Consider the following 455,626-nt stretch of genomic DNA (forward strand, 5'->3'; position numbering starts at 1 on the left):
GACTATGGGCTTTGCGCCTCGATCTTCACGGCCAATGCGAAACGCGCCATTCGCGGCGCGCGGATGCTGCGGGCGGGCACCGTCACGGTCAACAGCTTTGGCGAGGGGGACATCTCGACCCCCTTCGGCGGCTACAAGCAATCGGGCTTTGGCGGGCGCGACAACAGCCTGCACGCCCATGACCAGTACACCCAGCTCAAGACCATATGGCTTGATCTGGCCGACGACGAAGACGAGGCGGTAAGCTGATGAATATCGGGTTTCTGGGAACCGGCGGAATCGCCGCACCGATGGTCGAGGCGCTTGCAGGCAAGGGGCATGACATCCTTGTCTCCGAGCGCAGCGCCGAGGTGTCGGCGCGCCTTGCGGCCCAGTTTGCCGAGGTTGAGATCGCCCCGAATGATCGCGTCGTTGCCGACAGCGAGGTGATCATCGCCTGCCTCATGGCCGATGTGGCGCCAAAGGTGCTTCCCGATCTGCCGTTTCGCGAGGGGCAAAAACTCATCTCGGTCATGGTCGATGTCTCGGTGGAGGCCCTGCACGATCTGGCGGCCCCCGTCACTGACATCTCCGTGACGATCCCGATGCCCTTCATCGGCAAGGGGGGCTGCCCCCTGCCCGTCTATCCCGACACGGGCAGTGTTCAGGCCCTCTTTGGGGCCGAGAACATCGTGCTGCCCGTTACCAGCGAAGCCGCCCTCAACGCGCATTTCGCGGCCTCGGCGCTGTCCTCGGTCGTTCTGGCCGAGATGGTGACAACCGCAGACTGGCTTGCGGGTGTCACCGGCGGTGCGGCCAAGGCCGAAGCCTATGTCGCGGCCCTGATCGCGGGATACTTCAAGGGCATGGCCCTTGATGGCTCGGGGGAAGTCAAAGGCTTGCTGGACGCACTTTCGACCGAAGGCGGGCTGAATGCCACGCTGCGCGACCGTATGGCCGGGGCACGCAACGAATTAACCGAAGGGCTGGATGCCTTTCGCCCAAGACTTGGATTGCCCGACGCATGACACAAGGCTTCATCGCCCAGCACCTTCCGCTACACCGTGGCCCTGCCGGGTGGTCTTCGATCTTGCCGGGCCAAGAGCCTGCACAGGTCCTGGAGACGGATACCACCGCCGACGTCGTGGTGATTGGTGCGGGTTTTGCAGGGATGGCCGCGGCGCGGCGTCTGACACAGCTTGATCCGCAAGCCAAGGTCGTGGTGCTTGAGGCAAGCCGCCTGGCCGAAGGCGCCTCGGGGCGCAACACCGGCTTCATGATCGACCTGCCGCATGAACTGACCTCGGAAGATTACGCTGGGGCTGGCGATGACCGGGCGATTATCACCCTCAACCGCCAAGCCCAGGCCTTTGCCCGCGCAGCGGTAGAGGACTACAGGATTTCGCCGGACTATTTCGATCAGGCGGGCAAGGTGAACGGCGCGGTCAGCGATGCGGCCCATGCCCATAACGAAAGCTATGCCAGACACCTGGCCGAACTGGGTGAGCAAAGCGAGGCCCTGGATACACAGGCCATGCGCGAGCTGACCGGCAGTGGATACTATCAATCCGGCCTTTATACCCCCGGAACGGTGATGTTGCAGCCTGCCGGTTACATTCGCGGCATGGCGCAGGGCCTGCGCCGCGATGGGGTGAAGATCTACGAACAAAGCCCGGTTCAAAGCATCACGCCCAAGACTGGCGATTGGCAGCTTGCGACGCCCAAGGGCAAGGTCACGGCGCATCGCGTGATCCTGACGGTGAACGGCCATCTGGAAAGCTTCGGGGTGGACCGCGGGCGGCTGATGCAGCTTTTCCTGTTCGCCACCATGACACCCGAGCTTGCGCCCGATGAGGTCAAGGCTCTGGGTGGGGCCGCGCGCTGGGGTGTCACGCCGTCCGACCCCATGGGCACCACGATGCGCCGTATCGACACCGGACAGGGCGGCAACCGGATCGTCACCCGCACCTGCGCGGTGCTGCGCCCCGGAATGGCGGCGCGCAAGGCCGATGTGGCCCGCGCGGCCCGCGTCATGCAGGGCAAGTTCGAGGCCCGGTTCCCGCAGTTCAAAGGCATGCGGATGGAACACACCTGGGCCGGGCACCTCTGCCTGAGCCTCAACGGTGTGTCCGTGATGCGAAAAATCGAGGATGGGCTGTTCTCGGGCTGTGTGCAAAACGGCCTCGGCACCGCGCGCGGCACGCTCACCGGCATGGGTGCGGCGGAACTGGCCTGTGGGCAAACCTCTGAAATCACGTCACATTTCGGAGATGAAGACGGCCCCAAACGTCTTCCGCCACAGCCCTTTCGCGAATGGGGTGCCAATGCTGTCCTGCGCTGGAAAGAGCATAAAGCGCGCCAGGAATAGCCCGCCAAACAATCGCCTTGCCGCCACGTCATAGGGTGAGCTTGAACAGAAGTGTGCGCACCAGCTTGCCTGTTAGCGCAAAACATTTAAGCTGCTTGTCAGAGTCACGTTCAAAGTGACCACCGAACAATTGGATCACTGGGAGATATGATCATGAAAGTAGTTGGCGCACTGACCGCCTTGCTCTTGGCGAGCACGACGCTCTCGGCCTCGGCCGAAACGCTGCGTTGGGCGCGCGCGGGCGATTCACTCACCCTCGACCCCCACGCACAAAACGAGGGGCCGACCCATACGCTGGCCCACCAGATGTATGAGCCGCTGATCATCCGCGACCATTCCGGCGCGATGCAGGGCGCATTGGCCACCGAATGGGCCCCCAAGGCGGATGACCCCACGGTTTGGGTCTTTACCCTGCGGGAAGGGGTGAAATACCATGACGGTGCCGATTTCACCGCCGAGGACGTGGTGTTCTCGATCAACCGCGCGAAATCCGAAGATTCGGACATGAAGGAACTGCTCACTTCGATTTCCGAAGTGCGTGCTGTCGATGACTATACCGTGGAATTCGTCACCGACGGACCCAACCCCATTCTGCCCTCGAACCTCACGAACCTGTTCATGATGGACAAAGGCTGGGCCGAGGCGAATGACGTGGTGAAGGTGCAGGACATCGAAGGCGGCGAGAAAACCTTTGCCTCGACCAACACCAACGGCACCGGGCCCTTCAAGCTGATCAGCCGCGAACCGGACGTGAAAACCGTTCTGACCGCCAATGAAAACTACTGGGGCAAGGACGAGTTTCCGCTGGATGTGACCGAGATCGTCTATACGCCCATCCAGAACGCCGCAACGCGGGTTGCCGCGCTGTTGTCGGGCGAGGTGGACTTTATTCAGGACGTTCCGGTGCAAGACCTTGGCCGCGTGGCCGAAACCGAAGGTCTGGTCGTCAAGACCGCCCCGCAGAACCGGGTGATTTTCTTCGGTCTCAATCAAGGTGCGGATGACATTGCCAATGACGACGTAGACGGCGCCAACCCGCTGGCCGATGTCCGCGTCCGGCAGGCCATGTCGATGGCCATCAACCGCGATGCCATCAAGCAGGTGGTCATGCGCGGCCAAAGCCAACCGGCGGGCATGATCGCGCCGCCCTTCGTCAACGGCTGGACCGCCGAGATGGATGGTGCCTCGAAAACCGATGTGGACGCCGCCAAGGCGCTGATGGCAGAAGCCGGGTACGAAGATGGCTTCTCGATCCAGCTGGATTGCCCGAACGACCGCTACGTCAACGACGAGGCGATCTGTCAGGCCGCCGTGGGGATGCTGGCGCAGATCGGCGTCAAGGTGAACCTCGATGCCAAGCCCAAGGCGCAGCACTTCCCGCTGATCACCAACAATCAGACGGATTTCTACATGCTGGGCTGGGGCGTTCCGACCTACGATTCGGAATATATCTTCAACTTCCTCGTTCACAGCCGCACCGACGAGCGCGGAAGCTGGAACGGAACCGGTTTCTCGAACGCCGATGTGGACGACATGATCGCCAGCCTCGCGTCCGAAACCGATCTGGACAAGCGCAACGCGACGATCCAATCGATCTGGAACGTGGTGCAGGAAGAACAGCTTTACATCCCGATCCACCACCAGGTTCTGAACTGGGGCATGTCCAACAAGGTCGGCACCGAGGTCAGCCCCGAGGACGACCCGAAAATCAAGTTCTTCACCATGAACTGATGCACGTGGGGCCGCCCGACACGGCGGCCCTGCCCCACCGCGCCCTTTTACGAGGGCGCGGTTTCCTGACGTGACCGGGGGATCGTCATGCTTGCCTATATCATACGCCGCGTCTTCCAATCGGCCCTCGTGCTGCTGGTCGTCGGACTGGTGGCCTTTTCCATGTTCAGCTTCGTGGGCGACCCCGTCGACAACATGCTGGGACAGGAACGCACGCAGGCCGATATCGAACGCCTGCGCTCGGATCTGGGCCTCGATCAACCCTTCCCGGTGCAATACTGGCGGTTTCTCGAACAGGCCGTACAGGGCAATTTCGGCCTGAGCTATCGCCAGGGCCGCCCGGTTTCGGAAATCCTGATGGAGCGTCTGCCCGCCACGCTGGAACTGGCCTTTGTCTCGGGCGTTCTGGCCCTTCTGGGCGGCATCGGGTTTGGCATTTTCACCGCCATCCGAAAACGCGGGGTCGCGGCCAATACCATCATGACGCTCTCCCTCATCGGGGTCTCTTTGCCGACCTTCCTGATCGGCGTCCTGCTGATTTACCTGTTTTCCGTCGAACTGGGCTGGCTGCCCAGCTTCGGGCGCGGCGATGTCACCCGCATCGGCGATTGGTGGACCACCGGGTTCCTGACGGAAAGCGGCCTCAAGGCCCTGATCCTGCCCGCCATCACGCTGGGTCTCTACCAGATGACCCTGATCATGCGTCTGGTGCGAACCGAGATGCTCGAAGTCCTGCGCAGCGATTACATCCGCTTCGCCCGCGCACGCGGCCTGCGCGACCGCTCGGTCCACTTCCGGCACGCCCTGAAAAACACCCTCGTTCCGGTGATCACCATCACGGGCCTTCAACTGGGCTCGATCATCGCCTTCGCCATCATCACCGAAACCGTGTTCCAATGGCCCGGTGTGGGGCTGCTTTTCATCAACGCGATCCAGTTCGTCGATATTCCGGTCATGGCCGCCTACCTGATGATGATCTCGGTCATGTTCGTGGGCATCAACCTGATCGTCGACCTGCTCTATTTCGCCATTGATCCACGCCTGCGCGTGGATCGCAGCGCGGGGAAAACCGCATGACCGATACCGCCCCCCCCATCCCGCCAACGCCCGAACGCGCACCCAGCCGCCTGTCCCGCGCATGGCAAAGCGATTTTCTTTATTCCTTCCGCCGCGCGCCGGTGGCCGTGGTGTCATTCTGCGTGGTGCTGACGCTTGTGCTTTGCGCGGTCTTCGCGCCGCTTGTCGCTCCGCATGATCCTTTTGATCCCGCCACCCTCAACCTGATGAACGGGTTTACCCCCCCGGGCGAGGCGAACGCCTTTACCGGCGATACATTCCTTCTTGGCACCGATGACCAAGGCCGCGACGTGTTTTCCACCATCCTTTACGGGATGCGGATTTCGCTGTTCGTGGGCTTCTCGGCTGTTCTGCTGGCCATGGTGCTTGGCGTGGTTCTCGGGCTTTTGGCGGGCTACTCCGGCGGCTGGACCGAAACCATCATCATGCGGGTGGCGGATGTGCAACTGACCTTCCCCGCCATCCTCGTGGCGATGCTGATCTTCGGGATCGCCAAGGGCATCACCCCGCCCGAATACCGCGACCAGATGGCAATCTGGGTGCTGATCCTTGCCATCGGCCTCAGCGACTGGGTGCAATTCGCCCGCGTGGTGCGCGGGGCCACCCTGGTTGAGAAGAACAAGGAATACGTGCAGGCCGCGCGCCTTGTGGGGCGCAAGCCGCTGTCGATCATGCTGCGCCATATCCTGCCCAATGTCCTCAACCCGGTGCTGGTCATCGCCACGATTTCGCTGGCCCTTGCGATCATCGCCGAGGCGACGCTCTCGTTTCTTGGCGTCGGCGCACCGCCAACCAAGCCTTCGCTCGGGACTCTGATCCGCATCGGGCAGGAGTTCATGTTCTCCGGCGAATGGTGGATTTTGGTCTTCCCCGCCGCGACCCTTCTGGCGCTGGCGCTGTCGATCAACCTCCTGGGCGACTGGCTGCGCGATGCGCTGAACCCGAGGCTGCGGTAATGAAAGGCCCCGAGATGGACAAAGCCCCCGTACTCTCCGTCCGCGATCTGGTGGTGGAAATCCCCACCCGGCACGGTGTCCTGCGCCCGGTGGACCGGGTGAGCTATGACATCCACGCCGGGGAAATCCTTGGCGTGGTGGGCGAATCCGGCGCCGGCAAGTCGATGACCGGCAACGCGGTGATCGGCCTTCTGGACCCGCCCGCACATATCACCCATGGCGAAATCCTGCTGTCGGGCCAGCCGATTCACAACATCAAGCGCGAGGCCCTGCGCAAACTGCGCGGCAAGAAAATGGGGATGATCTTTCAGGACCCGCTAACCTCGCTCAACCCGCTTCTGACCATCGGCGACCAACTGACCGAAACGATCCTCGAACATCTGGGCGTCACGCAATCCGAAGCCCGCGAACGCGCCATCGCCGCACTGGAAGAGGTGGGCATCCCCGCCGCCCGCGACCGCATCGGCAGCTACCCGCACGAGTTTTCCGGCGGTATGCGGCAACGCGTGGTGATCGCGTTGGCGCTTTGCGCCGAACCCGACCTGATCATCGCAGACGAACCGACCACGGCCCTCGACGTCAGCGTTCAGGCGCAGATCGTGGCGCTTCTCAAGCGGCTCTGCCGCGAACGCGGCGTGGCGGTGATGCTGGTCACCCACGACATGGGCGTGATTGCCGAGGCCGCCGACCGCGTGGCGGTGATGTATGCCGGGCGGCTGGCCGAACTCGGCCCGGTGCGCGAGGTCATCACCCAGGCCCGTCACCCCTATACCGCCGGTCTCATGGCCTCCACCCCCATGGCGAGCCAAGGGGCAAAACGCCTGCGGCAAATCCCCGGCGCCATGCCACGCCTTGGCGCGCTGCCGCATGGCTGCGCCTTCCACCCACGGTGTGACCGCGCCACCGCCGAATGCCGCGCCGACCCGCCACCACGGATCGACTATTGCGATGGGCGCGCGGCCTGTTGGCACCCCCTGTCCCACGAAAAGACCACCAAGGGAGAGCCCGCATGAGCGCGCTGATTTCCATCAAGGCCCTGACCCGGGTGTTCGATGTCTCGAAACCATGGCTCAACCGGGTGCTGGAACGCCGCGACAAGGCCTATCTCACCGCCGTCTCCGAGGTCAGCTTCGATGTCGAGGACAAGACCGTTTATGCGCTGGTCGGCGAAAGCGGCTCGGGCAAATCCACCATCGGCAAGATCGTGGTGGGCCTGCTTCCGGCCAGCGATGGCAACGTCGAGATCGACGGCGTCGATCTGGCCACCGAGACCGACCCGGCCAAGGTATCCGAGGTGCGCGCCGAAGTGCAGATGATCTTCCAGGATCCCTACGCCTCGCTCAACCCGCGCTGGCGGGTGCGCGAGATCATCAACGAACCCGTGGCGGCACGCGGCGGCAAAACCGAAGGCTTGGCCGAACGCCTGCTGGAACAGGTTGGCCTGTCGGCCAAGGACGCGGGCAAATTCCCGCACGAGTTTTCCGGCGGGCAACGCCAACGCATCTGCATCGCCCGCGCGCTGGCATCCAACCCGCGGATCATCGTCTGCGACGAACCCACCTCGGCACTGGATGTCTCAGTGCAAAGCCAAGTCCTCAACCTGATGTCGGATTTGCAGGAGGAGATGGGCCTGACCTATCTCTTCATCAGTCACGACCTGACCGTGGTGCACCACATGGCCGATGTCATCGGGGTGCTTTACCTTGGCCGCCTTGTCGAAGAAGCGCCGCGGGACGGGCTCTTTGCCGACCCCAAACACCCTTACACCCAGATGCTCTTCGATGCCGCCCCGCGTATGGATGGCTTCGGTCGTGAAGTGGACCCGCCCAAGGGCGAAATCCCCGATCCGATCAACCCACCACCGGGCTGTGCTTTCCACCCCAGGTGCCCACTGGCCGTGGACCGCTGCAAGAAAGAGCGCCCCGAGATGCGCCAAATTGGCGAGACCCGCGTCGCCTGCCACCTGGCCGAATGATCCCAACCGTCAGCACCCGGCCTTGCTGTCGGATGCCTCCGGCGGGGGTATTTTCGCCAAGAAAAAACCCATAGCACGCCGCCGGTTTTTTCTTGGTCCAAATACCCCGGGGAGTTTGAGGGGCAGCGCCCCTCATTCCAAATCATGAGGCGTGGCGCAGCCACTCCGCTTAGTAATTCTGGTTCAACTCGTCCGCTGCCGGAATGTCCCGCTCGCGCCGCGCGATGTAATCCAGAAGGGCCTCGTCCTTGGCTTCGTCCAGTTTCGGCTCCTGGTACTCCGACAAGAGCTTGCGGGCGTAGTTGAGCGCGCGCTCGGTGATCTCGACGCTGCCTTCAGCCACCCATTGCTCGATCGAGTTGTTATCGAAAAGCTCCGGCATGAAGAACGCCGTCTGGAAGTTCTCCTGCGTGTGCGGGTGACCAAGGTAATGCCCCCCGGGTCCCACGTCCGGCACTGCCGCCACGGCCTGATCGAAGTCACCCCAATCGACACCGCGCGCCATCTTGTGGGCCATGGCGCATTGTTCGGCGTCCACCACGAATTTCGCGGTCGAACAATGCATTCCCGCCTCGTTCCACCCGGCCGAATGCCAGATATAGTTGGCCCCGGCATGGATGACCGATTGCAGGTTGGTGCCACTTTCATACCCCGCCTGCGCATCGAAAGTCTTGGCCCCGCCAAGCGTGTTCGAGGTACGCCACGGAATGCCATAGAACCGTGCCATCTGGCCGATCATGAAGTTCATCAGGCTGATCTCGGGCGTGCCCGCCATGGGCGCACCGGATTTCATGCTGACGGTCGACAGGTAATGCCCATAGATCGCCGGGGCCCCTTTGCGGATCACTTGGCTGTAGGCCAGCGCCGACAGCGCCTCGGCGTTCAATTGCGCCACGGTGGCCGGAACCGACGCGGGCGTATTCGCCCCGCCCAGCACGAAGGGCGAGCACAGCACAGGCTGCTTGCGCTTGCAAAAGGCGCGCATCGCGCCCAGCATGGTTTCGTCCCAGACCAGCGGCGAGTTGCCGTTGCAGTTGCCGGTGGTCACCGGGTGATCTTCAAGGAAATCCTCGCCGAACAGAATGGCGCACATCTCCATGACATCCTCGGCGTTCTTCGGGCTGGTGGTCATGCCCATGAAGGTCTTGTCCGAGTGTTTCATCGACGAATAGGTAATCCGCAGGTGCCTCTGGCTGATCGGGTGATCATAGGGTTCCACGATATGGTGGGCCGAGCTGTGCAGACCGGGCAGCATATGGCTCAGCTTGTGGAACATCGCCAGATCGTCCAGCGTGGGATTGCGGCGCACATCGTCCAGATCGCGCAGGAAGGGCGCGCCGGTCATCGGCACGAAGATCGAATGCGGCCCGCCAAGCGCCACGTTCTTCATGGGATCGCGCGCATGGTAGGTGAAGGTTTCGGGAATGGTCGAGATCAACTCGCGCACAAGGCCACGGTCGAGGTACACCAATTCCCCCACGACCTTGGCGCCGATACGCGTCCAGTCTTCCAGGGCGATGGGATCGCGGAACTGCACGCCCACGTTTTCAAGAATGTCCATCGAGGCCGCGTCGATGCGCTCCACCTGCGCACCATCCATCACCTCGCAGACCGGGATACCGCGCGTCAGGCCCGGCAGCATATCGTGCTTGGGGGCGGTACGCAGGGCCCGGCGGGCGGAACGGCCACCGGAACGACTGCGGGTTTTGCGCTCTTCAACGATCATGTCGCGTCTCCTTCTGGTTTGAGACAGTCTCTCCAGAAGGGTCTGCAACCACGTGCAGGATTCCGATATATCCCTGTAAAAAAACGACCAGCGCGATTTTCAGGTCTTCAGGGTGTTATGCCTGAACCTTTACGCCGTGACGCCCCGCCAGATCGGTGAAGAACTGCCAGGCCACCCGGCCCGAGCGCCCGCCGCGCGTGGCCTGCCATTCGATGGCCTCGGCGCGCAGAGTATCGGGCGCAATGTCCACACCATAGGCCGCGCAATAGCCTTCGATCATCGACAGGTATTCATCCTGATCGCAGGGGTGGAAGCCCAGCCACAGGCCGAAACGATCCGACAGCGAGACCTTTTCCTCGACCGCCTCGGACGGGTTGATCGCGCTGGAGCGTTCGTTTTCGATCATGTCGCGCGGCATAAGGTGGCGCCGGTTCGAAGTGGCATAGAACACCACGTTCTCGGGCCGTCCTTCGATGCCACCATCCAGCACCGCCTTGAGGCTCTTGTAATGCTGGTCGTCATGGGAAAACGACAGGTCGTCGCAAAACAGGATGAACCGGGTTCCGGGCGCGCTGCGCAGAAGGTCAAGCAACCGCCCCACGCTCACCAGGTCCTCGCGCTGCAACTCCACGATCTTGAGCGGCAGCCCCTCGTCCAGTATGGCGGCATGTACCGCCTTGACGAGGCTGGATTTGCCCATCCCGCGCGACCCCCAGAGCAGCGCGTTATTGGCCGGCAGCCCGCGCGCGAACTGGCGGGTGTTTTCAAGCAGCGTATCGCGAGAGCGGTCGATGCCCACCAGAAGGGACATCTCGACCCGGTTGACTTGTTCCACCGGCTGCAAGCGGTCCGGGTCCACATGCCAGACAAAGGCCTCGGCGGCGTTGAAATCCGGCGCCGCAAGGGGCGCCGGGTTCATCCGCTCAAGCGCGGCGGCGATCCGGTCCATCGCGTCGGCGCTCATTTGTCCTCATCCTCGCCGCGATTGACCATGCCGGGATCTTCATCGTCGTCGTCCTCGTCGAACTCGGCCATCAGGGGATCGTCTTCAAGAAGCGGGTCTTCGGCGGGTTCAGAGGCGGCGTCGGCCTCATCCATGTCGGCCTCGTCTTCATCCTCTTCGTCGTCGAACCAAAGGCCCTCTTCGCGCAGCCGCTCTTCGCGTTGTTTCTCGACCCGGCGCACGAGGAAAATGGAAATCTCGTAAAGCCCGTATACCACGACGAACAGGATCACCTGTGTAATGACATCGGGCGGTGTCACAAGCGCGGCCAGCACAAGGATACCGACCACGGCATACTTGCGGACATTCCCCAGGCCCTCGGCGCTCACCAACCCCGCCTTGCCCATCAGGGTCAAAAGCACCGGCAACTGGAAGCACAGGCCAAACGCCACGATGAACTTGATCGTCAGGTTCAGGTATTCCTGCGCCGAGCCCTGGAAAACCACGCTCAGGGGTGCGGCATTCTGTGGGTCGCCGCCGGGAAGGGCTTCGCCGCCGGCGCCGAATTGCTGGAATCCAAGGAAGAAATCATAGGCCAGCGGCGTGACCACGTAGAAGGCAAAAGCCGCCCCGAGGAAGAACATGAAGGGCGAAGCCACGAGGAAGGGCAGGAACGCCCCCTTCTCGGATTTATACAGCCCCGGCGCCACGAATCGCCACATCTGGTTGGCGATATAGGGAAAGGCCAGGATAAAGCCCCCCAATAGCGATACCTTGATCGCCACGAAGAAGCCCTCTTGCGGGCTGATGAAGATCAGGTCGCAATCCTGCCCCCGGCTGGCCAGAACCTGGCACAACGGCGCGGTCAGGAAGTTGAAAATCGGCGTGGCAATCGTGAAGCAGATGATCATGCCGACCAGGAAGGCGACAACCGATTTGATCAACCGCGAGCGCAGTTCGGTCAGATGCTCGATCAGGGGGGCCGAACTGTCTTCGATCTCGTTCGTGGGGCTCATGTAGTCTTGTCCTCGGCAGGGGCCGCGGCCCCATTGTCGCCGGGATCAGCCGCCTCTGACGCCTCGGCGGCCTCCTTGGCGGCGCGCTCCTCGGCCTCGCGGGCCAGGCGCGCCTCGGCCACTTCGGCCGATTTCTTGCGGATTTTCTCGGCGCTTTCGGCGCGCTCTTCGCTCAGGTCGGTTTTCTTGGGGCCGGCCATGGTGTCCTGCGTAAAGGTCGAGGTGGCCTTCTTGGCCTCTTCCATGGCGCTGCCGACCGGGTTGGTCGCCTTGCGCAAACTGTCCGAGACATCGCGCACACCGGCATCATCGGCGGCATCGTTCATCGCCTGGCTGAAATCGCGGGCCATACGCTTGGCCTTGCCCACGAAATTACCCACTGTCCGGAACATGCCCGGCAGGTCCTTCGGCCCCACGACGATCAACGCCACGATGCCGATTACCAGCAGCTCGGTCCAGCCAAGGTCGAACATCTAGCGCTCAGGCCTTGTCTTTGTCGGCGTCAGGCGTGACGTCTTTCGCGGTATCCATCGCCTCTTCGGCGTCGTCGCCCGCGTCTTCGATTTCCTTGTTGCCTTCGGCGACGCCCTTCTTGAACGAGGTGATCCCCTTGCCCACTTCGCCCATCAGCGAAGAAATCTTGCCGCGGCCGAATAGCACCAGCACCACGACGGCGATCAGAAGAAGGCCCGGAAGGCCGATATTGTTAAGCATGCTCTCTCTCCCAGTGTCGGGGGCCGTTTGTGCGCGTCCCCGGGAATTTCGTCAACCGTATCTAAGCCCTCTGCGCGCCGGTTGGAAGGCGCAATGCGCCCTGATCCGCCGGATTCGGGCAAAAAATTCCCTTTGACCCGGATGAGCACGGCCAAGCCCGCGCACAGGTCGACGCGCCCTGCCCCCTATGCTTGGCGGAGGGGCCGACCTTTCGGCGTCGCACGACTTGGCCAATCGGGGCCTCCGGCGGGGATATTTGGAAAAAGAAGAAAATGCCGCCTATTGTTCTTCTTTTCACAAATATCCCGGGGGAGTCGCCCACAGGGCGACGGGGGCAGCGCCCCCACCCGGCATCGGGTCAGTCCTTGACCGGGAAGGTAAAACAGCGGTCGCGCCGGATCATCAGCCACAAAGGCGTGCCGAGTTTCGGCAAGAAGACATTGGGCACCGTCGCCTTGAGTCGCGAGCCATCGTGATCCATCCGAAACTCCACAAGGCTTTCCGAGCCCATGAAGCGCGCCCGCTCCACCACGCCCCGCGCGGGCGTGCCGTATTCGATCGTCGGATCAGGGCCCCGGCCCAGCCGGTCGAAGTCGATCTTCATGTGCTGCGGGCGGATGACGATATCCACCTCGTTACCCTCATGCACCCCCGGCGCAAGGAACTGCCCAAAGGCGGTTTGCACGAGGCTCCCTTCGACCCGGCCCCGGATCACGTTGATATCGCTGAAAAAAGCCACCGCATCGCGATCGACCGGCGCATTGTAGATATTATAGGGCGCCCCCTGTTGCACGATCCGCCCATCGCGCATCAAGGCGATCTGGTCGGCCATGCGCATCGCCTCTTCCGGTTCATGCGTCACCAGAAGCACCGCGGTATCCTGTTCGCGCAGGATATCGAGGGTCTCGTCCCGGATGCCGTCGCGCAGGCGGTTGTCGAGGCCCGAGAACGGCTCGTCCATCAGCATGATCCGCGGGCGCGGCGCCAGCGCCCGGGCCAGTGCCACGCGCTGCTGTTCGCCGCCCGAAAGTTCATGCGGAAATTTATCCGTGTAATTTCCCAGCCCCACGCGCTTGAGCAGCTCCTCGACACGGCGGCCGATCTCTCCCTTGTCGCCCGACAGGCCAAAGGCCACGTTGGCCCCCACGCTGAGGTGCGGAAACAGGGCGAAGTCCTGAAACATCAGCCCGATGTGGCGGCGCTCAGGCGGTACGCGAAAGACCGTATCGCAGATCAGCTTGCCATCGACCCAGATCTCGCCCTCGTCCTGCATCTCGACGCCTGCGATCATCCGCAGGGTTGTCGATTTGCCGCAGCCCGAAGGCCCCAGCAGGCAGGTCACCTGGCCCGGCATCACCTGAAGCGAGACGTCGTTCACCACCAGACGACCGTCATAACGGCGCATCAGGTGTTTGGTTTCCAGTCTGGCGGCGGATTCGGGCTGCACGTGGGTTGCCTCTTGGTCTTTCCGATTGATTTAATCGGGTTTGCTCAAGGGCAGATAGCAACCCCACAGGCCCCGCGCAAGGTGGCGCGATCAGGCACGTTGACGCGCACCGGTAAGGACCGCCGCAAAGCCGGTGACAAGAACCGCGATACAAATCAGCAGAAGCTGTTCGTATTTATGCGCCTCGGGCAGGATCGCGGCAAACAGCCCGTCACGCGCGAAATAGGCCACCGCGCCCAGCATCGCGACCCCAAAGGCCACGAGATACGCCCAAAGTGCCACCTCGCGGCCCATGATCAGCCCCACGACCAAAACGGGCGCAAGGAACATGGAGGCCGTGCCACTGACCGCAACGGCATCGAACAGGCTCTGGTTTCCCCAAAGCGTCAGCGCCGCCCCCAGCCCCATGAAGGCCAGCATGGCAACCCGCCCGGCCCCAAGGCTGCGCGGTGCGAGGCGCAACTCCTCCACCACCAGCCGGGCGGCGCTGGCCAGCGCCGAATCCAGCGTGCTGAGCGCGCTGACCAGCAGCGACAACATCAGGGCCGCAAAAACCCACGCGGGAAACATCGCAGCCCACGTGCCCAAAAGCTGCCCCTCGTACTCCGCTCCCGCCAAACCGGCCTGAATGCCAAAGAAACCGAAACCGATAATGCAAAGCGTCGAGATCCAGAAGGCATGCAGGAAGGCCGCCCGCGTTGTGGCCCGGTCCGCGATAAACCCCCGGTCCATCATCACCGGGTCATGCACCGGGTAGGAAAAGACCTGCAAAAACGCCACCAGCAGCAGAACCTGCCCGTTCCACGCCCCGCTTGTCCCCTCCGCCGTCAGCACCGCGCCGATCTCGAACCCCGGCGCCGTGACCAGCGCCAGAAGAGCCGCCAGGAACACCACGAGAAAGATGACCATCTGCACGACATCCGTCCGAAGCGAGGCGCTCAGCCCGCCCCATGCACTATAGGCCAGCCCCAGAACTGCCACGGTGACAATGGCGGCGGGGTGGGCCAGCCCGGTATCGGGCAACACTGCGCCAAAGATCAGCCCCACCACAAGAAGGTTGGCAAAGACCTCAGACAGAAGCCGCAGCGCGATGACCACGTTATAGGCCGTGACCCCCACCGCGCCGAAGCGCGCCTGCAACCAGTCCTGCACCGAACCCGCGCCGCCTTCGCGCAAGCGGTCCACGATCAGACCGCCGGTCAGGAAACTGCCGTAATAGGCCGCATAGGCCAGAACGCCCCAGATGCCGTAGAAGTACCCGAGGATCGCGACATTCATCAGGGATCGCGCGAAAATCCACGTGGTGACCTGGCTCAGCACCAGCACCCAAAGCCCCGGCGCACGGCCTGTCTCCTGCATACCGCCAAAGAATCCCTCGACACTGGCGCGACGCGGCGCCACCAGGACAGAGGCCAGAACGACAAGGCCGAAACCGGCCATCAGGAGGATTGGATGCATGGGATGGGACCTTCGATAAAAACCTTTGGTCCCGCCGGGGTAGCAAGCGCGCCGGGGCCTGCCTAGCGCGCTTGTCTCAATTGACGCGAACGTGACGCGCCGTGAGCTTAGAGTGTCGCGTTCACCGCGCCGCCATCCAGCAGGATGTTCTGGCCGACGATAAAGCCCGCGTGCTGCGAACACAGGAAGGCACAGGCCGCGCCGAACTCTTCCTTGGTGCCATAGCGCCCCGCCGGGATGGTGGCGCAGCGTTGCGCCTTGGCCTCGTCCACTGAAATCCCCTCGCGGTCGGCCACGCCCTTGTCCAGCGAATCGGCCCGGTCCGTGGCATGGATGCCCGGCAGCAGGTTGTTGATGGTCACGCCCTTGCCCGCCACCTGCCGCGAGGTGCCCGCGACATAGCCGGTCAGACCGGCGCGCGCCGAATTCGACAGGCCCAGCACCGGGATCGGCGATTTCACACTCTGCGAGGTGATATTGACGACCCGGCCCCAGCCCCGGTCCATCATCCCCGGCACCAGCGCCTTGATCAGCGCAATGGGCGTCAGCATGTTGGCATCCAGCGCCGCGATGAAATCGTCCCGCTCCCAATCGGGCCACATGCCCGGCGGCGGGCCGCCCGCGTTGTTGACCAGGATATCCACCGCGCCCGCAGCCTCCAGAACCTTGGCCTGCCCCTCTTCGGTGGTCACGTCACAGGCCACGGTGACGACCTCGACGCCGAAATCACCGCGAATGGCCTCCGCCACCGCCTCCAGCGCCTCGGCCCCGCGGGCGTTCATCACCAGATCCACGCCCGCCTCGGCCAGGGCCCGCGCACATCCAAGGCCCAATCCCTTGCTCGATGCACAAACCAGCGCGCGTTTTCCTGTCAGTCCCAAATCCATGGTCGTCCTCCCGTTCCTGTTTCCCCACGGCTTATCAGGGTTTCCAACGCGAATGCCAGCGAAACACCGCCACGTTGACCCGATCTTGCCATAATCCTAAGCTAGGTGACTTTGTACAGGTTCAACAGCACTGCCAGATTATCCGCCCATGGCCAAGACCACCCACAGACCCGCCCAATCCATCCCCGTTTACGCGGCGGTGGAATTTTCCGTGGTCAATGGCGCGAACCTTGGCGATCCGATCTCTTTCGCTGCGGAACTGGATCAGGGTGACACCTACGAACTCCACAAACACGCCCGGCAGGAACGCCTCGCCATACTCATGGACGAAAGCGGGCAGTTCACCATCGCCGCGGACAGCGAACTGGGCCGCCCCGGCGCGGCATTGCACCTCGATTGCTGCCTGACCATGATGGCGGGCACCGGCCAGACCACCGAGATCCTGGTGCTGGTCGAGGTGGACGATGCGGGCTGCGTCGCCGATGTCTACATCCTGCCGCTGGCTGACCTGATCCCGCGCATGGGCTATGCCCTCGTCGGCATCGACCGCGAAAACGCGCGGCGCAAGTTTGCCGAGGTGGGCTGCGTCTCGTTCTCGCGCGGCACCCATATCACCATGGCCTCGGGCGAACAGCGCGCGATCGAGGATTTGCGCGTGGGGGACATGGTTCTGACCCGTGACGACGGCGCGCAGCAGGTCCACTGGATCGGCGCCTCCACCGTGCGCGCCGTTGGCGAATTCGCCCCGATCCGCATCAAGGCGGGCACCCTGCACAACGAAAACGACCTGCGGGTCAGCCCCGATCACCGGCTTTTCATCTACCAGCGCTCCGACGCCCTGGGCGCGGGCCGGAACGAGGTGCTGGTCCGCGCGCGGCATCTGGTGAACGGCGATACCGTGGTGCAGGAAGACGGCGGTTTCGTGGATTATTTCCAACTGCTGTTCGATACCCACCAGATCATCTATGCCGAGGGCATCGCCGCCGAAACCCTGCTGGTCGATCCCCGCACACGGCCCGCCCTGCCCGAGGAGCTATCGGAAAAACTCGCCAAGGCCTTGCCGGGACACGACCCCGCCGCGCGGCTGGACTATGAAGTCACCGAGTCATTGCTCGACCACCCCAACGCCGCCGACCTGCTCAAACGCGCCTCGACGCGGTAGAGTCCCGGACCTCATCACACGGCGCTGGCGATCCAACCCAGCTTGCACCGCCCTGCCCGCCCCTCTATATGCGCATCCATGTTGGATACCGCCCATAACCGCCCCGATCTGCCGCCCGAAATCGCGCGGCGGCGTACCTTTGCCATCATCAGTCACCCTGATGCGGGCAAAACCACCCTGACGGAAAAATTCCTGCTCTACGGCGGCGCCATCCAGATGGCGGGCCAAGTGCGCGCCAAGGGCGAGGCGCGGCGCACCCGCTCGGACTACATGCAGATGGAGAAGGACCGCGGCATTTCTGTTTCGGCCTCGGCCATGTCCTTTGATTTCAACGACTTCCGCTTCAATCTGGTCGATACGCCCGGCCACTCGGATTTCTCGGAAGACACCTATCGCACGCTGACTGCCGTCGATGCCGCCGTCATGGTGATCGACGGCGCCAAGGGCGTCGAATCCCAGACTCGCAAACTCTTCGAGGTCTGCCGGTTGCGCGATCTGCCGATCCTGACCTTCTGTAACAAGATGGACCGCGAAAGCCGCGACACCTTCGAGATCATCGACGAGATTCAGGAAAATCTCGCGATCGACGTCACCCCCGCCAGTTGGCCCATCGGCGTGGGTCGTGACTTCCTCGGATGCTACGACATGCTCAACGACCGGCTGGAACTGATGGACCGCGCCGACCGCAACAAGGTGGCCGAATCCATCAAGATCGAAGGTCTGGACGACCCAAAGCTGGCCGAAAACATCCCCGCCCATCTATTGGAGCAGCTGCGCGAAGAGGTCGAAATGGCCCGCGAACTGCTGCCCACGCTTGACCCTCAATCGGTCCTCGAAGGGCATATGACACCCATCTGGTTCGGCTCGGCCATCAACTCTTTCGGCGTGAAGGAACTGATGGATGGCATCGGCAACTACGGGCCAGAGCCGCAACCGCAAAGCGCCTCGCCCCGGCAAATCTCGCCCGAGGAAAAGAAGGTCTCGGGCTTTGTCTTCAAGGTGCAGGCCAACATGGACCCCAAGCACCGCGACAGGGTGGCCTTTGTCCGCATGGCCTCGGGCCATTTCAAACGCGGCATGAAACTCACCCATGTGCGCACCAAGAAACCCATGGCGGTCTCGAACCCCGTTCTGTTCCTCGCCTCCGACCGGGAACTGGCCGAGGAGGCCTGGGCCGGCGACATCATCGGCATCCCGAACCACGGGCAATTGCGCATCGGCGATACCCTGACCGAGGGCGAGGCCCTGCGCGTCTCGGGCATCCCCTCCTTCGCGCCGGAGCTGCTGCAAACCTGCCGCGCGGGCGATCCGATGAAGGCCAAGCACCTTGAAAAGGCCCTCATGCAATTCGCCGAGGAAGGCGCCGCCAAGGTTTTCAAACCCGCTTTCGGTTCGGGCTTTATCGTCGGCGTTGTCGGCGCGTTGCAATTCGAGGTTCTGGCCAGCCGGATCGAGATGGAATACGGCCTGCCCGTGCGGTTCGAACCCTCGCAATTCACCTCGGCCCGCTGGGTCAATGGTGACAAGCTCGCCGTCGACAAGTTCATCGAAGCCAACAAGCAACACATCAGTCACGACCATGATGGCGATGTCGTTTACCTTACCCGCCTGCAATGGGATATTGACCGGGTCGAGCGGGATTACCCGGACATCACCCTGACGGCGACCAAGGAAATGATGGTGTAACGCTTCCTTCCGTGTTTCGATTCGGGATGCCTCATCCTGATCCGGAACGGGTTAAAATATCGTTATGCAGCGCAAAGATGGACGCAGGCGCGAAACCCGGTTATAGGGCGGAAACCATCAGGAAAGGCCCCGGACATGGCACAGGATGAGCAGCCGCAAATCTATCTGATCACACCGCCGGAGATCGAATTATCGCGCTTCCCCAATGTCTTGGCGAGCGTTCTTGACGCGCATGAGGTGGCCTGCGTGCGTCTTGCCCTCTCGACTCATGACGAAGACGCGATTTGTCGTGCCGCCGACGCCTGCCGCGAGGTGACCCATGCCCGCGACATCGCCTTGGTGATCGAAAGCCACATTCTGCTGGTGGATCGTCTGGGCCTTGATGGCGTGCATCTTGGGGATGCCGCGCGGTCCGTCCGCAAGGCGCGCAAGGAACTGGGCAACGACGCCATCGTCGGCGCCTTCTGCGGTGCATCGCAGCACGACGGCATGAGTGCCGGTGAGGCCGGTGCCGATTACATCAGCTTCGGCCCCGTGGGCGCCACGGCCCTTGGCGACGGCGAACAGGCCCCGGCGGATCTGTTCGAATGGTGGAGCCAGATGATCGAACTCCCCGTCGTCGCCGAAGGCGCTTTGGACGAGGGCCTCATCCGCCGCCTCGCCCCGGTCACGGATTTCTTCGGGGTGGGCGATGAAATCTGGCAGGCAAAGGACCCCGCCGCCCGCTTGGGAGAGCTACGCGCAGCCATGGAAAGCTAAGGGTATTTTCGTACGACTCGTACGCTTGTTTCTGACAGGCGGTCGATTTTCGTACGAAATATCCCGGTTGGGCGTACGACTCGTACGAAATTACTTCGTGACTTGCCGTTCGGGCGGCATTCCCCGCCGTACCACCTCTTCCACATGCGCGGAAAGCGCCTTGCGGTTCGTGAAGCTATCCACCCTAACCGGTTGATGGTAAACAACTTTCACCATCCCATGTTGACGGGCTGCCAGCATCTTAACCAAGTGACCGCCGAAATTCATATCGCCCCACCAGCCATAAAACCGCGCATCCTCGCCCTCGGGGGCAGTATAGATCACGGTGACGGGTTGGACATGCATTTCATGACGCAAATCCGGCGTGAAGAATGCCTGAAAAAGCGTTGATTTAAATGGCAAAACCCGAAATCCATCCGTTGATGTTCCTTCTGGAAAGAACAGCAATTTATGCCCTGCCAGCAAACGTTCCTCAAAGATCATCTGCTGAACTTTCGCATGTTTCGGGTCCCGCGTAATGAATACCGTCCCGGTAATTTTCGCCAGAAGCCCGATCCCCGGCCAACCGGCCACTTCGGATTTGGACACGAAATAAATTCTTTTCCGGGCGTTCAATGCAAAAATATCCAACCATGACGCATGGTTAGCAACCACGGCACCGGGCCGGGCCATGCGTTCACCTTCCACCTCATGACGCATCCCAAGGATCGCGAAAGCACTTCGACAGACCGTTTGGGTGATCCAGGGCGACCATGGACGATGCAAGCCGTACAATGGTTTTTCTATTATTCTTATCAATGCCATAGAGATCACACCTAAAGTGATTGCCATGACAAGGACGCCCCCGCGCCCCACCAGACGCCCCCAACCCGCTACCGATATTGGCCGCTCCGGCGGTTCCTGATCGGGTGCCCATGTAAAGCTCATGCTGTAACGCCCTTGGAATAAATGACTTTTTGCTTTTCATTCATACGCTGCGTATCCATGACAAGGCAGACATCGGTGGTGTTGAAGGCATGATCCACAAAGGCGCCTTCGCCCACATAGCCCCCAAGCCGAAGGTAGGCTTTGATCAAGGCGGGAACCTGCCTCATTGCGGCGGGACGTTTTAATTTATCTTTTGGAATCAAGTTCATATCTTGAAACGATGCTGCTTGTGCCGTCACCCTCAATCCCTCGGGGGCGAGGTGATTGTGATGCAGCATCGAGAGCGGCTGCGCGAGGTCGCGCGGGTTCGTACCATGAAAGCTGGCCACTCCGAACAGGATTTCTATATCATGATCAGAGACATAGCGCGCCAGCCCTTGCCACAAATGGAACATGGCCGCCCCCCCGCGATACTCCGCATCAAGACAGGACCGCCCAAGCTCCATCAACCGACGCCCCGATGATTTGAGCACCGTCAGATCATATTCATCCTCGGAGTAGAATTGCCCGGTACGGGCCGCCTGATCATCTCGCAACAGACGGTAAACCCCGACAACGGAACCATTTTTCGCGTCGTCCAGCAAAAGCAAATGGTCAAAGAATGGATCGAAGGCATCTCGCTCCAATCCCCTGTCGTGATCCACCAAGGGACCATCCCCGCCGAGCTCCTCGACAAAGACTCGATACCGCAAGGCCTGCGCTGCACGCAGCTCTTCATCGGAGTTCGCCAGTTTTACCCGGAACCTCGGCTCAGATGTCATGATGCCCCTCAACCCCTTGTCTGGAAAGAGTTTTATGAAGTCTTGGAAGAGTTGGCAACGCTTCCGAATACAGTCATTTTGACAACCGCATAAGTTGTGTTAACCATCTGGTAACACTCATGAGTCACTAAAGACCGGAACAAGCTCAACTCGGGCTCCGTCAAACACCACCTTTCCATGATCGGGAAAGTTCACGGTGATTTTGCCCGCAATGTTGGATTGTACCTGGCCCGTGCCCCAGTCGGGTTGTGTCGGGTGTCGCACCAGCATTCCGGGCTCGAGTATCGAGTTCATATTTGTCACGTTGCTTGTGCCTTTCGGGAAGGATGATCATGGGTCAGCATATCGATAATCTCGCCGCTCTGATAGGGTCTCGCATCTGCCATGACCTGATCAGCCCGATAGGTGCGGTGACCAATGGGCTTGAGTTGATGTCCATGTCCGGCGGCACGGGGCCCGAGTTGGAGCTGGTCAATGAAAGCGCGGTAAATGCCAATGCCCGCGTTCGCCTGTTCCGCTTGGCGTTCGGACAGGCAGCGCCCGATCAACACTGCCGTGGCGAGGAAATCGCCGGTATTCTCGGGGATGTCTATGGCAATAGCCGCCTGACCGTGGACTGGGCCCCGCCAACAACGCTTTCACGCCCTGACGCACAGGCGCTTATTCTGGCGCTTTTGTGTTGCGAGCAAGCCGTCCCGCATGGCGGAACGGTTTCTCTGTCGGGGCTGCCGAACGGTTGGCGCGTTATGGCGACCGGCCCACGGCTTGCCCCGGACGCGGCGTTATGGGCGAATCTTAGTCGCCCCTTTCATGACAGCGATCTGACCCCGGCCCATGTTCAATTCGCCCTGTTGCCCCGGCTTTTGGCCGAGCGTGGCAAGGCTTGTACCTATCAAATCACGACCACCGCTGTCAGCCTGACGTTTTAACCCCGAACCGCCCCGTCACCTTCGACCAGATATTTGAAACTGGTCAATTGCGCAGCCCCCACCGGGCCGCGGGCATGCATCTTGCCGGTGGCGATGCCGATCTCGGCCCCCATGCCGAATTCGCCGCCATCGGCAAACTGGGTCGAGGCATTGCGCATCAGGATCGCACTGTCGAGCCGGGTAAAGAACTGATCGGCGGCGGCGTCATCCTCGGTGATGATGCAATCGGTGTGCTGGGAATGATGGGTGCGGATATGATCGATGGCCGCGCCGATATCATCGACCATACGTGCTGCGATGATCTTATCTAGGTATTCACAGCCCCAATCGCTTTCGCTTGCGGCTTGGGTGCCCTGGATCGCTTGCAAAGTGGCATCGGCGCGCACTTCTACGCCCGCATCAATCAGCGCCCGGATAATCCCCTGCCCGATGGTGTCCACGACATCCTTGTGGATCAAAAGGCATTCCGCCGCGCCGCAAATCCCGGTGCGCCGTGTCTTGGCATTCATCACCACGCGCAGCGCCTTTTCAGGGTCCGCCGCTTTGTCGATATAGATATGCACGATGCCTTCGAGATGGGCAAAGACCGGCACCCGCGCCTCGCGCTGCACCAGTCCCACGAGGCCCTTGCCGCCACGGGGGACGATCACGTCGATATAATCGATCATGCGCAGCATCTCACTTACCGCCGCGCGGTCGCGGGTGGGCACCAGTTGCACCGCATCCGCGGGCAGGCCCACCGATGTCAGCCCCTCGACCAGGCAGGCGTGGATCGCGCCTGAGGAATGGAAGCTTTCCGACCCGCCGCGCAGGATCACCGCGTTGCCCGACTTGAGGCACAGCGCCCCGGCGTCGGCGGTCACATTCGGGCGACTCTCGTAAATCACGCCGATGACGCCAAGCGGCGTGCGTACACGACGGATATGCAACCCGCTGTCCATGTCCCACTCGGCCAGAACCTCGCCGACGGGGTCATCCTGTGCTGCCACGGCCCGCAGGCCATCACAAATGCCCTGAATACGCTCCTCGTTAAGCAGAAGGCGATCCATCATCGCATCCGAGAGGCCCTTGTCACGGCCAAACTCCAGATCCTTGGCGTTGGCCTCGATGATCTCGGCCCGGCGCGCCCAGACGGCATCCGCCGCAGCCTCAAGCGCGGATCGCTTTACCTCTGCCGTGGCCACGGCAAGCTCCGCCGAGGCCGCGCGCGCCCGTTTGCCGATCTCGGCCATCAGGGCGGGAATGTTTTCAAGGTCTTTCATAGCACTCAGTCCTGTTCCTCATGCCCCAGCCTAGCAGCAAGGGCGCCTACATCGCCATATCATCCCGGTGGATCAGCGGCCCACGCCCCGGATACCCCAGAACATCCTCGATTGCGGCACTCCGAAGCCCACGGATTTTTCCGGCATCCGAGGCATCATAGCGCGTCAGGCCCTGCCCGAGAACGCGGCCCGTGTCATCGGCGATTTCCAGCGGATCACCACGTTCGAACCGGCCTTCGACAGTGGTCACCCCGGCAGGCAGAAGGCTACTGCCACGCAGAAGGGCCTTGGCCGCCCCGGCATCCACCACGACCCGGCCCCGTGGTTTCATCGCCGCGATCCAGGCCTTGCGCTTTTGTTGCGGGTCGCCCTGCGCACGGAACCACGTGGCAGGCGCACCATCGTCAAGTGCGCGCACCGGATGCAGGACCGACCCTTCGGTGATTGCCATGTCACAGCCCGCCGCCGTGGCGGTTTTCGCCGCCATGACCTTGGTTTTCATGCCCCCTTTGGACAGGCCCGACCCGGCGTCCCCGGCCATGGCCTCGATCTCGGGTGTGATCTCCTCGATCTCGTCAAACCGGCGGGCGGTTGGGTCATGCACAGGATTGGCAGAATAGAGCCCATCCACATCCGACAGAAGGATCAGTTGATCGGCCCCCGCCGTCACCGCCACCTGCGCCGCCATCCTGTCGTTGTCGCCGTAACGGATTTCATCGGTGGCAACAGTATCGTTCTCGTTCACGATGGGCACTGCACCCAATCGCAAAAGCTGCTCCAGCGTAGCGCGTGAGTTAAGGTAGCGGCGCCTGTCGGCGCTGTCTTCCAGCGTCACCAGAACCTGCGCCGCCCGCAACCCGTGCCCGGCCAAAGCCTCGGCATAGGCGCGGGCCAATTCGATCTGTCCCACGGCCGCTGCCGCCTGCGATTGCTCCAGCGTGAGTTCGGTCATGGGCAGGCCAAGCGCCCCGCGCCCAAGCGCGATGGAGCCCGAGGAGACAAGGATCACGTCAACCCCCTGCCCGCGCAGCCACGCGACATCATCGGCCAGGGCCCGCAACCATTTGGCCCGCAAATCGCCACTGTCCCGGTCGACCAGAAGGGCCGATCCGATCTTGATGACAACGCGGCTGGCTTCGCTCAGGGCTGCCACGGCTCGGGCTCGTCGTCTTGGGCCTTGAGACGCAGGCGGTTGTCGTCAATCTCGGCGCGCAGGGCGCGCAGCACATCGATCACGCCCAGTTTCGCGGCACCCGACATCTCATACACCGCACAGCCACAGGCCGATTCAAGCTCGGCCTTGGCCTCGTTGCGCCTTTCATCGTCGAGGGCATCCACCTTGTTGAGGACGGTCACCCGCGGCTTATCGGCCAGTTCGCCGCCATAGGCTTCGAGTTCGTGAACAATGGTCCGATAATCCTCGGCCACGGTCTCGGAGGTGCCGTCGACCAGATGCAGCAGAACCGCGCAGCGTTCGACATGACCAAGGAAAAGGTCGCCAAGGCCCCTGCCCTCGCTGGCGCCGTCAATCAGGCCGGGAATGTCGGCCACGACGAATTCCACCTCATCGACACCGACAACCCCAAGGTTGGGATGCAGCGTGGTAAAGGGATAATCGGCGATCTTGGGCCGCGCGTTCGAGGTGGCGGCAAGGAAGGTCGATTTGCCCGCATTGGGCAGGCCCAGAAGACCCACGTCGGCAATCAGCTTGAGCCGTAGCCAGAGCGTGCGTTCCACCCCCGGTTGGCCGGGGTTGGCTCGGCGCGGGGCCTGGTTGGTGGACGACTTGAAATGCAGGTTGCCCCAGCCGCCATTGCCGCCGCGGGCCAGTTCCACACGCTGGCCCACCTCGGTCATGTCGGCGATCACGGTTTCCTGATCTTCATCGAGGATCTCGGTCCCGACCGGCACGCGCAGCACGATGTCGTCGCCATCCTTGCCGGTGCGCTGTTTGCCCATGCCGGGTTGGCCGTTCTTGGCGAAAAAGTGCTGCTGATAGCGGAAGTCGATCAGCGTGTTCAGCCCCTCGACCGCCTCGGCATAGACCGAGCCGCCGCCACCGCCGTCTCCGCCGTCGGGGCCACCGAATTCGATGTATTTCTCACGCCGGAAGCTGACGCAACCGCCGCCACCTGCCCCTGAGCGAATATAGACCTTTGCAAGATCGAGAAATTTCATGTCGTCTCCTTACGCAAAGGCCGGTGCGGCCTCAATTCACTTTGCGGCTATAGGTCCAGGTGGGCACTTTCGCCCCCCGCGCGACCGAGAATGTTTCGGCATCGCCAAGATAGGCGAATCCGCTGTTGGTCAAAACCCGCGCCGAGGCCGGATTATCCTGAAACACGCTGGCGAAAAAGGTGCGGCAGGCATGAGGATTGGCCTGAAGCAAGGCCTCGGCCGCCGCAGAGGCCAGCCCGGTGTTCCAAAACGCCGGCGCCACCCAGTAGCCAACCTCGGATTGGCCTTGCTCAACCCGTTTCAGGCTGATCACGCCCATTACTTCGGGACCGCCCGATTTCGTGCCGTCCATGGCCCAGACATCCTCAACCCTATCTGGCGCTAGCGCACGGGTAATGAAGGCCTCGATCGTCCCGGGCGGCAAGGGGTGCGGGATCGACGAGGTCATCGTCGCCACGCGTTCATCCCCCGCGTAAAGCTCTACCAGCCCTTCGTCCGAGGGGCGCAAAGGCCGCAGGTCAAAACGCTCTGCCTCGATCACGGGCTGCGTGATGGGTGATTCAATGGTCATGCCTGTCCTCCTCCAAACAGCACGAACAGAACCGAGGCGACGGTCAGGCCCGCCAAGGTCCACATCAGGTATTTCTCGGCAGGCGTTCCTGCAACCGTCTTGGCGATCCGGTCGCCGGCAAAGGTCCAGACCGGATGCAACAACAATTGCAGCCCCAGAAGCCCCGCCGCGATCACCATCGTCGCCTGAAGCGCGGGCGTGCCCGGCCCCACGAAATTGGTGAACCCTGCCACGATCATCGCCCAGGCCTTGGGATTGAGCGGATGCACGATCAACCCCGCGGCAAACCCCGGAACGCGTTCCACTTCTTGCCCGTGGTCCATCCGCAGGTTGGCCACTTTCCACGCCAGCCAAAAGATATAGGCCGCCGAAGCATATTTCAGGCCCGCAAACAGCCAGGGCACCTGCGCCGCCAGTTCCATAAGGCCAAAGCCCACGGGCCAGATGATCAACTGCTTGCCAAGCGCCACCCCGCCCACAAAGGGCAAGGCCGCGCGAAAGCCAAAGCGCGCGCCAGTGGCCAGAAGCGCCATGTTCGCGGGCCCCGGTGTGCCCACCTGACTGGCAGCGAAGGCCAGAAAACTGATCACGGCAACGCCCATGCGGTTGCCTCCTGCAAAGAAAAAGGGGACCGGCTGTGCCGATCCCCTTTTGATTCAAATATCTTAAGGTCGGCTTACTCGGCGGCCTCCGCCACTGGCAGAACCGATACAAAGGTGCGGCCTTTGATGCCCTTGTGGAACTTCACGTTCCCTTCGACAACGGCAAAAAGCGTGTGGTCTTTGCCTTGACCAACACCTTCGCCCGGCCAGAACTTGTTGCCACGTTGACGTGCGATGATGTTGCCGGGAATGACCGACTGACCACCGTATTTCTTGACGCCAAGGCGACGACCGGCAGAGTCGCGACCGTTACGGGATGAACCGCCTGCTTTCTTGTGTGCCATTGGGTCTCTCCTTAACCTTTAGTCAGCTCTTTGGCCTGATCGATCCAGCCTTCGCGCTCGATCCGGCCTTTGAACGACAGCTTCTCGTCCATATCAGCAACATCGGCGTCCGTCCATGCCGCGATCTGGGCAAAGCTGGTGACGCCTGCTTCGTTCAGTTTCTTCTCAAGCGCCGGGCCAACGCCGCTCAGTTTCTTGAGGTCGTCGCCCTTGTCGGCCTTGGCGGCTTTCTTCGGCGCGGCCTTCTTGGGTTCTGCCTTTTTCTCGGCTTTCTTGGGCTCGGCTTTCTTTTCGGCCTTCTTGGCCGGTTTCGCAGTAGCAGCAGCACCAGCCGCCACAGCCGCGATCGAGCCTGCACCAACAGCGGCTTTCACGCCGGACTTGTCGGCACCTTTTTCAAGGATCTCGGTCACGCGCAGAAGCGTCAGTTGCTGGCGGTGGCCAACGGTACGCTTCGAGCTGTGCTTCCGGCGGCGCTTGACGAAGTTGATGACCTTGTCACCCTTCACCTGATCGACCACCTCGGCCTGAACGGCTGCGCCGTCAACCAGAGGCGCGCCCACGACCGGCTTGTCGCCGCCCAGCATCAGAATTTCGTTGAATTGGACTTTCTCACCGGCGTCCGCTGCAAGTTTCTCAACACGAAGCATGTCACCCGACTGCACCGTATATTGCTTGCCACCGGTCTTGATGACCGCAAACATCTGCGTCTTCCTTTTCCGTTGCCGCGTTCTGTGGTCCCCGCCTTTGCGGAAGTTGCTGACCTTAGCCACCGTCGAACAGCGCGCCCTGTCATGGGCGTAATTCATACACCCCCGCACAGCCGATGCTGCCGGGATGCGCGCTTATTCAAGAGATCGGGTTCAAAGTCAAGGGGCTGCGGCGTTGATTATCAGAGTTTCTCGCTCTGCATATGCTGCGCCACGGCCTGCCCCATGAGATAGGACAATTCTTCATACATGCGGTCGAACGCCATGAACAGCCCGGAATTAAGCGCCCGCCCCGCATCGCTTTGCCAAAAGGAAAGATAACGGTCCAAGTCTTCTTCGGGCAGCGGATCATAGGCCATCAACAAAAAACCGCCAAGCCAGCTTTCCGAGTCGGCGCGGAACGCCTCCTCCTGCGACCACAGGTCGGCCAGCATGTCGTCTTGCGTCATGTCCAACTCGCCGCCATCCATCATCCCGCGATAGAACATCATCGTGGAGTTCATCGCCCCTGCGACGTTCCGTTCGATCAGGTCGCTGTCGGCGATCATCCGGTCTACCTGTTCGCGCAAGCGGGAATCTTCGGGGTCTTCTGCCGCATGACGCGCACGAGCTTGTTCCTCGATGCCCGGATCGAGGAAGGCCCGGCGCGCGGCAACCTCAAGCGCGACGATTTCGGCGCCCGGATCCCCGTTATAGAAGGCCACCACCTCCAGCATTTCGGCCTTTGTCAGGGCCGTTTCAAAGCCCTGCCGGATCAAACGCCGCATGCGCTCGGGATCGTGGATTCGCATGACGGTCTTCTGCCAGCTATCGGTATCGGCACCGGGCAACATCTCGTTGGCCACGTCCTCGCCATAGCGACGGCCCTCCTCGCGCATCACCTCGATGGTGTCGGCAATACGCATGGCCTCCATCATGCGATCGACCGGCGCGGCCTCTTGCGCAAGGCTCGCCACGGGCCACAGGACCATGGCACAGGTCATGACGATCCGGCTCAGAATGCCCCCCATTCCTACAGCTCCTGTCCCGGGTGCAGGTCGGCCATACGCGCGGCCAGACGTTCATACCGGCCCGCCATGATCTCGAATTGCACGGCGTTCATCAGCTCGTAAACCCGCTGCATCCGGGGATGTTCAAGCGCCTCACGGTAGGCGTCCAGATCCTCGGTTGAAATATCGGCATAGGTATAGGCGGCATTGGCAAGTGCCCCGGCCTTGAGTTGTATCCGCAGCTCGTTTTCCCCCTGTTTCAACAAGGCACGCAGCGACTCTTCGTCAATCGCCCGCTCCAGCACGCCCGCATGCGAGGCGGCCATGAGGAACCGCACCTGTACCTCCTGCACGGCACGCACCGCGTTTCCCGACTGATCAATCGCGGCATTCAACCCCTTGATGACCTGCAAGCGGGTATCGCCCGCACGCATCATCGCGGTCACTCGCTCCTCGCCATCCTCACGCTTGCCGCTGTCATCCTCGACCATATGCGAGGCATTCTCGACCTCGACCAACCTCTGCCCCAGGTCCGAGGCATAAAATCCCGCCGCATGGGCCAGATCCTCTTCAGACAGGGTTTGCGAAAGAATGTCCAAAGCCGTCTTGCGCATCTCGCCGGTGTCGAACACCTCGTTCGCCACGCGCTCCCAGTCACTGCCGAAATCACTGGCCTCCATGCCCAGCATCCGGGGCGCGTCGGCCGCGCTCAGGGCGAGACTATCGAGGGCAACGCCAAACCCCGTCACCTCGAGGAAGGCTTCAAGCCGGTCCCGATCCGCAGCCCGCAGCGGCCCCGCCTGCATCACGACAAGCAACACAGGCAACAAGAGCATCATCAACCGTGGCATTGGTATCACTCGGGGCATGGTCCCTCCTTTTAAGTCGTGAAAATGGGGCATATCTCCAACCTAGGCAAAAACTCTGCACAAACAATGCAAAACCCCCTTGTCTCACCCCGCAAAGCCGATTAAACGCACCCCCCAGACCCCCGCGGAGAGGTGCCGGAGTGGTCGAACGGGGCGGTCTCGAAAACCGTTGATCCTTCACGGGATCCCAGGGTTCGAATCCCTGTCTCTCCGCCATTCATTCCATGAATCCCACGTATCAAAACAACCGTGTCAGCCATTGGCACGGTTTGAGCAGTCATGCGTTCTGCCCTGTGGTGCGCCTATATGTCATGCATAATTGGTAATAATACCTTACCAATCATGTTGCCGATAGGAAACTTTAGCGCTAAGTTCGCGCCAATCGCATGCAATTGCATGCCCGGAAATCCAAAAACGGAGGAGCGCGACATGGTGCAACGTATCGACAAGCAAGGCTTACAAGTGGCAGAGGAACTGGCCCATTTTGTAGATGAACAAGCCCTGCCGGGCACCGATGTCTCGCCCGAAAGCTTCTGGTCGGGCCTGTCCCGGTTGGTCAAAGAGATGGCCCCGAGAAACAAGGCCTTCCTCGAACGCCGGGAGGAACTGCAAAGCCAGATCGACGATTGGCACATTCGCCACCGCAACCAGCCGCATGATCACGAGGCTTACAAGGCGTTTCTCAAGGACATCGGCTATCTTGTCGAGGAAGGCCCCGATTTCGAAATCGAGACCGCCAACGTCGACCCCGAGATCGCCCTTGTGCCGGGTCCGCAACTCGTGGTGCCGATCACCAATGCCCGCTATGCGCTGAATGCCGCCAATGCCCGCTGGGGAAGCCTCTATGACTGCCTTTACGGCACCGACGCCATGGGGAGCCTGCCCCCCAAGGGCGGCTATGATCGCGGCCATGGGGCCCGCGTCGTGGCCCGCGCCCGGGTATTCCTGGACGAGGCGTTTCCGATTACCGGCACCAGCCACGCGGATGTGCGCCGTTATTACGTGCAGGACGGAGCATTGTTGGTCGACGACTGCCCACTTGCCCAGCCCGAGAAATTCGTGGGCTACCGCGGCAACCCCAAGGCCCCCGATGCCATCCTGCTGCGCAACAACGGTCTACATGTCGAGCTGATCTTCGACCGCGCTCATTTCATCGGCTGCCGCGATCAGGCGCTTCTGGCCGATGTCCAGATCGAAAGCGCCGTGTCGGCCATCATGGATTGCGAAGATTCGGTCGCCTGCGTCGATGCCGAGGACAAGGTTCAGGCTTATTCCAACTGGCTGGGCCTGATGCAGGGTAACCTTGAGGCCAGTCTGGACAAAGGCGGCAAAACCATTACCCGCCGCTTGGCCGAAGACCGCCACTATACCGCGCCCGATGGCAGTGACCTCACGCTCAAGGGCCGCGCCCTGATGTGGGTGCGCAATGTGGGCCACCTGATGACCAACCCCGCCATTTTGGACGCCGACGGCAATGAAATCCCCGAAGGCCTGATGGATGCCGCCATCACCACGCTGATCGGGATGCACGACCTCAAACGCGACAGCGGCAACTCGGTGCATGGCTCGATCTATATCGTGAAGCCCAAGATGCACGGCCCCGAAGAAGTGGCCTTTACCGACGAGATATTCACGCAGGTGGAAGACTTCCTCGGCCTGCCGCAATACACCGTCAAGGTGGGCGTCATGGACGAAGAACGCCGCACCTCGGTCAATCTCAAGGAATGCATCCGCGCCGCCAAGCATCGCGTGGCCTTCATCAACACCGGCTTCCTTGACCGGACAGGCGACGAAATCCACACCAGCATGGAGGCCGGCCCCTTCAGCCGCAAAGACTTCATCAAGCGCAAGGCATGGATCGCGGGGTACGAGAACCAGAACGTGGATATCGGGCTGGAATGCGGATTGTCCGGCAAGGCACAGATCGGCAAGGGCATGTGGGCCATGCCCGACATGATGGCCGCTATGCTGGAGCAGAAGATCGAGCACCCGAAATCCGGGGCCAATTGCGCATGGGTCCCCTCGCCCACGGCGGCCACGCTGCACGCGCTGCATTATCACAAGGTCGATGTTTTCGCGGTACAGGACAAGCTCAAAGCCGGGGGGCGGCGCGCCTTTGTCGATACGCTTCTGGATATTCCGATGGCCAGTTATCAGAAGTGGTCGAAGGACCAGATCCTAAAGGAAGTGGAAAACAACGCCCAAGGCATCCTTGGCTATGTTGTCCGTTGGATTGATCAGGGGGTGGGCTGTTCCAAGGTGCCCGACATCAACGATGTCGGCCTGATGGAAGATCGCGCGACTTGCCGGATCAGCTCTCAACATATCGCCAACTGGCTGCACCACGGCGTGGTCAGCGAGGTCGAGGCGATGGAGGCGATGCAGAAGATGGCACAAGTTGTGGACCGTCAGAACGCCGACGACCCCAGCTATCACCCGATGGCCCCCGGTTTCGACGGCATCGCTTTCCAAGCCGCCTGCGATCTGGTCTTCAAGGGGCGCGTGCAACCCTCGGGCTATACCGAACCCGTGCTGCATCGCCGCCGGTTGGAACTCAAAGCCGCGCAATCGGCATAAACAGATAGTCAGGAGGCCAAAATGGCAGAACTCTCGCTCAACCGCGCCCGCTCGATCATCCGCAAGGCCCTTGCCAAGGGCCGTGAGGAAGGTTTCAAACCGCTGTCTGTCGTGGTGCTGGATACCGGCGGTCACGTCAAAGCCTTTGAACGTGAAGACGGCGCAGCCCCCGGGCGTTTCAACATCGCCCACGGCAAGGCCTATGGCGCAATCATGCTTGGTATGGCAGGCCGGGCGCAAATGGCCCGCGCCGAACAACAGGCCTATTTCATGGCCGCCGTGAATGGCGTCTATGGCGGGCAGGTCGTGCCGGTACCGGGTGGCGTTCTGGTGCGTGACAAGCGCGGCAAGATCGTGGGCGCTGTTGGGGTCACGGGCGATACCTCCGACAATGACGTCATCGCCGCCGTGGCCGGGATCGAGGCCGTGGGCCTGACCCCCGAGGACTAATCCTTGAGGCGCACGCCAGTCACTGGCGTGCCCTCAACCGCCCTTGAGCGGCATCAAATCCGCGTGGCGGTTCACATCCTTGTAGAGAAGATAGCGAAACGGCTCGGACCCGGCCGCGTAACAGGCTTGCGGGCAAAAGGCGCGCAGCCACAGGAAATCGCCAGCTTCCACCTCGACCCAATCTTGATTGAGAAGATAGACCGCCCGGCCCTGCAAAATGTAAATTCCATGCTCCATCACATGGGTTTCGGCAAAGGGAATGGTGCCGCCGGGCCGGAAGGTCACGATATTGACGTGCATATCATGGCGAAGATCAGTGTTATCGACAAATCTGGTCGTGGCCCAAATACCATCGGTATCGGGCATCGGATCGGGCTCGTGTTCCGTATCTGATGTGACGAAACTCTCCGGCGCGTCCAATCCCGGCGCGGGTTGATACCGTTTGCGGACCCAAACCACCTTGGCGGTCGACTGGCCGGTATTTTCGACCGACCAATTCGCACCGGGGGCAATATAGGCATATCCCCCCGGCCCCAGATCATGGCCCACGCCGTCAATCGACAGGCGCAATACACCCTCCAGACCGAAAAGAACACCCTGCCCCATCGGGTCAGGCTCGGGGTGGTTTGAGCCACCGCCGGGGGCAACATCCAGGATCAGCTGTGCAAATGTTTCGGCGAAACCCGACATGGGGCGCGCCAGCACCCATGCGCGCGTATTCTGCCATCCCGGCAGGCGCGACATGGTAATATCCGACAAAACGCGCCGTGGCATGACCGCATAGCAGGATGTGAACCGCGCTCGATCCTGCGTAAGGGTTGTTTGATCGGGCAAGCCGCCTTTGGGCGCGTAATATGTGAAGTTACCGGACATGCATGACCCTTCCTGCTATTCGCGCTTGCCGTCTTGTTTCAGGCGCTTCCAAAACTGCGTATATTCACTATAGACCTTCCGGTATTTGGCGAAGAACCGGATTTTCAATCCATAATACAGGATCACGAAGCCGACGATCGTCACCCCCACCAACACATGCGCCGGATGCACGATCAGGTCGCTCTGGATCGAGTTGTCGAATGCCATGAAGATCAGCGAGGCCAAACCAATCGTCGTATTCAGGAAAAACAATAGCTGAAGGTTCCGCTCGAAATCGGTAGACCGCATTTCATAGAAATTCGTGCTGAATTCGGACACGGCGCTCATGAAGTAGTCCAGCCGCTCCGAGATATGATCCAACGCCTTGAATTGCGGCGCAAATTCATAGGCCTCATAGAACCGATCCGCAAAGGCCTGTTCCTCGGCATGCTTCAGGAACAAATTGGGGTTCGACGCAAGGAATGTGCGCCGGAAGATCCGCGAACGCCTATCGTGCAGGTATCGTTGAAACTGGAAGTATTCGCTGATCTCTATGGTGCTTTTCTGACTGAAGAAACAGCTTGCGGTTTCGTGCAACTCCCACAACTCGTGAATCGAGGTCTGATGCGAAAACCACTGCGCATGGATCAGTCGCAAAAGTGAAAATTGCGTTTCCGTCCAAATCGCCGCCGGGACCGTCGAATGGAACGACCCCGGCTCAAGTGCAACCTCGCTGCTGCTCCCGCCCGGGTCTTCCACGAAAACCGCGCGCATGTTCTGAAACCGATAGAGCCAACGTTCCGGCAGGCCCGCCTCTTCGGCCAGTTCCCGTACTTCCCAAACCGGACAATAGCGGTTGCTTTTCAGGACCGCCCCACCGTTGAAGAACGTGTCATAATCGAAATCGCTACTCAGGAAATGATCGATCAGATCCCGTGCCATACCGCGCGCCACACCCGCCGAGGCATGCTCGACGTCCCTTGCCTCGAAGACAAGGTGAATGACCCCGGTTTCATGCAGGTAGACACTCCGGCTCCATGCCGCGCCGTCGATCTCTACATCCTGTCGATCCAGAAAGAACTCCTGGCCCAACATGTGCAGGGAACTGATATTGTATTTCAGCCTGTCACGTTCCAACACCTCGAAATCCCGAAAGCGTTTGCGAAGCTTGGCAATCAAGGTGTCCTGTTCGGGTTCTCCAGCGCAAGACCGCCCCAAATCAAAGGCGATCATCAAAAGCGGCTTTATCTTGGGCATGGCCTGTCCACTGTCCGATTGGTTGCGCCCGATTACAGGCCGATTTGCCAGCAACGATAGACGGGCGGCCCATCACGTTCAAGCGAAGGCGATTCTGGTTTTATTCCCGCGTCGAAGCGTTCACGCTGGACAACTGAACTGTCCCGTTTACATTGCGTCCAAATACCTACAAGGACACAGGCCATGCAACTTACCATAGACGGAACCACGCACGACCTTGAGGTCGAACCGGAAATGCCGCTGCTTTGGGTGTTGCGCGACGAGTTGGGCTTCAAAGGTGTGAAATATGGCTGTGGCATTGCGCAATGCGGGGCCTGCACCGTGCAAATCGACGGTCAGGCCGTGCGCTCATGCCAAGTGCGGGCCGGCGATGTCTGGGGCCCGGTGACCACCGTTCATGGTCTTGGTACACCAAAGGCCCTGCACGCGGTACAGGCTGCTTGGGTCGAGCATCAGGTGGCGCAATGCGGCTATTGCCAATCCGGGCAGATCACCGCTGCGGCGGCGCTTCTGAGCGAAGTTTCCCAGCCCAGCGATGAAGATATCGACAACGCGATGAGTGGCAACCTGTGCCGCTGTGGCACCTACCCGCGCATTCGCGCCGCCGTCAAAACCGCCGCGCAAAAAATGCAGGAGGGCTAAGCCATGGGTCGTGCCGGAAAGATCGCCCGCCGTACATTCCTTATCGGGTCAGCCGCCATTGCCGGGGGCGTGGCCTTTGGCGTGGTGGCTTACAAGCGCCCGCATCCCAACCCGCTGCTGGATGACCTGAAGGCGGACGAAGCGGCGATTACGCCATATGTCCTGATCCGCCCCGACGGGATCACCCTGATCACCCCGCGCGCAGATCTGGGTCAGGGGGCCTACCACGTACAGGCCGCCCTTTTGGCCGAGGAACTGGATGTCGATCTGGCGTCGGTTACCGTCGATCCCGGCCCGCCAAGCCCGGCCTATTACAACACCGCACTTTCCGCCGATGCCGCGCCTTTCCCGGCGACCGACAAAGGCACGATGGCCGAAGCCACCCGTGCCGTGCTGGATGCGCCCATGAAGTTCCTCGGCGTCCAGATCACCGGTGGCTCCACGACCGTGCCGGACTCCTACGAAAAACTTCGCCATGCCGGGGCCATGGCCCGCGAAACCCTGAAAGAGACCGCGGCACAGCAAACCGGCACGGCCCGCGCCGACCTGCGCACCGAGAACGGGGCCGTAATTCTGCCCGATGGCACCCGCCTGCCCTATACCGATCTGGCCAGGAACGCCGTTCAGGTTGACCCCATCAAGGGGACGCCACTTCGTGATCCTTCCGACTGGCAGCTTTTGGGCCAACCCATGCAGCGGCTCGACATCCTCGCCAAATCCACCGGCACGCAAACCTATGGCATCGACATGGAGATGGAGGGCCTGATCCACGCCGCGGTGCGCACGAACCCCGCCATGGGCGGAGACATGCAGGGTTTTGACGCCACCGAGGCCGAAACCATGCGCGGCGTGGAAAAGGTGGTGCCCATCACCGGCGGCGTCGGCGTTCTGGCCGATAACACATGGCGCGCCTTTCAGGCCGTGCAGGCAATTGAGGTCGATTGGGGCCCTGCGCCCTATCCGGCCGAACAGGCCGACCATTGGCAAATTCTGTCAGACAGCTTCACAGCGGACGCTCAGGACAGCCAATACAAGGACGAAGGCGATCTGGACGCCGCTCTGGCCACGGCCAACGTGATCGAGGCCGAGTACCGCGCGCCCTACCTTGCCCATGCGCCGCTTGAACCCGTCAACGCCACAGTCCGCGTGACGGACACCCGCGCCGATGTCTGGACCGGCACGCAAATCCCCCGCTTCGTGCAGGATAACGTCGCCGCGATTACCGGCCTCGACGCCGATCAGGTTCATGTTCATGTGCTGATGATGGGCGGCAGCTTCGGTCACAGGCTCGAAGACATGGTCGTGCGCCAGGCGACCGAACTGGCCATGGCCGCCAAGGGACGCCCCGTCAAGCTCACCTACAGCCGCGAGGAAGACATATCGCACGACTTCCCCCGGCAAATCGCCATGGCGCGTGGGCGCGGCGCGGTCGAAAACGGTCAGGTGACGGCCTGCGACCTCGGCATCGCCATGCCCTCGGTCATCGGGTCACAAATGGGGCGCCAAGGCTTTCCCGCCGCCGGTCCCGACCTGCAAATCATCGCTGGCGCATGGGATCAACCCTTCGCCATCCCGAACTACCGCGTGACCGGCTACCGGGCCGAAGGGTTGGCCCCGGTCAGTTCATGGCGATCGGTTGGAGCCTCCTCCAACGGCTTCTTCCACGACAGCTTTCTTGATGAGTTGATCCACGCCGCAGGCGCCGACCCGTTGGAAGAACGGTTGCGGCTGTGTTCCCACGCCCCCTCCCGCAAGGTGCTTGAGGCCGTGGGGGAGATGTCGAACTGGGGCACGCCCTTGGGCGAAAACCAAGGCCGGGGCGTGGCCTATTGCCTGTCCTTCGGCGTCCCCTGCGCCGAGGTGATCGAAGTAACCGAGACCGAGAGTGGCATTCGCCTTGATCGCGCCTTTGTCGCTGCCGAAGTGGGCCGCGTGCTCGATCCGGTAAACTTCGAAAATCAGGTTCAAGGCGGCCTGATCTGGGGCATTGGCCACGCCATGATGGGTGAAATAACCTTCGCCGAAGGCCGCACCGAGCAGCAAAACTTCGATACCTACCCCTTCCTGCGCCACGACCAATGCCCAGAAGTCATAGTGCGCGGTCTGGAAAACAGCGACGGCATACGCGGCGTGGGCGAACCCCCGGTTCCCCCCGCCGCCCCGGCCCTTGCCAACGCGATCTTCGCGGTCACCGGCAAGCGCCTGCGCGAGATGCCCTTCAACAAGCACGTCGATTTCGTCTGAGCCCACCTTGCCAAGCCCCGCGCGGGATGCTTGATGGGGTCATGCCACATCTCCTGACGACCCTCGCGCTGCTTGGCCTCGGCACGCTTGCGGCTTTCGCCGTGCGGGCCTTGGGCCTGCCGTTGCCCTTCCTCATGGGGCCGCTCCTGCTCAGCGGCACGGTGGCCATGGCGTTGCCCGCCCACCTGCCCGATGGCTACCGATTTCCCCAATGGCTCAGGCTGGCTTTCATCGCGGTGATCGGCCTGATGATCGGGGCGCAGGTCACGCCGGAACTGTTCCGGCAAATTCCACGCCTGATCCTCAGCCTCGCGGCGCTTACCCTCTTTGTCGGTGTGGCACATGCCTTCAACTACGCCGTTTTCCGTCGCCTCGGGGCTTACGACCGCGCCACGGCCTTCTATGCCGCCACCCCCGGCGGGTTGTTCGAATCCATCGCCATGGGCGAAGAGGCCGGGGCCGACCTTGCCCGCCTGACCCTGCAACAATTCCTGCGGGTGATCGTGGTCGTCACCACCCTGCCTCTTGGCCTGTCGCTCTGGCTGGGCGAACCTGTCGGCAGCGCGGGCGGCATGACATTGGCGCGCGATGCCGTGCCCTGGCAGGCCATCCCGGGCATCGCCCTTGCCGGTCTTCTGGGGCTTGGGCTTGGCCGGGTCCTGCACCTGCCGGCCAAACAACTGACCGGCCCAATGGCCGTTGCCGCCTTGCTGTCGCTCACCGGGGCTTACCCGCTCGACATTCCCCAATGGCTGGTCAACGTCGCGCAGGTGGTGGTGGGCACCGCCCTAGGGATGCGTTTCACGGGCCTGAGCCGTGCACTGATCCTGCGTGGCGCGGGCCTGTCGCTTGTTTCGGTCGCGGGGATGCTGATCCTCGCCGCCATCTGCGCCGAGGCGCTCCATCTCATACTTGGCGAACCCTTCGACGTGTTGTTCATTTCCTTTGCCCCCGGCGGCGTCACCGAGATGGCCCTCGTAGCGCTCAGCCTTCAGGCCAACCCGGCCCTCGTGACCCTGCACCATATCTGGCGCATCCTTGTTACCGTGTTGGGCCTCACGCTCACCCGCCGCTGGTTGCGCCGTTTCCTTTGACAGCGTCCGTTCCCTGCGTTATCTGAACAATTGTTCATTTACACTCAGGGAGGTCCTCCATGCGCATCACCGATACCGCCGCGATCATCACCGGGGGCGCCTCGGGTCTGGGCGAGGCCACCGCCCGCCACTTCCGTGACCAAGGCGCAGACGTGACCATTCTCGACCGCGACACCGCCCGGGGCGAAGCAACCGCAAAGGAGATCGGCGCGACCTTCGTGGAAACCGATGTGACCGACGAGGATTCTGTGAAACACGCCATGGCCACCGCCAAATCACGTATGGGCAAGATCACCACCGCCGTGAACTGCGCCGGGATCGCCACCGGCGAAAAGACCCTTGGCAAGAACGGCCCGCATGACCTTGCGGCCTTCCAACGCACGATCGACATCAACCTGATCGGCTCTTTCAACGTCGCCCGCCTTGCCGCTGCCGAGATTGCCCAGAACGACCCGGATAAAAACGGCCAGCGTGGCGTGATCATCAACACCGCCTCCATCGCCGCCTTCGACGGGCAAAAGGGGCAAGCGGCCTATGCCGCCTCCAAAGGAGGCATCGTCGGCCTCTCGCTGCCCATGGCACGCGACCTGTCGCGCGAAGGCATCCGGGTGATGGCCATCGCGCCCGGCATTTTCCTGACCCCGATGATGCAGGGCCTGCCGCAAGAGGTTCAAGACAGCCTTGCGCAGGACGTGACCTTCCCCAAGCGCCTTGGCGACCCGGCGGAATATGCCTCGCTGGCGCGGTTTATCGTGGAATGCGACTACCTGAACGGCGAGGTCATCCGCCTCGACGGCGCCCTGCGCATGCAGTGACGGTTCAGGTCGCGCCTTCGGTCTCGATCTTAAGATCGTGACCGCAGTGCTTGCAGTAAATGGCATCCACGTCATGTTTGGTCAGCCCGCATTCCGGGCATTTGTGCTTGACCTTCGCGGGCGAAAATATCGCCCGCACCAATTGCAGGAACAGGCCAACCCCCACCACCATGATTCCCACTGACAACAACCGTCCCGTGGGCGTTGTCATGGTGATATCGCCAAACCCCGTGGTCGTCAGCGTGGCCACCGTGAAGTAAAGCGCATCCACGTAATTGGTGATCCCCGGCTCTTCCTGCCCGCGCAGGACAAAGACAATCGCCGTCATCGCGAAGATAAAGACCAGCAGGTTCACCGCCGCGATGATCGCGTCCTCGTGCCGACGGAACATCAGCGAATCCCGCCGCAGGTCGCGCATCAGGTGATAGGAATGGATCAGCCGCAAAGACCGCAGCACCCGAAGCACCGCCAACCCCTGCCCCAGAAATGGCGTCGCCAGAAGCGAGGCGAGAACGGCAATGTCGACGATCACGTAAAACCGCCGCAAGAAGCGTATCTTGTTTTCGGCGATCCAAAGCCGCAGGACCAGATCAAGCGCGATCAACCCGCCGATCACGGCATCGGCCACCAGAAGTTCAGGGGTGATCTCCATGGCCGCGGTCGCGAGGAAGAAGAGGATCGTCACCGCATCGAACAAAAGCAACGCATAGCGAAAGCGCGAGGCGCGTTTGCTGCGGCCTTCGTAAAGCAGCCTCACCTTGTCTTTGAAGGGTCTGTCTTCAGCCATTCTTGCACCGACGTTTTACCGACATGATACCGACGTTATACAGACAAGCGGATTCAGCCAGCATTTTCCGCCTTTTCCTCTAGGGTAAGCCACTCTTCCTCGGCTTGCCCCAATGCCTCCTGCCGGGCACTCAGGGCCTCGGTCGCCTTCTTGAACTTGACCGGCTCGCGGGTGAAAAGCTCGGGATCGGCCAGCAACTCTTCCAGCTTGGCGATCTCGGCTTCCAAGCGCTCCAATTCCTTCGGGAGTTCTTCAAGCCGATGTTTTTCGGTGAAACTCAGTTTTGGTTTCGCCTGTGACTTCGGCTTCAACTCTGCCTTCTTACCCTTTGGTTTTACATCTTTTTTTGGCGCATCATCCAATGCAGAATCGCCCTTTTGCGCCTGATAATCCGTCCAGCCGCCAGCATAAACCGTGGCACGGCCGTTGCCTTCCATGGCGATGGTCGTGGTGGCGACACGGTCCAGAAAATCCCGGTCGTGACTAACCAACAGGACCGTTCCGTCGTAGTCGTCCAGAAGTTCCTGCAACAGGTCCAGCGTTTCGATATCCAGATCGTTGGTGGGTTCGTCCAGCACAAGGACGTTACTTTCCCGCGCCATCAACTTGGCCAGCAGCAACCGCGCTTTTTCCCCACCTGACAAGGACTTAACAGGCGCTCTTGCCTGCCGCTCATCGAACAGAAAATCCTTGAGGTAGCCCACGACATGGCGCGGCTGCCCCCGCACCATGACCTGATCGGCCTGCCCCGAAACGCGCATATCCTTGTCGCCTGTCAGGCTGTCCCAAAGGCTCATCTCGGGGTCAAGCTGCGCGCGGGCCTGATCGAAGACCACAGGCAACAGGTTGGTGCCATGGGTGACGCTGCCGTCATCCGGCTCCACCTCTTTCAACAGCGTCTTGAGCAGCGTGGTTTTGCCCACCCCATTCGGCCCGACAAAGGCCACCCGATCCCCACGCTGAATGCGGATCGAGAAATCTCGCAGGATGAGCTTATCTTCGTAAGCCTTTGATATATCCTTGGCTTCTATGACCTTCTTGCCGGACTTGGGGCCTGACTCCAGCGCCATGGCCGCCGTACCTTGCCGCTTGATCTGCGCGGCGCGTTCGGCGCGCAGGTCTTGCAGGGCGCGCACACGGCCCTGGTTGCGCTTGCGCCGCGCGCTGATGCCCTCCACGGCCCATCGGGCCTCGGACTTGATCTTGCGATCCAGCTTGTGGCGGGCTTCGTCTTCCTCTTGCCAGATCTTGTCGCGCCACGCCTCGAACCCTTCGAAGCCACGCTCCTGGCGTCGCACATTTCCCCTGTCGATCCAAAGGGTTGCGCGGGTAAGTTCACGCAAAAACGCGCGGTCGTGGCTGATCAGGACAAAGGCGGCGCGGGTCTGTTTCAACTCGGCCTCAAGCCATGCGATCGCTTCGATATCCAGATGGTTCGTCGGCTCGTCCAGCAGCATCAGGTCCGGCGCTTCTGCCATGAGCTTGGCCAAGGCCGCGCGCCGCCGCTCCCCGCCCGAGGCGGTTTCGACCGGGCGCTCGGGGTCGAATTTCAAGCCCTCTGCCGCCATCTCGACACGGTACATCTCACCGGCCTCAAGCGCGCTTGAGGCAAACTCGCCAAGCGTGGAAAACCCTGACATATCAGGCTCTTGCTCCATGTATCCAACGCTGGTGCCCGGCGGCACGACGCGATCCCCGGCATCGGCTTCGACCAATCCCGCCATGACTTTCATGAGGGTGGATTTCCCCGATCCATTGCGCCCGACAAGCGCCACCCGGTCCCCCGGCTGGATCACCAGAGAAAGGTCATGAAACACGGGATCGCCCCCGAAGGTCAGCGATATGTCGGAGAGTTGCATAAGCGGAGCACGAGCCATGCAAGCGGGCTATCCCGGGGCCGCGCAGGCGTCAAGATGGGCTGAAAGCCCGCGTCGGTATCATGTCGGTATTTTGTCGGTATCGCGGCGGTTCCACGCGCCTATTGCGCCACGGCCCGCAACAGGCGTTTTCGCGACGGGGGAATCGCCGCGATTTCCAGCCCGGTGAAAACATGCAGAGTGTTCATCTGCCGATCCACGACCGCATGGTCACTGACCCACCCCCCCATCAGCAGATAGGTCCTGAGCAACGGCGGCATACGCAACATGGCCTGCTTCGCATCCGGCTTGCGACGGCGCAGCTTCTTGGCGAACTCGACAACCGACGGCGCCTTGACCCGCGGCCACCACCGGCGCGGCGCCAGATGCCGTGCCGCCAGCATGGCGAAAGCATCGTGATAGGTCTCGGCATCGGTCCCCTTGAACGAGGAACAGCCAAACAGCATCTCGACCCCGTTGTCGTCCACGTAGCGCGTCATCGCCGCCCATGCGACACGGACGATGTCGGGGTCGCGCGCCTCGGGGTCCACGCAGAAGCGGCCCATTTCCACCATGGGCCCCTCGAAGGACGCAAGCGCCGACAACTCGTAGAACTGCGCCGAATAGCTGCGCCCGATCTCATCCCCGCCAGCGAGTGGCAAAATGCGGAAACAACAGACAAGCCGCCCGCTTTCCGCCTCTTCCACTAGGATATGGGTGCAAATGTCATCGAAAGGATCTTGGTCAAGCCCCGGGCCGGATGGGCCATGGAACGCCAGATACCGCAATCTCTGGGCAGCCCGGATATCCTCGGGGCCATCGGCATGGCGCGCCAAATACCGCCCCTTTGCAAAACCTGTCATCAGCGTACTCCCGCTGTGGGCCAGCGTATGTGCGCCCCCCGTATCACGCAAGCCGTGACAGGTCTGTGACGTTATCCGCCGAAGGCGTCGGCCGGGTTAATGTTGCCGATATTGCTCAGCAATTGCCGCAGGAAGCCATTATCGACCACCGACGAATCGGTCACCCGACGTGACAGTGGCACGACGTTCCCATCCTCAAGACCGAAGCGTTCGATATTGGCAATCGCGTCGGTGTCATCGAAGCTGATCGCCAGAACCTGCCGTTCGACAACCTCGGGGCGGAACATGCCGTATTCGCGCACCTTCTTGCGGACATAGTAATAATTGCCGTCCCCCAGAACGCCGCCAACCGAAGGCGGCCCGACGACATCATCCACCGTGGACCGGGTATCGACGCCCACGACAAGCTGTTGCAGGTCTTCCTCGGGCGGGACATACCCATGGTTTCGGTACGTGGCGCTACAAGCGGTGAGCGCCGAAAGGCCCAATGCGGCAACCATCTTTATGATACGGTTTCTACACGCAGACATCCCTGCCCCCTTGATCTTGACCGCACGCGGCTTTTATCCCGCTTACAACAAGGTGAGTGCAAGGTTCAAGAAAGGAAGATCGCAGCCCATGCCCGAAAACACCTCCGAGACCACCGTTTTGCGGGTTTCCGACCTTTCTCAAAGCAAGCCTCATCGCTTTTCCCTGCGTCCGGACAGGCCCGCCATGGAGGCGATTGCCAGCCAGCTTTCCCTGACCGGTTTGCGCAAATTGTCCTTTTCCGGCGAATTGCGGCCCGACCGCGGGCGTGACTGGCGGCTGGAGGGCACCCTGGGCGCCACGGTCACCCAGCCCTGTGTCGTGTCGCTTGAGCCCGTGACAACCCGGCTTGACGTTCAGGTGACGCGGCGGTTTCTGGACGAGATGCCGCACGAAACGGCCAGCGCCGAAGAAATCGAGATGGCAGAGGATGAAACCATCGACCCGCTGGGCAGCCGCATTGACCTTGAGGCCGTGATGATCGAGGCACTTGCCCTGGCGCTTCCCGACTACCCCCGCAAGGAGGACAACGCCCCCGTCGAGGCCGAGTTTACGCCCCCCGGTGCGCGCCCCATCGAAGAAGAGCGGCAAAAGCCCTTTGCCGGTCTGGCGGATTTGAAAAAGAAGCTGGAAAGCGACGATTAAGACACTGCACGTGGGCTTGTAAAAAATCGCTTGCCCTGAAGGGGATTCGCTGTATTTTCGCGCTCTCACCGGAATTTGGGGTTGAACCGGCGGCTCATGACAGATTAAGAGCCGCCTAAACCCGTGAAACCCGGGCCACCGAGGCCCACAGGAAATTGAGGTTGTGACATGGCTGTCCAACAGAACAAAGTATCGAAATCGCGCCGCAACAACCGTCGTGCGCATGACGCCCTGACGGCGGCCAACCCGAACGAGTGCCCCAACTGCGGTGAGCTCAAGCGCCCGCACCACGTGTGCTCGGCCTGCGGCCATTATGCCGACCGCGAAGTCGTGGCCCTGGCCGACGAAGTCGATCTGGACGACGACGCAGCCTGAGCACACTAGAAGGCGGGCGTCCGCATGACCGAAAACTCGGATCACACGACGGCCACGCCCGTGCCTATTGTTATCTCGGTTGACGCCATGGGCGGCGATCAGGGGCCGGCAGCTGTTGTTGCCGGCATTTCCCTGTCTGCCCACAAGAATCCCGACATCGGTTTTATCCTGCACGGCCAGAAAGAGGTTCTGGAGCCGTTGGTGGCCAAACGTCGCGACCTGAAAGGCCGGTGCGAGATACGCCATGCCCCCGACGTCGTCTCGATGGAGGACAAGCCGGCCAACGTGCTGCGCAACGGTCGCGAGACCTCGATGTGGTCTGCGCTGGAATCGGTGCGCAATGGCGAGGCGACGGTATGCGTATCCTGTGGCAACACCGGCGCCTTGATGCTGCTTTCGGTCATGCGCCTGCGCAAACTGCCCGGGATTTACCGCCCCGCCATCGGCGTCCTTTGGCCGTCCCAGAATCCGCAAGGCTTCAACATCATGCTCGATGGCGGCGCCGACATCCGCGCCGATGCCAAGGACCTGATGCAATACGCGTTGATGGGTGTCTCCTATGCGCGCAACGGGTTCGACCTTGCCCATCCACGCGTGGGCCTTCTCAATGTCGGCACGGAAGAGCACAAGGGCCGTGCCGAGTTGAAGGAAGCCTATGACCTGATTTCGGCCAATGCCCGCCTCGCGGATTTTGAATTCGTAGGCTTTGTCGAGGGCCGCGACCTGCCCGGCACCACCTGCGACGTGATTGTCACCGATGGCTTTACCGGCAACGTGGCGCTGAAGACCGGCGAAGGCACCGCGGGCCTCATCTCGGACCTGTTGAAAGAGGCCTTCCGCTATTCGCCCTTGTCGCGCCTGGCCTCGCTTCTGGCGCTCACCTCTCTGCGACGCCTGAAGAAACGGATCGACCCGCGCCGCGCCAATGGCGGTGTTTTCCTTGGCCTCAATGGCACGGTCGTCAAATCGCACGGATCGGCAGATGCAATGGGGGTTTCCTCGGCGGTGAAACTGGCCTTCCAACTGGCGCAAACCGGTTTCAACGAAAAACTGGCAGCGCGGGTTGCATCCGCCTCGATGCTCGAACAAGATGCAGCGACCGAAGACTCAAGCGACGGTGAAAAAGAATGACATTGCGCGCCGTTGTCGAGGGCGTTGGACACTACCTGCCTGACCGTGTGGTCCCCAACTCGGAATTCGAAAAATCCCTCGATACATCGGATGAATGGATTCGCACACGTTCAGGAATCGAACGCCGCCATTTCGCCGCCGAGGATGAGACAACCTCGGATCTGGCGGTCCATGCGGCGCGTGCCGCCTTGGAAAACGCCGGGCTGGCCATCGATGACATTGATGGCGTGATCGTCGCCACCTCGACCCCGGATCTCACCTTTCCGTCGGTGGCCACCATGGTGCAGCGCGATCTTGGCATGACGCGCGGTTTCGGTTTTGACGTACAGGCGGTTTGCGCCGGCTTCATCTATGCACTGACCAATGCCAATGCCCTGATCCTCGCGGGACAGGCCAAGCGCCTATTGGTGATCGGGGCCGAGACCTTCAGCCGAATCATGGATTGGACCGACCGGTCGACCTGTGTCCTGTTCGGCGATGGCGCGGGGGCTGTGATCCTGTCCGCGCAGGAGGGGGAAGGCACCAACACGGATCGCGGCATCCTTTCGGCAGACCTCAATTCCGACGGGCGCTATCGCGATATGCTTTACGTCGATGGCGGGGTTTCGACCACCGGATCGGCAGGCAAGCTGCGGATGCAGGGCAATCCCCTGTTTCGGCAGGCGGTCGAAAAGCTGACCACCACCGCCGACACCGCGCTCGACAAGATCGGCCTTGAGGGATCGGACGTGGATTGGATCGTCCCGCATCAGGCCAATATCCGCATCATACAGGGCACCGCCAAGAAAATGGGCGTGCCGATGGACCGGGTGATCGTCACCGTTCAGGACCACGGGAACACCTCGGCGGCCTCGATTCCGCTGGCCCTTTCGGTGGGCGTTTCCGAAGGGCGCATCAAACCCGGCGACCTTGTCCTTTCCGAAGCAATCGGCGGCGGTTTGGCATGGGGCGCGGTGGTTATACGCTGGTAATTCGCAAAAAATCGCTCTTTTCCGGGGGTTATGGCCCGGCTTGCAAGTCGTTGACGTTGACTCGGAAATTCCTTCGGTCCTAAAGTCCCATCAAAGACAGAGGGGTCGTGATGGATAACAAGACATTAACAAGACTGGACTTGAGCGAAGCGGTGTTTCGTGAGGTCGGTCTGTCGCGCAATGACTCGGCACAATTGGTTGAAAGTATTCTTGGACATATGTCCGATGCCTTGGCCCGTGGCGAGCAGGTCAAGATTTCGTCTTTCGGCACCTTTTCGGTGCGCGAGAAATCGGCCCGCGTCGGACGCAACCCCAAAACCGGCGAAGAAGTACCGATCAAACCGCGCCGCGTTCTGACCTTCCGCCCCTCGCACCTGATGAAGGAACGCGTGGCCGCGGGCAACAAAGGTTAAGCAAACGACAAGATGCCCAAATCCGCAGACGCCTTTCGCACCATAAGCGAAGTCGCCGACTGGCTTGAGACCCCGGCGCATGTGCTGCGGTTCTGGGAAAGCAAGTTCAGTCAGGTCAAACCCGTCAAGCGCGCCGGTGGGCGTCGGTATTACCGCCCTGCCGACATGTTGCTTCTCGGGGGTATCAAAAAGCTGCTGCATGATGACGGTATGACCATCAAGGGCGTGCAGAAAGTCCTTCGCGAACATGGCGTCAAGCACGTTGCGGCGATGTCTCAACCACTTGATGAAGATACCGAACCCGAAGACAGCGGTATCACGTTGGACGCCCAGCCAGCCGAACCCAGCAGCGCCACAATCGTGGACTTCAAATCTTCGTCTGGGGGCAAACCCGCACCCGACACCAATGATGAGCCAACCGAAAGCGCGCCTGTCGAGGCAGAGGATGTTCTCGTGAACGCCACGAGTGACACCCCACCAGACGAAGCGCCCGATACCCTTGCCGCAGAAACCGAAGACAGCCTTCTCGACGACGATGGCGCCGATAGTGCGCCCCTCGCTCCGTCGCAGGCCCCCGATACCCTGGCTGGGGGCGCGCCGGATGGGGTTGAGGATACAGTGCGCGATGCCCTGTCCGGTACAGGGGCCCATGACACCGACGCACCGGAGGGCGAGGAACCGGCACCGCAAGACGACGACACGTCGCCTGTCCCCGCCATGCCCAGTTTCCAGCATCAGCGCGCCGACGTGGACGAGAGCACGTCACATGCGGACGACACTGCCGATACGCAGACTACTGAAACCTCCCCGCCACCCCCTGCCCCGGCGCAGATCAAGGTGCCCGAGGACCCCGAGGATGGCCTGAGTGCCGCCCCCGGCCTTCTCTCGCGGCTTCTTGACCACCATGGCCCGCTCGATCCGGCCACGGCCAAGAAACTGGCGCCGTTGGTGGATCGTCTGCGTGCCTTGCAAAGCGGCACATCGGCCCAAGGCTGAGTTTCGAAGAAAATTCCGAAAATCCCCCTTGTTCCCGGTGCGAAAACAGGTATGTAACGCCTCAGTCGGGCTATAGCGCAGTCTGGTAGCGCGTCCGTCTGGGGGACGGGAGGTCGCAGGTTCGAATCCTGCTAGCCCGACCATTTCACACCGCCCCCGACATCACAGGCCCCGGCCCCGGCATTACCCGGCGCAGGGCGCCCGCGCAGGGAGGGCGACAATGACCGGTGTTTTGGCAAGCCAACAGATTTCGGCCCTGATCGCCGATGGGCGTTTGTCGGCCCAACCCGCGATCCTGCCCGAACAGGTCCAACCCGCCAGCCTTGATTTGCGCCTTGGCACCGTGGCCTACCGCGTGCGCGCCTCTTTTCTGGCCGGGCATGGCCGGACAGTGGCCGAACGTCTGGACGAATTCGAAATGCATCGAATCGACCTCAGCCAGGGCGCGGTTCTTGAAAAGGGCTGTGTCTATGTGGTGCCCCTGATGGAGCACCTGGACCTGCCCGCCGATATGCAGGCGGTGGCCAATGCCAAATCCTCGACCGGGCGGCTTGATCTGTTAACCCGCGCCATTACCGATGGCGGAACGGAATTCGACCGCATCGCGCCGGGCTATTCCGGCCCGCTTTATGCCGAGATTTGCCCGCGCTCTTTCTCGGTTCTGGTGCGTCCCGGTATGCGCCTGAACCAAATCCGGTTCCGCGCCGGACAAGCACAGCTTACCGACGACGCGCTTCGCGCCCTCCACGCCGAAACCCCGCTGGTGGATGGCGAGGCGGTGATCAGCGACGGCTTGGGCTTTTCCGTCGATTTGAAGCCCGAAAGCGGGACGCTGGTGGGTTACCGCGCCAAACCCCATACCGGGGTGATTGATCTGGACAATATCGCGGGCTACGACGCGGCAGAGTATTGGGAAGAGGTGCATTCCGACACGGGCCGCATCATCCTTGACCCCGGCGCGTTCTATATACTTGTCAGTCGCGAAGCGGTGCATATCCCGCCTCAATATGCCGCCGAAATGGCCCCCTATCTGGCCATGGTGGGCGAATTCCGGGTGCATTATGCAGGATTCTTCGACCCCGGTTTCGGCCATGATGCAGCGGGCGGCGAAGGCTCACGCGGTGTTCTTGAGGTACGCTGTCACGAGGCACCTTTCGTGCTGGAACACGGACAGGTCGTGGGCCGTCTGGTTTATGAACACATGGATCAGGCCCCGCAGCAGCTTTATGGCGCGGGGATCAAATCGAATTATCAGGGCCAAGGCCTGAAACTGTCCAAGCATTTCCGCGCCTGAACGCGGCGCGAACGGATTTACCGTTGCCCGGGGTCGCGGCGCTGCCGGGCTTTGTCGACGCCTTTGCCGACAGCCCCCATGCCCTTGTTGACACCGGCGCCGATCACTTTGCGCATGACGATCCGGACCACCATGTTGATAATCTGATTGGCGTTCATTGCGCCCCTCCATCTCTGCCTCTGAAGGGTATGTAACATGGAATCATGTAATTTTCAGGGCAAGTTCGAAAATTTCGGTTACTCTTCAAACATCTCGCTCTGATCTTCATCGTCCTCATCCCCGGCGTCCTCGTCAGTTTCACCCGCTTGCGGCATGGCACTGGGCGGTGGACGGTTTTCCAACAACCCGGCCGAGCGCAACTCCTTGAGTCCCGGCAGGTCGCGCGCCGATTCCAGCCCGAAGTGATCCAGAAACTCCTGCGTGACCACGAAGGTCACGGGCCGTCCCGGCGTCATCCGGCGGCGGCCAAAGCGAATCCACTCCATCTCGAGCAATTGATCCACTGTGCCCCGACTGACCGAGACGCCGCGAATTTCCTCGATCTCGGCGCGTGTCACCGGCTGATGATAGGCGATGATCGCCAATGTCTCGATTGCTGCCCGCGATAGCTTGCGGGTCTCGATCGTTTCCTTTTGCATCAGGAACCCAAGGTCGGGCGCGGTCCGCATGGCCCATGCATCACCCACCTTGACCACGCGCACCCCGCGCCCCTCGTAGCGCTTGCGCAGGTGCACCATGGCTTCGGCGGCGTCACAGCCATGCGGCATCCGCGCCTCCATCTCCTTGATGCTGACAGGCTCGGCCGAGGCGAACAGGATCGCCTCGCACATGCGTTCCTGTTCGCCTATCGGCGGGGCCTCGAACAGGCTTTCGGCCTGATCGGTCGCCGTGGGCTCCTCCGTCACGCTGTCTTGCTGGTTTTCAATCTCGTCCGACATGCTTTCAATCCTTACGGCGCAACTGGATGGGCGCGAATGTCTCGGTCTGCCTGATCTCGGCGCGGCCCTCTTTCACCAGTTCCAAAGAAGCGGCAAAGGTCGAGGCGGTGGCCGAGCGGATACGCACCGGATCACCGGCAAATTCCTCGGGCAGATAGGTTGAAATATCCGTCCATGTGCCCGCGAACCCGATCAAGGGCCGCATCCGTTCAAGCGCCTGTTCCAACGTGAACACCGCGTCGCGATCCATGACATAGGGGCGGAATTCGTCCTTGGTGCGGATGCGCGCATAGCCCTGCATCAGGTCCAGCAGGGTCGCGGTGTAGGTCACTTTCTTGACCCGCTGCACATCCTCGGGAATGCCGCGGGCAAAGAAATCGCGCCCCATCTGGTCGCGCGCCATGAGCTTGGCGGCATGTTCGCGCATGGCCTGAAGCCGCTCAAGCTGAAACGCCAGGTGCGCGGCCAGTTCCTCGCCCGATGGGCCTTCTTCCTCGGGGTCGGGCGGCAATAACAGCCGTGATTTCAAAAAAGCCAGCCACGCCGCCATCACCAGGTAATCGGCGGCCAGTTCAATGCGCAACTGCTTGGCCCGTTCGACAAAGGCCAGATATTGCTGCGCCAGTTGCAGAACCGAGACCTTGCGCAAATCCACCTTCTGGGTCCGGCTCAGCGTCAGCAGAACGTCCAACGGCCCCTCGAACCCGTCCACGTCTACGATCAGCGCCTCTGCAGCCATGCGGTCGGAGACACTGGTCACCGTGGTCTCTGCCTCTTCGAAATCGTCCTCAGCCATCACCGCGCCCTGATATCAGCGCGTCAAGCTTTGCCTCAAGGGCCGGAATGTCAACCTCGGTGGGCGTCTGGCGCGCGGCAATGGCCCGCGCCGCGCGGGCCTCGGCGGCGCCCTGCAACCGCCCCGAGGCGGCGGCCACGGCGCGGCGCTCGTCCAGCGAGGCATTGCACAGCAAGACCACGTCACAGCCCGCGGCGATAGAGCCTGCGGCGATCTCTTCCAACGACCCCGAAAGCGCCTTCATCGAGATGTCATCGGTCATGATCAGCCCGTCAAAGCCGATCTCGTCGCGGATCATCTGCATCATCACCGGCGAGAGCGTCGCAGGGCGGCCATCAACGTCCGAGTAGACCAAATGCGCCGTCATCCCCATGGGCAGGCCATTGAGGGCACGGAACGGCAGGAAATCGACCGCTGCCAATTCATCCCGAGGCACACTGACCATAGGCAATTCCAGATGGCTATCGGCCTGCGCCCGGCCATGACCAGGGATATGCTTGAGCACCGGCAGAACCCCGCCTTCCAGCATCGCATCGGCCACGGCGCGCCCAATCCGCGCCACCTGCGCCGGATCGCTGCCATAACAACGGTTTTTCAGAAAGGGATGCGTAGCCTCACTGGCGACATCCACCAAGGGGGCGCAATTGCTGTCGATCCCCAAATCCCGCAACTCATCAGCAATGATGCGATAGCGCAGGTACATGGCCTCTTCGGCGCGATCACCCGCCGCGGCCACATGTTCCAAGGGCGGCAACCAATCGCGCCATTGCGGCGCGCGCAGGCGTTGAACCCGCCCGCCTTCCTGATCGATGGTAATCGGGGCCTCGCGCCCCACGGCCTCGCGCATCTCGTCACAGAGCGCACGGACCTGATCGGGCGTATCGATATTGCGAGCAAAAAGGATAAAGCCAAAGGGATTGGCCTCGGCAAAGAAGCGTTTTTCCTCTGCCGTCAGGCGCAGCCCTTCGGCATCAAGGATACAGGCGCCAATGCCGCTCACCGGGTCACCACCGGGATACACTCGGCGTTTTCCGCCACCAGCGCGGAACAGAACCGGCGCGCATCGCTCAGATCGTCAAAGCCCATGGCGCGCAACCGGTAAAAGGTCCGCCCGCCGCTTTGTGCCTTCTGGATCACGCGATCCTTGTCTTGCAGGTAATCCTCGAACCGGCCCGACAGGCGCGTCCATTCCTTGCGGGCCACCTCGGCAGAGGCATAGGCCCCCAATTGGGCCAGACGGGTGCCGGCAGGGATACTATCGGGGTCCACATCGCGCGGGCCATCAGACGTGGCCACGGCGGCCACCTGCCGCACGTTGGACAGGCCCGCCGGGCGCAACTTGGGCCGCAGCGAAACCCCCAATCCCTCGGCCACCGCTGGCTCGGCTGTGGCTTCGGGCGTGTCGTCCTCTGCCGGGGCCAGCTCTTCCAGCGGGGCAACCCCATCCGTCAGTTCATTCGCCAAGGCTTCGACCGCAGCCAGTTGCACGGCCTCATCCTCGGCGCTCAATGGTTCCGCCGCCTCGGCTGTTGGGGTGATTTCGTCCTCGGGTGCGGCGGCCACCTCGGTCGGCGGGGTATCTTCCAGGGTCAGGTCCAGCGGCTCGGGCGCAAGGATCAATTGCTCCACCGGGCCAGCGGCGGTGCCCTCGGCCGCCACCTCATTCACGGCCAGCCCTTGGTTGAGCGCCTGACGCCCACCGGGATCGTCGGGCTGAATGCGCATCGGCCCTTCGGCGGCACGGACAACCGGCACACCGCTGACATCGCGCACCAATATCTTGTAGCCCCAAACACCAATCCCGACGATCAGCGCCAGCGACACTGCCGCGCCCGCCAGATTGGCCATTCGTGCAAATCCGTTGTTCTGCTCCGGCACAGCGCCATGCTGCGCCCCGTGCATATCTGCCATCTCTCGCCTCACTGCCACGGCGGAACATGGCCGCCGGGGTTTGTTTCTCTGCCTCACCCCGGCTCATGCGTGCGGTTTCGTTACCGCATCTCCTCGGCCGGAGTGACACCAAGAATACCAAGACCTGCGGAAATAACAACGGTCGTGGCCCGCGCCAGCGCGATTTTCGCCTGTGACGTGGCCGCGTCGCCCTCTTGCAGGAAACGCAGCGACGGATCGTCGTTGCCCCGGTTCCACAGCGCGTGCAACTCGCTGGCCAGATCGTACAGGTAAAAGGCCACGCGATGCGGCTCGTTCGTGCGGCCCGCAATTTCCACCAAGCGCGGCCATTCCGCCAGCTTCTTGGCCACGGCCAGTTCGGCCTCGTGGCTTAGGCTTGCCAGATCGGCCTTGGCCAGCGTGGCGTCGTCCACGTCGATCCCGGCCTCGCGCGCCTTGCGCAGCACGCTGTTCACCCGCGCATTGGCATATTGCACGTAGAACACCGGGTTGTCCTTGGATTGCTCCAACACCTTGTCGAAATCGAAATCCAAGGGCGCATCATTCTTGCGGGTCAGCATGTGAAAGCGCGTCACGTCCTTGCCCACGGCATCCACGACATCGCGCAGGGTCACGAAGGTGCCAGCCCGCTTGGACATCTTGAAGGGCTCACCGTTCTTGAAAAGCTTCACAAGCTGGGTCAGCTTGATGTCCAGCGGCACCTTACCATCGGTCAGGGCCGAAACAGCCGCCTTCATCCGCTTGACGTACCCGCCATGATCGGCGCCAAAGACGTCGATCAGCATCTCGAAACCGCGCTCCACCTTGTCATAGTGATAGGCGATATCGGGGGCGAAATAGGTCCAGCTTCCGTCGGATTTCTTCACCGGGCGGTCCACGTCATCGCCATGTTCGGTGGATTTGAACAGCGTCTGTTCACGCGGCTCCCAATCCTCGGGCTTCTTGCCCTTGGGCGGCTCAAGCACGCCTTCATAGATCAGGCCCTTGCGCTCCAGCGCCTCCAACGCCTCTTCGATCCGGCCCGTGCCATAGAGCGATTTTTCCGAGAAGAAGACGTCCATCTCGACGCCCAAAGCCTTCAAATCGTCGCGGATCAAATCCATCATCGCGTCGGTGGCAAAGGCCCGCACCTCGGCCAGCCAGACGGCCTCGGGCTGATCGACATAGGCCTCGCCCACCTCTTCCATCAGGGCCTCGCCCACCGCAATCAGGTAATCGCCCGGATAGGTGCCATCCTCGAAGGCCACGTCGCGGCCATGCGCCTCCAAGTAGCGAAGGTAGACCGAGCGCGCCAGGACATCGACCTGCGCGCCGCCATCGTTGATGTAATACTCGCGGGTCACGTGATAACCCACGAAATCCAGAAGACTGGCCAGCGCATCGCCAAAGACCGCGCCACGGGTATGGCCCACATGCAAGGGGCCGGTCGGGTTGGCGCTGACGTATTCGACGTTGACGCGCGTACCCTGCCCCATGTCCGAGCGGCCGAAATCATCGCCGGTTTCAAGGGCGGCGCGCATCACCGCTTGCCACATCGACGGCGCCAGCCGCAGGTTGAGGAACCCCGGTCCGGCCACTTCGGCCTCCGTGATCCGGTCATCGCCGCGCAGGCGGGCGGCCAGATCGTCGGCAATATCGCGCGGTTTGGCCTTGGCGGGTTTGGCCAGCACCATCGCGGCGTTTGTGGCCATGTCGCCATGCGCGGGGTCGCGCGGCGGCTCGACCGTCACATTGCCAAGGTCCAGCCCCTCGGGCAGCGCGCCCTCGGCCTGCATGGCGGCCAAGGCATCCAGAACCAGCGTATGGATTTCGGTGAAAAGGTTCATCGTGTCATCCTTCATTCGTCGCGCGCCGGTTTAACACCGCTACGGCCCGCGTCAATCGCATCGGGGGACAGCGGCAGGACCACCCCCGGCGCAAAGGGCGTATCCCGGGCCATCATCCCTCGCACCGCCATGCGCAACCCGTGGTGTGCGCGGCCCTCCGGCAGACGCAGGGCCGTCACCCGCAGGCCCTTGGCCCAAGGCGTGGCCTGCATCAGCCACGGCAAGGCCTCAAGGGCATGGGTCATGGCCCTTTGCCCCACGTTTTCCACCACCTCGGCAGAGCGATGGAGCGTCACAACACGCCCCCTGCCCCGTGCCAAGCCTTTGGCCAGTCCCTCGGTCATGGCCGGGATGGACTGTGCCGCGGCCCCAAGGCGATGCGGCGCGCGAAGGGCCTGACACTGGATCAGAAGGTCAAGCGGCTCGTCCCCCCAAGCCTCGCAAAACACCCGGCAATGTGCAGGGTTCAGGACATCAAGGTGCAAGGCTTCGATCCGGTCGGGCGCGAGGCGGGCAATGGCGTTGACCTCGGCTGCGTCGTTGTCGACCACCACGACACGCGCCCCGGCCCGGGCCGACATCGACGCCAGGTCGCGCCCCTCGGCACAGCCGGCGGCAAGGATCACCACCACGCATTCCCTGAAATCTATCGCATCCATCACAACTCACATCCGATGGCCGGACGGCCCCTGCTATGCCTTGGCCTCACCCGCCGCCTCGCGCGGCCTCATCAAGGCCAGAACCCGCGTGCCCGCCGCCGCTTTCGGCGTGGCCTCCTCGGCCAACAGGCGCAGCGCCCCGCCCTCGGGCACTTCGGCCAGAAGGATAGCCTCCGGGTTGGCCTCCTGCCATTGATCAAGCGTATAGTCCTCGCTCAACTTGGTGCTGCGCACACTCCAGCCCGTGTTCATCTTCGAGGCGATCTCGTAATAGGTCAGCCCCCCGGCAATCGCCCGTCCCCCCAGCGTGGAGGGCAGCGCATGACGCCGGCTGTCCTGTTTTGCGCGTTTGAGCTGAAAGACATTGTCGCGGCCGAATTCCGGTGCAAGGTCAGTGGCGACAAGCGTGTTGTAAGCATCATTGTCCGAGGCGGCGATCACCTTGTCGTAACTCATGATCTCGACGCCATGTTCGGCGGCCTCCGACAGGATGTCGCCAAAGAACACCGGCAGCCCCTCCTCGCGCGCCGCCCGCAGGCGGGTGCGGTTGGCATCGGCCACCAGAACCGGCACCTCTATCTCACGCAAGGCACTGGCCAGCGAGGCGGCGAATTGCGACCCGCCCGCAATGATCACCCCCGGCGTGGCCGCCCCCGCCAAACCCAGGGCGCGGGCCATGGGGCGCAGGGAAAAGCCATGCAAGACCACCGTCGCAGCCACCAGCGCAAAGGCCAGCGGCGTCAAAAGTGCTGCCTTTTCAACGCCCTCGGCCACCAACCGTTCCCCGAACAGCCCGGCCACGGCCACCAGAACCACACCGCGCGGTCCGGTCAGTCCGACCAGGAACCGCTCTTTCATCGGCAGGCGCGTCCCCACCAGCGATAAAAGCACAGTCAGGGGCCGCACCAGAAGAATGACCGCCAGTACGAAAACCCCGGCACGCCAATCCAGCAGCGCCAGCGTTTCGAAATCCATATTCGCCGCCAGAAGGATGAAGACGCCCGAGACCAGAAGGATCGTCGCGTGCTCCTTGAACCGGCGCAACTCGGTGTAGCTGGGCAAATCGGCATTGGCGATCCAGATCCCCATGACCGTCACCGCCAGAAGCCCGCTTTCATGCAGGACATAATCCGACAGGGCAAACACCCCCAGAAGAACGGCAAAAAGGACCGGCACCTTCATGTATTCGGGCACATAGGCCCGCCGGAAGCCCTCGGATACCGCCCACCCGGCGGCGGCCCCCATAACGCTGGCCACCAATACGCCGCGCGCCATGTCCCAAACGGCATCGCCCATGGTTTCCGCCGCTTGCAGCACCAGGACCACCTCGAAGGCCAGAACGGCGGCCAGCGCGCCGATCGGATCGTTGACGATGGCCTCCCATTGCAACAATTGCGCCGGGCGCCGATTGAGCCGTGCCTGCCGCAACAGCGGCGCGATCACCGTCGGGCCGGTGACGATCATGATCCCCCCGAACACCGCCGATGAGGCCCAATCCAGCCCCGCCACGTAGCGCAGCGCAAGCGCCGAGAACAGCCAGCCCAGGGGCGCCCCGACAAAGACAAGCCGCTTCACTCCTTCCGCCGCCCCGCGCAGCGAATGCAGGCTGAGTGTCATGCCGCCCTCGAACAGGATGATCGCCACGGCGACCGAAATCATCGGCCCCATGAGCGGGCCGATATCGCGTTCAGGGTCGAAAACCCCGAATACCGGCCCCACGGCCAGCCCCGCCAGAAGCATCAGGACGATGGCGGGCATCCGAAGCCGCCACGCGGCCCATTGCGCCCCGACGCCAAGCGCGCCCACCAGCGCGAAGGCCATCACCGGGGCCAGCGCCCCATCGGCAGCAGTCTCAACAGCCATCGTTACACACCCCTACGATCAAGATTCACAGCGCCACCGCCCAAAAGCCGCGCGTGACTTTCCAAGGCATAGCGGTCGGTCATCCCCGCGATGTAATCGCTGACCAGCCGCGCAAGGCCAGTTTCATCGCTGACCCGCGCCACATCCCCCTGCCAGCGGCCCGGAAGATGCGCGGGATTCGCCATGTAAAACGGGAACAACTCCTCCACCACATGGGTCACACGCTTGCGCATCTCTATCACGCTCGGCGCGCGATACATGCGTTCGAACAGGAATTCATGAATGGCGCGAATGTCCCGCCCGCCCTGATCGGAAAAGCGGATCACCGGGCGGCCCAGGTCACGTACGGCCTGCGCCGTGCCGGGCGCGGTCTGTTCCAACACCGCGCGCGAGGCGTCGATCACATCGCCCACCATGACACCGAAAACCCGGCGCAGGGCCTCGTGCCGCCGCCGGTAATCTTCAATGTCGGGATATTTCGCATCAACCTCGGCATAACAGGCCCCGACGATGGGCAGGGCGCGAATATCGGCCTCGGTAAACAGCCCCGCGCGCAACCCGTCGTGCAGGTCGTGGTTGTTATAGGCGATGTCATCGGCCAATGCCGCCACCTGCGCCTCGGCGCTGGCATGGCTGTGCAATTCCAGATCATGCCGCGCGTTGTACTCGTCCAAGGCCCATGGCAACGCCCCCATGACCGGCCCGTTATGCTTGGCGATCCCTTCCAGCGTGTCCCACGTCAGGTTCAACCCGTCGAATTCCGCGTAGTGCCGCTCAAGACTGGTGACGATGCGCACCGCCTGTGCGTTATGATCGAACCCGCCATAGGGCTGCATCAGGGCATCAAGGGCATCCTCGCCGGTATGCCCGAAGGGTGTATGCCCAAGGTCATGCGCCAGCGCCACCGCCTCGGTCAGTTCCTGGTTCAGGCCAAGCGCCCCGGCAATCGTGCGCGCCACCTGCGCCACCTCGATGGAATGGGTCAGCCGCGTGCGGAAATAATCGCCTTCGTGTTCCACGAACACCTGCGTCTTGTGCTTGAGGCGGCGAAAGGCGCTGGAGTGGATGATCCTGTCACGATCCCGTTGATAACAAGAGCGGAACGCGCTTTCTTCCTCGTCTACCAACCGTCCCCGGCTGGTGCCCGGGTCCGCGGCATAGGGCATTTGCATGACAGCCATCCTTGTCGCCTGTTAACGCGCCCCATATATTGCAAAGTGATGCATTAAGAAACCGTCAGGAGAGCACCATGCAATTACCCCCGAAAGTGACCGACCGCGCCTTCGCCCGGCTGGCCGAAATCGGTGCCGGTGATCAGGGTCAGGCCCTGCGTGTCGCCGTCGAGGGGGGCGGCTGTTCGGGCTTTCAATACGACATCAAGCTCGATACCCCCGCCAAGGATGATGTCATTCTCGAAGGGCAAGGCCAGAAGGTCGTCGTCGATAGCATCTCCCTGCCCTTCCTGACCGGCGCGACGATTGACTTCACCGAAGAACTGATCGGCGCGCGCTTCACCATCGACAACCCCAACGCCAGCAGTTCCTGCGGCTGCGGGACCTCTTTTTCGATGTAGGCTCAGGCTCAGACCGCCTTGGCCTCCTCTTTCTCGGTGTCCTCGGCGTTATCCGATTCAGGCTCGGATTCCGTTGCATCGGGTTTGGGCAGGGCCAGCGCCTCATCGGGAAACTGCTCGGGCATCTCGAAAGACAGCGCGCCGGTCTCTGGCGTGATCGTGACGGCGGGTTTCTCGGGCAACTCGGCAATCGCGGCGTTCAATTCCTCCACCAGACGCTCGAACTTCGCGCGCTGCCCCTCCTCGGCCTCGCCCGGCCCTCCGCGCAGACGTTTCAGAAAATCGAACATGACATCCCCCTTGGTTGTTGGTCCGGTCCAAGGCTAACGCGGTCCGGGCCGCAATTTCGCGGGGAAATCACGAATTCTCAACGCACAGGCCTTCGATCGCCTATTCCGCGGGCAGTGCCGGGGTGGGTTTGATCACTGGCCGCGCCTGTTCACGCAGCACCCAAAGGCCGGCGGCAATCACGATCAAGGCCCCGAGATAGACACCCGGCCCCGGCGCCTCGCCAAAGACAAGCGCGCCGATCATCACCATCCAGACGAATTGCATGTTCATCAGGGGCGTGACCACGTAGGCCGGCAACACCTGCAAGGCCGCAACCAGAACCCAACGCGCCGTGAAAAGCAGCACGGCATAACCCACGGCCCATGCCACGTCTTGCGCCGTCATGGGCACATAGACAAAGGGCAACGCGGCGCACATCACCAGCCCGAGCGCAAGGTTGGGATAAAACACCTGCGCCAGCAGGTTGTTATCCCGCCGCCCGATATAGCGCGCCGTCACCAGTGACACGGTGCCAAGCAGCACCGCCATCAGCGCAATCAGATGGCCCGCCCCAATCATGGTAAACCCGCCGGGAAACAGGCACATAACCCCGAGCGCACCAAGCCCGAGCGCCCCCCAGGCCGGGCCGCGCACTGCCTCGCCCAAGACCGGCCCCGATAAAAGCGCCGAGAGGATCGGGATGAGGGCAACGAAAATAAAGACCTCGGCAAAGGGCAGCAGGGTAAAGGCATGGTAAAAGGCAAGCGACCCGAAAACCGTTGCCCCGGATCGCAAGGCCATGGCCCTTGGACAATGCGTTCTAAGCCCCTGCGTGCCGCCTGCACCGATCCGCCCCATCACAAGGCTGAACCCCGCCACCAAAAGCCCCGAAAGGGCAAACAACTGGGGCGCGGCATAGGCTTGCCCAAACGCCTTCGTGATCGCATCCGCCCCTGTGATCAAAACCGTGTAAAACAGGCAAAGCACGAGGCCCGGAATGACGGGTGGATTGCTCATAACGCCACCTGCTGCTGGCCGGTCCGCGCAAAGCCCGCGAAAAAGGCCTCGAAGCGGTCGGTCGCGGCCTCGGCGGCCTCCAGCACCCGGCGCGCCTCGTCTGACAGGGCCTCCTGCACCCTGTCGCGCATTTGGTGCCAATCGCCGCTCCGCGCCTCGTCCATCCGGTAGATGCACTCCGACAGTTCCCGCAGCGGCCCCACCGCCGCGGCGGGTTGCCGGAACATCACGCGCCCTTCGGGGATCTGCTGGGCAAAACCGCCTTGCCCGGCCACCACCATGGCCCAGTTGACCACCAGCCAAGGGTGATAATCATCCTGTGGCGCGCCACCCCCGTGTACGGTTTCCAACCGAAACAGCCCGGCCTGTTCACGCATCCAAGTTTCCCAGACCTCCGGCGGCACGGCCCCGGCAAAGCGCAGCGCGATACAGATCTCGGCCAGCAGATCAAGATTCAGCTCCAGAAAGGCCAGCGTTCCGGCGAAATGCAGGCTGTCGATGAAGGCCTGCCCCACCTCGGGGTCTCGCCGCCCGTATTCCGACAGGTAAAACACGATATGGGTCAGTTCATAGGCCGCCTTCTTGTTGGGAAGTGCAAAGGTCTCGGAGCGCCGCACGAACCCACGAAGCCGATCATTCAATCCCCCGTCCTCCGCTACCGGGTCCACACCACGGCGCAGGCACAGCCGCCGCGCCTCGGCGCGTTGCAAATCCGAAAGCTCGGCCCGGGCCAGCCCCTGCCGGGCCACCCAGCGGGTCAATCCCTCGCCCTTGGTCCCGCCAATCCCCAGATCCTCAAGATCAAGGCAAAGCCCCAGAAAGAAACGATAATACTGTGGGAAAAACCCCATGCGCCGCTCGATCTCATCATAAAAGGCGCGATGCACCCGCAACGCGCCCTCCGGCAATACCGCAGCGGTGCTTTCCAGCACGTTAAGCGCCTCGGCATTTTCCTTCAGCCAGAAGACATCGCCGTCAAGGCGGCGGTGTCGTGCGAACCGGTCCAGCATGGCCGCCTGACGTGCGGCCATGCTGTTCTGGCGAAACGGGACATCCAGTTGAACGACATTACTCATCATTCAGGCTCCTTGGAACTGGGGAACAAGGGGCAAGACGCCCCGTTTCGCGACAGGGTCAAAGGCTCGTGGTGAACGCTTCGACCGCATCACCGCTCTGGGCGTCGACCGCCCCCACAGGAGCCAGCGAGGTGGTCATCATCTCAACACCTTCGCCAAGACCCATCTCCGTGCCCGCCAGCAAAGAGGTGGTAAAGGCCTCTACGGCTTGACCATCGTGCAAGCTGGCCACGGCTTGAGGGGTGGAAATCTCTTCGGTTTTCAGTTGTGCAAGCATGTTTTTCTCCAAATTTGCTTGGGTTGCAGCACAAGAACGCTTGCACGTCATGATTGTAATCCAAAGTGTTTTTTCGCCCTGTTATGTTTGTCCACAAGTCATCCACACGCACGGATCATGACCAAAAGCGCGACTTTCCGATGGGAAATCGTGATTGTTTCCCCTACCGATATTTTTTATCCACAACATTGGAATGTGGATATATTCAACCCAAGCAGGTTAATAATTTCACCGAATCAACCTATGCGAATGTTGCTTGGCATCATCACAACGCACCCTTGCCCCGGCGGCGCCGCTGCGCGATAGAAAGGACAACGCCAAACCGGGGGTCGCCATGAAAATCGCCAGCTTCAATATCAACGGTATCAAGGCGCGCATCGCCGCGCTCTCCGATTGGCTGCAAGAGGCACAGCCCGATGTCGCCCTGCTACAGGAAATCAAATCGGTCGATGAAAATTTCCCGCGCGAGCATTTCGAGGACATGGGATATACCGTCGAAACCCATGGCCAGAAAAGCTTCAACGGCGTCGCCATCCTGTCGAAACTGCCGCTGGAGGATGTCACCCGCGGGTTGCCCGGCGACGACTCCGATGAACAGGCCCGCTGGATCGAGGCCACGGTGATCGGCGACACCCGGCCGGTCCATGTCTGCGGCCTCTACCTGCCCAACGGCAACCCCGCACCGGGGCCGAAATACGACTACAAACTCAAGTGGATGGAGCGCCTCAAGGCCCGCGCCGAAACCCTGCTCGACACCGAGGAACCCTTCCTCATGGCAGGCGATTACAACATCATCCCGCAGGATGAAGACGCCAAGCGCCCCGAGGCCTGGGCCAAGGATGCCCTCGCCCTCCCCGACAGCCGCGCCGCCTTTCGCCGGATCGTGAACCTCGGCCTGACCGAAGCCTTCCGCAGCCGCCACCACGGCCCCGGGCATTATACCTTCTGGGATTACCAGGCGGGCGCATGGAACCGCGACGACGGCATCCGCATCGACCATTTCCTGCTCAGCCCGCAATGCGCCGACCTGCTGCTCGATTGCCAGATCGACAAAGAGATCCGGGGGCGCGAAAAACCCTCCGATCACGTGCCGATCTGGGTGGAGCTTGACGCCTGACCTCTTAGGCCTCCGCCGTCACGTCATACCCGTAAATCCAGTCGAACTGCCGCATCATCCGCTCCGGCGCCAGACGCCCGCCCGCGCGGATCACGCCATGCGCCGCCCAACGAAGCGGCGGGAAGGACAGGTGGTATTTCCATGCATTGCCGCTGGCCGCATCCACCACGCGCTTGGCCCGCTCCGCGCGCCGTGCCTGATATCGGGCCAGCCGCGCCTCCATGGGGCCCTCGCCCGCCATGCAATCGGCCAGCGCCCAAGCATCCTCAAGCGCCATGCAGGCCCCCTGCGCCATGAACGGCAGCGTCGGGTGCGCCGCATCACCAAGAATCGCCATCCCCTGACCGTGCCAGTTGGATGCGACCGGATGGCGAAACAGCCCCCAAAGATAGACCTCGTCGATCCGCGCCAGAATATCCTGCACCTCGGGCCCGAAATCCTCGAAGGCCGCCCGCAGGACCATCGGGTCGTCCTTCTGGCTCCAGCTTTCCGCGGTCCATGCGGCGCGTTCCTGTACCGCCACGACGTTCAACAGCCGCCGATCGCGCAACGGATAACTCACCACATGGCGCATCGGCCCCATATGAACCCGCGCCTCCGGGCCCCGCCCTTCGTCGTTGGGCACCACGGCCCGCCAAGCCACTTGCCGGGTGAAAAAGGGCGCCACCGTGCCGTTCAACGCCTGCCGCGCCTTTGAATGCAACCCGTCAGCCCCAACTACAAGGTCGGCCTCCAGAACCGCCCCGTTGCTCAGGTGCACCGCCGGGCGCGGGCCCGGCTCCACCCGCTCCACCCGTTGCAACAGGCGGATACGGACACCGGCGGTCCGCGCCCCCTCGGCCAGAACTTCGATCAAATCGGCACGATGCAGGAAATAATAATCCCGGCTGTCCAAACGCCCCAGGTCCAGCCGCGCCACCTCGCCCTTGCGGTAATCGCGCAGGCTGACGGCCTCGCCCTGAACGCCCGCCGCGCGCAACGCATCGGCCAGCCCGAGCGCGCGCAAGACGGCAAAACCATTCGGGCTGATCTGCAACCCCGCGCCCACCTCGCGAATCGCATCGGCCTGTTCCAGCACGGTGACCTCGGCCCCACGCAGCGCCAGCGCACGGGCCACGGCGAGGCCGCCGATGCCGGCGCCGACCACAAGGCATTTCTTTCCATCAAGGCTCATGGCTCATCCCGCCTAAGACGAAAAACGCCGAGGTCAGTGCCCCGGCGTCGTTCAAGTTCCCTGAGTGCGACGCTCAATCGTCGCGGTGAACTTTCTCGCGCCGCTCGTGGCGTTCCTGCGCTTCCAGACTCATGGTCGCGATCGGGCGCGCATCAAGCCGCTTGAGGCTGATCGGCTCTCCGGTCACTTCACAATATCCGTATTCCCCCTCTTCGATCCGGCGCAATGCGCTGTCGATCTTGGCCACCAGCTTGCGCTGACGGTCCCGGGTGCGCAATTCGATGGCGCGGTCGGTTTCCTCGCTGGCCCGGTCGGCCACATCCGGGATCGCGCGGGTGCTGTCCTGCAACCCCTCGATGGTGTCCCGGCTGCCTTCCAGCAACTCGTTCTTCCAATTGGTCAGCTTACGGCGGAAATACTCAAGCTGACGTTCGTTCATGAACGGCTCGTCTTCGGCCGGGCGATAGTCTTCAGGTAGAAAGACTTCGGCTTTCATGGTGCTCCCCTCATCAAGGCCAATGTCTGGCATGGCTTGCGTCTCCTCAGACCGTTGGCGCTTCCATGCGCTCGCTCTACACCCCATCCAAGGCAATGTCACTAGGCAATCACGGTGCATTGATGTGTTTCCCGCATGGCCTTACTGTCCGCGCTGAAACCTTATGCACCGCAGGAACAAGGGCAGGAAAACACATGAAATTTCAAGGCACCGAGGCCTATGTCACCACCGATGACCTTACCGTCGCCGTCAACGCCGCCGTTACGCTGGAACGTCCGCTTCTGGTCAAGGGCGAGCCCGGCACCGGCAAGACCGAACTCGCCCGCCAGGTGGCCGAAGGACTCGGACTTGAGATGATCGAATGGAACATCAAGTCCACAACCAAGGCGCAACAAGGGCTTTACGAATACGATGCGGTCTCGCGCCTGCGCGACAGCCAACTGGGCGATGAACGCGTCCATGATGTGGGCAACTACATCCGCAAGGGCAAGCTCTGGCAGGCTTTCGAGGCGGGCAAGAAGGTGGTGTTGCTGATCGACGAGATCGACAAGGCCGACATCGAGTTCCCCAACGACCTGTTGCAAGAGCTCGACCGGATGGAATTCCACGTCTACGAAACCGGCGAAACCGTGCGCGCCCAGAACCGCCCCATCGTCATCATCACCTCCAACAACGAAAAGGAACTGCCCGACGCCTTCCTGCGCCGCTGTTTCTTCCACTACATCCGCTTCCCCGACATGGAGACGATGAAAAAAATCGTCGAGGTGCATCACCCCGGCATCAAGGATCAGCTCCTGACCACCGCGCTGACGCAGTTCTACGAGATTCGCGACCAGTCCGGCCTCAAGAAGAAACCCTCCACCTCCGAGGTGCTCGATTGGCTGAAACTGCTGCTGGCCGAAGACCTTGACCCGGCCGATCTCAAGCGGGATGGCGCCGATGCATTGCCCAAACTGCACGGTGCCCTTCTCAAGAACGAGGCGGACGTGCATCTTTTCGAACGCCTCGCCTTCATGGCCCGGCGCCAACGCTAACCCTGAAAGCCGCCAGATCATTGATAAAAGGCTGGAAAATTCCAAATATGGCAGCCGGTTCGAGCCCCCGTCGAATCGGTCACATTTTTGCCTTTTTTGCTCCATACGCTGGTCAGGATGAGGGGCATAACTACCTCCGATCCTGCCAAGGCTTCGAGCAGAGCGATCATCAGGCGCAAAGCGACAATGCGCAGCTGACCGCACCCCGCCGACGCAGGACAGACGGGCCTTACCATTCCGGTTGGGCCCGTGTGTTTGGAAATACAGGCTTCGGGGGGCACATGCGCCGTGTTATTCTACCTATCTGTTTGATGCTCGGGGCATGTATGCCCGGCACCTCGGCTGACATGCCCTCGCGCGCGGCCACACACGACCAAAGCACCATGCCCGCGATGAAGCGGTTCTCCGCCCCGCGCCCGGTGCCGCCAAGGCGCTCGAACCGCGACATACAGCGCGATTTTCTCGAACTCAGCTTCCAGCTGGAATCCGGTCGCCCCCTGCAACATTTCTCGCGTTTCGAGCAACCGATCTCGATCCGCGTCACCGGCAGCCCGCCGCCCACCCTGATCCCCGATCTCAACCGCCTCGTGCACCGTTTGCGCACCGAAGCCGGAATCGACGTGGCCCGCGTCCGTTCGGATACCGCCAACATCACGGTCGAGGCCGTCCCGCGCAGCGAAATTCGCCGCCACCTGCCGCAAGCGGCCTGTTTCGTCGTGCCCAATATCTCGCGCCTGTCGCAATACCGCAAAGCGCGCCACAGCCGGATCACCAACTGGTCGCTGCTGAAGAAACGCGAAAAACTGGCGGTGTTCATTCCCAACGACAGCTCCCCGCAAGAGGTGCGCGACTGCCTGCACGAGGAACTGGCACAGGCCATCGGCCCGCTGAACGATCTCTACCGCCTGCCAGATTCCGTCTTCAACGACGACAACGTGCATACCGTTCTCACCGGCTTCGACATGCTGATCCTGCGGGCTTATTACTCGCCCGAATTGCACTCGGGCATGACCCGCGCACAGGTGGCCCGCCGCCTGCCCGCGATCCTCAGCCGCCTGAACCCCGCAGGCGACAAGATCGCCCCGCGCTATGCCTCCAGCACCCCGCGCGCCTGGATTCGCAATATCCAGACCGCACTGGGGCCGGGCGCGCGCTCCGCACAGCGCCGCACCACCGCGCGCGAAGCCCTGCGCATCGCCGAGGCCGTGGGCTGGACGGATCACCGACGCGCCTTTTCGCATTTCGCGCTTGGCCGCCTGACCCAATCCACCGACCCCGATTTCGCACAGGATCAATTCGTCATTGCCGAGCAGTTCTACAAACGCACGCCCGGCACTACCCTGCACCGCGCCTATACCGCCTCGCAACTGGCCGCCTATGCCATTGCCCAAGGCCGCGGGGAAGACGCCCTGATGTTGCTTACACCCTATCTGTCCACCGCCGAACGCCACGAGAACGCGGCGCTTCTGGCAACCCTCATGATGCTCCGTGCCGAAGCGCTGGAATTGACCGGCCGCGTTGCCGAGGCCCGCTCCGTCCGACTGGACAGTCTGGGCTGGGCGCGGTACGGGTTCGGCGCGGACTGGGCGGTGCGCGCCAAGCTGCGCGACATCTCGGCGCTCAGCCCGCTCAAAGGACCGAACGGCTAACAGGGCTGGCAACGCATGATCATCATTATTGGCGCCATCCTCGGCGCTGTCACCGGCGCATTGATCGCCAAACGCCGCAAGGGCAATACCGCCGACATCCTGCAATACGCGGCGGTCTATTGCCTCATGTTCACGCTGGCGTCACTGTTCCTGACGATTTTCCTGTATCGCGGGATCGCTTGACCCGCGATGTTCCTGCCCTTCTTCGATACCCTGCGCAAAACCGGTGTCCCGGTCAGCCTGCGGGAATACCTGACATTCCTCGAGGCCCTGACCACCGATCTTGTCACCTATGACGTCGAAGGGTTCTACTACCTCGCCCGGTCGGCCATGGTGAAGGACGAGCGCATGATCGACCGCTTCGACCGCGCCTTTTCGCACTGTTTCCAAGGGCTGGAGGAAATCACGGCAAGCGACGTCCTCAACGCCGTGGACATCCCCGAAGACTGGCTGCGCAAGATGGCCGAAAAGCACCTCACGCCCGAGGAACAGGCCGAGATCGAGGCGCTTGGCGGCTTCGACAAGCTCATGGAAACCCTCAAGAAACGTCTGGAAGAACAGGAAGGCCGCCATCAGGGGGGCAACAAATGGATCGGCACCGCCGGCACCTCGCCCTTCGGCGCCTATGGCTACAACCCCGAAGGCGTGCGCATCGGGCAGGACAAATCCCGCCACCGCCGCGCCGTGAAGGTCTGGGACAAACGCGAATTCCGCAACCTCGACGACAGCGTCGAGATCGGCACCCGCAACATCAAGGTGGCGCTGAAACGCCTGCGCCAATGGGTGCGCGACGGCGCCGAGGAGGAGTTGGACCTCGACGGCACCATCCGTGCCACGGCCGAACACGGCTACCTTGACGTGCAGACCCGCCCGGAGCGGCGTAACGCGGTCAAGGTACTGCTGTTTCTGGATGTCGGCGGCTCCATGGACGACCACATCAAGGTGGTCGAGGAACTGTTTTCGGCCGCCCGCGCCGAATTCAAACACCTCGAATACTACTACTTCCACAACTGCCTTTACGAAGGCGTCTGGCGCGACAACGCGCGCCGCTGGAACGAGGTGACACCGACATGGGACGTGCTGCATACCTATGGACCGGATTATAAATGCATCTTCGTGGGCGATGCCTCCATGTCGCCCTACGAGATCGCCTACCCCGGCGGCGCCAACGAGCACTGGAACGCCGAAGCCGGCCAGACATGGCTGGACCGCGCGCGACAGCAATGGCCCGATCACCTCTGGATCAACCCGGTCCCGCAGGGGCGCTGGCCCTATACCCAGTCGATCAAGATGATCCACGAGATTTTCGAGGGCCGCATGGTGCCCATGACCCTCGAAGGGCTGGACACGGGCATGCGCGAATTGGTGCGGTGATCCGTCGCCCCGGTTGAAACCGCCGGAAGACCTGTTAAGTCTCTGACCATCGCGGGCGGCCAAGGGCCTGCCCCGTTCAAGGGAAAGCGGCGCCCTGCGCGCCCGGACCACGAGCGACACCGCCGGTCCGCCCCTCATCACGCGTAGCCCACCCACCCCCGGCGCCTCCGCGCCGCGCGTGGGTTTTGGCCGTCGCGCAACAAGAAGAAGGAGTATTTGACCATGACCATCGAAGAACTCGAAACCCGTATCGACTCCCTGCGCGCCGCCGGTATGCATATCGCCGCCAAGGCGATGATCCGCGAACGTGACAAGCTCAAGCGTCAGGCTTGACCAAAAGGCGCGGCTGCGCCGCACAGGTTGTGTTGGAATGAGGGGCGCTGCCCCTCAAACTCCCCGGGATATTTTTGAAAAGAAGAAGGGTTAACGGAGCGCCTGTTCGATATCCGCGATCAGGTCGCCCGCATCTTCGATGCCCACCGATAGCCGCAGCAGGTTTTCCGGTATGCCGGTATGCGGCTCAATGACATGGCGGTGTTCCACAAGGCTTTCGACCCCGCCAAGCGAGGTGGCCCGATGGAAAACCTGCAAGCGTGACACCACACGCGCCGCCGCCTCGAACCCACCTTTGACGAGGATCGACACAAGGCAGCCATAGCCACCCTGCATCTGGCGTTGTGCAAGGGCGTGTTGCGGATGCGTGGCAAGTCCGGGATACCAGACCGCTTCGAGTGCATCGTGATTTTCAAGCGCCTGTGCAAGGCGCAGGGCGTTTTCACTGCTGCGCTCCACCCGCAACGGCAGGGTCCGCATCCCCCGCATCAAGAGCCAGGCCTCGAACGGCCCGAGAATCGCGCCCGCATCGTGCCGGTCAGAGCAGATCGCCTGCCACGCGGGAAGGCCTTCGTCCTTGACCGAAAGCCCCCCGGCGACCACGTCGGAGTGGCCGTTGAGCCCCTTGGTGGCGGAGTGCATCACCAGGTCGGCGCCCATCTCCAGCGGGCGCATCAAGACCGGCGTGGCCGCCGTGGCATCCACCGCCAGCACGGCCCCCGCCGCATGGGCAATCGTGACAGCCTCCTCGATATTCACCAGCTTCAGCCAGGGGTTCGAGGGCACTTCGATCCAGACCAGGTCGGCCTTTTGCGACAAGGCCCCGGAAAGCAAGGACAGGTCCGACGCCTCGACCTCGTCAAGGGTAATCCCCCGCCGCGCGCAGAACTCCCGCGCCCATTTCACCGTGCCCCAGTAAATCCCCGATTGCATGACGACCCGACCGCCACCGGGCACCGTGCGGAACGCCGCCGCGATTGCCGCCATTCCCGAGGGGAAAAGCCGCGTCGCCGCCGCCCCTTCAAGCGCGCGGATCACCGCCTCGGCCTGCCGGACGGTCTCGTTCTCGTCCCGGCCATAGATATTACCGGGCCGCAACAGCGCGTAATCCGGCCCCCGTCCATAGGTCGAGGTGACGGAAATCCCCGGCACGATGCCGCCTGTCTCGCGCTCCTGCGCGCCCGCGGCCTGCGCCGCCAGAGTGGCCGGTTTCCAATCTTTCATGCCAATGCCCCCGCAGTTTGCCCGGCAAACAGCCGCCCCGGCCCCCAGCCACGGGCATCGACATCCCCCAGCGACAGAAGATGCCACAGGAGCGCCTGATTGGACGTGACCACCGGCAGGCCCAATTCCGCCTCCACCGCGCCGATCACCCCGAAGGTGCGCAGGTTGGTGCAACTGGCGAAAACCGCCTCCACACCCTCGGCCCGCCCGGCCTCCAGCATCGCCGCCCGGGTCGAGGCTTCGGATATCCGGGCCACCGTCCAATCGTCGCTTTGCCCGAAGCTGACTTCGCTGACCACCTCGATGCCCCGCTCGGCCAGATAGGCGCGCATCGGGGCCGTCACGTCGGGCACATAGGGCGTCACCAAGGCGATGCGCCGCGCCCCGAGGGCCTCCAGCCCCGCGATCACCGAGGACATCGGGTTGGTCACCGGCACATCGGGCTGTACCTTTTGTACAAGGGCCTGTACCCGCTCCGGCCCGATCACCGTCGCCCCCGAGGTACAGCCATAGGCCACCGCCCGCAGGCCCGCAGGCAGCCGCGCCGCCGTGCCGGTCATTTCACCGGCCATGGTCGCCAGATCCTCGGGCGTGACATCCGCCTGCGCGGGGATACGCGCGTGCAGAAGGTTCACAGGCCGCGTGCCCAGAACCTGCCGCGCCTCGTATTCCAAGGTCTCGTCGGTGCTCAGAACGATCAGCCCAAGACGGCAGCCGCCGCCCGCACCTGCATCTGTTTCATACTCCATGGTACTCCTCCCCGTCATGCGGCGCGCTCAGGGCGGCTCAGGGTGCCACCGGCCACGGCCCCCGCCACGCCGGTCGTCCCGGGGCAGGAGGTGGGCAGGCCCCGCGCCACGCGCACCGCCAGAAACCCGAAGGCCTGCGCCTCCAGCATATCACCGTTCAGCCCGGCCTCCTCCACGGGGGCGACATCACAGGGCAAAAGGGCGGCAAGCCGGGTCATGATCGCCGGGTTCTTGCGCCCGCCCCCGGTGACCAGCAGCCGCGCGGGCGGTTCGGGGCAATGCTCCATCCCGCGCGCCACGCTGGCCGCGCAAATCTCGACCAATGTGGCCACGGCATCGGCATCGTCGAGGCCCACCACCATACCCGGCAGCCCCTTGAAATCATCCCGGTCCAGCGACTTCGGCGGCATCCGGTGGAAATAGCCATGCGTCAGGAAAGCCTCGACACTTCCCGTATCCGCCCGGCCCTCAAGCCCCAGAACGCCCCCCTCGTCAAAATCGCGCCCCAACCGCGCCTGCACAAGGTCGTCGATCGGCGCATTGGCCGGGCCGGTATCGAAGGCCAGAAGCGCGCCCGCCTCTTCGGGCGCGGATTTGCGCGGGTCCACCCATGTCAGGTTGCCCACGCCCCCGAGGTTGAGAAACCCCAGCGGCGCCTCGGCCCCCATCCACTGCGCACAGGCAAAGTGGTAAAACGGCGCCAGCGGCGCGCCCTCGCCCCCCAAATTCACATCGGCACTACGAAAATCCCAGACCACCGGCAGGCCAAGCGCTTGGGCCAGGGCCTCGCCATCGCCCAATTGATGCGTGCCGCGCCCGCGCGGCTCATGCGCAAGGGTCTGGCCATGAAACCCCACAAGGTCCACCCCCTCGAAACCGCCAAGGGCCTCAAGATGCGCCCGCTGCACAACCTCAAGCGCCGCGTCACAACCCTCCCCGGGCCATTTGCCCAAGGCCGCGCGCAACACCGCGCGTTCCTCATCGGAATAGGGCCTGTAACGACTTTCACCAAATCCGAAAATCCGCGCACCATCCGTCTCGACCACCGCCGCATCCACCCCGTCCAGAGAGGTGCCCGACATCGCGCCAAGCGCCCGAATGCATTCGCCTGTCAACATGGTCTTTTCCTTCGCACGATCCCTCCCTATACATGCCGCGCAATCAACAGCGGGACAAGCGATATGACCTACCACCCCAAGTCCGAATTCCTGCGCGTGATGATCGAACGGGGCTTTCTGGCCGACTGCACCGATCTTCAAGCGCTCGACGACAGCCTGATGGCGGGCACGGTGACGGCCTATATCGGCTATGATGCCACGGCGAAATCGCTGCACGTGGGGCACCTGCTGAATATCATGATGCTGCGCTGGCTGCAAAAGACCGGCCACCGGCCGATCACCCTGATGGGCGGCGGTACCACCAAGGTCGGCGACCCCTCGTTCCGCTCGGATGAACGCCCCCTGCTGGACGAGGCGCAGATCGGCGAAAATATCGACGGCATGCAGCAGGTTTTCGCGCGTTACCTGTCATACGAGACCGACAGCGGCGCGATGATGCTCAATAACGCCGAATGGCTGGACGAGTTGAAATACATCGAGTTCCTGCGCGACATCGGGCGCTATTTCTCGGTCAACCGGATGCTCAGCTTCGAGTCGGTGAAATCGCGGCTGGACCGGGAACAATCCCTGTCCTTCCTCGAATTCAACTACATGATCCTTCAGGCCTATGACTTCCTTGAACTGAACCGCCGCTATGGTTGCACCCTGCAAATGGGTGGCTCGGACCAATGGGGCAATATCGTCAACGGTATCGACCTGACCCGCCGTGTCGTGGGCACCGAGGTCTTCGGCCTCACCTCGCCGCTGCTGACCACCTCGGACGGGCGCAAGATGGGCAAATCGGCGGGCGGCGCGATCTGGCTCAACGGCGAGATGCTCAGCCCCTATGAATTCTGGCAGTTCTGGCGCAACACCACCGATGCCGACGTGGGCCGTTTCCTGAAATACTACACCGAACTGCCGGTCGAGGAATGCGACCGGCTTGGCGCGCTGGCGGGCTCCGAGATCAACGAGGCCAAGATCATTCTGGCCAACGAGGTCACCACCCTTCTGCACGGGGCCGAGGCCGCGCAGGCCGCCGAGGCGACGGCACGCGAGGTCTTCGAAAAGGGCGGCGCGGGCGACGACCTGCCGACGCTGGAGCTTGCAACCGATGAATTGGGCGACGGCATCTCGATCGTGCAATTGATCGTCAAATCGGGGCTGGCCAAGTCGGGCAAGGAGGCCAAGCGCCTGATCGCCGAGAACGGCGCGCGGATCGACGATGCCCCGCTCACCGACGCCGGCCTGATGCTGGACGCGGGCGCGCTGGCCTCTCCAATCAAGCTTTCGGCGGGCAAGAAACGCCATGCACTGGTGAAATTGGCGGAATAACCCCTGTAGGGTGCGCAGTCACTGCGCACCCGAACCCGATATCTTCAAAAGAAATCGGACCGAAGTCTTTTAAAGACTTCGGCACCGCCCGTTACAAAACTGTCACTTGCGACTCGCAAAATATATCCATATTCCATGATATATGGATAAGACAAACGCCCTCGCCGCCTTCGCCGCCCTCTCGCAGCCCGCGCGCCTCGATGCCTTCCGCCTGCTGATTAAGGCCGGTCCCGAAGGCCTGCCCGCCGGTCAGATCGCCACCACGCTGGACCAACGGCAAAACACCATGTCCGCGAACCTGTCGATCCTGACCAATGCGGGCCTCGTCACCACCACCCGCCAAGGCCGCTCGATCATCTACAGCGCCCATATGCCCGCCCTGCGCGGCCTCTTGTCCTTCCTGATGGAGGATTGCTGCGGCGGCGCCCCCGAGGCCTGCGAGCCGCTTCTCGATACTCTCACCTGCTCCTGCTGAAAGGCTCCCCAGATGAAAAACGTTCTCTTCCTCTGCACCGGCAATTCCGCCCGTTCCATCCTTGCCGAGGCGATCATGTCGGCGCAACCCGGTTTCAAAGGCTACTCCGCCGGGTCACAGCCGCAAGGCGAACCCAACCCCCACGCCCTCAGCCTTCTGAAACACCTCGGCCACGACACCTCGGAAATGCGCTCCAAAAGCTGGGATGAATTCGCCGCACCCGACGCCCCCAAGATGGATTTCATCTTCACCGTCTGCGACAACGCCGCCGGCGAGGTCTGCCCCGTCTGGCCCGGCCAGCCCATGACCGCCCACTGGGGCCTGCCCGACCCGGCAGCCGTCAAAGGCACCGAGGCCGAAATCGCCGCCGCCTTCGCGGAAACCTACCGCGCCCTCCTGCGCCGCATTCAGGTTTTCGCGGCCCTGCCGCTCGAAACCCTCGACAGCCTCGCGCTGAAATCCCGGCTCGACGATATCGGCCAGGATACCGAGGCCCCGGCCTGAGCCCACCCACGGCAGCCTTTCCAACGCCCCGTTACCGAAAGACCCGACCATGACCGACACCCCCGACACCGCCAAGGACAGCGGCCTTGGCATCTTTGAACGCTACCTGACCGTCTGGATCGCCCTTGCCATCGTCTTTGGCATCGCCATCGGCGTCACCGTCCCCGGCCTTGTCCAAACCATCGCCGCCGCCGAGGTCGCCTCGATCAATCTTGTCGTGGCGGTGCTGATCTGGGCCATGATCTACCCGATGATGATCGGCGTGGACCTCACCACCATCCCCGGCGTCGCCCGCCAACCCCGGGGCCTGATCATCACCCTGATCGTCAACTGGCTGATCAAACCCTTCACCATGGCGCTGCTGGCCGTGCTGTTCTTCGACTATGTCTTCGCGCCATGGATCGCCCCCGCCGATGCCGCGCAATATACCGCCGGGCTGATCCTGCTGGGCGCGGCGCCGTGCACCGCCATGGTCTTCGTCTGGTCGCAACTGACCAGGGGCGACGCCACCTATACGCTGGTGCAGGTCTCGGTGAACGATCTGATCATGGTCTTCGCCTTCGCCCCCATCGTGGCCTTCCTGCTGGGCGTCACCGACATCACCGTACCGTGGCAAACACTGGTCACCGCCACCGTGCTCTACGTTGTCCTGCCGCTGGTCGCCGGCCTGCTGACCCGCCGCCTGCTCGGCTCCGCTCAGGCGATCGAGGCCTTCACCGCCAAGGTCAAGCCTTGGTCGGTCATCGGCCTCATTGCCACCGTGGTCATCCTCTTCGGCCTGCAGGGCGAACTGATCCTCGCCAATCCCTTCGTGATCGTCCTCATCGCCGTGCCGATCCTGCTCCAAAGCTACGGGATTTTCGCCGTGGCCTACGGCGCGGCCTATGCCTTCAGGGTGCCGCACCGCATCGCCGCGCCCTGCGCCATGATCGGCACCTCGAATTTCTTCGAACTCGCCGTCGCCGTCGCCATCAGCCTCTTCGGCCTCAATTCCGGCGCGGCGCTGGCCACCGTGGTCGGCGTGCTGGTCGAGGTGCCTGTGATGCTCTCCCTCGTGGCCTTCGCCAACCGCACCCGTGCCAAGTTCGCAGGATAAACACCCCATGCCCGACACGCCCAATATCGACGACGGCCAGTTCCACCAGATCGACGAGGCCCGGCTCTTTCCAACAGACCGCCCCACACACCCGCCACGTATCCTGCTGCTCTACGGCAGCCTGCGGGACCGTTCCTTTTCCCGCCTGCTCAGCGAGGAGGCCGCGCGCATCCTGCACCGCCTCGGCGCCGAAACCCGCACTTTCAACCCCTCGGGCCTGCCCCTGCCCGATGACGCCAGTGCCGACCACCCCAAGGTGGCCGAACTGCGCGAGGCGGTGATGTGGTCCGAGGGCATGGTCTGGGTCAGCCCCGAACGCCACGGCGCCATGACCGGCATCATGAAAACGCAGATCGACTGGATACCACTGGCGCCCATCGGCGGCATCCGCCCCACGCAGGGCAAGACACTGGCCATTGCCCAAGTCAGCGGCGGGTCACAAAGCTTCAACGCCGTGAACCAAATGCGCATCCTCGGGCGCTGGATGCGGATGCTCACCATTCCCAACCAATCCTCTGTGCCCAAGGCGTGGGACGAGTTCGACGAGGCAGGCCGCATGAAACCCGGCCCGCTCTATAACCGCGTGGTCGACGTGATGGAGGAAATGATGAAATTCACCCTCCTGACGCGCGGGCAATCCGCCTACCTCACCGACCGCTATTCGGAACGTGTCGAAAGCGTCGAAGAGCTTTCAAAACGCGTAAACCTGCCCAAGGCGACCTGACCCCTAACGCCCCTCCGATAGGGTCCGGGCCTTGCCGGGTCCGCGATGCGGCAGGCGCACCAAACCTTGTGGCCCGCTTGCCAGAAACGGCGTTATATTGTATCCTGCCACTATAAAAACAAAACGCTAGGCAGGCTATGCAGTACATATATCATCTGGGCGTCCACAAGACGGCGTCGTCGCTTCTTCAGCGAAACCTTGTCGAGAACCTCGACGAGCTTCGGGCGCAGGGGGTCTATTACGTCAACGCGGAGTTCCCCTGGGCGATCAAACGACAGCGCAACATCATTCGGCAGCTACACGCGCCCGATGGCACCTCGCCCGGCCTGCCCCGGCGCCTCAACCGCCGGATCGCCAATGCCGCCGAACAGGCGGGGGCGCGGATCGTGTTGCAATCCGACAGCGCCAGCATCGGCCCCGCCATGCACGAGGCCCTCGCAAACGGCGTGGCCCATCCCGGGTTCTACCCGCAGGCCGAACAATGCCTGCACACGCTCACCGTGGATCGCCCGCCCGAGGATGTCCGCGTGCTGCTCTATTCCCGCACCCCCGAAACTTACCTCACCAGCCTTTACAGCGAGATGATCCGCGAGGGCTGGAGCAATGTCGATATCGACACATTCTGCCAAACGCTTGATCTGGCCTCGCTGGATTTCGACACCCTCAAGACGCGAATCGAGGGGATGCGCCCCGAGTTTCACGTCGTGATGCGCCAGTACGAGCGGATCAAGCTCGGCGCAGATACCTTCATCAGCACCTTCATGCGCGACATCGGGCTTGATGCGAAATACATTCAGCCCGTGCTGCCGCCGCATCAGCCAGACCTCGATGCGGCACAGGCCGAAGCCTTGCGGCACGTCTCCTTTGGCGACACCTCCCGCAATCCCAGACACGTGAAGCGCCTTCGCAACAGGATACTCAAACAGGCCCCGAACCCCGCGGACCCGCTCGCTCTCCCCGACTGGGTGCATGAGGCCCTCCACGCCCCCGCGGCACCGGGGTATAGGGCCCACGCGGCGTCCTGAGCCCGCAGGCCGTCGTCCTGTCATGTGACGGCCCGCGCCACCTGCTGAATGCCCGATCACATGGGCCGGATACAGCGTAGCGTGCGCATTCACTGCGCACCACATCACCGGCCAAGCTCGCGATTTTTCCCTGACCGCTGCAAGCGGTCCGTATGCCTCCCATGTGGTTCACATGTCAGGGGCGACCCTCGCAGGAAAATCTTAACATCTCCTTGCGCAAGTGCCCGTTGGACCGTCGAACGACCCCACCCTGTACATCTCGCCTCGGCAAAGGCCCGAATTCTGCACAAAACGACCGTGCAAAACGTACAAGCTGTACAGAATGCCGTGAATTTTCGTACGACTCGTACGATCCCGGACGGCAACACGCCGATTTTCGTACGAAACGCCGCGGGTAAGCGTACGACTCGTACGAAACGCCTCAGCCGCGCGCGGCCAAGGCCTCTCGCAGAAGGTCCCGCACCATCACGGGGTCCACATCCGAGGTGACAAAAGCTTCGCCAATCCCGCGTGCAAGGATGAAGCGCAACTTGCCATCGACCACTTTCTTGTCCTGCCCCATCAGGTCAAGAAGTGTATCGGCATCCGGCAATTCCCCTTCAATATCAGATAGATCAACTTTCATCTTCATGTCGCGCAAATGGGCCCGAACGCGGCTTGGATCCTCTTGCGAACACAGCCCCATGCGGGATGACAGCTCGAACGCCAAGGCGCATCCGATGGCAACCCCCTCACCATGCAGCAAGCGATCCGAATAGCCCGTCGCGGCCTCCAATGCATGGCAGAAGGTATGACCCAAATTCAAAAGCGCCCTGTCCCCTTGCTCGGTTTCATCGCGCACCACGATCTCGGCCTTCATCTCGACCGAGCGTTTGACCGCGGCGATCCGGGCCTGCATATCTCCCTTGGCAGCACGTGAAGCATTGCCTTCAAGCCATTGAAAGAATTCACTATCTCCCAACAACCCATACTTCACGACCTCACCGTATCCGGCCAGGTAATCCCGCTCTGTCAGGGTCCCCAAAACCTCGGTATCCGCCAGAACCAAGCTCGGCTGATGAAAAGCCCCGATCAGGTTTTTCCCCTGCGGCGCGTTGATCCCGGTCTTGCCCCCGACCGAGCTATCCACTTGCGCCAAAAGGCTCGTGGGCACCTGAACGAACCGCACCCCCCGCCGAAGGACAGCAGCGGCAAAACCGACAAGGTCACCAATGACCCCACCACCGAAGGCCACGACCACGTCATTGCGCTCCACCTTTTGCTCCAAAAGCCATTCGACAACCCGCTCGAAATGCGGCCAGCTCTTGGTGCCTTCGCCCTGTGGAAGGGTCATATGCACAGCGGAAATACCCTGTGTTTCCAATCCCTTGAGGAGCGTTGCTAAATGCAGGTCGGCAACATGCTCATCGGCCACGATGGCGACCCGTGGGCGCGGCAGCAAGGGGGCGATCAACCTGCCCGACTGCGCCAGAAGGCCCGGCCCGATGTGAATGTCATACGCCCGCCCCTCCAGCGGGACATGCACGGTTTCCATCATGTCACTGTCTCCAAAACATCCGGCCGCCCCTTGAGCGCCTCCAGCACCTTCTGCGCCATATCGTCAATCGAATACGCGGGCCGTGCCTCGACCGCCAGGTCGGCCTGCTCATAGATCGGCACCCGCGCTTCATAGATCTCGCGCAATGTCTCATAAGGATTAGCCGTGCGTAGTAACGGCCTGGTATCCTTATGTTTTACCCGGTTCCACAAAAGCCCCAAATCGGCCTTGAGCCAGACCGAAACGCCTTTTTCCGACACCAGTTTGCGGTTCCGCTCGGTCAAGAACGCCCCGCCCCCGGTGGACAGGATGCCGCGTTCTTTCTCTAGCAGCCGGTCGATCACCTGCGTTTCACGGTCCCGGAAAAACGGCTCGCCATCACGTTCGAAAATTTCGGCAATGCTCATCGCCGCCGCGGATTCGATCTCGGCATCCGAATCAAGAAACGGCACATGCAGCTTCGCGGCCAAAGCCCGCCCCACGGCAGTCTTTCCGGCGCCCATCATACCCACCAACACAACGGTTTTCTTCAGTTTCAAAGGCCCGGTGTCCGACACCTTCGGCGCTCCCCTGCCAATTTTACAATCTATACGCCTGAATGACGTGATCTTGCATCAAAGGCCAGCTATAACCACAATCAGGCAAAATAAAAACGGGCAGGCAAAGAATGTTACGACTGATCAAATGGCTGATATACCTAGCAATCCTCGGGTTCGTCGGCTTGGTCGGCTTTGCCTATCTGGGTCCGTTTTTCGGCGTGGATTTCGCCCCGCCCACCGAGGAGATTCGCCAGGACATCATTCTTGAGACCGATTAACCCCGTCCTTTTCTCAATGATCATGGCCCTGCCCGCCACGGCGCAGGAGGGGCCACTATCCGCCATCGACTGGCTCGGGGCGCATACGCCCGTCACCGTGGCCCAGCCTCGTGTCGTTCCCCCGGGTGAACCCCCGGTCAGTGATGGGGTCACCGTGCCCGACGTTGCGGTCATGCCACTGGAGGACGCGGTGCCGGATGCGGTGGGCCTGTTGCCCCAATCCACCACGGGCCTGCCGCCAACCCTGTGGGAAAACAGCCGTGCCAGCCGCATCATCACGCGGCTCAACCGCTTGCCCGATCACCCGCTGCCCGCCACGCAGGCGCTCTACAACACGCTTTTACTGGCCGAGGCCGAGCCGCCAAATGACATCACCAGCGGTGCGCCGCTTCTGAAAGCACGGGTTGAGGCGCTGCGCCGCTTTGGTGCCGTGGCCCCGGCGCGCGCCCTGTTGGAGCGCGCAGGCCCACAGCGAAAAGAAGTGTTCGATCAATGGCTTGACCTTGCCCTGCTTGACGGGGCCGAGGATGCGCCCTGCCGGGCGCTCGCTGAAAACCCGGCGCTTAGTCCCGATTACGCCGCGCGTATCTTCTGCACCGCGCGCGCGGGCGACTGGACCACCGCTGCGCTTACTTTCGACACGGCGCAGGCCCTTGGTGTCTTGCCCACGACACAAGCCGCCCTTCTGGCGCAATTCCTTGATCCCGAGGCCATCGAAGGCACGCTCGACCTTGCCCCGCCCAGCGATATGTCGCCCCTGACCTTCCGCCTTTACGAGGCCGTGGGCCGCCCCATGCCCACCCGCAACCTGCCGCGCGCCTTCGCCATGGCCGACCTGCGCGGCACCTCCGGCTGGAAGGCCGAGCTTGAGGCAGCCGAACGTCTGGCCAGCACCGGCGCCCTGCCCGCGAACCGCCTTTTAGGGCTTTATACCGATCGCAAGCCCGCCGCCTCGGGTGGCATCTGGGACCGGGTCGAGGCCGTGCAGGCCTTCGACCGCGCGCTCACCCGCGAAGACCCGGACAAGATCGCGCAAACCCTGCCCCCGGTCTGGTCCGCCATGCAAGATCAAGGATTGGCGGTGGTCTTTGCCGAGATGTTCGGAGAGGCCCTTTCCGAAGCTGAACTTTCCGGCGAGGTCCAGACGCTCGCCTTGCGCGTGGCGCTTCTCTCCCCGGCTTATGAGGCCGCCGCGCAACGTATCGACACGAACAGCCCGCTGGCCTTTCATGCGGGCCTTGCCCAAGGGGCCCCGAAGGCCGATTTGGCCCGTTCACCCGAGCAAAGGGCCATCGTTCGAGCGTTCAACGCCACGGCCTCTTCGGAGCGTGACAAGACCCTACTTGAGGCGAACAAACTGGGCGAGGCCATATTGGCCGCCGCAACCCGGTTTGATCGCGCGGGGCCCGCGGCCTCCGATGATCTGACCGCTGCGCTTTCCACGCTGCGCGCCGTGGGTCTGGAAGACACCGCCCGCCGTGCCGCCCTGCAACGCCTGCTGCTAGACACATGGCCATGAGCAGCGCCAATCACTGGCTTTCCGCCTTTCTCGATGCCCATGCCGCCGAACTGGGCGCGGCGCAAAACACGCTTGCGGCCTATGCCCGTGACCTGGGCGATTTCACCGAGTGGCTTGGGGGCAAGGGCCTCACCCTCGGCACCGCCACACAACAGGATGTCGAGGCGTACCTCGTGCATTGCGATGCCCAGGGATTGGCCAAATCCACCCGCGCCCGGCGCCTTTCGGCCATCAAGCAGCTGTACCGCTTCACTTTCGACGAAGGCCTGCGGGAGGATAACCCCGCCATCCGCATCAAGGGGCCGGGCCGCGACAAGAGCCTGCCCAAGACCCTGAGCGAAGAAGAGGTCGACCGCCTGCTGTCAGCGGCCCGCACCCATGGGCGCGAGGGCGACAGGCTGCGCAACACCTGCCTGATGGAACTGCTCTATGCCACGGGTATGCGCGTGTCGGAACTGGTGGGCCTGCCGGTCTCGGCGGCGCGCGGCGACCCGAACCTGCTTCTGATCAAGGGCAAGGGCAGCAAGGAACGCATGGTGCCCCTCTCGCCGCCCGCCCGCGCGGCCTTGTCCGCATGGCTCAAAACCCGCGATGCAGCAGAGGATCAGAAGCGGCAAAAGGGAAAGCCCGCCTCCGCCTTCTTGTTTCCCTCGCACGGCAAGGCCGGGCACCTTACCCGGCATCGCTTTTACGCGCTGATCAAGGATCTCGCCGTGGCGGGCGGTGTTTCTCCGGCCAAGGTCACGCCGCATACCCTGCGCCATGCCTTCGCTACGCATCTACTCGCCAATGGCGCCGACCTGCGCGCCATCCAGACGCTTCTGGGCCATGCCGATGTCGGCACGACCGAGATTTATACCCATGTGCTCGAAGACCGCCTGCGCGAGCTGGTGCAGGATCATCACCCCTTGGCGAAATCCGCGCGCCGCAATTCGGGCGGCAAAACCTCTTCCGACGGCCAGTAACCGCTCAATATCCCGGTATCATACCCCTGCGTCAGCCCCGCCGCCCGCATCGCGGCATAGGCGGCCTCGTGATCATAAGACAACGCATGGATCACCGGCACACCGCCCTCCAGAGTGGCAAACCGTATCTTGGGCCGCCCGTCGTTCGGCGGCATCCCAACGACCCCGGCATTCAGCCATGTCACCCCGTCGATCTCACGCAAGAACGCAAGGCCGCAATGCCCGGCCACGACGAAGTCGATCTCGCCCACAAGATCACGCAGCGCCGCGATCTCTTCGGCGAATTCGCCCTCGGGCGAGGTCGGCCACAAGAATCGGCTCACATCCGTCGCGCCACCATGGACCACCGCCACGCGCCTGCCAGCCTGTTCAAACGCCACAACGTCCGGCAAACCGCCCATCCATGCCCGCGCCGTCGCGCCGATCTGCGCATCCGCATGGGCATACCATCCCGCCGACAACAGGTCACAGGTGCTGCCTTCTTCGAATCCACAACCACAATCCATGGCCCCCGCCGCAAGTTGTTTCTCACAATTGCCCGCCACCACGGCACAGCCTGCTTTCCGTATCTCATCCACACAGGCGGCAGCTTCGGCACAATAGGCCACCACGTCCCCGGTACAGATGACATGATCCGGCGCAATGCCCCGCCGCGCGGCCTCCGTCAGAACCGCGCGGGTTGCCGGAAGGTTGGAATATGGGCCACCGAACAGCAGAACCGCATCCTCAAGCTGTCCCAAATCCATCACATGCATCGCAACCTATCCCTTGAACCTGCGCAACGCGCACCCCATAACACCCCTGCATAAAAGGACGCCTGACCGCATGGTAGCCGCATCACCAACACTTGACCTCGCCTTCTGGATCACCGCCGGGGCCATCCTGATGCTTCTGGTGCTCTCGGGTTTTTTCTCGGGCAGTGAAACCGCGCTCACCGCCGCCTCGCGTGGCAAGCTGCGGGCACGGGCCGACAAGGGCGATACCGGCGCCGACCGCGCGCTTGAGATCACCGAGGATAACGAACGGCTTATCGGTTCGGTCCTTCTGGGGAACAACCTTGTCAACATCCTTGCCACATCGCTGGCCACGGCGCTTTTCACCCGGCTTTTCGGCGAATCCGGTGTGGCACTCGCGACCCTTGTCATGACCCTACTGGTGCTGATCTTCGCCGAGGTGCTGCCGAAAACCTATGCCATCACCAATGCCGAACCCGCCGCCTCGCGCGTGGCCCCGGCCATCGGTCTGGTGGTGCGTGTCTTCTCGCCCATGGTCAGCGCCGTGCGCTGGCTGGTGCGCGGTGTGCTGCGCGTCTTCGGCGTGCAGACCGATCCCGATAGCCACATCCTCGCCGTGCGCGAGGAAATCGCCGGTGCGCTTTATCTCGGCCACTCCGAAGGCGTGGTCGAAAAAGAGGACCGCGACCGTATCCTTGGCGCGCTCGACCTCGGCGAACGCGCGGTCGAAGAGATCATGCTTCACCGCTCCCAGATCGAGATGATCAATGCCGAGGACGAGCCCCGCGCCATCCTCGATCAATGCCTGCACTCCAACCACACCCGCCTGCCCGTCTATCGTGACGATCCCGATAACATCATCGGCGTGGTCCACGCCAAGGACCTGCTGCGCGCCATGCATAAACTTGTCATGGGCGGCGAGCAGGTCAGCGCCGAGGCGCTCGACAGTTTCGATATCTGCGACGTGGCGATGAAACCCTATTTCGTGCCCGAAACCACCACGCTTGATGACCAGATGCGCCAGTTCCTGCGGATGCGCAGCCACTTCGCGCTGGTGGTCGATGAATACGGCACCCTGCAAGGGCTGATCACGCTCGAAGACATCCTCGAAGAGATCGTCGGCGAAATCACCGATGAATTCGACGCCGAGGCCGATCACCCCATCCGCCGCAGCGAGGATAACCAGTTCCTCGTCGATGGCGCCATGACCATCCGGGATTTGAACCGCGCCACCGACTGGACCCTGCCGGATGAGGAGGCCAACACCATCGCCGGCCTCGTCATCCACGAGGCCCAGATGATCCCCGACACAAGTCAGGTCTTCAACTTCCACGGCTTCCGCTTCGAGGTGGTCGAGAAAACCGACAACCGGATCACCAAGCTCAAGATCCGCAAACTGTGATGCCATGACCGACCGTTTCGCGAAAACACCCGAACCGCCCTACTATGCCGTCATCTTCACCAACCAACTTTCCGAGGATGACGCAGGCTATGCCGAGATGGGCGAGGCGATGTATACCCTCGCCCTCGCCCAACCCGGCTGCCTCGGGGCCGAAAGCACCCGTGACACCACAGGCCTTGGCATCACGGTGTCCTACTGGGACAACGAAGACAGCATCGCCAAATGGAAAGCCGAGGCCAAACACCTTGTGGCCCAGAAACAAGGCATCGAGCGTTGGTACAGCCACTACGAATTGCGCGTGGCCCGCGTCGAACGTGCCTACTCCGGCCCCGAGGGCCGCAGCCTGCGCTAAGGTTTGCCGCCTGACAATTTTCCCCTTGGGACGCCGGGTGACAGACCATCATCTGGTGTCTTGTTTTACAATGGTCCGATGACGGCTATGCGGACATAGCGGACATTGAAATAGCCGCGCATCGGCGGGCCGCGGTGCGGCGATCCAACGATTGGTTTATGGCACTTTATCTCAGCCAAGTCCGAAAAACTTATGAGCGGAGTGTTTAGCTTTGCCAAATCGCCGTGCCGGGGGGCGGCGTCATGCCGGAGGCATGCTTTCAGCATGACGATGCGCGGCGGCCTGCGGCCTTGATTCCGCGCTGGACCTTCGCAATCGAATGTCCAACAAGGGCTCGAACCCGTCATTCACCACAATTACGAAGACAGCCCGCCATTGGATACGCGCCCAAGGGTTTTGCACAACCTTTCCCCACGCCACACCTGCCGACAAATCCACGCCTCCCACCTTGGCATTTCGTGCCAGTGCCGCTAGAGGGGCCGCAACCACGCCATCATCCGGGTAACACCATGGGCAGGCCGCAACGGCCCGCCCCGTCAAAACCCCGCCAGACGATACATCCGACATGACCCGCCCGCCTCGCGGCGCGGCCCAGACAACCGGACCTTTGCATGATCTCTCTTTCGCAATACCAACGCCAATGGACGCACAACATTCGCGGCGACCTTCTGTCGGGCCTCGTCGTGGCCCTCGCCCTGATCCCCGAGGCCATCGCCTTTTCCATCATCGCGGGCGTCGATCCCAAGGTCGGCCTTTACGCCAGCTTCTCGATTGCCGTGATCACCGCCATCACCGGCGGGCGGCCGGGGATGATCTCGGCCGCCACGGCGGCCACCGCTGTTCTGATGGTCACGCTGGTCAAGGATCACGGGCTGCAATACCTGCTGGCCGCGACCGTCCTGGCCGGACTGCTGCAAATCGGGGCCGGGTTCCTGAAACTGGGCTATGTCATGCGCTTCGTGTCGAAATCGGTGATGACCGGCTTTGTCAACGCGCTTGCCATCCTGATCTTCATGGCCCAACTGCCCGAGCTTGACCCTTCCAAGGTGCCGCCACTGACCTATGCGCTGGTGGCAGGTGGCCTTGCGATCATCTATCTCTTTCCCCGCATCACCACGGCCGTACCGTCGCCGCTGGTCACCATCATCGTGCTGACCGCGCTCACCGTGCTGATGGGCTGGGACGTGCGCACCGTGGGTGACATGGGTCAACTGCCCGACACCCTGCCGGTCTTCCTGATCCCCGACATCCCGCTGACCTTTGAAACGCTGCAAATCATCCTGCCCTATTCCATCGCCGTGGCCGTCGTGGGCCTGCTGGAAAGCCTGATGACCCAGCAGATCGTCGATGACCTCACCGACACCGGCAGCGACCGCAATCAGGAGTGCATCGGGCAGGGCCTTGCCAACACCGCCACCGGCTTCATCGGTGGCATGGCCGGGTGTGCCATGATCGGCCAGTCGATCATCAACGTGAAATCAGGCGGCCGCGGGCGGCTTTCCACCTTCGTGGCGGGCATTTTCCTTCTGATCCTCTGCGTCGGTCTGGGCGACATCGTCGGCATCATTCCCATGGCCGCCCTCGTGGCCATCATGATCATGGTCTCGATCGGCACCTTCTCGTGGTCTTCCATCAAGAACCTGCGCGACCATCCCCGCTCGTCGTCCATCGTCATGCTGGCGACCGTGTTTTTCGTGATCTACACCCATAACCTCGCCATCGGCGTTCTGGTCGGCGTGCTGCTGTCGGGCCTCTTCTTTGCGTGGAAAATCGCACAGCTGTTCCGCGTCCGCTCCGAAATCACCGAGGACGGCACCCACCGCACCTACCACGTCGAAGGGCAGCTGTTCTTCGCCTCCTCCGAGGACTTCATGAAAGCCTTCGACTTCAAGGAAGCGCCCGACAAGGTCACCCTCGACCTCAGCCGCGCGCATATCTGGGACATTTCCTCGGTTGCGGCGGTGGACATGGCCGTGCTCAAGTTCCGCCGCGAAGGCGCCGAGGTCGAGTTGATCGGCATGAACGAAGCCTCGGAAACCATCGTCGATCAGCTTGCCATCCATGACAAGCCGGGCGCGATGGATCAACTGCTGGGCCATTAAGGGAGAGCCGGACAATGACAACCAACACACTGATCGCCCTCGTCGATGGCTCCGCCTATTCGGAAAGCGTCTGCCACCACGCCGCGTGGATCGCGGGCAGAAACGACTGGAAGGTCAAGCTTTACCACGTCATGGGCCGCCGCGACGCCGTCGAGAAACAGGACCTCTCGGGCGCCATCCGCCTCGGCGCACGCACGCGCCTTCTGGAACAACTCTCCGATCTGGATGCCGAACGCGCCAAGCTGGCGCATGAACACGGTCGCGCCATCCTCGAAGACGCCAAGGCGCTGATCACCGCGGATGCCGACCTCACCGTCGAAACCCGCCTGCGCCAGGGCGATTTGATCGAGACCATCACCGCCAAGGAAGACACCGGCGAAATGATCGTCATCGGCAAACGCGGCGAGGCGGCGGGCCTGGCCTCCGAGCACCTCGGCTCCAACCTCGAACGCATCGTACGGGCCAGCCATCACCCCGTCTTCATCGCCAACCGCGCCTTCAAACCCGCCGAACGGGTGCTGGTGGCCTTCGATGGCGGCCCCTCGTCCCTCAAGGCCGTCGATTATATCTCGCGCAGCCCCCTGTTTTCAGGTCTGCACGTCTCACTGGTCTTCGCAGGCAAGGACAGCCCCGAGATCCGCAAATCCCTCGATACCGCCGCCGCCACCCTGCGCGCGGGCGGCTTCGAGGCCGATACGATCCTTGAAACCGGCGAGCCTGAAAAGGTCTTGGCCAATATTACCCAACGTGACGAACACGACCTTCTGGTCATGGGGGCCTATGGCCACAGCCGCGTGCGTTCGCTCATTATCGGCTCCACAACGACCGAAATGATCCGCTCCTGCCGGGTGCCCGTGCTGATCATGCGCTGATCCGGCACTCCGCAAAGCAAAAGCCCCGGCCAATCTGGCCGGGGCTTTTTCGATCACGCCCGCAGTTTCTCGCCCTTGGGGTCGAACGGCGGCTCATGCAGGATGCGGCCCTTGTGCGGCTGGCCCAGAACCATGACCTGCACCGCATCCCCCGCCTGTACGGTGCCCGCCTTCACATAGCCAAGCGCAAGGCTCATCCCCACGGTATAGCCATAGGTGCCCGAGGTGACGCGGCCAACAGGGGTGCCTTCCGCATCGCGAATGGGCTCCCCTCCCGTCGCATCGGCGTTCGAGGCCGTCACATCCGCCTCATCCAGATGGATCAAAACCAGTTCTTCCCGCGTCGGTTCGGCCATGACCTTCTCCACCGCCGCCTTGTTCAGGAACTCTTTGTCCATCTTGCACAGCGGCGCAAAGCCCACTTCATGCGGGTAATACTCAGGGCTGTATTCCCGGCTCCACGAGCCATAGCCCTTCTCGACCCGCATCGACATCAACGCCCGCGCGCCCACAGGCCCGGCGCCAAAATCCTTCCCGGCCTCCAGAAGCGCCGTATAAAGCCGTTCCTGATCTTCCGTGGCGCAATGCAACTCCCACCCCAGATCGCCGGTGAAACTCACCCGCAGGGCAAGGCACTTCACGCCCGCCAACTCGATCTGCTGCGACCGCATGAAGGGGAAATCCTCGGTTGCCAGCGAGGTATTGGTCAATCTCTGCAACATCTCGCGGCTCTTGGGGCCTGCCACGTTGAAGCCGCACATCGCCTCGGTGTGGCTCTCGAATGTCGTCCCCTCGGGCAAGGGCACCATGTCGAAGAACCGCTTGTGATAACGTTCCGCCATCCCCGAACTGACGATCCAGAATTCATCCTCGGCCACCCGCGTCACCGTGGCATCGCCCGCGATCCCCCCGCGCACCGAAATCAACGGCGTCAGGCACGACCGCCCCACGCTTTTCGGCATCCGGTTGGCGAAAACCGAGTTCAGCCAGTCTTCGGCCCCCGGCCCCTTCACGCGGTACTTGGCAAAGTTTGAAATATCGATGATGCCCGCCCGCTCGCGCAGAATCTTGCATTCCTCGCCCACAGGGCCCCACCAGTTCTGGCGCGTGAACCCGTTGGTATCCTTGGTGCCGGGCGTGTCGGCAAACCACTGCGTATGCTCCCAGCCATAGTTCAGGCCAAAGACCGCGCCCATATCTTTTTGCATCTCGTACACCGGACGGGTGCGCAGCGGACGGCCCGCCTCGCGCTCCTCGTTGGGGTAATGGATGGCAAAGCGGTGGGCATAAACATCCTCCACCTTGGCCTTCACGAAGTCCCGGTCGTTGGCCCACAGGCCAAAGCGCGCAATATCCCACGGGAACATGTCATATTGCATTTCCCCCTCGATGATCCATTGCGCCACCATAAGGCCCATACCCGCGGATTGGCTGAACCCCGGAATGATCCCGCCGCACATGAAATAGTTTTTCAGCTCCGGCACCGGGCCAAGGATCACGTTGCTGTCCGGGCTCCAGATCATCGGCCCGTTGATCACCCGCTTGATTCCCGCCTCGGCGGCCAGCGGCACCCGGTCCATGGCGCGCATCACGTTCTCCATGATCCGTTCCAGATCGTCGGGGAAGAGGTCATGCGCGAAATCCAAGGGCGTGCCCTCCTCGGCCCAGAACCGCATGTCACGCTCATAGGCCCCGATGAGCAGCCCCTTGCCCTCCTGCCGCAGGTAATATTCGCCGTCCCGGTCCGCGACCGAGGGCAACCGCCGGTCCATGCCGTCGATCTCGGCAATGGTCTCGGTCACGAAATACTGGTGCTCGGTGGGCTGAAGCGGCACCTCGATGCCCGCCAGTTTGGCCACCTCACGGCCCCACAAACCGGCGGCGTTGATCACCCACTGGGTCTGGATATTGCCCTTGGGCGTTTCCACGATCCAAGACCCATCAGGCTGCTGCGCGGTGGCGGTGACGGGGGTAAAGCGGTAAATCTCCGCCCCCTTCTGTCGCGCGCCCACGGCATAGGCATTGGTCACGCCCGAAGGGTCCACATTGCCGCCATCGGGCTCCCACATGATGCAGCGCACCCCGTCGAAATTGACCAGCGGGTGCTTCTCCTCGGCTTCCTCGCGGCTGATCTCGGCAAAGTTCATGCCGTACAACTCCGCCTTGGCGGCCTGTAGGCGCAATTGGTGCTCACGCGCCTCGGTCTGGGCAAGGTAAAGCGAACCGGGCTGGAACACGCCACAGCTTTGGCCGGTTTCGGCCTCCAGCTCCTTATAGAGGTTCATGGTGTAGTGCTGCAGGCGGCTGATATTGGCGCTGTCATGCAGCCCGTGAATATTGGCCGCCGCGTGCCATGTGCTGCCACTGGTCAGCTCATCGCGCTCCAGCAGGACCACGTCCTTCCAGCCCAGCTTGGTCAGGTGGTAAAGAATCGAGCATCCGATAACGCCCCCGCCGATCACGACAGCCTGTGCATGGGTTTTCATAACTGATCCCTTGGTTGTTGCTAAAGGGCACACTTACGCCGCTTGCGAGGCATGTATTGCCGGTTCCCGACATCATTGGTCGCGGTGATACAAATCAGGGGATTTGTTTGCGACAGATTTTTTCGGTTTGCGTCCAAAGGGCGCCACCCCGCCAAACCGCTTATCGCGACATAGCCCACCCTGCATGACAATCCCTCGACGCCAAAAACGACATCCCATTCACGACACACCCTGTCGCGAACAGACATGCGTCATTCCCCCAGACAAACAGTCTACCGATAACAAGCCAAAGGAGGTCTCCCATGAAAACCACCACTCGTGTGGCCGTCATCGGCGGCGGTGTCGTCGGATGCAGCGTGCTCTATCACCTGACGAAACTCGGCTGGTCCGACGTCATGCTGATCGAACGCTCCGAACTCACCTCCGGCTCCACATGGCACGCGGCGGGCGGCTTTCATACGCTGAACGGCGATACCAACATGGCCGCGCTTCAGGGCTATACTATCAAGCTCTACAAGGAGTTGGAGGAGATCACCGGCCTCTCCTGCGGCCTTCACCACGTCGGCGGCGTGACGCTGGCCGACAACCGCGACCGCTTCGACATGCTGCTCGCCGAACGCGCCAAGCACCGCTACATGGGGCTGGAAACCGAGATCGTCGGGCCGGAAGAGATCGCCAAGATCGCGCCGGTGACCAACACCGACGGCATCCTCGGCGCGCTTTATGATCCCCTCGATGGCCACCTCGACCCCTCCGGCACCACCCACGCCTACGCCAAGGCGGCCCGCATGGGCGGCGCCACGATCGAGACCCACTGCCACGTGCAGGAAACCAACCAACGCCCCGACGGCACATGGGACGTGGTCACCGACAAGGGCACCATCCACGCCGAACACCTCGTCAACGCCGCAGGCCTCTGGGCGCGCGAGGTCGGGGCCATGGCGGGGGTCTACGTCCCCCTCCACCCGATGGAACACCAATATATCGTCACCGAAGAAGTCCCTGAAATCGCCGAAATAATCGACGCAGGCGGCGAACACCCCCACGTCATGGACCCCGCCGGCGAATCCTACCTCCGGCAAGAGGGCCGCGGCCTCTGCATCGGGTTTTACGAACAACCCTGCCGCCCATGGGCGGTGGACGGCACACCGTGGAATTTCGGCCACGAACTCCTGCCCGACGATTTCGACAAGATCGAAGACAGCATCACCTTCGCCTACCAACGCTTCCCGGCCCTCGAACGCGCGGGCGTGAAATCGGTGATCCACGGCCCCTTCACCTTCGCCTCCGACGGCAACCCGCTGGTCGGCCCGGTACCGGGCCTGCGCAACTACTGGTCCGCCTGCGGTGTGATGGCAGGCTTCTCCCAAGGCGGCGGCGTCGGCCTGATGCTGGCACAATGGATGACCGAGGGAGAATGCGAACGCGATGTCTCGGCCATGGACGTGGCCCGCTACGGCGATTGGATCACACCGGGCTACACCCGCCCCAAGGTGATCGAAAACTACCAAAAACGCTTCTCGGTTTCCTACCCCAACGAAGAACTTCCCGCCGCGCGCCCCTTCCGGCAAACGCCCATGTATGACGTGTTCGATCAAATGGGCGCCGTCTGGGGCCACCAATACGGGCTGGAAGTGCCCAATTACTTTGCTCAGGGCGACGAACCCCGATACGAGACCCCCTCCTTCCGCCGCTCCAACGCATGGGAGGCCACCGCGCGCGAGGTCAAGGCCGTGCGCGAATCCGTGGGCATCAACGAGGTCCACAACTTCGGCAAATACCGCGTCACCGGCCCCAACGCCCGTGCATGGCTCGATCGCATCATGGCCGGGCGCATCCCCAAACCGGGCCGGATTTCGCTCACCCCGATGCTCAGCCCCCAAGGCCGGATCATCGGCGATTTCACCGTCTCCTGCCTTGATGAGCAGACTTTTCAGCTTACCGCCTCCTACGGCGCACAGGCCTATCACATGCGCTGGTTTGGGCAGAACGCCACGGAGGGCGCGCAGGTCGAAAACATCTCCGACCGCCTCAACGGCTTCCAGATCGCCGGCCCCAAGGCGCGCGAGGTACTGATGGCCTGTACCCGCGATGACATCGGCGACATGCGACTCATGGATGTGCGCCCCGCCTGCGTCGGCATGGTCGATTGCCTGATCCAACGGGTCAGCTTCACCGGCGATCTGGGATACGAAATTTACTGCGACCCCATGGCCCAACGCGCCCTGTGGGATGTGCTCTGGGCCGAAGGGCAAAACCACGGCATGAAACCCTTCGGCATGCGCGCGATGATGTCGCTGCGGCTGGATAAATTCTTCGGGGCATGGCTGCACGAGTTCGGGCCGGACTATACCCCGGCGGAAACCGGCCTCGACCGCTTCATTTCCTTCAAGAAAGAGGCCGATTTCATCGGGCGCGCGGCGGCCGAAGCAGAGCGCGAGACACCCCCCGCCCGTACCCTCGCGGTCTTCGAGGTGGACGCGCTCGACACCGACGTCAACGCCTACGAACCCGTCTGGATCGACGGCACAGTGCAAGGCTTCTGCACCTCGGGCGGCTATTCTCACCACGCGGGAAAATCCATCGCCCTCGCCCTCATCCCCCGTGACAAAGCCACCGAAGGGCTGGAGGCACAGATCGAAATCCTCGGCGAGATGCGCCCCGCCCGCCTGATCACCGAACCGCTCTTCGACGCCGACGGCGCGCGCATGCGGGGCTGACCCCACGGCCATCGGTGCGCTGCCACTTGAAGGGCGGCACCTTTGGCCACTGGCGGACCGCCTCCGGCGGGAGTATTTTGGGAAAGATGAAGGCCCTTGCCCTTTTCTTCTTTTCGAAAATATCCCGGGGTGAATTGGCCGCAGGCCAAGAGGGGCAGCGCCCCTTGATGCAAACGGAGGCCCCATGCGCGGGATCGGTATTGTCATTCCAGCGGCTGGCACGTCCTCTCGCATGCGAGGGCGCGATAAGTTGCTGGAAAAGGCCGAAGGCCAACCCCTGCTGGCCCGCCAAACACGGCGCGCCCTTGCGACCGGGTGGCCTGTCCTTGTGACCCTGCGACCGGGCAGCGCGCGTGCTGAGGTTTTACCAGGTGGTATCGCATGCCGTGAAGTGCCCGAGGCCGCCGAAGGGCTTGCAGCCTCCCTCAGATCTGGCGCGGCTTGGGCCCAAAGCCTTGATTTGAAGGCCCTTATGGTCCTTCTCGCGGATTTGCCCGACCTCACCTCCGAGGATCTTGAGACCATCGCCGCGGCTTTCACAGAAGACCCAAGCCGGATCATCCGCGCAACAGACGATAGCGGCAAACCCGGCCACCCGGTGATCTTCCCGGCCAAGTATTTCGAGGCCATGCAAGCGCTTCACGGCGACGACGGGGCAAAACCCCTTCTGAGGCAGCATCCGCCGCGCCTCTGCCCCCTGCCCGGCCTGCGCGCCACCACCGATCTGGATACCCCCGAAGCCTGGGCCGCGTGGCGCGCCAGACAGGCACAGGAATAGGCAACCCCGGCACCTGCCGGGGCTGCCCTACTCGAAACCGGAACAGCCCCCTAACCCGATTTCTGGTGACCGGCACACAGGCTGTGCGCCGGCCCGCTGCAACCTATCGGATCAGGACATCAGAAGCTTCGCTTCGTGTTTCTTGAGAGACCGGCGCGCCGCCTGGTAATCCTTCAGGCCCTCGGCCTCGCGCAGTTCGGGGAAGAGATCGTAAATCTCGTTCCGCTGCGCCGCGCCCATACCATCCATCACCTGCTCACCGGGCTGGAAGCTTTCGGTCCAGGCCCCGTTCGACAGGACAACCTCGTGCTGGTCGAACATGAAGTGGATGTAGCTCACGCCGCTGGCTTCGACCGTATCGACGCCCTTCATGCCCGTCAGGTGCTTGGCCGCGGCCAGAACCTCGCGTTCATCGAAGTAAAGCGCGCTGCGATCATTGTTGATCAACAGGCGGTGCTGCGGGCTGACCATCATGTCATGCTCCGGCAGACCCCGGCCCAGGGATCCGGCGCGGATCAGCACCGGCTTGAGGTTCGGCGCCTGGCAGAGCTCCTGGCCCGTAAGGTCCCGGCGCCCGATCCAGCGGATTTCCTGTAGGCCGTTGTCACGGGTGATCACCCGGTCGCCAACCTCAAGGTCTTCCACCCGGCGCTCCCCCTTGGGCGTGGCAATCACCGTGCCCGGCGTGAAGCAGGGGATGATATCTTCGATCTCGGTGAACCCGAGGGACCCCGAGACCGTCCCGTCAGGGTCGAGAAACTCGACCGTGCCCGAGGTGGAATCACCGTCGGCATCGAGGGTTTCGCCGACGATGCGGAAATCGCCCTGCCCCGCCAGGTTCAGCACATCGTAGTCATCACCGCCGGTGCCGCCATCGACCACATCACCAGCGCCCGCATCGGTGAAGAGATCGCGATCATCGCCGCCCAGCAGGATGTCATTGCCGGTGCCACCAAGAACGGTATCGTTCCCCGCGCCGCCATCGACCATGTCGTTATCGGCCCCGCCGAGCAGCAGGTCGTCGTCGACACCGCCGTCGATCGTGTCGTCACCGGCGCCACCCTCGATGGTGTCGTCATCGTCTTCGCCATAGATGACGTCATTGCCATCCCCGCCAAGCAGCAGGTCCTGGCCGTTTTCCGGCACCGGATCGGTCGCGTCGGGAATTTCGCCGGGGATACCGGCGATCGGGTCGTTGCCGAAGCCGCCCCAGATGGTGTCATCCCCTGCACCGCCCTCGATGGTGTCCGATCCATGGCTGCCGGTCAGGCTGTCGGCGCCCTCGTTCCCAAAGACGATATCGTCGTCAATGCCCGCGTTCACCGTGTCGTCGCCCAGGCCGCCGATGATCGTGTCATCGTCGTCGCCCGTCATGATCAGGTCATTGCCCTCACCGCCATCGACATAGTCACGCCCGTCATCGGGGTTGGGATCGCTCAGGGCCGGCATGCCGGTGGCCGGGTCTATCAGGGCCGCATTCGGCAGGTTCGGATCATCGCCTTCGTAATCCGAAAACCCATCGATCCCGGCGTCGATGGTGTCATGACCATCGCCCCCTTCGATCGAATCGTTCCCGAGGCCGCCATCGATGTAATCGTCGCCGGTGCCGCCAAAGATGGTGTCATCGTCGATGCCGCCATTGATGCTGTCGTTCCCGCCATCACCCGAGATCAGGTCGGCGTCATCGCCGGTGGTGATGGTGTCATTCCCGGCGCCCCCCACGACCGTGTCCAGATCGTTCAACTGGTCGGCACCGGTTTCGAAAGGCACCCCGACAAAGGTTTCATGGTCGTTGACCGGCGCGCCATTGCCGGTATCGATCACGTCGTCTCCCGCGCCCCCGACGGCGCTGTCGCTGCCTTCGCCACCCGTCAGGGTGTCGTTGTCAGCACCACCGTCGATGGTGTCATCCCCCGCGCCACCATCAATCTCGTCATTGCCCTCTTCCCCGAAAGCCAGATCATCGCCGGTGCCCGCATCGACCTCGTCGTCGCCCAAACCGGCCTCGATGGTGTCATTGCCACCCCCGGCCTGAATGATGTCGTCATCCGGCGCTTCCCCGGCCAGAATGGCATCTCCCGAATCCACCAGGTCCCCCTCGGGATCGCCGGTATAGACGTAGTCGGGGTCGCTGTCCGGGTTGGTCGCGATATAGGCATCGTCGTCCCCGTTCGATACGATCCCATCCAGTTCACCACCCGCGTCGATGGTGCTGAAATGCACATCGGTCACCCAGATCGCCTGTGTATCGGTGCCGCCATTGTCATAATCGATCTCGATCCGCGACACCGGCCCGGCAATATCCACCAAAAGCGAGGTATCCGGATCGGTCGGCGGGGTCACCGCGTTACTGTCCACGTCGTTGCCGGTGGCCGTATCTCCACTGGTCAGGATGTCCGCCCCCGGCGTCAGCATCACGTCAACCGGGTTGCCCGCCGCGTCATAGGCCCGGACGGTCACGATATCGGTATAATCCGTGCCGCCTTGCCCCAGGTCCAAGTCATTGATCCGGAACGAAACGTTTTGCACGTTGTCGCTATAGGCCGCGTCACTCGCGCTGAAATCGATCGCCGTGGTCGAGGTATCGTCGACCCCGCCTTCTCCGCCATTCCCCCACAGCTTGAGCGCCGACATCGGGTCGAAACTCTCGCCGCTGGCGGTATCTACGTATTGACCGTATTCAAGGTAGCGCGCGAAGGCGCCGCCGTCCTGTGCGGTAAACCCTAGCGAAACATCGATACCGCCGGTATCAACCGTTCCCCCATCGCTCAGGTCCGATCCATTGGAGCCGAACAGCCCCCAGTCCAGAATAAGATCAGCCATAAAGACACCCCCTTCGACCTATTCATCGCCGATCAAGGACCGGCTGCGTGATGCGCCACTGCACAAGCAGCGGCTAAAAAGCTTCAAAACTTTCTGCCTGAACCGGAAGTCTGCGAAGTTCGGTGGATGCCCGGGAAGGCCCGTGATTTTCCCACACGTAGCCACGCCTTTTGAAAGGCTATACGACCCGATCCACGACTCTTCGCACTATCCCCCGATAGGCAAAAACGTCCTGACGGTCGCCCCCGTGACCAATTCGATACCCCCCAGTTGGGCAATCTCGTTGTAACCGCCAGATTGGGAAACACGAAGGGGAAAAATGACGGAAATGCGCTCAAAACCGGGCGCAAACAAAGCCGCTTGCCGCGTTCACACCCGATTTACGCCCCAGATTTCGGCCCATTGTTTCGGTTTTTGGAACCAGTAAAAAACCTCGAATTCCACAGGTTTTCTTAGGTTTTCCTCGCGGCTCTACAAAAGTTCATGCAACCGACCACTCGAAATACGCCTTTCGTCTATATCCAATTGGGCAACAATCAAAAGAGGCGAAATTGTGACCGCCACGCCCGATTTACGGTTAATCTGAAGCGCATAATTTGTGATCAATTTTCCGCGTTTTGGATGAAAAGCGCCGAACGCGAAACAAAACGCCCCGCTCTGGCACCCGCTCCGTACGAATCGCAGGCGGGCCGGGCCGGTAGAAGCAAACGATTCGCCTCAAGCCTCCGACCCCGGCGCGCGTCCCATCGAAACAGGCCACCAGAACATCAATAAAATCGGAATTGGTGCCCAAGGTGAGATTCGAACTCACACGATGTTGCCATCGGGGGATTTTGAATCCCCTGCGTCTACCATTCCGCCACTTGGGCACGGGCAACACCTCTAGCGAAGCCGCGCGCCCGCGTCCAGAGGGGAAGCGCGCAAATACGCGGCAAAATACTTGACCCGCCTTGCGCCGCGTGGTCAGAGACCACGACTTCTTTTCCAGGACACCTTCCATGCTCCGACGCCTTTACGACTGGACGATCACCATGTCCGACCACCCGCGCGCGCTCTGGGTGCTGGCGGCCGTTTCATTCATCGAAAGTTCGGTCTTTCCGATCCCGCCCGATGTCCTGATGATCCCGATGATCCTCGCGCGCCCCTCACGGGCCTGGCTGATCGCCTTGGTGGCGCTGGTGTCCTCTGTCATCGGCGGGCTTCTGGGCTATGCCATCGGTGCGCTGGCCTACGAACAGATCGGCCAGCCGATCCTCGAATCCCTCGGCAAGGGCGATGCCATGGCCGAGTTCTCGGCCCGGTTCAACGATTTCGGCTTCTGGGCCGTGCTGACCGCTGGCATCACCCCCTTCCCCTACAAGGTGATCACCATCATGTCGGGCTGGACGGCCATGCCGCTTGGCACCTTCATTGCCACTTCCATTCTGGCGCGGGGCCTGCGCTTTTTCATCGTCGCGGCGCTCTTGTGGAAATTCGGCGCGCCGATCCGCGATTTCATCGAACGCCGCCTCGGGCTGGTCACGATCCTGTTTGTTGTGCTGCTCTTCGGTGGCTTCTACCTTGTCAGGCATCTATGACCATGACCTTAACCTACCGAACGCTGATCCTGCTGGCCGCTGGCGGCTCCCTCGCCCTGATGCTGGGCGCCTGGGGCTTCCAGTACATTGGCGAGATGCCACCCTGCAAACTCTGCTATTGGCAACGCTACCCGCATTACGCCGCCATGGGCCTCGGTGTGCTGGCCTTGCTCCTCGGCGGTGCGTTGGTGGCCCTGCTTGGCGCGCTGGCCGCTCTCACCACCGCAGGCATCGCCGCCTATCACACCGGGGTCGAGCGCGGCTGGTGGGAAGGTCCCTCTTCCTGCACCTCCTCCGGCACATCCGGTCTCAGCACCGATGACCTCTTCGATCAGATCATGGCCGCCCCCCTCATTCGCTGCGATGAGGTGCCATGGGAAATGTTCGGCCTCTCGATGGCCAGCTGGAACATGCTCGCCTCGCTGGCCCTCGTGGTGATCTGGATCATGGCCGCCCGTCGCGCCTGACCCTCCCCGTCCCGGACGCGATCCGGAACCTCGACATGCCTCTCATCACGCCGATTTTCGTACGACTCGTACGATTTCCAAATGCAGCTCCCGGATTTTCGTACGAAACTCACGTACAAAACGTACGAGTCGTACGAAATTACCCGTTCGCCGCCTTGCGCGTGCTCAAAAGCAGGTTGGTTTCGCTGGTCGCTACCCCGTCGAACCGCCGGATACGCGCCAGCACATCGTCGAAATCCTCCAGCGATTCCGCCCCGATTTCCACGATCACGTCCCACCGGCCATTCGTGGTGTGCACTGCTCGAACGGCGCTTAACCCATTGAGTTGACGAATAATTCTATCCGTCCCGCGCCCTTCGATCCCGATCAGCATCAGCCCCCTGACCGGGTCCCGCACCGCATCGCCCTTCAGCACAACGCTGAACCCCACGATCTCGCCGGATTGCCGCAATCGCTCGATCCGCCCCCGGACCGTGGTACGTGACACGCCAAGCGTGATCGCCAAATCCGAAAGCGAGGCCCGCGCGTCATGCCGCAGCGCCGAAATTAACTGTCTGTCAACATCATCCATTTCGAACGATTAGCACGCCGTTTTGAACAACGCTATCCCGTTTCGTGCAATATGTCGGGTTCAGTACGCCTCACTTCGGAATATTCTTGAGGAAATCCTTTCTAAGCGAGCGTTCCATGACCCCACAAACCTGCCTTCTCATCGGCGCCCCCGTGGACAGCGGCAAAGCCCGCCAAGGCTGCCTAATGGGCCCCGACGCCTACCGCGTCGCCGGCCTTGACGATGCCTTAACCTCTCTCGGCCACACGGTCAAAGACCTCGGAAACCTGGCCCCGGCACAGGTTGCTCCGCTCAAGGGGCTGCCACCCCATCTACACGCGCCCGAAGTCACCATCGGCTGGACACAAGCCCTTGTAAATGCGGCAGAAAATGCCATGGCGCGCGGCCTGCCAATCTTCTTGGGCGGCGATCACAGCCTCTCTCTGGGCTCCGTCGCAGGCGTCGCCAACCATGCCGCCGCGCACTCCCGCCCGCAATTCGTTCTTTGGCTCGACGCCCATAGCGACTTCCACACGCCGCAAAGCACGACCTCGGGCAACCTGCATGGCACCCCCTTGGCCTATGTCACTGGACAAAAAGGGTTTTCCGACTTTCCCGAGATGCAGAACCCAATCCCCGAGGATCACATCTGCATTCTCGGCCTGCGCTCCGTAGACCCCGCCGAACGCGAAATCCTGCAAAATTCCCGAATCCGCAGCCACGACATGCGCCAGATAGACGAATCCGGCATCGCCAAACCGCTGTCCGCCTTCCTAGACCGCGTCGCCGACGCGGGTGGCATGCTGCATGTCTCACTCGACGTGGATTTCCTCGACCCTTCCTTCGCCCCCGCAGTCGGCACCACCGTTCCTGGCGGTGCCACCATGCGCGAGGCGCATCTGGTGATGGAGATGATCTGCGACAGCGGCTTGATGACGTCTCTCGACCTCGTGGAGCTCAATCCCTTCCTCGATGAACGCGGCCGCACCGCGCAGGTCATGGTCGATCTGGCCGCCTCCGCCCTTGGCCGCCGTGTCTTTGACCGTCCCACACAAGCCTTTGGATAAAAAGGATAAAACCGATGACCGCAACACCCCCCTCCGATAAGGCCCTCGTGCCCTTCGTCTCGGTCGAGAACATGATGAACCTCGTGCACCACATCGGGATCGAGCCGATGCTGCGCGGCCTGTCCGATTATATCGAAGAGGATTTCCGCCGCTGGGAACTTTTCGATAAAACCCCGCGCATCGCCTCGCACTCCGCCGAGGGCGTGATCGAACTGATGCCCACCTCGGACGGGGAGGTTTACGGCTTCAAGTACGTCAATGGCCACCCCAAGAACACCAAGGAGGGCCTTCAAACCGTTACCGCCTTCGGCCTGCTGGCCAATGTCGGCAATGGCTATCCGGTGTTGCTGTCGGAAATGACCGTCCTCACCGCCCTGCGCACCGCCGCCACCTCGGCCATGGTCGCCAAGCACCTCGCCCCCAAGGGGGCCGACACCATGGCGATGATCGGCAATGGCGCACAATCGGAATTTCAAAGCCTTGCGATGAAAGCGATCTGCGGCCTCAAATCCGTGCGCCTGTGGGATATCGACCCTGCGGCCACCCGCAAGGCGGCCAGCAATCTCAAGGGCTTGGGGCTGGATGTTCATGTATGCAGCAGCGCCGAGGAGAGCATGGAAGGCGCACAGATCATCACCACTTGCACCGCCGACAAGCAATACGCCACGATCCTCTCCGACAACATGGTCGGCTCCGGTGTGCACATCAACGCCATCGGCGGTGACTGCCCCGGCAAGACCGAACTTGCCCCCGGCGTGCTGCATCGGTCCGAGATTTTCGTGGAATACCCCGAACAAACCCGCATCGAGGGCGAGATCCAACAACTGAGCGAAGATCACCCCGTGACGCAAATGTGGGAAGTGATTAACGGCACCAAACCCGGCCGCACAAGCGCCGGGCAGATCACCCTGTTCGATTCCGTAGGCTTCGCGATCGAGGATTTCAGCGCCCTGCGCTACATCCGCGACCATATCGGCGGCACCGATCTGTATATGGACCTCGACCTTCTGGCCGATCCCGACGACCCGCGCGATCTGTTTGGGATGCTGCAACGCGCGGGCCGCACATAACCCCGGGCCGGGGCGATCCGGGGAAGAGTATCCCGGCCCGGGGGTGTCAACCGGTGCTTAGCCGCCGGTCGACGCAGGGATAAGCCCCTGTTCCTGCCCGCTGACCATTTCCTCGTCGGTCAGGGCCCCGTCGTCATCGGCATCCGCCTCGGCAAAGGCTTCGGCGGTGACATCCGGGAAAACGGCCTGCACCTCGTCGATGGTCATGACACCGTCGCCATTGGCGTCGATCTGTGCGGTTTCCTCGCTCATGGCGATGGCGGAATTGGCCACCACGCCCATTCCCAGAAGGATAGCTACGAATTTAAACATGGTCAGTCTCCTTGGACATTACGTTCAAGGCCGGGACATCCCCGCGCCTCACTGACCAAGACGGGGATCGGGCGCTTTGCGTCCCGGCCCCCAACCCCACGGGCGGCGCCTTGCCGAGGCGGTCCCGTGCAACCGGCGAGCGGCTGCCGAAAAAGCCCCGCTCAGGCCTATCGGCGGAATCTGCCCATTTGAAATGGCTCCCCTGTCGGCCCTTTATCAGGGCATAGGAGGTGCCCCATGCAACAGCCTGCCCCCACAGAGCTAACCGCGCTGATGCCCGTGCTGACACGGGCAGCGCTCCGCATTGCCGATACCCCCGACGAGGCACAGGACCTCACCCAGGAGGTGCTGCTCAAGCTCTGGCTGCGCATCAATCGTGGCGAGGAGATCACCAACCTGCGCGGCTATGCCTTGGCCGCCCTGCGCAACCAGATGCGGCAAGGCCTGCGCGACAGGAAGGACACCGACGAATTGGACGAGGACAATACCGGCACCGCGCCCGATGTCTTCGCCTGCCTCGCCCTGTCCGAAACACGGGCGATGATCGACAAGCTTCCACCGGATCAGGCCCAACTGATGAAGTTCGTACTGGCCGGAGAATCCAGCCCCGCCGCCCTTGCCCGGCAAACCGGCTGGCCGCTTGGCACGGTGATGTCCCGCCTGTCCCGCGCCCGCGCCCAACTCCGCCGTGACATGGGGCTTTCCCCCGACGCCCCGGTGAAGGCGCTTTTATGAGGGGGCTAGGTGACTTTACCGCAGCCCAAAATACGCCCTCTTCCAAAACAGAAACGATCACTTCTGCATCGTCTGTTATCCAAGGGCTAACCCAATGCCTTGAGATACTGGTAGGCAAATGTTCGTACGTCCGCCAAACCATTGGGCATACCATATTTTCCCATCACTCTGCGCAGTTCACGCCGCCGCAGACTCCGCCCGACCCGTTGACTCACTTGACCGGGGTGCAGACGGTTGGCGACCAATGTGCCCGGCAAGATCACAGGGTCACCAAGAGTTTTGAAACAACCGTGGTACAAGTCCACATCCATCAACCAGATCAGATTTTCATCGAAGAACAAGTCGTGACCTGCTTCAAACGCCAGAACCGAAGGACTTGAGACGGTATTGCGCCCAAATCGGATTTGATCGTGCCACCGGGGCACCATAGGCTCCTTGACCGTGACACCATCATACGTCACGCCCGACCCCATCAATGCCCATTTGCATGTTGGCGCCTCGAATGCCTTTGCCAACTCCTGCAAGGCATCGGCATGGCACAGAAAATCATCTTGAAAGAGGATTTTCACCACCCGGCCACGCGCCTGCCGGATCGCATTGTTCGCATTGGCAGACGCTTGACGACGTCCCGAACGGTTGTCCACCCAACGGATATCCATATCATCGTCAAACTGACGACATGCGTCTCGCACTGCGGGGGTCTCGGATTGATCCGAGACAACCACTTCGAAATCCTCGAAACTTTGCGCTGTGAGGTGCTGGAAGCTTTCGGACAAGAACCGCGCGCCATCACCGCCCATGTCATAGGCGGGAATGCAAATGCTGATGGCTGGTTTTCGGGTCATGGCGATCTGTGTGGCAATAACCACCTCCATCCGCAACAGAAAAACGGGGGGCACGAAGCCCCCCGGTCAAGTTTCGCCACTCAGGCTCACTTAATTTATACCGCCCGGTTTCTGCCTGCGGCCTGAGTGTCGTCAGGGGCGAGCGCACCCGCCCCGTGTGAGGATGGGAAGGACTGATATTCCGCCCCACCCTGTCTCGTCGGGGCCGGGCCAAATGGCCCTGTGCCCCTAAGCCCCCCCTAGTGGGCTGTTTCTCAGCTACACCCGCTGGTCGCGCCGCAGGTGTTGCATTTCATGCAGGTGCCGTTGCGCACCAGCGTATAGTTGCCGCAGTCGCTACAGGCTTCGCCTTCATAGCCCTGCATCTTGGCCTTGGTCCGCGCGTCCATCGACATGGACCCGCTTGCCGTCGTCGTGGTGGTTGTCGAGGTCGCCACGGTCGCGCTTACGCTTTCCGAGGTCTCGGGCACCAGCGTTTGCAGCGCGCCCACCGGATCGGCGGTGCCGGTCAGGGCCACTTCGGACTGACCGCCTTGCAAAACCACCAGTTCCTGGGGCAGGCGCTTGCGCAGGTAGCCTGTCGAACTGATCTGCTTGAGCACTTCGAGGGATTTCGAGGCCGCCTCGCCCGACATCTCCTTGATGTTGCTCACGCCTTCTTCCTCGCCGCGGCCCAGATCGTCAAACGATGCGCCCTCGGGCTTCACATGCGCCAGATCGGTCCGATCCAGATAGCTGACGGCGAGTTCGCGGAAGATGTAATCGAGGATCGACGTGGCATTCTTGATGCTGTCGTTGCCCTGCACCATGCCTGCAGGCTCGAACTTGGTGAAAGTGAAGGCGTCGACGAATTCCTCAAGCGGCACACCATATTGCAGGCCGACCGAAACCGCGATGGCGAAGTTGTTCATCATCGCCCGGAACCCGGCACCTTCCTTGTGCATGTCGATGAAGATCTCGCCAAGATTGCCGTCCTCGTACTCACCTGTGCGCAGGTAGACCTTGTGCCCACCCACGGTGGCTTTCTGGGTATAGCCTTTGCGGCGTTCCGGCATCTTCTCGCGGTGCGATTTGACCACTTCCTTGACGACAACCTTCTCGACGATCTTCTCGGCCAGAACAGCGGCTTTTTCCTGCATGCTGCCGGTTTCCAGAACCTCTTGGGCCTCCTCGTCGTCCTCGACGAGGCTTGCCGCCAAGGGCTGGCTGAGCTTGGAGCCGTCACGATACAGCGCATTCGCCTTCACGCCCAAGGACCACGACAGCTCATAAGCTTTCTGGCAATCCTCGATGGTGGCGTCATTGGGCATGTTGATCGTTTTCGAGATCGCCCCCGAGATGAAGCTTTGCGCCGCCGCCATCATGGTGATGTGGCTGTTCACATCCAGATACCGCTTGCCCTTCTTACCGCAGGGGTTGGCGCAGTCGAAGACGTGATAATGCTCTTCCTTCAGGTGCGGCGCCCCTTCCAGGGTCATCGTCCCGCAGACGTGGTCGTTCGCCGCTTCGATATCGGCCTTGGAGTAACCAAGCGAGGCCAGCATGTCGAAGGTCGGATCGCAGAGTTTCTCGGCGGGAATGCCAAGGACATTGGTGCAGAATTCTTCGCCAAGCGTCCACTGATTGAAGACAAAGCGAATATCGAAGGCCGAACCAAGGGCGTTGTCGATCTTTTCCAACTCGTTGGGGCCAAAACCATGACCGATCAACGAGGTGTGGTTGACACCCGGTGCATTCCCGATGGTGCCATGACCGACCGCGTAAGACACGATCTCCTCGATCTGCGCGCTGCCATAGCCCAGCTTTTCAAGGGCGGCGGGCACCGATTGGTTGATGATCTTGAAGTAGCCACCACCGGCCAGCTTCTTGAATTTCACAAGGGCGAAATCCGGCTCGATCCCCGTGGTGTCGCAGTCCATGACAAGGCCAATGGTGCCCGTCGGCGCGATGACCGAGACCTGCGCATTGCGATAGCCGTGCTTTTCGCCCAGCTTCAGCGCCTCGTCCCAGCTCGACATCGCCAGTTCGACCAGTTTCGAGTCGGGGCAGTTGGTCAGGTCCAGTGCGACGGGCTTCACGTCCAGCCCTTCATAACCTTCGGTAGCGCCATAGGCGGCATTGCGGTGGTTGCGAATGACGCGCAGCATGTGCTGTTGGTTGCGCTTGTAGCCATCAAAGGCGCCAAGTTCCCCGGCCATTTCGGCGGAGGTGGCATAGGACACGCCGGTCATGATCGCGGTCAATGCCCCGCACAGGGCCCGGCCCTCGTCACTGTCGTACCCAAGCCCCATGTTCATCAGCAGGCCGCCGATATTGGCATAGCCAAGGCCAAGCGTGCGGAAGTCATAGGACAGCTGCGCGATTTCCTTCGAGGGGAACTGCGCCATCATCACCGAGATTTCCAGTGTCACGGTCCACAGGCGTGTGGCGTGCATATAGGCATCCGCATCGAACTTACCGTCTTTGTAGAAAGTCAGCAGGTTCATCGACGCAAGGTTACAGGCCGTGTCGTCCAGGAACATGTACTCCGAGCACGGGTTCGAGCCGCGAATCTCGCCATCTTCCGGGCATGTGTGCCACTGGTTGACGGTGTCGTGGTACTGGATGCCCGGATCGGCACAGGCCCAAGCGGCATGGCCCACGTCCTCCCACAGGTCACGCGCCTTGATGGTTTTCGACACGCTGCCGTCGGTCCGGTTGAGCAACGCCCAATCGTCATCGGCCTTGACCGCCTCAAGGAAGGCATTGGTCACGCGGATCGAATTGTTGGAGTTCTGGCCCGACACGCTGGCATAGGCTTCACTGTCCCAATCGGTGTCATAGGTCGGGAATTCGATGCTGTCATAGCCCTGCTTGGCATAGTCCAGCACCCGCTTGACGTAGGTCTCGGGGATCTGAACCTGCTTGGCCCCGCGAATGGCGCCTTTCAGCTGCTCGTTTTTCTTGGGGTCGACAGCATCTTCATTGCTGCCATCCCAAGCCCGGATCGCCGCGAAGATATCGTTGAGCTTCTGCTCGTGCATCTTCGAGCCGGCGACGATGCTGGCAACCTTCTGTTCTTCGCGAACCTTCCAGTTGATGAATTCCTCGATATCGGGGTGATCGGCATCACAGATCACCATCTTGGCCGCACGGCGCGTGGTGCCGCCCGACTTGATCGCACCCGCCGCACGGTCCCCGATCTTGAGGAAGCCCATCAGGCCCGACGACTTGCCGCCGCCCGAAAGAGCTTCCCCTTCTGCTCGAAGGGACGAGAAATTCGTACCCGTCCCGCTGCCATATTTGAAAAGCCGCGCTTCACGCACCCACAGGTCCATGATGCCGCCATCGCCAACCAGATCGTCACCGACCGATTGGATAAAGCAGGCGTGGGGCTGCGGATGTTCATAGGCACTGGCCGATTTGGTCAGCTCCTTGGTCTGGTAATCCACGTAGTAGTGGCCCTGGCTGGGCCCATCGATTCCATAGGCCCAGTGAAGGCCGGTATTGAACCACTGCGGGCTGTTCGGCGCGGCCATCTGCTTGGCCAGCATCACGCGCATCTCGTCGAAATAGGCCTGCGCGTCGTCCTCGGTGGTGAAATATCCACCTTTCCACCCCCAATAGGCCCATGCACCCGCCAGTCGGTCGAAAACCTGCTTGGCCGAGGTTTCACCGCCAAAGCCGGTGTTGTCCTTCGCCGGGGCCGAGCGCCACAGGAATTCCGGCACGCCGTCCTCGGCCACCTTTTCCAGCTTTTCAGGAACACCAGCCTTGCGGAAATACTTCTGCGCGATCACGTCCGAGGCCACCTGGCTCCAGCCTGCGGGCACTTCGACCGCATCGAGTTTGAACACGGTCGTCCCATCCGGGTTCCGAATCTCGGAACTCGTCGTGACAAATTCCAAAGCTGCGTAGGCATCCTGCCCTGCCGTCGTGAATCTACGTTCGATTTTCATCTATCCGCTGCCCCATATTTCAGCATTTAACCAAGTCGGCCCAGAACCAAGGCCCGCGGTACCAAATCCCGGCAACAACGCTCCCTCGCCCGGCATTTCCACGCCGCGCAAAATCCGTTCCCCGAATACCCTTCGGTTTTAGGTTGGGTGCTGTCCCGCCAAGGGCGCCGCCACTATATGTTGTGGCTTGTCGGCCCGCCCATACAAAGTGGCGTATTCACCCATAGAGGGTCAACGCTTTTTTTAGAGATTTTGTGACAAAAAGAAGTTGACGCAAATGCTTCGCGTGCCCCGCCAGGTACCCCGGTGATTCATCCCCAGATTTATACCCAGCCGGGCTTACACACGCGCAACCGGAAAAGACCTTTTTCCAAGGCAGTTTAGGCCGAAATCCTAGAGTATTCCCTGAAGGCTTTTCCATAGAATCGCCGTTGTCAAACCGGCAGACCAACAGCGGTGACCAAGAGAGCCATCCGACACGCCCAAATTATGGGCGGCCTAGCGCGCCACCCATGAATTGCGCCCAGAACGCCATATGAGCCACTAGATATAGTGCTTTAAAGGAAGTGGTCGGGACGGCAAGATTCGAACTTGCGACCCCCTGTACCCAAAACAGGTGCGCTACCAGACTGCGCTACGCCCCGGACCGTGCGGTGTGTCTAATGCGGTTTATTCGGCTTGAAAAGCCCTAACAGGGCCAAGCGGCACGATCTTCTGGAATCGTCGGGTGTCGCAACTGTGTGCCGGGGGCGATCCCCATCTGTTCGGCCAGTCCACCGTTGATTTCCAGCACGTACTGAATGTTGTCCCCACCGAACTTGGGGCGAAGGTCCCCCGGCTGTGCCTGATGATGAATATGCTGCACGGTTCCGGTACGATCCATGAAAATCATGTCGAGTGGGATCAAGGTATTCTTCATCCAGAAGCCAACTGTCTTCGGGCGCGGATAGACAAACAGCATTCCCGCGCTTTTCGGCATGCTCTCGCGATTCATCAGGCCCTTGGACCGTTCGGCGTTATCATCGGCCACCTCGATCGTGAACTGCGCCTGCCCCCAGTCCCCCCGTAGAATCGCGCGGTCTTCGCGGCATTCACCGGCGAAGACCTGCACAGAACTCAGTAGCAGAACGATACCTGCCGTCAGTCCGATCTTTGTTTTACGGCTGTTTCCCATCCACACACCTCCGTGGCCATACGACCACGCTTACCTTCTATAACCCGGATCGCCAAGGCCTCGCCCGGTTGCAAATCCGCCAAGCCGGACCGACGCAGGATCTCGATATGCACGAAGACGTCCTCGTCCCGACCAAAGGTATTGGCAAAGCCAAATCCCTTGCCCTTGTCGAACCACTTGACCCTCGCAGGCTCCAATGGTGCATCGCGAATCTCGTCAGTGTCCAGTTCGTCCAGATCGGCCAAGCCACTACTGTCCAGATCATCGGGCGGCTCGATCAGATGTACCTCGACGGCCTGACGGCCGCGATCAGTATCTTGTACGTCGATTTCCACGCCCGCACGATCCGCGACCGAGCTTTGCCCGAAATTCCGCAGAACGTTCGCATGAAGTAAGATGTCAGGACCGCCCTCATCGGCAATCACAAAACCAAATCCCTTAACGGGATCAAACCACTTAACCCGGCCCTTTATCCTTCTTGTGTTGTCATTTTCTATTGTCACGTTTTCCTACCCAGAAGTCTCATCCCCAAGACTCACTTTATGTTCTTCTGACACACCGTTCAATTGATGCAACCAGAAAACTTATTGCGTTTCAAACTCTTGCATTTGGCGTCACGTCAAATTCATGGGCTTAAACGCTGTACCTGCCATGATTTTTCTACGCTTTCACGCCGCCAAACAAAGCGATCGTGCAATCGAAACGCACCGTCTGCCCAAAATTCCATCTCCAATGGACAAAGACGATAGCCGCCCCAAAAAGGTGGTCGCGGCGGATTTGCCCCCTTGGCGGCGGTCACTTTGGCAACCTCAGCCATCAAAGCCGCACGCGAAGACAGCGGCTGAGACTGCTTGGAGGCCCATGCACCCAAGCGGCTTTTCAATGATCTGGACTCAAAATACGCATCCGCTTCCGACCCATCCTCCTTGATCACGTTGCCTCGTATACGTAGCTGCCTGCGCAATGATTTCCAATGAAGCACCATGGCGGCCTTTCCGGACCCGTCAATTTCCCGTGCCTTGGCTGAGCCGTAGTTGGTGTAAAACCAAAATGCATCATCGGTAATCTCTTTGAGCAAAACCATGCGCACATTGGGCATGCCATCGGTATCGACAGTAGACAGCGCGACTGCGTTCGGATCGTTGATCTCGCTCTTTTCAGCCTCGGTAAGCCACTCTCGCGCAATGGCGAACGGATCGTCTCCGGCGAATATTCCGTTTCGTTCAGTCATTCTTCTTTACTCGGTACGCACCATTACAAACCGGCGCGTTTGATATCCAGTCACGACAATCGCGCCATCCGGTATGACCTCCACCTATACTTATGCGTCGTACTTGATGCAGGCACGGCGATCGCCTAAAGACAGCTTTAAACATATTGGGCCGAGGGCAAGAAATGTCAAACGAACTGATGGCGGGTAAACGCGGGCTGATCATGGGCCTCGCCAACGACAAATCCATTGCATGGGGGATTGCCAAGGCGCTCGCCGATGCCGGGGCCGAACTGGCCTTCTCCTATCAGGGTGAGGCCCTGAAGAAACGCGTCGGGCCGCTAGCCGCACAACTGGGCTCGGACATTGTTCTGCCCTGCGACGTGAGCGACACCGCCTCGATCGACACGCTGTTTTCCGATCTCGAAACCCGCTGGGGCAAGATGGATTTCATCGTCCATGCCATCGGTTTCTCGGATAAGTCCGAACTGCGCGGGCGGTACGTGGACACCAGCCGCGACAATTTCATGATGACCATGGATATCTCGGTCTATTCTTTCACCGCCGTCGCGCAGCGCGCCGAAAAGATGATGACTGAAGGCGGCTCGATGCTCACCCTCACCTATTACGGGGCCGAGCAGGTCATGCCGCACTATAATGTCATGGGCGTCGCCAAGGCCGCGCTTGAGGCCTCTGTCAAATACCTCGCCGAGGATCTGGGCAAGGACGGTATCCGCGTCAATGCCATCTCCGCCGGCCCCATCAAGACCCTCGCGGCCTCGGGGATCGGCGACTTCCGCTATATCCTGAAATGGAACGAGCTCAACTCGCCCCTGCGCCGCAACGTGACCATCGACGACGTTGGCAAATCGGCGCTCTACCTGCTGTCCGATCTGGGCAGCGGCGTGACCGGCGAAAACCTCCACGTCGACGCGGGCTATCACGTGGTCGGCATGAAAGCTGTCGACGCGCCGGACATCGACGCCACCGGCGGGCATTGATCGAGTATCATTGTCGGTCACAACACGCCCGCGCCACGTGCGCAGGCCTTGAAGGAGACCGACAATGGAACTCACACACCTCATCGCCTTCAACCTCACCCTGCTGGCCGCCTTGGCCAGCCCGGGCCCGGCCATGCTCTTGTCGATCCGCGCCACGCTCAGCGGCGGGCGCGCGCATGGCGTGGCCACGGGCCTCGGCCTTGGCAGCATGGCCGCGATCTGGACCCTGACGGCGCTTTTGGGCCTCGACGTGATCTTCAAGCTGTTTCCATGGGCCTATCTGGCCATGAAAATCACCGGTGCAGCCTATCTGCTTTGGGTCGCCTATGGCATGTGGCACAGCGCAGCCTCCCCCATTGACACACAAAGCTCCCCGGCGCCTCGGCGCCGCGCCTTTCGCACCGGCCTTATGGTCAATCTCGCCAATCCCAAATCGGTTCTATTTGCCGCGTCCGTCCTCGTGGTGATCTTCCCACCCGACATGACACTGACGAACAAAGCCCTGATCATCGCAAACCACCTTGCAGTGGAATGGATCGCCTACAGCCTCTTTGCCCTTGCCCTCTCGACAAAACCCGCGCGGGACGGCTATCTGCGCCTCAAACCGATACTCGACCGCACGGCCGCTGCCATTCTCGGCATGCTTGGCCTGCGGCTTCTGACCGACCGATAAGGAAACACGCCATGACCGATCGCTTGCCCCACGAAAAAGGCTTCCACGTCAGCTGGGACCAATTGCACCGCGACGCCCGGGCCCTTGCGTGGCGCCTACAAGGTGTAGCCCCCGAAGACGGCTGGCGCGCCGTCGTGGCGATCACCCGTGGCGGCATGGCCCCGGCAATGATCGTGGCGCGCGAGCTCGATATCCGCGTGGTGGATACCATCAGCGTGAAGTCCTACAACCACCAGACACAAAGCGCCCCACGCGTCATCAAATCCCCGGACATGGAGATTGTAGGCGACGGCGAGGGCGTCTTGATCGTCGATGATCTTGTCGATACCGGGAAAACCCTCGAAGTGGTCCGCGAACATATGCCCAAGGCGCATGTGGCCACGGTTTACGGCAAGCCGATGGGCCGCAACATGGTTGATACCTATGTCACCGAAGTCAGCCAGGACACCTGGATTTTCTTCCCCTGGGACATGGCCCTGCAATACGTCGAACCCTATCGCGGAGCCTGATCACGATGTCACAGCCACCGCGCACCGCCAAAACCTTCCCGCCCCCCGTGATGGAAGCGCGCCGCTGGCTTGACGGCGTGACCTTCCCGAAGGATCGTCCGCTTATCAACGTCAGTCAGGCCGCCCCGGTCGATCCGCCGCCCGAGCAGTTGCGACAGGTCATCGCCGACGCGGCACTACATACCCCAAGCGCCCATCTCTATGGTCCCGTTCTTGGCAACCCCGACCTGCGCGAAGAGGTGGCCGCGCAATGGTCCGCCTCTTACGGCGGCGACATCGTGGCAGGCAATGTCGCCATCACCTCGGGCTGCAATCAGGCGTTCTGCGCCGCCATTACCACACTCTGTGGCGAGGGCGACGAGGTGATCCTGCCTACCCCATGGTATTTCAACCATAAAATGTGGCTCGACATGATGGGCACCACCGCGGTCCCCCTGCCCTGCGGCGCCGAGCTTCTGCCCGCGCCCGATGCGGCGGCTCAACGCATCAATGAACGCACCCGTGCCATAGTACTGGTCACGCCTAATAATCCCGGTGGCGTGGAATACCCCGCCGATCTGGTCCGTGCCTTCTATGAACTGGCCAAGGAACACGGAATCACCCTCATCATCGATGAAACCTACCGCGATTTCGATGCCCGCCCCGCGCCGCCGCACGACCTATTCACCGATCCCGATTGGGGCGACACCCTGATCCAGCTCTATTCCTTCTCCAAGGCCTACCGCCTGACCGGGCATCGCGTTGGCGCCATGGTGGCCAGTCCCGCGCGCTTGGCCGAGGCCGAGAAGTTCCTCGATACCGTCACCATCTGCCCCAACCAACTGGGCCAGATCGCAGCGCTTTGGGGGATGCAGAACCTCTCGCAATGGCTGGCAGGGGAACGCGCCGAAATCCTCGACCGCCGCGCCGCCATCCATGACCACATGCCGAAACTCGCCGCGCAAGGCTGGCGCCTTCTGGGCTGCGGCGCCTATTTCGCCTACCTGCAGCATCCCTTTGCCGAATCCTCCGACAAACTGGCACCGAAACTTGTCCGCGAGGCTGGCATCCTGCTGCTGCCCGGCACCATGTTCCGCCCCGCGGATGATGCCGCTGGCGGGCAGGAAGTGCGGGTCGCCTTCGCCAATGTCGACCGCGACGGCATCGCCACGCTCTTTGACAGGCTGGCAAGCCTCCGCTGGCCCCTTGCTCCTGCGCCGGACAGGGCGTAGACAACCGCGAACGATAAACCGCAACGCCGTCTGACGGGGGCCGCATGTCCGCAAGCAAAAGCATCTCGAAAACACTGGTCTGGGTCCTCATGGGCCTGCTGATCCTTGGCCTTGGCGGCTTTGGCATCACCAACCTCTCGGGCACTGTGCGCAGCGTCGGCTCGGTGGGTGACGCCGAGATCGACATCAACGACTACGCCCGCGCCCTGCAAAACGAGATCCGCGCGTTGGAATCCGAACGCGGCGAACCAATAAGCTTCGCTCAGGCCGAGGCACAAGGCATCCCCGATGCCGTGCTTACCCGCCTTGTCGCCCAAGCCGCGCTCACCCATGAAACCGGCCGGGTGCAACTGTCCGTGGGCGATGAAAACCTGCGTGAACAGATCGTCGCGATCCCCGGCTTTCAAGGCGTCGATGGGACTTTCGATCGCGAGGCCTATGCCTTTGCCCTCGAACAGGCGGGCCTTAGCGAAGCGCAATTCGAGCAAGACCTGCGCAACGAGACCGCAAGCGCCTTCCTGCAAGGCGCGGTCATGGCCGGCGTCACGATGCCCGAAGCCTATACCGACACGCTCCTGACATATGTCGGAGAAGAACGTGATGTGACATGGGCCGCGCTGGACCGCAATGACCTCACCACGGGCCTGCCCGAACCGACCGAGGAGGAATTGCAGGCCTTTCACGACGCCAACGTGGCCCAGTTTACCACGCCGGAAACGCGCGAGATCACCTACGCATGGCTCACGCCCGAGATGATCATCGACACCGTCGAGGTCGACGAAGAAGCCCTCCGCGATGCCTATGACGCCCGCGCAGATGAGTTCATTCAGCCCGAACGTCGCCTTGTCGAACGCCTCGTGTTTCCTGACGAGGCCGCCGCCCAAGCCGCAGCTGACCGCATCGAAACCGGCGCGTCCAGTTTCGAAGACGAGGTCACAGCCCGTGATCTTGACCTTTCGGACGTGGACATGGGCGATGTCACCCGCAACGATCTTGATGACGCCGCCGAGGATGTCTTCTCCGCTGACACGGGCGATGTCGTCGGCCCGGCAGACAGCCCCGTCGGCCCCGCCCTCTACCGCGTGAACGCCATTCTGGCCGCACAGGAAACAACTTTCGAAGAGGCCGAACCGCAATTGCGCGACGCATTGGCCGGTGACCGTGCCCGCCGCGTGATCGAGGCGCAGATCGACTCCATCGACGACCTGCTCGCTGGGGGGGCCACGATCGAAGACTTGGCCCGCGAAACCGACCTCGAACTTGGCACCATTGCATGGAACCCCCGCGTGACCGACGGCATCGGTGCCTACGCGGGCTTCCGTCAGGCGGCACAAACCCTCACCACGGCGGATTATCCCGAGGTGCAGGAACTCGAAGATGGCGGCATCTATGCCATGCGCCTCGACAAGGTTGTCGCCCCCGAAGTGCAGCCACTGGATGAGGTCCGCAACGCCGCGACCCGGGGCTGGCGCCAAGAGGCCGTGACAAAGGCCCTTGAGGCTGAGTACGAGGAGGCCCGCAAAGCCCTTGCCGATGGCACCTCCTTTGACGATCTCGACCTTTCCACCCAATCCGCCGAAGGGGTCACCCGCCGTGGCTTCCAGCCCGACACCCCGGCCAACTTCATCGAAACCGTTTTCGAGATGGACAAGGGCGAGGTCCGCTTCCTTCCCGGCACCGGCAGGCTATTCCTCCTGCGAGTCGACGCGATCCGCGCCCCTGACCCCGAGGATGAAGACCTCGCACAGCTCACCACCCTGCTGCGCGATCAGGCCGCTTCGGGCATGGGTCAGGACCTGTTCCAGCTTCTGGCAAACGACATCCGTAGTCGCGCGGGGATCGAACTGAACCAAGGCGCGCTCAACGCCGTGCATTCCAATTTCCAGTAAAGGTGCCCTGACGTGGAGCTGACACCGACATTCGCGGATTTCGCCAAGGGCTATGAGGCAGGCCAAAACCAAGTGGTCTATGCCCGCCTTGCCGCCGACCTCGACACCCCCGTGTCCCTGATGCTCAAGCTCACCGGGGCGGCGCGTGACGCCTTCGTGCTTGAATCCGTGACTGGCGGCGAGGTGCGCGGGCGCTACTCCATTGTCGGCATGAAGCCCGATCTCATCTGGCAATGCCACGGCAAGACAAGCCGCCTCAACCGCGATGCCCGCTTCGATGGTGACGCCTTCGAGGACCAAGAGGGGCATCCCCTCGACACCCTCCGTGCCCTCATCGCGGAAAGCCGCATCGACCTGCCCGAAGACCTGCCCGCCTCAAGTGCCGGGCTGTTTGGCTACCTGGGCTACGATATGATCCGGCTGGTCGAACACCTGCCCGATGTGAACCCCGATCCACTGGGCCTGCCCGACGCGGTGATGATGCGCCCCTCGGTGGTGGCGGTTCTCGATGGCGTCAAGGGCGAGGTCACCGTCGTCGCCCCCGCTTGGGTCGCCTCCGGCCAATCGGCCAAGGCCGCTTACGCCCAAGCCGCCGAACGGGTGATGGACGCCATGCGCGACCTCGAACGCGCCCTGCCGCAAGCCTCCCGCGGATTGGGCGAAGCGCACGAACCCGGCCCGCCCTCCTCGAATTTCACGCGCGAGGGCTATCACCAGGCTGTCGAGACGGCCAAGGAATACATCCGCGCGGGTGACATCTTCCAAGTCGTACCCTCTCAACGCTGGACGCAAGACTTCCCGCTGCCGCCCTTCGCGCTCTACCGCTCCCTGCGGCGCACCAATCCCTCGCCCTTCATGTTCTATTTCAACTTCGGCGGCTTTCAGGTGGTGGGCGCCAGCCCCGAAATCCTCGTCCGTGTCATGGACGGCGAAGTCACCGTGCGCCCGATCGCGGGCACCCGTCCGCGCGGCGCCACACCCGAAGAGGATCGCGCCAACGAGGCCGACCTGATGGCTGACCAAAAGGAACTCGCCGAGCACCTCATGTTGCTGGATCTGGGCCGCAACGATGTGGGCCGCGTGGCGAAAATCGGTTCGGTCCACCCGACCGAGGAATTTATCATCGAACGCTACTCCCACGTCATGCACATCGTCTCGAACGTGGTGGGCGAACTGGCCGAGGATCAGGATGCCCTTTCCGCCCTGCTCGCGGGCCTGCCCGCCGGCACGGTTTCCGGCGCACCCAAGGTCCGCGCCATGGAAATCATTGATGAGCTTGAACCGGAAAAACGCGGTGTCTATGGCGGCGGCGTCGGCTACTTCTCGGCGCGCGGCGATATGGATGTCTGTATCGCCCTGCGTACGGCGGTGGTGAAAGACGAGAAACTTTATATTCAGGCCGGTGGCGGCGTCGTCTACGACAGCGACCCCGAGGCGGAATACATGGAAACCGTCCATAAATCCAACGCCATCCGCCGCGCCGCCGCCGATGCGGCCCGCTTTACCGGTGACGGCAACGGTTGATCCACATCAAAGATAGGGGCGTCTTTCACCTTTAATCAGATCACATGCCAAATACGTAATGTGTTTTGACAAGGAGACGCTGAATGACCTTCCCCCGAATTCTGACCGCCTCGGCCCTTGCCCTGGCCCTCGTCCTGCCCCTCGGCACTGCCGGTTTCGCAGACAATCACGGCGCGATGATCGAAACCTCGGTCAACGAGGCCGATCTGCCCAAGAAGAAAACCAACGAACCCGGCAACTACATCACCGCCGCCGAATCCATCGCCCTCCTGAAGGAACGTGATGACGTGGCCCTGATCGACATCCGCAGCCCCGAGGAAACCATGTTCGTGGGCTACGCGACCGAAACTGATGCCAATATCCCGTTCATGAACGTCGATCCCGCCCATATCTACAATCCCAAGAAAAGCTCTTACAAGATGATGCCGAATGACGGCTTTGTTGATCAGATCAAGGGCTACGTGGCGGCCAATAACCCCTCTGCCCTGCTCATCATCTGCCGCTCCGGCGGGCGCAGTGCCAAGGCCGTGGACATGCTGGCCAAGGCAGGCGTCGAAACCCCGGGCTATACGGTCGTCGACGGCTTCGAAGGCGACAAGTCCGATGCCGGCACGCGCGCCGTCAACGGCTGGAAAAACGCGGGCGGAGAGTGGACCTACAAGGTGACCGAAGACCTGCTCGCCAAGTGAGCCTTGCGCGCGGGGGTTCTCTGGGGCATTGCTGCGCTCATGACCCGGCTCATCTTGTTCAACAAACCCCACGGGGTGCTGTCGCAGTTCACCGACAAGGGCAATGCCGACAGCCCCCGGGCCACGCTCTCCGATTACATCGATCTGCCCGGTGTCTACCCTGCCGGGCGGCTGGATCGCGATAGCGAAGGGCTCTTGCTGCTGACCGACAACGGAAAGCTACAGGCGCGGCTCTCCAACCCGCGCTTCAAGACGGAAAAAACCTATCTCGTGCAGGTCGAAGGCGCGCCAGATGAGGTCGCCCATGCCGGCCTGCGCAAGGGCATCACCCTGAAAGACGGCCCCACACGCCCCGCCCAAGTCCGCCATATCAACCCGCCGAAGGTGTGGGAGCGCGACCCGCCGGTTCGCTTTCGTAAATCCGTCCCCGATCACTGGCTTGAGATCACCATCACAGAAGGCCGCAACCGTCAGGTTCGGCGCATGACCGCCCATGTGGGCCTGCCGACCCTACGCCTCATCCGCTGGCGCGTCGGCGACCACAGCCTTGATGGTATCGCGCCGGGAACCTGGTGCGAGGCATGAAAACGGGACGCAAGCGCCCCCATGCTTCTTTGTCAAAATGATCGCCGACTCCTCCGGGCCATCAAAAAGCGCACAGTATCAGAACCGACAAATTACCGACGTTTTACCGACGCGACACAGACAGCGGTTTTAGCGGTCCTTATCGGAGTCCTCCGGCACCGGATCATAGCCGCACTGCCCCCATGGGTTGCACCTCAGGATGCGCTTGAAGGCCAACCACCCGCCCTTGATCCCACCATGCTTTTGCAAGGCCTCCAAGGCATATTGGCTACACGTCGGTTGATAGCGACAGTTGAACCCAACCCAAGGCGAGAAAATCAGCCGATAAGCCTTCACCGGCCATGACAGGATATGTGCCAAAGGTGTCATTTCTTGTTTGAATGCAGTCGCTTAAGCGCGAAACTCAAGTCATCTTTCAAGGCATCAAAGGGACGCGCCGCCGTGGCTTCCTTGCGCCCGATCAGGACGTAATCCCAGCCCGGTTTACCCTGTGTCGGCAAGATCAAACGCGCCACCTCGCGCATCCGCCGCTTGGCCCTGTTGCGCGCCACCGCATTGCCTACCTTCTTGGAACAGGTAAAGCCAACACGGATGCAAGGATCGCCATCTTGCCTCTCACGGCCCTGTACCATCATCGCCTTGGTCCCCTGTTTCCGCGCACGAGCGGCTAACAGGAAATCACTCCGGTTTTTCATGACCTTAAGACAAACGGAAACCGCCGGGGGCGTGTTCCCCGCGTCTCTGTCGGGGGCCTCCGGCGGTGTCATGATCCGTAAATCCTGTGGCTGAGGAGTTATGCGCTCAGCGACTTGCGGCCACGCGCACGGCGCGCGTTCAGGATCTTGCGGCCTGCCTTGGTGGCCATGCGCGCACGGAAACCATGGCGGCGCTTGCGAACCAGGTTCGAGGGTTGGTAGGTGCGTTTCATCGCTCCGTCTCCGGTCTTTGGGCGGGCAAACGCCGAGGATTCGCGGCTAGCCCGAATTCATTTCGAAGCCGGTCTATAGAGGCCCTAAAGCCTCAAGTCAAACCCAGCACGAGGCATTTGCAACAAAAACCCCACCATTCTGCGGTATTCCTGTTACAAACCTGCAAAACAGGCTCTTTTTAGCGGTAAATCCATCACCACCCATCACCCCCGCGTGAAGCCTATGGCCACCATCGGCCAACATGGTCATCTTGGTTGCAATTGAAGGCAATGGATCGAAGCCATGAATGACATGACCCAAACCGATAAAGACAGCCCATGGCGACACGCCCCATTGATCCTGATCCTTCTCGGGGCGGTGATCGGTTTCTTTACTCTGCGCGATTATCTATCATTCGAAACGTTACGCGAAAACCGCGAAGCACTTATGGCTTTCAGGGACGCACATTACCTTCTGATGGTGGCGGGTTTCATCGCCATCTATTTCGTGATCGTCGCATTCTCCCTGCCCGGAGCGGCCGTCGCATCGGTGAGCGGAGGCTTTCTATTCGGTCTCGGCCTTGGCACCACCTACAACGTCATCGCCGCTTCACTTGGAGCATTCGCGATCTTTTTGGCCGCGCGCTGGGGGTTGGGCCGAACGCTCGCGGCACGCATGGAAACCTCGGAAGGCACCTTGAAACGCGTCAAGAGTGGCCTTCAAGAGCATGAAATAAGTGTACTTTTTCTAATTCGACTTGTCCCTGCTGTTCCCTTCTTCGTGGCCAATCTCTTACCCGCCCTAGTGGGGGTGAAATTCTTCAACTTCGCCTTCACAACCGTTCTTGGTATCATCCCCGGTGCCATTGTCTTTACCTGGATTGGCGTCGGGCTGGGCGAGGTGTTCGACCGTGGCGAAACGCCTGACCTGTCACTTTTGTGGGAGCCGCAGGTCATCGGCCCGATCCTTGGCCTCTGCGTTCTCGCCGCTCTGCCCATCCTCATTAAAGCACTGCGCGGCAAAAAGGATATTTGACACATGCAAAAGATCGACACTGACCTGCTGATCATCGGGGCGGGCTCTGGCGGTTTGTCCGTCGCCGCAGGGGCCGCGCAAATGGGCGCCGATGTGACCCTTCTGGAAGGCCATAAAATGGGTGGGGATTGCCTGAACTATGGCTGTGTGCCCTCCAAGGCCCTGCTGGCAAGTGGTAAAGTCGCCCACAAGGCTGGTCACGCGCGCCCTTTCGGCGTGGCCGATAGCGCGCCAAAGGTCGACTATGCCGCCGCCAAGGATCATGTCCATGACGTCATCGGCACAATCGCCCCCCACGACAGTGTTGAGCGGTTCGAACGCCTTGGCGTGCGGGTGATCCAGGAGTACGGGGAATTCATCGACGCCAAGACGGTCAAGGCAGGCACGTATGAGATCACCGCCCGCCGGATCGTCATCGCCACAGGCTCGTCGCCCTTGGTGCCGCCGATTCCCGGCCTCGACAGCGTCCCCTATGAAACCAATGAAACCCTGTTTGAGTTGCGCGAAAAACCCGATCACTTGCTGATCGTCGGCGGCGGTCCCATCGGCATGGAGATGGCGCAAGCCCACCTGCGCCTTGGCTGCAAGGTCACGGTAATCGAAGGCGCCAAGGCCTTTGGCCGCGACGATCCGGAGTGTGCCAAGGTGGTGCTTGATGTACTCAAGGCCGAAGGACTGGAATTGGCCGAAGAGGCCATGGCCGAAAGCATTTCGGGTGAAGCTGGCAATATCACCGTCACCTGCAAGGATGGCCGCAGCTTCACCGGCTCGCATCTTCTCATGGCAGTGGGCCGCAAACCCAATATCGACAAGCTGAACCTCAAGGCCGCGGGCATCCAGACGACCAAGGCGGGCATCAAGGTGGATGACGGCTTGCGCACCACAAACCGCCGCGCTTATGCCATCGGCGATGTGGCGGGCGGCCTGCAATTCACCCATGTCGCGGGCTATCACGCGGGGCTTGTCATCCGCTCGGCCCTTCTTTCCCTGCCCGTAACAACGAAAACCGACCATATCCCATGGGCCACCTATACCGCCCCCGAACTGGCCCAAGTCGGCCTGACCGAGGCACGAGCCCGCGAGATTCATGGCGACACACTTGAAGTTGCCCGTTTCACTTATGCAGAAAACGATCGTGCCATTGCCGACCGGCAAACCGATGGCCTGATCAAGGTCATGGTGGTCAAGGGCCGCCCCGTGGGTGTATCGATCGCGGGCCATCAGGCCGGTGAAGTGATCGGCCTATGGTCCATGGTCATCGCCAATGGCCTCAAGATGAAACACGTTGCTGCCATGGTCGCCCCCTACCCGACAATCGCCGAAATCAACAAGCGCGTCGCAGGGGCCTATTTCTCGCCAAAGCTGTTTGATAATCCTATGCTCAAACATGTGGTGAGGCTGGTACAGCGCTGGCTTCCCTGATTGGGGCGTGACATGCGGTTTCTGAATACTCTCTCCGGGCGTTTCCTGCTTCTCACGGCCATCTTCGTGATGCTCGCCGAGGTGCTGATTTTCGTCCCCTCGGTTGCCCGCTACCGCGAGGATTTCCTGATCTCACGACTGGAACGCGCGCAGATTGCGTCGCTGGCTCTGCTCGCCAGCGAAGAGATCGGCCCCGACCTTGAACAGGAACTCTTGCAAAACGCGGGGGTCTTCAACGTCGTTCTTCGACGTGACGAAGCCCGCCAACTGGTGCTGTCCTCGGACATGCCCAAACCGATATCGGGCACATATGACCTGCGCAGCTCGACACCGACCACCCTGATCTCGGATGCCATCGCCCGCTTGTGGGAGACCGAAACACAAGTCATCCGCGTGATTGGCGACCCGGTGAAAATGGCGGGCCTGCTGATCGAAGTGACCCTTGATACGAAAGAACTACGCGATGCCATGATTGATTACGGCTTGCGCATCCTCTGGCTGTCGCTTGTGATCTCCGTGGTCACGGCGGGTCTTTTGTTTCTCGCCGTGCAAAGCATTCTGGTCAAACCGATCAAGCGGGTTGTCGGCCATATGCAATCCTATGCCGCCGCGCCCGAGGATGCCAACCGCGTGATTGAACCCTCCTCCAGCATCCTTGAACTGCGCGAGGCCGAAGAGACCCTCAAACTCATGCAAACCCAGCTCACCGGGTCGCTCAAACAAAAGGAACGACTGGCCCAACTGGGCGGCGCCGTGGCGAAGGTGAGCCACGACTTGCGCAATATCCTGACCTCGGCACAGCTTTTCATCGACCGCTTGGAAATGAGCGAGGACCCAGCCGTCAAACGCATGGCCCCCAAGCTGGTCAATTCCATCACCCGTGCCGTCCACCTGTGCGAAACCACCCTTGCCTATGGCAAGGCCGAGGAACCGGGCCCGACCCTGTCGCGCTTTCGTCTGGCCGAAGTCGTGGGGGACGTGATCGAAAGTGAAAGGCTCTCGGTGGGCGATTCGCAAATTAGCTTTGCCGAGGACATCCCCGATCAACTGATGCTTCGTGCCGACTCGGAACAAATGTACCGGGTGCTATCCAACCTCGTGCGGAACGCCAGGCAAGCCATAATCAATTCCGGACATCCCGGTGAAATCGCCGTATCTGCACATGAAACCGATGACACCTGGATTCTCCGCGTCAGCGACACAGGCCCCGGCCTGCCCGCCAAGGCCCGTGAACACCTGTTTCAGCCCTTTCAGGGCGGTGCGACCAAGGGAGGCACCGGCCTTGGCCTGACAATCGCAGCAGAGTTGATCCGCGGCCACGGCGGGACCCTGACATTGGAAGCAAGTGATGAGGCCGGAACAACCTTCCGGATCGACCTTCCGCGTGGCGGTGTTGAAAAAGCCTGATTTTTTGCAAAGCCCCCCTTGCGCTACCCGCCCGCAAGGTCTAAATCCCGCCCTCACGGACCGATAGCTCAGCTGGATAGAGTACCTGACTACGAATCAGGGGGTCGGGGGTTCGAATCCTCCTCGGTCCGCCACTTCCCCCCAAGATGCCTGATACAAAGGCTGCCCGGATCGCGCCGGTTACCTTTGCTATCGAACTCATGCCAGATTACGGCAAATCCCCCATTCAGAGGTAACGGCGTGGTTGGATTATGCCTTGGGAATCAGCTTTTTCTGCTGTGACGGGTTTCGACGATTAATCCTCGTCCAGAACCTTGCGAGCGCTCCGAAAACATTCCAAAGCCTGCGGGACACCGCAATAGATTCCAATAACATGAATGATGGCGCGAATTTCCTCGCGGCTCACGCCGTTATTGACCGCACCGCGGCAATGAATCTCCCATTCGTGCATCTTGCCAAGCGCACCAATCATCGCGAGGTTCATCATTGATCGCGTCTTGGCGTCGATCACATCGTCCCCCCAGCCAAAGCCCCAGCACCAGGCTGTCATCGCCTCCTGAAAGGGGCGTGTGAAATCATCCGCCGCTGCGAGGTTTGTTTCCACGTATTCTGCGCCCAATGTCGCCTTGCGCTGCTCCATACCCTTGAGAAACAAGTCTTCGTCAAATGCCGTCATATCTCACCCCATGAATTACAGTTATATGTCCTAGGCCTCTATGCCTTCGCGCATCCATTTCTGAAGTGCCATAACCGAATGTTCGGAATTCACGCCACATGCAGGATCGACAACCAGCGGACCGGGCACGTACCCACGCGAGTGCAGGCCCCGCTGAACGGATTCGACAAGATGGATATCCTCTTCCACGGTGGTGGCGCGATCCTGAACCGCCAACCGTCGGACAACCTCGCTGTCCCATCCACCTTCGGTGTACCATCCGCGCCAGACGACAACATGGTCTGCGTCGATCGCGCGCCAGTGATAGGTGTTCAGGACATTCCCGGGATACACCTGAAAGCTGAACATCGGCCAGAGGAACCAGCTTGAATAATCCTCGGCATGGGGCTTCGACCTGTCTATTTCGTAACTCATGTTCTCAAGGCTTTGGCACTCCGTCGTGTGACGCAGGCAATACCCTTGGGGCTGAATGTCATAGGTTTCCGGTTTGATGACACCGGTCGCAAAGGTGGGATGGTTGAGACTGCAATGGTAACATTCGGAATAATTCTCGACCGAGACCTTCCAGTTGCAATTCTCAGGTATCTCCACCCACTCAAGCGGCTTGAGGGCCTCCCAATGCGGCAGCCATTCCATGAGCTCATCGCGGACACCGGGAAACCAATCGTCCATTGGTGCGGCTTCAGGATCCAGGTTCACAAAGATGAATCCCAAGAATATCTCGGTTCGCACCTCGGTCAGGCAGACGCTGGATTTGTCGAACCCGGGAACGGATTTGGTATTCGGGGCCGCACGCAATTCACCCGTCAATTCATAAGTCCAAGCGTGGTATGGGCAGACGACGACACGCGTTGACCCTTCACCACTGACCAGTTGATGCGCACGATGTTGGCAGACGTTGTAGAACGTACGGATTACTCCATCGCGTCCCTTTATGGAGAACAGGCTTTCCCCTGCCATATCGAAAGCAAAGTAATCGCCCGGATGTTCAAGCTGACTGCGATGACCCGCAAACTGCCAAGTCCGCGCCAAAAGGCCCTTTCGTTCCACCTCGAAAACAGATGGATCAATGTAATAACGCGCGTCAAGGGAATGGGTGAGAGGTGCGTTCATTCAGGGTCCTCCTGATAAATGCCAAGCTGATGCCGGCGACGGTGGAATGTTTCGACCCGTTCGACGATCTCATCGCTGGCCACGGAAATGACAAAGCTGAGCAGAGTCTCCAGCAGCGCAATGCTCGATACCGATGATGGAAAGAACTGCGGCGTATCCACGGCCACAACAAAGCTGTGTTGCGCGGCCAGACTGATCGGGCTGGCCGGGCTGTCTGATATGGCAATGACTGTCACCCCCTGATCTCGGGCAATCCGAACGGCTTCGACCACTTCGGACCGATACGGTTTCATCGTCATTGCGATCAGCACATCCTGACCATCAGCCCATGCAAGATCATCAACCGGCGTCGAACCGGGGCGTGGAATGGCGTGAAACTGTGTCATGCCGGTCGACGCGAGATAGGTAAAGTTTCGCGCATTCGCATTGTTCACGCCAACACCAAGCGTGAACACTTGACGCGAAGACCAGATCGCTTCGGCGGCAGCCTTGAGCGCCTCTTCGGAAATCGCCGCGAAAGTCTCTTCGATATTGCGGGCTGCGGCACCGATCATGTCGGCATAAAGCCCCCCGATCTCACCAGATTTGCGAATATCCTGAAGCCATCGCGCCCGATCCGGGAAACTGACGCCGCCTTTTCGAATTGCCTCTCGGAACGGTGCGCGGAAATCTTCATACCCTTCAAAGCCCACCTGACGTGCCATGCGCACGAAGGTATTCGGCTTAACATTCGCGGCTTCTGCGATCTCGCGTACAGTCGACACCCCCACATCCGCAGGATTTTCCAACACATAACGCGCCGCCTTCTGCGCCTCGGGGGTCAGACTGCCCCACTCGTCGGTAAGGCGCTCTAGGATCGATTTTGATACGTTTGTTTGATTCATGATTGACGATGGTACATTTGTGCCCTTAGCCTGTCCATAGAAAATGCGACTCTGCGAACAGGAAAAATGTCATGTCCAATTCCACCTTTCCCACCCACGCCCGCGTGGTCGTCATCGGCGGCGGCGTCATGGGGGTCGGGCTGGCCTATCACTTGGGGCACGAAGGTTGGGGGCCGGAAACGGTCTTGCTCGAAAAGGCCGAACTGACCAGTGGCAGCACATGGCACGCGGCAGGGCAAATCACCCATTCCACCAGCAGCTTTGGCCTCGGGAAATGCGTTGATTACAACATCGGCCTTTATTCCGGTGAACTGGAATCCGAGACCGGCCAACCCGTAACATGGCATGGCTGCGGCTCGTTCCGCCTCGCCTACACAGAGGACGAGATGGACTGGCTGCGTCATACGCTGTCCGTGGGGCGTTCACTGGGTTTCAACATCGAACTGGTCGGCGCAGAGCGGGTCGCAGAACAGCATCCGTTCTACAATCTCCAAGGTGTTCTGGGGGCCTTGCACACCCCCGATGACGGCCACGTTGACCCCACCAATGTCACCATGGCCATGGCCAGCGGAGCACGCCAAAAGGGCGTCCGCATCATCCGCCGCTGTCGCGCAACGAATATTACCCAAGCCGATACCGGCGAATGGGTGGTCGAAACGGAACAGGGCACCATCACCTGTGAGCATGTGGTCAATGCCGGCGGCACCTATGCCCGGCAGATGGGCGAATGGTCAGGCCTGCAACTGCCGATGACATCCATGACCCATCACTATTTCGTCACCGAGGACGTGCCGGAGTTCCGCGATCTTGAGCATGAATTACCGGTCATCCGGGATGACAGGAAGGTTTCCGGCTATATTCGGATGGAACAGAAAAAAGGCCTCATCGGCATCTACGAAAAGGCCAACCCCAATACCGTTTGGGAAGATCACTGCCCTTGGGATGCGGAAAACGAATTGTTCGACGCCGACTATGACCGCGTCATGCCTTGGCTTGAGGAATCGCTCCGCCGAATGCCCATCTTTGCAGACTTGGGTATCACCCGTGATGTGCATGGCGCCATCAGCCATCCGCCCGACGGCAATCCGCTGATCGGACCCGCGCCCGGCGTACGCAACTACTGGTGCTGCTGCGGTACACAAATCGGTATCGGCTGGGGCCCTGGCCTGACCCGCGAATTGGCCCGCTGGATGGTGCATGGCTCCTCCGACATTTCGATGCGCGACTACGACCCGCGCCGCTTCGGCAACTACGCCACGAAGGAATGGCAAGTGATCAAGGCCAAGGAAGATTACTGCCTGCGGCACGAAATCCCCTTCCCGCATTTCAACCGCTTGGCCGGTCGGCCCGTCAAACCCTCACCGCTCTATGATCGTCTCAAGGAAAAGGGCGCAGTCTACGAGGAGGTCTATGGCCATGAACGCCCCCGCTGGTTCGCGCGTGAGGACGTGGCGCAGGAAGATCACTATTCCTTCCGTCGCAACGTGGTGCACGATGTCGTCGGGACCGAGTGTAAAGCGGTGCGTGAGGCCGTGGGGGTCATGGACATCTCCGCCTTCACCAAGGTCGAAGTCTCCGGGCCGGGGGCCGCGGCCCTGCTGGACCGTCTCGTTGCCAATCGCCTGCCGCAAAAAGTCGGGGGCATTACGCTCACCCATATGCTGAACCATCGGGGCCGGATCGAACTGGAAACCACGGTGGTGAAGCTGGCCCCTGACCGCTTTTATCTGGTTTGTGCTGCGTTCTTTGAGCAACGCCTTCTGGACCATCTGAACCAAAACCGCGCGGGCGAGGAGGCGCAGATCACCCTGCGCTCCAACGATTGGGCCGCTCTTGCTCTCAACGGCCCGGCCTCCCGCGCGGTTCTGGCCCAATGTAGCGACGCAGACGTGTCGAACGCCGGGTTCCCTTGGCTGACGGCACGGCAAATCACCATGGCGAATGCACCCGTTTGGGCCTTCCGCATGTCCTATGCCGGAGAACTTGGGTGGGAGTTCCACATCCCGCGTGAACATACCCTGGCAGTCTACGATGCGCTATGGGCGGCGGGCCAAGCCCACGGAATCACCGATTACGGAAGCTTTGCAATGAATGCCCTCCGGATGGAAAAGGCGTTCAAGGGCGCAAGCGAACTGACAAACGAAGTCACATTGCCCGAGGCCGATGTCATGCGCTTCGTCAAACTCGACAAAGACTATCTTGGGGCCGAGGCCACCCGCCAAAGCGCCGCTCTGGTCGAAGCAGGCAACCAGCCCTGGACCTGCGCCTACCTTGAGATCGAACCGGATGGCGAAATCGACGGCCACGGCGGCGAAGCGGTCATCCGGGAGGGTGAGGTCGTCGGCTCCACCGCTTCGGTGGCCTATGGCCATTGCGTCGGCAAAATCCTCGCCTTTGCCTATATCAAACCGCAGGCCGCGCCCCCCGGCACGAAATTGCAAGTGGTTATCCACGGAAAACCACGCGCCGCCCGTGTGCTGGGCGAACCGGCCTATGATCCGCACAGCCTCCTGCCCCGCACCGATACCATGCACGAAGCCGCCCAATGATCCGCCCCAAAGCCATGCACCGGCACCCAATTCTTCTTTTTAAAAATATCCTGGGGGGAGCTTTGGGCACCCGCAGGGGGTCCAAAGCGGGGGGCAAAGCCCCCGCCCCGGCGACGCCGAAGGCGGCGCAATCCCTTTCTAGGCCTCAGTCATGAAACTCACAAAACTCCGCCTCTGGCATGTGCCGCTCACCAGTCACGAAGCCTATTACATGGCCGATGGGAAAACCTGCGACACGGTGGAAACCGTGGTCATCGCATTGGAGACCGACAGCGGCCTCACCGGCTGGGGCGAGGTTTGCCCGATCCCCCATTACCTGCCCGCCTATGCGCGCGGCGTGGGGACTGCATTGCAAGAACTGGCCCCGGTTCTCATCGGCGCCGATCCGCTTGGCCCCGAGGCATTGATCGCGCGCTGCGATGCCTATCTGCCCGATCACCGCTATGCCAAATCGGCACTCGACATCGCGCTTTGGGACATCACCGCCCAAGCCGCAGGCCTGCCTCTCCATCGGTTGCTCGGCGGGCGCGCCGCGCCCGATATGCCGCTTTATCATTCCATTACCTGCATTGCCCCCGATGACATGGCCCGCATTGCCCGCGACGCACAGGCCCGGGGCATCACTCAGTTTCAGGCCAAGTTGGGCGCCGACGGTGATTGGCAGGCTGATGTCGAACGCCTCACCAAGGTGCGCGAGGCCGTAGGCCCCGGTCCGGTGGTCTATGGCGACTGGAATTGTGGCACGACGTCGCTCATGGCCACCCGCGTGGGCCGGGCCGTGGCGCATCTCGACATCATGCTGGAACAGCCCTGCACCACGCTGGAGGATTGCGCCCGGGTCCGTGCGGCAACCGGCTTGCCCATGAAACTCGATGAACTGGCCCATGACACGCACAGCCTGCTGCACGCCCACGATCTGGGCTGCATGGATGCCGTCGCGCTCAAACTGTCGAAATTCGGGGGAATCTCGGCCACCCGGCGGGCACGCGACCTGTGCCTGCACCTTGGGGCCATGATGTGCATCGAGGACACCTGGGGCAGCGATATCACCACCGCCGCCGTCCTTCATCTCGCCGCCAGCACAGCGCCTACGCGCCTACTCAACACCTGCGACCTGTCTGGCTATGTCGCCCCGCGCCTGGCCCCCGATTGCCCCTTCCGCCACGACGGGCGCATCGCCCCGCCCGAAGGCCCCGGCCTTGGCATCACCCCCGACCAAAGCCTGCTTGGATCCCCTGACCTGATACTGGATTGACCCGATGACCAAACTGCACACCCAATCCGAATGGATCGCCCGCGCCCGAGATATCCTGCCCGCCGGCGGCTTTGGCAATTTCGACCCCGGCATCGTCATCTCACGCGGCGCAGGCTCCCGCGTCTGGGATGAGGACGGCACCGAGTATATCGACTATCTCATCGGCTCCGGCCCCATGCTTCTGGGCCACTCCCACCCCGAGGTTCTTGAGGCCGTCTTTGAACAACTTCCCAAGGGCCAGACTTTCTTTGCCAACAACGCCGCGGGTATCGAACTGGCCGAGGAAATCTGCCGCGCCGTCCCCTGCGCCGAACAGCTGCGCTATGTCTCCTCGGGCGGTGAGGCGGACATGTACGCCATGCGCGCCGCCCGCGCCTTCACCGGGCGCGACAAGATCGTGAAATTCGAAGGCGGCTACCACGGCATGTCCGCCGAAGCACAAATGAGCCTCGCCCCCGCCGCCCGGGTGAATTTTCCGCAGGCCGTGCCCGATAGCGCCGGCATCCCGCAAAGCGTGGCCGATGAAATGCTCATCGCGCCGTACAACGACGTCGCCTATATCCGCTCGCTTCTGGCCGAATATGGGGGTCAGGTTGCGGGGCTGATCGTCGAACCCCTGCAACGCATCATCCCGCCCGCGCCGGGCTTCCTGCAAGTCCTGCGCGACGAATGCGACCGCTACGGCATCGTGTTGATCTTTGACGAGGTCGTCACCGGCTTCCGCTTCGCCTATGGCGGCGCGCAAGAACTTTATGGCGTCACGCCCGACCTTTGTACGCTGGGCAAGGTGATCGGCGGCGGCTTTCCCTTGGCCGCCACCGTGGGCCGGGCCGACATCATGGCGCATTTCGATAAATCCGTCGTCGGGCCTGAAGGCTGGTTGATGCAGCTTGGCACGCTGTCGGGAAATCCTGTGGCGTCGGTCGCCGGACTCAAAAGCCTCGAAATTCTGCGGCGTGAGGGGCAGTACCCCCGCCTGCGCGGCTTGGGTGAGCAGATCATGAATATGATCCACGATGCACTCGGCCCCACGGGACTCCCCTATCACATCGTCGGCGATGCGACACTCTTCGAGGTCGTCTTCACCTCTCAGACGCCGCAGGATTACAGGGCTGTACAAGCCGGGAATGCAAGCCGGTCGAAGCTCTGGAATGAAACTTTGCGACACCACCATATTTTCAAATCTCCGGGCAAAACATATCCAAGCCTCGCCTTGACCCAAGACGACCTGTCCATGACAGAGGCCGCCATCACTGCCGCCGCAGAGGCCCTGGTTGTCGCAAGCTGAGGACCGCGTCCTTCATGAAACAACAGCGAAATGATCATAGGGGCGCCAGGCGCCCCTTAATGAGACGTTCGTTTCGATGAGATCATGTCAAGATGAGAACCTTCACCTCTCCTGACCCTGTTCAACTACCGGGATATTAGGTAATCTCTTGTACCAAGGAGATCACAATGAGTTGGAATCCCGCTCTTGAACCGGGCTGCCCTGATGAGATCGGGGCGGATGCCATAGAAACCCTGATCATCCCGCGCGCCCGCGACATCGGTGGCTTCGAAGTGCGCCGCGCCCTGCCAGCACCGCGCCGACAAATGGTTGGCCCCTTCATCTTCTTTGATCAAATGGGCCCGGCGGACCTTCTGACCAATCAGGGCATCGACATCCGCCCTCATCCACATATCGGCCTTGGCACAGTGACATACCTTTATCAGGGGCATTTTCAGCACCGCGACAGCCTCGGGACAAATCAGGTGATCCACCCGGGGGCGGTCAACTGGATGGTGGCTGGCCGCGGGGTCACCCATTCGGAACGCAGCACAAATGAATCGCGCAAAGTTCCAGAGGAGTTATTCGGCATCCAGACATGGATGGCCCTGCCCGAAGAGGACGAAGACCGCCTGCCGATGTTCGAACATCACGGCCAAGCTGCCCTGCCCGTCATCGAAGCCGACGGGGTCGAGGCGCGGCTGATCCTCGGAACGGCCTATGGCGAAACGGCCCCGGCGACGATGTTTTCCGAAACCTTCTATTTGGACGTGACGCTTAAGCCGAATGCTCGCTTCCCGCTGCCCGACGATCACGAAGATCGCGGCCTCTACATCACACAGGGAAAGGTCAGTATCGCGGGCGAAACCTTTGAAGCGGGCCGCATGATGGTATTTCGGCCCGGCGACAGAATGACCGTGCAGGCCGGACCACAGGGCGCACGGCTTCTGGCGCTTGGCGGGGCCACGCTGAACGGGCCGCGTCATGTGTGGTGGAACTTCGTATCCTCCAGCAAGGACAAGATCGAGGCCGCAAAGGAAGACTGGCGCGCCGCGAACTGGGGTATGGGGGCCTTCGATCTGCCACCCGATGACAGGGGCGACTATATCCCATTACCCGAAAGATAAGGCGCCCCATGAAATGTGGCTTTCGTCCGCAGGCCCGCCGAAAATCATCACAATTTCGCACGTCCCGCGCACCAAAAGGGCCTTAATGATTTGGCAATCACTCTGTCTCAGTCTTTGTGAGGAAAAGAGAGTGCCATGTCACGAATCATACACCCCCTGAAGGCCGCACGGCACGCCCGGTTGTTCGAACTCATCCGGCAACGCAATCTTGCAAGCGCGGTCGATATGCCGGTCAGCACGATTTCCCCGGCCGAGGCGCAGTTGTTCCGCCTTCAGGCCGAACGCTCCATCCGTGCCGGACAAATTGACAAGCTTGCAGGATAACCGACAGTCAGCCGCGAAATCCCGTGGCAACCACGAATTTTTCCGAACTGTCCGCCCGTGACGCGGGCGGCTTCACATTGGCCACCTTGGCAAAGCGCTGCTTGAGCAGCTTTTGCAATTCCCCTTCCGCGCCCCCCGCTAGAACCTTGGACACGAAGGTGCCGCCCTCTTCCAACACATCAAATGCCAGGTAGGCCGCCGCCTCGCATAGCGCGATGATCCGCAGGTGGTCGGTCTGCTTGTGGCCGGAACTGGCCGCGGCCATGTCGCTCATGACAACGTCGGCCTTACCGCCCAGCCAGTCCTTGACCTTGTCGTCGGCGCCGTCTTCCATGAAATCCAACTGGTGCAACTCGCACCCCGCGATTGGTTCTACCTCTTGCAGGTCGACCCCAAGGATCGAGCCCTGCGCCTTGCCCTGCTTTTCGCCCAAGGCATTCACCCGCGGCACCGCCACCTGGCACCAGCCCCCGGGCGCACAGCCCAGATCGACCACCCGCGCGCCGGGCACCAGAAAGCGGAACTTGTCGTCCAATTCCATGATCTTGTAGGCCGCGCGCCCCCGGTATCCATCGGCCTGCGCGCGCTTTACGTAAGGATCGTTCAACTGCCGTTGCAGCCACCGCGTTGACGACGGCTTGCGCCCACGCGCCGTTTTCACCTTCACCTTCAGGTCCCGCTGTCCGCGCCCCGAGGTGTTCTTGCCATCCGGTCGTTTTGCCATCAGTCCCGCTCGTCCTTCAATACGCCGTCCTTCGCCATCTGCGCATACAGCATCCCTTCACGCAGGCCCCGATCCGCCACCGACAGGCGGTCGGTAGGCCAACAGCGCAAGAGCGCCTGCAGGATCGCCGCCCCCGACATGATCAACGCCTGCCGATCCAAGCCGATCCGTGGGTCACGCCGCCGCCCCTCGGGGCCAAGCGTCAGATATCCGCGGATCACCTTGTCGATCTCGTCGCTGGTCATCCGCAAGCCATCCACCTTGTTCCGGTCATAACGCTTCAATCCCAGATGGCTGGCCGCCACGGTCGTCACCGTGCCACTGGTGCCGACGATCTGAAACCCCTCGCGCACCTGCTCATCCTTGTAGGGCGCAAATTCGGCAAGGTTTTCCTCGAAATACCAGCTCATCAGGGCAAATCGCGCACTGTCGTCCTCGACATCCCGGAACTGATCGCGCAGCGTGGCCACTCCAAGCGGCACACTGATCCAATCCACCACCTTCGCCGCCGGAACGCCCGTTTCGACACAATGAAAGCCCGAATGCATCCGCATGATAGCCCGCCGCCGATGGGCATGGGGCACATCGCGCAGATCGATCCAGACCAGCTCGGTCGACCCGCCGCCGATATCCACCACCAGCAATTGGTCGGTGCTCCGGCTGACCAGCGGCGCACAGGAGACCACGGCCAATTGCGCCTCCTCCTGCGGCTCGATGATATCCAGGTGCAGTCCGGTCTCGCGCTTGACCCGCGCCATGAAATCACGGCCGTTGCGGGCCCGCCGGCACGCCTCCGTCGCGACAAGCCGCATGCGCTTGACCTTGTGCCGCTTCAATTTCTGCTGACACACGCGAAGCGCCTGAATTGTCCGGTAAATGGATGACCGTGACAAACGGCCAGACTTCTCCAACCCCGCGCCAAGCTGCACGGATTTGGAAAAGCTGTCGACAACCTTGAACTGACCACCCTCGGGACGGGCAATCAGCATACGGCAACTGTTTGTTCCCAGATCCAGCGCCGCATACAACGGCACCGTGGACCCGGGGGGTTTGAGTGCGGGGCTTTCGACCGCTTTGGGGACCGCGCCCGCACTTCCGGGACGCTTGGGCGCCATAACTACACGCCCTCCATTTCGAGTTACCTCAAAGGTAGTGCGTCAAAGCCCCCCGCGCAAGCTGTTGTAAAACTCTACATGACGATCATGAGAGGTTTTCCGAAATGCCCCCATGGTGCCACCATGTCGCCCGCGTTAGTCTCTGCACGTCGCATGATGTCCGCGTTCTGTCGAAAATCGACCCCGCCCAAGGGCTCGCCTGCTTTAGACACGAGCCACGAAGATAGAGGAATCAGCCATGGTTGACGTCACAATCGTATACTGGCGGGACATTCCCGCGCAGGTGATCGTGGGCAAGGGCCGTCGGGGCGCGAAAAAACCGCTTCCCGAACGGTTCGAACAGGCCATCGATCGCGCCGCCATGAAAATCGGCGCCTCCGATACCGATGCCTACCTCGCCGAATGGCGCAAGGCGGCTCCCTATCAAGTGGAAGGTGATCCAGCAGAGGTGGCCGAATCCGAAGCCTCCCGCCTGGATTCCGAATACGATCAGGACCGTATAAAACAACTGATCGCAAACGAAGGTTGGGCATGAGCCCGAGATCGCTATGGGAGGCCGCAATGGCTCTGTTGAACTTCAAGAAGCGTGACGCAGGCGCCACTGCCCCTGCCCCCGTCAACCCGCAGGTCGAAGCCTTCCTCAAAGGCTATTCGATCGAGGTCATGCCGCGCACCGCGGAAAAGGTCGAAAACTTCCGCGACCTGCTGCCCGAAGGCACCCGCGTCTACATCGCCCACATCGAAGGCACGCCCATCGACGACATGGTGAAAACCGCCGCACGTCTGGCGGCCGACGGATACCCGGTGATGCCGCACTTCCCCGCACGCATCATCAAGGATCAGGCCACCTTGGCCGACTGGATCGCCCGCTACCAAGGCGAGGCCGGTGTCGATCAGGCGCTCTTGCTGGCCGGTGGCGTCGACAAGCCGCATGGCGATTTCCACTGCTCCATGCAGCTGATGGAAACCGGTGAATTCGACAAGGCGGGCTTCAAGCGCCTGCACGTCGCCGGGCACCCCGAAGGCAACAAGGACATCGACCCCGACGGCTCGCGCAAGAATGTCGACGAGGCGTTGCAATGGAAACAGAAGTTCTCCGAACGCACCGATGCCGAAATGGCCCTCGCCACCCAGTTCGCCTTTGACGCCAAACCCATCATCGCATGGGCTGACGCCCTGCGCGAGGCGGGCATCACCCTGCCCGTTCACATCGGCATCGCCGGTCCCGCGAAACTGCAAACCCTGATCAAGTTCGCCATCGCCTGCGGCGTCGGCCCCTCGCTCAAGGTCCTGCAAAAGCGCGCCATGGATGTCTCCAAGCTCTTGCTGCCGTACGAGCCGACCGACGTTCTGGCGGAACTGGCCGCGCACAAGGCCGCGAACCCCGATTTCAACATCGAACAGGTTCACTTCTTCCCGCTTGGCGGCATCAAGACAAATGCCAACTGGGCCATCGACCACGGCGGCGCCTCGGGCGTCCCAGCAAACCAACAAGGATAAACCATGACCCGTACCATCATCGAAAGCAAAACCAAGACCGCCGTGATGGGCTTCGATGAGCCGTTCTGCGTCATTGGCGAACGGATCAACCCCACCGGCCGCAAAAAACTGGCCGCCGAACTGGAAGCGGGCGATTTCTCGACCGTCGAAAAAGACGCCATCGCACAGGTCGCCGCCGGCGCCACCGTGCTCGATATCAACGCGGGTGTTGTTTACAACTCCAACCCCAACCCGAACGAGACCGAACCGCCCCTGATGCGCAAGGTCGTCGAACTGGTACAGGGTCTGGTCGACGTGCCGCTCTGCATCGACAGTTCCGTGCCCGGCGCGCTGGAAGCGGGCCTTGACGCTGCCGAAGGTCGCCCGCTTTTGAACTCGGTCACGGGCGAGGAAGAGCGCCTTGAACTGGTTCTGCCGTTGGTCAAGAAATACAACGTGCCGGTTGTGGCCATCTCCAACGATGACACCGGCATTTCCGAAGACCCCGAAGTGCGTTTCGAAGTCGCCAAGAAGATCGTCGAACGCGCCGCCGATTTCGGCATTCCCGCGCATGACATCGTGGTTGACCCGCTGGTTATGCCGATCGGCGCCATGGGCACCGCCGGTCAGCAGGTCTTTACCCTTGTCCGTCGCCTGCGTGAGGAACTGGGCGTGAACACCACTTGCGGCGCATCGAACATCTCGTTCGGCCTGCCCAACCGCCACGGCATCAACAATGCCTTCCTGCCCATGGCCATGGGCGCTGGCATGACCTCGGCGATCATGAACCCGGTGGCCCTGCCGGTGAAACAGTCCGAGATCGAGGCCAAGAAGGCCGAAGTCGCCGCTGCGGGCCTCGTCCTGCCCGAGGACATGGATGACGAAACCTTCTGCCAACTCTTCGGCCTCGGCTCCACCCTGCCGCGCCCGGGCAAGGAAATGGAGGCTATCCGCGCCGCCAACTTCCTGACCAACAACGACCCGCACGGCGGCGAATGGATCAAGTTCAACAAGGCCCCGCCGAAACCCGGTGAAGAAGCCGCCGGTGGCCGGGGTGGCCGCTCCGGAGGCCGCCGCCGCCGCCGCGCCTGATCCTAAGGTTTACAGAGAGTCCAAAGGCCCCGCTCAACAGCCGGGCCTTTTTTGTGGGGAAACCACCAAACGGTCATGGGCAATATCGATCCTGAAAATGGGGGCTATGCGCAGGGAGGGGGTTTCCAAAGTCGGGAGCCTTCGTCGCCCTTCGGAACGTGATCGGCCCAAAGCCGCCGCTGGTCGACCCAACCCAATGCTTTGGTGCGGCCCGTAGAAGCGGCCATTCAAGCCCGGCACAGCATTTTAACTCGGCGAATGATGGCAGAGCGGGACGGAGTTGCCTCTCGAGATTGCTTTCAATGTCCGAATGTCTGAAATCTGCGTGCTGGCATATTCTGAGCGTCAAAGACGCGCTTCCGGAAAAAGCCTTATGATCCAAGGAGCCGCGCTTCGCCCAGCAGTCCAGCGCAACTAAGAGCGCCCGCGAGTGGCATGATCGTCGGCACACTGAAGCTGTCCGCAGGGCGCGATTCGCCACCAGCCTTGAGCCGCACAAGAGCCAGATTGACCATGAAGAAAACGAAAAGCATCACCGCCGAGGTGGTTTCGACCAGACCTATGCCGGGACGGCCCTGATCGCGACCAAGGAAATCAGGACATAGATAAGCGTCACCAGATAGAGGGTGATGGCGATGGCACAGGGCAAATCACGGCGCGGACTGCGGGCCTCTACGACGAGATTTACAATATCGCCGAACCTGTTGAAGGTAAAGAAGGTGATCAGGTTGGCCGCGAGCACGCCCTCCAAGGCGCCTGTATCCGACAAAGGCGGCAGGACCGTGGCTGAAAGGTTGACGAGTGCGGAAGGGTCGACAGCGATGCCGCCGAGGATGATGACCAAAAACCCGATGACCTCGATCAGGGTTTCGCTCCAGCAATCGCGACGCTTTTCTGTATATCCCAGGCCGCGATCGCGGCCATGTGGAGCACGATTGCCGCGGTAGAGGCCATGACGATGGCTGAAAACGGAAAGTCTGCTGGTGCATACATACCCGCCCGCATGACCATTTCGTCGACGAGAATTTAGATCACTGCCCCGATCGTCACCCCGAGACCGTAGCGCACGAGGCCAGTCAGGCCAAACGACCGCATCAGACGAATCTCGCGGTCCGAGGATTGATTTAGGTTGGTGATGGCCCCGTCCCGACTTCGCTTGCTTGAAGCCGAAGATCACACAGGGACCGGCGTTCGAACCTTGACGTACGTCAAGGTTCGGGATGGACCGCTGTTGATAGAGATCAGCCCAAGGGAACGCGGGATGCTATAGCGTTGCCAGACAGGATATGGACGGAAGAGGAAAGATGGTGACTGAAACGCCCCGTGCGCTGCCTCTGGAGCAACTTAGGCAACGATGCGATCCCGAAACGCTATCCCCGGCAGCGCTCGGGCGCCATTCCGGAAGCGGTTTGATCGGTCAGAACCGCGGCCTTGAAGCCCTGCGGCTAGGCGTCGACATCAGGCACCCCGACTTCAATCTCTTCGTGGTGGGGCCGCAGGGAACAGGTCGCCACACTGCAGTCGAGGAGATTCTCAAGGAGCGGGCCCTGCGCCGGAAAACTCCCGAGGACCTCGCATACGTCAACAATTTTGACGACCCTCGAAAACCGGTGGCCCTCGGGCTTCCCGCCGGGGTTGCAGAGCGGCTCAAGGACGAGATGGTGCGAGTCGTCAACGACCTCGCCAACGACATCCCTGCGTTGTTCGAATCCGACGAATACAGGACGCAGAGACGCATCATTGATGAGGAGTTTGGCACGCAGCAGGAAGAAGCGATGGCCGATTTCACGAGCCGTGCCCGGTCGGAGGACATCGCGCTGCTGCGGACACCCATGGGTTTCATGGTGGCGGCGATGCGCGATGATCACGTCGTCAAGACGGAGGAGTTCAACAAGCTTCCGGAAAAGGAACAGTCGGTCATCGAGGAAAAGATCGCGCGCTTCCAGAGCGAATTGCAGGAGGTGCTTGCCAAGACGCCGAAACTGGAGCGGGAACACCGAAGCCGCATCGAGGCGCTCAATGCCGAAATGGCGAAGCGCGCCGTCTCGGGTCGGATCGGCGAGGCCCAGGAGGCTCTTGGCGACGCGGGAGCAGCCGTCGATTTCCTGTCCAGGGTCCACGACGACATGGTCGAGAACCCCGAACTTTTCCTGCAAGCCGCGTCGGAACGGCCGGACGGCCCGTTTCCGGAGGTTTCGGGCAAGGCACATCTCGAGCCGCTCTTTCGGCGATACATGGTCAATGTCATGGTCGCCTATGGGCCGACGGCCCCCGAAAGCGCACCCGTAGTTGTCGAGGATCTGCCGACCTTCGACAGGCTGATCGGACGGATAGAACATGTCTCGCAGATGGGCTCGCTTGTCACGGACTTCACGCTGATCCGCCCCGGCGCACTGCACCGCGCAAACGGCGGCTATCTTGTCCTCAATGCACGCCAGGTGTTGAGCGAGCCCTATGCATGGGATGCGCTCAAGCGGAGTATCAAGGACCGGTCGATCGCAACCACCTCTCTTGCCGAGCGGGTCAGCCTGTTCTCGACCACTTCGCTCGAACCGGATTCGATACCCCTCGACGTCAGGGTGGTCCTCGTCGGAGACCGGTCTCTCTACGCGCTTCTCGTCATGCGCGATCCCGATTTCCAGGAGCTTTTCAAGGTGCAGGCGGATTTCGAGGAAACCCTCGAGCGCAACGACGAATCACTTGGCGATATGGCGCTTCTGTTGCGCCATTATGCCGAGAAGAACGATTTGCTGCCCGTAGCCGACGATGCGCTCGCCTGTCTGCTCGATGAGTCGAGCCGGCTTGCCCAGGACGGGAAGAAGATCTCGCTCCGGGTTGGCCCTGTCACCGACATACTGCGCGAGGCCGAGCACTACGCGCGTGCCAATGAGCGAAAAGAGGTCCTGAGAGAGAATATCGAGCGGGCCGTGGTCGAGCGCGACAGGCGGGCCTCCCGGGTCCGCGACAGTGTACAGGAAGCGATCGCGCGTCGGACCTTGATGATCGACACGGACGGAAAGACCGTCGGACAGGTCAATGGCCTCTCGGTGCACGAATTTGGCGGCTTCCGGTTCGGACGGCCCTCCCGCATCACGGCGCGTGTCCGGACGGGAAGTGGCAAGCTCATCGACATAGAGCGCGAGGTCGAACTCGGCGGCCCGCTTCACTCCAAGGGCGTCATGATCCTGTCGGGCTATCTGACGACGACCTACGCCCTCGACATGCCGTTCTCGCTTCACGCGAGTCTCGTCTTCGAACAGAGCTATGGCGGCATCGAAGGCGACAGCGCATCCTGCGCCGAACTGGTCGCGCTGCTGTCCGCATTGTCCAATCTGGAGATCCGTCAGGACATAGCAATCACCGGTTCGGTCAACCAGATGGGTCAGGTTCAGGCCATTGGCGGCGTGAACGAGAAGATCGAGGGGTTCTTCGACATCTGCACCGAACGGGGGCTGAGCGGCAATCAGGCGGTTCTCATTCCGGCCGCCAATATCGACCACCTGATGCTTCGGGACCGCGTGACGGATGCGGTCGAGGCTGGGAGGTTCAGCGTTATCCCGATCACAAGCGTCGATGAGGCGGTTGCGCTGATGACAGGCGTTCCGGCAGGCGCGCGGGGGGGTGATGACGGGACATTTCCCGAGAACTGCGTCAACGCTCTGGTCGAGGCGCGGCTGCGCGAATTCGCCATGACGCGCAAATCCTTCTCAGACCGCGCCGCGGCGGCGGATGGAGGAGAGCCGCGATGAGCGCGGTGAGCCGCAAGCTGATCATCGCGGCCGAGAGCCTCGAGGGTGCGGACGCGGCCCTGTCCCTGTGCCGTGCGATCCTTGGATTGGCGCCCGCCATGCCGTCGGGCCTGATCATCGAGCCGGTCGGCAACGACTACTGGAGCGGCCGCGATCCGAAGATCATCTCGACACGCGGCATCTTAATGATGGCGCCTCCAAGGGTCGACCGGTTGCGGCGGATGGCGAGGCGGGATGCGGCAGAGCTTGGCGCGCGCCTTTCAGACCTCGCGAAAGACCTGGACACCGAATGGGACTGCACGGTGGCCGCCGGAGATCTCGTGGGCGCGGCCTGCGCCGAACTGAGAGACGCGGATATCCTGCTGCTGGGGCAGCGTCCCCTGTTCCGTGGATTGAGCCGCGTCGTTCTGCTCGGAGGCGAAAAGGGCCCATCGGAGGCAGCCCGCATCCTGGCCGGCGCGCTGGCGCAGGAATCGCGAACCTCGGTTGCGGTGTTGTCTGCCGAAACCTGCGCGGACGACCAGATCACCGCCCTTGTCGAGCGGACACACGCAGTGGCACTGGTTCTCGATTTGCAAGCCGGCCCCGTAATGAGCGAGGAAAGCCTCAAGCGGGTTTACATGGCCGCACGATGCCCCATCGTGGCCTTGGGGGGCGCACGCTTTGGGCGGATCACTTCTAAGGCAGGCGCGTCTCGCGTCGACAGGAGAGACTGATGCAGGACGGCATGATTCACGAGGGAGCACCGGGCTTCGAGGACTTTATCGAAGAGGAAATGGCCGGTCTCGGCCATCGCGCGCAGCAAAGAGGCCTCTGCGTCGACTGCCTGACAGACCGGTTCATTGTCGAAATGGTCGCCAACCTGGCGCGATCCGGCGTGTCCTCATCGGATATTCTCAGCATGGTCGTGGATGGGTTGGTCCTCGCTGAAGAGGAAGAGCCGCAAGAGCGTGTTGGTCGGGTGCATCGGATGCATTGAACTTGGCCCTGGTTCAGACGAGGCGCGCCTCGCTGCACGCGCAAACACGTCCTGGCACCTCGCGGTCATTTTGGGCTCACTGCCGACCTCGGATGCATCGCAGCATCATGTGATATGATGTCTTGTCATCGTCGGGTTGTCGATGTGGGAGGGCGTGGTCGATCGGAGGATCCATCATGGAAACACCAAACTTACCCGCTATCCGCGTACTGCGCCCAGTCTGGAACAAAGGCCGGATCGTTGGCCAGAAAAGGCCGCTCAAGCCCAAACATGTCTGGGCGATCAGGGTGCGGCTGGAGCAGGATGAAAACCATCGTGATCTGGCCCTCTTCAATCTTGCCATCGACAGCAAGCTGCGCAGCTGCGACTTGGTGAAGATGAAGGTGATCGATGTCATGGCGTCAGGCCAAATCAAGGAGCGGGCGTCAGTGCTACAGAGCAAAACCCAGAAACCTGTGCGTTTCGAAATTTCTGACGGTACCCGTGCATCGCTGGCAAGGTGGATGCGGGAGCCGCTCATGAATGGATCAGAGTACCTCTGGCCTGGGCGTTTTCACGAACGGCTTCACATCTCGACCCGCCAGTACGCGCGTATTGTCCGTGAGTGGGTGACGTCCATCGGTCTGGAGGCCAGCGCCTATGGCACGCACTCGATGCGGCGCACGAAGGTGACGCAGATTTACAAGAAGACTGGCAATTTGCGGGCGGTCCAGTTGCTGTTGGGGCATACCAAGATGGAGAGCACTGTCAGATACCTTGGCGTTGAGCTTGAAGATGCGCTGGCGATCGCTGAAGCAATCGAAATCTAAAGGCGTGAGCCGTCTGCGCGGACGACCCAAAGCGGACATTGGAATATGGAACAATCATTATGGTAGCCCGTATGCGACGACACGCCTCGCTCAACCGGGGTTCTGCTGGCAGCACCGAACATTCAGGCAGTAGCCGCCGCGAAGTGACATAGGTAGGTGCAGTTCCAATCCATCCCTCAGCGCAGACACTGGACTTGACCTGTATTATCACGCTGTTCATGCTCAGTATCGGGGCCTACTGTATGAAGCTTTCCCAGTTCGAGGCAAGGCTCCGCCTTGATGATAAGACTCGACATAAAAAGTTGAAATGTTACGAATTAGTCATTTGGAGGCTAATATGAAAATAATACGGCTATTCACTTCGGTCCTTAGTATTATGTTTCTCGCCACCCATGGTTTCGCTGGAACTGCTGGCCCGCCGCCCGTGACGCCACCGGCGGTCAACACTCCCGGCAGCAATGACGATACATCACTCTTTGTTGGTTTGAACTGGGGTATCGGCTCCCGTGGCACACTCGAAGGCGTTGTTGGTGTGATTCACAGCAATGTTGATGCGGGCGGTGATGTGGAAGGCGGTCGTCTGTCGATGCATTTTGATCTGCTCGGTCGTGATATTGCCCCGAATGTACGCCTTACTGGCATTCTTGGTGACGAGGACATTGCCGGAGAGGCTGGACTCGGTCTGGGCTTCGATGGCACCCCCTTCGGGATTCTGGGCGGCATTGGGAACCATTACAATTTTGGCGGGACGTTAGGCTTCGATGGAAGTGCTGGCGGCTACATTGGGACCCATTCCTATGGCGAGTTTAACGACAAACCCACGGCTCCGGCTCCAGCGGCACCACCTAATCCTCAGCCATCCGCCTTACCAATTCAGGAATGAGCTGACTCGGCAAGTGAGCCGGTCCAGGCATCGATGCCCACTGCATCAAAATCTCGTCTGCTACTGCACAAGGCGGCTTTGACGAACCATGAACAGCAATCGCGCGCCTGACAATCAATCTGCGCAAAGTTCAACAAGCGCATTGGCCGTAAACCGTAGAGACGCGATTTTGCAGCTGGCTTCTGGCTGCATGGTGGCGCTGGTGTCTTCGCCGGTGTTCGGACAAACTGCAACAATCGAACGCGAGACTCTGGATGTCGTGATCGACACTCTCTTGCCAGCGGATGACGTCACGCCGTCGGCCACAGCGCTTGGCGTAAGCGACGAGCTTATGTTGTTTGCACCAAAGGGAAGCTCTCTGCACCGTCTTTTCGCGCTTGGGACGGCTTGGCTCAACACATTGGATGAACGTAGCTTTGCAGAGTTGCCATCCGAAACTCGTCAAGATGTGCTCAGATATATGGAACAGGCAGATTACAACGAGGTGCCGGGGCGGTTCTTTCAATTGCTGCGCCAGATGACTGTAGAAATATACTACGCGCAACCGCAGACTTATGTCGGGCTTTCACTCAAGCCAGCCCCACAGCCGGAGGGGTATCCTCCTCCGTGGAAATGAGTGATGAGGCATATGATGTCGTGATTGTCGGCTCGGGAGCCGGTGGAGCCGCATCTGCATGGGCCCATACGGTAGCCGGGCTGAAGGTCCTTCTGCTCGAGGCAGGGCCGCGTTTCAACCCGTCGCAAGACTATCCTTTGACAGAGCCGGGATGGGAGCGCCGAACTTTTCCGGTCAAGTCTGGCAGTCGCGCGCAAATACTCTATGGCGATCTCGGGCGACTCGATCCTGCAAAAGCGGACTTACAGAGCTGGAACGCGGCTCAGGGCCGGCGCCCCTTGAATAACCGCCGCCAGCCCAGTCGCTCAGGCTATGCGCATGTTCTGGGCGTGGGGGGCTCCACTCTGCACTATGTCGGGGAGGCGCACAGGCTCCACCCTGAAAGTTTCACGCTCGCGCGCGACCATGGCATCGGGGCAGACTGGCCACTGGCGTATCAAGAGCTGGAGTCCTACTACACCAAAGCCGAATACCTGATCGGTGTTGCCGGACCAGAGACCGGCGGTGCGCGATGGCGTTCTGCCCCTTATCCGCAATCGGCGCATCCGCTTAGTCCAGCGGCCCAACGTCTGGCAGAGGCTGGTCTGCGCGTTGGTCTGCCATTCGAGCCGAATGCCCGTGCCGTGCTGTCACAGCCATTTGATGGTCGCCCCGGCTGCAATTATTGCGGGCAATGTAGTCGCGGTTGCCCTTTGGGAGACAAGGGTTCAGTCGATGTCACGTTTCTAAGGCATGCAGAAATGACTGGACGCCTCAAGCTTATACCGGAGGCACGGGTCATACACATTGAGGCCGCACGCAGCGGTCGGATTGCCGCAGTTCACTATGTCCACGAGAAGCGTCACATACGACAGGAAACCCCACAGTTGATCCTCGCATGCGGAGCGGTGCAGACACCTCGGCTCCTGCTTGCCGCAAAAAGCACGCAAACGCCTGATGGTCTTGCTAACGGGTCGGGCCAGGTCGGCCGTAATTTCATGGAAACCCTGTCATGGCATAGCACTGCGCTGCTGCCTGGACTGCGCAACAGTCATATGGGTCTTCCCGCAGATGCGGTCGCATGGTCCCAAAGTGCTCCAAACGGCGTACCTGAAGCCGTGGGCGGCTGTCGCTATACCTCAGCCGTTCAAGAAATCGGACTGACCGGTCCGGTCGCCTATGCATCGCGACTTCTCTCTGGCTTTGGAGCGGCGTTGAAAACGAGACTGCGCTCCAGTTTTGGATCCGCCATTACCGTCGGCGCAACAGGCGCAGTCATCCCTGATGAGCGCAGTTACATTGCCTTATCCGACACTGAGAACGATAGCGATGGCTTAGCTCTTCCCGTAATCAATTCGGTATTGAGTTCAAACAGCCTGAAGTTATTACAAATCATGGCGAGCAATACGCGGGAGCTGTTGCGCCAGACCGGGACGGAAATTCTTGTAGAAGAGTTTGGGTCTTGGGATAAGTTTACAGCAACACATGCTTTGGGGACTGCACGCATGGGCGCCGACAGTGCCACCTCTGTGACGGATCGATTTGGTCGCAGCCACGATCATCCGAACCTCTGGATAGCCGATGCAAGTCTATTTCCCACTTCTGGTGGAGGCGAAGGTCCATCTCTTACGATCCAAGCCCTTGCCTTGCGCCAAGCCGAGCGCATCAACGGGTGACGGAAGCTCCAGAAAGCCGACAAAATTACTCAATACTGCGATAGCTTATTCCGCCTTCTTGGGACGCTTCCCGGGCGGCTGCTTCACTATGCTCGAAGTTCCGCTGTCGGGAAATAGGGCAGGCTTTACAAACTGCACCAAGCTGTCGTTCGTCAACTGCACAGCGAATGACATGTGTGGATGGCTCCTGCATAGCAAGACATTTTTGATTTGATTTGTGCATTTGTCAGAAGCAGTCATGTGTCCGGCCTGTTTGCGCGGTTTTGACCGCTGGCCCTGATGGGTTCCGCAAACCAAGTTCCTTACAGCTTAGCGGGCTATGACGCCCGGGACATTCGGCGGAGTGTCTTGGTTTTGGCGGCAGACTTATGCACCATCATCTCGCAGGTCTTGCTAACTCGTTGTTCCTTTCTTCTCAGACTGCCGCACGGGGGCTGTAGGGTTCGTCGCGGGTTAGGACAGCCCAGACTATCCGGGCGGTCTTATTGGCCATGGCGACAGTTGCGACACGGGCGGGTTTGCGTTCGAGCAGTGACGTCAGCCACTTGCTGGCACGTTCGGGGTGGGACCGTGTTTGTCGGACCAGGGATGTCATGCCGACGACAAGCAAAGAGCGTAAATACTGGTCGCCCATCTTGGTGATCCGCCCCAGCTTTTCCTTGCCTCCGCTGGATTTATTTGCAGGCGTCAAGCCCAGCCAGGCGGCGAACTCCCGGCCATTGCGGAACTGGTGCCCGTCGCCGATGCTGGCGATGATCGCAGAAGCCGTCACCGCGCCGACGCCGGGTATCGTGCGCAACAAACGGACACGCGCATCTTCTTTGGCCACTTGCTTGAGGCGCTCTTCATACCATCGGATCCGTTTATGCAATGCCATCAACTGTTCTGACAGGTTGCGGATCACCTCATTGGCGATGTCTGGCAAATCGAGCACTTCACCCAGTGTGATATCCTCAGCAAACCCAATCACGCGGGCCAGTCCTCTGGGGATGTAGATGCCGAACTCGGCAACCAGTCCTCGCAAGCCGTTGATCAACTGCGTTCTTTGACGAACCAAAAGGTCGCGCGCCCGATGCAGCGACAGCAGGGCTTGTTGCTCAACCGTTTTAATCGCCACAAAGCGCATGGTTGGGCGTGTCACCGCTTCGCAGATTGCCTCCGCATCAATGGCATCAGATTTCCCACGTTTGACATAGGGCTTCACATACATCGGTGGGATCAAACGCACCTCGTGGCCTAAGGCCGTCAATTCGCGGGCCCAATGATGGGCGCTGCTGCAAGACACCATGCCGATCAGGCAGGGGTCCAACTTAGCAAAGAACGGCAGAAACTGTGCCCGTCTCAGGGGCTTGTTGAACAACACAACGTCGTTCTCTGCGATACCATGGACTTGGAAAACGTTCTTGGCCAGGTCAACGCCGATTGTGGTAACTTGCATGGGGTGGCTCCTCTCAAAGCAGATTTAGACACCTGCATTATGGCGCATTGCGACGCCGGTTGAAGCAGGAGCCATCCACCCCATCAGCTCTCCGCCCACTCCGCAGGTGCGCCGCGAACGGCCCGAAGCTGTCACTCACCTTGCCATCAAGTGTCTCCGATGTTGGCCGCCGAACCAGCCAATCGCTGCATATGTGAAAAGTGCCCCATTAACACATCAAGCCGCATGTCTGACATTCTGACCGTACGCGTCGCGGGGTCACAGCTCATCAATACTGTTGGATTTCCCTCGCAGAGACCTGCGAAGGAAATGCTGTCATACGATGGTCACCGGCTCTGGATCGTCTCGTTTCACGGCGGTGCCGCTGACCAGCCGGATATCCTCGCTCGGGGCATCGATGCGACGCCCGTGTTCTCGGATGGCGTCCCGGTCGCGGGCTTCGTAGATGCAGACCGATCCGATGCGGCCATCTTCCTCGGTCACCGCGTAACTGCGGATCCAACGGAGCCGGTCCTTCATTTCCTCGCCGACCTGAAGTGATTTATCGTTGGTCGTCGCAAGTTCGTCTTCGTTCGACCAGATGCCGTGGCGGCGGATGATGTAGAGATCCATCTTTGCCTCCTCTCGTTTTCGTTTGTGGTCAAAGAATGAACCCTGAGCGAGCGAAATGGCACCGGGTGATACGGACGGATTGCAGGGGGGATCGTGCAAAAGAGCGTAGAGCGGATGAAATTCCCGCGCCGAAATGGCAGTATGCCATGAATGACGGAGTTCAACGACAAGCTGGACGTCGCGGTCGTTCTCGTCAACGACGGCTACGCGTCGACGGCCGTCGGGCCGATCGAGGTCTTCTCGGCCGCGGGAACGATGTGGCGCGAGATGTGCGGCGATGATCCCGAACCGCGGTTCCGGGTCACGACGGCATCAATCGACGGCGCGCCGGTGCGAAGCGCCTATGGGCTGAACATAGCCCCAGACAGGGCCATTGCGGATCTGGGAACGGCCGACCTGATCATGGTTTCCGCCTCCGGCCCTGTCCCGAACGACTGGATGGCGCGCCACGCCGCGATCCCACCCTGGCTGGCAGAGCGGTATCAGAACGGCACCCGGGTCGCCGGGGTCTGTTCAGGGGTCGCCTTCCTGGCCGAGGCTGGCCTGCTCGATGGCCGCAGGGCCACGACGCATTGGGGCGTCGCCGACGGGTTCCGGCAAAGATACCCTGATGTCGACTGGCAGACCGACCTGCTCGTGACCGAGGATGCCGGCCTCTATTGCAGTGGCGGCGTCAATGCCGCGAGCGACCTGAGCCTGCACCTCGTCGAGCGCCTCTGCGGTCGCACCGTCGCGATCGAGTGCTCGAAGGCGCTGCTCCTCGACATGCCACGACCCGGCCAGTCCGGCTATGCCATGCTGCCGCTGGCGCGACCGCACGATGACGAAAAGGTCCGGGATGCCGAGCATCACCTCTCCGAACATTTCGCCCGCGACGTTCCTGTCGAGGAACTCGCGGAACGCGCAGGCATGAGCCGCCGCAACCTCGTACGCCGGTTCAAGGAGGCCACCGGCCACATGCCGGGTGTCTACCAGCAGATGCTGCGCGTCGCCGCCGCGCGAAAAATGCTCGAGGACGGCGCGCCATCCATTCAGCAGGTCGGGCTCTCCGTGGGTTACGAGGATGTTGCCTTCTTCCGCCGCATCTTCAAGCGCCATTGTGGCATCACGCCATCGGCTTATCGCGACCGTTTCAGTCCGAACCGCGCATAGGCCCGTGACTTGGAAGGGCAGCACGGGCTCCTCCCGGGGAAGAGCCTGCGGTTTATCTTGTCCTGCGGCCGGGCCTCTGGAATACGTTACGAATGCGGGTCTGGGGCTTCAAAGAGGAACATCTCGACGCGCTCGTCGCCCTCGACATAGGCGTCGTGACCCGGCGGGATCTCGAAGAAGTCGCCTTTCGTGATTGGCATTTCCTCTCCGCTCTCGACCATGCGAACCACAAGCCGACCGGACATGCAGTAGCCCGTGTGGTGCATCGGGCATGTGTCCGGATGACCGAGGAGCGATTCCTCGTCCGCCTCCCATGTCCAGCCAGGTTCGAACACGGCGTGCATGCCGGTCGACCCCTGTGCTGTCTTCATGATGTCGATACCCCCGCGGTCCTTCATATCAAGCCGGTCATCGGGGCGCTCGAAGCGGTGGGTTTCGGTGGTGTTCGTCATGTTTGTCCTGCCTTTCAGCGCCCCGGCTCCCAAGAACCTGGGCCTTTATGCGTGAGTCATTTCGAGCTTCTGGGACAAGAGGATCCCCTTGACCTCGCCGCAGCGAAGAGATCGCACATGTGCTGCTCGATCACCTCGGCCATATTCGTCGACGATCCGGCGGTTGCCGGCGGCGCTTCAAAGGCGCAGGTAAAGCGTCGCGATCTTTAAGTTTTCGGCGACGTCGCTTTTCATGGGTCCTCCTCTCCCGTCCGTCGGGGGAACCGCTCAGGCGGGTTCAGACTGCTTCGCCCTGACGTCCTTGGCGGTCATCGGTTTGCCGCCGATAGCCCACTCGCCGCTGGCGATTTCCTGTACCCTGACCCATGTGACGCCACGCATGGCCTCGCCTTCGACGCCGACCATCGCTTCAGTCACGTCGCGGATCATCCGCTGTTTCTGGTCTTCATCGAAGACGCCTTCGATCAGTTCGATATCGACAAGGGGCATGGTTCCACTCCTTCCGTTGCAGTTTCGATGATACGACACTCTCACGGACGGATCGGACTGGCCAAGTTCAGCAAATGGAGCAAACCCACTACACTATGTGAAGTGGACGCACGTGCGGGAGGCATGTTTGAATTGCGATGGAGGATCCGAGATGCCAGATTCGAATTATCCGAAATTTTGCCCCGTCGCTATGGCCGCAAGCCTGCTCGAGCCGCGCTGGACGATGCTGCTTCTCGCGGAAATGTGGTCCGGCTCTACCCGTTTCAACGAGATCCAGAGAGGGGTTCCCGGTATGTCGCCGGGGCTTTTGTCGAAACGCCTTAAAGAGCTCGAGGCCAACGGGCTTATTCGGAAGAAGACAGAAGGACCGGGCGACCACGCGGAGTACGTCACGACGGCCATGGCCGACGAGGCCGGGCCACTGATCCGTGGGCTCGGCGAGTGGGCGCACCGAAACATTGACAGTGAGGTCTCGCTCCAGGACCTCGATGCGCAATTGCTGATGTGGAACATCCGGCGAAAGATCGACCAGCTTGAACTCCCTCGGCGGAAATGCGTCATCCAGTTCATCCTCGAACAACCACCCGAAGAGAAGGTCAATTACTGGCTGCTGTCCAAGCCCGGCGAGGAAACCGACCTCTGCTTCACCGATCCGAAGCATGAGGTCGATCTGTTCGTCGCCTGCGACCTCCGGGCGCTCACCGCGGCATGGATGGGGCATTCGACCTTCGATGCCGAGATTGCGGCCGACAGGATCTGCCTGACTGGCGACGAGCTGATGGCCCGGACACTGACCAGGTGGCTGGTGCGGAGCAGCTACGCCGATGTTACGGATTACGGGCCCTCTGAAAGCCGATGGAATGTCGTGTAAAACCAAATTGACCATCGTCTCCGGCTCGGACAAGGGGACACCCGGCTATGACAGCGGGGCTTGAAAGAGGCCCAGCCGTATCAACAGCCACAAGTCAGGCACGCCGTGCGATTGCCGTCACAAAAGGGTTGAAACCATACAGCGTACCGGCGTCGATACGACGCTTGCATTCGGCGATGAGCGCGTCCGCGAGCGGCTGTCCGATGATCCCGTCCGCGACGAGGTGACCGGTTGCGAACCGCGTCCACACCGGGCCGCCGTGGCCCTCCAGGTCCAGCCTGGTTTCGGTCCGGAAAACTTCGGTCTCGAAGCCGGTCTCGACGAGGAGCGGCCGAAGACGCGTTACAAGCCACGGATCAGTCACGAAGTTCCGTGTAAACCCGATGGCACAGGCTTCGAGCGGATCGTCCGGGCTGAGTGCCAGCGAAAGCCGTGAGAAATCGGCGTCGCACACGACGAGTTGGCCGTCGCGGCGCAAAGCGCGGAATGCCTCGGCAAGCAGGTTCTCGGGCGCCGCGACATGACTCAATACCGTGTGCAGGATCACAGTATCCACCGATTCCGCATCCACCGGCTGCTGGGTGCCGTCACAGGTCTCGAAACGCAGATTCGGTAGCTCCTTCGCGCGGGTGCGCGCGTCCGCAACAAGTTCCGCGGCCGGATCGGTCCCGATTACCTTTGTACCAGGACTGTGGCGCGCGGCGGCCCGTGCCACAGGACCGGTGCCGCAGCCGATCTCCAGCAGCGTGCCCTCCTCGGGCCAGTCGAGTTCGGCGAAATAGCGCGCGATGATCTCGTTCATCGCGGGATCTTCGGCTCTGTCTTCCAGCGCGTCGATGATCTGGCCGATCATCTCGTCGCCCGCGGCGGATACATTCTGAAACGGGTCGGGCATCACAAATCTCCTTTCTTCGCAGAATTTGGTTTCGTGGGTTGAAGTTGAGGATGTAGGACAGAGGTTAGCCGATCGTAGCCCAGGACTTGCAGGTGATCCGCCAGCCGTCGGGAGACCGCACGAGCGTGAAAAATTCGCGCGCATCGCCGCCGAAAAAGTCTCGCTCATACACACGCGCCAAGGCGACATCGCCGGCAATTTCCACGTCCTCAATCTCGACGCGGTGGTCTGCACCCGTCGCGCCTGGCTCCAATTCTGCGGCGGCCCAGTCGAACAGCGACTCGATCGGGGCGGCCATCAGGTCATCGCCAAAGTCACCGAACATGTTGGCGTGATCATGGAAGGCGGATCTGAGCAGTGCGATATCGGCGGTGCGCAGGCCCTCCACGTAGCGGTCGATGGTATCGCGGATCGGGGTCTCGTCGTTTGTCTGCATCGTGTTGTCCTCCTGTTCTCGATCTTTCGACACCCTGGAGGGAAACCGATTCGCGTCGGAAAATCGTTGGTCAGCCTGCGAGCCCGGCTGCGCGCAGGGTGTCGGCAAGCGCCCCAGATATGTGCTGATCGCGGAACCCGAGCGGCGTCACAAGATCGCCTACCCGTGCATCGGGTGCCAGGTCGTAGAGTGCGCGAATCTCCGCACCCACCCGGTCCGTTTCGCCCAATCGCATGAGCGCGGCAATTTCGAAAGCCTTGCTTTGCTCATTGGGCTGTGACATCCGGCTGAACACCACGCATGCGGCACGGAAGCTCCCTTGAAGATATCGCGCCATACCGAGGCCCCAGAAGTACCAGTCGGGGTAAAACGGGTTCAGCCGCATGGCACGCTCCAGTCGCGCGACCGCTTCTTCCGTCCGGCCCTCGAACATTAACGGCCATGCGCTGTTGGCCAAGGCATCGGAGTTGTTGGGATTGAGCTCGAGCGCCCGGTCGAAACAGTCGAGCGCCGCGCCGTTGTCTCCGGCGACAAGAAAGGCGGCCCCGCGTGCCCAGTGCGCGAAGTCGAGATCTGGATCGAGTTGCACTGACCTCCGGGCACTCTGCTCGGTCCGTGCCAAGGCCTCCGCGGGATCGTCCGCCCACCCCAGATACACCTCGAAGAACCACGTCCAGGCGAGCCAGCCATGCGCCGGCGCTGAATTCGGGGAGAGCTCCAATGCCTTCTCAAAATGACCGCGTGCGGCGCGCATTTCGTCCTTCAGAAACTTCTCCTTCAGCATCATCCCGCGCATGAGGTGGTCATGGGCATCGAGGTCGGTTTCGGACTTCGCCTTGGCGATCCGTGCCTCGTTGCGCTGTACGATTCCCTTGTAGCCGCGCAATGCGGCCACGATTTGTGATACCGCCTCGTCCTGGACGCTCAGCATCGATCCGCGAGCCCGATCGTACCGCTCGCTCCAAACCACGGTGTTGCGCGGTCCATCGACAAGTTCGACATCGAGCCGCAGCCTTTCTTCATCCAGCCGGACCCGGCCCTGCAGCAGGTAGCGCACCCCCAGTTCCCCCGCGATCTCGGCCGCACCAAGCATCGAGTCCCGATAGGTGTCGGCCGAGTCGCCAGCCACGACGAACAAGGTCCGATCCCGGGCCAAAGCGGTGCGCACATCCGCGGCCAGCCCGTCGACCAGGTGCGCCTTGTCCCCGCCGGTCAGGTCCGAAAACGGCATGACGACGATAGAGGGTTTATCCGGCCGGATGAGCGTCGCCGGCGGCAAGCGCTCGTCGGCCCGACGGATATGATCTGCCAGTCTTTCCGTCGCGGCTTCCGGCTTGGCCCCCAGGTCTTCCGACAGCGCGTTGCAAAAAGACGCGTAGTGCCGCAGCGCATCCGCTCTTCGGCCGAGCCCGCTCAATGCGCGCATCGCGCCTCGGCAGCCCAGTTCGCTCAGGGGATCGAGGACCATGATCTGTTCGGCCGCGCCGAGCGCCGCCGCGAAACGACCCTCCCTGAGGACTGCCTCCATAGACGCAACTGCTCTGGCCACCGCTGCCTCGCGCAACCACGCCCGCTCTTGTGCGCACCACTGGTCGAAATTAGGTGTGTCAATCTCCAGCCCGACAAGGAAATCACCGCCTGTTTGAGCAGCTCGACCGTCACCGCATTTGAACTCGGTAGTGATCGCTTCAGGATTCAACGAAATCCGATCGCGCGACTGCCGGACGATCTCGTTGGTACTCGACCGAATTGCGCTGCGCATCTCGTGCAGCGTTCCTCTTAAAGCCTGGCGCGCATCCCGGTCCGGTTTGCCTGGCCAGAACAGCTCCGACAAATGTCCGCGAGCTGCGCCATTTTCTCCCGCACGGGCAAGATAGACAAACAGCGCAAGTGCCTTCCGCGTCGGGAACCGGACCGTCGCTCCTTCAGCATCGAAAACCTGTGGTCGATCCCACAAGCGAAGCAAAAGTGAAGTATGGTCATCGGAAGTGCGACCCAACATGACTCAAAACTCTAACAAATCCAGCGGCTGCAGGCCAAGTACGGTTCGGTTTGGCCGAGAGTTTGTGCGGCAAGGCCTGTACCGTCGGCGGATATGATCCCTGTTGCAGTTTGCAATGTCTTGTGTGGATAGCTCCTGCATAGCAAGACATTTTTGAACCTAATTTAGCACTGGTCAGAAGCAGACGTGTGTCCGGCCTGTTTGCGCGGCGCACACGGCCGCTGGCCCTGATGGTTTCCGCAAACCAAGTCCCAAACCGGTTCTCGGACTATTGGTTGCCCCTGAAATTCGACGGGGTGTCTCGGCTGACGGGCTGACTGTACTCCATCATTTAAATGGTCTTGCTGTCTCGTGTGTTCTGTTCTCCCTTAGTTATGCAGTGCGCGGTCTGTAATATTCATTCTTGGTCAAGACTGCCCAAATGATCCGCGCTGTCTTGTTCGCCATTGCTACAGTGGCAAGACGAACGGGCTTTCTATCAATCAGGGCTTGCGCCCACGGGTCAGCACGTTCCGGATGTGTCTTCATCTGCCTCAATCGCGAGGTCATTCCCGTGACCAGCAGCCGTCTGATGTATCGGTCCCCCATCTTTGAGATACGGCCCAGCCTTTCCTTGCCACCGCTTGAGCGGTTGAGTGGGGTCAGACCCAGCCAGGCTGCAAATTCGCGACCGTTCCTGAACTGGCTGGCATCACCTGCTGTTGCAACGATTGCTGACGCAGTCACTGGACCAACGCCCGGGATCGTGCGCAGCAACATCACGCGCGGGTCTTGCTTGGCCTGAAGCCGCATGTGCATCTCGTACCAACGGACGCGAAGGTGCAAAGCGACAAGTTGGTTGCTCAGATTGGCAAGCACATCAATTGCAACATCGGGAATGCCTGGCTTGTCGCCATCCAGAACGCCCTTCGCGAACTTGATCGCGCTGCCAACCCCTTGTGCAATCACTATGCCAAACTCGGACAGCAAACCTCGCAGCATATTGCTGAGCTGCGTTCTATGCTTGACGATCAGATCACGGGCGCGGTGGAGAAACAAGACGCCTTGCTGCTCTTCAGATTTTATTGCGACAAAACGTATTGTCGGACGCGTCACCGCTTCGCAGATGGCTGCAGCATCAACCGCATCGGATTTACCCCACTTCACATACATCGCTGGTATCAGACGCACATCATGGCCCAGCTTGCTCAGTTGCCGTGCCCAGTGGTGGCTGGAACCGCAAGCTTCCATTCCGACCAGGCAGGGTGGAAGTTTCTCAAAGAATGCGATCAATTGCGCTCGTCGCAGAGCTTGGTTGAAAACAACATCGCCATTCTCGCTGATGCCGTGGACCTGAAAGATGTTTTTGGCCAAATCGAGGCCGACTGTTGTAACCTGCATTGGGTAGCTCCTCTCATAAGCAGTCTATAACAACTGCAGTATGGCGCATTGCGACGCCGGGTGGAGCAGGAGCTATCCACCCCATCCGGTTCAGAGACCTCTGCGAAACGGGGGTTATTTGGAGAGGATGCGTCGTCGCATCGGCTCGGTTTTGGTATGGGTGGCAGGGATCGGTGCGGTTTTGATCTGCGGGGTGGTGCGGTGCCTTGAGGTTTATCCGTAGCGTTTGCGAAACCCGCTGCCCTTCCAGAGGTTCCATCCGATGGCGGCAAGAAGGAATTGGGTCCGGGTCCGCCACAGCCCCATGAACCGGGATCGGGCCATGCCCCAGTGTCGCTTCATGTGCCCGAAGATCGCCTCGACCCGGCCGCGCGTCACGCCGATCTCGACATTGCGCGCCCTGTCCTGCGCCGACAGCGGATGGCCCCGCGCACCGCGCCGCTGCACCTGGTCGCGCATCCCGTGACGCCCCAGAAGCGCCCGGGTGCGCGGCCCGATATAGGCGCTGTCGGCATAGAGCGCGGCCTCATCGCCCACCACCACATCCTCCAGACTGTCCACCTCCGCGCGGTTTCCGGCGCTGACCGCCGCCCGCCGGATGAACCCGTCCTCGTCGGCATTGACAAAGCCCTGCCAGCCCCAGACCGCCTGCATCTTGCCTTTCACGTTGAGTTTCACCCGGCTGCCGGCCTCGGGATCGGCATGGCGCAGCCCGCTCCGGGCGGCCTCGACCACGTTCAGGTGTTCACTCGGACCAATGGCGTTCACACCTTCACCGTCAACGATGGCCACCCGCCCCTCCGCGAGCACCACCCGGGCCTCCTCCAGCATCGTGACCACCTCGGCCAGCACCGCATCCAGCCGGTCCCCCAGCCGCGCCCGGAACCGCCCCAGCGTGGTGTCATCGGGCACGCCCTGATCCAGTTCCAGCCGACAGAACTTGCGAAACAGCAGATCGCGGGCCAGCTGCGCCGAGAGCTTCACATCGCTGAGGTCATACCAAAGGCCAAGAAGCAGCGCCCGAAACAGGGTCTGCGCCGGATAGCCGGGCCGCCCCGTGGCCTTGCGATCCTCGCCGGCAGGCAGCAGCGCCTCCACGCGCAACCAGTCAATCAGCTCTTCTACATCATCAAGCGCCGACAGTGCGGGATGGTCAAACACCTCATGCGGCGCGAATAGGGCGGGTTGGGTCGCAAAGCTCTGTCTCATACCAAAGCTTACCAAACCAAATCAAACCTGAGAATCCCAAACGACTTTCGCAGAGGTCTCTTTAACGGATTCTTGGCCATTCCTTCAGTGCAAGGTATCCTTCGTGCGCCTGGTCGAAAGCACTTAATCGATTTGCTAAACTACTTAGGTGCTCTTGTACTGCTTCTTGCAAATCTGGACCCCCAACAAACCCGAAATAGTCATCTATCGCGAACAGACTCAGTTTTGCTGAAGCAGTGATCAATTGTGGCCGTGGGTAACCCCATTCAGTGTTCGGTGATATCAACTCATCGCCATCGGTCTGAAGGCAGTGTGAGTAGATGTCTCCCCAAGCGCCATGCACGGCTTGGGACGGCCCGGAAAACGCGCCAAGGTAAGCATCGCCCATCCCTAGGTCATCCGCTTTTCGTAAAGGTTTCTCCCGCCCCAGTTTCTTTCCCTGTACCCGTTCAGGTCGCTTGGATCGAGACCAGCACTCGCAAACTCACGATCAATCGACTTCATCATGCGATCTTCAATTGGCAAAATCACTCCACCACGTGCCGCGATGTTCTGCTCCATCTTCTTTCGCAGTTTGGCCTCATGTTTGAATGAGCTCTTTACATAAGACGCAACCAGATCAGGACTGAAGTGTTTAATGAGGTAACGTATTGTCACGACCGTTTCGAAGACCAATCGGGCGAAAATAAAGCTCGTATCGCGCCGTCGCTGGGTTGTTTGATCCAGAAAGCCCGAAATCATCTTGTAGAGTCGAACCATGTTTCCGCCTATTGCGGCCGTGTCTCGATCCACTTTTCGTGCACACCAAGTGTGTTTGCGGCGATGCAAACATAGCAACCCGCCTCAATAAGTAGCGACACTCCCAGTCTGTTGAAGTCATCCTCATCGGTAAACTCTGCGATGTCTTCTTCGTTAACCAGGGGCTTTTCGATCTCTTTGAAGGCTTTGAGAACAGGATGATCCTTATCGTCTGAGGCATTGCTCATTGTTATTCCTAGTTATTGTGTTTCTGGACGCCGTGGATCAAAACAGGCACATGTGATTTCCACATCGTAGCCGGTCCGCAACTATAGGTCTGCTTTTCAATTTTTTCCGTTCGCGGTGCCGACGCAGTGAACGCCGCTTTCCGCCCAGACCCGCAGGCGGTGCCATCCAATGCAGGCGCAGAACGAATGTCTTGATTGGGCTGACTCCTGCCATTCCCCCAAAAAATTAAACCGTACGAAACTCCCGTACGTTTCGTACGAAACTCACCGCACGCCCTGTTAATTCCCACTCTCACAGACAGAAATACCGACGCGATACCGACGTCATACCGACGCGATACAGCACGGCATTTTTTCCGTTAATCAGTGGCTTGGCCCGATTCGCTCCGAACCATTAACGACAGCTCCGTCGAAAACCCCTCCGGCAAATACGACAACCGCCGCTCGATGGTCTTTTGCTGTGGCGCATCGGTGACCAAACCCGACAACCGGATCACATCCGTATCCACCTGCAAACTTCCGCGTTCCAACATGGATAGCCCCACGATCCCTGCCCGCGCCGCACCCCACCATTCGGGGCTGGCCAGAACCTCGGCAAAAGTCAGGTCTCCGGCCCGCACGTCACCCCCGAAAATCGCGGTCTGCGATGCAACACCAAGATCACGTGGCACTTTGCCGCCGCTTACCGCCACGGTACCATCGAATTCCATGGTCAAGTAAAATGGCCGCCCATCGTCCAGATAAGACAAATCCACGTCAAGCTCATAGCCTAGCGGCATCTTGGACAGTGCTTCTTGAACGCGTTCCCCTGTCTTTGGGTCACGCACTGTCGCACGTATGACGGCCTTGTTGTTCGCAACATGCAGATTGCCGTTCTCCGCTTTGGAAAGTGCCGTAACACCCACCTTCACCGCCGCAGAAAACCCTTTCTCGACAGGTAGATAAGCGATGGCTACCCCGTCATCGACAATCTCGGTTCCAAAGTTCCGGGCCAGTTCCGGCAACAGCAGGCTTTTCGGCATCTTCCCTTCGGCAAGTACCGTCTGTCCATCGAAATGCAGGGCCAATGACGCCGGGCTGCCATCATCCCTCAGCTGTACATTCTGCACCAAGTCAACGCCCTCGGGCAGCGCCGACAAGGCTGCATCTATCTTTGCCATTTCCTCTGGGCCAAAGGCCTGCCCGGTCAAAGACAACCGCCCCTCCGTGACCCGCAACTCCCCATGCTCGAAATGCGCCAACGCCTCCAAACCGGTGACTGCTGCCGCCCACCACGCCGAACTCGCCGCCACCTGCGCAAGCTCAAGCCCCGCATCTTCAACCGGATGATCCAGGAAAGCCGCCTGCACCCGCAACGGCAGGTCGCGGGGGATCTTGCCCTCTGCCTTTGCCCGTTCACCATCAAACTGTACAGTCAAATCAAAGGGTTGCCCGTCATCCATCTGGGTAACACCGAGGTTCAGAATCATCTTCTCGGACACCTCCGACAGCAGCTCATGGACCTCCGAGATGGCCGTATCCGACCAGGCCTCCCCGGTCAGGGTCAGGCTCCTGCCCGTGATGCTCAGTTGCCCCACCTGCAAGGCCTCCAATGCCTCCAACCCTGTAGCAGCGGCCTCTTCCCACCCTACCACCGGCGGGGCCACCGGCGTGCGGACAACCTGCGAGACATCAAACCCCTCAAGTTCCATCCCCTCGGGGAGTTTACCTGCAAGACTTATATCGCCATCCACCGACCGCCGGGCAGACAGGCGAAGAGGGCTGCCATCGTCCAGTAAATCCATGCTTAACGTTATTTCATACGCCTCTGGGGCCGCCCCCAAAAGGCGCTCTGCCCGGCCCGCTTCCAGCGGTGTCAAAGCCGTCGCCGCAACATCGACACGGCGATCCTCGATCACCACATGCGCTTCCTCCAGATGCTGCATGGCTCGGGCCAAAAGATCCGCCATTTCGGCCCAACCGTCCGGTGCGCCCGAGGCAAGACGAAGCGCCGACAGATCATGGCCAAGGATCTTTTCAAGCCGGTCCCGTAATGCTTCGGAGGGGATATTGCCCGACATGACAATCGCCCCATCCACCGGATGGTCCAGCCTCGTCCGGTATGGGCTTGCGGCCTCAAGGACCTCCACTTCGGCCTTGATGCGTCCACGCCCGTCAATCCCGCGCAACCCGTTCAAAAGGCGCGCTTTTTCCTCATCGCTATCAACCAGTCCCGTCAGTGTCAGATCACGGCCATCCACTTCGACGGCAACAGCATGCCTTGCCTCCCGAACAACCTCCTTTGCCGAAGCTTGCAGCCCGGCTTCGACCAGCGGATCCTCCTTTTTGAAATCAAAAACGCCAAGCGCAAAGAACGCCACGATCAAGGCGATCGCACCAAGGAAATCTTCCAGTTTGGCAAAGGGTTTTCTGGTCATAATGCCGCAGGTTATCCCCGTGCCGGCAAGGCGATGTCAAACCCAAAAGCAGCAACAGGCGTTACGTCAGCCCCATATCCCGGCCCAGCATGGCCGCATGCGTCCGGTTTCGCGCGCCGAGTTTGCGCGACAACGTTTTGACATGCAGTTTAACCGTAACTTCCTGTATGTTCAGGTCGCGGGCGATTTCCTTGTTCGACTTGCCCTCGGCCACACCTCGCAAAACGTCATGCTCTCGTGGGGTCAGAACGACACGCTCGTCTACCTGCCCGGTCTCTGACAGGAACTCCAAGGGCATGTATGTTTCGCCCAGCAACATATGCCGCACCGCCGTAACCAGCGACATGGGGTCAAGTGTCTTAGGCAAAAAGCCCGCCGCCCCTGAACGCAAGGCGCGGCGCGCGACATCCGGTGGTGCTGTTCCCGATATAATCGCCACGGGACAGTGCACCGCCTCTTTCATACGGGCAAGCCCCCCGAGGGCATCCATCCCCGGCATGGAGTAATCCAGCAAAACAAGGTCAAACGAGACATTTCCGCGTGCAGCATCAAGCGCACCTTCCAAAGAGGCCGCAACAGAAACGCTGCACCCCCCTTCCCGGCGCAGATACTCTGCAATTGTGTCACGAACGAGATCGTGATCATCGGCCAGAAGCAATTCTTTGTTCAACATCTTACAGCACTCGACGCTCCGTTACCCGCAGATCAAAAGCAATACGGGACCCCAAGATATGGTGTTTATCGATCCCCGATAGTACCTTTGTACCTATGCCATTGAATAGGGGGATAGCCGAGAAGGATAAAGAAACCATAGAATTGAACGATATGTCGCATTTTTCGAGTGAGTACAAAGCTGTGATGAACCGTCGCGAATTAATCATCTCTCTTCAATCCGGTTTTATAGGATTGTGTCTCACGGGGCAGGCTGTGCAGGCTGATCCGGAAGATGTGGTATTGACCCTGACCCGCCCCAAGAACGAGGGAAACGGGACGCTTCAGATCAACATCACGCGCCAATTATTGATGTCGCTGCCTCGTTCAGGCTTTGTGACCACGACGATCTGGACCAACGGGCCACAACGCTTTGACGGTGTCTGGCTGTCGGATTTTTTGGAACATTTCGATGTGACGGCGGGTACACTCTCTCTTCAGGCGATCAATGATTACCTGGTTGAAATGCCAGTCAGCGAAATCGTTTCAGGCGAGGCTTTGCTGGCCTACGAAAGGAACGGCAAGCCAATGACTCAACGCTCCAAAGGACCGGTCTGGCTTGTCTACAACTATGACGCAGACCCGGCCTTTCGCACCGAAACGATCTATACACGAAGCGTCTGGCAACTGGACCGGATCACCGTTTCGCGCTAGCAAAGCGCATCGTCCGCTTATGAGGCCCAACAAAGATGGCCATCCGCAAATTCATTCGCACTCTGCTCAGGCGTAAAATCCAACTGGCCCTCTTCAGTGGATTGGCCGGAGTTTGCCTTTTGGCCGCAATTTACATGACAGCGCAGGTTTTCCTCAAGCTGGACGAATTCGGCTCGGCCGCATCGGATAACATACAGTGGACGGTCACCCAACTCGAAGTCGAACAGCTCAAGGCAATCAACGCATTCGAACGATTGGACCCTTCGGATTCCGAAACGATCAAGGAAGCGATCCGCTGGTTCAACGCACTCTACAGCCGTTCAATCACACTGGAAAACAGCAGTAGCTACGCGGCGGCCATGGCGAATACGGATGCCGAATCCCATCTCGGCGAAATTCATTCAACCCTCAACACGATGCTGCCCACCATCGACGGGCCCAAGGCCGAGCTGATCACGGCCCGCCCCGATTTGATTGCAGCTCTAGAGGGCCTGACCGAGCAGATCCGGCGCCTGTCAAGCGCCAGTCTGGCGATTGATGCACGTCAATCCGAGCTCGAACGCAACGACCTGTACAGTCAGTTGATCCGATTGACTGCTCTGGTGGTTCTCATGGTGGTGGGGATGCTATCGCTGATGATCCTGCTGTGGCGTCTCTTTCGGGTGTATCGGCGGCGTGCACTTGAGAACCGGGCCACGCTCAATCGCCTGTCCACGATCCTCAACACATCACAGGATGCTGTTCTAGTCGTGCGTCCCGATGGCGGGATCATGGATATGAACACGGCCGCTGAACGTATGTTCGGCCTTGATGATTCACAGGACGATCAGCCGGCCAAGGTCGAGAATATCCTGTTGCGCAGGGACGATAACACCGGAGAGCTTGCCCCTCTCCCCGGTAGGTGCCTGGTTCAATCCTGTTCGGATGGCCCCAACCGGTGTGCGAACCTCACGGCCTGTGGGCCGGAGGGACAGCTTTTCCCGGTTGAGCTATCAGCCGACATGGCCAACCGCGCGAGCAACGAAGTCTGCGTGTGTTTCATTCGTGACATCTCGCGCCGTGTCGCAGCCGAAGCGGAAATGCAGATCGCCCGAGACAACGCCCTTGCCGGAGAAAGGGCAAAGGCACGGTTTCTTGCCATGATCAGCCATGAAATGCGCACGCCCCTGCACGGAATTCTTGGTACGCTTGATCTGCTCGTCGAAACCCGCTTGACCAAGGAACAGAAGCGTTATGCCCAGATCATGCACGGCTCGGGGCAGCAATTGCTGAGCCAGATCGACGATGCGCTCGACGTCACCCAGGCAGATGGCGGGAGCCTGCGCCTGCGCGACAGTATTTTCGACCTCGGCGAAATGCTGAACGATCTCGTCATCGCTCAGCGGCGCGACGCCGAGGCCCGCAACACCACGCTTGAGATTTTGCCGTCAACCCGGCCGCTTGGCCATGTCTTGGGTGACAAGGGCCGGGTTCAGCAGGTACTGCTCAACCTTGTTGCCAATGCCATCAAGTTCACCGAAAACGGGGCCATCACGATTGAGGCCATTCGGCACGAAGACACGGGATGCGATCAATCCATCGTGGAGTTCCAGATTACCGACACCGGCATCGGTATAGCCGAAAAAGACTTGCCCCGTATATTCGACGACTACGTACGCCTTGGCAGTACCGCCTCAGACAGAATTGAGGGGACGGGACTTGGCCTTGGGATCGCCCGGCAACTTGTTACACTCATGGGCGGCCAAATCGGTGTAGAAAGCGAGGACGGAGATGGCAGTTTGTTCTGGGTGCGCCTGCCTTTGCCCAGCTCGAATTGCGTGGCACCACCCGAGGCCACGGAAGGCCCTGCATCCAATGGATCATCCCGCCGGGTGCTCATTGCTGAAGACAACGATTCAAACCGATTTGTTCTAACCCGGATGCTTGAAAAAGACGGCCATACGGTGCGGGCCGCAGCAGATGGAGCCGAGGCGATCGCCGCCGCCGAAGAGGAACAATTCGATCTGATCCTTTTGGACATATCCATGCCCGGGATCGGCGGCATCGAAGCCGCCCGCCGGATCACAAAGGGCAATGGCCCGTGCCGGGATACACGCCTGATTTTCCTTACGGCGCATCTCAATCTAGAACCCGATGCCACGTTGCGCGGTTCCGGCGCAGAGGGGATCCTGACCAAACCGCTACCACGCAGTGAACTGCGGGCCATTCTCGCCGGGAAGCGCCCGCCGACCGACTTGAGTGAAAGCACCCGCGTAAACAGTGTCCCTATCCTTGATCGCCACATCCTTGATCAACTGAGCGAGATGATTTCACCCAACCGTCTTTCCGCGACCCTGCGTGAATTCCACGCCGACACCACGGCCCTGCTCAATAACGCGCCGCAAATGTTGGCAGAACCTGCTCCGGACGCACTGGCGGAAAAACTGCATAAACTGGCGGGATCGGCGGCAATTCTCGGCGCAAGCTCCATGCAATGCATCCTCAGTCATGCCGAAGACGCCTGCTTGGCGGGTCGTATCGAAGATGTCGAACGCGGCTTGACCACACTTCACGACACTTGGCAGGCGACACGGGCAAGCCTTGCCTCATACGGTAGCGCTGTATGAAGATACGATAAGTGATTGCCATTCCAACCTTTGACATTACCATTCGCACGAAGGGCGATACATGTCGCCTGTCCCCGATGCAGGAGAGGCGCAGCCGTGTCCATTTGGAAACAACTCTTGATCCTGTGCCTCATGGCCGCCACCGGGTATGGGGCATACGAAGGGTATCTGCGCTACACGGCCAATGAAGACGCCTCCATTGACGATCAATCCAAACCCACCCGAGCCGCCACAGTCGAGGTGGCCAGTGTCGAAATGCGCACCCTAAGCCAAACGGTCGAGGCCGTGGGCACCAGCCGCGCCAAGCAATCGGTTGAAATCGTTCCCGAAACCGATGGGCGTATCGTTGAGCTGGCAATCACCCCCGGGGCACGCGCCGCCAAGGGGGCGGTTCTTGTCCGCTTGGATGATACAATCGCCCGCGCCGATCTGGTCGAGGCCGAGGCACGTCTGACCGAACGCGAACAGGCCCTCTCGCGCATCACCCAGTTGCGTCGGACAAATGCGGTTTCCGTTGCGACCCTCGAAGAGGCAACCGCACGCCTTGCAGAGGCCCGCGCACAGCTTGATCGCGCCCGGCAAAGGTTGGCAGAGCGCACCATTCTTGCGCCTTTTGACGGAGTCGTTGGCCTTGCAGAGGTTGATGAGGGCGCTCGCGTCAGCGCAGGAACGGTGATTACAAGGCTTGATGACCTGTCCGAGGTCGAGGTTGAATTCGCCCTTCCCGAAACCCTGTTTGCCCAGATCGAAACCGGCCAAACGGTCACCGCCCGAAGCGCCGCCTTTCCCGGCCAGAGTTTCAATGGCCGGATCGCGGCCGTGGACAGCCGGATTGATCCGGTCAGCCGTGCCTTTCGCGCACGAGCCGTGATCCCCAACCCGGATGGCACTCTGCCTTCAGGCATGTTCATGTCGCTGGACCTGACGATTTCTCAGGCCGAGCATCTCGTCGTGCCGGAAGAGGCAATCATCTTTCAGGCGGCCCAAACCTACGTCTTCGGCCTTGACGGGGACACGGCGCATCGCATTGGCGTGAAAACCGGCGCGCGGCGCGACGGCATGGTGGCTGTTCTCGACGGGCTTGAGGCAGGCACACAGGTCGTGGTGCGTGGATTGCACCGGGTGCGTGATGGCGGCAAGGTCAAGGTTTTGAAAGATGAAGACCGCAACGCGCAAGACGAGCAAGGCTCATGACGCTGTCGGATATTTCCGTCCGGCGCCCGGTTCTCGCTGCCGTTGCCAGCCTCTTGTTGATCGTCTTTGGCGTGGCAGGCCTGCGCGATATTCCCGTCCGTGAACTGCCGGACGTGGACAACGCCGTCGTAACCGTGACAACCAACTACCGTGGCGCCGCCCCAGAGGTGATCGATACCGACATCACCGAAACAGTGGAAGGCGCCGTGGCCTCGATCTCCGGTATCCGCTCCATAAGTTCCGAAAGCCGTCAGGGCCGCTCCCGCGTCACCATCGAGTTCGAGGCGGGTCAGGATGTCGATGTCGCCGCGAATGACGTGCGCGATGCCGTGGGACGGGTGCGCGACGATCTGCCGGAAGAGGCCGAAGCCCCCGAGGTCGAGAAAAGCGATGCCGATGCCGACCCGGTGATGCGCCTGGCCGTCACCTCCGACCGGATGACCACCGCCGAAATTACCGATTACATCGACCGTTTCATCGTTGACCGTCTGGCGACTCTGGATGGCGTGGCCAATCTGCGGATTTACGGCGACCGGGCTTTCGCCGTCCGCATCTGGCTGGACCGGCGCGCATTGGCCGCCCGCAAACTGACCGTGGCGGATGTCGAAAGCGCGCTCTTGCGCAACAACGTCGAACTGCCCGCCGGTGAGGTCCAGTCAAAAGACCGACAGCTTTCCGTGCGTCTCAACAGCCGCCTGCAAAGCGTCGAGGATTTCCGCGAGGTGGTGCTGGATCGTGTCGCAGGCTACCCCGTTCGTCTTGACGATGTGGCACGGGTGGAACCGGGCGTGGCCGACGATTCCACCATTGCCCGCAGCGACGGGCGCGATGCCATCGGAATCGCCGTGCAACGCCAAAGCCAGTCGAACACCCTGCAAATCTCCAACGCCGTGCGCGCCGAGATCGACAGGCTCCGCCCCACCCTGCCCGAAGGTATGGAGATCATCATCGGGTCGGACGATGCTCTTTTTGTCGGGGCCTCCATCCGCGAGGTGGCGCAGGCGCTCGGTATATCGCTTGTCCTCGTGGTCATGGTGATCCTCGTCTTCCTGCGCTCGTTCCGCGCCACGCTAATCCCCGCGATTACCATCCCGGTGTCGCTGATCGGGGCCTTTGTCCTGATCGGCGCATGGGGATTTTCGCTCAACACCCTGACGCTTCTGGCGCTGCTGCTGGCCATCGGGCTGGTGGTGGATGATGCCATCGTCGTTCTGGAGAACATCCAACGCCGGATCGAGAACGGTGAAACGCCCCTCGTGGCCGCCATGAAAGGGGCCCGGCAGGTCACCTTTGCCGTGCTGGCCACCTCCGTTACCCTGATCTCGGTTTTCGTGCCGCTTTCCTTCATGCCCGGACAGGTGGGCCGGCTTTTCATCGAATTCGGCTGGGTCATGGCCGGAACCGTGGCCATTTCCACCTTCGTGGCGCTGACCGCTTGTCCCGCCCTCGCCTCGAAGGTGCTGCGCCGGGGCACGGCCCCTGCCCCACAGGATGCCCAAGCCCCGCGTGGCTTTGTTCAGAAGGCCTATGCCACCCTTCTTACCCGGGCCTTGCAGATGCCCTTGGTGGTAATCGCCGTGGCCCTCACGATCACCGGAGGGGCGGCGTTCTTCTACGACGGCCTACCCCGTGAACTGGCCCCGCGCGAAGATCGTGGCGTGGGGTTCGTCCCGCTCACCGCGCCACAAGGCAGTACCGTGAACTATTCCGACCAAGCCGCGCAACAGGTCGAGGACATCCTCCAACCGATGCGCGACGAAGGCATCATCGAAACCGTTTTCACCTTCACCGGCTGGGGCAATCGTGCATGGCGGTCTTTCGTGGTCTTCCGCCTTGCCCCGTGGGAGGACCGCACCACCCCGATCAGCGAAGTCGTCAGCCGCATTGCCCCCCAAATGGGGCAGGTCACCATCGCCCGCGGCTTCCCCGTCACCCCCGCCGGGCTGGGTCTGCGTGGCAATTCCACCCCGGTGCGCATCGTCGTGGGCGGGCCGGACTTCGATAGTGTCAAAGAATGGGCCACCGCCTTGCTGGAGCATGCCGAGACCATCGATGGCGTGGTCAACCCCGAGATCAACTTCGAACAGAACCTGCCCCAGATCGACGTGCGGATCGACCGCGAACGTGCCGACGACCTGGGCATTTCCGCCGATGTGATCGCCAATACCCTGCAAACCATGCTGGCCTCGCGACAGGTCACCACCTTCGTCAGCCGGGGCCGCGAATATCCCGTCATCGCCCAGGCTCAGGAGGACGACCGCCGCACACCCTCTGACATCGACAACATTTTCGTCCGCTCCGGCGACGGCGAAAGCCTCGTACCGCTCGGTGCGCTTGTCAGCATCGAGGAAAATGCCGCCGCGCCATCACTGCGCCGGTTTGACAGGCTGCCCTCCATCCGGCTTTCGGCCGCACTCGCCCCAGGGGCCGACCTTGGCTCGGTGCTTGGCCAACTCGAACAGGCCGCCTCCGAGATCCTGCCCGCCGAGGCCAAGCTTGGTTACGAAGGTCAATCGCGCACCTTCAAGGATACCGCCTCGGGCGCCAATCTGGTTTTTGCTATATCCCTGCTGATTGTCTTTCTGGTCCTTGCCGCCCAGTTCGAAAGTTTCATCCACCCGCTGACCATCCTTCTGACTGTCCCTGTCGGGGTGGCCGGGGCGATCTATGCCATGGCGCTCGGCGGTCTGTCCCTCAATGTCTACAGCCAGATCGGGATCATCCTGTTGATCGGTCTGGTGGCCAAGAATGGCATTCTGATCGTCGAATTCGCCAACCAGTTGCGCGACGAGGGAAAATCGGTGCGCGCGGCGGTCATCACCGCCGCCACCTTGCGCTTGCGCCCGATCCTGATGACCGTCCTCTCCACTGTTCTCGGTGCCCTGCCCCTTGTTCTCGCCACCGGCGCAGGTGCCGAAAGCCGGAATGCCATTGGAACGGTGATCATCGCCGGGCTGGCGCTTTCAGCCCTTCTGATGCTGGTAGTCACGCCCGTTCTGTACGATCTGATGGCGCGCTTCACCCGGCCACGAGGAGCCGTTGAGCGCGCGCTTGAACGGGAACTGCGCAACGCCCCCTGACCATGTCGGAAAAATCTTGCTTATCGGCAATGTGATCCCCTCTGACATGGTATTCCCTGTACGGGCGTGGGAAGAAGGCCCAAACTGCATCACGGAGCTGCCTGACGTGAAAGATTCGCCGCACATACGCCTTTGTGCAATGGCCCTGCTGATCGGCCTTCTGGCCTTGCCGATGGGCGCAGGGGCCACCGAAGTGCGCCTGACTGCCCCCGGGGCAGGCGACAGCCTGACAGAGAGGCTGCGTGCGGGCTCCCTGACACTGGAGACAGCAAAGCGCAAGCGAAGCACGCCGCAAGACATTCTTGCCGCCGCCCGCGCCGATTATGCACGACTGATTGGCGTGCTTTTCGAGGCGGGCCGTTACGGCCCTATCGTCCAGATTAATGTAGACGGACGCGAAGCCGCCGCCATTCCCCCGCTCGAAGCCCCGGCCCGGATCGAGCGTATCCAGATCAGCGTCGATCCCGGCCCCGCCTTCCTGTTCGACCGGGCCGAGGTCACCCCGCTTGCCCCCGGCACAGAATTGCCTGCCGGATTTCGCCGTGGGGCCCTCGCCCGCGCCGATACCATCCGTGACGCCACCACGGCAGGCATCGACGGTTGGCGCGCGACGGGCCATGCCAAGGCCGAGGTGCGGGATCAATCCATCACCGCGGACCATGCCCAACAAGCCCTAGATGCCCGGATCACCCTGTCACCCGGCCCGCGCCTGCGCTTCGGATCTCTGATCCCCAAAGGGGAAAGCCGCGTGCGCCCCGAACGCATTCGCCAGATCGCGGGCCTGCCCGAGGGCGACACCTTCGACCCCGAAGAGGTCGAGCGCGCGGCAACACGCCTGCGCCGCACCGGCACCTTCCAATCCGTCGCCATGCAAGAGGCCGAAACCCCCGCCCCCGACGGCACACTGGACATCAACGCCCGGATCGTCGATGCCAAACCGCGCCGTATCGGCTTTGGGGCCGAGCTTTCATCGCTTGAAGGGCTGACGCTCTCGGGGTTCTGGCTGCACCGCAACCTACTGGGCGGGGCCGAACGCCTGCGCATCGATGCCGAGGTGGGCGGGATCGGCGGGGACTCGGGCGGTATGGATTACCTTCTCAAGACCCGCTTCGAACGCCCGGCGACGTTCACCCCCGATACCTCGCTTTATATCGAAGGCGAACTCGCCGAGGAAGACGAGCCCGACTACCGCGAACGCCGCCTCCGCCTTGGCGCCGGGGTCAGTCATATCTTCTCGGATAGGCTCAAGGGCGAGGCCGGGATTGCCTATCAATACACCGAAATCGACGACGACCTCGGCAGCCGGACCATCGAACACCTGCTCTTTCCCACGGCCCTCACATGGGACACCCGCGACGACCCGCTGGATGCGCGCAAGGGAATCTATCTGGGCGTCGAGGCCACCCCGTTTCAGGGCCTTGATCAAGGCGTCTCCGGCGCCCGGCTCTATACCGACGCCCGAACCTATCTTGGCATTGACGCCAACGACACCGTCATTCTCGCCGCCCGGGCGCAAATGGGGTCGGTCACCGGCGCGGGCCTGACCGAGGTGCCCCCTGACATGCTGTTCTTCTCTGGCGGGGCCGGCACGGTGCGCGGCCAACCCTATCAATCCCTCGCTGTCGATCTGGGCGGCGGGAACAGGCTTGGGGGGCGGTCCTTCTTCGCCCTTTCGGCTGAGGTGCGCGCCGATCTCAAAGGCAAGTTTGGCGCAGTGGCTTTTGCCGATACCGGTTTTGTCGGCCAAGACAGCTGGGGAACAGAAAACGGCGACTGGCACAGCGGCGCGGGCCTTGGCCTGCGCTATGATACCGGGATCGGCCCCATCCGGGTGGACCTTGCCACCCCCTTGGATGATGGCGCCGGGCAGGATTTCGAACTCTACATCGGCATAGGGCAAGCATTCTGATGCGTCATGTTATCATCCTGATAATTGCCTTCGTCTGTCTGGCTCTGCCCGCCACGGCACAAGAGGACGACCGTGGACTGATCGTCGGTTTTCTCGAAGACAACCTTTCAGATGCGAGCCGCGAGGTACGGATTGAAGGGTTCCAAGGCGCCCTTTCATCACAGGCGACACTGGACCACCTGACCGTCGCCGATGATGACGGCATCTGGTTTGAGCTCGAAAACGCCGAACTTGACTGGACCCGAAGCGCGCTTTTGCGGGGGCGTCTTGCGATTGACAAGCTGACCGCCAAGACAATCACCCTGCACCGCTTGCCCGGTGGTCAGGGCCTCGGCCCTGAAGACACCGAAGCACGCGAATTCAACCTGCCCGACCTGCCGGTCTCTATCAGTATCGGCACACTTGGCTTGGAAACTCTGTTCCTCGGGGCCCCGGTTCTTGGGGAGGCGGCCGAGTTCAGTATCAACGGCTCCATGTCCCTGGACCAAGGTGAAGGCAAGGCAGACTTGGCCGTGACCCGGCTCGACCATCCCGCCGAACTGACCCTCGATGCGGAATTCGATAACACAAGTCGCATCCTCGCCCTCGACCTCCAACTCAACGAAGCCGAAAACGGCCTGCTTTCCCGGTTGATCGGCCTTCCTGATGAGCCAGCAATCGCCTTCACAGTCGCGGGCAGCGGCCCACTCGACGACTATCGCGCCGAGTTGAGCCTCGCCTCGGACGGGGCCGACCGCTTCAGCGGCACGATCACCACCAAACGACAGGCCGAGGACGCCCCCCGCAGCTTTGCTGCGGATTTGTCCGGCGACTTGCGGCCTCTATTCCAACCGGACCTCCGCCCCTTTTTCGGGGCGAACACGGCCCTTGACCTTCGCGCAACCCGCACCGATGACGGCGCGCTGTCGATCTCGGAATTCCGGGCTAAAAGCGCGGCCATGGACCTGCGGGGCGAGGCCCGCATCGCCGCCGATGGCTGGCCCGAACGGTTTGCCATCGAAGGCCGGATCGGTAGCGGCGACGGCCCCACCCGCCTGCCCGTTTCCGGGCCTCCGACCCAGATTCAAAGCGCCCGGATCATTGCCGACTACGATCAGGCGAAAGGTGAGACATGGCAGGCCGATGTCTCCGTGGAGCGCCTCGAAAACGGTCCTCTCGCCATTGGCCGAACCCAGATGACGGCACGGGGTACATTACGCCGCGAGGCCCCCGCGGCCTTTGAGGCCGACCTCACCGCCAACCTTGCGGGCCTTAGCCACAAGGATCCGGCGCTTGCCCGCGCCCTTGGCACCTCGGCCACGGCCAAGGCGCGCCTGTCCTGGCGCGAGGGGAAACCACTCTCCATCCTTGGCCTATCCGCCGTGTCCGGTGACATGCGCCTCAATGGCGCGGGCCTGTTGGGCGGTGTCGAGGGGCTACCGCTCTCGGCCACCCTGCACCTCGACGCGCCCGGGCTTGAGCGGTTCGCCCCGCTGGCAAATCTGCCTCTCAGCGGGGCCGCCCGGCTAAATGTTACCGGCAATACCGACCTGCTTACCGGGGCCTTCGACGGCGCAGTTTTCGCTGAAACCTCGGACCTCGGCATCGGCAACCCGACGCTCGACCCCCTGATCGCGGGTCAGGGCCACCTGCGCCTGTCCGCCCTGCGTGACAGCAACGGCATCGCAATTGACCGGCTGGACCTGATCACACCCGAGGCGCAAATCCGCGCCATCGGGCGCTTGAACAGTGCCTCCAGCACCCTGACCCTTGACGCGAGCATCCGGGAGCTGGCCCGCACAGACATTCAACTCACCGGCCCGGCGCGCCTCAAGACCGCGGTCGAGTGGCAAAAGGACAGCCCCCTGCGGCTGACCAACCTGCACGCCAATGTCGCGCAAAGCACGCTTGAGGCCACCGGCACCATTGACCCTGTGAACGAGGCTTTGCCCGTCACCGGCTCGGTTAGAATCGAGGCGCGCGACCTTGGGCAGTTCTCTCGTCTTGCCGGTCGCCCCCTGCGCGGTGCGGCCTCGCTTACTCTAAAGGGGCAAGGCAGCCTCACGGGGCAAACCTTCGACATCACAGCCGACGGCAACGCCGAAGGGCTGCGCACTGCCATTGCGCCACTGGACGCACTATTGACAGGTGGCCCCACCAGTTTTTCCGGCCAAATTGCCAAGGCCGACGGCCCGCTTGATTTGAGCGCACTCTCTCTCGACACCCCCGGCCTTGCGCTAAGCGCCACGGGCAACGGCCCCGGTTCGCCTATTGACATCAGCACACGGTTGGCCAACCTCGCACGGTTGGCGCCGGGCTTTGCCGGGCCACTCACAGCCCGCGGCACGGTGCAACTCCTCGAAGACTGGGCACAGCGCCTCTCGGTCACCCTCACCGCCGATGGCCCCGGCGGCACCCGCGCCGATATCTCCGGCACCCTGCGGGACTATGGCCAATCCATTGATATTGGCGCCACAGGTTCGCTTCCTCTCGGCCTTGCCAACACTTTCATCACGCAAGGCGCCATTCAGGGGACAGCCCGCTATGACCTACAAGTCAATGGCCCGCCAAGGCTGGCCTCTCTGTCCGGGCTGGTCACGACCGAAGGGGCACGCGCCACCCTGCCCGCCTATGGCGTCGTCATTGAAGGCATAGCTGGCCGCGCCGATCTGGCGTCGGGCCGCGCAAACCTGTCCGTGACCGGACGCAGCCGCGCAGGTGGACGCCTGAGCGTCGACGGCCCCGTCTCCCTGACACCCCCGTTCCAAGGGGATCTCACCATCGCGCTCGACAGCCTGCGAATTGTTGATCCGGACCTCTACAGAACCTCCGCCAGCGGGCGAATGAAACTCACAGGGCCTCTGGCCACGGCCCCGCGCCTCGAAGGTCGGCTGCGTCTGGATGAGACCAATATCCGTGTTCCAAACAGCAGCCCGGTTAGCACGCAGGTCCTTGACGGGGTCAGCCACATCAACGACAGCCCCGCCGCGCGCCAAACCCGCACACGGGCTGGTCTTGGAGCCAAACAGGAGGGCGCCGGGCGCACCACCTCCCTGTCGCTCGATTTGACCATCGACGCCCCCAACCGCATTTTTGTCCGCGGACGCGGGTTGGATGCCGAACTGGGCGGGCAGCTTCGCCTGCGCGGTACGGCCTCGGACATCACCCCGTCCGGACAGTTCGAACTTATCCGCGGGCGCTTCGACATCCTCGGCAAACGCCTCACCCTGACCGAGGGCCTTATCACCCTGCGCGGCGCGCTAGACCCGTACTTGCGTTTCGTGGCCGAAACCGACGCTGGAGAGATCACCGCACAGATCGTCATGGAAGGCTTGGCGAGCGCCCCGGAGGTCCGTTTCACCTCCACGCCGGAGCTACCGCAGGAAGAGGTCATCGCGCGCCTGATCTTCGGGCGTGGTCTGGACAAGATTTCTGGCTTTCAGGCGGCACAACTGGCCTCGGCCATTGCCACCCTGCGCGGCGGCGGGCCCGGCATACTCGGCACCTTCCGCTCGGAACTCGGCCTTGATGATCTGGATGTCACCACCACCGACGACGGCGCCACCGAGGTCAGCGCCGGAAGCTATATCTCGGACAACATCTATTCCGAGATCACCGCCGACAGCGAAGGCCGACAGCAGATCGAACTGAACCTCGATGTCTCGCGCAATGTCACGGTACGCGGGCGCGCCAGCAATGACGGGAATACCGGGCTGGGCGTCTTCTTTGAAAAGGACTACTGACAACGGTCAAAGCGGATAACCCTGCGCCCGGATGACCGCCCAAATATCAAGATTCAGCTGCTTTAGGCGGCCTATGGTCTCATCAATCTGGGAAAGCTGATCTTCGCCCGCAGGCTCCTGTTTACCCATGATGATCTCATCCTTTCGGTCTGCAATCCTCATCATGATTGTCAGGGGCGTACGGCCTTCAGGATCAAAGGAATAAATGCAATGGTTGTATTTGTTCCGCAGTCGCGATTCCTTGCGAAATCGCTGTGTCAGGGCGGTCACAGCGCGCCGTTCCTCATCCGGCACACGGGGCAACTTGGATAGCCGATCCACAAGATCAAGACGCGCCGCGGTGGTGTTCAGGGTCAGGAAGACCACCACCGCAGTTTCCTTGTCCATCCCCGCAAGCCCCGCCATCACGTGAATGAACAGGCTTTCGGTATTCGTCCACGTATAGTTCAGGCGCCCCACACGAAGCAGAACTTCGTCCAGCGCACCTGTGTCACTGTTGGAAGGTCTGGGCATGGATCATCGCCGCCTCGGTCCGGTTGTGAACACCCAGCTTGGAAATGATGTTTCGCAGGTGCAGTTTCACGGTGTTCTCCGACAATTCCAGCCGCGCGGCGATTTCCTTGTTCTGGCAGCCGTCCGCGACCAGCGTCAGGACCTCGCTTTCCCGTGGTGTCAGGCAGGCCAGCCGCTCTGCGTGATCCGGCTCCTGTGGCACTTCCTCAGCCGGGCGTGCCAATAGTTCGGGAGACACATAATGGTGGCCCGTCAAACACAGCTTGAGAACGGAAACCCACCCATCAATACCCATGTCCAGAGGAAAGAGGCTTCCAAGAGGGTCAGGGTATGCCGGGTTGCCCATCAGGCGGGCCGCTCGCGCCGGCGTACTATAGGCACAGGCAAATTGCGCCCCACTGTGCCGTGTCAGCCAACGCGCCTGAACCACGTCCAGTGTCTCTGCCGCCGTCTCATCCAAAACGATCAGGCGCAGGTTGTCTCGCCATTCGGGCCTTGCGGCCATGACGTCCTGGATGTCGTTGAGTTTCGAAACATGAACCTCGCGCAATTCCGCTTCGGTCGCGCGGCACAGGCAGTCCGAAAAAACATGCCGCCGGGACACAAACCCCAAAGAGGCCACAAATGGCAAGGCATGCGCATCTGGCGCATCGCTGCCGCTCAATATCACTTTGTCGCTATACATTTCAGATCGCTCCCCTTCTATCGCTACAGGCTTTGAAATTTCCCCCGCCTGCCTTGGGATTGCTCGACCTGCTCCTAATATGCCCTCTGACTCACCCGTTGGCATTAACCATTGTCAATATCTGACGGTCCAAACCCCACCCGATGAACACGATCACGTCATCCCCCTATCCAAGCGGACTAACCCCAATTGCCGACTGTTTTTGAATCTCTGCCGGATTGATCCTGTTCAAGTTGCGGCTTGTCCCCAACACCCCGCGACACAAAGGGCGGAATGCCCATGAAAGGAGGTGGCAGCGACCGAAAGCAACATCTTCGGACAGAATGCGGGCCTTGCCCGAAACCTGTCCCAATTCACTCAAAATCTGAAACCACGCATCTCCGACATGCCACTTGATAGAAGAGCGGTGGCCACGAGATGCCCAACAAAATGGGAGCCACATCATGGGTGGTAAAAAGCATTTCATGTTCGGCCTTCAAGGCCAGGGCCAACTTCAAGGCCAAGGTCAAGGCCAACTGCAAGGCCAAGGCCAAGGTCAGGGCCAAGACCAGCACCAATCCCAATCCAGCAACAATGAGAGCGTCAATCTCAATGGCAACGGGAATGGGAATGCCAACGGCAATCTCAACGGCAACGGCAACTTCAACGAGTCGGCCAATGGCAATGAGAATGGCAACGCAAACGGCAACGCGAACGGTAATGCCAATGGCAACTTGAACGCCAATGGCAATATCAACCACAACAGTAACACTGCCGACAACGACGCGGCCAATACTGCGCGGAACAATGCCAACAACGACGCGACCAATACCGCGACGAACAACGCAACCAATACAACCGACGTAGATACGACTGTTGACACGGACGTTCATGTTGATGTCGGCGTGGATCTTGAGGAGTTGATGCCAACCACCGACGACGACTTCGGTGATTTCGACCTGTCTGGCGGCAGCACCGTGGGTGACGTCCTCATGGCCAACAACGGGTCGTCGGCAATGTATGCCCCGGCCACAAGCAATATTTCCTTCGACCGCGTGTTGAATGACGCGCTGAATGGCGAAGGGAATGATGTTGGCATGACCATTGGTCAGTCGGGCGCCATGAACGATCAGGACGTCGTCCATAACGCCAGCGTCTCCAACAACGCCAGCTGGCAGCAGAACGGTAACGCCAACGGCGGCAACGCGAATGCCGAGGAAGGCATCGACGCCAGAACCGATGGCGGTCACGGTGGTGACGGCGCGGCCTCTCTTGGTGGTATCGGTGGCTCGGCTATCGCAGCAGATGCTGGCACTTCGGCAACCGGCGGTGCCGGCGGCCACGGCGGAATCTCCGGCTCGCTCGCCGGTGGAGGCGGCGCGGCCACATCCAGCGGCGGCGCAGGCGGCGGCGGCGGTAACGCTACCGGCACCGGCGTAGGCCTCGGCGGTCTGGGTGTTGGTCTCGGGATCGGCGCTGATGGCAACAACTCTGGCCAGACTGGTGAAGGTGGTGACGGCGCAGGCGGCGACGGTGCCGAAGGCGGCGATGGCGCAGATGCTGGCGATGGTGGCGATGGTGCAGCAGCCGCAGATGCCGCAAGCTCTGCCGCGGCTGATGCAGCCGGTGGTGGCGGCCTCGGCGGATTTGCTGCCGCAGCAGATGCAGCAGCCGCCGCAGATGCAGCAGCCGCAGCCGGTGATGCCGGTGACGGCGGTCAGGGCGGCGGCGGCGCCGAGGGCGGCGACGGTGCCGGCGGCGATGGCGCTGGCAGTGGCAGTATCGGTGATGCAACCGGTGGCGCCGGTCTGGGCCTTGGTGCCGGTGAAGGCATCGGGCTTGGTGTCGGCTTTGGCGCTGGCGGCGACGGCGGCAACGGCGGCCACTCGGCGGCCAAAGGCGGCGACGGAGGCCTTTCCGGCTCGATCGGCGGCGCAGGCGGCATGGCCCATGGCGGTCAAGCCGTTGGTGCAAGCGTCGGTGCCTATGCCGGTAACGGCGGCGCAAGCGGCAATGCCATCAACGGTGATGGTGGTAACGGACACGCCGGTGTCTGGGGCTCGCACAATGGCGATGACGGGTTCGTCAATGGCCTGTCCGAAGCCCAGGCCTCGGCTGTCGTGGATACCTCGGCCTTCAACCAGAGCATCGTGCAGGGTGCCAACGTGCTGGGCAACACGGTCGACATGACCGTGGTGGGCGGCTCGATGACCTCGACGATGGTCGGCGAAGACGACAGCATGTCCTAAGTCAGGACCCCACCCCGCGCGGCAACCGCCGCGCGGGGCTTTTGTTTTCAGTGTTTTAAAGCGTCCACACCGGGGACAGTCCCCCACGTTTCGATCAACACGCACCTCCAGGGGGCAGGATCATGGGCCAGGATCTAACAACAGAGGCAATTTCTCATTTCATAGGCTTTTTCAGTCAAGCGGTTGAAGAAGCGCGGATGCGGCAGGAATATGATGCCTTCAAGGCCCTTCAACGCATCGACGATGACCTGACAAATCCATTGAACGTTACGGTCAATGTATCCTCGAAGTATACGATTGGCGATTTCAATCCCGGCATATCCGCCCGCATCAGCAATTTTTCCGAGGCCCGCGTCACCCCGGCGCCACCGCCCGATCCCCTTCCAGTCAATTTCGACGGAAACAGCATAGCCAACAGCCTGATCGACCCCTTGGTACCGGCCCCCTTTGCCCTGCCCATGACTGGCGGGCTGACAATCGAAACACCGGTCCTTGCGCCACCCTCTTCGGTGGCTCTGGCCATCATCCAGAAGATCGCGCTTAACGATAGTGATTTGCTGATCACAGCCACACCAGATCCGGGTTTCGTCTCGGTCGGCTACTACCAGCAAAGCCTGACGGTTCTCACCCAGTATTCCGAGACACTCTCCATCGACTGGCCCGCAACGCTGCCCGAAACCGGCGCAGACATCGCCCCCTTAGGCGTGTCGTACTACGAGACGGCACAGATTTTCGAACCCGATCCCGTTGACGGAGCCGTAATTCACCTCCTTACCGGCGCGGATGCTGCCGGGGTGCATGTCGATGGCCAGACGGTCGAAACCATGCCCGATCTGGATGAATTCATGCCTCCCTTCCTCGACCGCGAGTCGCAGGACGATGACGATATCCCGCACGAGGTCATCGCTGGCGGCAACATGTCTGCGAATGTCGTTTCCCTTGCAATCAACTGGATCGACGCGCCGGTCATGGCCATCATGGGCGACAGCCACTCCTTCAACGCCATCTCGCAGGTCAATGTCCTATCGAATCTCGATTGCACCAACGGCCTGCCCCCCACGCAAGGTGCAGGCGACACCACTCACAACATCGCGGCCATTCTCAGCCGCGCCATCCCCGAGAGCACCCCACCCGAGGGACAGGCCGAGGATGCCGAGGACGAGCCGGACTTTCCCGACTCCGCCATCGTGGCCCGCCTCACCGACGACTTGGTGAATTTCAACTGGGTCGAACAATACAACTACCTGGTCGATAATGACGTGCTCAGCGTCAAGTTCTCAGGCAATGAAAGCTTCCTGCAAACCGGTGGCAACACGACAACCAATTACACCACCCTTCAGGAACTTGGCTTCCATTACGACCTGATCGTCGTCTCCGGCAGCCTGATCAACATCAGCGTCATCGATCAGGTCAACGTCCTGCTCGATAACGATAGCATCTCCTACGGCGACGGATGGGAGGCCTCGGGTGGCGACAACCTGCTGTGGAACGAGGCCGTGATCGAAACCATCGGCGCGGATGCCTACGGCGAGATGAGTCTTGAATACGAGGCCTTGGGCGAAAGCCTTGCCGCCGGATCTGATAGCGTCGGGGGCTCCATCCTCGATAATCCCGCCTTCGAAGGGCTGGATACGCTCAAGGTGCTCTATATCGAAGGCGATCTGATCAACTTTCAGTACATTAGTCAGACCAATATCGTCGGCGATGCCGATCAGCTACAGCTACACGCGGGCCAAATGGCCAGCCAGGAGGGGGCTGAAGCCTCGCTTATCGTAGGCGAAAACGCCCTGCTCAATCTCGCCTCTATTTACGAGGCCGGGCTGAACTCGGAAATCCATCTCGGCGGCGATCAATATTCGGACGCCCTTATGTATCAGGCCGGTCTGATCGTGACCGACGAAAGCCAGTTGGTCACCGACAACGGCAACGGTCTTGCAAGCGAGGCCGTGGCATTCCTCACGGACGACACCGGCGATGCAACGAACCAACAGCAGGATGATAGCACCCATAATGTCATACACGACGATATGGGGGCTGACCCGATGGCAGGCGTTCTCGTCTGATCGCAGGCACGCGCGAAACGATTATAGAGAGAAGACCGCAACATGAATTTCACACCTAGGGAATTGAAGCCCGACACCGAGGGACAAGATACCGAAAATTCGACTCCCCCCCTCGAACTCCGCGACGATCAACGCGTCGACGACCCCGAGGCGCGCAGCCCCGACACCGCCCGGCAGGACGGCACGACCGAACCCATCAACACAGCCCCTGCCAAAACCGATGCCACGCCGCCCGAAAAACAATCCGGCGACGGAGAGGGCGGCGGTGCAGGCGGCAGCGGCGGCGGCGGGTTTCACCGTCGCATGGGGCCGGTGGATTTTTCCGGTAACCTCAAGAAAGGTCTCGCCGCCGTCCGGCGCAATATGGTGATCGTCATGCTGTTCACCTGCATGACCAACCTTCTGATTCTCGCCATCCCGGTCTACCTGTTCCAGATATCCGACCGCGTGCTGACAAGTCGTTCGGTCGATACGCTTATCATGCTGACCGCAGTCATCGTGGGTGCGGTTCTGTTACAGGCTGTCTTCGATGCCTTGCGCCGCTTTGTCCTGATGCGTACGGCGGTTGAGCTCGCGGCAAAACTCGGCTCTTCGATCCTCTCTGCCGCGGCCCGTGCGGCACTCACCAGCAACGGCCGGGAATACCAGACACTGGGCGATCTTCAGCAACTCCGCGGTTTCCTGGTTTCGGGCACCCTGCTGTCCTTTCTCGATATGCCCTTCGCCCCGCTATTCATCCTCGCAATATTCCTCGTGCATCCGCACTTGGGCATGATCGTGGTGGTCACCGCGCTGGTACTGCTGGTGATCGCGCTGATCAACCAAAGGGCCACGTCCAAGCACTTCGCCACGGCAAACCAGCATCAAAGCATGGCCAACATGCACCTCGACTCCATGGCCCGGAACAGCCAGATCATCAATGCCCTCGCGATGATCCCCGAAGCCGTCTCGATCTGGGGCCGCGATACCGCCGCTTCGCTCAAAGCTCAGGTCCGCGCACAGGACCGCAATATTACCTCCGCGGCCTTTTCCCGTGGCGTGCGTCTTCTGACACAGGTCGGGATGCTTGGCTGGGGCGCGTTTCTGGCGCTGGACGGACAGATCACCGGCGGAATGGTCATCGCCGCCTCGATTATCGCGGGCCGCGCCCTCGCCCCCATCGAAGGCGCGATCGAAGGCTGGAATCAGTTCATCCTGTCGCGCGCCTCCTATGGCCGCATTTCCGGGCTTTTGACGGAATCCCCTCTCAACACCGACCGCCTGCGCCTGCCACAACCCGAAGGACGGCTGGATGTCGAACGGCTGCTCTATGTTCCGCAAGGCACCAAAAGCGTCGTCCTCAACGGCCTGTCCTTCAGCCTCGCCCCCGGTACATCTTTGGGTGTCATCGGGAACTCGGGCGCGGGTAAGACGACACTGGGCAAAATGCTCGTGGGGGCGATCCTGCCCACTTCGGGCTGTGTCAGACTCGACCTGATGGACCTGCGCAATTGGGATCAGCGCCAGTTCGGGGAAAACATCGGTTACCTGCCGCAGGACGTGCAGCTTTTCCCCGGCACCATCAAGGACAATATCGCCCGGATGCGCGCAGACGCCACCGATGCTCAAATCTACGAGGCCGCTCGCCTTGCCGATGTCCACGACATGATCGCCAACCTGCCGCACGGCTACGAAACCTTTGTCGGCGCCGACGGCTCCCCGTTGTCGGGTGGACAGAAACAACGCATCGCACTGGCGCGGGCCTTCTTCGGCAATCCCCGCCTTCTGGTGCTGGACGAGCCCAACTCGAACCTCGACGTGGCCGGCGATCAGGCCCTCGCCCGCGCGCTGCACCACGCCAAGGAACAGAAAATCACCGTGGTCGTCATCACGCAAAAACCCTCGATCCTCGCACATGTGGACAAGATCGCCCTACTGGCGGGCGGTAGCCTTGCCATGATCGGCCCGCGCGAGGAGGTGCTGCAATCCATCCGTGGCGGCGGCGGCAATGTCGGTGGTCCCGGCTCCATCGCCGACAACCGCGGCTAGAACCCGAAATCAGGAGGAGAAAAGATGCGAGAACTCCGCAACCGCGAATCCCCCGAATGGTTCGACGAAGTCCCCCGGTCGATATTTCGTCATTCGGTCATGGGAATCCTGATCATCATTCTGGCCGTTGGTGGCTTTGGCGCTTGGGCCTTTCGCGCCCCCCTCGCAGCCGCCGTGATAACCCAAGGCAGCTTTGTCGCCACCGGCAACAACCAGATCGTTCAACACCTCGAAGGCGGCATGATCCGCGAAATTCTCGTGGGCGAAGGCGATTTCGTCAAAGCCGGGCAGCCGATCATGCACCTGGATGAAACCGCCGCCGAGGCAAAACTGCGCGAGTTGTTCTTGCGCCGCGCCCGTTTGGAAATCCTGACGGCGCGCCTTCTGGCCGAGTACCGCGGCGCTGAAGAGTTCGATATCCCGAACTTTCTGGATGGCGAAGAGGACGACCCGGCCATCCAACAAATCCTACGCAACCAAAAACTCAACTTCGAAGCCGCACGCACCAAACTGAACAAGGACGTCAGCGTCCTGGAACGCAATATCAAGGCGCTCGACAGCCGGCTGGATGGCTATAGCGCGCAACTCTCCTCGCTTACACAACAGATTACCCTGCTTGACGAGGATATCGAGGCCCAATCGATCCTTTACGAAAAAGGTCTCAGCCCCAAAACCCGTATCAATTCCCTGCGCCGCGCCAAGGCCGATGGCACCGGGCAAATCGGCCGCCTCGAAGCACAACTCACGGAAACCGAGGCCATGCGCGAGAAGTACCAAGGAGAAATCGAACAGGCCATCATCACCCACCAGCAAGCCGCCCTTGACGAATTGCAGTCCGCCGAAGCCGAGCTTGACTCGGTGCGTGAAAATTACCGCAAGGCGGCGGATGTCTATCGCCGCTCATCGATCAACGCGCCGGTCTCGGGTACGGTGGTGCGGATGAACTACAATACCCCCGGTGGCGTCATCGAAAGCGGCAGGCCCATCGCCGAGATCCTGCCCACCAGCGTACCACTGATCATCGAAACCCAAGTCCCCCGCGTCGACATCGACAGCGTGAAACTTGGTCAGCAGGCCACCGTCCGGCTGACCTCGCTCAACCAACGTACCACGCCGGTGCTTGAAGGCACTGTGTACTACATCTCCGCCGACGCCCTGCCAGACGATTCCGAAATCGTCCCACAGGAGGTCTATCTTGCCCGCGTTCAACTGCCTGCAAGCGAGCTTGCTCGTGTCCCCGGTTTCACCCCGACCCCGGGCATGCCCGCCGAGGTGATGATCCAGACCGCCGAGCGCACCTTCTTTGAATACCTCACAAAGCCCATCGTGGATTCCATGCAACGGGCCTTCCGCGAACAATAGGCCGCATCCCGATAGCCTGTCTGAAGGGAAATGGCGGAGAGACAGGGATTCGAACCCTGGAGACGGTTTCCCGCCTACACACTTTCCAGGCGTGCGCCTTCGACCACTCGGCCACCTCTCCGTGGCGCCCTCTTTAACGCCGGGTGCGGGCCATGCGCAAGGGGGTTTTGCACCCCCGTGCTCAGCTATCCAGATGGATCGACACGCGGCGGTTCTGACGGCCCTTTTTCTCGACCTTTCCGATACGCACGCGCCCGATTTCACCGGTGCGCGCCACATGCGTGCCGCCGCAGGGTTGCAGATCCACCTGATCTTCGTCCGCACCGATCCGAACCAGCCGCACCTGCCCCGCCCCGCGCGGCGGGGCGACCGACATGGTTTTGACGAGCCCGGGATTCGCCGCCAACTCAGCGTCGGTGATCCAGTCTTCGGTCACGGGCAGGTCACGATCAATCAACGCATTCAGCGCCTCTTCGACCGCCACCTTATCCTCTGGCGCCTCGGGCATGTCGAAATCCAGCCGGCTTTTCTCGGGGCCAACAGCCCCTCCTGTCACCGGCAGCGGAATGACCACAGACAGCAAATGGAGCGCACTGTGCATCCGCATGTGCTTGTACCGCCGCTCCCAGTCCAGAACCTGCTCGACCTCCGTGCCGACCGGCGGCAAGGCCTGCGGCTCGGCCGGAACAAGGGCGATCTCGCCGTCATCGGTCTTGACTGTCGTTGCCAGATCAAGCGCGCCACCCTGCCAAACAAGCCGCCCACTGTCGCCGGGTTGCCCTCCGCCTGTCGGGTAGAACAGGCATTCATTCAAGATAACACCGCCTTCTGGCGTATGGGCGACAACCCGGCCAATTGCCCGAGACCGATAGGGATCGTCGCGAAACAACAGATCACTCATTGATCGCCTCCATCACCATCTCCCTCGCCGTCGGTCATGTCTCCCTCGGTAATATGTACCGTGGCCGCGGGCGATGCGCCCTTGGCCGATTGCCCGCTCAGGGTTTCGGGATTGCGCAGCCAGATATCCTGCTGTGCGAATGGAATCTCGATACCCTCTTCGGCAAAGCGGCGGGCGATTTCGTGGTTCATGTCCGATTTGACGTTCAGCACGAAATTCACATCACGCAGGATCGCGCGGATCTCGAAATCCATCGAACTCGCACCAAAGCCCTGAAACACCACATAGGGCGCAGGGTTGGCCAGCACCAGAGGATGCGCCTCGCCGATCTCCAGAAGGATGTCTTCGACCTTGCGGGTATCTGTGCCATAGGCCACACCAACCGGCACGATTACCCGGCCGACGGTATTGCCACGGGTATAGTTCGTCACAGTCCCACTGACGAAATCGGCATTGGGCACGATCACGTCAGTACGGTCGAAGGTCTCGATCCGGGTCGAACGCACCGAAATATCGCGCACCGTCCCGTGTTGGCCACCAACCTCGATCCAATCTCCCTCGGAAATCGGACGCTCAATCAGCAGGATGATCCCCGACACGAAGTTCGACACGATGTTCTGAAGACCAAAACCGATCCCCACCGACAGCGCACCGGCCACGATGGCAAGACTGCTCAGGTCGATGCCCGCACTCGTGATCGCAATCAATGCCGCAAGGAAAATCCCGATATATCCGACACCCGAAACAATCGCATTGCGCCCGCCCGGATCGATCTTGGTTTTCGGCAGAACGCTGTTCTTAAGGGCCCCCTGCAACAGGCGCGTCGCCACGAGGCCGATGACGAACACGATGGCCAGCGTCAGGAAGATCGTCGGCGAAATACGCGTGTTGCCGATGGTGATCCCTTCCACGAACTGGGTCCACAGTTCGGTCAGGTCGGTCACGCGCGCGCCCCAGATCAGGGCCACAACGGGCACCGACAGCAACACCAGAACAAAGCCCACCAGCACCGGGATCAGCGAATCCGCCGCCCCCTCGCGATTGCCGCTCAGCAGGGCGTAAAGCTCGACCACCACGCGCTGCAACACAACCAGCGACGCCAGCACCATGAGCGACAGGACCGACGGGAACAGCAAGAACTTGGAAAGGCTGACATATCCCACGGCGGCCAGAACAGGCGCAGCCACGGAAAGCACCACAAGAAGACGCGCCAAAAGCCGCGTCATCCGGCCACGATAGGTTTCCTCCCCCGTGTCCTCGACAGTTTCCGCAGCGTGCAGCAGCAAAAGCCGCCCCAAACGCCACAGCAAAAGCGCGGCCACGACCACCAGCGGAAACAAGATCACATTGCCCGCCGCCTCGGACCAGCCAAAGGTCAAGCTCATCGCGTCCAAGAAATGATGCAGCCCCATGGCAAGGCCAAGCAGCGCCCCGTACCACCGTCCGGCCCGGCGCGCATCATCATCAAGGTTCAGAGGCGGAGCGCGCATATCCTCGGTCGGGAATATCCGTGTCGCAAGCCACCGCGCGACAAGGAAGACCAACGCCGCCTCAAGCGCGGTTTCAAGAACGCGGTCCAACCGTGTTCCGACAAGCCCCGTCAGGTAAATCGCACCCGCCAGCAACATCAGCCCGAGGAAAGGCAGGACAAAACTGCCAAGCGAGACAACGAACCCGGCGATCCATCGCCCTGCACTTTGGCGATCCTTCAGCACGTGTCGCGCCAAACGTCGGCTCCACTTTCGGCCCCGCGCCACAAGCACCGTCCCGATCAACAGCAAAATGCCCGACACCGGCAAAGCCGCCAGTGCCTCTTCCCGCTGCGAGGGGCTGCTCCACATCGCCAAGGACTCGGAGTGCAAGGCATGCGCCGAGTCGATAAGCGTTGATACCGCCGACGGCCAGTTCACCGGATTCACCGGCGACGGCCCGAAATCCAGCAGCTTCTCGGTCTGCCGATCGCGTATGATCTGATCGATCCCCTTGACCAACCCGTCCGCCCGGCTGTGCGCCAGTTCCGCACGCTTCGCCGGGGCCTGAAGGTCTGCCAGACGGCTGTTCAACTCGTCACGTTGCGATGCGATCTCGGCGGATTCCTGGCCGCTTTCGGGCACGGGACCAAGGGCATCGAGTTGCCTCTGGACCGTGCTGATCGTACTGGCGTTGATGCCCTGAGCCGCCTGAAACTGTTCGCGCCAGTCCGTCAGCTCCGCACGCAGTTTTTCCAGCGCCGGGGTCGAGGCGCGGGCGACCTCGACAACCGATTCCGCGCGCGTTGCCGTCTTCTCCCAGGCGTCATAATCCGGCGCCGTGCTGTCCGACTGTGTTGAGACAGACGCGCCCCCCTGCGCAACGGCCCCACCGCCCACCGTGCCGCCCAAAAACATGGCCAGCATAACCGCCAGAACCAAGGGCAGAATGCGACGCACCATGCCTGTCATTCCACGAATACTCCGGGGATGCTACGCGGCGCCTGATCCAGCCAGCCGGGCGTCGGCAGGTCCTTTTCACGCAGGAACTCGGGGTTGAACAGCTTGGATTGATACCGCGTGCCATAATCGCACAGGACCGTCACGATGGTATGCCCCGGCCCCATCTCGCGGGCCATCTTCATCGCACCCGCAACGTTGATGCCCGAGGACGCTCCAAGGCACAGGCCCTCGTCCTCCAGCATGTCGAAAACAATCGGCAGCGCTTCGGTATCGCTCGCCTGATAGCAATAGTCGGGCTTGAGCCCTTCAAGGTTTTTCGTGATCCGCACCTGCCCGATGCCTTCCGCGATCGACCCGCCCTCGGACTCCAACTGGCCCGTTGTGTAGTAGGAATAGAGTTTCGCCCCCATCGGATCGACAAGCCCGATCTTGACCCCCTTCGGTTGCAGCGCCATCGCCACCCCCGAAAGCGTCCCGCCGGACCCGCAAGCACAGATGAATCCATCCACCTTTCCACTAGTCTGGTCCCAGATTTCGGGGCCGGTGGTTTCCACATGCGCCTGCCGGTTGGCGACATTGTCGAACTGATTGGCCCAGATCGCGCCATTTGGTTCGGTTTTTGCAAGCTCTGCGGCCAAACGCTCGGAATAACGCACAAAATTGTTCGGATTCGAATAGGGCGCCGCCGGCACCTGAACAAGGTCAGCCCCGGCAAGCCGCAGCATATCCTTCTTTTCCTGGCTCTGTGTTTCGGGGATCACGATCACCGTCTTGAAACCCATCGAGGCCCCGACCAGCGCAAGGCCAATGCCGGTGTTACCTGCCGTCCCCTCGACGATGGTGCCACCCGGGGCAAGGTCCCCCCGCTCCATGGCATCGCGAATGATGAACAGCGCCGCACGGTCCTTGACCGATTGGCCCGGGTTCATGAACTCGCATTTGCCCAGGATCTCGCACCCGGTCTCTTCGCTTGCCCGGCGCAACCGGATCAAGGGAGTATTGCCAACGGCCTCGGCCAGATCCTTTGCAACTTGCATACGCCCACGTCTCCTTACGCCAAAATCTGTTGTTCAGACTTAGAACCTGTCGGCTCCGAACTCAAGCGGATGCGCGCAACCTTGCGCGCTCTCTTTGCAACCATAGAAGGGACAAAACCAAGGGCCCGTTGTCCGCCTCGCCACTCTCCAGAAGATGCATGGCCGCCTCGAACCCAAGGATATGCGTCCGAATGTCCTCATTTTCGCTGTCCAAACCGCCCTGTCCCTTCGTCGTTTCAGGCAAGTCGCACAAACCTAGATATAGATGGAAGTACTCGGTCGAACAGCCGGGCGTGCAATAATGGCTGCTGATATGCTCAAGCGCATGCAGGGTCACCCCGGCCTCTTCGACACATTCGCGCCGTGCGGTCTCGGCAGGGTCTTCCCCGGCATCGATACGCCCCGCGACGGGCTCAAGCATCCAAGGCCGCGTATCGCCCCGCCCATACGGCCCCATGCGAAACTGCTCGACCAAAAGCACCCTGTCCCGCACCGGGTCATAGGGCAAAACGATCGCGGCATCGGTCGCGACAAAGACTTCGCGTTGGACCCGCGGGCTCATCCCGCCATCGAAATTGGGATGCCGCAACTCATAGGCCCGGGTCAGGAAAAACCCCGCGTGCGGTATCTCACACTTGAATTGCTCGACCCTGTCGATCCCGGTATCCGTCCGCACCTCTGCCGGGGCGGGCTGTCGCGCCGCGACCCTTGCGGCAGCGCGGGAATAAACCATGGCCAACCGCCCGCGCAGCTCTCGCGCCTCCATCCGGGCATGATGTTCAAGGATTTCCTCTATCGCCTCCGCAGCTATATCCGCCCACCGCGCGGCCCAATCCGAGACGTCCCATTCAGTGCCCGCTGACCCTTCGGCGGGCAATATGGCCTGCACATCGCGCCCCGCGATACTGCGCGCCACGATCCGCCATTCCAAAACCTCGGCGAGATAGGCAATGCGATCCCAAGCCTCCTTATCGGCGCGGGTCACAACACCCGCCACTCCGCTCGCTGAACATGCATTCAAAACAGGAAACACCGCGCCGTGGGGGGCGACAAGCCCACCTTCGCTCAACACCGCTTCATCGCCGCATCGCAAACCCAACCTGTTGCGGATCCGCGAAAACGCCCATGGCCCGCAAAGGAAAATGTCGGTCATTGGCTCATTGCCACTTCAGTTCGGCCCACTCGGCGATCAGCCCCACGACCACTCCCCCGACGACAAGTAAACCAATCAGGTTCTGATCAAGAAGATACTGACCATAGTCCAGCGCGATCTCGAAAATACCCGTGATCGCCTCCATCGGACCATCGTATTTGCGGCGCAGGGCATTGCCCAGCATGGTGTTGAAACTCTGGGCAAAAAGCCCCCAGAAAACCAGCGCCGCCGCGCCGGTCAACCCGGCACCGATCCCTTGCCGATACCCATATCCAAGGCGTGTGCCGACAACGATCCATCCACACAGCAGCCCCAGAACAAGATTGACCCAATTGAATGCCCCGAAATTCGTCTGCGGCGGCATCAATGGCCGTATCAACTCGGATGCGATCCACCCCACGGCTCCAAGACCTGCGGCGGCAAACAATTTGCCGATAGTCGGCATGTGGCGTGTAAGGGGCATCCTATCTGGGCCTTGCGATTGTGATCTGCGTCACATCGCAATTACCCCCTTGGAAGGCTCCCGCACAAGAGGTCAGGTAGAAATTCCACATCCGGCGGAAACGGTCGTCAAAGCCCATCTTCGCCACATCGTCCCATTTCCCGTTGAAACTTTCGTGCCAGCGGCGCAGCGTCTGGCTATAACTTTGGCCGAACTCGATTGAGCGTTTCACCTGTAACCCGGCGCGCTCCACCTCCCTTCGCAGGGCCTTGGGACTGGGCAGCATCCCGCCCGGGAAAATGTACTTCTGGATAAAATCCACGCCCTTGCGATACGCATCCCACCGGCAGTCTGCGACTGTAATGATCTGGAGCGTGGCCTGTGCCCCGGGGCGCAGACGATCGCGCACCGTATCGAAATAAACCGGCCAATAGCGTTGCCCCACGGCCTCGAACATCTCGATGCTGGCAATCCCATCATAGGTGCCCCTCTCGTCGCGGTAATCCTGCAACTTGAACTCCACGCGGTCCGACAGGCCCGCCTTCTCGATCCGCTCCCGGGCGTAATTGTATTGCTCTTGGCTGATGGTCAGGCATGTCACCTTCAAGCCCCGCTCAGCCGCGGCATATTCCGCGAACCCACCCCAGCCACAGCCGATCTCAAGCACATGATCCCCGGGCTGTACGCCCATCTGGTCCACCATCGAGGCGTATTTCTTGGATTGGGCCGCCTCAAGGCTCTCTTGCCCGGTCTCGAAAATCGCCGAGGAATAGGTCATCGTATCATCCAGCCAAAGACCGTAAAAATCATTGCCCAGATCATAGTGATAGCTGATGTTCTTGCGCGCCTGCGTCTTGGTGTTGCGCTGAAACCAGAAGCGGATTTTCTCGTACAGCTGCACAAGGCTTTGGCCGGGATAGCCATTGTACATCTCGTCATTGCCCGCGTTCACCAGATCCATGAAGGCCTGCAAATCCGGCGTGCTCCACCAGCCCTCAAGATAGGCATCGCAGAAACCCAGATACCCTTCGCGCACCATCCGCGCGAAAACATCGCCATTGTGGATCGTGATTTCGGCCACGGGGCCGGGCTTCTTGCCCTCGGCGCGAAACACCCGCCCATCGTCCAGACGAATATCCAATCGGCCATGTTCAAGCTGCTTGGCAACACCAAAGCATTGCGAAAAGTAGCGCGGCAGGTTGGTCTGCCCTTTTGTCTCGGTCAGGATCATCCCGGTTCCCTGTTGTTCTTGGTTTAAGGCTATGGCGCCAAGCCCGGTTTCGGCAAGGGTTTTCCCAATCACTCAGGTTTTCCACCCTTCATAGGCGTCAAGCGCAAGGCGCCGCCCCTCCTTCAGGCCGACGATGGGCTCCTCAGGATAGGGCATATGCGGGCTCAGGCCCCATGACCGCGGCACCGCTTCGAAAAAGCTGAGCGCCGTGCTTGTCGGCCCCCGCTGGCGCTCCGCGATCCAGCGGCGCAGGTAAACCCCTTCGGGATCAAACTTCTTGGCCTGCGTCTCGGCGTTGAAAATCCGGAAATAGGGTGTCGCATCCGGCCCCGACCCCGCCGACCACTGCCAGCCAAGGGCGTTGCTCGCCGGGTCCCAATCGGTCAGACACTCCTCGAACCACGCCTGCCCGATCCGCCAATGGGTCATCAGGTGCTTGGTCAGATACGAAGCCACGATCATCCGCGCACGGTTGTGCATCTTGCCGGTGACATACATCTCGCGCATGGCGGCATCGACAAAGGGTACCCCCGTGCGCCCCTGCTTCCACGCCAGCACCCTGTCGTCCTCCACTTCGGACCACGGGAAATCCCGCCATTCTTCACGCCAGCTTTCACTGGTAATATGCGGCGTGTGATAGATCAGATGATAGGCAAACTCGCGCCAGACCAGCTCCTGCAACCAAGTCTCGGCCCCCGGCTTACCCTCCTCCATCGCGCGCATACCCGCGTGCCAGCACCGGCGCGGGGAAATTTCACCAAGCGCAAGGTTCTCAGACAGCCCCGAGGTCCCATCCTCCGCGGGTAAATCCCGCGCCGCATTGTAACCTCCGACAGCCTCGCCCATGAACCAGCCAAGCCGCCCTTGTGCCGCCTCCTCGCCGACCCGCTGATAGGGGCGACACACCTCCGCGCCTCGGTTCATCGCTCGGCCCAGTTGCCAATCATCCAGTGTCTCACTCATGGGCCATGCCGCAGGCGCAGCAATCTCCGCAGGGGCCGCCAATGGCGCGGCAACCTCACGCCCGCGCACAGCCCGCCAAAACGGCGTATAGACCTTGTAAAAGCCGCCTGCCCCAGTCTCCACCGTCCATGGCTCAAAAAGCAAATGACCGGCGTGGCTTTCCACCTCCACACCATCGTCTTTCAACGCGGCCTTCACCCGCGTGTCGCGCTCAATACTCTGAGGATCATAAAGCCGCGACCACATTACAGCGCCCGCGCCCAACTCTTCCACCAAGCTGCGCAGCACCGCCAAGGCATCGCCGCGTCGCAGGATCAAACGGCTCCCAACGGCCTCAAGCCGCGCGGCGAGGTCCGCCAGAGACAAACCCAAACGCCACTTGGGGGCCGCCCCCAATCCCTCGACCAGATCGTCGTGAATGAAAACAGGCACCACCGGCCCGCCCCGCGCGATCGCGGCCATAAACGCCGGATGATCGCTCAGCCGCAGATCGCGCCGCAGCCAAAGGATCGTCGCTTGTCTGTCACTCATGCTCTGCCCCCGGATGTTTTACATCCTACGGCCCGGCACCGCCGATGGATCAAAGAATATCGTCCAAGGCATTCAAAAGCTTATCAATCTCCGCACGGCTGGTGTAATGCACGAAACTCAACCGCAACACGCCCTTTTCCGGGTCCACGCCCATGGCCCCCAAGGGCCGTTGCGCATAAAAGTCACCACCACCCGCCATGATGCCCCGCTTGGCCAGTTGCGCCGCTGCCTCGGCCCCCGGCCCATTCAAGGCAAGCGCAACGGTTGGGGCCCGCGCCCCGGCCTCCTCCGGCCCCAGCAAGCGAACCGAGTTGCGATCCCTCACCGCGTCCAGCAGGGGTTGCAAAAGCTCGACCTCATGCGCGCGCATCAGATCATGCACCGCCTGCCCGCGTGCGCCGGCCTCGCCCCCGATCCCATGATGCGCCGCCAAGGCTTCCACATAATCCGCCATACCGGCACTCGCCGCCACCTGCGCATGATCCGGCCCCGCCGGGGTAAACCTTTTATACAGAACACCCGCGTTGAAATAATGCGCCTGATTGGGCAGCAACTCCCCCAATTCACGCCGGATCACCATGATCCCCTGATGCGGCCCATAGGTCTTGTAAGCGGAAAACAGGTAAATATCCGGCCCCATGCCGCCCACATCCGGGAAACCGTGCGGCGCGTAACTTACCCCGTCAACACAAACGAAAGCCCCGGCCGCATGGGCGGCGGCGGTGATCTCGACCACCGGGTTGATGGCACCGACCACGTTGGAACAATGCGGAAAACACACCAACCGCACCCAGTCATCCAACAGGTGCTCAAGATCCTCCAGCCGCAAAAGCCCGCTCTCGGGGTCGATCCGCCACTCGCGCACGTCGATCCCCGCCTCGGCCAGTCGCCGCCACGGCCCGGAATTGGCCTCGTGGTCCTGATCGGTGACGACAATCGCGTCGCCCTCGCCCATCCACTTCCGGAAGGCCTGTGCCAGAACATAGGTATTCTGCGTGGTGGACGGCCCGAAACTCACCTCATCCGTGGCCACGCCCAAAAGCGCCGCCAGACGCGCGCGCGCCTCGTCCATTTCCTCGCCCGCCAGACGGCTGGCCTCGTAGTGGCCATAGGGCTGCACCTTGCGCTGCCGGTAATACCGCGTCAGCCGGTCAATCACCGCACCGCAGGTATAAGACCCGCCCGCATTCTCGAAAAACGCTTGCCCCTCAAGGCTGGGTTCGGAAAACGCCGGGAACTGGGATCGTACGAATTGGGTATCAAGCTGCATCTGGGCCTCCTCGCCTTTTGGCCCAATGAAATGCAAAAGGCCCCGGGGGACAAGCCCGGGGCCTTCGCAATCGGTTTACGCGGGATTAGCGCTTCTCGCTCGCCAGACCCTTCCAGATGGCATAGCACATCACCAGCAGAACCAGCGTGAAGGGCAATCCGGTGGAAATCACCGCCGATTGCAGCGACGCAAGGCCACCGCCGATCAACAGCACGATCGCGACCGCCCCCTCGAAGACACACCAGAACACACGCTGCGAAACCGGCGCATCCACCTTGCCGCCTGCTGTGATCGTGTCGATCACCAGCGACCCGGAGTCCGAGGAGGTCACGAAGAAGACCACCACGAGGATGATACCGATCACCGAGGTGATGGTTGCCAGCGGCAATTGCTCCAGCATGTAGAACAGCTTGAGTTCCAGCGCTGCGTTCTTGGCCCCTTCGTAGCCGTCAGCGACAACCTGGTTGAGGGCCGTGCCGCCAAAGACGGTCATCCAAAGGACACAGACGAGGGTCGGAATCAGCAGCACGCAGATGATGAACTCGCGCACGGTGCGGCCACGGCTCACACGGGCGATGAACATGCCGACGAAGGGTGACCAGCTGATCCACCACGCCCAGTAAAACGAGGTCCAGCCCTGGCTGAAGTTCACGTCTTCACGGCCGAACGGGTTCGACAAGGCAAACAGGTTCTGCAGGTAGGCCCAGATGCTGTCGAAGAACAGCGTGATCAGGAAGATCGGACCACCCACGAGGAACACGAAGACAAGCAGCAGCGCCGCAAGGCCCATGTTGATCTCGGACAGAACCTTCACACCACCGTCAAGGCCACGAACCACCGACACCAGCGCAACCGCGGTGATACCGGAAATCAGGATGACCAGCAGCAGCGGGTTGTTCGCGACACCGCTTTCCTCGCTATTGCCATAGGTGATGCCCATGAAGGCACGCGTACCTTCCGCCGCATCGCCCGACCCGAAGAGGAACGTCAGGCCCGAAGCGGTCTGTTCCGCGCCGAAGCCCAGCGAGGTCGCCAGACCGAAAAGCGTGGCGAAAACCGCCAGCGTGTCGATGATGTGGCCGGTCCAGCCCCAGACACGTTCACCGAACAACGGGTAGAACGCCGACCGCAGGGTAAGCGGCAAGCCCTTGTTGTAGCTGAACAGCGCCAGTGCCAGCGCGACGACCGCGTAGATCGCCCAGGGGTGCAGCCCCCAGTGGAAGATCGTCGCCGCCATGCCAAGGCGTTGTGCCGCGGCCTCGTCGCCCCCGGCTGCGCCCAGCGGGGCCCAGTCGGTCCGTGCGCCGCCCTCCATGGCGGTGCCACCAAGCGAGCTCGAGAAGTGGCTCATCGGCTCGGACACCCCGAAGAACAGCAGGCCGATGCCCATACCGGCGGCAAACAGCATCGCGAACCAGCCGATATAGCCATAGTCCGGCGTGGCATTCGCACCGCCCAGCCGAACGCTGCCATATGGCGTCACGATCAGCAGAAGGCAGAAAACGACGAAAATGTTCGCGGCGCCAAGGAAGAACCAGTCAAAGCCCTTCGTCACCGCCGAAAACAGCCAGCTGAAAACGCTGCTTGCCTGTTCGGGAAGCGCCAGCGAGTAGAACACGAAGACGACAACCGCCAGCCCCGAGATGAAGAAAACCGGGTTGTGAATGTCCAGTCCGAACGGCCCGATCTTCGCTTCGATATTATCCTGACCGATCTCGTAATCGGTCTCAATGATATCCGCATGCCCCTCTGGGGCAGGAATACCCTGATTTGTTGTTTCATCGGCCATGAAGGCCCCCCTTTATGATTTTTGCCGATCCGCCGCTTGCGTCGCGCCAGCCCCTGTTCGTCGACTGGTCTGCCGGACGCTTGGCCTCTATCGGCGGCTCCCTTGTTACGCGAACGGCACCGCGGATGAGTCCGTTCCTCTTGTGGTGTAAGAGAAGGCACAGCCCTGTCCGCTCTCCGTCAAACGAGCGTAACAACCCTTCGGCAGACAGATCAAGCGGTTGCGTCACTTTCCAGACGGAAAGCGACCCAAACTCGGGTTCGGAATCATCGCCACAGGCCTGCGGCACCTCGCCTATTGCCCTTCCGCCCACAGCCGCGTAAACGGCGCGCAGACTGCTGTAAGGACGCCCCAATGCCCGTTCTCGTGATGAAATTCGGCGGCACCTCCGTCGCCACGCTTGACCGAATCCGCCGCGCCGCCAAGCGCGTGGGCGTCGAAGTGGCCAAGGGCTATGACGTCATCGTCATCGTTTCGGCCATGTCGGGCGAAACCAACAAGCTGGTGGGCTTCGTCAATGAAACCTCGCCACTCTATGACGCGCGGGAATACGATGCCGTGGTCTCCTCGGGCGAAAACGTCACCGCCGGTCTGATGGCGCTCACCTTGCAGGAAATGAACGTCCCGGCCCGTAGCTGGCAAGGCTGGCAGGTGCCGCTCAAGACCACCTCGGCCCACTCCGCCGCCCGGATCGAGGAGATTCCCACCGACAACATCAACGCGCGTTTCGCCGACGGCATGCGCGTGGCCGTGGTCGCCGGTTTCCAGGGAATCAGCCCCGAAGGCCGCATCACCACCCTTGGCCGGGGCGGCTCGGATACCACCGCCGTGGCCTTCGCCGCCGCCTTCGACGCCGAACGCTGCGACATCTACACCGATGTGGACGGGGTCTATACCACCGACCCCCGCATCGCCGACAAGGCCCGCAAACTCGACCGGATCGCCTTCGAGGAAATGCTCGAACTGGCCTCGCTTGGGGCAAAAGTGCTGCAAACCCGCTCGGTCGAACTGGCCATGCGCTATAACGTCAAGCTGCGCGTCCTGAGCAGCTTCGAAGAACAATCAGACGACGCAGGAACCCTGGTCTGCGCCGAGGAGGAAATCGTGGAATCAAATGTTGTAAGCGGCATCGCCTATTCCCGCGACGAGGCGAAAATGACCCTGATCTCGGTCGCCGACCGCCCCGGCATCGCCGCCGCCATCTTCGGGCCGCTCTCGGATGCCGGCGTCAACGTCGACATGATCGTTCAGAACATCTCGGAGGAAGGCCGCACCGACATGACCTTCTCCTGCCCCACGGATCAGGTAAAGCGCGCCGAAAAGGCCCTTGCCGAAGCCAAGGATCGCGGCGACATCAATTATCACGACCTCGTGGCCGACACCAATGTCGCCAAGGTCTCTGCCGTCGGCATCGGGATGCGCAGCCAGTCGGGCGTCGCCGCCAAGATGTTCAAAACGCTGTCCGATGAAGGTGTGAACATCAAGGTCATTGCAACCTCCGAGATAAAAATTTCCGTGCTGATCGACCGGAAATACATGGAACTCGCCGTGCAATCCCTGCATGATGCCTTCGAATTGGACAAAGTGACCTGAACCCGTCACCCTGTAACGCGAACGGGTAAGGGCCAAAACAAACGAGGGCCAGTCGCGGCGCGGGCATAGATGACGCAAGAGCACCAAACAGACAGCCGCCAAATGCTGGGCCGACTGCGCAGCGTCATGGCCGAAGACGCCGCCGGTCAACAACGGCTTGACCGGATTACAACCCTCATCGCCGAAGAAATGAAGACCGAGGTCTGCTCGATCTACCTTTTCCGCGACGAAGACACGCTCGAACTCTGCGCCACCGAAGGCCTCAACCCCGAGGCCGTACACGAAACCCGGATGCGACTTGGCGAGGGCCTCGTGGGGCGCGTCGCCCGCACCGGCAAGCTCGTCAATACCGATGACGCCCCCGGCACACGCGGCTTCCGCTACATGCCCGAAACCGGCGAAGAGGCCTATAGCGCCTTTCTCGGCGTCCCCATCCAGCGGCTTGGCGAGATGCTGGGCGTGATCGTCGTACAGTCCAAGGATGCGCGCAGCTTCTCCGAGGAAGAGGTTTACGCCATCGAGGTCGTCGCCATGGTCATCGCCGAGATGGCCGAACTGGGCGCTTTCGTGGGCGAAGGCGCGGCCATGTCCGCCCGCCACCAACAACCCGTCCTGTTTCGCGGCACCTCGGCACAGGAAGGCAACGCACAGGGCCATGTCTGGCTGCACGAACCGCGCGTCGTGGTCACCAACCCCATCGCCGAAGACCCCCACCGCGAGCTTGAGCGCCTCGAAAGCGCCGTCGATGAACTGCGGGTCGGCGTTGACCGGATGTTATCCACCGCCAAATCCGGCGATAAGGAGCAACTCCAGGTACTCGAAGCCTACCGGATGTTCGCCAACTCCAAGGGCTGGATGCGCCGCATGGAGGAAGACATCAGTCGCGGCCTGTCCGCCGAGGCTGCCGTGGAAAAGGAACAATCCACCGCCCGCGCCCGTATGGGGCAAGTCACGGATGTCTACCTGCGCGACCGCCTGCATGACCTCGACGACCTGTCCAACCGGCTACTGCGAATCCTGACCGGGCAAGGCAATGAAACCGGCGCCGAAATGCCCGCCGACCCGATCCTGATCGCGCGCAACATAGGCCCGGCCGAACTTCTCGATTACGGTCGCAGGCTCAAAGGGATCATTCTTGAGGAAGGCTCTGTCGGCTCCCATGCGGCCATCGTGGCGCGGGCGCTCGCCATTCCCCTTGTGATCCACGCCAGCCGCATCACCACCGAGGCGCTCAACGGCGACCCCGTGCTGGTCGATGGCGAACAAGGCATCGTTCATCTGCGGCCCGATGAATCGGTGATCGCGGCGTTCCGTGACAAGATGGCGATGCAGGCCAAGGCGCAGGAACGCTATGCCTCGATCCGCAACAAACCCGCCGAAACGCTCTGCGGCCACCACATCGGGTTGCACATGAATGCGGGGCTCATGGCCGACCTGCCCAGCCTCGAAAGCTCGGGCGCCGAAGGCGTCGGGCTGTTTCGTACGGAATTGCAGTTCCTGATTCGCAACCACATGCCCAAGCGCGCCGAATTGAGCGAGCTTTATTCACGCGTCATGGACGCCGCCATGGGCAAGCGTGTGGTGTTTCGCACGCTCGACATCGGGTCCGACAAGGTCCTGCCCTACATGAAAGCCGTGGATGAGCCCAACCCGGCGCTTGGCTGGCGCGCGGTAAGGATCGGGCTTGATAAACCCGGGGTCATGCGGATGCAGCTTCAGGCGCTCGTGCGCGCCGCTGCCGGACGCCCATTGTCGGTCATGTTCCCCTTCATCGCGCAGCGCGAAGAATATTTCGCTGCCCGCGACGAGATGGACAAGGCGCTTGAACGCGAACGTATTCTTGGCCACCCCCTGCCCGAAAGCCTTGAGGTGGGGGCGATGCTCGAAACCCCCTCGCTCGCCTATGCCTCGGACAGTTTCTACGAGGCCGTGGATTTCCTTTCCATCGGCGGCAACGACCTCAAGCAGTTCTTCTTTGCCGCCGACCGTGAAAACGAACTTGTGCGCAAGCGCTACGATACCCTCAATGTGTCGTTCCTTGGCTTCATTGAACATATCGTTGACCGCTGTGCGGCCACCAACACCCCGCTCAGCTTTTGTGGCGAGGATGCGGGCCGCCCTGTCGAAGCCGCCTGTTTCGCCGCCATCGGGTTGAACAGCCTCTCGATGCGCCCGGCCTCCATCGGCCCGGTCAAATCCATCCTGCGCCGGACCAACCTGATCGAGTTGCGCAACGTGATTGACAAGGCCCGCGACGAGGGCGCGCAATCGGTGCGCCCCGCGGTGATGGACTACCTGCGCGGCAAGCTCTGATCCGGGGGGTTTCGTACGACTCGTACGAAAGTGTCAGGCACAGTTGTGATTTTCGTACGAAAATCGGGGGGTAAGCGTACGACTCGTACGAAAATTTTGCCGCCGCCGCCCCTTTCCAAAAGCCCCTGACTTGCCTATATCTTGCGTGTTCCTTCGGGAACTATGGACATAAACGCGCTCGTAATAAGCGGATCGGACCCGGGGGCGGTACCCGGCGGCTCCACCAAAAAACCTTTCGTTGGAGGTGGTTAGGGGGCCGAAACAGGATCGACGAACGTCTAAAGGGGTTAGCTTTGTCCCGGTGAGATACCACCGTTATCGGTTCGCTAAAGCATAATTGCCAACGACAATCGTGCTCCGGTCGCCGTTGCTGCGTAAGCAGTAACAAGACCGAAATCTAAGCCCAGCCCTCTAGCAAGGTCTGGCGGGGTTCGCAGGCACCTGGCAACAGAAGCCTGCACTTCTCACCCCAACACCCTGATATTGCTAACTTTTATGACGTCGCGCAAAAGCCTTGCGCGAATCCTGAAGGGCGTTATCACCCTTTTATGCAACCCTCTTACGGTGATCTTTTTCGGGTGTTCGGACGTATCGGCCTTCTGTCCTTCGGCGGCCCGGCCGCCCAGATCGCGCTTATGCATACCGAACTGGTCGACCGTCATAAGTGGTTGAAAGAACAACAGTTTCTCGGTGCATTATCCTTCTGCATGCTACTCCCCGGCCCCGAGGCCATGCAACTGGCCACCTACGCAGGTTGGCGCCTGCGCGGCACCCTCGGCGGCCTCATCGCGGGTGGTTTGTTCGTCGTACCCGGAGCACTGGTCATCCTCGGGCTTGCCATGGGCTATGCCGCCTATGGGCAAGTCCCTGTTATTCAATCGCTTTTCTTGGGGATCAAGGCCACCGTCGTGGTCATCGTGTTACAAGCCCTGCTCTCGCTCTCACGTCGCGCGCTCAAGGGATGGGACAGTTGGGCACTTGCCGGTCTGGGGTTCGTGGCGATGTTTTTCTTTTCGGTGCCCTTTCCCGCCATCATCATCGCGGCAGCATTCTGGGGCTTCACCACACAACGTGCAGACCAGAATTCACCACATGAAGAACACCCTGTAATATATTATTTTAAAACCATTAAAACTATTATTCTCTGGCTGGTTATTTGGGCCACTCCCATCGTGACAGCCTGGGCCATGGGTGCCACGTTCCTGACCGAGATCGCACTGTTCTTTTCGAAACTCGCCGTCGTCACCTTCGGTGGTGCCTATGCCGTTTTGGCCTACATGACCCAAGCGGTCGTCGAAACCCACGGCTGGCTCACCACCCCCGAAATGATCGACGCTTTGGGCCTTGCCGAAACCACCCCCGGCCCGCTGATCCTTGTCACGCAGTTCGTCGGTCACCTTGCCGGCCATCATGAGGGCGGCGCGCCGCTCGCGCTGAGCGCCGGCGTAATGGCCCTTTGGGTCACCTTTACCCCTTGTTTCCTTTGGATTTTCGCAGGTGCGCCCTATGTCGAAACCCTGCTCGCGCGACCGCGCCTGAAGGAGGCCTTGGCTGCAATTTCCGCGGCTGTCGTGGGGGTCATCCTCAACCTGTCGGTCTGGTTTGCCCTGCATGTGGTGTTCCAAGAGGTCGCAACCGGACAGTTCGGCCCCAGTCCCAACTTATCTAGCTTTAGCCCAATGTCGGCCATTTTCATCGCCGTGGCCTCTGTCCTGCACTTATACCTGCGCCTGTCGATGATCCGCACGCTGTGTCTCATGGTCGGACTTGTCGGAATGCTTCACTTCGTCATCTGAGCAACTCCCTCCAGAGGTCTTTTGTTTTGGATCGAATCCCCTATGCTTGGAATCATGAACTATGGGGCGATGGATGTCTGACACGATTGACTATGGAAAACTGATGCATCGGGCCATGCGCGGCCTGATTCAGGATGTTCTGACCGATGTACGGGATAACGGCCTTCCGGGCGCGCATCACTTCTTTATCACCTTCGACACAACGCACCCCGACGTTCAGATCGCCGACTGGCTGCATGATCGCTATCCCTCTGAAATGACTGTAGTAATGCAGCATTGGTTTGATGATCTGGAGGTCACCGATGAAGGGTTTTCTGTCACCCTGAACTTCGGCGACGCGCCCGAGCATCTTTATGTCCCCTACGACTCGATCCAGACATTCGTGGACCCATCGGTGGAATTCGGCCTTCGCTTCGAGACACAAGACGAAGACGAGCCGACCGATCCAACGGATGAGCAGCCTGACGACACCGACGAAGAGCCCGAGGGCGAGGACGACCATGGTGATGCCGAGGTTGTCAGCCTAGACAGCTTCCGGAAATAGTGTGGCGTCCGACCACGGTATTCCACAGTATACATTATTGATCTTTCCGGTGCGTCAGGTATGACAAGCATAACCTAGATGCAGGAGAGCCATAATGACCGCAACCCGCACCGAAACCGATAGCTTCGGCCCCCTGGACGTGCCCGCAGACAAATACTGGGGCGCACAAACACAACGCTCGCTGATGAATTTCCCAATTGGCTGGGAACAGCAGCCCGTCGCCATCGTGCGGGCGCTTGGCGTGATCAAGAAGGCTTGTGCGCAGGCCAACAAGGAGTCGGGTAGCCTTGATCCGAAACTGGCCGATGCCATCATTCAGGCCGCCGGTGAGGTCTTTGAGGGCAAGTTCGACGACAACTTCCCGCTCGTGGTCTGGCAGACGGGATCAGGTACACAGTCGAACATGAACTCCAACGAGGTCATCGCGAACCGTGCAATCGAGATTCTGGGCGGCGAAATCGGCTCCAAGGACCCGGTTCATCCCAACGATCATTGCAACATGGGGCAGTCTTCGAACGATACCTTCCCGACCGCGATGCATATCGCCACGGCGATGAGCGTGCATGATGTTCTGCTGCCCGGCCTGGAGAAACTGGCCGCGTCATTGGAAGCAAAATCCAGTGAATTCAAAGACATAATCAAGATCGGTCGGACCCATACCCAAGATGCGACCCCGCTGACACTTGGTCAGGAATTCTCGGGTTACGCACATCAGGTCCGTCAGGGGATCGCCCGCGTGAAGGCCGCACTTCCGGCGATCTACGAATTGGCGCAGGGTGGGACCGCCGTGGGCACGGGCCTGAATACGAAAAAGGGTTGGGGTGAGACTGTCGCGGCGAATATGGCCGAAATCACGGGTCTGCCCTTTGTGACCGCGCCGAATAAATTCGAGGCCCTGGCGGCGCATGATGCCATGGTGTTCATGTCCGGTGCGATCGCGACCGTCGCGGGGAGTTGCTATAAAATTGCCAATGATATCAGGTTCTTGGGAAGCGGCCCTCGCTCGGGCCTTGGTGAGTTGATCCTGCCCGAGAACGAGCCGGGAAGCTCGATCATGCCGGGCAAGGTGAACCCGACGCAGGCCGAGGCGCTGACGCAGGTGGCGGCGCATGTGATGGGCAATGACGCGGCGATCAAGTTTGCCGGGTCGCAGGGGCATTTCGAATTGAATGTCTACAACCCCATGATGTCCTATAACCTGTTGCAATCCATACAACTTTTGGGTGACGCGGCGGATAGTTTCACCGAGCGTATGCTCAATGGAATCAAGGCCAACGAAGAGCGGATCGAGAAACTGATGCGCGAAAGCCTGATGTTGGTCACGGCACTGGCCCCGACCATCGGCTATGACAACGCCACCAAGGTTGCCAAGACCGCCCACAAGAACGGAACGACACTTAAAGAAGAGGCTGTAAACCTCGGATTTGTCGACGAAAAAACCTTTGACGAGGTGGTGCGCCCCGAGCAGATGATCGGGCCGAAGGACTAAGCGAAATGTCGAAACCGGTGAACCTGAATCGGTTTCGCAAGAAAAAGGCCCGGGCGGAAAAGCGCGCCCGGGCCGATGAGAACGCGGTCAAACATGGCCGGACAAAGGCTCAGAAAGAGCTTGAAAAGTCACGCAATGTCAAAGACTTAGCGAATTTTTCGAAACACAGGCGGGATGAGGAATGAGCGGGCGGCCCATCAAACGCTCGCTCACCCTACGGGGGCATCGTACCAGCGTGTCTTTGGAAGAAGACTTCTGGCGCGCGTTTCGTGAAATTGCCGAAGAAAAATCCATTCCAATCAATGCGCTAGCAGCGGAAATTGACGAGGCCCGCGGGGTGGACTCGGGCCTTGCCTCGGCCATCCGGCTTTATGTTCTGAAATACTACCGTGACCGAGCCTGATTTTCGTACGAGTCGTACGCTTACCCCCCTATTTTCGTACGAAAATCCGGGAGGCCCGAAAAACTTTCGTACGAGTCGTACGAAACCCCGGCGTTCTTCGGGCCTGCACGATGAGCGCACTACCCCCTCGGCGTGATCCGAAGCCAAATCCCATCCTTGCCCCGCACGGTCAGGTGGGCCACCGGCATCGCGGGGCGATCCTCGACCACCTCGAAACGATAGGCGCGGACAAGCATCGACAGCAAAAGCGGCCCTTCGATCATGGCAAAGCCCGCCCCGGTGCAAACGCGCTGACCGGCGGAAAAGGGCATGTAGGCGGTGCGCAGGCAGGTCTTGCCATTTTCGGTGGCAAATCGGGCGGGGTCAAATTCATCCGGGCGATCCCAAAGCCGTTCGTGGCGGTGCTGGTGCCATGGGCTGAGCACGATTTGCGCGCCTTTCGGCACGTCGCGGTCGCGGAAGCGTTCGGGACACGTGGTTTCACGCACCATCATCGGCACAGGCGGATAGAGGCGCAGGGCCTCGCGGAAGACATCACGGGCAGTGCGCAGCTTGCCCACCTGTGCAAAACCGGGGCCGTCAGCGCCGTAGACCTCTGACGCCTCTTGCGCGATCTTGTCTTGCCAGTCGGGATAAAGCGCCGAGAGGTAGAGCGCCCATGCGAGGGCCGAAGCGCTGGTTTCATGGCCTGCGAGAAAGAAGATCGCCACTTGATCGACCATCTCTTCGGTCTCGAAGCGTTCCCCCGTCAACGGGTCTTCGGTGGTCATGATCTTGGTGGCAAGGTCATCGGGAGCGGTGCCTGCCTTGATCGCCTTCATCCGGGCGGTGGTGAGTTCGGTGATCAGGCCGCGAATGGTGGCGGCGGTTTTCCTGGCCTCGGCCAGATGGAAACGCGGCACCCAACGGGGCAGCGGCAGGAAAGCGCCGAGGTTCAGGATGGGCTGTGCGCGCTGATGGTCGCGGAAGGCATGAAAGACACGGCTGGCGATGTCGTTTTCAATGGGGATGGAAAACAACGTGCGAAAGATCACGTCGGCGGCGGCGTGGGAGGTCTCGGCCTCGATCTCATGCGGTGTACCATCTGCGAACTGGGCAAGGCGGGTCACGGCCCCCTGCCCGGCCTTGAGCATTGCAGGGTATGTATCGCGCAACCGGCCGCCTTCGAAGGCCGGGTCGATGATCCGGCGCTGGCGTTTCCATGTCTCGCCATTGGTGACGAAAACGGAGTTTCCCAGAAGCGGCGCCAGCCCTTCACGGATGCGGTTCGATTTCGGGAAATCGTCGGGGCGATCCTTGAGCACCAGATCGACAAGCTCGGGCTGGTTGCAGAGGTAGGAGCGGAAAAACGGCGTTTTGAATTCGGCCATCCACGCGCGGTAAAGGCGCGCGGGCTGCGCCGAGAGGATGTCTTGGCGAAAGAGCCGCATGTAGCGCCAGAGGGAGACGCGGCCCTCACGGGCCGGGGGTTTGGGTGGTAGGGTCATGCGGCCATATCCGTGAACTTATTGACAGGTGCGGTGATCATACTGGGCGATGGCGGGCGGCCTTCGAAGCGCTGCCCAAGGGTTTGCGGGCCTGCGGTGATCTGGAAATAGTCGTAATCGCCGGGCCGGTCGAAGGCGCAGAGGTATTGGAAGTGCAGCCGGAAAAAGCGCCAGCGGAGTTCTTTCCACCGTTCGGGGCTGAGGGTCTGGGTGAAGGCCGCCGAGAGGACCAGCGGGGATTTCTGCCCCTCGGGGGCCACACCGGAGACCGTCACAGGATCACAGAGCGCGAAGGCGCAGCCATCGCCGGGGGCGGTGACATCGACCCATGTGAGTTCATCACGGGTGCAAAGATAGTGCAGATCGGCGCGCAGGCGGTGGGCCTTGGGCAGGAAAGAGACCATCGGGACGACCTGACCGAGGCTGAGGAAGGAAAGCGTGGGGCCATCGCGTGGCACCCTGCCCTGCCGGATGAGATCCGACAGGATCGAAACGCCAAGGTGGGCCCCCGAGGAATGGCCGACGACGAGGAGTTCATCGTAATCTTCGGTCAGAGCGGCGGCGATTTCATCGGTGAATTCGGCCATGCGCGCCTCGAGCTCGGGCGGGTTGGCCCCCTTGTGGCGGGCGGAATAGGCATAGTCGTGCATCAGGTAATAGGCGAAGAACTTGTTATCCTTGGCCTTGAACCACGTCAGGAGGCCCCAAGCGGTCGGGATAAGGCCCAGCCAATAGGCCATGTGCGCGATCATACGATGGGCTGCGAAACTGGTGCTTTCCTGCCCCAGAGGCAGGAGTTGTGTCGCCGATGACAGGCCCGCACCGATGAGATGCCCCACAAGGAGCGCGATAAGCAACTGCACGATCAGAAAGCCCACCGGATAGAGGGCGGCAATGACCGGCCCCTTGCGCAGGCGCATCAGGCGCCAGAGCGCGCCCGAGGCGATATAGGCCCAGGCGGTGCGGACAAGTTGCGCGTAGGTGCCGAGGATGCCCTGTTCCATGCTGTCGCGCACGATGTCGGACCAGACGAGGACATCGAAGGTGGTTTCGGTGGTTTCACCGTCGATCCGGCCTTTGACGTTCCAGCCGTAGCGCCCCTTGCCTTTGTCGGTTGTCTTGGGGCTCAGTGTGATGTCATAGCCGGATATACGCGCCTGTTCCGCGCCCTCTTTGCGATAGAGTTCACGGTAGCGGCGGGGGTGGATCGGATCGTACCCCGGGATATAGAAGACGCGCCTTTTACGCACAGGGCTTGGGCTGCTCATCACCTCGGACCTTATTACCGGTCAGACCCTAGCGCAGGTTTTTGGCGAGTGTAAGGCCAAGCGAAACCAAAAGGTTTGGTTTCGCTTTATCCCAGGGCGGCGAGCGACGGAAAGTTTTCCAGCAGCCAGAAGGAGAAATCCGAAAAGCCGCCGGTGAGCATCAGCAGGCCGATGGTCCAGAGGAGAAGGCCCATGATACGCTCGATCTGTTCCATGTGGCGTTTCATCCAGCCCATGAGGCCCGTCAGGCGCGGCAGGAAGGCGGCGACCAGCAGGAAGGGCACGCCGAGGCCTGCGGCATAGACCGCCAGAAGGAGGGTGCCGCGGGTCACGTTGCCTTCGGAGGCGGCCATCGACAGGATCGCGCCCAGTTGTGGGCCGATGCATGGCGTCCAGCCGAAGGCGAAGGCGAGGCCAAGGATATAGGCCCCGAAGGACGACCCGCCCTTGTCGCCCACGTCGAGCCGCGCCTCGCGATCCAGAAAGCCGATGCGATAGACGCCGACGAAATGCGCGCCGAACCCCATGACAAGCAGGCCCGCGACGGTGTTGAAGGTATCCTGGTATTGCAGGAAGGTCTGGCCGATGGCCGAAGCCGTGAAGCCGAGGAACAGGAACACCGTGGAGAGCCCCAGCACGAAGAAAAGCGCCGGCAGGATGGCGCGGGCGCGTTTCTGGCCCTCTTGGCTGAGTTCCGTGAGGGTGACGCCGCTCATATAGGCGATATAGGGCGGCACGATGGGCAAGACACAGGGCGAGAGGAACGAGATGACCCCTGCCATCAGCGCCACGATCATGGCGGGGAGAAGCCCCGCGTCGATGATTTCGATTCCGAACATGGGCCCCACATAATCCAATTGCGGGGTGGCGTCACGGCACGTGATGTCACAACCCTGTGGACAGGCTGTAACAGAGCGCTTAAGTCGCGGGTATGGAGATTACCGAGACCTTGGATGCGCGGGGGTTATTGTGCCCCCTGCCCGTTTTGAAGCTGCGCAAGCGGATGGCGCCGCTGGCGTCGGGGGCCTGTATCGAGATGCTGGCCGATGATCCGGCGGCGGTGATCGATGTGCCGCATTTCTGCGCCGAATCGGGGCATGAGTTCATCGCCCTGCGCGAAGGCGACGGGCACCAGGTTTACGTGGTGCGCAAGGCAGACGGCTGACAGGCGAGTTCCTGTCGTAAATCTCCAAGTTCGGGGCGCGGTTGCGAAGACACCGGGCGCGGCTTGCGGCATGGGGGAGGTATCGGCCCCCTGTCCGGGCCGCCACATGGGAGATGTGCGATGATACAGGTCTTGTCCGGTGTTTGGGCCCTGCTGCTTGGAATCGTGTTTATCATGCTGGGCAATGGCATGCATTTTACCCTGATGGGCCTGCGCGGCGGGATCGAGGGGTTCTCGGCCTCGGAACTGGCGATTGTCACCTCGGGCTATTTCGCGGGCTTCCTGTCGGGCGCGCGCCTGTCGCCGGAGTTGATCCGGCGGGTGGGCCATGTACGGGTGTTCGCGGCGCTTGGCAGCCTGATGTCCGGCGCCCTCATTGCCTTTCCGCTGTTGCCCGACCCATGGGTCTGGACGATCCTGCGGGTGCTCGTGGGGTTCTGCATGTCGGGCATCTTCGTGACCGCCGAAAGCTGGCTGAACGATGCGGCCACGAACGAGACACGCGGCAAGGTCCTGTCGGCCTATATGATCGCGCAGACCCTTGGCGTTATCGGCGCGCAGGGTTTGCTGACGCTGGGGGATGCGGGCACGGCGGTGCTGTTCATCGGGGCCTCGATCCTCGTGTCGCTGGCGCTGACGCCGATTCTGCTATCAGCCAGCCCGGTGCCTGCCGCCGAGGTGGCCCGGCCCATGCCGCTGCGCAAGCTGTTCAGCGGCGCGCCCCTGAGCACGGTGGGGATATTCCTGCTGGGGAGTGTCTATGCCGCGCAGTCGGGGATGGCCGCCGTCTTTGGCACGCAGACGGGCATGAGCACCGCCGAGGTGGCCCTGTTCATGGCCATGCTGTTCGGCGGGGCCTTGTTGCTGCAATATCCCATCGGCTGGCTGTCGGACCGGATGGACCGGCGCAAGTTGATCCTGGGGGCGGCCCTGCTTGGCGCGGTGGCCTGCGCGGCAGGTTGGACCTTGGGCGGGTCGATGTGGCCGCTGATGGGGGCGGCCTTCATGGCGGGCGGCACAACGATGCCGCTATACGCGCTGTTCCTGGCCTATACGAACGACTCCCTCGCAACCGAGGACATGCCGGCGGCCTCGGGCGGGCTGGTATTTACCTTCGGTCTTGGCGCGATTGCCGGGCCGATGGTGATGGGCTGGGCCATGCAGTGGATCGGGCCTTTTGCCTTCTGGCTGGTTCTGGGGGCGACCTTCGGGATCATCGCGCTTTATGCGCTTTACCGGATGACACAGCGCGAAATGACACCGGTCGAAGACACCGAGAGCTATCTTGGGGTTTTGCCCTCGGCCTCGCCCGTGGCGGTGGAGGCGGCGGGCGCATGGGCCGCGGAGCAGGCCGAAGCCGAGCGCGACGACAAGGCGCCCTGACACGCGGAATACCCCGAAAAGAAAACGCCGCGTCCCGAGGGGCGCGGCGTTCTGTTTGCTGATCCGGCTTAGCGGCCCAATGACCACCAGCCGCGTTTCTTGGGCTTGGCCGGTGTGGCCTCACTGGCCTCTGCCGGGGCGGGTGCGGCCTCTTTCGGGGCCTCCTGCACCGCCGGGGCGGGTTCCGGGGCCTCCTGAGCGACCGGGGCGGCTTCAGCGGCTTTTTCCGGCTGAGGGGCGGCCTTGGCCTTTTCCTTCGGGGCTTCGGCGGGGGCCTCCTCTTTGGGGCTGTCGGCCTTGGCCTTGGCGGTGCTGCGCGGTTTGCGCGTCCGCTTGGGCTTCTCGGCCTTGGCCTCGCCGGTGTCGGCCTTGTCGTCTGCGCCGTCTGCCTTGGTTTCGGCATCCGCGGCCTTTGTATCTTCGGCTTTTGCCTCATCGGCTTTGGCCTTGGATTTTGAGCGCGACCGCGAGCGTGTGGCCTTCTTCGGCTTGTCCTCGGAGGGTTTTTCCTCAGCCTTGTCGTCGGTCTTGGCTTCGGCGGCTTCGGAAGGCTGGGCGGCCTCGCCCCCGGACTCGGAGGGTTTCTCCCCCTCGTTGCCGTTCTGTGCCTCGCCGTTCTGGCCCTCTTCGCCCGATTTGGACTTGGAGCGGCGGCGACGGCGGCGGCGGCGCTTCTTGGGTTTGCCCTCTTCGCCGTTGTTGTCACCGTTCTCGGCAGTGTTGTCCGATTTGGCTTCGGCCGATTCTTCGGTTGAACTGTCGATGTCATCCATCAGCGAGCTGTCGACCGACACCACCGGGGCTGTCGCCTCGGGGACATTACGGGTTGCTGTCTTGAACTTCTCGATGCTGAAATCGGGCGAGATCAGCAGCGGGTCACCCTCGATACGAACGGACAGGCCGTAGCGCGCCTCGATTTGCGCGACATGTTCACGTTTCTGGTTCATTAGGAAGTTGGCGATGCCCACGGGGCATTTCACCAGGACCTCGCGCGAACGGCCGCGCACGCCCTCTTCCTCGATCTGGCGCAGGATCGACAGGGCGAGGTTGTCGTCCGAGCGGATCAGACCCGTGCCGTGACAGGCAGGGCATGGCTGTGTCGTGGCCTCGATCATGCCGGGGCGCAGGCGTTGGCGGCTCATTTCCATCAGGCCGAACCCCGAGATGCGGCCCACCTGAATGCGGGCGCGGTCGGTTTTCAGCTTGTCCTTCATCCGTTTTTCGACGGCGGCGTTGTTCTTGCGCTCGTCCATGTCGATGAAGTCGATCACGATGAGACCGGCCAGATCGCGCAGGCGCAATTGGCGGGCCACCTCTTCGGCGGCCTCAAGGTTGGTCTTGAGGGCGGTTTCCTCGATCGAGCCTTCCTTGGTGGCGCGGCCGGAGTTCACGTCGATGGCGACGAGCGCCTCGGTCACACCGATGACGATGTAACCGCCCGACTTGAGCTGTACCGTCGGGTTGAACATTGAACTGAGGTAGCTTTCCACCTGGTAACGGGCGAAAAGCGGCAGCGCGTCCTGATAGTGTTTCACGTTCTTGGCGTGGGACGGCATGATCATTTTCATGAAGTCCTTGGCGATGCGGTAGCCGCGTTCGCCTTCGACCAGAACCTCGTCAATCTCGCGGTTATACAGGTCACGGATCGACCGTTTGATCAGGTCGCCTTCTTCGTAGATCTTCGCGGGCGCGATGGATTTCAGCGTAAGTTCGCGGATCTGTTCCCAAAGGCGTTGCAGGTATTCGTAATCGCGCTTGATTTCCGCCTTGGTGCGCTTGGCCCCGGCGGTGCGGATGATCAGGCCCGCCCCGGTGGGCACGTCGATTTCCGCGGCAGTCGCCTTGAGCTTCTTGCGGTCGGCGGCGTTGGTGATCTTGCGCGAGATGCCGCCGCCACGGGCGGTGTTGGGCATCAGGACACAGTAGCGGCCCGCGAGGCTGAGGTAGGTTGTCAGGGCGGCGCCCTTGTTGCCGCGTTCTTCCTTGACGACCTGCACCAGAAGGATCTGGCGGACCTTGATCACTTCCTGGATTTTATACCGGCGCGGGCGCGGTTTGCGCGGCGGGCGGATGTCTTCGTGATCGTCATCGTCGGCGACGGATTCGATCGAGTCGTCTTTCGAGCTGGCGTCAGAGGGTTTTGCGGCCCCCTCGTCGGAATCGTCGTTGCCCTCATCTTTGGCGGCGTCGGCCTTGGCCGGTGCTTTGGAGGTCTTGGCAGCGCTGTCTGCGGCTTTATCCTCCGCGGTTGCGCTCGTGTCCGATGTATCGTCGGAGGGTTCCTCGACCGGGGTTTCGGCCACGGTTTCCATGGGCGAAGAGCCCTCGGGCGTGCCTTCGGACGCTGGCGTTTCGAGGTCGATGGTTTCCATGCCGGAAATTTCGCCATTCTCGGCGGTGGTTTCGGCCTCGGTGCTGATCACGGCATCCCCGGCCTCGGTCTTTTCGGCCTTGGTCTTGGAGCGTGACCGCGAGCGGGAGCGCGATGGTTTCTTGGGTTTCTCGTCGTCTTCCTCGCGGGCGCGCTGTGCCTCGGCATAGGCGCGTTCCTCTTCCAGCAGCGCCTCGCGGTCGGCCACGGGGATCTGGTAGTAATCCGGGTGGATTTCCGAGAAGGCAAGGAAGCCGTGGCGGTTGCCGCCGTAATCGACGAAGGCCGCCTGAAGCGAGGGTTCGACCCGTGTTACCTTGGCGAGATAGATGTTTCCGGCGAGTTGCCGTTTGTTGTCGGATTCAAAATCAAATTCCTCGACCTTGTTTCCGTCGACCACCACGACGCGGGTTTCTTCCGCGTGGGTGGCATCGATGAGCATTTTCTTAGCCATGTTATCCGTTTGCACCGCGGCAAACGCACCACGCCCTGCCCGGGTGGACCGGGGGGTGTTGTGGAATGCGGCGGGTGTCTGTTGGGCGCGATGGCGGGCGTACGGAAGGGTGCGCCGGTCTCGGCACCTGCCCCTTGCCTATGGTGTAGCGCGCGCTTCATCGCGGTTCTTCTTCTCCGGCGCTTTGCCTTGCGCCAACTCTGTCACCTGCGGGGCCGTCCGTGCGGCGGCAGGCATTCGGGTGATCCCCGGTCGGGGGATCATATCGGTCTGTTTCGAGGTGTGGACGCAGTATTCGTCCGACAGCGGCCCTAAACAGCGAAACTCTTGCTGCGCGGGAAAATCCCGGCCTGTAGGACACACTAAAGCGTTGAGTGGGCCAATTACAATGGGGAAAATGCATGGTGGCTGTCCGGGCGGCCCTGTCTTGGGCCACCCGTTGACGCCGCGACCTTAAAGATAGTCGGACCGTTGCAGGCCGTATTTGGCCATTTTCTCGTTCAACGTCCGGCGCGGCAGGCAAAGTTCGTCCATCACCGAGGCGATGGAGCCCTTATGACGGCGCATGGTGTTGTCAATCAGCATCCTCTCGAACGCCTCGACATATTCCTTGAGCGGTTTGCCTTCGGTGGTCATCACAGGCTGCATTTCCTGATGGTCAGACATCAGGAGCGACGCGATGGTGCCCGAGCCGCGGCGCGATTGCAGGACGGCGCGTTCGGCCACGTTGATGAGTTGGCGCACGTTGCCGGGCCACGGCGCTTGCAGAAGCTGGGCGGCTTCCTGCGCGCTGACCTCGGGGGTATCACATCCGTAGTCATCGGCGAAATTCTCGGAAAACCGGGTGAAGAGCGTAAGGATGTCTTCGCCCCGCTGGCGCAGGGGCGGCACGGTGATCCGCAACGCGCCCAAGCGATAGAACAGGTCCGAGCGCAGGGCGTCTTCGCAGGTGCGATCCTGTTCCTGCATGTTGGAGATTGCCACGATGCGGGTTTCGGGCGGGGTGCCTTCATCGTTGATATAGGTGAGCAACCGGGCCTGGGCGGCCTCGGAAAGCGACTCGATATCTTCAAGAACGAGGGTGCCGCCGCGCGCCTCTTCCACCGCCGGGATCTGGCTGTCTTCGGGTTGGACCGGGCCGAAGAGGCGCTTGATCAGCGCGTCTTCTTCAAGGGCGGCGCAGGACACCAGAACGAACTTCTTGCCTGCGCGGGAGCCGACGGCGTGCAGCGCATGGGCCACCAGAGTCTTGCCGGTGCCGGTTTCGCCTTCGATCAAAACGTGGCCATCGGCCTGCCCCAGATCGAGGATGTCTTCCTTGAGCCGCTCCATCACCGGCGAGACGCCGATCAGTTTTTTCATGAGTTGCCCGCCATCGGAAAGCTCGCGTCGCAAGGCGCGGCTGTCCAATGTCATGCGGCGGGCATTGGTGGCCTTCTTGGCCAGTTGGTTCATCTTGTCGGGGTTGAAGGGCTTTTCGAGAAAGTCATAGGCGCCCATGCGCATTGCCTCGACCGCCATGGGCACATCGCCGTGGCCGGTGATCATGATCACCGGCAGGCTTGAATCGGTGCCCATCAGTTTCTTGAGGAATTGCATTCCGTCCATGCCCGGCATCTTGATGTCCGAGACCACGATCCCCGGATAATCGGGGCCGAGTACCTTGAGCGCCTCTTCGGCACTTCCGAAGGCCTCGGTGTCATAGCCCGAAAGCGCCAGCCATTGGCTGATGGACTGGCGCATGTCCTTTTCGTCGTCGATGATGGCGATTTTCATGGCACTAGGCATGTCAGATCACTCCGCAGCACGGGTTTCTTCAGGTAAGATAGGGAGTTGCATTTCAAATACAGCCCCCCCGCCAACCGCATTGCGCGCGGTCAACCGGCCCCCAAGGTCGTTGACGATCCCCGAGGAAATGGCAAGACCCAAGCCCACCCCATCACCCGGCTGCTTGGTGGTGTAGAACGGCTCGAACAGGTTTTCGATGTCTTCGATCCCGTGGCCATTGTCGCGAACGGTCAGCATGGCGGTTTCGCCACCGGCCAGCAGGATGTCGATGGCGGGATCGTCGCTGGCTTCGGTGGCGTCCATGGCATTGCGCAGCAGGTTGATGATCACCTGTTCGATACGCACCCTATCGCCCATCACGATCACCGGGTCATCGGGGATGGACCGGGTGATGGTGATCTTGCGCTGGCGCAGTTGCGGTTCCATCATGGCCAGGGCGGAATTGAGCGCTTCGCCCATTTTTACAGGCTCGAAGGCATCCCGATCCTGCCGCGCGTAGGATTTCAATTGCTTGGTGATGGCGCCCATCCGCTCGATCAGGTCGTCGATCCGCTGGAAAGAGGAGACGGCCTCGTCGGGGCGGTTGCGGGTGAGCAGAAGGCGGGCCCCGGCGAGATAGGTTTTCATCGCTGCGAGGGGCTGGTTCAACTCGTGACTGACGGCCGCCGACATCTCGCCCAGGGCGGCGAGTTTGGAGCTTTGCGCGAGGGTCTGTTCGGCCACGGCAAGGTTTTCCTGCACCCTTTCGCGTTCGGCGATTTCCCGCTGTAGCCTTGCGTTCAATGCGCGAAGCTCTGCCGACTCGCGTTGGAAAAGCGCCATGCGCACCGCCGTTTTGCGGTTCAGGAAATAGAAGGCGAGTGCGAGAAGAATCGCGAACCCCATGATTTCGAGGGCGAGAACGCCGTTCACCTTGTCGCGCACGCTGGCGTAGGTGGTAAACGACGCGATGCGCCATCCGCGGAAGGCCACGCGGCCCTCGACCCGCATCACCGCCTCGCCCTGAAGGTAGGCGTCGGCGGGCAGTGCCGTCCAATCGGCGGTGGCCTGAATGGCGCGTTCGATGGCGCTGTCGACGGGTTCGCGGCGCAGGGCCTCGGCCTCGCTCAGGCCGCGCCAGCGGGGTTCGGTGGCAAGGATGATCTGCCCCTCGCTGTCAGTCACCAGAACGGCGTCGGAAATTCCCGCCCAGGCCCGTTCGTACTTGCCCAGGTCGACCTCGACCACGATCACGCCGGCGATCTGGTTCTGGCTGTCGATCCTGCGGGAATAGAAGAAGCGGTATTGCCCGGTCTCGTCCTCAAGCACCTGAAAAATCGTATCGCGGGAGCGCAGGGCCTCAACATAATAAGGGGCTTGGCGGTGGCTTTGGCCCAGCCTGTCACGTTCGGTCGCGGCCACGGTGCGCCCGTCGCGGTCCAGCAGGGTCAGCGAGGCGGCGCCGATTTCCTCCAGAAAGGACAGGAGGCGTTGCGTGGATTGCGTGTAATCGCCGGTGTTGAGGGCCTGGATGAGCGCCGGGTCACGGGCCAGAAGCTGTGGCACGATGGCGTTCTGGCGCAACTCGCTGAGCAAGTTGCCGCTGTAGAGAACGAGGCGTAGCTCGGCGCGGTTGCGGGTGTTCTCGGTGAAGCGGTCGGTGAGCAGCCGGTTGGTGACATAGACCACCCCAATGGCCATGGCGAGGATCGCAACAAGAGCCAGACGCGCGCGCCAACTGATGGTGCGCGTGCGGCGGCGCATGGAGTTGGATGAGGTGGGCAGCAGGCTCATTGCCGTAATCTACGCCCGCAGGTGCGGGGCGGCAAGGGGATCAGGCCGCCACGACCTGCGAGACAAGGCTTTCGAAAAGGGCCGCGCCATCGGTGCCGCCGTGTGCCTCTTCGGCCATGCGTTCGGGGTGTGGCATCATGCCGAGCACCCGGCGGTTTTCCGACAGGATCCCGGCGATGTCATCGACCGAGCCGTTGGGATTGTCGTTGTAGGTGAAGGCGACCCGCGCCTCGCCGTGCAAGCGCTTGAGGGTCTCGGGATCGGCGAAATAGTTGCCGTCATGGTGGGCAATCGGGAAGGTGACCGTCTGGCCCGCCTCGTAGCCGCAGGTATAGGCGCTGTCGGCGGTTTGCACGGTCAGGTCCACCGGCTTGCAGATATATTTCAGGGCCGCGTTGCGCAGCAGGACGCCCGGCAGCAGGCCGGTTTCGGTGAGCACCTGAAAGCCGTTGCAGATGCCAAGGACATAACCGCCCTTTTCGGCATGGGCGACGACCGAGCGGCAAATCGGGGAATTGGCGGCGATCGCGCCGCAGCGCAGGTAATCGCCGAAGGAGAACCCACCGGGCACGCCGATCAGGTCGATGCCCTCGGGGAGCGCGGTATCCTTGTGCCAGACCATGGAGACCTTGGCCCCTGCCCGCTCAAGCGCCACGGCCATGTCACGATCACAGTTGGAGCCGGGAAAGACGATGACGGCGGCGTGCATCACGACACCTCGACCGAGTAGCTTTCGATCACGGTGTTGGCGAGCAGCTTTTCGCACATGGCGGTCACGGTCTCGCGGGCCTTGTCGGCGTCGGTTTCGGCAAGGTCCAGTTCGATCACCTTGCCTTGGCGCACCCCTTCGACCCCGTCAAAGCCCAGTTGGCCGAGGGCGTGGCGCACGGCCTCGCCCTGCGGGTCCAGAACGCCGTTTTTCAGCATGACATGCACGCGAGCTTTCATCAGTCATCTTCCCGTTCTTGCATGGCGCGGGCGGCGCCGGTTCGTGTTTGATGCGCGATCAGTTGATCAGCGTCGGTTTGGTCACTTGCGCGGTGTTCTTGGGCATGACGCCAAGGCGGGTGGCCACCTCGGTATAGGCATCCGTCAGGCTGCCCAGATCACGGCGGAAGACATCCTTGTCGAGCTTCTCGCCGGTTTCGATGTCCCACAGGCGGCAACTGTCGGGGCTGATCTCGTCGGCCACGATCAGGCGTTGGAAATCCCCCTCGAAGATGCGGCCGATCTCGATCTTGAAGTCCACCAGACGGATGCCGACGCCATACATGACGCCAGACAGGAAATCGTTGACCCGCAAGGCGAGGCTGAGGATATCGTCCATGTCCTGTTGGCTGGCCCAGCCGAAGGCGGCGATATGTTCTTCGGTCACCAGCGGATCGCCCAGCTTGTCATCCTTGAGGCAGTATTCGACGATGGGGCGCGGCAGTTGCGTGCCCTCGTCGATGCCAAGGCGCTTGGCCATGGAGCCCGCGGCATAATTGCGCACGATCACCTCAAGCGGCACGATCTCGCAGCTGCGCACAAGTTGTTCACGCATATTGAGGCGCTTGAGGAAGTGGTTGGGAATGCCGATGTTGGTCAGCCCCAGCATGAAGTACTCGGACAGGATGTTGTTGAGAACGCCCTTGCCCTCGATCACAGCCTTTTTCTCGGCGTTATAGGCAGTTGCGTCGTCCTTGAAATACTGCACGACGGTGCCGGGTTCCGGCCCCTCGTACAGGGTTTTCGCCTTGCCTTCGTAGATTTTCTTGCGCCGCGCCATGCAGCCTCCGTCGCTGACCGGGGATGAGTCCCGCGGGTCCTTGGCGCCCTCTTAGTGCATGGGCGGGATTGCCGCAAGACGCCATGACATGCCACTGGGGCCTTGCGATCCGCGCCGCGGGGCGGCATATCTTGGCCAACAGCAACGCCGCACTAGGGGATTGACCCAAATGACCACATTCGACGATCGCGAAAACGCATTCGAGAACAAATTCGCCCATGACGAGGAAATGAAATTCAAGGCCGAGGCCCGCCGCAACAAGCTGTTGGGGATTTGGGCGGCGGAGCTTCTGGGCAAGACCGGCGCGGATGCCGATGCCTATGCCAAAGAGGTCGTGCTGTCGGATTTCGAGGAAGCCGGCCACGAGGACGTTGTACGCAAGGTCGCCGGTGATCTGGGTGATCTGGCCGATGCCGATACGATCCGCGGCAAGATGGACGAACTGTTGCGCGTCGCCAAGGACCAGTTGATGAAAGAAGCGGAATAAACCGCGCCCACTACAACACGCACATACGAACGGGCCGCAGCGCAAGGCGGCCCGTTTTTTCGTTTGCAGTTTAATTGATATCAATGTCGGTTTGTAATGGCCCGCATAGGATTCGACATGAATTCATGCTACGGATGACGACATGCTGGATGGCCTTGGTTTTCAGACCCGGACCCATTGCCCCGCCTGTAAGGGGACTGGGATCACAGATTTGTGGAGCGGGCAGTTCAACGACGAGGGCGTGGCCCGCAACATTGACCTCTATCATTACAGCGCAGATTGGCGCAGTGCACTTGGCTCGGCTGGTTTTGCCTTGGTCGAATGCCGGGATTGCCGCTTGAAGTATCACCGGCAAGTCATTGATGATGCGTCTCTTTATATTGTTTATGGGAAATGGGCCGATGCGGCGCAGGCCCGCCGGTTCGAGGCCGCGCATGTGGCAGACAAGGCAGATCGATGGGCCTATCACAGCAAGTTGGCAAAGCTTGTCTTGCGGCTTCGGCACCTGATTGGACGAGAGACCGACGCGCCACGTCTTTTGGACTTTGGATGTGGCGACGGGGCGCTTTTGCGGATGGCCCATGGGTTCGGTTTTGAAACCACGGGGATTGACGTGAGTGCCACGCGTAGCGGTGGGGCCATGAGCGAGGGGTATAGCATCCATCCCGACTTTGAGGCTCTGGACGCGGCCGGGGGTGGCCCTTTTGACGCGATTGTCTTGTCGCAGGTTCTGGAGCATGTGGTTGACCCCCTTGGCCTGCTCTGCTCACTGAACGCGCGGCTTGCCTCGGAGGGCGTATTGTTCGTGGCGGTGCCGGATACCTCGGGTGTGGAGGTTCCGCGGAATTTCCACGAGTTCACGTTGGTCCAACCCATTGAGCACATCAACGCCTTCACCCCCGACAGCCTGCGTGATCTGGCGCGGCGGGCGGGATTTGCCCCTGTCCGGCGCCCTTCGGCCTTTGTCACGACAAGTGCGCGGGATGTCTTGCGCGCCGCGGCGAACTGGATTTACCAGCCGAAAACGACGGATGTGTTTTTCAAGCGGGCCGAGCCCTGAGCCGATTTGAACCGCTTGCATGATCCTCATGCAATCTATGAATTTGCCTCACGCCACCACATATGACAGGAAGCAGGCAACTGGCGGGGATGTTCCGCCAAAACCGTTTGAAAGGCGCGACATGAGCAACGCACTCAGCAAGATGATGGAAACCCGCGACTGGATTCTCGCGGACGGGGCGACGGGCACCAACCTGTTCAACATGGGCCTGGAGTCGGGCGATGCCCCGGAATTGTGGAATGATCAGCACCCCGACCGGATCAAGAAACTGTATACGCTTGCCGTGGACGCAGGCAGCGACCTGTTTTTGACCAATTCATTCGGCGGTAATGCCGCGCGCCTGAAGCTGCATGGTGCCGAGAAGCGGGCACGTGAACTGTCCCGCATGGCCGCCGAGATTGGCCGTGACGTGGCCGATGCCAAGGATCGCGACATTGTCGTGGCCGGATCGGTCGGGCCCACCGGCGAGATCATGGCACCGATGGGCGAGTTGACCCACGAGATCGCCGTCGAGATTTTCCACGAACAGGCCGACGGTCTGAAAGAGGGCGGCGCGGATGTCCTGTGGCTGGAAACGATCAGCGCGCCCGAGGAATACAAGGCCGCAGCCGAAGCTTTCAAACTGGCCGGGATGCCGTGGTGCGGGACCATGAGTTTCGACACGGCGGGGCGCACGATGATGGGGGTCACCTCGGCCGATATGGTCACCATGGTCGATAAGCTCGAAAACCCGCCGCTGGCCTTCGGGGCGAACTGTGGCGTGGGCGCCGCGGATCTGATGCGCACGGTTATGGGCTTTGTCGCGCAAGGCACCGAGCGCCCGGTGATCGCCAAGGGCAATGCGGGGATTCCCAAGTACGTGGATGGGCATATCCATTACGACGGCACCCCGGAACTGATGGCCGAGTATGCCGTTCTGGCGCGCGATGCCGGGGCCACGATCATCGGCGGCTGCTGTGGCACCATGCCCGAACACCTGTCGCATATGCGCGAGGCGCTGGAAACGCGCCCCCGGGGTGAGCGCCCGACGCTGGAAGAGGTGGCCGAGAAGCTGGGCGGCTTTTCTTCGGCGGCGGATGGCACCGGCGAGGACGACACGCCCAAACGACGCACGCGCCGTCGCCGGGGCTAAAGCAGCGAAAGCTGATCGCCGGGTTGCGGCGGGGGCTTGAAGAGATCGCAGCGCAGTTTCGGCTGCGCGCGATCCAGGCCCAGTTTGCTGGCCGCCACCTCGAAGCGGCGGGCGATCATCCGGGCATATTCACCGCTGCCACGCATCCGGTGCCCCCAATTCGACGAATAATCCTCGCCGTCGTGCATCTCGCGCACACGCGCCATGACGCGCACCGCCCTGTCGGGATAATGCGTGGACAGCCATTCGCGGAACAACGGCGACACCTCCAATGGCAGGCGCAGCATGATCCAGGAGGCCGCCGAGGCCCCCGCCCCCTGCCCGGCTTTCAGCAAGGATTCGATCTCGTGATCCGTCAGGCCCGGAACGACGGGCGAGGTCATCACGCGGACCGGCACCCCGGCCTCTGCCAGTCGTTCGATAGTGAGAAGGCGGCGCTTGGGGGATGGTGCGCGCGGCTCCATCCGGCGCGAGAGCACGGGATCAAGCGTTGTGAGCGAGATCCCCACGCGGACCAACCCACGGGCCGCCATATCCGAGAGAATATCAAGGTCACGCTCGATCAGCGTCCCCTTGGTGACGATCGCCACCGGATGATTGAAACGGTCCAGAACCCCAAGGCACGACCGGGTGACGTCATACCTGTCTTCGAGGGGTTGGTAGGGGTCGGTATTGGTGCCGATGGCCAGGGGCGCAACACGGTAGCGCGGGGCGCGTAATTCCCGCTCCAGAACGGTCGCGGCCTCGGGGCGTGCGATGAGGCGGGTTTCGAAATCCAATCCCGGCGACATGCCAAGCCAGGCATGGGTCGGGCGGGCAAAGCAATATATGCAGCCGTGCTCACAGCCCCGATAGGGATTGATCGAACGGTCGAACGGCAAATCAGGGGACTTGTTGTAGGTGATCAACGTCCGGGGACGCTCAAGACTGACATCGGTACGCAGGGGTGCGCTGCCCGGATCGCAGGGGTCATACTCCCGCTGGTGGCGTTCGAACCGGCTTGCCGCGTTGGATGTCGCCCCCCGTCCCGGGCAACGCAGGCTTGGATCGAGTGTGATTGGGCGCGACATTCCGACAAGATGGAACATTTTGGGAACATTTGCAACAAGCCCATATAGATCATGAAGGTTTTTCGAAGGTATCGGCCCGCAGAAAGGGGTAAAAGTCGGAACAAGCGCGGCCAATGTCGCAATTCGGAAAGTTGCGATGCGACAAATTGACGAAAGCTCACACAAGACTCAATCGCGCCATTGGGGCGCCACAGATATCAAGGAAACCGCTCATGTCTGACGAAGAAGACGACATCATCCTGTCGGAACTGGACGACGAGGAACTTGTCCAGCAGATGTGGGACGACCTTTACGACGGTCTGAAAGAAGAGATCGAAGAAGGCGTCAATATCCTGCTTGAGCGCGGTTGGGCGCCCTACAAGATCCTCACCGAGGCGCTTGTTGGTGGCATGACCATCGTCGGAAAGGACTTCCGCGACGGAATCCTGTTCGTCCCCGAGGTGCTTCTGGCCGCGAACGCCATGAAAGCGGGCATGTCGATCCTCAAGCCGCTGCTGGCCGAAACCGGCGCGCCGCGCGTAGGCTCGATGGTGATCGGCACCGTGAAGGGCGACATCCACGACATCGGCAAGAACCTCGTGTCGATGATGATGGAAGGCGCGGGTTTCGAAGTGGTCGACATCGGCATCAACAACCCGGTCGAAAACTACCTCGAAGCGCTTGAAGAGCATAAGCCGGACATCCTGGGTATGTCGGCCCTGCTGACCACAACTATGCCCTATATGAAGGTCGTGATCGACACCATGGTCGAACAGGGCATCCGCGATGACTATGTTGTCTTGGTGGGTGGCGCGCCCCTCAACGAGGAATTCGGCAAGGCCATCGGCGCCGATGCATATTGCCGCGATGCGGCCGTGGCCGTGGAAACCGCCAAGGATTACTGTGGCCGCAAGCACAACCAGGGCGCCACGGGCTAACGCCCTGCTGCATGTGCGAGATCGAAAACCCTTCCCATGGTGGAAGGGTTTTCTTTTTCAGGCGCGCTGCATATCTTTTGTGCAAGGGATAATGCCATGTCGCTGGATCGTTTCGTTCTGATCGTCGTTTGCGTCGTCGCTGGCTTTGCGGCAACCGTTTGGCTAGTGGGCCTTCTGATCGCGGCCATGAACCTGCCTTTCGGCTGGCTCGCCCTGGTCCCCGCGGCAGTCGTTGGCTACGTGATCTACCGCGTGATCGACGAGCGCCTGAGCAGCGCCGAAGACGATTATTACGACAAGATGGATCATTGAAATGTTGCATGTCACGAGACCGGACATCGCCGGGCACAAGGTGGTTGAAACCATTGGCCTCGTGCGCGGATCGACCGTGCGGGCCAAGCATCTGGGCACCGATATCGTCGCTGGCCTGAAAAACCTCGTGGGCGGCGAGATGAGAGGCTACTCCTCGCTCATGGCCGGGGCGCGTGAACAGGCCATCGACCGGATGCTGGAAGAGGCGCGCCGCAAGGGGGCTGATGCGGTGGTCTCGCTTCGGATGGAAACCTCGTCGATCATGGGCGGGGCCTCGGAAATCGTGGCCTATGGAACGGCGGTGCGTCTTGCCCCTGCCTCCTGAGAACATCCTGACCGAAGACGGCTTTGCCGAAACCGGGGCGCGCGGGCGCATCCTGCTGATTGCCTGCGGGGCCTTGGCGCATGAAATCCTTGCGCTCAAGCGTCTGAACGGTTGGGACCACATGGACCTGCAATGCCTGCCCGCCAAGCTGCATCTCTACCCCGAACGTATCCCGCAAGCGGTGGAAGATGCGGTTACGGAACACGGTAACAGATATGACCGCATCTTCGTGGTCTACGCCGATTGCGGGACCGGCGGGTTGTTACAGGCCAAATGCGCCGACCTGGGCGTCGAGATGGTGGAAGGCCCACATTGCTATGCCTTCTTCGAAGGCAACGCCGCCTTCGCCGCCCATGGCGACGAAGAAATTTCCGCCTTTTACCTCACCGACTTCCTCGTCAAGCAATTCGACGCGTTCGTCTGGAAGCCCATGGGCCTCGACCGGCACCCCGAGTTGCGCGATATGGTCTTCGGCAACTACACCAAGCTGGTCTATCAGGCCCAGACCGACAACCCGGACCTGCGCGCCAAGGCCGAGGCCTGCGCCGCGCGGCTGGGGCTGGACTATGAATACCGCTTCACCGGTTACGGCGATCTGGCCGTGGCGCTCGAAAAGCAGGCCGAAAAGACCTGACACCCTTCATCTTTCCCGAAATACTCCGGGGGGTTTGGGCCGTCTTGCAATCGCTCCGGCGGAGCGATTGAGGCCCAAACGGGGCAGCGCCCCTCATTCAAACCAACCTGTGCGGCGCAGCCGCGCCATTTGGACAGGCCCGGTCAAGCCGCTTCCGCCGCCACCATGCGAATCCGTTCGATCATCGCGCGCAATCCGTTGGACCGCTGCGCCGAGAGGTGATCGTTGAGACCGAGGCGGGACAACTCGCCCGGTGCGTCCACCTTTGGCACCTCCGCGACCGGAAGGTCATTGTAAAGCGCGCGCAGAACGGAAATCAGCCCGCGGACGATCATTGCGTCGCTGTCACCCTCGAAGGAAAATACCCCGCCCTCGATCTTGGGGTGAAGCCAGACCTGGCTGGCGCAGCCCTCGACCTTAGTGGCAGGCACCTTGAGCGCGTCGTCCAGCGGTTCCATCGCCTTGCCGTGGTCGATCACGTAACGATAGCGATCTTCCCAATCCTCGAGGAACTCGAAATCGGCAACGATATTTTCAAAGGCGTCCTGGGCCATGTCCTACTCCGATATTGCTTACCTCAAGAGGTAAGGCTGGCATCGTTGAAGGTCCAGAGCCAGCTTGCACCTTTTCAAGGGGCGCATGATAGGGTACTCGGGACAAAAGAGACAAAGGCGGTTGCGATGCGGACCCTTCTTTCCCTTCTCGTGATTTCTTCGATGGCCCTGGCGGGCTGTAGCGGCTGGCGCGATTCGCGCGTGAACCCGTCCAACTGGTTCGGCAAAAGCGAACCACGGCGCGTCGTGAAGGCCGATGGCACCGAAGAGGTGAATCCGCTGATCCCCGAACGTACGGGCATTTTCGACAAGCGCCCCGAGGATGAGAGTTATGAAGGGACGCCCGTGGATCAGATCACGGCCCTGAGCATCGAGCGGACCCCCGGCGGGGCCATCGTCCGGGCGACGGGTCTGACCCTGCGGCAAGAGGCCTTCGATGCCCGTCTGGTCGATGTGAACGGCGAGGACGATGACCTGACGCCGGTGGACGGTGTGTTGACCTTCCGCCTGTCGGCGGTTCAGTCCCGGGTGGCCCCGCAAGGCCCTGAGCGGACCCGCCGCGTGCACGTCGGGCGTTTCATTTCGAAACAGACGCTCGCCGAGACCCGCGCGATCCGCGTGGTGGCCGCCCGCAACGAGCGTGTCTCGCGGCGCTGAAAACCCTTACAGTTCGACGGTCTTGATCGCCCCGCCCTTGGCGGCGAGGGCGATTTCCCCGTCACACAGGCGCATCGCGTCCTGCCCGAAGACATCGTGGCGCCAGCCGTGCAATGCGGGCACATCGCGCAGGCCCGCGGCCAAAGCATCCAGATCCGCCGCGCTGGCAATCAGCTTCGAGGCCACGCCGTAGCTTTCCGTCTTGGCCTTGAGCAGCACGCGCAAGAGGTCGGCCAAGGCCGGGTTGACCTGTAGTTTCTCGCGACTGCGGTCGGGTTTGGGCATCTCCGCAGGCGGGCAATTCATGCCGTCTTCGACGGCCTTCAGGATTCCATCGGCCACCTCGCCCTTGCGCGCCTCGCGCAGAAGCAGACGGGAGCGCGACAGATCCTTGTGTGACGTGGGTTTTGTCGAGGCCAGCTCGACAAGTGCGTCATCCTTGAAGACCCGGTTGCGCGGGATATTGCGGGATTGCGCGTGCCCCTCGCGGAAGCGGGCCAATTCGCGGACAATGGCAAGGAACTTGGGTGAGGTATTGCGGGTTTTCACGCGCTTCCACGCCTCGTCGGGTTTCACGACATAGGTCTCGCCATCGGTCAGCGATTGCAGTTCTTCGGCGACCCATGCCGCCCGACCCGTTTCATCAAGTTTCTTTGCAAGGAATTCGTATATCTGGCGCAGGTGCGTGACATCCGCCACGGCGTATTTCTTTTGCGCCTCGGTCAGGGGGCGGCGCGACCAATCGGTGAAGCGCGAACTTTTATCGAGCTGCTGTTTGGCGATCTTGCGAACCAGCGTTTCATACCCCGCCTGATCCCCGAAGCCACAGACCATGGCCGCGACCTGAGTGTCGAAAAGCGGCGTGGGAATCACGCCCGCGTCGACATAGAAAATCTCAAGGTCCTGACGGGCCGCGTGGAAGACCTTGACCACCGAGGTATCGCGGAAAAGGTCATACAGCGGTTCGAGGGACAGGTCGTTATCCAGAGGGTCCACCAGCACCGCGTTGCTGTCGTCCTTGCCCGGCATGGCCAGTTGCACGAGGCAGAGCTTGGAATAATAGGTGCGCTCGCGCAGGAATTCGGTATCGACGGTGACGTAATCTTGTTTCGCGGCCTCGGCGCAGAAATCGGCAAGCTCTTGGGTGGTGGTCAGGGTTCTCATAAACGGCTTTTCTGTTCAGGGGTTGTGACGCGCGGCGCGCCTGTTTCCCTCCGGTATAGGGAAAGACAGGGGCAATGGAAATGCCCCTGCCCCGAATGGCCTAAAGGTAGATCGGGTTGCGATCGCCCTGGGCAAAGCGGCGCAGGACAGCCGGGTACAGCTTGTGCTCTTGGGTCAGGACACGCGCCGCGAGGGTATCGGGCGTATCGTCAGGCCGGATAGGGACACGGGCCTGACCGAGGATGGGGCCATCGTCCAGTTCGGGGGTGACCTCATGCACGGTACAACCGGCCTCGGCATCGCCCGCCTCGATGGCGCGGGCGTGGGTGTGGAGGCCACGGTACTTGGGCAGTAGCGAGGGGTGGATATTGAGCATCCGGCCCCTGAAAGCATCGATGAAAACAGGGGTCAGGATGCGCATGAACCCGGCAAGGCAGACGATGTCGGGATCATGTGGCTCAAGCGCGGAAATCAGCGCCTTTTCAAAGGCTTCCCGGTCACCTTTAAAATCCCTGTGGTCAACGACTTCGGTCGCGATGCCCCGGTCGGCCGCCTTTTGGAGCCCGCCCGCATCGGCGCTGTTGGCCAGCACCACGGCGGGCCGCGCGGGGTGGTCGCCCGTCATGCTATCGACCAACGAGACCATGTTTGACCCGCCGCCCGAGATCAGGATGGCGACCCGCTTGCTCACGCAAGCGCCCCACTGTAGCGGACGCCCGCGCCCTTGGTGACGGTGCCCAGTTGCGCGACGGTTTCCCCTTCGGCCTCAAGCAGGGTCACAAGGTCGGTCACGTGGTCTGGTTTCACGACGAGGATCATGCCGATGCCGCAGTTGAAGGTCTTGAGCATCTCCGCCTCGGCCATACCACCCGTGGCTTGCAACCATTTGAAAACAGGTGGCAATTCCCATGTGGAAAGGTCTACATCCGCGCCCAGATCATCGGGCAGGACGCGCGGCAGGTTCTCGGTCAGGCCGCCGCCGGTGATATGGGCCAAGGCATGCACGCCCCCTGCCCGGACAGCCGCAAGCGCCTGTTTGACGTAAAGCCGGGTGGGCGTCAGCAAGGCCGCACCAAGGGTGCCGTCGGCCCATGGGCAATCGGCGTCCCAGCCAAGGCCCGAAATCTCCACCAGCTTGCGCACCAGCGAATAGCCATTGGAATGAACTCCGTCGCTGGCCAGCCCCAGAAGCACGTCGCCTTCCGAGACACCGGCGGGCAGGTCCGCGCCGCGCTCCATGGCGCCCACGGAGAACCCCGCAAGGTCGAAATCGCCCTCGGGGTACATGCCCGGCATTTCCGCCGTTTCGCCGCCGATCAGGGCACAGCCCGACAGCTCACAGCCCTTGGCGATGCCTTCGATGATCCGCGCGGCGGTCTCGGTTTCCAGTTTTCCGGTGGCGAAATAATCGAGGAAAAACAGGGGTTCAGCGCCTTGGCAAACCAGATCGTTGACGCACATCGCCACCAGATCGACGCCCACGCCATCGACATTGCCGGTATCAATCGCGATGCGCAGCTTGGTGCCCACGCCATCGGTGGCGCCAACGAGGATGGGGTCGGTATATCCGGCGGCCTTGAGATCGAAGAGCGCGCCGAAGCCGCCCAGCCCGGCCATGACGCCGGGGCGGTTGGTGCGTTTGGCGGCGGGTTTGATCCGGTCGACAAGGGCGTTGCCCGCGTCGATATCCACGCCTGCATCCGAATAGGTGATGCCGTTCTTGCCGTCGCTCATGTCCAAGCCCTTTGCCGTAATCCCTGCGCGCGGGATTAGCCGATGTCAGGGGGGATGAAAAGCGCCTTGGGGCGCGCAGCGGCGCGAATCGCGGTTAACGCGTTGAAAGGCCGCGAAAATGGCCTGCCGGTGCCACGTCGGTATTTTATCGGTATTGCGTCGGTGCGGGATCGGAGCAGGAGTTCAATGAACAGGGCGTACGCTGCTTGCTTGACCGACCTGCCCCATCTGCTAATGACAGTCACAGGTCGGGCCTGTAGCTCAATTGGTTAGAGCAGAGCGCTCATAACGCTTTGGTTGGGGGTTCGAGTCCCTCCGGGCCTACCATGATTAGGAAGCAGGAAGACGTCATGCGCAAAACAGCCCTGTCCCTTGTCGCGTTCGCCCTGCTATCGGCTTGTGCCGATACGACGCCGGCGGCCATGGTCCAACAAGACCGGCTCGAGGTCTTTGGCGTGGAAGACGGTGATATGCTGAAGCTGCGGGCCGGGCCCGGAACGGGGTTTGACACGATTGTCGGCCTGCCCAACGGCACAATGGTTCGCGTGCGAAACTGTTCCCGCGTGGGCGGCACGCGGTGGTGCGAGGCCGCATTGGACCGGGCGCCGGGGCTGCGCGGCTATGTGTCGGAGACCTATCTGCGATCGCCCGGCTGATTGGTGCCAGGCGTCACCGCCCGATGACAATATCCGCCTGTAGCCCGCCCAAGCGCTGGCTTTCACCAAGGCGCAGAGTGCCGCCATGGGCGCGGGCGATGTCGAGGGCGATGGACAGACCAAGGCCGACGCCTGTGCCCGTGTTCTGGTTGCGGGCGGGATCGAGGCGGGCGAAGGGGCGTGTGGCTTCCTCCCGTCGCTCAGGCGGGATGCCGGGGCCATCGTCTTCCACGCGAATGCGCAGGGTTTTATCGGTGATCAGCACCGAAACTTCGGCTTTCGTCCCATAGCGGGTGGCGTTGCCGACAAGGTTTTCCACAGCACGACGAATGCCCCCCGGACGCAGGGCCACCTGCCCGTCCCCTTCGACCAGCGCCAGGGCAACCGGGACCTCGGCGCGCTGGAAATCCTCGATGATCTGGGTCACAAGGGCCACGGGATCGACCGGCTCGGGCTCCCCTTCCTGTGCGCCGCGGGCGAAGGCGAGGAATTCGTCCAGAAGACGCTCCATATCTGCGACGTCCTGTTCCAGTGGGATACGCTCGTCGTCCTCAAGCATGCTGAGGCCCAGTTTCAGACGCGTGAGAGGGGTGCGCATATCATGGCTGACGCCCGAGAGCATGAGTGTGCGCTGTTCGATCTGGCGTTCGATCCGGGCGCGCATGTCAAGGAAGGCATTGCCCGCCGCGCGAACCTCGGTTGCGCCAGAGGGGCGATACGGGACGTGGCGACCCCGCCCAAAGGCCTCGGCCGCGCGCGCGAGGCGGGTGATTGGGCGCAGCTGATTGCGCAGGTAGAAATAGGCGATCACGGTCATCAACCCGCCGAACACCACCATGTTGACCAAAAGCTGGTGCGGGTTGGAGGCCGACACGCGGCGGCGATCGAAACTGAGTTTGAGGGGACCATCGCGGTCATCGAAGTAGAGATGCACGAAGTGATCATCCGGCAAATCCACCGCGGCGAGGCTTGGGAGCAATTCATCGAAATAGCGGATCACGAAGCGCCCCGTGAAATCGTACCACCGGCGGCTGTCATCGCGTGGCAAGTTTTCCGGCGCTACGGGTACAACCGTTATATTGAGGGTCTGGGCTACAAGGTTTGCCTCGGGCCCCTCTTTCAGAATCAGGCGGATCTCGCGGCTGACCGAGCGGGTCATCTGTTCGGTCACGCCCTCGAAGTGGCGCTGAATGAACACGATCGAGACCACAAGGAGCACCGTCACAACCGGCATCAGCAGGATGAGAATCGCCCGGCCATAGAGATTGCGGGGCAGATAGGGTTTGAGCCAGCGAAACGACATGCGCTAAACCTAGCGGTGAGGCGCGGCAAGAGGAAGGCCCATGGCAGAGCAAAACGAGTTTGACCCACCCGTGGGCGTTGCCGAAGATATGGGGCGCGGGGTGCGGCGGGTATTGGCGCCCAACCCTTCGCCGATGACCTTTCGGGGAACGAACACCTATTTGCTGGGCGCGCGTGAGATCGCAGTGATCGATCCCGGCCCCTTGGACGAGGCGCATCTGGAGGCGATTCTTGGGGCCGTCGGGCCCGGACAACGGATCAGCCATATTTTCGTGACTCACGCGCATCTGGATCATTCGCCCCTTGCCGAGGTCTTGGGGCGTACGACAGGCGCGCCCGTTCTGGCCTATGGTGGGCCAGACGCGGGGCGCAGCACCGTGATGCAGGCGCTGGCCGAAAGCGGACTGGTCGGTGGCGGTGAAGGTGTGGACGCCGGGTTTTCCCCTGATGAGGTGCTGGCGGATGGCGAGGTGGTCGAGGCAGATGGCTGGAGCCTGCGGGCCCATTGGACGCCGGGCCATTTCGGCAACCACATGTGTTTCGAAGTGGCCGATATGCTGTTTACCGGTGATCTGGTGATGGGCTGGGCCAGTTCCATGGTCTCGCCGCCCGATGGGGATTTGACGGATTTCATGGCCTCCTGCCGACGGATGCGGGCCTTGGGCGCCACCGTGATGCACTCGGGCCATGGGGCACCGATCAACGACCCTGCCACGCGGCTGGATTGGTTGATTGCACACCGTGAGGGGCGCGAGGTGGAAATCCTGCGCGCCCTGGAGGCGGGCGCGGCCACGGCACAGGAGTTGGCCGAGGCGATCTATACCGAGACCCCCCCTGCGCTGATCCCCGCCGCAACCCGGAACGTTCTTGCGCATCTCATTGATTTGGCCGGGAAAAACCGGGTTCACAGCGTGCAACACCTAAACCGTAACAGCCGGTTTTCACTTGGGCCCATCCCCGGGTGAAAAGATCAAAAATTTTTGTCACAAACCCTCTGGACGGGGGGGGAAGCTATTGCTATATCCGCCCCCATGTTCCGGCGTAGCTCAGCGGTAGAGCAGTTGACTGTTAATCAATTGGTCGTAGGTTCGATCCCTACCGCCGGAGCCATTTTCCCCTTGAAAATGGAATAATATCAATAAATTAAGCGACATGTCGCTCCGCTCGGCACACATCTGAGCACACACGGAGCACACATGGGGCTGATATTGAAGCACGTAGAGAAAACCAAATCAGGCCGCTGGCAGTATCGGCGGAGAGTTCCCAAAGAAGTCGCTGAGGTCATCGACAAGCGGGAGTTCAAGCGCGTCCTCGGGGATACCGAGCGGGAGGCGTTGAAGGTCTACCCTCAGTTCCACGCAGAGGTTGAGCGGGCCATTGAGAAGGCCAAGGGCGATGCTGGTCATGTAGCCGCCGCCGACCGGAACGAATTGACCACGCGCCAAGCTTTCGGGATTGCCCGCGCCCGTGCTGCGTCTCTTGCCCACGATGCTGACACCGCTGAGAAGCGAGAGGCGATCATTGAGGCCCTGTCTGCCCCCTATGACCTTGATGAGGAAACCCTTGACCCCCTCAACGCGACTGAGGTGGACCGCATGGTCATCAACATTCTCAGGAACGGTGCAGAGGCGACGAAGCGCCCGGACCCGACCCTAGAGGACGCGAAAAAACTCTACTTTTCTGAGAAACAAAGAACTGACACGCCCGAACAGCTTCGCAGCCTTATGGGGCAAGTAAACCGTTCAATCCTGCTGACACAGGAGGCTTTTGGCCGTGATCCGGTGTTGACGGAAATGACTCGCGAAGACGCCCGCAATGTGCGCGACCATATGCTTGATCAAGTTAAGGTGAATGGGGAACGGATCAGCGCGGCTTCGGTCCAGAAGTATCTGAATTTGCTCAAAGCGGTCATCAACACCGCAGCAAACGAAATGGGGCTTCCTGCAACATTCAAGAACCCCTTCAATGATCTCAAAATACCGAAACCAAAAGGTGCACCAGATGCTGGTGAAGGAGAAAAGCGCGAACCGCTGCCCCCAGAGGTGCTAAAAGCCGTGCGAAACCGTATCCTTTCCCGAGTACGCATCCCCGAAGCCAGACTTATCTGGCGCCTACTAGAAGGTACTGGCTGCCGTTTGTCGGAAGTTCGGGGCCTACGAGTTGAAGACGTGACCACAGAGGGGGAGACACCGCATATCAGTGTCGCTTGGCATGACGAAAGGCGGGTAAAAGCAGAATCGTCATTCCGGTGTGTGCCGCTGGTCGGTGACGCGCTAGAGGCTGCTAGGGAGGCCGTTGCCGCCTCCGAAGGTGATAAGTTCTTGTTTGTTCGATACCTCGGAAAGAATGGAGCGGATAATATCTCCAGCCTTCTGATGGGCCATGTCCGCAAAGAAACCGCCAACCCTAAGCATGTGGTTCACTCGCTGCGGCACAATATGAAGGATTGGCTGCGGGAGGCGGAGGTCTCGAAACAGGATCAAGACCTGATCCTAGGCCATGCTAGTTCGGACGTGGGGGACCGCGTGTATGGGGGCAACGTGGCGAGGTTGAGAGCCGCCACAAGGGCCATGAAGAAGGCCCTCGGGGTGGATTAATTGGGGCTTAGGCGGGGAGACCCTGCCGCGCTTTCCAGCCCGCTTGTGTTGCGGCTTCTCGCTCATGCAATGCACGGCTGAGGACATTTGCAGGGCTGCGCCGACTATGCCCGCTTACAGCGACTAAATTCTTGCGGCGGAGGTCCAGCCCGTTGCCATTCTGGACGGAAACCTTTTTGCCGCCCGGCAGGTTCAATATGAGGCGGGCCACGGTAATTTTTACACCCACCTTGCGGTGTTGCAGCGGGGCGTCGGTCTGGACATACGTGAAGCCGTTCGAGCGGTTTGCGAACCACAGACCATCAGCCCCAGCATCGCGCACAGACCAGTAATCTGCCACTTCAACAAGGGCGTGAATATCACGGCGGTCATTCAAGGCCACCAGATAGCAAGCTACTCCGTCCTCATCGACACAGGGGACCGGCCAGCGGGCCTTTCGCTTGGCCTTGAGATAGTCAGCTTGCTTCGGGTGAAGATATGCCACGGCGCGTTCGTCTGCGGCCTTGAGCCGTGCAAATTCGCTTAGGGTAAGAGGGCGATAGCCCGACAATCCATTGATCTCGGGCATGAAATTCAATTCGTGTTTCATGGGTATTCCTTTCGGGGTGTTTTTTGGGGGTGATTGAGCCTTGCCCATCTACCGCTCAGGAGGATGCCCTACCGACCCCCACGCGGTCGCGCTGGGAAAGGAAGAATACCGAACACGCGAACGCAATCGGCAGGGCACCCGCCAGAACGGCAGATAAGCAAGGCACGGTCTCCAGTGAACGGGAAAGACCCTCCCAGCCGCTAGGCGCTCAATCGGTCACAAGGCGGCGGAGGGAGGTCAGTTCAATGGAGAAGGTTGAGCGCCATCAAGGCGCGGCTAGAGGCGTCTAACGGTGCCTCTGCGGGGCTGTGTGTGAACGCCAGTGGCTGGCCCCTACCGCATGTCATCGGGCCATTGCTCATGGTCCGCGTCATGTTCATCAAGGTCTGTCGTGCCATCGCTGGCGTTTAGCACTGCGTTGGGCACTGTCGCCTTGCGGCGTTGTTCCGCCTCCCACGTGTTCCACCAGATCACGCGACCATCCGGGCACAAGACCACCTCGCGCCGATCCTGATCGGTGGCGGCGGTGTATCCGGGCGGGAGGGAGCGTTGCCGTTCGGCGGTGCGACTATCGTGGATGACGATGGGCTGCATCTTGAACAGGCTGTAGGTCATTTGCGCCCTGCCCTTGCCCGCGCCCGTTCTCGGCGGCGTTCCCTGCGAACGTGTCGCTGTTCCGTCGCGCCCCCCCGGCAGATAGCGGCGGTGTGAGAGGGAGGCACGAAGTCCAGCCCGCACATGGGGCAATTTTTGATGGGCGGAATGGCTGCGCTGCGCCGGGGTGTGATGTGGACTACGGCGCGGGTCATACGCGCACCAGTCCCATACGGACAGCCGCACCAAAGGACATTTCAGGTTGACCGGGAATGGTGACACGCCAGTCGTTCGTTAGGCGGTCATAGCGGAGGGCCTTGCGTTCCTCTGCGGGCATGTCCTCCAGCATTTCCTTGAACCCTTCCGGGTCCAACTTGGGCATATTGGCGAGGTGATCCACGGCGGCGTTGGCGATGCTTACGAAACCGTCTGTGTCACCGTTCACCACGGCCGTGCGGGCAGCGCGAAGCTGGTCCTCGCTCAAGACCTCGCTCATCATGGCGATGGAGGCGCTGGGCGCACGTTCGGACAGGGTGTTCTCTGCCTGAGCCATGTAACCGGCGTAGACCTGTTTCGCCTGAACCTCGCTAACCCCTTCGGGCAGCATGTCCAGCACCGTTTCAGGTTCGCCACCGTTCTCAACGGCGTGGCTGATAAGACCATCGGTCACATGCGCCCCGTGGAATTGATCCACACCTTGCAGAATGTCGCTGGCAACCTTGGCGCGGTGCGCGGCGGGGCTGTCGTCCGCGTCAGTATCGGTGTCAGCCGCAGCGTTCGCCTTATCGTCAGCCTGAGCGCCCTTCGGGTTGCCTTGAGAGGCAGCCTTCGGGGCATTGTCAAAAGGGAGCGGGTCGCCCTCGCGGTAGCTCTGCGGCAGGAGACCACCAGCCTTAGCGGCGTCAATCGTGGTCTCGCCCACGCCGGGAATGACCACATGGCCGGGGCGGAGTGGTGCGTTGGCATAGGCCGTGCCACCGTTCGGGCCGAAACCCTTGTTCACGGTCTCTGTCGAGAGCTGACCATCCTTCATTGTCGAGGTGTGAACAGCGGCGGTGGTGATCTTGATGTTGTCGAACGTCCCGGCCTTCTTACCGGCCTGTTGATCCTCAAGCTGTTGTTGCAGCGTGGCGAGGTCATCGGCGGAGAAGTCAGTGGGCGACATATCGACGGATTGGAAATTACTCATTGGGTGTTCCTTTCAGGGTTGTTGATTTGGGGTGTCGGGTGCGCCGGGGGCGCGGTGGTCGGTGGTCTCAGAACTGCGTTCATCAGCAGTTGGAAATCACTCAGGGCAACCTTCCTGCCCATGTTCGTCATCCCGGCTGGTGGACCATGATGGAGACGCACGGTGCGACGTGGCGGGATGCAGAAAATGTTGAGGAAGGTTGGCCCTAATGCTGCACGTAATCCCACGGCTTCCGCACCAGCGGAGCCATGTGAACGACCTAGGCAGAGGTGATTCTATGGGGAAGCCTTAGAGGCTTTTAGGTGGGACCATAGGTGGCCCCCTCTGGTAGACTTATACAGGGATATTGAGGGGAGTGGGTGGGAGGTGATGCACCGGGTCATCAGCATAAGGGCAGCTACCTGATGAACCATGTCATCCACCTACATCTATCCTGTTAATGTAAACCTTCGGGGGCCTATGTCCGAGGGGAGGGGGTTTTACCCAGCCACTAGCGTTCGACCACAGCGCGAAGCCGTTCCGCAGCTTCCCCTACTCCTACCGGGTGTATCCCTTGAACCTCGTGGGCCTCCCTGATCTTGGACAACGCCACAGAGACGCACACGGCCACGTCAGGGGCGCTCAATGGCTTTCCGAGGCTCACCCCCTCGGCGGCCATACCAAGTTGCTCCACGGCGTCCTTGAGGGCGCTCAGGGTGTCCAGAGACGTGGGGGAAAGGGCGCTACCCCCGGCGGTGGCGTCAGCGTTAGCGTCAGCATTAGCGTCAGCGTTAGCGTAGAGGTGATCTGTAAGGGCGATAAGGTGGTCTATTACGTCGAGGGCAGGACTGGTTGCGGTGTGTCCAAGTGGTTAGTTCATATCAGCGATCCTTTCATGGTGAAGTTGCGTTAATGCTTCACTTTATAAGTCGCATGTAAGTAATTGTATATGCTAAATAAAGTTCCCATATGGGGAGCATTTTCAGCTAGCCCCACCAACACGGGACCAAGCCGTTTCTAAAGGGGCTTCTCAACGGTGTGCTTAGGGTGTCGTTAGGGTGGACCGCCGGGGCACAGGAGGGCCGATGGACAAAGACAGATAGGACAAGACAGAAGCGCGAATATCCCGCTATCTGCCCGTACATGGCCCCTTCCCGGTCAGCCGCCAATCAGTCTCCAGACCCCCATTATACCGGCCAACGTGGCTATGATCATATAGCCCCAACTGATCCCGAACAGAATGATCTCAACCATGGTCACGCCTCCCCTTTCGCCTCATCAAGTATCCGGTAGACACTCGCCCTGCCGATCTCCAACCGCTTGGCGATCTCGGTACCGCCCACCCCCTCACGGTACATTTGCAAGACCTCCTCCGCCTTGGCCCGTGCGGTGGGCTTCCGGCCCTTATACTTACCCTTAGCCTTGGCCTTGGCGATCCCCTCGCGCTGACGCTCTAGCATGATCTCCCGCTCAAACTCAGCAACACCGCCCAGCATGGTCAACATGAACTTCCCTGTTGGGGTACTCGTGTCGAGGTTCATATTCAGGATACGGAGCGCCGCGCCCCGGTCGGTCAGGGTGTCGAGGATTTCCAGCAGGTGGGCCACAGAGCGGGCCAGACGGTCCAGCTTGGTCACGACTAGGGTGTCACCCTCCCGGACGTAAGACAGGGCCTCAGCGAGCTTGTGACGCTCCCTCACGTCCACCGACGATACCTGTTCAATGAACAGACGGTCACACCCCGCCTCGTTCAACTCCCGCTTCTGCCCCTCAAGGCCAGCCTTCTGGTCCAGTGTCGAGGTTCGCGCATATCCTACCAACATGTCTCATGTCTCCTACTTGTGTCTCACAATGTCTTAGACATGATAAGCCGAGCTGTCTCAAAACGTCAAGGTAATTCTTTTGGGACGCATTACGGAACACCGTGAGACGTCTCGCTAGAGCTTGCCCTCTGGGACAGCGAGGGGCGATTGAACGCTAGTGGCAGAGTTTGTCGCGCGGGGAATATCGGAAGGCGGCGTTGCGGCGGCTCGACCTGTGGCAGGAGAACGAAGTCAACAGAGACCCCAGCCTATCCCGACAACGCCACCCCCACCGGGGGGACGTGCTGTTCATTAACTGTTGAGTTCGGGGGCTCAGATTTTTTCTTCAAAATTGCTGCCACTTGTCGAAGAGTGATCCGGTCACGTATGGCGTATCCGAGTTTCATTTTTCTGGGAGGGTATCTTGACCTACCTGCAGAGCTACGTCGTTCCGATTTGCACCTATGACATTGATGAGGAACGAGCCGACCTCAAGCGCCTACACGGGACAGCATTCTATTTTGGTGCGAATGGCTTCTATTTGACTGCTCGTCATGTCATCGAAGCCGCGTTGAAAGCGGCTGAACAAGACGACGTCAAAGCCGGTTTGGTGGTCAAAAGCAATCATGGTCAAGGTCTTGAAAGCATGGCCCTTGACCTCAAACAATACGAGTTTGCCCCACAGCCGTTCGATGTTGCTGTCGGGCGATCCGGATACTTTCCCAAGACCCCACTTCGAACAAACATGACCGAAGCTCACGTCTGGACCGACATTGCCGCTCTTGGATACCCCGATAGCGCCTCAGTGAAAGACCAAGATGGTCTGTGGATGAATGTTCGAGGATATCGAGGGCATATCCAGCGCCCGACAATTCCACGGGATATTGCGATTGGCACCCACCCAAACGGATTTGAGCTTAGCTTCCTGACAGGCCCCGGCTCCAGCGGCGGGCCAGTGTTCTGCGTTGATACTGAGACAGTGATTGGGGTTATTGTTGCTTCCTTTCGATCTGAGCATATCGAGGACCAAGTGGTCGAAGTTCAGAGCAATGGAGCCGAATACCGAGAGATGCGAGTGCGGGTCGAGCAATTCGGATTCGCCCATGACATTCGTGGACTGCTTGATTGGAAAGCCGATCTCTTTGAAGGTCATACACTCAGCGAAATTTCGGAAATGCCCTTTGGGCAACTGCCCTCCACGCGTGACTTGGCACCCTAGCGCACCCTATAGATTGACCGAAGCTCTACGTGAACTTGGAGCTTGCTGTTTGGCACTTCTTCTGCAAGACACAGGCACACAAATCCACCACCCTCGGCACACACGCCGGGAAATCGGGTTGGAGCGCATGTCGCGCAAAGCATTGATATAAAGGCGTTTGAGGCACATCAGACCAAGTTTGGTTCGACCCCGCCTCGCCTACCGCCGGAGCCAAAAGTTTCGAGGGCCTAGCGTAAAATCGCTGGGCCCTCTTCGTTTTTGAACCCGTGTCGCCTTGGAGCGTTTTACTCCTCGTCCTCTTCGCGATTGGGGGGATCAACATAGACAGACCAGCCATATTCGCTTTGCGACGGCGGCAGATCCTTGGCGCGGATGTTGGCCTGAAGGAAGGTCTTGGCGATGAAATGCGCGCTGATCGGGGCGGTGAGAAACAAGAACAGCGTGATCAGCAGTTCGTGGAACGACAGGTGCCCCTTCACCAGCCCAAAGTAGAGCATGGAGGCGATGAGCACGCCGCCCACCCCCAGCGTCGTGGCTTTCGTGGGGGCATGAAGGCGCTGCATGGTTTCTTGCAGCTTGATCATGCCAAGCGACCCCACCAGACCGAAAATGCCAGCGATGACGATGAAGGCGGAAATGATGATCTCCAGTAGCATGGTGTTTCCCCCCTTATTCGATGATGTCGCCGCGCAGAACGAAGCGGCAATAAGCGACGGTTGAGACAAATCCCACCATGGCGACCAGCATGGAGGCCTCGTAGTAAACGGCCGTGCCCTGCCAGATGCCATAGAGGATCAGCAGCGCGATGATATTGATCACCATGGTATCGAGGGCAAGGATACGATCGGCGGTGTCCGGGCCGGTGGCCATGCGCCACAGGTTCAGCAACAGGCCAAGGCCAAAGCAGACGAAGGCGAAAATCAGGGCACTGGTGATCATTGGAATATCTCCTTCAATCGCCATTCGTAGCGCGACTTGATCTCGTCGCGGACACCATCGGGATCATCGGTGTGAAGGCAATGCACGAGGATGCTGCCGCCATCCGCCGAGAGCATCGCCGAGACGGTGCCCGGCGTCATGGTGATCGTTCCGGCCAGTACGGTGATCGCCTCGGGCGAGGTGATCTCAAGCGGAACGGTGATCCAGTGGGAATGGGTGTTCTTGTTGGACTTGAAGAGGATGATCAAAGCCACCTGCACGTTCGCCACCACGATGTCCCACAGGACGATCAGGATGTATTCGGCAACCCGGAAAGGTTTGCCGATCTTCGCGCGCCGCGGCCAGTAAGGGGCTGTCATCATGGGCACCACGATGGCAAGGATCACGCCCAGCAGCACATTGCCGGAGGTCACCTTGTTGACCAGCGCAAGCCAGACGAACAGCAATGTCAGGCTGAGGACGGGATGGGGGAAGATACGTCGGATCATCAGTGTGTCTCCTCCTCTGTCCCGGTCACGGTCGGGGCCTCGCCTTCGGGCAGGACGGCCGAGATATAGTCATCGCGGTCATAGAGCTGTGCCGAGGCGCCTTCCAGGAAACCAGTGATCGGACCAGCGGCTGCGGACAGCAGGGCCAGAAGCGCGAGAGCCGCCATCGTCGGGGCCACTTCGAGGGCCGTGGCGGGTTTGGGCGCCTCGTCGGAGGGGGCTTCGCCCTCTTCCTCGCCCTCGTCTTGGGCCTTGGTCTCTTCTTCCTCGGGCACTTCTGCGGTGGACTTCCAGAACAGGATGCTGCCCGCACGCGCAAAGCCGACGATGATCAGGAGGGAGCCAAGCAGGATGGCCACCCAGCCCAAGGTCATGAAGCTGCTGTCACGGATGGCATCTAGGATCACCAGCTTACCAAGAAAGCCGCTGAGCGGGGGCATCCCGGCCATCCCGATGGCCCCGGCAAAGAAGAGCGCCGCGAAGAGGCCGTTTTGCACCGTGGGTGGTTGCGCCGTCAGGATGTCACCCGCCGCGCGGCGCGTGACCACCAGATCGGCCAAAAGAAACAGGGCCGCCGCCGAGAATGTCGAATGCACGAGATAATATAGCGCCGAGGTGGTGGCATAGGGCGTGAACCCCGCCACGGCCAACATCATCGTCCCCATGGAGGCAACCACCGCGAAGGACAGCAGCGGCATCAGGCGCCGTGCACCGAGGACCCCCACGGCCCCCACGGCCAGCGTCACGACCGCCGCCGGCATGAGCCATTGCGCGATCAGCCCTTCGGTTGCGGCCACGTCGGGCCCGAAGGAAATGGTATAGATACGGATGATGGCGTAGGCGCCCACCTTGGTCATGATGGCAAACAGCGCCGCCACCGGGGCCGGAGCGTTGGAATAGGTACCGGGCAGCCAGAACTGTACCGGGAAGAGCGCGGCCTTGATGGCGAAAACCACCATGAGAAGGATCGCCGCCACGCGCACGAGGGCCGCATCCTCAACCGGGACCTCGCGCAGTTTCACCGCCAGATCGGCAATGTTGAGTGTGCCAGTGGAAGCGTAAAGCGTGCCAAGGGCAAAGAGGAACAGCGTGGAGCCTGCAAGGTTCATGACCACGTATTGCAGGCCCGCCTGAAGGCGCACGCGCCCGCCGCCGTGAATCATCAAGCCATAGGACGCGATGAGCAGCACCTCGAAGAAGACGAAAAGGTTGAAGGCGTCGCCCGTCAGGAAGGCCCCGCAGATGCCCATCAACTGGAACTGGAACAGGGCGTGGAAATGGCGGCCTTTCTCGTCCCACTTGGTGGCGATGACGTGGATCAGAACGATCAGCGCCAGCGCCGAGGTCAGCAGGACCATGAGCGCCGAAAGGCGGTCGAGAACCAGAACGATACCGAAGGGCGCGGGCCAATCCCCCAAGCGATAGGCGATGACCTCGCCCCCCATGGAGGTGATGGTCAGGCCAACCGCAATGGCGAACAACAGCACTGTTCCGGCCAAAGACGCCGTCCGTGCCAAGGTGATGTCGTGGCGCATGACAAATGCGACCATCGGGGCCAGCAGCGCAGGAAGAATGACGGGGGCAATGATCCAATGTGTCATGCGCCACCCTCTTTCTGCGCGTCGGTGACGTCATCTTCTTCGGTCATGTCGATGCGGTCGTGATCGGCCTCAAGGAAGGCCCCGAGGGCGAGGATCACAAGAACGGCGGTCATCCCGAAGGAAATCACGATCGCCGTCAGGACCAGCGCCTGCGGCAGCGGGTCGGTATAGGAGGCCTCGCCGTATTTTTGCAGGACGGGTGGCATGTTGACCGCCAGCCGCCCGGTGGAGAAGAGAAAGACATTGACCGCGTAAGACAGCAGCGCCAGCCCGAGGATCACGGGGAAGGCCCGCAGGCGCAGGATCAGGTAGACCCCTCCGGCGGTCAGGATGCCGACAGATGTGGCAACGACGATTTCCATGTCAGTCGGTCTCCTTCTCGGTGGTGATGTCGAGTGATGGGTCATAATCCATCGGATCCACGTTGACGGTTTCACCGGCATAACGAGCGATGCGCGACAGGCTGTAGAGCATGAGCATCACCGCGCCCAGCACCGTGAGGAACACGCCAAGATCGAACATGAAGGCCGAGCCGAAACCGAATTTCTCGATCCCGGGCAAGTAGATATATTCATAGAAACTGGTCAGGAACGGGCGCCCAAAGAGGAAGGCCCCTGCCCCGGTCAGACCGGCCAGCACCGCGCCCCAGCCGATCAGCGAATGGTACTCGATCCGCTTGCGGCTTTGTGTCCATGCAAAGCCCGAGGCCATGTATTGCATCAAGAGCGCAATGGAGATCACGAGGCCCGCGACGAACCCGCCTCCCGGTTGGTTATGCCCGCGCAGGAAGATGTAGACGCCCACCATGACGGCAATCGGCAGCATGGCACGGGTGCCCACCACCATCATCAAAGGGTGTCGGTCGCGTGAGCGATCGGGGGGCACGGGCGCCGCGCGAAGCTTGCGGCCCGCCGGGCCATTCAGCAGTGTTTCCATCAAGGCGTAAATCGTGAGGCCTGCGATCCCCAGAACGATGATTTCGCCATAGGTGTCGTAGCCCCGGAAATCAACGAGGATGACGTTGACCACGTTGGTTCCGCCGCCGCCCGTATAGGAGTTGGCGAGGTGGTAATCGGAGATCGTGCTGAAATCGCGGGTGAGGAAAGCATAGGCGAGCCCGGCCACGGCTCCGCCCGCTGCTATGGCGATGGCCCCGTCACGCAAACGCAGGCCCGCGCCGCTTTCGCGCGGGGTGCCTTTCGGCATAAAGTAAAGCGCCAAGAGCAGCAGCATGATCGTGACGGTTTCGACCGAGATTTGCGTCAGCGCGAGGTCGGGCGCGGACAGGTAGACGAAACCACCCGAGACCATGAGGCCGATCACCCCGATCAGCACCAGCGCGCGGAAACGGTTGCGGTGATTTATGACCACAAGCGCCGTTGCCACCATCAAGAGCACCCAGCCCACGGCAACAACGGCCGGAATGGGCAGGAGGTCGCGCGTGGGGGGCGAAAGTGTCCCGGAGGTGAAGGCGAGATAGCCAAGCGCCGTGGTTACAGCGACAAATATCGCCAGATAGCGGCTGATGGCGCCGTTGTGCAGGGTTTCCGAAGTCGCCCGCGTCAGGCGTACCGCCGCGGCAATCAGGGTATCGAAGATGTTTTTCGCCTCGGGACGTGGGGTGGCGAGCCACACGCGATCCAGCGGTTTGTGCAGCAGCAAGAGGATCGCGCCGCCAACGACTGCGATGATCGACAGGTAAAGCGCGGGCGTCAGGCCGTGCCAGAGCTTGAGGTGGGCATGGGTTTCGTGGCCGGTGACCGCTGTCGCGGCCATGTTGACCACCGGCTCGGCAAGGAAGGGCATGATGCCGATTACCACGACCATCACGGTCAGCAATGCCGGTGCGGCCCACATACCGAAGGGCGGGTCATGCGGCTTGGCCGGGTAATCATCGCGTACCGGTCCGCCGAAGACGTGGAAGATGAACCGCAGGCTGTAGGCAACCGAGAACACCGCGCCAAGCGTGGCAAGGGCCGCCACGATCCACGGGTTTTCCCACCAGACGGTATGCACCGCTTCTTCCAGCATTTTTTCCTTGGAAATGAAGCCGTTGAAGGGGGCGATCCCGGCCATGGAAAGCGCGGTGATCGTGCCGATCACGGCGGTAATGGGCATGAGTTTGGCCAAGCCACCGAGGCGCTTGATATCGCGGGTATGCGCCTCGTGATCGATAATGCCCGCAGTCATGAAGAGCGCGGCCTTGAAGGTGAGGTGGTTGATGATATGGAAGACGGCACCAATAGCGGCGGCCTTTGTTCCAAAGCCCAGAAGCATGGTCAGCAGGCCAAGGTGCGAGACCGTCGAAAAAGCCAGAAGCGCCTTGAGGTCATCCTTGAAGAGCGCGATCACCGCGCCCAGAACCATGGTGATCAGGCCCACTGTGGCAACGATGTAGAACCATTCGGGCGTTCCTGCGAGGGCGGGCCACATGCGCGCCATCAGGAACACCCCCGCCTTCACCATGGTCGCCGAGTGCAGGTAGGCCGAGACCGGTGTCGGCGCGGCCATGGCGTGCGGCAACCAGAAGTGGAATGGGAATTGTGCGGACTTGGTAAAGGCCCCCAACAGGATCAGGATCAGCGCGGGCATATACCATTCCGACGCTTTGATCTGATCGCCTGCGGCAAGGATATCGGTCAGGTTATAAGAACCCACGACATTGCCCAGGATCAACATGCCCCCGATCATGGCAAGGCCCCCTGCCCCTGTCACGGCCAAGGCCATGCGGGCGCCCTGACGGCCTTCGGGCAGGTGTTTCCAATAGCCGATGAGCAAGAAGGACGACAGCGAGGTCAGCTCCCAAAAGATCAGCAAAAGCAGGATGTTGTCGGACAGGACAATCCCAAGCATCGCGCCTTGGAACAGCAGCAGGTAAGTATAGAACTGCCCCATCGGGTCATCGCCCGAGAGGTAAAAGCGCGCATAGAGCGTGATTAGCAGGCCCACCCCGAGGATCATGCCCGCGAAAAGCAGGCCCAGACCATCAAGGAAGAAGCTGGCCGAAAGTCCCAGTTGCGGGAGCCATGCGATTTCGGCGCGGACCACCTCGCCGTGCATCACCGAGGGCGCAAGCGTGCCCAGCATGACGATGGCAAGGATTGTCGGGGCGGCGGTGAAACTGGCACAGGCATTGCGACCTGCCCGGATCATGATGCCGGGGACGAGGGCCCCGATGAATGGTAAAATTGCGATGATCGGTAATAGACTGCCGCCGTTGCTCATGTGCCCCCCGTTTGCCTCCCCGAAACCGGCTTCCGACTTTTGTAGCTACTTGTGAGCGCCTGTGAAAGGCGACTCTTTCCGTTTGGGACGGATTTGTCGGATAACCCTTTGCTGTCGCGCGTTAATATAGCGGAGGATAGCAAGCCGCCCACCCGAATTTCAAACCAAGAAACAAAAAACGGCGCCCCGAAACAGGACGCCGTTTGCTTTTTCAGCATCAGGTCGGGGCCAAAAGGCCCCCCGACTTACACGTCACGCTTCGAGGTCGAAACGGTCCGCGTTCATCACCTTGGTCCAGGCGGCAACGAAATCCTTGACGAATTTCTCCTTGTTGTCGTCCTGCGCGTAAACCTCGGCATAGGCCCGCAGGATGGAGTTGGAGCCGAACACCAGATCGGCGCGCGTGGCCGTCCATTTGACTGCATCACTGGCCCGGTCGCGGATTTCATAGGCGTTGTCGCCCACGGGCTGCCAGCGGTTGCCCATATCGGTCAAGTTGACGAAGAAATCGTTGGTCAGGGCACCCACGTTGTCGGTGAAGACCCCGTGCGCGGTGCCACCGTGGTTCGTGCCCATGACACGCATACCACCGACCAGAACCGTCATTTCATGTGCCGTCAGGCCCATGAGTTGCGCCCGGTCGAGCATCATTTCCTCGGGGCTGACCACATAGTCTTTCTTCTGCCAGTTGCGGAAGCCATCGGCCAGCGGTTCGAGAACGTCGAAGCTGTCGGCGTCGGTCATCTCGTCGGTGGCATCGCCACGGCCCGGCGCGAAAGGCACCTCGATGTCGACACCGGCGGCCTTGGCGGCCTGCTCGATACCGACGTTACCGGCCAGAACGATCACGTCGGCAATGCTGGCCCCGGTGTCCGCCGCGATGGGTTCAAGCACGCCCAGAACCTTTTGCAGGCGGGCAGGTTCATTGCCTTCCCAGTCCTTTTGCGGGGCAAGGCGGATGCGGGCACCATTGGCCCCGCCGCGCATGTCCGAACCGCGGAAGGTGCGGGCGCTGTCCCAAGCGGTTGCGACCATTTCCGAGAGCGACAGACCGCCATCCGCGATTTTCGCTTTCACGGCGGCGACGTCGTAGTCGGTGTTGCCTGCCGGGATCGGGTCTTGCCAGATCAGGTCTTCGTCTGGCACGTCGGGGCCGACATAACGGGCCTTCGGGCCCATATCGCGGTGGGTCAGTTTGAACCATGCGCGGGCGAAGGCATCGCGGAAGTAATCGTCATCCTCCATGAATTTTTCACAGATGGCGCGATAGGCCGGGTCCATCTTCATCGCCATGTCCGCATCGGTCATGATCGGGTTATGGCGCACCGACGGATCGGTGGCATCGACGGGCTTGTCTTCTTCCTTGATGTCGACCGGCTCCCACTGGTTGGCACCGGCGGGGGATTTCTTCAACTCCCACTCATAGCCGAAAAGCAGCTTGAGGTAGCCGTTGTCGAACTTCGTCGGATCGGTCGTCCAAGCGCCTTCGATGCCCGAGGTGATCGCGTTCGATGCCTTGCCGCCCATGTTGGGGTTGTCCCAGCCAAAGCCCTGCGCCTCGATACCGGCGGCTTCGGGTTCCGGGCCAAGCGCCTCGGCGTCGCCGTTGCCGTGGCATTTGCCGACGGTGTGACCACCCACGGTGAGGGCTGCGGTTTCCTCGTCGTTCATCGCCATACGCGCGAAGGTTTCGCGCACCTGCTCGGCAGTTTTGAGCGGGTCCGGTTGACCGTTCACCCCTTCGGGATTCACGTAGATCAGGCCCATTTGCACGGCGGCCAGCGGATTTTCCATGGTCGCTGGTTTCTCGACGTTGCTATAGCGCTCGTCGGAGGGGGCGAGCCATTCTTTTTCAGCACCCCAGTAGGTGTCGATTTCGGGCGCCCAGATATCTTCGCGGCCAAAGCCGAAACCAAAGGTTTTCAAGCCCATGGATTCATATGCGATGTTGCCTGCGAGGATGAAAAGATCGGCCCAGGAGACCTTGTTGCCGTATTTCTTCTTGATCGGCCAAAGCAGGCGGCGGGCCTTGTCGAGGCTGGCGTTATCGGGCCAGGAATTCAGCGGCGCAAAGCGTTGATTGCCGGTCCCTGCCCCGCCACGGCCATCGGCCAGGCGATAGGAGCCAGCGGCGTGCCACGCCATGCGCACCATCAGGCCACCATAGTGCCCCCAGTCCGCGGGCCACCAATCCTGACTGTCGGTCATCAGGGCGGTCATGTCTTTCTTGAGCGCCTCGACGTCGAGCTTATCCAACTCCTTACGGTAGTTGAAATCCGGCCCCATCGGGTTGGTCTTGGTGTCGTGCTGATGCAGGATTTCGAGATTGAGCGAGTTCGGCCACCACTCCATGTTCGAGGTCTCGTGAGAGGTAATGCCGCCATGCATCACAGGGCATTTCCCAGACGTTTTCACATCATTTCCGTCCATTGTCATCTCCGATGGTTATTGAATTTATTTGGCTCTGGCTTGAAAGACCGTATGCAGAGGGCACGCGGGATTGCGCCCGACCTCCCCCCATTTGTCTTTAGAATCAGTCTAACAAACAAGTTCCATTGGATTAAGTTGCATTTTCTGATTGCAGTGATAACTTCAGCTTATGGATAATTTCTCATTGAGACAATTACGTTATTTCACTGCCCTCGCACAACATGGCCATTTTGGGCGTGCCGCCGAGGCTTGTGCAATCTCGCAACCGGCCTTGTCGGTGCAAATCCGCGAGCTGGAAGCTGCGGTTGGACAGGTTTTGTTCGAACGCGGTGCGCGACAGGTCCGCCTGACCCGGTTCGGAGAAGAGTTCGCAGGCCGGGTGCGCGACATTCTGAGATCGGTCGACGAGTTGTCCGAAATGGCGCGGGTGGCGCGTACAGGGTTGTCAGGGTCGCTACGCTTGGGGGTCATCCCGACGATTGCGCCTTATCTGCTGCCGGGTGTCATTGGGCGGTTGACCGAGGCCTACCCCGATCTGGACCTGCATGTGCGCGAAAGCATCACGCCCCGATTGCTGGAAGAACTGACCGACGGGCGTCTGGATGCGGCGATTGTCGCCTTGCCCGTCTCGGAACCTTCGCTGACCGAAGTGCCACTGTTTGACGAAAGCCTGTTATTGGTGCGCCCAGAGGCCGAGCGTGACACCCCGGTGCCACGCCCCGAAACCTTGCAGGAGATGCGGCTTTTACTGCTGGAAGAAGGCCATTGTTTTCGCGACCAGGCCCTATCCTTTTGCCATCTGGCACAGGCGCGGGAGCGCGAAGGTCTGGATGGCAGTTCCTTGTCGACCTTGGTGCAGATGGTTGGTGCCGGACTTGGCGTGACCTTGATCCCGGAAATGGCCGTGCCGGTCGAGACACGGTCGGCCAATGTCAGCCTTGCGCGGTTTGACGATCCGCAACCGGGGCGGACGGTGGGCATGGTCTGGCGAAAATCCAGCCCGCTTTCTGAAGATCTTATGGCATTGTCCGAGGTTGTGAGCGCTGCGGCCTGATCATGCTCAGGCGCGTTTGCTGTCGATCCGTGCCACACCCAAGACATCCAGAACCCGCGCTTCGATATCGGCGGCATTGAGGCCAGCGGTGGCGTACATGTCTTCGGGGCTGGCTTGGTCGATGAAGACATCAGGCAAGACCATGGAGCGGAATTTCAGCCCGTGATCGAACACGCCATGATCTGCCAAAAGATGGCTGACATGGCTTCCGAAACCTCCGATGGCGCCTTCCTCGATCGTGATCAGCGCCTCGTGATTGGTCGCCAGATCGAGGATCAGCGAGGAATCGAGAGGCTTGGCAAAGCGGGCATCGGCCACCGTGGGCGTAATGCCGCGCGCGGAAAGGGCTTCGCAGGCCTTCATCACTTCACCCAGACGGGTACCGAAAGACAGGATCGCCACGCGACTGCCGTCTTGGATCATGCGGCCCTTGCCAAGCTCCAGCACCTCACCACGTTCGGGCATGTCGACCCCTTCACCTTCCCCGCGCGGATAGCGGAAGGCAATCGGCCCGTCGGTATGGGCCACGGCGGTGGCGACCATGTGTTTCAACTCTGCCTCGTCGGCGGCAGCCATGACCGTGAACCCCGGCAGGTTGGCCAGGAACGCCACATCGTAGCTCCCGGCATGGGTCGCGCCATCGGCCCCGACAAGCCCGGCGCGGTCAATCGCGAAGCGGACGGGCAAGCGTTGGATCGCCACGTCATGCACGACTTGATCGTAGCCGCGTTGCAGGAAGGTGGAATAGAGCGCGCAAAAGGGTTTCATCCCACCTGCGGCCAGACCGGCCGAAAAGGTCACGGCATGTTGTTCGGCGATGCCGACATCGAAACAACGGCTGGGATAACGGTTTTCGAAGAGGTCCAGACCCGTGCCATCGGGCATGGCCGCTGTGATGGCACAAATCTTGTCGTCTTGCGCGGCCTCTTGCAGTAGCGCCTCGGCAAAGACCTTGGTGTAGCTGGGGGCGTTGGAGGGGGCTTTTTTCTGTTCGCCCGTCGCCACATCGAATTTCGCCGTGGCATGGCCGCCGTCGCTACGGGTCTCGGCAGGAGCGTAGCCTTTGCCCTTCTTGGTGCAGACATGAATGAGGATCGGGCCATTGGCGCGTTGCCGAACGGTGCGCAGGACCGGCAGAAGCTGATCCATGTCGTGGCCGTCGATGGGGCCGACATAACTGAATCCCAGTTCTTCGAACAGGGTACCGCCCACGGTCATGCCCTTGAGCATTTCCTTGGCGCGCTTGGCCCCTTCCTGAAATGGCGGCGGCAGAAGTGACACCGCCCCCTTGGCGGCGGCCTTGAATTCCTGGAACGGCTCCCCGGCATAGAGACGTGAAAGGTAGGAAGACAACGCCCCGACCGGCGGGGCGATCGACATCTCGTTGTCGTTCAGGATGACGATCAGGCGCTTACCAAGGTGGCCCGCGTTGTTAAGCGCCTCAAAGGCCATGCCCGCCGACATGGCCCCGTCACCGATCACGGCGATCGCATCACCATGACCCGTGTCGCAGGCCCCGCCCAAGTCACGCGCCACGGCAAAGCCGAGGGCCGCACTGATCGAGGTGGAACTATGCGCCGCACCAAAGGGGTCGTAGGGGGACTCGGAGCGTTTGGTGAAGCCCGACAACCCGCCCTTTTGGCGCAGGGTGCGCATCCGATCACGCCGTCCGGTCAGGATTTTATGCGGGTAGCATTGATGGCTGACGTCCCAGATGATCTTGTCACGCGGGGCATCGAAGACGGCGTGCAGCGCAACAGTCAGTTCCACGACGCCAAGGCCAGCGCCAAGGTGCCCCCCGGTTTCCGAAACCGCCGCAATAGTATCGGCGCGCAACTCATGCGCCAATTGGGTCAGTTCAGCATCGGAAAATCCCTTGAGATCCGCGGGCGATTGCACGCGATCCAAAAGCGGGGACTCGGGGTTCGGGGTCAGCGGTGGCTGCGACATGGCGGAACGCCTTTCTTACACACGGCGCGAGATAACGAAGCGGGCGGCCTCGCGCAAGCAGTCGCCCTGCTCTTCGTATATATCTAGGGCTGTGCAGGCTTTGTGCACGAGTTCCGCAGCATATTCCTTGGCCCCATCAAGGCCCATGTGGCTGACGAAGGTGGCCTTGCCACGGTTTTCGTCCTTGCCGACGGCCTTGCCCATTTCCTTGGCGTCGCCCTCGATGTCCAGCACATCGTCCCAGATCTGAAAGGCCAGTCCAAGACACTCGCCATAGGTATCAAGCGCCTGCCAATGCGCGTCATCCGCTTCAGCCAAGACCGCGCCCGCGCGGGCCGACCAACGGATCAAGGCCCCGGTCTTGCCGTGCTGAACCTGTTTGATCTGCTCTAGGCTGTAGGGCGCATCAGAGGTTTCCGCCTCGATGTCCATCATTTGCCCTCCAACCATTCCGCGATGTCCGGCGGCAATCGCAAGCGAGCGGATCAGCGCGATCTGCACCTGCGGGGGTGTCTCCCTTGTTTCGCAAATCAATTCGAAGGCCAGGGTTTGCAAGGCGTCCCCGGCCAGAACGGCGGTGTGCTCGTTCCACTTGCGGTGTACGGTCGGTTGCCCGCGGCGCAGATCGTCATCATCCATGCAGGGCAGATCATCGTGGACCAGAGAGTAGGCGTGGATGCACTCGATGGCGAGAGCGGGCCGAAGGGCCGTGCCGGCGGAGATGCGATTCATGCGCGCCGATTCGAGCACCAGAAAGGCACGCAGGGCTTTTCCGCCGGACAGCGCATATCGCATGGCTTGCGTCAGGTCGTTGTCGCCTTCGCCCAAGGCATCCTGTTTCGCGTCGGACATCAGGTTTTGCGCCCGCTTCAGGGACTCGTCGAAGGGGCGCAATTTCAGGTCGTCGGCTTGGTCGAGGGGCCGCCCCGCAAGGTCATATTTCATGGGGTGCGTCAGCCGGCATCGACCGGCGTGGTGCCATTGGGCGTGCCTTCGCTATCAAGCGTGATGGCGGCGACCTTTTCCTCGGCCTCTTTCAGCTTGGCCTCGCAGCGTTTCTTGAGTTCCGCGCCACGCTCGTAAAGCGTGATCGATTCCTCAAGCGCCACATCGCCGCGTTCCAGCTTGCCCACGACCTGTTCCAGTTCTTGCATGGCCGCCTCGAACGACATTTCGGAAACGGGGGTGTCAGACATGGCTTTGATCCTGTGGCTGCTGATTTGGGGCCACTCTAGCGATGCTGCCGGACAGGTTCAATTCGGTTGACGTACGGTGCGGGCTGGGGAATTCTGCGGGCATGAGCAATGCCCCCCATGCAACCGCCGATAATCTTGAGCAAGTACTGAACATGACCGAGCGGTTTGACGCGGCACGTGCAACAGATTCTGCCTTGGAAGACGTGGAGATTCAGGACTTACTGCGGGTGGTCAAGGGCAAGCGCGCGATCATCGCCTGCACCTTCGCTGGCCACCCGGCGGTGATGCGCATGATCCTTGAGGATGACCCAGACGTGTCGCGGCGTGAATGGGAGGAACTTTCCCGCATCTGGCCTGTAATGTCGGATGGGCCTTACCGCGTGGTGGAACCCCTGCATCATAGTGTAGCGCACAACCTTTTGGTGGTTGAACGTGCCGTGGGAACGCCGCTTTTGAAACTGCTTTGGCAAAGCGACAAAGCGGAGCGTGCGCAATACATGGAACCCGCGGCCCGATGGTTGCGGCTTTATACCGGCGGCACAGAGGAATGGCGTGGGGCACGGCATCGGCGGTGGTTGGCCAAGGCCGAGCGGGCCGCCGAGCGGCAAGCATTCGACAACTTGCGCAAGATCGAGACCGAGATCATCGCGCTTTTGCATCAGATGGCCGACCGCATGGATGGTGCCGAGTGGCGCACGGCCATTCTGCACGGGGATTTTCACCCCAACAACCTGATGGCACGGGACGGGCGGTTGGTGGGAATCGATACCGGCGGGTCGGCGCGGATGCCCATTTACAAGGACATGGCGCGGTTTCTGGTTCATATGGGACGGCGCGGCATGATGCCCTCGGGCAAGACGCGGTTGGGCGTGGACGCCATCGGGCTTGCCAATATGGAAGAGGTGTTTGGCCTCAATGCCTTTGAGAGGCAGTTTGCCCTGCCTTTCATGATGGGCTGCGAGGTGCTCATGCGGGTAGAGACGCGCAAACTTTCGTCGTCGCGCATCCGGCGGTCGGAAGAGATGTATAACCTCTTCCGGGATGATCTGACCGACGCCCTCGGGACATGATCAGCGCCCCTTGAAAAGGCCCCCCAATATGCCGCGTACGATGCGACGCCCCGTCGTGCCCTTGAGTTCCTTGACCACGGCACGCGTCAACGCCTCACCGATCCCGGCGACGATACCGCCCTCGTTCTTGCGCTTGCTGGTCGAGCGGCTAACGCCTTTGCCCGAATAGCGGCGGGCGGCGTTGAATTCGCGCATGGCCGCGGTTTCCTTTTCGGCGGCAAGCTCGGCCTCTTCGGCCTCGCGGGCGGCTTCTTCGGCACGGGAGGCAAGGATTTCGTGGGCCGAACGGCGATCAAGCACATTCTCGTATTTTCCGGCCACAGGGGATGCGGCAATCACCTGTTCACGCTCTGACCGTGAAATCGGGCCCAGTTTTGAAGACGGCGGGCGAATGAGGGTCCGTTCAACGACCCCCGGAACGCCATCGTCTTCGAGCATCGAGGTCACCGCCTCACCCACGCCGACATCACGAATCGCATCGACAACCTCGAAGCGTGGGTTGGGTCGGTAGGTTTCAGCGGCGCGCTTGAGCGCCTTGCGGTCACGGGCCGTAAAGGCGCGCAGGGCGTGCTGCACCCTGTTGCCCAGTTGACCCAGAATATCTTCGGGCACGTCGTCGGGATTTTGCGTGATGAAATAAACGCCGACCCCTTTCGAACGGATCAGGCGCGCGACCTGTTCAACCTTGTCCAGCAAGGCATCAGGCGCATCATCGAACAGCAGGTGCGCCTCGTCGAAGAAGAAGACCAGCCTCGGCTTGTCCGGATCCCCGACCTCGGGGAGGTTTTCGAAAAGCTCACTGAGAAGCCAAAGCAGAAAAGTGGCATATAGGCGCGGCGACTGCATGAGGCGATCGGAGCTCAGGATACTGATACGCCCCTGCCCTTCGGGCGTGCATTGCATGATATCCGACAGTTCAAGCGCCGGTTCCCCGAAGAACTGCGTCGCGCCCTGGTTTTCGAGGACCAGAAGTTCGCGTTGAATGGTGCCGACCGAACGTGACGAGACGTTCCCATAGCGCAATGAAAGCTCATCTTCGTTTTCGCCCACCCAGACGAGCAATGATTGCAGGTCTTTGAGGTCAAGCAGCGGCATGCCCTGCTCATCGGCCACGCGGAAGGCAATATTGAGCACGCCTTCCTGTGCCTCGCTCAGGTTCATCAGGCGCGACAGCAGAAGCGGCCCCATTTCGGCCACCGTGGTGCGGACCGGATGCCCCTGTTCCCCGAAAAGGTCCCAAAAGGTGACCGGGAAGGACTCATAGCTGTAGTCATCGAATCCGATGGTGCCCGCGCGCTTCATGAAGGCATCATGCAATTTGAAGGTTTCGCTTCCAGAGGCCGCAAGGCCAGACAAATCGCCTTTTACATCGGACAAAAACACCGGAACGCCGGCCTTGGAAAAGCCCTCGGCAAGGATTTGCAGCGTCACGGTTTTCCCTGTCCCGGTGGCCCCGGCAATCAGGCCATGGCGGTTGGCATACTCCAATGACAAACCTTGCTTCACCCCATATTCTGGGCCGCCTCCGCCAACAAACACATGATTTTCCACGCCTGACCCCCTGTCCCGAGTTTTCCTTGATCTGAACATACAAAGTTAACTTTTCTCTGCCAGTGTATTTTCACCCGATACCCTATGTCCTCTTGGGATCGGGTGACTTCCTCCCTGTCAGACTGGCCGCACCCTCGGGTGCGGCCCTTTTTGTTCGCTCAAAGGGAAGATTCTGTCGGATTTGTGCAGGTTGGCTGTTGACGGGTCTTTGGAACTGTCCTAGCGTCCCCCCTAATGACTAAGTCGGCCAGTCCGGCAGGGAGAAACAGGAAAAGAGACCGCGAGGTCTCTTTTTCTTTTTGTCCGCGCAAAATCAAAGGCTTGCGCGTTGGCAATACGGCGGATTTTCGCCTTGCAAGTCAGTCTTTCATAAAGTTTTGCCCTGACATGCGCCTGGTGCCATGGTAAGCCGCGCCAGACTGAATTGAGACAATTGAAATGGGGACACTAATGCCCAGACTTCTTTCGACTTTGCCGCTTGTTGCTCTGCTGACGATTGGCACCGCCCTGACCGCACAGGAAGAAAACGCGGATCAAGCCGAGACAACTCAGACGACAGACGTGACAGAGGACGCACCGGCGACCGCAGACGCCGCTCAGGGAGAAGAACTTGATATGGGGCAAGACGTTCAGGAGAACGGCACCTATATCAAGGAAGAACACGGTGATTGGCAGATGAAATGCTTCCGCAGTGAAGCCGAGGAAGACCCCTGCCAGATGTACCAGTTGCTCCGCGAGGATGCTGGCAACCCTGTGGCTGAATTCAGCCTGTTCCGCCTGCCAGAAGGGGCGCAAGCCGTGGCCGGGGCGACCATCGTTGTACCGCTGGGTACCCTGCTGTCAGAAGAGCTGAAGATCTCGGTCGATGGCGGCAAGGCCAAGACCTATCCTTTCCGGTTCTGCTCGATGGTGGGCTGTTTCGCGCAGGTCGGCCTGACGCAGGCCGACATCAACGCCTTCAAGGCGGGGGCCGCCGCCAACCTTCAGATCGTCCCGGCACAAGCCCCTGACCAGACGGTGAATATCAAGGCCTCCTTGACGGGCTTCACTGACGCCTACGACAATGTGTCGGTTGCACAGAACTGAAGACTGATTTCGCTTTAGACATCAATAGACGCCGCGCCCCGGATCGGGCGCGGCGTTTTCTTTTTGATAGTCTGATAAATGTCTAGCTGAACCGACGCAGGGCAAGAACGGCGTTTAGCCCACCAAAGGCAAAAGCGTTGGACAAGGCCACGTCGACCTTTGCTTCGCGTGCCTCGTTCGGCACCACGTCCAGCGCACATTCGGGGTCAGGTTCGTCATAGTTGATCGTCGGTGCGATCACCCCGTCGCGGAGGGCCATGATACAGGCCAGAAGTTCGACCGCGCCGGTGCCTCCAATCAAGTGACCGTGCATCGACTTGGTCGACGAGATCATGAGGTTGTCGGCATGGGCGCCGAAAACATCCGCCACGGCGGCGCTTTCGGTCTTGTCATTGGCGGCGGTGCCGGTGCCATGGGCATTGATGTAGCCCACTTCGGACAGGTCCATCCGGGCATCCTGTAGTGCACCGCGAATGGCCCGGGCCGCCCCCTGCTTGGACGGCATGACGATATCCGAGGCATCCGAGGACATTGCATAACCCGCAACCTCGGCCAATATCTCGGCCCCGCGTGCGCGGGCGTGCTCATATTCTTCGAATACGAAAACACCGGCCCCCTCGCCCTGTACCATGCCGTTGCGGTTGGCCGAGAATGGGCGGCATCCGTCCTTGGACATGACGCGCAACCCCTCCCAGGCCTTCACGCCCCCGAAGCACAACATCGACTCGGACCCGCCGGTCACCATGACCGGCGTCAGCCCGCCATGCACCATCTGGAAGGCTTGCGCCATCGCGTGGTTGGAACTGGCACAGGCGGTCGCGACCGTAAAGCTGGGCCCCTTGAGGTTGAATTCCATCGAGACATGGCTGGCCGCGGCATTGTTCATCAGTTTCGGCACGACGAAAGGATGCACGCGGTTCTTGCCGTCTTCGTAGACCGTGCGGTAATTGTCATCTAGCGTCGTCATACCGCCGCCCGAATTGCCAAGTATGACACCCGCGCGGGCGGCCAGTTCACCCGAAAACTCAAGGCCCGATTGGCCAATCGCCTCGCGCGCGGCGATCAGTGTGAATTGTGTAAAACGATCGTAAAGCGCCAGTTGCTGACGATTGAACCGCACCTCGGGGTCATATCCCTTGACTTGACCACCGATCTTGATGGACAGCCGGTCAACATCGCGAAACTCCAGCTCGCCTATCCCGCACCGGCCCTCGCGCATCGCCTCAAAGGTTTCTGGCACGGTCTGACCGAGGGAATTGATCGTCCCTGCCCCGGTTATGACAACACGTTTCACGACTGTTCTTTCACCAGTTGTTCGATCCCGGCGATGATCGAAGACACCGATGAAATATCAAAATCGCTTTTCTCGGGCTCATTGGCATTGAAGGGAACCGAGATGTCGAATTCCTCTTCGATGGCGAAGATGCTTTCGACAAGGCCGAGGCTGTCGATTCCGAGGTCCTCCAAGGTGCTCTCCATCGTCACATCAGAGGGTTCCAATACCGCCTGTTCCGCAATGATTTTGACGACACGATCCTTGATATTCATGGGTATTACCTTCTGGTGTTGTCCGGCTTGGATTTACTCACTCTGACTGTGGTTTGAAACAGTTTTCTTAAGGTCCGCAACATCCTTGAACAAACGCTTGAGGCGCCGCAAACCCTTGTAGACTTCCATCTGTGCATCCATCTGGATCGCGGGATAGCCCAGCATCACGCGCCCCTTGGGCACGTTCGACATCAGTTTTGTCGCGCCTCCGGTGATGACATTGTCGCCGACAAATATATTGTCGGCCACCCCGGTCTGCCCCGCCATGATGACGTTGTTGCCCACCTTGACCGATCCGGCCATGCCCACCTGACCGCACAGCAGGCAATCGGTGCCAATCACGCAGTTATGTCCAATATGCACGAGGTTGTCGATCTTGGTACCGCTGCCGATCACCGTATCCCGTACGGTACCACGGTCGATCGTGGAATTTGCACCGACCTCGACATCATCCCCGATGGAAACCGCCCCAAGCGAATGTATGCGCGCGTGCTTTTGCGCCTTGATCTCTCCCTGATCGCCAAGGGTCTGGCGGACCTTTTCCGCGCCCGACTCTTCGGGCGTTACATAGGAAAACCCGTCGCTGCCGACCACTGCGCCGGGCTGTGCGATGAAACGGTCCCCGATGCAGACACGGGCCCCGATGCGGACACCCTCTCGCAGGAACCCCTGCGCCCCGATGGTTACATCCGAACCGACGAAACATTGCGGGCCGACCACCGTTCCCGCCCCGAGTTTGGCGCCCTTGCCGATGACGGCAAGCGGGCCGATCACAACGCCCTCGCCAAGCTCCGCTGTGTCATCCACGACCGCCGAGGGATGCACGCCATCGCTCCATCCCTGGCCTGGGTCCATCATGGCGCTGAGACCGGACAGGGCAAAGCGTGGCCGGGGGGAAATGATCGCCGCCTCAAGGCCAAGAGCCTGCCAATCGGCACCTTGCCAGAGCATCGCGGCACGGGCGTTGCCCTGCGACAGGCCTTCGGCATATTCAGGTTTCATGGCGAGCGCCAGTTGCGCGGGTCCGGCGTCGGCCGGTTCGGCGACGCTATCCACCTCAATGTCAACGGCGCCAAGGGCATCCGCCCCAAGCGCCGCTGCAATCTGTTCAATCGTATAGGCCATGAGTATCCCCTTATTCGGGGATGGGTTTATCCGCGAACCGCGCGCAGTGAAACCCCTGCCTTGCTGAGTGCATTCCAAATGCGCGCGTCCCGCCCATAGACGTCATCACGATACTGCGTCCGTCCCTTGGCTTGGGTAAAGGCCGTGCGATAGATGATATGCACGGGCACTTCCTTCTCAAGTTGGACAACAGTCTCCCGTCCGGTACTCAGCTTGGCATGAAAGAAAGCTTTGGGGTCGCTTTCCTGTTTCGACAAAAGCTCGTACGCGAACTCGAAGGGCTTGTGGAGGCGGATGCAGCCGTGGCTGTAATCCCGCTTGGCCCGTTCAAACAAGCTTTTGGCGGGCGTGTCGTGCAGGTAGATGTTGTACTTGTTCGGGAACATGAACTTCACCAAACCCAAGGCATTACGACGCGATGGCGGCTGCTTGATCGCATAGGGAAAGTTGGATGCGTTATAGGCATTGAAATTGATGGAACTGCGACTGACCTGCTGTCCACGGCTGTTGTACAGGCGCAAATGGCCCGCAGCGTTGCGGTTGCGCTTCATCATCGGCAGGTATTCCTTGACCGCGATCGAACGCGGCACGTGCCATGTGGGATTGATGACCATGAATTCCATCACGTCCGAAAACTCGGGACTGCGGCGGTCATTCTGGTTCTTTCCCACCACGGCACGCGTGGTGAAGCTTACACGGTCGTTATCGACGATGCGCGCACTGAAGTCCGTCAGGTTCACCAAGACATGGCGCTTGCCGCGGTTCGAGTTGAGCCAGCGTTCACGCTCCATCGCCACGAGAACCGATTGCAGACGGGCCTGGACCGATGTGTTTATCGCCGTCATTGTCGCAGGGCCGGCAACGCCATCTGTGGCAAGCCCATGAGCCAATTGAAACTGCTGTACAGCCGCTTGCAGGGATTGGTCATAACTCTGGCTGGCCGAACGGCGCATGAAATCCATGGCCATCAAACGGTTCCTAAGGGCAACCACGGCATTACCAGACTGACCCGGCTTGAGCGTTTTCGCGGGCACTTTTGGCCCCCACCCTCCGGAGGCCAGCAAACGCTCCAGCCGGATCTTTTCCTTCATCAGCCGCGCGTATTCATTGGTCTTCGGCGGCAGAACGCGAAAGAACCCCCGTGGATTGCTTTTGACGAAATTCGTCAGGTAAGACACGCGCTCCCGATAAGGCACCTGACGCTTGATACCGCTGTCGATCCGCGACGGGATCAGGGCGCCGGTCTGCATATCCCGGGCCAGTTGTAGGAATGTACGGCTCATCTCGACCTCGGCAAAGCCGCGTTCGCGGGGCGTGCGAGCCGATTTGAGTTTGGCCATGAGGCCTTCGGGGTCGTACCGGCGTGTCGGCAGGCCGTGGTCGTCTGCCGATGCAATGGCATCGAAGAGGGCCGCCCGACGGCGGCGATCCTTGCCGATGTTGCCGGTCCAGATGCCCTCGTAGTTGTTGGCCTTGTAGAATGCGGCGATGTCCCGATCTTTGGCAGCGGCTTCGGCAACGGCCTGCTTGAAGGCCGTGACCTGCGCGGTGCCCGCGCGTGGCGTGATCATTGAGCCGATCATGACGGCCAACGCCAACACCAACCAGCGTCCCAAACCAGTGACAGCAACCTGAGCCATCGCAATTCCCCTTCCACTATTCGCGCTTCATTCTATGCTCCACTCTGTGCGGGGTGCGAGCGAGGCTGTCCATTCAAATCTGCGGCAACGCGCCATCATCGGGCCAAATTGCGACGTTCCCGCATCGGATTCTTTACATTTCTGGCACAGATCACATTTTTTGCGCAAATTCCCGCCGAAATTCCTTGCTAGATTCAAATTTAGAAAAACGCCCCTTGGTCCGTGATTCTGGATATGCAATACAGAGTGCGCATCTGGGGATGAGATGGCAGGTCCGCCGAAATGGCGGCAAACAGGTAAGCGACGGGACAGGCGCTATTCATATGACTGACTTCAGCTCGTTGAGCATGACGCGGCGCGCGTTACTGGGTGCATTTGCAGCCACGGCAGTATCCGCAGCCCCAACATACACCAAAGCCGCAGGCTTCCTTCGTGGCGGCGGAGATATCCGCCGGATCAAGATGATGTCGCCGCGAACCGGTGAGCGCATCGATACGATCTATTGGATCGAGGGCGAGTACATCAAAGACGCCGTACGCGAGATCACCGCGTTCATGCGCGATTGGCGTACCAATGACATTCACAACATCGACCTGCGCACGATCGACATCATGGCAGCCAGCCATAATTTGCTGGATGTCAATGAGCCCTATATGCTGCTGTCCGGGTATCGCAGCCCGAAAACCAACGCGATGCTGCGCCGCCGGTCGAGTGGCGTTGCGAAAAACTCGCGTCACCTTCGCGGTCAGGCCGCGGATTTGCGGTTGAACTCACGCTCGGTCAGCCAAATGTACCGCGCGGCGTTGTCCTGCAAAGGTGGAGGCGTCGGGCGCTACTCCAGTTCGAACTTCGTCCACATGGATTGTGGCCCCGTTCGCAGCTGGGGGCGGTAAAAAATCACCCCCCTGTGGTAAACATGAAAACACCGGCCCAAGTAGCCGGTGTTTTTTATTTGCCTCCTGATCTCAGGCACTTGGTGTCATCAGGCGCCTGTTTGCGCCAAACGCTCAAGACGCGCGGCGCGTAACCTCTCAAAGTCATCACCAGCGTGATAGGATGATCGTGTCAGTGGTGTCGCCGAGACCATCAAAAAGCCCTTGCCATAGGCCGCCTTCTCATAGCCCGCGAACTCATCGGGATGTACGAAACGATCCACCGCATGGTGTTTCGGCGTAGGTTGCAGATATTGACCGATGGTCAGGAAATCGACATCCGCGGCACGCATGTCATCCATGACCTGAAGCACGGCTTGCTTATCCTCGCCCAGCCCGACCATGATACCCGACTTGGTAAACATCGTTGGATCCAGTTCCTTGACCCGTTGCAACAGGCGCAACGAATGGAAATACCGCGCCCCTGCCCGCACTTCGGGGTATAGACCCGGCACGGTTTCAAGGTTGTGGTTGAACACATCGGGACGCGCCTGCACCACCACTTCAAGAACCGACGGGTCACAGCGCAGAAAATCGGGCGTCAGAATCTCGATCGTGGTACCGGGCGATTGCTTGCGGATGGCGCGGATGGTCATGGCGAAATGCTCGGCGCCGCCGTCTTCGACATCGTCACGGTCGACCGAGGTGATCACCACGTGATTCAGCCCCAGCTTCTTGACCGCATCCGCCACGCGCCCCGGCTCAAATACGTCCAGATCTTCGGGCGGCTTCCCCGTTGCGATATTGCAGAAAGAACAGGCACGCGTGCAAACCTCGCCCATGATCATCATGGTCGCATGGCCTTGGCTCCAGCATTCCCCGGCATTGGGACAGCCCGCTTCTTCGCAGACCGTGACAAGATTATGCTCACGCATGATCTTATGCGTTTCCCGATACCCCTTGCCGTTCGGGGCCTTGACCCGGATCCAATCCGGTTTCTTGGGCTGAGCATTGTCCGGGCGATGCGCCTTCTCGGGATGGCGTTGATCCGGGATCTTGAGGTCTCGCACGAATTTTTCCCCGCGAATGGTTTGTTAACACTGCGTAACTATAGTGCACAGCGGTGGGGAGTACCAGTTTTGCATTGCCGCTATGCGGCCAATTTGCAGCCATGCGTAACAAGTGCCCATCGCGTTTCAAGGTGTTCAGGTGATTACCGGCCTGCTCCCGCCATACGGGGGCGGGTCGGCTCTTTTTACACGGGGGCCTCATATGGTTTGCGTGCAACGGTATGTCAGCTATCTTGCACCAAGTTTTCGCCCAAACCCACCGGAGCAGATATGGATTGGCAAGCCCATCGGCGCGAGGCACATGCCCTCGGCCAGACACAGGAATTTCTCAAACAGATCGTCTATGGTGGCAACGATGGTATCGTGACGACCTTTGCCATTGTCGCGGGGTTCGCCGGGGCCGCCGCCGACGGCGTTGCCCAGATCGGCGGTCTGGCCGTTTTGGTCTTTGGTCTTGCCAATCTTTTCGCCGATGCCGTCAGCATGGGATTGGGTGAATTCTTATCGGCCCGATCCCAGCATGATCTTTACAGATCGCGGCGCGAAAGCGAATTACGCGAAATCCAACAGAACCCGGAACAGGAACGCATGGAGCTTTTCGAGATTCTCCGCCAACGCGGTCTGCCTGCCGGTGAAGCGGATACGACCACAGCCATTCTGTCCAGGCACCCGAGAATCATGGCAGACCTGATGATGACCTACGAATTCGGAATGCAGGACCCGGATGAGGACAGCCCGGCCCTGAACGGTTTGTTCACCTTTCTGTCCTTTGTCGTCTTCGGCGCGATTCCCCTTGTGCCCTATTTCCTGCTTGATCCAACCGACACGACCTTTGCCCTATCCGTCATGGCAACCTTCTGTGCCCTCATCGGCCTTGGCCTGCTCCGCTGGAGCGCGACGCGCGAACGCATCGCGCGATCCGTGGGTGAGACCGTTTTGGTGGGCACGGTTTGTGCCGTGGTGGCCTTCATGGTGGGCTTGATCGTAGGGGGTTAACCCATCAACCCGGCGTGATCCCCGACCGTATCGTAATGTTTCCTGAGGCGCTGAAGGGCGATACGCAGCACGATCTTGCCCGAACGTGCCGACCATCCCATTCGCTTTTCGGCCTTTTCCAACCCTTCCAGGTAACAACAACACCGCAAGGCGACATCGCCAAGGCCGGGGCCCAGATCGTGCAGTGCCGTCAAGACGCGTTTTTGCGCTGCGGCCTCCGAAGGCCTTATCCCCGGCTTTACTTCCGCCATGGCATTTACGAAGGCTTCGGCGCTTTTGAGGTCCAGTTTCTGCAATTGGGCCAACTCGAAATCTTCGCGAAGACACTCACCGGCGCGAACAAGTTGTTGCGACAAGAAGGGGCGACCATCCCTGTCCTTGCGACGCGCCAAAGCGGCCATTGGTGTCTCGGCGCTGCTATAGCGGATGCGCGTTCGCGAGTTCGACGTATTGCTTTGACCCATTGCCGACATGGTCGGCGCGCCTTTGAAATGGCACGCCGCCTCAGAGAAACCCGATGCGCGGTTTTCGGTTTCAGCCATCATCTTGTTCAGCGCCAACCGCCCCTCGCGCGTGATGTGATAGCGAGAGACACGACCCGGCATATCACAGGATATCCAGTTCTTTAGCGCCATGGCTTCGGCGATTTCCTTGTCCACGACGGCGGTGCGTCGTTCGTCATCGGAACCGGAATCCCGGATCACGATGGCTTTCTGCATGGCCTGTGCCACCGCCAGAAGTGCGTTCGCCTCACACAGCCTCGGCAAAACCCGCAAGGCTTCGGCTGACAGAAGTTCTTCGGTCAGAGGTCCTTTACCGGACTGGACAGGGTGTTTGGAATAAGTGGCCATTTTCAGGTTCTCCTTTGTGGAAGAACCGGTTGCTCGTGCGGCGACGCGCTTTTCCAAGCGGCGCAGGGCATGATCAAACAACAAATCGTCTCGGCGGGTTTCGCACGCTCGAATTTGTCGCAACACCGTCGACGCATGACAACCCGCCTCGCGCGCAATTGCACGTATCGACCTGCCCGTTTCTGTATGCGCGAGGTAATGTAACGCAGCCTGCGGCACCCATGACGGTACGATCCCGCCCCCATTGTTCCCAATGGGCTTGATACATCCGTCAGGCATCCGGGCCTTGCCTCTCTCTGAGTGTTGCATACAGGTATCCCCAATCGTTAATACAACCTTTACGAGCACTTATTACCGGTTCATTAATCTATTAACGCCCGGTCAAGGATCGTTTCCCAATTGTAAACAAACGGAAAAGCCAGCGTTCGCTGACATGGAGGCAATGCAACACCCCAATAAGTTGTGCGAGTATCGGACTGTAATAATCACCGTGGGAACCTTGCAATGAAAGATGTCTTAGCCACCATTCATGCCGTTCGACGCCCTGGCCTATTGATCCGTGCCGCGCGAATTGGGGCGGCTCAATATCGCCGTACAAATCATCTTATACGTCTTATTGGAGCCATGCCGCCTGCCTCTAGCGGGGCCGCCCTTGATCAACTGATAGAGTTGGAGGCAGAGATCGATAGTCAGCGCAAAAACGAACAGGCTGAGTATTCCCCAGCCCGTCACGTTGAAATCTTAATCGCGATGATGGGGGAGGCGCGCCTGTTTCGTGAAGCGCGCCACCCCTAACCTTCAGGAGAAAGCGTCAGGCATAGAGCTTTTCTTTTCGGCGACATAAGCGGCCAAGGCTTCTGCGATAGCAGGATCCAAAGCCGGTTGTTGATAGGTGTTCAACATCTGATGCAACTTGGCATTGGCCAAGGTCATGGTGTCGCGCTCACCGTCTTCATGCCATGTCTCGAAGGGTTTGTAATCCAAGACATCCGAGCGCCAGAACGCCTCCTTGAAGTTGGCTTGCGTGTGGGCACACCCCAGATAGTGCCCCCCGGGCCCAACTTCGCGGATGGCGTCCATTGCCTGACCGTTTTCATCCGTCGCGATGCCGGCGGCCAGCTTGTGTAGAACGCCCAGTTGATCGGCATCCATGACAAACTTCTCAAAGCTGGCCACAAGGCCACCCTCAAGCCAGCCGCAGCTATGCAGCATGAAGTTCACACCGCCAAGAAGGACCGCGTTAAAGGTATTCGCGGTCTCATAAGCGGCCTGCGCATCCGGCAACTTGGACCCGCAAAGCGACCCGCCCGACCGGAATGGAAGCCCCATGCGCCGCGCCAGTTGGCCCGCGCCATAGATGATCTGGCTCGCCTCGGGCGTGCCAAAGGTCGGCGCGCCGCTATTCATATCGATAGAGCTGACGAAGGCGCCGAAGATCACCGGTGCACCGGGGCGAATGAGCTGACTGTATGCGATCCCGGCCATGACCTCGGCCAGAACCTGCGTCAGGGTGCCCATAACCGATACAGGCGCCATGGCACCCCCGACGATGAAGGGCGATATGATGCAGGCTTGGTTGTTGGTGGCATAGACCTCAAGCGCACCCATCATGACCTCGTCAAAGGTCATCGGCGAATTCACGTTGATCAGCGAGGTCATCACCGTGTTGTCCTGAACGAACTCCTTGCCGAACAGAATCTCGCACATCTCCACGCTGTCTTGCGCGCGGGACGGATCTGTCACCGACCCCATATAGGGTTTGTCGCTCAGGGTCATGTGCGCGTGCAACATATCAAGGTGACGCTTGTTCACCGGAATATCGGTAGGTTCGCACACGGTCCCGCCCGAATGGTGCAACCACTTCGACATGTAGCCAAGTTTCACGAACTTCTCGAAATCGGCCATGGTCGCATAGCGACGGCCACCTTCCATATCACGCACAAAGGGCGGGCCATAGATGGGGGCACAAACCAGCGTCTTGCCGCCGATCTCGACATTCCGCTCGGGATTGCGGGCATGTTGAGTAAATCGCGACGGCGCGGTCGCACACAACTTTCGCGCCAGACCCCGGGGGATGTGCACGCGCTCACCGCGCACGTCTGCCCCCGCCTCACGCCACCGATCAAGCGCGGCGGGGTTCTCGACGAAATTAACGCCAACTTCTTCCAGAATTGTCTCGGCATTGCGCTCGATGATCTCAAGCGCCTCATCGTCAAGCACTTCGTAAAGCGGAATGTTCCGCTCGATGTACTTGGCGGTCTCCACGCTGACGGCTGTACGTTCTGCCCGACGGGCGGCACCACCGCCACCACGGCCACGTCTACGGGTTGCTGCTTCGGCCATGTTCTACCCCTGCAATGATACGCACCCCCCTCGGGTGCAGCTTCAGGAGATATTATCGCAACGCCCGGCCCGGACATCGGAGATTTGCGCCCCTTGAGGTGCTATAGCGACATCTGACACCAGACCTTGTGTCGATTTTTTACAGATTCCCATTGCCCCTTGCGCAAAACGCGCCTCGGGCCTAGTAGGCATGACATGAGCCAGACATCCCACGACCGCCTTCTTATCATCGACTTCGGCAGCCAGGTGACGCAGCTGATCGCCCGCCGTTTGCGCGAGTTGAATGTATATTGTGAAATCCACCCGTTCCAGAACGTCACCGATGACTTTCTCAAGGGGTTTTCCCCGAAAGCCGTGATTTTTTCCGGTGGCCCGGCCAGTGTGATTGACGAGGCATCGCCGCGCCCGCCTGCATCGGTATTCGATCTGGGTGTGCCGATTCTGGGGATTTGTTACGGCCAGCAGGTGATGATGCACATGCTCGGCGGTCGCGTGGAACGCGGAGATGGCACCGCGGAATTTGGCCGCGCCTATGTCACCCCATCTGAGCAGCGAATCGACCTGCTGAACGGTTGGTTCCTTGAAGAGCGCGAACAGGTCTGGATGAGCCACGGCGACCACGTCAGCAAGATCGCCCCGGGTTTCGAGGTGTTCGGCACCTCGCCCAATGCGCCGTTCGCGATCACCGCCGACCTCAGCCGCAATTTTTATGCCGTGCAGTTTCACCCCGAGGTGCACCACACGCCCAACGGCAAGACGCTTTACGAAAACTTTGTCCGCCTGGCCGGGTTCAAAGGCGACTGGACCATGGCCGCCTACAAAGACGAAGCGATCCGCCAAATTCGCGAACAGGTCGGCGACAAGCAGGTGATCTGCGGCCTTTCCGGTGGCGTCGACAGCTCGGTCGCCGCCGTGCTGATCCACGAGGCTATCGGAGATCAACTCACCTGTGTCTTTGTGGATCACGGGCTTCTGCGTCTCAACGAGGCCGAAGAAGTCGTCGGCATGTTCCGCGATCACTACAACATTCCGCTGATTCACGCCGATGAATCCGACCTTTTCCTAGGTGAACTTGAAGGCGTAAGTGACCCGGAGGAAAAAAGAAAAACCATTGGCCGCCTCTTCATCGACGTGTTCCAGAAATACGCAGGCGAAATCGAGGGCGCCGAATTCCTGGCCCAGGGCACGCTCTATCCTGATGTCATTGAATCAGTCAGCTTCTCGGGTGGTCCTTCCGTTACGATCAAAAGCCACCACAACGTCGGCGGCCTGCCCGAAAAGATGGGCCTGAAACTGGTGGAACCGCTGCGCGAATTGTTCAAGGACGAGGTGCGCGCGCTTGGCCACGAATTGGGCCTGCCTGCCTCCTTCATCGGGCGGCATCCCTTCCCCGGGCCGGGCCTTGCCATCCGCTGCCCCGGCGAGATTACCCGCGATAAGCTTGAAATCCTGCGCAAGGCCGATGCGGTCTATATCGACCAGATCCGCAAACACGGGCTTTACGACGATATCTGGCAGGCCTTCGTCGCCATCCTTCCCGTGCGCACCGTTGGTGTCATGGGCGATGGGCGGACCTATGATTACGCCTGCGCCCTGCGCGCGGTCACCTCGGTGGATGGCATGACGGCCGATTACTATCCCTTCAGCCACGATTTCCTTGGTGAAACAGCAACGCGCATCATCAACGAGGTCAAGGGCATCAATCGCGTGACCTATGATGTCACCTCGAAACCGCCCGGCACGATCGAGTGGGAATGACCCCCACATGCCCTGGAAAGATCGATTCCGCCACGTCCCTGCGCGCGGCACTTTGGATGCTGGGGGCCGTGGTCTCGTTCTCGGCAATGGCCATCGCGGGCCGTGAGGTCAGCTTCGAGCTCGATACATTCGAGATCATGATGTACCGAAGCATAATCGGCCTGATCATCCTCATGATCGTGGCCAGCCTCACGCGCTCGTACCAGACGATCACCGGGCGCAAACCATGGCTGCATATTGTGCGGAATGTTTTCCACTTTACCGGGCAAAACCTTTGGTTTTACGCAATCACCTTGATCCCACTCGCGCAGGTGTTCGCGCTTGAGTTCACGTCACCGCTTTGGGTTCTGGTTCTGTCCCCGCTCGTTCTGGGTGAACGGCTGACCTCGATGCGTGTCGTTGCGGCTGTCATGGGGTTCATCGGCATTCTGATTGTCACTCGGCCAAGCCCTGAGACCGTGAACATCGGCACACTTGCCGCGCTTAGCGCGGCCATCGGCTTTGCCGGATCGATCATTGCCACCAAACGCCTGACCCGTACCGAAACCCTGACCTGTATCCTTTTCTGGATGACACTCAGCCAAAGCCTTTTCGGCGTGATCTGCGCCGGCGTCGACGGGAACATTGCCCTGCCTTCACCTGAAAGCGCCCCGTGGCTGGTCTTGGTCGCACTTGGCGGGCTCATGGCCCATTATTGCCTGACCACCGCCCTCTCCATGGCGCCCGCCACCTTGATAACGCCGGTTGACTTCCTGCGCCTCCCCCTGATCGCCCTACTTGGTTTGATGCTCTACCAAGAGCAAATCGAAGCCATGGTGATTCTCGGCGCCGCGATCATCTTTGGCGCGAATTACCTGAACCTCTGGTCCGAGACGCGCCGCAAGCCCAGCTGACGGCGGATACCACCCTTAATTGTGGCTTTCCGAACACCTTGTTCCTTCCGTTACGTAACTGACGTTGCGTAAAAATTGACCGGCAAGTAACCGCCTGTAGCATCACCTCAATATCTGGAGGAGAGAGAACAGATGAAGAAACTAGCATTCGCAGCAGCGGCCCTGACCGCCGCCGCAGGCACCGCAACCGCCGGTGGTATCGACCGGTCTGGCCAATCCATCGGAGCGCTGTTCCAAGAGGGAAATTACGCCGAGCTTAGCTTTGGTACAGTATCCCCTTCCGTAAGCGGTAGCGTGGTAGGTTTAGCATCCGGTGACATGGCCGACACCTATTGGCAGCTTGGCGCGGCCTATAAACAGCAACTGACAGAAAAACTCAGCTATGCGATCATTTTTGATCAACCCTTTGGAGCCGACGCAAGCTACCCTGTTGCAACAGGCTATCCTTTGGCCGGCACCACGGCAGAGTTGAATTCGAGCGCAATCACAGGTGCTCTGAGATACCGCATGGATAACGGATTTGGCGTACATGGCGGTTTGCGACTGCAAAGGGTTGATGCGAATTCTACAATCGTGATCGGTGGCGCTCAGGCCTACAATGTCACTGGCCGTGGCGACTATGGTGTCGGTTATTTGGCCGGTGTCAGCTACGAGCGCCCCGAGATCGCGCTGCGTGTGTCGTTGACATATAACTCCAAGATCTCAAGCGATCACGACACCATCGAAAATAGTGCGGTCGGGTTAGGTCGCTTTAGTGTGACCGAGATCGAGACCCCACAATCCATAAACCTTGATTTTCAGACTGGCGTGGCTCAGAACACCCTCGTTTTCGGCGGTGTGCGTTGGGTTGATTGGTCGGACTTCGTGATCGACCCTGCCGATTATCGCACGGCATTCGGGTCGCCTTTCCTGTCCTATACGGATGATACCTATACCTACACATTAGGTGTCGGTCGCCGTTTCAACGATACTTGGTCCGGTTCGGTTTCCATGACCTATGAAGATGGCGATTCCAGCACACCTGTCTCAAACCTTGGACCGACCAGCGGTAAATTCGGAATTACCCTTGGTACGCGCTACCAGAAAGACAATCTATCGATTTCCTCGGGCGTCAACGTCACTTGGATTGGTAATGCCACCACAAACGTTCCTGTTGGCCTGGGCGTGACGGCTCCGTCAAACTTTTCCGACAACACTGCAGTGGGTTTCGGTTTCAAAGTGGGCTGGAACTACTAAGTTATTACATGCTTGAAAGAATGAACCCCGCCCCTTCCGGGCGGGGTTTTTCTTTGTCCGGCCCCTTTGGATTTGACGCCCTCTGCCCCGCTCGGTACCACAACACGATAAAGGGGGCAGTCCATGATCTATCAATCGGCACAAGACTGGCGGGACGCCAAGCACAAGCGGGTTTTGTTTTACGGCATGTCGGGGCTTGGCAAGACCCACCTGTCCAACATGCTGCGGGACTCGGGTGCGTGGTTTCACTACTCGATCGACTACCGTATCGGCACCCGTTACATGGGCGAGTTGATCGCCGACAACGCCAAGGCCCATGCCATGCAGGTGCCCTTCTTGCGCGACCTGCTGTTGACCGACTCGATCTACATCGGCTCCAACATCACCTTCAACAATCTTGCCCCGGTCTCGACATACCTTGGAAAACCCGGCGACCCGTTGAAAGGCGGCTTGCCGATCGAAGAGTATCGCCAACGGCAAGAGCAATTCCGCCGAGCCGAGATAGCCGCCCTTGAGGATACAGCGCATTTCATTACCCGCGCGGAAAGCCTCTATGGCTACCCGCATTTCGTCTGCGATACCGGCGGGTCGATCTGTGAATGGGTGGATGGCGATGACCCCGACGACGCCTTGCTGTCCGAATTGTCGAAACACTGCCTGCTCGTCTACCTCAAAGGCTCCGAGGCCCATACTCAGGAACTGATCCGCCGCTTTGATCGCGCGCCCAAGCCCATGGCCTACCAGCCCGAATTCCTTGATGGTGCATGGGCCGATTACCTCAAGGAAACCGGTAACGCCCCCGACAAGGTTGATCCGGATGCCTTCATCCGCTGGACCTATGCGCGCGCCCTCGCCCACCGCCAGCCGCGCTATGATGCCATGGCGAAATGGGGCGTCACCCTGACCGCCGACGAGGTGGCCGGCGTCAATACCGCCGATCAATTCGAGGATATGGTGGCCAGTGCTCTTGAGCGCCACGCCTGAACCTCTATCTAAACCGAAACCGCGAAAGACCTGACACATGCCCATCAAGATCCCTGAAGACTTGCCCGCCTATGACGTGCTCACGCGCGAAGGCGTCATGGTCATGTCCGAGGATCAGGCATCGCGTCAGGACATCCGCCCCCTGCGCATCGGGCTTCTCAACCTGATGCCGAAGAAAATCCAGACCGAGAACCAGTTCGCCCGCCTGATCGGGGCCACGCCGCTGCAAATCGAGCTCAGCCTTATCCGGATGAGTGAACACCGCACGCGCAACACCGCCGCCGATCACATGAAAAGCTTCTACCGCCCCTTCGCGGACGTGGCTGCCACTGGCGAGAAATTCGATGGCCTTGTCATTACCGGCGCCCCCATCGAACATCTGGATTTTGCCGATGTGACCTACTGGGATGAGCTGCGCGAAATCTTTGATTGGACGCAAACCCACGTCCACTCCACATTCGGAGTGTGCTGGGGCGGTATGGCGATGATCAACCACTTTCATGGTGTGAAAAAGCACCTGCTGGATCACAAGGCGTTCGGGTGTTTTCGGCACCGCAACATGGCGCCTGCCTCGCCCTTCCTGCGGGGCTTTTCGGATGACTGCGTGATCCCGGTCAGCCGCTGGACCGAGATGCGAAAAGATGAGATTGACGCCGTGCCGGGCCTGCATATCCTGCTGCACAGCGACGAGGTCGGCCCCTGTCTGGTGGAAGACCCGGCACATCGCGCGCTCTATATCTTCAACCACCTCGAATATGACAGCGATACGCTCAAGCAGGAATATGACCGCGACGTCGCCAATGACACGCCGATCAACGTGCCTTGCAATTACTACCCCGAGGACGATCCCAGCCGCCCGCCGCAAAACCGCTGGCGTAGCCACGCGCACCTGCTCTATGGCAACTGGATCAACGAGATTTACCAATCCACGCCCTTCGACATGAATGCCATTGGCCGTTAAGATCATCCTTGCTTGCCTCGTCTCGCTGGTGCTCCTGTGGGCCTATGCCCAACACCGCGCCCGCCTGCATGAGGCCCGCGCCGAAGCGGCCTTTCCGCCGCAGGGGCAGTTCGTTCAGGTGAACGGCCACCGGGTTCACGCCCTCACGATGGGCGAAGGCCCCGATCTGATCCTCATCCACGGGGCCAGCGGCAATATCCGCGACATGACCCACAGCCTCGCGCCGCGTCTGGCCAAACGCTACCGCGTCACGGTCTTCGACCGCCCCGGCCTTGGCTATACGGATCGCATCAACACCACAGGCGCAACAATCCGCCAACAGGCTGAACTGCTTTCGGCGGCCGCCCGGCAATTGGGGGTCGAGGCGCCCATCGTCATGGGCCATTCCTATGGTGGGGCCGTGGCGCTTGCCTGGGCCGTGCATGAACCACAGTATATCTCGGCTCTCATCCCCCTCGCCTCGCCCTCGCACCCTTGGACCAGCCCGCTTTCGACCTATTACAAGGTGCTGTCGCACCCGGTCCTCGGGCCTCTGGTCATCCCCTTGCTCACCGCCTTCGTCCATGACGACCGGGTCGAGCGCGAAGTGTCCAGCATCTTTGAGCCAAACGCCGTGCCAGACGGGTATATTGACCACATTGGCGCGGGACTGACCCTGCGACGCGAAACGCTCCGAGCCAATGCCCTGCAACGCGCCAACCTGCTGGCGGAAATCGAAGACTTGCACGGCCAATACGACCGTATCCAGATTCCGGTTGAGGTCGTCCACGGCACCGCTGACACCATTGTCGGCCTGCCCATACACGCCGACCCGCTCGTGACCCGTGTTCCAAGCGCCAAACTCACCAGTCTGCCGGGCATTGCCCATATGCCGCACCACGTCGCACAAGACGCGGTGGTCAAGGCCATAGACCGCGCCGCGCGCCGCGCCGGATTGAACCCCGGCGACTAAGCCGCCATAGTCGGTCCCGACAAAGGAGAGGCCCATGGACCTGCCATTCGACGGTGCAATCACCAAGTTCTACGAAGACGATGCGCCCAAAGACATCCGCAACGCCATAAAGCGCGCGGAGAAGGGGGATGTTCTCGACCCCGACTATCCCCATTCCGAACGCTTGCCACGTAAACACTACGAAAAAGACCTTGAAGCACTTCAAGTCGAACTGGTCAAATTGCAGGCTTGGGCCAAAGAGACCGGCGCCCGCATTGCTATCGTCTTCGAAGGTCGTGATGCTGCCGGAAAAGGCGGCACAATCAAACGCTTCCGCGAATACCTTAATCCACGCGGCGCGCGTGTCGTGGCGCTCTCCAAGCCCTCGGATACCGAACAGACGCAATGGTATTTCCAACGCTATATCGATCACCTGCCAGCCGGTGGCGAGATCGTGTTTTATGACCGCAGTTGGTACAATCGCGGTGTTGTCGAAAAGGTTTTCGGCTTTTGCACCGACGACCAGCGCGAACATTTCTTCGCCCAAGTGCCCGATTTCGAGAAAATGCTCGTGGATGAGGGCATTCACCTCTTCAAGTTCTGGCTCAACGTGGGCCGCGCCGAACAACTGCGCCGGTTTCTCAAGCGCGAGGCCAGCCCCCTCAAGCAATGGAAGCTCAGCCGGATCGACGTCGAGGGTCTGAAGAAATGGGATGATTACTCGGCGGCAATTTCCGAAACGCTCGAACGCTCACATACCGATCATGCCCCATGGACCATCATCCGCTCCGATGACAAACGCCGTGCGCGCGTCGAGGCCATCCGCCATGTCCTGCGCGACATCGACTATACTCGCAAAGACAAGAAATCAGTCGGTAAACCCGATAAAGAGGTCTGCGGCGGCCCCGAGATCTGGGATGGCTAAACGCGGCTATCATCACGGCAACCTCAAACAGGCCCTCGTCGAAGCCGCGCTTTTGCTGATCGAGGCCAAGGGCCCGGCCGGTTTCACCCTGTCCGAGGCCGCCAAACAGGCCGGTGTCACCCCTGCGGCTGTCTACCGCCACTTCGCAGGCCGCGACGACCTGATCGCCGAGGCCGCGCGGCAGGGCTATGTGATCTTCGCCGATGTGATGCAATACGCCTATGACGAAGGCCAACCCTCGGCCTTGTCCAGTTTCGAGGCTACGGGCCGCGCCTATCTCGCCTTCGCCCGCAAATACCCTGGCCACTATATCGCCATGTTCGAAAGCGGGATTTCCGTCAACCGCACCCCCGAACTGGCCCAGATCGCAGCCAAGGCGCGCGCTGTCCTTGAACGCGCCGCCTCGGACCTCAGCCAGCATATTCCCGAAGATAAACGCCCCCCTGCGGCCATGTTCAGCGCCCACGTCTGGGCGCTCTCGCATGGGGTCGTGGAACTGTTTGCCCGCAACTCACCGGGGACACAATCGCCCTTTCCTCCCGAAGATTTGCTTGAGACTGGCATCGGCATCTACCTGCGGGGCTTGGGATTGGTTCCGCCGGACGAATAACCCCACGTCCCTCTTTCTTACTGCATGAAGTATCCCGGCCCCGCACTGCGTACCCCGGCTCATGAAAAAAGGGCCACCCCATCGGGCAGCCCTTTCCAAACAATATTTTTGCGCTTAACGCTTCGAGAACTGGAAGCTCCGGCGCGCTTTGCGGCGACCGAACTTTTTCCGTTCCACCACGCGGCTGTCGCGGGTCAGGAACCCTGCGGCTTTCAGCGGTGCGCGCAGCGACGGGTCGAAAAGTTGCAGCGCCTTCGAGATGCCGTGCTTGACCGCACCGGCCTGACCCGACAAGCCACCGCCCTTGACGGTTGCCATCACGTCGAACTGATCCTCGACACCGGCCACGGTGAAGGGCTGGCGCAAGATCATTTGCAGCACGGGGCGCGCAAAGTACTTGTTCATCTCCTTGCCGTTCACCTCGACCTTGCCCGAACCGGGCTTGATCCAGACACGGGCAACCGCGTCTTTCCGCTTGCCGGTGGCATAGGAGCGGCCCAATTCGTCACGGACGGGCTCACGCGGGGTTTCGGTTTCGGCCTCGACGGGCGCGCCTTCGGCGACGGCTTCCAGACCTTCGAGCGATTTGATTTCTTCAGCCATCAGTAAGCCACCCGCGTGTTCTTGGAGTTCTTGTTCTTGACGTCCAGCACCTCGGGGCTTTGTGCCTCGTGGGGATGCTCGGCGCCGGCGTAGACGCGCAGGTTGGTCATCTGCTTGCGGGCCAGGCGGTTGCCCGGCAGCATGCGCTTGACGGCCTGCATGACCACGCGCTCGGGGTGGTCGCCTTCAAGGATCTGGCCGGTGGTGCGGGATTTGATGCCGCCCGGGTACCCGGTGTGCCAGTAGTTCTCTTTGTCACGCTTGTTGCCGGTCACCTGGACCTTGTCGGCATTGATGACGATCACGTTGTCACCCATGTCCATGTTGGGCGTGAACGAGGCCTTGTGCTTACCGCGCAGGCGCATGGCGATGATCGAGGCGAGACGGCCCAGAACGACGCCTTCCGCGTCGATCAGGATCCATTTCTTGTCGATATCTGCCGGAGTCGCAGAAAAAGTTTTCATATCAGGGAGATCCCTTGGTTTGACGTAAGGCAGGGCGCGGAAACCGCCCCTGCATCGGATGGCGCGGTTATAAACCCGTGGCGTGACAGGTCAAGCGCGTGATGCGCGAATTAATACTTCAAATTCAATGCCTTGCAATTTAGGTATTATTTTACCCCAATAAATGAGATCGCAATCCTCCCAATTGGCGCCCAGTCTGTACCATGTCGGTATAACGTCGGCATTGCGGCGGTATTACTCGGGCTTGGACTTGGGCGCGTGGCGGGGCTGTGGGCGCGTGGGGATTTCCTTGAGCAAGCCCCCTACCCCCATGCGCGCCATGTCCCGCGATGCAATCGGCACCCCGCATGCCACCCGCGCCAAAACCCAATCGGCCCCGTGCAACACAGGGGACCGCGCGCTGCCCGGCAGGCCAATCACCGGCTGCCCATCCAAATCGCCCAGAAACAGCAGGTTACCGGGGTCCACAGGCAGACCAAAGCGCTCTACCTGCCCGCCTGCCCGCCGCAAGGCGGCAGGCGCGGTATCGGCGGGGTCCGACGTGGCTGATGCTGTCAGGATCAGCACGACATCCCCCTTGGCCTGCGTGATGGTCCGGGCCAGCATATCCTCGTCATGATCGCAGCGCAGGGTTTCGATCAGTTTCATGCCCAAACCATCCACCCGCCGCTCCACGGCCTCGATGCCCTTGTTACCCGGGCTGCCGGGAATGTGGGTCAGGATCAGGCTGGCCGTTGCATGCACGGGTTGAGCAAATTGGACGGCACCGCGCGCCGCCTCGACCGCTTTGCCCAAGTCCTGTTCCGACACGGCATAAGAGATCATCTTGATGGTCGCCACCATGCCTCCCGCGGCCAATTGATGGAACGGGGCCACCGTGGCCACGGTAATCATCGGATTCACCATGTTGGCCGCATGAATCTGCGCCTCGTCCAGAAGCACCACACCGGGGCCATCGGCAATGACATTGACCCGCCCGGTAAAAGGCGCGGTCAGGTGAACGCCCTCCGCCCCCTCGGCCAGGGCCTCGGCCAAGACCCGTGCGGCATCGTCTTCGTGCACATCGTCGCTCCCAAGCTGGGCAACGATCACCTCCCCCTCTCCTGCCGCCTTGATCGCCTCAAGATGCCTGGCCCCAAGAACCAATCCCTTGCGCAACCGCCCCTCGGGCAGCTTCATCGAATGGGCCAAGATCGCCCCCTCGGCCTGATCCACGGGCACGGGGCCGAATTTCATGCGCCTGTCCTCAAGACCTGCGTGGCCTCGGCCAAGATGCTGACGGCGATCTCGGACGGTCCCGCCGCACCGATATCAAGGCCAACGGGGCCATGGATGCGACCGATCTGATCGGGGGGGAACCCTTTCTCTTCCAACCGCGCCACGCGCTTGGCATGCGTCCGGGTCGAGCCAAGGGCCCCGATATAAAACACATCGCTGGCCATGGCCTGTTCCAACGCCGGGTCGTCCAGCTTGGGATCATGGGTCAACAACACCAGCGCAGTACGTTGATCCAGTCCGAAGGCTTGCACCCCTTCATCGGGCCACTCGTGAAGGATGGTTTCACCCGGGAACCGCTCTTCGCTGGCAAAGCTTTCGCGTGGGTCGATCAACAGCGGGTCATAACCCGCGATCCGGGCCATCGGCACAAGCGCCTGCGCGATATGCACCGCGCCCACGATGATCATCCGCAAAGGCGGGTTGTGAATGGCGACAAAGGTTTCGCCATCTTCCTCGAAGCCTGAGCGATCCATGCGGAAGCGTTCGACGTAGCCCTCTTTGACAAGGGCACGCTCGGCCTTCATGCCAGTGACATAGGCCACGGGAATGCGCGATTCACGCGCCAGAACCAGATCTTCCAATATCTCGACCGGCATGACCGAACCGACAGGTTCCACCAGCACCCGGATCGTACCACCACAAGCCAACCCCACGGCAAAGGCATCGCCATCGCTTACGCCGTATTCCAGCATGACGGGGATGCCGTCTTCGATGGCATCGATCGCCTCGGCCACGACGGCACCTTCGACGCAGCCGCCCGAAACCGAGCCCTCGATCTCGCCCGCGCCCGAAATGGCCAGCTGGCTGCCCACCCGGCGCGGCGCGCTGCCCCATGTCTCCACCACGGTGGCCAAGGCCGCGCCTTTGCCTGCGCGGTGCCACTCAAGGGCGGTTTCGGGAATATCGTCAAATCGCTGCTGCATCTCTACCTCCCCTGCCGGGCAGTATGCGGGCAGCACCGGGGCGGCACAAACGAAAAAGCCGCCCCCGAGGGGGCGACTTTGGTCTGGTTATCGGGATTGGATCACTCGGCCGGGGCCACGGCCTCACCCGCGCCGCGCAAGCGTTCCGGCAAACCGAAGGCGATGGCGACGAAGACCAACCCCATGACAATGCCAAGCAAATCGCCAGAGATACCCACGAATGCGGGGTAATCGGTACCCGGCACCGTGCCGAGGGTCATCTTTTCCCCCTCAAGCAGGCCGGTGGATTTCCACGCCGGGTAGGTGACCATATAGGCCGCCGCCCCCAACAGGCCGCCCGCGATGAAAAACAGCGCGTCCTTGCGGCCCGATGCGGCGGCGCAAACGCCAGTGCCCGGGCAATACCCGGCGGCGGCCCAGCCCGCGCCCAGCAACAGCCCGCCGATGAAGACCCCGACATAAGCGGTTTTCACACTCATATGGCCCACGTCCACAAGGCCCAGCATCTGACCGCCGAACATCAGGATCGACCCGGTGCCGATAGCCAACAGGATGGTTTTCATCAGGTGCAGGTGGGTCAGCGTCAGCATCTTGCCGATCCAGTTGGGGTTGGTGGCCCCGATCCGGTCGAGCACCACGCCGAAAGCGGCCCCGATGACGATAGCGAGAATGATCGTTGTCATGGCTCAGCCCTCCTTCGGATAAAGCAACATTGCGGTGGGGATAGCGGCGGCAAAGGCGCCTGCAGCAAAGATGTAGCCCGAGATCGAGGTCTGCATCATCCCGCTCATCATATGGCCCGAGGTGCAGCCCCCCGCGAGGCGCGCACCGTAGAGCACGATGAAGCCGCCCAGAAAGGTCATGGCATACCGTTTGACGGGTGTGTCTCCGTAATTTGCATACCAGATGGCTGGCAGGCGCCGCTCATCCACACCGATGCCGCCGCGCGCCATGGCCGAAAGGAACGCTCCCACAGCCATCGCCAGCACGAAGACAAAGCTGTAGTTCAGCGGGTTGGCGGCATTCTTGGCGTATTTCCCGCCCGACTTGGCAAGATAGGCATTGGTCGAAGTATAGCCTTCGTCGGTTTGGGTGATCAGGTCGGGGCTGACCGCATCGGCCACGATGGCATCGAGGATCACGAATTGCGTGCTCACCCCGATGGGTTTGACCAATAGCACGGCCCCAAAGAACACCAAGCCAAGCAAAAGCCCGCCCAGTTTCCAGTTGAGTGTCATGGAATGTCCTTCCGCGTTGTTTCTGGCGGACAACATATATCATATTTGGAATATCTTTTTTGATTTCGATCAATGCGGCCGATCAAGCCTTCATCGCCGCCATCAACCGGGCCTTTTCGCCCATGTCGTCCGCATTCGATATCGCCTGCGCCAAGTCCTCCAGCGTGGCGATGGAATGGCCCGCGCGGAAGGCATCGACATGCGGCAGCATGGCCTTGATGCCACTAGCCTTGGGGGCGAACCCGTCCCACCTCAACAAGGGATTGAGCCATATGAGGCGGCGTGCGGAGAGGTGCAGCCGCTCGATTTCCTTTTCCAGGGGCGCTGCATCGCCCCGGTCCAGCCCGTCGGTGATCAGCAGAACAACCGCCCCCTGCCCCATGACCCGGCGCGACCAATCCCGGTTGAAGGCATGCAGGCAATCGCCGATCCGGGTGCCACCCTCCCAATCCTGCGCCTCCTTGCCGGCGGCGGCCAAGGCCGCGTCGACATCGCGGGTGGCCAGATGGCGGGTGATATTGGTCAGGCGTGTGCCGAAGGTGAAAGCATGCACCTTGGCCCAGCCCGCGCCCTTTTCGTTTGCGACCGCGTGCAGGAAATGCAGGACCATCCGGCTGTATTGGCTCATCGAGCCGGAAATATCGCAGATCACCACGAGGTTGGGCCAGCGCGGCCGCGGTTTTTGCCGGTGGATGCGGCGCAACTCGCCGCCTCGCCGCAGGGCCGCGCGCAATGTGGCGCGGGCGTCCAGCCGCGCGCCCTGCGCATCGGCCATGCCCCGGCGCGAGGCAAAGGGTTTCACCGGCAGGCGCAACCGCGCCAGCATCCGCTTGGCCTGTGCCACTTCCTCGGTCGACATCTGTTCGAAGTCCAGTGTCCGCAGGCGTTCCTCGGTGGACATGGTAGCCGAGGCGTCGATCTCGATCACCGTTTCTTCCTCGGGCTGGTCGGCCAGTTCCGGGATATCCGGCTCCACCCCATCGAGCAGCGCCTCCGCCGCGCGTTTCTCGGCGGACTGGGCCACGCGCTCCTCCTGCACGCCGCGAATGGCGGGCAGCATCATGGCCATCATGTGCTCCATATAGCGCGGGTCGCGCCAGTAAAGGCGGAAGACCTGTGCGAAGACCACCGCGTGCTCGGGTTTGGAGACGAAGCAGGCCCGCAGGGTATAGAAAAAATCCGCTTTCGAGGTGAAGCCCGCCGCCTCGACCGCCCGGATGGCATCAATCACCCTGCCTGTCCCGATGGGCAGCCCCGCCTTGCGCAATGCCCGGGCGAAATGAGTGATGTTATGGGTAAGCTTGGGGTTATCCGGCAGCTCAAGATCGGGATATTCAACCATGGCCCTCTTTGGGGGCCAGCCCCCAAACCCCCGGAGTATTTCGGGAAAGATGAAGCATCACGCCGGCTCCAAACTCGCCTTGGCTTCATCCAGAATGCGTTTGGCCTCGGAGCCCTGGATCTGCTGGATGTCGTCTTGATACTTGAGGATCGCGCCCAACGTGTCGGCGATCACCTCTGGGGAAAGCGAGATTACGTCCAAGGCGAGCAGGCACTTGGCCCAGTCGATGGTTTCCGCCACGCCCGGTTTCTTGAACAGGTCCTCGGTGCGCAAGCGCTGAACGAAGGCCACCACCTCGCGGCTGAGGCTGTCTGCGGCCTCAGGGGCGCGGGCTTGCAGGATTTCGATTTCGCGGTCGAATGTCGGATAATCGACCCAGTGATAGAGGCAGCGGCGCTTGAGGGCATCGTGCACTTCGCGCGTACGGTTGGAGGTGACGATGACGATGGGCGGCTCGGGGGCCTTGACCGTGCCCAGCTCCGGGATCGTCACCTGGAAATCGCTGAGCGCCTCCAGAAGGAAGGCCTCGAAGGGTTCGTCGGTGCGGTCCAACTCGTCGATCAGAAGGACAGGCGCACCGCCTGCCTGCGGGCGCATCGCTTGCAAAAGCGGGCGTTCGATCAGGTATTCGTCGGAGAACAGCTCATCCTTGAGATGTCCACGGTCCACCCCGCCCGCCGCTTCGGCGGTGCGGATGGCGATCATCTGTTCGGCAAAGTTCCATTCATAAACCGCAGAGGCCGAATCGAGCCCCTCGTAGCATTGCAGCCGGATAAGCCGCCGCCCCAGCGCCGCCGACAGGGCCTTGGCGATCTCGGTCTTGCCGACCCCTGCCTCGCCTTCCAGGAACAAGGGGCGCCCCAACCTGAGCGACAGAAACACCACCGTGCCCAGATCGCGACCACAGACATAGCCTTGATCCGATAAAAGCCCCTGCACCCCTTCGATTGTTTGCGGCTGTGTCATGGCATCCCTCCCTTGCCCGAAAAAGAACTGCATGGCTGATCAAGGCGGGTCAAGGGCACAGGCGTCACAGTGCGACCTTGGTCGCAGCCTCAAAACCTCTTGGATTCTCCCAAATTTTGCCCAAGTTGACACCTAACACTTGGCGCAAAGAGCGCGCCAAGCGCTGCACGTGCATTGAGGACTGTTACAAGATGCAGGATAACCCCAATATCTTCGAGATGTCGTTCTCCGGCCTGACCTGGGATGCGTGGATCGACAAGGTCGATGACCATATCGTTGAGAACGGCTTTGTCGAATATCTGGGGGCACGGCATTTCGCGGCCTTTATCGAAAACAAACCCACCCTGTTGGTCACTTTCGAATCCCTCGACCAAGTGCAGGCACTGTCGGCCAATGGCCAACCGATGGGCTGGAGTTTGGCCAAGGCGCTTGGCTGGTCGAGCATGGCCTTGGTGAGCGATGGCGACACATGGTTCCGCGACCCGCGGGTTTTTGGCTTTTTCGACCGCCTGATCGACGACGGCTTTTTCGAGAAGTTCGAGCAGATCCTGTTTTACGGCGCCGGGGCCGCGGGCTATGCCGCGGCGGCCTTTTCCGTGACCGCTCCGGGCGCGCGCGTGCTGTGCATTCAACCGCAGGCGACTTTGGACCCACGTGTTGCCGAATGGGATAACCGGTTTCTGCAAATGCGCCGAACCGACTTCGATACGCGCTATGGCTATGCGCCCGACATGCTGGACGCCGCCGACAAGGCCTTTGTTCTCTACGATCCCGACAACAGGCTTGATGCCATGCATGCATCCTTGTTCACCCGGCCCAATGTGACCAAATTCCGCATGCGCCACCTTGGCCCAGACATGGAGCAAAGCCTGATGGGCATGTCGCTCCTGCTGAGGATCATCGCGCAGATGAGCGCGGGCAAACTCGACCGCCTGCACCTTGCAAAGCTTTTCCGCGCACGCCGCCGATACGTTCCCTATCTCAAGCGGGTCATGTTACGGCTTGAACGCGACGAGCGCCTTTACCTGAATGCGCTCTGGGCACATCAGGTGATGCGCAACACCCCCGGGCCGCGCTTCCGAAAATCCCTGCGCTTTGCCTATGACAAGGCCGAAGCGCACGGCATCCCCATGCCCGAACGCGAATTCGCATGATTTGAGGCCTCGGGCATCTGGCGTGGGCCCGCGCGATTGTGTAAGCCCATGTCCATGACTCAGAGCCTGACCCTCAAACGCCCCGACGATTGGCACCTTCACCTGCGTGACGGGGCCATGCTGCGGGCCGTGCTGCCCGAAACCACGCGGCACTTTGCCCGCGCGATCATCATGCCCAACCTCGTGCCGCCCGTCGTCACCGCCGCCGACGCCCGTGCCTATCGTGAACGGATCATGGCCGCGTGCCCCGAAGGCAGCGATTTCACACCGCTGATGACGCTCTACCTGACCGAGGACACGGACGCGGAGGATCTCGCCGCCGCCCATGCCGAGGGGCTGATCACCGCCGTCAAGCTTTACCCCGCCGGGGCCACCACGAATTCCGCCAGCGGCGTACGCGACTTTGACAAGGTGCGCGGCGTGCTTGAGAAAATGGCCGAGATCGGCTGCCCGCTTTGCGTCCACGGAGAGGTGACCGACCCCGAGATCGACATCTTCGACCGCGAGGCGGCATTCATCGACCGGGTGCTTGACCCCATCCGCCGCGCCACGCCGGGCCTGCGCGTGATCATGGAACATATCACCACGCGCGACGGGGTGGACTACGTCAAATCCAACGACACCGATTTGGGCGCCACGATCACAACCCATCACCTCGTGATCAACCGCAACCATATCCTCGTCGGCGGCATCAAACCGCATTACTACTGCCTGCCCGTCGCAAAGCGCGAAGAACACCGCCTTGCCCTGCGCGCGGCGGCCACCAGCGGCGACAGCCGGTTTTTCCTCGGCACCGACAGCGCCCCGCATACCGACGCGAACAAGGAAAGCGCCTGCGGCTGCGCGGGCTGTTTCACCGCCACCAACACGCTCTCGATCCTCGCTCATGTGTTCGAGGAGGAAGGCGCGCTCGACAAGCTCGAAGGTTTCACATCGCGCCACGGCCCGGCCTTCTATGGCCTGCCCGAAAGCGATGAGACCATCACCATGACCAAGGGCGATACCGTCACCTACCCCGACCAGATCATGACAGAGGACGGCCCCGTAACCGTCTTCGATCCGGGCTTCCCCCTGCAATGGCAAGTGACCTGATCCTTTCTTCTTTTCAAAAATATCCCCGCCGGAGGCATGAAATCTCTGGCGCGCCGCATGCAAAAGGACGACACCGATGATCCCTACCGCCTATCCCTCGCAAGATGAAATCGCCCGCCTCACCGCGCGCATGCTGCTGGAAATCGAGGCGGTGCATTTCAACGCTGACGAGCCCTTCACGCTGGCCTCCGGCCTGCCCTCGCCCACCTATATCGACTGCCGCAAGCTGATCAGCTTCCCGCGCATCCGCTCGACCCTGATGGATTTCCTGGCTGTCACGGTGATGCGCAACGCGGGGCTTGAGGCCTTTGACAACGTGGCGGGCGGCGAAACCGCGGGTATCCCCTTTGCCGCACTGGTGGCCGAGCGGATGGCCCTGCCGATGACCTATGTGCGCAAGAAGCCCAAGGGCTATGGCCGCAACGCCCGAATCGAAGGCGCGATGAGCGAAGGCCAGCGCGTGTTGCTGGTCGAAGACCTGACCACCGACGGCGGATCGAAGATCAGTTTCGTCGATGCCATCCGCGACACCGGGGCCAGTTGTGCCCATACGGCGGTGATCTTCTATTACGGCATTTTCCCCGAGACCGAGAAAACCCTTGGCGATCATGGCGTTACCCTGCATCACCTGTGCACATGGTGGGATGTTCTGGCCGAGGCCCGCGCGCAAGGGGCCTTTGACGCGGCCACGCTGGACGGGGTCGAATCGTTCCTCAACGATCCGCGGGCCTGGCAGGCGGCGCGCAGCTAAGCGGCACCGCCGTATTCACGCGCAAATAAAGAGTCTCTGCGGCTTTGAAGTCACGCAGTGGCCGGTGCAACACCCGGCCACCACAAGATCAGCGGCAATTTACCCCCTGCACCGCAAGATCATGTGTGCTATCTTATCCACAGCCTGTCCACAGAGTTATACGTCTGGCCCTTGAATGCGTGGGGCCCTATGACCGTCCAATCATGAAAATTCGGGGGACAAGATGAACGAGGTCGCAAGTTTCAACGCCACCGGCGCCGAGGTGCAGGACCCCGAAACAATGCCCCACTCGATCGAGGCCGAACAGCAATTGCTGGGCGCGCTTCTGACCAACAACGACGTCTATGACCGCGTCGCTTCGATCATCAAACCGCATCACTTCTACGATCCCGTCCACGAACGCATCTATGAAACCGCCGTGGCCCGCATCGCTAAGGGCAACCTCGCCTCGCCGGTCACGCTCAAGGCGTTCCTTGAGGATGACGAAGGGCTCAAGGAACTGGGCGGTCCGGCCTATCTGGCGCGTCTGGCGGGCGCCGCCATTTCCGCCTTCGCCGTTCGCGATTATGCCCAGATGATCCACGACATGGCCGTACGCCGTGAATTGATCGCTCTGGGCCAGGAGATCGCGGGCAAGGCGATCCGCGCCGATGTCGACTCCGAGCCCAAGGATCAGATCGTCGAGGCCGAACAGAAGCTCTACAAACTCTCCGAACAGGGCCAATCGGAATCGGGTTTCCAAAGTTTCCTGCGCGCCGTCACCGATGCCGTGAATGTCGCCAACGCCGCCTATCAGCGCGACGGCGGGCTGGCCGGGGTCTCCACCGGCCTTATGGATATGGACAAGAAGCTCGGCGGGTTGCACAAGTCCGACCTGTTGATCCTCGCCGGTCGCCCCTCGATGGGGAAAACCTCATTGGCCACGAACATTGCCTTCAACGTCGCCAAGGCCTATCGCAAGGGGACCCTGCCCGACGGCACCGAAGGCGCGGTCGATGGTGGCGTCGTGGGCTTCTACAGCCTCGAAATGAGCGCCGAACAGCTGGCGGGCCGGGTGCTGGCCGAAGCCTCGGAAATTTCCTCGCACAAGATCCGCCAAGGCGACATGGACGAAAGCGAGTTCCGCCGCTTCGTCGAGGCCGCGAAAGACCTTGAATCCTGCCCGCTCTTCATCGACGACACCCCCGCCCTGCCCATCGCCCAATTGGCCGCCCGCGCACGGCGTTTGAAGCGTACCCATGGCCTGGACCTTCTGATCGTCGACTACCTTCAACTGATCCGCGGCACCTCCGACAACCGGGTGCAGGAAATCGCCGAGATTTCCATGGGCCTCAAGGCCATCGCCAAGGAACTCAACATTCCCGTCATCGCCCTCTCGCAGCTTTCGCGCCAAGTGGAAAGCCGCGACGACAAACGCCCACAACTTTCGGACCTGCGCGAATCCGGCTCGATCGAACAAGACGCCGACGTGGTGATGTTCGTCTTCCGAGAGGAATACTACGTCGAGCGCGAAAAACCTTCGGACGAAAAGCTTGAAGAAATGGCCGCGTGGCAAGAACGCATGTCGCGCCTGCATGGCAAGGCCGAGGTTATCATCGGCAAACAGCGTCACGGCCCCATCGGCACCGTCGAACTGGCCTTCGAATCGCAGTTCACCCGCTTCGGCAACCTCGCCAAGCCTTGGCAGCAAGGCGACGATCAGGGGTTCTGAGGGCAGGCGCACCGCCTTTTCTCTTGACCCCCCGGCGCAAGCTGTCAAAACCCACTGTCATGAGTACCGCGACCCTTACGATTGACCTTGATGCGATCCGTGCCAACTGGCGCGCGCTGGATGCCCTGATGACCGGCGAAACCGCGGGCGTGGTCAAGGCCGACGCCTATGGGCTGGGCGTGGGCAAAGTGGCCCGGGCCCTGGCCCGCGAAGGGGCCCGCAGCTTCTTTGTCGCCATGGCCGAAGAAGGCGCCGCCCTGCGGGCCGAGCTTGGCCCCGGCCCCGCAATCCACGTGTTTTCCGGCCACATGGCGGGCGACGCCGATATGATCGGCGATTGCGATTTGATCCCGATGATCAACTCCATCGACCAGATGATCCGCCATGTCGAGGCCCTGCCCGGCCATGCCTTCGGAGTACAACTCGATTCCGGCATGAATCGCCTTGGAATGGAACCCGCCGAATGGGCCGCCATGCGCGACGTGGCATTGGAGCAAACCCCGGCCCTTCTCATGTCGCATCTGGCCTGCGCCGATGAGCCCGACCACCCGATGAATGCCCAACAGTTGGACGCCTTTCGTGCCATGACAGCCGAAACGGGCGTGCCGCTGTCCTTTGCCAACACCGGCGGGATTCTTTTGGGCCCCGAATATCACTTTGACCTCGCCCGCCCCGGCATCGGCCTTTACGGCGGCCTGCCCTTTGCCGACGCATCCCCCGTGGTGACACTCGACATCCCGGTCATTCAATGCCGCGATCTCGCCCCCGGCGAAACCGTGGGCTACGGCAACAGCTTTACCGCCCCGCGCCAAATGCGCGTGGCCACCATCAGCGCGGGCTATGCCGATGGCATCCTCCGCGCCATGGGGCCGAAAACCAACCTTTGGGCCGAAGATGTGCCCTGCCCCATCGCGGGCCGTATCTCGATGGACCTGATCGGCGTCGATGTGACCGACCTGGGCTATGACCCCAAATCGCTTGAACTTCTGGGGCGGCACAATTCCATCGACACGCTGGCCGACAACGCGGACACCATCGGTTATGAAATCCTGACCTCCCTTGGCAACCGCTATAGCCGCAGGTACCTGGGCGGATGACTTGGGCCTTGCATCTTCTGGCCATGATCGGGCGCAGTGTTCTGGGCATGCTGGCCACCGTGGGCCGTGTGGCGATCTTTGCCGGACATACCATCAGCCACCTCTTTCGCCCCCCCTTCTACGCGCGCGAGTTCGGCCATGCCCTGATCCAGATCGGCTGGCTTTCGCTGCCCGTCGTGGGGATGACGGCGCTGTTCACCGGCGGCGCACTGGCCCTGCAAATCTACGCTGGCGGCTCGCGCTTCAACGCCGAAACCGTGGTGCCCTCCATCGTCGCCATCGGCCTCACGCGGGAGCTTGGCCCGGTCCTGGGCGGTCTCATGGTCGCCGCGCGGGTGGCCTCCTCCATCGCGGCCGAGATAGGCACCATGAAGGTGACCGAACAGATCGACGCGCTGACCACACTGTCCACCAACCCGATGAAATACCTGACCCTGCCGCGGGTTCTGGCCGCCACGCTTGCCGTGCCGGTGCTGGTGGGCGTGGGCGATGTGATCGGGATCATGGGCGGCTTTCTTGTGGGCGTCGGGCGCTTGGATTTCGGCGCTGCCACCTACCTGCACAACACCATGGATTTCCTTGAAACATGGGATGTCGTTTCGGGCCTCATCAAGGGTGCGGCTTTCGGCTTTATCGTGGCGTTGATGGGCTGCTACTACGGGATGCATTCTGGCCGCGGGGCACAGGGCGTGGGCCGCGCCACCAAGGCCGCGGTGGTCGCTGCCAGCGTGCTGATCCTCGCCTCCAACTACCTCCTGACAGAACTGTTTTTCTCGGCATGATCGAACTCAAGGATGTCCATAAAGCCTTTGGCAGCAACCGGGTTCTTCGCGGGGTCGATCTGACGATTGAAACCGGCACCTCCATGGTGATCATCGGCGGCTCGGGCACCGGCAAATCCGTGGCGCTGAAATGCATCCTCGGCCTGATCCACCCTGACAGCGGCGAAATCACACTCGATGGCAAGGATGTCACCAAGGGCGACCGTGACGCTTTCCTCGCCCGGTTCGGGATGCTGTTTCAGGGCGGTGCGCTCTTCGATTCGCTGCCTGTTTGGCAAAATGTGGCCTTCCGCCTGCTGCGCGGGTCCCTGAAACGCCCCAAGGACGAGGCCCGCGAGATCGCCATCGAAAAGCTGCGCCGCGTCGGCCTCACACCCGAACAGGCCGATAAATTCCCTGCCGAGCTTTCGGGCGGCATGCAAAAGCGCGTCGGGCTGGCCCGCGCCATCGCCGCCGAGCCGGAAATCATCTTTTTCGATGAACCCACTACCGGGCTTGACCCGATCATGTCGGGTGTCATCAACGACCTCATCCGCGAAATCGTGGTCGAGATGGGCGCCACCGCCATGACCATCACCCACGACATGACCAGCGTGCGCGCGATTGCCGATAATGTCGCCATGCTGCATGACGGGGTGATCCAATGGACCGGCCCCGTGGGCGAGATGGACAATTCGGGCGATCCCTACCTCGATCAATTCATCCACGGCCGCGCCGAAGGCCCGATCGAAGCGGTCCGCTGAGCCGCGTTTTCTTGCAAAGAAAACGGACCGAAATCTTTTCAAGATTTCGACGCCGCCCCCAAGTCTCGCAATCTTGCGGTTTTCCATTTCGGGTAACGCCGCTACCCTACCCGAGACGCCCCCTTGCAACATTGCTGCAATGATTGCTAATTAAACACGCGTTCAATTACATGCCGCCGGGAGGAGACGCAGATGGATTTCGCCTTGAGTGAGGAGCAATCGGCCATTTTCGACATGGCCCATGCCTTCGGGCAGGACAATATCGCCCCCCATGCCCAAACGTGGGAACGCGAGGGCACCATCCCGAAAGAGCTTTGGCCACAGATCGCCGAACTGGGCCTTGGCGGCATCTATGTCAGCGAAGAGTCCGGTGGTTCCGGCCTCACGCGGCTCGACTCCACCCTGATCTTCGAGGCCCTGTCGATGGCCTGCCCCTCGGTCGCGGCGTTTCTGTCGATACACAATATGTGCGCCAAGATGATCGACACCTTCGGCAGCGACGAACTCAAATCGCGGGTTCTGCCCAAGGCGCTGACCATGGAAACCGTGCTCTCCTACTGCCTGACCGAACCCGGCTCGGGCTCGGACGCCTCGGCGCTCAAAACCAAGGCTGAACGCACCAACGAGGGCTATACCCTCAACGGCACCAAGGCGTTCATCTCTGGCGGCGGATACTCCGACGCCTACGTTGTCATGGTGCGCACCGGCGAAGATGGCCCCAAGGGCATCTCGACCGTCTACGTCGAGGACGGCACCCCCGGCTTGTCCTTCGGCGGGCTTGAGGACAAGATGGGCTGGCGCAGCCAACCCACCGCCCAGGTACAATTCGACAATTGCAACATTTCTGCCGATAATCTGGTGGGCGAAGAGGGAAAAGGTTTCACATATGCGATGGCGGGCCTTGATGGCGGGCGTTTGAACATTTCCGCCTGCTCGCTTGGCGCGGCACAACAGGCGCTGAACATGACCCTGCAATACATGTCCGAGCGCAAGGCCTTCGGCAAATCCATCGATCAGTTCCAGGCCCTGCAATTCCGCCTTGCCGAAATGGAGATCGAACTGCAAGCCGCCAGAACCTTCCTGCGCCAAGCGGCGTGGAAGCTGGACCAAGGCGCACCGGATGCCACCAAGTTCTGCGCCATGGCCAAGAAATTCGTGACCGAGGCAGGCTCGAATATCGTCAATCAATGCCTGCAACTGCACGGCGGCTATGGCTACCTTGCCGATTACGGAATCGAGAAACTAGTCCGCGATCTGCGCGTGCATGAAATCCTCGAAGGCACCAATGAGATCATGCGCCTGATCGTGGCCCGCCAACTGCTGGCAGAACAGAAATGAGCGATATTGATATCCGCATCACGGGCCGCGCCGGGCGCATCACCCTGACCCGGCCCAAGGCCCTCAATGCCCTCAGCTACGAGATGGCGCTTGAGATCGAAAAAGCGCTGGATGCCTGGGCCGAGAATGACGCGGTTGATCTGGTGGTGATCGACGCCGAGGGCGAGAAAGCCTTTTGCGCGGGCGGCGACATTCAAAAGCTTTATGAGACAGGCCGCGCCGGGGATTTCACCTATGGGCGCACCTTCTGGCGTGACGAATACCGCCTGAATGCCAAGATCGCCGAATACCCCAAACCCTATGTCGCCTTCATGCAGGGCTTTACCATGGGCGGCGGCGTCGGCATTGCCTGCCACGGGTCGCACCGGATCGTTTGCGAAAGCAGCCAGATCGCCATGCCCGAGGTCGGCATCGGCCTTGTGCCGGATGTCGGAGGCTCGCTTCTCCTTGCCCGTGCGCCGGGGCGCGTGGGCGAATACCTTGGCACCACGGCGGCCCGGATGAGCGCGGGCGATGCGATTTATGCAGGCTTTGCCGATACATACGTCCCGGCTGAGGCATGGCCCGCCCTGATCGCTAAGCTCGAAGAGACCGGCGATACCGGCGTGATCGCGGAGGCCACGCAAACCCCACCCGACAGCCCGCTTGAAGCCAGACACGCACGGATCAACGCGCATTTCGGCGGGGATGGCCTGACCGACATCCTCAATTCCCTGCGCGCCGAGGATAGCGATTTCGCGGATGACACGCTCAAATCCATGTCCCGCAATTCGCCCCTGTCGATGACCTGTGCCATCGAAATGATCCACCGCCTGCGTGGCCCCGCTGCCGATATCCGCCGGGCGCTTGATCTGGAATATCGGTTTACCTTCCGCGCCATGGAACAGGGCGATTTTCTGGAAGGCATCCGCGCCGCCGTGATCGACAAGGATCGCGCGCCGCAATGGCAACACGGGCTCGATGCCCCACCCTCGCTGGCCGCAACGCAGATGTTGATGCCGCTGGGGCAAGACGCACTTTCATTCGACAAGGAAGGATAAGCCATGAAAATCGGGTTCATCGGACTGGGCAACATGGGCGGGCCAATGGCCGCCAACCTGGCCAAGGCGGGCCACGAGGTGACAGGATTCGACATGGCCGAGGTCAGCATCGAAGGCATTCAAATGGCCAACAGCGCCACCGAGGCCGCCAAGGGCGCGCAGGTGGTGATCACCATGCTGCCCAATGGTGACATCCTGCGCAAGGTCGCCGCCGAGGTGATCCCGGCCATGGACAAGGGCGCGGTGCTTCTGGATTGCTCCACCGTTGATGTGGACAGCGCCCGCGCCGTGGCCGAACAGGCACAGACGGCCGGCCTTTCCGCCCTCGACGCGCCCGTGTCGGGCGGTGTCGGCGGCGCGCAGGGCGGCACGCTGACCTTCATGGTCGGCGGCGACGAGGCCGGGTTCGCCACCGCGAAAGAGCTGTTCGACATCATGGGCCAGAAGGCCGTGCATTGCGGCCCCTCGGGCAACGGCCAAGCCGCCAAGATCTGCAACAACATGATCCTTGGCGCCACCATGATCGTCACCTGCGAGGCTTTCGCGCTGGCCGACAAGCTGGGCCTCGACCGTCAGGCGATGTTCGACGTGGTTTCCACCTCCTCTGGCTCCAGCTGGTCGATGAACACCTATTGCCCCGCGCCGGGGATCGGGCCGCAAAGCCCCTCGGACAACGATTATCAACCCGGCTTCGCCGCCGACCTGATGCTCAAGGACCTGCGCCTTGCGCAAGCCGCCGCCGAGTCGGCAGATGCCGATACACCGCTTGGCGAGGCCGCGATGCGCCTCTATGCCCAGTTCGTCGAGGATGAAGACGGCAAGGGCCGCGATTTCTCGGCCATGCTGCCGCGCTTCGAGAAACGCGGCCGAAATTGATCTGCGTCATATTCCGGAATGTATATTTATCATTAATATACGTTCCGGATACACCTTTTGGGGAGACGACAGATGTTTAAAAAGAATATGGGAAGCGCCGACCGCGCGATCCGTGCGATTGTCGGCATTGTGCTGCTGATCCTCGCCTTCACTTCGCTGGCAGGCACGTGGGCTTGGATCGCCGGGATCGTGGGCGTGGTCCTTCTGGCCACCGCCGCCATGGGCTCCTGCCCGCCCTATACGCTACTGGGGATCAACACCTGCAAGAAGAAATCCTGAACCTTCTCAGCCACCACATACCAAACAGCAGGGCCGCCCCCTTCGGGCGGCCTTTTTCGTTCCCACACAGCCGTAAGAACAGCAGAACACTACCCAGACATATTCCCGCGTGGGCGACAACGTCTATCTCGTCGATCGTGACACAGGCGAAGTGCTGGAGCTTTTCGGAACCGTGGCGCTGGTGCCGGGCTGACTCAATCCGTCAACTCCAGACCAAGGTGGTCGATCAGTGACGCGCAATATCCGATCCAGTCACGGTAGTCCTGCGTCATGATATAGCGCATCCCCTTGGCATCCCATTTTTCCGCCTTGGCACTTGCCAGATCAGAGACATACCGTTCAGCGTTGCCACGTCCTTCCTGGTGCGCGCGGGCCTGCGCGGCCACCAGCAACTTGTCCTTCGCCCGATCCAGCGCATAACCCTTGCCGTGGTTGGCCCGCTCCGGCTCGGCCCGGTTCGTGATCGTGAACAGCATGGCACAATCGACCAGACTTTCGCTGATGGGCTGCCCCGCCTGCAAAGGCGTTGCGGATAATGTCATGGCCAGACCTGCAATTAAACGCACAAAAACCTCCTGTCGTCGCACTCCGACAGGCTTACACTGACATTCCGGCCATTCTTGGGCAGCTATTCGGCGGCCACCTTGCGCGCGGAGAGCATCTCCTTGAGGTAACGCCCGGTGTGGCTGCGCTCCACCTCGGCCACCTCTTCGGGGGTGCCGGTGGCCACGATCTCGCCGCCCCCGTCGCCCCCCTCGGGGCCGATGTCGATGATATGATCGGCGGTTTTCACAACGTCGAGGTTGTGCTCGATCACCACCACGGTGTTTCCCGCCTCCACCAACTCGTGCAGCACTTCCAACAGCTTCTTCACATCCTCGAAATGCAGGCCCGTCGTCGGTTCGTCCAGAATATAAAGCGTCCGCCCGGTCGAGCGTTTCGCCAGTTCCTTCGACAGCTTCACACGCTGCGCCTCGCCCCCCGACAGCGTCGTCGCCTGCTGGCCCACCTTGATATATCCAAGGCCCACACGCACCAGCGCATCCATCTTCTCGCGGATGCTCGGCACCGCCTTGAAGAACTCCTGCGCGTCCTCGACAGTCATATCAAGAACGTCGGCGATGCTCTTGCCTTTCCACTGAATTTCCAAAGTCTCGCGGTTATACCGCGCGCCTTGGCAAGTCTCGCAAGTCACGTAAACATCGGGCAGGAAATGCATCTCGATCTTGATGACACCATCCCCCTGACAGGCTTCACAGCGCCCGCCCTTCACGTTGAAACTGAACCGCCCCGGCTTGTAGCCACGCGCCTTCGCCTCGGGCAGCCCCGCGAACCAATCACGAATGGGCGTAAAGGCCCCGGTATAGGTGGCAGGGTTGGATCGCGGCGTGCGCCCGATGGGCCGCTGGTCAATGTCGATCACCTTGTCCAGATGCTCCAGCCCCTTGATCGTCTCACAGGGCGCGGGCGTCTGTCGCGCGCCGTTCAGACGCATGGAGGCCGTCTTGAACAGGGTCTCGATCGTCAGCGTGGATTTACCCCCACCCGACACGCCGGTCACGCACACGAACTTGCCCAACGGGAAATCGGCCGTCACGTTTTTCAGGTTGTTCCCGGTGGCCTTCACCACGCTCAGTTTCTTCTTATTGCCTTTGCGCCGGGTCGCCGGCACGCCAATCTCGCGCACACCGGATAGATACTGCCCGGTGATCGAATTGGCATCCTTGGCCACCACATCGGGCGTGCCGTGGCTTACCACCTGCCCGCCATGCACCCCTGCGCCGGGGCCGATGTCAAAGACGTAATCGGCGGTGCGAATGGCCTCCTCGTCGTGTTCCACCACGATCACCGTATTCCCCTGATCGCGCAGGTTTTGCAGCGTCTGCAACAGCCGCCCGTTATCGCGTTGGTGCAACCCGATGGATGGCTCGTCCAGCACATACAAAACCCCGGTCAAGCCGCTGCCGATCTGGCTCGCCAGCCTGATCCGCTGGCTCTCCCCGCCCGACAGCGTCCCGGCATTGCGGCTCAGCGTCAGGTAATCCAGACCGACGTTGTTCAAGAACCCCAACCGCTCGCGAATTTCCTTCAAGATCGCCGTGGCAATCTCGTTTTTCTGCTTGGTGAGGTTTTCCGGCACCCCCGCGCACCAGTCATAGGCCTCGCGGATCGACATCTGCACCACTTGGCCCACATGCAGACGCTCCTCCTGCCCGCCCCCGGCGGGACCGATTTTCACCGCCAAGGCCTCCTCGCGCAGGCGATACCCACCACAGGCCCCGCAGGGGCGATTGTTCTGATACCGCTCGAACTCCTCGCGAATCCAGTTGCTGTCCGTCTCGCGATAGCGCCGCTCCATATTGGGGATCACCCCCTCGAAGCTGCGGCTCACCTGGTACACCCGTCCACCCTCGTCATAGCGGAACTGGATTTCCTCGTCCCCCGAGCCATACAAAAACACCTGCTGCACATGCTTGGGCAGGTCCTTCCACCGGGCGTTGGCGTCAAATTCGTAATGCTTGGCAATCGCCTCGATGGTCTGAAGGAAATAGGGGCTTTTGCCCTTCCGCCACGGCGCAATCGCCCCGTCGCTGATCTTCAGCGTGGCATCGGGCACCACCAGTTGTTCGTCGAAAAACAACTCCGCCCCAAGGCCGTCGCATTCCGGGCAGGCCCCGAAAGGCGCGTTGAAGGAAAACAGCCGCGGCTCGATCTCGGGAATGGTGAAACCACTCACCGGACAGGCGAAATTCTCCGAAAAGGTATGCCGCTCCGGCTCCCCTTCCTTCGGCGCGGTCTCCAGAATGGCAATCCCATCGGCCAAATCCAAGGCGGTGCGAAAACTGTCGGCCAGCCGGGTTTCCAGCTCCTCTTTCACCACGATCCGGTCCACCACCACGTCGATGTCATGGCGGTACTTCTTGTCCAGCGCCGGCGGCTCGTCCAGATCATGAAAGGCGCCATCCACCTTCACCCGCTGAAACCCCTGCTTGCGCAATTCCAGCATCTCCTTGCGGTACTCGCCCTTGCGGTCGCGCACGATGGGGGCCAGCAGATAGGCGCGTGTGCCCTCCTCCATACCCATCACCCGGTCGACCATATCCTGCACCTGCTGCGCCTCGATGGGCTTGCCGGTGGCCGGGCTATAGGGCGTGCCGACCCGGGCAAACAAAAGCCGCATGTAATCGTAAATCTCGGTCACCGTGCCAACGGTCGAGCGGGGGTTCTTGCTGGTGGTCTTCTGCTCGATGGAAATCGCCGGGGATAGCCCGCTGATGTGGTCCACATCCGGCTTTTCCATCATGTCCAAAAACTGCCGCGCATAGGCCGACAGGCTTTCGACATAGCGCCGCTGCCCCTCGGCATAGATCGTGTCAAACGCCAACGAGGATTTGCCCGAGCCCGACAGCCCGGTGATCACCACCAGTTCATTGCGCGGGATATCGACATCGATCCCCTTGAGGTTATGCTCCCGCGCCCCGCGCACTTCGATGTTTTTCAACTCGGCCATCTGGTCCCCCGTCAACGGTGGTTAACAGATAGGCGATGCGCCTGAGTCGTCCAAGTCGAAAATGCGAACATAGCGCGAACATGACGGTTCCCGCCTATTTCTCCGCCAAGGCCCAGGCACAGATCGGGAACTCCGGGTCGTTTTCCAGATCATCCCGCTCCCGGTCATACTCCGGCGGCCAGGGCTCCTCGAAATTACGAAGGGCGGCCATCCGGTTGCCCCACTGGCGCGATTTGATCTTCTCTGGCTCGAACCCGGCCTCGATCAACAGGTTTTTCAACCCGCGCGCCGACCAGCGCGAACAATCCACAGGCGCTCCGTGGTAGGGGATGAAAAACGGTACCGCGATCCAGAAATACCCCCCCTTGCGCAGCATGTTTCGGACATTTTTCGTGGCCGCATAGGGCCGATCCAGATGCTCCCAGACCTGATTGGCAAGGATGATGTCGAACTTGCGCACCTGCCCATCCCCATCCACGAACGGCCCCTCGCAAATATCGTACTTGGGATAGCGGAACCGCTCGTAACTCTTGAAATCATAGCGCTGACCGTGCTTGCCGGAAATCTCCGCCGCCGCCATCTCGGTCAGCGGCAATTCCTCCAACCACCGCCGCGAGGTCCGCTGCATCACGATCCGGTTCACACTGCCCATCGGCCCCTCCAACTCACATCAAAAAGGGGCAGGATACCCCACCCCTTTCTTCTTTTTACAAATATCCCGGGGGAGGCGTTGAAAATCAACGATTTTCAACGTCGGGGGCAGCGCCCCCAAAACCCCGCTTATATATGGATCACCCGGTCAAAGGCATCCAACACGCTTTCGTGCATCATCTCGCTCAGCGTCGGATGCGGGAAGACAGCGTTCATCAGGTCCTCTTCCGTGGTCTCCAACTGGCGGCCCACGACATAGCCCTGAATCAATTCCGTCACCTCGGCCCCGATCATATGCGCGCCCAGAAGCTCTCCGGTTTTCTCATCAAAGACCGTCTTGATCATGCCCTCGGGCTCGCCAAGGGCAATCGCCTTGCCGTTGCCGATGAAGGGGAAGCGGCCCACCTTGATCTTGTAGCCTTCTTCCTTCGCCTGCGCCTCGGTCAGGCCGACACTGGCCACCTGCGGCTGGCAATAGGTACAACCGGCGATGCTTTCGGGTTTGACGGGGTGCGGATGCCCGCCCGCGATCATCTCGGCCACCATGACGCCCTCGTGGCTTGCCTTGTGCGCCAGCCACGGTGCGCCCGCCACATCGCCAATGGCATAAAGCCCATCAACCCCGGTGCGGCAGAATTCATCGGTCACCACGTGACTCCGGTCCACCTTCACGCCCAGGTCCTCAAGGCCAAGCCCCTCGGTATTGCCCACGATCCCCACGGCGGAAATCACCGTGTCGAAGTCGTGCTTTTCCACTTTGCCGCCCGCTTCGATATGGGCGGTCACCTTGTCCTTGCCGCGATCCAGCTGTTTGACCATGGCTTTCTCCATGATGGTCATCTTCTGCTTTTCAAAGGCTTTCTTGGCCATGCCGGAAATCTCGGCATCTTCCACCGGCAGGATACGGTCCATCACCTCGACCACCGTGGTCTCAGCCCCCAAGGTGTTATAGAAGCTGGCAAATTCGATCCCGATCGCGCCCGACCCGATGACCAGCAGCTTCTTGGGCATATGCGGCGGGGTCAGGGCGTGCTTGTAGGTCCAGACCCGCGCGCCATCGGCCTCAAGCCCCGGCAATTCCCGCGCCCGCGCGCCCGTCGCCAGCACGATATGCTTGGCCTCCAGTTCCTCGGTGCCCTTCTCGGTCTTGACGCTGACCTTGCCCTTGGCCGGGATCGTCGCCTCGCCCATGATGGCCGTGACCTTGTTCTTCTTGAGCAAGTGACCCACACCGGAATTCAACTGCTTGGCCACCGCGCGCGAGCGTTTGACCACCGCATCCAGATCGTAATCCACGCCCTCGGCCTTCAGGCCGAACTCCTTGGCGCGATGCATCAGGTGAAACACTTCCGAGGATCGCAGCATCGCCTTGGTGGGGATACATCCCCAGTTCAGGCAAATCCCGCCCATGTGCTCGCGTTCGACCACGGCCACCTTGAGGCCCAGTTGCGCCCCCCGGATCGCGGCCACATAGCCGCCCGGCCCGGCGCCGATCACGATCATGTCAAAGCTCTTCGCTGCCATCACGGCCTCCGTCACAAGATTTAGTTTGATATTAAACTATCTGCCATTTCATAACAACGCAGCAAAGCGCACCGGGCACGGAATGCCCCCGGAAGTGCCTGCAACCCCTTGGGATACCGCGTGATTTTCTTGCCCCGCCCAAAACGCCAAACGCCCCCGAATTCGGGGGCGCGGCAAGATTTGCAAACTCGAGGCGCGTTTGGACGCATGATCCTGTCGGCAGGCCGACACCGGTTCAGGCCGCCGCCATCTCCTCCTGCAAGCGTCGCAGGGTCACGGCATAGCCGCCCTGCTCCTCGTACTCCGTCTCCGACCGGGTCGAGTGGCGCGACAGCGCCGCGTTGCGATAGGGGAAGCGACCGAAGCGGCGGATCACCTCGCGGTGGGCACGGGCATGCAGCAGGTTGTTTCCGCCGGTTTCCGGCATCCGCTGACAGATCAGGCGCACGCAATGCTCCTGATCGCAAAGGTTTTCGGAATGCATCAGCGGCAGGTAAAAGAACTGCCGCGCCGGCTCATCAATGCGCATGTCCCACTTGCGCTCGATGGCCGACTTGGCCGCCGCCAGCGCCGCGCGATCCGTGGCAAAGGCCCGCCCCTCGCCGCGAAACATATTGCGCGGAAACTGGTCCATCAGGATGATATAGGCCAGCGTCCCACTGGGATAGGTCAGCCACAGGCTATAGGCCCCGCCCCGTGCATTCTCCCAAGCCGATAAAAACCGCTCGCGGATTTTGGCGTCCAACTCCTCGGACGAGTCATACCACCCCTTGGGGCCAATCTCATCCAACCAGAAACTCAGTACCTCTTCAGGCGCAACCATAGGTATCTCCTCATTCGCCCATGCCCGTCGCAAAACTGTTACTAAAAGGTTAACTGCATGTTATCCTTCAAGAACAGTAACGATTTACTACACTTCCAACATTCCGCGTGACGTTAGCGCCATCACGGCGTGACTTTGCTCTCTTCCTCCAAAGCGGCCTCTTCCTGCGCGGTCTCGATCGCGTATTCCTGCGCGAATTCCACCGCCATCGGTGTCGCCCCCAGTGCCACCGGCGCATAGCTGTCCGTGTCCTCGACCGACGGGGCGGCGCGTTGCGTCATCCGATAGGCCGCATAGCCCGCCATCGCCAGCAACAGCACCGCGATGAACAGGAAAAACCCGCGCGGCCCGATCTGCCCCATGACCCACCCCGTCACAAGCGGGCCGGTGACCGCGCCGAGGCCGTTGATGAACACCATCCCGCCCGAGGCCGCGGCCATGTCGTCGAACTCCAGGAAATCGTTCGTATAGGCGATCAGCAGCGCGTAAAGCGGGTTCGAGACCCCGCCGATCATCAACCCGGCCACCAGCAACATCGTGAAATATCCCCCCAGAACAAAGCCCAGCAAGGCCCCCACCCCGCCGATCACGGCAGTCGCAAGGATCAGGACCCGCCGGTCCATCCGGTCCGACATCCAACCCACCGGGTATTGCAGCACCAGCGCCCCGATAAAGAAGGTCGAAACAAAGGCCGAGATCTGCCCCACGCTCAGCCCCGCCTCGGCACCGAAAACCGGCGCCATGCCGAACTGTGCCGAAAACACCCCGCCCAACAGGAACATCCCCACACAGCCCAGCGGCGAAATCCGCATGATTTCCAGCAGGCTCATCGGCTTGGTGGTGTCGAAGGCGGGTGTCGGGCTGATCGACAACAAGATCGGCGCAAAGGCGATCGACACCAGCACCGAGGAGGTGATGAACAGCACGAAACCCGACGGATCGGCCAGCACCATGATCCCCTGCGCCGACACGATCCCGGCCATCTGCACGATCATGTAAAGCGACAGGGATTGCCCGCGTGTCTCGTTGGTGGCCGCGTTGTTCAGCCAGCTTTCGGCGGTGACATACACGCCCGAAAAGCAAAACCCGATCACGATCCGTCCCGCCATCCACGCGATGGGATGCGTCGCCACCGGATAGAGGATCAACACCGCCGAGATCAGCGACCCCAGCGCCGCAAAGACCCTTACGTGCCCGACGCGCCGGATCATTTCCGGCGCCATGCGTGATCCGAACAGGAAGCCCACGAAATAGCCCGACATGACAATGGACATGGAAAAGGTCGAAAACCCCTCCAATTGCCCACGCACACCCAAAAGCGTGCCTTGCAGGCCATTGCCCACCTGCAACAGCATCATTCCCAAAAGAAGGGCCCATGAACTGGCCAGAACCTTGATCATTCCCGGTCTCCTGTTCTCCACGCCGCACAGCTAACAGCGTGACGGGCCTCTTGGCCGATCAAACCCGACTCACCCAATGTCGCTTTCATCGCTGCCAGATGCCGCGTCGCGGTTCAACCGCCTGTCGCCATGCTCCCGGTTTTGCGGTATTGGCGCCGCCCTTGCACGAACACCCTGGCTCTCAGTCCGGGATCAAAAGCGAGGCATCGCCATAACTGAAAAAACGATACTCCGCGCGCACGGCATGATCGTAAATCTCGCGGATACGGTCCTGCCCCATCAAGGCACTGACCAGCATCATCAGCGTGGATTTCGGCAGGTGGAAATTTGTCATCAGGGCATCGGTGACACGAAACGCGAAACCGGGGTAGATGAAAATATCCGTATCGCCTTCCCACGCGGCGATCTGCCCGCTGTCCTGCGCGGCGCTTTCGATCAGCCGCAGGGCCGTGGTGCCAACGGGGATGATCCGCCCGCCCTTGGCCTTGGTCTCGGCGATCTCTTGTGCGGCGGCCTCGCTCACCCGGCCCCATTCGGCGTGCATCTTGTGGGTCGTGACATCCTCCACCTTCACCGGAAGGAAAGTCCCCGCCCCCACATGCAGGGTGACATGGCTCACCCCCACGCCCATCTCGCGCAGGCTGTCCAGAAGCGCATCGTCAAAATGAAGCGAGGCCGTGGGCGCCGCCACCGCCCCGGGATGACGTGCCCAGACGGTCTGATAATCCTCGCGGTCCTGCGCGTCAGCGGCCCGGCGCGCGGCGATATAGGGCGGCAAGGGCATGGCCCCGGCGGCATCCAGCGCCGCGTCGAACGCCTCGCCCTCAAGGTTGAAGCGCAAGATCGCCTGCCCCTCGTGCTTGGCCTCGCAACTGGCCTCAAGGCCCGCGCCAAACCGCACGACCTCACCTTCGGCCAGCTTCTTCAACGGCTTCACCATGGCCGCCCATGTGCCATCGGGCCCCGGCTCAAGAAGCGTCACCTCGATCCGGGCCTCGGTCAGGCCCTGCGCACTCTGCCGCGCCCGCAGGCCGGACAGGCGCGCCGGAATCACTGCGGTGTCGTTCAGAACCAGCCGGTCACCCGGGCGCAGGAACTGCCCGAGGTCACGCACCACCGCATCGGTGATGCCGCCCCCTTCGGCCACCAGAAGCCGCGCCGCGGTCCGTGGCCGTGCGGGCCGCGTGGCGATCAATCGCTCCGGCAGGTCGAAATCGAAATCGCTCAGCTTCACTGCCCGTTTCCTCGCCCTGTGTCTTGTGGTCTGCGCTCGTCCTGTTGCGGGGCGGCTTGCTGTCCCCCATTCCGCTCCGGCGGCGGGCGGCGGAACAGTTCGCGGAACATCCCCGGCGTAAACACCGACAAGGGGTTCATGCTGACCTGCGGGTTCGCCGCCCGCCCCGTCAGCTCGTAATTCACGCCCACAAGGCCCTCGCCGCGGCGGGTAAAGATGCCGCCGATCCCGTTGAGCATGTAAAACGGCGAGATCACACCCTGCATATCCATCTGTTCGCTTTCCATGAAGTAATAGCCATCCATCGAAATCCCCATAGAGGCCCCGACCGCGCTGCCCGAGTACAGCGTCACCCGCTTGGGCGACAGCCTGAATCGCGCATCGACCTCGCCAAAATGGATGCCCTCGCCGTCCAACTGCTCCAACAGGCCCACGACACTCATCGCATTCAGCAGTGCCGCCAGCGCCGGCGCATCCTTGAGACGCAAGTCGCGCGCCGTCAACTGGCCATCATAGGTGCCCGGCGCCTCCGCCGGGGCCAGCACCAGGTCAAGCGTGCCGTCCCGCGCCTGTTTCAACAACCCGGCCGAGCCCAGTACCCCCCCGGCATTGTCCGATTGTATCCGAAAGGCGCTCCGGCCCCGCTGCGGCACGACCCGGCCACGCACCGGCGCGCCGCCGTTGACCTTGCCGGTGAAACTGCCATCCGCACCGCGCCGCATATCCAGATCGGCCCGGAAATCGGTCAGGGCGATGCCATCGGAAATCTGCAACCGGTCCAGCGCAAGGCTCACCGGCCCGCCCTCGCGGCGCGCCTGCCCGTCCCCTTGACCCTCCCCCGAAAGCGAGGTCTGCCGCAAATCGACCGTCCCGCCGCGCACCTGTACCGCAGGCGTCACACCCGCTCCGCGCCCGATCAGGTCCACCGGCGCATCCAACCACGTGCCGACCCGCACGCTCTCGAAACTGGCGCGCTCCAACTGCCCGTCCTCGCGCAGGGTCACACGCCCCAGCGCCGACAATCCCGCCGCGTCCAACGCCACGCGGCTCAACTCCGGCGGCGTGCCCAGACGGCCCGCCACCTCCAACCTGCCCTGCGCGGCGCGCGGCAGGCTCCAATCCAACTGCCGCAGGCTCAGGCCCACCCCGGCCAAGTCCGAGGTCATCTCGAAGGCTCCGGGCTGTCCCTTCTCGAAATCGATCACCACATCGGCCCGCCCGGCGCCCGACAGGCTTCCCGGGGGCAGGCCGATGTTGAACTCGTCGGCAAAGCGTTCCGACAGCTCGACCCAGCCTTCGACACGCGCCGCACCGCCACCCTCGGGGCCAAGCGCCGCACGATAACGGCCATTGACCGGCACCCGGCCCAAACGCCCCTCGCCCCCGACGGTCAGGCTGTCGTTCCCGGCGCGCACCTCAAGCTGCGTCGCCGCCAGAACCCGCCCCGGCACCAGAACCTCGCTGCGGACATCGCGCAGCGTGCCCCCCACGTCGAAGGCCACCTCGTCCGGTTTCAATCCGGGCTTGAGCAGGAAATCCAGCCGCCCTTCCAGCACCGCCCGCCCATCGGCCAGCGCCACGGGCCGTCCCGCCTTGTCGAGAAAGCGAAACGGTTCTTCGTTCAGCAGCGACAAGGCCGCGGTTATCGTGCTCTCCGTGCGCAATTGCGTTCGCGCCGGGCCGCGCTTGATCGCCACGTTGGGCACTTCGAAACTGGTCCCCGCAATATCGATCCGCCCGCCCTCGGCGGCCTGCACGAAGCCTTCCGTGGCCGCGATGACAAACCGATTGTCGTAAAGCGAGGCATGTCCCGCCGCGGCCTGAATATGCGGCACGTCCTTGATAAACCGCGTCTCCAACCCCGTGTAATCGAAGCCCAGAAACACATCCGGGCGGCTTTTCGGCTGTGACCGCACGGCAAGCTGTATCTCGCTCAACTCCGCCGTCTTCACGTTCTCGTCGATCCATGTCCGGGTCTTGGGCTTCACCCCGACGGGCCACAGCTCCAACAGGCGCGCGGGCGATAGCCCGTCCATTTCGCCATCCAAAGCCAGATCCCAGCCCTCCGGTTCGGCCTGCACCTCACCGCGCAGCACAAGATACCTGTCCCGGTCCACAAGGCTCATCTGTCCAAGGCTCAACCGGAAGGGCTCCATCTCAAGGCGCATGTCCATGGCCACCTGTTCCAGTTCCACGGGGGCCGGGTAAAGCTCCGCGGGGTTGGCACTGATCCGGCTGACCTGGAACTGCGCCTGAAGTTCACTGGGCCAACCGCTCTCCATCCCCACCAGATAGGCCTGCCCCTCGGCCTGCGCGCTGACCCAGGGGCTTTCAAGGCTGACCTCGTCGAACCGCAGGACCTGCTGCCTTGGATCATAGGTGAAGTAGCTGCGCGCGCTGGAAAACGGGATCGGCTTGGTGGCCTCGGTGGGCTGCAAAACGCCCGCGCCGATCTGCAAGGTCGCGTTGAGCGGGCCAAGCCGCCCGTCCTCGGCCACTTCCGCCCGCAACGCCCCCGAAATCGGCGCATCAAGCGCGTCAAGCCAAGTTAGCGCTGGGGACTGCCCGGCAATGTCGCGGGCGGGCATATCCTCGAAGCTGACGCCGAATTCGGCCTCGGCCTCGCCCATCCGCCCGGTGTAGTTCACTGCCAGCGTCGTGGCATAGGCCCGGTTGCCCAACAGCACGAAATCGCCCCTGATCTGCAAATCCTCGCCCGTCCGCTCCAGCATCAAGCGCCCGCCATCCACGGTCCAGGCCCGTTGCGCGCGGGCATCCTCGTAGCGCAGCGTCATGTTGCGCGCCTCGACGCGCGCAAGCGAGGCAAAATGCGGCTCACGCAGCAGGTCTTCCAAGGGCTGCAACAAGGCGGCCATGCTGGGGGCTTCTTCGACCGCCGGGGTCGCCGCCTCCCCAAGGCTGACGCCAAGGCCGCCGCCCACGCTCCGCCGCAGGGTAACCTGAACCCCGGACACCTGGATCACACCGGGCCGCAACTCCCCCTGCAACAGCGGCTTGAGGGCCAACGTGCCCTGCACGTCCGTCAGGTTGGCCAAGGGCTGACCCGCCTCGTCACGCACCGTGACCTCACGCAGGCTCAGCCGCGGAATCCAGTCATCCTCCATGACAACCGACATATCCCCAAGGCCAAGCTGCAAATCGCCCGAATCCGCGTTGATCCGCTCGGTGATCCGCGTCCGCAGCCAATCGGGCGCGCTTACCTGCGTGCCCACCAGCGCCATCAGCCCGACAACGCCGGCCACCACCAGCGCCAACAAGAACGCCAGTGCCCATAACAGCACCCGCCGCCATCTGCGGCGCGGTGGCTTGATGTCTTCCGTTTCACTCATATGATCCGACCGTGCAGGCCCTGCCCCGGCCTGCCTGCCTCGTCCTTTTCTCTGGCCTTACGCGTCCTAATATGAAACCGCAGACTGCACATAACAAGGATATCCCATGACCGACAGCGCCCAAATGGCCCCCGATTTCACCCTGCCGCGCGATGGCGACGACAACGTGACCCTCTCCACCCTGCGCCCCGCACCGGTGGTTTTGTTCTTCTACCCGCGCGACGACACCTCCGGCTGCACCAAGGAGGCCATCGGCTTCACCGAAATGCACGGGGAATTTCAGGCCCTCGGCGCCCATGTCATGGGGATTTCCAAGGATACCGTCGCCAAGCACGAAAAATTCCGCGACAAGCACAGCCTTGGCATCCCGCTTCTGTCGGACGCCGAGGACGAGGTCTGCGAGGCTTTCGGCGTCTTCAAGGAAAAGAAGATGTACGGCAAAACCTTCATGGGCATCGAACGCTCCACCTTTCTGATCGACGGCGAAGGACGCATCGCACGCGAATGGCGCAAGGTGAAAGTCCCCGGCCATGTCGAGGAGGTGCTCCAGGCCCTGAAAGACCTCACCGCATGACCCAAACGCTTGCAGAGATGGCGGTGGAGGTCCTCACCACCGCCGATGGCCGCGCCAAAACCGCCCTCTCGCGCCGCCATGCCGCCACGTGGTTTGCCGCCCGTGAGGCCGGGCAGGACATCCCCATCGGTCAGGCCATACCGCCGCTGCGCCCCGCCCGCCCCGAAAAGCCAGAGCTTCTGGACCCCCGCGACGTGCCCCGCCGCCGCCCCGGAAGCCCACGGGGCCGCGTCGCCATCCTGCACGCCGTGGCCCATATCGAGCTCAACGCCGTTGACCTGCACTGGGACATCATCGCGCGCTTCACCGACACGCCCATGCCCATGGGCTTCTACGACGACTGGGTGAAATCGGCGGACGAGGAATCCAAGCATTTCAACCTCGTCTCCGACAGCTTGGAGGCCCACGACAGCCACTACGGCGCCCTGCCCGCCCATGCGGGCATGTGGCGCGCCGCCGAGGATACGGCGCAGGACATCATGGGCCGCCTCGCCGTCGTGCCCATGGTGCTTGAGGCCCGCGGGCTCGACGTCACCCCCGGCATGATCGAGATTTTCGAGAAGGCCAAGGACGACCAGACCGTCGAGGCGCTCAAGGTCATCTACGCCGAAGAAGTCGGCCACGTGGCCTATGGCTCCAAATGGTTCCACTTCCTTTGCGGGCGTCACGAAAAAGACCCCAAACAGGTCTTTCACGCGCTGGTGAAACGCTATTTCCACGGCCCGCTGAAGCCCCCCTTCAACGAGGAAAAGCGCGCCGAGGCGGGCCTGCCGCCCGATTTCTACTGGCCCCTGGCCACCTGAACACCGCCAAAATGCCGCAGCTCCCCCGGGCAAATGCCCGGGGCAAGCCTTTGTAGATCGGCGATTTTTTGCCACTCGCGCCACATCTTGCCGAAATTGGCGAATCACCAGCCCAAAAAACTTGCTCAAAGGTTAAGCACTGGCTAAGCACTTGGGCCAAGGCGCGGTCACTTAATATGACCACTTGAAAACTAAAAAAGCGTCGGCCGTTGGGAAAAGGGACAAAAGGGACGGGATTTTTCGTGCGCACACGACTCGCTATCAAATTTCACGCGCTGCTAGAGCGCTACTTCCCCGAGCGCCGGGTTTTCCTGCGCTCCGATACGGACACACGCTTCATCCGGCTTCGCCCCGGCTCACAGCTTCTGGCCTTTGCCGGCGCCACGGCCATCGTCGCCTGGACGATCATCGCCACCGCCGTTCTCGTGATGGATTCGATCGGCGCGGGCAATTTCCGCGAACAGGCCAAGCGCGATCAGCGCACCTATGAAATGCGCCTCAACGCGCTGTCCTCGGAACGCGACAAACGCGCCGAAGAGGCCGCCGCGGCACAGGAACGCTTCAACTCGGCACTCAAGCAGATTTCGGCCATGCAGTCCGAACTGCTGGCCTCGGAAACCCGCCGCCGCGAACTGGAAACCGGCATCGAGGTGATCCAGTCCACCCTGCGCACCGCGATGACCGAACGCGACGACGCCCGCGACGAAGCACAGGAACTCGCCCTCGCGCTGGAAAACAACGACGGCGCCACCCTGCCCGGCGAAAACGGCGAAAACGCCACCGACGGCACGCTCAACGTTCTGGCCGCCGCCCTGCAAGACACAGCCCGCGAACGCGACCAGATCCGCAAGGACGCTCAGACCGCCCTTCTGGAAGCCGATGAAATGGCCCTGCGCCTGAAGCTCATTCAGGACCAGAACGATCAGATCTTCCGCCAACTCGAAGAGGCGATGACCATCTCGGTCGAACCGCTCGACAAGATGTTCCGCGCGGCGGGCATGAACACCAAGGATTTGCTGAACACCGTGCGCCGCGGCTATTCCGGCCAGGGCGGCCCGCTGATGCCGCTCAGCTTCTCCACCCGTGGCGAAGACCCTTCGCCCGACGCCGAGCGCGCCAACCGCATCCTCAACGGGCTGGACGATTTGAACCTCTACCGTATCGCCGCGCAAAAGGCCCCCTTCTCGGTGCCGCTCAAGGGCAATTTCCGGTATACCTCCGGCTTCGGGATGCGCTGGGGCCGGATGCACAAGGGCACCGATTTCGCCGCGCCCCACGGCACCCCCATCTACGCCACCGCCGACGGGGTCGTCACCCACGCCGGTTGGCTCTCGGGATATGGCCGTCTCGTGAAAATCCAGCACGAGTTCGGGATTGAAACCCGCTACGCCCACAATTCGAAAATCTTCGTGAAGAAAGGCCAAAGGGTCTCGCGCGGACAAAAGATTTCGGCTATGGGCAATACTGGACGATCCACCGGGACCCATCTACACTACGAGGTCCGTGTGGGCGGCAAAGCCGTCAACCCCATGATCTATATCAAGGCTGCTAACGATGTTTTCTAAAAGCAAAATCAACGAACCCGCGCCCAAGGCAGGTGACGCACCCAAACCGGCAGCGCCCGACACCAAGGCCGAGACGCCCCGCAGCGACGCGCCCAGCACCGAGTTCAAGGCCTCTGCGCCCAAGGCGAAACCGCCTGCGTCCGTGCTGTCGTCTGATCTGCATGTCACCGGCAACCTCAAAACCACCGGCGACATTCAGGTCGAAGGCACCATCGAAGGCGATATTCGCGCTCACCTTCTGACGGTTGGCGAAGGCGCCACCATCAAGGGCGAAGTGATTGCCGATGATGTCGTCGTGAACGGCCGTATCGTGGGCCGCGTGCGCGGCCTCAAGGTCCGCCTGACCTCGACCGCCCGTGTCGAAGGCGACATCATCCACAAGACCATCGCCATCGAATCCGGCGCCCACTTCGAAGGCTCGGTTCAGCGTCAGGACGATCCACTCAACGCCAAGGGCGGCAAGCCGTCCGGCGGTCAGGCCCAGGCCCAGGCTCCGGCGCAAACCAAGCCGGCCGACGCCAAGTCGTAAGACACCGCACGACAGACACCCAAAGGCGCCCTGCCCCGGCAGCGGCGCCTTTTTCATGGGCAGCGGTCAAGCACCCCCTGACATGACAAGATGGGTATCCGTAATACGTGGTTGACCCGGTCACTTGAGATGGCAGATCGAAATCGTAATTTGTTGTGGATGGACGAGTGACTGCTATGCGCAGGGAGGGGAGTTTGCAAAGTCTTTGCTTCAAACAACACAACATGGTGGGCTTTCCACCTATACGGCGATGAGCTTAACGTTGTTTTCTAACCCTATGGGCTACAATCATGCAAAAAAACACATTCTTATACGAGGTATCCCAGGAACTTGCGCGCTTCGACGCCAAACTCTTGGGTTTGTTTAGATGTCCGGTATGTCTTCGAGACCTGCCGATTGGCAACTTTGGAAGCTCCGACGCAGACACTGCGATCAACGAAGAGCACATAATACCGGATTCAGTCGGGGGAAAACAAACGACCTTTCTGTGCAAAAGGTGCAATAGCACATTCGGGCACAAGCAGACAAAATGGCTCGTCGAGTGGATTGAGCTAAACGAGGGAGGCGCACCATTTCCGATAGATCCGAAAAAGCAGAAGGCTAGGATTAGTGCCAACGGCCGCAAATTGAATGGTTCAATACATCTCGGTGAGGATGGAGCGTTTGAATTTTACTCCGACCGAGAACGTTCAAACCCAGTAGACTTCGATGCGCACTGGAGCGAACCAAAACCCTCGGAAATCAAGATTGAATTTTCTATGCCAGTCTTTTCTAACGAGGAAACTTTGCGGGTGGGCTATCTCACTGCCGCGTATGGTCTTTGGTTCAAGAATTTCGGTTATTCCTTTATCCTTCAGTCAAGCTTGGACATTGTCAGAAGGCAGATTCTGGACCCAGATAAAAACATTATGGATTGGAACTTTCTCATTGAGATCCCAGCTCGAGAAATCAGAGAGCCGGGCATCGGGCTTATGAGATTTGATGAAGATTACTTTCCGATTGCTGTAATCTACGATCACATAGTGCTGCTGCCCACAGCGCAGAAACTACACCCTCCAAGCATGTCTGACGAAAAAATATCCAAGAAGCTGATGTCTCTGGGTGACGAAATTGCCCCACGTTTTCAGCATCGCTGCGTTGGACCAGCCGTTATGATTTGTGACGGTCAAGTCATTATTCAGCCAGACATGATTGCCAATGCGACTATCCCCCCTCAGCACATCTGGGTCGATGGCTGGCCATAGGCGCAGCCCTTAGCGAGGAAAGGGCAGCTTACGCTGCACTTGGCGTGAACGTCTGCCTAAATGTCCACTCCGGGCTGACACCTGCCATTCACGCTCCGCTCATATCAACACATTCAAAAAATCTACGATGTCGCGGTTCCTGTCAAATCAATCACGTATTACTGATACCCTGAAAAGATTAAACATTCGTAACCGCAGGCATCACGCCTACCCGCCCCGGACTTGATCCGGGGCCCCACTCCGCCCGCCTGAGTCAGGAAATTTCGTACGACTCGTACGGTCGCCCGAATGCACACCCTGATTTTCGTACGAAACACGCGTACAAAACGTACGACTCGTACGAAAAATCAGTTCTGGCCTTGCTCCGCCTCAAGTGCGCGATAACGGGCCACGTTTTCGTTGTGCTCGGCCAGTGTCTCGGCAAAGGCATGGCCATCGCGCGGGTCCAGCGTTTTTGCCACGAAGAAGATGTAATCGGTGTCCAGAGGATTGACCGCCGCCTCGATACTGGCCCGTCCCGGATTGGCAATCGGTGTTGGTGGCAAGCCTTCGATTACGTAAGTATTCCAAGGGGTTGCAGCGCGAAGTTCACTCCGCCGCAAGCCCCGGCCAAGCACGCCTTCCCCCTTGGTGATGCCGTAGATCACCGTCGGGTCGGTCTGCAATCTCATGCCCTGCCGCAAGCGGTTGGTAAAGACACTGGCCACCTGCCCGCGTTCCGAGGGCACGCCGGTTTCCTTCTCGATCACCGAGGCAAGGATTAACGCCTCGTACGGGGAGTCAAGCGGAATGCCTTCGGCCCTGTTCTGCCAGGCTTCGGCAAGGATAACATCCTGAGCCTGCCGCATTCTTTCGATCACGCTGCCGCGCGTATCCCCGGCGCGCACCTCGTAACTGTCGGGGGCAAGGCTGCCTTCGGGCGGGGTTTCGTTAACCTCTCCCTCCAGAACGTCGACCGATTGCAACCCATTGACGATCTGCCAGCTTGTCACCCCTTCGGCCACCGCGATGCGATAACGTGTATCGGCCTTTTCCCGCACGTTTTCAAAGGCTTCCGGTGCGTCGCTCTCCCCCGGAATGAAGGCCGCCTTCTCGACATAGCGGTTCGTGGCCGGATCCAGTTCGCGCACCTGCACTTCCGACCGGGTTACCCCGATTCGATAAACCACCTCGGTCCCGCAGGTGCTTGCGCCTCCCCGGGTGATGATATCGGTGATCTCCTGCATGCTGGCCCCATCGGGGATAAGCCAGCTTCCGGCCTTCAACTGACTGGATTTATTGGAATATTCCGCACCGACACGAAAGATGGTGCCGTTGCTCAAGGCGCCTTGCCCCACCAATTCCCGCGACACGGCGCGCATATTCGTGCCCCGTTCCACCCGCAGGCAGATGGATTCCTCCAAGGGCCCTTCCGCGGTGTATTCGGCCTGCCCCCAAAGGATCACGCCCCCCAGAAGGAAAACCAGAACAACAAGGAAAGTCAGGAAGTTAGAGGCGATATGCCGCCACATCAGCGCAGCTTCCCGATGCAAAGCGAGGCATTGGTGCCGCCAAAGCCAAAGCTGTTGGACATCGCCACGTTGATCTCCCGCTCCCTTGCGGCATTGGGCGCAAGATCAAGCGGGGTTTCCACCGCCGGGTTATCAAGGTTGATCGTCGGCGGCGCCACTTGGTCACGCACCGCAAGGATCGAGAAGATCGCCTCGATCGCCCCCGCAGCCCCCAGAAGGTGCCCGGTCGAAGACTTGGTCGAACTCATCGTCGCCTTGCCCGCTGCCGCGCCCAGAAGTTTCTCAACCGCCTTCAATTCAATGGTATCCGCCATGGTCGAGGTGCCATGCGCGTTCATGTAATCCACCTCCGAAGGGTCGATCCCTGCGTGGCCAAGCGCCGCCTGCATCGCGCGGAATCCACCGTCGCCATCCTCCGACGGGGCGGTGATGTGATAGGCATCGCCCGACAGGCCATAGCCCAGAACCTCGGCGTAAATCTTGGCGCCACGCGCCTTGGCGTGCTCGTATTCCTCCAGCACGACAACACCCGCGCCCTCGCCCATGACAAACCCGTCCCGGTCCGCGTCATAGGGGCGGCTTGCCGCCTGCGGATCATCGGCGCGCTTGGTCGACAGGGCCTTGCAGGCGTTGAACCCGGCGATCCCGATCTCGCAAATCGCCGCCTCGGCGCCACCGGCCACCATCACGTCGGCATCGCCGTACTTGATCAGGCGCGAGGCATCGCCGATCGCATGCGCGCCCGTCGAACAGGCCGTCACCACAGCATGGTTCGGCCCTTTGAAGCCATAGCGAATGCTCACCTGCCCGCTGATCAGGTTGATCAGGGCGCCGGGGATGAAGAACGGCGAGACCCGCCGCACACCCTTGTCACGGATCAAAAGCGTTGTCTGCTCGATGGATTGCAGCCCCCCGATGCCCGAGCCCAGCATCACGCCGGTCCGCATCAGGCTTTCTTCGTCCTCGGGGGTCCAGCCCGCATCGGCCACCGCCTGATCCGCAGCCGCCAACCCGTAAAGAATGAAATCATCCACCTTGCGGCGCTCTTTCGGCGCCATGTGGTCGTCGGGGTTGAAGGTGCCATCGCTGCCATCGCCATAGGGCACTTCGCAGGCGTATTTCGTCGCGACGTTCTGGGGATCGAAACGGGTGATCGTTCCCGCCCCCGATTGCCCGTCCAGCAAGCGCTTCCAGCTTTCCTCGACCCCTGACGCCAAAGGCGTGACCAATCCAAGGCCGGTAACAACGACACGACGCATCCTGCTGCCCTCTCACAAATTTCCTCGGGTGCTCTTAGCGCGCCTTACCCCCGGGGGGCAAGCCCAAGCAGGCCCCGCAAGCGGGGCCATGCCAGTGTTTCAGGTCGGAAATTGAACCCAAATCGCCTTACTGGAACTCGGCTGTGGGTTCGGGTTCGGCCTGCGCAAGGGCCAAGGCCTCTTGCAGGTCCACATCGCGCGACAGAAGCGCCCGACCGATCAATGTACCGGCCACGTTGGGCACATACTTGAGCCGCGAAACATCATCCGTGCTGCGCACGGTGCCACGCGCGATCACCGGATGGTGGGTCTGTGCGGCCAGATGGGTGATCACCCCAAGGCTGCCGTCGGTATCCTCGATATCGGCATCGACATCGGTCACGATGATCCCGGCCAGCGGCGCGTCATCAAAGGCCTTGATATAGTCCTCGGGCGTAAAGGCCGATTGCGATTTCCAGCCTTCGGTCATGACCGCGCCGTGGAAGACATCCACCGCCAGAACGATCTGATCCGGATAGAATTTGGCCAGCTCCCGCAACAAATCCGGGTCATGCGCCGCCATGGTACCGACAACGATACGCCCCGCGCCCTTGTCGATCCAACGCTCGACCGCATCGCGTGAGCGGAAGCCACCCCCCAATTGCACGGGGATGCCTGCCGCACGGATGATGTCTTCCAGAAGCTCGGCATTATCGCCGTCCCCCGCAAGGGCATTGATATCCGTGACATGCATCCACTCGGCCCCGGCGGCGGCAAAACCACGCGCAGTCTCGACCGGGTCCACATGCCAGATCACGGGTTCTTCCAAACGGCCCCGCGTCAGCGAAACACATTTGCCGTTGTGCAGTTCAAGGGTGGGATAAATGATCATGCCAGAAGTGCCTTTCCGTCGCATCATGCGCGCGCATCAGCGCGCAACCAGAATCGACTCTGGAGTGTCTTAGCGACCCCTGATTGTACCAAATCGGCATGATGCGGCCAAATCGCGCCTTCTTGACCATGCGACAATGAAAAAGGCCCCCGCCAACCGGCAGGGGCCTTGGAAAATCGCAAAGCGACGGAAAGCTTACGACGCTTCCTTGATGAACTTCACCGCGTCGCCGAAGGTCTGGATGGTTTCGGCTGCGTCGTCGGGAATTTCAATGCCGAACTCTTCTTCGAAGGCCATGACCAGCTCAACGGTGTCAAGGCTGTCAGCGCCCAGGTCGTCGATGAACGAGGCGTTCTCGGCCACCTTGTCCTCTTCAACGCCCAGATGTTCCACAACGATCTTTTTAACGCGATCTGCGATGTCGCTCATGTCTTAATCCTCATCTACTTTCGAACCTTGCGGTCCGTTTTCCGCCCCTGCCCACGCCGGGAAGCGGGTTTGCTTATGCCCCTCCGGGCGGCTCTGACTGCCCTTCACTCGGGCGCGCCGGGGTCGGAACGGACCCACCGCCGACGAAACTGCGCCGCCTATAGCACATGGCGCGCGAATGGCAAACGCTTTCGAAACAAGGACGGCACAGGCGCCGCCCTCGCCGCTCACAACATGGCCATACCGCCGTTCACATGCAAGGTGGCCCCGGTGACGTATCCTGCCTCGGGACTGGCAAGGTACAAAACCGCCGCTGCGATTTCCTCGGGCGTGCCCATGCGCGCCGCCGGGATCTTGGAATTGATCGCCTCTTTCTGATCGTCGTTCAACTTGTCGGTCATCGCCGTGGCGATGAAGCCGGGCGCGACGGCATTGGCGGTAATGCCCCGGCTGGCCACCTCATAGGCGATGGATTTGGTCATCCCCACCATGCCCGCCTTGGAGGCGGCATAGTTCACCTGCCCCGGGTTGCCGGTGGCCCCCACGATGGAACTGATGTTGATGATCCGGCCCCAGCGGGCCTTCATCATCGGGCGCATGACCCCCCGGCACAAACGCATGGTCGAGGTCAGGTTCACGTCAATGACGCTTTGCCATTCCTCGTCCGACATGCGCATGAAAATCTGGTCGCGGGTGATTCCGGCGTTGTTCACAAGAATATCCAGCGCGCCCATGGCCTCGATGGCCTGCTTGGGCAGGGCGTCCACGGCTTCCGCGTCACTCAGGTTGCAGGGCAGAACATGCGCCCGCTCACCCAGTTCCGCGGCCAAAGCCTCCAGCGGCTCAACCCGCGTGCCCGAAAGCCCCACGGTCGCCCCCGCCGCGTGCAGCGCCTTGGCAATCGCGCCGCCAATGCCGCCCGAGGCCCCGGTGACCAGCGCGCACTTTCCTGTCAGATCAAACATATCCAATTCCTTTGTCTTTGCGCCAAATGCCTTGGCTTTAGCCGTTCAAGGCGTCTTTCGCCGCCACCACATCCCCCGGCGTGCCCACGTTGCGGCACGCCACGCTGCGATCGATCCGCCGGATCATCCCCGACAGGGCCTTGCCCGCGCCGATCTCCCAGGCCTCGGTGACACCCTGCGCGGCCATGTACAGCACCGATTCGCGCCAGCGGACCGATCCCGTGACCTGCTCCACCAGCAGCTTGCGGATCTCATCGGGGTCACTCACCGCCTCGGCGCGCACATTGGCCACCACCGGCACGGCGGGGGCCTTGATCTCGACCGCGGCCAAGGCTTCGGCCATCACGTCGGCCGCAGGCTGCATCAGCGCACAATGGAACGGCGCGCTCACGGGCAGAAGCATCGCGCGCTTGGCACCCTTCTCCTTGGCCAGATCCACGGCGCGTTCCACCGCGGCCTTGTGGCCCGACACCACAACCTGCCCCGGATCGTTGTCATTTGCCGCTTGGCAAACCTCGCCCTGCGCGGCCCCTTCGGCCACCTCGCGCACCGCCGCCAGATCAAGCCCCAAGATCGCCGCCATGGCCCCCTCGCCCACCGGCACGGCCTTTTGCATCGCCTCGCCGCGCGTCCGCAAAAGCCGCGCGCAATCGGCCACGCTCAAGGCGCCCGCCGCGGCCAAGGCCGAATATTCCCCAAGGCTGTGACCCGCAACAAGGCTTGCCGCCTCGATGCTCACCCCCTCGGCCTCCAGCGCCCGCATCGCCGCCAATGAGGTCGCCATAAGCGCAGGCTGCGCATTCTGCGTCAGGGTCAGGGTCTCCTGCTCCCCGTCCCAGATCAACGACGACAGCTTTTCCCCCAAAGCCTCGTCCACCTCGTCGAAAACGGCGCGGGACGCCGGATAGGCCTCGGCCAGTTCCTTACCCATACCGATGGTCTGTGCCCCTTGCCCGGGAAATACGAATGCGCGGCTCATTGGCGTCCCTCTTATCTATGGCTTTGCCCGTTTCATCCCGGATAGCGCGCCTCGCGGTCCGAGGCAACGGACAAACCCGGATCGGCATCCATGCACGCCACCTGTGCAGGCGGCGCCATTGTGTCCACGGCGCAGCGAACTACTCTGACATCAAATCAGATACTCAGGATCTCCTTCATGGCTCTCGCAAATACCACAATCTCTTACGGGTCCGTTACCAAGACATTTCACTGGCTTACGGCCCTGGGCATTCTGTTGGCCCTGCCGCTTGGCTATTTCGCCAACGATCTGGCCCATACGGTCCAAAACCCCGAGATCGCCACCACCGAGACACAGGTCGCCCGCGCGGCCCTCCTGTTTTCCCTGCACAAGACCATCGGCCTGACGGTGTTCTTCGTGGCCCTCGCCCGCATCCTCTGGGCCGTCACGCAACCCAAGCCCGGCTTGCTGAACGGCGATACCGTGCTGGAATCGCGCCTCGCCGAAGTGGTCCACTGGCTGCTTTACGGCTCGCTTGTCGCGGTGCCGCTCTCGGGCTGGATTCACCATGCCTCGACCACCGGGTTCGCGCCCATCTGGTGGCCTTTCGGCCAATCCCTGCCCTTCGTGCCCAAGGACGAGGGCGTGGCCCAGATCACCGGCACACTGCATTACCTGCTGCAATGGGTGCTGGTCGGCGCGCTGGTGCTGCATATCGCCGGCGCCCTCAAACACCACGTGATCGACCGCGACGCCACCCTGCGCCGCATGTTGCCGGGCCTCACCCCGGCCCAACCGACAGCCAAGCAACCCGGCCACGCCCTGCCGCTTCTGGGAGCGCTGGCGGTCTGGGCCATTGTTCTCGGCGGCGCCAACACCCTCGGCTGGTTCAAACTCGACGCCGCCCAAACCCCGGCAGAATCCCTCGCCGCCGTCGAAAGCGACTGGACGGTGCAGGACGGCACGCTTGAAATCACCGTGGTCCAGATGGGCTCCGAGGTGACAGGCCGTTTCGCCGACTGGACCGCCGAGATCAGCTATGACGCGGCGTCCGCAAACCCCAAGGGCGACGTGACCGTCACCGTCGCCATCCCGTCCCTCACACTCGGCTCGGTCACCGATCAGGCCATGGGCGCCGAATACTTCAACGCCGAGGCCCACCCGACAGCCACCTTCACCGCCGAGATCGTGGATACAGAGGGCCACATCGCCCAAGGTACCCTGACCATCAAGGATCACTCCATGCCGGTTGAGATGCCCTTCGATCTGGCAATCGACGGCAACACCGCAGAAGCCTCGGGTGGCCTGAGCGTGGATCGCCGCGCCTTCGGCATCGGCGGTGAGGCCACCGATTCCCTTGGGGCCAGCGTCGACATCCGTTTTGACCTGACCGCCACAAGGTAACCACGGGTCACACCGTCTGATATGCCAACAAAAAAGGGCCTGCCAATCGGCAGGCCCTCATCATTCCGCGAATTTGGATTTACTCGGCCTTCATCGCCTCGATCGAGATCATCACTTCGACCTCGTCACTGATCGCCGGGGCAAACTTGCCAAGCCCGAATTCCGAGCGCATCAAAGTGGTGGAGGCATCGAACCCGGCCCAGTCCTTGTTTTGCATCGGATGCGAGGCCGCCTTGTTCAGCTTGGCATCCAGAACGACCGATTGGGTGGTCTCGTTGATCGTGAGATCGCCGGTAATTTCGGCGGTGTCCTCGCCGGTCACTTCGATGCCGGTCGAGGTAAAGGTGATCATGTCGCCTTCGCTCGCGCCAAAGAAATCATCCGACATGAAATGCCCGAACCGCTTTTCCCAGCCGGTCAGCATCGACATGGTCGGCATCGAGACCGAAACCGATGAGGCCGCCGGGTCTTCCTGATCGAACATGATCTCGCCTTCGAACCCCGAGAACATGCCATAGGTGGTGGAATACCCAAGGTGGTTGTAGGAAAAGACAACCTGGCTGTGGCTTGAATCCAATACATATTTTTCCGCTTCAGCCATGGCGCCGGTTGCGGACAGGGTCAGGGCCGCCGCTGTGGCGAGAACTGCGTTTTTCATCGAATATGCCTCCTGGCTTTTGAAAAATTCAGTCTCTGAAAATGGCGCAAGCGCAGGATTGAGCAAGTCCCCAAGGTCAAACAATGTCTGTTGATTTGCGAACAGGTCGGGCGCGGCAATCCGCCGACCTTGCCGATGATCAGGCCGCTTGCGGAAAGACCTCGCGCAGCTTCTGTTCGGTCTCGGCGTCGGAGACCGGAATCGACAGAACCTGTTCACCCTCAGCGTCAAAGGCCGTCAAGGCATTTCCTTGCAACGAGACGTTCGAAAGCTTGTCCAACCCATAGACCCCCTTCAGTCGAAGCGCCCCGCAGTCATCTTTCGAGACCACGCGCAATTGACGGTTCACCGGGTCCACATGCACTTCGGGAAGGTCATCTTCGGTGTCCAGCGAACTCATCATCACCAAGCCGAACCCAAGCATGGCAAGCGAGACGAAAAGCTTGATCAACTGCATCGCAGCATCCCCCGCCGGAACCGCCCACATGCCCATGGCCGCCAGCAAGAGGGCCGTGCCGGCGCTCATCTTGATCGCGCGTTTCACTGCACATCGCGCTGGCTTTCCATCGCGTTCAAGCCGATCTTGAGTATAGCTGTTCAGGTTGTCCGGCAAAGCGACCATTCTGGCCTCCCCTCGTCCTCAGGATTTCGTGTCGTCTCAGGCCACCCTGATTTCGAAACGCGACAAGAATGGGGCACAGCCAAGGCAAATTTTCGCCCGGGCCTCCCCCCTTGCGCCGCGCCCCGATCCATCGTAAGGACACGCTTCCTTTCGCAGTTTGTCATGAACCGCGCAGTCTCTCGTGGACGGGTCGCGAAAGGATGCAAGACCCGCCTTTGAAATGCGCCCAGATAGAAGTGGAGATAACATGCCGCTCTACGAGCATGTTTTTATTTCGCGTCAGGACTTGTCCAACGCGCAAGCTGAAGGCCTCATCGAACATTTTGGCACCGTGCTGTCCGACAACGGCGGCAAACTCGTGGATAGCGAGTACTGGGGCGTCAAGACCATGGCCTACAAGATCAACAAGAACCGCAAGGGCCACTATGCCTTCCTGCGTACCGATGCCCCCGCGGCGGCCGTCCAGGAAATGGAACGCCTGATGCGCCTGCACGACGACGTGATGCGCGTCATGACCATCAAGGTCGACGAGCACGAGGAAGGCCCCTCGGTCCAGATGCAGAAAAAAGACGACCGTGGCGACCGCCGCGAACGTCGTTGATCATCGCTTGAAGAAAGGACACTAACCCATGGCTGCAAAACCGTTTTTCCGCCGCCGCAAGGTCTGCCCCTTCTCGGGCGACAATGCACCCAAGATCGACTACAAGGACACCAAGCTGCTGCAACGCTACATCAGCGAACGCGGCAAGATCGTGCCCTCGCGCATCACCGCCGTCTCGGCCAAGAAGCAGCGTGAACTGTCCCGCGCCATCAAGCGCGCGCGCTTCCTCGCCCTGCTGCCCTACGCCGTGAAGTAAGGAGAGAGCATCATGCAAGTTATCCTTCTCGAACGCGTGGCCAAACTGGGCCAGATGGGCGACGTCGTCGACGTCAAGCCCGGCTTCGCGCGCAACTTCCTGCTGCCGCAAGGCAAGGCCCTTTCGGCCTCCGAGCAGAACATCGCAGACTTCGAGGCCCGCAAGGCGCAACTCGAAGCCCGCAACCTCGAAACCAAGAAAGAGGCCGAAGCACTGGCCGCGAAAATCGACGGTCAACAGTTCGTCGTGATTCGTCAGGCGTCCGATGGCGGCAGCCTCTACGGCTCGGTCTCCACCCGTGACGCCGCCGCCGTGGCCAAAGAGGAAGGCGTGACCGTTGACCGCAAGCAGGTCATCATTCGCCAGCCGATCAAAACCCTTGGCCTGCACGAAGTCGAGGTGCACCTGCACCCCGAAGTCGAAGCCGTGATCACCCTCAACGTCGCCCGTTCGCCCGAAGAGGCCGAGCTGCAAGCGACCGGCAAGACCATTCAGGACGCCGCCGCCGAAGCCGAAGCCGCCGCCGATTACGAGATCGCGGAACTCTTCGACGATATCGGCTCGGCCGCGTCCGAAGATGAAGACCTTGCCGAAACCGTCGAGGAAGTGCTTCCCGAAGACGCCGAAGGTCAAAAAGACGAAGGCTGATAGCCTCCAAAATGTCACAAAAAAGGGCCACGCATGTCGTTTGTGTGGCCCTTTTTTCATGCCAAGCTTCATCTCGACAGGGAAACGGGCCACGTGCTAACGTCTTGTATCGGCTGATGCCGTAACATGTCGTACCAGTAACAACGCTCAAGGAAAGCAAGGGTAAATATGAAGACAATTGATAAGGCCATTGGCTCTCGCATTCGGATGTATCGCAAAGCCCTCGGGCTCAGCCAATCAGATCTTGCCAGAGAACTCGGCATTACTTTCCAACAGGTTCAAAAATACGAAAGCGGTGCAAACCGCGTGGCCGCCTCGCGGCTTTGGAGTATCGCAGACGCGCTTGGCGTGTCGGTACTGTCGCTGTTTCAGGATGTGGCGCAAACCGATGGTGAAACACCCGGAACGCCACTGGAACTTCTCGATCTCTACACGGGCTTGTCCGTCAACAAACAGATGGAATTGATCAGTTTCGCCCGCCAGCTTTCACAAAAAACCGCGGCAAGCTTGTCAGCATAGGAGTCAAAACACCCGCCGATGAACAAGCCCATACACCTCATCGACATCGCAAGTACGCCAGCGGCAGAGCGCGATTATGTCGGCCATCTTCGCATGCTTTGCGACGAGCTGGGTGTTGAGCACGCGACCTATTTTTCGGCCAATCCCGTTTCGGGCACCATGTATGGTTTCACGACCTACCCCGACGAGTGGAAGGCGCATTATGTCTCCGAAGGCCTTCAGACATATGACCCGACACTCCATTCGGCGGCGCGCTCCATCGCGCCTGTCGATTGGAAGAGGTTGCAACGTGACGATGATTTTGGGCGCGTTTTTCATGATGCACATGATTTCGGCCTTCCCGATCAGGGCGTGACCGTTCCGATCCGGGGCTTGTTTGGCGAAACCGGCCTGCTGTGTGCCTGTGCCACCATGGCCCCGAGGGAATGGGGCATGTTGCGGCGTGAAATCACCGGCAACCTGCTCAGCAACGCGGTGCATTTGCATGACACGGTGATGAACTCCGATCCGCTGCTCAAGGCGCTGCGCCAACCCAACCTGTCCAGCCGCGAGGTTGAAATCCTGCAATGGGTGGCCGCCGGCAAATCCCAGCAGGATATCGGTGACATCCTCTCGATTTCGCCCCGCACGGTTGAGGTCCACCTGCGCTCCGCCCGCGAGAAGCTCTGCACCATATCCACACCACAGGCCGTCGGCCGCGCCGTCAGCCTCGGACTGATACAACCGGGGTGATATCAGGCTCAGGATGATCTCGCGCGGCATTTTACTGCCGCCCACTCCGAGTACGGGATTTCCCTAATACCCAGCCCGCCGCAGGCTGTTATCCTCGCTGCCATCAACACGCAGCCGAGGAAGCAAACAATGATCTTAGTCATCGACGCGCTGAACCGACATCGGTTTGGCACTATCCTGGACGATATGTACAAATTGCGCGCGCGGGTTTTCAAAGACCGTATGGGGTGGGATGTCACCGTACGCAACGGGCGCGAAATCGACTTGTTCGATGATCTTGACCCCGCCTATCTCGTAGCCCTGGACGACGACTATCAGGTCGTCGGCTGTAACCGCATGTTGCAGACCACTGGCCCACACATGCTTGCCGATGTGTTTCAGGACATCCTGTGCGGCGAACCGCCCTTGCGGAGTGCCACGGTCTGGGAAAACACCCGCTTTTGCATCGACACCGACCGCATCAAGCGCAAAAGCAACGGGCGCACCGTGTCTTATACCGCCTGCGAACTGATGGCCGGGATCGCCGAGTATGCCTACGAGTCGGGCATCTCGGATGTCATCTCGGTCGTGGACCCGGCCATGGACCGTATCCTCAAGCGCAGCGACAATGCCCCCTGCGACTACATCGGCCAAACCGTGCAGATGGGGAAAACCAAGGCCCTCGCCGCCCTCAGTGACATCACCGAGGAACGCATCAACCGCATTCGCGCCTTCGCGGGGATCACCGGCGATATCTTCGTGGACGAGGATACCGTGGCCGATGCTCTCGCCACCGCAGACGATGCCACGACCGAGCTCACGCCAGACCTGCGCGACTATTGCGATCAGCAGATTTCAAGCGCCCGCACAGACAGCGAGAAAGCCGCGGCGCTTGCCCTGCAACGCACATTGAAAACGGCCTTCCGTACGACATCCGGTTGCGACGCCTGATCTGATCCCCAACACCACTCACGCAAAAACAAAAGGGCCGCCTCCGGGGCGGCCCTTTCCTTATCTCTCAAGCGTCCGGACGCTCATTCGTCGTCCAACGCCTCGATGGCTTTCTCAAGGTCGTCCTTCGAGACCTCTTTCTCGCTCACCTCGGCCAGCTCGGCGACATAGTCGATAACCTTGTCCTCGAAGATCGGCGCGCGCAGCTGCTGACGCATCTGCGGGTTGTTCTGCACGAACTCGAAGAACTGACGTTCCTGACCGGGGTACTGGCGCGCCTGCTCCATGACCGCCTGGGTCATTTCCGCATCGGTCACCTCGACCTCGGCCTTCTGACCAAGCTCGGCCAGCAACAGGCCCAGGCGCACGCGGCGCTCGGCCAGCGTGTTGTGCTCCTCGGTCGGCTCGATCTCGGGGTGATCGTGGCCTTCCACGTCGGGGTTTTCATCGTGCCACATCTGGTGGGCAATCTGCTTGGCCTCGGCCTCCACCATGCTCGGCGGCAGGTCGAACGACACCATCTTGTCCAGCTCGTCCAGCATGCCGCGCTTCATCACCGCACGGGCGGCACCGGCATACTCGGATTCCAGACGCTCGCGGATCTGACCCTTCAGGTCGTCAAGGCTTTCGGCGCCATACTTGGTGGCCAGCTCGTCGTTGACCTCGGCGGCGACGGGCTCTTTCACTTCCTTGACGGTGCATTCGAACACTGCGTCTTTCCCGGCCAGATGCTCGGCCCCGTATTCCTCGGGGAAGGTCACCTTGACCTCTTTTTCCTCGCCGACCTTCACACCGACAAGCTGCTCCTCGAACCCGGGGATGAAGCTGTTGGAGCCCAGCGTGAGGGGGTAATCCTCGGCGGACCCACCTTCAAAGGCTTCGCCGTCGACCTTGCCGACAAAGTCGATCACGACCTGATCGCCGTCTTTCGACTTGGTGCCTTTCTTGCGGTCCTTGAAGTCCTGCGCGCTCTCGGCCAGGTTGCCAAGCGCCTCGTCGACAGCCGCATCATCGGCTTTCACGACCAGTTTTTCCAGCTTCAGCGACTTGAGGTCCACCTCGGGGATCTCGGGCAGCGCTTCATAGGTCATCTCGACCTCGACATCGTCGCCCTCTTGCCAATTCTCATTGGTCATCTTCACGGCCGGTTCCGCCGCCGGGCGTTCGCCCTTTTCCTCGAAATGGGCCGACATGGCGCCATCCACGGCTTCCTGCATGGCCTCGCCCAGAACACGGGGGCCGAACTGCTTTTTCAAAAGCGGCAGCGGCACCTTGCCCTTGCGGAAGCCCTTCATTTCGATGTCAGGCTGCGCTTCTTTCAGCTTGGCCATCACCTTGTCGTCAAGCTCCTGCGCGGTCAGAAGCATTTTATATCCGCGTTTCAGCCCTTCGTTCAGGGTCTCGGTGACCTGCATTGTCGTCCTCTCATATGCATCGGGCCGCGGAGGCGTCCGCGGCGGTCAAAATCAGGGGTCCTTCTAGGGATCACACGGCAGGGGCGCAAGCAGAGTCTTGGGGCACAGCACAAAGCCGCGCCATCGGCGGGCCGCGGCGCGGCGACCCAACCTATGAGCTATGGCACTTTATCCCAGTAACTGGCGCGCGACTTTACAGCCAAGCACCCAAACCAAGGAATAACAACAACACGATCCCCGCCACCGATTGGCCCCCCGAAACCGCATCCAATCACGCCGGGGCTTCGTACAGAAAGCAAACGTACGAAACGCCCGTACAAAACGTACGAAACCCACCGCGCGCCCTGTTAATTCCGGGGGTGTCGGGAAAAAATACCGACGTCATACCGACGTGATACCGCCGCAGTACAGACAGGGGTTTTCGTTGTTAACCAAGGGGTTGAGGGGGATTCGGGTGGGGGATTAACAAACCCGCCCCCACTCTCGATATTCCTTGCGAAACGCCTGCCGCTTGTCACTGTTTGGGACGGTTGCTCAGCGTTTCTTCGAAACGCTGTTGGTGCGGGTGGAGGGACTTGAACCCCCACGCCTTGCGGCGCCAGAACCTAAATCTGGTGCGTCTACCAATTCCGCCACACCCGCACTGGGCGCCTCTATACAAAAGCCACAAACCGGATGCGAGAGGAAAATGCGCCTTTGAATCAAGAGAATGCCGCATAAAAAAAGCGCGACACGGGCGCATTCTTGCCATAAAGTGGTGGACAAATTGAGGCAGACAATCAGCGAGACACGCCATGAAACCGAAAACGGTCGGGCGGGACAGCAGCGCAAGTGGCGCAACCACTCCCGCATTCTCCTATGGCCTGATGGCCAATTCCATCATTCTCACGCGTGACGGGGAAAAACGCGTCGCGGACCTGAAAGAAGGCGATTGCATCATCACCCGCGATGCCGGGATGACCGTTCTGCGCGGGTTCACCCGCCGCGAGGTCACCTGCCAAACCGTTGAAATCAAAGCAGGTTCCTTGGGTCACACCCGGCCCGAATGCGACGTCACACTGCCCGCGGGCCAACCGATCCTCGTTCGGGACTGGCGCGCCAGGGCGCTGTTTAACGCACGGCAGGCCATGGTGCCCGCCGGCCAGTTGATTGACGGCGAATACATCACCGACGCGGGGCGCCAGACGCTCACGGTCCATGACCTTTCCTTCGATGAGCCGCATATCCTGTATGTCGACGGCCTCGAAGTCGCCAGTGACGCCTCACAGGCCACCCTCGACGCCGCCGCCTGATCTGGCCCCGGAACGGACAGGACGCCCCGCAGGTCTACGCCTTGCGGGGCTTTTCACCTCATCCCCCCAAGTCTCTGAAAACCTTGGGCAATTCTTCGGGCAAATCCTCGCCAATCACCCCCGGCCCGAAGCTCCGCGCGCAGGCCACATGCAGCCACGCGGCACTTTCCGCCGCCTGCATCGGCGCAACGCCACGCGCCAAAAGGCCAGCGATGAACCCGGCCAGAACATCCCCCGCCCCGGCGGTCGCCAGCCACGGCGCGGCCCGTTCGTATTGGGCCGAATTGATGCTGCACCGCCCATCCGGTGCGGCAATCACAGTATCCGGCCCCTTGAACAGCACGGTGCAGCCCGCCCGTTTCGCCGCCTCGCGCGTGGCGTCCACCTTGGAATAGGCCGGCCCCTTGGTGGGCACCGCCTCCAGCTTTTCGGCAATATCCGGGAAGAGGCGCGCGAATTCCCCCGCATGGGGCGTCAGAACGCATTTGTCATGTAGCAGTGCAAACAACGTCTGTGGTTCATCCTGAAATGCAGTCAGCGCATCCGCATCGAGCACAATGCAGGGGGCATGCCCGGCACGCACCGCCACCGGCACCAGCTCCCGCGCCCGCTCAAGCCCCAAGCCCGGCCCCAGGCACAGCGCATTGATCCGCTCGTCCTGCAATACGCAGGCCAGCGCCTCGCCATCCTCCACCCGCCGCAACATCAACGCGGTGATCTGACAGGCCACCTCCATCTGCGCCGCCCCCGGCACACCGAGCGTCACCAGCCCCGCCCCGATCCTGAGCGCCCCCCGCGCCGCCAATCGCGCCGCGCCGGTACGCCCCGCACCGCCCGACAGGATCAGGGCATGACCGTGGGTGTATTTGTGGCCATACGTATGCTTGGGCGTTAACGAAGTTGGCCGCTCAACCAATCTGACGAATTCGCCCGGCGGCACCGCCGGGCAGCCCCCGGCCGCCCCCCCAGGCGGGGGATTCACCCCCACCCGCGGCCGGGGGCTGCCCTCTAGGCCAATGTCCTTAACGACGGTTTTGCCGCACTTGAATGGCCCCCATTTAAGATGATGTCCCAACTTGAATGCATGGAAACTGACCGTTAACCCGGCCAGAACCGTTTCGGTACTGCCTGCCAGTTCTCGCCCACTATCCGAGCAAAGCCCAGAGGGGACATCCACCGCAACCGTCTTGGCGGCTACATCAAAATCAGCGGTGCGGTCAGCTGCCCAGTCGAACAATTCGCCTTCAAGCGCGCGTCGCAAACCAGTTCCAAAAAGAGCGTCGACATACAAATCGGCTTCATGTGCGAATTTTGGAGCTGCTGAGAGGGGCGAAACCGCCCCGAGTTTCCCCCACCGCTCGTAATTCGCCCTGGCATCCGGCGGCAATTTCGAAGGATCTCCATAGAGGAACACCTCCACCTCCCAGCCCCACTCTTTCAACAGCCGCGCCACCACGAACCCGTCGCCGCCATTGTTGCCCGGCCCGCACAGAACGACCGCCCGATGCGGCGCGCGGGCCAGCTCGGGCCACTCCTCGAACACCGCCTCGACCACGCCGCGCCCGGCGCGTTCCATCAGCTCCAGCCCGGTCACCTGCCCCGACTCAATCGCGGCCTGTTCAACCGCCCGCATCTGGGCCGCGGTCAGCAATTCGGTCATTTTTTGCACCTTTCGCGATTCATTTCCGCTCGATTGGCGGGCATATTGCCTATTTTTTAGGCAGCACTAATCCGACCTGCCCGGCAAACCCCGCCATCGAACCCTATCCGATTGAGCCACCCCCTGAGAAGTGCTCTGAAACAGGCCAACACCAGAGTGGCGAGGAGGCCAGCCCGATGAAAAAGATCGAAGCGATCATCAAGCCGTTCAAACTGGACGAAGTCAAAGAAGCCCTGCAAGACGCCGGGATTCAGGGTCTTTCGGTGATCGAGGTCAAGGGCTTCGGTCGTCAGAAAGGCCATACCGAACTCTACCGTGGCGCCGAATACGTCGTCGATTTCCTGCCCAAGGTAAAAATCGACGTGGTGATCGACGACGATCAGGTCGATCAGGCCATCGAGGCGATCATCGACGCCGCCAAGACCGACAAGATCGGCGACGGCAAGATTTTCGTCAGCCCGGTGGAACAAGCCATCCGCATCCGTACCGGCGAAACCGGTTCGGACGCCCTCTAACCCATTCCTCAGATACGACCCAAGCAAACGAAGGGATACTGACATGAGCGCACAGGACCTGCTCAAGACCATCAAGGACGAAGACGTCGAATACGTCGACATCCGCTTCACCGACACCCGCGGCAAGCTGCAACACGTGACCATCATCGCCGATGAGGTCGACGAAGACTTCCTCGAAGAAGGCTTCATGTTCGACGGCTCCTCGATTGCCGGCTGGAAAAGCATCGAAGCCTCGGACATGAAACTCATGCCCGACACCGAAAGCGGCTATATCGATCCCTTCTACGCCGAGAAAACCCTCTGCGTGCACTGCTCGATCGTCGAGCCCGACACCGGCGAACCCTACAACCGCGACCCGCGCGGCACCGCCGAAAAAGCCGAAGCCTACCTGAAATCCTCGGGCATTGGCGACACGGCCTTCATGGGCCCCGAAGCGGAATTCTTCCTGTTCGACGACGTGCGCTTCTCGAACACTATCAACAAGGTCTCCTACGAAGTCGATGCCATGGACGCCTCGTGGAACTCCGACACCGAATACGAGATGGGCAACATGGGCCACCGTCCGGGCGTCAAAGGCGGCTACTTCCCCGTCAACCCGATCGACGATGCCCAAGATATCCGCTCGGAAATGCTCTCGACCATGAAGCGCCTCGGCATGAAGGTCGACAAGCACCACCACGAAGTGGCCTCGTGCCAGCACGAGCTGGGCCTGATCTTCGACACCCTGACCAAACAGGCCGACGAACTTCAGAAATACAAATACGTCATCCACAACGTGGCCGCCGCCTATGGCAAATCGGCCACCTTCATGCCCAAGCCGATCTATGGCGACAACGGCACCGGGATGCACGTCAACATGTCGATCTGGAAAGACGGCAAGCCGCTGTTTGCGGGCGACAAATACGCCGACCTGAGCCAGGAAGCGCTCTATTTCATCGGCGGCGTCCTCAAGCACGCGAAAACGCTCAATGCCTTCACCAACCCCTCGACCAACAGCTACAAGCGCCTGATCCCGGGCTTCGAGGCCCCCGTCCTGCGCGCCTACTCGGCACGTAACCGTTCGGGCTGCGTCCGTATTCCCTGGACCGAGTCGCCCAAAGCCAAGCGCGTCGAGGCCCGCTTCCCCGATCCCTCGGCAAACCCCTACCTGTGCTTTGCCGCCCTCCTGATGGCCGGTCTTGACGGCATCAAGAACAAGATCGACCCGGGCGAGGCAATGGACAAGAACCTCTACGATCTGCCCGCCGAGGAACTGGAAGGCATCCCGACCGTCTGCGGCTCGCTCCGCGAAGCCATGGAGGCACTGGCCGCCGACCACGACTTCCTGCTGGCCGGTGACGTCTTCACCAAGGACCAGATCGAAGGCTACATCGACCTCAAGATGGAAGAGATCGAAACCTACGAACACACGCCGCACCCCGTCGAGTTCGGCATGTACTACAGCTGCTAAAACAGCGTTGGACAGTGAAACCGGAAAGGGCGCCCCGCGGGGCGCCCTTCTTCGTGTGGCGCTCCGCACGTTGTCCGACATGTGGCAACAATAAAGGCAAATCCGGAAGATTGCCCAAATGTAATCATATTTGAAACAAACCATTTTCCACTTCTCGTTGCATCAAGAAGGCTCCTGATACCCTGCAAACAGGCAAGAGCATGATCAATGAACGAACATGGGTTACAGCAGGATTAGTATTTCTCGGTACGAGAGACATCGACATCGCCGATACAGCCAACAGTATTCGTGCGACCCTCGAACAGATGGGGCACACGATAACCAGTTGTCAGGTGCTGACCCAAGAAAGCGCAGTCGTGGTCAGTTGCTGCCACACCCTGCGCGTCACGGTCGAACAAGACGCCTGCGTTGACGAATTCTCGCAACAGGTGCCTCGCCTGCTGTCACTGGCCATCGCCGAAGATGACATGGTGCCGGTTCCCGATGGCCGGGGGCTGACGAATGACATGGTGCTGACCCACGCGCTACGGGATCTGCACCGCCATCTGTCGGCGGATTACGTGCGCTGGACCGGCCACAGCCGTCTGCTTGCATCCACCGATTTCCTCATGATGACGGCCGACCTCCCCGGCCCGATCGAGCCGCAGGGCGTGCGTGGTCCCGCGGGGACACCGTCGGATACGGCCCCCCAAGCACAGGACGCCGACTCCGACACCCCGGAGCTGGCCCACCTTCGCAGTTTCCTGCTTGCGGTCGATGCCAATCCCGAACTCACGCATACCGCCCTCAACGGCCCCGAGGTCGAGCCCCCGCTCAGCACACCACAACGCCTCGCGGCGTGGTTCATGGCCTATGCCGTGCTCTTTCTTGCAACCCCGGTCGGTATCGCGCTGCTTCTGGTGAACTTCCTCAAGGGCGAAAACCCAAGGTTGGCGACACAGGCAGCGGCCCTGACGGGAACCTTCCTGTCGTTCCAGGCCATGGGCACTACCGCGCAGGCCATGCAAACCATGCAAAGCTTTCTCTCCTGATCGCGGCGGCCCATCCTGCTCCGGCCGCCGTTCCGCGGCGGTCGGTATCTAGAATTGCCTTTGCGACACTGCGCCCAAGGGCTAGGATCACATGACAACTGTCAGCCCGCAGGAGTGTATGATGCGTTTCAAATGGTCCGGCCCGGTTGCGGCCCTGTCTCTTTTCGCCACGGCCCTGCTCGGGGTGTCCGGTTCCGCCTCCGCCGCGCCCTGCGGCAATAACGGCGGCGGTTTCGGCCAATGGAAAGCCGCCTTCGCCGCCGAGGCACAGCGCGCCGGCGTCGGTCAGCGCGGCCTTCAGGCGCTGGCCAGCGCCCGCTATGCCACCCGCACCATCGCCGCCGACCGCAACCAGAAAAGCTTCAACTACTCCCTGCAAAAGTTCATGCAAATCCGTGGCTCGGCCACCATCGTCGCGCAAGGACGAAAACGCCTTGCCCGGGACCGCGCCTTCTATGACGCGCTGGAACAACGCTATGGCGTACCCGCGGGCGTGATCATCGCCATTCACGGCATGGAAACCGGCTTTGGCCGCTTCATGGGCGACAGCTCGGTCGTCTCGGCGATCACCACGCTGGCCTATGATTGCCGCCGCTCGGATTTCTTCATCCCGCACGCCATCGGCGCCCTGAAACTGGTGGATCGTGGCGCGATCACCGCCACCACCAAGGGCGCCAGGCACGGCGAACTGGGCCATACCCAGTTTCTTCCCGGCAATGCCCTGAAATACGGGGTCGACATCAACGGCGACGGGCGCGTGGATTTCTACAACCAGGCCGACGCGCTGGCCTCTACCGCCAATTTCCTGCGCCAGAAGGGCTGGCGCCCCGGCGCGGGCTTCCAGGAAGGACAGCCCAATTTCCGCGTCATCAAGCAATGGAACGCCGCTGGCGTCTATCAAAAGGCCATCGCCATCATGGCCGCCCGGATCGAAGGCTGACGGCGCCTCTCCCTTGACAGGTCGGCCCCCGGCCCCTATCTGCTCACTCCGGGCGCAGGCCCCCGCCGTCCGCAGGCCCTTGGCCATGGTGAAGCCCTGCTGAAACACCTTCCTCTCTGACCCGATGGTCACGAGCGGCGGCAATGCGGACCCCGTCACACCCCATGTGACCAAGGGAAACGAGACCCATGACACAAACGACCACTCCCGCCGTTTCGACGATGAAACAACAGGCACGCCGCCTGCGCGCAGCCATGCAAGAGGCCGGCACGCCGCTGTCGCATTCGGCGGCCCTTGAAACCGTGGCCCGCCAGCACGGCCACCGCGACTGGAACACCGCCAGCGCCGCGGCCCGCTGGGACAACCCGCCACGCTGGCAAATCGGACAGGCCGTGCGCGGCCGCTACCTCAACCAGCCCTTCACGGGCCGGATCAAATCGGTCAGCGAAGGGATCGGCGGCTTCTGGCGACTGACCCTGCACTTCGACACCCCCGTCGATGTGGTGACCTCGCAGCATTTTTCGAACCTGCGCAGTCAGGTCCGCTGCACCGTGAACGGCCAAGGGACCACGACCGAGAAAACCTCGGACGGCACCCCGCACCTCACGCTCTTCGCGGCCTGAAAATCACCCGGCGCCTTGATTGTCAGGGCGCCGGGGTTGCCTCGGGGCCATTCTCCACATCCCTGACAACGAATGTATGGATCGAGAACACGCAGGCCCGCGTCTCCGGCAAGCGCAAGACGCACTGCCGTTCTGATCGCAAGTACGGCAACCCCCGCGCTTGCGTTTCAAGCGGCTCCCGGCGCGCCCGCGGCTGGAACAAGTCCGGCTCGGCATAGCGCAGGGCGTTGAACCGCCACAAAGGCCGCCCCACCTGCACCCCGTCGAACAAGCGCTGCACCCGCTTCGCGATCCCCTCATCATACTCCGGCACCGGCACATGAATATCCGTCAGGGGCCGCCCGATCTTCTCCGACAGCCGCCAACTGGCCGGAAAACACAAAACCGCCGCCGTCAGGTTGTGCTCATCGCCGCTCTTTTCCATCAGGCACAGATCCTCCTGCACCAGATGCCCCAGCGTGCCCATCGGGTCGTCCCGTTCCACCGGCACGACCACCCCATCGGGCCGCTCCACCTCCGAAGCGCCCAGCCGATACCCCGGTGCATGCGCCTTGAGCCACGCCAGAACGACCTCCAGCAATTCCTGCGCCGCGCCCTCGCCCTCGGGGGTCACCGCCAGAACCTCGTCGCGCCGCTCGGCCAGCAACCGCGCCCGCTCCGCCATCTGCGCGCCAAAGGCGTCATCGACCCAAATCCAATCCTCCACCTCCAAAGGCGCAATCCCCGGCAACCGCCGCGCCGTCACGTCATAGGGCACCGCCCGCTGTAAAATCTCTCGCACAGCCAATCCTTCTTCTTTTCACAAATATCCTGGGGGAGGCGTTGAAAATCCCATTTTCAACGTCGGGGGCAAAGCCCCCAATCCTCACCGCCGATATTCACTCTCCATCCGGTAATCCTTGCGCGGCCCCCGCACATCCCATGTCACCCGCCACACCGGCCACTCCTCGAACTCATAGCGCCCGTCATACTGATCCGGGTCACACCAATGCCCGGTTTCTCCCCCCTCCGCCGGGACCCGGTGAAAAAACCGCCCATCGTCGAACCAGACCGACAGGTCCGGCCCCCACAAATAGGCCCGCCGCGCCTCCATCTCCGGCTGGCCCGGCACCCGCAACGTCCCGATCTCCTCATAGGCCAACCCCTCGGGCACCGCCCGGAACACGGCCACGCCCTGCAATCGCGCCTCCACGCCATCGGCCTGCACGATCCGGCGCTCCAGCCGCCATTCTCCCTCGAAATCCGCCAATTGCATGGTCATTGCGTCTCACTCCCCGGCCCCGGCCTTGCCGCTACGCGGCCCAGCGTCTAAACCCCCGGCAACCGTTACAGGACAGACAAAGGCTCGTCACATGATTCCCCGCTATTCCCGCCCCGACATGGTTGCCATCTGGTCACCCGAAAGCAAATTCCGCATCTGGTACGAGATCGAGGCCCACGCCTGCGACGCCATGGCCGATCTGGGCGTGATCCCCAAAGAGAACGCCGAGGCTGTCTGGAAAGCCAATGACGTGGAATTCGACGTCGCCCGCATCGACGAGATCGAGGCCGTCACCAAGCATGACGTCATCGCCTTCCTCACCCACCTCGCCGAACACGTGGGCAGCGAAGAGGCCCGTTTCGTCCATCAGGGCATGACCTCTTCGGACGTTCTGGATACCTGCCTCAACGTGCAGCTGGTGCGCGCCGCCGACATCCTGATCGCCGACATCGAGGGCCTGCTCGCCGCGCTCAAGCGCCGCGCGCTCGAACACAAGATGACCCTGCGCGTCGGACGCAGCCACGGCATCCACGCCGAGCCCACCACCATGGGCCTGACCTTCGCGCGCTTTTATGCCGAGATGGACCGCAACCTCGCCCGCATGAAAACCGCGCGCGAGGAAATCGCCACCGGCGCCATCTCCGGTGCCGTGGGCACCTTCGCCAATATCGACCCCCGCGTCGAAGAACACGTCTGCAAAAAGCTGGGCCTTCAGCCCGAGCCGATCAGCACACAAGTCATCCCGCGCGACCGCCATGCCGCCTTCTTCGCGGCCATGGGCGTTGTCGCCTCCTCGATCGAAAACATCGCCATCGAGGTGCGCCACATGCAGCGCACCGAGGTTCTGGAGGGCGCCGAGTTCTTCTCGATGGGGCAAAAGGGCTCCTCGGCCATGCCGCACAAGAAAAACCCGGTCCTGACCGAAAACCTCACCGGCCTTGCCCGCCTCGTGCGCTCTGCCGTGGTGCCAGCGATGGAGGATGTGGCCCTCTGGCACGAGCGGGACATCTCGCATTCCTCGGTCGAACGGATGATCGGCCCGGATGCCACCGTCACGCTTGATTTCGCGCTGGCCCGCCTGACCGGCGTGATCGACAAGATGCTGATCTTCCCCGAAAACATGCTGGAAAACATGAACAAGTTCCCCGGCCTCGTCATGTCGCAACGCGTGCTTCTGGCCCTGACCCAGGCGGGCGTCAGCCGCGAAGACGCCTACGCCATGGTGCAGCGCAACGCGCTCAAGGTCTGGGAAGAGCGGACCGACTTCAAAGAGGAACTTCTGGCCGACGCCGATGTCGTGGCCGCCTTGGGCAAAGAGCAGATCGAAGAGAAATTCGACATGGGCTATCACACCAAGCACGTCGACACGATCTTCCAACGGGTCTTCGGCGAAAGCTGAACATGCGATCAAACGAAAAGGCTGGGCATTTGACCCGGCCTTTTTTATCTCGTCTTAAATCTTCGCACCGCACTCGCGGAAGAATGCCAGCATCTCGTCGCTCAAAAGCCCCTTGCCCGTGGCCATCTGCATGATTTCAAAGGCGCAGCCCGTATTAACTTCAACCACAACAGGGCCATCCTCGGTCAGAGCAATATCTGTAGACCCGTATCGGTTCGCCGCATGCAGATGCGCAACCTTTTCATTGAGCTCACGCAATTCCGACCACATTGGCAGTTGCTCACCAATCAGTTTTCGCGCCGCCCCAGGAAGGCTGTCGTAGGCGACACGGGCACCATCTTTTGAATCGACAATGGTCAAAACCGTTCCCGTTTCGGGATCCAATTGGCACAATAGATTGCCCGGACGCCAGAAATTGTCGGCTACATTGCTTTGCATTGGCAATTTCAGCGCCGCAAACGGAACATTCAGCCCATCCTTGCCAATCAAGTTGAGCGAACGCACGGTTCCAATTGAATCCGTGAGACCCTCGAAAAAACGATGCGGCTTCAGGCATTCCTGAATCAGGTAACTCCGATCACCAAACATCTTGTCAGCCAGATCCGCGAACGTAACCGGCTCCTGCCCTTCAATCAGCACATGGGTATCAGTGCAGCCATTGATCCGGAATGCACCGGCGCTCCACATGCCGACAACCGGCTTGGCGAACAGCGGAAAAGCAACTCTGCCAGTCAAGAAAGACTTCAGGTCCGCCGCTGTTTCCAGCTTTGGCGCATCGGGAAAACTGCGCGGCCCACGGTCAAAAACGGCGGCGGTGGCCGGAACCGGCAATCCATGCTGACGCAAAAAACTTGTGGACAACCATTTGTCTTCCGTCACCGCCCACCAAGATGTGTCATTGCAGGCATTGGAGATCGGCCAGTGGATATGTGCTGAGATAAACCGGCTGCGCTCATCTTCGCTCCAGCGGCTTTTGTCATAAAGCTCGTAAAGCATGTATTCGTAAAACCGCAGCTTGCCCCGCCCGCGCTTAAATTTGCGATAGTCCAACATGATCGAGATCGGATTCCTATTGCTTGCACGCGCTGCCTTCACAAGCGCTGGTGCCAGCTCAACCTCCTGCTTGGTTTTGATCAAACCAATGTCTTTTGCCTGCGCAGTCATTTGTTGCCTCGTATCGCTATTTTTTTGTCGCTCTCTTTTGCCCTACACGCATACTTGTAATAAAATTGGGAAAGAGTTGGGTTGAATTGTGACAAAGGCTGCTCGTGATGTCCGCGGCGCACGCAATTCAGGTACCCACTTGCCGCTGCAAACAGGACCTACCGATTTCGTACGAAACTCGCGTACAAAACGTACGACTCGTACGTTTTTATCCCTCGTCCAACCGCCGCGCTTCGTCCACCAACATCACCGGAATCCCGTCGCGGATCGGAAAGGCCAAGCCTGCCTTGCGGCTCACCAGTTCCTGTTGCTCTGCGTCGTATTCCAATGTGGTTTGCGTCAGCGGGCAGATCAAAGCCTCCAGCATCCGACGATCAAACGGGACTGTTTTCGGGCGTTCGGTCATTGCATGACCTCCTCGTCACTGCCGCCCCGTAGGGCAAATTCTATAAGCGTTACAAGGGTTTCGCGCCGTGTGCTCAGCGATGGCGCCTCCAGAAGCGCCTGCTTGTCCTCCGGCTCGAATCCCAAAAGCATCGACAACGAATTGATCAACAGCTCGTCATCCGCGCCCTCAAGGCTCTCCCAATCGGTCTGTAACTCGCGCGCCGCGAAGTATCGCTCCAACAGCTTGAAGAATCGATCGCGGTCAAAGCCGGGGTCTTCATCCACGGGGCCAAGATCACGCTCGAATCCCTCCCACGAGACTCTGACCCGCCGATAGGGCGTAAACCCTTCTGTTTCTTCAATAATTCTGTATCTCGATAGACCGGTCAAGGTGATCATATACCGCCCGTCCTCGGTTTCCGAGAACTGCGTGACACGCCCCACACAGCCAATTGAATGCAGGCCTGTCCCCCCCGTCCGACCATCCGGGGCGGCATTGGGTTGCACCATCCCGATCAACCGCTCCGGGGTTTTCAACGCATCTTCCAGCATCGTTAGGTATCGCGGCTCGAACAGATGCAGAGGCAACCGCGATCGCGGCAGCAACAATGCACCGGGCAAGGGAAACACCGGGATGACGTCGGGCAGATCGGCCTGATTGAACATATGTGGAACCTAGCCCGTCACAGCGGTCAGGCAAATATCATCGAGCTGAGTTTCCGCCGCCCGTTCAAGACAATCGGATCATTGGGCTTCAAGGCCTCGAAAATGGTGAAAAGCTGTTGTTTTGCAGCGGCTTCGTTCCATTCCCGATCCCGGCGGAACAGTTCCAGCAACTCATCCACCGCCTCTTGGGTCTGGCCCCCGGCATAAAGCGCCTGCGCCAGATCGAAGCGCGCCTGATGATTGTCCGGATCGGCCTCGACCGAAGCCTTCAACTCGGCCACCGGCCCCGCATCCGCCGCTTGCCGCGCCAGTTCCAACTGCGCATGGGCAGCCTCCAACTCGGGCGCGTCGGAAATCTCCGCAGGTGCGCCGTTCAAAATGGCCTCGGCCTGATCCAGATCGTCCATGGCGATATGGGCACGCACCAAACCGCCGTATGCCCCTGCATTCGCTTCATCTTCTTGCAGGACCGCGGCAAAGGTCTGGGCCGCGTCAGTGGCCGCGCCCTGCTCCAGCATCTCTTCTGCGGCGGCCAAAGCATCGTCCAGCCCACCGCTGGAATCCCCGCCCGCAGCCTGCACGACGCGCTCTACGAAAGCGTCGATTTCCGAAGGCGGAACAGCCCCCTGGAAACCGTCCACCGGCTGCCCCTGCCAAAAGGCATAAACCGTCGGGATCGACTGCACCCGCAACTGCCCGGCGATCATCTGGTTCTCATCGACATTGACCTTGGCCATCTTCACCGCGCCCTTGGCCTTGGTCACCGCCGCCTCAAGCGCCGGCCCGAGCGTCTTGCACGGCCCGCACCACGGCGCCCAGAAGTCCACGATCACCGGCACTTGCTGGCTGGCCTCGACGACCTCGGCCATGAAATCGGCCTCCGAGACGTCCTTGATCAGGTCGGTTGCGGGGGGGGTCGTGCCGCCGAGTTCAAGCATGCTACGCTCTCCGGGGTTATGAATGAGTGTTAGCGTTTAAATGGCGCAGGCGGCCCCATGATGCAAGGGGGCGCCCGCAAGCTCACAGGTCAAAGGTTGCGAACACCGGGGCATGGTCGCTGGGCTTTTCCCACCCGCGCGCGGCGCGCAGGATGCGGCTCCCATGCGCGGCGTTCGAGATATCCGGCGTGGCCCAGATATGATCCAGCCGCCGCCCCTTGTCGGCAGCGTCCCAATCGCGCGCCCGATAGCTCCACCAGCTGTAAAGCTTGCCTTCGGGAATATCCCGGCGGGTGACATCCACCCACGCGCCCGCCTCCTGCGCATTTCCCAGATGCTCCACCTCCACCGGCGTATGGCTGACCACCTTGAGCATCTTCTTGTGGTCCCAGACATCCTCGTCCAGCGGCGCGATGTTCAGATCGCCCACCAGAATCCCCTTTTCCGGGCGGTTGTCGCGGAACCAGTCGCGCATATCCGTCAGGTAATCCAGTTTCTGGCCGAATTTCTCGTTCACCGCGCGGTCGGGCTTGTCGCCCCCCGCTGGCACGTAAAAGTTATGGATCACCACCCCGTTTTCCAGCCGCCCGGCCACATGCCGCGCGTGGCCCAAACCGGCGAAATCCATCTCGCCCGCGTCCTCGATCGGCTGGCGCGACAGGATCGCAACGCCGTTGTATCCCTTCTGCCCCCGCGCCACCATGTGCGGGTAGCCAAGCGCGGCGAACTGTTCACGCGGGATTTTCTCGACCGGGCTTTTGCATTCCTGCAAGCACAGGATATCCGGCCCCTCCTCGCGCAGAAGCTTCGCCACCAGGTCCTCGCGAAGGCGGACCGAGTTGATGTTCCAAGTAGCAAGGGTAAAGGGCATGTGGATGGCTCCTGTCCGAGGGGTGTTCACCTGACCTATACCGCGCCCGCGCGCCCATGACACCCACCCACGAGACAAAAAAAGACCCCGGGCAAGCCGGGGTCAGTCCAACAGGGAGGTGCATGTGATGACCCGCACATGCAACGGGTATGCTGTATCAACTGCCACAGTATGCGACCGTCTACATTGATGTATCTCAAATAGAGATTAAATTCAACTATGACAAGAGTCGATACCCACCAGATTCGGTCACCAATAGACGCGCATTCGAGGGGTCGGGCTCGATTTTCTGGCGCAGGCGGTAAATATGGGTCTCAAGCGTGTGGGTCGTGACCCCCGCATTATATCCCCAAACCTCGTGCAACAGTACATCGCGCGCCACCACGCCATCGGGCGACCGATAGAGGAACTTCAGGATATTGGTTTCCTTCTCGGTCAGGCGGACTTTGCGATCTTCCTCATCCACCAGCATCTTCATCGCGGGCTTGAACGTATACGGCCCAAGCTGAAACACCGCGTCTTCGCTTTGTTCGTGCTGACGCAACTGCGCACGGATCCGGGCCAGAAGCACGGGAAACTTGAAGGGTTTGCTGACATAATCGTTGGCGCCCGCGTCCAGCCCGAGGATCGTATCGGCATCGCCATCATGGCCCGTCAACATCATGATCGGGGCCTTCACCCCCTGCTTGCGCATCAACCGGCACAGCTCCCGGCCATCGGTATCGGGCAGACCCACGTCAAGTATGACCAGATCGTAAATCCCGTCCCGGGCCCTCGCCATGGCCTCCGATCCGTTACCAGCTTCGAAAACGTCGAACTCCTCGGTCATCACAAGCTGTTCGCTCAGCGCCTCGCGCAGGTCCTCGTCATCATCGACAAGCAGAATTTTCTTGAGCTGTCCCATCCCGGTCACTCCTTTGCCTTGTTTGCTCAGATGTGCGCCCGGATCACGCCAACGGCAAGTCTTACTACAAACGCATCACGGCCACGTGTTGCCTTGCGAGCAAATATTTCAATCCGTTACGATAGTCGCTACATGTGAAGCGCCCCGAACCGCAGGAGTCGCCCATGAGCCTCGCACCTGATCTCATCGAAACGCTTGCCCGCGCCCGTGCCGACCTGCGCATGGGCGTACCAGTGGTGCTGAACGGCCCCAAGGGCGCGGCCCTCGTTCTGGCCGCCGAAACACTGGACGCACAGCGCCTTGCCGATGTTCTGGCGCTTGGCGCGGCCCCTGTCCTTGCCATTAGCGCGCGACGCGCCGAAACGCTCAAGGCACGCGCCTATGATGGCGATCTGGCCCGTGTCATCCTGCCCCCCGATGCCAGCCTGTCGTGGGTGCTTTCGGTGGCCGACCCCGCCGACGACCTCAAGACACCGATGAAAGGCCCGCTTGCCACCGCCCGCGATGGCAATGCCGAGTTGCACCGCCTCGCCCTTACCCTCGTGAAAACCGCACGCCTTCTGCCCGCCGTCCTCGTGCTGGACCTCGCCGATGGCCCCGCCATGGCCGAAGCCAATCACCTGTCACTGATCGACGCGGGCGCCGCCGCCCCGCATATGCAGGAAATGAGCCCCCTGCACCCGGTCGTCAACGCCCGCCTGCCGCTTGAAGTGTCCGAGGCGGGCCGGTTGCATATCTTCCGCCCCGAGGATGGCGGCGAAGAACATTACGCCGTGGAAATCGGCCAGCCCCGCCGCGACGCCCCGGTTCTGGCGCGCCTGCACTCGGCCTGTTTCACCGGCGACCTTTTGGGCAGCCTGAAATGCGATTGCGGCCCGCAACTGCGCGGGGCCCTCGCGCAAATGGGGGCCGAAGGCGCGGGTGTCCTGCTCTACCTCAACCAGGAAGGGCGCGGCATCGGCCTTGCCAACAAGATGCGCGCCTATTCCCTGCAGGACCAAGGGTTCGATACGGTCGAGGCCAACCATCGGCTGGGGTTCGAGGATGACGAACGCGATTTCCGCATCGGCGCGGAGATCCTCAAGCGCATGGGCTTTGCCTCGGTGCGCCTGCTGACCAACAACCCCGGCAAAATCGCCATGATGGAACACTGCGGCGTCGCCGTCACCGAACGCGTCCCCCTCAAGGTGGGCGAGAACGCCCATAACCGCGCCTATCTTGCCACCAAGGCCGCGAAATCCGGCCATATGCTCTAAGGGCACGCACCCGCAACGCATCCCCTCTTGAACCGGAACAAAAACGGATCAAATCTGTGGGGATCACAGGAGTCACCCATGCCATACGCCCATTCCGACAGTTCCGAGGCGCTGATGCACGCCCCCGCGCCGGATGTGAAAACCCGCGAGAAACTCGAAGGCGGCAAACGCTTTGAAATGGTCAGCGATTTTGACCCCGCCGGCGATCAGCCCACGGCAATCGCCGAGCTATCCTCGGGCGTTCTGGGCGGCGAACACGATCAGGTGCTTCTGGGTGCCACCGGCACCGGCAAGACCTACACCATGGCCAAGGTGATCGAGGAAACCCAACGCCCCGCCATCATCCTTGCCCCCAACAAGACACTGGCGGCGCAACTCTACGGGGAATTCAAGGGGTTTTTTCCCCATAACGCCGTCGAATACTTCGTCAGCTACTACGACTACTACCAGCCCGAGGCTTATGTGCCCCGCTCGGACACCTATATCGAGAAGGAATCCCAGATCAACGAACAGATCGACCGGATGCGCCACTCCGCCACCCGCGCGCTTCTGGAACGCGACGATGTGATCATCGTGGCCTCGGTCTCCTGCATCTACGGCATCGGGTCCGTGGAAACCTATGGCGCCATGACCCAAGACCTGATCGTCGGCAATGACTATGACCAACGCAAGGTCATGGCCGATCTGGTGGCGCAACAATACCGCCGTAATGACCAGGCCTTCCAACGCGGCTCCTTCCGGGTGCGCGGCGACAGCCTTGAAATTTTCCCCGCCCACCTCGAAGACCGCGCCTGGAAGCTCAGCTTCTTTGGCGAAGAACTTGAATCCATTACCGAATTCGACCCGCTGACCGGCGAAAAATGCGCCTCCATGGACCGCATCCGCGTCTATGCCAACTCCCACTACGTGACGCCGAAACCGACCATGCAGCAGGCGGTGATCCAGATCAAAAAGGAACTCCGCACCCGGCTGGATCAACTGGTGGGCGAAGGCAAGCTGCTTGAGGCCCAACGCCTCGAACAACGCACCAATTTCGACATTGAAATGCTGGAAGCCACAGGCGTCTGCAACGGGATCGAGAATTACTCGCGCTACCTCACCGGCCGCGCGCCGGGCGAACCGCCCCCCACCCTTTTCGAATTCATCCCCGACAACGCCATCGTTTTCGCCGATGAATCCCACGTCTCCGTCCCGCAGATCGGCGGCATGTACAAAGGCGACTACCGCCGCAAGTTCACCCTCGCCGAACACGGCTTCCGCCTGCCGTCCTGCATGGACAACCGCCCCCTGAAGTTCGAGGAATGGGATGCCATGCGCCCGCAATCCGTCTTCGTCTCCGCCACCCCGGCGGCGTGGGAGCTGGAACAATCCGGCGGCGTCTTCACCGAACAGGTGATCCGCCCCACCGGCCTTCTGGATCCGCAGGTCGAAATCCGCCCCGTCGACACCCAGGTCGACGACCTGCTGGACGAGGTGCGCCGCGTCACCGAAGACGGCTACCGCGTGCTCTGCACCACGCTCACCAAACGCATGGCCGAAGACCTCACCGAATACCTGCATGAACAGGGCATTCGCGTGCGCTACATGCACTCCGATATCGACACCATCGAACGCATCGAAATCCTGCGCGACCTACGGCTGGGGGCCTTCGACGTGCTGGTGGGGATCAACCTGCTGCGCGAGGGGCTGGACATCCCCGAATGCGGGCTGGTCGCCATTCTGGACGCGGATAAAGAGGGCTTCCTGCGCTCGGAAACCTCCCTCATCCAAACCATCGGCCGCGCCGCGCGGAATGCCGAAGGCCGCGTCATCATGTACGCCGACCGCATCACCGGCTCCATGCAGCGCGCGATGGATGAGACCGAACGTAGGCGGACAAAACAGATCGCCTATAACGAGGAACACGGAATCACCCCCGCCACCATCAAGAAAAACGTCGAGGATATCCTCGCAGGCCTCTACCAAGGCGACGTCGACATGAACCGCGTCACCGCGACCGTCGACAAACCCATGGCCGGCGCCAACCTACAGGCGCATTTGGACGGGCTACGCACCGACATGCGCAAAGCCGCCGAGAACTTGGAGTTCGAGGAGGCCGCAAGGCTGCGCGATGAGATCAAACGGCTCGAAGCCGTCGATCTCGCCGTCGCCGACGACCCGCTGGCCCGTCAACAAGCGGTCGAAAAAGCCTCCGAGGAAGCGACGAAGTCGCGCGGCCGCTCAACGGCCGGACGGCCCGGGCAACGGGGTGGGAATGTGAAACGGCTGAAAAAATGAAAGCTACTAGTTTTCTTGGATTCTAATAGCTGAGAAACTTGTCTTCGACACAAAGGTCTGATCGGTATGCGTGATATTTCCGTCGCCAATGAAACTTGCCAATCTTTTTTTGCTGGCTTCTATTAGTATCCCTGTATCAGGATCCAAAAAATCACCATTTAAGTGGGTTAACGCCATAACAAGTGTCGCTACTGTCCTATGATTAAGTCCATCTTTGCGTGAATACCAAATGGAGCATCCGGCTTCATGCTTATGGACAGGACCAGCAAAGAATAATTCACCATAATCTTCAATGTCCGCCGAGAGCGCCACCCAATCACCCAGACCTTCTCGCTGATAAACGTGACCACTCACTTCAGAACCCACAACATCTGAAATACCATCACAGACCTCTCCAAATGTCCGTGAAAACTCAAGTCTGCTGTCACAGCCATGATTCAACAGCTCGATATCCAAGTTTGCGTGGTCCCTCATCCTAACTTTCCAAGCCACTGAATGCAGATACAAACAGCTTTGCCGCCATCACGCTCTGAAACTCCGTCCATGCCTTCGACCCAAGCCACTTCTCGCAACGCAGGTTTTCCATTTAAAAATCCAAATTTTCTTCTTGGCTCCAAATTCGTTCCGAAATCATAAGCCTTTTCCTGATCTTGTCTACCTGGATAAGCTTGCACACATTTCCCTGAATAGAAAACTTTGGCTTCATAACCCCATATTTCCATAGAGTTTGCGACCTTATCGTATTCCAAATCGTTATGTTTCGAAATACACCGATGATAAATTTCAGATTCCGCCATTTCACGTTGCAGCAGTTATTGACACAATTACCAATGATTGTGGCAATTTTTCGCCTGTGTCAAACGAGTAAAGTTGATTTGAAACTTACTGAACTAAGATACAACACTTTGGGCGCGGCTATTTTCATACTTCTTGAGCCAGTAGAACAATTACTCATCCGCTGCACCAGCCAATTAAGAGTTATGTTCCAACGACTTTCACTTTGCCAAGACACAAAGCAAAATATCATTTTTTGCAACCGCGCGCTGCTCCACTGGCTCACCGCACCGCCCCCGATTTCTTCAAAAGAAATCGGACCGAAATCTTTTCAAGATTTCGGCACCCCCTTAAACCACTCACTTTAAACAAAAAAACGCGGCCCCCTTTCGGGCGCCGCGCCTAATCTCACATCGCGTCAGGCCGCTTAGGCCAGGGCGAGGTTCGTTGCGCTTTCGCGGCCGTCACGGCCTGCTTCCACGTCGAAGGTCACTTTCTGGTCGTCGGCCAGGCCAGTCAGGCCCGAACGCTCAACGGCGGAGATGTGAACAAAGACGTCCTTGCCACCGGATTCCGGTGCAATGAAGCCATATCCTTTGGTGGTGTTGAACCATTTTACAGTGCCATTGGCCATCTGTCATTTTCCTTATCATAAGTGCCGCTCGCAATATGCAGCGGCCCGGCAAAGCGCGTCTGGATCGAGTGACTGCGTGCCGGTGAAGGAAAACAGAAAGTTCGAATAGAAGGTCTTAGCCCGCCCTCTCTGACCGATCCGCCGGACCAAGGCAAGATAATTCGTGTCCCGCCTCACGCAGAGCGGAATTACGCGAACCGTTTAAAAATCGAAGATATCCTCAAGGAAATCGCCGATCCCGCCACGTTTCTTGCGTTTCTCGCCGCGCGTATCGCGCCGTGGGGCGGATGCCTCGCCACCCGAGGAACGATCAATGATCTTGTCCAGCTCGCCACGGTCCAGCCAGACACCCCGGCATTTCGGGCAATAGTCGATCTCGACACCGGAGCGGTCGGTGATCACAAGTTCTTCGCCATCCACAGGGCAATGCATCGGGGTCGGCCTCCATTATCATCCAACTCAAGATGAGATGGGGCCGCCCCTGTGCATTTCAATCCCTCAAGACGGGTCCGAGACCGTCAGGCCCAGCATCCGCCATGCGGTCATGCCGCCACGGTAATAATGGATTTTCTCGGCCGGGAATCCCGCCTCGATCATCCGCCGCGCCGCCGCCGGGGATTGCCCGCACCACGGCCCGTTGCAATAAAGCGCGACCGATTTGACGTCATCCCCGTCACAGATGAACCCCTCGAAATCCGGCTCGCACCCCAATTCGCCCAGACGATCGGGCGCCTCGGTGTAAGGAATGTTGATGGCGCCCGGAATGGCCCCGGTCGCATAGTCGCGCGGGACGCGCCCGTCGATCACCACCACATCGGGGTCTTGCAGGAATTCCAGCATCTCCAACTCGCCAATCGGCGTCACGCCGGGCGCGGGCACGATGGGCTGGATGCAGAAATTCGGACAGGGGCGCGAGGTCCGCGCCCATTCGCCTTCCAGCCTGTTGTCGTTGTCCTGAATGCGGCTGATCTCCACCGGGCCGCCGGGGGTTTCCACCGTGACCGACATCATGTCGGGCCGGATGTTCACGGCCTCCTGCGCCGTGGCCGCCCCGGCCATCAGCGCAAGTGCCATCGCGATCATACGTGTCATGGGTCCTCCCTTTCGTTGCTCGTTACCGGATCACATGCACCGCGCAATTGGCATGCCGCACCACCTGCGCCGCCGTACTGCCCAAGAGCAGATCGGCCATACCGGGCCGGTGGCTGGCCATCACGATGCAATCCACGCCGTTCTTCTCGGCATAATCCACAATGGTGCGCCCCGAATGGCCATCCACCACCTCCGAACTCCCCTTCGGTACGCTGCCCGCCATCTCACGCAATTCGGCTTCTATCGCCTGACGGCTTTCCACAAGGTAATCCTGCGGCACATAGGAAATCGCATAGCTTGGAACCTGTTCCATCACGTGAATCAGGACAATCTCTGCCTCGTCCCCGGCAAGTCGTGCCGCCACTTCAAGCGCACCCGCCGCGTCGCGGTCATTGTCAAAGGAAACGGGCACCAGAATTTTCTTGTACATCTCAGGAGTCCTCTCGTGTTGCAATGGCCCATGGTGACACTGGCGCGCCACGACGGCCTTGATCGATATCAGTCCCGCCTATCGTTCTGCGGCGGCTTCCATCTGGCGCGCAATCTCGGCAGCCCATTCCCCGATCACCGGCAACATCTCTATCTGGCTGATGGACCACACCAGAAACGACAGCAGCACCGAAGCGCCCAGCACCGTTCCAAGGCCAAAGGCCGCGCCGCGCAGGAAATTGAACCACAAAAGCTTGGGCAGGGAATTGTGCAACCGAACAAAGCGATGCCTGTTCAGTCGCCCCACCTCGCGCCGGAGTCCGGCAACTTCTTCACGCAGCTCCGCCGCGTCAGGCTCAGTCGAAACAGGCTGCGACGTCATACATCACCGGCTCGAAACTCTTGCACAACTCGTTGATCCGCCGGTTGCGGCGGCGCATTTCCTCGCTGCGCAGCATGGCCTGGAAATCCTCGCGCTTTTCCCATTGCGAATAGTTGGCAATCCGGGTTTGCGCATCGTTCACATGCAACCCCGCCGCGATAAAGCCGGGCTGTTTCGAAATGAACTCCTCATAAGCCGCCGTCAGTTCATCCAACAGGTCCTGACAGGTGCCCGGCGTCATCTCGAAGGTGGTGATCACCGTCTGGCGATCATTGGCTGGCGTAATCTTGAGCATGGCACACCTCCTGCATGTCAGCCTAGCAGGTTCAGGACCCTGTGCAATGCCCCGGATTTGCCCCGGATTCACCGAAGTTCATCACAAATCCGCCCCAGTTGCCCACTACCCCTCGTTGAAAACGACGGTAAGACAGAACAGGGCACCCCATGGCATGTACAACTAAGATCGACTATACGCCGCAGGTTTCCGAAAAACCGCTTGGCCTGCCGCAGATCACGCAGGGCTGGCAGGCCGCGCTCAACATTGCCAAGGCCACCGGCAGGCCCCTGCCCGCCGTCGCCGCGAATGCCCCGGATGCCCCAACGAAAGCCCCCGAGGACAACGCCAATGCCCGCATCGGCCTGACCAAGGGCGCAGTGATCGAAACACTGGACGGCCCCAAACCCGTGGAAAACCTCAAACCGGGTGATCTGCTGCGCACCGGCAGCGGCGCCTACCGCCCCTTGCGCCATGTCTTCCGCGTTGAGCTTGACGCCCCCCGCCGCGCCATCCGCATCAATGCCGAGGCCCTCGGCCCCGGCTTGCCTGAAAAGGGCATTCGCCTGCCCAGGGATCAACAGATCCACGTCACATCCGACATCGCCCGCCGTATGTTCGGCCATGAGGGGGCACTTGTCCCCGCCCATCTTCTGACCGCCCTGCCCGGCATCGCTGCTGCACGGGTCAAGGATCGGGTCCATTACCTGCTTTTGATGGACAGGCAGGACACGGTTTTGACGCGGGGCGTGCCCACAGAAACACTCGCCCCATGTGCCCGCAACCTCGACCTTGTGCCAGCGCATCTGCGCAGGGCGATAACCCGTCTCTACCCCGGTTTCGGGCAAGACAAGCCCAAGGCCGCGCGGCACCTGAATGTTCCGAAAACCAAGCGTCAGAAGCGCCTTGTGCACAAGCACGCGAACTCCGGCACCCCTCTTCTGGGCGACGATCCCGCACCCGAGGACCACAAAACCGGCTGACCGCCGGTTTACGTTAACGTCAGATTTACCCTGATTAAGCAATGGTAAGCGCAGGAGGTGTCTCATGCTGCGCGCCCTTGCCTTATTGGCCCTGTGCCTGATGGCCCCCTGCGCCTCCGCAGGGCCATGGCCGCGTGCCCAAGGGGAAACCTTTCTGTCCGCCACCTACGAAACAGGTGGCCCCGACGACTATGCCAGCCTGTACGCGGAATACGGCCTGTCAAAGCGCCTGACCCTGGGCCTCGATCTCGGCGCAACACCCGACACCGCGAAAAAGACCATCGCCTTTGCCCGATGGCCCGTGGGTGGCACCGACCGCCCCCTGCGCATGGCGGTTCAGCTGGGGCTGGGTTACGCTGAACGCTGGCGCACACCGCCCTTCAAGCTGGTGATTACCGGCGGCGGCCCCCTGCCGCCCCTGCCCGGCCCCCGCCCCAAGATGCGCCCCGTGCTGCAAACCGGGGTCTCACTGGGGCGTGGCCTTGGCATTCTGGGGCACAATGGCTGGATCACCCTCGACACCCGCGCCGAGACGGATGATGCCCTGGCCACACAGTACGAGGCCGACGCAACCGTCGGCCTCAAGACCCGCAAGGGCCATATGTTCATCATGCAACTGCAAACCGGCGCCACCGACACCGGCCAGACATGGGCCAAGCTGGCCCCGGCCTATGTCAGGCAACTCTCGAATACCACGCATCTCGAAGTTGGCGTGACAGCCGGTTTGATGGAGGGCAACGATCTCGCCGCCCGCTTCGGCCTGTGGCAAGAGTTCTAGAACGGGTCGTCGATCCGTACCCGCATGATCACCGCCCCCTCCACGGGCGTGCCCCAACGCAGGCGCAACTGGTCACGATCCGGGCCATACTTGGCAAAGACGTATGGCACCCCGTAATGCTCGTTGCCCGCGCCATCGCGGATCGGCCCGGAATGGGTGATCGATTCCACCGTTTGCGCCCAGGCATTGAACGGCAGCTTGTCGTCCACATCCACGATCCAGCTTTCCTGCGGCGTGGGTTCATCGTGTCGAATGGTTACCGGGCTGGCCACCGGGGTCTGCACCTGGTTGAAGGTATTGCCATCAAAGGTGATGTCGGAAAACTTGTTGTAATCCAGATCGGCGAAAGAGGTATCCACCGCCTCGACACGGGTAATCTCCGAGCCGACCACACGGAAATTGTTGCCCGTCACCGTCAGGCCGTTCAGGTAATGCCCCGGCCCATGCGGCTTGACCACGATATAGTTGAACCACGGCGCGACATGGGTGCTCATGAAGACATTGCCGGTGATGCTCAGCGAACTGAAGGAAAACTCGCTGGAATACTCCGGCGCCTTGTCATGCTCGTTGGCCCATTCGATGAAACTGTTGTCGATGTAATTGCCGGTGATGGTGCCGCGGTTGTTGGTCCGTGTCAGGACAAGGCCCGCCGTGCGCGGCGAATCCTGCAAACTGTCGCCCTGGAACCAATGGTTGCCCATCACGATCGTGGATGAGCCCCCCAGCACCGCGAAATGCCGGAAAAACGTCGCACGGTTGTTGCGCAGCTTGACGTCATTGGCATTGGCATTGATCGCGACCGAGGTCCGGTCCACCGCCGCCAAGGGCCCCTCGTCCGACAGGAACTGGCACCGATCCACCAACATGCCCTGATCGCCCTCGCCATGGCTGGTGATGGCGCGATCCTTGGGCCGGGTGAAGAAACAATCGCGAAAGGCGATGGCCCCCGCCCGCGGCGGCAACAAGACGCCGCTGCACTCGCCGCGGCACTGCAACTCCACATCCGACAGGGCAAACTTGCCCAAGTCCTCGAAGCCGCTGAAATCAAGGATGTACTTGAACCGGCGAAAGGTGAAAACCTGCGTGCCATCGGCATCGTACAACGGCGCGCTCAGGGTGATCTCCTGCGCCGCGACATTCTTGGAGCGCACGTAAACCTCGCGCCCCACGCCCGCACCTTCGATCAAGGCTCCGACCGGCACATTGGCGACGTTGACCACCCCCGTCAGGGTCTTGGCGTCATTCACACTATAGGTCGCCTGCGAGGTGACAACCTCCGTGTCCCACGCAGGCCCCGGCAACATGGAAAGCTGCCCGTTTCGAATGACCCGCCGCTGGGAATAGAAATCCCGGTTGTTGACGGCCGCCTGCATGTCGATCGGCGCGCTCACCTCGATCAACCGCCCGCCCAGATCAAGCGATTCATGCCCGGCATTGTTAAGCAGCGCCTGAAACGCCTTCTTGAAGGCCAGCTCGCCATCGCCAAAAGCATCGATATAGGCCGGAAGGTCATAGTTCCGCGTGAGCGACAGCATCTTGTCCTCGGGCATCGTCACCATGCCCTCGAACCGAACACGGGACTGGAACGTCACGCTGTCGGCCAGATGATAGGTGCCCGCCGGCACCAGCACCTCGCGCCCATTGGCCGCCGCATCGGCAGCCTCGAAGGCGGCGGAATCATCCGTGCTGCCATCCCCCACGGCGCCGAAATCGCGCACATCGACAATGCTCAGCATATCCCGCAGGAAAAAGCGCGTGACATCTTCGACCTCGATATCGTCGATCCGCACGGTTCCGCCATTCGGCCCCGTCAGATCAAGGCCCACATGGGCATAAATCGGTTGAGCCCCCCAAATCATATCAACGCCGCCCCGCGCACCGCTGCCGATGATCGCGCGCACCTCCACGACATCGCCATATTGTGTCAGGCTCACTGCCGGGCCAACCTCGGTCAGGCCCGTGACGTGCACGTCACCTGCCCCCCCGGCCCAAGCCGCGATGCGCACATCGGGCAAGGCGCCGCTGACGGCCTTCACGCGCGCGCGGACCTGCAAGTAACACCCGGGCAGGATCGGCGTCTGCCCCATATGGCGTAGCCGCTGCACGCTTTCGTTCTTGATCAGCTCCAACGCCCCGCCAAAATCCTGATCGGCGGGTACGAAAGCCGCATTTGCCGCGTTCTCATAGGTATCCGACCCCGGCGTACCATCCCCGCTCGACCACACGTCCAGCCCCGCCGCAAAGCGGGGCGGCATGAAACTCACCCCGTCGGTGATTGCCTTGTTCATCGCTAAATCCCTTTGTTGCGCGCCCGAAGCCCCATGCGGCCCGGAGCAGCCTCTGCCTTTGGGCCTCCGCCCGGGCAAAGGGGTATCTACAAAGGGTTAACGGGGCCCGACCCCACCGTGACGGTGCGTATGCAGACCACCGGGATTTGGGTATTTTTGCCAAGAAAAAACCAAGGGTGAATCAAACAGCCCCCGCAGGCGCGCGAAGCTGCACGCCGTCGATTTTCCAACCGGTCTCACCTTCGACCATGTCGTAGTCAAGGATATGCAAGGCCCCTTGGGCATCGCGGATCATCACCGGCTGAACAAGCCCTTCCGCGTGCTCTTCGATCGGCAAAAACCGCAGGGTTACGGGGCGCCAGACCATGGGGTATCCCTGCCGCACCATCTGGCCAAACCGCTCAGGCGTCTGGAAAATACCGCGTATCGTCGGGCTGGCGTAGGTGAAGGCCCGTTCGAAATCATCGCTTTTAAAGGCGTGAATCTGATCGCGTATAACCGTCCGGACCGCGCCCGGGTCGGCCAGGGTCGGACCGGCAAGTCCGATGGCCAAACAGATCAGCACAAACAAACGTTTCATGGCACACCTCCCAAAAGTGAGGTAGTGCGCCACAGCCGCCAATCAAATCGGCCTTACTCCGCCGCGCCTTGCAACCCCTTGATATAGGCCACCAGATCGGCCACCGGTTGCGTCGTCATGATCTTTTCGCCGCTGGGCATCTCAAGCGTGACACCCTTGCCATAATCAAAGAACGTTCCATAGACCGGCATCGGGCTGCCGTGTGCGACCAAGGGGTCGCGCCCGTCGATCCGCTTGACCACCCGCTCCAGCGGGAACACACCGCCGTTGACCTCGCTCAGCGCACTCAGGTCCGCCGGAGCAAGCGTCAAGACCGCGCGCATCGGCCCATGGCCGGTGCCTTCAAGACCATGGCAACTGGCGCAATAACGCTCATAGTCGGCCTGTCCCGGGGTCTCGGCCATCGCGGCACCGCTGATCCCCAGAAACGCCAACGCACCACAAAAAACCACTGCCTTCATCTTCAGACCTCCTTGCCTTGCTGCGCTAGTCACGCTGCAATGTTTCCAGGTACCGCGCAATATCCAACAGGGCCCGGGGCGTTTCCACCACGTCACCACGTTCATCACGCCACATCACCGTCGGCCCTTCAAGGATCGGGCCGAACTCGGGCATCACGTGAAATTGCCCCGGATACCCATAGACCCGCGCCATAACACCGGAATAGGGGAAAACGCCATCATTGCGCGCCGCCAGCCGCGTGAGGTCCGCTGGGGCCACCGGCAAATCTTCCGCCAGAGGGCCATTGCCCTGCCCGCTCCCGCCATGGCAGGTGACACAATAGCTCATGTAGGTCTCCTGTCCCGGTGTGGTTTCAGTCACACCACCGCAGGCCGACACTGCCAAAACCGCCGCCACGCTCAAATGCCGCATACCCGCTCTTTCATGACTTTGCACTGTGCCCTGATTGAACGCCAAGCCAAGCAAGCCCGCATTGATCCAGATCAGCACAGATCAGGCCATGCCGCGATCAATGCCACCATGAGAACGGCAAAGCGACAAGAAAACAAGCGCAGACCACAGGCTCCGGTTCAGGTCAGCCCCGCCAATCCGCGCACCTGCGTCCAGACCCCCTCATCCAAGTCCACGGGATTCATCGGGGTTTTCCCCTGCCCGGGCATCCGCGCGCCCTCGTCCTGCGCCACACCGGCCTCGACAGCCGCCAACCTGTCGAAAAATGCCCCGGACCCCTCGGGGTCCATCAACAGGTAATACTGACCCAAGTCATGGGGCGGGCCCTCGGGGGCCTTCAAGGGTGTCACATCCCGGCTCACCACGCCGCCGGTCATGCCCGCGGCCAGAAGTTCCGCCATCAGGCCAAAGCCCCAGCCCTTGTAGCCGCCCATGGACACAAGCGAACCGCCCAGCGCTGCCTCGGGGTCGGTGGTTGGCCGCCCTTCGGCATCCACCGCCCAGCCCTCGGGGATTGTTTCACCGGCGGCCTTCGCCATGGTGATCTTGCCCAAGGCGACCGTAGTGGTGGATTGGTCAAATTGCATGGCAATCCCGCCTTTGCCATCGGGCACCGAAAAGGCAATCGGGTTGGTGCCGATCACCCGCGTCTTGCCGCCCGGTGGCGCCACGATGGGCGAGGCATTGGTCAGGCCAAAGCCGATCAGACCCTCGCGCGCGATCTGTTCGGTGAAATACCCCAAAGAGGTGCAGGTATGCGCATGACCCACGGCAAGGCTCGCCACGCCATTGTCCCGCGCGGCCTTAACTGCCTCGGGCAACCCACGGGCAAAGGCAGGCTGCGCAAAACCGAACTTGGCGTCCACCTCCACTACACCGGGGCGCGGGCGGCTGACTTCGGGCTCCACGTCGCCTTTCACCCGGCCAGTGGTCAGTTGCGTGCAATAGCTTTCCAGATAGTAAAGCCCGCAGATCTTGTTTCCGACGCTTTCCGCCTTGCGCACCGCATCGGCCACGCAGTCGGCCACCCATTTCGACGCGCCATGGCGCATCAACGCCGCGCAGGTGGTCTTTTCAATCTCGTCCAGCGTGACCGATACCATGGCGTTGTCTTCCCTCTTTCGTGATCCAACGCAAATTGCGCCAGCCGCGCACCTCAGGTCAATTCAAACCTTCTTAAGACCAGTTCAGCCTAACGAAATCCCCGGGCCCGGGCTCATTCCCGAACACCCGGCCAGAAGAGGGTTCACACGCCGAACACCGGGGGCCAACGTTCACACCGCCCCCCGGCTTTGTAGGCTTACACGAAGACGAAATCATCCGCGTCCAGCTCATGTAGCCGCGTACCGGCCAGCGCCAGGCTGTCGTCATCGCCGAAATCGAACACCACGCCGCCACGCTCGGGCCGCGCCATGTCCATCAGGTCATCGAAGCCCTCCACGCCATCGACATCCAACGCGATCACATCCCCCGGGCGATGTCCCCAGCCGCCATACCAACGGCCAAAGCCCCAGCCGCCGCCATGCCAACCGCCGTCTTCGAAATCCTGAATCCGGTCTTTGCCATCGCCGTCTCGGAACACGAAAGTATCGCTGCCGTCCCCGCCCCAAAGGGAATCGTCCCCAGCACCACCCGAAACCGTGTCTTCGCCGCGCCCCCCAAAGAGACGGTCAGCGCCCACTTGTCCGGCAAGGTCATCATCCCCGGACAGGCCGTAAATCCGGTCATCGCCATCACCACCATGAAGACTGTCAGCCTTGAAACCTCCGAAAATCCGGTCATGGCCGCCGGCGCCGAAGATCCGGTTTTCGCTCCACCAGCCACCGAACATGCAGTCCTTGCCCTCGGTTCCGACCCACCAACCGTCATAGGGGGTTTCGTCAGCCGTGACATCGATCCTCACGCGCGCCTCGGCCTCAAGCGCACCATCGCTTGCAACGTAGGCAAAGCTGGCCTCGCCTTCGAACCCCGCATCGGCCACGAATGTCACGATCCCGCTGGCATCCAGCGACACCGTCCCGCCCACGGCGTCAGACACGGAGGTAATTTCAAGCGCGTCACCATCCACGTCGCTGTCATTGGCCAACAAGGTCGCGCCATCAATGTCCAGCGGATCGCTGCCACTCGTGCCAAAGCCGCCATCGTCCGCCGCCACCGGCGCATCGTTCACAGGGTTGATCGTGAGCGTAAAGGTGTCAGCAACGCTATACTCCCCATCCGTGGCGTCGACGCTCAATTCCAGCACCCCGGCCCAATCCGCAGGGGGCTGACCTGTAAAGGCAAGCGTCCCCGGATCGAAGCTCAGCCACCCCGGCAAGGCCGCTCCACCCGCCAACGTGGCCCTGTAGATCAAGGTATCGCCATCCGGATCACCTACAAATCCTGCGGGCAGCGTGAAATTGATCACGCCGTCTTCCTCACCGCTGACATCAGGCAACGACTGCATCAACTCAGGCGCGGTATTGCTCGCCAGAATATCCAGCTCAAGCGGCAGCACGGTCGCCGATTGCCCGTCCGAACCCGTCACGGACAACGCAAGCGTCCCGACAGAGCCATCTGGCGCAACACCGCTCAGCACCCCGCCCACCGGATCGAAGCTCAGCCACTCCGGCAGCGGGCTCCCATCCGCCAGCGTCACCTCAAGCGTGATCGCATCGCCATCCACATCGGCAAACAAGCTGTTCGCCGATAGCGTCAGCAACAGGACATCACCCTCGGTGACCTCCTGCGGGGCAATCGTACCTACTGCCTCGGGCGCATCGTTCACCGGCAGCACATGCACGGCAAAGTATTGCTCGGCGCTCTCCGCCCCGTCGCTCGCTGTCAGCTTCAGATCGACAAAGCCGGACCAATCCTGTGGCGGTGTCCCCGATAGCACCGCACCATCGAAACCCATCCAGTCGGGCAGCGCGGCACCGTCCACCATCGTCAGGCTCAGGCTCAAAGCGTCGCCATCCAGATCGGCAAAGGCATCAGCCGGAATATCAAAGCCCAGCGCCGTGTCCTCGTCCAGATCGACGCTGCCAATCGGTTGGTCGGCGACCGGGGCATCATTCACCGGGGTCACTTCGATTGTCGCCGTGCCCGTGGCCTGAAGGCCGCCTGCATCTTCGACGACGTACTCGAATGTCACCTCACCGTTGAAATCGGCCTCAGGGGTGTAGCGCCAGCTTCCATCGGCCTGCGGCTCCAGATCGCCCCCCGAAACCGCACCGACGGAAACCAGCGACACACTCGCCCCATCCGGGTCACTTGCCGCAGCTATGAGAGCAGCCGCGGTAATGGACAAACGCCCGTCCTCGCCAAGCGTGAACGCCGCAGCACCCGCATCAGGGGCCACATTTTCAACCAGCGCCAGCGTGGTCGCGGCGCCTTCGTCCAGCGGATCGTCGGCAAAGACAAGGCGCTCGACATTATACAGACGGTTCACGCCGTCACGTCCGCCAAGGTCCGTCACCACGATCCGACCGTCTTCCACCTCGACGACATACTCCGCCCGCGGCCCGCGCAGGACAACCGTGTCAAAGCCTTCACCGCCATCCACGATATCGTTGCCACCGCGCACCTCGATCACGTCATCCCCCTTGCGCGCGTCGATAAGGTCAGAGGTCTCGAAGCCGATGATATCGTCTCCGCCATTCGAAATCTGGCGCGTCATCAGAGAGTGGCGGATGTCTTCGGCCGTCAGGGTAGTTCCATCGGCGAAATTGAACACCTCGACCTCGCGCCCGTCACCGGCAAACTGCCCCTCGACATACAGCGCCGTGCGAACCTGCCCGCCCACTTCGATCAGCAGGTCGTCAAGGTCGTCCCCGGTACGCGTCAGCGTCAACTGCCCGCGGTTCAGGCCCGCGCCGAAATCAAGGCTGTCGGTCCCACCGGCATCGACCACGAAATCGCTGTCATAGCCTTCATCGAAGCGATAGGCATCGTCGCCGGTGCCGCCACGCAACGCATCATTGCCTGCACCGCCATCAAGCACGCCACCGCTTGTGCCGGTGCTGATCACATTGTCCCCGGAATTGTCCGACGCGCCCACCAGCGCCTCGAACTCGGCGCGTGTCATCTCGGTGCCGTCCGCGAAAACAAACCGTTCCACACCGGCAGAAAACAGCGGATCGTCCCCCCATGAACGGGGGGCCTCCTCTCCCGGGGGCGGCAACGGCCCGCCCGAGAAAAAGCTCTGCATCTCGTCCATTTCATGCCACCGCTCAAGGGTCACAACCTCACCCGTGCGGCGCTCCGTGCCCCAATTCCCCTCCGCGCGGAACTGGTTTGAAATCAACATGCTGTCCGCCTGCCCTGCTATTTCAATGCGCAGGTCATCCAAAGATGCGCCCGTTCGGGTCAGCGTCAGGTCATCCACCGTAAGGCCCGCTCCGAAACGGAGCGTATCAATCTCGCGCAATTCACTGAGGTCATAGAACGTGAATTCGTTATTATCGGGGTAATATGCATAGCCCTGCGCGGTTTCGATAATCACATCCTGCCCGGCACCGATGCCAAAGTGATACTCATCACCGCCGCCCGATCCGCGCAATGTGTCATTGCCCGCGCTCTGAACCAGATCATTGGCAAAAATATCGCCCGTCGTGATGTCGTCACCCGCACTGACCGCCATATCATCACTCAGCAGGTCGGCCAAAGTTGTCACGGTGCCATCACCGAACCGCAATTCGCCCAGCCACTCGGTCTGGAGAATGGTCACGCCATCATAGTCCTGACGCGCCTGGATCGCGTCGTTCACGGTCACCGTGGTGCCATCGACAAGGGTGATGTGAAAGTCCTCGAACAGCGGGCCAAGCCGTTCGATAGTCACTTCGCCCGGCAGCACCTCGGATTCGAAGGCCAGCCGGTCCACCTGCCCGGTGATCACGTTGTCCCCGTCCCCAAGGCCAATGGAAACCACGTCCGTTCCGCTGGTGGAGTCAAAGAATATCTGATCATACCCCCCGCCCGGTGCGAACAAGTCATCGCCACTCGCACCCGAGAAATTACTCCTTGTTCCAACGAAAATCTGGTCGTCCTCGCTCGGCGCATAAAGATCGGCAAGAATGGAATCGACAGTGACGGTTTCACCCGTCTCCGTGAAATACAGCGAATCCATCCCCGAGAAATTGTCGCCCCACGCCGACCCGACCAACCGGATCACTGACCCATCCGGCATCGCCACGCGCAGCCCCCAGGCCGAGGGGTCATCGAACTCGTAATAATCGCTCAGCCCGTCGATATCGACCCGCTCGATGGAATAGGTCAAATCCCCCGATGCGATACCTGCTCCGAACTGCGTGGTCAGGCCCTCATTCGTGCCCAGGACCAGATCGCTACCGTCGCCAAGGCTCCACTCGACAGTGCCGCCCCCACTCGTGGAGATGATCAGGTCATCCCCCGCACCGCCGATATAGGTATCCTGGCCAAAGTCGCCTTCCAGCCGGTCGTCATCCGCCCCACCGTCAAGCAGGTCATTCTCCCACCCGCCAAACAGGGAATCCTCCCCCTCTCCGCCGTTCAGGGTGTTGTCGTCGCGGTATCCGCTCGGAGTGTTCCCACGATCACCGCCATCAATCAGATCATTTCCTGCATCACCCGAGAGTGTGTCGGGCCCGCCTCTCCCGTTGATCGTATCATCCCCAAGACCGCCGGAAATGTCATTTCCGTTATCATCGCCCGTCAGCAGGTCGTCATCGTCCGAGCCGACCTCGGGTTCGATATTGCCGTCGATCAAGTCCATCACTTCGGGCAAGGTATAGACGTAATCATCGCCCGCGAAGGTGTAACGCTCTACATGGCCGCGGGTATTGTCCACGATGAATTGCGCCCCAGACGGCTCATGCAGGAAGGTCAGTTTCGTCGCCGCCCGCGATACCGTCAGCTCATCGAAGGCAAACCCGATCTCGACCAGATCGCCCCGGTCCTCATCCACGAATAAATCGCGATAGAAACTGACTGGCCGATCCGGATTGAAACGACCGTAACCATGGTCTTCCACGACATCCTGACCGCTCTCTGCGTTGAAAACGTAAAGATCATAACCTCCCAACCCGACAAAGGTATCGTTGCCCGGACTGAAAAAGCCGAAAGCCTCCTCGCGCCCGCTGCCTGTCAGCCGGTCATCGTCGGGTGTATCCTCCATCAAGTATGACAGGATGTCGTCAGACGTCAGGTCAAGCCCGCTTTCGAAACGGAACCTGTCGATAATGAAATGCGCATTGGCGAACTGGTTGAGGATTTTCACCTGCTCCCCCGTGTCCGCGATGGTGATCAGCAGGCTGGACTGGTCACCGAACGCCGGGCGCTCGAAGATCAGGTCGCCCGGTTCGATCCCGGGGCCGAATTGCAGCGTATTGGCTGGGCCGAAGGTGCGATCATCCACGATCTCGTCGTTGCCATAGCCCCGCCCGAAAACATAAGTCGTCGCTTCTTCGCCCCCCATCAAAACATCATCGCCCGCGCCTCCATCCAGCACCGTGCCCGTACGTTGGAAAAGCGTGTCATCGCCATCTGTCCCGGTTTCGACCAGACTTGCGAAGAGCGCTTCCAGATCGCCGAAATTCACCTGCTCGCCATCGGCGAACCGTAGCGCGATGGTGCCAGAGTTATCGGCCATCAGAAGGTTGCGGAAGGTCAGCGTTTCGCCGGTGGCATTGATGGTGATCACCACATCGTTGCCAATCGGCCCATCGTTGCGCCCGATGGTCACATCATCACGGGTCAGGCCCTGCATCTGCACGATATTTTCGACATCGCCCGTCGCACCGGCAAAGAAAATATCGGCATCCACCTCGTCGTTGCCCTGACCTTCCCCCCAAAGCAGGATCTCGTTCTTGTTGCCCCATTTCAACTCGTCGTCACCGGCGCCGGTCAGCGCCACTTCCGTCGGGATGAAAAACTGTAACCCGAAAAGCGACGGCGAGATCATCGCGTCATCGCCCGCACTGCCCATATTGGCATCGACAAGCGTGAAATAATCCACCCCATCAAAGCCCGCGGCGGCCAAACGCGCCTCCACATCCGCCTGATAGGCCGCGCCCTCGTCCCCTGCGGCCTTCACATCCGTGAACGACAGGTAGACGCGATCAAGCATCATGACACCGGCCTGGATATGGGCGAACTTCTCGGCCCACTCTACCGGGGCTGTATCGAATATCTGATCCAGCATATCGCCCGACACCGTACCTGCATCAAGGTCGATGAAGGCCGCGTTGTTGAAGGCGATCTGCGGGATCATATCGGCCCCCACCCCACCGGCCGCCGCGAATTTCACCATGGTGTCGCGCAGGATCATCTCATATTGCAGGTCCAGGATCTGCCCCGCGGTACTGCGCGGGTTCGGGCCGCTCCACTGTTTGAAATCGGTATCCGAAACAACCTCGATCAGCGCGATCCGTTGACCATCGGCGCTGGCCCCCCGTCCGAACGCTCCAACGCCCTCGATCCTGGCCCAGCGCATCAGCACCGCTTCCACCGCCTCGCGGAACCCCGGCAGATCGCTGCCGTCCATCGCAAGCACGCCTTCGACCATCTGGCGCAGCGTGCCATCCTCGGCCATCGCCACATGCAGATCGGGCAAACCGCCCGTTCCCACGATATCGGGCAGCGCCGCGACCCCCTCGGTCAACGCGCTCTTGTCATAAATCGTGTCGAACTGGTTGAAGCGGAACCATACATCCGACACTTCCTGCGTTCCGCCCGCGCCCGTCACGTAAGTGCCGGTATCGGTAATCAGGCTGTCCTCGATCTGGCGATCCCCCGCCACGGCATCAAGCGAGATTTCCGAAACGCCCACCTCGTCCAGCGCAAACAGTTCCCCCTCGTCCGAGCGTCCATCGCCATCCAGATCGCGCCACATCCGCAGCGATCCATAATACGTGTCGGTCGCGTTGATGACCCCGTCGAGGTTCAGGTCATAGGCCGCCAGCGCATCGAACCCGCTGCTGAACCGCTCGTCCAGCCCGCCAGCACCGACAAGCCGACCGCCATCTTCGAAACCCGGAAGCAAGGTGGAATTTCCATTCGCGCCCGAGAATGTGTCGCCATAGCCAAACAGCTCCTGCGCCCCGTCGATCACGCCATTGCCATTAAGGTCGATCGCCAGAATTCCGTCGTCGGCATTCACCCATGCGGTGCGTTCGGCATCCCCATCCGCGTCGATGTCGAAATAGGCCGCACTGTCGTTCATCCGGATGATCTCGATCCCGTCACCATCCAGATCGAACACCAGCGGCGACGCAAAGCAATCCGGCGGCGACCATTCCGTGGGGTCCTTGTCTTCGTCCTCAAGCGTGATCCCCAGATCACCCTGCGACCACCCCTGAATGGTGATTGATTGGCCACCCATGGTGACGGTCAAGCCACCGCCACTGCGCTCGTATTCCTCGCCATGGTCACCAATGTACTTGTCGTCTTCATCCCCCCTGTTGTTGGGCTGATCCCCCTCGTCCCGGCAATGTCTCGAACCATCGTCTTCCGGCGCCGGACGCGTCGCCCCGTTCAGCTTGGCACCGTTGAAGAAAACTTCGCCTTGTCCATCGCTATCCGAAACAGTGTCGCCATCCTGGGCATAATAGGTATCCGCCCCCGAACCACCTTCCAGACGGTCACTTTCAGGGCCATATCCGCCACGGAGTTCATCGTCGCCGCTGCCACCGTAAAGGGTGTCGGCTCCCTCTTCACCATTCAGGGTATCGTTCCCGCCGTCACCGAAAAGCGTGTCGTTGTCATACCCCCCGAGCAGGGAGTCATTCTCGCCACCGCCCCGCAGTTCATCGTTCCCTGTGCCGCCCCCAAGCGTATCTTGCCCTTGGTGGCCGAAAAGGTCGTCGTTTCCTGCACCGCCCCAAAGCGCGTCATTTCCCGAGGATCCGTCTACGTGCTCAAACCCGCTGCCTCCGAGGAAATAGAGTTTCGAGGCGCTGTTTCCTCCACTGTAGGCCGCACTGCTGCCGCCAAGCAAAAGCTGCACCCCGCCACGTGCGGCAGGCTCGGTATTCGACTGCCCGACGTGGTCAAGATCGAACGCCTTGGTGACAAGATTCAGCCCATCCCACACCATGAACGCGAACTTGGCCTGATCCTCGGCAAGAAACAGGCCGCCGGGAGAGCTCAACACAGTTCCGATTTCACTATTCGCAACGGACGCCCCGTTTGAATCCTCGGCCCATCCCCAGCTTTCGGGCGCCCCGGGGGCGGCAGAACTCAAGCCTGAACCGGCAAGCGCCTCGGACTGTGCATCAAAGGGGTTGAATTCCTCTATCGAATAGCTTTTTTCCAGATTTCGCGCATCGTTGAGCCAATTCACCTTCATACCATTGGTGATCGAAATTCCAGAATTCTGCGCCTCCACCAAAAGGTCATTGACTTCGTCCATTGGCGTCGACGAATTGAGCCCCGCTTTATACAGAGCCTCAAATACCGGGGTCCCCGATGCATCATGCAGCTTTAACGTGTCATCAAAGGTACCCGTTAGGAATTCGAACAGGTCTTGAACTGCGTCGTCAATTTTTACGTAACTGGCAACCTTTTCATAGGCAAAAGTCAGCCCCGCGACGACAACGGCGCCGGTCGCGATTGCGGCCACAGTAGCCCCACCCACGACAGATGCGGGTAATAAAAAGGCTGCTGTTGCAGAGGCAGCCACGCCAGCAACGACACCAACTGCAAGTTTTGCACCCGTATCCGCGGCAAGGACATCCCATGTATCATCTGCGTTTTGCACGAAACTGACCGCGACCGTCGTAGTCGCTCCAATAGGTCCCGGGATAAGAGATCGGACGTTAATATCGATCTCCTTAACACCACCACTCGCGGCGGTCTCAACCAAGCTCGTGAAGAAATTTGCAAGTTCAAAGCTTGCCTGTTCGATGAAGGGCGTATTTGAATCGGGAAGCTTTGTATAAACCACGGCCATGTTTGAATTCCTTGGGTCTAGGGAGTTACGAAAAATAGCTGATCAGGCCTGCTACGAATAATGCAGCAAAGACCCTGATCCCGGATTTGCGCGCCAGTCTGTAATACGCATCCGAATAAGCCTTGTTGATGGGGTCGTCCTTATCGGGGCCGGGCAACAACCGGAGCATCCCAGAATGTCGATTTTCGCAAGAATGGTCTTCAGGATAGAATTCGCTGTGTATCCTCCTGATTTTAAACCAAAATCCATATCCATAATACCCCGCGTAAATAATTAACCCCAAAACGATTGCGCCAATCAGGGCCCCATATTCTTCGGACCCGACAAAGTCGTTCAGGGACGCGGCGACGAACGGCAAAGTCATTCCTGAAGTCCCCAGGAGGGCAAATGCCGGTGCGAAAATTGACCTCTTTCAAGCGCGCTGATGAAATCAAGCACTCCTCCTGTGAGGCGGTAAATTTTGTTCGTTGCATAGCAATTGTGAGAGCTCATCACTCACCCACCGTCTTAAATTCTCTAATCAGCCTGAAGCCCGTGAAATCACGCCGACTCGTCTCGGATGGGCGTGTCCTTCTGGCGGGTCGAAGATTATCCATGCCACTTTGAAACCCACCTCCCTTGGCAACGCGCCGATGTGCGCTTGCATTGACCGGGCATGTCGCCGTGCGCGCGAGGTAGGCGCTATCAGTCGGCAGTCCCAAATGCTCGTCTGACCAACAAGACCGGGTGAATTCCCACACATTTCCCGACATGTGACGCACCCCCCATCCGTTCGCAGCGTCAAGCTCGTCCACGGCGACCACGGTATCGCGGTTCTTGAGATGCGGCAGGCGAACACCAAGGGTCTGTTCGGTTACGCGCCCAAGGAAATTGGCCTGAGTGCTGTCCAGATCATCGCCCTGCGCAAACCGTGTCGTCGTGCCCGCCCGCGCCGCGTATTCCCATTCCGCTTCAGTCGGCAGACGGTAAACATCATCCCCGACCTGGCTGTTCACCCAGTCTGCAAACTCCACCGCATCCAGGAAAGAAACATTGATGACAGGGTGATCTGGCCCCAAGGACACGTAGCCGCGCTGACTGAGGGTGCGATGATCGGGTACATGCGAACAGCCCCCCGCCTCGACGCAGGCCATCCATTCTGCATGTGTCACCTCGTTGCGGCCGATCGCATAAGGAATGTCCATCTCGACCAGGTGACGAGGGTGTTCATTTCGAATTATGTGTATCTCATCACGCCCACGCTGGCGAAAGGTCGCGTCCTTGCCGAACATATCAAAGGGGAACCGCGAGGACTCTTTCGTCGCCCCCATCATGAACGCCCCCGGCGGGATCACGATCATCTCCGGGCAAACGTCGCATTCGCGAAAGCGCTCCAACGGCGCGACGACCTCCCCGGTGCTCAGTTGGTATGACTCATCGCTATCGGCATGTCCGGGCGCGGCGCAGAGGGCTAGACCGGCAAAGCAGACACCAAGGCCCCACTTTGCCCGTGCCGTATTCCACCTCATGGAAAAAGGAAGACAGGAAAGCAATGCCCTAACCAATCGCACCAAACAGCCCCCAAGCAATCAACTTATTGGCGATTGGAACTTCATCAGCCTCATGAAGTCAACACCTAGGAAGGTTTGTATAAACCACGGCCATGTTTGAATTCCTTGGGTCTAGGGAGTTACGAAAAATAGCTGATCAGGCACCGAAAGCACCACCGCTGTTTTGGTGCCTCGACATATCGCCCCGGTCCGTAAAATCCTCTACCATTACCTATTCTCCTTTTCGAATACTCGTAAAATACGAAACCCCCAGAAGTCGCGTCTGCGATCTATTGTGGGGCGATATCGACGCGCGGGTCGCAAGCTATCCATGGTGGACCCGTAGTCCCCTCCCTTCGCGACGATTCTTTCACAAGGCCTGCGCGCTCGCGTGTGCTCCAGGTAGGCGCTCGACGTGGGCAGCCCCAAATGGACGTGGTGGTCACAGGAAAGAGTGAACTCGGCGACATTCCCGGACATGTGCCGCAGGCCCCAGGAATTGGCCGCATCAAGCGCCCCAACTGGAACAGGGCCATAACGGCTTACCAAATCTGGAAGTGGCATGCCCCGCAGCTTTTCCGTTGCGCGCCCCGAAAAATTCGCCTGATCGGATGTCAGATCGGAGCCTTGCGCAAAGCGTGTTGTCGTGCCCGCCCGCGCCGCATACTCCCATTCAGCTTCGGTCGGCAATCGGTATACATCCGCGCCGACCCGCCCATTCAACCAATCAACATAGTCCTGAATATCAAGAAAAGATATGTTCACCACAGGATGATCCGGGCCAAGATCACGATAGCCTTCTGGCGTCAAAACCCGATGATCAGGTTTGTGCGTGCAGGCACCGTCATCCACACAGTGCATCCACTCTCGGTGGGTGATCTCATTACGAGCCATAGCATAGGGAATATCAATCTCCACCCTATGACGCGGATGTTCAGAGGGCATGATGTTGATTTCGTCGGGACCACGTTTCCGGCCTGTCGCGCCCTCACCATAAAAATCGTACGGATTGCGCGACTCGCCCGGTATCGCCCCCATCATGAACGCCCCCGGCGGGATCACGATCATCTCCGGGCAAACGTCGCATTCGCGAAAGCGCTCCAACGGCGCGACGACCTCCCCGGTGCTCAGTTGGTATGACTCATCGCTATCGGCATGTCCGGGCGCGGCGCAGAGGACTAGACCGGCAAAGCAGACACCAAGGCCCCACTTTGCCCGTGCCGTGTTCCACCTCATGGAAAAAGGAAGTGAGGAAAGCAATGCCCTAACCAACCACACCAAACAGCCCCCACGCAAACAACTTATTGGCGATTGGAACTTCATTACGCTCATTGAGTCAACAGGCAACACCGGAAATCGATTCTTGCAAATATCTGCATACTCCCTTCAACCTAGCAGCCTGATACCCCCTCAGGTTGAGACTGGCCCGGCCTCGAACCCACGCGCGCTTGATCATCGGGGCCAACTGCGGCACCCTGCGCCATATCAAAAGAGGGGTCTCAATGACGTTTGCCCGTATCAAGTTGCTTGGTGTGTTATTTCTGATGTCCCTCGGGGGTACACTTTGGGCACAGGGCTTCGACAAGGGACGTGATGCTTATAATAAGCGCGACTTCGCGACCGCTATGCGGGAGTTGCGCCCGCTGGCGGAACAAGGCGATGCCCGCGCCCAAACCCTCCTTGGACAAATGTATTCCGAAGGCTTCAAGCTGGGAAACGATACCTTGGAAAGAGATGAGGCCAAAGCTGCTCAATGGACGCGCCGCGCCGCCGAGCAAGGCCACCCCCAAGCCCAGTTCAATCTGGGTAAAATGTACGATGGCGGCCATGGCGTCTCCATGGATCACGCTGAAGCGGCACGATGGACACTTCGCGCGGCCGAACAGGGCCATACCCTTGCTCAGCATAGCATTGGGGTGAACTTCCTTGTCGGTCAGGGCGTCCCGGAAGATGGCGCAGAAGCTGCGAAATGGCTACGCCGCGCAGCTGAAAAGGGGTATCCGATCGCGCAAAGGCAACTTGGCGAGCTTCTCGCAAGGGGCGACGATGGTATTCCGCAAGACGAGGTTGAAGCCTTGGGGTGGCTCGGACTTTATGCATTGCAAACAGGGCGCGATCCCGCCCATTTCAGGCTCGGGGTGCGCTACGAACACGATCCCACGGATTTCGTCAGGGCGTATATGTTTTACGCTATTAGCAAGGCCAACGGCTTTGAATATGCAACCGAAGCCATAGACAGTGTATCCGAAAAGATGGCTACCGCTGAAATATCAAAAGCCCAGGCAATGGCCCGTGACTGCCTGCACAGCAACTATATCGACTGTGGGTGGCGAACTCCGTCTACGCTCGAAAAGTAGGGATGGGTCAAGCCCTGCCCAACAGATCATCGCGGCAAGAATGGGCGCGTCCGTGCAGCGCCCCTGACTTACCCCGCCACCACCTGCCCCTGGTCCAGCTTCACCACCCGGTCCATCCGCGCGGCCAGTTCAAGGTTGTGGGTGGCGATCAGCGCCGACAGCCCGGTATCGCGCACCAACCCCACCAGCGCCTCGAACACCCGCTCCGAGGTGGCCGGGTCCAAATTCCCCGTCGGCTCATCGGCCAGCAACAGCCGCGGCTCATTGGCCAGCGCCCGGCAAAAGGCCACCCGCTGCTGCTCGCCGCCCGACATGGCCGAGGGGCGATGCCCCGCCCGCTCACCGATACCGACACGGGCCAGCAGTTCCTCGGCCCGCAGCCGTGCCTCGGCCTTCGGCATCCCGTTGGCCAGTTGCGGCAATACGATGTTCTCTTCCGCCGTGAACTCGGGCAACAGATGGTGAAACTGGTAGACAAACCCCACCTCCCGCCGCCGCGCAATGGTCCGCCGCCGGTCCGACAGCCCGGTGAAATCCACGCCCCCGATGGAAACCGTCCCCGCGTCCGGCGTATCCAGAAGCCCCGCGATATGCAAAAGCGTCGACTTGCCCGCGCCCGAGGGCGCCACCAAGGCGACCATTTCACCCTTGCGCACCTGCAAATCCACGTCCTGCAAAACGCGCACCTCGGCCTCGCGCCCCTTGTTATAGGTCTTGGAAACCCCCTCCAGCGCCAACATCACCTCACTCATAGCGCAGCGCCTCCACCGGGTTCATCCGCGCCGCCCGGCGCGCGGGGAAAATCGTCACGACAAAGGACAGGCCCAAAGACAGAACCACCGCCGAGACCACATCGGCAAACTGCAACTGCGCCGGCAAATGGTAAATCCCCCGGATCGACGGGTCCCAGACCTGCCCGCCCATCATCACGTTCACGAAACTGAAGATCGGGTCGATGTAGATGGCAAAAAGGCAGCCAAGGATCACCCCGAACACCGTGCCGATGATCCCGGTAAAGGCCCCGCAAATGAAAAACACCCGCAAAACCGATCCTTCGGTCAATCCCATGGTGCGCAGGATGCCAATATCGCGGCCCTTGTTCTTGACCAGCATGATCAAACCGCTGGTGATATTCATCGCCGCGATCAACACGAGGATCGACAGGATGATGAACATCACGTTGTCCTCCACCTCCAAGGCGCGCAAAAACCCGCCGCTGGCATCCTTCCACGTCCAGACCTGCGACCGATCCCCGGCGGCCCGCATCAGATCAAGGGTCATCTCCTCCACCCGGTCCGGGTCGGCCACCATAACCTCCAGCTCGTCCGCCCGCCCCTCGCGGTTGAAAAAGCTCTGCGCCTCACCGAAGGGCAGGTACACCCGCACCCGGTCGATGTCATAGCGCCCGGCGGTAAAGACATAGACCACCTCATAGGCATTGACCCGTGGACTGGTACCAAAGGCCGTCTTCACCCCGTTGGGCGAAATCAGCTTGATCTTGTCGCCAAGGCTCACGCCCAGTTCCCGTGCCACGCCCGAGCCGATGGCCACGCCCTCGGCGAACCGTTCGATATCGCCCTGCGCGGTCTCGGGGTCGGCCACGCGCGGAATGGTCTTGAGGTCCGCGGGCTTGATGCCGAACACCTGCACCCCCGCGTTGCGGCTGCGGGCATTGGCCATGACCTGCCCTTTCACCAAGGGGGCAACCCGCTTCACGCCGTCCACCTTGCGCACCTGCGCGGCCATGGCATCGTAATCCTCGATCGTCCGGTCGACACGGCCTGTCTGCCCATCCACCTGGCCGCTGTTGTAAACCGTCACATGCGCATTCGACCCAAGGATCGTATCCACGAACTCCGCCCGAAACCCCGACCGCACCGCCAGCGTGGCAATCAGCGCGAAAACCGCCAATGTAATGCCAATCAGGCTGATCCACGTCATCACGCTCACGCCACCCTCGGCGCGCTTGGCACGCAGGTAACGCCATGCGATCATCCACTCGAAAGGGGCAAAGGGGGCTGGGCTGCTCGGCACTGGGAAAAACCTCGGGGTTTGTTTTGCGCAGACAGTGATCTGTAACATGATCCGGGTCAAGGTCAGCCCACCCCGACCCGCGCAACAATCCACCGAATGAAACTGGGGAATCATCGAAATGCCTGCCGCCGCCCTGATCCTTCTGTACCTTGCGCTTGCCCTCGCCCCCCTCGGGCTTGCCTGGGCGCAAGGCCTGCCCCCGCGCGGCCCATGGGACGAACTGGCCAGCGGGCTGGGCCTTGTGGCGCTTGCCATGATTCTGCTGGAGTTCCTGCAACTTGGCCGCTTCCGCACCACCACCGCAAAGGTCGGCAGCGACGTGGTGATGCGCGCCCATCAACTTCTGGCCCGCGTGGCCCTTGGTGCGGCCCTGCTGCACCCCTTTCTCTATACTGCCCCGATGAAACAGGCCCCCGTCTGGGACACCACCCGCCAAACCGCGATTGACGCCTCTTGGTCCGGCCTCTGGCCCGGCATCGCCGCATGGCTTTTGCTTGGCGCACTGGTGGCCTCCGGCATCGGGCGCGACGCCCTTGGCATCCGTTACCAGACATGGCGCGCCCTGCATGGGCTTGGTGCGGTTCTGGTGGCGGGCGGCGGCACGCTCCACGCCCTGCGCGCAGGGCGCTACAGCGCCGATCCCGCGCTGGCCGCCCTTTGGCTGGCATTCCTCGCTCTCGCCCTTGGCGCGCTCCTCTGGGTCTATGTCATCTCGCCACTCAAACAATTGCGCCACCCCTTCCGGGTGGCCTCCGTCACCCGCGCCGCCGAGCGCACATGGCGGCTTCGTCTTGCGCCCGACAGCCGCCGCCCCTTCCGCTACCGCGCCGGGCAATTCGCATGGCTCACCATCAGGCATCCTGTCTGGTCGCTCAACGACAATCCCTTTTCCATCGCTTCCGCCCCGGCCCAAGACGACGGGCTAGAGTTCATCATCAAGGAGTTGGGCGATTCCACCTCGCGTCTGGGGCAACTTCAGCCCGGCACGCGTGTTTGGGTTGATGGCCCACACGGCCACCTCACACTTGACGCCCACCAAGAGGCCCCCGGCGTGGCCCTCATCGCGGGGGGCGTCGGTATCGCCCCGCTTCTGGGCCTGCTGCGTGAATTGACGGCCACCGATGATCCGCGCCCAACCACCCTGCTCTATGGCAATCGGGTACAGGAACAGATCGTGGCGCGCGACGAGTTGGACCGCCTCACCGAAACCCATGGCACCGAAATCGTCCATATCCTCTCCGAGCCGCCCAAGGGCTGGACCGGCCCCACCGGCCAGATCGACGCGGCCCTCCTGCGCGCCCATTTCGGCACACCCAATCATCGCGATTGGCTCTATGTCCTCTGCGGCCCGCCTGCGATGATCGAAGCGGTCGAATCCACCCTCATCGACATGGGCGTGCCCGCCTCCCACATCCTGTCCGAGTTGTTCCGCTATGATTAAGTTTCTGGAAAGAACCCCAAGCGCACGGCGCATTAAACTCACGGTCATTTTCATGACCGTGGTGTTAACACTCGCTCTGTTTGGGTTTGTTATGCGTGGGGTGATCTAAAAGTTTCGTACGACTCGTACGATCCCCCAAGCGGCAGAGCCGATTTTCGTACGAAACTCGCGTACAAAGCGTACGACTCGTACGAAACTCAGGCTTCCGCCGCCTGTGGGCGCTCTTTGCGCCGAAACACCCGGCCCAAACCCGCCATCAGACCCACCAAAAGACCATAGCCTGCCACGAAGCCAACCCCGGCAAAGCCAAGGCCCTCCGGGGTCACCGGCACTGCTGGCTTGAAATCACCCCATGCGGCGCGCGCCACATCCGCATCGGAAAAATACAGCGGATTCAATGCCTTTTGGATGTTCGTTGATCCTTTCAAAGCGGCTAAATCCGCGCTCAACCGCGCATGTCTTTCCAAAACCTGCCCCATGGATTGCGCCCGCGCCTGCGCCATCCGACTGCCAAGCGCCAGTTCCGCAAGGGCCGCGTCACGGCTCAACCCAAGGCTCTCGGCGTCTGCATCGAACTGCACCACGACGCCCGAAAGCTCATCCACGGCACCTGAAAGACGCTGTGTATATTGTTGAGAATACTCAGGAAATTGGGACAGGCCAGCCGCACAAGCCAGCCCGCCGGTCACGGCGATCACCCTGAAAATCATCTGCTCTGCCTCTTATTTTTTCAGGCAGTATACAGCATTTACATCCAGGTGTGGAACGACCGTTTCGCCATCGGTTCGACCATGCCCGCGCCGTGATGGACGTGATAGATTTTGGCAATCTTTTCAACGGCTTGCTCGGGCGGCAATTCTTCGCTCGTGCCCGTCCGGCGGCAGGTCAGCTCAACCACACCGTTCTTCAATCCACGCGGCCCAACAGTGATCCGCCACGGCAACCCGATCAGGTCCATGGAGGCAAACTTGCCCCCGGCCCGTTCATCGCGGTCATCGTAAAGCGGCTCAAGCCCAAGCGCCTCGACCGATCTGTAGAGGGCTTCACAGGCCGCGTCCGCCTCGCTATCCCCTTGTTTTAGATTGACAATCCCCACGTGGAAGGGCGTCACGCCCTCGGGCCAGATGATGCCCTTGTCGTCATGGCTGGCCTCGATGATCGCGCCCACAAGGCGGCTCACGCCGATCCCGTGGCTGCCCATATGCACCGGCACCGGCTTGCCATCCTTGCCCTGCACCGTCGCCCCCATGGGTTCGGAATACTTGGTGCCGAAATAGAAGATCTGCCCAACCTCGATCCCGCGTGCCGACCGCTGCCGCTCTTGCGGGATTTCGTTGAACAGGGCCTCGTCGTGGGTCTCGTCCGTGCGCGCATAACGGGACGTGAATTCTTCAAGGATTTCCTGACATTGCGCGACGTTGTTATAGTCGATTTCGCGCTCGCCAAAGCGCAAATCGGTGATCTCGCTATCGTAGAACACCTCCGATTCACCGGTCTCGGCCAACACTAGGAATTCATGGGTATAGTCCCCCCCGATCGGCCCGCCATCCGCGCGCATCGGGATCGCCTGAAGGCCCATCCGCTCATAGGTGCGCAGGTAGCTCACCAAGTGGCGGTTATAGGCGTGAAGCGCATCTTCTTTCGTCAAATCAAAGTTGTAGCCGTCTTTCATAAAGAACTCACGGCCCCGCATCACCCCGAACCGGGGCCGGATTTCATCGCGGAACTTCCACTGAATGTGGTACAGCGTCAGCGGCAAATCCTTGTAACTGCCTACGTGCGAACGGAAAATATCGGTGATCAATTCTTCGTTCGTCGGCCCATAAAGCATATCGCGCCCGTGCCGGTCGGTGATACGCAGCATCTCTTCGCCGTAATCGTCATAACGCCCGCTCTCACGCCACAGGTCCGCCGATTGCAGGGTCGGCATCAGCATCGGGATATGGCCCGCGCGCACCTGCTCCTCGTGCACGATATTTTCCAGCTTTCTCAACACCTTGAAGCCCAAAGGCAGCCACGAGTAAATCCCCGCGCTGGCCTGCTTGATCATTCCGGCGCGCAGCATCAGGCGGTGGCTGGCGATCTGGGCCTCGGCCGGGTTCTCTTTCAGAACGGGCAGGAAATAACGGGACAGGCGCATCGGGCATACCTCACGGCAATTGGCGTTTTTCCCCGTTTATGGCCTATGACGCGCGCATACAAGTCGCAGAACCACCCTTTCCTGCATGCGCCTCTTGAAAGCCCTGCCCCCATGGGCGATGTAGATCACAGGGATCAGGGCGAGCAGTATGGCATTACCAGTTGCGACACAAATGAGATACTGGGGCATCGCATCGGCGGTGTTCCTTGTGACCCTGTGGTTTCTGGGCGATGTCATCCTGCCGTTCGTCCTTGGCGGCGCGATTGCCTATTTTCTTGATCCTGTGGCCGACCGCCTTGAAAAAGCCGGGTGCAGCCGCGCCGTTGCTGTCAGCATCATCACCTTGATTGCATTGATGATTTTCGTGGTCATGGCGCTACTGGTGGTCCCGACGCTGATCGAACAAACGCTTTCCCTGATCAATACCGCGCCGCAACTTTTCAACGATCTGCACAGTTTCCTGACGGACCGTTTCCCACAGTTGATCGATCAGAACTCGACCCTACGGAAGTCGCTTATCGTGGTCGGCGAGACAATCCGCGACCGGGGCGGACAGGTTTTGGATACCGTGCTCGGCTCTGCCGCATCCCTGATCAACATCATCGTTTTGTTTGTCATCGTCCCGGTCGTCGCGTTTTATCTTCTGTACGACTGGGATCGCATGGTGGCCAATGTCGATGACATGCTGCCACGCGATCATGCCCCCGTGATCCGCGATCTGGCAAGCCAGATCGACGAGACCCTCGCCAGCTTCATTCGCGGCATGGGGACGGTTTGCTTGATCCTTGGGACATATTACGCCGTTGCCCTGATGCTTGTTGGCCTGCAATTCGGCCTTGTCGTGGGGTTCATTGCCGGGCTGATCACCTTCATCCCCTACGTGGGGGCCGTCGTGGGCGGTGCATTGGCCATCGGCCTTGCCCTGTTCCAGTTCTGGGGGGATTGGCTGTCGATCGGTCTTGTTGCCGGTATCTTCGTTCTGGGCCAGATCGCCGAGGGCAATTTCCTGACCCCGAAACTCGTTGGCCATTCCGTGGGCCTGCACCCGGTCTGGCTTATCTTTGCCCTGTCAGTCTTTGGCGCGCTTTTTGGCTTTGTCGGCATGCTTGTTGCCGTCCCCGTCGCCGCCGCCATCGGGGTTCTCGCCCGCTTCGCCATCGGGCAGTACAAGGACAGCCGCCTTTATCGCGGACTGGACAGCCGGGACACCGAATAATGCCTGAGCAACTGAGCTTTGACCTCCCGGTACGCGAAGCACTGGGGCGCGATGATTTCTTCGTCTCTCCCGCCAATGCCGAGGCCGTGGCGATGACCGAGGGGTGGGAAGGCTGGCCGTCTCGCAAGCTGATCCTCATCGGGCCGCGTGGCGCGGGCAAGACACATCTGGCGCATGTCTGGGCCAGCCTGTCCGGGGCGCGCATCCTGCAAGCCACGCAGTTGGGCGCGGCCGACATTCCCGATCTTGCCACCGGGCCGGTGGCCGTCGAGGATGCCGAAACCATTGCCGGAGACCGCGCACTTGAAGACAAGCTGTTTCACCTGCACAATCTCACACTGGCCGAGGGCAACAGCCTTCTTTTAACGGCAAGCAAGCCCGCGAATCTGTGGTCTCTGTCCCTTCCTGACCTGGCAAGCCGCATGCAGGGCACCCCCTATACCACGCTGCACGAACCCGACGATTCCCTGTTGGCCGCGGTTTTGATGAAACTCATGGCCGACCGTCAGTTATCTCCGTCACCAAGCGTTCTGACATACCTGACACGCCGCATTGACCGGTCCTTCGAGGCCGCACGCGATGTCGTTGACCGGTTGGATGCTATAGCCCTTGCTACGGGCCGGCCCATCAACCGTGCCCTTGCGGCAAAGGTGCTGGACAAGCGCGACGGGTGACGGCACACTTCGTCACCTTTCCGTTACATGCCAAAGCCATAAGGCCCACATGACACATGCTGATTTCCTAAAATCCCCGTTTCCAGATGCCATCGAGATGCCCGAGGTGACCGCGGATGTCCCGGGCCGGTTCTATAATCGAGAACTCAGTTGGCTGGGGTTCAACTGGCGCGTTCTCGAAGAGGCACGTGATGGCCGCATTCCCCTTCTGGAGCGCCTGCGTTTTCTCTCGATCTCGGCCACCAATCTGGACGAATTTTACAACGTACGCGTCGCTGGCCTGCGCGAACTGGCCCATGCGGGAAACACAACGCCAGCCGCAGATGGCCTGACCCCGGCGGAACAACTCGTCCTGATCAACGAAAACGCCCGTAGGCTGCTCAAATCGCAACAGGACACTTACGAGATCTTGCGCGGCGAGATGGAGGCAAACGACATCGAGATTCTGGATCTCGACCACCTGACCGAATCCGACCGCACATATCTGGCCGATGTGTTCCTGACCAAGGTGTTTCCGGTTCTTTCTCCTCTGGCAATCGATCCGGCGCATCCCTTCCCCTTCATTCCGAACCTTGGTTATTCGCTGGCCCTGCAATTCGAACGCAAATCGGACAAGCGCCCGCTTCAGGCCCTGTTGCCCATTCCGCAGCAGATCGACCGCTTCGTCACCCTGCCAGCCCCCGAGGGCAAGCATCGGTTCCTGCCTCTCGAAGAACTTCTCCTGCTGCATCTCGACAGCCTATTCCCGGGCTACAAGTACAAAGGGCATTGCGCGTTCCGCGTCCTGCGGGATAGCGATCTTGAGGTCGAGGAAGAAGCCGAGGATCTGGTACGGGAATTCGAGGTGGCACTCAAACGTCGCCGCCGGGGTGAAGTGGTGCGCATGAAAATCTCCTCGGGCTCGCCCGAGGCCCTGCGCCGGGTGATCATGGACGAATTGCATGTCACTCCCGACGAGGTTGTCGAGGTCGATGGCATGATCGGTCTGGCTGATCTCAAGGAATTGGTGATCGACGCGCGGCCCGATCTTCTCTGGACGTCCTTCACACCGCGGGTCCCCGAGCGGGTGCAGGATCACGATGGCGATATGTTCGCGGCGATCCGGCAGAAGGACATGCTGTTGCACCACCCCTACGAGACCTTCGACATGGTGGTAAGGTTCCTGGCCCAGGCGGCGCGAGATCCGAACGTGGTGGCGATCAAGCAAACGCTGTATCGCACCTCCAAGGATAGTCCCATCGTCAGCGCCCTGTGCGAAGCCGCCGAAGATGGTAAATCCGTCACGGCGCTTGTCGAGCTCAAGGCGCGGTTCGACGAAGCCGCAAACATCCGCCAGTCCCGGCGGCTGGAGCGCGCGGGTGCGCATGTGGTTTATGGCTTCCTCGATCTCAAAACCCACGCCAAGATCTCCACCGTGGTTCGTCGCGAGGGGGATCAGTTGGTCACCTATACCCATTACGGCACCGGCAACTACCACCCGATCACCGCCAAGATTTATACCGACCTCAGCTTCTTCACCTGCGATGCCAAGCTGGGGCGCGATGCGACCAAGGTGATGAACTATCTCTCGGGCTATGCCCAACCCGAGAAGCTGGAGAACCTTGCCATTTCACCGATCACCCTCAAGCCCCGCCTGCTTGAAATGATCGACAAGGAAATCGAACACGCCCAATCCGGCAAACCCGCCGCCATCTGGGCCAAGATGAACGCGCTGATCGAGCCCGATGTGATCGACGCGCTTTACAAGGCCAGCCAGGCCGGTGTGCAAATCAGCCTGGTGGTGCGCGGCATCTGTGGATTGCGCCCCGGCATCAAGGGCCTGTCCGAAAACATCCGGGTGAAATCCATCGTCGGTCGGTTCCTGGAACACTCGCGCATTGTCTGTTTCGGCAATGGCGCGGGTCTGCCTTCGAAAAAGGCGCGGGTCTACATCAGCTCCGCCGACTGGATGGGCCGCAACCTGAACCGCCGTGTCGAAACGCTGGTTGAGATTGAAAACCCCACCGTCAAAGCCCAGATCGTAAGCCAGATCATGGCCGCAAATATGGCCGATGTCGCACAAAGCTGGGTCATGGCGCCTGATGGCAGTTTCACGCGGCTACCTGTCCCGGAAGGTGAGTTTGCCTTCAATTGCCACCGGTTCTTCATGGAAAACCCGTCATTGTCGGGCCGCGGCTCTGCCGGGGCCTCGGATGTGCCCAAGCTGACCCATACCGAGGATTGACCCTTAGACGGGGCTGTCGCATACAAAGCACAGGAACCAGCCGAGTGGACCATGGACGGCGCAAGCGACTCCACACAAGATGATGGTGGCCCATTCGGTCGCCCCCTCTTTGACAAACCCTCGGCCCGCGCGCTTAGCCGCGTGGGTGTCGTGGATGTTGGATCAAACTCGGTGCGTCTTGTGGTCTTCGATGGTGCGGCCCGCAGTCCGGCTTATTTCTACAACGAAAAGATCATGTGTGCGCTTGGCGCGGGCATGTCCGAAACCGGGCGGCTGAACCCCGAGGGCCGCAAGCGTGCACTCAGCGCGCTGAAACGGTTCAGGCTCTTGGGCGAAGGGATGGGGACCGGCCCGCTTGTCGCCGTGGCCACGGCGGCCGTGCGCGAGGCCGAGGACGGACTGGATTTCCGTGCCGAAGTCGAGGCCGAAACCGGCATCCGCCTTTGGGTCATCGACGGCAAGGAAGAAGCCCGGCTTTCGGCACAGGGCGTGCTATTGGGCTGGCCCGGGTCGTACGGTTTGGTCTGCGATATCGGCGGGTCCTCGATGGAACTGGCCGAAATCGACGGAGGCGAGGTTGGCAAACGCATGTCATCTTCGCTTGGACCGCTCAAATTGCGTGACCTCAAGGGCGGCAAGAAAGTCCGAAAGAAAGTTATTCGTGAGACCGTGGCCGAGATGCAAGACGCGCTCGGAGAGCAGAAAAACCGCCTGTTCCTTGTAGGCGGGTCATGGCGGGCCATTGCCAAGGTCGATATGGAACGGCGCGAGTATCCCCTTCACGTTCTGCACGAATACCGGATGACGCCCAAATCGGTCCGCGAAACGGCAAAGTACATCCAAAAGCAAGATATCGAAGAGCTTCGAAATCGCGCGGGCGTCTCCTCGGCGCGGATGGCGCTTGTGCCCTATGCCATCGAAGTCCTGCGCGAGGTGGTCAAAACCTTCAAGCCCCGCGACATCGCGGTTTCGAGCTATGGTATCCGGGAAGGCCTGCTTTACGAGCAAATGCCGCAGCAGTTGCGCGACCGCGACCCATTGATCGAGGCCTGCCGCTTTGCCGAGGCCAAGGATTCCCGCGTGCCGGGCTTTGGCAAAGTCGTCTATGAATTCATTCAGCCGATCTTCCGGTCCGCCAAGCCCGACCGCCGCCGCATCATAAAGGCGGCCTGCCTGCTGCATGACGTATCCTGGCGCGCGCATCCCGATTACCGCGCCGAGGATTGCTTTGACAACGCTACCCGGGCCAATCTGGGCGGTCTGAAACATTCCGAACGCGTATATCTGGGCCTTGCCCTGCTGCACCGCTATTCCAACAAGCGTGAAGGCACCCGGTTTGAGGACCTGACCGACCTGATCGATGACAAAAGCGCCAAGGAGGCCGAGGTTCTGGGAAAGGCCCTTCGCTTTACGGCGATGCTATGGCTCAAGGAAGATGCCAAACTGGGCGAAATGCGGTGGTATCCGAAGAAGAGAAAACTGGAATTGCGGCTATCCAAAGAAGCGGCGCCGCTATTTGGCGAGGTCGCTGAATCCCGCTTCATGTCCTTGGCAGAAGCGCTTGAAGCCGAAGCCATAGTTAAAACCGCACGCGGCTGATCCCGCCGATCAAATCTCGATTTCACCGTCGTCCAAAGGCGCCTTATCCATTTCTTCCGGCGTCTTCTTGCGTAGGATGATATCACCGTTGGGCAGCATCTCGGGCGGATGGTATGCGGAGAAATCATCGATCTGTTTCATCAACTCGGCAAAAGCCGGTCCCATCTCATCGACAAACCGCCTCAGTTCCGGGCCCATCCGCTCGGCCAGACCTTCGAGGTCTTTCATGGCCGGTTCCATTTCACGCATGATGCCTTCGAAAAACATCTGCGCGCCACGCTCCATGAGGGTCAGACCATCATCGGTATCCCCCTCCTGCGCGGCAAGCGGGGCCGCCAACGTGATGGCAACGGCAAAAGCAACAACCTGTTTCATGCCCAAGATATAGGGACATCCATTCAGAGTTTTAAGTCGGCAGCTCAACATCCATGGTCACCGGGAAATGATCGGACGCCGTGATGAGGGCATCGCGCAACTCGGGCACCTTCCAGCACCCGGGATCGTCGAACGGGTGCCAGATACGCCAATCCGGGCCCTTCGCGGCCAGATCGGGCGATACCATGATATAATCCAAGAGCGCCTGAAGATAGCGTTTTTCGGAGGACAGGTAGAACCGTGCCGTGGTGTTCATCGCCCCGATCTTGCGCGTGAGCGCCCGGCGCGCATGCGGATCATAAAGCAGGTGCCCCTCATCACCGCCTTCGCCGGTTATGATTTCGACCGAGGACCGCCCGAAAAGATGCTCGTACTCATCAAGGCCGGGACCATCGTTCAGATCCCCCATGACGATCATCGGCTCCCCGGCCTCCAGGTGCTGTTCCACCCGGTGCCGCAGCCAAACGGCCTGTGCCTGTTGTTTTCGGCGGTTCGCAATGGCCATGCGCATGATCTCGTCATGGGTCCGCGCCCCGTGCGGTGCCTTGGATTTCAGGTGCGCGCCGATCATGCGGAAGGCAAAGCCACCCGAGGTGGTACAGGCCAATTCCAGCGGTGGTTTCGAAAACTCCACAAGGTCATGACTGTCGTCGATATCCAGATCGATCCGAAACACGCCATCAAAGCGCGGGGCCTGCGCCGATCCCTTCTTGCCCGTTGGTTCCCCTTTTGGATCATGCGCGCAGGTCAGCACGTCAGGGTCATACATCAGGGCGATTTCCTGCTGCGTATGGTTTTCAAACCCCACCACGGCCCGGCGCGCCCGCAAATTCATGAATCGCGCGAAATTCTCAAGCGCGGGCACCGTGGCGCGTTTGCCATTGTGATCGGGGGCTTCGATGACCATGATTGCATCGGCATCCAAGGCGGTCAGGACAATACCGATCGCCGTTATCTGATCCTGCCGGGTAATGTTGTAACGGCTCGACCATTCCCCATCGACAAGCATGTTGCCGTCATCATCGAACAACGAATTGAACCATTCGATGTTATAGGTGGCGATCCGCATCCCCGGCCTCCTTGCTGATTTCCTCCCACGCGCGGTTGAGGTCGACCACCCGTTTCTCGGCCATTTTCACGGCCTCCTGCGGCACACCTCGGGCGATCATCGCATCCGGATGGCTATCGCGCACCTGCCGACGCCACGCTTTGCGGACCTCCTCCAGTGGCGTACGCGGATCAACGCCCAGAACCGCGTAAGGGTCGGGCTTCGCATCCGGCACGAAGCGGCTTCTCAACCGTTTGAAATCCCCATCCGGCAACCCGAAAATCTGGGCCACACGGCGCAAGAAAGCATCCTCGTTGGGGTGATAGGTGCCATCGGCCATGGCAATATGAAACAGCCCCTCCATCAAATCGCACAATGTACCATCCTGATCGCCGAACATGCGCTTGATCCGCGTGGCATAATCTTCGAAGCCCGCCACATCCTGTCGGGCAAGGTTAAAAACCCGCGCCGCTCCGGCCTCGTCATCGCGGGCAATCTGGAACACCTCGCGAAAGGCCGTGACCTCGTCGCGCGTTACTAGGCCATCGGCCTTGGCCATCTTGGCGCTCAGGGCAATCACTGCAATCGTGAACGCCACGCTACGCTCGGGCGGCGTGCGCAAACGGTCAAAGACCGCACTCAGCCCCTCGCCCTTGGTCAGGGCCGAGACAGCCTCGGTTATCCGGGTCCAAATAGACATTTCTTGAACCTATCCAAGTTGCGAATGAATGTCAGTGCGCGCTCAAAGAAGTTTTTGCAACAGGATCAAGTCCATCCATCGCCCGAACTTCCACCCGACCTGCGGCAGGACAGCCACTTGGGCGTACCCCATCCGCTCGTGAAAGGCGATACCGCCCGGGTTTTCACCGCTCACGCCGGCAATCATGGAATGGAAACCCGCCTCACGGGCATGATCTTCAAGCGCCTGCATCAAGAGCCGCCCGATACCGCGCCCGCGCGTCCCCGGGGATAGAATGATGGTATGCTCGCCCGTCCGGGCATAGCCGACACCGCCCCGGAACTGACCATAGGATGCAAAGCCCATAAGCCCGCCCTCCTCGGCCAACAGAAAAGCGTGACGCGACGATATCTCTGCGCTCAATCCCTCGACAGTCTTCTGGGTACTGTTGAAGGTGATTGCCGTGTCGCGGATGACCGGGTTCCAAAGCGCGGCAATCGCCTCGGCATCTTCGGGCTGTGCCTGCCGAATGATCATGTGAGGACCCGCAGGCCCGAGGGCGTCATGATCTCCGCTCTCAAGCCCGGCGCACCGACCTCAAAAACCATGCGCATATCTGATAAAACAGGTGCCAATTGGTCCGATAGTGCCCCCGCCTCGGGATGCGCCACGACCAACCGCTGCAACCGACAGCCCGACGCGGCCAAACGCGCCGCCGGATGCGCGGCACAATCCCACTGCATCAGCGCCGGAAAACAATTGTCGAATGGAAGCCGCCCGTCGCGCGGCACCGCCATCCGCCAATTCAAATCGCCACGCGAAAGGGCCACTTGCGTGCCGGTCTCAGGAAAGCGCGCCACCATGGCCTCCAGGTCATCGCTTCGACAAATCCAATTGCCAAGCCGCGGCGCGCCCTGCATCCGGTCAAGATCGAACCATCGGGTTACACCCGGGTCCGGGGCCTTCGGGTCGATCGCGATCACCTCAAGATAAAGGCCATCCTCCAACCCCAGAAGCAGGTTATGAGTGCCGAAATACGGATGCCGCCCGCCGGGCTGCAAAGCCACGCCAAGCCCCTCTTCCACTGCCGCGCGACCCTCGTCCAGATCGCACGCCACCACGGCCAGATGATCAAGCTCTAACATGCCGTCCCCTTTTTAACGGCCAACAGCTTATCCAAGCCACCACAGGTCACAACCCTAATGCGCTTTTAGTGACAACAAATATCCTGAGGGCGGGTTGACCCCCAAAAGGGATTCAACCCGGAAAGGGTAAAGCCCCCCTCAAAAGCAAATCAGGCCCGCGCCTCACGGATCAGGCGCAGAATATCCTGCGCCGCTTCGGGAATGTTCGTCCCCGGCCCGAATATCGCCTTCACCCCGGCATTTTTCAGGAAGTCATAATCCTGCTGCGGGATGACACCACCACAGATCACGATGATATCGCCCGCGTCCTTGGCCTTCAGCGCCTCGATCAACTGCGGCGCCAACGTCTTGTGACCCGCCGCCTGACTGGAAATGCCAATGACGTGCACATCGTTGTCGATGGCATCCTGTGCAGCCTCGTCGGGTGTCTGGAACAATGGCCCCACATCCACGTCGAACCCGATATCGGCAAAGGCCGTGGCAATCACCTTAGCGCCCCTGTCGTGCCCGTCCTGACCCATTTTGACCACCAGCATCCGCGGGCGTCGTCCTTCGGCCTCGGCAAAGTCATCAACCGATTTCTGGATCGCGGCAAAGCCTTCGTCGCCTTCGTAGGCTGCGCCATAGACCCCGGCCAGCGTTTTCACTTCGGCGCGGTGACGCCCGAATTCCTTTTCCATCGCCATGCTGATCTCTCCCACCGATGCGCGCTGACGGGCAGCGTCCACCGCCGCCTCCAGAAGATTACCGCCCTCTTTGGCGCGGCGTGTGACCTCGTCCAAGGCCCCCTGACAGGCGGCCTCGTCCCGCTCGGCGCGGATTTTCTCAAGCCGCGCGATCTGGCTGTCGCGCACGGCGCTATTGTCGATGTCCAGAAGGTCGATCGGGTCTTCGCTGTCGCGGCGGTACTTGTTGACCCCGACAATCACCTCGTCGCCGCGGTCGATCATCGCCTGACGGGTAGCCGCCGATTCCTCGATCCGCAGTTTGGGCATGCCCGAGGCCACGGCCTTGGTCATACCGCCCATCTCCTCGACCTCTTCCATCAACTCCCAGGCTTTCTCGGCCAGATCGGCGGTCAGCTTTTCAACGTAGTAAGAGCCGGCCAGCGGATCGACCACATTGGTCACACCGGTCTCTTCCTGCAAGATAAGCTGCGTGTTCCGGGCAATCCGGGCACTGAAATCGGTGGGCAGGGCCATGGCCTCGTCCAAGGCATTGGTATGCAGCGATTGCGTCCCGCCCAGAACCGCGCTCATCGCCTCATAGGCGGTGCGGATCACGTTGTTATAGGGGTCTTGTTCCTGCAAGCTCACGCCGCTGGTCTGACAGTGGGTGCGCAGCATCTTCGACTTGTCGCTTTGCGCGCCGAATTCGGTCATCACCCGGTGCCACAACAGGCGCGCGGCCCGCAGCTTGGCCGCCTCCATGAAGAAATTCATACCGATGGCAAAGAAGAAGGACAGGCGCGGCGCGAATTTGTCCACATCCATTCCCGCCTCGATCGCGGCGCGCACATATTCGCGACCGTCAGCCAGGGTATAGGCCAGTTCCTGCACAAGGTTCGCGCCCGCCTCCTGCATGTGATAGCCCGAGATCGAGATCGAGTTGAAGCGCGGCATCTCGTTCGAGGTGTACTCGATAATATCCGACACGATCCGCATCGAGGGTTCGGGCGGGTAGATATAGGTGTTGCGAACCATGAACTCCTTGAGGATGTCGTTCTGGATCGTGCCCGACAGGTCCGCGCGGCTCACGCCCTGCTCTTCGCCCGCAACGATGTAATTCGCCAAAATCGGAATCACCGCACCGTTCATCGTCATCGACACGCTGACCTTTTCCAGCGGGATACCATCAAACAGGATCTTCATGTCCTCGACACTGTCGATGGCCACACCGGCCTTGCCCACATCGCCCACCACGCGCGGGTGGTCGCTGTCATAGCCTCGGTGCGTCGCCAGATCGAAGGCCACGGAAACCCCCTGTTGACCCGCCGCCAGGTTGCGGCGGTAGAAGGCATTGGACTCCTCCGCAGTTGAAAACCCCGCGTATTGACGGATCGTCCAAGGGCGCCCAGCATACATCGTGGCACGCGGCCCACGCGTGAAAGGCGCCTGCCCGGGGATCGAGCCAAGATGATCGAGCCCTTCGACATCCTCCTCGGTGTAAACCGGGTCTATGTCGATTCCTTCAAGGGTTTTCCACGTCAACTCCTCGACGGCGCGGCCCCTGAGTTCTTTCTCGGCGATGCTACGCCATTCGTCTTTCTTCGATGCCATTTTCATGTCCTCTTGTCGTCTGGTCGGCGCGCGGTGTTTGCCCCGCTGTCACCGGACCGGTTTCCTCGATCAAAGTCGCCAATCCATCCGCCCCGTCGCACAGCCAAAACAGATCGTCCTGGTAGGCTTCCTGAAGGGTGGCAATCTGGTCTTTCGTGAAGGGCATCCAGCGACCCTCGCCTTCTGGAAGGCGGTCCGGGTCAAGCCCCCTGTCCCGCAGGATCTGGCGCAGTTGCGCCAACCTCGGAGATTGGTTCATCCATTCGCGCGCATGTTTGTCCGGCAAACCGGTTAGTCCCGTCATTCGAGCGAGTCGATCATCTGATCTGCCACCGAAAACCTCATAAGGCATCACCGTCAGCGGTGATCCCGGCACGGCACAAGCGACATCTTCGATCACCTCGCGCCAATGGCGGGACTCGTCCGCAATTCCTGTCAAATCATGCGCCCGCGGCAAGCGGTGCCCCCTCGCCACGCCAAACGCCAGCGACGAGGCCCAAAGCATGTCGTGTTGACGTACGGACAGGACGACCCGTGTTTTCGCACCGGAAAAGACATATGCAAACCGGGCCATGCGTTGCCCGGCATCCGCATAAAGGCGCAGATCGCGCAGGTTACGTCGTGGCGCGCCCAGCATGTTTTCATCGCTGACAACCAAATAACGCAAACCTCGGGCCGCAGCCTTGTCCAGTTGAACCGAAACCCTACCTTTTGCGCGATCCAGTTGGGCTTGTGCAGGTCCCGCCCCCGCCACAGGCATAACGCCCCGAAACAATCCGGCACGCGTGCGCCGGGGTCCCCAAAATCCGATACCACGGGCCAGAAGGCTCTCTGAATTTTCGCGCATATAATGCTGAAAACAGGTCGTTGCCGTCCTATGGGCGCCGATATGCAAGATCACATCCATTGTTTCACGGGCCTTTCGCCGATCTGCCGCGTTGTGCGGTCTTCTGACAAACTGTCCCGCACAGGATGGGCGTCGAAACCTGACGAAGCGATTAACGGTAAAATTTTCCCGGTCACGAGGCCATTCAACCTTCGCAATTCGGCCCTGTCCCCCTATATCTTGGCGGACAGGAGAGTGCATGAAACGTATATTAGCCCTTGTTTTCGTGATGTTTTCGCCCGTAGTCGCCTGCGCACAGGACGATAGCGCGCCATCACAATCAGTGCCGCCCGACATCATCTTGCCGGGCGAAACGGCAGATTTGAGCGAATTTCTCTGGATAAAGCGGCCACTCATTGTCTTCGCAGATAGCCCTGCCGACCCACGGTATACACTGCAAATGGAGTACCTGACCGAACGGTTGGAGGATCTGGATGAACGGGACATCGTCGTTCTTACCGATACCGACCCCAGTGCCGACAGCGCGCTGCGCGAAAGGCTGCATCCACGCGGATTCATGCTGGTACTTATTGGCAAGGATGGCACCATATACCTGCGCAAACCGCTGCCTTGGGATGTTCGCGAAATCTCGCGCGTGATCGACAAGATGCCGATGCGCCAACAGGAAATGCGCGACAGGCGTGGCGGAAGTTGAATAGCCCTGACCATCATGCCTGCGCCCCGCGCGCCACGACCAAAAGGCGGTTGCGCCGATCCACAAGCATCAACAGCCCGCTTTTCACGTCATAGGCCACCATGTTGCCAACGCCATCAAGCGCGTGGCGAAAAGCGGTTTCGATGGTGGCGTCCATGCAAGCGCGCGCCTCAAGGCCCGCACGGCGCATCTGCATTCCCCTTGCGCGTTCGACATTCATCACGGTTACGAATGCAGCATCCGGGCTGTGCCCCCGGTCCTTTAACAATGCCAAGTCTTCCCGCGCCAAGAGTGCAAGCATCTCACCCACTCCATTCGCGACGGGCATTGCCGCCTTGACCTGATCGTCGGCGAGGCGAAACACGCCCGCCACGCAGGGCCTGCGGGCTTCATATGCGACGGTGTCACGAAGTGAAAAATACTGCCCCAGCCGGTCGCGCATGGCAGGCTCATCCTCGGGGCCGCAGCCCGCGACCAACCCCGCCGAGGCCACTGCCAAGATCGGCAAAAGCCCCCCGCCCGGGATATGGTCACAGGCCGCAAGCATGGCGTTATTCGAACTCCATGATCACGTCATCCACGGCAAGGCTGTCGCCCGGCCCGGCGTTGATCTTGGTCACGACGCCCTGCTTTTCGGCCCGCAGGATATTTTCCATTTTCATCGCCTCCACGGTGCACAGCGCCTGCCCCTCCTGCACCTCGTCGCCTTCAGACACGTTCACCGTGACAATCAGGCCCGGCATCGGACAAAGCAGCATCTTGGATGTATCAGGCGGCAGTTTCTCAGGCATTAACGCGGCCAGTTCGGCCTGACGCGGGCTGCGCACATGCACCTTGAGATCGGCCCCGCGGGTCCGGATGCGGAAGCCGCCCGAAACCTTGCCCACCTTCAGGATCAAGGGTGAACCATCAACCATAAGCTCGGCCAGTTGATCGCCCGGCGTCCAACCACTGGTCACCCGCAGGGTTTGGCCGTCTTCGAAGGTAACGCTCGCCCCTTCCTTGTCGGCCGCAATGGTCACTGCGAATTGTTCACCTTGCAAGCTGACGACCCAATCCTCGCCGACATGGCGCTCGTGGTTGTCCATCCGGCCTGACACGCGCGTGCGGCGTATCTCGGCCACCCGGTGCATCGCGGCACAGCTTGCCGCGATCCGGCGCAAGGTATCCTCGCCCAACGTCACACCCTCGAAGCCCTCGGGATATTGCTCTTCGATAAAGGCGGTGGTCATGTCGCCCTTGATGAAAATCTCGTGGTCCATCACCGCCGCCACGAACGGCAGGTTGTGACCGATACCTTCCACCTCGAAACTGTCCAAGGCCACGCGCATCGCCTCGATGGCCTTCGGACGGTCCGGCCCCCAAGTACAGAGCTTGGCGATCATCGGGTCATAATACATGGAAATCTCGCCGCCTTCATAAACGCCGGTATCGTTGCGCACCGCGGTTTCCCCGGAGGGGGCATCGCCATGCCATGTGCCGTTCACCTGCATCGGACCTGCGGCCACCTCCTGCGGCGGGCGATAGCGCGTCAAACGGCCAATCGACGGCAGGAAGTTCCGGTACGGGTCTTCGGCATAAAGCCGGTTTTCAATCGCCCAGCCGTTCAAGGTGATGTCATCCTGGCTCATCGCCAGTTTCTCACCGGCGGCCACGCGGATCATCTGCTCCACAAGGTCGACGCCTGTGATCAACTCGGTCACAGGGTGTTCCACCTGCAAGCGGGTGTTCATTTCGAGAAAGTAAAAGTTCTTGTCGCCGTCGACGATGAATTCCACCGTCCCGGCGCTGGCATAGCCCACCGCCTTGGCAAGCGCGCAGCTTTGCTCGCCCATGGCCTTGCGGGTCGCCTCATCAAGGAAGGGGCTGGGCGCCTCTTCCACCACCTTCTGGTTGCGGCGCTGGATCGAACATTCCCGCTCGCCCAGATAGATGCAGTTGCCGTGCTGATCGGCCAGAACCTGAATTTCGATGTGGCGCGGTTGGGTGACGAATTTCTCGATGAAAATCCGGTCATCGCCAAAGGAATTCGCCGCCTCGTTCTTGGACGATTGGAACCCCTCGCGCGCCTCGTCATCGTTCCAGGCAATCCGCATGCCCTTGCCGCCGCCACCAGCCGAGGCCTTGATCATTACAGGGTAACCGATTTCCTGACTGATCTTGACCGCCTCTTCGGCATCCTCGATCAACCCCATAACCCCCGGAACTGTCGAAACCTCGGCATCCTGTGCAATCTTCTTCGACGTGATCTTGTCGCCCATGCTTTCGATCGCCCCTTTGGGCGGCCCGATAAAGGCGACGCCCTCGGCTTCGAGCGCCTCGGCGAATTTGGGATTTTCCGACAAGAAGCCATAGCCGGGATGCACCGCTTCGGCGCCCGTCTGGCGAATGGCCTCCATCACCTTGTCGATTACGATATAGGATTCATTGGCGGGCGGTGGACCGATATGCACGGCCTCATCGGCCATCTGCACATGCAGGGCCTGCGCATCGGCGTCCGAATAAATGGCCACGGTCTGAATACCCATCTTACGGGCGGTCTTGATCACCCGGCAGGCAATCTCGCCACGGTTGGCGATCAGGATCTTCTTGAACATACTACGTCCCCTCTTTCGGTTCTTGGCCTGGCGCATGCGCGCGCCGGCATGACATGAAAAAACCACCGGCGCGGGCGGCGCCGATGGTCCGATAGCTTGACTTGCACGCCGGGCGACGGCGCGATGTGAATTCAGTTACAACGGTCCGGGTAGGCTTGGCAGTAGGCCACGTTGCCCGCAGCCCCGACAACCGCACCGGCGGCAAGGCTGCCGTCCAGCACCGCAGCGGTGCCCACGCCCGCGCCCGCGCCGAAAAGCGCCTGCTCGGGAACCGAGTCGCCGCAGGCCGCGAGGCCCAGAATGCTACTGAGGGCCATACCCTTGAGAACATGTGATTGCATTGGTCTGTGCCTTTCGATGAATGGGACGGTATCGTCGCCACACTCAACCCCAAAGCCGCCCTGTTATCCAAGTCACAGCTTCGAGATAACGGTGAATGCGCAAGCCTCCGCTCATCACCGCAAGCCTTTGACCCGCAAGAAAAAAGAGGCGGCCTGCGCCAAATTGCACAGGACCGCCTCCAAGGGGAAGGGTAACGGATCAGACTTTGCGTCTTGGCCCATTGGGGGGGGGCCACCACTACGGTTTCGACATTGGCCGAGGCCTCGTCCCCCGCCAAGCCGACAGGCATATCAAAATCCATTTCGGCTGCATTTTGCGCAAAAGTGCACCCCATGGGCAAAAAGGTGCCATTTTGGCCCGGATATACCCTCAGTCCTCTCACTCCCAGCCCTCATCGTCTTCGAAAGCTTCAGGAAAAGACGCCCGCGCGACGGGCAGATCGAGAATCAACAACGCGTCGTAACTGGCCGGATCGAAAGGATCCTCGGCCGGTTTCACTTCGCGACCGAAAAGCCAGCTCAGCCGCCCGGCATCCAGATTGCCGCGCTCGAAGGGCTCATCGCCGAAATGCTCCCAAAGCGCCTGCACGAACCCCGCATCGGCCCGACGATCAGCGGCCTTGCGATCACGAAAGCGCTCCCGCCGGGTGATCGGCGTGGCCCCCTTGGGGTTGGCGCGGCGAATGGTGAACTGGTAATCCGTTCCGGGAAGGCGCCCGGGAAACCCACGATGCTTCAGCATGACGCGCCCTCCGGAAAACAAGGGCGCTGCGTGGCTGTCAGGACGGGCGCTATGGCCCGTCCTGCATAATCCACAGGTGGATTACTTGTACTTGCCGGTGTAGGTCGGCTCGGTCGAGATGGGCTCGGGCTCAACCACGACGAATTCTTCTTCGGCCGACTGTTGGGCGCAGGCCGCCACGAAGGCAACCAGACCAATGGCCAAAACGCTCTTGATGCTGTTCGACATATTTGTCTCCTGTCTGTAAACGCGGGCAAACGCAGCGAAAATCGCCCCGCCGACCCTACTTGCGAGGTATGGGTTACTTGGGTGCAACCACTTTTCATCATATCCGACTCGCGGTCAATTGCATACTTTAGGCAGGCAAACGCCCGCGTATGTGGCCGCAAAGCCTCAACCATTGAGGTATTCTCACGGCATTCCGCAACATCTTGTGGCTGCATCAAAACATCTCCCAGATACAGCCGCCCTGATCCAATCGGTAGGCTTCGAAAACCTGCGTGACATCAGGATTGATCACACCGAATTCCGACTCACGATCTGCAATTGAAATGACAATCTGGCGCGGCTGCGGCCCGATATTCGACAGCCGCGGCACGGCGTAGCTGTTACAAAGGTATTCCAGATCGGTCATCGTGGTCTCAAAATCCTCTTGCCCGGTCAGATCAGGCGCGACAAAGCGAAAGCGGTAGACAAGCCCGTTTCCGGGTTCGTTCCAAAGCATCTCCTGCAACTGCGCCGTCAGTCCCGAGGGCAGAACAAGGCGCTCCTCCTTCGCCTCGTCCTGCTGGGCCGCCGCAACACTGGCCCAGAGGGTCAGGGCGGCGAATAAGAGCCTGAAACGCACCACAGATCACTCCCCTCTTACAGCGGGATGTTGTCGTGCTTTTTCCAGGGCATCTTGCGCTTCTTGTTGCGCAGTGCGGCAAAGGCGCGACTGACACGCTTGCGGGTGCTGCGTGGCTGGATCACCTCGTCGATGAACCCGCGCTCGGCGGCAACAAAGGGATTGGCAAAGCGATCCTCGTAATCCTGCGTCCGCTTGGCGATTTTCTCCTCGTCGCCCAGCTCCGAACGATACAGAATCTCGGTCGCCCCCTTGGCGCCCATCACGGCGACCTCCGAGGTGGGCCAGGCATAGTTGATGTCGCCACGCAAATGCTTGGACGACATCACCACATAGGCCCCGCCATAGGCCTTGCGGGTGATCACCGTCACCTTCGGCACGGTCGCCTCGCCATAGGCAAAGAGCAACTTCGCCCCGTGCTTGATCACGCCGTCATGCTCCTGCCCCGTCCCGGGCAGGAAGCCGGGCACGTCAACAAAGGTCAGGATCGGAATTTCATAGCAATCGCAGAACCGCACAAAGCGCGCCGCCTTGCGGCTGCTGTCAATGTCCAGACATCCGGCCAGCACCATCGGCTGGTTGGCCACGACCCCCACGGTCCGGCCCTCAAGGCGGATGAAACCGGTGACGATATTCTTGGCGAAATCCTCCTGAATTTCATAGAAATCGCCTTCGTCCGCGACCTTGGTGATCAACTCCTTCATGTCATAGGGCATGTTGGGATTGGCCGGCACGATGGTATCAAGGCTGGGCTCGGCGCGGTCAACGTCATCAAAGAACGGACGCACCGGCACCGATTCCTTGTTGTTGAGCGGCAGGAAATCGACAAGGCGGCGCACCTCGGCCATGGCCTCCACGTCGTTCTCGAAGGCGCCATCGGCGACCGAACTTTTCTTGGTATGGGTCGAGGCCCCGCCGAGCTCCTCCGCCGTCACCTGTTCATTCGTCACGGTTTTCACCACATCCGGGCCCGTCACGAACATGTAGGAGCTATCGCGCACCATGAAGATAAAGTCGGTCATCGCCGGGGAATAGACCGCGCCCCCCGCGCAAGGGCCGGTGATCACGCTGATCTGCGGCACCACGCCCGAGGCTTCGATGTTGCGCTGAAAGACCTCGCCGTAACCGGCAAGGCTGTCCACGCCTTCCTGAATACGGGCGCCGCCCGAGTCGTTGATGCCGATGACAGGCGCGCCGTTCTGCATCGCCATATCCATGATCTTGCAGATTTTCATCGCATGGGTGGCCGAAACCGAGCCCCCCAGAACCGTGAAATCCTGGCTGAAAACATAGACCTGACGACCGTTGATCGTGCCCCAGCCGGTCACGACGCCATCACCGTAGGGCCGGTTCTCCTCCATCCCGAAATCGGTGCAGCGATGCGCGACGAACATGTCGAACTCTTCAAAGCTGCCTTCGTCCAGCAACAGGTCGATACGTTCACGCGCCGTTAACTTGCCTTTGGAATGCTGGCCTTCGATCCGGCGCTCTCCACCGCCCAAGCGGGCCTCGGTGCGGCGCCCTTCGAGTTCTTGAAGAATATCTTTCATGACGGTCCCCTTGCGATTTTGCAGGGACCATAAGGAAAACAAGGTCTGGCACAAAGACATTTCCGGCAAATTTGCAAAGAGGTGCAAACCTGTATCTGCATATCTGAATAACTGCAAAATTGAACGAATCTGTGCAGTTCGCCACAGACCCCTGTGCATGGACAAAACGGATAGGCGGGCCTAACGCTGGATTATGAGTGATCGCCCCATCATACGTTTTCTGGATCGCAGCACCCCGCCGCATATCCTGACGCTGATTTTGCTGGCCGGAATCTCGGCCCTGGCGATGAACATCTTCCTGCCCTCGCTGCCGGGGATGACGGCCTATTTCGAAACCGAGTATCGGTTGATCCAACTCTCCGTGGCGCTCTATCTCGCCGTGAACGCGGGCCTTCAGATCGTCATGGGGCCGATCTCGGACAAGCTGGGCCGCAGGCCGGTGATCCTTGGGGGGCTGGGCATCTTCCTGATTGCCACGCTGGGATGCATCTTCGCGCCCAACATCCTGATTTTCCTGACATTCCGCATGATCCAGGCCACCGTGGTCGTGGCCATGGTCCTTAGCCGCGCGGTGGTGCGCGATATGGTCCCCGAGGCCCAGGCCGCAAGCATGATCGGATATGTCACCATGGGCATGGCCGTGGTACCGATGATCGGCCCGGCCATCGGCGGCGTTTTGGACCAAGCCTTTGGATGGAAAGCGAATTTCTGGGCTCTGTTCATATTGGGCGCCGCTGTTTTCTGGCTTACTTGGCGCGATCTCGGGGAGACGGCGCCGAAGTCGGGTCATAGCCTGTCACAGCAGTTTCGCAACTACCCCGAGCTTCTGACCTCGCCGCGGTTCTGGGGCTATTCGCTGGCCGCCGCCCTCGCCTCGGGGGCGTTCTTTGCCTATCTCGGCGGCGCACCCTTCGTCGGGGACCGGGTGTTCGGCCTCGACCCCGCGACGCTGGGTATCTATTTTGGCGCGCCTGCGATCGGTTATTTCGCGGGCAATTTCATCTCGGGGCGCTTTTCGGTCCGGGCCGGTGTCAACCGCATGGTGCTTTGGGGAACCCTTGCCAACGCAAGCGGTATCGGATTGAATCTATTGCTTTTTTACGCGGGCCTCGGCACACCTCTGACCTTCTTCGGCCTGATGACCATGATGGGGCTGGGCAATGGAATGCTGATCCCAAACGCCACCGCCGGTGCCCTGTCGGTCCGCCCGCACCTGGCCGGGACGGCCAGCGGGTTGTCGGGGGCGATGATGATTGGCGGGGGCGCGGCCCTTTCGGCACTGGCCGGGGCCCTGCTGGGGCCGGAAACGGGGGCCTTCCCGCTTTTGTGGATCATGCTGTGCACCGCGATCGGGGCGATTGCCGCCATCGGGCTGGTCATCTGGCGGGAACGCAGCCTGACCATGGCATAAAACGTACGAGTCGTACGTTTGACCCCCTGTTTTCGTACAAAAATCATCACCCTGTCCGCTCCTTTCGTACGAGTCGTACGAAACGCGCCAGAATCCCCTTTACGCCTGATCCGCAAATTTGCAAAACATCATTGCAACACGGCAAATCTGCAAACCATCCAAGCGGGGGATCGCCACCATGCCAACCCAGAAACTCTATGCCGGGGCCAAACTGCGCGAGACACGGCAAAGGCTGGGACTCACGCAAAAGGATTTCGCCAGCAAGCTGGGCGTTTCGCTGCCCTATCTCAACCAGATGGAGAACAACAACCGGCCCGTCAGCACCACCGTGGTTTTGGCCCTCGCGCAGGAGTTCGGATTCGACGTCACCGAACTTTCCACCGGCGATGCCGAGCGCATGGTCAGCGATATGCGCGAGGCGCTGGCCGACCCGGTTTTCGCCGATGATCCGCCGCCGCTGTCGGACCTGCGCCTGACGGCCTCGAACGCCCCGGCCCTTGCCCGCGCCTTTCTGGAGCTGCACCGCACCTACCGGCAAACCCACGAGCGGCTGGCCAGCCTTGACGAGGCCCTTGGCCGCGAAGATGCCCGCACCCAGCCCAGCCCATGGGACGAGGTGCGCGATTTCTTCCACTATTGCGACAACTACATCGACGCGGTCGACCATGCCGCCGAACGCTTTGCCCAACCCACCGGCGCGCAACGCGGCGTGCGCGACATCGCCCAAGACCGCCTGTCGGACATGGGCATAAGCGTCAGCCTTGCCGACACAGGAAAGCTGCGCCACTTCGACCGCGACAGTGGCACGCTTTATCTTTCGTCCCGGGCCGAGCCGGAAACCCGCACCTTCCAGATGCTTTTGCAGGTGGCGCTGCTGACGCAAGACAAGCTGATCGAAGCCACGCTCGATCTGGCGCGGTTCCAATCCGAGGCCGCCCGCGCCATCGCCAAGATGGGGCTGGCCAATTACTTTGCCGGTGCGGCCCTCATGCCCTATGGCATGTTCCTTGAGGCGGCACAGGAAACGCGCCACGATCTGGAAATCCTTGCCAATCGGTTCGGGGCCTCCATCGAACAGGTCTGTCACCGGCTAAGCACCCTGCAACGCCCCGGCGCCAAGGGCGTGCCGTTTTTCTTTGTCCGGGTCGATCAGGCGGGCACCATCACCAAGCGCCACAGCGCCACGCGCCTGCAATTCGCCCGTTTCGGGGGGGCCTGCCCGCTGTGGAACGTGCACCGCGCCTTTGAAACCCCCGGCCGCTTCCTGCGCCAACTGGCCGAAACGCCGGATGGCGTGCGCTATATCAGCCTTGCACGGGATGTCAGCAAACCGGGCGGCAGTTTCGGTGCGCCGGTGCGCCGTTTCGCCATCGCCCTTGGCTGCGAGGTGAAACATTCCGACGCCTTGGTCTATGCCGACGATCTGGACCTGACCAATGCCCGCGCGTTTGAGCCCATCGGCATCTCCTGCCGGATTTGCGAGCGCACCGATTGCCATCAACGCTCGGTCCCGCCGCTGGAACGGCAATTGCAGGTCACCCCGGATGAGCGCGACGTGCTGCCCTATCGCGTTGGCTGACCGATGCTCTGGCGATTGGCATTGCTCATCGGGCTATTGACCGGGGGCGCTTGGCTGTCTCTGGGGGCGATTGAACGCGCGATCATCTATCCCTTTGACGCAACACGCGTGCCCCCCGCCACCGCCGGTGCGCCGAACATGCAAGAGGTGGAGCGCGCGGGCCTCATCACATGGCAAGCCGCCGCGAATCCGGGCCATCCCACCATCTTCTACCTGCACGGCAACGCCGGGAATCTTGCGGATCGCACGGGGCGGTTTTCGCGGTTCATGGCGCGCGGCTATGGCGTGATCGCGCCAGCCTATCCCGGCTCCTCAGGAAGTGCGGGCAGCCCTTCGCAGGAGGGTATCTCACAAGCGATCCGGGACATCTGGCACGACCTGCCGCGCGATGCGCGCGTGGTGATCTATGGCGAAAGCCTTGGCACCGGCGTGGCGATGCAGCTTTTGGGATCGGTCGTGACCGACGCGGAAAAGGGCCTTGCGCCCGCCGGCGTGATCCTTGAGGCGCCCTTTACCTCGGTCCGCGATGTGGCCTCGGCGCTTTACCCCGGGATTGAGCCGCTGCTCGACCATCTGACGCAGGAATGGGACAGCATGGCATGGGCCGCAAACCTGACCATGCCGCTTTTGGTGGTCCACGGGCAGAACGACAAGATGATCCCGCCCGCACAGGGCCGCGCGCTGTTCAACGCCGCCCCGAGCGCCGACAAACGTTTCCTCCACGTGCCCGGCGCAGGCCACACCGACCTGTGGCGCAGCGATACCTTGCCGGTATTCTGGAACTTCATTGATCGCATCAAGTAACTTATATATTGCATTGATATTAAAAGCAAAAAGGCGACGCATTGCGCCGCCTTTCCAACAGGTCCTTCCGGCCCTTACGCCTTGAGCATCTGGTACAGTTCATCCTTCAGCGCACTGCGCTTCTTGCGCATGTCTTCCTCGGCGAACTGGCTCATCGGCTCAACGTTGGTTTCGGCCCGGTGCACGGCACGGTTTACCTCGTGGTAATCCTCGGCCAGCTTGGCGAAATGCGGGTCCGAGGATTTCATCTCGGTGATCTTGTCGGCCAGCTCGGGGAATTCCTCGTGCAGTTCGTGGGGGGTGTGGGACATGTCGCGCGACTCCTTTGGTTATCGTTGGTCCGACGCAGGCTAGTCATTTGCGGGGCATCGCGGCTTTGATACGGATCAAACGGCGGGCGATTTCGGCGCCCGCCAGCGCGCTTTTTGCGCCTCGACAGCTGATGGGCCGCCTAGCGCTGTGCCACCTGCCAGTCGGGGTTCACCCAAGGCTGCGCGTTCTCGGGCGGCAAGGGGGCGCGGCCAAGGATGTGGTCGCTGGCTTTCTCGCCCACCATGATCGACGGCGCATTCAGGTTGCCGTTGGTGATCCGCGGGAAGATCGAGCTGTCGGCCACGCGCAGGCCCTCCACCCCGATCACCCGCGCATGGCTGTCGACAACGGCCATGGGGTCATCCTTGCTGCCCATCTTGCAGGTGCCGCAGGGGTGATAGGCGCTTTCGGCATGTTCGCGGATGAAATCGTCGATCTCGTCATCGCTCTGCACATCGGCGCCGGGTTGAATCTCGTGGCTGAGGTAGGGTTTGAAGGCCGCCTGCGCGATGATCTCGCGCGTGAGACGGATGCATTTGCGGAACTCCTGCCAGTCGCTCTTTTCGCTCATGTAGTTGAAGCGGATCACCGGATCGTCGCCGGGGTCAGAACTGCGCAGGGTGATCGAGCCGCGCGATTTGCTGCGCATCGGCCCGACATGCGCCTGAAAGCCATGGCCTTCGGCGGCAGCCTTGCCGTCATAGCGCACGGCAATGGGCAGGAAGTGGAACTGGATGTCGGGGTAATCGACGCCTGCCTCCGAGCGGATGAAGCCACAGGATTCGAACTGGTTCGAGGCGCCCGGGCCGCTGCGGGTGAAAAGCCATTGCGCCCCCACCCAGGCCTTGCCGAAAAGGTTCCAGTACTTATACAGGCTCACCGGCTGACTGGCGGCCATTTGCACGTAGACCTCAAGATGGTCTTGCAGGTTCGCGCCAACGCCGGGGCGGTCGGCCTGAACGGTGATGCCGTGATCCGAAAGATGCGCGGCGGGACCAATGCCCGACAGCATCAAGAGCTTGGGCGAGTTGATCGAGGAGGCCGCGAGGATCACCTCGGCGCGCGCGCGGATGACCTCGGTGCGGCCTTTCACCTGCGCCTCGACGCCCACGGCGCGGCCCTCTTCAATCACCACCCGCTGCACGTAACAGCGCAGCAGATCGCAGTTTTCACGCGCCAGCGCGGGCTTGAGATAGGCATTGGCCGCCGACCAGCGTTGCCCTTTGTGGACGGTCATGTCGAAGGGGCCGAAGCCCTCTTGCTGTTCGCCGTTGTAGTCCTTGGTGATGGGATAGCCCGCCTGCCCGCCTGCCTCGATAAAGGCACGGGTCAGCGGGTTTTTCATCGGGCCGCGCGTGACATGCAACGGCCCGTCCGTGCCGCGCCACGAGGCATCACCGCCATGGCCGCCGTCATGCCAGCATTCCTGCCGCTTGAAATAGGGCAGCACATCGGCATAGCCCCAGCCCTCGGCCCCGCTATCGCGCCAATGGTCATAGTCATGCGCATGGCCGCGCACATAGGCCATCCCGTTGATCGAGCTGGAGCCGCCGATGACCTTGCCGCGCGGACAGGCCAAACGCCGCCCGCCCAAATGCGGCTCGGGCTCGCTTTGATAGCCCCAGTCATAGCGGCGCATGTTCATTGGATAGCTCAATGCACCGGGCATCTGGATGAACGGCCCGGCATCGGTGCCGCCATGTTCCAGAACCAGCACGCTGTGCCCGGCCTCGGACAGGCGATAGGCCATGGCGCAGCCCGCGCTGCCCGCGCCCACGATGATGTAATCGGCTTCCATTGTCCCGTTCCTCCGGAGTTAACGCGTCAGAAGGGGGCCTCGGTCTCGCCCATGCGGACGTAGACGGATTTCACCTGTGAATAATGGGCGATCGCCTCTTTCGAGTTCTCCCGCCCCACGCCCGAGGCCTTGACCCCGCCAAAGGGCACCTCGACCGGCGCGTCGTTGTAGGAGTTGATAAAGCAACTGCCCGCCTGCAACTGCCCGATCACCCGGTGACCGCGTTGCAGATCGCGGGTATAGACCCCGGCGGACAGGCCATAGGGCGTGGCGTTGGCCCGCGCGATCACCTCGTCCTCGTCCTCGAAATCCAAGACACTCAATACCGGGCCGAAAATCTCTTCGCGGGCGATGGTCATATCGTCGGTAACATCGGCAAACACCGTGGGTTCGATCCAGCATCCCGGCTTGTCGATGCGATTGCCGCCGGTGACCAGACGCGCGCCCTCGGATTTGCCCGCCTCAATGAAGCCCAGCACGATCTGAAGCTGAGCCTCGCTGACCATCGGGCCGAAACTTGTGGCCTCGTCCAGCGGGTCGCCGATCACCGCGTCTTTCAGGCGCTCGGCCATGCGGGCCAGAAACGCCTCCTTGATGGATTTATGCACGAAAACCCGCGTGCCGTTGGAACAAACTTGGCCCGTGGAATAGAAATTGCCCAGGATCGCGCCCGAAATGGCATCTTCGAGGCTGGCGTCGTCAAAGACCACCATGGGGGATTTGCCGCCCAGTTCCATGGTGACATGCTTCATCCCCTCGGCGGCGGCGGCATAAACCTTGCGGCCCGTGGGCACAGAGCCGGTGAGCGAGACCTTGGCAATCCGCGGATCGGTGACGAGGGGCGCACCGACACCGCCCTTGCCTTGGACCACGTTGAACAAGCCTGCCGGGGCGCCCGCCTCCATCAAAATCTCGGCGACCTTGAGCGCGGAAAGCGGCGTGGTTTCCGAAGGTTTGAACACCATGGCATTGCCACAGGCCAAGGCCGGGGCGGCCTTCCAACAGGCGATTTGCGTGGGGTAATTCCACGCGCCGATCCCGGCGCAGACGCCCAAGGGCTCGCGGATGGTATAGGCCCAGTCACCGCCCGGAAGCGGGATATGCTCCCCCGTCAAGGACGCCGCCAGCCCGCCGAAATATTCAAGCGCATCCGCCCCGCTGGTGGCATCGGCGACGCTGGTTTCCTGATAGGGTTTGCCGGTGTCCATGGTCTCCAGCACCGACAGGTCATGGTTGCGTTCACGCATGATGTCGGCAGCCCGGCGCAGGACACGGCCCCGCTCCATCCCCGAGAGCTTGGCCCATTCCTTTTGCGCGGCCTCGGCGGCGCTGATCGCGGCGTCCAGCACCTTGGGTGTGGCCTCGTGCAGTTGCGCGATTTTCTCGCCCGTCGCCGGGTAGATCACCGGCAGCGGCGTGCCGGTGTCATCTTCCATGTACTGGCCATTCACGAAATGGCTGGCCTCGGGTTGGGTTGGATAGGTCATGTCGCCTCCGGCGGGAGTATTTGGGGAAAGATGAAGGGGTTATTCACCACGCGGGAAGCGTTGGTTTTCTTCCACATCGTTGAGGTCCATATGGTTGCGCATGTAGCGTTCCGAGGCCTTTTGCAGCGGTTGGTAATCCCACGGATAATAGCCGCCCTGCCGCAGCGCCTCGTAGACGACCCAGCGGCGGGCCTGACTTTCGCGGACCTGCGCGTCGAACTGATCCAGCGACCAGCGGGCATCGGCCATGTCGCTGAAATGCTTGAGGGTCTCGGCATGGGCCGGGTCATCGGCAAGGTTGGTCAATTCCTGAGGGTCGGCGTCGAGATCGAAAAGTTGATCGGGGTCGAGCGCGCAGCGGGTGAATTTCCACTGACCTTCCCGCAAGCAGACGAGCGGCGCATAAGACGCCTCGGCAGCGTATTCCATGGCCACGGGGGCGTCGCGGGTGGTGCCCTGCCCCTGCGGCACGAGGCTTTGGCCTTCGGTCCACGGTGCGACCTCCTCCATCGAGACACCGGCCAGATCACAGAGCGTCGGGCAGACGTCGACGTTGCTGACCGGCTCGGTCACCAGCCCCGGCTCCATCGTGGGCGAGGAAATCATCAGGGGCACGCGGGCCGAACCCTCGTAGAAGGACATCTTGAACCACAGGCCCCGCTCGCCCAGCATGTCGCCGTGATCCGAGACGAAGAGGATGATCGTATCCTCTTCCTGTCTCGTGCCGCGCAGGGCCTCCATCACCTCGCCGATCTTGTCGTCAAGGTAGGAAATATTGGCGAAATAGGCGCGGCGGGAGCGGCGGATATTATCCTCGGTGATGTCGAACGACCGCCAGTCGTTGGCGTCGAAGATGCGCTTGGAATGGGGGTCGTGATCCTCGTACTCCATCGCCGGAACCTCGGGCAGAAGGTGCTCGCAATCCTCGTAGAGGTCCCAGTATTTGCGGCGCGCGACGTAAGGGTCATGCGGGTGGGTGAAACTGACCGTCAGGCACCACGGGCGGTCGTCATGGCCGCGGCCCAGGTCATAGACTTTGCGGGTGGCGTTATAGGCGACCTCGTCGTCGTATTCCATCTGGTTGGATATTTCGGCCACGCCCGCGCCGGTGACCGAGCCCATGTTGTGATACCACCAGTCGATCCGCTCACCGGGTTTGCGGTAATCGGGGGTCCAGCCGAAATCGGCGGGGTAGATATCGGTTGTCAGGCGTTCCTCGAATCCGTGCAGCTGGTCGGGGCCGACGAAATGCATCTTGCCCGAGAGGCAGGTCTGGTAGCCCGCGCGGCGCAGGTGGTGGGCATAGGTGGGGATGTCGGCGCAGAATTCGGCGGCGTTGTCGTAAACGCGGCTGCGCGAGGGCAGCAGGCCGGACATGAAGCTTGCCCGCCCCGGGGCGCAGAGCGGCGAGGCGGTATAGGCGTTGCGGAACCGCGTGGAGCGTTCGGCCAGCGCCTTGAGGTAGGGCGCGTGCAGCCACTCCGCTGGTCCATCGGGGAACAAGGTGCCGTTGAGCTGATCCACCATGAAGATGAGGATATTGGGGCGCTTTGTCATGCTGTGCTGTCCTGTGCCAATGAGGTGTCGAGATAGTGAAGAAGAACGTCGATAGCGGCCTCGGGGGCGATGCCGCCCTCGCCCAGTGCCTGCCGGATATAAAGCCCGTCGATCATCGCCGCCGTGCCGCGCGTGAGGGTCCGGGCGCGGGCGGGGGCGATTTGGCGAAAGGCATGGTGCAGGTTCGACCGCAACCGCCGCTGGTAGATATGCAGCAAGCGCCGGGATGCCTCGGAGCGTTGCGCCTGCACGTAGAAATTCAGCCATGCCGAAACCATCTCGGGGCGGAATTGCGCGGGGGTGAAACTGGCGCGGATCACCGCCTCGACCCGATCACGCGGGGATTTCGCCATGCTGAGCGCGCCGCGCACCTCGGCGCCGTAGAGGCCGAGGATATGGCGCATGGCGGCGGCGAAAATCTGTTCTTTCGAGCCGAAATAGTGATGCGCGAGCGCCGAGGACATCCCCGCCCGCTTGGCGATCTGGCTGACGGTCACATCCAGCGTGCCGCGCACCCCAATCTCGTGAATCGTGGCCTCCAGCAGCGCCGAACGGCGTATCGGTTCCATCCCAAGCTTTGGCATCGTGGCGTCCTACGTACTTGCAAGACGTGGGTAAATGCGTTTAATTGACTCGTCAATCAATAAAAAACAGGACTGAACTTTCGAAGGAAAAACAATCTGAACTATCACGTTGCGCTTCATGCGCGCGTCATAATAACGTCGGAAATGTAACAACGGTGTCGCTTCCACGACATGTGGGTGCGACAGGTTGACAACGCCCTGCCCCGCGCGGGCCTTGGGCGAAACCGAACATGACACAGGGAGAATAGAACATGTCACTAATCAAAGGCGGACTTCTGGATCGTCGCGGATTTCTCAAGACCACGGCGGCAGGTGCGGTAGCGGCCACCCTGCCCCTGGGCGGCGCCATGGCCCAGACACCCAAGCGCGGCGGGCACTTGCGGGTTGCCAAGGGCCACGGCCAGACCACCGACACGCTGGACCCCGGCCAGTGGGAAAACGGCTACATGTTGGCGCTTGGCTTTGCGGTGCATGGCCGGCTGACCGAGGTGGCCACCGATGGCAGCCTCGTGCCGGAACTGGCCGAAAGCTGGGAAGCCTCGGATGACGCCAGCGTCTGGCGCTTCAAGATTCGCAAGGGCGTGACGTTCCACTCGGGCAAGCCGATGACCGTGGAAGACGTGGTCGCCTCGATCAACCACCACCGCGGCGAAGACTCGACCTCGGCCGCTGGCCCGATCGTGGAACCGATTCAGGAGATCACGACCGAAGGCGACGACACGGTCGTTTTCACCCTCTCGGGCGGCAACGCCGACTTCCCCTTCATCCTGTCCGACTATCACCTTGTCGTCTGCAAGGCCGAGGGCGAGAGCATTGACTGGAAATCGGGGGATGGCTGCGGCAGCTATGTCCTGAAAGATTTCAAACCCGGCGTTTCATCGGCCTTCGAACGCAACCCGAACCACTGGCGCGATGACGTGGCGTGGGTCGACAGCTGTGAATTGCTTGCGATCGTCGATCAGAACGCCCGCACCACGGCGCTTGTCTCGGGTGACGTGCACGCCATCGACCGGGTTGACCTCAAGGCCGCGGGCCTACTGGGCCGCAACGCGGGCATCGAGGTGGAATCGGTTGCCGGGACACAGCACTACACCTTTGCCATGTCGACCAACAAGGACCCCTACACCGACAACAATATTCGCCAAGCCCTGAAATACGGCGTCAACCGTCAGGAACTGGTCGACAAGATCCTGTTCGGCTATGGCTCGGTCGGCAATGACCATCCGATTGGTCAAGGGCAGCGTTTCTTCAATACCGAGCTGGAGCAGAAGACCTATGACCCCGACAAGGCCAAGTATTTCCTCAAGCAGGCCGGTCTGGACAGCATCGACGTGACGCTGCACTCCTCGGATGCGGCCTTCTCGGGCGCGGTCGATGCGGCCGTCCTGTACCAGGCTTCGGCCAAGGAGGCGGGCATAAACATGAATGTCGTCCGCGAGCCGAAAGATGGCTATTGGTCAGACATCTGGATGAAAAAGGCCTTTACCGCGGTCTACTGGGGCGGTCGCCCCGTCGAGGACCAGATGTTCGCCACCGCCTACAAATGCGGGGCCGCGTGGAACGACAGCTTCTGGTGCAACGACCGTTTCGAAGACCTGCTGGTCAAGGCACGTGCCGAACTGAACGAGGACAAGCGCCGCGAGATGTACTGGGAAATGCAGGACCTCGTCGCCAACCAGGGCGGTGTCGTCATCCCGATGTTCGCCAATTACGTTTCGGCCAAGTCCGACAAGGTCGTTCATGGCGAGATGGCCTCGAACTGGGAAATGGACGGCGAACGCTGGATGGAACGCTGGTGGATGGCCTGATCGCAGGCGCATCGGCCTAAAAGCCGTTTGACAAGACAGGCGTCGGCGCGGACCATCGCGCCGGCGCTGCCATTTGGGCAGAACTGAACCAAGAAAAATAGGGAGAGACCCGATCATGACCCTCAAGACAACCCTGACCGTCGCCGCCACGCTGGCCGCCACCACGGCCCCCGCATGGGCCGATTGCGGCACCGTCACCTTCTCGGACGTGGGCTGGACCGATATCACCGCCACCACCGCCGCCACGACCACCGTGTTGCAGGCGCTTGGCTATGACACCGAGATCAAGGTGCTATCGGTGCCGGTGACCTATACCTCGTTGGCGGCTGGTGACATCGACGTGTTCCTGGGCAACTGGATGCCCACCATGGAGGGCGATATCGCCCCCTACCGCGAGGCGGGCACCGTCGATACCGTGCGCGCCAACCTTGAAGGGGCGAAATACACGCTGGCCACCAATTCCGCAGGCGCGGCACTTGGCATCGACGATTTCTCAAAAATCGCCGACCACGCCGAGGCGCTTGATGCCACCATCTATGGCATCGAGCCGGGCAATGACGGCAACCGCCTGATCATGGACATGATTGCCGACGATGCCTTTGGCCTTGAGGGCTTCGAGGTCAAGGAAAGCTCGGAACAGGGGATGCTGGCACAGGTCGAGCGCGCCACCCGCCGCGATGAGCCGATCATCTTCCTCGGCTGGGAGCCGCACCCGATGAACGCCAATTTCGACATGACCTACCTGACAGGTGGCGATGACTGGTTCGGCCCCAATCTTGGCGGTGCCACGGTCTATACCAACACCTCCGCAGGCTATGTCGAGGAATGCCCGAACGTCGGCAAACTTCTGCAAAATCTCGAATTCTCGCTGGCCATGGAGAACGAGATCATGGGCGCGATCCTCAATGACGGGGAAGACCCCGCCGATGCGGCCGCCGCATGGCTCAAGGCCAACCCCGAGGTGCTCGGCCCGTGGCTTGAAGGCGTGACCAGCAAGGACGGCGGCGACGCGATGGACGCCGTGAAAGCATCCATGAAGTAAGACGCCGCAGGCGGCCTCCGGGCCGCTTGCCAATACAACAAAGCCCCCGGCGATGCCATTCTCCGGGGGCTGACAAGGGATGGTAGAAAGCGATCAGATGAACTGGCTCACCGATAACAAGATCCCCGTGGGCGATTGGGCCGCCGGGGTGTTCGACTGGCTTCAGGACAATTTCTTTGTGGTGTTCGATGCCATGTCGATCGCGCTGGAGGCGCTGATCGAGGGTATCCTCTGGGTGTTGCAATCCCCCCACCCCCTGATCGTGATCGCGGTTTTCGCCGGTCTCACCTATGCCCTGCAACGCCGCTGGCAACTGGCCGCCGGGGTCATCCTCGGCTTTCTCTTCATCGTCAACCAAGGCTATTGGGAGGAAACCACCGAAAGCCTGACGCTGGTTTTGTCGGCCTGCGTGGTCTGCATGGGCGTGGGCGTGCCAATCGGCATCGCTGCCGCCCACCGGCCCCGGCTTTATGCCGCCATGCGCCCGGTGCTGGACCTGATGCAAACCCTGCCCGCCTTCGTCTACCTTATCCCGGCGATCGTCTTTTTCGGCATCGGCATGGTGCCGGGGCTGATCGCCACGGTGATTTTCGTGGTCCCCGCCCCCATTCGCCTGACGCACCTTGGCATTTCCTCGACCCCCACGGCCCTGATGGAAGCGGCGCAAGCCTTTGGCGCAACCCCGCGCCAAGCGCTTTGGAAGGTGGAGCTGCCCTATGCCCTGCCGCAGATCATGGCGGGTCTGAACCAGACGATCATGCTGTCGCTGTCGATGGTGGTGATCGCGGCGCTGGTGGGGGCCGATGGCCTTGGCGTACCCGTCGTGCGCGCGCTCAACTCGGTCAATACCTCGCTGGGGTTCGAATCGGGCTTCGTCATCGTGGTGGTCGCCATCCTTCTGGACCGCATGCTGCGGATGGAGCGCAAGGGATGAGCACAGCCGTTACATTCGACAAGGTCTCCATCGTCTTTGGCGACGCCCCGGAAACCGCCCTGCCCCTGATGGATCAGGGAATGGAACGCCCCGACATTCAAACCAAGACCGGACAGGTGCTTGGCGTGCACGACTGCTCGACCGAGGTCGAGGAAGGCGAGATCGTCGTTCTCATGGGCCTGTCGGGTTCGGGCAAATCCACGCTGTTGCGGGCAGTGAACGGTCTCAACCCCGTGGTGCGCGGCAATGTGCAGGTGAGCGACGGCAACAGCATGGTGGACATCACTCATGCCGACGCGCAAACCCTGCGCCACATGCGCCAGACGCAGATCGCCATGGTCTTCCAGCAATTCGGCCTGCTGCCATGGCGCACGGTCCGCGAAAACGTCTGGCTGGGGCTGGAACTGGCGGGGCTTTCGAAATCCGAACGCAGCGCCCGCGCGCAGGCGCAGCTTGACCTTGTGGGCCTGTCGGACTGGGCCGACCGCAAGGTGGGCGAACTCTCGGGCGGCATGCAACAGCGCGTGGGCCTGGCCCGCGCCTTCGCCACCGAGGCGCCGATCCTTTTGATGGACGAACCCTTCAGCGCGCTCGACCCGCTTATTCGCACGCATCTTCAGGATGAATTGCTCGACCTTCAGGCCAAGCTCAACCGTACGATCATCTTCGTCAGTCACGATCTGGACGAGGCCTTCAAGATCGGCAACCGAATCGCCATCATGGAAGGCGGGCGCATCGTGCAATGCGGCACCCCGCAAGAGATTTTCACCAACCCCGCCACCGACTACGTGGCCGATTTCGTGGCCCACATGAACCCGCTGGGCGTGCTTTGCGCGCGCGACGTGATGGAACCCGCACAGGGCACCCCAAAGGCCAGCGTCGGCCCCGAGGCCACCATCCGCGAGGTCATGGAGGCCGCCCAAGGCTCCGAAGCGCCGGTCGGCGTGATCGAGGGCGAAAAGGTGCTGGGCCAGATCACCCGCGCGCGGATATTCTCGAAGCTGCTCGATCCACGGGGAGGGTAAGGGCAAGCCAAGCCCAAGCCGCTGCCTCGGCCCGCATTGTTGATCAATCCTGCGCGTTTGAGAATTGACGGCAATGCGAAGGGCGCGGAGGTTGCAAAGTTTGGCACGTTTCCCAACAAGCAGGCCTTCGTGCCATGCGCGGCGGTGCTACGCGCCTTGATTTCCGCGCAGCCGCAGAAGCCCGCTCGGTCCCGCAAAACAGCCAACCCAGGCAACCACTTTGAACGTAAGCTTGTATCACCCTGATTACCTCATAGTATGTCCGCGCCGGGTTGACCCCCTGCCATTCTCGGCAAACCATACAAAACACACGTACGTTTCGTACGTTTCTTACCGCGCGGCCTGTTAATCCGCCGCGCGTCGGTCAAACGCACCGACGCGATACCGACGTTTTACCGACGCGGTGCAGATCAAGGCTTTTGGCGTTAACTCAAGGGCTTAGCGTCGATTCGGGGCCGAAAGCCTCACGCCGCCTCCAAAGCCGCCAGAACATCCGCAATCAGGTCTTGGGTATCCTCGATCCCTAGGCTCAGCCGGATCAGCCCGGGCGTAATGCCAAGCGCCTGCTTCTGATCGTCGGGCAGGCGCTGGTGCGTCGTGGTGGCCGGGTGCGTGGCGATGGATTTCGCATCGCCCAGGTTGTTGGAAATCACCACGATCTCAAGCGCATTAAGAAAGCGGAACGCCGCCTCCTGCCCGCCCGCCAGATCAAGCGAGACAACCGTGCCGCCCGCGCCCATGATCTCTTGCGCAAGGTCATATTGCGCGTGGCTTTCGTGACCCGGGTACAGCACTCGGGCCAGTTTCTCATGGCCCTGCAAGGCCTCGGCCAAAGCGGTCGCCGTCGCCGCCTGCGCGCGCACCCGAAGGTCCATTGTTTCCAAGCCCTTGAGCATCACCCAAGCGGTAAACGGCGACATCGATCCGCCGGTGTGCTTCATGTAGGGTTCCACCGTCTTGCGGATGTAATCCGTGCTCCCGAGGATCACCCCGCCAAGGGCGCGCCCCTGCCCGTCGATATGCTTGGTGGCCGAATAAACCACCACATCCGCGCCCTGCTCGATCGCCCGCGAAAAGACCGGCGTGGCAAAGACATTATCGACCACGACCCTCGCCCCCTTGGCATGGGCCAGTTTGGCCACCTCGGGCAGGTTCACCACATTCAGCGTCGGGTTGGCGATGGTCTCGAAAAACACCAGTTGGGTGTCGTCGCGGATGGCCGCGCGCCATTGCTCCAGATCGGTGCCATCGACGAAGGAAACCTTGACGCCGTAACGGGTGAGCACCTCTTCCAACACGTAAAGGCACGATCCGAACAGCGCCCGCGCCGCGACCACGTGATCGCCCGCCTTCAGCATCGAGATCAACGCGCCAGAGACTGCGGCCATCCCCGAGGCGGTGGCAAAGGCATCCTCGGCGCCCTCAAGCCCCGCGATGCGTTCTTCGAACATCGCCACCGTCGGGTTGCCGTAACGCGCATAGATATATTCATCCGGGCCTGCGGATTCGAACCGCGCCGCCGCGGCTTCGGCGCTATCGTAAACGAAACCCTGGGTGAGGAAGATCGCCTCGCTTACCTCGCCCCATTGGCTGCGTTTCGTTCCACCATGCACCAGCTTGGTGCGCTTGTTCCAACTGTCGCTCATATCGTCCTCCAGCAGGGCCTCGCCCGCCCATGAAAAAACCCCGTTCGCGGCCAAGCGAAAGGGGTTGCCTCATGCTTCGCCTCTTTAGCGGAATGTTTAACGTGGCCCGCAATCCGGTCACAAATCGCCACGGGAATCGCATTAGCGCCTGCGGTGTGACCCGTCAACACCGTCACGCAGCTTTAACAAAGCCTTCAAGCAACTGTCGTAGGGTTTGACTATCCGCTAACCACAACATCTTGCGGTGGATGGGTGGAACCATGCCAGTTTTGCAGATCAACGCCGGGCCGGATGGGCCAGGACTTCACGGAACGCCCCGGGATTTGATCCCGGCCTTGCGGCAAGGGCTGAACCGCGGCGGCCCCATCGTCATCATGATTCACGGGTACAAGTTCGATCCGCAACACCACGAAACCTGCCCGCACCGGCATATCCTGTCGCTCTCGCCGCGCCGCGACTGCGCCAAGGCCGTAAGTTGGCCGCGCGGCCTCGGGTTCGATGGGCTGTCGCGGGATGAAGGGCTGGCCATCGCATTCGGCTGGCCTGCGCGCGGCACGATCTGGGGCGCCTATGACCGCGCCGCAAAGGCCGGGCGCGCCCTCGCCACCTTGATCGACATGATCGGACAGATCGCCCCGGGGCGCCCCGTGCACCTTCTGGCGCATTCTCTGGGCGCGCGGGTGGCGCTGACCGCCCTGCCCCATGTCGGCGCGCAGCGGGTTGGCCGGGTGATCCTGTTGTCGGGGGCGGATTATGGCGAAACCGCCCGCAGTGCCTTGCAAAGCCCCGCCGGGACCAACGCCGAGATCATCAATGTCACCAGCCGCGAAAACGACCTGTTCGATTTCCTGCTGGAGCGTCTGGTCGCCCCGCCGAAACGCGGTGACTGGACGCTGGCCCATGGCATGCCGCTGTCCCGCAATACCCTGACCCTGCAACTGGACCACCCCGAAACCCTGCGCGTCCTGCGCAGCGCGGGATTCGGGATCGCCCCGCCGGGCGGGCGCATCTGCCATTGGTCGTCCTATATCCGGCACGGGGTCTTTCCCCTCTACCGCGCGCTGCTACGGCGGCCCGACGACCTGCCACTGGTGCAGTTGCGCGCGGCCCTGCCCAAGGGCTGCGATCCGCGCTGGTCACGCATCTGGCCTGCGGGTTGGACAGTTCCTAGCGGCGCAACCGCCCGCCCCCAAACGCCACTCTGACCGCTTTTCATCTTTCCCAAAATACTCCGGGGAAACGTTGAAAATCCCAGATTTTCAACGGAGGGGCAGCGCCCCCAATCGGCGCGCGTCAGCGCGCTCAAACCGGCGTGGCGAAGCCACTCCTTTAAACAGCTTTGCTCAAAACGGCCTTGGCCGCGCACCCGCGCTTTGCGGCGGATTGGGCACCGACAGATAGGCCGCCTTGGGAATATCCACCAGGCCGCGCAGGCCCAAGGCCGCGCGGTCCGTTTCCTCCAAGGCGTCTATCGCCTGTTTCACCGCCGCCCGGATGGCCCCGGCGTCCTGTTGCCCGGCGGTGATCAGCGGCAGGCCCGGGCTTTCCCCGGTCCAGCACAGCACGCGCAGGCGGCCGGACAGCTCGCCATGATCCTGCATCAGGCGCCACGTCACCCCATCGAGGGCGGCGATGTCGGCCTGCCCCTCGGCCACGGCCCGCGCCGACAGGCGGTGGCCATGGGTCTGCACCCGGTTCTCGAACCAGAATCCATGTTCGGCGCACAGCGCATAGGGCGCCGCATAGCCCGAGTGCGAGAAGCTCTGGTTATAGGCAAACGTCGCCTCGCGATACGCGGTCAGGTCGTCCCGAGGATCATCGGCGCGCACCACCACGGCGCTGCGGTAATGCCCCGGCGCGCAGCCATCCAGCCCATAATCCGGCGTCCCGACAAGTGCCACACGGTCATGCAGCCACAAGCGATAAGGCATGCCGCAGGTCTGGCTGAGCAGCAGGTCGGGGGCGGTCCAGACCTCGAACTCCCCCGCGTCCTGCGCCAACACCTCGGGGGCTTCGACCCCGCGTTCGGCCAAGGCCGCCCGGATCAGAGCCCAAAGCCGCGCGGTGGCCGCTTCGGTTTCGGGCCGGGCATACATCATGAGGTTGGCGATCATTCCTCGCCCTCGTCGTCCTCGGTGCCATACTGCCGGAACAGGGCGCCTTGCGTCATGAAGAACAGGAAAATCGCCGCCGTCAGGCCGAAGGTCTTGAAATAGACCCAAGTCTCCTCGCTCATGGTGCGCCAGACAAGCTCGTTCAGCACTGCAAGCCCAAGGAAGAAAAAGCAGATTCTCTTGGTCAGGATCAGCCAGCCTTCATCGCTCAGCGGCATGACCCCATCCATCAGCGATTGCATGTAGGATTTCCCCTGCATCAGGCCAAAGCCCAGAACCCCGCCGAACAGCAGGTAGATGATCGTCGGCTTCATCTTGAAAAACCGGGGGTCGTTGAACCACACGCTCATCCCGCCAAAGACCACGATCAGAACCGCCGTGACCACCTGCATCTTCGACAGGTGCCCCGTAAGCCACCAAAGCGCGCCCATGGCCAGAAGGAAAACGGGAATGAACCCGGCGGTCACCACGATGAACCCGTCATAGTCCTGCCCGCCGATGGTAAAGACCTCATCCTTGAGCCACAGGTAAGCCACGAAGAAGGCCAGGATCGGGCCGAACTCCAGCGCCGGTTTGATCATCGGGTGTGTTTTCTGCTCGCTCATCGGGTCCTCGCCTGTCATCCGCCCATCTCAACTATCACAGCGCCCGCCGCGATCAATGCCATCAATGCAATCCGTCGCGGCCCGACGGTTTCCTTCAGCACCAGCCAGCCGATCAGCGCCGCGAACACGGTCGAGGTTTCGCGCAAAACGGCGGCCTCGCCCACCTTGTCCAGCCGCGTGGCCAGCATCACCGCCCCGAAAGAGCCGAACGCCACCAACCCGCCAATCACCCCGCGCAAAATCAGCGGCGAAAGGGCGGGCGGCGTGGGCATGTTGCGCCACCGCGAACAGGCCACCACAGGCATGATCAGCCCGTCGACAAAGAAAAACCACGCCAAGAAGGTGAATGGGTCCGCCGCCGCGCGAATACCATAGGCGTCATAGGTGGTGTATAGCGCCACGAACAGCCCGGTCAGCACCGCCAGGCCAAGCGCGGCAGGCAGGGTTTCCCGGTCAATCGGATAGAACCGCAGGTTATAGGCCGCCAGCCCATAGATCCCGGCCAGAAGCACCCCGACACCCAGCCATTGCAGCGGCGTGAAGCTTTCTCCGAACAACAGGTACGCCCCGATCACCGTAAACAGCGGCCCGGTTCCCCGCACCACCGGGTAGACCACCGTATAGGCCCCGCGCGTATAGGCCATGGCCTGCAGTACCTTGTAGGCCAGATGGATCACGAAGACGCCCGCGAAGATCGGCCACATATGCGCCCCGGGCCATGGCACCACGAACAGCGCCAGCGGCGCCGCCATCAGCCCATAGGCCCCGTCGATTGCCCCACGCATCAGCCAAGGGTCGTACCGCCCCTTCTGCATCGCGCCAAAAGCCGCGTGCAAAAGCGCCGCCATAAGGGCCAAGGCCAAGGCAAGCCTGTGCCCCGCCTCAGTGCCTTCCAGCGAGATCAGCCAATCACTCATCCCCTGCCCCTCGCGCTTTGCGGCCGAGGCGTGCTAGGCTTGCCCGAGCTAGACAAAGGCACCCCCATGTACGACTACGCCTTCGACACCATCGCCAACGAGCTTTCGGGCACCTTTTCCGCCGTCTCGCCCCTGATCGCGGGCACCCGCCTGACCGCGGCCCTGGTTCTGGGCGCTTGCATCGGGGCCGAGCGCGAACACCGCCACAAACCGGCGGGCCTGCGCACCCACATGCTGGTCTCCATGGCCGCCTGCCTGTTCATTCTGATCAGTCAGCAACTGGCCGCCCTGCCTTTCGGGGCCGAAGATTCGCTGCGCGTCGACCCCCTGCGCCTGATCGAGGCGGTGACGGCGGGCGTGGCCTTTCTGGCGGCGGGGATCATCTTTACCTCGCGCGGTCAGGTTCACAACATCACCACCGGGGCCTCCATGTGGTTGGCGGGCGCGATCGGGCTGGCCTGCGGGGCGGGCCAAATGCCGCTGGCCGCAATGGCCACGGCGATCGTGCTGGTGGTTCTTTATCTCGTGCGCCTGCTGGAGACATGGATGGGCACGCATTAGGGCCCCCGCCCTCACGCCTCCAACCCGGTCAGGGCGGCGGCGAATTCCTCGGGGTCGAAGGGCGCCAGATCGTCAATCTGCTCGCCCACGCCAATCGCATGAATCGGCAGACCGAACTTGTCGGCCAAGGCCACCAGAACACCCCCCCGCGCGGTACCGTCCAGCTTGGTCATCACCAGCCCCGAAACATCCGACAGCTTCTGGAAGGTTTCCACCTGTGACAAAGCGTTCTGCCCGGTGGTGGCATCCAGCACCAGAAGGGTGTTGTGCGGCGCGCTTTCGTCCTTCTTGCGGATGACGCGCACGATCTTGGCCAGTTCCTCCATCAGGTCCTGACGGTTCTGCAAACGGCCCGCAGTGTCGATCATCAACAGGTCCGCGCCCTCGGCCTGCGCTTTTTCCATGGCGTCATAGGCAAGGCTGGCAGGGTCCGACCCTTCGGGTGCGGTCAGAACCGGCACCCCGGCGCGGTCGCCCCAGACCTGAAGCTGCTCGACGGCGGCAGCCCGGAAGGTATCACCGGCGGCAATCACCACCGACTTGCCCGCCGCCTTGAACTGGCTGGCCAGCTTGCCGATGGTCGTGGTTTTGCCCGACCCATTGACGCCCACCACCAGAACCACCTGCGGGGTCTTGGGATAGATCGGCATGGGCCGCGCCACGGGGTCCATGATGCGGGCGATTTCCTGCGCCAGAAGTTCCTTGATCTCCAGCGTCGACAGCTTCTTGCCCATGCGCCCCTCGGCCATGTTGGCAGTGACGCGCAGGGCGGTATCCACCCCCATGTCGGCGGTGATCAGCAACTCTTCGAGCTGCTCCAGCATATCGTCGTCCAAAACCCGGCGGGTGACGGTTTTCTTCCCCTCTCCGCGGCCCAGAAGACGGCCCAGAAAGCCGGGCTTTTGCGGGGCTTCGGCACGGGGTTCATTGGTTGGAATTTCAATTGGCGTGGGCGACGGCGCGGGGTCGGGGCGCACCGGGGTTTCCTGCGGCATCTCACCGGGCATTTCCGGCGGGGCCGAAGGCGGCACTTCGCTGGGCGCGGGAGGAACCTCTTGCGGGGCGGGCTCGGGCGACGGCTCCGGCATGGGCACCGGCACAGGCTCGGGTTCCGGCTCAGGCTCCGGTTCAGGCTCAGGCTCCGGTTCTGGCGTTGGTTCCGGCTCGGGGGCCGGTTCGGGTTCGGGCTCCGGCTCGGGTTCGGGCTCAGGTTCAGGTTCCGGCGTCGGCTCAGGCTCCGGCGCGGGTGTCTCCTCGGGGGACTCGACAAGCTCCTCCTCGCCGCCCTCCTCGACAATCGCATCCAGACCATCCTCGATCTTGGACGAGGATTTGAACAACCGATCCTTGAGTTTCTTGAAAAACGCCATGCGTCCTCCGCTGGGTTGATGTGACTGCCGAAAACCGGTCAACCGCCTTCCGCTTTACTGCGGATCATGAGGATTTGAAAGGCTTGCCCCCTGTCAGCCGGTAAAGCCCCAAAGGATCAGCCCCTGCGCCGCAATATAAAGCGCCCAGAGCGCCACCGAAACCGCCCGCTGGCGCGGGTGATCGGGGGACATGCGGAACATCTGCACCGCAAGCAGGGTATCCGAGGCGATGAACAATCCCGCCCCCAAAGTCACGATCCCATAGCCCACAGGCAGCATCAGCGCCGTCAGACCCATGCCGGTGATCAGTACCACGTAGCCCCGCACCGGCCAGCGCAGCGCGCCGGTAAACGGGGCAAGCCAAACCTCGCTACTTGCCGCATAGATAAGCAGCATCGCGGCGGGCACAAGCGGCACAGCCCCCTGCGCCAGTCCCGCAAAGACCCAGATATAGGCGATATGCGCGGCGGCAAACGCGACAAGGCCGGTCAGGAAGGCCGCTTCGCCCCGGCGCGACAGCGACAGATCGCCAAGCGCCGAGAGGGCCAGCCCCACCACCAAGGCAAGGGGCGCGACGGCGGCATAGGCCATCCCGGCCATGACCCCAAGGGGCAGCGTCTTGATCACGCTCCGCAGGGCCGAGGGCTCCCGGTGGCAAAACCACAGGCCATAGGCAAGGGCCGCACCCCCCGCGAGTCCTGTCCAGAGCGCGGTCACACCTCGTCGGGGAAATGTTTCATGGTCAGGCGAATCGGGTTGGGCGCCGCCTGCCCCAAGCCACAGATCGAGGCATCCGCCATGGTCTGGCACAGCTCTTCCAGAAGGTCCTGATCCCAGGCATCGGCCTGCATGAGCTTGACCGCCTTTTCACAGCCCGCCCGGCACGGCGTACACTGGCCACAGCTTTCATCCTCGAAGAACCGCAGCATGTTCAGCGCGGCCTCCTTGGCACTGTCCTGATCCGACAGGACCACCACGGCGGCCGAACCGATGAAGGAGCCATGCGGTTGCAGCGTATCGAAATCCAGCGGCACGTCGTTCAGCGTGGCAGGCAACAGCCCCGAGGACGGACCGCCCGGCTGATAGGCCTTGAAGGCATGGCCCTCCAGCATCCCGCCGGCGGCCTCGATGATATCGGTGATGGTCGACCCGGCGGGCAGAAGATGCACGCCCGGGTTTTTCACCCGCCCCGAGACCGAGTAGGAGCGAAGCCCCTTGCGCCCGTTCTTTTCGACGTCCGAGAGGATCTCCTTGCCCTCGCGCAACACGCGGGTCACCCAATAAAGCGTCTCGACGTTGTTCACCAAGGTCGGGCGGTTGAAAATGCCCACCTGCGCCACGAAGGGCGGGCGGTGGCGCGGCAAACCGCGCTTGCCCTCGATCGACTCGATCATCGCGCTTTCTTCGCCGCAGATATAGGCCCCCGCGCCGCGGCGCAGTTCGATATAGCCCGGCGCGACGATCCCGGCCTCTTCCAGCGCGGCAATCTCACGGCGCAGGATTTCCAGAACAGCGGGATATTCATCACGCATGTAGATAAAGCAGGTCTCGGCCTCGACGGCCCATGCGGCGATCAGCATTCCTTCAAGGAAAACATGGGGTTGCCGCTCAAGGTAAAAGCGATCTTTGAAGGTCCCCGGCTCGCCCTCGTCGCCATTCACGGCCAGGTAACGCGGCCCGGCCTCGGCCCGCACGAAGCCCCATTTGCGCCCCGAGGGGAAGCCAGCCCCGCCAAGCCCGCGCAGGCCCGCGTCCAGCAACTCCTGCTGCACGGTCTCGAAATCGCCGCCCTCGCGCAACTCGGCCAGCTTCTCGTAACCGCCACTTGAACGATAGTCGGCAAGCCCTTGATATTCCGGGATTTCCGCATGAGTATCATTCGCCGCAATCGCCGCCTGCACCTTCTCGGGCGTGGCGTGGTCGATATGCTTGTGGCCAAGTTCCAGCACCGGCGCGGTATCGCAGCGCCCCATGCAGGGCGCACGCAAAACGCGCACTTCGGACGGGTCCAACCCCTCCTCAAGCGCCGCCTGCAATTGCTGTGCGCCCGCCAGTTCGCAGGCCAGCGAATCGCAGACCCGGATGGTCAGTGCGGGCGGCGGGGTTTCGCCCTCTTTCACCACGTCGAAATGGGCATAGAATGTCGCCACCTCGTAAACCTCGGCCTGCGCGATACGCAGTTCCTCTGCCAGAGCGCGCAAATGCGCCGCCGACAGGTGGCCGAACTTGTCCTGAACGAGGTGCAGGTATTCGATCAACAAATCACGCCGACGCGGCCCGTCGCCCAACAGCTCACGCACTTCATCCCACGCCTGATCCTCAAGCTGACGGCCCTTGGGCGTATGCCGCCCCTTGCCCTTGCCCGATTTCCATACGCCTTTGCGTTCATCCAGTGCCATGCGTCGTCCCCTGATGATCTTTGCCCATGGGATAGTGCGCCGCCCCACGCCATGCGTGGCCAAAAGCGACATTGAGACAGCCGTAAGCGTTTCAGCCGCCGCAAAATTCCCCCTGTGCTGCCCCGGTAAGGCCGGATTTACCCTTTCAACTATACAACAATCCAAACCGGGATGACATCATGGGCCTTTTCGCCGTCGCCACGCTAGCCCCCGTGGGCCTGATCGCCATGGCCGCCCTTTATGGCGGGCCTTGGGGCTGGGCCGCGCTTGGCTATATCACGGTTCTGGTCTTCATGATCGACAGGCTGACCGCACGCGAGGCGAAGAATGCCGACCCGGAGGCCGAATTTCCAGCCGCAGATCAATTGCTTGTCACCTTGGGGCTGGCACATTTCGCGCTTCTGGCCATGGCGCTCTGGGCGGTGGCCGGGCCCAGTGGGCTGGCCACGCTCGACCGTATCCTCGTGTTGCTGGCCTCCGCCCTTCTCTTCGGGCAAATCTCGCACCCCGTGGCGCATGAGCTGATCCACCGCCCGCCCCGCGCCCTGCGCTTGATGGGGCGATTGATCTATACCTCTCTCCTGATGGGCCATCACGCCAGCGCGCATATGCTGATTCACCACGCCCATGTCGGAAGCGACAAGGACCCCAACAGCCCACCCCGCGGCATGGGGTTCTGGCGCTTTGCGCCGCGCGCATGGTGGCAGTCCTTCATAGGCGCCTACAGGGTAGAAACGCGGCTCAGGCGCGGCAAGCTCACCCTGTCACACCCCTACGTCATCTACACCGTCGGCGCGGTCGGCCTCATCTCGATTGCCGGGCTGTCGCTGGGCGCCGGGGGCATCGCCGCGCTCTGCGTCATGGCGATCCATGCACAGATCCAGATCCTGATGGCCGATTACGTCCAGCACTACGGCCTGCGCCGCGCGCGCATGCCCGATGGGCGGCTGGAACCTGTCGGCCCGCAACATTCGTGGAACGCGCCCGAGTGGTATTCCTCGGCCATGATGGTCAATGCGCCGCGCCATTCCGATCACCACGTCAGCCCGAACCGGCCCTTTCCCGCACTGCAACTGGATCAGGCGCGCATGCCGACACTGCCCCGTTCCCTGCCGGTCATGGCCTGTATCGCCACCATCCCGCCCCTCTGGCGGCGGATAATGGACCCGCTTTGCGAGGCGTGGCGCCCCGGCTGGCAAGTGGTGGAAAACACCCCCACGGCCCGCGATATCCCGCCCGCCGTGCTGGCCCGGGCGCGCACGGGTGGCGTGCTCCCCGGCTCTGTGCCAGACTGGCGGCATGACACACCGCGCCCTGACCCTCTGCCTGATGATGGCAAGCGCCCCGGCCATGGCCGCCGACCGGCCGATGACCGCGGCGGAGTTTGAGGCCTACACCACCGGCAAGACCTTCTATTACGGCAACGGCGGCGCGCCTTACGGCGCCGAGGAATACCTCGAACACCGCCGCGTGCGCTGGTCGTTCCTTGATGGAGACTGCAAGGAGGGCCGCTGGTTCACCGATGAGACGGGCCTGATCTGTTTCACCTACGAAGACCGCCCCGAGCCGCAATGCTGGAGTTTTCTGGACAGCCCCGGCGGCCTGATCGCCCGGTATGAAAACGATCTTCAGGAAACCGAGCTTTACGAGGTCCGCAAAAGCGACGAACCACTGGACTGTCCGGGGCCGAAGGTCGGCGTCTAGGCAGTCAGGCGAGCCTCAGAACAGACTGCCCTGATCCGGCGGCGTGCCCTTCGGCTTGGTGGATTTGCGCGCGGGTTTAGGCCCCGCCCCCTGCCCGATGTCCAGCACACCATCGGCAAATTCGATCTCAAGGGCGCGTGCCTTGGCCGCCTCGGCCTTGGTGGTGACGACATCCCCGTCGCCCCGCACCACCGCGTAACCACGCTTCAGCGTCGCCTTGTAGCCCAGCGTTTCACGTAGCCGTTCAAGTCCGTCCAGACGATCCCGCCACCCCTGTTGCTGCCGGGTGGCGGCATCGGTGAACCGCCGCGTCAACCCGTCAAGGTCGCGCCGCTTGCCTTCTATGTCACGCTTCAGGGTATGCAGGTTCAGCCGCGCGGCGGTATTGTGCAACCGCCGCCGGTCGCCCTCGACCCCCCGGCGCAACAGCCCGGGCCGCAACGCACCCGCCGCCTCCGACAGTTTCACCCGCCGCAGTTGCACCCCCCGGATCAGCGCGGCAGGCAAGCGATCACTCCATGCATCCAACCGCTGGCGCGGCACCTCGACAAGCGTCTCGACCCGCGGCAAGGCGCGCGACAGATCGCGCAACCGCTGCCCCCGTGTCGCCACCCCTTGGGTCAGGGCATGGGTCAGGCGCGCGTCCTGATTGTCCAGCCACGCCAGCAAGTCCAGCCGCACCGGAACCGCCAGTTCCGCCGCCGCCGTGGGCGTCGGCGCGCGCTTGTCCGAGGTATAGTCGATCAGCGTGGTATCGGTTTCGTGTCCGACGGCGGAAATCAACGGAATGTCACTGGCCGCCGCCGCCCGCACCACCGATTCCTCGTTGAACCCCCACAAATCCTCGATCGACCCACCGCCGCGCGCCACGATCAGCAAATCAGGCCGGGGCAAGGCGCCCCCCGGCGTCAGCGCATTGAACCCCTCGATCGCGCGGGTCACCTCGGGCGCGCAACGCTCGCCCTGCACCGCCACCGGCCAGATCAGCACCTTGCGCGGAAACCGATCCCGCAAGCGATGCAGAATATCCCGGATCACCGCCCCCGAGGGCGAGGTCACCACCCCGATCACCTCGGGCAGAAACGGCAGGGGCCGCTTGCGTTCGGGCGCGAACAACCCCTCGCCCGCCAGCGCCTTCTTGCGCGCCTCCAGCATCGCCATCAGCGCGCCGACCCCCGCCGGCTTGATATCCTCGATCACGATCTGATAGCGCGACTGCCCCGGGAAGGTGGTCAACCGGCCCGTGGCCACCACCTCCATCCCCTCTTCGGGCTGCACGGGCAGGCGCGCCGCGATCCCTTTCCAGATCACCCCGGCCAGAACCGCGCGATCGTCCTTGAGGTCCATATAGACATGGCCCGAACGCGGGCGACTCACCCGGCCCACCTCGCCGCGCACCCGGACATGGGAAAACTCGCCCTCGATGGTGCGTTTCACCGCCCCCGAAATCTCGGAAACGGAAAATTCCGGGGCGTTTTCGCCCTGCATCGGATCGTCTATCAGGTCGGACATCGCGCGCGCCTTGTGTCTGCTCTGCACCCACCTTAGAACGCCTGCCAAGCAAGGCCAAGCAGGAGACCGGCAGATGAACATCCTCATTCTGGGAAGCGGCGGGCGCGAACATGCCCTCGCATGGGCGGTGATGCAAAACCCCAAGTGCGACAAGCTGATCGTGGCGCCGGGCAATGCCGGGATCGCCCAGATCGCCGAATGTGCCACGCTGGACATCGAGGATGGCGCGGCGGTGGTCAATTTCTGCGACGGAAACGCGATTGATTTCGTCATCATCGGCCCCGAGGCCCCGCTGGCCAAAGGCGTGGCCGACCGGCTGCGCGATGCGGGCCTTCTGGTTTTTGGTCCGTCCGAGGCGGCGGCAAGGCTTGAAGCCTCCAAAAGCTTCACCAAGGAAATCTGCGACGCGGCCCTAGCCCCCACCGCGGGCTACGGTCATTTCACCGATGCCGAGTCCGCCCGCGCGCATATCCGCGCCAATGGCGCGCCCATCGTGGTCAAGGCCGATGGCCTTGCCGCGGGCAAGGGCGTGATCGTGGCCGAAACCGAAGAACAGGCGCTTGCGGCCATCGACGACATGTTCGGCGGGGCCTTCGGCGGCGCCGGCGCCGAGGTGGTGATCGAGGAATTCATGGAAGGCGAAGAGGCGTCCTTCTTCGTGCTCTGCGACGGGACCGACGCCCTGCCCATCGGCACCGCGCAGGACCACAAGCGCATCGGCGAAGGCGACACCGGCCCCAACACCGGCGGCATGGGGGCCTATTCCCCTGCCCCCGTCCTGACCGACGCGGTGGCGGCGAAAGCGCTGGACGAGATCATCCGCCCCACCCTGCGGGTGATGGCCGAGCGCGGCACGCCCTACCAGGGCGTGCTCTATGCCGGGCTGATGATCAAGGACGGCCAGCCGCGCCTTGTGGAATACAACGTCCGCTTCGGAGACCCGGAATGCCAGGTTCTGATGATGCGGCTGGGCGCGCAGGCGCTGGACCTGATGCAGGCCGCCGCCGAAGGGCGGCTGTCCGAGGTCAAGGCCCAATGGGCCGATGACCACGCCATGACCGTGGTGATGGCCGCCGAAGGTTACCCGGGATCTTATGAAAAAGGCAGCGTGATCAAGGGGCTGGAGAACTGCCCCGAGGACAGCTTCAACATGGTCTTCCATGCGGGCACCGGCGAAAAGGATGGCCAGATCATCGCCACCGGGGGCCGTGTCCTGAACGTCACCGCGCGGGGGGACACCCTGCAAGAGGCGCGCGACCGCGCCTATGCCATGGTTGATAAAATTGACTGGCCGCAAGGGGTCTGCCGCCGCGACATCGGCTGGCGCGCGCTCAAATGATCCTGCGTGACAAACCCGGGCTGCTGCAACTGCTCTTCGCGCTGCGCGGCTCGGTCCTGCCGCATATCTGGCCGCGGATTGTCGGGGTCACGGTAATCGCCGCCGCCCTTGTGGCGGTGGATCGCTATGCCGTCACCCTCACCCACACCAGCGCCGCCCCCTTCGCCGTCTTCGGCGTGGCCCTGTCGCTGTTCCTGGGGTTCCGCAACAACGCCGCCTATGACCGCTGGTGGGAGGCGCGCAAGCTCTGGGGGCAACTGGTGGCCGATAGCCGGGCCCTGGCGCGGGAAGCGGCCCTTTTCCTCGAGGACGACACGCGGCGCGAAACCGTGCAGCGCCTGACGCTGGCCTTCCTCCACCACCATCGGGCGCAATTGCGCGGTTTGCCCGCACCACAGGCCGCGCGCCGATGGCATGACACGGATTTCGGACCGGCACCGCATCCCCCCTGCGCCGTGCTCAACCGTCTGAACGACGAACTCATCGCCGGCAAACAGACCGGCCAGATCGACGGTTTCGGGCTCAAGGCGCTTTCAGAGCGGACCGGCCGTATCGCATTGGCACAGGCGGGCTGTGAACGCATCGCCACCACGCCCTTGCCTTACGTCTATTCGCTCTTGGTGTTCCGCACGACCTATCTTTACTGCTTGTTGGTGCCCCTGGCCCTGCTGGAACCCGCGGGCTGGATGACGCCCGCTTTCGTGGCGATGATCGCCTATGTTTTCTTCGGCCTGGCGGAAGTGACCGAGGAACTGGCCACGCCCTTTGGCGAAACCGTCAATGGCCTGCCGCTCGATGCCATGTGCCGGACGATCGAGATCAGCCTTGCCCCGCACCTTGGCGTGGAGCCGCCCGAGCGCCTGAGCCCGAGGAATTATTACCTGAGTTGAGTGGCTTCGGATCGCTTGCGCGATCCGACCGGGGCGAGGGGCGCTGCCCCTCGCGCTCCCCGGAGTATTTGGAGAAAGATGAAAGGGTCAGGGACAGGTCAACGCCGCGTTCAGGCTGTCGGGCCCGGTATAGGGTTCCATCGGGCGTAATGTGAGGCTGCTGCCTGACAGCCGCGTCACCATGATTTGCGACCAATCTCCGTTGGCGGTGACGATCTCGGGGCCGGTCCGGCAGGTACGGATACCGCCGGGGATGTGATCCCAGCCGATCTTGTGGTTGGTGAGGCCCTGCGCGGTGGCAACCTCGGTCAGCCGCCCCTCGTGATAGCGCCAGAGGCGCAGGGTTTGGGCAAGGTGAGGCCGGTCGATATAGGCGATCTCGATCGCCCCGTCGCCATCCATGTCCGCCGCGCCGATAGGGGCCAGCCAGCGGTTGCGCCGTCCGATATGGGGCGTGGCGGCGATGCGGCCCTCGGGGCCGTAAATCGCCAGCCGTGCCCCTTTGGTGAGACTGGATTCGACCGTGATGACCTCGGGGGCACCGTCGCCATCGAGGTCGGCCAGTCGTGGCGCCACGTCCTCGAAGACAAGGCTTTCCGGCACGGTCATGGTCAGGCGGCGGCCATCGGCCAGCGTCAGGCGCAGCGCGCCCCATTCCATCGCGTCGCCCAAGGCCCCATGGCCATAGCGCGTGGTGGGGGCGGCATACTCGGCCTCAAGGATCGTTTCTGCGCTGGCCGCCTGCGCCGCCAGCCAAAAGCACGACACCAGCAACGCGCGGCGGGCGGACCGGCCCCTGGGGCGCAACGGAACACGCCGCGCCCTGCGCATCAGATCTGCTTTTCGGGCATCCGCACCACGAGACCGTCCAATTCATCGGTCACCTTCAGCTGGCAGGTCAGGCGCGACTGTTTGGGATCGGGTTCAAAGGCGAAATCCAGCATATCCTCTTCCATGTCGTCCTTGGCGGGCAGCTTTTCGACCCAGGCCGGATCGACATAGACATGGCAGGTGGAACAGGCGCAGGCCCCGCCGCAATCGGCCTCGATGCCGGGAATGTTGTTGTCCCGCGCGCCTTCCATCACGGTCAGGCCATTGGCGACCTCGACCTCGTGTTTCGTCCCGTTGTGCTCGATATAGGTGATCTTGGCCATATGCTGCGCACTCCCCTTCACGTGGCAAGTTGTATGAAATCCGGATGACTCCTAGCCAAGCGATATAGGTCAGGCCAGCCCCATTTGCGACCCTTGACGGAAACAGTTGCGACAAATGCCGCAGGTTCCGCCTTTGTTCATGTAAATGGCCATTTCCACGCCCCGGCCGGCTTGCCGTTCCGCCCGCTTTCCCAAAGGTGCAAAACCGGGTAAACTGCACCGAAACCGCCCCTTGAGGCCGAGCACATGAAACCCAGTATTGTCCTTTTGCCGCTGCCGGTTGCCTTGGCCGCTTGCCAAAGCACCCTGCCGCTCACCGGCCCGGCAGAGCCCGAGATCGTCCAGACCGTGCAGGAGGCCCCCCCCGGCGCCGCCCCCGGCACCTGCTGGGGCAAGGATGTCACCCCCGCCGTGATCGAAACCGTCACCGAACAGGTGCTTTTGCAACCCGCCGAGGTGCGCGGTGACGGCACGGTTCTGGAACCCGCGATTTATAAAACCGAAACCCGGCAGGCCATCGTGCAGGAACGCCGGGTAACATGGTTCGAAACCCCCTGCGCCAGCGTGCAAACCCCTGATTTCGTGGCTTCGGTGCAGCGTGCATTGAAGGTACGCGGGCTGTATCGCGGCCCTGTCACCGGCACGATGGACGCCCGCACCCGCGCCGCCGTGCGCGCCTATCAAAAGCCCGAAGGGCTGGATTCCGGTATCCTGTCACTGGCCGCCGCCCGCCGCCTTGGGCTGGTGGCCGTTGAGCACCCTGCCGGGTAACCGCCTTTGACATCGCGCAAGGCGCATCACCCCCCCGCCCCCTAGCCTTGGCTCATAGTCCGCAGGGAAAGGCCACAGCATGATCGACGACGCCAAGCTGCACCGCATGGTCGCCCGCGCCATCCGCGCGCCCTCCAGCCACAACAGCCAGCCTTGGCTGTTTCGCCCCACCGATGGGGGGATCGACCTGTTGGCGGATCGCACCCGCGCCCTGCCCGTCACCGACCCCGAGGATCGCGAACTGACCATCAGCTGTGGCTGCGCGCTTTTCGGATTGCGGGTGGCCGCCGCCGCCGAAGGTTTGGGGGCGCATGTCACGCCCCTGCCCGACGGTCCGTGCGAAGAACGGCTGGCGCATCTGGCCTTCAATGGCCCTGCCGAGCCCGGTTTGCGCGCGCTCGCCTCGGTGATCGATATACGCCAGACATGGCGCAAAGCCTTCAGCGACAAGGCCATCGGTCAGGACATCCTGACCGACCTGCACGAGGCAGTGGCGCGCGAAGGGGCCTGGCTTTCCCCGTTTGAAAGCGAAAAGACCCGCGAGGCCACCGCGAACCTGGTGGCCGAGGGAGATGCCGCGCAATGGGCCGACCCAAGCTGGCGGCGGGAGCTTGCACAATGGATGCACCCCCGCCGCGCGGGTGATGGCCTCGCCCTGCCCGGCCTTGCCGTACCCGTGGCCCGGATGGTGATCCGCCGCTTCGACATGGGCTATGGCGTGGCCGCGCGGGATAGCGACCTGGCCGGTCATTCCCCCCTGTTGGCCGTGCTGGGCAGCGAGGGCGATACCCCCACCGATTGGCTGGCCGCAGGGCAGGCCCTGCATCACATGCTGCTTCTGGGTGCCAAGGCGGGTCTGGCGGCCTCCTACCTCAACCAGCCGATCGAAGTGATCCACCTGCGCCCCCGGCTACAGGCGCTTGCCGGGCACCCCGGGTATCCGCAAATCCTGCTGCGCATGGGGCACGCCGCGATGGATGACACGCCATCACCGCGACGGGACGTCAAAGAGGTGTTGATCGCCTGACCGCGGGCCATAACGGGGGCCGCCCCTTGCTCCTCGAAGTCTGGTCCCGGCTAGATCGTCACGCCCCAAAGCTGACTTTTGATAAAGAAACCTGTATGTTTCTTGCGAAGATTACGCGGGAGGGCCTCATGAGACTGATATACAACGGTATTTTGATAGGCGTGATATTCGGGGCCGCAACTCCGGCGCTCTCAGCGGATTTTCAGACGAGGATGATTGGCGGGTCCGTTCAGTTGGGCGGAGAACTGGTCATATCGATCATGCCTGGTGACAAAACGATGCCGTCAAACGCAAAATGTAGCGTCGAGGTGCCAGAGCCTTATTCCGGGCATCTCGAATTGATTTCATCCAATTGTTCCGCAATGAAAATCCAGCAGGCTTTCGAGCCCATTCGCGACGAAAACGGGTATGCTATTCCATCAACGGACGTGCCCTACAACCTCATCGTGGCCAATGAAAATGGACAGGAAGTGGGCCGCGTGAACGGCATTTTCCCTTACAACAATCAATTCAGCGACCTACGGATTCACATAAAGGATGTGAAAAATCCGGTTTCCCCCGGCGAGTCGTTTCAGGCCGTTGTGCTTGGTGCCGGAGAACCCATTTCTGAAAGCCTCCTGTGTCGGTGGGCCACTTACGGGCCGGTTGCCTTTGAGCCGATGTCCGAAAACAAGTGTTCAGGCCGGATCACAGCTCTGGAGCCACAGGGGCGTGATGGTGACATGAATGTCGAGATCGTCAACCTCAAGGATATGCATGCGGTCGGCTATGCGATTTCAAAGATAATCGTCGAATAGCCTCCGATACGGTGTCGGCTTCGGGCGCGAACACATCATGCGCTTAAAAGGCCCCCTGCCCCGAACGTGACCCGGGACCTCACCGCAAACAGGTGGTCGAATATACGAAACGTCCCGGGGCTCCACCCGTTCGCGCCTGAAACGCTCCCCCGGAGCGTTTCCAAGACGGCTGGGCTCCGCCCGTTCGGCCCTCAATCGCTCCACCGGAGCGATTGCAAGACGGCTGGGCTCCGCCCGTTCGCGCCTGAAACGCTCCCCCGGAGCGTTTCCAAGACGGCGCTCACTCCTCGCCCTGGGCCTCGGCGCGGGTCTTGCCCGAAACATTCATCGCCAAAGTCGCCGCCATGAATTGGTCCAAATCGCCGTCCAACACCCCCTTGGTGTCGCTGGTCTCGACGCCCGTCCGCAGGTCCTTCACCATCTGGTAAGGCTGCAAGACGTAAGAGCGGATCTGGTTGCCCCAGCCCGCGTCGCCCTTGGATTCATGCGCCTCGTTGATCGCCTCGTTGCGGCGGTCCAGTTCCAGCTGGTACAGGCGCGATTTCAGGGCCTTCATGGCAATATCGCGGTTCTGGTGCTGGGATTTTTCCGAACTGGTCACCACGATGCCGGTAGGCGCGTGGGTGATCCGCACCGCCGAGTCGGTGGTGTTCACGTGCTGCCCGCCCGCGCCCGAGGACCGATAGGTATCGATCCGGATATCGGCCGGGTTCACCTCGATCTCGATGTCGTCATCCACCACCGGGTAGACCCAGACCGAACAGAAGGATGTATGCCGCTTGGCCGCCGAATCGAAAGGCGAGATTCGCACCAACCGATGCACCCCCGATTCCGACTTCAGCCAGCCATAGGCGTTATGCCCGGAAATCTTGTAGGCGGCGGATTTGATACCCGCCTCGTCGCCCGCGCTTTCCGATTGCAACTCCACGGTATAACCGCGCTTCTCGGCCCAGCGGACATACATCCGCGCCAGCATCGAAGCCCAGTCGCAGCTTTCCGTGCCGCCCGCGCCGGCGTTGATCTCAAGGAAGGTGTCGTTGCTGTCGGCCTCGCCATCCAGCAGTGCCTCCAATTCCTTGGCCGCTGCGCGCTTGGCCAGCGCCTTGAGGGCCTCCTCGGCCTCGGTGACAACCTCGTCATCCTCTTCCATCTCGCCCAGTTCGATCAGGCCGGACTGATCCTCAAGCTCCTGTTGGATGCTGTCATGGGTCTCCATGGCATCCACGAGGCTCTGCCGCTCGCGCATCAGCTTCTGCGCCTTGGCGGGATCGTCCCACAGGTTGGGGTCCTCGACCCGGGCGTTGAATTCCTCAAGCCGGTGCTGGGCCGTCTCCCACCCCATCCGCTGGCGCAACAGCTCCAGCGATTTCTCGATTTCGGAAACAAGGGTCTGGATTTCGGCGCGCATTGCATTGGGTCCTTGGTCTGCTCAGATGCGGGTGATACCGCAGGGCGCGGAGGCGGGCAAGATCACCCGCGCCCGCTGCATTTGCTTTGGATGTCAGTAAAGGCCGCCGGAACTCATCGTCCCGAAGTTGGCCTTGCCGCCGACCGTGGCCTTCTGGCCGGTCGAGGTGGTGACCTCCTTGACCTGCTCCTGCTCGCCCGAGCGATAAAGATCAAGGTTTTCACCCATGGCAAACCCCCCGTCGAAGGTGATGCCGAAAACCGGTTCCTCGCCATCGCGGAAATACTCGGCCACCACATGCTCGCCACTGGCGTCATCCGACAGGCGCGCGCCGGTGAACCGGTCGATCTTGATGAAATGCCCGCCCGGCGGCACGCGGAAATCGGTCCCCCCGTATTTCTTGATGGCCTCTTGCATGAACTCTTGGAAGACCGGGCCACACATCGACCCGCCATAGGCCCCGCGGCCAAGGCTGCGCGGCTGGTCGAACCCGATGTAACAGCCCGCCGCGACGGTGCTGGTAAAGCCCACGAACCACACGTCCCGCGCATCGTTGGTGGTGCCCGTCTTGCCCGCCACCGGCACCGGCAGGTCGATCACCCGCGAGGCGGTGCCGCGATCCACGACACCCTTCATCATCGACGTCAACTGGTAAGCGGTAATCGCATCCATGACCTGTTCGCGGTTCGACACGATCCGCGGGCCCCGGTTCGGCGCGATGCCGGGATCGCCGCAATCGGTACAATCGCGCGTGTCATGCGAATATACCGTCTTGCCGTAACGGTCCTGCACCCGGTCGACCAGCGTGGGTTCCACCCGCTCCCCGCCATTGGCAAACATCGCATAGGCCGAAACCACCTTGTAAAGCGTGGTCTCTTCCGAGCCCAGCGAGTTGGCCAGGAACCGCCCCATGTTGTCATAAACGCCAAAGCGTTCGGCGTAATCGGCCACCACGTCCATGCCCACCTCCTGGGCCAGACGAATGGTCATCAGGTTCCGCGACCGCTCGATCCCCGTCCGCAGGGGCGTGGGCCCGTAGAACTTGTTCGACGAATTGCGCGGCCGCCACAAGCCCTGCGGCGTGTTGATCTCGATGGGGGCATCGACCACGATCGTCGCCGGGGTATAGCCACTGTCCAACGCGGCGGCATAGACGAAGGGCTTGAAACTCGACCCCGGCTGCCGCTTGGCCTGCGTGGCGCGGTTGAACACCGAATGCTGATAGGAAAACCCGCCCTGCATCGCCAGAACCCGGCCGGTTTGCACGTCCATGGCGACGAAACCACCCTCGGCCTCGGGCACCTGCCGCAGGCTCCAGCGGATGAAATCGCCGCTGCCATCCTCGGTCATCTTGCGGACGTGAACGACCTCGCCGCGTTCGAATTCATCCCGAAAACTCCCCGGAAGCCATGCAATATCCTTGCGCGGCACCACATGCGGCGCGGCCTCATCCGGGGCCACGCCCTCGATGCCCAGACGCATCTCCTGATCGCCGATCTCAAGCACCACCGCCGGATACCACGTGCCGTTCAACTCGATGTCGCGGGCCACCTTGGCCTCGGAGAGCGCCTCGCGCCACGCCTCCTCGCTCTCCAGGGCCTCCTCCGGCAGGACAACCCCGGTGCCGCGCCAACGGCCCCGCCCCCGGTCGTACTTTTCCAACTGGCGGCGCAGCGCCGTGGCCGCCTCGGCTTGCATCTCGGGGTCGATGGTGGCGCGCACGCTCAGGCCGCCGGTGAAAAACTCGCCCTCGCCGAAATCCTGGCTCAGCTGGCGGCGAATTTCGTCGGTGAAATAGTCGCGCGGCGGCAAATCGGCGCTGAACGGCGCGAAATCGCCATTTTGAACCGAGCGCAGCGGCGCGGCCACTTCCGCCTCGTAGGTCGCCTTGTCCAGATAGCCGTTCTCGTGCATCTCCCGCAGCACGAAGTTCCGGCGGCTCAACAACCGCTCCTTCTCGCGCACGGGGTGGTAGTCACTGGGCGCTTTCGGCATCGAGGCCAGTGTCGCCGCCTCATGCGGGGCCAGTTCCCGCAGGGTCTTGTTGAAATAGGTCTGCGCCGCCGCCGTCACACCATAGGAATTCTGACCAAGGAAAATCTCGTTGAGATACAGTTCAAGAATCTTCTCCTTGTTCAGGGTCTCCTCGATCCGGGTGGCAAGGATGATCTCCTTGATCTTGCGCTCGATCCGCCGGTCGCCGGACAGCAGGAAGTTCTTCATCACCTGCTGGGTGATGGTCGAGGCCCCGCGCACGTTCTTCCCGCGCGAGCGGACCGCCTCGACAATCGCCGCCGCGATCCCGCGCGCATCATATCCCCCGTGGGAATAGAAATTCTTGTCCTCGGCGCTGATGAAGGCCTGCTTGACCAGATCGGGAATATCCTCGGCCGGGGTGAACAACCGGCGCTCGCGGCTGAACTCGTCGATGATCCGCCCCTCGCCGGAATAAATCCGGCTGATGGTCGGCGGCGTGTAATTGGCAAGGCTTTCATGGCTGGGCAGGTCCTTGCCATAGATATGAAAGACCGCGCCGATACTCAGCGCGATCAGCATCACGCCCAGCGTCAGAAGACTGAACAGCGTGCCGAAAAATGATCCTATCGCCCTAAGCACAAACGCCCCCGCAGTAATTTGGACCTCATATAGGCACGGCCTTGGCCCACGTCAAAACACATCTGGCATGGCACCGCAGATGGGCCGCTCATTGCCGCACCAGATCGGCACGCGCCGCATCCTCCTGCCGCCACGCGGCAATCGCATCGCGCAGCGCGGCCCCCATCCGGCCCCGCCAGCCCGCATCGCGCAGGTTGGCCCTGTCCCGCTCGCTCGACAAAAAACCCAGCTCTACCAGAACCGAGGGAATATCCGGCGATTTCAGCACCGAGAACCCGGCATGCCGCAGGGGCCGCGAATGCAGCGGCAGGTCATGGGCCGCAAGGCTCAGGCGCACCGCCTTGGCCAGACGCTCGGCGCGCGGTTGGGTTTCCATCCGCGCCAGATCCATCAGGACATCGGCCACCACGTCATCGCTGCCGCGCAGGTCCACACCGGCCAGCATATCGGCCCGGTTGTGCCGCTCGGCCAAGGCCGCACTGGCCGCGTCGCTGGCGCTGTCGGACAGGGTGTAAACCGTGGCCCCATGCGCCCGCCCCTCGCGCAGCGCATCGGCATGAAGCGAGATGAAAATATCCGCCTGCACCCGATGGGCCACCGCCACCCGCCGCTCAAGCGAGACAAAGCTGTCATCGGTGCGCGTCAGGATCACCTCCATGCCGCCGGCCCGCAACAACATCTCCTTCAACTCGCGGGCAAACTGCAACATCAGGTCCTTCTCGGCCACGCCCCCGGCTTCGGCCCCCGGGTCGATCCCGCCATGGCCCGGGTCCACGACCACCATCAAGGGGTCCTCGCCCCGCTGACGCGGACGGCGTTCGGCCCTGAGCCCCTCCGAAGGCAACTCCCACCCCGGCAAATCCGGCGCGCCCGCCGCCGTGGCAAAAGCCTCAGCATCAGCCGCCCCCAGGACAACTTCCAACCTTGCCGCGCCCGTCTCGGGCGTGACCCGCAAATCGACGGTTTCGGGCAGGTATGGCCCATCCATATCCACCACCATCCGCGACCAGCCGGGCCGGAACCCGCCCATCCGCAGGGCCAAGGCCCGATCGCTGCGATCCAGCGCCCCGGCATCTACGCCCTGCCAATCCACCTCGCGGAAATCCATGACAAGCCGCGCAGGATCATTCAGGGTGAACACCCGGTACGGCACCCCCTGGCTCAAAGCCAGTTCAACGGACAGCCCGCCGCGCCGATCCTCCACGCCGCTTTCGTCGGGCAAAACCCGCGCCAGGCCGCTGAAGTCCTGCGCCGCGGCCAGCCCCGCCCAAAGGCAAACCACCATCACCCAAATTGCCCTGATCATCCTGCTCACCGCCGTTTTGGCTTAGTCTTGGGGGCAAGATACACCAAGGCCAAAGCCATTGCACCCACCCCGGCCTTTCTTCTTGGCAAAAATATCCCCGTGCCTTGCCTCGGAGATGGGGCGAGCCCTTGTTGGACATTCGGTCGTGAAGGTCCTGCGCGGACTCAAGGCCGCAGACCGCCGCGCATCGCCGGGCTGGCACCTGCCATTCCTCAAACCGTACAAAACGCCCCTAGGTTTCGTACAAAACTCACCACACACCCTGTTAACCCGCCGGGATACAGACAAAACCACCGACGCAATACCGACGTATTACCGATGCGGTACAGAAAGCGGTTTTCGAGCTTAACCAAGGGGTTAGCCCCCGATTCGCAGGCGATCTTTACCCCCGCGCCTCCATGAACCGCTTGAGCCGCACCAGCCCCTCCTCGATATCCGCCGTGCCCCGGGCATAGGAAAACCGGATGGTCCCGCCCCCGCGCTCGGGGTCGAAATCCAGCCCCGGCGTCACCGCCACCCCGGCCTGTTCCAGAATCTCGGCGGCAAAGGCGCGGCTGTCGTCGGTGATATGGCTGACATCGGCATAGACATAAAACGCCCCATCGGGCGGCGCGATCCGGTCGAACCCGGCCTTGGGCAGGCCCTCCAGCATCAACTGCCGGTTGGCGCGGTAAACCGCCATGTTGGCCTCAAGTTCCTCGCGGCAGTCCATCGCCGCAAGGGCGGCCACCTGGCTTGCATGTGGCGGACAAATAAAGAGATTTTGCGCCAGACGTTCGATCACCCGCACATGATCCTCGGGCACCACCATCCAGCCCACGCGCCAGCCGGTCATGCTGAAATACTTGGAAAACGAGTTGATGACATAGGCCTCGTCGCTGATCTCCAGCGCGGTCACGGCCTTGGCCTCGTACTCGATGCCGTGGTAGATCTCGTCACTGATAAAGCTGGTGCCATGCGCTTGCGTGGCCTCCATCAGTGCGGCCAGATCGTCACGGCCCAGCATCGTCCCACTGGGATTCGCCGGGCTGGCCACCATCAGCCCCGCCAGATCCTGCCCCTCAAGGTCACTCGGGACCGGCTGAAGGCGGTTTTCCGCCGCCGTCTCGATATCCACCGGCACAAGGTCCAGCGCCTTGAGAATCTGGCGGTAACTGGGATACCCCGGCGCGCCAATGCCCACCCTGTCGCCCGCATCGAACAAGGCGGTAAAGGCAAGGATGAAGCCCCCCGAACTGCCCGGGGTGATCACCACCCGCTCAGGGTTCAGATCGACGTTGTACCACTCGCCATAAAGCCGCGCGATCCGTTCGCGCAGGGCCGGCAGGCCAAGCGCCACGGTATATCCCATGGCATCCTCGCCCATGGCCCGCGTCAAGGCCGCGCGCGCGCCCTCGGGCGCGGGCGTGCCCGGCTGGCCCACCTCCATGTGGATGATGTGCCGCCCCTCGGCCTCGGCCCGCCGCGCGGCCTCCATCACGTCCATCACAATAAAGGGATCAACGCCGCTTCGGGTTGAGTTCCGCATCGCTTCGCTCCTAGACTGCGCCCAACACCGCCCGTTTCAACCGGAAAAGGCCCTGCCGTCAATGCACCTTCTCAGGCTCCTCGCCATCGCGCTGCTGGTCACGATGACGTTGGCCGCACCCTCGCGTGCGCTGACCCTGCTGCGTGATCCCGATATCGAATACGCGCTCCGGAAGCTGGCCGAACCCGTGCTGAAAGCCGCCGGGCTCAGCCCCTCGGGCACCGATATTCTGGTGATCGACGATCGCAACCTCAACGCCTTCGTGGTCGACCGCAATCATATCTTCATCCACTCCGGCCTTTTGCTGAAGATGGACAATCCCGCGATGCTTCAGGCCGTGCTGGCGCATGAGGCCGCCCATATTTCCAACGGCCACCTCGTGCGCCGCCCCATCAACCTGCGCAACGCCCGCACCGCCGCCGGGATCGGCGCGGCCCTGGCCGCCGCCGCCGCCGTGGCCGCAGGCTCGGGCGAGGCCGCCGCCGGGGCCGCCCTTGGCGCGCAAACCACCGCTCAGCGCCTGTTCTTCGCCCATACCCGGGCCGAGGAAAACGCCGCCGACCAATCCGGCATGCGCTACATGGCCAATGCCGGGATCGACCCGCAGGGCATGGTCGAGGTCATGGACATCTTTCGCGGGCAAGAAGCGCTCAGCGCCGCGCGGCAAGACCCCTATGCACGCACCCATCCAATGAGCGCCGATCGCTTCCGCGTGGTCAACCGTCTGGCGCAGGCCTACGCCGAGAAGACCCGCGACAACCAAAGCGCCGACTACTGGTTCGCCCGCGCCAAGGGCAAGCTTTCGGCCTTCCAGCGCAGCCCGAAATGGACCCTGCGCCGCGCCGGGGAAACGGGCTTTCGCGATGTCAGGCTGATCCGCGAGGCCGTGGCCCACCACCGCCGCTCCAATCTCTCGCGGGCGCTCAAATCCATCGACGCGGCCATCGCCAGCCGCCCCAAGGACCCGTTCCTTTACGAACTCAAGGGCCAGATCCTCATCGAAAGTCGCCGCTTCGGCGCGGCGGCCTCGGCCTATGGCCGGGCCACGCAACTGGCCCCGCGCAATGCGCTGATCCTCGGGGCCTATGGCCGCGCCCTTCTGGCGCAGGGCAAGGTGGGACAGGCCACCAAGTACCTCGAACAGGCCCGCGCCCGCGATGGCCGCGACAGCCGCGTGATGCGCGATCTGGCACAGGCCTATGCCAAGCAGGGAAACCGGGGCATGGCCTCGCTTCTCACCGCCGAACGCTACGCCATGCAGGGCCGGATGGAAGACGCCGGCCTGCACGGCCAACGCGCCAGCGACCTTCTGCCGCGTGGCTCCACCGGCTGGCGTCGCGCGCAAGATGTGTTATCTGCGGCACAACGTGCCGCCAAACAACGCAAACGGAGATAACCCGCATGACACGCCGCCCCCTTCTGCCCGCCATGGCCCTTGCCATGGCTTCACTCACCGCCCTGCCCGCGCAGGCCCTCGACCTCGAGGACATGAGCCAACCCGAGCGCGAGGCTTTCCGCGCCGAGATCCGCGCCTACCTGCTGGAGAACCCCGAAGTGATCATGGAGGCCGTCGCGGTGCTGGAACAGCGTCAGGCCGAGGCACAGGCGCAGAACGACGTGGAACTGGTCCAAGCCAATGCGCAGGCGATCTTCGACGACGGCCACTCATGGGTCGGCGGCAACCCGGACGGTGACATCACGCTGGTCGAGTTCATGGATTACAAATGCGGCTACTGCAAACGCGCCTTCCCCGAGGTGAACGACCTGCTGGAGTTTGACGGCAACATCAAACTGATCGTCAAGGAATTCCCGATCCTCGGCGAACAATCCGTGCTGGCCTCGCGCTTTGCCATCGCCACGCTGCAAACCCTTGGCGATGAGGCCTATGAGCAGATCCACGATGCGCTCATGGTCTACAACGGCGACATCACCCAGACCGCCCTCAACCGCATGGCCGAGGGCTTCGGCCTCGATGCCGCCGCGATCGAGGCGCAGATGGACAGCGACGCCGTCAACACCGTCATCGCCGAGAACCGCGCGCTGGCCCAACGCCTCAATATCTCGGGCACACCGTCCTTCGTGATGGAAGACCAGATGCTGCGCGGCTACCTGCCGCTCGACGAAATGCAGCGCGTCGCCGCCGAGATCCGCGACAACTGATGCGCCCTGCGCCCCTCTCCGGCCTGCCGCCCTTGGTGGCGGGCCTTTTCGCCTTGGCCGCACCCGCCGGGGCCGAAACCGATTTCACCGATCTGACCCCGACGGAACGCGCCATTTTCCATTCCGAGATTCGCGAGGCGCTTCTCGGCCTGCCCGACCTGACCCAACGGATCGCGCCCCCGCCAATCGACCCCTACGCCGACGCAGTGGAAAATGACCTCGCCCGCATCAAGGCACAGGCCGACCGCCTCTTTGCCCCCGACCTGCCGGGTTTCGGCCCCAAGGACGCCGCGCAAACCATCGCCCTGCTCACCCGGGCCGATTGCGCCCCCTGCGCAAAGGCCGAGGCGGATCTACGCAAGCTAACCAAGGGCCGCGACCTGCGGGTGACCCTGATCGACATGGATGAAAACCCCGATCTCGTGCAGGCGCTGGAGCTTGACCTCGCCCCCTCCTACGTGCTGCCCGACATGATGCTGCGCGGCCATATGCCCGCCATCGTGCTGAAACGTTACCTCACCCGCTAACGGCCAACAGCCTCTTGCACGCCCCGCGCCCCCGGCGCATTCTGCCGCGCATGAGCACACCCACATGGGGCCTTGTCGCCACGATCAAGGCCGATAGCACCGACATCCTGAACTTCGCCGCCCATCATCTCGATCTGGGGGCGCATCGCGTGCATATCTACCTCGACGAAGACGCGCCCGCGGCGCGCGAGGCCCTGATCGGCCACCCGAAATGCCGTGTCGTCCTCTGTGACGAGGGCTATTGGAAACGCCGCGCCAAACGCAAGGGACGCCCCGCGAAACACCAGCCCCGCCAGACGATGAACGCCACCCATTGCTACAACCGCAACCCGCAGGTGGATTGGCTGGCGCATCTTGACGTGGATGAATTCCTCTGGCCCACGGCCTCCCTGCCCGATCAACTGGCCGCCCTGCCCGATGACACCCTCTCGGCCCGCGTCCGGCCCATCGAGGCGCTGGCCCCCGACCCCGCCGACCCTCCGCCCGAAGGCCAGATCTGGGCCAAAAGCTGCGCCCGCCACCTCGGGCCGCGACGCGACGAAACCAACGCCATATACCCCACCTATGGCGACCACCTGAACGGCGGCTTCCTCAGCCACGTGGCGGGCAAGGTGCTTGTGCGCACCGGGCACGAGGGGGTCAGCCTGCGGATCCACAATGCCTTTCAGCACGGCGAGAAGGACAATGCCCCCGCCCTTCTGCCTGAAACACAGCTTGTCCATATGCACGGCCATGACTGGGACCACTGGCAGAAATACTATCGCTTCCGCCTCGCTCAAGGTTCCTACCGCGATGGCCTCAAAGCCGCGCCGATGGCCGATGGCGTGGCGCTGACCATGAACCAACTCTTTACCCTGCTTGAGGACGAGGGCGGCGAAGACGCCCTGCGCGCCTTCTATACCGAGGTCTGCACCGCCACCCCCGATTTGCGCGCCCGCCTCGCGCGCTTCGACCACCTGCACGCCATTCGCCTCAACCTGACCGGGAAACGCACCAAGCATTTCCCGGAAAGCTCTTGAAACGTTGATATTTCGGCAACAATCCCCATGTAGGAATACAGATCGTCGCGGCACCGGCACCTCGGATTGACCACGCCCCCCTTCTTCCGGTAAACGCAACGGCAATCGGGTCACATATGTGACGAACCACGGGGCCACACGGGCCCGACCCGAATCAGACGCGCGGGCCAAGGACGTGTCCGCAAACCATGGACACACATGACCAAATTCACTGATCTGAACCTGAACCCGAAGGTCCTCAAGGCCATCACCGAAGCCGGCTACGAAGAGCCGACCCCGATTCAGGCGGGGGCGATTCCCCCCGCCCTCGAAGGGCGCGACGTTCTGGGCATCGCCCAGACCGGCACCGGCAAAACCGCCAGCTTCACCCTGCCCATGCTGTCGCTTCTGGCACGTGGCCGGGCGCGGGCACGGATGCCACGTAGCCTTGTGCTTTGCCCCACGCGGGAACTGGCCGCGCAGGTGGCCGAGAATTTCGATACCTATTCCAAGCACCTGAAACTCACCAAGGCGCTTCTGATCGGCGGGGTCAGCTTCAAGGAACAGGACAAGCTGATCGACAAGGGTGTCGATGTCCTGATCGCCACCCCGGGTCGCCTTCTGGACCATTTCGAACGCGGCAAGCTTTTGCTGACCGGCGTACAGATCATGGTGGTGGACGAGGCCGACCGGATGCTCGACATGGGGTTCATCCCCGACATCGAACGCATCTTCTCGCTCACGCCCTTCACCCGGCAGACGTTTTTCTTCTCGGCCACCATGGCACCCGAGATCGAACGCATCACCAACACCTTCCTGCAAGCGCCCGAACGCATCGAAGTGGCCCGGCAGGCCACCGCGTCCGAGACCATCGAACAGGGCGTGGTGATGTTCAAACCGTCCCGCCGCGACCGCGCCGACAGCGAGAAACGCAAGCTCCTGCGCGCGATGATCGACGGCGAAGGCGACAAATGCACCAACGCCATCATCTTCTGCAACCGCAAGAGCGATGTCGACATCTGCGCCAAGTCTTTGAAGAAATACGGCTATGACGCGGCCCCGATCCATGGTGACCTGGACCAATCGCAGCGCACCAAGACGCTCGACGCCTTCCGCAACGGCGAGTTGCGCTTTCTCGTGGCCTCCGACGTGGCCGCCCGCGGCCTCGACGTGCCGGCGGTCAGCCATGTGTTCAACTACGATGTTCCCGGCCATGCCGAGGACTACGTACACCGCATTGGCCGCACAGGCCGCGCCGGTCGTGAAGGCAAGGCGATCACCCTCTGTGGTCCGCGTGACGAAAAAGCCTTCGACGCCGTGGAAAACCTCATCCAGAAGGAAATCCCGCGTCTCGACAATCCGGTGAAATCCGGCAAGCCCGAAAAAGCCGAGGCCGAGGCAAGCGACGAGACCAAACCAAAATCCAACCGGTCCAAATCATCGCGTTCGAAATCCGCCAAGGCCGCGGCCCCCCCCAAGGAGGACGCGCCGAAACAGGACCAGCCGCAGAAATCCGAGGCGAAATCGGACAGCTCCGGCAAATCCTCCTCGCGGTCCCGCGGCACCCGCGGTGGCGGCAACAAGGGCGGCAACGACAACCGCGTTGTCGGAATGGGCGATCACCTGCCGAGCTTCATTGCGCTCAGCTTCGAAGAACGCCGCGCGGGCTGATCCGTTTCCAAAAGGCGCGGCTACGCCGCACAGGTTTGATTGGATGAGGGGCTTTGCCCCGCTTGGGCCTCAATCGCTCCCCCGGAGCGATTGCAGGACGGCCCAACCTCCCCAGAGTATTTTTGGAAAGATGAAGGGGCGAATTGCCCCTCAAGCTGTGCGATTTTCGTACGAGTCGTACGATCCCGTTCAAACCGGCCCCGATTTTCGTACGAAAACCGGGGGGCAAGCGTACGACTCGTACGAAAGATCAGGCGCTCAGACGGCTGATGATGACCGTCACCTCGGGCCGCTTGCCGATCTCGTTTTGGGCGCTTTGCCGCGTGACCTTGCGCAGGCCCTCTTCCAGCTTGTCATCGTCCGTCAGGGTCTTGGATCCGGCCCGGCCCATGAATTGGCTCAGGTCTTCTTCCAGTACGTCCAGAAGCGGTGCGCGGCTTCGGCCTTCTTCGGGTAAGCCCTTGATTTCACACCAGGGTTCACCGAGCGGATCGTCATCTTCGTCAAGGATCACGTTGACCATGACGTGGCCGTTCAAGGCCATCCTGATGCGGTCACGCACCACGCCATCAAGCGCGCCGATCTTGACGCTCCCGTCAAGATAGGTGCGGCCTGTTTCGACATACTCGGCCACCTCGGCCCGCTCGCCGGTGAGGTCCACCATGGTGCCATTCGGGGCCAAGACGCCGCGTAAGCCTTTGGATTTGCTGATTTTTACATGCTCCCGAAGGTGACGGTGCTCGCCGTGCATGGGCACCACGAAATGCGGTTTGACCAGATCATGCAGCTTTTCCAGATCGGGCCGGTTGGCATGTCCGGAAACGTGGTAAAGACCGCTGGAGTCGTCCACCACGTCAACGCCCATCTCACTGAATTGATTGATGATTCTGATGACGCCGCGTTCATTTCCGGGGATGGTTTTCGAGGAAAAGAGGAACATATCCCCCTCTTTCATGGTGATCCCCTGATACTTGCCTTGGGCCAATTGGGCACTGGCCGCGCGCCGTTCCCCTTGGCTTCCGGTGACGATCAGCATGACGTTTTCGCGCGGAATTTCCTTTGCATCCTCGGGGCTTACGGTTTTCGGGAACTCCTTGAGCACCCCGGTTTCCACCGCCGCCTCGATCATTCTGCGCATCGCGCGGCCCAACAGGCAGATCGACCGCCCGGCCCGTTTGCCCGCCTCGGCCAAGGTTTTGACGCGCGCCACGTTGCTGGCAAAAGTCGTGGCCACGACCATGCCCTTGGCCCCCGCGATCAACCCTTCGATGTCACTGGACAGGCTGCTTTCAGAGCGTCCCTCATGTGCATTGAAAACATTGGTAGAATCGCACATCAACGCCTGCACGCCCGGCTCGGCCAAGGACGCCCATAGTTCTTCGTCAAAGGCTTCGCCGACGACAGGATCATGGTCGACCTTGAAGTCACCCGAATGCACCAGACGGCCCTTGGGCGTGTCGATGACCAGCCCGGAACTCTCTGGAATCGAATGGGAAATCGGCACGAAACCCACCTTGAAGGGCCCAACTTCGGTCACCTCCGGCCAGGCCGAAACCGTGCGCACCGATTTCTCGGTATAGCCTTTCTCGGTCATCTTGCGCCGGGCGATATTAGCGGTGAAGGCCCGCGCATAGATCGGCGCGCCAAGATCTTCGTGGAACTGCGCCACCGCCCCCACGTGATCCTCGTGGGCATGGGTGATGAAAATCGCCTCCAAACGGTCACGCCGTTCCGCAAGCCATTGAACATCCGGGAAAATCAGGTCCACGCCCGGTGTGCTGTCCATGTCGGGGAAGGTCACGCCAAGATCAACGAGGATCAGACGCTCCTTTCCCGGTTCGCCGTAGCCATAGACATAGGCGTTCATGCCGATCTCACCGGCGCCCCCGAGGGGCATGTAGATAATGCGTTCGCTGCTCATTGGGCCTCGGCCTTCTTGTTATGGTCATGAATCACGGTCAGGCCGTGCATCGTCAGGTCATCGTCAATTTCATCGAAAAGCATTTCGCCTTGGGCAAAGAGCGGGGCAAGCCCGCCTGTCCCGATGATCCGCATGGGGCGTTCGTATTCAGCACGGATACGGGCGCAGATGCCATTCACAAGGCCGACATAGCCCCAGAACACGCCCGACTGCATACAGTCCACCGTGTTGGTCCCGATGACTTTTGGTGGCTTGGTGACATCCACGTGCGGCAGGGCGGCGGCGGCCATGTGAAGGGCCTCAAGGCTGAGGTTCACCCCCGGCGCGATCCCCCCCCCAACATAGGCCCCATCATGCGCCACCACGTCAAAGGTGGTTGCGGTACCGAAATCCACCACGATCAGGTCACCGCCATGCCGGTCAAAGGCCCCGGCGGTGTTGACCAGGCGGTCAGGGCCAACCTGTGTCCCCGGATCGACGCGCGGCGCATGCGGCAAAAGGCACTCGGGTTTGCCCACCACCATGGGCCGACAGCCAAAGAACCGGTCGGCAAAGACCCGAAGGTTGAAAACCACGCGCGGCACCGTGGAAGAGATGATGACATCGGTGATGTCGGGCTTGATGCCATAATGATTAATCAGCGTGGAAAACCACGTGAAATAGGCATCCGCCGTGCGCGCGTGATGGGTCGAGGTGCGCAGGGTGCAAAGGAACTCCTTGCCATCCCAGATGGAAAACACCGTGTTCGTGTTGCCGCAATCAATCGCCAGAAGCATGCGCCGCCCCTTTTAGAAAAACACCTCGGCCGCCGGGATGGCGTGCCGTGTATCGCGCGTTGTTAGAACAAGATTGCCCGCTTCGTCCACCGTCTCGAAGGTGCCGGTGATCTCGCTGCGGGATGTGCGGGCGGTGATGACCTCGCCCAAGCGTGCGGCACGATCCAGCCACGCGGTGCGGATCGGACCAAAGCCATAAGTCGTGAACTGTGTTTCGTGCCGGGCATAGGCCTGTGCAAGGAGGGTCAGGAAAGGTTCGGGTCCCACGTCAGCACCAGTCTCGGACAAAAGCGAGACCGGACGCATTGCGCCCGGCTCAACCTCACCGACATCGGGCGCGTTTCGAAGGTTCACTCCGATCCCGATCGCCAGATGCGACAGGCGCGGGCCATGGCCCGCACTTTCCAGAAGGATACCCGCCAGTTTCCCACCATTCAAAAGCACATCGTTGGGCCACTTGAGACTGACCCCCGCGGCACGTCCCGTGGCCGCCACGATCGCATCGTAAAGCGCCAGCGACGCCACGAAGGAACGCAGGGCCGCCTGCTCGGGCGGTTCTGTAGGGTGCAGGACAAGCGTTGCGGCAAAATTGCCCGCCGGGTTGGCCCAGCCCCTGCCCCGGCGCCCACGGGCAGCGGTTTGTTTCTGGGCCTTGATCCATGTCGGGCCAATCAGCCCCCCCGCAACACGCGCGGCTTCGGCGTTGGTGCTGTCGACTTCGGCCAGAACTTTGCGATCATATCCTTGGGGCCAATCAGTCATGCGTTTGCCTTTCTGACCATCCGTCACAAACAAAGCGACGCGCCAGCGGCGCGTCACTCGGATTTAGCTGGTAAGTGGAAGGATCAGTTAACAAGCGTTACCGCCGCGGCCTGCGCCACGCTGTCCACGCCGAACATATTGATGATCCCCAGAAGCATCAGCGCCGCCGACGCCATGAGGAACCCCCACTGCATCGGTGAACGGCCGGTTTCCAGCGGCTCGCGCTCTTCGCCGAAATACATGTAATAGACGATGCGCAAGTAATAGAAGGCCCCGATCACCGAAGCGACCACACCGGCAACAGCCAGCCACGCCAACCCGCCTTCATAGGCCGCACGCAACACGTAAAGCTTGCCGAAGAACCCCAGAAGCGGTGGCACGCCAGCAAGGCTGAACAGAAGCAGAAGCATGGCAAGCGCCCGGCCCGGATGGGCGCGCGAATACATATTGAGGCTTGCGATGTCCGTGACCGGCTTGCCGTCGCGCTCCATGCTCAGGATGAAGGCGAAGGTACCGATGTTCATGGTCACGTAAATCGCCATGTAAACCAGCATCGATTCGACCCCAAGCGCGGTGCCCGCGGCAAGGCCCATCAGGGCATAGCCCATATGCGCGATCGAGGAATAGGCCATCAGGCGCTTGATGTCCGTCTGCCCGATGGCGGCAACCGCGCCAAGGAACATCGACAGAAGCGACAGCACCGCAAGCACCTGTTGCCAGTCACCCACGACGCCGCCAAAGGCGTCATGCACCACGCGGGCGAAAAGGCCCATGGCCGCCACCTTGGGGGCCGTGGCGAAAAAGGCCGTAATCGGCGTGGGCGCGCCTTCGTAAACGTCCGGTGTCCACATGTGGAACGGCACGGCAGAGACCTTGAAGGCCAGACCGGAAATGACGAAGACCAAGCCCAACAGAAGGCCGATGGGGGCTTGCCCCTCGGCTGCCTCGATGATGCCCGAGAACAGTGTCGTACCGGCATACCCGTAGGTGAGCGAGGCCCCGTACAGCAGCAAGCCGGAACTCAGGGCACCAAGTACGAAGTACTTGAGGCCCGCCTCGGTCGATTTGGCGCTATCGCGGCGCAGCGAGGCCACGACGTAAAGCGCCAGCGATTGCAGCTCCAGCCCCATGTAAAGCGCCATGAGGTCACCCGCACTGACCATCACCATCATTCCGACCGCCGAAAGTGCGATCAGCAGAGGGTATTCAAAGCGCAAAATCTTGCGCCGAGCCATGTATTCCTGCCCCAGCACCAGAACGGCGGCGGCGGACAGCAGGATCGTCACCTTGGCGAAGCGGGCAAAGCCATCGTCGTTGAACATCCCGCCAAAGGCGGTCTGCGTGCCCTCGCCCGTGGCCCCGATCCACAGCGCCATCACCGTCATCAGCGCCGCGGTCAGCCACACCAGCAGCCCCGCCATACGGTCCTTGCCGGTGTAGGCCACCAGCAGAAGCGCCGCGAGGGCATAGACCGAGATCACGATCTCGGGGAGGATAACATTCAGATCAGCCTGCATTGGTCAGGGCCTCCGTTAATGGGTCGCATCGGCGACCTGGGTGGCGGCATGCGCCTCGGCCAGGGCCGTGTCATAGTTGGAAATCAGGACTTCGACCGAGGGACCGATGATGTCGGTCACAAGGCTGGGGTAGACACCCAGAAGAAGGGTCATCGCCACCAACGGGGCAAAGATCGCCCGCTCGCGCGTGGTCATGTCGGAGATCGACTTGAGGCTTTCCTTGATCAGGTCGCCCAGGACGACACGACGATAGAGCCACAGCGCATAGGACGCCGAAAGGATCACGCCGGTTGTCGCCACAAGCGCCACCCAGGTGTTCACCTGGAATATCCCGATAAGGGTCAGAAATTCGCCGATGAAGCCCGAGGTGCCCGGCAGGCCGACATTGGCCATGGTGAACAGCATGAAGATCAGTGCATAGGCCGGCATCCGGTTCACAAGCCCGCCATAGGCGTCAATCTCGCGCGTGTGCATCCGGTCGTAGATCACGCCGACGCACAGGAAGAGCGCACCCGAGATGAAGCCGTGGCTGAGCATCTGGAAGATGGCCCCGTCGATCCCCTGCTGGTTGGCCGCGAAAATCCCCATGGTGACGTATCCCATGTGCGCGACCGAAGAATAGGCAATCAGCTTTTTCATGTCCTCCTGAGCAAGCGCCACCAGCGAGGTGTAGACGATGGCAATCGCCGACATCCACAGCACCAGCGGCGTCAGCACCTCGGCCCCCACAGGGAACATCGGCAGGCTGAACCGCAGGAAACCATAGCCGCCCATCTTCAACAGGATCGCCGCCAGAACGACCGAGCCCGCCGTGGGCGCCTGCACGTGCGCATCGGGCAACCATGTGTGAACCGGCCACATCGGCATCTTCACCGCGAAGCTTGCGAAGAAGGCCAGGAACATCAGGGTCTGCATTCCGCCTACGATCTGGAACCCAAACACCGACATCGTTTCCGACCCGAACTGGTGGTTCAGCATGCCGACGATATCAGTCGACCCAAAGTCAGAATACATCGCGACCATGGCCACCAGCATCAGAACCGAACCAAGGAAGGTATAAAGGAAGAACTTGAAGGACGCATAGATACGTTCCTTGCCGCCCCAGATGCCGATGATCAGGAACATCGGGATCAGGCCAGCCTCGAAGAACAGGTAGAACAGCACGAGGTCAAGCGCCATGAAAACACCCAGCATGAGCGTTTCAAGGATCAGGAAGGCAATCATGTATTCCTTGACCCGCACGGTCACGTTCCACGAGGCGGCAATCGTGATCGGCATCATGAAAGTGGTCAGCATGACAAAAAGCACGCTGATCCCGTCCACACCCATCTTGTATTTCAGGCCCAACAACCACTCATGCTCTTCCACGAACTGGAATCCGGTGTTCTGCGGGTCGAAATCGAACAGGATGAAAAGCGACACAAGGAAAGTCACCGAGGTCGCGATCAGGGCCACCCATTTGGCGTTGCGTTGTGCCGCGGCATCCTCACCGCGCAGGAAGATCGCAAGGATCGCCGCCGCGAAGGTGGGGATGAATGTGACGATGGAAAGAAGGTTATCCATTATTCAGCCCCTCCGGTGAAGGTCATCCAGGTGACAAGCACCGCGATACCGATGACCATGGCAAATGCATAGGTAAAGATGTAGCCGGATTGCGCCCGGCCCGCGAGGCGGGTGAAGAAGGGGATGATCCCCATGGCCACCCCGTTGATCGACCCGTCGATCACGTTGCCGTCACCGCGCTTCCACAGGAAGGCCCCCAGCCTCTTGGCGGGTTTGACGAATATCGCGTCATAGATCTCGTCAAAGTACCACTTGTTGAGCAGGAACAGGTACAGCGGGCGCTGGTTCTCGGCCAGGCGCTTGGGCAGGCTCGGGTTCACGATGTAGAACCAGTAGGCCACGATCAGCCCCAGAACCATGGCGATGAAGGGCGAGATTTTCACCCATTTCGGCACGCTGTGCGCTTCGGTCAGAACATGGTTGTCCGGTCCGATGTGGATGGCGCCCTCGCCCGGATGGCCGGTGAAGACATAATGATGCTCACCCGCAGCACCTTGTTCGTCGGCCGTGGCGCCCTCATCCCCGTGACCAGCATCAGCATTGGCTTCGCCGTGACCATCGCCCTCGGCGGCAGCCGCGCCATGCTCCGCCGCTTCGGCGTAGGGCACGTTGAAGAACTTGGCCACCTGGTCGCTGTGCCCGAAGAAGCTGTTGTACCAGATCATCCCGGAAAAGACCGCGCCAAGCGCCAGAACGCCAAGCGGGATCAACATCACGTTGGGGCTTTCATGGGCGTGCTCGTGGGTGTGCTTGTCGCCGCGCGGCTCGCCCCAGAATGTCAGGAACATCAACCGCCAGCTATAGAACGAGGTGAACAGCGCCGCGATTACCAGCATCCAGAAGGCATAGCCCCCCGCCGTGCCTGCATAGGCGCTTTCGATCACCGCATCCTTGGACAGGAACCCGGCAAAGCCGAAATGCGTCAGCGGGATACCAACGCCGGTGATGGCCAGTGTCCCGATCAACATCGCCCAGAAGGTCATGGGCAGTTTCTTACGCAGACCGCCATAGTTCCGCATGTCCTGCTCGTGGTGCATCCCGTGGATGACCGAACCGGCCCCGAGGAACAGCATCGCCTTGAAAAAGGCATGAGTCAGCAGGTGGAACATCGCCACGCTGTAGACGCCCACGCCGGCAGCCACGAACATATAGCCAAGCTGCGAACAGGTGGAATAGGCGATCACGCGTTTGATATCGTTCTGAACCAGGCCCACGGTGGCCGCGAAAAAGGCGGTCGTCGCCCCGATGAAGGTGACAAACGCCATCGCCTCGGGCGCATATTCCATCAACGGCGACATGCGGCAGACAAGGAAAACCCCCGCCGTCACCATGGTTGCGGCGTGGATCAGGGCCGACACAGGGGTCGGGCCTTCCATGGCGTCAGGCAGCCAGGTGTGCAGAAACAGTTGCGCCGATTTGCCCATGGCGCCTACGAACAGCAGGAAGGCGATCAGGTTGGCCGCGTTCCATTCGGTCCACAGGAAGCTGAGTTGCGTCTCCGCCAGTTCGGGCGCGGCGGCAAAGACCTCGTCGAAGCGGATCGAGTCGGTCAGGAAGAACAACGCCATGATACCAAGCGCGAACCCGAAGTCCCCCACCCGGTTGACCACGAAGGCCTTGATCGAGGCCGCGTTCGCCGAAGGTTTACGGAAATAGAAACCGATCAGCAGGTACGAGGCAAGGCCCACCCCTTCCCAGCCAAAGAACATCTGGGCAAGGTTATCCGCCGTCACCAGCATCAGCATCGCGAAGGTGAAGAGGCTCAGGTAAGCAAAGAACCGCGGGCGGTAGCTTTCCTTCGCGTCGTCGAAATTCTCGTCATGCGCCATGTAGCCCATGGAATACAGGTGCACGAGGGCCGATACCGTGGTCACCACGATCAACATGGTGGTGGTCAGGCGATCCACCCGGATCGACCAGGCGGTATCAAGCGTGCCCGATTGAATCCACGTCAGGATGTGAACCGGGTCCTCCTGATGGGCCCCTTGCAGGAAGACGGTCCAACTCAGCACCGCCGACAGGAACAGCAGGCCGGTGGTCAGCCACTGCGCGCCCTTGTCGCCAATGACGCGCCAGCCGAAGCCCGCGATAATCGCACCGATGAGAGGCGCAAAAAGGATAACCTTGTAAATCATCGGCTCAGCCTTTCATCACGTTGACGTCTTCCACGGCGATGGTGCCGCGGTTGCGGAAGAAGCAGACGAGGATGGCAAGGCCGATGGCCGCCTCCGCCGCCGCGACCGTCAGGACAAACAGGGTAAAGACCTGCCCAACCATATCGCCAAGGAACGACGAGAAGGCCACCAGATTGATGTTCACCGCAAGCAGCATCAATTCGATGCTCATCAGCAGGATGATCACGTTCTTCCGGTTGAGGAAGAGCCCGAAAATCCCGATGACGAAGAGCGCCGCCGCGACCGTCAAATAATGTTCAAGTCCAATCATGCGTGTCCCTCCGGGCCGTGCCCGTTCGTCTTTCTGTTCATCGCGTCCCGGGCGTGACCCGGGACCTCTTGGTCTTTTGCCCCGGCCCGCATGGCCGGGAGGCCCCGGATCAGGTCCGGGGAGGGTCAGACGCTCAGAGCCCCTGCCCCGGTTTCACGTCTTTCAATTCCATGGCCTTGGCCGGATCGCGGTACATCTGCGCCAGCACATCCTGCCGTTTGATGTCCGCGCGATGGCGCAGGGTCAGAACGATAGCCCCGATCATCGCCACCAGCAGGATCAGACCCGCCAATTGGAACAGAAGGAAGTATTTGTCATAAAGCAGCAGGCCAAGGGCGGCTGTGTTCTGCACGCCCTCCGGTGCAACAGCGCCGCGCGCCGCCTCGGCCCCTTCTGCCATTGTCCAGCTGCCGAAGGCCAAACCGAACTGCATCAAAAGGATCACCCCGATGAGCAGGGCAAGCGGCATATATTTCGCCATCTCGGCCTTCAGCTCGGCGAAATCCACATCCAGCATCATCACCACGAAGAGGAACAGAACCGCCACGGCGCCGACGTAGACGATGATCAACAGCATCGCCACGAACTCCGCCCCCAGCAGAACGAACAGCCCCGCGGCGCTGATGAAGGACAGGATCAACCACAGCACCGAATGCACGGGGTTTCGGCTGATCACAGTGAACAGCCCCCCGGTCAGCGCCGAGATCGCAAACAGGTAGAACGACAGCGTTGCGATGGTCATGTGTCTTTGTCCTTTTTCTCAGTCTCGTCCAGAACCTCTTGCGCGAACTCCATCGCGCGGGTCATGGACGGAACACCGGCAAACATCGCCATCTGGGCGATGGTCTCGGCAATCTCATCCTTGGTGGCCCCGGCCTCGAGCGCGTGGCGCACCGTCATCCGGATCTGCGTGTCACTCTGTGCGCCAAGCATCGTCAGCCCCGCCAGCGTCAGCAAAAGCCGCGTCTTGGCATCCAGACCGTCCTTGCTCATGCCCTTGCCGAAAGTCATCTCCATGATGTCCTTGGGCATGGTCGGCCAGAGGCTTTCGAACCCTTTGGGCGAGAAAGACTCAAGCGCAGGGTTCATGGCCTTGGCCATCTCCTGTGCCTGCGCCATCATCATCTCAAAGGGGTTCTTGGGGTCGGTCATCTGTAGGGTGCGTCCAGTTCAAGGTTGCGGGCAATCTCGGCTTCCCAGCGTTCCCCGTTCTCCAGAAGCTTCGCCTTGTCATAGAAAAGCTCTTCGCGGGTTTCGGTGGCAAACTCGAAATTCGGCCCCTCGACGATCGCATCCACCGGGCAGGCCTCCTGACAGAAGCCACAGTAGATGCATTTCGTCATGTCGATGTCATAGCGTGTGGTGCGGCGGCTGCCGTCGTCTCGCGGCTCGGCGTCGATAGTGATGGCCTGCGCGGGGCAAATCGCCTCGCACAGTTTGCAGGCAATGCAACGCTCCTCGCCATTGGGATAGCGGCGCAGGGCGTGTTCACCCCGGAACCGCGGGGAAAGCGGCCCCTTTTCATGCGGATAGTTCAGCGTGGCTTTCGGCGCGAAGAAATACTTCAGGCCCAGCTTGAAGCCCTTGAAGAAATCCTTGAGCAGGAAATACCCCGCCGCGCGCCCATAGTCGATATTCGCCATCGGTCAGCCTCCAATCGCCCAGCGGGCCCAGAAGCCGCCAAGCACTTCGAATTTCGCAAGGAACGACACCACCACGACCCAGGCCAGCGACAGAGGCAGGAACACTTTCCAGCCAATGCGCATCAACTGGTCATAGCGGTAGCGCGGTGTAATGGCCTTCACCATCGCGAAGATGAAGAAGAAGAAGGCCATCTTGGCGATCATCCATGCCACGCCATCGGGCAGGCCCGGGATGGGCGACAGCCAGCCACCGAAGAACAGCAGCGAGGTCAGCGCGCACATCAGGAAGATCGCGATATATTCGCCGGCCATGAACAGCAGGAACGGCGTGGCCGAATACTCCACCTGGTAGCCGGCAACCAGTTCCGATTCCGCTTCCGGCAGGTCAAACGGAGGGCGGTTGGTTTCCGCAAGGCACGAGATGAAGAAAAGGAACACCATCGGCAGGTGTGGCAGCCAGTACCACCCGAAGAAGCCATAGGCCGTATCCTGTGCCGCAACGATGGAACTGAAGTTCAGGCTACCCGTCGAGATGATGACGCCGATGATGATCAAGCCGATGCTGACCTCATAGGAAATCATCTGTGCGGCCGAGCGCAACGAGCCAAGGAACGGGTATTTCGAGTTCGAGGCCCAGCCCCCCATGATCACGCCGTAGACTTCCAGCGACGAGACCGCGAAGACAAACAGGACCGCCACGTTGATATCCGACAGGACCCACCCCTCGTTCATCGGGATCACCGCCCATGCAAGGATCGCCAGAACGAAACTGGTCATCGGCGCAAGGATGAAAACGGCCTTGTCGGCACCGGCGGGTACCACCACCTCTTTCAGCACGTATTTCAAGGCATCGGCCACCGATTGCAGCAGGCCATACACCCCCACCACATTGGGGCCGCGCCGCATCTGAACCGCGGCCCAGATCTTGCGGTCGCCATACACCAGGAACAGCAGTGAGATCATGACAAAGCCCACGACGGCCAGACACTGCGCCACGATAAGCACCGCGATTCCAAGCGGGGTTGTAAAGAATTCAGCCATCAGGTCCTCACACCATCGGTATTCCATTTTCCGCACAATCGGCGGCGACGACTTCAGCGTCGATCGTTTTCAATCCGCGGGGCAGCGCCGGCGAGATGGTATAAACCGCATCACCGCGCCAGATGCCACCCTCTTCGTCCACATTCGTTCGCAGATGCCGTGCAAATCCGTAGCCCCGGATCAAGGCATATTGCGCCGCGGCGCATTCGGCATAGCGGTCGACATCGTCTGCCGTGCGCGCGCCCGTCATCTGAACGTGGAAATTGACAAGGTCCCCATCCAGCAAACGGGTCTCGACTCCCTGATAGTCCGGCGCGAAACGCGACACGTCTCCGCCCGCCTCACAGCCCGAGACGGCCCCGGCGCACATCAACGCCACTAGGGTTATGACGGCCATCTGTCGCATCACTCGGCAGCCACCGGCGCGTCGCGACGCGCCTTGGCGGCGGCGCTCAATTCGGCCATCAGCTCGCTGGCCCGTGCAATCGGGTTGGTAAGGTAGAAATCCTTGACCGCAAGGCGGAAGTCCGCCTTGCCCAGTTTGCCCTTGGGCAGGGTGTCCCCGGTATTTCCGGGCACCTGATCCACCTGTTGTAGAACCGGCGCCGCTTCGACCAGCTGCTTACGCAGGCGCACGATGGAATCGAACGGCAGGGCCTCACCCATCTCACCCGACAACGCCCGCAGGATGGCCCAGTTTTCCTTGGCCTCGCCCGGCGGGAACCCGGCACGCAGCGCCAGTTGCGGACGGCCTTCGGTGTTCACGAACAGGCCCTGTTCCTCGGTATAAGCGGCGCCCGGCAGGATCACGTCGGCCCGATGCGCGCCGCGGTCGCCGTGGCTTCCTTGATAGATCACAAAGGCGCCAGCGTCGATTTCCACCTCGTCGGCACCGAGGTTGTAAATCACGTCCGCCCCGTCAATCGCGGCCTCAAGCCCGCCTTCGGTAGTGCATTCCGCATCCATCGCGCCCACTCGGCTGGCCGCCGTGTGCAAGACCATCATCCGGCCACTCAATGCCTGCGCCGCGGCCAGAACGGCGGCGCCATCGGCCTCTTGCAGTGCGCCTTGACCGACGATCACGATTGCCTCGGCGCCAGCTGTCACATTGGCCAGCGCATCGCGGCCCGTGCCGGCGTGGGTGTAATCATAGGTCAGGTCCATGTTCGGCCCGATCACCTTGACCTCGGCCCCTTTCAGCCAGGCCTTGCGGATGCGCGCGTTCAGAACCGGCGCTTCGATCGCGGGGTTCGTGCCGATCAGGATCACCTCTTTCGCGGTGTCCAAATCCTCAACAGCGACATTGCCGACATACCCGGCGCGGTTGCCTTCGGGCAGTTTCGCCTTATCCGTGCGGCATTCCACGGCACCGCCCTGCCCCTCTACCAGTTGCTTGAGGGCAAACGCCGCCTCGACCGGGGCCAGATCCCCGACAAGGCCCGCAACCTTCTTGGAGCCCTTGATCGCCTCGGCGGCCTTGCCCAAAGCTTCGGGCCACGTGGCCGCGCGCAATTTACCGTTTTCACGAACAAAGGGGCGATCCAGACGCTGACGGCGCAACCCGTCCCAAACAAAACGCGTCTTGTCGGAAATCCATTCCTCGTTCACGCCATCGTGGTTACGCGGCAGGATACGCATCACCTCGCGCCCCTTGGTATCCACCCGGATGTTGCTACCTAGTGCATCCATTACGTCGATGGTTTCGGTCTTGGTCAATTCCCAAGGCCGCGCGGTGAAGGCATAAGGTTTGGAGACGAGCGCCCCCACCGGGCACAGGTCGATGATGTTGCCTTGCAGGTTGCTGTCCAGCGTTTCACCCAAGTAAGCGGTGATCTCGGCATCCTCACCGCGACCCGTTTGGCCCATCTGGTGAATGCCCGCCACCTCGGTGGTGAACCGCACGCAGCGGGTACAGGAAATACAGCGGGTCATGTGGGTTTCCACGAGCGGACCAAGGTCCAGATCGTCCACCGCGCGCTTGGGTTCACGATAGCGGCTGAAATCCACGCCATAGGCCATGGCCTGATCCTGCAAATCGCACTCGCCGCCCTGGTCGCAGATCGGGCAATCCAGTGGGTGGTTGATCAGCAGGAACTCCATCACCCCTTCACGGGCCTTCTTGACCATGGGCGAGTTGGTTTTCACCACCGGCGGCTGACCTTCCGGCCCGGGCCGCAAGTCACGCACCTGCATGGCGCAGGAGGCCGCCGGTTTCGGCGGCCCGCCCACAACCTCGACAAGACACATCCGGCAGTTCCCGGCAATCGACAGCCGTTCATGATAGCAGAAACGCGGCACTTCGACCCCGGCTTGCTCACAAGCCTGAATCAGGGTCATCGCCCCTTCCACTTCCAGTTCCTGATCGTCGATGATGATCTTGCGCAGGTCAGACATTTTTTCTCACTTTGCTCTCAGTAGCGAGCCGATCTGGCTATTCTTACGGATTTCCTCGCGGCCCAGCACACACAGGCTGTCAGGGTCCAGATTGCTGGCCCCCTTGGACTTGAAATAGGCATTGCGCTTGGCGCGCATCTTGTCCTGTTCCGCGTCGTCGTTGATGTAGGCGTCGATCTCGTCGTCGGTATAACCCCGTTCCGAGGCCAAGTCCTTGAGACCGTTCAGATATGAGCGCGCCCGCCAGAACCGACCCGAGATGCTGTCACATTCACGGCGGATCTTGTCGGCCGCGGCCACGGCCAGCAGGCCATTGTTGATATCTGCTTCCCGGGGCAGACCCGGCTTGGTGCTGGCGCTGCCCGCGATGGCCGCACTGGCAAGTGTGGCGCTCAAAACAAGGGTGGTCATCATACGCATCGGGTGTCTCCTTTTCTCACCACAGCAGAAGGCGCAAGCGTTGCGCCTCCATCTGCTGCGCAGATGGCTTTCACGGGGCTTGATATGCAATAACACCCCGCACAAACCATTGATATGAAAAGAAAAGTTACCACGTCACGCATTCTCCACTCAATAGAAGCCGCCCGTTGGATACTTGCAGGCGTCCATCCTCGGCGTCCGGGCCGTTGACCCAATCGATATTCGACGTCCCGAATTCCTTCAGGCAATATCGCGTCGCCTCGTACCGGCCCGCCTCACGCGCGCCTGTCAGGCCCCGATCCGCGCGGCGCACCGCAACCTGGAACTGCTCGCGCGCATCACGGTCGCGGCTCACCTTCGCCGGGTAATATTCACCGTTGAAACGCACCTTGGCCGCACGATCCCCACAGCCGGGCAAAACGACCATCGCCCCGATGGCGATTGCAGCAAAGGCCCGTCCAAGGCCCCGTCCCCGGTTCTGAGTCTTCATCGTCACGGTCTTGCGCTCCTTACTCTGCCGCAACCGCGCTGACGCGGCCGGTTTTCTGTGCCTTGATGCGGTCTTCGATCTCGTCGCGGAAGTTGCGGATCAGGCCCTGAATGGGCCAAGCCGAGGCATCGCCAAGCGCACAAATGGTGTGGCCTTCGACCTGTTTGGTCACGTCGAACAGCATGTCGATTTCCTCGACCTCGGCCTCACCGCGCACCAGACGATCCATGACCCGCATCATCCACCCCGTGCCCTCGCGGCAGGGTGTGCATTGGCCACAGCTTTCATGCTTGTAGAACTTCGACAAACGCCAGATGGCCTTGATGATGTCGGTATCCTTGTCCATGACGATGATCGCCGCGGTCCCAAGGCTTGACCCGACATCGCGCAGGGCGTCGAAATCCATCACCGCATCGCGCATGTTCTCGCCACGCACACAGGGCACCGAGGACCCGCCGGGGATCACGGCCTTGAGGTTGTCCCAGCCACCGCGAATGCCGCCGCAGTGCTTGTCGATCAGCTCTTCGAAACTGATCGACATGGCCTCTTCCACCACGCAGGGATTGTTCACATGCCCCGATATCCCGAAAATCTTGGTGCCGGTGTTGTTCGGGCGACCGAAGCTTGCAAACCATTCCGGCCCGCGCCGCAGGATCGTCGGTACCACGGCAATCGATTCCACGTTGTTCACCGTGGTCGGGCAGCCATAGACCCCCGCCATGGCCGGGAACGGCGGCTTCATCCGGGGCATCCCCTTCTTGCCTTCAAGGCTTTCCAGAAGGGCGGTTTCCTCACCACAGATATAGGCCCCGGCCCCGTGGTGCAGATAAAGGTCAAAATCCCAGCCCGACTTGCAGGCGTTCTTGCCGATCAGACCGGCCTCATAGGCCTCGTCAATCGCCGCCTGAAGCGCCTCGCGCTCGCGGATGTACTCCCCACGGATATAGATAAAGCAGGCATGCGCATTCATTGCGAAGCTGGCGATCAGGCACCCTTCGATCAGGGTATGCGGATCGTGTCGCATAATCTCGCGGTCCTTGCAGGTGCCCGGCTCGGATTCATCGGCGTTGACCACCAGATAGGCAGGCCGCCCGTCGCTTTCCTTGGGCATGAACGACCACTTCAGGCCCGTGGGAAAGCCCGCGCCGCCCCGGCCCCGCAAGCCGCTGGCTTTCATCTGTTCGATGATCCAGTCGCGCCCGTTCTGCAAGATTTTCGCCGTGCCATCCCAATGCCCACGCGCCTTGGCCCCCTTCAGGGTGCGGTCGTGCATCCCGTAGAGATTGGTAAAGATACGGTCCTGGTCTTTCAGCATCCGCTTGTCACCCTTGGTTGTCCCGGCGCGCACGCCAGATTTGATACGTCACCACCAACGCCCATATCAGGGCGGCGATGGCGGCCAGATCGAACAGAAAGACGAACCGCACCGGCCATCCCATCTGCGCACCTAGAAATTGGGCCCCCATCCAGAGCAGCATCGTCACCGCGATCACCACACCAACGGTGCGGCCCTTTCGCGCCAGATGCATGTCCTCCGAATGGTCGCTCATCGTCGGTTGCCCCCCCTTAGTACACGTCGCCATCGTCAACGCGCTTGGAGAATTCGGTTTCCCCGCCATCGGCAAGGATTTTGGCCTGTTCGACCCAGTTATCCCGGCTCACCCGGCCCTTGAACCCCTTGAGGTTCGCATCGACCCAAGCCACCTCGTCCGCCCCCCAGCTGGCGATCTGGTCGAAGTGATAAAAGCCCATTTCGTGCAGCAGCGTCTCAAGTTTCGGGCCGACGCCCTTGATTTCCTTGAGGTTGTCCGCCTTGCCGCCTTTCGGAGCAGATAGCGCCTCGGGGCGGGACCCTTCGCTTGTCCCCTCTTTAACGCCGTCACCATCATAATCCGGTATCGTCTCTGCCCCGGCTTGCGTGGCCTCGCCAGCTTTGTCGTAGCTCCACTCGCCCTTGCGATTGGCCAGTTCCTCTTCACCTTGCAAAAGCGTGCCGGATTTCACCTTGTCCCCAGCGGCACTCGCCGTCGCCTTGGCAGTTTCCTTGACGTCGCTGGCCGCCTCTTTGCCTTTGTCAACGGTTTCCTTGGCTGCCTCACTGACACTGTCCGCTGCTGATTTCGCCGCGTCTGTCGTGGCGCTTGTCGCCTCCGAGGCTTTCTCGGCAACCGCGGCGCCTGCGTTCGAGGCCGCGGCGGCAACACTCGCCCCGGCGCAGGATACAGCGCCCGAAACATCGCTCGTGCTGCCACTTTCACTGGCGCAGATTAACCGCGTCAGGACCAACCCAAGGAACACCGCCAAAGCCGCCGCCGCCATCAGCGCGGCAAAAAAACCGACACCGCCTGAGATGCTGAACAACAGCACGATCCCGGCCAGAACAGAAACGCCCCAGCAAACGATACGGCAGATATTTCCCGTTGCAGTATTCGACATGACAAGTACCCCCTGTTATCTCAGACAGACGCCCTTAATAGACGCCTCCTTTCTTGGCCTTGGCCGAGAACTCCGTCTCTTTGCCATCCGCCAGAAGTTTTGCCTGTTCGACCCAGTTGTCACGGCTGACCCGGCCCTTGAACCCTTCAAGGTTCAGGTCAACCCACTGCACTTCCTCGTCATTCCACTTCGCCACTTGATCGAAATGGAAGAAACCCAAGCTATGAAGCAATTTCTCAAGCTTCGGCCCGACGCCCTTGATCATCTTCAGATCATCAGCCCCGGCCTTGCGCGGTGCCTTCATGGTGCGTGGCTTCTTGCCCGGCACCTCCGACTTGGCGGGCTCTGCCGGGGCCTTGACCGGCTTGGCCGCGGATTTTGCCGCAGGCTTGGCCTTAGTTGTCGCTTGCGCCTCTTGCTTGGTGATGCCGGTCTTGTCAGCCTTGGCATTCTTTGCAGGCTTGGGGGCATCTGCTTTGATCTCGGCGGGCGTCTTGCGCACTTTTACCGCCGGATCGGCAGGTTTGTGCATCGCGCCCTTGTCGCGCCACGGTGCCAAAAGTGGTACCTCGGTCCCGTCAATACGCTTGACGGTATCGCCGATCTCGGTCGCGCGGGCGACACTGGCGTTATACTGCGTCTTGCCGCTGTCGAATTCGGACAGGGATGTCAGGCCCGATTTGGGCTCCGACGCATAACGCCCGTTTTGCGGCCCCGGCGTCGGAACCTTGCCCGCCGCCAGTTCATCAAGGATCTCGCCCAACCGTTCGGCCGTCAAATCCTCGTAATAATCCTTGCCGATCTGCGCCATCGGCGCATTGGCACAGGCCCCGAGGCATTCCACCTCTTCCCAGCTGAACTTGCCATCCGCCGAAACTTCATGGGGGTTTGCCGATATTTTTTCCTTGCAAACACCGATCAGGTCCTCTGCCCCGCAAATCATGCACGATGTCGTGCCGCAAACCTGAATATGCGCCACGCTGCCCACCGGCTGAAGCTGGAACATGAAATAGAACGACGCCACTTCAAGGGCCCGGATATAAGCCATACCCAGCATGTCGGCGATGGTTTCAATCGCTGGACGGGTCAGCCATCCCTCTTGCTCTTGTGCGCGCCACAGAAGCGGGATGATAGCACTTGCTTCACGGCCTTCCGGGTACTTGGCGATCTGCGCCTCGGCCCAGGCTTGGTTGGCTTGGGTGAAGGCAAAGCTTTCGGGCTGTTCGTGATGGAGACGTCTCAGCATTCTTAAGCACAGGCTCCTGTGGTCAGTTTAACACCGCCCTCGGACAGGCGCTCGGCCTTGCCCGTCGACAGCATGTAAGAGGTGATCGCGGTCGATTGCTCACGTGTCAGGCCTGCCTGAAACTCGACCGGAAGATAATCGGATTCACCCACAAGTTCACAGCCGATGCTGGCCACGGCCAGTTCATACTCGGCGATATTCTCGGGCGTGGTGCCCTCGGGAGGCGTGTCACAGGCGGCCAACAACAGAAGGGCCAAACCGCCCAAAACAGAAACAGGTTTCACCGGTCAATCTCCCCGAACACGACATCCATTGTCCCGATGATCGCGGCCACGTCGGCCAACTGATGGCCCCCGGCCACGTAGTCCATCGCCTGAAGGTGCAAATAGCCCGGCGCCCGCAGTTTGGCGCGATAGGGTTTGTTGGTCCCATCGGCCACGAGGTAAACGCCGAATTCGCCCTTGGGGGCCTCGACGGCGGCATAAACCTCGCCCTCGGGCACATGGAACCCTTCGGTGTAAAGCTTGAAATGATGGATCAGCGCCTCCATCGAGCGTTTCATCTCACCGCGTTTCGGCGGCGTGACCTTACCGCGGGAAAGGATGTCGCCCTGCCCCTCGGGGGCGCGCAATTTTTCGATCGCCTGATGGATGATATGCAGCGATTGGCGCATCTCCTCCATTCGGCACAGGTAACGGTCATAGCAATCGCCGTTCTTGCCCACCGGAATCTGGAACTCGAACTCGTCATAGCATTCATAGGGTTGCGCCCGGCGCAAATCCCACGCCATGCCGCTGCCACGCACCATGACCCCCGAGAAGCCCCATTCCTGAATGTCTTGCTCGTTCACCACACCGATATCGCAGTTACGCTGCTTGAAAATCCGGTTCTCGGTCAGAAGCCCGTCAATATCGTCAATGACCCGCGGGAAATCCTTCGCCCATTCCTCGATATCGTCCAGCAATTCGGGTGGCAGATCCTGGTGCACCCCACCGGGCCGGAAATAGGCCGCGTGAAGGCGCGCGCCACAGGCCCGCTCATAGAAAACCATCAGCTTTTCACGCTCTTCAAAGCCCCAAAGTGGCGGGGTCAGCGCGCCAACGTCCATCGCCTGCGTGGTCACGTTCAGCAGGTGGTTCAAAATCCGGCCAATCTCGGAATACAGCACCCGGATCAGGGAAGCACGACGCGGCACCTCGACCCCGGTCAGCTTTTCGATGGCCAGACACCAGGCATGTTCCTGGTTCATCGGGGCCACATAATCCAGCCGGTCGAAATACGGCAGGTTTTGCAGGTAGGTGCGGCTTTCCATCAGCTTCTCGGTGCCGCGATGCAAAAGGCCGATGTGCGGGTCGCACCGCTCGACAATCTCACCGTCCAGCTCAAGCACGAGGCGCAACACGCCATGCGCCGCCGGGTGCTGTGGCCCGAAGTTGATGTTGAAATTGCGGATCTGCTGCTCGCCCGTCAGGGCGTCGTCAAACTTGGAGCCGTCCATTACGTCCGCCCTCCATCAATCTTGTCACGAAACGCCATGACCCATAGCAGGACTAGCGCCCCGAAAGGAATAATCGCTGCAAGCGCAACCCAGTTCGGGATGCCGAACTTGGGCAACAACCGCCAAAAGGGCACGACCACCAGTACGGCCATGACGAGCATGAACAAAAGGCCGCCACCGCCCATTCCGTAACCTCCGCCCATCACTTCGCCTCCTCTGTCTTTTCATCGCCCGGCAGGATGTATTCGGCACCCTCCCATGGGCTCATGAAATCGAATTGCCGGTATTCCTGAACAAGGCTCACAGGCTCGTAAACCACACGCTTCTGCACCTCGTCATAGCGCACCTCGGTATAACCCGTGGTCGGGAAATCCTTCCGAAGCGGATAGCCGCGGAAGCCGTAATCGGTCAGGATGCGCCGCAGGTCGGGATGCCCGGTGAACAGGATGCCGAACATGTCGAAAACTTCCCGCTCGAACCAGTTGGCACTTGGGTGAATATCCGTGATCGAGGGCACCATGTCTTCCTCGCGGCAGGCCACCCGCAGGCGGATGCGCTGGTTCTGGTACATGCTCAGGAAATGATAGACCACGTCGAACCGCTTGGCCCGCTCGGGGTAATCCACGCCGGTAATATCCACCAGCGTCGTGAAGCGGCAGGTTGCGTCCGACTTGAGGAAGTCAACCAGCCCGACGATATTGTTCAGAGCCACATTCACGTTCAACTCACCGTGGCTCACATCCCAGGTCAGCACACAATCAGGCCGCTTAGCCTCGATATGGGCACCCAATTCCTTCAGTGCGTTGCTCATCGTATTCGTCCTTTCGCGCACCGTTACCATGGCGCGCCGCAAATATTGCGCGCCTCAGCGCACGATCGTTCCCGTCCGGCGGATCTTGCGCTGCAACTGCATGATTCCATACACCAAGGCCTCAGCGGTCGGCGGGCAGCCGGGCACATAAATATCCACCGGAACGATGCGGTCACAGCCCCGCACAACGCTGTAGCTATAGTGGTAATAACCACCGCCATTCGCACAGGACCCCATCGAGATCACATAACGCGGCTCGGGCATCTGGTCGTAAACCTTACGCAGCGCCGGGGCCATCTTGTTGGTCAACGTCCCGGCCACGATCATCAGGTCCGACTGGCGCGGACTGGCGCGCGGGGCAGTGCCATAACGCTCAAGGTCATAGCGCGGCATAGAGGTATGCATCATCTCGACCGCGCAACAGGCCAGACCGAAAGTCATCCAGTGCAGGCTGCCCGTCCGGGCCCAGTTGATGATGTCCTCGGTCGAAGTGACAAGAAATCCCTTGTCCTGCAATTCACGGTTCAGGGCCTGCGTGGCATGTTCCCGGTCGGCACCCGCCGTATTCCCTCCGGTCGCTACTCCCATTCCATGGCCCCTTTCTTCCACTCATAGGCAAAGCCCGCCGTCAGCACGCCCAGGAACACCATCATCGACCAGAACCCCACCATCGACACATCCTTGAACGCCACGGCCCATGGAAAGAGCATCGCAATCTCAAGGTCAAAGATGATGAACAGGATCGAGACGAGATAGAATCGCACGTCGAACTTCATGCGGGCGTCATCGAAGGCGTTAAAGCCACATTCATACGCACTCAGCTTCTCGGGGTCGGGGTGGCGGACGGCCAACACAACGGCCGCAAGGATCAAAACAAGGCCCAGTCCGATGGCAATTGCCATGAGAACAAGGATGGGAAGGTATTCCCTCAGCATCTCTTCCACGGGGTGGCTCCTTCCATGCGCGCGACTCTGCGCACATCAAAATGGCTGCTTTCACATTCCACGGTTTACCCCTGCCCCCCGATGGGGTCAACCAACGGCAAACACATTCAAAGACGCGAAAGGGTTGAATTTCGCAAAATGTATGCATTGGTATGCAGATTTGCTCCGGGCTACAGATATTCCGCGCCCCCAACCACTGGACACATCTTTCCTGCACCGGGAGGTAGAGCGATTCTCTGGCTTGTCATCCCCTGAAACCGACGGGTCAGCTTGTCCAGCTCGGTTTGCGCTTGTCAAAGAATGCGCCGATTCCCTCGGGCGCTTCCTCCCCGTCCCAACACCGCGCCAACTCCGCGACCGTATGCGCAATCAACGCCTCATCGATCCGCGGCCCCATGTGCCGCAACAGGGCCTTGGCACGCGCCACCGCCTCCGGCGCACAATCCAGATATGGCAATACTTCCGCGTCTACGGCCTCGTCCAGCGCCTCCACCGGCACAGCACGCGCCAACAGATCGAGGTCAACCGCCTCAGCCGCACCAAAACGCCGCCCCGACATAAAGACCCGCCGCGCCTTGGCCTCCCCCATCCGCGCACAGACATAAGGCCCGATGGTCGCCGGTATCAGCCCCAGCCGTGTCTCGGTCAGCCCCATGAGAAGGGTATCGGCACCGATCGCCACGTCACAGACACTGGCCAGCCCCACGCCGCCGCCAAAGGCATTGCCGTGAATACGCCCGATCAACGGCTTGGGCATGGTATTGAGCGCCTGCAACATATGCGCCAACTTTGCCGCCTCTTTCGAGCGCACAGCGGGGTCCGCCTCGAACTGCTCACGCATCCATCCCAGATCGCCGCCCGCACAAAAACTCTTGCCCTCGGCCGCCAGCACAACGACCCGAACGGTATCATCCGCGCCCAAGGACTCTGCCGCAGAATGCAACTCCGCGATCATCTGCGCCGACATGGCATTGTGCTTTTCTGAGCGTGCCAACCAAAGGGTGGCGACACCTCGCGCATCGCGCTCAATCCTGATTGTCTCGCTCATTACGCCTCTCCTTCGATCCGCATGGCCCGCGCCATATCCACTGCCTTGTCCAATACATCCCTGTCCAACCCGGTCTCATAGCCCAACACGATCAGCCGGTCATGCACGCTTTCGGTAGCCACATTGCCCGCGGCCCCCGGCGCAAAGGGGCACCCGCCCAATCCGCCCACCGCCGCATCAAAGACCCGCACACCACGCGCCAACGAGGCTTCGATGTTTTCAAGGGCGCGCCCGGCAGTGTCATGGAAGTGCCCGGCCAATTGCTCCGCAGGCACCGCGCCCAAAACCGCCGCCAGCATCGCATCAACGGTCTCGGGCCGCCCCTGCCCGATGGTGTCGCCAAGGCTCACCTCGTAGCACCCCATCTCGAAAAGTGCCCCGGCCACACGGGCGACCTCGCCCGGCGCCACCGCACCGTCATAGGGACAATCGGTCACGCACGAGACATAGCCACGCACCGGCATCCCCGCCGCCTTTGCCGCCTCCGCGACCGGCGCGAACCGCTCAAGGCTTTCTTCGATCGTCGCGTTGATATTGGCCTTGGAAAATCCTTCCGAGGCCGACCCGAAAATTGCCACCTCATCCGCCTTGGCCGCCATAGCCCTTTCGAACCCGCGCATATTCGGAGTCAAAGCGGCATAGGACACACCCGGCGCACGCGTGATGCCGGCCAGAACCTCGGCACTATCGGCCATCTGCGGCACCCACTTGGGGCTGACGAAACTGGCCACTTCGATGCGCGAAAATCCCGCCCCGCTCAGGCAATCCACCAAGGCGATCTTGTCCGCCGTCGGGATTTGCCGTGCTTCGTTCTGCAACCCGTCGCGCGGGCCAACCTCGAATATCTCGACACGCTCAGCCATCCCAAACCTCATAGAATTCCTGTTCGTAGATCAAAGCACTGTCCGGTCCCGGCAGGGACTTGGCAAAGCTCTCCCGCTCGGTGATCCGCGCATACCACGCCTGCACTTCGGGATAGCCGTCCAGTCGCGCAAAGCGTCGCGCCATGTAAACCGCCTGCCCCACCGCGATGTCACAAGCCGAAAACCCACTGGTCAAAAGATAATCGCGGTTTTCCACGGGGGTCGAGAGCCGCGCCTCGATCGCCTCGTAACACTTGCGCAGCCGCGCCACCTCCAGCTTCATGATGATCGGGCTGCGCATCTCGTCTTCGTAAAGCATGATATGCTGTTGCGTCAGGGCCGCGACATGCTGGCTTATGGTCTCGGCGAAATGCACCCAGACAAGCCACGCCATCCGGTCCATATCCCCCGGCGCACGGCCCAGGCCCCATTCGGGAAACCGCTCGCACAGGTATTCCACCATGGCCCCGGATTCGAACATCCGCTCGCCCTCGATCTCCAGCGCGGGCACCCGCCCCGCGGGCGATAGCGTCAGGAATTCAGGCTGCCGCAAGCTCTTGTCAAAGGCATGTTCCACGACCTGGAAATCAATCTCCAGTTCATGCAGCAACCAAAGCACACGCATCGAGCGGCTTTGCGGCACATGATGAAGCGTGATCATGCCGCCGCCTCCCCGTCCTCGGCCAATTTGATCAGCGCAGCGCCAGCCTCTACTTGCGCGCCCTCCTCGACCAAAACGGCCTCGACCGTGCCATCGCGCGCCGCCAAAAGCGAATGTTCCATTTTCATCGCCTCCAACACGGCCAGCTTGTCACCCTCGGAAACCTCCTGTCCCGGCTTGGCCAGAACCGCTTTCAACAACCCTGGCATCGGCGCTTCGATCAGGTCCATATCGCCGCCCGCCATGGCATCGCGGGCCAGCGGGTCGATCACCTCGAAGGCCAGCCCGTATTGCGCAAAGACCGTGACAAGGTTGCCGTTCACTTCAACCTCGGGAGCGACTTGACCTTCCAGCATCCAACGCCCCCCAACCCGGCGCGCGGCGATCACCGTATCGCCTACCTCCACGTCATGAACCTCCGCACCCCGGCTATGCACGTAAACGCTCAGGTCCTCCCCCTCATGGCGCAGCTGCACCGCCCGGCGCAACGGCGCCCACAATGCAAACCCGGTCGCCGGGGCCGCCGCCTCCAACAGGCCCAGCGCCGCCAAGCCAGCCAAGGCCACCTCAGGCGCGCCCGCCTGCGGCGCCACCACAAGCGCATCCAGATCGCGGGCAATCAACCCGGTATCAACATCGCCATTGGCAAAACCCGCATGCCCCGCCAAAGCGCCCAGAAAGGCAAGGTTGGTCACTGTCCCCGCCACCTCGCAGCGCTCCAGGGC

The 455,626-nt window shown here is 61.4% G+C and carries 431 protein-coding genes, 9 tRNA genes, 1 other RNA gene, 1 pseudogene and 1 riboswitch (2 of these 443 only partly in view); of the genes and pseudogenes, 193 read left to right on the forward strand and 249 right to left on the reverse strand.

The features are described 5' to 3' along the window. The 8 genes from FDP25_RS00585 to FDP25_RS00620 form a co-directional block, all read left to right on the forward strand. On the forward strand, positions 1-249 hold the final stretch of the coding sequence (locus FDP25_RS00585) for an aldehyde dehydrogenase (protein WP_154148248.1). 1,248 nt of this gene lie to the left of the window's left edge; only the last 249 of its 1,497 coding nucleotides appear in the window; the start codon falls outside the window, past its left edge; the stop codon is at positions 247-249. After that, complete coding sequence (locus tag FDP25_RS00590) at positions 249-1,007, forward strand: NAD(P)-binding domain-containing protein (RefSeq protein WP_154148249.1); 759 nt, start codon at positions 249-251, stop codon at positions 1,005-1,007. The genes FDP25_RS00585 and FDP25_RS00590 overlap by 1 nt, the downstream gene beginning before the upstream one ends. Next, entirely contained in the window at positions 1,004-2,347 is a 1,344-nt protein-coding gene (locus FDP25_RS00595) for an NAD(P)/FAD-dependent oxidoreductase (protein ID WP_154148250.1), read from the forward strand. Before FDP25_RS00590 ends, FDP25_RS00595 begins: the two co-directional genes overlap by 4 nt. Before the next feature lie 153 nt (positions 2,348-2,500). Further along, positions 2,501-4,078, forward strand: coding sequence for an ABC transporter substrate-binding protein (locus FDP25_RS00600; RefSeq protein WP_154148251.1), 1,578 nt, complete (start codon positions 2,501-2,503; stop codon positions 4,076-4,078). A gap of 87 nt (positions 4,079-4,165) precedes the next feature. Further along, entirely contained in the window at positions 4,166-5,155 is a 990-nt protein-coding gene (locus FDP25_RS00605) for an ABC transporter permease (RefSeq protein WP_154148252.1), read from the forward strand. After that, positions 5,152-6,111 carry an ABC transporter permease gene (locus FDP25_RS00610; RefSeq protein ID WP_154148253.1) on the forward strand — a complete coding sequence of 320 codons (960 nt, stop codon included), beginning with the start codon at positions 5,152-5,154 and terminating at the stop codon, positions 6,109-6,111. Before FDP25_RS00605 ends, FDP25_RS00610 begins: the two co-directional genes overlap by 4 nt. Before the next feature lie 14 nt (positions 6,112-6,125). Further along, on the forward strand, positions 6,126-7,124 hold the full coding sequence (locus FDP25_RS00615; RefSeq protein WP_154152945.1) for an ABC transporter ATP-binding protein: 999 nt from the start codon (positions 6,126-6,128) through the stop codon (positions 7,122-7,124). Next, positions 7,121-8,086, forward strand: coding sequence for an ABC transporter ATP-binding protein (locus FDP25_RS00620; protein WP_154148254.1), 966 nt, complete (start codon positions 7,121-7,123; stop codon positions 8,084-8,086). The genes FDP25_RS00615 and FDP25_RS00620 overlap by 4 nt, the downstream gene beginning before the upstream one ends. 169 nt (positions 8,087-8,255) lie before the next feature. Here the strand turns inward: FDP25_RS00620 and FDP25_RS00625 are convergent, their stop codons facing one another. The 8 genes from FDP25_RS00625 to FDP25_RS00660 all read right to left on the reverse strand — a co-directional run bounded on the left by FDP25_RS00625 (position 8,256) and on the right by FDP25_RS00660 (position 16,277). Next, the gene (locus FDP25_RS00625) at positions 8,256-9,812 is read right to left on the reverse strand and encodes a trimethylamine methyltransferase family protein (protein ID WP_154148255.1); all 1,557 of its coding nucleotides are present in this window, start codon (positions 9,810-9,812) and stop codon (positions 8,256-8,258) included. Between the two features lie 115 nt (positions 9,813-9,927). Continuing rightward, the gene (locus FDP25_RS00630) at positions 9,928-10,776 is read right to left on the reverse strand and encodes an ATP-binding protein (RefSeq protein WP_154148256.1); all 849 of its coding nucleotides are present in this window, start codon (positions 10,774-10,776) and stop codon (positions 9,928-9,930) included. Then, positions 10,773-11,771, reverse strand: a complete 999-nt coding sequence (tatC, locus tag FDP25_RS00635; protein WP_154148257.1) for a twin-arginine translocase subunit TatC — start codon at positions 11,769-11,771, stop codon at positions 10,773-10,775. Before tatC ends, FDP25_RS00630 begins: the two co-directional genes overlap by 4 nt. Further along, positions 11,768-12,244, reverse strand: a complete 477-nt coding sequence (gene tatB / locus FDP25_RS00640; RefSeq protein ID WP_154148258.1) for a Sec-independent protein translocase protein TatB — start codon at positions 12,242-12,244, stop codon at positions 11,768-11,770. Before tatB ends, tatC begins: the two co-directional genes overlap by 4 nt. A gap of 7 nt (positions 12,245-12,251) precedes the next feature. Then, the gene (locus tag FDP25_RS00645; protein ID WP_154148259.1) at positions 12,252-12,485 is read right to left on the reverse strand and encodes a twin-arginine translocase TatA/TatE family subunit; all 234 of its coding nucleotides are present in this window, start codon (positions 12,483-12,485) and stop codon (positions 12,252-12,254) included. Between the two features lie 358 nt (positions 12,486-12,843). Continuing rightward, positions 12,844-13,890: an ABC transporter ATP-binding protein gene (locus FDP25_RS00650; protein WP_154152948.1), complete on the reverse strand. Its 1,047-nt coding sequence runs from the start codon at positions 13,888-13,890 to the stop codon at positions 12,844-12,846. A gap of 132 nt (positions 13,891-14,022) precedes the next feature. Continuing rightward, positions 14,023-15,390 carry an SLC5/6 family protein gene (locus FDP25_RS00655; RefSeq protein ID WP_154148260.1) on the reverse strand — a complete coding sequence of 456 codons (1,368 nt, stop codon included), beginning with the start codon at positions 15,388-15,390 and terminating at the stop codon, positions 14,023-14,025. A gap of 107 nt (positions 15,391-15,497) precedes the next feature. Beyond that, entirely contained in the window at positions 15,498-16,277 is a 780-nt protein-coding gene (locus tag FDP25_RS00660; RefSeq protein ID WP_154148261.1) for an SDR family oxidoreductase, read from the reverse strand. 148 nt (positions 16,278-16,425) lie between these two features. On the opposite strand from FDP25_RS00660, the gene FDP25_RS00665 reads away from it, so the two are divergent. The 3 genes from FDP25_RS00665 (at position 16,426) to FDP25_RS00675 (ending at position 19,884) form a co-directional block, all read left to right on the forward strand. Then, on the forward strand, positions 16,426-17,439 hold the full coding sequence (locus FDP25_RS00665) for a Hint domain-containing protein (protein ID WP_154148262.1): 1,014 nt from the start codon (positions 16,426-16,428) through the stop codon (positions 17,437-17,439). Positions 17,440-17,517: 78 nt separating this feature from the next. Then, positions 17,518-19,125, forward strand: a complete 1,608-nt coding sequence (locus FDP25_RS00670) for a peptide chain release factor 3 (protein ID WP_154148263.1) — start codon at positions 17,518-17,520, stop codon at positions 19,123-19,125. A 135-nt stretch (positions 19,126-19,260) separates the two neighbouring features. Beyond that, positions 19,261-19,884: a thiamine phosphate synthase gene (locus tag FDP25_RS00675; protein WP_154148264.1), complete on the forward strand. Its 624-nt coding sequence runs from the start codon at positions 19,261-19,263 to the stop codon at positions 19,882-19,884. 90 nt (positions 19,885-19,974) lie between these two features. On the opposite strand, the gene olsA is transcribed toward FDP25_RS00675, so the two are convergent. From olsA to FDP25_RS00690, 3 genes are all read right to left on the reverse strand, one after another. Further along, positions 19,975-20,811, reverse strand: a complete 837-nt coding sequence (olsA, locus tag FDP25_RS00680) for a lyso-ornithine lipid O-acyltransferase (protein WP_154148265.1) — start codon at positions 20,809-20,811, stop codon at positions 19,975-19,977. After that, the gene (olsB, locus tag FDP25_RS00685) at positions 20,808-21,572 is read right to left on the reverse strand and encodes an L-ornithine N(alpha)-acyltransferase (protein ID WP_154152951.1); all 765 of its coding nucleotides are present in this window, start codon (positions 21,570-21,572) and stop codon (positions 20,808-20,810) included. The genes olsA and olsB overlap by 4 nt, the downstream gene beginning before the upstream one ends. A 117-nt stretch (positions 21,573-21,689) precedes the next feature. After that, entirely contained in the window at positions 21,690-21,866 is a 177-nt protein-coding gene (locus FDP25_RS00690; RefSeq protein WP_154152954.1) for a DUF3553 domain-containing protein, read from the reverse strand. Positions 21,867-21,904: 38 nt separating this feature from the next. Between FDP25_RS00690 and FDP25_RS00695 the strand changes: the two genes are divergently transcribed. Then, positions 21,905-22,501: a histidine phosphotransferase family protein gene (locus FDP25_RS00695; protein WP_154148266.1), complete on the forward strand. Its 597-nt coding sequence runs from the start codon at positions 21,905-21,907 to the stop codon at positions 22,499-22,501. Here the strand turns inward: FDP25_RS00695 and FDP25_RS00700 are convergent. The 9 genes from FDP25_RS00700 to FDP25_RS00740 all read right to left on the reverse strand — a co-directional run bounded on the left by FDP25_RS00700 (position 22,498) and on the right by FDP25_RS00740 (position 30,026). After that, the gene (locus FDP25_RS00700) at positions 22,498-23,763 is read right to left on the reverse strand and encodes a glutamate-5-semialdehyde dehydrogenase (protein ID WP_154148267.1); all 1,266 of its coding nucleotides are present in this window, start codon (positions 23,761-23,763) and stop codon (positions 22,498-22,500) included. The genes FDP25_RS00695 and FDP25_RS00700 overlap by 4 nt on opposite strands. A gap of 46 nt (positions 23,764-23,809) precedes the next feature. Beyond that, complete coding sequence (proB, locus tag FDP25_RS00705; protein ID WP_343031922.1) at positions 23,810-24,916, reverse strand: glutamate 5-kinase; 1,107 nt, start codon at positions 24,914-24,916, stop codon at positions 23,810-23,812. Next, on the reverse strand, positions 24,904-25,941 hold the full coding sequence (gene obgE, locus FDP25_RS00710) for a GTPase ObgE (protein ID WP_154148268.1): 1,038 nt from the start codon (positions 25,939-25,941) through the stop codon (positions 24,904-24,906). The genes proB and obgE overlap by 13 nt, the downstream gene beginning before the upstream one ends. Before the next feature lie 31 nt (positions 25,942-25,972). After that, complete coding sequence (locus FDP25_RS00715) at positions 25,973-26,512, reverse strand: GNAT family N-acetyltransferase (protein ID WP_154148269.1); 540 nt, start codon at positions 26,510-26,512, stop codon at positions 25,973-25,975. Next, positions 26,509-27,114, reverse strand: coding sequence for a LysE family translocator (locus FDP25_RS00720; protein WP_154148270.1), 606 nt, complete (start codon positions 27,112-27,114; stop codon positions 26,509-26,511). The genes FDP25_RS00715 and FDP25_RS00720 overlap by 4 nt, the downstream gene beginning before the upstream one ends. 74 nt (positions 27,115-27,188) lie before the next feature. Continuing rightward, complete coding sequence (gene rpmA, locus FDP25_RS00725) at positions 27,189-27,458, reverse strand: 50S ribosomal protein L27 (RefSeq protein ID WP_154148271.1); 270 nt, start codon at positions 27,456-27,458, stop codon at positions 27,189-27,191. An 11-nt stretch (positions 27,459-27,469) separates the two neighbouring features. Beyond that, on the reverse strand, positions 27,470-28,162 hold the full coding sequence (locus tag FDP25_RS00730; protein WP_154148272.1) for a 50S ribosomal protein L21: 693 nt from the start codon (positions 28,160-28,162) through the stop codon (positions 27,470-27,472). Positions 28,163-28,350: 188 nt separating this feature from the next. Continuing rightward, entirely contained in the window at positions 28,351-29,178 is an 828-nt protein-coding gene (locus FDP25_RS00735) for a DUF2059 domain-containing protein (protein WP_154148273.1), read from the reverse strand. A 2-nt stretch (positions 29,179-29,180) separates the two neighbouring features. Continuing rightward, positions 29,181-30,026: a DUF2059 domain-containing protein gene (locus FDP25_RS00740; protein ID WP_154148274.1), complete on the reverse strand. Its 846-nt coding sequence runs from the start codon at positions 30,024-30,026 to the stop codon at positions 29,181-29,183. A 126-nt stretch (positions 30,027-30,152) separates the two neighbouring features. On the opposite strand from FDP25_RS00740, the gene FDP25_RS00745 reads away from it, so the two are divergent. The 3 genes from FDP25_RS00745 to FDP25_RS00755 all read left to right on the forward strand — a co-directional run bounded on the left by FDP25_RS00745 (position 30,153) and on the right by FDP25_RS00755 (position 33,053). Beyond that, positions 30,153-30,242, forward strand: a tRNA-Ser gene (locus tag FDP25_RS00745). A 213-nt stretch (positions 30,243-30,455) separates the two neighbouring features. Continuing rightward, on the forward strand, positions 30,456-32,603 hold the full coding sequence (locus tag FDP25_RS00750; protein WP_154148275.1) for a malate synthase G: 2,148 nt from the start codon (positions 30,456-30,458) through the stop codon (positions 32,601-32,603). A 21-nt stretch (positions 32,604-32,624) separates the two neighbouring features. Then, positions 32,625-33,053 carry a GlcG/HbpS family heme-binding protein gene (locus tag FDP25_RS00755; RefSeq protein WP_154148276.1) on the forward strand — a complete coding sequence of 143 codons (429 nt, stop codon included), beginning with the start codon at positions 32,625-32,627 and terminating at the stop codon, positions 33,051-33,053. 33 nt (positions 33,054-33,086) lie between these two features. Here FDP25_RS00755 and FDP25_RS00760 read toward each other — a convergent pair whose 3' ends face one another. Further along, complete coding sequence (locus tag FDP25_RS00760) at positions 33,087-33,926, reverse strand: bifunctional allantoicase/(S)-ureidoglycine aminohydrolase (RefSeq protein ID WP_154148277.1); 840 nt, start codon at positions 33,924-33,926, stop codon at positions 33,087-33,089. Between the two features lie 15 nt (positions 33,927-33,941). Next, a complete protein-coding gene (locus tag FDP25_RS00765; protein WP_154148278.1) occupies positions 33,942-35,162 on the reverse strand; it encodes a hypothetical protein in 1,221 nt (406 codons plus the stop codon). Between the two features lie 183 nt (positions 35,163-35,345). On the opposite strand from FDP25_RS00765, the gene FDP25_RS00770 reads away from it, so the two are divergent. The 4 genes from FDP25_RS00770 to FDP25_RS00785 are packed head-to-tail and all read left to right on the forward strand — an operon-like array spanning position 35,346 to position 39,957. Further along, positions 35,346-35,804, forward strand: a complete 459-nt coding sequence (locus tag FDP25_RS00770) for a (2Fe-2S)-binding protein (protein WP_154148279.1) — start codon at positions 35,346-35,348, stop codon at positions 35,802-35,804. A gap of 3 nt (positions 35,805-35,807) precedes the next feature. Beyond that, positions 35,808-38,048 (forward strand): xanthine dehydrogenase family protein molybdopterin-binding subunit, encoded by a 2,241-nt coding sequence (locus tag FDP25_RS00775; RefSeq protein ID WP_154148280.1) that lies wholly within the window; start codon positions 35,808-35,810, stop codon positions 38,046-38,048. A 41-nt stretch (positions 38,049-38,089) separates the two neighbouring features. Beyond that, on the forward strand, positions 38,090-39,142 hold the full coding sequence (locus tag FDP25_RS00780) for an AbrB family transcriptional regulator (RefSeq protein WP_154148281.1): 1,053 nt from the start codon (positions 38,090-38,092) through the stop codon (positions 39,140-39,142). Between the two features lie 59 nt (positions 39,143-39,201). Then, complete coding sequence (locus FDP25_RS00785) at positions 39,202-39,957, forward strand: 3-hydroxyacyl-CoA dehydrogenase (RefSeq protein ID WP_154148282.1); 756 nt, start codon at positions 39,202-39,204, stop codon at positions 39,955-39,957. Between the two features lie 4 nt (positions 39,958-39,961). Here FDP25_RS00785 and FDP25_RS00790 read toward each other — a convergent pair whose 3' ends face one another. From FDP25_RS00790 to FDP25_RS00805, 4 genes are all read right to left on the reverse strand, one after another. Further along, entirely contained in the window at positions 39,962-40,744 is a 783-nt protein-coding gene (locus tag FDP25_RS00790) for an ion channel (protein WP_154148283.1), read from the reverse strand. A gap of 53 nt (positions 40,745-40,797) precedes the next feature. Continuing rightward, the gene (locus FDP25_RS00795; RefSeq protein ID WP_154148284.1) at positions 40,798-42,621 is read right to left on the reverse strand and encodes an ABC-F family ATP-binding cassette domain-containing protein; all 1,824 of its coding nucleotides are present in this window, start codon (positions 42,619-42,621) and stop codon (positions 40,798-40,800) included. Positions 42,622-42,722: 101 nt separating this feature from the next. Beyond that, positions 42,723-43,463: a GNAT family N-acetyltransferase gene (locus FDP25_RS00800; RefSeq protein ID WP_154148285.1), complete on the reverse strand. Its 741-nt coding sequence runs from the start codon at positions 43,461-43,463 to the stop codon at positions 42,723-42,725. 71 nt (positions 43,464-43,534) lie between these two features. Further along, complete coding sequence (locus FDP25_RS00805) at positions 43,535-43,963, reverse strand: outer membrane protein assembly factor BamE (protein ID WP_246175727.1); 429 nt, start codon at positions 43,961-43,963, stop codon at positions 43,535-43,537. A 118-nt stretch (positions 43,964-44,081) separates the two neighbouring features. On the opposite strand from FDP25_RS00805, the gene FDP25_RS00810 reads away from it, so the two are divergent. From FDP25_RS00810 to FDP25_RS00845, 8 genes are all read left to right on the forward strand, one after another. After that, positions 44,082-44,636, forward strand: a complete 555-nt coding sequence (locus tag FDP25_RS00810) for a YceD family protein (protein WP_154148287.1) — start codon at positions 44,082-44,084, stop codon at positions 44,634-44,636. A 168-nt stretch (positions 44,637-44,804) separates the two neighbouring features. Continuing rightward, positions 44,805-45,011, forward strand: a complete 207-nt coding sequence (rpmF, locus tag FDP25_RS00815) for a 50S ribosomal protein L32 (RefSeq protein WP_154148288.1) — start codon at positions 44,805-44,807, stop codon at positions 45,009-45,011. A gap of 24 nt (positions 45,012-45,035) precedes the next feature. Beyond that, positions 45,036-46,142: a phosphate acyltransferase PlsX gene (gene plsX / locus FDP25_RS00820; protein WP_154148289.1), complete on the forward strand. Its 1,107-nt coding sequence runs from the start codon at positions 45,036-45,038 to the stop codon at positions 46,140-46,142. Further along, a complete protein-coding gene (locus FDP25_RS00825; protein ID WP_154148290.1) occupies positions 46,139-47,113 on the forward strand; it encodes a beta-ketoacyl-ACP synthase III in 975 nt (324 codons plus the stop codon). Before plsX ends, FDP25_RS00825 begins: the two co-directional genes overlap by 4 nt. Before the next feature lie 110 nt (positions 47,114-47,223). After that, complete coding sequence (gene ihfA, locus FDP25_RS00830; RefSeq protein ID WP_154148291.1) at positions 47,224-47,526, forward strand: integration host factor subunit alpha; 303 nt, start codon at positions 47,224-47,226, stop codon at positions 47,524-47,526. A 12-nt stretch (positions 47,527-47,538) separates the two neighbouring features. Continuing rightward, complete coding sequence (locus FDP25_RS17160; RefSeq protein ID WP_246175729.1) at positions 47,539-48,522, forward strand: MerR family transcriptional regulator; 984 nt, start codon at positions 47,539-47,541, stop codon at positions 48,520-48,522. Positions 48,523-48,588: 66 nt separating this feature from the next. Beyond that, positions 48,589-48,665 (forward strand) — tRNA-Pro (locus FDP25_RS00840). A gap of 77 nt (positions 48,666-48,742) precedes the next feature. Then, the gene (locus tag FDP25_RS00845; protein WP_154148292.1) at positions 48,743-49,816 is read left to right on the forward strand and encodes a 2'-deoxycytidine 5'-triphosphate deaminase; all 1,074 of its coding nucleotides are present in this window, start codon (positions 48,743-48,745) and stop codon (positions 49,814-49,816) included. 17 nt (positions 49,817-49,833) lie between these two features. On the opposite strand, the gene FDP25_RS00850 is transcribed toward FDP25_RS00845, so the two are convergent. From FDP25_RS00850 to FDP25_RS00890, 9 genes are all read right to left on the reverse strand, one after another. Continuing rightward, a complete protein-coding gene (locus FDP25_RS00850) occupies positions 49,834-49,974 on the reverse strand; it encodes a hypothetical protein (protein WP_154148293.1) in 141 nt (46 codons plus the stop codon). A 78-nt stretch (positions 49,975-50,052) separates the two neighbouring features. Continuing rightward, positions 50,053-50,754: an SMC-Scp complex subunit ScpB gene (gene scpB, locus FDP25_RS00855; RefSeq protein WP_154148294.1), complete on the reverse strand. Its 702-nt coding sequence runs from the start codon at positions 50,752-50,754 to the stop codon at positions 50,053-50,055. Positions 50,755-50,758: 4 nt separating this feature from the next. Next, complete coding sequence (locus FDP25_RS00860) at positions 50,759-51,550, reverse strand: segregation and condensation protein A (RefSeq protein ID WP_154148295.1); 792 nt, start codon at positions 51,548-51,550, stop codon at positions 50,759-50,761. Continuing rightward, entirely contained in the window at positions 51,543-52,550 is a 1,008-nt protein-coding gene (gene nagZ / locus FDP25_RS00865; RefSeq protein WP_343031923.1) for a beta-N-acetylhexosaminidase, read from the reverse strand. The genes FDP25_RS00860 and nagZ overlap by 8 nt, the downstream gene beginning before the upstream one ends. Continuing rightward, positions 52,547-53,461 (reverse strand): SPOR domain-containing protein, encoded by a 915-nt coding sequence (locus FDP25_RS00870; protein WP_154148297.1) that lies wholly within the window; start codon positions 53,459-53,461, stop codon positions 52,547-52,549. Before FDP25_RS00870 ends, nagZ begins: the two co-directional genes overlap by 4 nt. An 80-nt stretch (positions 53,462-53,541) precedes the next feature. Then, complete coding sequence (gene argS / locus FDP25_RS00875; protein ID WP_154148298.1) at positions 53,542-55,287, reverse strand: arginine--tRNA ligase; 1,746 nt, start codon at positions 55,285-55,287, stop codon at positions 53,542-53,544. An 11-nt stretch (positions 55,288-55,298) separates the two neighbouring features. After that, positions 55,299-55,946 (reverse strand): hypothetical protein, encoded by a 648-nt coding sequence (locus tag FDP25_RS00880; RefSeq protein ID WP_154148299.1) that lies wholly within the window; start codon positions 55,944-55,946, stop codon positions 55,299-55,301. Positions 55,947-55,979: 33 nt separating this feature from the next. Continuing rightward, positions 55,980-57,809, reverse strand: a complete 1,830-nt coding sequence (locus FDP25_RS00885; RefSeq protein WP_154148300.1) for a cation:proton antiporter — start codon at positions 57,807-57,809, stop codon at positions 55,980-55,982. A gap of 2 nt (positions 57,810-57,811) precedes the next feature. Next, complete coding sequence (locus tag FDP25_RS00890) at positions 57,812-58,981, reverse strand: deoxyguanosinetriphosphate triphosphohydrolase (RefSeq protein ID WP_425500515.1); 1,170 nt, start codon at positions 58,979-58,981, stop codon at positions 57,812-57,814. Positions 58,982-59,058: 77 nt separating this feature from the next. Between FDP25_RS00890 and FDP25_RS00895 the strand changes: the two genes are divergently transcribed. After that, positions 59,059-59,382, forward strand: coding sequence for a HesB/IscA family protein (locus FDP25_RS00895; protein ID WP_154148302.1), 324 nt, complete (start codon positions 59,059-59,061; stop codon positions 59,380-59,382). An 8-nt stretch (positions 59,383-59,390) separates the two neighbouring features. Here the strand turns inward: FDP25_RS00895 and FDP25_RS00900 are convergent, their stop codons facing one another. The 4 genes from FDP25_RS00900 to FDP25_RS00915 form a co-directional block, all read right to left on the reverse strand. Then, on the reverse strand, positions 59,391-59,672 hold the full coding sequence (locus tag FDP25_RS00900) for a hypothetical protein (protein WP_154148303.1): 282 nt from the start codon (positions 59,670-59,672) through the stop codon (positions 59,391-59,393). 100 nt (positions 59,673-59,772) lie between these two features. Beyond that, positions 59,773-60,669, reverse strand: coding sequence for a DMT family transporter (locus tag FDP25_RS00905; RefSeq protein ID WP_154148304.1), 897 nt, complete (start codon positions 60,667-60,669; stop codon positions 59,773-59,775). Next, complete coding sequence (locus tag FDP25_RS00910) at positions 60,666-61,745, reverse strand: DUF6902 family protein (protein ID WP_154148305.1); 1,080 nt, start codon at positions 61,743-61,745, stop codon at positions 60,666-60,668. Before FDP25_RS00910 ends, FDP25_RS00905 begins: the two co-directional genes overlap by 4 nt. A gap of 58 nt (positions 61,746-61,803) precedes the next feature. Then, positions 61,804-62,022: a DUF6749 family protein gene (locus FDP25_RS00915; RefSeq protein ID WP_154148306.1), complete on the reverse strand. Its 219-nt coding sequence runs from the start codon at positions 62,020-62,022 to the stop codon at positions 61,804-61,806. 334 nt (positions 62,023-62,356) lie between these two features. On the opposite strand from FDP25_RS00915, the gene xth reads away from it, so the two are divergent. Beyond that, positions 62,357-63,139 carry an exodeoxyribonuclease III gene (xth, locus tag FDP25_RS00920; protein ID WP_154152960.1) on the forward strand — a complete coding sequence of 261 codons (783 nt, stop codon included), beginning with the start codon at positions 62,357-62,359 and terminating at the stop codon, positions 63,137-63,139. A 4-nt stretch (positions 63,140-63,143) separates the two neighbouring features. Here xth and FDP25_RS00925 read toward each other — a convergent pair whose 3' ends face one another. Both FDP25_RS00925 and dksA read right to left on the reverse strand, forming a co-directional pair. Continuing rightward, the gene (locus FDP25_RS00925; RefSeq protein WP_154148307.1) at positions 63,144-64,313 is read right to left on the reverse strand and encodes an FAD-dependent monooxygenase; all 1,170 of its coding nucleotides are present in this window, start codon (positions 64,311-64,313) and stop codon (positions 63,144-63,146) included. Positions 64,314-64,386: 73 nt separating this feature from the next. Then, on the reverse strand, positions 64,387-64,842 hold the full coding sequence (dksA, locus tag FDP25_RS00930) for an RNA polymerase-binding protein DksA (protein WP_154148308.1): 456 nt from the start codon (positions 64,840-64,842) through the stop codon (positions 64,387-64,389). Positions 64,843-65,003: 161 nt separating this feature from the next. On the opposite strand from dksA, the gene FDP25_RS00935 reads away from it, so the two are divergent. Next, entirely contained in the window at positions 65,004-65,843 is an 840-nt protein-coding gene (locus FDP25_RS00935) for an AAA family ATPase (protein ID WP_154148309.1), read from the forward strand. A gap of 17 nt (positions 65,844-65,860) precedes the next feature. Here FDP25_RS00935 and FDP25_RS17000 read toward each other — a convergent pair whose 3' ends face one another. After that, positions 65,861-66,013 carry a hypothetical protein gene (locus tag FDP25_RS17000; protein WP_172982717.1) on the reverse strand — a complete coding sequence of 51 codons (153 nt, stop codon included), beginning with the start codon at positions 66,011-66,013 and terminating at the stop codon, positions 65,861-65,863. Between the two features lie 111 nt (positions 66,014-66,124). Between FDP25_RS17000 and FDP25_RS00940 the strand changes: the two genes are divergently transcribed. The 3 genes from FDP25_RS00940 to FDP25_RS00945 are packed head-to-tail and all read left to right on the forward strand — an operon-like array spanning position 66,125 to position 68,866. Further along, the gene (locus tag FDP25_RS00940) at positions 66,125-67,492 is read left to right on the forward strand and encodes a DUF2927 domain-containing protein (RefSeq protein WP_154148310.1); all 1,368 of its coding nucleotides are present in this window, start codon (positions 66,125-66,127) and stop codon (positions 67,490-67,492) included. Positions 67,493-67,507: 15 nt separating this feature from the next. Then, a complete protein-coding gene (locus FDP25_RS17005; protein WP_172982718.1) occupies positions 67,508-67,675 on the forward strand; it encodes a hypothetical protein in 168 nt (55 codons plus the stop codon). A 6-nt stretch (positions 67,676-67,681) separates the two neighbouring features. Beyond that, on the forward strand, positions 67,682-68,866 hold the full coding sequence (locus FDP25_RS00945; protein ID WP_154148311.1) for a vWA domain-containing protein: 1,185 nt from the start codon (positions 67,682-67,684) through the stop codon (positions 68,864-68,866). Between the two features lie 423 nt (positions 68,867-69,289). Here FDP25_RS00945 and FDP25_RS00950 read toward each other — a convergent pair whose 3' ends face one another. The 3 genes from FDP25_RS00950 to FDP25_RS00960 are packed head-to-tail and all read right to left on the reverse strand — an operon-like array spanning position 69,290 to position 72,290. Next, positions 69,290-70,423 carry a trans-sulfuration enzyme family protein gene (locus FDP25_RS00950; RefSeq protein ID WP_154148312.1) on the reverse strand — a complete coding sequence of 378 codons (1,134 nt, stop codon included), beginning with the start codon at positions 70,421-70,423 and terminating at the stop codon, positions 69,290-69,292. Continuing rightward, complete coding sequence (locus FDP25_RS00955; protein ID WP_154148313.1) at positions 70,420-71,172, reverse strand: maleate cis-trans isomerase family protein; 753 nt, start codon at positions 71,170-71,172, stop codon at positions 70,420-70,422. The genes FDP25_RS00950 and FDP25_RS00955 overlap by 4 nt, the downstream gene beginning before the upstream one ends. 14 nt (positions 71,173-71,186) lie before the next feature. After that, the gene (locus FDP25_RS00960; protein ID WP_154148314.1) at positions 71,187-72,290 is read right to left on the reverse strand and encodes an anhydro-N-acetylmuramic acid kinase; all 1,104 of its coding nucleotides are present in this window, start codon (positions 72,288-72,290) and stop codon (positions 71,187-71,189) included. A gap of 63 nt (positions 72,291-72,353) precedes the next feature. Here FDP25_RS00960 and tyrS point away from each other — a divergent pair, with 63 nt between their 5' ends. From tyrS to FDP25_RS00990, 6 genes are all read left to right on the forward strand, one after another. Then, on the forward strand, positions 72,354-73,604 hold the full coding sequence (gene tyrS / locus FDP25_RS00965; protein ID WP_154148315.1) for a tyrosine--tRNA ligase: 1,251 nt from the start codon (positions 72,354-72,356) through the stop codon (positions 73,602-73,604). A gap of 142 nt (positions 73,605-73,746) precedes the next feature. Next, on the forward strand, positions 73,747-74,079 hold the full coding sequence (locus FDP25_RS00970) for an ArsR/SmtB family transcription factor (protein WP_154148316.1): 333 nt from the start codon (positions 73,747-73,749) through the stop codon (positions 74,077-74,079). A 12-nt stretch (positions 74,080-74,091) separates the two neighbouring features. Then, on the forward strand, positions 74,092-74,583 hold the full coding sequence (locus FDP25_RS00975) for an arsenate reductase ArsC (RefSeq protein WP_154148317.1): 492 nt from the start codon (positions 74,092-74,094) through the stop codon (positions 74,581-74,583). Between the two features lie 49 nt (positions 74,584-74,632). Continuing rightward, the gene (gene arsB / locus FDP25_RS00980; protein ID WP_154148318.1) at positions 74,633-75,679 is read left to right on the forward strand and encodes an ACR3 family arsenite efflux transporter; all 1,047 of its coding nucleotides are present in this window, start codon (positions 74,633-74,635) and stop codon (positions 75,677-75,679) included. A 7-nt stretch (positions 75,680-75,686) separates the two neighbouring features. Further along, on the forward strand, positions 75,687-76,403 hold the full coding sequence (gene arsH / locus FDP25_RS00985; protein WP_154148319.1) for an arsenical resistance protein ArsH: 717 nt from the start codon (positions 75,687-75,689) through the stop codon (positions 76,401-76,403). Between the two features lie 137 nt (positions 76,404-76,540). Next, positions 76,541-77,428, forward strand: coding sequence for a hypothetical protein (locus FDP25_RS00990; protein WP_154148320.1), 888 nt, complete (start codon positions 76,541-76,543; stop codon positions 77,426-77,428). Positions 77,429-77,849: 421 nt separating this feature from the next. Here the strand turns inward: FDP25_RS00990 and aroB are convergent, their stop codons facing one another. Both aroB and FDP25_RS01000 read right to left on the reverse strand, forming a co-directional pair. Next, positions 77,850-78,965, reverse strand: coding sequence for a 3-dehydroquinate synthase (gene aroB / locus FDP25_RS00995; RefSeq protein WP_154148321.1), 1,116 nt, complete (start codon positions 78,963-78,965; stop codon positions 77,850-77,852). Then, positions 78,962-79,522, reverse strand: a complete 561-nt coding sequence (locus FDP25_RS01000) for a shikimate kinase (protein WP_343031924.1) — start codon at positions 79,520-79,522, stop codon at positions 78,962-78,964. The genes aroB and FDP25_RS01000 overlap by 4 nt, the downstream gene beginning before the upstream one ends. Positions 79,523-79,632: 110 nt before the next feature. Here FDP25_RS01000 and FDP25_RS17010 point away from each other — a divergent pair, with 110 nt between their 5' ends. Genes FDP25_RS17010 through FDP25_RS01010 form a run of 3 tightly spaced genes read left to right on the forward strand, consistent with a single transcriptional unit; the run spans position 79,633 to position 82,266 of the window. Then, on the forward strand, positions 79,633-79,782 hold the full coding sequence (locus FDP25_RS17010) for a hypothetical protein (protein WP_172982719.1): 150 nt from the start codon (positions 79,633-79,635) through the stop codon (positions 79,780-79,782). Beyond that, on the forward strand, positions 79,769-81,301 hold the full coding sequence (locus FDP25_RS01005) for a hypothetical protein (RefSeq protein WP_246175730.1): 1,533 nt from the start codon (positions 79,769-79,771) through the stop codon (positions 81,299-81,301). Before FDP25_RS17010 ends, FDP25_RS01005 begins: the two co-directional genes overlap by 14 nt. Beyond that, positions 81,298-82,266, forward strand: a complete 969-nt coding sequence (locus tag FDP25_RS01010; protein WP_154148323.1) for a site-specific tyrosine recombinase XerD — start codon at positions 81,298-81,300, stop codon at positions 82,264-82,266. Before FDP25_RS01005 ends, FDP25_RS01010 begins: the two co-directional genes overlap by 4 nt. Here FDP25_RS01010 and FDP25_RS01015 read toward each other — a convergent pair. After that, on the reverse strand, positions 82,203-83,021 hold the full coding sequence (locus tag FDP25_RS01015; protein ID WP_154148324.1) for a metallophosphoesterase family protein: 819 nt from the start codon (positions 83,019-83,021) through the stop codon (positions 82,203-82,205). The two genes, FDP25_RS01010 and FDP25_RS01015, sit on opposite strands and share 64 nt — an antisense overlap. A 70-nt stretch (positions 83,022-83,091) precedes the next feature. Here FDP25_RS01015 and FDP25_RS01020 point away from each other — a divergent pair, with 70 nt between their 5' ends. From FDP25_RS01020 to FDP25_RS01035, 4 genes are all read left to right on the forward strand, one after another. Further along, positions 83,092-84,402 carry an HlyC/CorC family transporter gene (locus FDP25_RS01020; RefSeq protein WP_154148325.1) on the forward strand — a complete coding sequence of 437 codons (1,311 nt, stop codon included), beginning with the start codon at positions 83,092-83,094 and terminating at the stop codon, positions 84,400-84,402. A gap of 4 nt (positions 84,403-84,406) precedes the next feature. Next, entirely contained in the window at positions 84,407-84,754 is a 348-nt protein-coding gene (locus FDP25_RS01025; protein WP_154148326.1) for an antibiotic biosynthesis monooxygenase family protein, read from the forward strand. Between the two features lie 611 nt (positions 84,755-85,365). Beyond that, positions 85,366-86,856, forward strand: a complete 1,491-nt coding sequence (locus FDP25_RS01030; protein WP_154148327.1) for a SulP family inorganic anion transporter — start codon at positions 85,366-85,368, stop codon at positions 86,854-86,856. Between the two features lie 14 nt (positions 86,857-86,870). Further along, the gene (locus tag FDP25_RS01035; protein WP_154148328.1) at positions 86,871-87,728 is read left to right on the forward strand and encodes a universal stress protein; all 858 of its coding nucleotides are present in this window, start codon (positions 86,871-86,873) and stop codon (positions 87,726-87,728) included. A 53-nt stretch (positions 87,729-87,781) separates the two neighbouring features. Here the strand turns inward: FDP25_RS01035 and FDP25_RS01040 are convergent, their stop codons facing one another. Then, positions 87,782-90,214 carry a GcvT family protein gene (locus FDP25_RS01040; protein ID WP_154148329.1) on the reverse strand — a complete coding sequence of 811 codons (2,433 nt, stop codon included), beginning with the start codon at positions 90,212-90,214 and terminating at the stop codon, positions 87,782-87,784. A 302-nt stretch (positions 90,215-90,516) separates the two neighbouring features. On the opposite strand from FDP25_RS01040, the gene FDP25_RS01045 reads away from it, so the two are divergent. After that, positions 90,517-92,934 carry a GcvT family protein gene (locus FDP25_RS01045; protein WP_154148330.1) on the forward strand — a complete coding sequence of 806 codons (2,418 nt, stop codon included), beginning with the start codon at positions 90,517-90,519 and terminating at the stop codon, positions 92,932-92,934. 184 nt (positions 92,935-93,118) lie between these two features. Continuing rightward, a complete protein-coding gene (locus tag FDP25_RS01050; RefSeq protein ID WP_154148331.1) occupies positions 93,119-93,712 on the forward strand; it encodes a nucleotidyltransferase family protein in 594 nt (197 codons plus the stop codon). A 111-nt stretch (positions 93,713-93,823) separates the two neighbouring features. Here the strand turns inward: FDP25_RS01050 and FDP25_RS01055 are convergent, their stop codons facing one another. Together FDP25_RS01055 and FDP25_RS01060 are read right to left on the reverse strand one after the other, a co-directional pair. Beyond that, positions 93,824-96,535, reverse strand: a complete 2,712-nt coding sequence (locus FDP25_RS01055) for a Hint domain-containing protein (RefSeq protein ID WP_246175732.1) — start codon at positions 96,533-96,535, stop codon at positions 93,824-93,826. Between the two features lie 783 nt (positions 96,536-97,318). Beyond that, positions 97,319-97,404: transfer RNA gene (locus tag FDP25_RS01060), tRNA-Leu, on the reverse strand. A 129-nt stretch (positions 97,405-97,533) separates the two neighbouring features. On the opposite strand from FDP25_RS01060, the gene FDP25_RS01065 reads away from it, so the two are divergent. Both FDP25_RS01065 and FDP25_RS01070 read left to right on the forward strand, forming a co-directional pair. Further along, the gene (locus FDP25_RS01065) at positions 97,534-98,112 is read left to right on the forward strand and encodes a YqaA family protein (RefSeq protein WP_154148332.1); all 579 of its coding nucleotides are present in this window, start codon (positions 97,534-97,536) and stop codon (positions 98,110-98,112) included. A gap of 2 nt (positions 98,113-98,114) precedes the next feature. After that, positions 98,115-98,579: a disulfide bond formation protein B gene (locus FDP25_RS01070; protein WP_154148333.1), complete on the forward strand. Its 465-nt coding sequence runs from the start codon at positions 98,115-98,117 to the stop codon at positions 98,577-98,579. 139 nt (positions 98,580-98,718) lie between these two features. Here the strand turns inward: FDP25_RS01070 and FDP25_RS01075 are convergent, their stop codons facing one another. Further along, the gene (locus FDP25_RS01075; protein WP_154148334.1) at positions 98,719-99,150 is read right to left on the reverse strand and encodes an Lrp/AsnC family transcriptional regulator; all 432 of its coding nucleotides are present in this window, start codon (positions 99,148-99,150) and stop codon (positions 98,719-98,721) included. 116 nt (positions 99,151-99,266) lie between these two features. Here FDP25_RS01075 and rocF point away from each other — a divergent pair, with 116 nt between their 5' ends. Together rocF and FDP25_RS01085 are read left to right on the forward strand one after the other, a co-directional pair. Further along, positions 99,267-100,196 (forward strand): arginase, encoded by a 930-nt coding sequence (gene rocF / locus FDP25_RS01080; protein ID WP_154148335.1) that lies wholly within the window; start codon positions 99,267-99,269, stop codon positions 100,194-100,196. Between the two features lie 14 nt (positions 100,197-100,210). Further along, complete coding sequence (locus FDP25_RS01085; protein WP_154148336.1) at positions 100,211-101,266, forward strand: ornithine cyclodeaminase; 1,056 nt, start codon at positions 100,211-100,213, stop codon at positions 101,264-101,266. Positions 101,267-101,323: 57 nt separating this feature from the next. Here the strand turns inward: FDP25_RS01085 and FDP25_RS01090 are convergent, their stop codons facing one another. Further along, positions 101,324-101,578, reverse strand: a complete 255-nt coding sequence (locus FDP25_RS01090) for an EF-hand domain-containing protein (RefSeq protein ID WP_154148337.1) — start codon at positions 101,576-101,578, stop codon at positions 101,324-101,326. 237 nt (positions 101,579-101,815) lie between these two features. Between FDP25_RS01090 and FDP25_RS01095 the strand changes: the two genes are divergently transcribed. After that, positions 101,816-102,313: an RNA polymerase sigma factor gene (locus FDP25_RS01095; RefSeq protein WP_154148338.1), complete on the forward strand. Its 498-nt coding sequence runs from the start codon at positions 101,816-101,818 to the stop codon at positions 102,311-102,313. An 86-nt stretch (positions 102,314-102,399) separates the two neighbouring features. On the opposite strand, the gene FDP25_RS01100 is transcribed toward FDP25_RS01095, so the two are convergent. The 6 genes from FDP25_RS01100 to pdxH form a co-directional block, all read right to left on the reverse strand. After that, positions 102,400-103,188 (reverse strand): glycosyltransferase family 2 protein, encoded by a 789-nt coding sequence (locus FDP25_RS01100; RefSeq protein ID WP_154148339.1) that lies wholly within the window; start codon positions 103,186-103,188, stop codon positions 102,400-102,402. 224 nt (positions 103,189-103,412) lie between these two features. Next, positions 103,413-107,096 (reverse strand): vitamin B12-dependent ribonucleotide reductase, encoded by a 3,684-nt coding sequence (locus FDP25_RS01105; RefSeq protein WP_154148340.1) that lies wholly within the window; start codon positions 107,094-107,096, stop codon positions 103,413-103,415. A 567-nt stretch (positions 107,097-107,663) separates the two neighbouring features. Next, positions 107,664-107,740 (reverse strand) — tRNA-Pro (locus tag FDP25_RS01110). 44 nt (positions 107,741-107,784) lie between these two features. Further along, the gene (locus FDP25_RS01115; protein ID WP_154148341.1) at positions 107,785-108,270 is read right to left on the reverse strand and encodes a DUF192 domain-containing protein; all 486 of its coding nucleotides are present in this window, start codon (positions 108,268-108,270) and stop codon (positions 107,785-107,787) included. Then, positions 108,237-108,773 (reverse strand): cold-shock protein, encoded by a 537-nt coding sequence (locus tag FDP25_RS01120; protein WP_343031925.1) that lies wholly within the window; start codon positions 108,771-108,773, stop codon positions 108,237-108,239. The genes FDP25_RS01115 and FDP25_RS01120 overlap by 34 nt, the downstream gene beginning before the upstream one ends. 122 nt (positions 108,774-108,895) lie before the next feature. Next, positions 108,896-109,501, reverse strand: a complete 606-nt coding sequence (gene pdxH, locus FDP25_RS01125; protein ID WP_154148342.1) for a pyridoxamine 5'-phosphate oxidase — start codon at positions 109,499-109,501, stop codon at positions 108,896-108,898. A 164-nt stretch (positions 109,502-109,665) separates the two neighbouring features. Between pdxH and fabI the strand changes: the two genes are divergently transcribed. The 8 genes from fabI (at position 109,666) to FDP25_RS01165 (ending at position 117,561) form a co-directional block, all read left to right on the forward strand. Beyond that, entirely contained in the window at positions 109,666-110,481 is an 816-nt protein-coding gene (gene fabI / locus FDP25_RS01130; RefSeq protein WP_154148343.1) for an enoyl-ACP reductase FabI, read from the forward strand. 64 nt (positions 110,482-110,545) lie between these two features. Beyond that, a complete protein-coding gene (locus FDP25_RS01135; RefSeq protein WP_154148344.1) occupies positions 110,546-111,154 on the forward strand; it encodes a LysE family translocator in 609 nt (202 codons plus the stop codon). Between the two features lie 11 nt (positions 111,155-111,165). Then, complete coding sequence (gene gpt / locus FDP25_RS01140; RefSeq protein WP_154148345.1) at positions 111,166-111,663, forward strand: xanthine phosphoribosyltransferase; 498 nt, start codon at positions 111,166-111,168, stop codon at positions 111,661-111,663. A gap of 5 nt (positions 111,664-111,668) precedes the next feature. After that, positions 111,669-112,874 carry an aminotransferase gene (locus tag FDP25_RS01145; RefSeq protein ID WP_154148346.1) on the forward strand — a complete coding sequence of 402 codons (1,206 nt, stop codon included), beginning with the start codon at positions 111,669-111,671 and terminating at the stop codon, positions 112,872-112,874. Between the two features lie 44 nt (positions 112,875-112,918). Then, positions 112,919-114,763, forward strand: a complete 1,845-nt coding sequence (locus tag FDP25_RS01150; RefSeq protein WP_154148347.1) for a peptidyl-prolyl cis-trans isomerase — start codon at positions 112,919-112,921, stop codon at positions 114,761-114,763. A 12-nt stretch (positions 114,764-114,775) separates the two neighbouring features. Then, on the forward strand, positions 114,776-116,287 hold the full coding sequence (trpE, locus tag FDP25_RS01155; RefSeq protein ID WP_343031926.1) for an anthranilate synthase component I: 1,512 nt from the start codon (positions 114,776-114,778) through the stop codon (positions 116,285-116,287). A gap of 83 nt (positions 116,288-116,370) precedes the next feature. After that, the gene (locus tag FDP25_RS01160; RefSeq protein ID WP_154148348.1) at positions 116,371-116,976 is read left to right on the forward strand and encodes a rhodanese-like domain-containing protein; all 606 of its coding nucleotides are present in this window, start codon (positions 116,371-116,373) and stop codon (positions 116,974-116,976) included. A 39-nt stretch (positions 116,977-117,015) separates the two neighbouring features. Continuing rightward, positions 117,016-117,561 carry a pseudouridine synthase gene (locus FDP25_RS01165; RefSeq protein ID WP_154148349.1) on the forward strand — a complete coding sequence of 182 codons (546 nt, stop codon included), beginning with the start codon at positions 117,016-117,018 and terminating at the stop codon, positions 117,559-117,561. Positions 117,562-117,690: 129 nt separating this feature from the next. Here FDP25_RS01165 and yidD read toward each other — a convergent pair whose 3' ends face one another. Genes yidD through rpmH form a run of 3 tightly spaced genes read right to left on the reverse strand, consistent with a single transcriptional unit; the run spans position 117,691 to position 118,489 of the window. After that, positions 117,691-117,930 carry a membrane protein insertion efficiency factor YidD gene (gene yidD / locus FDP25_RS01170; RefSeq protein ID WP_154148350.1) on the reverse strand — a complete coding sequence of 80 codons (240 nt, stop codon included), beginning with the start codon at positions 117,928-117,930 and terminating at the stop codon, positions 117,691-117,693. After that, positions 117,927-118,328: a ribonuclease P protein component gene (gene rnpA, locus FDP25_RS01175; RefSeq protein ID WP_154148351.1), complete on the reverse strand. Its 402-nt coding sequence runs from the start codon at positions 118,326-118,328 to the stop codon at positions 117,927-117,929. Before rnpA ends, yidD begins: the two co-directional genes overlap by 4 nt. A gap of 26 nt (positions 118,329-118,354) precedes the next feature. Beyond that, positions 118,355-118,489 (reverse strand): 50S ribosomal protein L34, encoded by a 135-nt coding sequence (gene rpmH / locus FDP25_RS01180; protein ID WP_005980833.1) that lies wholly within the window; start codon positions 118,487-118,489, stop codon positions 118,355-118,357. 283 nt (positions 118,490-118,772) lie between these two features. Between rpmH and FDP25_RS01185 the strand changes: the two genes are divergently transcribed. The 4 genes from FDP25_RS01185 (at position 118,773) to FDP25_RS01200 (ending at position 122,467) form a co-directional block, all read left to right on the forward strand. Further along, complete coding sequence (locus tag FDP25_RS01185; RefSeq protein WP_154148352.1) at positions 118,773-119,504, forward strand: TVP38/TMEM64 family protein; 732 nt, start codon at positions 118,773-118,775, stop codon at positions 119,502-119,504. Between the two features lie 3 nt (positions 119,505-119,507). After that, a complete protein-coding gene (locus FDP25_RS01190) occupies positions 119,508-120,926 on the forward strand; it encodes a dihydrolipoyl dehydrogenase family protein (protein ID WP_154148353.1) in 1,419 nt (472 codons plus the stop codon). 12 nt (positions 120,927-120,938) lie between these two features. Continuing rightward, positions 120,939-122,333, forward strand: a complete 1,395-nt coding sequence (locus tag FDP25_RS01195; RefSeq protein ID WP_154148354.1) for a sensor histidine kinase — start codon at positions 120,939-120,941, stop codon at positions 122,331-122,333. A 57-nt stretch (positions 122,334-122,390) separates the two neighbouring features. Then, positions 122,391-122,467: transfer RNA gene (locus FDP25_RS01200), tRNA-Arg, on the forward strand. A 161-nt stretch (positions 122,468-122,628) separates the two neighbouring features. Here the strand turns inward: FDP25_RS01200 and FDP25_RS01205 are convergent. Genes FDP25_RS01205 through FDP25_RS01215 form a run of 3 tightly spaced genes read right to left on the reverse strand, consistent with a single transcriptional unit; the run spans position 122,629 to position 125,006 of the window. Further along, on the reverse strand, positions 122,629-123,009 hold the full coding sequence (locus FDP25_RS01205) for a carboxymuconolactone decarboxylase family protein (protein ID WP_154148355.1): 381 nt from the start codon (positions 123,007-123,009) through the stop codon (positions 122,629-122,631). A gap of 30 nt (positions 123,010-123,039) precedes the next feature. Then, on the reverse strand, positions 123,040-124,122 hold the full coding sequence (locus FDP25_RS01210) for an aromatic ring-hydroxylating oxygenase subunit alpha (protein WP_154148356.1): 1,083 nt from the start codon (positions 124,120-124,122) through the stop codon (positions 123,040-123,042). Next, positions 124,119-125,006 carry a MurR/RpiR family transcriptional regulator gene (locus tag FDP25_RS01215; RefSeq protein WP_154148357.1) on the reverse strand — a complete coding sequence of 296 codons (888 nt, stop codon included), beginning with the start codon at positions 125,004-125,006 and terminating at the stop codon, positions 124,119-124,121. Before FDP25_RS01215 ends, FDP25_RS01210 begins: the two co-directional genes overlap by 4 nt. 71 nt (positions 125,007-125,077) lie before the next feature. Here FDP25_RS01215 and FDP25_RS01220 point away from each other — a divergent pair, with 71 nt between their 5' ends. The 5 genes from FDP25_RS01220 (at position 125,078) to FDP25_RS01240 (ending at position 131,528) form a co-directional block, all read left to right on the forward strand. Continuing rightward, complete coding sequence (locus tag FDP25_RS01220) at positions 125,078-127,555, forward strand: FAD-dependent oxidoreductase (protein ID WP_154148358.1); 2,478 nt, start codon at positions 125,078-125,080, stop codon at positions 127,553-127,555. Positions 127,556-127,706: 151 nt separating this feature from the next. Next, complete coding sequence (locus FDP25_RS01225; RefSeq protein WP_154148359.1) at positions 127,707-128,810, forward strand: mandelate racemase/muconate lactonizing enzyme family protein; 1,104 nt, start codon at positions 127,707-127,709, stop codon at positions 128,808-128,810. Between the two features lie 4 nt (positions 128,811-128,814). Further along, positions 128,815-130,098, forward strand: a complete 1,284-nt coding sequence (locus tag FDP25_RS01230; RefSeq protein WP_154148360.1) for an aspartate aminotransferase family protein — start codon at positions 128,815-128,817, stop codon at positions 130,096-130,098. Between the two features lie 167 nt (positions 130,099-130,265). Then, positions 130,266-131,204, forward strand: a complete 939-nt coding sequence (locus FDP25_RS01235; protein ID WP_154148361.1) for a pirin family protein — start codon at positions 130,266-130,268, stop codon at positions 131,202-131,204. Between the two features lie 135 nt (positions 131,205-131,339). Further along, entirely contained in the window at positions 131,340-131,528 is a 189-nt protein-coding gene (locus FDP25_RS01240) for a hypothetical protein (protein WP_154148362.1), read from the forward strand. Positions 131,529-131,535: 7 nt separating this feature from the next. Here the strand turns inward: FDP25_RS01240 and FDP25_RS01245 are convergent, their stop codons facing one another. Next, positions 131,536-132,252: an RlmE family RNA methyltransferase gene (locus tag FDP25_RS01245; protein ID WP_154148363.1), complete on the reverse strand. Its 717-nt coding sequence runs from the start codon at positions 132,250-132,252 to the stop codon at positions 131,536-131,538. Beyond that, positions 132,252-133,367, reverse strand: a complete 1,116-nt coding sequence (locus FDP25_RS01250; protein WP_154148364.1) for a Ppx/GppA phosphatase family protein — start codon at positions 133,365-133,367, stop codon at positions 132,252-132,254. The genes FDP25_RS01245 and FDP25_RS01250 overlap by 1 nt, the downstream gene beginning before the upstream one ends. A gap of 238 nt (positions 133,368-133,605) precedes the next feature. Between FDP25_RS01250 and FDP25_RS01255 the strand changes: the two genes are divergently transcribed. The 3 genes from FDP25_RS01255 to FDP25_RS01265 are packed head-to-tail and all read left to right on the forward strand — an operon-like array spanning position 133,606 to position 135,938. Beyond that, positions 133,606-133,902 carry a virulence factor gene (locus tag FDP25_RS01255; protein WP_154148365.1) on the forward strand — a complete coding sequence of 99 codons (297 nt, stop codon included), beginning with the start codon at positions 133,606-133,608 and terminating at the stop codon, positions 133,900-133,902. Between the two features lie 26 nt (positions 133,903-133,928). After that, a complete protein-coding gene (locus FDP25_RS01260; RefSeq protein ID WP_154148366.1) occupies positions 133,929-134,867 on the forward strand; it encodes a methylenetetrahydrofolate reductase in 939 nt (312 codons plus the stop codon). 3 nt (positions 134,868-134,870) lie between these two features. Next, complete coding sequence (locus FDP25_RS01265; protein WP_154148367.1) at positions 134,871-135,938, forward strand: methyltetrahydrofolate cobalamin methyltransferase; 1,068 nt, start codon at positions 134,871-134,873, stop codon at positions 135,936-135,938. A gap of 559 nt (positions 135,939-136,497) precedes the next feature. Here the strand turns inward: FDP25_RS01265 and FDP25_RS17375 are convergent. Continuing rightward, entirely contained in the window at positions 136,498-137,115 is a 618-nt protein-coding gene (locus FDP25_RS17375; protein ID WP_154148368.1) for an APC family permease, read from the reverse strand. A gap of 127 nt (positions 137,116-137,242) precedes the next feature. On the opposite strand from FDP25_RS17375, the gene FDP25_RS01275 reads away from it, so the two are divergent. The 7 genes from FDP25_RS01275 to FDP25_RS01305 all read left to right on the forward strand — a co-directional run bounded on the left by FDP25_RS01275 (position 137,243) and on the right by FDP25_RS01305 (position 144,629). Further along, positions 137,243-139,687, forward strand: coding sequence for a Lon protease family protein (locus FDP25_RS01275; protein WP_172982720.1), 2,445 nt, complete (start codon positions 137,243-137,245; stop codon positions 139,685-139,687). After that, on the forward strand, positions 139,684-140,403 hold the full coding sequence (locus FDP25_RS01280; RefSeq protein WP_154148370.1) for a hypothetical protein: 720 nt from the start codon (positions 139,684-139,686) through the stop codon (positions 140,401-140,403). Before FDP25_RS01275 ends, FDP25_RS01280 begins: the two co-directional genes overlap by 4 nt. Continuing rightward, positions 140,403-140,666: a hypothetical protein gene (locus tag FDP25_RS01285; protein ID WP_154148371.1), complete on the forward strand. Its 264-nt coding sequence runs from the start codon at positions 140,403-140,405 to the stop codon at positions 140,664-140,666. The genes FDP25_RS01280 and FDP25_RS01285 overlap by 1 nt, the downstream gene beginning before the upstream one ends. A 176-nt stretch (positions 140,667-140,842) precedes the next feature. Beyond that, a complete protein-coding gene (locus FDP25_RS01290; RefSeq protein WP_154148372.1) occupies positions 140,843-141,475 on the forward strand; it encodes a tyrosine-type recombinase/integrase in 633 nt (210 codons plus the stop codon). A 376-nt stretch (positions 141,476-141,851) separates the two neighbouring features. After that, positions 141,852-142,358: a hypothetical protein gene (locus FDP25_RS01295; protein ID WP_172982721.1), complete on the forward strand. Its 507-nt coding sequence runs from the start codon at positions 141,852-141,854 to the stop codon at positions 142,356-142,358. 88 nt (positions 142,359-142,446) lie between these two features. Then, the gene (locus FDP25_RS01300; RefSeq protein ID WP_154148374.1) at positions 142,447-142,974 is read left to right on the forward strand and encodes a gluconate 2-dehydrogenase subunit 3 family protein; all 528 of its coding nucleotides are present in this window, start codon (positions 142,447-142,449) and stop codon (positions 142,972-142,974) included. Beyond that, entirely contained in the window at positions 142,971-144,629 is a 1,659-nt protein-coding gene (locus FDP25_RS01305; RefSeq protein WP_154152972.1) for a GMC family oxidoreductase, read from the forward strand. The genes FDP25_RS01300 and FDP25_RS01305 overlap by 4 nt, the downstream gene beginning before the upstream one ends. A gap of 415 nt (positions 144,630-145,044) precedes the next feature. On the opposite strand, the gene FDP25_RS01310 is transcribed toward FDP25_RS01305, so the two are convergent. Together FDP25_RS01310 and FDP25_RS01315 are read right to left on the reverse strand one after the other, a co-directional pair. Then, on the reverse strand, positions 145,045-146,067 hold the full coding sequence (locus tag FDP25_RS01310) for an IS110 family RNA-guided transposase (RefSeq protein WP_154148375.1): 1,023 nt from the start codon (positions 146,065-146,067) through the stop codon (positions 145,045-145,047). A 315-nt stretch (positions 146,068-146,382) separates the two neighbouring features. Further along, positions 146,383-146,679 carry a nickel-binding protein gene (locus FDP25_RS01315; RefSeq protein WP_154148376.1) on the reverse strand — a complete coding sequence of 99 codons (297 nt, stop codon included), beginning with the start codon at positions 146,677-146,679 and terminating at the stop codon, positions 146,383-146,385. A gap of 150 nt (positions 146,680-146,829) precedes the next feature. Here FDP25_RS01315 and FDP25_RS01320 point away from each other — a divergent pair, with 150 nt between their 5' ends. Further along, entirely contained in the window at positions 146,830-147,831 is a 1,002-nt protein-coding gene (locus FDP25_RS01320) for a GlxA family transcriptional regulator (RefSeq protein ID WP_154148377.1), read from the forward strand. An 86-nt stretch (positions 147,832-147,917) separates the two neighbouring features. Here FDP25_RS01320 and FDP25_RS01325 read toward each other — a convergent pair whose 3' ends face one another. Both FDP25_RS01325 and FDP25_RS01330 read right to left on the reverse strand, forming a co-directional pair. Next, positions 147,918-148,283 (reverse strand): cupin domain-containing protein, encoded by a 366-nt coding sequence (locus tag FDP25_RS01325; RefSeq protein ID WP_154148378.1) that lies wholly within the window; start codon positions 148,281-148,283, stop codon positions 147,918-147,920. 267 nt (positions 148,284-148,550) lie between these two features. Beyond that, complete coding sequence (locus FDP25_RS01330; RefSeq protein WP_154148379.1) at positions 148,551-148,772, reverse strand: tautomerase family protein; 222 nt, start codon at positions 148,770-148,772, stop codon at positions 148,551-148,553. Positions 148,773-148,923: 151 nt separating this feature from the next. Here FDP25_RS01330 and FDP25_RS01335 point away from each other — a divergent pair, with 151 nt between their 5' ends. Next, positions 148,924-149,643: a winged helix-turn-helix transcriptional regulator gene (locus tag FDP25_RS01335; protein ID WP_154148380.1), complete on the forward strand. Its 720-nt coding sequence runs from the start codon at positions 148,924-148,926 to the stop codon at positions 149,641-149,643. A gap of 94 nt (positions 149,644-149,737) precedes the next feature. On the opposite strand, the gene FDP25_RS01340 is transcribed toward FDP25_RS01335, so the two are convergent. From FDP25_RS01340 to FDP25_RS01380, 9 genes are all read right to left on the reverse strand, one after another. Further along, positions 149,738-150,538, reverse strand: a complete 801-nt coding sequence (locus FDP25_RS01340) for a methyltransferase domain-containing protein (RefSeq protein ID WP_172982722.1) — start codon at positions 150,536-150,538, stop codon at positions 149,738-149,740. A 64-nt stretch (positions 150,539-150,602) separates the two neighbouring features. Further along, the gene (locus FDP25_RS01345; RefSeq protein ID WP_154148382.1) at positions 150,603-150,974 is read right to left on the reverse strand and encodes a nuclear transport factor 2 family protein; all 372 of its coding nucleotides are present in this window, start codon (positions 150,972-150,974) and stop codon (positions 150,603-150,605) included. 70 nt (positions 150,975-151,044) lie between these two features. Beyond that, positions 151,045-152,808, reverse strand: a complete 1,764-nt coding sequence (locus FDP25_RS01350; protein ID WP_172982723.1) for a BTAD domain-containing putative transcriptional regulator — start codon at positions 152,806-152,808, stop codon at positions 151,045-151,047. 540 nt (positions 152,809-153,348) lie between these two features. After that, positions 153,349-154,356: an IS110 family RNA-guided transposase gene (locus FDP25_RS01355; protein WP_154148384.1), complete on the reverse strand. Its 1,008-nt coding sequence runs from the start codon at positions 154,354-154,356 to the stop codon at positions 153,349-153,351. Positions 154,357-154,569: 213 nt separating this feature from the next. After that, on the reverse strand, positions 154,570-155,565 hold the full coding sequence (locus FDP25_RS01360) for an IS5 family transposase (RefSeq protein WP_154148385.1): 996 nt from the start codon (positions 155,563-155,565) through the stop codon (positions 154,570-154,572). Between the two features lie 390 nt (positions 155,566-155,955). After that, on the reverse strand, positions 155,956-156,324 hold the full coding sequence (locus FDP25_RS01365; RefSeq protein ID WP_154148386.1) for a DUF5677 domain-containing protein: 369 nt from the start codon (positions 156,322-156,324) through the stop codon (positions 155,956-155,958). 8 nt (positions 156,325-156,332) lie between these two features. Continuing rightward, positions 156,333-156,551, reverse strand: a complete 219-nt coding sequence (locus FDP25_RS01370; protein ID WP_154148387.1) for a hypothetical protein — start codon at positions 156,549-156,551, stop codon at positions 156,333-156,335. 359 nt (positions 156,552-156,910) lie between these two features. Continuing rightward, positions 156,911-158,968, reverse strand: a complete 2,058-nt coding sequence (locus tag FDP25_RS01375; RefSeq protein WP_154148388.1) for a hypothetical protein — start codon at positions 158,966-158,968, stop codon at positions 156,911-156,913. Positions 158,969-159,029: 61 nt separating this feature from the next. After that, positions 159,030-159,641, reverse strand: a complete 612-nt coding sequence (locus FDP25_RS01380; RefSeq protein WP_154148389.1) for a response regulator transcription factor — start codon at positions 159,639-159,641, stop codon at positions 159,030-159,032. A gap of 152 nt (positions 159,642-159,793) precedes the next feature. On the opposite strand from FDP25_RS01380, the gene FDP25_RS01385 reads away from it, so the two are divergent. The 6 genes from FDP25_RS01385 (at position 159,794) to FDP25_RS01410 (ending at position 172,844) form a co-directional block, all read left to right on the forward strand. Further along, positions 159,794-160,333, forward strand: coding sequence for a putative pterin-binding protein (locus tag FDP25_RS01385; protein ID WP_172982724.1), 540 nt, complete (start codon positions 159,794-159,796; stop codon positions 160,331-160,333). Positions 160,334-160,467: 134 nt separating this feature from the next. Continuing rightward, positions 160,468-162,939, forward strand: coding sequence for an ATP-binding protein (locus FDP25_RS01390; protein ID WP_172982725.1), 2,472 nt, complete (start codon positions 160,468-160,470; stop codon positions 162,937-162,939). A 96-nt stretch (positions 162,940-163,035) separates the two neighbouring features. After that, entirely contained in the window at positions 163,036-164,133 is a 1,098-nt protein-coding gene (locus FDP25_RS01395; RefSeq protein WP_343031927.1) for an efflux RND transporter periplasmic adaptor subunit, read from the forward strand. Beyond that, positions 164,130-167,213, forward strand: a complete 3,084-nt coding sequence (locus FDP25_RS01400) for an efflux RND transporter permease subunit (protein WP_154148392.1) — start codon at positions 164,130-164,132, stop codon at positions 167,211-167,213. The genes FDP25_RS01395 and FDP25_RS01400 overlap by 4 nt, the downstream gene beginning before the upstream one ends. A gap of 139 nt (positions 167,214-167,352) precedes the next feature. After that, positions 167,353-169,122 (forward strand): autotransporter assembly complex protein TamA, encoded by a 1,770-nt coding sequence (locus tag FDP25_RS01405; RefSeq protein WP_154148393.1) that lies wholly within the window; start codon positions 167,353-167,355, stop codon positions 169,120-169,122. Continuing rightward, positions 169,122-172,844: a translocation/assembly module TamB domain-containing protein gene (locus tag FDP25_RS01410; protein ID WP_154148394.1), complete on the forward strand. Its 3,723-nt coding sequence runs from the start codon at positions 169,122-169,124 to the stop codon at positions 172,842-172,844. Before FDP25_RS01405 ends, FDP25_RS01410 begins: the two co-directional genes overlap by 1 nt. Before the next feature lie 6 nt (positions 172,845-172,850). On the opposite strand, the gene FDP25_RS01415 is transcribed toward FDP25_RS01410, so the two are convergent. From FDP25_RS01415 to FDP25_RS17175, 3 genes are all read right to left on the reverse strand, one after another. Beyond that, entirely contained in the window at positions 172,851-173,357 is a 507-nt protein-coding gene (locus FDP25_RS01415; RefSeq protein ID WP_154148395.1) for a hypothetical protein, read from the reverse strand. Then, on the reverse strand, positions 173,335-174,042 hold the full coding sequence (locus FDP25_RS17290; protein WP_172982726.1) for a helix-turn-helix transcriptional regulator: 708 nt from the start codon (positions 174,040-174,042) through the stop codon (positions 173,335-173,337). The genes FDP25_RS01415 and FDP25_RS17290 overlap by 23 nt, the downstream gene beginning before the upstream one ends. A 353-nt stretch (positions 174,043-174,395) precedes the next feature. Further along, the gene (locus FDP25_RS17175) at positions 174,396-175,166 is read right to left on the reverse strand and encodes a hypothetical protein (RefSeq protein WP_246175733.1); all 771 of its coding nucleotides are present in this window, start codon (positions 175,164-175,166) and stop codon (positions 174,396-174,398) included. Here FDP25_RS17175 and FDP25_RS17180 point away from each other — a divergent pair. From FDP25_RS17180 to FDP25_RS01440, 4 genes are all read left to right on the forward strand, one after another. Next, complete coding sequence (locus tag FDP25_RS17180; protein ID WP_246175734.1) at positions 175,143-176,270, forward strand: hypothetical protein; 1,128 nt, start codon at positions 175,143-175,145, stop codon at positions 176,268-176,270. The two genes, FDP25_RS17175 and FDP25_RS17180, sit on opposite strands and share 24 nt — an antisense overlap. 197 nt (positions 176,271-176,467) lie before the next feature. After that, positions 176,468-178,333, forward strand: a complete 1,866-nt coding sequence (locus FDP25_RS01430; protein ID WP_154148398.1) for a hypothetical protein — start codon at positions 176,468-176,470, stop codon at positions 178,331-178,333. A gap of 42 nt (positions 178,334-178,375) precedes the next feature. After that, positions 178,376-180,361: a type I secretion system permease/ATPase gene (locus FDP25_RS01435; protein WP_154148399.1), complete on the forward strand. Its 1,986-nt coding sequence runs from the start codon at positions 178,376-178,378 to the stop codon at positions 180,359-180,361. Between the two features lie 24 nt (positions 180,362-180,385). Next, complete coding sequence (locus tag FDP25_RS01440; protein ID WP_154148400.1) at positions 180,386-181,723, forward strand: HlyD family type I secretion periplasmic adaptor subunit; 1,338 nt, start codon at positions 180,386-180,388, stop codon at positions 181,721-181,723. Positions 181,724-181,754: 31 nt separating this feature from the next. Here the strand turns inward: FDP25_RS01440 and FDP25_RS01445 are convergent. The 10 genes from FDP25_RS01445 to FDP25_RS01490 form a co-directional block, all read right to left on the reverse strand. Next, positions 181,755-181,844: transfer RNA gene (locus tag FDP25_RS01445), tRNA-Ser, on the reverse strand. 60 nt (positions 181,845-181,904) lie between these two features. After that, positions 181,905-182,624: an alanyl-tRNA editing protein gene (locus FDP25_RS01450; RefSeq protein ID WP_154148401.1), complete on the reverse strand. Its 720-nt coding sequence runs from the start codon at positions 182,622-182,624 to the stop codon at positions 181,905-181,907. Next, positions 182,621-185,056: a DUF3772 domain-containing protein gene (locus FDP25_RS01455; RefSeq protein WP_246175735.1), complete on the reverse strand. Its 2,436-nt coding sequence runs from the start codon at positions 185,054-185,056 to the stop codon at positions 182,621-182,623. The genes FDP25_RS01450 and FDP25_RS01455 overlap by 4 nt, the downstream gene beginning before the upstream one ends. A 5-nt stretch (positions 185,057-185,061) precedes the next feature. Continuing rightward, on the reverse strand, positions 185,062-186,093 hold the full coding sequence (locus FDP25_RS01460) for a cysteine synthase A (protein WP_154148403.1): 1,032 nt from the start codon (positions 186,091-186,093) through the stop codon (positions 185,062-185,064). 61 nt (positions 186,094-186,154) lie between these two features. Continuing rightward, complete coding sequence (locus tag FDP25_RS01465; RefSeq protein WP_343031928.1) at positions 186,155-187,078, reverse strand: NUDIX domain-containing protein; 924 nt, start codon at positions 187,076-187,078, stop codon at positions 186,155-186,157. Positions 187,079-187,250: 172 nt separating this feature from the next. Next, on the reverse strand, positions 187,251-187,709 hold the full coding sequence (locus tag FDP25_RS01470; protein WP_154148405.1) for a TrgA family protein: 459 nt from the start codon (positions 187,707-187,709) through the stop codon (positions 187,251-187,253). A 1-nt stretch (position 187,710) separates the two neighbouring features. After that, positions 187,711-188,919, reverse strand: a complete 1,209-nt coding sequence (locus FDP25_RS01475) for an SAM-dependent methyltransferase (protein WP_154152978.1) — start codon at positions 188,917-188,919, stop codon at positions 187,711-187,713. Positions 188,920-188,991: 72 nt separating this feature from the next. Further along, the gene (locus FDP25_RS01480) at positions 188,992-190,413 is read right to left on the reverse strand and encodes a cryptochrome/photolyase family protein (RefSeq protein ID WP_154148406.1); all 1,422 of its coding nucleotides are present in this window, start codon (positions 190,411-190,413) and stop codon (positions 188,992-188,994) included. A 49-nt stretch (positions 190,414-190,462) separates the two neighbouring features. After that, complete coding sequence (locus tag FDP25_RS01485; RefSeq protein WP_154148407.1) at positions 190,463-191,683, reverse strand: aminotransferase class V-fold PLP-dependent enzyme; 1,221 nt, start codon at positions 191,681-191,683, stop codon at positions 190,463-190,465. Positions 191,684-191,768: 85 nt separating this feature from the next. Beyond that, positions 191,769-193,472: a BCCT family transporter gene (locus FDP25_RS01490; RefSeq protein ID WP_154148408.1), complete on the reverse strand. Its 1,704-nt coding sequence runs from the start codon at positions 193,470-193,472 to the stop codon at positions 191,769-191,771. A 354-nt stretch (positions 193,473-193,826) separates the two neighbouring features. Between FDP25_RS01490 and FDP25_RS01495 the strand changes: the two genes are divergently transcribed. From FDP25_RS01495 to FDP25_RS01530, 8 genes are all read left to right on the forward strand, one after another. Beyond that, positions 193,827-195,065, forward strand: coding sequence for an aspartate kinase (locus FDP25_RS01495; protein WP_154148409.1), 1,239 nt, complete (start codon positions 193,827-193,829; stop codon positions 195,063-195,065). Between the two features lie 69 nt (positions 195,066-195,134). Then, positions 195,135-197,378: a phosphoenolpyruvate--protein phosphotransferase gene (gene ptsP / locus FDP25_RS01500; RefSeq protein ID WP_154148410.1), complete on the forward strand. Its 2,244-nt coding sequence runs from the start codon at positions 195,135-195,137 to the stop codon at positions 197,376-197,378. A gap of 108 nt (positions 197,379-197,486) precedes the next feature. Then, positions 197,487-197,840, forward strand: a transfer-messenger RNA (tmRNA) gene (gene ssrA, locus FDP25_RS01505). Between the two features lie 86 nt (positions 197,841-197,926). Continuing rightward, the gene (gene chrA / locus FDP25_RS01510; RefSeq protein ID WP_154148411.1) at positions 197,927-199,174 is read left to right on the forward strand and encodes a chromate efflux transporter; all 1,248 of its coding nucleotides are present in this window, start codon (positions 197,927-197,929) and stop codon (positions 199,172-199,174) included. A 73-nt stretch (positions 199,175-199,247) separates the two neighbouring features. Further along, entirely contained in the window at positions 199,248-199,718 is a 471-nt protein-coding gene (locus FDP25_RS01515; protein WP_154148412.1) for an SspB family protein, read from the forward strand. Between the two features lie 94 nt (positions 199,719-199,812). Then, positions 199,813-201,207, forward strand: coding sequence for a class II fumarate hydratase (fumC, locus tag FDP25_RS01520; protein ID WP_154148413.1), 1,395 nt, complete (start codon positions 199,813-199,815; stop codon positions 201,205-201,207). A gap of 5 nt (positions 201,208-201,212) precedes the next feature. Next, positions 201,213-201,392 carry a DUF4169 family protein gene (locus tag FDP25_RS01525; RefSeq protein ID WP_154148414.1) on the forward strand — a complete coding sequence of 60 codons (180 nt, stop codon included), beginning with the start codon at positions 201,213-201,215 and terminating at the stop codon, positions 201,390-201,392. Further along, positions 201,389-201,610: a ribbon-helix-helix domain-containing protein gene (locus FDP25_RS01530; protein WP_154148415.1), complete on the forward strand. Its 222-nt coding sequence runs from the start codon at positions 201,389-201,391 to the stop codon at positions 201,608-201,610. The genes FDP25_RS01525 and FDP25_RS01530 overlap by 4 nt, the downstream gene beginning before the upstream one ends. Before the next feature lie 119 nt (positions 201,611-201,729). Here the strand turns inward: FDP25_RS01530 and FDP25_RS01535 are convergent, their stop codons facing one another. The 3 genes from FDP25_RS01535 to FDP25_RS01545 all read right to left on the reverse strand — a co-directional run bounded on the left by FDP25_RS01535 (position 201,730) and on the right by FDP25_RS01545 (position 205,204). Then, the gene (locus FDP25_RS01535) at positions 201,730-203,097 is read right to left on the reverse strand and encodes a cytochrome P450 (protein ID WP_154148416.1); all 1,368 of its coding nucleotides are present in this window, start codon (positions 203,095-203,097) and stop codon (positions 201,730-201,732) included. Next, on the reverse strand, positions 203,094-204,365 hold the full coding sequence (locus FDP25_RS01540) for a hypothetical protein (RefSeq protein ID WP_154148417.1): 1,272 nt from the start codon (positions 204,363-204,365) through the stop codon (positions 203,094-203,096). Before FDP25_RS01540 ends, FDP25_RS01535 begins: the two co-directional genes overlap by 4 nt. An 86-nt stretch (positions 204,366-204,451) precedes the next feature. Then, entirely contained in the window at positions 204,452-205,204 is a 753-nt protein-coding gene (locus FDP25_RS01545; RefSeq protein ID WP_154148418.1) for a cytochrome c biogenesis CcdA family protein, read from the reverse strand. A gap of 92 nt (positions 205,205-205,296) precedes the next feature. Between FDP25_RS01545 and FDP25_RS01550 the strand changes: the two genes are divergently transcribed. Together FDP25_RS01550 and FDP25_RS01555 are read left to right on the forward strand one after the other, a co-directional pair. After that, a complete protein-coding gene (locus tag FDP25_RS01550) occupies positions 205,297-205,530 on the forward strand; it encodes a sulfurtransferase TusA family protein (protein ID WP_154148419.1) in 234 nt (77 codons plus the stop codon). Between the two features lie 120 nt (positions 205,531-205,650). After that, entirely contained in the window at positions 205,651-206,913 is a 1,263-nt protein-coding gene (locus tag FDP25_RS01555; protein ID WP_154148420.1) for an MFS transporter, read from the forward strand. A gap of 68 nt (positions 206,914-206,981) precedes the next feature. Here FDP25_RS01555 and FDP25_RS01560 read toward each other — a convergent pair whose 3' ends face one another. The 6 genes from FDP25_RS01560 to purC all read right to left on the reverse strand — a co-directional run bounded on the left by FDP25_RS01560 (position 206,982) and on the right by purC (position 215,067). Further along, positions 206,982-209,738 carry an Rne/Rng family ribonuclease gene (locus tag FDP25_RS01560; protein ID WP_154148421.1) on the reverse strand — a complete coding sequence of 919 codons (2,757 nt, stop codon included), beginning with the start codon at positions 209,736-209,738 and terminating at the stop codon, positions 206,982-206,984. Positions 209,739-210,191: 453 nt separating this feature from the next. Further along, positions 210,192-211,526, reverse strand: coding sequence for a sigma-54-dependent transcriptional regulator (locus FDP25_RS01565; RefSeq protein ID WP_154148422.1), 1,335 nt, complete (start codon positions 211,524-211,526; stop codon positions 210,192-210,194). A 6-nt stretch (positions 211,527-211,532) separates the two neighbouring features. Next, positions 211,533-213,299 (reverse strand): sensor histidine kinase, encoded by a 1,767-nt coding sequence (locus tag FDP25_RS01570; protein WP_154148423.1) that lies wholly within the window; start codon positions 213,297-213,299, stop codon positions 211,533-211,535. Positions 213,300-213,339: 40 nt separating this feature from the next. Continuing rightward, positions 213,340-214,008, reverse strand: coding sequence for a phosphoribosylformylglycinamidine synthase subunit PurQ (gene purQ, locus FDP25_RS01575; protein ID WP_154148424.1), 669 nt, complete (start codon positions 214,006-214,008; stop codon positions 213,340-213,342). Beyond that, on the reverse strand, positions 214,008-214,247 hold the full coding sequence (purS, locus tag FDP25_RS01580; protein WP_154148425.1) for a phosphoribosylformylglycinamidine synthase subunit PurS: 240 nt from the start codon (positions 214,245-214,247) through the stop codon (positions 214,008-214,010). The genes purQ and purS overlap by 1 nt, the downstream gene beginning before the upstream one ends. Positions 214,248-214,305: 58 nt before the next feature. Beyond that, on the reverse strand, positions 214,306-215,067 hold the full coding sequence (gene purC / locus FDP25_RS01585; RefSeq protein ID WP_154148426.1) for a phosphoribosylaminoimidazolesuccinocarboxamide synthase: 762 nt from the start codon (positions 215,065-215,067) through the stop codon (positions 214,306-214,308). Between the two features lie 169 nt (positions 215,068-215,236). On the opposite strand from purC, the gene FDP25_RS01590 reads away from it, so the two are divergent. From FDP25_RS01590 to bmt, 3 genes are all read left to right on the forward strand, one after another. Further along, positions 215,237-215,554 (forward strand): DUF1476 domain-containing protein, encoded by a 318-nt coding sequence (locus FDP25_RS01590; RefSeq protein ID WP_154148427.1) that lies wholly within the window; start codon positions 215,237-215,239, stop codon positions 215,552-215,554. 142 nt (positions 215,555-215,696) lie between these two features. Further along, positions 215,697-216,614, forward strand: a complete 918-nt coding sequence (locus FDP25_RS01595) for a class I SAM-dependent methyltransferase (RefSeq protein WP_154148428.1) — start codon at positions 215,697-215,699, stop codon at positions 216,612-216,614. Positions 216,615-216,735: 121 nt separating this feature from the next. Further along, complete coding sequence (bmt, locus tag FDP25_RS01600; protein ID WP_154148429.1) at positions 216,736-217,746, forward strand: betaine--homocysteine S-methyltransferase; 1,011 nt, start codon at positions 216,736-216,738, stop codon at positions 217,744-217,746. Here the strand turns inward: bmt and FDP25_RS01605 are convergent. Further along, positions 217,743-218,816, reverse strand: coding sequence for a PA0069 family radical SAM protein (locus FDP25_RS01605; RefSeq protein ID WP_154148430.1), 1,074 nt, complete (start codon positions 218,814-218,816; stop codon positions 217,743-217,745). The genes bmt and FDP25_RS01605 overlap by 4 nt on opposite strands. A 212-nt stretch (positions 218,817-219,028) precedes the next feature. Here FDP25_RS01605 and FDP25_RS01610 point away from each other — a divergent pair, with 212 nt between their 5' ends. From FDP25_RS01610 to FDP25_RS01625, 4 genes are all read left to right on the forward strand, one after another. Continuing rightward, the gene (locus FDP25_RS01610; protein ID WP_154148431.1) at positions 219,029-219,733 is read left to right on the forward strand and encodes a corrinoid protein; all 705 of its coding nucleotides are present in this window, start codon (positions 219,029-219,031) and stop codon (positions 219,731-219,733) included. Positions 219,734-219,829: 96 nt separating this feature from the next. Continuing rightward, positions 219,830-220,045, forward strand: a complete 216-nt coding sequence (locus FDP25_RS01615) for a hypothetical protein (RefSeq protein ID WP_154148432.1) — start codon at positions 219,830-219,832, stop codon at positions 220,043-220,045. Between the two features lies 1 nt (position 220,046). Then, entirely contained in the window at positions 220,047-220,370 is a 324-nt protein-coding gene (locus FDP25_RS01620; protein ID WP_154148433.1) for a YbjQ family protein, read from the forward strand. Beyond that, positions 220,336-221,004 carry a DUF1638 domain-containing protein gene (locus tag FDP25_RS01625; protein ID WP_154148434.1) on the forward strand — a complete coding sequence of 223 codons (669 nt, stop codon included), beginning with the start codon at positions 220,336-220,338 and terminating at the stop codon, positions 221,002-221,004. The genes FDP25_RS01620 and FDP25_RS01625 overlap by 35 nt, the downstream gene beginning before the upstream one ends. A 143-nt stretch (positions 221,005-221,147) precedes the next feature. On the opposite strand, the gene FDP25_RS01630 is transcribed toward FDP25_RS01625, so the two are convergent. Beyond that, positions 221,148-221,558 (reverse strand): SufE family protein, encoded by a 411-nt coding sequence (locus FDP25_RS01630; protein ID WP_154148435.1) that lies wholly within the window; start codon positions 221,556-221,558, stop codon positions 221,148-221,150. Positions 221,559-221,684: 126 nt separating this feature from the next. Here FDP25_RS01630 and FDP25_RS01635 point away from each other — a divergent pair, with 126 nt between their 5' ends. After that, a complete protein-coding gene (locus FDP25_RS01635) occupies positions 221,685-222,215 on the forward strand; it encodes a hypothetical protein (protein WP_154148436.1) in 531 nt (176 codons plus the stop codon). Positions 222,216-222,221: 6 nt separating this feature from the next. On the opposite strand, the gene rnd is transcribed toward FDP25_RS01635, so the two are convergent. The 3 genes from rnd to purM form a co-directional block, all read right to left on the reverse strand. Beyond that, positions 222,222-223,379 (reverse strand): ribonuclease D, encoded by a 1,158-nt coding sequence (gene rnd / locus FDP25_RS01640; protein WP_154148437.1) that lies wholly within the window; start codon positions 223,377-223,379, stop codon positions 222,222-222,224. Positions 223,380-223,479: 100 nt separating this feature from the next. Next, positions 223,480-224,070 carry a phosphoribosylglycinamide formyltransferase gene (purN, locus tag FDP25_RS01645; RefSeq protein WP_343031929.1) on the reverse strand — a complete coding sequence of 197 codons (591 nt, stop codon included), beginning with the start codon at positions 224,068-224,070 and terminating at the stop codon, positions 223,480-223,482. Next, on the reverse strand, positions 224,067-225,113 hold the full coding sequence (purM, locus tag FDP25_RS01650; RefSeq protein WP_154148438.1) for a phosphoribosylformylglycinamidine cyclo-ligase: 1,047 nt from the start codon (positions 225,111-225,113) through the stop codon (positions 224,067-224,069). The genes purN and purM overlap by 4 nt, the downstream gene beginning before the upstream one ends. A 250-nt stretch (positions 225,114-225,363) precedes the next feature. Between purM and FDP25_RS01655 the strand changes: the two genes are divergently transcribed. Beyond that, a tRNA-Ile gene (locus FDP25_RS01655) sits at positions 225,364-225,440 on the forward strand. Between the two features lie 23 nt (positions 225,441-225,463). Beyond that, complete coding sequence (locus FDP25_RS01660) at positions 225,464-225,769, forward strand: SH3 domain-containing protein (RefSeq protein ID WP_154148439.1); 306 nt, start codon at positions 225,464-225,466, stop codon at positions 225,767-225,769. A 13-nt stretch (positions 225,770-225,782) separates the two neighbouring features. Here the strand turns inward: FDP25_RS01660 and FDP25_RS01665 are convergent, their stop codons facing one another. Beyond that, positions 225,783-227,072, reverse strand: coding sequence for an ATP-binding protein (locus FDP25_RS01665; protein WP_154148440.1), 1,290 nt, complete (start codon positions 227,070-227,072; stop codon positions 225,783-225,785). A 40-nt stretch (positions 227,073-227,112) separates the two neighbouring features. On the opposite strand from FDP25_RS01665, the gene FDP25_RS01670 reads away from it, so the two are divergent. The 3 genes from FDP25_RS01670 (at position 227,113) to FDP25_RS01680 (ending at position 229,668) form a co-directional block, all read left to right on the forward strand. Beyond that, the gene (locus FDP25_RS01670) at positions 227,113-228,036 is read left to right on the forward strand and encodes an MBL fold metallo-hydrolase (protein WP_154148441.1); all 924 of its coding nucleotides are present in this window, start codon (positions 227,113-227,115) and stop codon (positions 228,034-228,036) included. 70 nt (positions 228,037-228,106) lie between these two features. Then, positions 228,107-228,181 (forward strand) — tRNA-Asn (locus tag FDP25_RS01675). An 86-nt stretch (positions 228,182-228,267) separates the two neighbouring features. After that, positions 228,268-229,668 carry a tyrosine-type recombinase/integrase gene (locus FDP25_RS01680; RefSeq protein ID WP_154148442.1) on the forward strand — a complete coding sequence of 467 codons (1,401 nt, stop codon included), beginning with the start codon at positions 228,268-228,270 and terminating at the stop codon, positions 229,666-229,668. Positions 229,669-229,675: 7 nt separating this feature from the next. Here the strand turns inward: FDP25_RS01680 and FDP25_RS01685 are convergent, their stop codons facing one another. From FDP25_RS01685 to FDP25_RS01700, 4 genes are all read right to left on the reverse strand, one after another. After that, positions 229,676-230,257, reverse strand: a complete 582-nt coding sequence (locus FDP25_RS01685) for a hypothetical protein (protein ID WP_154148443.1) — start codon at positions 230,255-230,257, stop codon at positions 229,676-229,678. A gap of 333 nt (positions 230,258-230,590) precedes the next feature. Beyond that, positions 230,591-230,872, reverse strand: a complete 282-nt coding sequence (locus FDP25_RS01690; protein ID WP_154148444.1) for a hypothetical protein — start codon at positions 230,870-230,872, stop codon at positions 230,591-230,593. A gap of 190 nt (positions 230,873-231,062) precedes the next feature. Beyond that, positions 231,063-232,040, reverse strand: coding sequence for a hypothetical protein (locus tag FDP25_RS01695; RefSeq protein ID WP_154148445.1), 978 nt, complete (start codon positions 232,038-232,040; stop codon positions 231,063-231,065). A gap of 1,235 nt (positions 232,041-233,275) precedes the next feature. Beyond that, the gene (locus tag FDP25_RS01700) at positions 233,276-233,842 is read right to left on the reverse strand and encodes a recombinase family protein (RefSeq protein WP_154148446.1); all 567 of its coding nucleotides are present in this window, start codon (positions 233,840-233,842) and stop codon (positions 233,276-233,278) included. Between the two features lie 403 nt (positions 233,843-234,245). Here FDP25_RS01700 and FDP25_RS01705 point away from each other — a divergent pair, with 403 nt between their 5' ends. Continuing rightward, entirely contained in the window at positions 234,246-235,040 is a 795-nt protein-coding gene (locus FDP25_RS01705; protein ID WP_154148447.1) for a S1 family peptidase, read from the forward strand. A gap of 284 nt (positions 235,041-235,324) precedes the next feature. Here FDP25_RS01705 and FDP25_RS01710 read toward each other — a convergent pair whose 3' ends face one another. The 7 genes from FDP25_RS01710 to katG form a co-directional block, all read right to left on the reverse strand. Next, entirely contained in the window at positions 235,325-235,696 is a 372-nt protein-coding gene (locus FDP25_RS01710) for a Na+/H+ antiporter subunit G (RefSeq protein WP_154148448.1), read from the reverse strand. Positions 235,697-235,709: 13 nt separating this feature from the next. Beyond that, positions 235,710-235,979 carry a K+/H+ antiporter subunit F gene (locus FDP25_RS01715; protein ID WP_154148449.1) on the reverse strand — a complete coding sequence of 90 codons (270 nt, stop codon included), beginning with the start codon at positions 235,977-235,979 and terminating at the stop codon, positions 235,710-235,712. After that, positions 235,976-236,467, reverse strand: a complete 492-nt coding sequence (locus FDP25_RS01720) for a Na+/H+ antiporter subunit E (RefSeq protein WP_154148450.1) — start codon at positions 236,465-236,467, stop codon at positions 235,976-235,978. The genes FDP25_RS01715 and FDP25_RS01720 overlap by 4 nt, the downstream gene beginning before the upstream one ends. Then, positions 236,467-238,068 carry a monovalent cation/H+ antiporter subunit D gene (locus tag FDP25_RS01725; protein WP_154148451.1) on the reverse strand — a complete coding sequence of 534 codons (1,602 nt, stop codon included), beginning with the start codon at positions 238,066-238,068 and terminating at the stop codon, positions 236,467-236,469. Before FDP25_RS01725 ends, FDP25_RS01720 begins: the two co-directional genes overlap by 1 nt. After that, on the reverse strand, positions 238,065-238,430 hold the full coding sequence (locus tag FDP25_RS01730; protein WP_154148452.1) for a Na+/H+ antiporter subunit C: 366 nt from the start codon (positions 238,428-238,430) through the stop codon (positions 238,065-238,067). The genes FDP25_RS01725 and FDP25_RS01730 overlap by 4 nt, the downstream gene beginning before the upstream one ends. A gap of 1 nt (position 238,431) precedes the next feature. After that, positions 238,432-241,293: a monovalent cation/H+ antiporter subunit A gene (locus FDP25_RS01735; protein ID WP_154148453.1), complete on the reverse strand. Its 2,862-nt coding sequence runs from the start codon at positions 241,291-241,293 to the stop codon at positions 238,432-238,434. 252 nt (positions 241,294-241,545) lie between these two features. Continuing rightward, on the reverse strand, positions 241,546-243,723 hold the full coding sequence (gene katG / locus FDP25_RS01740; RefSeq protein WP_154148454.1) for a catalase/peroxidase HPI: 2,178 nt from the start codon (positions 243,721-243,723) through the stop codon (positions 241,546-241,548). A 169-nt stretch (positions 243,724-243,892) separates the two neighbouring features. On the opposite strand from katG, the gene FDP25_RS01745 reads away from it, so the two are divergent. Then, on the forward strand, positions 243,893-244,777 hold the full coding sequence (locus tag FDP25_RS01745) for a LysR substrate-binding domain-containing protein (RefSeq protein ID WP_154148455.1): 885 nt from the start codon (positions 243,893-243,895) through the stop codon (positions 244,775-244,777). A gap of 6 nt (positions 244,778-244,783) precedes the next feature. Here the strand turns inward: FDP25_RS01745 and dxs are convergent, their stop codons facing one another. The 3 genes from dxs to FDP25_RS01760 are packed head-to-tail and all read right to left on the reverse strand — an operon-like array spanning position 244,784 to position 247,923. Beyond that, the gene (dxs, locus tag FDP25_RS01750) at positions 244,784-246,727 is read right to left on the reverse strand and encodes a 1-deoxy-D-xylulose-5-phosphate synthase (RefSeq protein WP_425500496.1); all 1,944 of its coding nucleotides are present in this window, start codon (positions 246,725-246,727) and stop codon (positions 244,784-244,786) included. Positions 246,728-246,742: 15 nt separating this feature from the next. Next, on the reverse strand, positions 246,743-247,672 hold the full coding sequence (locus tag FDP25_RS01755; protein ID WP_425500497.1) for a polyprenyl synthetase family protein: 930 nt from the start codon (positions 247,670-247,672) through the stop codon (positions 246,743-246,745). Between the two features lie 8 nt (positions 247,673-247,680). Next, positions 247,681-247,923, reverse strand: a complete 243-nt coding sequence (locus FDP25_RS01760; RefSeq protein WP_154148456.1) for an exodeoxyribonuclease VII small subunit — start codon at positions 247,921-247,923, stop codon at positions 247,681-247,683. A gap of 101 nt (positions 247,924-248,024) precedes the next feature. Between FDP25_RS01760 and FDP25_RS01765 the strand changes: the two genes are divergently transcribed. Then, positions 248,025-248,993 (forward strand): phosphotransferase, encoded by a 969-nt coding sequence (locus tag FDP25_RS01765; RefSeq protein WP_172982727.1) that lies wholly within the window; start codon positions 248,025-248,027, stop codon positions 248,991-248,993. Here FDP25_RS01765 and FDP25_RS01770 read toward each other — a convergent pair whose 3' ends face one another. Next, positions 248,994-250,583 (reverse strand): helicase HerA-like domain-containing protein, encoded by a 1,590-nt coding sequence (locus FDP25_RS01770; protein WP_154148458.1) that lies wholly within the window; start codon positions 250,581-250,583, stop codon positions 248,994-248,996. Positions 250,584-250,994: 411 nt separating this feature from the next. Here FDP25_RS01770 and FDP25_RS01775 point away from each other — a divergent pair, with 411 nt between their 5' ends. Then, positions 250,995-251,630, forward strand: a complete 636-nt coding sequence (locus FDP25_RS01775) for an invasion associated locus B family protein (protein WP_154148459.1) — start codon at positions 250,995-250,997, stop codon at positions 251,628-251,630. A gap of 82 nt (positions 251,631-251,712) precedes the next feature. Here the strand turns inward: FDP25_RS01775 and FDP25_RS01780 are convergent, their stop codons facing one another. The 4 genes from FDP25_RS01780 to FDP25_RS01795 are packed head-to-tail and all read right to left on the reverse strand — an operon-like array spanning position 251,713 to position 255,943. Beyond that, positions 251,713-252,924, reverse strand: a complete 1,212-nt coding sequence (locus FDP25_RS01780) for a beta-ketoacyl-[acyl-carrier-protein] synthase family protein (protein WP_343031931.1) — start codon at positions 252,922-252,924, stop codon at positions 251,713-251,715. Continuing rightward, positions 252,921-253,178 (reverse strand): acyl carrier protein, encoded by a 258-nt coding sequence (locus FDP25_RS01785; RefSeq protein ID WP_154148460.1) that lies wholly within the window; start codon positions 253,176-253,178, stop codon positions 252,921-252,923. The genes FDP25_RS01780 and FDP25_RS01785 overlap by 4 nt, the downstream gene beginning before the upstream one ends. Before the next feature lie 33 nt (positions 253,179-253,211). Continuing rightward, a complete protein-coding gene (locus FDP25_RS01790; protein WP_154148461.1) occupies positions 253,212-254,303 on the reverse strand; it encodes a UDP-3-O-(3-hydroxymyristoyl)glucosamine N-acyltransferase in 1,092 nt (363 codons plus the stop codon). A gap of 26 nt (positions 254,304-254,329) precedes the next feature. Then, on the reverse strand, positions 254,330-255,943 hold the full coding sequence (locus tag FDP25_RS01795; RefSeq protein ID WP_154148462.1) for a L,D-transpeptidase family protein: 1,614 nt from the start codon (positions 255,941-255,943) through the stop codon (positions 254,330-254,332). 323 nt (positions 255,944-256,266) lie between these two features. Here FDP25_RS01795 and mepK point away from each other — a divergent pair, with 323 nt between their 5' ends. Then, complete coding sequence (mepK, locus tag FDP25_RS01800) at positions 256,267-256,836, forward strand: peptidoglycan L,D-endopeptidase MepK (protein ID WP_154148463.1); 570 nt, start codon at positions 256,267-256,269, stop codon at positions 256,834-256,836. A gap of 89 nt (positions 256,837-256,925) precedes the next feature. Here mepK and lipA read toward each other — a convergent pair whose 3' ends face one another. Continuing rightward, complete coding sequence (lipA, locus tag FDP25_RS01805; protein ID WP_343031932.1) at positions 256,926-257,885, reverse strand: lipoyl synthase; 960 nt, start codon at positions 257,883-257,885, stop codon at positions 256,926-256,928. A 270-nt stretch (positions 257,886-258,155) separates the two neighbouring features. Between lipA and FDP25_RS01810 the strand changes: the two genes are divergently transcribed. Further along, positions 258,156-258,881 (forward strand): VIT1/CCC1 transporter family protein, encoded by a 726-nt coding sequence (locus FDP25_RS01810; protein ID WP_154148464.1) that lies wholly within the window; start codon positions 258,156-258,158, stop codon positions 258,879-258,881. Here FDP25_RS01810 and FDP25_RS01815 read toward each other — a convergent pair. Then, a complete protein-coding gene (locus FDP25_RS01815; protein ID WP_154152990.1) occupies positions 258,878-260,011 on the reverse strand; it encodes a DUF6456 domain-containing protein in 1,134 nt (377 codons plus the stop codon). The two genes, FDP25_RS01810 and FDP25_RS01815, sit on opposite strands and share 4 nt — an antisense overlap. Positions 260,012-260,236: 225 nt before the next feature. On the opposite strand from FDP25_RS01815, the gene FDP25_RS17140 reads away from it, so the two are divergent. Next, positions 260,237-260,527, forward strand: coding sequence for a DUF6477 family protein (locus tag FDP25_RS17140; RefSeq protein WP_154148465.1), 291 nt, complete (start codon positions 260,237-260,239; stop codon positions 260,525-260,527). A gap of 3 nt (positions 260,528-260,530) precedes the next feature. Here FDP25_RS17140 and FDP25_RS01825 read toward each other — a convergent pair whose 3' ends face one another. Continuing rightward, positions 260,531-262,075, reverse strand: coding sequence for a trimethylamine methyltransferase family protein (locus tag FDP25_RS01825; RefSeq protein WP_154148466.1), 1,545 nt, complete (start codon positions 262,073-262,075; stop codon positions 260,531-260,533). Between the two features lie 195 nt (positions 262,076-262,270). Between FDP25_RS01825 and guaA the strand changes: the two genes are divergently transcribed. The 8 genes from guaA to FDP25_RS01865 all read left to right on the forward strand — a co-directional run bounded on the left by guaA (position 262,271) and on the right by FDP25_RS01865 (position 270,373). Next, complete coding sequence (gene guaA, locus FDP25_RS01830; protein WP_154148467.1) at positions 262,271-263,833, forward strand: glutamine-hydrolyzing GMP synthase; 1,563 nt, start codon at positions 262,271-262,273, stop codon at positions 263,831-263,833. Then, positions 263,830-264,726: a DMT family transporter gene (locus FDP25_RS01835; protein WP_246175737.1), complete on the forward strand. Its 897-nt coding sequence runs from the start codon at positions 263,830-263,832 to the stop codon at positions 264,724-264,726. The genes guaA and FDP25_RS01835 overlap by 4 nt, the downstream gene beginning before the upstream one ends. Positions 264,727-264,858: 132 nt before the next feature. Beyond that, complete coding sequence (locus tag FDP25_RS01840) at positions 264,859-265,962, forward strand: hypothetical protein (protein WP_154148468.1); 1,104 nt, start codon at positions 264,859-264,861, stop codon at positions 265,960-265,962. Positions 265,963-266,085: 123 nt separating this feature from the next. Beyond that, positions 266,086-266,946, forward strand: a complete 861-nt coding sequence (locus tag FDP25_RS01845; protein ID WP_154148469.1) for an ATPase — start codon at positions 266,086-266,088, stop codon at positions 266,944-266,946. A 37-nt stretch (positions 266,947-266,983) separates the two neighbouring features. Beyond that, positions 266,984-267,907: a homoserine O-acetyltransferase MetA gene (gene metA / locus FDP25_RS01850; RefSeq protein WP_154148470.1), complete on the forward strand. Its 924-nt coding sequence runs from the start codon at positions 266,984-266,986 to the stop codon at positions 267,905-267,907. After that, positions 267,891-268,859: an alpha/beta fold hydrolase gene (locus tag FDP25_RS01855; RefSeq protein ID WP_154148471.1), complete on the forward strand. Its 969-nt coding sequence runs from the start codon at positions 267,891-267,893 to the stop codon at positions 268,857-268,859. Before metA ends, FDP25_RS01855 begins: the two co-directional genes overlap by 17 nt. Positions 268,860-268,893: 34 nt before the next feature. After that, entirely contained in the window at positions 268,894-269,763 is an 870-nt protein-coding gene (gene ppk2 / locus FDP25_RS01860) for a polyphosphate kinase 2 (RefSeq protein ID WP_154148472.1), read from the forward strand. Further along, complete coding sequence (locus tag FDP25_RS01865) at positions 269,756-270,373, forward strand: TetR/AcrR family transcriptional regulator (protein WP_154148473.1); 618 nt, start codon at positions 269,756-269,758, stop codon at positions 270,371-270,373. The genes ppk2 and FDP25_RS01865 overlap by 8 nt, the downstream gene beginning before the upstream one ends. Positions 270,374-270,487: 114 nt before the next feature. On the opposite strand, the gene rpsI is transcribed toward FDP25_RS01865, so the two are convergent. The 8 genes from rpsI to FDP25_RS01905 form a co-directional block, all read right to left on the reverse strand. Then, entirely contained in the window at positions 270,488-270,976 is a 489-nt protein-coding gene (gene rpsI, locus FDP25_RS01870; RefSeq protein ID WP_154148474.1) for a 30S ribosomal protein S9, read from the reverse strand. Then, the gene (rplM, locus tag FDP25_RS01875) at positions 270,976-271,440 is read right to left on the reverse strand and encodes a 50S ribosomal protein L13 (protein ID WP_154148475.1); all 465 of its coding nucleotides are present in this window, start codon (positions 271,438-271,440) and stop codon (positions 270,976-270,978) included. The genes rpsI and rplM overlap by 1 nt, the downstream gene beginning before the upstream one ends. A gap of 234 nt (positions 271,441-271,674) precedes the next feature. Beyond that, entirely contained in the window at positions 271,675-272,676 is a 1,002-nt protein-coding gene (locus tag FDP25_RS01880) for a molybdopterin-binding protein (protein ID WP_154148476.1), read from the reverse strand. Then, positions 272,673-273,641: an XdhC family protein gene (locus FDP25_RS01885; RefSeq protein ID WP_154148477.1), complete on the reverse strand. Its 969-nt coding sequence runs from the start codon at positions 273,639-273,641 to the stop codon at positions 272,673-272,675. The genes FDP25_RS01880 and FDP25_RS01885 overlap by 4 nt, the downstream gene beginning before the upstream one ends. 101 nt (positions 273,642-273,742) lie before the next feature. Beyond that, the gene (locus FDP25_RS01890; RefSeq protein ID WP_154148478.1) at positions 273,743-274,324 is read right to left on the reverse strand and encodes a YeeE/YedE thiosulfate transporter family protein; all 582 of its coding nucleotides are present in this window, start codon (positions 274,322-274,324) and stop codon (positions 273,743-273,745) included. Positions 274,325-274,327: 3 nt separating this feature from the next. Further along, positions 274,328-274,879 (reverse strand): YeeE/YedE thiosulfate transporter family protein, encoded by a 552-nt coding sequence (locus FDP25_RS01895; protein ID WP_154148479.1) that lies wholly within the window; start codon positions 274,877-274,879, stop codon positions 274,328-274,330. A gap of 82 nt (positions 274,880-274,961) precedes the next feature. Continuing rightward, the gene (locus FDP25_RS01900) at positions 274,962-276,221 is read right to left on the reverse strand and encodes a vWA domain-containing protein (RefSeq protein WP_154148480.1); all 1,260 of its coding nucleotides are present in this window, start codon (positions 276,219-276,221) and stop codon (positions 274,962-274,964) included. Positions 276,222-276,278: 57 nt separating this feature from the next. Next, a complete protein-coding gene (locus FDP25_RS01905) occupies positions 276,279-277,187 on the reverse strand; it encodes an AAA family ATPase (RefSeq protein ID WP_154148481.1) in 909 nt (302 codons plus the stop codon). 191 nt (positions 277,188-277,378) lie between these two features. On the opposite strand from FDP25_RS01905, the gene FDP25_RS01910 reads away from it, so the two are divergent. The 11 genes from FDP25_RS01910 to FDP25_RS01960 all read left to right on the forward strand — a co-directional run bounded on the left by FDP25_RS01910 (position 277,379) and on the right by FDP25_RS01960 (position 288,050). Next, entirely contained in the window at positions 277,379-278,341 is a 963-nt protein-coding gene (locus tag FDP25_RS01910; protein WP_154148482.1) for a phosphoadenosine phosphosulfate reductase, read from the forward strand. Positions 278,342-278,395: 54 nt separating this feature from the next. Then, a complete protein-coding gene (gene pyrC / locus FDP25_RS01915) occupies positions 278,396-279,433 on the forward strand; it encodes a dihydroorotase (protein ID WP_154152996.1) in 1,038 nt (345 codons plus the stop codon). A 76-nt stretch (positions 279,434-279,509) separates the two neighbouring features. Continuing rightward, on the forward strand, positions 279,510-280,184 hold the full coding sequence (locus FDP25_RS01920; protein WP_154148483.1) for an orotate phosphoribosyltransferase: 675 nt from the start codon (positions 279,510-279,512) through the stop codon (positions 280,182-280,184). A gap of 223 nt (positions 280,185-280,407) precedes the next feature. Next, positions 280,408-281,895, forward strand: coding sequence for a replicative DNA helicase (locus tag FDP25_RS01925; protein ID WP_154148484.1), 1,488 nt, complete (start codon positions 280,408-280,410; stop codon positions 281,893-281,895). A gap of 59 nt (positions 281,896-281,954) precedes the next feature. Beyond that, positions 281,955-282,992, forward strand: coding sequence for an alanine racemase (gene alr, locus FDP25_RS01930; RefSeq protein WP_154148485.1), 1,038 nt, complete (start codon positions 281,955-281,957; stop codon positions 282,990-282,992). Continuing rightward, positions 282,989-283,774 carry an MlaE family ABC transporter permease gene (locus FDP25_RS01935; protein ID WP_154148486.1) on the forward strand — a complete coding sequence of 262 codons (786 nt, stop codon included), beginning with the start codon at positions 282,989-282,991 and terminating at the stop codon, positions 283,772-283,774. The genes alr and FDP25_RS01935 overlap by 4 nt, the downstream gene beginning before the upstream one ends. After that, a complete protein-coding gene (locus FDP25_RS01940) occupies positions 283,771-284,517 on the forward strand; it encodes an ABC transporter ATP-binding protein (RefSeq protein WP_154148487.1) in 747 nt (248 codons plus the stop codon). Before FDP25_RS01935 ends, FDP25_RS01940 begins: the two co-directional genes overlap by 4 nt. 192 nt (positions 284,518-284,709) lie before the next feature. Further along, the gene (locus FDP25_RS01945; RefSeq protein WP_154148488.1) at positions 284,710-285,855 is read left to right on the forward strand and encodes an acyl-CoA dehydrogenase family protein; all 1,146 of its coding nucleotides are present in this window, start codon (positions 284,710-284,712) and stop codon (positions 285,853-285,855) included. Continuing rightward, a complete protein-coding gene (locus FDP25_RS01950) occupies positions 285,852-286,895 on the forward strand; it encodes an enoyl-CoA hydratase/isomerase family protein (RefSeq protein WP_154148489.1) in 1,044 nt (347 codons plus the stop codon). Before FDP25_RS01945 ends, FDP25_RS01950 begins: the two co-directional genes overlap by 4 nt. 3 nt (positions 286,896-286,898) lie before the next feature. Beyond that, positions 286,899-287,771, forward strand: coding sequence for a 3-hydroxyisobutyrate dehydrogenase (gene mmsB / locus FDP25_RS01955; RefSeq protein WP_154148490.1), 873 nt, complete (start codon positions 286,899-286,901; stop codon positions 287,769-287,771). Between the two features lie 72 nt (positions 287,772-287,843). Continuing rightward, positions 287,844-288,050 carry a YgaP family membrane protein gene (locus FDP25_RS01960; protein ID WP_154148491.1) on the forward strand — a complete coding sequence of 69 codons (207 nt, stop codon included), beginning with the start codon at positions 287,844-287,846 and terminating at the stop codon, positions 288,048-288,050. A 194-nt stretch (positions 288,051-288,244) separates the two neighbouring features. On the opposite strand, the gene FDP25_RS01965 is transcribed toward FDP25_RS01960, so the two are convergent. The 8 genes from FDP25_RS01965 to FDP25_RS02000 all read right to left on the reverse strand — a co-directional run bounded on the left by FDP25_RS01965 (position 288,245) and on the right by FDP25_RS02000 (position 300,543). Next, a complete protein-coding gene (locus FDP25_RS01965) occupies positions 288,245-288,616 on the reverse strand; it encodes a hypothetical protein (protein ID WP_154148492.1) in 372 nt (123 codons plus the stop codon). A 62-nt stretch (positions 288,617-288,678) separates the two neighbouring features. Further along, entirely contained in the window at positions 288,679-291,561 is a 2,883-nt protein-coding gene (gene uvrA / locus FDP25_RS01970) for an excinuclease ABC subunit UvrA (protein WP_154148493.1), read from the reverse strand. A 94-nt stretch (positions 291,562-291,655) separates the two neighbouring features. After that, complete coding sequence (locus tag FDP25_RS01975; RefSeq protein ID WP_154148494.1) at positions 291,656-292,213, reverse strand: class I SAM-dependent methyltransferase; 558 nt, start codon at positions 292,211-292,213, stop codon at positions 291,656-291,658. A gap of 128 nt (positions 292,214-292,341) precedes the next feature. Beyond that, on the reverse strand, positions 292,342-293,736 hold the full coding sequence (gene lpdA, locus FDP25_RS01980) for a dihydrolipoyl dehydrogenase (RefSeq protein ID WP_154148495.1): 1,395 nt from the start codon (positions 293,734-293,736) through the stop codon (positions 292,342-292,344). A 235-nt stretch (positions 293,737-293,971) separates the two neighbouring features. After that, entirely contained in the window at positions 293,972-294,559 is a 588-nt protein-coding gene (locus FDP25_RS01985; RefSeq protein WP_154148496.1) for a DUF924 family protein, read from the reverse strand. Between the two features lie 122 nt (positions 294,560-294,681). Beyond that, a complete protein-coding gene (locus tag FDP25_RS01990) occupies positions 294,682-295,959 on the reverse strand; it encodes an MFS transporter (protein ID WP_154148497.1) in 1,278 nt (425 codons plus the stop codon). A 181-nt stretch (positions 295,960-296,140) separates the two neighbouring features. Then, positions 296,141-297,193, reverse strand: coding sequence for a tRNA preQ1(34) S-adenosylmethionine ribosyltransferase-isomerase QueA (gene queA / locus FDP25_RS01995; protein ID WP_343031934.1), 1,053 nt, complete (start codon positions 297,191-297,193; stop codon positions 296,141-296,143). Further along, positions 297,190-300,543 (reverse strand): AsmA-like C-terminal region-containing protein, encoded by a 3,354-nt coding sequence (locus FDP25_RS02000; protein WP_154148498.1) that lies wholly within the window; start codon positions 300,541-300,543, stop codon positions 297,190-297,192. The genes queA and FDP25_RS02000 overlap by 4 nt, the downstream gene beginning before the upstream one ends. 106 nt (positions 300,544-300,649) lie before the next feature. On the opposite strand from FDP25_RS02000, the gene FDP25_RS02005 reads away from it, so the two are divergent. The 5 genes and pseudogenes from FDP25_RS02005 to FDP25_RS17435 form a co-directional block, all read left to right on the forward strand. Continuing rightward, entirely contained in the window at positions 300,650-301,117 is a 468-nt protein-coding gene (locus FDP25_RS02005) for a peroxiredoxin (RefSeq protein ID WP_154148499.1), read from the forward strand. Further along, positions 301,114-301,920 (forward strand): ferritin-like domain-containing protein, encoded by an 807-nt coding sequence (locus tag FDP25_RS02010; RefSeq protein WP_246175738.1) that lies wholly within the window; start codon positions 301,114-301,116, stop codon positions 301,918-301,920. The genes FDP25_RS02005 and FDP25_RS02010 overlap by 4 nt, the downstream gene beginning before the upstream one ends. Positions 301,921-302,162: 242 nt before the next feature. After that, on the forward strand, positions 302,163-303,485 hold the full coding sequence (locus FDP25_RS02015) for a DUF5930 domain-containing protein (RefSeq protein WP_343031935.1): 1,323 nt from the start codon (positions 302,163-302,165) through the stop codon (positions 303,483-303,485). Continuing rightward, positions 303,475-304,014 (forward strand): bactofilin family protein, encoded by a 540-nt coding sequence (locus FDP25_RS02020; protein ID WP_154148500.1) that lies wholly within the window; start codon positions 303,475-303,477, stop codon positions 304,012-304,014. Before FDP25_RS02015 ends, FDP25_RS02020 begins: the two co-directional genes overlap by 11 nt. Positions 304,015-304,304: 290 nt before the next feature. Then, positions 304,305-304,526, forward strand: a pseudogene (locus FDP25_RS17435) (HNH endonuclease); the annotation flags it as partial. A gap of 1,079 nt (positions 304,527-305,605) precedes the next feature. On the opposite strand, the gene mltG reads toward FDP25_RS17435, so the two are convergent. The 6 genes from mltG to fabD form a co-directional block, all read right to left on the reverse strand. Then, positions 305,606-306,769 (reverse strand): endolytic transglycosylase MltG, encoded by a 1,164-nt coding sequence (mltG, locus tag FDP25_RS02030; protein ID WP_154148502.1) that lies wholly within the window; start codon positions 306,767-306,769, stop codon positions 305,606-305,608. Further along, complete coding sequence (gene fabF / locus FDP25_RS02035) at positions 306,769-308,028, reverse strand: beta-ketoacyl-ACP synthase II (RefSeq protein WP_154148503.1); 1,260 nt, start codon at positions 308,026-308,028, stop codon at positions 306,769-306,771. The genes mltG and fabF overlap by 1 nt, the downstream gene beginning before the upstream one ends. A 127-nt stretch (positions 308,029-308,155) precedes the next feature. Then, the gene (locus tag FDP25_RS02040) at positions 308,156-308,899 is read right to left on the reverse strand and encodes a 1-(5-phosphoribosyl)-5-[(5-phosphoribosylamino)methylideneamino] imidazole-4-carboxamide isomerase (RefSeq protein WP_154148504.1); all 744 of its coding nucleotides are present in this window, start codon (positions 308,897-308,899) and stop codon (positions 308,156-308,158) included. Between the two features lie 195 nt (positions 308,900-309,094). Further along, complete coding sequence (locus FDP25_RS02045) at positions 309,095-309,328, reverse strand: acyl carrier protein (RefSeq protein WP_154148505.1); 234 nt, start codon at positions 309,326-309,328, stop codon at positions 309,095-309,097. Between the two features lie 227 nt (positions 309,329-309,555). Continuing rightward, positions 309,556-310,293 (reverse strand): 3-oxoacyl-ACP reductase FabG, encoded by a 738-nt coding sequence (fabG, locus tag FDP25_RS02050; protein WP_154148506.1) that lies wholly within the window; start codon positions 310,291-310,293, stop codon positions 309,556-309,558. A 37-nt stretch (positions 310,294-310,330) separates the two neighbouring features. Beyond that, on the reverse strand, positions 310,331-311,272 hold the full coding sequence (gene fabD, locus FDP25_RS02055) for an ACP S-malonyltransferase (protein ID WP_154148507.1): 942 nt from the start codon (positions 311,270-311,272) through the stop codon (positions 310,331-310,333). A gap of 177 nt (positions 311,273-311,449) precedes the next feature. On the opposite strand from fabD, the gene FDP25_RS02060 reads away from it, so the two are divergent. Continuing rightward, positions 311,450-312,655 (forward strand): cytochrome b/b6 domain-containing protein, encoded by a 1,206-nt coding sequence (locus FDP25_RS02060; protein WP_154148508.1) that lies wholly within the window; start codon positions 311,450-311,452, stop codon positions 312,653-312,655. Positions 312,656-312,734: 79 nt separating this feature from the next. Here the strand turns inward: FDP25_RS02060 and FDP25_RS02065 are convergent, their stop codons facing one another. Together FDP25_RS02065 and FDP25_RS02070 are read right to left on the reverse strand one after the other, a co-directional pair. Then, a complete protein-coding gene (locus FDP25_RS02065; RefSeq protein WP_154148509.1) occupies positions 312,735-313,313 on the reverse strand; it encodes a YceI family protein in 579 nt (192 codons plus the stop codon). A 139-nt stretch (positions 313,314-313,452) separates the two neighbouring features. After that, a complete protein-coding gene (locus FDP25_RS02070) occupies positions 313,453-313,935 on the reverse strand; it encodes a hypothetical protein (RefSeq protein ID WP_154148510.1) in 483 nt (160 codons plus the stop codon). 247 nt (positions 313,936-314,182) lie between these two features. Here FDP25_RS02070 and rpsF point away from each other — a divergent pair, with 247 nt between their 5' ends. The 6 genes from rpsF to FDP25_RS02100 all read left to right on the forward strand — a co-directional run bounded on the left by rpsF (position 314,183) and on the right by FDP25_RS02100 (position 317,621). Next, positions 314,183-314,536, forward strand: a complete 354-nt coding sequence (gene rpsF, locus FDP25_RS02075; RefSeq protein ID WP_154148511.1) for a 30S ribosomal protein S6 — start codon at positions 314,183-314,185, stop codon at positions 314,534-314,536. Positions 314,537-314,564: 28 nt separating this feature from the next. Then, on the forward strand, positions 314,565-314,792 hold the full coding sequence (gene rpsR, locus FDP25_RS02080) for a 30S ribosomal protein S18 (protein ID WP_058291462.1): 228 nt from the start codon (positions 314,565-314,567) through the stop codon (positions 314,790-314,792). A 12-nt stretch (positions 314,793-314,804) separates the two neighbouring features. Then, positions 314,805-315,440: a 50S ribosomal protein L9 gene (gene rplI, locus FDP25_RS02085; protein WP_154148512.1), complete on the forward strand. Its 636-nt coding sequence runs from the start codon at positions 314,805-314,807 to the stop codon at positions 315,438-315,440. A 168-nt stretch (positions 315,441-315,608) separates the two neighbouring features. Then, complete coding sequence (locus FDP25_RS02090; protein ID WP_154148513.1) at positions 315,609-315,959, forward strand: helix-turn-helix domain-containing protein; 351 nt, start codon at positions 315,609-315,611, stop codon at positions 315,957-315,959. Between the two features lie 18 nt (positions 315,960-315,977). Then, entirely contained in the window at positions 315,978-316,691 is a 714-nt protein-coding gene (locus FDP25_RS02095; RefSeq protein ID WP_154148514.1) for an autoinducer binding domain-containing protein, read from the forward strand. Between the two features lie 129 nt (positions 316,692-316,820). Beyond that, positions 316,821-317,621, forward strand: a complete 801-nt coding sequence (locus FDP25_RS02100; protein ID WP_154148515.1) for an acyl-homoserine-lactone synthase — start codon at positions 316,821-316,823, stop codon at positions 317,619-317,621. Positions 317,622-317,704: 83 nt separating this feature from the next. On the opposite strand, the gene tig is transcribed toward FDP25_RS02100, so the two are convergent. Further along, the gene (gene tig, locus FDP25_RS02105) at positions 317,705-319,036 is read right to left on the reverse strand and encodes a trigger factor (protein ID WP_154148516.1); all 1,332 of its coding nucleotides are present in this window, start codon (positions 319,034-319,036) and stop codon (positions 317,705-317,707) included. 557 nt (positions 319,037-319,593) lie between these two features. Next, positions 319,594-319,678, reverse strand: a tRNA-Leu gene (locus FDP25_RS02110). A 152-nt stretch (positions 319,679-319,830) separates the two neighbouring features. On the opposite strand from FDP25_RS02110, the gene FDP25_RS02115 reads away from it, so the two are divergent. Next, positions 319,831-320,328 carry a Hint domain-containing protein gene (locus FDP25_RS02115; RefSeq protein ID WP_154148517.1) on the forward strand — a complete coding sequence of 166 codons (498 nt, stop codon included), beginning with the start codon at positions 319,831-319,833 and terminating at the stop codon, positions 320,326-320,328. A 58-nt stretch (positions 320,329-320,386) separates the two neighbouring features. Here FDP25_RS02115 and FDP25_RS02120 read toward each other — a convergent pair whose 3' ends face one another. After that, on the reverse strand, positions 320,387-321,988 hold the full coding sequence (locus FDP25_RS02120; protein WP_154148518.1) for an NAD(P)H-hydrate dehydratase: 1,602 nt from the start codon (positions 321,986-321,988) through the stop codon (positions 320,387-320,389). A 176-nt stretch (positions 321,989-322,164) separates the two neighbouring features. Here FDP25_RS02120 and FDP25_RS02125 point away from each other — a divergent pair, with 176 nt between their 5' ends. From FDP25_RS02125 to FDP25_RS02145, 5 genes are all read left to right on the forward strand, one after another. Further along, positions 322,165-322,503, forward strand: coding sequence for a P-II family nitrogen regulator (locus tag FDP25_RS02125; protein ID WP_154148519.1), 339 nt, complete (start codon positions 322,165-322,167; stop codon positions 322,501-322,503). Positions 322,504-322,546: 43 nt separating this feature from the next. Then, the gene (gene glnA / locus FDP25_RS02130; RefSeq protein WP_154148520.1) at positions 322,547-323,953 is read left to right on the forward strand and encodes a type I glutamate--ammonia ligase; all 1,407 of its coding nucleotides are present in this window, start codon (positions 322,547-322,549) and stop codon (positions 323,951-323,953) included. A gap of 200 nt (positions 323,954-324,153) precedes the next feature. Continuing rightward, complete coding sequence (locus tag FDP25_RS02135; protein WP_154148521.1) at positions 324,154-324,984, forward strand: hypothetical protein; 831 nt, start codon at positions 324,154-324,156, stop codon at positions 324,982-324,984. A gap of 118 nt (positions 324,985-325,102) precedes the next feature. After that, a complete protein-coding gene (locus FDP25_RS02140) occupies positions 325,103-325,924 on the forward strand; it encodes a lytic murein transglycosylase (protein WP_425500516.1) in 822 nt (273 codons plus the stop codon). Positions 325,925-326,112: 188 nt separating this feature from the next. Beyond that, on the forward strand, positions 326,113-326,547 hold the full coding sequence (locus tag FDP25_RS02145) for a glyoxalase superfamily protein (protein ID WP_154148523.1): 435 nt from the start codon (positions 326,113-326,115) through the stop codon (positions 326,545-326,547). A gap of 22 nt (positions 326,548-326,569) precedes the next feature. Here FDP25_RS02145 and FDP25_RS02150 read toward each other — a convergent pair whose 3' ends face one another. Beyond that, positions 326,570-327,328 (reverse strand): heme-dependent oxidative N-demethylase family protein, encoded by a 759-nt coding sequence (locus FDP25_RS02150; RefSeq protein ID WP_343031936.1) that lies wholly within the window; start codon positions 327,326-327,328, stop codon positions 326,570-326,572. An 84-nt stretch (positions 327,329-327,412) separates the two neighbouring features. Then, positions 327,413-327,808 (reverse strand): DUF6314 family protein, encoded by a 396-nt coding sequence (locus FDP25_RS02155; RefSeq protein WP_154148525.1) that lies wholly within the window; start codon positions 327,806-327,808, stop codon positions 327,413-327,415. Between the two features lie 91 nt (positions 327,809-327,899). Here FDP25_RS02155 and purB point away from each other — a divergent pair, with 91 nt between their 5' ends. Next, positions 327,900-329,207 (forward strand): adenylosuccinate lyase, encoded by a 1,308-nt coding sequence (gene purB, locus FDP25_RS02160; RefSeq protein WP_154148526.1) that lies wholly within the window; start codon positions 327,900-327,902, stop codon positions 329,205-329,207. Between the two features lie 54 nt (positions 329,208-329,261). Here the strand turns inward: purB and FDP25_RS02165 are convergent, their stop codons facing one another. The 6 genes from FDP25_RS02165 to FDP25_RS02190 all read right to left on the reverse strand — a co-directional run bounded on the left by FDP25_RS02165 (position 329,262) and on the right by FDP25_RS02190 (position 334,137). Beyond that, positions 329,262-330,371, reverse strand: a complete 1,110-nt coding sequence (locus FDP25_RS02165) for a sugar-transfer associated ATP-grasp domain-containing protein (RefSeq protein ID WP_154148527.1) — start codon at positions 330,369-330,371, stop codon at positions 329,262-329,264. Positions 330,372-330,579: 208 nt separating this feature from the next. Further along, the gene (locus tag FDP25_RS02170) at positions 330,580-330,777 is read right to left on the reverse strand and encodes a Trm112 family protein (protein WP_154148528.1); all 198 of its coding nucleotides are present in this window, start codon (positions 330,775-330,777) and stop codon (positions 330,580-330,582) included. After that, positions 330,774-331,424 carry an LON peptidase substrate-binding domain-containing protein gene (locus FDP25_RS02175; protein ID WP_154148529.1) on the reverse strand — a complete coding sequence of 217 codons (651 nt, stop codon included), beginning with the start codon at positions 331,422-331,424 and terminating at the stop codon, positions 330,774-330,776. Before FDP25_RS02175 ends, FDP25_RS02170 begins: the two co-directional genes overlap by 4 nt. Positions 331,425-331,450: 26 nt before the next feature. After that, positions 331,451-332,362, reverse strand: coding sequence for a thioredoxin (gene trxA, locus FDP25_RS02180; RefSeq protein WP_154148530.1), 912 nt, complete (start codon positions 332,360-332,362; stop codon positions 331,451-331,453). Positions 332,363-332,444: 82 nt separating this feature from the next. Next, positions 332,445-333,233: an exodeoxyribonuclease III gene (locus tag FDP25_RS02185; protein ID WP_154148531.1), complete on the reverse strand. Its 789-nt coding sequence runs from the start codon at positions 333,231-333,233 to the stop codon at positions 332,445-332,447. A 217-nt stretch (positions 333,234-333,450) separates the two neighbouring features. Further along, a complete protein-coding gene (locus tag FDP25_RS02190) occupies positions 333,451-334,137 on the reverse strand; it encodes a response regulator transcription factor (protein WP_154148532.1) in 687 nt (228 codons plus the stop codon). A gap of 164 nt (positions 334,138-334,301) precedes the next feature. On the opposite strand from FDP25_RS02190, the gene ribA reads away from it, so the two are divergent. Further along, positions 334,302-335,393 (forward strand): GTP cyclohydrolase II, encoded by a 1,092-nt coding sequence (gene ribA, locus FDP25_RS02195; RefSeq protein ID WP_154148533.1) that lies wholly within the window; start codon positions 334,302-334,304, stop codon positions 335,391-335,393. A 78-nt stretch (positions 335,394-335,471) separates the two neighbouring features. Further along, a complete protein-coding gene (gene uvrB / locus FDP25_RS02200; protein ID WP_154148534.1) occupies positions 335,472-337,670 on the forward strand; it encodes an excinuclease ABC subunit UvrB in 2,199 nt (732 codons plus the stop codon). Between the two features lie 6 nt (positions 337,671-337,676). Here uvrB and FDP25_RS02205 read toward each other — a convergent pair whose 3' ends face one another. Further along, complete coding sequence (locus FDP25_RS02205) at positions 337,677-338,126, reverse strand: hypothetical protein (protein WP_154148535.1); 450 nt, start codon at positions 338,124-338,126, stop codon at positions 337,677-337,679. 14 nt (positions 338,127-338,140) lie between these two features. Then, positions 338,141-338,419: a hypothetical protein gene (locus FDP25_RS02210; protein ID WP_172982728.1), complete on the reverse strand. Its 279-nt coding sequence runs from the start codon at positions 338,417-338,419 to the stop codon at positions 338,141-338,143. Positions 338,420-338,500: 81 nt separating this feature from the next. Here FDP25_RS02210 and FDP25_RS17015 point away from each other — a divergent pair, with 81 nt between their 5' ends. Next, entirely contained in the window at positions 338,501-338,812 is a 312-nt protein-coding gene (locus tag FDP25_RS17015) for a hypothetical protein (RefSeq protein ID WP_172982708.1), read from the forward strand. Positions 338,813-338,871: 59 nt separating this feature from the next. On the opposite strand, the gene FDP25_RS02215 is transcribed toward FDP25_RS17015, so the two are convergent. From FDP25_RS02215 to FDP25_RS02240, 6 genes are all read right to left on the reverse strand, one after another. After that, positions 338,872-339,078, reverse strand: coding sequence for a cold-shock protein (locus FDP25_RS02215; RefSeq protein WP_154148537.1), 207 nt, complete (start codon positions 339,076-339,078; stop codon positions 338,872-338,874). A gap of 201 nt (positions 339,079-339,279) precedes the next feature. Next, positions 339,280-339,510 carry a TFIIB-type zinc ribbon-containing protein gene (locus tag FDP25_RS02220; RefSeq protein WP_154148538.1) on the reverse strand — a complete coding sequence of 77 codons (231 nt, stop codon included), beginning with the start codon at positions 339,508-339,510 and terminating at the stop codon, positions 339,280-339,282. A 66-nt stretch (positions 339,511-339,576) separates the two neighbouring features. Beyond that, positions 339,577-340,170, reverse strand: a complete 594-nt coding sequence (locus FDP25_RS02225) for a rhodanese-like domain-containing protein (RefSeq protein ID WP_154148539.1) — start codon at positions 340,168-340,170, stop codon at positions 339,577-339,579. A gap of 22 nt (positions 340,171-340,192) precedes the next feature. Then, the gene (locus tag FDP25_RS02230) at positions 340,193-340,600 is read right to left on the reverse strand and encodes a universal stress protein (protein ID WP_154148540.1); all 408 of its coding nucleotides are present in this window, start codon (positions 340,598-340,600) and stop codon (positions 340,193-340,195) included. Positions 340,601-340,678: 78 nt separating this feature from the next. Then, the gene (locus FDP25_RS02235) at positions 340,679-340,981 is read right to left on the reverse strand and encodes a DUF5665 domain-containing protein (RefSeq protein WP_154148541.1); all 303 of its coding nucleotides are present in this window, start codon (positions 340,979-340,981) and stop codon (positions 340,679-340,681) included. After that, on the reverse strand, positions 340,956-341,276 hold the full coding sequence (locus FDP25_RS02240) for an antibiotic biosynthesis monooxygenase family protein (protein WP_154148542.1): 321 nt from the start codon (positions 341,274-341,276) through the stop codon (positions 340,956-340,958). The genes FDP25_RS02235 and FDP25_RS02240 overlap by 26 nt, the downstream gene beginning before the upstream one ends. 149 nt (positions 341,277-341,425) lie before the next feature. Between FDP25_RS02240 and FDP25_RS02245 the strand changes: the two genes are divergently transcribed. Then, positions 341,426-342,238 (forward strand): Hint domain-containing protein, encoded by an 813-nt coding sequence (locus FDP25_RS02245; protein WP_154148543.1) that lies wholly within the window; start codon positions 341,426-341,428, stop codon positions 342,236-342,238. A 64-nt stretch (positions 342,239-342,302) separates the two neighbouring features. Continuing rightward, positions 342,303-343,016, forward strand: coding sequence for a hypothetical protein (locus FDP25_RS02250; RefSeq protein ID WP_154148544.1), 714 nt, complete (start codon positions 342,303-342,305; stop codon positions 343,014-343,016). On the opposite strand, the gene FDP25_RS02255 is transcribed toward FDP25_RS02250, so the two are convergent. The 9 genes from FDP25_RS02255 to FDP25_RS02295 form a co-directional block, all read right to left on the reverse strand. Then, entirely contained in the window at positions 343,013-345,304 is a 2,292-nt protein-coding gene (locus FDP25_RS02255) for a glycosyl hydrolase family 28-related protein (protein WP_154148545.1), read from the reverse strand. The genes FDP25_RS02250 and FDP25_RS02255 overlap by 4 nt on opposite strands. 181 nt (positions 345,305-345,485) lie before the next feature. Then, positions 345,486-345,884, reverse strand: a complete 399-nt coding sequence (locus FDP25_RS02260) for a DUF4864 domain-containing protein (RefSeq protein WP_154148546.1) — start codon at positions 345,882-345,884, stop codon at positions 345,486-345,488. A 53-nt stretch (positions 345,885-345,937) separates the two neighbouring features. Beyond that, positions 345,938-346,345: a c-type cytochrome gene (locus FDP25_RS02265; RefSeq protein WP_154148547.1), complete on the reverse strand. Its 408-nt coding sequence runs from the start codon at positions 346,343-346,345 to the stop codon at positions 345,938-345,940. A 25-nt stretch (positions 346,346-346,370) separates the two neighbouring features. Then, a complete protein-coding gene (locus tag FDP25_RS02270; RefSeq protein ID WP_154148548.1) occupies positions 346,371-346,757 on the reverse strand; it encodes a c-type cytochrome in 387 nt (128 codons plus the stop codon). Positions 346,758-346,915: 158 nt separating this feature from the next. Beyond that, positions 346,916-347,899, reverse strand: a complete 984-nt coding sequence (locus FDP25_RS02275) for an Ldh family oxidoreductase (RefSeq protein ID WP_154148549.1) — start codon at positions 347,897-347,899, stop codon at positions 346,916-346,918. A gap of 197 nt (positions 347,900-348,096) precedes the next feature. Then, entirely contained in the window at positions 348,097-356,163 is an 8,067-nt protein-coding gene (locus FDP25_RS02280; RefSeq protein WP_154148550.1) for a tandem-95 repeat protein, read from the reverse strand. Positions 356,164-356,728: 565 nt separating this feature from the next. Continuing rightward, entirely contained in the window at positions 356,729-357,067 is a 339-nt protein-coding gene (locus FDP25_RS02285; RefSeq protein WP_154148551.1) for a hypothetical protein, read from the reverse strand. A gap of 127 nt (positions 357,068-357,194) precedes the next feature. Continuing rightward, entirely contained in the window at positions 357,195-358,079 is an 885-nt protein-coding gene (locus FDP25_RS02290; RefSeq protein WP_172982729.1) for a formylglycine-generating enzyme family protein, read from the reverse strand. A gap of 381 nt (positions 358,080-358,460) precedes the next feature. Then, positions 358,461-359,336 carry a formylglycine-generating enzyme family protein gene (locus FDP25_RS02295; protein ID WP_172982730.1) on the reverse strand — a complete coding sequence of 292 codons (876 nt, stop codon included), beginning with the start codon at positions 359,334-359,336 and terminating at the stop codon, positions 358,461-358,463. A gap of 398 nt (positions 359,337-359,734) precedes the next feature. On the opposite strand from FDP25_RS02295, the gene FDP25_RS02300 reads away from it, so the two are divergent. Continuing rightward, positions 359,735-360,589, forward strand: a complete 855-nt coding sequence (locus FDP25_RS02300; protein ID WP_154148554.1) for a tetratricopeptide repeat protein — start codon at positions 359,735-359,737, stop codon at positions 360,587-360,589. A 68-nt stretch (positions 360,590-360,657) separates the two neighbouring features. On the opposite strand, the gene FDP25_RS02305 is transcribed toward FDP25_RS02300, so the two are convergent. Both FDP25_RS02305 and FDP25_RS02310 read right to left on the reverse strand, forming a co-directional pair. Further along, complete coding sequence (locus FDP25_RS02305; RefSeq protein WP_154148555.1) at positions 360,658-361,341, reverse strand: ABC transporter ATP-binding protein; 684 nt, start codon at positions 361,339-361,341, stop codon at positions 360,658-360,660. Then, positions 361,334-362,584, reverse strand: a complete 1,251-nt coding sequence (locus tag FDP25_RS02310) for a lipoprotein-releasing ABC transporter permease subunit (RefSeq protein ID WP_172982731.1) — start codon at positions 362,582-362,584, stop codon at positions 361,334-361,336. Before FDP25_RS02310 ends, FDP25_RS02305 begins: the two co-directional genes overlap by 8 nt. Before the next feature lie 157 nt (positions 362,585-362,741). Between FDP25_RS02310 and FDP25_RS02315 the strand changes: the two genes are divergently transcribed. Next, positions 362,742-364,064, forward strand: a complete 1,323-nt coding sequence (locus FDP25_RS02315; protein WP_154148557.1) for a ferredoxin reductase family protein — start codon at positions 362,742-362,744, stop codon at positions 364,062-364,064. Positions 364,065-364,261: 197 nt separating this feature from the next. On the opposite strand, the gene FDP25_RS02320 is transcribed toward FDP25_RS02315, so the two are convergent. After that, positions 364,262-364,774, reverse strand: coding sequence for a DUF2937 family protein (locus tag FDP25_RS02320; protein WP_154148558.1), 513 nt, complete (start codon positions 364,772-364,774; stop codon positions 364,262-364,264). A gap of 38 nt (positions 364,775-364,812) precedes the next feature. Next, positions 364,813-366,204: a proline--tRNA ligase gene (proS, locus tag FDP25_RS02325; RefSeq protein WP_154148559.1), complete on the reverse strand. Its 1,392-nt coding sequence runs from the start codon at positions 366,202-366,204 to the stop codon at positions 364,813-364,815. A 148-nt stretch (positions 366,205-366,352) separates the two neighbouring features. Between proS and FDP25_RS02330 the strand changes: the two genes are divergently transcribed. The 4 genes from FDP25_RS02330 to FDP25_RS02345 are packed head-to-tail and all read left to right on the forward strand — an operon-like array spanning position 366,353 to position 371,917. Beyond that, positions 366,353-367,420, forward strand: coding sequence for an AI-2E family transporter (locus tag FDP25_RS02330; protein WP_154148560.1), 1,068 nt, complete (start codon positions 366,353-366,355; stop codon positions 367,418-367,420). Next, a complete protein-coding gene (locus tag FDP25_RS02335) occupies positions 367,420-368,094 on the forward strand; it encodes a P-loop NTPase family protein (RefSeq protein WP_154148561.1) in 675 nt (224 codons plus the stop codon). The genes FDP25_RS02330 and FDP25_RS02335 overlap by 1 nt, the downstream gene beginning before the upstream one ends. A gap of 49 nt (positions 368,095-368,143) precedes the next feature. Next, the gene (locus FDP25_RS02340; protein ID WP_154148562.1) at positions 368,144-370,318 is read left to right on the forward strand and encodes an RNA degradosome polyphosphate kinase; all 2,175 of its coding nucleotides are present in this window, start codon (positions 368,144-368,146) and stop codon (positions 370,316-370,318) included. Between the two features lie 51 nt (positions 370,319-370,369). After that, positions 370,370-371,917 carry a Ppx/GppA family phosphatase gene (locus FDP25_RS02345; RefSeq protein ID WP_154148563.1) on the forward strand — a complete coding sequence of 516 codons (1,548 nt, stop codon included), beginning with the start codon at positions 370,370-370,372 and terminating at the stop codon, positions 371,915-371,917. Between the two features lie 9 nt (positions 371,918-371,926). Here the strand turns inward: FDP25_RS02345 and FDP25_RS02350 are convergent, their stop codons facing one another. From FDP25_RS02350 to FDP25_RS02380, 7 genes are all read right to left on the reverse strand, one after another. Then, on the reverse strand, positions 371,927-372,292 hold the full coding sequence (locus tag FDP25_RS02350) for a hypothetical protein (RefSeq protein WP_154148564.1): 366 nt from the start codon (positions 372,290-372,292) through the stop codon (positions 371,927-371,929). Between the two features lie 31 nt (positions 372,293-372,323). Then, complete coding sequence (locus FDP25_RS02355; protein ID WP_154148565.1) at positions 372,324-373,361, reverse strand: endonuclease/exonuclease/phosphatase family protein; 1,038 nt, start codon at positions 373,359-373,361, stop codon at positions 372,324-372,326. Then, positions 373,342-374,040: a molecular chaperone DjiA gene (locus tag FDP25_RS02360; RefSeq protein WP_154148566.1), complete on the reverse strand. Its 699-nt coding sequence runs from the start codon at positions 374,038-374,040 to the stop codon at positions 373,342-373,344. Before FDP25_RS02360 ends, FDP25_RS02355 begins: the two co-directional genes overlap by 20 nt. Positions 374,041-374,082: 42 nt before the next feature. Further along, complete coding sequence (locus FDP25_RS02365; RefSeq protein WP_154148567.1) at positions 374,083-374,556, reverse strand: GNAT family N-acetyltransferase; 474 nt, start codon at positions 374,554-374,556, stop codon at positions 374,083-374,085. Next, a complete protein-coding gene (locus FDP25_RS02370; RefSeq protein WP_154148568.1) occupies positions 374,553-375,164 on the reverse strand; it encodes a VOC family protein in 612 nt (203 codons plus the stop codon). The genes FDP25_RS02365 and FDP25_RS02370 overlap by 4 nt, the downstream gene beginning before the upstream one ends. A 149-nt stretch (positions 375,165-375,313) precedes the next feature. After that, positions 375,314-377,443, reverse strand: coding sequence for a methylmalonyl-CoA mutase (gene scpA / locus FDP25_RS02375; protein WP_154148569.1), 2,130 nt, complete (start codon positions 377,441-377,443; stop codon positions 375,314-375,316). Beyond that, on the reverse strand, positions 377,415-378,686 hold the full coding sequence (locus tag FDP25_RS02380; RefSeq protein ID WP_343032073.1) for a hypothetical protein: 1,272 nt from the start codon (positions 378,684-378,686) through the stop codon (positions 377,415-377,417). Before FDP25_RS02380 ends, scpA begins: the two co-directional genes overlap by 29 nt. On the opposite strand from FDP25_RS02380, the gene FDP25_RS02385 reads away from it, so the two are divergent. Continuing rightward, on the forward strand, positions 378,613-378,984 hold the full coding sequence (locus tag FDP25_RS02385) for a DUF4174 domain-containing protein (RefSeq protein WP_343032062.1): 372 nt from the start codon (positions 378,613-378,615) through the stop codon (positions 378,982-378,984). The genes FDP25_RS02380 and FDP25_RS02385 overlap by 74 nt on opposite strands. A gap of 13 nt (positions 378,985-378,997) precedes the next feature. Here FDP25_RS02385 and FDP25_RS02390 read toward each other — a convergent pair whose 3' ends face one another. The 7 genes from FDP25_RS02390 to FDP25_RS02415 all read right to left on the reverse strand — a co-directional run bounded on the left by FDP25_RS02390 (position 378,998) and on the right by FDP25_RS02415 (position 385,061). Next, positions 378,998-379,531, reverse strand: a complete 534-nt coding sequence (locus tag FDP25_RS02390; protein ID WP_154148575.1) for a hypothetical protein — start codon at positions 379,529-379,531, stop codon at positions 378,998-379,000. A gap of 4 nt (positions 379,532-379,535) precedes the next feature. Then, on the reverse strand, positions 379,536-381,581 hold the full coding sequence (locus FDP25_RS02395) for an acetyl-CoA carboxylase biotin carboxylase subunit (RefSeq protein WP_154148577.1): 2,046 nt from the start codon (positions 381,579-381,581) through the stop codon (positions 379,536-379,538). Between the two features lie 131 nt (positions 381,582-381,712). Beyond that, entirely contained in the window at positions 381,713-381,922 is a 210-nt protein-coding gene (locus tag FDP25_RS02400) for a hypothetical protein (protein ID WP_154148579.1), read from the reverse strand. 379 nt (positions 381,923-382,301) lie between these two features. Then, positions 382,302-382,664 carry a hypothetical protein gene (locus tag FDP25_RS02405; protein WP_154148581.1) on the reverse strand — a complete coding sequence of 121 codons (363 nt, stop codon included), beginning with the start codon at positions 382,662-382,664 and terminating at the stop codon, positions 382,302-382,304. An 81-nt stretch (positions 382,665-382,745) separates the two neighbouring features. Beyond that, positions 382,746-382,892, reverse strand: coding sequence for a hypothetical protein (locus tag FDP25_RS17020; RefSeq protein ID WP_172982732.1), 147 nt, complete (start codon positions 382,890-382,892; stop codon positions 382,746-382,748). Positions 382,893-383,106: 214 nt separating this feature from the next. Beyond that, entirely contained in the window at positions 383,107-383,511 is a 405-nt protein-coding gene (locus FDP25_RS02410) for a DUF6497 family protein (protein ID WP_343031938.1), read from the reverse strand. A 17-nt stretch (positions 383,512-383,528) separates the two neighbouring features. Then, entirely contained in the window at positions 383,529-385,061 is a 1,533-nt protein-coding gene (locus FDP25_RS02415) for an acyl-CoA carboxylase subunit beta (RefSeq protein WP_154148583.1), read from the reverse strand. A 193-nt stretch (positions 385,062-385,254) separates the two neighbouring features. On the opposite strand from FDP25_RS02415, the gene FDP25_RS02420 reads away from it, so the two are divergent. From FDP25_RS02420 to FDP25_RS02430, 3 genes are all read left to right on the forward strand, one after another. Then, the gene (locus FDP25_RS02420) at positions 385,255-386,472 is read left to right on the forward strand and encodes a multidrug effflux MFS transporter (RefSeq protein WP_154148585.1); all 1,218 of its coding nucleotides are present in this window, start codon (positions 385,255-385,257) and stop codon (positions 386,470-386,472) included. Positions 386,473-386,650: 178 nt separating this feature from the next. After that, a complete protein-coding gene (locus FDP25_RS02425) occupies positions 386,651-388,051 on the forward strand; it encodes a helix-turn-helix domain-containing protein (RefSeq protein ID WP_154148587.1) in 1,401 nt (466 codons plus the stop codon). A gap of 15 nt (positions 388,052-388,066) precedes the next feature. After that, positions 388,067-388,855, forward strand: coding sequence for an alpha/beta hydrolase (locus tag FDP25_RS02430; protein WP_172982733.1), 789 nt, complete (start codon positions 388,067-388,069; stop codon positions 388,853-388,855). A gap of 74 nt (positions 388,856-388,929) precedes the next feature. Here FDP25_RS02430 and FDP25_RS02435 read toward each other — a convergent pair whose 3' ends face one another. The 5 genes from FDP25_RS02435 to betI form a co-directional block, all read right to left on the reverse strand. Continuing rightward, the gene (locus tag FDP25_RS02435) at positions 388,930-389,166 is read right to left on the reverse strand and encodes an HP1242/YdcH family protein (RefSeq protein WP_154148591.1); all 237 of its coding nucleotides are present in this window, start codon (positions 389,164-389,166) and stop codon (positions 388,930-388,932) included. A gap of 140 nt (positions 389,167-389,306) precedes the next feature. After that, positions 389,307-390,965, reverse strand: a complete 1,659-nt coding sequence (gene betA, locus FDP25_RS02440) for a choline dehydrogenase (RefSeq protein WP_154148593.1) — start codon at positions 390,963-390,965, stop codon at positions 389,307-389,309. Positions 390,966-390,991: 26 nt separating this feature from the next. Then, the gene (betB, locus tag FDP25_RS02445) at positions 390,992-392,452 is read right to left on the reverse strand and encodes a betaine-aldehyde dehydrogenase (protein WP_154148595.1); all 1,461 of its coding nucleotides are present in this window, start codon (positions 392,450-392,452) and stop codon (positions 390,992-390,994) included. 39 nt (positions 392,453-392,491) lie between these two features. Then, the gene (betC, locus tag FDP25_RS02450) at positions 392,492-394,009 is read right to left on the reverse strand and encodes a choline-sulfatase (protein ID WP_154148597.1); all 1,518 of its coding nucleotides are present in this window, start codon (positions 394,007-394,009) and stop codon (positions 392,492-392,494) included. Continuing rightward, positions 394,006-394,593 (reverse strand): transcriptional regulator BetI, encoded by a 588-nt coding sequence (gene betI, locus FDP25_RS02455; RefSeq protein ID WP_172982734.1) that lies wholly within the window; start codon positions 394,591-394,593, stop codon positions 394,006-394,008. The genes betC and betI overlap by 4 nt, the downstream gene beginning before the upstream one ends. 251 nt (positions 394,594-394,844) lie before the next feature. Between betI and FDP25_RS02460 the strand changes: the two genes are divergently transcribed. The 4 genes from FDP25_RS02460 to choV all read left to right on the forward strand — a co-directional run bounded on the left by FDP25_RS02460 (position 394,845) and on the right by choV (position 399,402). Further along, positions 394,845-396,401 carry an ABC transporter substrate-binding protein gene (locus FDP25_RS02460; RefSeq protein ID WP_154148599.1) on the forward strand — a complete coding sequence of 519 codons (1,557 nt, stop codon included), beginning with the start codon at positions 394,845-394,847 and terminating at the stop codon, positions 396,399-396,401. Positions 396,402-396,516: 115 nt separating this feature from the next. Beyond that, entirely contained in the window at positions 396,517-397,443 is a 927-nt protein-coding gene (gene choX / locus FDP25_RS02465) for a choline ABC transporter substrate-binding protein (protein WP_154148601.1), read from the forward strand. Between the two features lie 97 nt (positions 397,444-397,540). Next, the gene (gene choW / locus FDP25_RS02470; RefSeq protein ID WP_154153016.1) at positions 397,541-398,377 is read left to right on the forward strand and encodes a choline ABC transporter permease subunit; all 837 of its coding nucleotides are present in this window, start codon (positions 397,541-397,543) and stop codon (positions 398,375-398,377) included. Further along, the gene (choV, locus tag FDP25_RS02475) at positions 398,374-399,402 is read left to right on the forward strand and encodes a choline ABC transporter ATP-binding protein (RefSeq protein WP_154148603.1); all 1,029 of its coding nucleotides are present in this window, start codon (positions 398,374-398,376) and stop codon (positions 399,400-399,402) included. The genes choW and choV overlap by 4 nt, the downstream gene beginning before the upstream one ends. 464 nt (positions 399,403-399,866) lie before the next feature. On the opposite strand, the gene metZ is transcribed toward choV, so the two are convergent. Then, the gene (gene metZ, locus FDP25_RS02480) at positions 399,867-401,048 is read right to left on the reverse strand and encodes an O-succinylhomoserine sulfhydrylase (protein WP_154148605.1); all 1,182 of its coding nucleotides are present in this window, start codon (positions 401,046-401,048) and stop codon (positions 399,867-399,869) included. Positions 401,049-401,111: 63 nt separating this feature from the next. After that, positions 401,112-401,189: riboswitch (SAM riboswitch) on the reverse strand. Between the two features lie 119 nt (positions 401,190-401,308). On the opposite strand from metZ, the gene FDP25_RS02485 reads away from it, so the two are divergent. After that, the gene (locus FDP25_RS02485) at positions 401,309-402,253 is read left to right on the forward strand and encodes an alpha/beta hydrolase (protein ID WP_154148607.1); all 945 of its coding nucleotides are present in this window, start codon (positions 401,309-401,311) and stop codon (positions 402,251-402,253) included. A gap of 138 nt (positions 402,254-402,391) precedes the next feature. Here the strand turns inward: FDP25_RS02485 and FDP25_RS02490 are convergent, their stop codons facing one another. From FDP25_RS02490 to FDP25_RS02500, 3 genes are read right to left on the reverse strand one after another with little or no spacing between them, the layout of a single operon-like run. Next, positions 402,392-403,162 carry a phosphate/phosphite/phosphonate ABC transporter substrate-binding protein gene (locus tag FDP25_RS02490; protein ID WP_154148609.1) on the reverse strand — a complete coding sequence of 257 codons (771 nt, stop codon included), beginning with the start codon at positions 403,160-403,162 and terminating at the stop codon, positions 402,392-402,394. Then, positions 403,159-403,767, reverse strand: a complete 609-nt coding sequence (locus FDP25_RS02495) for an inner membrane-spanning protein YciB (RefSeq protein WP_154148611.1) — start codon at positions 403,765-403,767, stop codon at positions 403,159-403,161. The genes FDP25_RS02490 and FDP25_RS02495 overlap by 4 nt, the downstream gene beginning before the upstream one ends. Before the next feature lie 14 nt (positions 403,768-403,781). Then, positions 403,782-404,684: an EamA family transporter gene (locus FDP25_RS02500; RefSeq protein ID WP_154148613.1), complete on the reverse strand. Its 903-nt coding sequence runs from the start codon at positions 404,682-404,684 to the stop codon at positions 403,782-403,784. A 66-nt stretch (positions 404,685-404,750) separates the two neighbouring features. On the opposite strand from FDP25_RS02500, the gene FDP25_RS02505 reads away from it, so the two are divergent. Next, a complete protein-coding gene (locus FDP25_RS02505) occupies positions 404,751-405,245 on the forward strand; it encodes an MgtC/SapB family protein (protein ID WP_154153019.1) in 495 nt (164 codons plus the stop codon). 11 nt (positions 405,246-405,256) lie between these two features. Here FDP25_RS02505 and ftsY read toward each other — a convergent pair whose 3' ends face one another. From ftsY to FDP25_RS02520, 3 genes are all read right to left on the reverse strand, one after another. After that, complete coding sequence (gene ftsY, locus FDP25_RS02510; protein WP_154148616.1) at positions 405,257-406,615, reverse strand: signal recognition particle-docking protein FtsY; 1,359 nt, start codon at positions 406,613-406,615, stop codon at positions 405,257-405,259. A 93-nt stretch (positions 406,616-406,708) separates the two neighbouring features. Next, positions 406,709-407,332, reverse strand: a complete 624-nt coding sequence (locus FDP25_RS02515) for a lysoplasmalogenase family protein (protein ID WP_154148618.1) — start codon at positions 407,330-407,332, stop codon at positions 406,709-406,711. Then, the gene (locus FDP25_RS02520) at positions 407,329-409,014 is read right to left on the reverse strand and encodes an NAD(P)H-dependent oxidoreductase subunit E (RefSeq protein ID WP_154148620.1); all 1,686 of its coding nucleotides are present in this window, start codon (positions 409,012-409,014) and stop codon (positions 407,329-407,331) included. The genes FDP25_RS02515 and FDP25_RS02520 overlap by 4 nt, the downstream gene beginning before the upstream one ends. A gap of 179 nt (positions 409,015-409,193) precedes the next feature. Here FDP25_RS02520 and FDP25_RS02525 point away from each other — a divergent pair, with 179 nt between their 5' ends. After that, positions 409,194-410,402, forward strand: a complete 1,209-nt coding sequence (locus FDP25_RS02525) for an alkane 1-monooxygenase (protein WP_154148622.1) — start codon at positions 409,194-409,196, stop codon at positions 410,400-410,402. Beyond that, a complete protein-coding gene (locus tag FDP25_RS02530) occupies positions 410,365-410,718 on the forward strand; it encodes a DUF995 domain-containing protein (protein ID WP_246175745.1) in 354 nt (117 codons plus the stop codon). Before FDP25_RS02525 ends, FDP25_RS02530 begins: the two co-directional genes overlap by 38 nt. A gap of 15 nt (positions 410,719-410,733) precedes the next feature. On the opposite strand, the gene xseA is transcribed toward FDP25_RS02530, so the two are convergent. Further along, positions 410,734-412,230, reverse strand: coding sequence for an exodeoxyribonuclease VII large subunit (xseA, locus tag FDP25_RS02535; protein ID WP_154148624.1), 1,497 nt, complete (start codon positions 412,228-412,230; stop codon positions 410,734-410,736). Positions 412,231-412,303: 73 nt separating this feature from the next. Between xseA and purD the strand changes: the two genes are divergently transcribed. Both purD and FDP25_RS02545 read left to right on the forward strand, forming a co-directional pair. Beyond that, entirely contained in the window at positions 412,304-413,569 is a 1,266-nt protein-coding gene (purD, locus tag FDP25_RS02540) for a phosphoribosylamine--glycine ligase (RefSeq protein ID WP_154148626.1), read from the forward strand. Then, a complete protein-coding gene (locus FDP25_RS02545; RefSeq protein ID WP_154148628.1) occupies positions 413,566-414,459 on the forward strand; it encodes a bestrophin family protein in 894 nt (297 codons plus the stop codon). The genes purD and FDP25_RS02545 overlap by 4 nt, the downstream gene beginning before the upstream one ends. 87 nt (positions 414,460-414,546) lie before the next feature. Here the strand turns inward: FDP25_RS02545 and FDP25_RS02550 are convergent, their stop codons facing one another. Together FDP25_RS02550 and FDP25_RS02555 are read right to left on the reverse strand one after the other, a co-directional pair. Then, positions 414,547-415,290 carry an FG-GAP repeat domain-containing protein gene (locus tag FDP25_RS02550; protein WP_343031939.1) on the reverse strand — a complete coding sequence of 248 codons (744 nt, stop codon included), beginning with the start codon at positions 415,288-415,290 and terminating at the stop codon, positions 414,547-414,549. Continuing rightward, complete coding sequence (locus FDP25_RS02555) at positions 415,290-415,613, reverse strand: 2Fe-2S iron-sulfur cluster-binding protein (protein WP_154148630.1); 324 nt, start codon at positions 415,611-415,613, stop codon at positions 415,290-415,292. The genes FDP25_RS02550 and FDP25_RS02555 overlap by 1 nt, the downstream gene beginning before the upstream one ends. A 246-nt stretch (positions 415,614-415,859) precedes the next feature. Between FDP25_RS02555 and FDP25_RS02560 the strand changes: the two genes are divergently transcribed. From FDP25_RS02560 to FDP25_RS02570, 3 genes are all read left to right on the forward strand, one after another. Continuing rightward, positions 415,860-416,384, forward strand: coding sequence for a peptidoglycan-binding domain-containing protein (locus FDP25_RS02560; protein WP_154148632.1), 525 nt, complete (start codon positions 415,860-415,862; stop codon positions 416,382-416,384). 79 nt (positions 416,385-416,463) lie between these two features. Then, positions 416,464-417,411, forward strand: a complete 948-nt coding sequence (locus tag FDP25_RS02565) for an Acg family FMN-binding oxidoreductase (RefSeq protein ID WP_154148634.1) — start codon at positions 416,464-416,466, stop codon at positions 417,409-417,411. Between the two features lie 128 nt (positions 417,412-417,539). Continuing rightward, entirely contained in the window at positions 417,540-418,208 is a 669-nt protein-coding gene (locus tag FDP25_RS02570) for a hypothetical protein (RefSeq protein WP_154148636.1), read from the forward strand. A gap of 280 nt (positions 418,209-418,488) precedes the next feature. Here FDP25_RS02570 and prfB read toward each other — a convergent pair whose 3' ends face one another. The 4 genes from prfB to FDP25_RS02590 all read right to left on the reverse strand — a co-directional run bounded on the left by prfB (position 418,489) and on the right by FDP25_RS02590 (position 425,066). Beyond that, a complete protein-coding gene (gene prfB, locus FDP25_RS02575) occupies positions 418,489-419,616 on the reverse strand; it encodes a peptide chain release factor 2 (protein WP_154148638.1) in 1,128 nt (375 codons plus the stop codon). A 93-nt stretch (positions 419,617-419,709) separates the two neighbouring features. After that, positions 419,710-422,232: a penicillin-binding protein 1A gene (locus FDP25_RS02580; protein ID WP_343031940.1), complete on the reverse strand. Its 2,523-nt coding sequence runs from the start codon at positions 422,230-422,232 to the stop codon at positions 419,710-419,712. 88 nt (positions 422,233-422,320) lie between these two features. Continuing rightward, entirely contained in the window at positions 422,321-423,538 is a 1,218-nt protein-coding gene (locus tag FDP25_RS02585; RefSeq protein ID WP_154148640.1) for an N-acetylmuramoyl-L-alanine amidase, read from the reverse strand. A 382-nt stretch (positions 423,539-423,920) separates the two neighbouring features. Continuing rightward, complete coding sequence (locus FDP25_RS02590; protein ID WP_154148642.1) at positions 423,921-425,066, reverse strand: pyridoxal phosphate-dependent aminotransferase; 1,146 nt, start codon at positions 425,064-425,066, stop codon at positions 423,921-423,923. Between the two features lie 61 nt (positions 425,067-425,127). Here FDP25_RS02590 and FDP25_RS02595 point away from each other — a divergent pair, with 61 nt between their 5' ends. The 5 genes from FDP25_RS02595 to FDP25_RS02615 all read left to right on the forward strand — a co-directional run bounded on the left by FDP25_RS02595 (position 425,128) and on the right by FDP25_RS02615 (position 430,422). After that, entirely contained in the window at positions 425,128-426,462 is a 1,335-nt protein-coding gene (locus FDP25_RS02595) for a M48 family metalloprotease (RefSeq protein ID WP_154148644.1), read from the forward strand. A gap of 5 nt (positions 426,463-426,467) precedes the next feature. Further along, positions 426,468-427,226: a DsbA family protein gene (locus tag FDP25_RS02600; RefSeq protein ID WP_154148646.1), complete on the forward strand. Its 759-nt coding sequence runs from the start codon at positions 426,468-426,470 to the stop codon at positions 427,224-427,226. Continuing rightward, positions 427,226-427,753: a hypothetical protein gene (locus tag FDP25_RS02605; RefSeq protein WP_154148648.1), complete on the forward strand. Its 528-nt coding sequence runs from the start codon at positions 427,226-427,228 to the stop codon at positions 427,751-427,753. The genes FDP25_RS02600 and FDP25_RS02605 overlap by 1 nt, the downstream gene beginning before the upstream one ends. 50 nt (positions 427,754-427,803) lie before the next feature. After that, complete coding sequence (locus FDP25_RS02610; protein ID WP_154148650.1) at positions 427,804-428,772, forward strand: glycosyltransferase family 2 protein; 969 nt, start codon at positions 427,804-427,806, stop codon at positions 428,770-428,772. Between the two features lie 198 nt (positions 428,773-428,970). After that, complete coding sequence (locus FDP25_RS02615) at positions 428,971-430,422, forward strand: DEAD/DEAH box helicase (RefSeq protein WP_154148652.1); 1,452 nt, start codon at positions 428,971-428,973, stop codon at positions 430,420-430,422. 250 nt (positions 430,423-430,672) lie between these two features. Here the strand turns inward: FDP25_RS02615 and FDP25_RS02620 are convergent, their stop codons facing one another. The 29 genes from FDP25_RS02620 to FDP25_RS02760 form a co-directional block, all read right to left on the reverse strand. After that, positions 430,673-432,343, reverse strand: a complete 1,671-nt coding sequence (locus FDP25_RS02620; RefSeq protein ID WP_154148654.1) for a ribonuclease J — start codon at positions 432,341-432,343, stop codon at positions 430,673-430,675. Next, positions 432,340-433,119 (reverse strand): type III pantothenate kinase, encoded by a 780-nt coding sequence (locus FDP25_RS02625; RefSeq protein ID WP_154148656.1) that lies wholly within the window; start codon positions 433,117-433,119, stop codon positions 432,340-432,342. Before FDP25_RS02625 ends, FDP25_RS02620 begins: the two co-directional genes overlap by 4 nt. Positions 433,120-433,131: 12 nt before the next feature. Then, on the reverse strand, positions 433,132-433,881 hold the full coding sequence (locus FDP25_RS02630) for a biotin--[acetyl-CoA-carboxylase] ligase (protein WP_154148658.1): 750 nt from the start codon (positions 433,879-433,881) through the stop codon (positions 433,132-433,134). Between the two features lie 83 nt (positions 433,882-433,964). Continuing rightward, on the reverse strand, positions 433,965-435,398 hold the full coding sequence (nuoN, locus tag FDP25_RS02635; RefSeq protein ID WP_154148660.1) for an NADH-quinone oxidoreductase subunit NuoN: 1,434 nt from the start codon (positions 435,396-435,398) through the stop codon (positions 433,965-433,967). 15 nt (positions 435,399-435,413) lie between these two features. Then, entirely contained in the window at positions 435,414-436,961 is a 1,548-nt protein-coding gene (locus FDP25_RS02640) for an NADH-quinone oxidoreductase subunit M (RefSeq protein ID WP_154148662.1), read from the reverse strand. Beyond that, complete coding sequence (gene nuoL / locus FDP25_RS02645) at positions 436,961-439,093, reverse strand: NADH-quinone oxidoreductase subunit L (protein ID WP_343032063.1); 2,133 nt, start codon at positions 439,091-439,093, stop codon at positions 436,961-436,963. The genes FDP25_RS02640 and nuoL overlap by 1 nt, the downstream gene beginning before the upstream one ends. A gap of 7 nt (positions 439,094-439,100) precedes the next feature. Then, on the reverse strand, positions 439,101-439,406 hold the full coding sequence (gene nuoK / locus FDP25_RS02650; RefSeq protein WP_154148666.1) for an NADH-quinone oxidoreductase subunit NuoK: 306 nt from the start codon (positions 439,404-439,406) through the stop codon (positions 439,101-439,103). A gap of 133 nt (positions 439,407-439,539) precedes the next feature. Further along, positions 439,540-440,148 (reverse strand): NADH-quinone oxidoreductase subunit J, encoded by a 609-nt coding sequence (locus FDP25_RS02655; protein ID WP_154148668.1) that lies wholly within the window; start codon positions 440,146-440,148, stop codon positions 439,540-439,542. Next, the gene (locus FDP25_RS02660; RefSeq protein ID WP_154148669.1) at positions 440,145-440,558 is read right to left on the reverse strand and encodes a carboxymuconolactone decarboxylase family protein; all 414 of its coding nucleotides are present in this window, start codon (positions 440,556-440,558) and stop codon (positions 440,145-440,147) included. Before FDP25_RS02660 ends, FDP25_RS02655 begins: the two co-directional genes overlap by 4 nt. Continuing rightward, on the reverse strand, positions 440,555-441,049 hold the full coding sequence (gene nuoI, locus FDP25_RS02665) for an NADH-quinone oxidoreductase subunit NuoI (protein ID WP_154148671.1): 495 nt from the start codon (positions 441,047-441,049) through the stop codon (positions 440,555-440,557). Before nuoI ends, FDP25_RS02660 begins: the two co-directional genes overlap by 4 nt. Before the next feature lie 3 nt (positions 441,050-441,052). Then, positions 441,053-442,090: an NADH-quinone oxidoreductase subunit NuoH gene (nuoH, locus tag FDP25_RS02670; protein ID WP_154148673.1), complete on the reverse strand. Its 1,038-nt coding sequence runs from the start codon at positions 442,088-442,090 to the stop codon at positions 441,053-441,055. A gap of 7 nt (positions 442,091-442,097) precedes the next feature. Then, entirely contained in the window at positions 442,098-442,496 is a 399-nt protein-coding gene (locus FDP25_RS02675; RefSeq protein ID WP_154148675.1) for a hypothetical protein, read from the reverse strand. Further along, positions 442,496-444,484, reverse strand: a complete 1,989-nt coding sequence (gene nuoG, locus FDP25_RS02680) for an NADH-quinone oxidoreductase subunit NuoG (protein WP_154148677.1) — start codon at positions 444,482-444,484, stop codon at positions 442,496-442,498. The genes FDP25_RS02675 and nuoG overlap by 1 nt, the downstream gene beginning before the upstream one ends. 6 nt (positions 444,485-444,490) lie before the next feature. Further along, positions 444,491-444,904 carry a DUF5333 domain-containing protein gene (locus FDP25_RS02685; protein WP_154148679.1) on the reverse strand — a complete coding sequence of 138 codons (414 nt, stop codon included), beginning with the start codon at positions 444,902-444,904 and terminating at the stop codon, positions 444,491-444,493. 127 nt (positions 444,905-445,031) lie between these two features. After that, entirely contained in the window at positions 445,032-445,394 is a 363-nt protein-coding gene (locus tag FDP25_RS02690) for a hypothetical protein (protein WP_425500517.1), read from the reverse strand. Positions 445,395-445,413: 19 nt separating this feature from the next. Then, on the reverse strand, positions 445,414-446,709 hold the full coding sequence (nuoF, locus tag FDP25_RS02695; RefSeq protein WP_154148682.1) for an NADH-quinone oxidoreductase subunit NuoF: 1,296 nt from the start codon (positions 446,707-446,709) through the stop codon (positions 445,414-445,416). A 7-nt stretch (positions 446,710-446,716) separates the two neighbouring features. After that, positions 446,717-446,944, reverse strand: a complete 228-nt coding sequence (locus FDP25_RS02700; protein ID WP_154148684.1) for a DUF5337 domain-containing protein — start codon at positions 446,942-446,944, stop codon at positions 446,717-446,719. Between the two features lie 16 nt (positions 446,945-446,960). Next, on the reverse strand, positions 446,961-447,830 hold the full coding sequence (locus FDP25_RS02705) for an NADH-quinone oxidoreductase subunit E (RefSeq protein WP_154148686.1): 870 nt from the start codon (positions 447,828-447,830) through the stop codon (positions 446,961-446,963). A 34-nt stretch (positions 447,831-447,864) separates the two neighbouring features. Beyond that, positions 447,865-449,076: an NADH-quinone oxidoreductase subunit E gene (locus FDP25_RS02710; protein ID WP_154148688.1), complete on the reverse strand. Its 1,212-nt coding sequence runs from the start codon at positions 449,074-449,076 to the stop codon at positions 447,865-447,867. Between the two features lie 2 nt (positions 449,077-449,078). Next, a complete protein-coding gene (locus tag FDP25_RS02715; protein ID WP_343031941.1) occupies positions 449,079-449,360 on the reverse strand; it encodes a hypothetical protein in 282 nt (93 codons plus the stop codon). Then, positions 449,357-450,574, reverse strand: coding sequence for an NADH-quinone oxidoreductase subunit D (locus FDP25_RS02720; protein WP_154148690.1), 1,218 nt, complete (start codon positions 450,572-450,574; stop codon positions 449,357-449,359). The genes FDP25_RS02715 and FDP25_RS02720 overlap by 4 nt, the downstream gene beginning before the upstream one ends. Beyond that, on the reverse strand, positions 450,574-450,777 hold the full coding sequence (locus tag FDP25_RS02725; RefSeq protein ID WP_246175746.1) for a hypothetical protein: 204 nt from the start codon (positions 450,775-450,777) through the stop codon (positions 450,574-450,576). Before FDP25_RS02725 ends, FDP25_RS02720 begins: the two co-directional genes overlap by 1 nt. Beyond that, positions 450,777-451,385 carry an NADH-quinone oxidoreductase subunit C gene (locus tag FDP25_RS02730; protein ID WP_154148692.1) on the reverse strand — a complete coding sequence of 203 codons (609 nt, stop codon included), beginning with the start codon at positions 451,383-451,385 and terminating at the stop codon, positions 450,777-450,779. The genes FDP25_RS02725 and FDP25_RS02730 overlap by 1 nt, the downstream gene beginning before the upstream one ends. A gap of 54 nt (positions 451,386-451,439) precedes the next feature. Further along, positions 451,440-451,973, reverse strand: a complete 534-nt coding sequence (locus tag FDP25_RS02735) for a NuoB/complex I 20 kDa subunit family protein (RefSeq protein WP_154148694.1) — start codon at positions 451,971-451,973, stop codon at positions 451,440-451,442. Then, positions 451,964-452,329 carry an NADH-quinone oxidoreductase subunit A gene (locus FDP25_RS02740; protein WP_343031942.1) on the reverse strand — a complete coding sequence of 122 codons (366 nt, stop codon included), beginning with the start codon at positions 452,327-452,329 and terminating at the stop codon, positions 451,964-451,966. The genes FDP25_RS02735 and FDP25_RS02740 overlap by 10 nt, the downstream gene beginning before the upstream one ends. 265 nt (positions 452,330-452,594) lie before the next feature. After that, a complete protein-coding gene (locus tag FDP25_RS02745) occupies positions 452,595-453,377 on the reverse strand; it encodes a crotonase/enoyl-CoA hydratase family protein (protein WP_154148696.1) in 783 nt (260 codons plus the stop codon). Next, positions 453,377-454,240 (reverse strand): hydroxymethylglutaryl-CoA lyase, encoded by an 864-nt coding sequence (locus FDP25_RS02750; protein ID WP_154148698.1) that lies wholly within the window; start codon positions 454,238-454,240, stop codon positions 453,377-453,379. The genes FDP25_RS02745 and FDP25_RS02750 overlap by 1 nt, the downstream gene beginning before the upstream one ends. Next, positions 454,233-454,901 carry a glutathione S-transferase family protein gene (locus tag FDP25_RS02755; protein ID WP_154148700.1) on the reverse strand — a complete coding sequence of 223 codons (669 nt, stop codon included), beginning with the start codon at positions 454,899-454,901 and terminating at the stop codon, positions 454,233-454,235. The genes FDP25_RS02750 and FDP25_RS02755 overlap by 8 nt, the downstream gene beginning before the upstream one ends. Further along, positions 454,898-455,626: the end of an acetyl-CoA carboxylase biotin carboxylase subunit gene (locus FDP25_RS02760; protein ID WP_154148702.1), read on the reverse strand. 1,221 nt of this gene lie beyond the right edge of the window; the window shows 729 of its 1,950 coding nt (coding positions 1,222-1,950); its start codon lies off the right edge, out of view; it ends in the stop codon at positions 454,898-454,900. Before FDP25_RS02760 ends, FDP25_RS02755 begins: the two co-directional genes overlap by 4 nt.

It is taken from the genome of Roseovarius bejariae, assembly GCF_009669325.1.
Taxonomy (GTDB): domain Bacteria; phylum Pseudomonadota; class Alphaproteobacteria; order Rhodobacterales; family Rhodobacteraceae; genus Roseovarius; species Roseovarius bejariae.

Bases quoted from the DNA above. Each gene is read 5' to 3' on its own strand.
- FDP25_RS00590 (WP_154148249.1), top strand. From the start codon at position 249: ATGAATATCGGGTTTCTGGGAACCGGCGGAATCGCCGCACCGATGGTC.
- FDP25_RS00595 (WP_154148250.1), top strand. From the start codon at position 1,004: ATGACACAAGGCTTCATCGCCCAGCACCTTCCGCTACACCGTGGCCCT.
- FDP25_RS00600 (WP_154148251.1), top strand. From the start codon at position 2,501: ATGAAAGTAGTTGGCGCACTGACCGCCTTGCTCTTGGCGAGCACGACG.
- FDP25_RS00605 (WP_154148252.1), top strand. From the start codon at position 4,166: ATGCTTGCCTATATCATACGCCGCGTCTTCCAATCGGCCCTCGTGCTG.
- FDP25_RS00610 (WP_154148253.1), top strand. From the start codon at position 5,152: ATGACCGATACCGCCCCCCCCATCCCGCCAACGCCCGAACGCGCACCC.
- FDP25_RS00615 (WP_154152945.1), top strand. From the start codon at position 6,126: ATGGACAAAGCCCCCGTACTCTCCGTCCGCGATCTGGTGGTGGAAATC.
- FDP25_RS00620 (WP_154148254.1), top strand. From the start codon at position 7,121: ATGAGCGCGCTGATTTCCATCAAGGCCCTGACCCGGGTGTTCGATGTC.
- FDP25_RS00625 (WP_154148255.1), bottom strand. From the start codon at position 9,812: ATGATCGTTGAAGAGCGCAAAACCCGCAGTCGTTCCGGTGGCCGTTCC.
- FDP25_RS00630 (WP_154148256.1), bottom strand. From the start codon at position 10,776: ATGAGCGCCGACGCGATGGACCGGATCGCCGCCGCGCTTGAGCGGATG.
- tatC (WP_154148257.1), bottom strand. From the start codon at position 11,771: ATGAGCCCCACGAACGAGATCGAAGACAGTTCGGCCCCCCTGATCGAG.
- tatB (WP_154148258.1), bottom strand. From the start codon at position 12,244: ATGTTCGACCTTGGCTGGACCGAGCTGCTGGTAATCGGCATCGTGGCG.
- FDP25_RS00645 (WP_154148259.1), bottom strand. From the start codon at position 12,485: ATGCTTAACAATATCGGCCTTCCGGGCCTTCTTCTGATCGCCGTCGTG.
- FDP25_RS00650 (WP_154152948.1), bottom strand. From the start codon at position 13,890: ATGCGCCGTTATGACGGTCGTCTGGTGGTGAACGACGTCTCGCTTCAG.
- FDP25_RS00655 (WP_154148260.1), bottom strand. From the start codon at position 15,390: ATGCATCCAATCCTCCTGATGGCCGGTTTCGGCCTTGTCGTTCTGGCC.
- FDP25_RS00660 (WP_154148261.1), bottom strand. From the start codon at position 16,277: ATGGATTTGGGACTGACAGGAAAACGCGCGCTGGTTTGTGCATCGAGC.
- FDP25_RS00665 (WP_154148262.1), top strand. From the start codon at position 16,426: ATGGCCAAGACCACCCACAGACCCGCCCAATCCATCCCCGTTTACGCG.
- FDP25_RS00670 (WP_154148263.1), top strand. From the start codon at position 17,518: ATGTTGGATACCGCCCATAACCGCCCCGATCTGCCGCCCGAAATCGCG.
- FDP25_RS00675 (WP_154148264.1), top strand. From the start codon at position 19,261: ATGGCACAGGATGAGCAGCCGCAAATCTATCTGATCACACCGCCGGAG.
- olsA (WP_154148265.1), bottom strand. From the start codon at position 20,811: ATGAGCTTTACATGGGCACCCGATCAGGAACCGCCGGAGCGGCCAATA.
- olsB (WP_154152951.1), bottom strand. From the start codon at position 21,572: ATGACATCTGAGCCGAGGTTCCGGGTAAAACTGGCGAACTCCGATGAA.
- FDP25_RS00690 (WP_154152954.1), bottom strand. From the start codon at position 21,866: ATGAACTCGATACTCGAGCCCGGAATGCTGGTGCGACACCCGACACAA.
- FDP25_RS00695 (WP_154148266.1), top strand. From the start codon at position 21,905: ATGGGTCAGCATATCGATAATCTCGCCGCTCTGATAGGGTCTCGCATC.
- FDP25_RS00700 (WP_154148267.1), bottom strand. From the start codon at position 23,763: ATGAAAGACCTTGAAAACATTCCCGCCCTGATGGCCGAGATCGGCAAA.
- obgE (WP_154148268.1), bottom strand. From the start codon at position 25,941: ATGAAATTTCTCGATCTTGCAAAGGTCTATATTCGCTCAGGGGCAGGT.
- FDP25_RS00715 (WP_154148269.1), bottom strand. From the start codon at position 26,512: ATGACCATTGAATCACCCATCACGCAGCCCGTGATCGAGGCAGAGCGT.
- FDP25_RS00720 (WP_154148270.1), bottom strand. From the start codon at position 27,114: ATGGGCGTTGCCGTGATCAGTTTTCTGGCCTTCGCTGCCAGTCAGGTG.
- rpmA (WP_154148271.1), bottom strand. From the start codon at position 27,458: ATGGCACACAAGAAAGCAGGCGGTTCATCCCGTAACGGTCGCGACTCT.
- FDP25_RS00730 (WP_154148272.1), bottom strand. From the start codon at position 28,162: ATGTTTGCGGTCATCAAGACCGGTGGCAAGCAATATACGGTGCAGTCG.
- FDP25_RS00735 (WP_154148273.1), bottom strand. From the start codon at position 29,178: ATGGGGGGCATTCTGAGCCGGATCGTCATGACCTGTGCCATGGTCCTG.
- FDP25_RS00740 (WP_154148274.1), bottom strand. From the start codon at position 30,026: ATGCCCCGAGTGATACCAATGCCACGGTTGATGATGCTCTTGTTGCCT.
- FDP25_RS00750 (WP_154148275.1), top strand. From the start codon at position 30,456: ATGGTGCAACGTATCGACAAGCAAGGCTTACAAGTGGCAGAGGAACTG.
- FDP25_RS00755 (WP_154148276.1), top strand. From the start codon at position 32,625: ATGGCAGAACTCTCGCTCAACCGCGCCCGCTCGATCATCCGCAAGGCC.
- FDP25_RS00760 (WP_154148277.1), bottom strand. From the start codon at position 33,926: ATGTCCGGTAACTTCACATATTACGCGCCCAAAGGCGGCTTGCCCGAT.
- FDP25_RS00765 (WP_154148278.1), bottom strand. From the start codon at position 35,162: ATGCCCAAGATAAAGCCGCTTTTGATGATCGCCTTTGATTTGGGGCGG.
- FDP25_RS00770 (WP_154148279.1), top strand. From the start codon at position 35,346: ATGCAACTTACCATAGACGGAACCACGCACGACCTTGAGGTCGAACCG.
- FDP25_RS00775 (WP_154148280.1), top strand. From the start codon at position 35,808: ATGGGTCGTGCCGGAAAGATCGCCCGCCGTACATTCCTTATCGGGTCA.
- FDP25_RS00780 (WP_154148281.1), top strand. From the start codon at position 38,090: ATGCCACATCTCCTGACGACCCTCGCGCTGCTTGGCCTCGGCACGCTT.
- FDP25_RS00785 (WP_154148282.1), top strand. From the start codon at position 39,202: ATGCGCATCACCGATACCGCCGCGATCATCACCGGGGGCGCCTCGGGT.
- FDP25_RS00790 (WP_154148283.1), bottom strand. From the start codon at position 40,744: ATGGCTGAAGACAGACCCTTCAAAGACAAGGTGAGGCTGCTTTACGAA.
- FDP25_RS00795 (WP_154148284.1), bottom strand. From the start codon at position 42,621: ATGGCTCGTGCTCCGCTTATGCAACTCTCCGACATATCGCTGACCTTC.
- FDP25_RS00800 (WP_154148285.1), bottom strand. From the start codon at position 43,463: ATGACAGGTTTTGCAAAGGGGCGGTATTTGGCGCGCCATGCCGATGGC.
- FDP25_RS00805 (WP_246175727.1), bottom strand. From the start codon at position 43,963: ATGGTTGCCGCATTGGGCCTTTCGGCGCTCACCGCTTGTAGCGCCACG.
- FDP25_RS00810 (WP_154148287.1), top strand. From the start codon at position 44,082: ATGCCCGAAAACACCTCCGAGACCACCGTTTTGCGGGTTTCCGACCTT.
- rpmF (WP_154148288.1), top strand. From the start codon at position 44,805: ATGGCTGTCCAACAGAACAAAGTATCGAAATCGCGCCGCAACAACCGT.
- plsX (WP_154148289.1), top strand. From the start codon at position 45,036: ATGACCGAAAACTCGGATCACACGACGGCCACGCCCGTGCCTATTGTT.
- FDP25_RS00825 (WP_154148290.1), top strand. From the start codon at position 46,139: ATGACATTGCGCGCCGTTGTCGAGGGCGTTGGACACTACCTGCCTGAC.
- ihfA (WP_154148291.1), top strand. From the start codon at position 47,224: ATGGATAACAAGACATTAACAAGACTGGACTTGAGCGAAGCGGTGTTT.
- FDP25_RS17160 (WP_246175729.1), top strand. From the start codon at position 47,539: ATGCCCAAATCCGCAGACGCCTTTCGCACCATAAGCGAAGTCGCCGAC.
- FDP25_RS00845 (WP_154148292.1), top strand. From the start codon at position 48,743: ATGACCGGTGTTTTGGCAAGCCAACAGATTTCGGCCCTGATCGCCGAT.
- FDP25_RS00850 (WP_154148293.1), bottom strand. From the start codon at position 49,974: ATGAACGCCAATCAGATTATCAACATGGTGGTCCGGATCGTCATGCGC.
- scpB (WP_154148294.1), bottom strand. From the start codon at position 50,754: ATGTCGGACGAGATTGAAAACCAGCAAGACAGCGTGACGGAGGAGCCC.
- FDP25_RS00860 (WP_154148295.1), bottom strand. From the start codon at position 51,550: ATGGCTGAGGACGATTTCGAAGAGGCAGAGACCACGGTGACCAGTGTC.
- FDP25_RS00870 (WP_154148297.1), bottom strand. From the start codon at position 53,461: ATGGCAGATATGCACGGGGCGCAGCATGGCGCTGTGCCGGAGCAGAAC.
- argS (WP_154148298.1), bottom strand. From the start codon at position 55,287: ATGAACCTTTTCACCGAAATCCATACGCTGGTTCTGGATGCCTTGGCC.
- FDP25_RS00880 (WP_154148299.1), bottom strand. From the start codon at position 55,946: ATGGATGCGATAGATTTCAGGGAATGCGTGGTGGTGATCCTTGCCGCC.
- FDP25_RS00885 (WP_154148300.1), bottom strand. From the start codon at position 57,809: ATGGCTGTTGAGACTGCTGCCGATGGGGCGCTGGCCCCGGTGATGGCC.
- FDP25_RS00890 (WP_425500515.1), bottom strand. From the start codon at position 58,981: ATGCAAATGCCCTATGCCGCGGACCCGGGCACCAGCCGGGGACGGTTG.
- FDP25_RS00895 (WP_154148302.1), top strand. From the start codon at position 59,059: ATGCAATTACCCCCGAAAGTGACCGACCGCGCCTTCGCCCGGCTGGCC.
- FDP25_RS00900 (WP_154148303.1), bottom strand. From the start codon at position 59,672: ATGTTCGATTTTCTGAAACGTCTGCGCGGAGGGCCGGGCGAGGCCGAG.
- FDP25_RS00905 (WP_154148304.1), bottom strand. From the start codon at position 60,669: ATGAGCAATCCACCCGTCATTCCGGGCCTCGTGCTTTGCCTGTTTTAC.
- FDP25_RS00910 (WP_154148305.1), bottom strand. From the start codon at position 61,745: ATGAGTAATGTCGTTCAACTGGATGTCCCGTTTCGCCAGAACAGCATG.
- FDP25_RS00915 (WP_154148306.1), bottom strand. From the start codon at position 62,022: ATGCTTGCACAACTGAAAACCGAAGAGATTTCCACCCCTCAAGCCGTG.
- xth (WP_154152960.1), top strand. From the start codon at position 62,357: ATGAAAATCGCCAGCTTCAATATCAACGGTATCAAGGCGCGCATCGCC.
- FDP25_RS00925 (WP_154148307.1), bottom strand. From the start codon at position 64,313: ATGAGCCTTGATGGAAAGAAATGCCTTGTGGTCGGCGCCGGCATCGGC.
- dksA (WP_154148308.1), bottom strand. From the start codon at position 64,842: ATGCCAGACATTGGCCTTGATGAGGGGAGCACCATGAAAGCCGAAGTC.
- FDP25_RS00935 (WP_154148309.1), top strand. From the start codon at position 65,004: ATGAAATTTCAAGGCACCGAGGCCTATGTCACCACCGATGACCTTACC.
- FDP25_RS17000 (WP_172982717.1), bottom strand. From the start codon at position 66,013: ATGATCGCTCTGCTCGAAGCCTTGGCAGGATCGGAGGTAGTTATGCCC.
- FDP25_RS00940 (WP_154148310.1), top strand. From the start codon at position 66,125: ATGCGCCGTGTTATTCTACCTATCTGTTTGATGCTCGGGGCATGTATG.
- FDP25_RS17005 (WP_172982718.1), top strand. From the start codon at position 67,508: ATGATCATCATTATTGGCGCCATCCTCGGCGCTGTCACCGGCGCATTG.
- FDP25_RS00945 (WP_154148311.1), top strand. From the start codon at position 67,682: ATGTTCCTGCCCTTCTTCGATACCCTGCGCAAAACCGGTGTCCCGGTC.
- FDP25_RS00950 (WP_154148312.1), bottom strand. From the start codon at position 70,423: ATGAAAGATTGGAAACCGGCCACTCTGGCGGCGCAGGCCGCGGGCGCG.
- FDP25_RS00955 (WP_154148313.1), bottom strand. From the start codon at position 71,172: ATGGAGTATGAAACAGATGCAGGTGCGGGCGGCGGCTGCCGTCTTGGG.
- FDP25_RS00960 (WP_154148314.1), bottom strand. From the start codon at position 72,290: ATGTTGACAGGCGAATGCATTCGGGCGCTTGGCGCGATGTCGGGCACC.
- tyrS (WP_154148315.1), top strand. From the start codon at position 72,354: ATGACCTACCACCCCAAGTCCGAATTCCTGCGCGTGATGATCGAACGG.
- FDP25_RS00970 (WP_154148316.1), top strand. From the start codon at position 73,747: ATGGATAAGACAAACGCCCTCGCCGCCTTCGCCGCCCTCTCGCAGCCC.
- FDP25_RS00975 (WP_154148317.1), top strand. From the start codon at position 74,092: ATGAAAAACGTTCTCTTCCTCTGCACCGGCAATTCCGCCCGTTCCATC.
- arsB (WP_154148318.1), top strand. From the start codon at position 74,633: ATGACCGACACCCCCGACACCGCCAAGGACAGCGGCCTTGGCATCTTT.
- arsH (WP_154148319.1), top strand. From the start codon at position 75,687: ATGCCCGACACGCCCAATATCGACGACGGCCAGTTCCACCAGATCGAC.
- FDP25_RS00990 (WP_154148320.1), top strand. From the start codon at position 76,541: ATGCAGTACATATATCATCTGGGCGTCCACAAGACGGCGTCGTCGCTT.
- aroB (WP_154148321.1), bottom strand. From the start codon at position 78,965: ATGATGGAAACCGTGCATGTCCCGCTGGAGGGGCGGGCGTATGACATT.
- FDP25_RS17010 (WP_172982719.1), top strand. From the start codon at position 79,633: ATGTTACGACTGATCAAATGGCTGATATACCTAGCAATCCTCGGGTTC.
- FDP25_RS01010 (WP_154148323.1), top strand. From the start codon at position 81,298: ATGAGCAGCGCCAATCACTGGCTTTCCGCCTTTCTCGATGCCCATGCC.
- FDP25_RS01015 (WP_154148324.1), bottom strand. From the start codon at position 83,021: ATGCATGTGATGGATTTGGGACAGCTTGAGGATGCGGTTCTGCTGTTC.
- FDP25_RS01020 (WP_154148325.1), top strand. From the start codon at position 83,092: ATGGTAGCCGCATCACCAACACTTGACCTCGCCTTCTGGATCACCGCC.
- FDP25_RS01025 (WP_154148326.1), top strand. From the start codon at position 84,407: ATGACCGACCGTTTCGCGAAAACACCCGAACCGCCCTACTATGCCGTC.
- FDP25_RS01030 (WP_154148327.1), top strand. From the start codon at position 85,366: ATGATCTCTCTTTCGCAATACCAACGCCAATGGACGCACAACATTCGC.
- FDP25_RS01035 (WP_154148328.1), top strand. From the start codon at position 86,871: ATGACAACCAACACACTGATCGCCCTCGTCGATGGCTCCGCCTATTCG.
- FDP25_RS01040 (WP_154148329.1), bottom strand. From the start codon at position 90,214: ATGAAAACCCATGCACAGGCTGTCGTGATCGGCGGGGGCGTTATCGGA.
- FDP25_RS01045 (WP_154148330.1), top strand. From the start codon at position 90,517: ATGAAAACCACCACTCGTGTGGCCGTCATCGGCGGCGGTGTCGTCGGA.
- FDP25_RS01050 (WP_154148331.1), top strand. From the start codon at position 93,119: ATGCGCGGGATCGGTATTGTCATTCCAGCGGCTGGCACGTCCTCTCGC.
- FDP25_RS01055 (WP_246175732.1), bottom strand. From the start codon at position 96,535: ATGGCTGATCTTATTCTGGACTGGGGGCTGTTCGGCTCCAATGGATCG.
- FDP25_RS01065 (WP_154148332.1), top strand. From the start codon at position 97,534: ATGCTCCGACGCCTTTACGACTGGACGATCACCATGTCCGACCACCCG.
- FDP25_RS01070 (WP_154148333.1), top strand. From the start codon at position 98,115: ATGACCTTAACCTACCGAACGCTGATCCTGCTGGCCGCTGGCGGCTCC.
- FDP25_RS01075 (WP_154148334.1), bottom strand. From the start codon at position 99,150: ATGGATGATGTTGACAGACAGTTAATTTCGGCGCTGCGGCATGACGCG.
- rocF (WP_154148335.1), top strand. From the start codon at position 99,267: ATGACCCCACAAACCTGCCTTCTCATCGGCGCCCCCGTGGACAGCGGC.
- FDP25_RS01085 (WP_154148336.1), top strand. From the start codon at position 100,211: ATGACCGCAACACCCCCCTCCGATAAGGCCCTCGTGCCCTTCGTCTCG.
- FDP25_RS01090 (WP_154148337.1), bottom strand. From the start codon at position 101,578: ATGTTTAAATTCGTAGCTATCCTTCTGGGAATGGGCGTGGTGGCCAAT.
- FDP25_RS01095 (WP_154148338.1), top strand. From the start codon at position 101,816: ATGCAACAGCCTGCCCCCACAGAGCTAACCGCGCTGATGCCCGTGCTG.
- FDP25_RS01100 (WP_154148339.1), bottom strand. From the start codon at position 103,188: ATGGAGGTGGTTATTGCCACACAGATCGCCATGACCCGAAAACCAGCC.
- FDP25_RS01105 (WP_154148340.1), bottom strand. From the start codon at position 107,096: ATGAAAATCGAACGTAGATTCACGACGGCAGGGCAGGATGCCTACGCA.
- FDP25_RS01115 (WP_154148341.1), bottom strand. From the start codon at position 108,270: ATGGGAAACAGCCGTAAAACAAAGATCGGACTGACGGCAGGTATCGTT.
- pdxH (WP_154148342.1), bottom strand. From the start codon at position 109,501: ATGACTGAACGAAACGGAATATTCGCCGGAGACGATCCGTTCGCCATT.
- fabI (WP_154148343.1), top strand. From the start codon at position 109,666: ATGTCAAACGAACTGATGGCGGGTAAACGCGGGCTGATCATGGGCCTC.
- FDP25_RS01135 (WP_154148344.1), top strand. From the start codon at position 110,546: ATGGAACTCACACACCTCATCGCCTTCAACCTCACCCTGCTGGCCGCC.
- gpt (WP_154148345.1), top strand. From the start codon at position 111,166: ATGACCGATCGCTTGCCCCACGAAAAAGGCTTCCACGTCAGCTGGGAC.
- FDP25_RS01145 (WP_154148346.1), top strand. From the start codon at position 111,669: ATGTCACAGCCACCGCGCACCGCCAAAACCTTCCCGCCCCCCGTGATG.
- FDP25_RS01150 (WP_154148347.1), top strand. From the start codon at position 112,919: ATGTCCGCAAGCAAAAGCATCTCGAAAACACTGGTCTGGGTCCTCATG.
- FDP25_RS01160 (WP_154148348.1), top strand. From the start codon at position 116,371: ATGACCTTCCCCCGAATTCTGACCGCCTCGGCCCTTGCCCTGGCCCTC.
- FDP25_RS01165 (WP_154148349.1), top strand. From the start codon at position 117,016: ATGACCCGGCTCATCTTGTTCAACAAACCCCACGGGGTGCTGTCGCAG.
- yidD (WP_154148350.1), bottom strand. From the start codon at position 117,930: ATGACACCTTTGGCACATATCCTGTCATGGCCGGTGAAGGCTTATCGG.
- rnpA (WP_154148351.1), bottom strand. From the start codon at position 118,328: ATGACACCGCCGGAGGCCCCCGACAGAGACGCGGGGAACACGCCCCCG.
- rpmH (WP_005980833.1), bottom strand. From the start codon at position 118,489: ATGAAACGCACCTACCAACCCTCGAACCTGGTTCGCAAGCGCCGCCAT.
- FDP25_RS01185 (WP_154148352.1), top strand. From the start codon at position 118,773: ATGAATGACATGACCCAAACCGATAAAGACAGCCCATGGCGACACGCC.
- FDP25_RS01190 (WP_154148353.1), top strand. From the start codon at position 119,508: ATGCAAAAGATCGACACTGACCTGCTGATCATCGGGGCGGGCTCTGGC.
- FDP25_RS01195 (WP_154148354.1), top strand. From the start codon at position 120,939: ATGCGGTTTCTGAATACTCTCTCCGGGCGTTTCCTGCTTCTCACGGCC.
- FDP25_RS01205 (WP_154148355.1), bottom strand. From the start codon at position 123,009: ATGACGGCATTTGACGAAGACTTGTTTCTCAAGGGTATGGAGCAGCGC.
- FDP25_RS01210 (WP_154148356.1), bottom strand. From the start codon at position 124,122: ATGAACGCACCTCTCACCCATTCCCTTGACGCGCGTTATTACATTGAT.
- FDP25_RS01215 (WP_154148357.1), bottom strand. From the start codon at position 125,006: ATGAATCAAACAAACGTATCAAAATCGATCCTAGAGCGCCTTACCGAC.
- FDP25_RS01220 (WP_154148358.1), top strand. From the start codon at position 125,078: ATGTCCAATTCCACCTTTCCCACCCACGCCCGCGTGGTCGTCATCGGC.
- FDP25_RS01225 (WP_154148359.1), top strand. From the start codon at position 127,707: ATGAAACTCACAAAACTCCGCCTCTGGCATGTGCCGCTCACCAGTCAC.
- FDP25_RS01230 (WP_154148360.1), top strand. From the start codon at position 128,815: ATGACCAAACTGCACACCCAATCCGAATGGATCGCCCGCGCCCGAGAT.
- FDP25_RS01235 (WP_154148361.1), top strand. From the start codon at position 130,266: ATGAGTTGGAATCCCGCTCTTGAACCGGGCTGCCCTGATGAGATCGGG.
- FDP25_RS01240 (WP_154148362.1), top strand. From the start codon at position 131,340: ATGTCACGAATCATACACCCCCTGAAGGCCGCACGGCACGCCCGGTTG.
- FDP25_RS01245 (WP_154148363.1), bottom strand. From the start codon at position 132,252: ATGGCAAAACGACCGGATGGCAAGAACACCTCGGGGCGCGGACAGCGG.
- FDP25_RS01250 (WP_154148364.1), bottom strand. From the start codon at position 133,367: ATGGCGCCCAAGCGTCCCGGAAGTGCGGGCGCGGTCCCCAAAGCGGTC.
- FDP25_RS01255 (WP_154148365.1), top strand. From the start codon at position 133,606: ATGGTTGACGTCACAATCGTATACTGGCGGGACATTCCCGCGCAGGTG.
- FDP25_RS01260 (WP_154148366.1), top strand. From the start codon at position 133,929: ATGGCTCTGTTGAACTTCAAGAAGCGTGACGCAGGCGCCACTGCCCCT.
- FDP25_RS01265 (WP_154148367.1), top strand. From the start codon at position 134,871: ATGACCCGTACCATCATCGAAAGCAAAACCAAGACCGCCGTGATGGGC.
- FDP25_RS01275 (WP_172982720.1), top strand. From the start codon at position 137,243: ATGGTGACTGAAACGCCCCGTGCGCTGCCTCTGGAGCAACTTAGGCAA.
- FDP25_RS01280 (WP_154148370.1), top strand. From the start codon at position 139,684: ATGAGCGCGGTGAGCCGCAAGCTGATCATCGCGGCCGAGAGCCTCGAG.
- FDP25_RS01285 (WP_154148371.1), top strand. From the start codon at position 140,403: ATGCAGGACGGCATGATTCACGAGGGAGCACCGGGCTTCGAGGACTTT.
- FDP25_RS01290 (WP_154148372.1), top strand. From the start codon at position 140,843: ATGGAAACACCAAACTTACCCGCTATCCGCGTACTGCGCCCAGTCTGG.
- FDP25_RS01295 (WP_172982721.1), top strand. From the start codon at position 141,852: ATGTTTCTCGCCACCCATGGTTTCGCTGGAACTGCTGGCCCGCCGCCC.
- FDP25_RS01300 (WP_154148374.1), top strand. From the start codon at position 142,447: ATGAACAGCAATCGCGCGCCTGACAATCAATCTGCGCAAAGTTCAACA.
- FDP25_RS01305 (WP_154152972.1), top strand. From the start codon at position 142,971: ATGAGTGATGAGGCATATGATGTCGTGATTGTCGGCTCGGGAGCCGGT.
- FDP25_RS01310 (WP_154148375.1), bottom strand. From the start codon at position 146,067: ATGCAAGTTACCACAATCGGCGTTGACCTGGCCAAGAACGTTTTCCAA.
- FDP25_RS01315 (WP_154148376.1), bottom strand. From the start codon at position 146,679: ATGGATCTCTACATCATCCGCCGCCACGGCATCTGGTCGAACGAAGAC.
- FDP25_RS01320 (WP_154148377.1), top strand. From the start codon at position 146,830: ATGACGGAGTTCAACGACAAGCTGGACGTCGCGGTCGTTCTCGTCAAC.
- FDP25_RS01325 (WP_154148378.1), bottom strand. From the start codon at position 148,283: ATGACGAACACCACCGAAACCCACCGCTTCGAGCGCCCCGATGACCGG.
- FDP25_RS01330 (WP_154148379.1), bottom strand. From the start codon at position 148,772: ATGCCCCTTGTCGATATCGAACTGATCGAAGGCGTCTTCGATGAAGAC.
- FDP25_RS01335 (WP_154148380.1), top strand. From the start codon at position 148,924: ATGCCAGATTCGAATTATCCGAAATTTTGCCCCGTCGCTATGGCCGCA.
- FDP25_RS01340 (WP_172982722.1), bottom strand. From the start codon at position 150,538: ATGCCCGACCCGTTTCAGAATGTATCCGCCGCGGGCGACGAGATGATC.
- FDP25_RS01345 (WP_154148382.1), bottom strand. From the start codon at position 150,974: ATGCAGACAAACGACGAGACCCCGATCCGCGATACCATCGACCGCTAC.
- FDP25_RS01355 (WP_154148384.1), bottom strand. From the start codon at position 154,356: ATGCAGGTTACAACAGTCGGCCTCGATTTGGCCAAAAACATCTTTCAG.
- FDP25_RS01360 (WP_154148385.1), bottom strand. From the start codon at position 155,565: ATGAGACAGAGCTTTGCGACCCAACCCGCCCTATTCGCGCCGCATGAG.
- FDP25_RS01365 (WP_154148386.1), bottom strand. From the start codon at position 156,324: ATGGTTCGACTCTACAAGATGATTTCGGGCTTTCTGGATCAAACAACC.
- FDP25_RS01370 (WP_154148387.1), bottom strand. From the start codon at position 156,551: ATGAGCAATGCCTCAGACGATAAGGATCATCCTGTTCTCAAAGCCTTC.
- FDP25_RS01375 (WP_154148388.1), bottom strand. From the start codon at position 158,968: ATGACCAGAAAACCCTTTGCCAAACTGGAAGATTTCCTTGGTGCGATC.
- FDP25_RS01380 (WP_154148389.1), bottom strand. From the start codon at position 159,641: ATGTTGAACAAAGAATTGCTTCTGGCCGATGATCACGATCTCGTTCGT.
- FDP25_RS01385 (WP_172982724.1), top strand. From the start codon at position 159,794: ATGTCGCATTTTTCGAGTGAGTACAAAGCTGTGATGAACCGTCGCGAA.
- FDP25_RS01390 (WP_172982725.1), top strand. From the start codon at position 160,468: ATGACAGCGCAGGTTTTCCTCAAGCTGGACGAATTCGGCTCGGCCGCA.
- FDP25_RS01400 (WP_154148392.1), top strand. From the start codon at position 164,130: ATGACGCTGTCGGATATTTCCGTCCGGCGCCCGGTTCTCGCTGCCGTT.
- FDP25_RS01405 (WP_154148393.1), top strand. From the start codon at position 167,353: ATGGCCCTGCTGATCGGCCTTCTGGCCTTGCCGATGGGCGCAGGGGCC.
- FDP25_RS01410 (WP_154148394.1), top strand. From the start codon at position 169,122: ATGCGTCATGTTATCATCCTGATAATTGCCTTCGTCTGTCTGGCTCTG.
- FDP25_RS01415 (WP_154148395.1), bottom strand. From the start codon at position 173,357: ATGCCCAGACCTTCCAACAGTGACACAGGTGCGCTGGACGAAGTTCTG.
- FDP25_RS17290 (WP_172982726.1), bottom strand. From the start codon at position 174,042: ATGTATAGCGACAAAGTGATATTGAGCGGCAGCGATGCGCCAGATGCG.
- FDP25_RS17180 (WP_246175734.1), top strand. From the start codon at position 175,143: ATGAACGATCAGGACGTCGTCCATAACGCCAGCGTCTCCAACAACGCC.
- FDP25_RS17175 (WP_246175733.1), bottom strand. From the start codon at position 175,166: ATGGACGACGTCCTGATCGTTCATGGCGCCCGACTGACCAATGGTCAT.
- FDP25_RS01430 (WP_154148398.1), top strand. From the start codon at position 176,468: ATGCGGCAGGAATATGATGCCTTCAAGGCCCTTCAACGCATCGACGAT.
- FDP25_RS01435 (WP_154148399.1), top strand. From the start codon at position 178,376: ATGAATTTCACACCTAGGGAATTGAAGCCCGACACCGAGGGACAAGAT.
- FDP25_RS01440 (WP_154148400.1), top strand. From the start codon at position 180,386: ATGCGAGAACTCCGCAACCGCGAATCCCCCGAATGGTTCGACGAAGTC.
- FDP25_RS01450 (WP_154148401.1), bottom strand. From the start codon at position 182,624: ATGAGTGATCTGTTGTTTCGCGACGATCCCTATCGGTCTCGGGCAATT.
- FDP25_RS01455 (WP_246175735.1), bottom strand. From the start codon at position 185,056: ATGGTGCGTCGCATTCTGCCCTTGGTTCTGGCGGTTATGCTGGCCATG.
- FDP25_RS01460 (WP_154148403.1), bottom strand. From the start codon at position 186,093: ATGCAAGTTGCAAAGGATCTGGCCGAGGCCGTTGGCAATACTCCCTTG.
- FDP25_RS01470 (WP_154148405.1), bottom strand. From the start codon at position 187,709: ATGCCCCTTACACGCCACATGCCGACTATCGGCAAATTGTTTGCCGCC.
- FDP25_RS01475 (WP_154152978.1), bottom strand. From the start codon at position 188,919: ATGATCCTGACCGAGACAAAAGGGCAGACCAACCTGCCGCGCTACTTT.
- FDP25_RS01480 (WP_154148406.1), bottom strand. From the start codon at position 190,413: ATGAGTGACAGACAAGCGACGATCCTTTGGCTGCGGCGCGATCTGCGG.
- FDP25_RS01485 (WP_154148407.1), bottom strand. From the start codon at position 191,683: ATGCAGCTTGATACCCAATTCGTACGATCCCAGTTCCCGGCGTTTTCC.
- FDP25_RS01490 (WP_154148408.1), bottom strand. From the start codon at position 193,472: ATGGCCGATGAAACAACAAATCAGGGTATTCCTGCCCCAGAGGGGCAT.
- FDP25_RS01495 (WP_154148409.1), top strand. From the start codon at position 193,827: ATGCCCGTTCTCGTGATGAAATTCGGCGGCACCTCCGTCGCCACGCTT.
- ptsP (WP_154148410.1), top strand. From the start codon at position 195,135: ATGACGCAAGAGCACCAAACAGACAGCCGCCAAATGCTGGGCCGACTG.
- chrA (WP_154148411.1), top strand. From the start codon at position 197,927: ATGCAACCCTCTTACGGTGATCTTTTTCGGGTGTTCGGACGTATCGGC.
- FDP25_RS01515 (WP_154148412.1), top strand. From the start codon at position 199,248: ATGTCTGACACGATTGACTATGGAAAACTGATGCATCGGGCCATGCGC.
- fumC (WP_154148413.1), top strand. From the start codon at position 199,813: ATGACCGCAACCCGCACCGAAACCGATAGCTTCGGCCCCCTGGACGTG.
- FDP25_RS01525 (WP_154148414.1), top strand. From the start codon at position 201,213: ATGTCGAAACCGGTGAACCTGAATCGGTTTCGCAAGAAAAAGGCCCGG.
- FDP25_RS01530 (WP_154148415.1), top strand. From the start codon at position 201,389: ATGAGCGGGCGGCCCATCAAACGCTCGCTCACCCTACGGGGGCATCGT.
- FDP25_RS01535 (WP_154148416.1), bottom strand. From the start codon at position 203,097: ATGACCCTACCACCCAAACCCCCGGCCCGTGAGGGCCGCGTCTCCCTC.
- FDP25_RS01540 (WP_154148417.1), bottom strand. From the start codon at position 204,365: ATGAGCAGCCCAAGCCCTGTGCGTAAAAGGCGCGTCTTCTATATCCCG.
- FDP25_RS01545 (WP_154148418.1), bottom strand. From the start codon at position 205,204: ATGTTCGGAATCGAAATCATCGACGCGGGGCTTCTCCCCGCCATGATC.
- FDP25_RS01550 (WP_154148419.1), top strand. From the start codon at position 205,297: ATGGAGATTACCGAGACCTTGGATGCGCGGGGGTTATTGTGCCCCCTG.
- FDP25_RS01555 (WP_154148420.1), top strand. From the start codon at position 205,651: ATGATACAGGTCTTGTCCGGTGTTTGGGCCCTGCTGCTTGGAATCGTG.
- FDP25_RS01560 (WP_154148421.1), bottom strand. From the start codon at position 209,738: ATGGCTAAGAAAATGCTCATCGATGCCACCCACGCGGAAGAAACCCGC.
- FDP25_RS01565 (WP_154148422.1), bottom strand. From the start codon at position 211,526: ATGCCTAGTGCCATGAAAATCGCCATCATCGACGACGAAAAGGACATG.
- FDP25_RS01570 (WP_154148423.1), bottom strand. From the start codon at position 213,299: ATGAGCCTGCTGCCCACCTCATCCAACTCCATGCGCCGCCGCACGCGC.
- purQ (WP_154148424.1), bottom strand. From the start codon at position 214,008: ATGCACGCCGCCGTCATCGTCTTTCCCGGCTCCAACTGTGATCGTGAC.
- purS (WP_154148425.1), bottom strand. From the start codon at position 214,247: ATGAAAGCTCGCGTGCATGTCATGCTGAAAAACGGCGTTCTGGACCCG.
- purC (WP_154148426.1), bottom strand. From the start codon at position 215,067: ATGGCGCGGCGCAAGAAAATCTACGAAGGCAAGGCGAAAACCCTGTAC.
- FDP25_RS01590 (WP_154148427.1), top strand. From the start codon at position 215,237: ATGACCACATTCGACGATCGCGAAAACGCATTCGAGAACAAATTCGCC.
- FDP25_RS01595 (WP_154148428.1), top strand. From the start codon at position 215,697: ATGCTGGATGGCCTTGGTTTTCAGACCCGGACCCATTGCCCCGCCTGT.
- bmt (WP_154148429.1), top strand. From the start codon at position 216,736: ATGAGCAACGCACTCAGCAAGATGATGGAAACCCGCGACTGGATTCTC.
- FDP25_RS01605 (WP_154148430.1), bottom strand. From the start codon at position 218,816: ATGTCGCGCCCAATCACACTCGATCCAAGCCTGCGTTGCCCGGGACGG.
- FDP25_RS01610 (WP_154148431.1), top strand. From the start codon at position 219,029: ATGTCTGACGAAGAAGACGACATCATCCTGTCGGAACTGGACGACGAG.
- FDP25_RS01615 (WP_154148432.1), top strand. From the start codon at position 219,830: ATGTCGCTGGATCGTTTCGTTCTGATCGTCGTTTGCGTCGTCGCTGGC.
- FDP25_RS01620 (WP_154148433.1), top strand. From the start codon at position 220,047: ATGTTGCATGTCACGAGACCGGACATCGCCGGGCACAAGGTGGTTGAA.
- FDP25_RS01625 (WP_154148434.1), top strand. From the start codon at position 220,336: ATGGAACGGCGGTGCGTCTTGCCCCTGCCTCCTGAGAACATCCTGACC.
- FDP25_RS01630 (WP_154148435.1), bottom strand. From the start codon at position 221,558: ATGGCCCAGGACGCCTTTGAAAATATCGTTGCCGATTTCGAGTTCCTC.
- FDP25_RS01635 (WP_154148436.1), top strand. From the start codon at position 221,685: ATGCGGACCCTTCTTTCCCTTCTCGTGATTTCTTCGATGGCCCTGGCG.
- rnd (WP_154148437.1), bottom strand. From the start codon at position 223,379: ATGAGAACCCTGACCACCACCCAAGAGCTTGCCGATTTCTGCGCCGAG.
- purM (WP_154148438.1), bottom strand. From the start codon at position 225,113: ATGAGCGACGGCAAGAACGGCATCACCTATTCGGATGCAGGCGTGGAT.
- FDP25_RS01660 (WP_154148439.1), top strand. From the start codon at position 225,464: ATGCGCAAAACAGCCCTGTCCCTTGTCGCGTTCGCCCTGCTATCGGCT.
- FDP25_RS01665 (WP_154148440.1), bottom strand. From the start codon at position 227,072: ATGTCGTTTCGCTGGCTCAAACCCTATCTGCCCCGCAATCTCTATGGC.
- FDP25_RS01670 (WP_154148441.1), top strand. From the start codon at position 227,113: ATGGCAGAGCAAAACGAGTTTGACCCACCCGTGGGCGTTGCCGAAGAT.
- FDP25_RS01680 (WP_154148442.1), top strand. From the start codon at position 228,268: ATGGGGCTGATATTGAAGCACGTAGAGAAAACCAAATCAGGCCGCTGG.
- FDP25_RS01685 (WP_154148443.1), bottom strand. From the start codon at position 230,257: ATGAAACACGAATTGAATTTCATGCCCGAGATCAATGGATTGTCGGGC.
- FDP25_RS01690 (WP_154148444.1), bottom strand. From the start codon at position 230,872: ATGACCTACAGCCTGTTCAAGATGCAGCCCATCGTCATCCACGATAGT.
- FDP25_RS01695 (WP_154148445.1), bottom strand. From the start codon at position 232,040: ATGAGTAATTTCCAATCCGTCGATATGTCGCCCACTGACTTCTCCGCC.
- FDP25_RS01700 (WP_154148446.1), bottom strand. From the start codon at position 233,842: ATGTTGGTAGGATATGCGCGAACCTCGACACTGGACCAGAAGGCTGGC.
- FDP25_RS01710 (WP_154148448.1), bottom strand. From the start codon at position 235,696: ATGCTACTGGAGATCATCATTTCCGCCTTCATCGTCATCGCTGGCATT.
- FDP25_RS01715 (WP_154148449.1), bottom strand. From the start codon at position 235,979: ATGATCACCAGTGCCCTGATTTTCGCCTTCGTCTGCTTTGGCCTTGGC.
- FDP25_RS01720 (WP_154148450.1), bottom strand. From the start codon at position 236,467: ATGATCCGACGTATCTTCCCCCATCCCGTCCTCAGCCTGACATTGCTG.
- FDP25_RS01725 (WP_154148451.1), bottom strand. From the start codon at position 238,068: ATGACACATTGGATCATTGCCCCCGTCATTCTTCCTGCGCTGCTGGCC.
- FDP25_RS01730 (WP_154148452.1), bottom strand. From the start codon at position 238,430: ATGGAAATCGTCGTTGCCACATCTGTCGGCATCCTGACCGCCGGAGGG.
- FDP25_RS01735 (WP_154148453.1), bottom strand. From the start codon at position 241,293: ATGAGCAACGGCGGCAGTCTATTACCGATCATCGCAATTTTACCATTC.
- katG (WP_154148454.1), bottom strand. From the start codon at position 243,723: ATGGACGGAAATGATGTGAAAACGTCTGGGAAATGCCCTGTGATGCAT.
- FDP25_RS01745 (WP_154148455.1), top strand. From the start codon at position 243,893: ATGGATAATTTCTCATTGAGACAATTACGTTATTTCACTGCCCTCGCA.
- dxs (WP_425500496.1), bottom strand. From the start codon at position 246,727: ATGTCGCAGCCACCGCTGACCCCGAACCCCGAGTCCCCGCTTTTGGAT.
- FDP25_RS01755 (WP_425500497.1), bottom strand. From the start codon at position 247,672: ATGAAATATGACCTTGCGGGGCGGCCCCTCGACCAAGCCGACGACCTG.
- FDP25_RS01760 (WP_154148456.1), bottom strand. From the start codon at position 247,923: ATGTCTGACACCCCCGTTTCCGAAATGTCGTTCGAGGCGGCCATGCAA.
- FDP25_RS01765 (WP_172982727.1), top strand. From the start codon at position 248,025: ATGAGCAATGCCCCCCATGCAACCGCCGATAATCTTGAGCAAGTACTG.
- FDP25_RS01770 (WP_154148458.1), bottom strand. From the start codon at position 250,583: ATGTTCAGATCAAGGAAAACTCGGGACAGGGGGTCAGGCGTGGAAAAT.
- FDP25_RS01775 (WP_154148459.1), top strand. From the start codon at position 250,995: ATGCCCAGACTTCTTTCGACTTTGCCGCTTGTTGCTCTGCTGACGATT.
- FDP25_RS01785 (WP_154148460.1), bottom strand. From the start codon at position 253,178: ATGAATATCAAGGATCGTGTCGTCAAAATCATTGCGGAACAGGCGGTA.
- FDP25_RS01790 (WP_154148461.1), bottom strand. From the start codon at position 254,303: ATGGCCTATACGATTGAACAGATTGCAGCGGCGCTTGGGGCGGATGCC.
- FDP25_RS01795 (WP_154148462.1), bottom strand. From the start codon at position 255,943: ATGGCTCAGGTTGCTGTCACTGGTTTGGGACGCTGGTTGGTGTTGGCG.
- mepK (WP_154148463.1), top strand. From the start codon at position 256,267: ATGACTGACTTCAGCTCGTTGAGCATGACGCGGCGCGCGTTACTGGGT.
- FDP25_RS01810 (WP_154148464.1), top strand. From the start codon at position 258,156: ATGGATTGGCAAGCCCATCGGCGCGAGGCACATGCCCTCGGCCAGACA.
- FDP25_RS01815 (WP_154152990.1), bottom strand. From the start codon at position 260,011: ATGCCTGACGGATGTATCAAGCCCATTGGGAACAATGGGGGCGGGATC.
- FDP25_RS17140 (WP_154148465.1), top strand. From the start codon at position 260,237: ATGAAAGATGTCTTAGCCACCATTCATGCCGTTCGACGCCCTGGCCTA.
- FDP25_RS01825 (WP_154148466.1), bottom strand. From the start codon at position 262,075: ATGGCCGAAGCAGCAACCCGTAGACGTGGCCGTGGTGGCGGTGGTGCC.
- guaA (WP_154148467.1), top strand. From the start codon at position 262,271: ATGAGCCAGACATCCCACGACCGCCTTCTTATCATCGACTTCGGCAGC.
- FDP25_RS01835 (WP_246175737.1), top strand. From the start codon at position 263,830: ATGACCCCCACATGCCCTGGAAAGATCGATTCCGCCACGTCCCTGCGC.
- FDP25_RS01840 (WP_154148468.1), top strand. From the start codon at position 264,859: ATGAAGAAACTAGCATTCGCAGCAGCGGCCCTGACCGCCGCCGCAGGC.
- FDP25_RS01845 (WP_154148469.1), top strand. From the start codon at position 266,086: ATGATCTATCAATCGGCACAAGACTGGCGGGACGCCAAGCACAAGCGG.
- metA (WP_154148470.1), top strand. From the start codon at position 266,984: ATGCCCATCAAGATCCCTGAAGACTTGCCCGCCTATGACGTGCTCACG.
- FDP25_RS01855 (WP_154148471.1), top strand. From the start codon at position 267,891: ATGCCATTGGCCGTTAAGATCATCCTTGCTTGCCTCGTCTCGCTGGTG.
- ppk2 (WP_154148472.1), top strand. From the start codon at position 268,894: ATGGACCTGCCATTCGACGGTGCAATCACCAAGTTCTACGAAGACGAT.
- FDP25_RS01865 (WP_154148473.1), top strand. From the start codon at position 269,756: ATGGCTAAACGCGGCTATCATCACGGCAACCTCAAACAGGCCCTCGTC.
- rpsI (WP_154148474.1), bottom strand. From the start codon at position 270,976: ATGGCTGAAGAAATCAAATCGCTCGAAGGTCTGGAAGCCGTCGCCGAA.
- rplM (WP_154148475.1), bottom strand. From the start codon at position 271,440: ATGAAAACTTTTTCTGCGACTCCGGCAGATATCGACAAGAAATGGATC.
- FDP25_RS01880 (WP_154148476.1), bottom strand. From the start codon at position 272,676: ATGAAATTCGGCCCCGTGCCCGTGGATCAGGCCGAGGGGGCGATCTTG.
- FDP25_RS01885 (WP_154148477.1), bottom strand. From the start codon at position 273,641: ATGCAGCAGCGATTTGACGATATTCCCGAAACCGCCCTTGAGTGGCAC.
- FDP25_RS01890 (WP_154148478.1), bottom strand. From the start codon at position 274,324: ATGACAACGATCATTCTCGCTATCGTCATCGGGGCCGCTTTCGGCGTG.
- FDP25_RS01895 (WP_154148479.1), bottom strand. From the start codon at position 274,879: ATGACACTCAACTGGAAACTGGGCGGGCTTTTGCTTGGCTTGGTGTTC.
- FDP25_RS01900 (WP_154148480.1), bottom strand. From the start codon at position 276,221: ATGGTTGAATATCCCGATCTTGAGCTGCCGGATAACCCCAAGCTTACC.
- FDP25_RS01905 (WP_154148481.1), bottom strand. From the start codon at position 277,187: ATGACACAGCCGCAAACAATCGAAGGGGTGCAGGGGCTTTTATCGGAT.
- FDP25_RS01910 (WP_154148482.1), top strand. From the start codon at position 277,379: ATGCAGGATAACCCCAATATCTTCGAGATGTCGTTCTCCGGCCTGACC.
- pyrC (WP_154152996.1), top strand. From the start codon at position 278,396: ATGACTCAGAGCCTGACCCTCAAACGCCCCGACGATTGGCACCTTCAC.
- FDP25_RS01920 (WP_154148483.1), top strand. From the start codon at position 279,510: ATGATCCCTACCGCCTATCCCTCGCAAGATGAAATCGCCCGCCTCACC.
- FDP25_RS01925 (WP_154148484.1), top strand. From the start codon at position 280,408: ATGAACGAGGTCGCAAGTTTCAACGCCACCGGCGCCGAGGTGCAGGAC.
- alr (WP_154148485.1), top strand. From the start codon at position 281,955: ATGAGTACCGCGACCCTTACGATTGACCTTGATGCGATCCGTGCCAAC.
- FDP25_RS01935 (WP_154148486.1), top strand. From the start codon at position 282,989: ATGACTTGGGCCTTGCATCTTCTGGCCATGATCGGGCGCAGTGTTCTG.
- FDP25_RS01940 (WP_154148487.1), top strand. From the start codon at position 283,771: ATGATCGAACTCAAGGATGTCCATAAAGCCTTTGGCAGCAACCGGGTT.
- FDP25_RS01945 (WP_154148488.1), top strand. From the start codon at position 284,710: ATGGATTTCGCCTTGAGTGAGGAGCAATCGGCCATTTTCGACATGGCC.
- FDP25_RS01950 (WP_154148489.1), top strand. From the start codon at position 285,852: ATGAGCGATATTGATATCCGCATCACGGGCCGCGCCGGGCGCATCACC.
- mmsB (WP_154148490.1), top strand. From the start codon at position 286,899: ATGAAAATCGGGTTCATCGGACTGGGCAACATGGGCGGGCCAATGGCC.
- FDP25_RS01960 (WP_154148491.1), top strand. From the start codon at position 287,844: ATGTTTAAAAAGAATATGGGAAGCGCCGACCGCGCGATCCGTGCGATT.
- uvrA (WP_154148493.1), bottom strand. From the start codon at position 291,561: ATGGCCGAGTTGAAAAACATCGAAGTGCGCGGGGCGCGGGAGCATAAC.
- FDP25_RS01975 (WP_154148494.1), bottom strand. From the start codon at position 292,213: ATGGGCAGTGTGAACCGGATCGTGATGCAGCGGACCTCGCGGCGGTGG.
- lpdA (WP_154148495.1), bottom strand. From the start codon at position 293,736: ATGGCAGCGAAGAGCTTTGACATGATCGTGATCGGCGCCGGGCCGGGC.
- FDP25_RS01985 (WP_154148496.1), bottom strand. From the start codon at position 294,559: ATGGTTGCGCCTGAAGAGGTACTGAGTTTCTGGTTGGATGAGATTGGC.
- FDP25_RS01990 (WP_154148497.1), bottom strand. From the start codon at position 295,959: ATGATCAAGGTTCTGGCCAGTTCATGGGCCCTTCTTTTGGGAATGATG.
- FDP25_RS02000 (WP_154148498.1), bottom strand. From the start codon at position 300,543: ATGAGTGAAACGGAAGACATCAAGCCACCGCGCCGCAGATGGCGGCGG.
- FDP25_RS02005 (WP_154148499.1), top strand. From the start codon at position 300,650: ATGACCGACAGCGCCCAAATGGCCCCCGATTTCACCCTGCCGCGCGAT.
- FDP25_RS02010 (WP_246175738.1), top strand. From the start codon at position 301,114: ATGACCCAAACGCTTGCAGAGATGGCGGTGGAGGTCCTCACCACCGCC.
- FDP25_RS02020 (WP_154148500.1), top strand. From the start codon at position 303,475: ATGTTTTCTAAAAGCAAAATCAACGAACCCGCGCCCAAGGCAGGTGAC.
- mltG (WP_154148502.1), bottom strand. From the start codon at position 306,769: ATGTGGCGGCATATCGCCTCTAACTTCCTGACTTTCCTTGTTGTTCTG.
- fabF (WP_154148503.1), bottom strand. From the start codon at position 308,028: ATGCGTCGTGTCGTTGTTACCGGCCTTGGATTGGTCACGCCTTTGGCG.
- FDP25_RS02040 (WP_154148504.1), bottom strand. From the start codon at position 308,899: ATGATCATTTATCCCACCCTTGAACTGCACAACGGCAAATGTGTTTCG.
- FDP25_RS02045 (WP_154148505.1), bottom strand. From the start codon at position 309,328: ATGAGCGACATCGCAGATCGCGTTAAAAAGATCGTTGTGGAACATCTG.
- fabG (WP_154148506.1), bottom strand. From the start codon at position 310,293: ATGTTTGATCTGACAGGAAAGTGCGCGCTGGTCACCGGGGCCTCGGGC.
- fabD (WP_154148507.1), bottom strand. From the start codon at position 311,272: ATGAGCCGCGCATTCGTATTTCCCGGGCAAGGGGCACAGACCATCGGT.
- FDP25_RS02060 (WP_154148508.1), top strand. From the start codon at position 311,450: ATGGCTCTCGCAAATACCACAATCTCTTACGGGTCCGTTACCAAGACA.
- FDP25_RS02065 (WP_154148509.1), bottom strand. From the start codon at position 313,313: ATGAAAAACGCAGTTCTCGCCACAGCGGCGGCCCTGACCCTGTCCGCA.
- FDP25_RS02070 (WP_154148510.1), bottom strand. From the start codon at position 313,935: ATGGTCGCTTTGCCGGACAACCTGAACAGCTATACTCAAGATCGGCTT.
- rpsF (WP_154148511.1), top strand. From the start codon at position 314,183: ATGCCGCTCTACGAGCATGTTTTTATTTCGCGTCAGGACTTGTCCAAC.
- rpsR (WP_058291462.1), top strand. From the start codon at position 314,565: ATGGCTGCAAAACCGTTTTTCCGCCGCCGCAAGGTCTGCCCCTTCTCG.
- rplI (WP_154148512.1), top strand. From the start codon at position 314,805: ATGCAAGTTATCCTTCTCGAACGCGTGGCCAAACTGGGCCAGATGGGC.
- FDP25_RS02090 (WP_154148513.1), top strand. From the start codon at position 315,609: ATGAAGACAATTGATAAGGCCATTGGCTCTCGCATTCGGATGTATCGC.
- FDP25_RS02095 (WP_154148514.1), top strand. From the start codon at position 315,978: ATGAACAAGCCCATACACCTCATCGACATCGCAAGTACGCCAGCGGCA.
- FDP25_RS02100 (WP_154148515.1), top strand. From the start codon at position 316,821: ATGATCTTAGTCATCGACGCGCTGAACCGACATCGGTTTGGCACTATC.
- tig (WP_154148516.1), bottom strand. From the start codon at position 319,036: ATGCAGGTCACCGAGACCCTGAACGAAGGGCTGAAACGCGGATATAAA.
- FDP25_RS02115 (WP_154148517.1), top strand. From the start codon at position 319,831: ATGAAACCGAAAACGGTCGGGCGGGACAGCAGCGCAAGTGGCGCAACC.
- FDP25_RS02120 (WP_154148518.1), bottom strand. From the start codon at position 321,988: ATGACCGAATTGCTGACCGCGGCCCAGATGCGGGCGGTTGAACAGGCC.
- FDP25_RS02125 (WP_154148519.1), top strand. From the start codon at position 322,165: ATGAAAAAGATCGAAGCGATCATCAAGCCGTTCAAACTGGACGAAGTC.
- glnA (WP_154148520.1), top strand. From the start codon at position 322,547: ATGAGCGCACAGGACCTGCTCAAGACCATCAAGGACGAAGACGTCGAA.
- FDP25_RS02135 (WP_154148521.1), top strand. From the start codon at position 324,154: ATGATCAATGAACGAACATGGGTTACAGCAGGATTAGTATTTCTCGGT.
- FDP25_RS02140 (WP_425500516.1), top strand. From the start codon at position 325,103: ATGATGCGTTTCAAATGGTCCGGCCCGGTTGCGGCCCTGTCTCTTTTC.
- FDP25_RS02145 (WP_154148523.1), top strand. From the start codon at position 326,113: ATGACACAAACGACCACTCCCGCCGTTTCGACGATGAAACAACAGGCA.
- FDP25_RS02155 (WP_154148525.1), bottom strand. From the start codon at position 327,808: ATGACCATGCAATTGGCGGATTTCGAGGGAGAATGGCGGCTGGAGCGC.
- purB (WP_154148526.1), top strand. From the start codon at position 327,900: ATGATTCCCCGCTATTCCCGCCCCGACATGGTTGCCATCTGGTCACCC.
- FDP25_RS02165 (WP_154148527.1), bottom strand. From the start codon at position 330,371: ATGACTGCGCAGGCAAAAGACATTGGTTTGATCAAAACCAAGCAGGAG.
- FDP25_RS02170 (WP_154148528.1), bottom strand. From the start codon at position 330,777: ATGACCGAACGCCCGAAAACAGTCCCGTTTGATCGTCGGATGCTGGAG.
- FDP25_RS02175 (WP_154148529.1), bottom strand. From the start codon at position 331,424: ATGTTCAATCAGGCCGATCTGCCCGACGTCATCCCGGTGTTTCCCTTG.
- trxA (WP_154148530.1), bottom strand. From the start codon at position 332,362: ATGCTTGAACTCGGCGGCACGACCCCCCCCGCAACCGACCTGATCAAG.
- FDP25_RS02185 (WP_154148531.1), bottom strand. From the start codon at position 333,233: ATGCCCTTTACCCTTGCTACTTGGAACATCAACTCGGTCCGCCTTCGC.
- FDP25_RS02190 (WP_154148532.1), bottom strand. From the start codon at position 334,137: ATGGGACAGCTCAAGAAAATTCTGCTTGTCGATGATGACGAGGACCTG.
- ribA (WP_154148533.1), top strand. From the start codon at position 334,302: ATGAGCCTCGCACCTGATCTCATCGAAACGCTTGCCCGCGCCCGTGCC.
- uvrB (WP_154148534.1), top strand. From the start codon at position 335,472: ATGCCATACGCCCATTCCGACAGTTCCGAGGCGCTGATGCACGCCCCC.
- FDP25_RS17015 (WP_172982708.1), top strand. From the start codon at position 338,501: ATGATTGTGGCAATTTTTCGCCTGTGTCAAACGAGTAAAGTTGATTTG.
- FDP25_RS02215 (WP_154148537.1), bottom strand. From the start codon at position 339,078: ATGGCCAATGGCACTGTAAAATGGTTCAACACCACCAAAGGATATGGC.
- FDP25_RS02220 (WP_154148538.1), bottom strand. From the start codon at position 339,510: ATGCATTGCCCTGTGGATGGCGAAGAACTTGTGATCACCGACCGCTCC.
- FDP25_RS02225 (WP_154148539.1), bottom strand. From the start codon at position 340,170: ATGACACGTATGATCGCGATGGCACTTGCGCTGATGGCCGGGGCGGCC.
- FDP25_RS02230 (WP_154148540.1), bottom strand. From the start codon at position 340,600: ATGTACAAGAAAATTCTGGTGCCCGTTTCCTTTGACAATGACCGCGAC.
- FDP25_RS02235 (WP_154148541.1), bottom strand. From the start codon at position 340,981: ATGACGTCGCAGCCTGTTTCGACTGAGCCTGACGCGGCGGAGCTGCGT.
- FDP25_RS02240 (WP_154148542.1), bottom strand. From the start codon at position 341,276: ATGCTCAAGATTACGCCAGCCAATGATCGCCAGACGGTGATCACCACC.
- FDP25_RS02245 (WP_154148543.1), top strand. From the start codon at position 341,426: ATGGCATGTACAACTAAGATCGACTATACGCCGCAGGTTTCCGAAAAA.
- FDP25_RS02250 (WP_154148544.1), top strand. From the start codon at position 342,303: ATGCTGCGCGCCCTTGCCTTATTGGCCCTGTGCCTGATGGCCCCCTGC.
- FDP25_RS02255 (WP_154148545.1), bottom strand. From the start codon at position 345,304: ATGAACAAGGCAATCACCGACGGGGTGAGTTTCATGCCGCCCCGCTTT.
- FDP25_RS02260 (WP_154148546.1), bottom strand. From the start codon at position 345,884: ATGAAACGTTTGTTTGTGCTGATCTGTTTGGCCATCGGACTTGCCGGT.
- FDP25_RS02265 (WP_154148547.1), bottom strand. From the start codon at position 346,345: ATGAAGGCAGTGGTTTTTTGTGGTGCGTTGGCGTTTCTGGGGATCAGC.
- FDP25_RS02270 (WP_154148548.1), bottom strand. From the start codon at position 346,757: ATGCGGCATTTGAGCGTGGCGGCGGTTTTGGCAGTGTCGGCCTGCGGT.
- FDP25_RS02275 (WP_154148549.1), bottom strand. From the start codon at position 347,899: ATGGTATCGGTCACGCTGGACGAGATTGAAAAGACCACCTGCGCGGCG.
- FDP25_RS02280 (WP_154148550.1), bottom strand. From the start codon at position 356,163: ATGGACGAAGTCAATGACCTTTTGGTGGAGGCGCAGAATTCTGGAATT.
- FDP25_RS02285 (WP_154148551.1), bottom strand. From the start codon at position 357,067: ATGACTTTGCCGTTCGTCGCCGCGTCCCTGAACGACTTTGTCGGGTCC.
- FDP25_RS02300 (WP_154148554.1), top strand. From the start codon at position 359,735: ATGACGTTTGCCCGTATCAAGTTGCTTGGTGTGTTATTTCTGATGTCC.
- FDP25_RS02305 (WP_154148555.1), bottom strand. From the start codon at position 361,341: ATGAGTGAGGTGATGTTGGCGCTGGAGGGGGTTTCCAAGACCTATAAC.
- FDP25_RS02310 (WP_172982731.1), bottom strand. From the start codon at position 362,584: ATGATCGCATGGCGTTACCTGCGTGCCAAGCGCGCCGAGGGTGGCGTG.
- FDP25_RS02315 (WP_154148557.1), top strand. From the start codon at position 362,742: ATGCCTGCCGCCGCCCTGATCCTTCTGTACCTTGCGCTTGCCCTCGCC.
- FDP25_RS02320 (WP_154148558.1), bottom strand. From the start codon at position 364,774: ATGATTTTCAGGGTGATCGCCGTGACCGGCGGGCTGGCTTGTGCGGCT.
- proS (WP_154148559.1), bottom strand. From the start codon at position 366,204: ATGCGCCTGTCCCGTTATTTCCTGCCCGTTCTGAAAGAGAACCCGGCC.
- FDP25_RS02330 (WP_154148560.1), top strand. From the start codon at position 366,353: ATGGCATTACCAGTTGCGACACAAATGAGATACTGGGGCATCGCATCG.
- FDP25_RS02335 (WP_154148561.1), top strand. From the start codon at position 367,420: ATGCCTGAGCAACTGAGCTTTGACCTCCCGGTACGCGAAGCACTGGGG.
- FDP25_RS02340 (WP_154148562.1), top strand. From the start codon at position 368,144: ATGACACATGCTGATTTCCTAAAATCCCCGTTTCCAGATGCCATCGAG.
- FDP25_RS02345 (WP_154148563.1), top strand. From the start codon at position 370,370: ATGGACGGCGCAAGCGACTCCACACAAGATGATGGTGGCCCATTCGGT.
- FDP25_RS02350 (WP_154148564.1), bottom strand. From the start codon at position 372,292: ATGAAACAGGTTGTTGCTTTTGCCGTTGCCATCACGTTGGCGGCCCCG.
- FDP25_RS02355 (WP_154148565.1), bottom strand. From the start codon at position 373,361: ATGCGGATCGCCACCTATAACATCGAATGGTTCAATTCGTTGTTCGAT.
- FDP25_RS02360 (WP_154148566.1), bottom strand. From the start codon at position 374,040: ATGTCTATTTGGACCCGGATAACCGAGGCTGTCTCGGCCCTGACCAAG.
- FDP25_RS02365 (WP_154148567.1), bottom strand. From the start codon at position 374,556: ATGATCATTCGGCAGGCACAGCCCGAAGATGCCGAGGCGATTGCCGCG.
- FDP25_RS02370 (WP_154148568.1), bottom strand. From the start codon at position 375,164: ATGTTAGAGCTTGATCATCTGGCCGTGGTGGCGTGCGATCTGGACGAG.
- scpA (WP_154148569.1), bottom strand. From the start codon at position 377,443: ATGGCATCGAAGAAAGACGAATGGCGTAGCATCGCCGAGAAAGAACTC.
- FDP25_RS02380 (WP_343032073.1), bottom strand. From the start codon at position 378,686: ATGAGTGGCCGCTTTATCCAGAGAAATTCGCTCAAATCTGCCGTTTCG.
- FDP25_RS02390 (WP_154148575.1), bottom strand. From the start codon at position 379,531: ATGCTTGCGGCCTGTGACCATATCCCGGGCGGGGGGCTTTTGCCGATC.
- FDP25_RS02395 (WP_154148577.1), bottom strand. From the start codon at position 381,581: ATGTTCAAGAAGATCCTGATCGCCAACCGTGGCGAGATTGCCTGCCGG.
- FDP25_RS02400 (WP_154148579.1), bottom strand. From the start codon at position 381,922: ATGCAATCACATGTTCTCAAGGGTATGGCCCTCAGTAGCATTCTGGGC.
- FDP25_RS02405 (WP_154148581.1), bottom strand. From the start codon at position 382,664: ATGCTGAAGCATCGTGGGTTTCCCGGGCGCCTTCCCGGAACGGATTAC.
- FDP25_RS17020 (WP_172982732.1), bottom strand. From the start codon at position 382,892: ATGTCGAACAGCATCAAGAGCGTTTTGGCCATTGGTCTGGTTGCCTTC.
- FDP25_RS02415 (WP_154148583.1), bottom strand. From the start codon at position 385,061: ATGAAAGATATTCTTCAAGAACTCGAAGGGCGCCGCACCGAGGCCCGC.
- FDP25_RS02420 (WP_154148585.1), top strand. From the start codon at position 385,255: ATGAGTGATCGCCCCATCATACGTTTTCTGGATCGCAGCACCCCGCCG.
- FDP25_RS02425 (WP_154148587.1), top strand. From the start codon at position 386,651: ATGCCAACCCAGAAACTCTATGCCGGGGCCAAACTGCGCGAGACACGG.
- FDP25_RS02435 (WP_154148591.1), bottom strand. From the start codon at position 389,166: ATGTCCCACACCCCCCACGAACTGCACGAGGAATTCCCCGAGCTGGCC.
- betA (WP_154148593.1), bottom strand. From the start codon at position 390,965: ATGGAAGCCGATTACATCATCGTGGGCGCGGGCAGCGCGGGCTGCGCC.
- betB (WP_154148595.1), bottom strand. From the start codon at position 392,452: ATGACCTATCCAACCCAACCCGAGGCCAGCCATTTCGTGAATGGCCAG.
- betC (WP_154148597.1), bottom strand. From the start codon at position 394,009: ATGACAAAGCGCCCCAATATCCTCATCTTCATGGTGGATCAGCTCAAC.
- betI (WP_172982734.1), bottom strand. From the start codon at position 394,593: ATGCCAAAGCTTGGGATGGAACCGATACGCCGTTCGGCGCTGCTGGAG.
- FDP25_RS02460 (WP_154148599.1), top strand. From the start codon at position 394,845: ATGTCACTAATCAAAGGCGGACTTCTGGATCGTCGCGGATTTCTCAAG.
- choX (WP_154148601.1), top strand. From the start codon at position 396,517: ATGACCCTCAAGACAACCCTGACCGTCGCCGCCACGCTGGCCGCCACC.
- choW (WP_154153016.1), top strand. From the start codon at position 397,541: ATGAACTGGCTCACCGATAACAAGATCCCCGTGGGCGATTGGGCCGCC.
- choV (WP_154148603.1), top strand. From the start codon at position 398,374: ATGAGCACAGCCGTTACATTCGACAAGGTCTCCATCGTCTTTGGCGAC.
- metZ (WP_154148605.1), bottom strand. From the start codon at position 401,048: ATGAGCGACAGTTGGAACAAGCGCACCAAGCTGGTGCATGGTGGAACG.
- FDP25_RS02485 (WP_154148607.1), top strand. From the start codon at position 401,309: ATGCCAGTTTTGCAGATCAACGCCGGGCCGGATGGGCCAGGACTTCAC.
- FDP25_RS02490 (WP_154148609.1), bottom strand. From the start codon at position 403,162: ATGATCGCCAACCTCATGATGTATGCCCGGCCCGAAACCGAAGCGGCC.
- FDP25_RS02495 (WP_154148611.1), bottom strand. From the start codon at position 403,767: ATGAGCGAGCAGAAAACACACCCGATGATCAAACCGGCGCTGGAGTTC.
- FDP25_RS02500 (WP_154148613.1), bottom strand. From the start codon at position 404,684: ATGAGTGATTGGCTGATCTCGCTGGAAGGCACTGAGGCGGGGCACAGG.
- FDP25_RS02505 (WP_154153019.1), top strand. From the start codon at position 404,751: ATGTACGACTACGCCTTCGACACCATCGCCAACGAGCTTTCGGGCACC.
- ftsY (WP_154148616.1), bottom strand. From the start codon at position 406,615: ATGGCGTTTTTCAAGAAACTCAAGGATCGGTTGTTCAAATCCTCGTCC.
- FDP25_RS02520 (WP_154148620.1), bottom strand. From the start codon at position 409,014: ATGGCACTGGATGAACGCAAAGGCGTATGGAAATCGGGCAAGGGCAAG.
- FDP25_RS02525 (WP_154148622.1), top strand. From the start codon at position 409,194: ATGGGCCTTTTCGCCGTCGCCACGCTAGCCCCCGTGGGCCTGATCGCC.
- FDP25_RS02530 (WP_246175745.1), top strand. From the start codon at position 410,365: ATGGCCGCCGACCGGCCGATGACCGCGGCGGAGTTTGAGGCCTACACC.
- xseA (WP_154148624.1), bottom strand. From the start codon at position 412,230: ATGTCCGACCTGATAGACGATCCGATGCAGGGCGAAAACGCCCCGGAA.
- purD (WP_154148626.1), top strand. From the start codon at position 412,304: ATGAACATCCTCATTCTGGGAAGCGGCGGGCGCGAACATGCCCTCGCA.
- FDP25_RS02545 (WP_154148628.1), top strand. From the start codon at position 413,566: ATGATCCTGCGTGACAAACCCGGGCTGCTGCAACTGCTCTTCGCGCTG.
- FDP25_RS02550 (WP_343031939.1), bottom strand. From the start codon at position 415,290: ATGCGCAGGGCGCGGCGTGTTCCGTTGCGCCCCAGGGGCCGGTCCGCC.
- FDP25_RS02555 (WP_154148630.1), bottom strand. From the start codon at position 415,613: ATGGCCAAGATCACCTATATCGAGCACAACGGGACGAAACACGAGGTC.
- FDP25_RS02560 (WP_154148632.1), top strand. From the start codon at position 415,860: ATGAAACCCAGTATTGTCCTTTTGCCGCTGCCGGTTGCCTTGGCCGCT.
- FDP25_RS02565 (WP_154148634.1), top strand. From the start codon at position 416,464: ATGATCGACGACGCCAAGCTGCACCGCATGGTCGCCCGCGCCATCCGC.
- FDP25_RS02570 (WP_154148636.1), top strand. From the start codon at position 417,540: ATGAGACTGATATACAACGGTATTTTGATAGGCGTGATATTCGGGGCC.
- prfB (WP_154148638.1), bottom strand. From the start codon at position 419,616: ATGCGCGCCGAAATCCAGACCCTTGTTTCCGAAATCGAGAAATCGCTG.
- FDP25_RS02585 (WP_154148640.1), bottom strand. From the start codon at position 423,538: ATGATCAGGGCAATTTGGGTGATGGTGGTTTGCCTTTGGGCGGGGCTG.
- FDP25_RS02590 (WP_154148642.1), bottom strand. From the start codon at position 425,066: ATGCGGAACTCAACCCGAAGCGGCGTTGATCCCTTTATTGTGATGGAC.
- FDP25_RS02595 (WP_154148644.1), top strand. From the start codon at position 425,128: ATGCACCTTCTCAGGCTCCTCGCCATCGCGCTGCTGGTCACGATGACG.
- FDP25_RS02600 (WP_154148646.1), top strand. From the start codon at position 426,468: ATGACACGCCGCCCCCTTCTGCCCGCCATGGCCCTTGCCATGGCTTCA.
- FDP25_RS02605 (WP_154148648.1), top strand. From the start codon at position 427,226: ATGCGCCCTGCGCCCCTCTCCGGCCTGCCGCCCTTGGTGGCGGGCCTT.
- FDP25_RS02610 (WP_154148650.1), top strand. From the start codon at position 427,804: ATGAGCACACCCACATGGGGCCTTGTCGCCACGATCAAGGCCGATAGC.
- FDP25_RS02615 (WP_154148652.1), top strand. From the start codon at position 428,971: ATGACCAAATTCACTGATCTGAACCTGAACCCGAAGGTCCTCAAGGCC.
- FDP25_RS02620 (WP_154148654.1), bottom strand. From the start codon at position 432,343: ATGAGCAGCGAACGCATTATCTACATGCCCCTCGGGGGCGCCGGTGAG.
- FDP25_RS02625 (WP_154148656.1), bottom strand. From the start codon at position 433,119: ATGCTTCTGGCGATTGATTGCGGCAACACGAACACGGTGTTTTCCATC.
- FDP25_RS02630 (WP_154148658.1), bottom strand. From the start codon at position 433,881: ATGACTGATTGGCCCCAAGGATATGATCGCAAAGTTCTGGCCGAAGTC.
- nuoN (WP_154148660.1), bottom strand. From the start codon at position 435,398: ATGCAGGCTGATCTGAATGTTATCCTCCCCGAGATCGTGATCTCGGTC.
- FDP25_RS02640 (WP_154148662.1), bottom strand. From the start codon at position 436,961: ATGGATAACCTTCTTTCCATCGTCACATTCATCCCCACCTTCGCGGCG.
- nuoK (WP_154148666.1), bottom strand. From the start codon at position 439,406: ATGATTGGACTTGAACATTATTTGACGGTCGCGGCGGCGCTCTTCGTC.
- FDP25_RS02655 (WP_154148668.1), bottom strand. From the start codon at position 440,148: ATGACCATCGCAACGCTGTCGTTCTACCTGTTTGCGATCTCGGCGCTG.
- FDP25_RS02660 (WP_154148669.1), bottom strand. From the start codon at position 440,558: ATGACCGACCCCAAGAACCCCTTTGAGATGATGATGGCGCAGGCACAG.
- nuoI (WP_154148671.1), bottom strand. From the start codon at position 441,049: ATGGCGAATATCGACTATGGGCGCGCGGCGGGGTATTTCCTGCTCAAG.
- nuoH (WP_154148673.1), bottom strand. From the start codon at position 442,090: ATGGCTGAATTCTTTACAACCCCGCTTGGAATCGCGGTGCTTATCGTG.
- FDP25_RS02675 (WP_154148675.1), bottom strand. From the start codon at position 442,496: ATGCGACAGATGGCCGTCATAACCCTAGTGGCGTTGATGTGCGCCGGG.
- nuoG (WP_154148677.1), bottom strand. From the start codon at position 444,484: ATGTCTGACCTGCGCAAGATCATCATCGACGATCAGGAACTGGAAGTG.
- FDP25_RS02685 (WP_154148679.1), bottom strand. From the start codon at position 444,904: ATGCGTATGATGACCACCCTTGTTTTGAGCGCCACACTTGCCAGTGCG.
- FDP25_RS02690 (WP_425500517.1), bottom strand. From the start codon at position 445,394: ATGAAGACTCAGAACCGGGGACGGGGCCTTGGACGGGCCTTTGCTGCA.
- nuoF (WP_154148682.1), bottom strand. From the start codon at position 446,709: ATGCTGAAAGACCAGGACCGTATCTTTACCAATCTCTACGGGATGCAC.
- FDP25_RS02700 (WP_154148684.1), bottom strand. From the start codon at position 446,944: ATGAGCGACCATTCGGAGGACATGCATCTGGCGCGAAAGGGCCGCACC.
- FDP25_RS02705 (WP_154148686.1), bottom strand. From the start codon at position 447,830: ATGTCGAATACTGCAACGGGAAATATCTGCCGTATCGTTTGCTGGGGC.
- FDP25_RS02710 (WP_154148688.1), bottom strand. From the start codon at position 449,076: ATGCTGAGACGTCTCCATCACGAACAGCCCGAAAGCTTTGCCTTCACC.
- FDP25_RS02720 (WP_154148690.1), bottom strand. From the start codon at position 450,574: ATGGACGGCTCCAAGTTTGACGACGCCCTGACGGGCGAGCAGCAGATC.
- FDP25_RS02725 (WP_246175746.1), bottom strand. From the start codon at position 450,777: ATGGGCGGAGGTTACGGAATGGGCGGTGGCGGCCTTTTGTTCATGCTC.
- FDP25_RS02730 (WP_154148692.1), bottom strand. From the start codon at position 451,385: ATGAGCAACGCACTGAAGGAATTGGGTGCCCATATCGAGGCTAAGCGG.
- FDP25_RS02735 (WP_154148694.1), bottom strand. From the start codon at position 451,973: ATGGGAGTAGCGACCGGAGGGAATACGGCGGGTGCCGACCGGGAACAT.
- FDP25_RS02745 (WP_154148696.1), bottom strand. From the start codon at position 453,377: ATGAGCGAGACAATCAGGATTGAGCGCGATGCGCGAGGTGTCGCCACC.
- FDP25_RS02750 (WP_154148698.1), bottom strand. From the start codon at position 454,240: ATGGCTGAGCGTGTCGAGATATTCGAGGTTGGCCCGCGCGACGGGTTG.
- FDP25_RS02755 (WP_154148700.1), bottom strand. From the start codon at position 454,901: ATGATCACGCTTCATCATGTGCCGCAAAGCCGCTCGATGCGTGTGCTT.